The following is a 335,182-nucleotide window of genomic DNA, read 5'->3' as shown; positions in this document are numbered from 1 at the left end:
AGATGGGTAGAAGAGACAGGGCGGACCGGGCCTGCTGCCCGCCGCCCTGCGCCGGCGCCGCCGGGCTGGCCGACGGGCGGAACGCCAGCATGCGCAGCAGCGTCATGGTGAAGCCGGCGTATTCGTCCGGCGCCAGCGCCAGCTCGCTGCGGCCGAGATTGGCGATCTGGTAGAACAGCTGCGCTTCCTGCGCGTCGAAGGCGGCGGCCAGGCGGCGCACCTCGGCGGCTTCCGGCCACTCTTCCTGCACCGAGGCGGGCACCGCCTGGGCCAGCGCGATCTTGTGCAGCAGCGAGGCCAGATCCTGCAGCGCGCCCGCGAACGACAGGCTGCGGTCGGCCATGCCGTCGGCCACCGCCAGCATGGCGGCGCCGTCCTCGGCGGCCAGCGCGTCGAGCAGCTGGATCAGGTAGCTCTGGTCGATGGCGCCGAGCATGCCGCGCACGGCGGCCTCGGACACCTGACCGGCGCTGTAGGCGATGGCCTGGTCGGTCAGCGACAGCGCGTCGCGCATCGAGCCGTGCGCGGCCTGCGCCAGCAGGCGCAGCGCGTTGGCGTCGCGCGCGATGCCTTCCTCGCCCAGGATGTGGTCGAGGTGGCTGACGATGTGGCCCGGCGGCATCTGCTTGAGGTTGAACTGCAGGCAGCGCGACAGCACCGTGACCGGGATCTTCTGCGGGTCGGTGGTGGCGAGGATGAACTTGACGTGCGCGGGCGGCTCTTCCAGCGTCTTCAGCATGGCGTTGAAGGCGTGGTTGGTCAGCATGTGCACTTCGTCGATCATGTAGACCTTGAAGCGCCCCGCGGTCGGCGCGTAGACCGCCTTGTCCAGCAGCGACGCCATCTCGTCGACGCCGCGGTTGGAGGCCGCGTCCATCTCGATGTAGTCGACGAAGCGCCCGCTGTCGATCTCGGTGCAGGCCTTGCACACCCCGCACGGCTGCGCGGTGATGTCGCCGCGGCCGTCAGGGCCGACGCAGTTGAGCGCCTTGGCCAGGATGCGCGACAGCGTGGTCTTGCCGACCCCGCGCGTGCCGGTGAACAGGTAGGCGTGGTGCAGGCGCTGTTGCTCCAGCGCGTGCGTGAGCGCGCGGACCACGTGCTCCTGGCCGACCAGCGTGGTGAAATCCCGGGGGCGCCATTTGCGCGCTAGCACTTGATAACTCATGGCGGCGATTGTAGCAAAAGGCGGCCGCCCGTCAGGGACGATCGGCGGCGGCGCGCGCGCATCCGCGGCGGATCGGGCGCCGCCGGCCGCGCCCGGGGCGATCCGGCTAGCCGCACTCCCCCACGTAGCCGCAGTTGGCGCACTTGGCGCAGCCGTCGACCTTGTGCAGCGCATGGGCGCCGCATTCGGGGCAGGTCTTGCCCGAGCCCAGGCCCAGCCCGAGGCCGGCTGACGGCCGGGCGCCCGCGCCGGCGGGCTGGCCGGCGGCCGCGTCCTGCGCGCCGGGGCCGGCGCCCCCGCCCGCTTCCTGCGCGGCCAGGCGCGCGGCAAGCGCCGCCACCGGCACCTGCACGCCGTCGGCATCGAGGAAGCCGCGCTTGATCAGGATGCGCTGCAGCGCGTAGCCGATCGCCGCCACCTCGGAGTCATGAAAGCGCGGCGCCTCGCTGCCGTCCTGGCGCTGCAGCGTGCCGTAGCGCACCGTGCCCTTGTCCCACACCACGTTGCGCATGTCGGCCAGCGCCTTGGCGATCGAGCCGCCCGAGCGCGCCACCATCGACAGCAGGCGCATGGTGGAAGTGATCCACTGCTGGCCGTCGTTGCGCTGGCCGGCCGGCATGAAGAATTCCACCGGCCGCTCCACCGCCACCGGCTTGCCGTCCAGCACGCCGGCCACGCGCATGAAGTTGACGGTGAGGTAGACCGTCTTGTGGCCCTCGTAGGTCATGTACTCGACCTTGGACGTCACCCCTTCGAGGTCGCCCACGGGGCGGCTCTCGAACGGCTTGCGCAGCGGGTCGTCGGCTGGCGCCCCGGCGGCGGGCGCGGCCGGCGCGGCGGGCGTCACCGACAGCACCGCGCCGAGCACGCTGTTGGGGCGGTAGGTGGCCAGCCCCTTGAGCCCGGCGCGCCAGGCATCGAGGTAGAGGTTGCGGAAGGCCTCGTAGGGATAGTCCTCCGGCACGTTGACGGTCTTGCTGATGCTGGTGTCGATGTAGGGCTGCACCGCCTCGAGCATCTTCATGTGGTCGAGCGCGGACATCTGCAGCGCGGTGACGAAGCTGTCCGGCAGCCGCGCCATGTCGCCGCCGAGATGGCGGTACAGCCGCCAGGCGTGGTCGGCCACCTCGAACACCTGGTAGGTGTCGTCCGGCATGCGCTTGCGGCGGTTGTAGGTCCACGAGAAGGCCGGCTCGATGCCGTTCGAGGCATTGTCGGCGAAGGCCAGCGTGATGGTGCCGGTGGGCGCGACCGAAAGCAGGTGCGAGTTGCGGATGCCGTCGCGCGCGATCGTCTCGCGCAGCGCCGGCGGCAGCCGCCGGGCGAAGCCGCTGGCCAGGTATTCGTCGGCCTTGAACAGCGGGAAGGCGCCCTTCTCGCGCGCCAGCGCGGCGGAGGCCTGGTAGGCCGTGTCGCGCAGCACCTCGGCGACGCGCGCGGCCAGCGCGCGGCCGGCCTCGGCGTCGTAGCGGATGCCCAGCATCACCAGCGCGCTGCCCAGCCCGAGGAAGCCCAGGCCGACGCGGCGCTTGGCCTGGGCCTCGGCCTGCTGCTCGGGCAGCGGCCAGAAGGTGACGTCGAGCACGTTGTCGAGCATGCGCACGGCCAGCCGCACGACCTCGGCGAAGGCGTCGAAGTCGAAGCGGCTGTCCGCGGCGAACGGCTGGCGCACGAAGCGGGTCAGGTCGATGGAGCCGAGGCAGCAGCAGCCGTAGGCGGGCAGCGGCTGCTCCGCGCACGGGTTGGTGGCCTCGATGCGCTCGCAGTAATAGAGGTTGTTGTCGTCGTTGATGTGCGAGAGGAACAGGATGCCGGGCTCGGCGTGGTCGTAGGTGGCCTGCATCACCTGGTCCCACAGCTGCCGGGCCGGCACGCGGCGGTAGACCCACTGGCCGTCGCCGCGCCGGTACGCGCCGGCGGCGATGGCCTCGGCGGCGGGCTCGGCCTCGTGGATCAGCTCGACCTCGCCGTCGGCCTCGACCGCGCGCATGAAATCGTCGCTCACGCCGATAGAAATGTTGAAATTGGTCAGGTCGCCGCGGTCCTTGGCGTGGATGAAGGTCTCGATGTCCGGGTGGTCGCAGCGCAGCACGCCCATCTGCGCGCCGCGGCGCGAGCCGGCCGACTCCACCGTGGCGCACGATGCGTCGAACACCTTCATGAACGAGACCGGCCCCGAGGCGCGCGAATGCGTGCCGCGCACCAGCGCGCCGGCCGGCCGTATCGCGGAGAAATCGTAGCCCACCCCGCCGCCGCGCCGCATGGTCTCGGCGGCCTGCGCCACCGCGGTGTAGATGCTGGGCTTGCCGCCGCGCGCGTCGGACACCGAATCGCCGACCGGCTGCACGAAGCAGTTGATCAGCGTGGCCTCGATGCGCGTGCCTGCCGCCGAGGCGATGCGCCCCGCCGGCACGAAGCCCTGCTCCTGCGCCCACAGGAAGCGCCCGGCCCACTGCTCGCGCTCGGTCGGGGCCTCGGCCTCGGCCAGCGCGCGCGCCACGCGCAGGCGCACGTCGGCAACGCTGGCCTCCTCGCCCTTGGCGTATTTCTCCAGCAGGACTTCGGTGGAGATGTCTTGCGGCGGCAAGGTGGCGTGGAGCATCTGGTCTTTGGCGTTCATCGCTGGTCTCGCTGGTTGTGGTGGCGGCCCTGCGCGCCGCGCCGGCACGGTTCCACTGTAGTGCCGGCCCGGGCCGGCCATGCGGCTTGCCGGGTCAATTTCACGGGAAATAGGCGGGCCCGTCCGCACTGGGTTACAATGCGCACCGGACGGGCCTCCTCGCATGGCGGCGCGGTCAACCTGGTCAGGTCGGGAACGAAGCAGCCACAGCCGTTTTCCGCCAGTGCCGAGGGTCAGGCTCGTCCCCCTATTCCGCTATTCCCCTGTCTTCTGCCTTCTTGCCGGATCTTCCGCCGGACCCGCTCGCGAACCCTGTCGCCAGGCCCTTCCCCGCGGGATCCGCACCGCAGGACTTCCCGGCAAAGCCATTCGTCCCCCGGTCATTCGCTCCCCGGCAGTTCCCCGGCAGCAATCCGTCCCTTCCCGGCCGCGTCCGCGCGTTGCGCCCTGCGCACTGGTGCGGCTATTGTGCCGCGCATGGCAAGCCGCGCGTCATGACGCAGGACAAGTCTAGAACAATGCCCCCTGGCGCGGAACCTGCAATGCATCCGCCGCGATCCACTCCCCGTCGGCCGTGGCCACGCCGGCCTCGACGCGCCGCCCCGGGAACATCGGCCTGACCGCCGCCACGTAGCGCGCGAGCTGCTGCGCATAGGCCGCGTGCTCCTGCGGCAGCAGGCGCAGCTTGTAGTCGACGATGACCACGCGCTCGTCGAACTCCACCAGCCGGTCGATGCGCAGCAGGCGGCCGCGCGCGTCATATAGCTCGACCTCGTTGCGCGCGCTGCGCGCGTCCTGCGGGAACAGCAGCGGGCGCAGCGCGGGCGCTTCCAGCATGCGCCGCGCCGCGCCGATGGCGGCCTCGGCCTGGGCCCGCCACTGCGCGCGCGCCTGCGCATCGCCGCCGCCGGCCAGCGGGAACCAGCGCATCACCACGTCCGGCCCGGGCAACGCTTCGAACGCCTCGGGATAGCGCGTGATGCGCTCGACCAGCGCGTGGATCAGTTCGCCGTGGCGCGCCGCCTCGGCGTCGAAGACGATGGCGTGGCTGTCCTCTTCGACGTCATCCCGCGCCGCGTCCTCGTCTTCCCATTCGTAGACCGGCACCAGCGTGTCCGCCGCCTCGCGGTAGCGCTCGCGGAAATCGGCATAGCGCACGCGCGCGTCGTGGCCGGGCCGCTGCCAGGCGTCGTCGCCGGCCGTCGCCGGCGGGAACGCCTCCACCGGCGCGCCCGTGCCGGCCGACTGCAGGCGCACGTACCAGCTCCCGGCGATCTCGCGGTTGCCTTCGCCCTCGGCGCCGCGCGCGGCGCGCCCTTTGACGCCGCTGACCAGCAGGCCCTGGCACGCGCGCGTCATGGCCACGTAGAGCAGGTTCCAGTTCTCGCGCTCGGCCAGCGCGGCCTCGGCCTCGAACAGCGGCGCGCGCGCCAGCCCGCGCGTGCTGCGCTTGCCGTAGGCGGAAAAATGCACCGGCACCGGCGACGACGGCGGCCAGTCGATCAGGATGCCGCCGTTGTCGGCGGCGGGCTCGCTGTGGTTGGCGTCGAGCAGCACCACGAACGGCGCCTCCAGGCCCTTGGCGGCGTGCACGGTGAGGATGTGCACGGCATCGAGCGCGCTGTCCGCCGCATCGGCCGCATCGGCATCGCCTTCTTCGACGCGGTCCGCCATGCCGCCTTCGTCGGGGCTTTCGCCCTCTTCGCCGCGGCGGATCTCCTGCAATTCGTCGATGAACTTGGGCAGGCTCGGATAGCGCCCGCCGTCGAGGTCGAGCGAGAGCTTGAGGAAAGCGTCGAGATTGGCCAGCACCTGGTCGCGGATGTCGGCGGGCGCGGCCTCGGCATAGCGCCGGCGCACCTCGCCGCCGTGATAGATGTGGTCGATCAGGTCGTGCACGGGCCGGTGCGGCGCGACTTCCAGCCAGTGCCGCAGGCGCGCCACGCCGTCGCGCAGCGCCGCGCTGGCGAACTCGGGCAGGCCCTGTCCGCGCAGGCAGGCCCACCAGCCCGGGCGCGGCTCCTGCGCCTGTACCTGCTGCGCGATGGCGATCAGGTCTTCGTCGGTGGCGCCGACCAGCGGGCTCTTGAGCACGTGGGCGAGGTCGAGGTCGGACTCCGGCGTCATCAGGAAGGCCAGCAGCGCCGACAGGTCGAGCGCCTCGAGCGTGGCCAGCAGGCCGCCGCGGCGCGGGCTCAGGCACGGAATGCCGGCTTCGCGGAAGGCGCGCTCGTATTCCGCCAGATAGGTCTTGCGGCGCACCAGCAGGTGGAAATCGCTCCAGCGCGCCGGGCGCGTGCCGCCGCCTTCGGCCACCGGCACGGTGGCGCGGACGTGGCGCAGCCACGCCGCCACGCGCCGGCCCTCTTCGAGGCGCAGCGAGTCGCCTTCGTGCCGGCGCGGCTGGGTCAGCGTGTCGCGGTGGATGGCGGCGGTTTCCTGCGCGCCGTCTTCGGCCGCCTCCGCACCCCCGGCATCTTCCCCGGCATCTTCCGCCGCCTCCGCTTCGGGCTCGACCAGCGGCAGCAGCCATACCGGGCCGCCCGGCTCTTCGAGCGCGGTGGTCTGCGTCTCGAACAGCGGATAGCGGCCGTCGGCGCGCGCGGCATCGAACACCGCGTTGACCCACTCGAGCACCTCGGGCCGGTTGCGGCGGGTGCGGTTGGTGCGCAGCACGGTGGCGCCGAACGCGGCCTGCAGCATCTCGCTGGCGGTCTGGAACAGGCGCGCGTCGGCGCGGCGGAAACGGTAGATGGACTGCTTGGGGTCGCCCACGAGGAATACCGTGGGCCGCTCGCCGAGGCCCGCGTAGCCGGCCAGCCAGCCTTGCAGGATGCGCCACTGCAGCGGGTTGGTGTCCTGGAATTCGTCGAGCAGCAGGTGGCGATAGCGCGCGTCGAGCCGCACCTGCAGGTAGGTGGCGGTTTCCTCGTCGCGCATGAGCCGCGCGGCCAGCCATTCGAGGTCGGCGAAGTCCATCGCGCGCTGCTCGGACTTGTGATGCTGGTAGCGCGTCAGCAGCGCGTCGCCGAGGCGGTAGAGCGCGAGGTTGACGGCCAGCACGGCGGCCTCGCGGCGGCGCTGCGCCACCTGCTCGAGCGCGGCGCAGCGCTCGCCGTGCGCGGCCACGAACGCCTCGACCGCGGCCTCGCCGCCGAGCGCCTTGGTCAGCGCGGCGGTCGCGCGCAGCGAGCGCGGCTTGCCGGCGGCGGTGAAGAACGCATCGCGCAGGACCGCGAAGGCGCGCTCGGCCGGCGCGCCGTCCGCCGCCCCGCCCTCGCGCCACGCGCGGATCGCCATGACCGCGTCCGCCAGCCGCGCGGCATGGGCCTGCTCGGTCTTGCCGCCGCGGCCCAGTTGCGAGGCCATGTCCTGGCAGGCGTCGAGCCAGGCGTCGTCGGCCAGCACTTCGGGCAGCACGTCGACGCGCGCGTCGTCGCCGAGATCGGCGGCCAGCGCCTCGGCGGGATCGGCGCTTTCCTTGAAGGCGAACCACTCGCTGCGCGCATGGAACATCGCGTCCAGCAGCGCGCGCGCCTGGAACTCGCCGATGGCGTCCACCAGTTGCTCGAAGGCGGCGCGCAGCTCGGCATACGGCGGCGTGGCCAGCGCCTGCCAGAACGGCGCCCAGGCCTCGCGCTTCATGCGCAATGCGTCCTCGCGCAGCGTGGCGCCGGGCACGATGCCCGAGGCCAGCGGCGCGCCGCGCAGCAGCGTGCCGAACCAGCCGTGGAAGGTGTCGATGGCCATGCGCCCCGGCGCGGCCAGCACCTGCGCGTGCAGGCCGCGCGCGCGCGGCAGCGCGGCGCGCGCGGCGTCGGCGGACAGGCCGCGCTGGACCAGCGCGGCGATCACCGCGTCGTCGTCGTCGCGCGCCAGCTGGGCCAGCACTTCGAGCAGGCGCTCGCGCATTTCCTCGGCGGCCTTGCGCGTGAAGGTGATGGCGAGGATCTCGTGCGGCGCGGCGCCGGCCAGCAGCAGGCGCAGCAGGCGCGCCACCAGCAGCCAGGTCTTGCCGCTGCCGGCGCAGGCCTCCACCACCACCGAGGCGGCAGGGTCGCAGGCCGCGCGCGTGAACTCGGCTTCGGCGACCGGCGCGCCGTCGCGCAGATAGGCGTGCGCGCTCATGCGCGGCCTCCCACCTGCGGCGGCAGCGCCGTGCTTTCCCAGAAGCCCTTGCGGCACAGGCCGCGCGCGGTGCAGTAGGTGCACGCGCCGGCATCGCCGAAGGCCGGCAGCGGCGCGTCCCGGCGCAGGCGCATCACGTCCTCGCGCAGCTGGCGCTCCAGCCAGGCCACGGCGGCGTCGAAATCGGGCAGGCCGACTTCGCGCTGGGCCGCGGGCGGGCCGTCCTTCGCGCCTTCCAGCGCCACCCAGCTGCCGACGCGCACGTCGGCGCGCAGCAGGCCGTAGAACGGCAGCTGGCAGTCCTCTTCCACGTCGTCGACCTTGCGCTTGAGGCGCAGCACGCTCTGCGTCTTGTAGTCCAGCACGGCGCGGCTGCCGTCGCGCGCGCGGTCGAGCCGGTCGATGCGGCCGTTGACGCGCAGCGGCTGGCCGTCGGGCATGGGCAGGTCGACGGTGGCGTCGATCTCGCCGCCGTCCCAGAACCAGCCCTGCGCCTCGCGCTCGGCCTGCCACGCCACGTAGGACGGCAGCACTTCGCACCAGCGGCGGTAGTAGCCGATGGCGTTGCCGTCCTCGCGCATCAGCGCGCCGAATTCGTGGTCGGAAATCTCGCGCAGCCGCGCCAGGCGCGCGTCGTCGTGGCGCAGGCCGTCCTCGCCGGCCTCGCGGTGATAGCGCAGCAGGATGCGGTGCAGCAGCTCGCCGATGTCGCGCTTCTCCAGATCGTCGCTGACCACTTCCAGCCCGGCCAGGCCGAGCATGCGCCCGGCGAAGAACTGGTAGGGACAGCGGCGCAGCATGTTGTACGCCTGCGCGCTCCAGCGCGCGGGCACCAGCTCCGCGGCGGCCGGCGCCGGCATGCCGCCCGCTTCGGCGAAGGTCTCGTGCAGCGCCGGCAAGGCGCTCGCCTCGATCGGCGCGCCGGCGCGCGAGCACAGCGCGCCGAGCCGCTCGATCCAGCCCGACACGTGCTTGGGCTCGCCGCGCGCGCCCAGGCGCTGCCAGGTCAGCACCACGTCGTCGTTGTTGAGCAGCACTTCGGCCAGGTCGCGCGCCTGCTGGGCGAAGCGGATCTCGCGGTCTTCCAGCGCCAGCTCGCGGCGCATCTGGTTGGAGAAGAACATCAGCTCGGCCGCGCTCGACGGCAGTTGCGCGTCGTCGCAGCCGACCACCACCACGCCGTCGAAGCGGCGCATGCGCGCGCCGTTGAGCGGCAGGATGGTGATGCGCGCGGCGCCGCTGGCCGAGGGCTCCTTGTAGGCCACCGATTCGAGCAGCGCCGAGAGCATCGAGCGGAATTCAGCCAGGTCGAGCGTGGCGGCCGCGCCGGTTTCGTCGTGCGGCAGGTCGGCCAGGCGCGCCAGCGCGTCGAGCAGCTGGCGGCCGGCATCGTCGGCGGCCAGCGCCGCGCGCATGGCGAGCGCGTCGAGCGTGGCGTCGAGCCGTTCGAGCCAGGTGGACACCGGCTGCTGCGTCCGGCCGCGCGGCCACGCGCCGGCCTCGGCGGCGAGCCGCTGCACCAGTTCGCAGGCGGCCTGGCGCGCGGCGTGGCGGGCATCCCCCCCGCCGGCGGCATCGTCCGCGTTGTCGACGTTGCCGGCCGTGGTCTCGCGCCGTGCGTCGGGCGCGAAACGCTGCTGCAGGCGGCGCCAGCCACCGCTGATGCCGTCGCGGCGGATCCGCTGCTCGAGCGCGGCGATGGCGGCGCCGCGCGCGGGGAAGTCCGGCAGGCAGAACGGGCTCTTGAGCAGGTCGAGCAGCGCCGCGGTGTCGCCGTCCTGGTTGAGCAGGTCGAACCAGCGCATCAGCGCGGCGGCGGCGCGCGTGGTGGAGAGCTTCCAGCCGGTCTCGTCGCGCACCGGCGCGCCGGCGCGCGCGAGCAAGGCGCGCGCGCGGCGCGCCACCACGCGGTCGTGCGCGACCAGCGCCACGTGGCGCCGGCCCTGGTTGAGCCACGCCACCAGCTGGCTGGCCGCGGCCGCGGCCTCGTCCTCGAAGCGCGCGCTGCCGACCACGCGCACGCGCGGGCGCGCTTCGGGCAATGCGCGTGGCGGCGCGCGGCGCGCGGCGGGCTCGCCGGCGCCGGGCAGGCGCGCCTCGGGCCACAGCGCGAGCAGCGTGTCGTACCAGTCGCCGGGTTCCGGGCCCTCCTGCGCCGTGCCCGCTTCGGCATCGTCCGCCTGCGCGCTCCAGTCGTAGCCGATGCGCATCACCGGCACCAGTTCCGCGGCCTGGCGCAGGAACGCTGCGTCGATGGGCGTGGGCGGCGTGGGGCCGAGCCAGATGACCGGGCCGTCGACGTGCGTGGCCAGCCGGTGCAGCATGCGCCGGCGCGCCGGCAAAGGGTCGTCCGGGCCGGACAGCGCCTGCCAGAACGCCATCACGATGCGCGCCTCCTCGCCGAGGAAGCGCGACGACAGATGGGCGTAGGTCCGCTCCAGCGCGCCTTGCAGCAGCGCCGCGCGGTCATCGCCGTCGATCTCGTCGTCGCGGATGGCGTCGTCGTCGAGCCAGCGCGCGCTCAGTTCGTCGCTGACCGTGAGCAGCGTCTGCGCCAGGCCCCAGGCGGCGGCCTCGGTCTGCGCGCCGAACGCGCGCCGCAGCCAGTCCTGCGCGCGGATGGCCTGCTGCACGGCGAGCAGCCGCGCCGCGTGGCTGCGCACCGGCTGCGCCTCGGGCGGCAGGTCCAGCAGCCAGTGGCCGAGCGTGAGCACGCGCGGCAGCAGGCGCGGCGCGCCGGCCGCGCGCGCGGCCGCGTCGAGCGCCTGGCGCACGCCGGGAATCTGCGCCGCGGTGGGCACCACCACGTGCGCGGCGGCCTGCTGCCCGCCGCAGCGGTCGAGGAAGTACCAGGCCGCGGCGGCGGCCTGCGGCAGGAAGTCCGGGCCGGGCCGGAATTGCAGCGCGGTCATGAAGCTGGCGTGGCGGGAGGAGCGAAACGCCGGGCGCACGGCGACCGGTCCGCGGCGCGCGCCGCGGGCACGGACGATGCCGTCACTGGCGCCTGCGCCCGCAAGCCGGGAATGCCGGAAATACCCGCAGCCTTCAGTGGCCGCCGCCCTCGACGCGGGCGCGGATCTCGCGCGCGGTCTCGAGCAGGCCCTGGTAGCCGGAGCGCGCGTGCTCGGGCAGGTCGGGGTCGCCGATCAGCGCGCCGAGCGTCTCGATCACGCTGAACAGCAGGCCCCTGGCCGCCCCGCCGGCAATGCTGTTCTGCTCGACCGCGGTGTTGATGTGGTCCAGCGCGTCGCTCAGGTGCTCGACGGTGGGCGATTGCTGCGGATCGGTCTTGGGAGAATGGTCGGACGTCATGGTTGGTGGCCTTGTCTGGAGCGCGTGATTCTATCTATTCTACGCGCCGCATTCCCCGGGACCTTGTTCCGGGACAGCGAAAAGCCGGATCGCAGGCACTTTCGCGGTGTGCTCGGTAATTCATACGCGAATCATGCGCGAGCCATATGCGAAGGCCGCGCGCGATTGAGAAAAGCTCTCGCGCCCATTAATACAATCACTCCACGGCACCGGCATTCCCGGGCAGAATGTCCCCCAAGTGCCACCGTGCCGGCAAGGCTTCGCGCCATGTACGGCAACGCACCGCCAGCCTGCCGGGGCCGCTATTGAATTCCAGGCAACTGGTAACATATCAGCAACATCCGCGTTGGCCGGCCATCCCGTCGCTCGGGACTGCCGGCACCGGGTAAGGCGCCCGCCCACGGGCATGCGCAAACTCGTGTAATGTAGCGGTTCGGCAAATCCCGCCTTCAAAATCAACAGAGCGAAACCAGAGGTTTTCCGCCATGAGTGAACAAATCAAGTATGTGAGCGACGCCTCCTTCGACGCCGACGTGCTCCAGTCCGACAAGCCTGTCCTGCTCGACTTCTGGGCCGAATGGTGCGGTCCGTGCAAGATGATCGCCCCGATCCTGGACGAAGTGGCCAAGGACTACGGCGAGAAGCTGCAGATCGCCAAGATCAACGTCGACGAGAACCAGCAGGTGCCGGCCAAGTTCGGCATCCGCGGTATCCCCACGCTGATCCTGTTCAAGAATGGCGCGGTGGCCGCGCAGAAGGTCGGCGCGCTGTCCAAGTCGCAGCTGACCGCATTCCTCGACGGCAATCTGTAAGACGATTGCGCGGGGCGCGGCGCCACCAGGCGCGGCCCCGTTTGTCGCCACAATCCGACGTGCGTGCGCCAGCCCTGGCGCACCGGCCGGATTGTGCTAAGATGGCACCAACAACTTCCCCGAGCGTCCGCTCATTTCTTCCCCCCTCTTTAGGTCCAGCCCGTCCGGGCGCCTCTGTACCCCTCGTCTATGCACCTGACAGAACTCAAATCGCTTCACGTGTCTGCGCTTCTCGAAATGGCCGCGACCCTCGAGATCGACAACGCACAGCGGATGCGCAAACAGGAACTGATGTTTGCCATCCTGAAGAAGCGCGCCAAGCTGGGCGAAACCATCTTTGGCGACGGCACGCTGGAAGTCCTGCCTGACGGATTTGGCTTCCTGCGCTCGCCCGAGACGTCGTACCTGGCGAGCACGGACGATATCTACATCAGCCCTTCGCAGATCCGCCGCTTCAACCTGCATACCGGCGACACCATCGAAGGCGAGGTGCGGACCCCCAAGGACGGCGAGCGCTACTTCGCGCTGGTGAAGGTGGACAAGGTCAACGGGCAGGCGCCCGAAGCGGTGAAGAACCGCATCATGTTCGAGAACCTGACGCCGCTGCACCCGAACCGGCCGCTCACGCTCGAACGCGAGATCCGCGCCGAGGAAAACATCACCGGCCGTATCATCGACATGATCGCACCGATCGGCCGCGGCCAGCGCGCGCTGCTGGTGGCCTCGCCCAAGTCGGGCAAGACCGTGATGCTGCAGCACATCGCCCACGCGATCGCCAACAACCATCCGGAAGCCGACCTGTTCGTGCTGCTGATCGACGAGCGCCCGGAAGAAGTGACCGAGATGCTGCGCTCGGTGCGCGGCGAGGTGGTGGCGTCGACCTTCGACGAACCGGCCATCCGCCACGTGCAGGTCGCCGAAATGGTGATCGAGAAGGCCAAGCGCCTGGTCGAGCTCAAGCGCGACGTGGTAATCCTGCTGGACTCCATCACGCGCCTGGCGCGCGCCTACAACACGGTGGTGCCGGCCTCGGGCAAGGTGTTGACCGGCGGTGTGGATGCCAACGCGCTGCAGCGCCCGAAGCGCTTCTTCGGCGCCGCGCGCAACCTGGAGGAAGGCGGCTCGCTGACCATCATCGCCACCGCGCTGATCGAGACCGGCAGCCGCATGGACGACGTGATCTACGAAGAGTTCAAGGGCACCGGCAACATGGAAGTGCACCTCGAGCGCCGCCTGGCCGAGAAGCGCGTCTATCCGTCGATCAACCTGAACAAGTCGGGCACGCGCCGCGAGGAGCTGCTGATCAAGCCGGAAATCCTGCAGAAGGTGTGGGTGCTGCGCAAGTTCATCTCCGACATGGACGAAGTGCAGGCGATGGAATTCATCCTCGACAAGATGAAGGCGACCAAGAACAACGCCGAGTTTTTCGATATGATGCGCAGGGGCGGCTGAGCGCTGGCCGTGCCGCGCGCGGTGGCTCGCCACGGCGCGCGCGTATCGCGCAGGAGGGCGTGCCACGGCACGCCCTCCTTGCTTTGCGGCGCGCTACGAGCGCGACCTACGAGCGCAACCTGTCGGCGAAGCACGCAGTCCGAAGAACCAGGCAGGAGAACCATGTTCGGCAAACTCAGCCACTTCCTGCGGGGCCGCTCGCGCGAGCGCAAGCTCGAGCACTACGCCATCCCCGACGCATTGTGGGCGCACACCGTGGCGACGCTGCCGTTCGTGCAGCGCTACGGCGCCGCCGACCTCGCCACGCTGCGCGAGCTCGCCACGCTGTTCATCGCCGAGAAGGAATTCTCCACCGCGCACGCGCTGCCGCTGGCCGACGAGATGGTGGCCAGCGTGGCGACGCAGGCCTGCGTGCCCATCCTCAAGCTCGGCATCGAGTGGTATCGCGGCTGGCGCGGCATCGTGCTGTATCCGGGAGAGTTCATCATCCGGCGCACCGTCGAGGACGACATCGGCCTGGTGCACGGCGTGGTCGAGGAAGCCAGCGGCGAGGCCTGGGAGCACGGCCCGGTGATCCTGTCCTGGCCCGACGTGCAGGCCCCCGGCGCGGGTGCGGGCGCGCATCACGCGCATCACGCGCACCCCGACGACAGCTACAACGTGGTCATCCACGAGTTCGCCCACAAGCTCGACATGTTAGACGGCGAGCCGGACGGCGTGCCGCCGTTCTCGCGCGTGCTGCACCCGGGCGTGGACCGCGAGCAGTGGGCCGAGACGCTGCTGGGCGAATACGACCGCTTCGCCGATGCCTGCGACCGCCAGTCCGACCATGCCTGGGACCATCCCGAGCGGCTGCCGCCGGCGCTGCGCGTGATCGACCCCTACGGCTGCGAGGCGCCGAGCGAGTTCTTCGCGGTGGCATCGGAGACCTTCTTTGTCGAACCGGCCGGGCTGCGCAGGCACTGGCCGGCGCTGTATGGCGCATTGGCCACGTTCTACCGCCAGGACCCGGCCGCGATGTGACGCATCTGGCCTATTTCCGGGCGCCCGGCCGATACCGGCGGCACGCTCGCAAATCTTGCCCATGTTTTTGTTTTTCTGCGATAATCCCGGTTTGTCCGTTATCGGCAAGTGGTTCGTTCGCCGCAACACTGCCAACCGGTTCGACCGGAACCCCGGAAACCCCGGCAGCGGCAGCGCGGCATGCAGCGGACTGGCTACCCAACCTGAAAGGAAGCACCATGAAAGAAGGCATTCACCCGAATTACCGCGAAGTCGTGTTCCACGACGTGTCGAACGACTTCAAGTTCGTGACCCGCTCGACGATCCAGACCCGCGACACGATCGAATACAACGGCAAGGAATACCCGCTGGCGAAGATCGAAGTCTCGTCGGAATCGCACCCGTTCTACACCGGCACCCAGAAGATCATGGACACGGCCGGCCGCGTCGAGAAGTTCCGCCAGAAGTTCGGCAGCAAGCTGGGCAAGGCCGCGGCGAAGTAATTCGCTGCGCGAGCCTGCTCGCAGCCCGGCCTCGGACGATGCTCCGGCGCCGCGCACCCAAGCAAAGAGGCAGCATCGGCTGCCTCTTTGCTTTTGCGGCCCGCGCCGCCCGGCCCTGCTTCCGCTGTCTTTGCGGCAGTCGTTCCGGCGGCTGTTCCGGCAGTCGTTTCAGTAGTCCCTTTTGCAGTCTTCGCGCCCCGCGCGCCGGCGACAGACGCAGCCAACCGCAGGCGCCCGCCCGGCCGCCACCCAGCCCTACCCATCGATGAGCGCAGCCAAGACCTCCCGAGTCCACCTCACCGCAGCCGCCACCGGCACGCTCCCGCGCGCGCTGCTGCTGGCCATCTGCATCATCTATGGCCTGGCCGGCCTGTTCGGCCGCGACCCGTGGAAGAACGAGGACGCGGCCGGCTTCGGCGTGATGTGGCAGCTGGCCACCGGCGGCGCCCAGGACTGGCTGATGCCGAACATCGTGGGCCGCCCGTACAGCGACGACGGTCCGCTGGTGTTCTGGGTCGGCGCCGCCATGATCCGCCTGTTCGGCGGCTGGCTGGGCGCGCCCGACGCCTCGCGCCTGGCCACGGCGCTGTTCTACTTCGGCACCTGCGCGCTGATCTGGTATGCCACCTACCTGCTCGGCCGCCGCGCCGAGGTGCAGCCGTTCGCCTACGTCTTCGGCGGCCAGCCCAACGCGCGCGACTACGGCCGCACGCTGGCCGACGGCGCGCTGCTGATCTTCCTGGCCTGCGTGGGCCTGGCCATGCGCGGGCACGAGACCACGCCGCAGGTCGGCCAGGTCTGCTTCGTCGCCATGAGCCTGTACGGCATGGTGCGCAGCCTGGACAAGCCGCTGCAGGGCGGGCTCTGGCTCGGCGCCGGGCTCGGCGCGCTGACGCTGTCGAGCGGGCCGATGCTGCCGGTGGTGCTGCTGCTGGCCGTGATCGCCTGCGGGCTGGCCTGCAGGCCGCTGCCGCTGCCGCGCCTGCTGCTGGCCAGCGTGCCGCTGGCGCTGGCCCTGGTGGCCGCGTGGATGGCGGTGGCCTACCTGGGCGCGGCCGACCACAACGACGCCGTGACCTTCATCCGCGAGTGGTCGCGCGACGACCGCCGCACCTACGGCGCGCCCAACGCGCTGGCGCTCAACTTCATCGCGCGCAACCTGCTGCTGTTTACCTGGCCGGTGTGGCCGATCGCGTGCTGGGCGTGGCTGAGCTGGTCGGGCATGCGCCGCGCGCCGCATGTGGCGCTGCCGCTGTCGCTGCTGGTGCCGCTGGTGCTGCTGCTGTTCCTGCTGCGCCAGCCCGGCGACGTGCAGTTCATCCTGCTGCTGCCGCCGATGGCGGTGCTGGCCGCCTTCGGGCTGCCCACGCTGACGCGCGCGGCCATCAATGCGATCGACTGGTTCGCGCTGCTGTTCTTCACGATCTTCGGCGGCTTCGTCTGGTTCATGTGGATCGCCCGCACGACCGGCCAGCCGCCGCGCATCGCCGCCAACATCTACCGGCTGCTGCCGGGCTTCCAGCAGGACTTCACCGTCAGCGCGGTGGTCTACGCGCTGATCGTCACCGCGGCCTGGGTGCTGATCGTGCGCTGGCGGCTGTCGCGCGCGCCCAAGCAGATCTGGCGCCCGGTGGTGATCTCGGCCGCCGGCACCACGCTGATGTGGGTGCTGGCGATGACGCTGTGGATGCCGTCGATCAACTACGGCAAGACCTACCGCGACGTGGCGCAGGCCGCGTCGATGGCGCTGCCGGCGACCTACAACTGCGTGCAGCCGATCCGCATGGGCGACGCGCAACTGGCCTCGTTCGCCTACTTCGGGCACATCCGCTTCGGCGGCCCGAGCGACGGCTGCGACATCCTGCTGCGTCACGATTCGGTGGACTACGGCGAGCCGACCAGCATCTCGCATTTCGAATGGCGGCTGGTCTGGGAAGGCCGCCGGCCGTCGGACCGCGACGAGCGCTTCCGCATGTACCGCCTCGTCGATATGTCGAAGGCGCCGCCGCCCAAGCCGGTCCTGCCGCAGCGCCGCCTGCCGCGCCGCTAGGACGCACCAACGGGGCGTGCCGTCACAACCGACGCGGACAATGCGGACAACACGCACTCAACAGCCACAGCTATCCGGCAGCGCTGCGGCGCGCCGGCCCATCGGATGAAACTGCTGCAGGATATCCGCCGCATCGGCGAACTGGCCGCGCCAGTCCTGGTCGGCCAGCTCGCGGTGATCGCCTTCGGCGTGATCGACACCATCATGTCCGGGCGCGCCTCGGCCACCGACCTCGCCGCCGTGGGGCTCGGCGGCTCGATCTACGTCACCGTCTACATCAGCCTGATGGGCGTGCTGCAGGCGCTCGCCCCGATCGCCGGGCAGTTGCACGGCGCGGGCCGCGCGGCGGAGATCGGCAGCGAAGTCAGGCAGGCGGCGTGGCTGGGCGTGGCGCTGGCGGTGCCGGGCATGCTGCTGCTGGCCTTTCCCGGGCCGTTGCTGCAGTTCGCGCAGGCGCCGCCCGAACTGGTCGAGAAGGCCACCACCTACCTGCACATCCAGGCCTTCGGCCTGCCCGCCGCGCTCGGCTTTCGCATCTACTCGGCGCTGAACAACGCGCTGTCGCGGCCGGTGATGGTGACGGTGCTGCAGATCGTCGGGCTGGCGGTGAAGATCCCACTCAATGCCTGGTTCATCGACGGCGGCCTCGGCCTGGCGGCGATGGGCGGCCCCGGCTGCGCGCTGGCCTCGACGCTGATCAGCTGGATGTGGTGCGTCTCCGGCGTGCTGATCCTGCGGCGCAACGCGGCCTACCGGCCGCTGCAGATCTTCTCGAGCTGGGCCTGGCCGCAGGCGCGGCCGATCCGCGCGCTGCTGCGCCTGGGCGTGCCGATGGGCCTGACCTACCTGATCGAGATCACCTCGTTTACGCTGATGTCGATCTTCATCACGCGCATGGGCACGGTGGTGCTGGCCGGCCACCAGATCATCGCCAACCTCGGCGCGGTGGCCTACATGCTGCCGCTGTCGCTGGCGATCGCCACCTCCACGCTGGTGGCCCAGTCGATCGGCGCGCGCGACCTGCCCGCGGCGCGCCGCATCGCGCGGCGCGGCATCTGCCTGGCGGCGCTGCTCGCCGTCATGGTCGGCAGCCTGCTGTGGATCCTGCGCGAGCCGCTGCTGCACGCCTACGCCAAGGACCCGGCGGTGGTACGGGCCGCCCTGCCCCTGATGCTGTTCATCGCTTTCTACCAGGCCTTCGACGCGGTCCAGGTGATGACCGCCTTCATCCTGCGCGCCTACAAGATCGCGCTGGTGCCGACGCTGATCTACGCGCTGTCGCTGTGGGGCGTGGGGCTGGGCGGCGGCTACGTGCTGGGCTTCGGCCTGATCGGCTCGCTGCCGGCCTTCACGCGCGGCGCGGCGGGCTTCTGGCTGGCCAACAGCGTGAGCCTGGCGCTGGCCGCGACGCTGCTGGTGCGCTATTTCGTCACGGTGAGCCGGCGCCCGCAGGACTGAAGCCGGTGCCGGGATAATCGCTCGCCGGCGCGCCGATAATGCGCCGCGGCGGTATCCGGCCAGCAAGGCGGGCGATTATCGGGGCACGGCCGGAGCGAATACCGTGAACGCATGCCGCGGCAGGAAATGCAGCAGGAAAAACCGAAGACGGGAAAATGCGGGCGGAAAAAGAAAAACCCGCATGGCATAACCATGCGGGTCTTGATTTGGCGGAGTGGACGGGGCTCGAACCCGCGACCCCCGGCGTGACAGGCCGGTATTCTAACCAACTGAACTACCACTCCAATACTTCTACTTGCTGCCGGCAGCGATGCCGCCGACGACAAACCGGACGTTTGGTTACGTCCGTTATCTGGCGTCCCCTAGGGGATTCGAACCCCTGTACTCACCGTGAAAGGGTGATGTCCTAGGCCTCTAGACGAAGGGGACAGAAACTTGCCTTCCGACTTGTTCCGTCTGGCGCGGCGAATATCCGGATAATCCGGTCTTCACCACACCGGGAAGTTTCGCCATGACCGCAATCGAAACTTCCGGCATTTTGGTGGAGCTAAGCGGGATCGAACCGCTGACCTCTTGCATGCCATGCAAGCGCTCTCCCAGCTGAGCTATAGCCCCAAGGCACTACGTTACTGCTGATTTACTGCTCCAGCTTGCTGCTGCTGTCGTTTCGCGTTTGTTTCTTTGTTTCAGCGAAGACAAGATTATATAAACAACCTTGCTTTTTGACAACCCCTTTTTTTAACTTTTTTCAGCGATCCGCATTACTGCGGGAATTACTACTGTTCGCTGCCGTCCGTTAAGCCCGCTTGGTTTTTGTCCGCGCTGCAGGGAGAACGAAATTATGCTCAAGTCGCGACAGGAGCGCAAGCCCCTTCCGCGACTTTCCGCAAAAAATTTCAGGCGAGGCCTGCTTGCAGCCGGCGCAGCACCGTTTCGCGGCCGAACAGCTCCAGCACCGCGTCGATGGCGGGCGTCTGCAACTGCCCCGCCACCAGCAGGCGCACCGGCATGGCCAGCTTGGGCATCTTCAGGCCGAACTCGGCCAGCACGGCCTTGAAGGCCGCGCCGATGTCCTCGCGCTTCCACTCGGCCAGCGCGCCCAGGCGCGCCGCCAGGGCCTGCAGGGCGGGCAGCACGTCGGCGTTGAGGTGCTCGGCCTTGAGCGCGGCGTCCGGCTGCGTCTCGCCGCGGTAGAACAGCAGCGCGGCCTGGGCCACGTCCTTGAGCGTGTTGGCGCGGTCCTTGACCAGGCCGATCACCGCTTCGAGGCTGGCGCCACCTTCCACCTTGCCGCCCAGCGCCTCGATGAACGGCCGGGTCAGCGTGGCCAGGCGCGCGTTGTCGCCCACCTTGATGTAGTGGTTGTTGAGCCAGGCCAGCTTTTCCGGGTTGTACTGCGCCGGCGACTTGCCCAGGTGCTCGAGGTCGAACCACTCGATGAACTGCTCGCGCGAGAAGATCTCGGCGTCGCCGTGCGCCCAGCCCAGCCGGGCCAGGTAGTTGAGCACGGCCTCGGGCAGGTAGCCTTCGTCGCGATAGCCGGTCACGGGCATGGCGCCGTGGCGCTTGCTCATCTTCTCGCCCTGCTCGTTGAGCACGGTCGGCAGGTGGGCGTAGACCGGCGGCGTGCCGCCCAGCGCGCGGATGATGTTGATCTGGCGCGGCGTGTTGTTGACGTGGTCGTCGCCGCGGATCACGTGGGTGATCTTCATGTCGAGGTCGTCGACCACCACGCAGAAGTTGTAGGTGGGCGTGCCGTCGGGGCGGGCGATCACGAGGTCGTCCAGCTCGTCGTTGGCGATCTCGATGCGGCCCTTGACCGCGTCGTCCCACACCACGCTGCCGCCGATCGGGTTCTTGAAGCGGATCACCGGCTGCACGCCGGCCGGCGGCGCGGGCAGCACCTTGCCCGGCTCGGGGCGCCAGAAGCCGTTGTAGCGCGGCTTCTCGCCGCGCGCGCGCTGGGCCTCGCGCAGCGCGTCGAGTTCCTCGGTGCTCATGTAGCACGGGTAGGCCAGCTCGCTGTCCAGCATCTGCCTGACCACCTCGCGGTAGCGGTCCATGCGCTGCATCTGGTAGTAAGGGCCTTCGTCGATGTCCAGATCGAGCCAGGCCATGCCTTCCAGGATCACGTCCACCGCTTCCTGGGACGAGCGCTCGACGTCGGTGTCCTCGATGCGCAGGATGAAATCGCCCTTCATGCGGCGCGCGAACGCCCAGGGGTAGAGCGCGGAGCGGATGTTGCCGAGGTGGATGAAGCCGGTGGGGCTCGGCGCGAAGCGGGTGCGGACGCGTTGTGTCATGTCGGAGCGAAACAAAAAAGCCCGCGCGCGGATGCGCGCAGGCCGGGGTGTAGGATCGCCGCATTATAGCAAGCGGGGGCGCGCCGCCCGGCCCCGCCGCGCGCCGGGTGCCGCCGCGCGTGGAATCATTTATGCTTTGCCCGGTCTGAAATGCTGCCGCGCCAACGCGGCGCCGGCGCCGGCGGCACATTCGCCGCGGCACCGCACCGGCTGTGACGGCCGCGGCATTTCCCCTTCCCTCACGGATCCATGCAACGACGCCATTTCCTCGGCGCGGGCGCGGCAGCGCTACTCGCCGCCTGCTCTTTCGGCCCCAAGCCCGGGACCCTCACCGCCCAGCCGGAAACGCCGGCAGCCGCGCCGCCGGCGCCACCGCGCCCGCTCAAGATCGGCCTGGCCCTCGGCGGGGGCGCCGCGCGCGGCTTCGCCCATATCGGGGTCATCAAGGCGCTGGAGGCGCAGGGCATCCATCCGGACCTGGTCGCCGGCACCAGCGCCGGCGCGGTGGTCGCCGCGCTCTATGCCTCGGGCATGAGCGGCTTCCAGCTCAACAAGCTGGCGCTGACCATGGACGAAGCCGCCATCGCCGACTGGGCCCTGCCCTTCGGCACCCGCTTCGGCGGCTGGCTCAAGGGCGAGGCGCTGCAGAACTACGTGAACAAGCTGGTCGGCAACCGCCCCATCGAGGCCATGAAGCTGCCGCTGGGCATCGTCGCCACCGACCTCAAGACCGGCCACGGCATCCTGTTCCGGCGCGGCAACACGGGGCAGGCGGTGCGCGCCTCCAGCAGCGTGCCCGGCGTGTTCCAGCCGGTCTCGATCCAGGGCCACGATTACGTCGACGGCGGGCTGGTGGAGCCGGTGCCGGTGGATTCCGCGCGCGTCATGGGCGCGGACTTCGTGATCGCCGTGAACATCTCCGCCGACCCGTCCAGCCAGAAGAACGGCGGCCAGAGCGGCGTGCTGCTGCAGACCACCGCCATCATGGGGCAGTCGCTCAACAAGATGGCGCTGGCGCGCGCCGACGTGGTGATCCGCCCCGATCTGCCCGACATGGGCGGCAGCGACTTCACCGCGCGCAACCGCGCCATCCTGGCCGGCGAGCAGGCCACCGCGGCCGTGCTCGCCAGCCTGCGCGACAAGCTCGCGCAGGCGCGGCTCAAGCCCGCCGGCGCGGTGGCCGCGCAATAGCGGAAACCGACGCCGCTCGTCCGCGCGGCAAACCCGCCGCGCCATCGACGAGACCAACGGCCCGGACTTCACGGACGGCGAGGACGACCAACGAAAAAGGACTGCCGAGGCAGTCCTTTTTTCATCCGGTCCGGGCCGAGATCAGCCGCCGTAGAGCGTCCGGTTGCCGGCGTTCGGATCGAAGCGCTTGAGCGTCTCGACCATGTTGCCGAGGTTGTCCGCGCCGACGCCGCCCTGCAGGTTGTCGTCGATGCGGCGCGCGCCGTTGTAGCGCGTGACCCAATACGAGGCGCGCATGTCGTCCACGCGGATCTTGCTGCCGGTGGACGGCGCGTGCACGAACTTGTTGTCGCCGATGTAGATGCCGACGTGCGAGAACGTGTGGCGCATGGTGTTGAAGAACACCAGGTCGCCGGGGCGCAGGTCGCTGGCCGCCACCGTGGTGCCGACCTGGCTCATTTCCACCGAGCGGCGCGGCAGCATGAAGCCGAACGTGTCGTTGAACACGTAGCGCACGAAGCCGCTGCAGTCGAGGCCCGATTCCGGGCTGTTGCCGCCGAAGCGGTAGCGCACGCCGATCAGCCCGAGGGCATTCATGACGAGGTCGCCGGCCTTGCTGGCGACGTGGCTGGTGGAGCTCATCATCGAGGACAGCAAGCCGCGCTTGCCTTCCGGATGCGGGTCCGAGCTGAGCTCGCTACGCGCATCGATGCGGGCGTCGGGGTCCTTGAACACCGTGTCAGCCAGCACTCCATTCGACAGAGCAGCACCGCAGGCAATGGCAATTCCAACGGCGGCGCGCGCCAGGGAATGAAGTACCGTTCGCTGCATTGGTTCTCCTGTTCAATCGGTCTTGGCCTGGCCCGGGACGACACGCCGGACCGGCTCGAATTCAACTGGGGTGATTTCCCCCGTGGGCGGCATGCAATAAGCAGACCAGCCGCTTATGTGATGCAAAACACTCGCGCCGCTCATAAGCGGCGCGCGAACCACCCCTGAAAATACTTCTCGCCGGATGGTATAAGGTTGTCACGCGCATGTCAAAGTGCGTTACAAAATCCCCCTAAAAGGCTTTGGAATCAAGCCCATACATCGGAAGTCGCATCTGCTTTCTTGTTTATCGTATGTCAGTCCCGAGTCAACCCGGTGACATCCCGGTTTCGGCTGCACCAATTTGCGGCCCGACCGGCTCGGGCGCACCAATCTCGGCCGCCAGCATCAGCTTGCGCGTATAAGCGTGCTGCGGCGCGCCCAGCACCGCCTCGGTATCGCCCGCCTCGACCACCTCGCCGGACTTCATCACGATGACGCGATGGGCCATCGCGCGGATCACGGCCAGGTCGTGGCTGATGAACAGGTAGCTGAGGTTGTACTTGCGCTGCAACTGCGTCAGCAGCGCCAGCACCTGCTGCTGGATCGACACGTCGAGCGCCGAGGTCGGCTCGTCCAGCACCAGCACCTGCGGCTTGAGGATCAGCACGCGCGCGATCGCCACGCGCTGGCGCTGGCCGCCCGAGAACTCGTGCGGGTAGCGTCCCAGCGCGGTGCGGTCCATGCCGACCTCGCGCAGCGCCTCGGTGACGCGCTGGCGCATGGCGTCGCGCGACAGGCCGGGCTGGTGCAGGGCCAGCCCCTCCCCCACGATCTGCTCGATGGTCATGCGCGGCGACAGCGAGCCGAACGGGTCCTGGAACACCACCTGCAGGCGCGAGCGCAGCGTGCTGCGCTCGCGCCGCGAGACCTCGTCCAGGCCACGGCCCAGGAAGCGGATGTCGCCGCCGCTGCGCCGGGTCAGGTTCAGCACGGCGTGGGCCAGCGTGGTCTTGCCCGAGCCCGACTCGCCGACGATGCCGACCGTCTCGCCCTCGCGCAGCGTGAAATCCACGTCCTTGACCGCCGCGAACTGCTCGCGGCCGAACCAGCCGGCCATGCCGCGCTTCTTGCGCGCGTAGTTCACGCACAGCTGCCGGGCCTCCAGCAGCACCGGCGCCAGCGGCACCAGCGGCAGCACCTCGCGGCGCGGCCGGCTGTCGATCAGCTTGCGGGTATAGGGATGGCTTGGCGCGGCGAACACCTCGGCGGTCTTGCCGACCTCCACCAGCACGCCTTTCTCCATCACGCCCACGCGCTGGGCGAAGGCCCGCACCAGGTTGAGGTCGTGCGTGATCAGCATGACCGCCATGCCGAACTCGGCCTGGAGGTCGCGCAGCAGGTCGAGGATCTGCACGCGGATGGTGACGTCGAGCGCCGTGGTGGGCTCGTCGGCCAGCAGCAGCTTGGGCCGGCAGGCCAGCGCCATCGCGATCATGGCGCGCTGGCGCTGGCCGCCCGAGAGCTGGTGCGGGAAGCTGTCGAAGCGGTTCGCCGCATCGCTGATGCCGGTGCGCTCGAGCAGCGCCACGGCGCGCTCGCGCGCGGCGCGGCGGTCCAGGCCCTCGTGCAGCGACAGCGTCTCCACGATCTGGTTGCCGATCGTGTAGAGCGGGTTGAGCGCCGTCATCGGCTCCTGGAAGATCATCGCGATGTCGGCGCCGCGGATGCCCCGCATCTCGCGCTCAGACACCTGCATCAGATCGCGCCCCTCGAAGCGCACCGCGCCCTGGTAGCGCGCGTCCTCCACCAGCCGCAGCATGGCCAGCGCGGTCACGGTCTTGCCCGAGCCCGATTCGCCCACCAGCGCGAAACGCTCGCCGGCGCACAGGTCGAAGCTGACGTCGCGCACCGCGCGGGTGGCATCCTCGCCCTGGCCGAACGTCACCGACAGGCGCTCGATGCACATCAGCGGGCCGCCGCCACTGCCTGGCTCGCGGGGCTTGCCCCCCTTCGCGCGGCCGCCCGCGCCGGCCTGCGGCAGCGCGCTCATGGCGTCACCTCGGCGGCGGGCGAGCCTTCGGGTGCCTTCGGCTCCGCGCGGCCGCGCAGCTGCGCCAGGCCCAGGCGGGTGTCGAAGGCGTCGCGCAGCGCGTCGCCCATGAAGGTCAGCAGCAGCAGGGTCAGCACCAGCACGGCGAAGGTCGACAGGGAGATCCACCAGGCATCGAGATTGGCCTTGCCCTGCGCCAGCAGCTCGCCCAGGCTGGGCGTGGTGGGCGGCACGCCCAGGCCGAGGAAGTCGAGGCTGGTCAGCGCCAGGATGGCCGCGCTCATGCGGAACGGCAGGAAGGTGATGACCGGCGTCAGGCTGTTGGGCAGGATGTGGCGCCACATGATCTGCACGTTCGACAGGCCGAGCGCGCGCGCCGCCTTGACGTAGTCGAGCGAGCGGTTGCGGTAGAACTCGGCGCGCACGTAGTCCGACAGGCCCATCCAGCCGAACAGCGACAGCAGGATGATCAGCAGCGCCAGGCTGGGCGTGAAGATGGAGGCGAAGATGATGAGCAGGTAGAGCTCCGGCATCGAACTCCAGATCTCGATGGCGCGCTGGGAGATCAGGTCGAAGCGCCCGCCGAAGAAGCCCATCAGCGCGCCGGTCAGCGTGCCGATCAACACGCCGATCAGCGTCAGCGCCAGGCTGAACAGCACCGAGACGCGGAAGCCGTAGAGCAGCCGCGCCAGCACGTCGCGCCCGCGGTCGTCGGTGCCCAGCAGGTTCTCCGCCGAAGGCGGCGCCGGGTTGGGCTCCTTCGAGAAGTAGTTGAGCGTGTCGTACGAATACCGGTTGGGCGGGAACACGGCGAAGTTGCCGTTGCTGGTGATGCGGTCGCGGATGAACGGGTCGAGATAGTCGGTGCGCGTGGGGAAGTCGCCGTCGAAGGTGGTCTCGGGATAGACCTTGACGATCGGGAAATACCACTCGCCCTTGTACTTCACCACCAGCGGCCGGTCGCTCGACAGCGCTTCCGCGAACAGGCTGAGCACGAAGATGCCGATGAACAGGATCAGGCTCCAGTAGCCCAGCCGGTTGCAGCGAAAGCGCTGCCACGCGCGCTGGCGCGGCGATGGCGAATGCGGCAGGCCGCTGGATGGCGCGCGCGTGCGGAATTTCATCGGTGCACCGCCTCGAAGTGGATGCGCGGGTCGACCATCACGTAGCAGACATCGGAGATCAGCCGCGTCACCAGGCCGATCAGGGTGAACAGGTAGAGCGTGCCCAGCACGACCGGATAGTCGCGCCGCAGCACCGCCTCGTAGGACAGCAGGCCCAGGCCGTCGAGCGAGAACAGCGTCTCGATCAGCAGCGAGCCCGTGAAGAAGGCGCCGATAAAGGCCGCCGGGAAGCCGGTCACCAGCGGGATCAGCGCGTTGCGGAAGATGTGCTTCCACAGCACGCGGCGCTCGGCCAGGCCCTTGGCGCGCGCGGTCAGCACGTACTGCTTGCGGATTTCCTCGAGGAAGGCGTTCTTGGTCAGCATGGTGATGACCGCGAAGCTGCCCACCACCGAGGCGGTAATCGGCAGCACGAGGTGCCACAGGTAGTCCATCACCTTGCCCATCATCGAAAGCTGGTCCCAGTCGTCGGAGGTCAGCCCGCGCAGCGGGAACCACTGCACGAAGGTGCCGCCGCCGAACAGCACCAGCAGCAGCACGCCCAGCACGAAGCCCGGAATGGCATAACCGACCAGCACCACCATGCTGGTCACGACGTCGAAGCGGCTACCCGCGCGGATCGCCTTGGAGATGCCGAGCGGCACCGATATGAGATAGGTCAGGAAGAAGGTCCACAGGCCCAGGCTGATCGACACCGGCATCTTGGACTTCACCAGCTCCCACACGCTGCGGTGCTGGAAGTAGCTCTGCCCCAGGTCGAAGCGCGCGAAGCGCTTGAGCATGATGAAATAGCGCTCCAGCGGCGGCTTGTCGAAGCCGTACAGCGCCTGGATCTCCTTGATCTTGTCCGGGTCCACGCCGCGGCGGCCGCGGTATTCCGCGCCGCCGCCGCTGGCCTCGCCGCCGGCGCCCCGCCCCTTCATCTCCATCATCATCTGCTCGACGGGGCCGCCGGGCACGAACTGGATCACCACGAACGTCAGGGTGATGACGCCGATCAGGGTCGGGATCATCAGCAGCACGCGCTTGAACAGGTAAGCGAGCATCTCGGTTCCTTCAGTTGCCGTCCGCGCTCAGCGGGCGGGCGGCCTGGCGTCGGCGCGCCACCAGTTGCTCAGGATCCATCCCTCGGCCGTGTAGTAGTACGGCAGGCGCTGCGGATAGACCAGTTCCTTGCGGTACGCCACGCGGTGCGACGCGCTGTACCAGTTCGGCACGATGTAGTAGCCGTGCATCAGCACGCGGTCCAGCGCGCGCCCGGCGCTGACCAGGTCCTCGCGTGTGTGGGCGTGCAGCACATTGTCCACCAGGCGGTCGACCGCCGGCGACTTGAGGCCGAACAGGTTGTCGGAGCCCGGCGTGCCGGCGGCCTCGCTGTTGAAGCGGTCGCGCAGCTCGTTGCCCGGGCTCTGCGAGTCCGGGAAGCGGATCGACACCATATCGAAATCGAAATCCTCGAGGCGCTTCTGGTACAGCGCGAAATCCGTGGTGCGCTGGTTCACCTCGATGCCCAGCTTTTCCAGGTTGCGCACGTAGGTGGTGATGACGCGGCTCATGGCGCCGCCGTCGTCCAGGAACTCGAACACGAAGGGCTCGCCCTTGGCGTTGCGCAGCGCGCCGTCCTCGTAGGTCCAGCCCGCCTGCGCCAGCAGCCGGCGCGCGGCGCGCAGGTTGTCGCGCAGCGAACGCGGCGCATCGGTGTTGGGCTGCGTGACGATGGGGCCGAACACTTCGGGCGCCAGTTGCGCGCGCAGCGGCTCGAGCAGCGCCAGCTCGCCGGGGCCGGGGCGCCCGTCGAAGGTGGCGCTGGCGGCCAGCTCGCTGTTGGAGAACCAGCTGTCGAGCCGCCGGTAGGCGCCGTAGAACAACTGGCGGTTGAGCCATTCGAAGTCCAGCGCCAGGATCAGGGCCTGCCGCACGCGCACGTCCTGGAACATCGGCTTGCGCATGTTCATCACGAAACCCTGCATGCCGGCGCCGTTGCGGTGCGGGAAATCGGTCTTGAGCAGCTCGCCGCTGGAGAAACGCTTGCCCTCGTAGCTCTTGGCCCAGCTCTTGGCCTTGTATTCCACGATGGCGTCGAACTCGCCGGCCTTGAAGGCCTCGAGCTTGGCGGTCTCGTCCTTGTAGAGGCGGTAGACCACGCGGTCGAAGTTGAAGGTGCCGCGCCGCACGGCCTGGTCGTTGCCCCAGTAGCCCGGGTCGCGCTTGAAGGTGATGCCGCGCCCGGCGTCATAGCGCTCGATCAGGTACGGGCCGCTGGCCACCGGCGCCTCGAAGGTCAGTTTCTCGAACGGCGTGGTGGCGGTCCATTTCTTCGAGAACACCGGCAGCGAGCCGACGATCAGCGGCAGCTCGATGTTGCGCTGGCGGAAATCGAAGCGCACCGTGCGCGGGTCCACCACGGTGACCGACTTCACGTCCATGCACATGCTGCGGTAGCCCGGGCTGGAAGCCTTGCTCATCAGCATGTCGTAGGAATACTTGACGTCGCTGGCCCGCACCGGATCGCCGTTGCTGAAACGCGCCTGCGGGCGCAGGCGGAAAGTCACCGAGAGCTCGTCCGGCGCCACCGCGACATCCTCGGCCAGCAGGCCGTAGGCGCTGGCGGTCTCGTCGGCGCTGGCGATCAGCAGCGACTCGAACATCAGCGTGTTCACGCCCGGGGCCGAGGTGCCCTTGAGCGTAAACGGGTTGAACTTGTCGAAACTGGTGCGGCGGTCGGGATTGGCCAGCGTCAGCGTGCCGCCGCGCGGGGCGTCGGGATTGACGTAGTCGAAATGGGTGAAACCGGCGGGGTACTTGAGTTCGCCATACTGCGCAAAACCGTGGGCCGCGCCGGCGGACAGGGGGAAACCCGCGGCAGCCAGGGCAAGAAGTCCACAACCCAGCACCGCAAACGTGCGCATGCGCTGCCATGCCGCCTGAAGCGGTCTACGTGCGCGAATATACATCCGGTTGGAAACCTCCGCCTGAATCGGACAAGCCGCGGCCGTCGGCGGCGCGGTCAAGTTATGAGACAATTTTACATTGGATCGGATGACACCCAGCCATCCGGACATTCCAGTACGCGGCGCAGCAGACACGCCGGCCTTCGGGCTGCCGCAGCGCGGCCTTCGCGCGGGGCGCGCCGCAACCCCGGACGGCATTGCACGAATCGTGCCCGTCCGCCCCGAACATCATTGGAGAACCTATGGGATTTCTGGCAGGTAAGCGAATCCTGATCACCGGCTTGCTGTCCAACCGCTCGATTGCCTACGGCATCGCATCGGCCTGCAAACGCGAAGGCGCGGAACTCGCCTTCACCTACGTCGGCGAACGTTTCAAGGACCGCATCAACGACTTCGCCAAGGAATTCGACAGCAGCATCGTGCTCGAATGCGACGTCGCCAGCGACGAGCAGATCGCCGCCACCTTCGCCGAACTGGGCAAGCACTGGGACAAGCTCGACGGCCTGGTCCACTCGATCGGCTTCGCGCCGCGCGAGGCGATCGCCGGCGACTTCCTCGAAGGCCTCTCGCGCGAAGCGTTCCGCGTGGCCCACGACATTTCCGCCTACAGCTTCCCCGCGCTGGCCAAGGCCGCGCTGCCGATGCTGTCGGACACGGCCTCGCTGCTGACGCTGACCTACCTCGGCGCGGAACGCACGGTGCCCAACTACAACACGATGGGCCTGGCCAAGGCTTCGCTGGAAGCCAGCGTGCGCTACCTGGCCGCGTCGGTCGGCCCGCGCGGCATCCGCGCCAACGGCATCTCGGCCGGCCCGATCAAGACGCTGGCGGCTTCCGGCATCAAGGGCTTCGGCAAGCTGCTGGGCCACTTCGAGGAAGCCGCGCCGCTGCGCCGCAACGTGACCATCGAGGAAGTCGGCAACGTGGCCGCCTTCCTGCTGTCCGACCTCGCCAGCGGCGTGACCGGCGAGATCACCTACGTGGACGCCGGCTTCAACACGGTCGGCGCGAGCCTGCCCGCGGAAGCGTAAGCGGCGCGGCGGCAATGCCGCCGCCACCGCAAGAAAGGGCGCGCGGCTCCGGCCGGCGCCCTTTTTGCGTTCGTGCTGCCAGCGGCCTTAGTCGCCGGCCGCAGCGCCCATGCCGCCCGCCTCGCCAAGATTGCCCGAACGCAGGTAGGCCACGACCGGCGCCCAGAACGCCTCCTGCCACTGCGGCTCGATGGCGGCGTCGTGCGGCAGCGCCGCCAGCGCGACCAGGCGCCGGGGCCCGGCGGCGGCGCGCGCCAGGCGCTCGGCATGGGAAAACGGAATCACGTCGTCGGCGCGGCTGTGGACCACCAGCACGGGCAGCCGCGAACGGCGCAGGCGCTCCTCGTTGTCCCACGGCTCGGGCAGCAGGCGCGCCATCCAGGCCGGCACGCGCCCCGTGACCACCGCCGCCGCGCGCGCCGAGGTAAAGCCGGCCGCGATCACCATGCCGGCCGGCGCCGGCCGCAGCGCCTGCGCCACGTCGAGCAGCGCGCCCGAGCCGAGCGAGAATCCCATCACATAGCGCCGCGCCGCACGCGGCGTGGCCGCCAGGAACTGGTCGTACGCCGCCATGCCGTCCTCGCGCAGGCGGCGCACGCCGGGCTTGCCGCCGCTCGCCCCGTAGCCGCTGTAGTCGAACACGCACGAGGTGATGCCGTTGCGATACAGCAGCGCCTGCGCATGGGCCCAGTCGGAGAGGTTTTCCTCGTCGCCGTGATAGATCAGCAGCGCCGGCGCGTCGGCGCGCGGCGCCTGCACGCACGACGCGCGCAGCAGGCGCGCGCCGCTGGCGAACGCGAACTGGCGGGACGGCGCGCCGAGCCGGTCGGGCGTGAGCGCGCCGGCGGCGCTGGCCGGCTTGGGCTCGAACGCGCCGCTCTCCACCGCCAGGAACAGCGCGTGGCGCGCCGCCGCCGCGGCCAGCAGCACGCAGGCACCGCCGGCCAGCCAGTAATGCACCTTGCTGGTGCCGCCGCGGGAATTCAGCATGGGCTTGCCTGGGAAGGTCATCGTGGCATCTTAGTCCACGCCGGCGCGCGGCGCCGGCCAGGACCCGGACGGATGCCGGATGCGCGCGCGATGCCTTCCCGCCGAGGAAACGGCTGGCGCTCGACCATGTTCACCGCATGCGTCATTGATGCCGTGAAGCCGGACGTGGCGGAGCACCTGGAAGTGGAAGACCTAGGGAGAGCGGAGAGAGGCAGTGGCCCGCCCTACACGACTCGAACGTGTGACCGCTCGCTTAGAAGGCGAGTGCTCTATCCAACTGAGCTAAGGGCGGATGGCGCGGCCGCGGCAAGCAAGCGCCGGGCCGGCGTGGAGGCCAGCATTCTACCTCAGCGCACGCCCGGCGTGAGCACCGCCATGCGCCCCGGCGCGCGTCAGGAAGCCTGGGAGACGCGGATGCGGGCCGCCGAGCCCAGGCCGGCGGCACGCTCGGTGGGCTGGGTGGAAACGCAGTTGCGCCCCATCGTCTTGGCGTCGTAGAGCGCATTGTCGGCGCGGCGCATGAGGCCGTCCGCGCCTTCGCCCGGCAGCCGCTCCGCCATGCCGATGCTGACCGTGTACGAGATCGCATCCGGCTCCGACGGGCACGGCGTGGCGCGCACCAGCGTGCTCAGGCGCAGGCTCAGCGCGCGCCCCTGCTCGAGCGCGGTGCCGGGCATGGCGATGCCGAATTCCTCGCCGCCCAGGCGCCCGGCGAAATCGCCGCTGCGCACGGTCTTGCGCAGCAGGCCGCCGAAGTGGCGCAGCACGCTGTCGCCGGCGAGATGCCCGTAGAGATCGTTGATGGCCTTGAAGTGATCGAGGTCGATGAAGGCGACCGTGAGCGGCTGGTACAGCCGCTCCGCTTCCTGGCAGGCTTCCTCCAGCGTCGCCCAGTAGGGGCCGCGCGACAGCACGTCGGTCAGGTCGTCATAGCTGGCGCGGCGCTCGAGCCGGCGGCGCAGGCGGTCGTGCGCCATCAGCGCGAAGCTGACCGACAGGCTGACGATGCCGAAGGCGTGCAGGATGGTGAAGGTTTCCTGCGGCACCTGCCTGGGCAGCGCCAGCAGCCCGGCCGGCACCAGCGTCAGCTCGGCGGCCTGGTAGAAACCCATGCCCGCGCATGCCAGCGCGATCAGGCCGAGCGACAGCGCGGCCAGGCGGCCGGTGCCGCGGCGCGCGGGCACCTGCGGCGCCACCACGCGCAGCAAGGCCAGCGGCAGATAGAGATTGGCCAGCGCGGACAGCAGCGCGGGGCCGGCCGGCGGCGCGCCGGACAGCTCGAAATAGACCGTGCCGCCCAGCACCACGAGATTCAGCATGCACAGCGAGGCCGCGGCCCCGCTGCGGTCGTAGAAGCGGCGCGTGCCGTACACCATCAGCGAGAGCGCCGCCGTCATCAGCACGTCGGCCAGGCCGAGCACCGGCCAGCCCGGCAGGTAGCCCTGCGCGGCCAGCAGCGCGGCGGCGGCCGTCACCAGCAACTCACCGGCCACCCACGCGCTCAGCCCGGCGCGGCCCATGCCCGGCGTGCGCCGCAATACGGCGAAGACGACCGCCATCTGCAGCCCGAATACGGCTGCGACCAGCACACTGACCTGCGACTGAAACATGATTTCCCCGTCCAACTTGGCAGGCGGCGCTACGTCGCGCCGCCATGCGCCTCCCGGGACCCGCAGCCCGGAAGGTTTGCGCCATTCTTTTTGCACATCGGCCGCCTTCCTTGCGCCCCGGCGGTCTGGGGCAGGCCCCGCTATCGTGGCGGGGCGCTCTTGTGGTCGTTGCTGCGGCCCTGTTTTCATGGCCGCGGGCCGCCGGCGGCCCGCCCGCCCTGCGCCTGACCGGGCGCGGGAGCGTGGCTGCCGGGGTGTGCGGATTATGTCAGCGCTCGCGCTCAAGTCAAGCGGACCCGATCCCTTCCGATGGCGGCGGCAGCCGCGCCGGCGGTGCCGGGCAGCCTGCCCGGCAAGCCAAACAAAGTTTGACCCCCGCCCCCGCGCCGGGCTACAATTCGCCGCTTCGGGGCGTAGCGCAGCCTGGTAGCGCATCTGATTTGGGATCAGAGGGTCGCATGTTCGAATCATGTCGCCCCGACCAGTATTTGGCAATGAGATCAAAGGCTTAGACCATCGGGTCTAAGCCTTTTTTTCGTGCGTTTTTTCGTGCGCCGCGCGCCGCGAGCAGGCACTGGAAGATGAGGCACGCGCCACTTTCGTGCAGCCGCCGCGGCCTTCGCCGCACCGCAACAATGCACCGCCGCGGCAACCGCGCGGGATGCCTTGCCCCGCACAAGGATCGCCGCCGGCTCCGGACACGGCCAGGCGCCGCCCGCGTCACTCCGCGGCCTGCCTTCCGTCCTCCTGCATGCTTTCCGCCCCGCCCGCATCGGCCACGCAAGTGCAGGCGCACCGGGCATGCTGGCGCGCCTGCCGGGCCCGCTCATGGTACAATCGCGCGTTAGCCCGGGGTGAATGCAGCATGCCCTGTAACCGGGCGCCCCTGCCGGATGCCGCTTTGCAGCACGCTTTGCGGCGCAGTGCCGGCGAGCCACCGGAAGCATCCTGCCCTCGCATCGCTCCGCGCCCACCACGGTAGCACGGCCGCCTTGGCACGCGGCCGCAACCGGCAAGGCAATCGGCCGGGCTCTGACGCGCCCCCTGGCGATTCCCTAACGTGGACCTCATTGCACGCGCAGTTGCCGTGCCGGTCCGGGTCAGCTTGCCTCTTCGCAACCTTCGGCGCACCCAAGCAAGCCGGCGCTTGTCACTGCCGGCACCCGGACCTTGCGGAAACGCCGGCGGCAAGCCGGCACCCGCCTCACCGGATTTACCGACATTCATGCAGCCCCGGCTGCAGTAAAGGAAAGAGATTGGCTAAGGAAGAACTGATTGAATTTGGCGGTGTTGTCTCGGAAGCCCTGCCCGACAACCGTTACCGCGTCACGCTGGAAAACGGCGTGGAGATCTGGGCCTATGCGTCGGGCAAGATGCAGAAGCACCGCATCCGCATCCTGGCCGGCGACCGCGTGACGCTGGAAATGTCGCCCTACGACCTGACCAAGGGCCGCATCAACTTCCGCCACAAGGCCTGATGCTCTGCGGCGCCCGCCGCCACGGCGGACGCCGCGCCTGACCGCTTCCCGAGGGCGCCGCCCGGCGCGGCCCTGCCCCGGAGCGGTGTCGTGCCGCCGCGGTCCGGATGTGCGTTCCCGCACAGACCGGCTTCGGCGGCAGCATCATATCCGCGCATCCGACATCCGCGCGTCCCCCTCCCCCGCATTCCCGCACGACTGCTCCGCCCGCCGCGCTGCCGCGCCTCCGCGCATGTCCCGCCGGTCACATGGCCGTCATGCCGGCATGCAACGCTCGGGCGCATCCAGCGGGTGTTTGCCCGCCTTGCGCGCCGCGGCGCGCGTCGCCATACTCCTCGTGCCGTCCGCTCCGTTGCCGACCTCGCCCCGCCACCCCATCCCGCGATTTTCCCCGCTGCCATGAACCTGATCCTGTGGCGCCACGCCGAAGCCGAGGAACTGCCCGCCGCGCTCGGCCTGACCCGCAATGCCGACCTGCAGCGCCCGCTGACGCGGCGCGGCCACAAGCAGGCCGATGCGTCCGCCGCATGGCTGCGCGCGCATCTGCCGCCCGGCGCGCGCGTGGTGTGCAGCCCCGCGCTGCGCACGCGCGAAACCGCCGCGGCGCTGCGCGAGAACGCCGAAGTACTGCCCGACCTCGCGCCCGGCGCGGACGTCAGCGCGGTGCTGGCCGCCATCGACTGGCCGCAGGGCGCCGAGCACACCGTGGTGGTCGGCCACCAGCCCTGGCTCGGGCGCCTCGCCAGCCTGCTGCTGGCGGGCTCCGAGATCAACTGGAGCGTGCGCAAGAGCGGCATCTGGTGGCTGTCCGGCCGCACCCGCGAAAGCGAATCGCAGGTCGTGCTGCGCGCCGTGATCAACCCCGAATTCCTCTAGCGCCAACGCCGCGCGCCGGGGCCCCCGGCGGCGCCGCCAGTGCCATCCAGGCAACACTGCCGTTGCAGAGGTGGCGCGCGCCGTTGTACAGTCACCGAACCGTCATGACCGCTTCACGGCACTGTCACCTGCCGTATCTACATTCGGTTGCAACAGTTTCGTCACCTAAAGGACATACTGATGCGAGATCTCCCGACGCCCACCCAGCCGTTGTTTGATTCCCTGCCCAATGGCCAAGCCGGCCATTCGGCGCGGAGGCGTCTTCATCGCCCGCCACCTGCGCAAGCACATGCCCAAGCGCATGAACAGCCTGCTTTCAGCGTGGCGTGGGCGCGCCACCAGGATGAAGTAGTCGAGGCCCAGCGCCTGCGCTACAAGGTCTTCGCCGAGGAAATGGGCGCGCGGCTGAACCCGTCCGCGCACGAACTCGACGTGGACATGTTCGATGCCTATTGCGACCACCTGATCGTGCGCGACCTCGCCACGCTCAAGGTCGTCGGCACCTACCGCGTGATGGCGCCGCACCAGGCCAAGCGCATCGGCTGCCTGTACGCCGAGTCGGAATTCGACCTCGTGCGCCTGGCCCACCTGAAGCCCAAGATGGTCGAACTGGGCCGCTCGTGCGTGCACCGCGACTACCGCTCGGGCAGCGTCATCATGGCGCTGTGGGGCGGACTGGGCGAGTACCTGCAGCGCTGGGGCATCGAGTCGATGCTGGGCTGCGCCAGCGTGCCGATGAGCGACGGCGGCCACTATGCGGCCAGCCTGTACCGCGTGTTCGCCGAACGCGCGCTGGCACCGATCGAATACCACGCCTTCCCGCGCCTGCCGCTGCCGATCGACGAGCTGAACCAGACGCTCGACGTGGAGCCGCCCGCGCTCATCAAGGGCTACCTGCGCCTCGGCGCCCGCATCTGCGGCATGCCGGCCTGGGACCCCGACTTCAACGTGGCGGACTTCCTCACGCTGCTGCGCGTCAACGACATGAACCCGCGCTACGCGCGCCACTTCCTCGGCCTGAGCCGCGGCGTCTGAGCACCGCGCGCGGCGCAGCGCGGACGGCCGCCGTTCGCGCGGGCCGGGCCAGCGGTGGCCGCGGGCGGGGCGCTCCTGCCCTCCCGCCTTCGCCATACGCCGTTCAGGCGTACACCACCTTGTAGCGCTTGCCGATGCGCTCCCACTCGTCGGCCTCCTGCGCCAGGCTGTATTCGACCAGCGGATTGGCTTCGATCCAGGCCTTGGGCAGGCGCACCTCGAAACCGTCGTCGAGCGCGTCCGAGCGCTGGCCCACGGTGATGTCCGGCAGCGGCTCGTCGGCGCGGCGCCGGCACAGCACGAAGGCCAGCCGCAGGCTGAACAGCATGCGCCAGTCCACGAACTTGCCGCTGCCCGACAGCTTGCCCAGCTTGCCGGCATGGCCGAGCAGCAGCGTGGCCAGCCGCGCCTGGTCGGTCTTCGAGAAGCCCGGCATGTCGGCATGGGTGGCGATGTAGGCCGAGTGCTTGTGATAGCCGCTGTGCGAGATGCTCATGCCGATCTCGTGCAGGCCGGCGGCCCAGCCCAATAGCGCGAGGTTGTCGTCGCGCCGCTCGTGGCGCGGCTCCGGGAACTGCGCCAGCAGCCCCAGCGCGGCCTGCTGCACGCGCAGCGCCTGCGCGCGGTCGACGCCGTAGCGCCGCATGAACTGGTCCACCGTGATGGTGCGCATGTCCTCGTGGTGCGTGCGCCCCAGCAGGTCGTACAGCACGCCCAGGCGCAGCGCGCCGTCGGTGACGTCCATGCGCTCGATGTCCAGCTCGGCGAACACGCCGAGCATGATCGACAGGCCGCCCGGCAGCACCGGGATGCGGTCCGCCTTGAGCCCCACCAGCTTGACGCGGTTGGCGTTCTCCGCCTTGACCAGCGCGCGCTTCAGGCGCTCCAGGCCCTCGCGCGTGATGCCGTGCTCGGCCGGGTTGTCGTTCATGCCGTTGAGCTCGATCAGCTCGGCCAGCGCGCGCGCGGTGCCCGACGAGCCCACCGCCTGCTGCCAGCCGGCGGCGCGGTACTGGCGCACCAGCACCTGGATCTCGCGGCGCGCGGCCAGCTCGGCCTGCTTCATCGCGTATTCGTCGACGTTGCCGCTCGGGAAGAACTGCCGGCTGTGCGAGACGCAGCCGATGTAGAGGCTCTCCATCAGCTTGGACGAGTAGCCGTTGCCGATGATGAACTCGGTCGAGCCGCCGCCGATGTCCACCACCAGCCGGTTGCCGGTGCAGGCCGGCGCGTCGTGCGAGGCGCCCAGGTAGATCAGCCGCGCTTCCTCGCGCCCGGCGATCACCTCGATCGGGAAGCCGAGCGCGTTCTCCGCCTCGATCAGGAACTCCGAGGCGTTCTTGGCCACGCGCAGGGTGTTGGTGGCCACCGCGCGCACGTGGTCGGCGGAGAAGTCGCGCAGGCGGTCGCCGAAGCGCCGCAGGGCATCGATGCCGCGCCGGCGGGCCGGCTGGTCGAGGTACTTGTCGGGCGTCAGACCCGCCGCCAGGCGCACCGGCTCGCGCAGGGCGTCGACCTGGAAGATCTGGCTCGCCGTGCCGGACGCGGTCTGGCTTTCGTCGACCCGGCCGATCATCAGGCGGAAGCTGTTGGAGCCCATGTCGACGGCGGCCAGCAAGCGTGGGTTTTGGTTCATCGCGGTAGGGAAATCTGGATAGCGGCCGCACGACGCGGCACAGTTAGCAGTGTCACGGGACGCCATGCGCCCGGGAACAGAAAATATGTCTTTATCGTGTCGACATCATGACAAAATCACTTTGTCATCAATCTGACACGATTCTATGAAAAAGTCGCCGCATCACCATAAGAAGGTCATGCCAATGTCGACTAGCCCCCCCGGCGCGCTGCTCAATCGCGAGCTGGGCCTCCTGGAATTCAATTCGCGCGTGATGGCGCAGGCCGCTGACCCCAAGGTACCGCTGCTGGAGCGGCTCAAGTTCATCTGCATCGTTTCAAGCAATCTGGACGAGTTCTTCGAGATCCGCATGGCCGGGCTCAAGGAACAGATGCGCGACAATCCGTCCGGCATCACGCCCGACGGCCTCTCGCTGCAGCAGGCCTACCAGCTCGTCACCGAGCGCATGCAGAAACTCGTGGCCTCGCAGTATGACATGCTGCAGAACGTGATTTTCCCCCTCCTGGAGAAGGAGGGCGTGTTCTTCCACCTGACCTCGACCTGGAACGACGCGCAGCGCGAATGGGCACGCAGCTTCTTCCTGCGCGAGCTGGGCCCGGTGCTCACGCCGATCGCGCTCGATCCGGCCCATCCGTTCCCGCGCGTGCTCAACAAGAGCCTGAACTTCGTGGTCGAGCTCTCGGGCAAGGACGCCTTCGGCCGCGAGGCCGACCTCGCCATCGTGCAGGCCCCGCGCGCGCTGCCGCGCATGGTGCGCATGCCCGAGGAGCTGTCCGGCTTCCCCTACGGCTTCGTGCTGCTGTCGTCGTTCATGCAGGGCTTCGTGCACGAGCTGTTCCCCGCCATCCAGGTCAACGGCTGCTACCAGTTCCGCGTGACCCGCAACTCCGACCTGTTCGTCTCCGAGGACGACATCACCGACCTGCGCGAAGCGCTGCAGGGCGAGCTGCCGGCGCGCCATTTCGGCGACACCGTGCGCCTGGAGATCTCCTCCGACACGCCGCCGGCGATCGCGCGCCGCCTGCTGCTCGAATCGGGGCTCGGCGAGCAGGACGTCTACCGCGTGAGCGGCCCGGTCAACCTGGTGCGGCTCATGCAGATCCCCGACCTGGTGGACCGCCCTGCCCTCAAGTTCCCGCCGCACGTGCCCGCGCCGGTCAAGGTGTTCACGCCGGGCGTGCCGATGTTCGACGCGATCCGCCAGCAGGACGTGCTGCTGCACCATCCCTACGAGAGCTTCAGCTCGGTGCTGGACCTGCTGCAGCAGGCCGCGGTCGATCCCGCCGTGGTGGCCATCAAGCAGACCGTCTACCGCACCGGCAACGAGTCGCCGGTGATGGAGGCGCTGATGACCGCGGCGCGCAACGGCAAGGAAGTCACGGTGGTGGTGGAGCTGCTGGCGCGCTTCGACGAAGAGACCAACATCAACTGGGCCGAGCGGCTCGAATCGGCCGGCGCCCACGTGGTCTACGGCGTGGTGGGCCACAAGTGCCACGCCAAGATGCTGCTGATCGTGCGGCGCGAGCTGACCGGCGCCAAGAGCAAGCAGTTCAAGCTGCGCCGCTACGCCCACCTCGGCACCGGCAACTACCATCCGCGCACCGCCCGGCTGTACACCGACTTCGGCCTGCTGACCGCCAACGAGGAAATCTGCGAGGACGTGCAGCACGTGTTCCAGCTGCTCACCGGCACCGCCGGCACGATCCGCCTGAACCACCTGTGGCAGTCGCCGTTCACGATGCACAGCAACCTGGTGGAGCACATCCGCGCCGAGGCCCGCAACGCCCGCGCCGGCAAGCGCGCGCGCATCATCGCCAAGATGAACGCGCTGCTCGAGCCGTCCATCATCGACGAGCTCTACAAGGCCTCGCGCGCGGGCGTGAAGATCGACCTGATCGTGCGCGGCGTATGCGCGCTGCGGCCCGGCGTGCCGGGCATGTCGGAGAACATCTCGGTGCGCTCCATCGTCGGGCGCTTCCTCGAGCATCACCGCGTCTACTACTTCCTGGCCGACGGCGCCGAAGTGACCTACCTGTCCAGCGCGGACTGGATGGACCGCAACCTGTTCCGCCGCGTGGAAGTGGCGTTCCCGGTGCTGGACAAGGCCCTCAAGGCGCGCGTGATCAAGGAAAGCCTGCGCGTGCACCTGGAAGACAACGCCTCGGCCTGGGTCATGCAGTCCGACGGCACCTACCTGCGCAAGCACACCAAGTCCAGGCAGCCGCACGTCAGCCAGAACGATCTGCTGGCGATGTTCGCCGCGGCCTGACGCCGGCGGCGAAATACCGCACGCAAGTCCCCCGCGGCACGCCCGGCGTGCCGCGGCGGCCGCGCGCCGGAGGCCGGCATGTCCGGTCCCGGCGCGCGGCCTTGCCGTTCAGGCGGCCTTCTGCGGCGGCTGGCGCGAATGATCGGGCTGCGGGTGCGCGGCGGGAACCGGCGCGTGGCCGCTGCGGTCGGGCGGGAACACCACGCGGAACACGCTGCCGCGCCCCACTTCGCTGGTGATGCGCAGGTCGGCATGGTGGCGCGACAGCACGTGCTTGACGATCGCCAGCCCGAGGCCCGTGCCGCCGGTGTCGCGCGAGCGGCTGCGGTCGACGCGGTAGAACCGCTCGGTCAGGCGCGGGATGTGGTCGGCGGCGATGCCCAGGCCGGTATCGCTGACCGCGAAGATGGCGTGCTCGTTCTCGTAGCTCAACCTGATGCCGATGCGCCCGCCGTCCGGCGTGTAGCGCACCGCGTTCGAGACCAGGTTGCCGAACGCGGAGAACAGCTCGGTCTCGGCGCCGCGGATCTGCACCTCGGGGTCGATGTCCGCGCTGAGCTGGTGGCGCCCCTGCGACAGCGCCTCGGCATCGTGCACGAGGTGGGCCGCCATGCTGGCCATGTCGACGCGGTCGTAGCTCGGCGGCAGCGCGTCGCTCTCGAGCTTGGCCAGCACCAGCAAGTCCTCGACCAGATGCTGCATGCGCATCGACTGCACCAGCATCATGTCCAGGTAGCGGTTGCGGTCCTGCTCCGACACCGGCAGGTCGCGCACGGTTTCCAGGAAGCCGGTCAGCACCGTCAGCGGCGTCTTCAGTTCATGCGAGACGTTGGCGACGAAGTCGCGCCGCATGGCCTCGGTGTTCTCCAGCTTGGTGATGTCGTTGGTCAGCACCAGCTTGCGGTTCTCGCCGTAGGGCAGGATCTGCACGGCGATCACGCTGCGCTTGTGCTCGCCGAGGTCGCGCATCAGCAGCGGATCGTCGAAGCGCTGCAGCGTCAGGTACTGCACGAACTCGGGGCGGCGGATCAGGTGGGTGATGCGCTGGCGCACATCGCGCCGCGCGTTGAGGCCGAAATGCTGCTCGGCCACGTCGTTGCACCACTCGATCTGGTCGGCGTCGTCGAGCATCAGCACGCCGTTGGGCGAAGCCTGGATGGCCTGGATGAAGCGCGTGTGCTGCTGCTCCACCTGCAGCACCTGCATGCGCCAGCGCTTGACCAGGCGGTGCAGGCGGTAATACACCTCGCCCCACAGCCCGAGCGCGCTCGGGATCTCGCCGTAGGCCGGCGCGTCCAGCACCCGCCACAGGCGGTTGATCTGGTACAGGTAGTACAGCAGCTGGCCGAGCAGCGCGGCGCACAGGAACGACAGCGCCGACACCGGGCCGGACAGGAAATACAGCCCGGCGGATGCCAGGCCGAGGACGATCAGGATGGCCGCCGAGCGGGCCCAGATGACGTTCATGAAGAAGGGGGAAGGTCAGGCAGGCCGCAGGCCCGCGCGCGATGCGGTGGAGTGTGCCACGAAATCGGCAACAGGCGCATGACAGGCGGGTGAAGCGGGGGTGACAGGGCCGGCTGGACGCGCGGCGCGCGCGGATCCGCCGGAGAGCCGGCTGGCGGCGCGCCGGCCGCGGCACCGGCGGCCAGGGCGACTGCGGCGGCCCCGCCGCCACGCCGGCGCCGGCATGGCCGGCCCGGGTTCAGTGGCTCGGGCCGCGCGCCAGGCGATAGCCGCTGCCGCGTACCGTCTCGATCATATTGCTGTAGCCGCCGGGCGTCAGGGCCGCGCGCAGGCGCTTGATGTGCACGTCCACGGTCCGTTCCTCGACGAACACGTGATCGCCCCACACCTGGTCCAGCAGTTGCGAGCGGCTGTGCACGCGCTCGGGATGCGTCATCAGGAAGTGCAGCAGGCGGAACTCGGTGGGGCCGAGGTCGAGCTTGAGCAGGCCCGACTCGTCGTGGCCGGTGACGCGGTGCGTGGCCGGGTCCAGGCGCAGGCCGTTGATGGCGACCACGTCGTCGGTGAGCTGCGGCGCGCGGCGGCGCAACACCGCCTTGATGCGCGCCAGCAGTTCCTTGGGCGAGAACGGCTTGGTGACATAGTCGTCGGCGCCGGCCTCGAGCCCCATCACCTTGTCCTGCTCCTCGCTGCGCGCGGTGAGCATGATGATCGGGATCTGCTTGGTGCGGTCGTTGTTGCGCAGTTCCTTCGCGAAGGTTGCCCCCGACTTGCCCGGAAGCATCCAGTCGAGCAGGACCAGGTCGGGCAGCACGTCGCTCATCAGCGACAGTGCCTGCTCCGCGTTGTAGGCCCGGATCGGATAGTGTCCAGCGTGTTGCAGGTTGACCGCGATCAGTTCCGCGATCGCCGGTTCGTCTTCGACGACAAGAATGCTGCTTGGCATGTATTTTCTCTCCGCTATGGCGCCCGTCAACTCAGCGCTTCGCGCTCCATGTCCTCACGCGAGGCGTGGCGCACGTCGGTGCCCTTGACGATGTAGATGATGAACTCGGCGATATTCTTGGCATGGTCGCCGATGCGCTCGATCGCCTTGGCGATGAAGAGGAAATCCAGCGCGACCGAGATGGTGCGCGGGTCTTCCATCATGTAGGTGATGAGCTTGCGCACGAAGGCCCGGAATTCGTCGTCGATGGCCTTGTCGTCCTTGACGATGCGGGCGGCGGCCACGGTGTCCAGGCGCGCGAAGGCGTCCAGCGCCTGGCGCAGCAGCGCGATGGCCAGGTCGCCCGAGAGCTTCACCTCGGAATAGTTGATCTGGTGCGCGCCGGCGTCTTCCATGATGTGCTTGGTGCGCTTGGCGATCTTCTCGGCCTCGTCGCCCGCGCGCTCGAGGTTGGTGATGGTCTTGGAAATCGCCATCACCAGGCGCAGGTCGCGCGCGGTGGGCTGGCGGCGCGCGATGATGTTGCCGCAGTCGGCGTCGATCTCGAGCTCCAGCGCGTTGAGGCGCTGCTCGCGCTCCACCACCTGGTCGGCGAGCGCGCCGTCGAATTCGGAAAGCGCCCGCATGGCGGTCTCGATCTGCGATTCGACCAGCCCGCCCATCTGCAGCAGCTTCGTGCTGATGGCGTTGAGGTCGGCGTCGAATTGGGTCGACAGATGCTTGTCAGACATGTTGTTCTCCTGGCCTCTGGTCCTGCAAGTGTTCCGCAAATTCCACTGATGCCGTTGTTCGTATGCTGTGCATTATGCGCGCAGCGCTCAATCAGCCGAAGCGGCCGGTGATGTAGTCTTCCGTTTCCTTGCGGTGCGGCTTGATGAAGATCTTCTCGGTCTCGCCGAACTCGATCAGCTCGCCCAGGTACATGTACGCGGTGTAGTCCGAGCAGCGCGCCGCCTGCTGCATGTTGTGCGTGACGATGACCACGGTGTAGTCGTCCTTCAGCTCGGCGATCAGCTCTTCGATGCGGCCGGTCGAGATCGGGTCCAGCGCCGAGCACGGCTCGTCGAGCAGCAGCACCTCGGGGCGGATGGCGATGCCGCGCGCGATGCACAGGCGCTGCTGCTGGCCGCCCGACAGGCCGTAGCCCGACTGGTTGAGCTTGTCCTTGACTTCGTTCCACAGCGCGGCCTTGGACAGCGCCCACTCCACGCGGTCGTCCATCTCCGAGCGCGACAGCTTCTCGAACAGGCGCACGCCGAAGGCGATGTTGTCGTAGATCGACATCGGGAACGGCGTGGGCTTCTGGAACACCATGCCGACCTTGGCGCGCAGCAGGGCGATGTCCTGCTTGGCGGTCAGCAGGTTGTCGCCGTCCATGTTGATCTCGCCCTCGGCACGCTGCTCCGGATAGAGCGCGTACATCTTGTTGAAGGTGCGCAGCAGCGTCGACTTGCCGCAGCCGGACGGGCCGATGAAGGCCGTCACCTTGCGTTCGGGGATCGACATGTTGACGTTCTTCAGCGCATGGAACTGGCCGTAGTAGAAGTTCAGGTTGCGCACGTCGATCTTGGCGCGGGTCGTATCGGGAATGTCGATGACGGTCGAGGTCATGCTCGTCTCTCGCAGGAAATTTTCGGTTTGCCGGTTCGGGCGTCTATGCAACAAGGGCGATATGGGCCGCCGGTCACTTCTTGAACAGCATGCGCGCGACGATGTTGAGCGCCAGCACGCCGATGGTGATCAGGAACACGCCGGCCCACGCCAGTTGCTGCCACTCCACGAACGGGCTCATGGCAAAGCGGAAGATCGTCACCGGCAGGTTGGCCACCGGCTTGTTCAGGTCGCTGGTCCAGAACTGGTTGGACAGGGCCGTGAACAGCAGCGGCGCGGTCTCGCCGGCGATGCGCGCCACCGCCAGCAGCACGCCGGTGACGATGCCCGCGTAGGACGACTTCACCGTGATCGACAGCACCATCTTCCACTTGGGCGTGCCCAGGGCGAAGGCGGCCTCGCGCAGCGCGTTGGGCACCAGGTTCAGCATGTTCTCGGTGGTGCGCACCACGATCGGCACCTGCAACAGCGCCAGCGCGCACACCCCCGCCCAGCCGGAGAAATGGCCCATGCGGGTCACCACCAGCGCGTAGACGAACAGGCCGATCACGATCGACGGCGCCGACAGCAGGATGTCGTTGATGAAGCGGATGAAACTGGCCAGCGGCGACTTCTTGCCGTACTCGGCCAGGTAGATGCCGGCCAGGATGCCCAGCGGCGTGCCGATCAGCGTGGCCACCCCGACCATCACGAAGCTGCCGTAGATGGCGTTGGCCAGGCCGCCGCCGGCGGTGTTCGGCGCCGGCGTCATCTGCGTGAACAGGTCGAGCGACATGCCGCCCACGCCCAGCGTGATGGTGGTCCAGAGGATCCACGCCAGCCAGAACAGGCCGAAGCCCATCGCGCCCAGCGACGCGGCCAGCGCATAGACGTTGGTGCGGCGGCGGCGCGCCTGCAGGCGCGTGCGCACGGCATCCGCGTCCTGGCTCACGGCCGGCATCGACGAAGAAGTGGACATCGAGGCTTGGCTCATTTTGCGCCCTCGCTCTTGGCCAGGCGCAGCAGCAGGATCTTGGACAGCGCGAGGACCACGAAAGTGATGAAGAACAGGATCAGGCCGAGCTCCATCAGCGCGGCCGTGTGCAGGCCGGCGCCGGCTTCGGCGAATTCATTGGCGAGTGCCGAGGTGATGCTGTTGCCCGGCGAGAACAGCGACGGGCTGTCCAGCAGGTTGGTGTTGCCGATCACGAACGTGACCGCCATGGTCTCGCCCAGCGCGCGGCCCAGGCCCAGCATCACGCCGCCGATCACGCCGGCGCGGGTGTAGGGCAGCACGACGCGCCACATCACTTCCCACGTGGTGCAGCCCACGCCGTAGGCCGATTCCTTGAGCAGCACCGGCGTCACTTCGAACACGTCGCGCATCACCGAGGCGATGTACGGAATGATCATGATGGCCAGGATCACGCCCGCGCACAGCAGGCCGATGCCCAGCGGCGCGCCCTGGAACAGCTTGCCGATCAGCGGCAGCTGCCCCACGGTGGCGGCCAGCGGCTTCTGGAAGTATTCGCCGAAGATCGGCGCGAACACCAGCAGGCCCCACATGCCGTAGACGATCGAGGGCACCGCGGCCAGCAGCTCGATGGCGGTGCCGAGCGGGCGGCGCAGCCAGGCCGGCGACAGCTCGGTGAGGAACAGCGCGATGCCGAAGCTGATGGGCACCGCAATGATCAGGGCGATCAGCGACGTGACGAGGGTGCCGTAGATCGGCACCAGCGCGCCGTAGACGTCCGCGGGTGGATCCCACTCGGCGGTCCACAGGAAGCGCAGGCCGAAGGTCTGGATCGACGGCCAGGCGCTGATCGCGAGCGATACGATGATGCCGCCGAGCAGCAGCAGGGTCACGATGGCGGCGCCGCGCGTCAGGCCACCGAACAGGATGTCACCGGTGCGGCTGGGGGGCCGCACTGCGGATAGATCGGATGTAGTCGCCATGATGTGATATTGGGGTTCGTTTAGGTGGCGTACCGCCCGCTGCCAGCGCGGCCGCGGACTGCGGGGCCCGCGCTGCATGCTCGCGCGGACGCGGCGGATGCCTTGGATACTCAGGTATTCGGTACTTCGGTACAGCGGCGCGGCAGCGTCTGCCGCGGTTTTGCCTGTCCGGCGCCAGGCCGGCGCCGGACAGGCAAAACCGCCAGGCCGGGCGCCAGGGCCCGGCGATGGCGGTCAGCCCATCATCAGTACAGCGACTTGCCCGAACCGTCCTTCACCGAGGTCTTCCAGGTGTTGCGGATCTGGTTGACGACGCCTTCCGGCAGCGGCACGTAGTCCAGGTCGGTGGCCATCGCGGCACCGCTCTTGTAGGCCCAGTCGAAGAACTTCAGCACTTCGGTGCCTTGCGCCGGCTTTTCCTGGCTCTTGTGCAGCAGGATGAAGGTGGCGCCGGCGATCGGCCATGCGGCCTTGCCCGGCTGGTTGGTCAGGATCTGGTAGTACGTCTTGCTCCAGTCCGCGCCGGCGGCGGCGGCCTTGAAGCCGTCGTCGCTGGGCTGCACGACCGCACCCGAAGAATTCTTCATGTTCAGGTAGGTCATCTTGTTCTGCTTGGCGTAGGCGTACTCGACGTAGCCGATCGCGCCGTTCAGGCGCTGCACGAACGCGGCCACGCCTTCGTTGCCCTTGCCGCCCGTGCCGCCGCCCGGCCAGTTGACGGTGGTGCCTTCACCGACCGAGCTCTTCCAGTCCGAGCTGACCTTGGTCAGGTAGTTGGTGAAGATGAAGGTCGTGCCCGAACCGTCGGCGCGGCGCACCGGCAGGATGTCCTGGCTCGGCAGCTTGGCGTGCGGGTTCAGCGCCTTGATGGCGGGATCGTCCCACTTCTTGATCTTGCCGAGGTAGATGTTGGCCAGCACTTCGCCAGTGATGGTCAGCTCGCCCGGCTTGACGCCCTGCAGGTTGATCACCGGCACCACGCCGCCGATCACCGTCGGGAACTGCACGAGGCCTTGCTTGGCCAGTTCGTCGTCCGTGAGGGGTGCGTCCGAAGCACCGAAATCGACGGTCTTCGCGCCGATCTGCTTGATGCCGCCGGCCGAACCGATGGATTGATAGTTGACCTTGTTACCCGTTGCCTTTTGGTATGCGTCGGCCCACTTGGAATACACGGGCGCCGGGAAAGATGCGCCAGCACCGGTAATTTCCGCCGCGAACGCAGTGCCCGCCACCACCAACGACACGATGCCTGCTACGGCAGTCTTGACCAGCTTCATATGTCCTCCAGAGACATGGTTGGGGAATGACAATTTTTTGACACGTCGAACTTTATGCCCCGTATATGACAATTACATGACATCACGAGATCTTCTTGTAAGTCGACGGCAAGTCTCTTTGACGGTCGCCAGGAGGATGACATGCGCATGACAAAACGCGCCGTTTAATACACTATTTCGCCCAAAATCGCCCCGATAGACACATTTTGCTAGCATTTGGCGCGCGCACACCGGATGGCCGTTAATTGCAGTACGGGCGCAAAAAAAGCCGGGTGAAAACCCGGCTCCATGCCACCGGCGACGCCGGTCCGCCGCATCCGCCACGCTCGCGGCGCAAGCGGCCTACCCTCTCCCGCCTGCGGGCGCGGAAGGCAAGCCCCCGCATCCCGCGCGCGGCGGAGTGGCGTGTCAGGCGCGCAGCGAATCGGCCAGCGTCTGCGCCGCCCGCTCGGCGGTCTCGACCTGCTCGGCCTCGACCATCACCCGCACCACCGGCTCGGTCCCCGAGGCGCGGATCAGCACCCGGCCCTTGCCTTCGAGCTGCGGCTCGATGACCGCGCGCGCGGCGCTCAGGCCGGCGTGCGACTGCCAGTCGAAGCCCTTTTCCACGCGCACGTTGATGAGCGTCTGCGGGAACAGCGACACGCCTTCGAGCAGTTGCGCCAGGGTCTTGCCGCTGCGCCGCAGCGCGGCCAGCACCTGCAGCGCGGAGACGATGCCGTCGCCGGTGGTGTGCCGGTCCAGGCAGAGCAGGTGGCCCGAGCCTTCGCCGCCCAGCACCCACTTGCGCTTGTTCAGTTCCTCCAGCACGTAGCGGTCGCCCACCTTGGCCCGCACGAACTCGACGCCCTGGCGCTTGAAGGCCAGCTCGACCGCCATGTTGGTCATCAGCGTGCCGACCGCGCCGGCCACGCTCTGTCCGGACTGCAGGCGGTCCTGCACGATCAGGTAGAGCAGTTCGTCGCCATTGAACAGGCGGCCGTCGCGGTCCACCACCTGGAGGCGGTCGGCGTCGCCGTCGAAGGCCAGGCCGAGGTCCGCGCCGTGGGCCTTGACCGCCTCGATCAGCTTCTCCGGCGCGGTGGCGCCGTAGCCGGCGTTGATGTTGCGCCCGTCGGGCTGGTTGCCGATCGACACCACGTCGGCGCCCAGCTCGTGGAACACGTGCGGCGCGATGTGATAGGCGGCGCCGTGGGCGCAGTCCACCACCAGCTTGAGCTTGTGCAGATCCTGCTCGTAGGGGAACGTGCTCTTGCAGAACTCGATGTAGCGCCCGGCCGCATCGTCGATGCGGCGCGCGCGGCCGAGGTCGTCGGAGCGCACGCACACCATCGGCTCTTCCAGGGCCTGCTCGATGGCCAGCTCCACCTCGTCGGGCAGCTTGTCGCCGTCGGCGGAGAAGAACTTGATGCCGTTGTCGTAGTACGGGTTGTGGCTGGCCGAGATCACCACCCCGGCCGACAGCCGCAGCGCGCGCGTGAGGTAGGCCACGCCGGGCGTGGGCAGCGGCCCGGTCAGCAGCACGTTGACGCCGGCCGAGGTGAAGCCGGCTTCCAGCGCGGCTTCCAGCATGTAGCCGGAGATGCGGGTGTCCTTGCCGATCAGCACGGTCGGGCGCCCCTGCGCCTGCTGGCGCGCGCCGTGGGCCAGCACCATGCCGGCCGCGTAGCCGAGGCGCATCACGAAATCGGGCGTGATGGGCGCCTCGCCCACCCTGCCGCGCACCCCGTCGGTGCCGAAGTACTTGCGTGTCATACGTGTTTTCTCCCGTCGTTCTGTCTTGTGGGGATGCTAGCCCGCGTCCCCTGTGATCGATTCCTGCCGGATGGCCCACCACGTCTTGATGGCGTCCACGGTCTGCTCCACGTCGTGCACCCGCACGATGTACGCGCCGCGTTCCGCCGCGCAGACCGCCGCGGCCAGGCTGGCGGCCACGCGCTGCTGTGGCGGCCGGCCGCCGAGGATGGCGCCCAGCGTCGACTTGCGCGACAAGCCTACCAGCAGCGGCAGCCCCGCTACCGCGAGTTGCGGCAGGCGGGCCAGCAACTGCAGATTATGATCCGGCGTCTTGCCAAAGCCAAAGCCCGGATCGAGGGTGATGCGGGCCTCGTCGACGCCGGCGGCGCGCAGCGCGTCCACCCGTTCGCCGAGGAAGCCGGCCACCTCGCGCACCACGTCGCCGTAGCGCGGGTCTTCCTGCATGGTCTGCGGGTCGCGCTGCATGTGCATGACGCACAGGCCGGCCTGCCCCGCCGCCGCCTCGCTCACGGCCGCGACCGCGCCGGGCATGCGAAAGCCCCAGATGTCGTTGATCAGGTCGGCGCCGGCGGCCAGCGCGGCCCGCATGACCTCGGGCTTGTAGGTGTCGATCGACAGGGGCCGGCCGCAGTCGCGCAGCGCCTCCACCACCGGCAGCACGCGCGCCAGTTCCTGCTCCAGCGGCAGCGCCGCCGAGCCCGGCCGGCTGGACTCGCCGCCGATGTCGATGATGTCGACGCCCTCGGCGATCATGCGCTCGGCATGGCGCAGCGCGGCATCGCGCCCGGCATGCTGGCCACCGTCGGAGAACGAGTCGGGCGTGACGTTGAGGATGCCCATCACCAGCGGGCGGCGGTTGCGTGCGAAGCGGAAGCGGCCGCACTGGAAATGCGAGTCAGCGGAGATCGGGGACAACATGGGAAAACCGGGAAAGTGCAGGAAACCGGGACGGGCCGCGAGGCAGGCTGCGGAATAGGCCACAGAATAGGCCGTGGAATAGACCGCGGAGCAGGCCGCGCCCGGGCGGCGGCAATGAAAAAGCCGGCGCACGGGGCGCCGGCTTCAGGCTCGGTGGACGGGCAGGCAAACGACTGCGGCCGCTGCCGCCGAGCCGGCCGTTCAGGCCGCGGCGGGCGCGGTGGCGGGCGCCACCGGCGAGCCGCCCGACGGGGTGTTGCCACCACCGTTCTGGCCGGACGCGCCGCGCGGCGGCCGCGGCGGCTTGCCCGCCATGATGTCGTTGACCTGGTCGGCGTCGATGGTTTCCCATTCCATGAGCGCGGTCGTCATGGCCTCGACCTTGTCGCGGTTTTCCTCGAGCAGGCGCTTGGCCAGGCCATATTGCTCGTCGACAATGCGGCGGATTTCCGCGTCGACCTTCTGCTGCGTGGCTTCCGACACGGTCTTCGAGGACATCTTGCCGAACATGCCGTCCTGCTCGGTATCGACGTAGACCATCGTGCCGAGCGTGTCGCTCATGCCGAAGCGGGTCACCATGTCGCGCGCGGTCTTGGTGGCGCGCTCGAAGTCGTTGGAAGCACCGGTGCTCATGGCGTTGAGGAAAACCTCTTCCGCCGCGCGGCCGCCGAACAGGATGGCAATCTCGTCGAGCATGTTGTCCTTGTACTTCGAGTACTTGTCATGCTCCGGCAGCTGCCAGGTCACGCCCAGCGCCCAGCCGCGCGGCATGATCGTGACCTTGTGCACCGGGTCGGCCTTGGGCAGCAGCTTGGCCACGACCGCATGGCCGGACTCGTGGTACGCGGTGGCGCGGCGTTCTTCCTCGCGCATGACCGTGGACTTGCGCTCCGGACCCATGTAGATCTTGTCCTTGGCGTCCTCGAAGTCCTGCATGTCGACCACGCGCTTGCTGCGGCGGGCGGCGAACAGCGCTGCTTCATTGACCAGGTTGGCCAGGTCGGCGCCCGAGAAGCCGGGCGTGCCGCGCGCGATCACCGAAGCGTCGACGTCGTTGCCGATCGGCACCTTGCGCATGTGGACCTTGAGGATCTGCTCGCGGCCGCGGATGTCCGGCAGGCCCACGTAGACCTGGCGGTCGAAGCGGCCCGGACGCAGCAGCGCCTTGTCCAGCACGTCGGAGCGGTTGGTCGCGGCGATCACGATCACGCCCGAGTTGGCCTCGAAGCCGTCCATCTCGACCAGCATCTGGTTCAGGGTCTGCTCGCGCTCGTCGTTGCCCCCGCCCATGCCGGCGCCGCGATGGCGGCCGACCGCGTCGATTTCGTCGATGAACACGATGCAGGGCGCCTGCTTCTTGGCGTTCTCGAACATGTCGCGCACGCGGGCCGCGCCCACGCCGACGAACATTTCAACGAAGTCCGAGCCGGAGATGCTGAAGAACGGCACCTTGGCCTCGCCGGCGATGGCGCGCGCCAGCAGCGTCTTGCCGGTGCCCGGGGGGCCGACCAGCAGCACGCCGCGCGGGATGCGCCCGCCCAGCTTCTGGAATTTCTGCGGATCCTTGAGGAAGTCGACCAGCTCGACCACTTCTTCCTTGGATTCGTCGCACCCGGCGACGTCCTGGAACGTGACCGCGTTCTGGTTCTCGTCGATCAGGCGCGCGCGCGACTTGCCGAACGAGAAGGCGCCGCCTTTGCCGCCGCCCTGCATCTGCCGCATCATGTAGAACCAGAACACGATGATCAGCAGGGTCGGCCCGAGGTAGTACAGGGCCTGGACCAGCACGTTGGGTTCGTCGTCGGCCTTGCCGGTCACCTGGACGCCGTACTTCATCAGGTCGCCGACCATCCAGATGTCGCCCGGCGAGATGATGGTGTACTTCTGCCCTTCCTTGGGCGTCACCACCAGATTGCGGCCTTGCACGTCAACCCGGCCCACCTTGCCGTTCTTGGCGTCATCCATGAACTGCGAATAGGTGACGCCCTCCTGCGTGCGGGGCTTGTCGAACTGCTTGAAGACGGTAAACAACACCAGCGCGATCACGAGCCAGATTGCCGCCTTTTGAAACAGGTTGTTATTCAAGGCCAAACTCCTTTACGAACGCCTTGCCAACGGGATAGCTGCATTGTAATGCAGTGCCCGGTGCCGGGGGGAAAAGCAAATTCATCGATGCGATAGGCCCGTCCCGCCGGCCCATCTCACCCCACCGACTTGAGGTAACGCCCAAGAATGAAGGTCTCGGAAGACTTGTCGCGCGACGCCTTGGGCTTGCGTTTGGCGACCACCTTGAACTGGCGCTTGAACTTCTCCACGATCTGGCTATAACCGCTGCCATGGAAGCACTTTACCAGCAATGAGCCCTCCGGCTTCAAATGGGCCTGCGCAAATTCCAGCGCCAGGTCGCACAGGTAATCGATGCGCGCCGCGTCCGCGAAGGCCACCCCGGACAGATTGGGGGCCATATCCGACAAAACAAGGTCGATCTTCGCGCCGCCGGAGGCGGCCAGCACGATTTCCTCGAGCTGGCGGAAAACCGGCTCCTCGCGGAAGTCGCCCTGGATGAAAGTGACGTCGGCGACGGCTTCCATCGGCAGGATGTCGATCGCCACCACCGCGCCGTCGATGCCGCCGTCCTTGGCGCGCGGCGACGCCGCCAGCTTGTTGCGCGCGTACTGGCTCCAGCTGCCCGGCGCGGCGCCGAGGTCGACGATGACCTGGCCGGGACGGATCAGCTTGTCCTGCTCGTCGATCTCCTTGAGCTTGTACGCGGCGCGGGCACGGTAGCCCTCGCGCTGCGCCAGCTTCACATACGGATCGTTGATATGGTCGTGCAGCCACGACTGATTGAATTTGTTCTTGGCCATTTGCCTGTGAAACCTGCCTGATACCTGCCTGAAACTCGCCTGATGCCTGCGCGGGGCACCCGCCCCGGAAACCATTTGCCGCGCCGCCCCGGTCCGGGAGCGGCCGCGCGTTTTTCATTCGTTTTGCTGTTTTTGCAGCCCGACGGTGCCAGTTTGACGGATAATACGCGCCGATTCGTTTTTCGGCACTTCGGTGCCTGGTTTGCGCACCGAGCTGCGCGCCCGTTTGCACTAACCCGCGCCCATTTGCGCCCTCGCCTGCGCTTTATCTATGCCCGCTCTTCAACTTATTCCAGCCCAGCGCTCCGAACTCCGCTCCCGCGCCCACGGCCTCAACCCGGTCGTGATGATCGGCGCCGACGGCCTGACGCGCCCGGTGCTGGCGGAAATCGACCGCAGCCTGGCCTCGCACGACCTGATCAAGATCCGTGTGTTCGGCGACGACCGCGAGAACCGCATCGCCATCTACGAAGCCATCTGCGAGGATCTCGACGCGGCCCCGATCCAGCACATCGGCAAGCTGCTGGTGGTATGGCGCCCGGGTCCGGCCGTCCTCAAGGAAAACCGTCCCCAGGAACTGGGCCGGCTGGCGCCGCGTGGCGGCGCCGCCCCGCGCACCGTGACGGTGCGCAAGCCCAGCGCGGCGCCCAACCGCCGCCCGAAGCGCTCGCAGGTGACGGTGCTCGGCAACGAGCGCGTGACCGCCGGCGGCAACGTCAAGCGCGCGCGTCCGCGTCCGTCCAGCCAGAAGAAGAAGGCGCTCGACTGAGGCGCTGCCCGGCGCGGCCAGGGCCGCGCTTCGGGCCATGTGCCTTATTCGGGCTTAGAAGTTGTTTCAACATGAAGCGAAGCGGTCCTGGCCAAGCGCGGCCGCAGACAGTACAGCTGGTACTTGCCGTGCCGCGCAACGACGCCAGGATCTTCTTGAAACGACTTCTTATTCGCCCGCCGAACGTGGCGCCGCTGCGCGCCACACCATGACCAGGGCCAGCAGGCTCTGCACCAGGTAGATCACGCTCGACACGCCGTGCAGCATGCCGAACTGGCCCTTGTAGGGCGACTCCGACACGCCCACGCCGAGCGCGGACGCCTTGTCCTTGAGGTCTTCCATGAACGGCTGGATGCCGAAATAGCCGGCCAGCACGCACACCAGCATGGCCAGCACCAGCCAGCGCAGGCCGCGGTAGCGGCCCGCGCCGCGGCGGATCATCAGGTTGCACAGCGCCAGCTGCAGCACGCCCACCACGATGCCGAGAATGGCTTCGGTGCGGAACAGCTGGCCGGCGATCAGGCCGGCGGTTTCCCGGCTGGGCAGCACGGCGAACAGCGTCGGGGCCACCATGTAGCCCACCGTCCACAGGCTGCCGGCCCAGACCACGGTCAGCAGGAGAAAGATCCGATGCGGCGGGGGCGGCAGGCTGGAATAGGAAGAGGAGAACACGAAGCCTCGTTGATCGTTCAGATGTAGCGAACCGTGATGACTTCGTATTCGCGCTCGCCGCCGGGGGCCAGCACGGTTGCCACGTCGCCCTCGAACTTGCCGATCAGCGCGCGCGCGATGGGCGAACTGACCGAGATCTTGCCGCTGTCGAGGTCGGCCTCGTCGTCGCCGACGATCTGGTAGCACACCGGCTTGCCGGATTCCAGGTCTTCCAGGTCCACGGTGGCGCCGAACACGATGCGGCCGTCGGTGTCGAGCTGGCTCGGGTCGATGACCTGCGCGGCCGACAGCTTGGATTCCACTTCCAGGATGCGGCCTTCGATGAAGGCCTGCTTTTCCTTGGCGGCGTCGTACTCGGCGTTTTCCGAGAGATCACCCTGCGCGCGCGCTTCGGAAATGGCATTGATCACGGCGGGACGCTCGACCGCCTTCAGGCGCTGCAGCTCTTCTTTCAGCAACTCTGCGCCGCGCTTGGTAATCGGAATCGTGCTCATGTCTTTCGTTCTGCAAAAAAATGAGCCGCAGCGGAGCGGGAACCATGCACCGGCAACGTGCCCGGGCACTTCCGCTCAACCGCGGCTTTTCAGGTTGTTCTCAGATTGGGTCGTCGGCCCTGACCGACCAGATTGCCGTAGTTTAGGCCAAGACTGCCGCCCGCAGCAACTGCGGGCGGCCCGGGGGCCCGGCAAGGCCGGGCCCCGCGGCGCTCAGGCCAGCGAGGCGTGCAGGCCCTGCAGGTCGTAGACCTCCAGGCTCTGCAGGTGCTTGAGGCCTTCCACCGCGGCGCGCGCGCCGGCGATGGTGGTGTAGTACGGCACCCGGTTGGCCAGCGCCGAGATGCGGATCGAGCGCGAGTCGGCGATGGCGGTGCGGGTCTCGTCCACGGTGGTGAACACCAGTGCCAGCTCGCCGTTCTTGATCATGTCGACGATGTGCGGGCGGCCGTCCTTGACCTTGTTGACCACGCGCACCGGAATGCCGGCGGCCTCGATCGCCGAGGCGGTGCCGCGCGTGGCCACCAGCGGGTAGCCCATCTCGTGCAGCATGCGGGCCACGCTGACGGCGTGCGGCTTGTCGCTGTCCTTCACGGTCAGCAGCACCGTGCCCTTCTCCGGCAAGCGCGAGCCGGCGGCGAGCTGGCTCTTGAAGAGCGCCTCGCCGAAGGTCTTGCCCACGCCCATCACCTCGCCGGTGGAGCGCATCTCGGGTCCGAGCACCGGGTCCACGCCCGGGAACTTGTTGAACGGGAACACCGCTTCCTTGACGCTGAAGTACGGCGGCACCACTTCGTCGTGGATGCCCTGCGAGTCCAGCGACTGGCCGGCCATGCAGCGCGCGGCGATCTTGGCCAGCGACAGGCCGGTGGCCTTGGACACGTAAGGCACCGTGCGCGAGGCGCGCGGGTTCACTTCCAGCACGTAGACCACGTCCTGGCCGTCGGTGTGCTGGATGGCGAACTGCACGTTCATCAGGCCGATCACGTTCAGGGCGCGGGCCATCGCCGCGGTCTGGCGCTTGAGCTCGTCCACGGTGGCCTGGGCCAGCGAGTACGGCGGCAGCGAGCAGGCGGAGTCGCCCGAGTGCACGCCGGCCTGCTCGATGTGCTCCATCACGCCGCCGATGAACACGCGCTGGCCGTCGCACAGGGCGTCGACGTCGCACTCGATGGCGTCGTTGAGGAAGCGGTCCAGCAGCACCGGGGAGTCGTGCGACACCTTCACGGCCTCGCGCATGTAGCGCTCGAGGTCGCGCGGCTCATGCACGATTTCCATCGCGCGGCCGCCCAGCACGTAGGACGGGCGCACCACCAGCGGGTAGCCGATTTCCTCGGCCAGGCGCAGCGCCTCGTCCTCGGCGCGCGCGGTGCGGTTGGGCGGCTGGCGCAGGCCGAGTTCCTGCAGCAGCTTCTGGAAGCGCTCGCGGTCCTCGGCGGCGTCGATCATGTCGGGGCTGGTGCCGATGATGGGCACGCCGTTGGCTTCCAGGTCCAGCGCCAGCTTCAGCGGGGTCTGGCCGCCGTACTGCACGATCACGCCGACCGGCTTTTCCTTGTCGACGATCTCCAGCACGTCTTCGAGCGTCAGCGGCTCGAAGTACAGGCGGTCCGAGGTGTCGTAGTCGGTCGACACGGTTTCCGGGTTGCAGTTGACCATGATGGTCTCGTACCCGTCCTCGCGCAGCGCCAGCGCGGCGTGCACGCAGCAGTAGTCGAACTCGATGCCCTGGCCGATCCGGTTCGGGCCGCCGCCCAGCACCATGATCTTCTTGTTGGCGGTCGGCTGCGCCTCGCACTCGCCATGCTCGGCTTCGTACGTGCCGTACATGTAGGCGGTGTTGGTGGCGAACTCGGCCGCGCAGGTGTCCACGCGCTTGTAGACCGGGCGCACGCCGGCGGCGTGGCGCGCGGCGCGCACCTCGGCCGGCTTGGCGCCGAGCAGCTTGGCCAGGCGGCGGTCGGAGAAGCCCTTCTGCTTCAGGTGGCGCAGCTCGGCCGCCGACAGGCTGTCGAGCTTGCGCGCCTTGACCAGGGTCTCGGTCTTGACGATGTCCTCGATCTGGGCCAGGAACCACGGGTCGATGTCGGTCTCGGCGTGCACTTCCTCGAGCGACATGCCGATGCGGAAGGCATCGCCCACGTACCAGATGCGGTCCGGGCCGGCTTCGCCGATTTCCTCGACGATCTCGTCGCGGTCGGTGGACTTGTCGTCCAGGCCGTCCACGCCGACTTCCAGGCCGCGCAGCGCCTTCTGGAACGATTCCTGGAAGGTGCGGCCCATCGCCATCACCTCGCCCACCGACTTCATCTGGGTGGTCAGGTGGCTGTCGGCCTGCGGGAATTTCTCGAAGGCGAAGCGCGGCACCTTGGTGACCACGTAGTCGATCGACGGTTCGAACGAGGCCGGGGTCTGGCCGCCGGTGATCTCGTTCTTGAGCTCGTCGAGCGTGTAGCCGACCGCCAGCTTGGCCGCGACCTTGGCGATCGGGAAGCCGGTGGCCTTGGAGGCCAGCGCCGACGAGCGCGACACGCGCGGGTTCATCTCGATCACGATCATGCGGCCGTCGGCCGGGTTGATCGAGAACTGCACGTTGGAGCCGCCGGTGTCCACGCCGATCTCGCGCAGCACCGCCAGCGAGGCATTGCGCAGGATCTGGTATTCCTTGTCGGTCAGGGTCTGCGCCGGGGCCACGGTGATCGAGTCGCCGGTATGGATGCCCATCGGGTCCAGGTTCTCGATCGAGCAGATGATGATGCAGTTGTCCGCCTTGTCGCGGACCACTTCCATCTCATATTCCTTCCAGCCCAGCAGCGATTCCTCGATCAGCAGCTCGCGCGTGGGCGACAGGTCCAGGCCGCGCTTGCAGATTTCCTCGAATTCCTCGCGGTTGTAGGCGATGCCGCCGCCCGAGCCGCCCAGCGTGAAGGACGGGCGGATCACGATCGGGTAGCCGCCGGTGCTGGTTTCCCTGGCGATCTGCGACTGCACGGCCAGCGCTTCTTCCATCGAGTGGGCGATGCCGGACTTGGCCGAGCCCAGGCCGATCTTGGTCATCGCTTCCTTGAACTTCTGGCGGTCCTCGGCCTTGTCGATGGCCTCGGGCGACGCGCCGATCAGCTCCACCTTGTACTTGTCCAGCACGCCGTGGCGGTGCAGGTCCAGCGCGCAGTTCAGCGCGGTTTGGCCGCCCATCGTCGGCAGGATGGCGTCGGGGCGCTCCTTCTCGATGATGCGTTCGACCACTTCCCAGGTGATCGGCTCGATGTAGGTCACGTCGGCCGTGTTGGGGTCGGTCATGATCGTGGCCGGATTGGAGTTGACCAGGATGACCTTGAAGCCTTCCTCGCGCAGCGCCTTGCAGGCCTGGGCGCCGGAATAGTCGAACTCGCACGCCTGCCCGATGATGATGGGGCCGGCGCCGATGATCAGGATGCTCTTAATGTCTGTGCGCTTTGGCATTGCACGCTCTCTTTGTTGGCCGGCCGCGCGCTCGCGCGGGCCGCGCCGGATATCAGGATTCGATTCAGTTCAGGGTGGCCGTGGCCAGCTTCGCGCCGAAGCCGATGAACATGGCGCCCACCCCGCTGGCCATGCCCGCCGACAGGCGCCGGCGGCGGCGGAACATCTCCGCCAGCCTGGCGCCGGCGAAGATGATCGAGGTGAGGTAGGCGAAGCTGAACACCTGGCACACCAGCCCCAGCACCGCGAACGACAGCGCCGGATGGCCGAACTGCGGATCGACGAACTGGATGAAGAAGGAGATGAAGAACAGGATCGCCTTGGGATTGAGCAGGCTCACCACCAGCGCCTTGCGGAACGGGTTGGCGCGGTCCGCCGGCGCGGCCGCGGGCGCCTCGCGCCCGGCCTCGGCGCCGCGCTGCGACCAGCTGCGCAGCGCGCCGCGCAGCATCTGCAGGCCGATCCAGCCCAGGTAGGCCGCGCCGATGTACTTCACCACGTAGAACAGCGCCGGGCTGGCCTGTAGCAGCGAGGCCACGCCCGCCGCCGACAGCACCATCAGGACCGCGTCGCCCAGGAACACCCCGCAGGCGCCCTTGTAGCCCGCGCGCACGCCGCGCTGGGCGGCGACCGACAGCACGTACATCGAGTTCGGCCCCGGCAGCAGCACGATGAAGATCGTGCCGAGCACATAGGTCCAGAAATCGGTGATGCCGAGCGTGGCGTGCATGAAGGCGTTCATGGGGGGTTCCTGCTGGTTCCTGGGTCTTGCTGTCTTCGTTTCTTCTTCGGTTCTGCTTCGTTGCCGGTCCGTTGCGCCGCGCTTACTTGCGCGCGTCCGCCATCATCTTGGTGAAGCGGTCGAACAGGTAAGCCACGTCGTGCGGGCCGGGCGAGGCTTCCGGGTGGCCCTGGAAGCAGAACGCCGGCTTGTCGGTCAGCGCGAAGCCCTGCAGCGAGCCGTCGAACAGCGACACGTGCGTGGTGCGCACGTTGGCCGGCAGCGTGGCGGCATCCACGGCGAAGCCGTGGTTCTGCGAGGTGATCACCACGCGGCCGTCGTCCAGGTCCTTGACCGGGTGGTTGGCGCCGTGGTGGCCGAACTTCATCTTGAGCGTCTTCGCGCCCACGGCCAGGGCCATGATCTGGTGGCCCAGGCAGATGCCGAACGTGGGAATGCCGCGCGCGATGAACTCGCGCGTGGCGGCGATGGCGTAGTCGCACGGCTCCGGGTCGCCCGGGCCGTTGGACAGGAAGATGCCGTCCGGGTTGAGCGCCAGCGCGTCGGCCGCGCTGGCCTGGGCCGGCAGCACCGTCACCTTGCAGCCGCGCTGGGCCAGCATGCGCAGGATGTTGAACTTGACGCCGTAGTCATAGGCGACCACGTGGAACTGCGGCTGCTCCTGCTTGCCGTAGCCGGCGCCGAGCTTCCACTCGGACTGGGTCCATTCGTACGGCTCCCTGGCCGACACCACCTTGGCCAGGTCCATGCCGGCCAGGCCGGGGAACGAGCGGGCCAGGTCGATGGCCTTCTGCACATTGTCCTCGCCGGCCAGGATGCAGCCGTTCTGGGCACCCTTCTCGCGCAGGATGCGGGTCAGCTTGCGGGTATCGATGCCGGCGATCGCCACCACCTTTTCCTGCTTGAGGTAGTGCGCGAGCGTGTGCTCCTTGCGGAAGCTGGAGGCCAGAATCGGCAGATCCTTGATGATCAGGCCGGCGGCATGGACTTTCGTTGCCTCGACATCCTCACCGTTGACGCCGTAATTGCCGATATGCGGATACGTCAGCGTGACGATCTGCCGCGAATAGCTCGGGTCGGTAAGGATTTCCTGGTATCCGGTGATGGCGGTGTTGAACACCACTTCGCCAATCGTATGACCGGAAGCGCCGATGGAATAGCCACGAAAGACCGTGCCGTCTGCAAGCGCGAGAATGGCGGACGGAAAAGACGGTAACACGGGTAGGCTCCTGCTGGATTCACCCCGTGACCGACCTGCTCAACGCCTCTTGCCCCGTTGTCCGGCTTGGCAGCAGGCATGGCGCCGGAGGCGCCGCCTGTTGCCCGGACCGTTCGCCAGGCGCTCGAAACGCCACACGAAAACATGGGGCGGAGCCAGGGCGAAATGGGGGCGGCGGAAGGTGGAATTCGGTAGGCGCTAGGGTGAGGGGTTCTGAAAGCGAAACTTTCGGATTATACCCTGCCGCGCCCATTTTCTCAAGTTATCAAGGACTTGCGGACCGCACGGCGGCGTGCGGGCCACCCGGCCTGCGGCCGCACGCCGCGGCGTGCGGCGCGGGGTTCATGCCGGCGGCACCACTGCCGTCACCTCGATCTCCACCTTGGCGCGCGCTTCCACGAGGTCGGACACCTCCACCGCCGTCATGGCCGGGAAATGGCGGCCGATGGTGGCGCGGTAATGCTCGCCGATGGCGCGGTAGGCGCCCACGTAGGCCGCCTTGTCCTTCACATACCAGGTCATGCGCACGATGTGCTCCGGGCGCGCCCCGCCCTCGGCCAGCACCGCCACCACGTTGCGCAGCGCCTGCCCGGCCTGTTCCGCGAAATCGTCGGTCTCGAACTCGCACCTGCCGTTCCAGCCGATCTGGCCGCCGACGAACAGCAGCCGGCTGCCCACGCGCATCTCCGTCATCACGCCGTTGGCATAGCCGCGCGGCAGCGCCCAGTCTGGTGGTTGCAGAATCTTCATGATCGGTTTCCCCGTCGTTCTTGTGATGTTGAATTCCATGTTTTCCGATGCGGCCCCGTACAGCCCGATGCGTCCCGATGCAGCCCGGGCTGGCGCGGCGCTCAGCCGCCGTCCTCGCCGCGCGGGCCGTCGGCAGGCATACCGCCGGCCTCGCCCGGCGGCGCCAGGAAGCGCGCCATCGCCGCGTGCACCGCGGGCGGCAGCGCGCGCGGCGCCAGCCTGCCGGCATCGACGCACACCAGCCGCTGCGCGATCTCCAGCCGCGCGTCGCCGGCCGGCCCGCGAAAGCGCACCAGCAGCGAAAAACTGCTGCGCCCGAGATGCGTCACGCGCAGCTCGCGCGTGAGCACCTCGCCGAGCCGGCTCGGCGCCATGAAGCGGCACGACAGCGCCGCGGTCGGCACGCCGGCCCCGCCGGCGCCGTGCATCTCGCCGAAGGGCCAGCCCAGCGCCTCGCGGAACCAGTCCTCGACGAGGTCGTTGAGCATCTCGAAGTAGCGCGGGAAGAACACGATGCCGGCGGCATCGCAATCCTTGAAGCGCACGCGCCGCGTGCCGGCGAAGACCTCGCTCACGGCTGCCCCGCCCCGCCGTCCGCCGCCGCCTGCTGCTCGGCCATCTGCCGCAGGCGGAAGCGCTGCAGCTTGCCGGTCTCGGTGCGCGGCAGCGCGTCGACGAAGATCACGCGGCGCGGATACTTGTACGGCGCGATCTCCGCCTTGACGTAGGCCTGCAGCGCCGCGCGCGTGTCCTCGCCCGCCGGCACGCCGGGGCGCAGCACCACGTAGGCCGCCACCACCTGCCCGCGCTCGGCGTCGGCCATGCCGACCACGCCGCATTCGGCCACCGCCGCGTGGCGCATCAGCACGCTCTCCACCTCGGGGCCGGCGATGTTGTAGCCCGCCGAGACGATCATGTCGTCCGAGCGCGCCTGGTAGAAGTAATAGCCGTCGGCATCCGCCATGAAGGTGTCGCCGGGCAGGTTCCAGCCGTCCTTCACGTAGGCCGCCTGGCGCGGGTCGTCCAGGTAGCGGCAGCCGGTGGGCCCGCGCACCGCGAGTCTGCCGACCGTGCCCGGCGGCACCGGCTGCATGGCCTCGTCGACGATGCGCGCCACGTAGCCCGGCACCACCTTGCCGATCGCGCCGGGCCGCACGTCCGCGCCGGCGCTGGAGATGAAGATGTGCATCATCTCGGTGCCGCCGATGCCGTCGGTCATCTCGATGCCGGTGGCGGCCTTCCAGCTCTGGCGCGTGGCGTCGGGCAGCGCCTCGCCGGCCGACACGCTCTTCTTCAGGCTGGCGATGTCGTAGCCCGGCGCCAGCGCCGCCATCTGGCGGTAGAAGGTCGGCGCGGTGAAGACGATGGTGGCGCGCCACGACTGGATCAGCGCCAGCAGACTCTCCGGCGTGAGCCGCTCGGCCAGCACGGTGGAGGCGCCCGCGCGCAGCGGGAAGCACAGCATGCCGCCCAGGCCGAAGGTGAAGGCCAGCGGCGGCGTGCCGCAGAAGATGTCGTCCGGGCCCGGCTTGAGCACGTGGCGCGGGAACAGGTCGCACATGGCGATCACGTCGCGGTGGAAATGCACGGTGCCCTTGGGCTGGCCCGTGGTGCCGCTGGTGAAGGCGATCAGGCAGATGTCGTCGGCGGCGGTGTCGCAGGCCGCGTAGGCGTCCGGCTTGCCGGCGATGGCCGCCTCCAGCGCGTCGGCGCCGCTGCCGTTGAAGTAGCGCACCTGCGCGAGGCCCGGGCAGTGCTGCGCGCCGCCGGGCGCGAGGTTGGCGTCGAGCTCGTCGCGCAGGCGCGCGTCGCACAGCGCCGCGCCGACCTGGGCGCGGTCGATGACCTGCTTGAGTTCCTTGGCGCGCAGCAGCGGCATGGTCGGCACCGCGATCAGGCCGGCCTTGACCACCGCCAGCCAGCTCGCCGCCATCATCAGGTTGTTGGGCCCGCGCAGCAGCACGCGGTTGCCGGGCACCAGCTTCATGTCGCTGGTCAGCACGTGGGCGATGCGGTTGGACAGCGCGGCCAGCTCCGCGTAGGTGACCGCGTGCCGCGCGCCGTCCTGCTCGTAGCGGATCGCCACGCGCGCGCCACGCCCCTCGCGCACGTGGCGCTCGACCAGCTCCAGCGCGCAGTTCAAGCGCGGCGGATATTGCGTGTCTTCGTTGAACAGCAGCTCGGGCCACTGCTCCGGGGGCGGCAGCCGGTCGCGCGCAAAGGTATCGAGGTGGGCTGTGCTAGCCATGATTGTCTCCGCTTCCTTCATTCTGATGATGCTGGTAAGGGTCTTGCCGCGCTGTCCGCCGCGCTAGCCGCGCTGCTGCGCCAGCGTCTCGCGCGCGATGATGAGCTTCTGCACCTCGGTGGCGCCTTCGTAGATGCGCAGCGAGCGGATCTCGCGGTACAGGCTTTCCACGCGCGTGCCGACCTTGACGCCGAGCCCGCCGAACATCTGCACGGCGCGGTCGATCACCTGCTGCGCGTTCTCGGTGGCCACCATCTTGGCCATCGCCGCCTCGCGCGTGGTGCGCACGCCGGCCACGTCGCGCAGCCACGCCGCGCGGTAGGTCAGCAGCGCCGCCGAGTCGATCGCGGTGGCCATGTCGCCGAGCGCGGCCTGCGTCAGTTGCAGGTCGGCCAGCACGCCGCCGAACATCGGCCGCGTGCTGGCGCGCGCGAGCGCCTCGTCCAGCGCGGCGCGGCCGAAGCCGAGCGCCGCGGCGGCCACCGAGGCGCGGAAGATGTCCAGCGTCATCATCGCCACCTTGAAGCCCTGCCCCACCTCGCCCAGGCGCGCGCCGGCCGGCACGCGGCAGCGGTCGAAGCGCAGCGTGGCCAGCGGGTGCGGCGCCATCACGTCGATGCGCTCGGCAATCGTCAGCCCGGGCGTGTCGGCGTCGACCACGAAGGCCGAGATGCCGCGTGCGCCGGGCGCCTCGCCGGTGCGCGCGAACACGCAGTAGAAATCGGCGATGCCGCCGTTGGAGATCCAGGTCTTGGCGCCGTCGAGCACGTAGTCGTCGCCGTCGCGCGCGGCGCGGCACTGCATGGCCGCCACGTCGGAGCCGGCATCGGGCTCGGACAGCGCGAACGCGGCGATGGCCTCGCCGCGCGCCACGCGCGGCAGGTAGCGCTCGCGCACGGCCTCGCTGCCGGCCAGCGAGATCGCGCCGCTGCCCAGCCCCTGCATGGCGAAGGCGAAGTCGGCCAGGCCGTCGTGGCGGGCCAGCGTCTCGCGCAGCAGGCACAGCGAGCGCGAATCCAGCTTGTCGAGCGCGCCGCCGTAGGCGGCCGGCACGCAATAGCGCAGCCAGCCGGCCGCGCCGAGCTGGCGCACCAGCGCGCGGCAGGCGGCGTCGGTGTCGCGGTGGTCGACCGCGAGCGAGGCCGCGGCCCAGGCGTCGAGGCGCTGCTCCAGCGCGCGGTGCGCGTCGTCGAAGAACGGCAGCGAGAGATAACTCTTGTCGGACATGGCGTGGGATTTCCTCTGGTTCGGCGTTGCGCGCAAGATTCAGTCGCCTTCGAACACCGGGCGCGCCTTGGCCACGAAGGCGTCGTAGGCGCGGCGGAAGTCGCGCGTCTGCATGCAGATGGCCTGCGCCTCGGCCTCGGCCTCGATGGCTTCGTCCAGGCCCATGTTCCATTCCTGGTGCAGCAGCTTCTTGGTCACGCCGTGCGCGAACGTGGGACCGGCGGCGATCTGCGCGGCCAGCGCCTGCGCGTCGGCCAGCAGCGTGCCGGGCGCGTGCAGCGCGTTGAAGAAGCCCCATTGCAGGCCCTCTTCCGCGCTCATCGCGCGGCCGGTGTAGAGCAGCTCGCCGGCGCGGCCCTGGCCGATCACGCGCGGCAGCAGCGAGCACGCGCCCATGTCGGCGCCGGCCAGGCCCACGCGCACGAACAGGAAGGCGGTCCTGGCCTGCGCCGTGCCCAGCCGCATGTCGGAGGCCAGCGCCATCATCGCGCCGGCGCCGGCGCAGATGCCGTCGACGGCGCTGATGACCGGCTGCGGGCACGCGCGCATGGCCTTGATCAGGTCGCCGGTCATGCGCGTGAAGTCGAGCAGTTCGGGCATGGTCATGCGCGTGAGCGGGCCGATGATCTCGTGCACGTCGCCGCCCGAGCAGAAATTGCCGCCGGCGCCGGTGACGACCACGGCCTTGATGTCGCTGGCATGGCACAGGCCGCGGAACAGGTCGCGCAGCTCGGCGTAGGAATCGAAGGTCAGCGGGTTCTTGCGCTCGGGGCGGTTCAGCGTCACGGTGCCGACCTTGCCGTCGGCCGAGACCGACCACAGGAAGTGCCTGGGCTGGTAGCCGGCGAAGCTGCGCTTGTGGTGGCGCATGTCCAGTGCGATTTCGCTCATCTCGTCTCTCTCGCTTGCGGGTGTTCGTTGGATTGCGTGGGTCGTGTCCCGGCGCGCGCGGCTAGCCGGCCATGACTTCGCCGCCGGCCACCGGCACCGCCTGCCCGGTGATGGCGCCGGCAGTCGGCTGGCACAGCCACGCCACCGCGTCGGCCACTTCCTCGGGCTGGACCAGCCGGCCCTGCGGGTTGCCCTTCGCCAGCTCGGCGCGCGCCTCGGCTTCGCCGCGGCCGGTCTTGCGCACGATGTTGGCCACCGCGTCGCGCACGATGTCGGTCTCGGTGTAGCCGGGGCAGACCGCGTTGACGGTCACGCCGCCGCGCGCGGTCTCCAGCGCCAGCGCGCGCGTGAGCCCGATCACGCCGTGCTTGGCCGCGCAGTAGGCGCTGACGTAGCCGTAGCCGGCCAGCCCGGCGGTGCTGGCCACGTTGACGATGCGGCCCCAGCCGTTTTCCAGCATGCCGGGCAGCGCCGCCTGCGTGCACAGGAAGGTGCCGGTCAGGTTGACTTCGAGCATGCCCTGCCACAACGCCAGATCGGTCTTCAGGAACGGCGCGCTGCGCGCCTGCCCGGCGTTGTTGACGAGGATGTCGATGCGCCCCGCGCGCGCGGCCGCCGCGGCGAAGGCCGCCGCCACGCTGTCGGCGCTGGCGACGTCCGCGCTCACCGTGCCGAGCGTGGCCGGCGGCACCACCGCGTCGGCCAGCGCGTCGGCGGTGGCGGCCAGCGTGGCGGCGTCGCGCCCGAGCAGCGTGACGCTGGCGCCGTGCGCGAGCAGCCGCCGCGCGATCGCCGCGCCGATGCCGCGGCCGCCGCCGGTGACCAGCGCGTGCCGGCCCTGCAATGCAAGTTGTGCCGCCATGTTCAACGTTCCTCCGCTTGCCGCGCATGCCGCGCCGCCGCTTGTATCGCCCGCGCCGCCTGCGCCGCCTGCTGTTGCGCCATCTGCGCGGCGCGCTCCAGATTGGTTTCGAACTGGCGCTTGCCGGCCTGGTATTGCTTCGGCCACGCCAGCTCGCGGTGGCCGATGCGCGCCGCCTCGTGGAGGGTCCAGGCCGGGTCCGCCAGGTGCGGGCGCGCGATCGCGCACAGGTCGGCGCGCCCGGCGGCGATGATGCTGTCGACGTGGTCGGCCTCGAAGATCGCGCCCACGGCAATGGTGGCGATGCCGGCCTCGTTGCGGATGCGGTCGGCGAACGGCGTCTGGTACATGCGGCCGTACACCGGCGCCTGGTCCGGGCTGACCTGGCCGGACGAGCAGTCGATCATGTCGGCGCCGGCAGCCTTGAACGCGCGCGCGATCCCGACCGCGTCGTCGGGCGTGATGCCGCCCTCGACCCAGTCGTGCGCCGAGATGCGCACCGACATCGGCTTGTCCTGCGGCCACGCGGCGCGCACCGCGGCGAACACCTCGAGCGGATAGCGCAGCCGCGCGGCCAGCGTGCCGCCGTATTCGTCGGCGCGCCGGTTGGTCAGCGGCGAGATGAAGCTCGACAGCAGGTAGCCGTGCGCGCAGTGCAGCTCCAGCCAGTCGAAGCCGGCTTCGGCGGCGCGCCGCGCGGCGGCGGTGAAATCGTCGCGCACGCGGTCCATGTCGGCGCGCGTCATCTCGCGCGGCACCTGCGAGACGCCGGGCAGGTAGGGCAGCGGCGAAGCCGACAGCAGCGGCCAGTTGCCGCCGGCAAGCGGATAGTCCATCTGCTCCCAGCCGAGCTGGGTCGAGCCCTTGCGCCCGGCGTGGCCGAGCTGCATGGCGATGCGCGCGTCGCTGCTGGCGTGCACCAGGTCCACGACGCGGCGCCAGGCGTCGCGCTGGGTGTCGTTCCACAAGCCCGGGCAGCCCGGCGTGATGCGCGCGTCCGGGGAAGTGCAGGTCATCTCCGCCACCACCATCGCCGCGCCGCCGAGCGCGCGCGCGCCGAGATGCGCCAGGTGGAAATCGCCCGGCACGCCGTCCACGCACGAGTACATCGCCATCGGCGACACCACCACGCGGTTCTTCAGCGTCACGCCGCGCACGCGGAACGGCGTGAACATCGGCGGCACGGGATGCGCGGCGGGCACTGCAGGCGCGGCGCCGCCGGCATGCGCCGCGGCCTGCCCGGCCAGCCAGCGCTCGAAGCCTGCCACGTAGGCCGCGTCGCGCACGCGCAGGTTCTCGTGCGAGATGCGCTGTGAGCGCGTCAGCAGCGAGTAGGCGAACTGCTCCGGGGCCATGCCGGCGTAGCGCTCGACGTTCTCGAACCACTCGGTGGAATTGCGCGCGGCGTTCTGGATCTTGAGCACCTCCACGCTGCGGCTGGCCTGGTAGCGCTCCAGCGCCCGCGGCAGCGCGGCGGCGCCGACATCGCCCGCATCGCCAGCGGCGCGGATGTTGTCGGCCAGCTCGATGGCGTCTTCCAGCGCCAGCTTGGTGCCCGAGCCGATCGAGAAATGCGCGGTGTGCGCGGCATCGCCCATCAGCACCACCGGCACGCGGCGGCCGTCGGCCAGCGTGTTCCAGTGCACCCAGGTCTGGCAGATCACGCGCGGGAAGCGGATCCAGCTGGCCGAGCCGCGCAGGTGGGTGGCGTTGCTGATCAGGCGGTGGCCGTCGAGATGGCGCGCGAACAGGCGCTCACAGAAGGCCACGCCTTCTTCCTGGCTCATCTGCTCGATGCCCGCGGCGCGCCACACCGGCTCCGGCGCCTCCACGATGAAGGTGGAGGTGCTGTCGTCGAAGCGGTAGGCGTGGGCCTGGAACCAGCCGTGCCCGGTCTTCTCGAAGGCGAAGGTGAAGGCGTCGAACAGCTTGTGCGTGCCGAGCCAGACGAAGCGGCAGCGGCGCGTGTCGATGTCGGGCCGGAAGGTGTCGGCATAGCGCGTGCGCACGCGGCTGTTGATGCCGTCCGAGGCGATCACGAGGTCGGCCCGGTACTGCTGCGCGAGCGCCTGGTCGTCGGCCGCGTCGGTCTCGAACACGAGATGCACGCCGAGCGCCTCGCAGCGCGCCTGCAGGATGTTGAGCAGGCGCTTGCGGCCGATGCCGATGAAGCCGTGCCCGCCGGAGCGGATGGTGCGCCCGCCGATGTGGACGTCGATGTCGTCCCAGTGATTGAACGCCGCGTCGATCTCGCGCGCGCTGACCGGATCGGCCTGCCGCAGGTTGTCCAGCGTGGCGTCGGAGAACACCACGCCCCAGCCGAAGGTATCGTAGGGGCGGTTGCGCTCGACCACCCAGACTTCGCTGGCTGGGTCCCGCAGCTTGGTCAGCAGGCCGAAATACAGCCCCGCCGGGCCGCCGCCGATACACAGCACTCGCATCTTCCGTCTCCTGCGTGCCGGCCCGGGAATGCCGCCGGCCGGCGAACTCGGCACATGCGATGCGCGACCGCGCATCTAGATCATGCCTAAATATTTTATGCCTAAAATATTAGCCCGCATGCCGGCGCCTGGCAAGCACAATCTCTGCGGCGGCGCAGCGGCGCCGCCGTCATCTCCGGCCGGGGCGCGGCATTCGCCGCCCCGCCCCGGCCAGCCCTTCCGTCCGCCTCAGCCCTGCATCGCCGCCTGCAACTGCGCCAGCGCGCTCGGGTCCTCGATGGTGGTGAGGTCGCCCGCGTCGCGCCCCTCGGCCACGGCCTGCATGGCGCGCCGCAGCAGCTTGCCGGAGCGGGTCTTGGGCAGCGCGCCCACGAAGAACACCCGCGCCGGGCGCGCCACCGCGCCAAGCTGCTGGTCCACGGTCTTCATCAGGTCGCCCTCGAAGGCCAGGCGGTCGGCCTGGGTGGCCGTGCGGCTGGCGTCGCGCGCGATCACGAAGGCCATCGCCACCTGGCCCTTGAGCGCGTCGTGCACGCCCACCACCGCCACCTCGGCCACCGCCGCGTGCGAGGAAATGCTCTCCTCGATCTCGCGCGTGCCGAGCCGGTGGCCGGCCACGTTGATGACGTCGTCGGTGCGCCCGAGGATGAAGATGTAGCCGTCCTCGTCCTGCACGCCCCAGTCGAACGTGGAATAGCAGCGGCGCCCCGGCACGCCGGTCCAGTAGGTCTTGACGAAGCGCTCGTCGTCGCCCCACACGGTGGTCATGCAGCCCGGCGGCAGCGGGCCGTCGATGGCCACCACGCCCTTCTGCCCGGGCGGGCATTCGGCGCCGGTGTTCTCGTCGACGATCTTCAGGCCGTAGCCGTACACCGGCACGCCCGGCGAGCCCAGCTTGGGCGGCAGCGGCTCGACGCCGCGCTGGATGGCGATGATCGGCCAGCCGGTCTCGGTCTGCCAGTAGTTGTCCACCACCGGCTTGCCGATGCCCTGCTGGATCCAGCTCGCGGTGGGCTCGTCGAGCGGCTCGCCGGCCAGGAACAGCAGCCGCAGGCTGGACAGGTCGTAGCGCGTGAGCCAGGCCGGGTCCTGCTTCTTGAGCACGCGGATGGCGGTGGGCGCGCTGAACATCAGGTTCACGCGGTACTGCTCCACCAGTTGCCACAGGATGCCGCCGTCCGGGCGCACCGGCGTGCCCTCGTACATCAGCGTGGTCATGCCGGCCAGCAGCGGGCCGTAGATGATGTAGCTGTGCCCGACCACCCAGCCGATGTCCGAGCTGGAAAACATGGTGTCGCCGGCTTTGCCGCAGAAGATGTATTCCATCGACGCGGCCAGCGCCACGGCGTAGCCGCCGGTATCGCGCTGCACGCCCTTGGGCTTGCCGGTGGTGCCGGAGGTATAGAGCACATAGGACGGCTCGTTCGATTCCAGCCACGTGCACGGCACCCGCGCCGCGCCCACGCGTTCGCGCCAGGCGGCGTAGTCCTCGTCGCGGCCCGCGGCCAGCGTCATCGGCGCCAGCTGGCGGTCCACCAGCAGCACGCGCTCGGGCTTGTGCGCGGCCAGCTCCAGCGCCGCGTCCAGCAGCGGCTTGTAGGGCACCACCTTGCCCGCGCGCGAGCCGGCATCGGCGCTGATGACCACGCGCGGCCGCGCGTCGTCGATGCGCGCGGCCAGGCTGACCGAGGCGAAGCCGCCGAACACCACCGAATGGATCGCGCCGATGCGCACGCAGGCCAGCATGGCGAACGCGGCCTCGGGAATCATCGGCATGTAGATCAGCACGCGGTCGCCCTTGACCACGCCCATCTGCTGCAGGATCGCCGCCATGCGGTTGACCTCGTCGTGCAGCTCCGCGTAGCTGTAGCTGCGGTGCTCGCCGGTCTCGGTGGACACGTAGATCAGCGCCGGCTGGGCCGCGCGCTCCGCCAGGTGGCGGTCCACGGCGTTGTGGCAGAGATTGGTGCGCCCGCCCACGAACCAGCGGGTGAATGGCGCGCGGCTGTCGTCCAGCACGGTGTCGAACGGGGTCTCCCATTCGATGCGGCGGGCCTGTTCGGCCCAGAAACCGGCGGGATCGCTCAGCGACCGGGCGTGAAAGGCACGGGTTGCCGTCATGGCTTGTCTCCTCCGCTTTGTCGCGGGTTGTGTGATGTCTTGCCGGCGGGCTCGATCGACGAATTCGCGATGCAAAGCACTAGTTTGCCACCACCGGCGGCGCTTGCAGTCTGGCCATGCCGCCTTACGCAAGACTTACCGGCCGCCGCGCGGCAAACAAAAAGGGCGTGCCTGCGCGGCACGCCCTTGATATAGCGCAAACCCGGTGCGGGCCAGGCCCGCGCCCTCAGCGCGTGTGCGCCTTGCCCGAGGCCTTGGCCGGGCCCGCCGTCCGGGCGGCGGGCTTGGCGGCGGCGCCCTTGGTCGTCGCCACCGCTGCCACCGCCGGCGCGGCCTTGGCGGACGATGCCCGCGCCGGCGCCTTGGCCGCCACGGCCGCGCCCTTGCGCGGCACCGCCTGCACCTCCACGCGCTGGCGCGCGCCGCGGCCGCCCTTGCCGGACGCCGACGCGCGCACCGGCTCGACCGCGCGCACCGGCACCAGCGCCGACGCGGTCGACGGCAGCGCCGGCGCGCTGGCGAAGCGGCTCGCCGCCGGCACCATCACCACCAGGCTCTGCCCCGCCACCAGCTTGGTGCCGGACAGCTTGTTCCAGGACTGCACCTGGCCCGCCGACACGCCATAGCGGCGCGCCACCGTGGCCACCGTGTCGCGCCGCCCGGCGCGCACCACGATGCGGCGCGCGTCCGGCACGTCCGGCTCCACCGCCATCATGGCGCTCTCGGCCAGCGTGGCGCTGATGTCCTGGTTGTGCTCGCCCGAGCGCGGCACCACCACCGTGGAGCCGGCCTTGAGCCGCATGCCCTTGGGAATGCGGTTGATGTCGCGGATGGTGTCGGCGTCGATGTTCAGCCGCGCCGCCAGCGACTCGATGCGCTCGCGGTTGTCCACCGTCACCGCGGTCCAGCTCGACAGCCCGCCCCGGTAGGTGTTGAGGTTGTACTGGAAGCGCTCGGCGTTGTCGAAGGGCAGCAGGATCTGCGGGTTGGCCGCGCCCAGGATCACCGGCCGGTTGAACGACGGGTTGAGCGCCTTGAACTCGTCGAGCGGCAGGTTGGCCAGCTTGGCCGCCAGCGTGACGTCGATGTCGCGCGAGGTCGTCACCGTGACGAAGTACGGGTGGTCCGGGATGTCCGGCAGCTTGACCCCGTACGACTGCGGGTTGGCGATGATGTTCTTGACCGCCTGCAGCTTGGGCACGTAGTAGCGCGTCTCGTTGGGCATGCTCAGGCTGGCGTAGTCGGTCGGCAGCCCGCGCGCCTGGTTGCGCGCGATGGCGCGCGAGACCGCGCCCTCGCCCCAGTTGTAGGCGGCCAGCGCCAGTTGCCAGTCGCCGAACATGTCGTACAGCCGGGCAAGGTAGTCGAGCGCGGCGTCGGTGGAGGCCAGCACGTCGCGCCGCTCGTCGCGGAACATGTTCTGCTTGAGGTTGTAGGTCTTGCCGGTGCTCGGGATGAACTGCCACATGCCGGCGGCCTTGGCGGTGGACTCGGCCTGCGGGTTGAACGCGCTCTCCACGAACGGCAGCAGCGCCAGCTCGGTGGGCATCTTGCGCCGCTCCAGCTCCTCGACGATGTGATACAGGTAGCGGCTCGAGCGCCCCACCATCCGCTCCATGTAGTCCGGCCGCTGCGCGTACCACTGCGTGCGGTCGTCGACCAGCGTGCCTTCCAGGTCGGGCATGGCGAAGCCGCGGCGGATGCGGCCCCAGATGTCGTTCGACGGGCCGCGCAGCCAGTCGAGGCTGTCGCTGTCGACGTTGATGACGGAAGCGCTGTTGATCGAGTTGAGCGGATCGGGCTTCGAGACAGCCGGTCTGGTTGCGGAGGCGGTCGCGGTGCCGCCGTCGGCGGCTTCAGGCGGCGTTGGCGTGCTGGCGCACGCTGCTAGCAGCGTGGCACACGCAAATACCGCCAGTAATCGACCAATTTTCATTAAGTTCTCAAATCGTGACGCTAAAAATTTGCCTGATGCTAAAAAAATCCGGCTTTCGCGTCAATGAAATTCTCCCCGCCGCCGCGGCCGGCAGGCCGGCGCGGCGGGCAATGGATGCGGCAGGCGCAGGCCAGGCAAAGGCTGGCGGGCGCCGCGCGCAATCAGCGGAAATTGTCCTTCCAGCCGCGCAGCGCGCCGAAGGCCGCCGCGTCGTCGCCGGCGGGACCGCCCGCGTGGGCGGCCACCGCCCGGCGCACGCCGGGCTCGCGCGAGCGCAGGAACGGATTGACCTCGCGCTCCTGCGCCACCGTGGTCGGCACGGTCGGCGTGCCGGCCGCGCGCAGCGCCTCCACGCGCGCCTCCCACGCCGCCAGCGCGGCATTGTCCGGCTCCACCGCGCGGGCAAAGCGGACGTTGCTGCGAGTGTACTCGTGCGCGCAGTAGACGCGCGTGTCTCCCGGCAGCGCGGCCAGCTTGTCGAGCGAGGCCAGCATCTGCGCCGGCGTGCCCTCGAACAGGCGCCCGCAGCCGCTGGCGAACAGCGTGTCGCCGCAGAACACCGCGCGGCCCGCGCCCGGCAGGTCGGCCACGTAGGCGACGTGGCCGGCGGTGTGGCCCGGCACGTCCAGCACGCGCAACCGCATGGCGGGATGGGCCACGTCCACCGTGTCGCCCTCGCGCACGGCCACGGTACGCCCGCCGATGCGCTCGCCGGCCGGCCCGATCACCGGCAGCGGCGCGCCGTCCGGCGCCGCCGGGTGTGCCGCCAGCAGCTCCGCCACGCCGCCCTGGTGATCGCCGTGGTGGTGGGTGATTACAATAGCGCCCAGGGCCAGCCCGTGGCGCGCCAGGTAAGCCTCCACCGGCGCAGCCTCGCCCGGGTCCACCACGGCGGCGCAGTGACCGTCGTGGATCGCCCAGATATAGTTATCCTGGAATGCGGGAATCGGCTCCACCTTCAACATGCGTGCTCCTATGTCCAAGCGTCCGATTATAAGTTGGGAAGACTGGCTTGCCTCGCCACCCGGGCAGTACATGCTGCAATGGGAGCAGACCCAGTACGACCGGACCGTCACGGACATCTTCGGCTACCACGCCGTGCAGCTCGGCCTGCCCCACATCGACACCCTGCGCGAGAACCGCATGCCGTTCTCCGCACTCGCGCTCGCGCCCGGCAGCGGCCCCCACGGCCCGCGCGCCCAGGCCGACGCGCGCCAGTTGCTGTGCCGCTTCGACGAACTGCCGTTCGAGACGCAAAGCATCGATCTCGTCACCCTGCCGCACGTGCTGGAATTCTCCGAAGACCCGCACGAAGTGCTGCGCGAGGTCTCCCGCGTGCTCATGCCCGAAGGCCGCGTGGTCGTCACCTGCTTCAACCCGATGAGCCTGTGGGGCGCGCGCCAGGGCCTCAAGCGGCTCGGCGCCGACCCGTTCCTGCCGCACGACAGCCAGTCGATCGGCTTCGTGCGCATCAAGGACTGGCTCAAGCTGCTCGGATTCGATATCATCCGCGGCCGCTTCGGCTGCTATTGTCCGCCCTATCGCACCGAGCGCTGGCTGCAGCGCGCCGCCTTCATGGAAAAGGCCGGCGACCGCTGGTGGCCGATCTTCGGCTCCGTCTACATGATCTCGGCGGTCAAGCGCGTGCGCAACATCCGCCTGGTCGGCCCCGCGTGGAAGACCAAGCCCGCGCTGTCGCCGGTCGCCGCGCCGGTGGCCACGCCCACCGGCACCCACGGCAAGTCGCCCGGCGACGAGCACTGAACGCCACCGACTCTTTACCGAACAACCCGGCGGGCGCCGCCACAGGCCGCCCGCCCCAGCAGCGAACTCCATGTCAAGCAACGAAATCGAAGACGTCATCATCTACTCGGACGGCGCCTGCAAGGGCAATCCCGGCCGCGGCGGCTGGGGCGCCGTGCTGGTCGCCGGCAGCAACGAAAAGGAACTGTTCGGCGGCGAGCACAACACCACCAACAACCGCATGGAGATGACCGCCGTCATCGAAGCGCTGCGCGCGCTCAAGCGGCCCTGCCGCGTGGCGGTCTACACCGACTCGCAATACGTGCAGAAAGGCATCGGCGAATGGCTGCCCGGCTGGAAGGCGCGCGGCTGGAAGACCGCCGACAAGAAGCCGGTCAAGAACGCCGACCTCTGGCAGGAAATGGACAAGCTCGCCCAGGGCCACGACATCTCCTGGCACTGGGTGCGCGGCCACAACGGCCACCCCGGCAACGAACGCGCCGACGCCCTCGCCAACCGCGGCGTGGCCTCACTCAAGCAACAGTAACCCACGCGGCGGCGGCCGGCCGCCGCGCCCCACCGGTTAGAATGCCCGCCATGCGACAGATCGTACTCGACACCGAAACCACCGGCCTCAACGCCGCCGGCGGCGACCGCCTGATTGAAATCGGCTGCGTGGAGCTGCTCAACCGCCGCCTCACGGGCCGCCACCTGCACTTCTACGTCCACCCCGAGCGCAACATCGACGAAGGCGCGATCGCCGTGCACGGCATCACGCTCGAATTCCTGGCCGACAAGCCCAAGTTCGCCGAGGTCGCCCTCGAGATCCGCGACTTCATCCAGGACGCCGAGCTGATCATCCACAACGCGCCGTTCGACCTTGGCTTCCTCGACATGGAATTCAAGCTGGTCGGCCTGCCGCCGTTCCGCGAACACGCCGGCAGCGTGATCGACACCCTGCGCGAAGCCCGCCAGATGTTCCCCGGCAAGCGCAACTCGCTCGACGCGCTGTGCGACCGCCTCGGCGTCAGCAACGCGCACCGCACGCTGCACGGCGCACTGCTCGACGCGGAACTGCTGGCCGAGGTCTACCTCGCCATGACGCGCGGCCAGAACTCGCTGGTGATCGACATGCTCGAAGGCGGCGGCGAGGAAAGCGGCGCGGTGGCCGCCGCCGACCTCTCCCGCCTGGCCCTGCCCGTGCTGATGGCCAGCGACGAGGAAATCGAAGCCCACCTCGGCGTGCTCAAGCAGCTCGACAAGGCCAGCGGCGGCAAGGTGGTCTGGAAGGAACCGCCGCCCGAAACCGATGCCGCCCAGGCCGCGTAGACCGGCATGGGGCGCTCCACGCAAGGGCAGCGGCAGCCCCGTGGATGTGCCGCACCACTTTTTTGAAGAAATTTCCAAGAAAGGGCTTTACAAGATACAGAGGTGCCGGCATAATTTCGTTTCTCTGCAGCACGGCAGCAACAACGCAGCAGCAGGGGTGGTTAGCTCAGCGGTAGAGCACTGCCTTCACACGGCAGGGGTCACAGGTTCAATCCCTGTACCACCCACCAGAATTCGGTGAAGAACGAAGGACTTGAGGCGACAGCCCAAGTCCTTTTTTCTTTGGTGCGTCTCCGGTGCGCCGCGCGCATGCGCAAGTCAATGGCCCGTGGCATTGCCGCGCCGCCGCCCGCCTGTCTTTCCAGAAATCCCCCACCCCCGGTTCAGATTTTTCCGCCTGAATCCGCCCGCCACCTGCCGTAAATCTGGAACCGTCGCGCCGAAGGCGCATGCATGACGACGATCCGGAATGAAAAAAACATCTCGATGGATGCTCGCGGCCAGATGGCTGCTGACGCTGCTCCTCGGCTTTGTCAGCCTCCTGATGATCGCCGAGCTTTGGGGCAGCGCTTTTCCGCCGGACCAGGCCGGCGGCGTGCTCGGCCCGGTGAGCGCGCTCCACGCCCACCGCTCGCGCGAGCATTATTTCGCCGCCTGCGCGATCATCCTGGCCGCGGCCCTGTCGGCGTTGTGGGCGCTGTGGGCCACGCGGCGCGACCTGTGGCTGCGCTGCCTGGCCGGCGCGCCCGTCCTGACGATCTGGATACTGTCGTTCCTCAACAGCCTGGACTGAACGCGCATGCCGGCCAGCAACACCACCTCGTCAACGCTGCCCGAAGCTCGCATCGATGAACAAGTCCTTGTACTCGCGCGGCTGCGAGCGCCAGTACTGCTTGGGCGCGTGCACCTGCGCGCCGAGCTTGGCGGCGGCATGCCACGGCCAGCGCGGGTCGTAGAGCATGGCGCGCGCCAGCGACACGGCGTCGGCCTCGCCGTTGGCGATGATGGCTTCGGCCTGCTCGGGTTCGGTGATCAGGCCCACGGCGATGGTGGGCAGACCCACTTCGGCCTTGACCCGCTGGGCGTAGGGCACCTGGTAGCCCGGCCCGAGCTTGATGGCCTGCGCCGGCGAGACGCCGCCGGTGGTGACGTGGATGGCCGCGCAGCCGCGCGCCTTGAGTACCTTGGACAGCGCCACCGTGCCTTCGATGTCCCAGCCGCCCGGCACCCAGTCGGTGGCGGAGATGCGCGCCCACACGGGCTTGTCGGCCGGGAACGCGGCGCGCACCGCGTCGAACACTTCGACCGGGAAGCGCATGCGGTTTTCGAGGCTGCCGCCGTATTCGTCGTCGCGCTTGTTGGCCAGCGGCGAGAGGAACTGGTGCAGCAGGTAGCCGTGCGCGGCGTGGATCTCGATGCCGTCGAGGCCCAGGCGCGCGGCGCGCTTCGCCGCGGCGACGAAGTCGTCGCGGACCTTGTCCATGCCGGCGCGGTCGAGCGCGTGCGGCGGGTCTTCGCCTTCGGCGTGCGGCACGGCGGAGGGCGCCACCGTCTTCCAGCCGCGCGGCTGGTCGGGGCGGATCTGCAGGCCGCCGTCCCACGGCGCGTGGCTGGAGGCCTTGCGCCCGGCGTGGGCGAGCTGGATGGCGATGGCGATCGGCGCGTGCGCGCGGGCGGCGGCGAGCACCTTGCCCAGCGCGGCTTCGTTGGCGTCCGAGTAGAGGCCGAGGTCCTGCGGCGTGATGCGCCCTTCCGGCGAGACCGCGGAGGCTTCGATGATCAGCAGCCCCGCGCCGGAGATGGCGAGCTGGCCGAGGTGAATCATGTGCCAGTCGCCGGCGGAGCCGTCCTCGGCCGAGTACTGGCACATGGGCGCGATGGTGATGCGGTTTTCAAGCCGCAGGTTGCCGATGGAGAGCGGCTGGAAGAGTTGACTCATGGGATGGGGTCCTTGTGGTCTGGGGCATGCACGGTGCTCGCGTGCGGGAATGCCGACCATTCTAGGACGCCTGCGCGTTTCGCGCCGGACGCGGCAACGGGTCTTGCCGCAACGGGTCCTGCCGCTATTGCGGGCGCTGCCCGCCATCCGCGGCCGGCAGCGGCGGCAGCCCCAGCAGGCCGAGCGTCGGGCTGACCGCGCCTTCGAGCAGCACGCGCCGCGGCTCGATCCGCGCCAGCACGCGCAGGCCCAGCAGCACGGCCAGCAGGTGCGTGGCGGCGGCTTCGGGCGGCAGCGCCGGCGGGATCTCGCCGCTGCCCTGCCCCGCCGCCATGCAGCGCCGGAAGAACGCGCGCATCTGGTCCAGCTCGGCGACGATGGCGGCCTGCAGGTCCTCGTCGTCGGGCGTCGATTCCACCGCGGCGTTGACCAGCATGCAGCCGCGATGCTGCTGGTCCGAGAGCGAGCGCTCGATCACCTCGGACATGAAGGCCGTGATGGCCGCGCCCGGCGGCAGCACGGATTCGACGCGGCGCATGCGCTCGTGCAGCGTGCGGGTGAGGTAGTGGTCCAGCGCGCGCCGGTAGAGGCCGCGCTTGTCGCCGAAGGCGTTGTAGAGGCTGGGTTGCGTCAGGCCCGTGAGCCGGACCAGGTCGCGCATGGAGGTGGCTTCGAAGCCCCGGGCCCAGAAAGCGTCTCCCGCGGCTTCCAGCACCTGCCGTTCATCGAATTCGCGGGGTCGCGCCATGAGGGTTCCTTGCCGTTTGCGTCGTCTGCTGCATTCGCCCCAAGAAATGGTCGTTTCCCGGCAGCCGGTACGGATCGATTATATATCGGACGATACACAACGCAAGCGCGGGGCCGGCGCGGCCCGGGCAAGCGCTCAGGCCGTGTGCGCGGCGCCTACCTGACGGCTGCGCTCGCCCGCGGTGACATGATCGATGGCGTCGAGCACTTCCGCGACTTCCGGCACCACGCCTTTCGCGCCCACGGAGACGGACTGGCCCGGCGTATTGATGCCGAAATGCTGGCTGTCCGTCACCGTGAACAACATCACCGAAGGCTTGCCGAGCGCGTCGGCGAGATGGACGAAGCCGGTATCGGTGCCGACCACCAGCGCGGCGGCATCGACGCGCTGCGCGCATTCGGTGATGGTCATGCGCGGCAGCACTTCCGCGCCCGGGATCTCGGCGGCCAGCGCCTCGGATTCCGCGCGCTCGGCCGGCGAGCCCCACGGCAACTGGATCCTGTAGCCGCGCGCCGTCAGCTCCCTGCCGACCGCGATCCAGCGCTGCGCCGGCCATTTCTTGGCTTCGACCGAGGTGGCATGGAACAGCATCGCGCGCGGCTGGCCGTCGGCGTTGAGCGGCGTGGCCGGCGCCGGCACGCGCAGGGCGTAGTGCTCGGCCGGCTCGATCGGGTAGCCGAGCGCGTTGGCCACCACCATGCGCATCTTGTAGCGGGCCGTGGCGTCGCCGTGCGGCCCGAAGATCTGGGTGTAGGCGAACACGGCGCGCGCCTCGCCGAGATACTCGGCGGCGTAGCCGAGCCGGCGGCCCGAGCGCGCCAGCCACGCCACGATGGCGCTCTTGTAGACGCCGTGCACGTCCACCACCACGTCGTACTTTTCCCGGCGCAGTTGCCACAGCGCGCCGATGATGGCGCGCAGGTCGGCCCAGCTGCGCGACTTCTTGAAACCCCGCAGCGGCGGCGCGATCACGCGGTCCACGCCCACCGCCCAGCGCGGGATGTCCGCGCAGGAGGCGTCCGCCACCCAGTCGATCTTGGCCTCGGGATAGGCGCGGCGCAGGTCGGACACCAACGGCAACGTGTGGACCATGTCACCCAGCGAGGTGATCTTGATGACGAGAATGCGTTTCATGGGGCGGTCGGAATGGCTGAGGAATGGGGCCGGAGGGGGGCCGGCGAGGCCGTAGTATGCACCAGCCCGCCCCGCCGGCGCACCTCCGCCGCCCGCGCGCTTCAGTCCCAGGCCGCCGGGCCGGCCACCACGGTGGCGAAGCGGTCGTGCAGCGCGGCCAGCGCCGCGCGGTGGACCTCGGCCGCCGCCAGCGGCGCGCCGCCGAGCGGATCGGGCAGGTCGCGCGTGGCGCAGGCCGCGGCGACCACGGTGCTGCGATAGCCGTGGTCGAGCGCCGAGCGCACCGTGGCGCTGATGCACATATGGGTCTGGAAGCCGCCCACGATCAGCTCCTTGCGGCCAAGCTGCGCGAGCAGCGCGGCCAGCGTGGTGCCGGCGAAGCTGTTGGGCAGCCCCTTGGCCACGGTGTGCTCGCCGTCGCGCGCCTCGAGGCCTTCGATCAGCGCGGCATAAGGGCCTTCCGGGTCGAACGCGCCGCCGCTGCCGGCGCGGCCGTGATGCACCACGTGCACCACCGGGCTGCCGTGGCGGCGCGCGAGCGCCAGCAGTTCGGCGCAGGCCGCGACGGCGGCGGGCATGCCGGCCAGCGGCAGCTTGCCGTCCACGTATTCGCGCTGGTGGTCGACCAGCACCAGCGTGGCTGCCTGCCAGGCCGAAGGGGCGCGGCTGGCGCCGGCGAGGTCGAGCAGGGTGAAGGGTGCGGGCATGGTGGCTCCTTTTGATGTGGCCGCGCCGGCAGTCCGGTCGCGACGGGGTCCGGGCGGCTTGCCGGTGCCGCCGGGATGGTCGGTGTGCAGGCGATGATAGGGCGCGCTATGCTGTCCGGCAATTCTCAATCCGCTCACATCCGCCGTGCAAAAACGTTCACTGCATTGGGACGACCTGCTGACCTTGTCCACGCTGATCCGCACCGGCAACTACTCGGCCTGCGCGCGCGAGCTGGGCGTGACGCACGCCACCGCGATCCGCCGCGTGCGGCGGCTGGAAAGCGCTCTCGGCAAGCCGGTGGCCACGCGCACCGACGGCGCCTTCGCGCTTTCGGCCGCCGGCCGCGCGGCGCTGGCGGCGGCGCAGCAGATGGAGCATTCGGCCGAGCGCCTGCTGCGCGCGGTGGAGGACGCCGGCGCCGGCGTCTCGGGGGTGGTCGGCATTGCCTGCACGGCGGCGCTCGGCAGCCATTTCCTCACGCCGCGGCTGGCGGCGCTGTACCGCGCGCATCCGCAGCTCGAAGTCAGGCTGGAGACCGACAACCGCGTGGCCAGCCTGGCGCGGCGGCGCGCGCACATCGCGGTGCGGCTGGCGCGCCCGCAGGAGAGCGACGTGATCGCGCAGCGCGCGGGCAGCATGGGCTACGGCCTCTATGCGCCGACGCGGCCGCCGGGCAGCGGACCGTGGCCGGAGGAAGCCCTGGCGGCGGCGCCGCTGTGCGGCCTGCTCGACGAAGGGCTGGCGCTGCCGGAATCGGAATGGACGCGCCGCGCCGGCGCGCGCGCCGGCTTCCAGTCCAACAACATGCTGGCCGTGCACGAGGCGGTCTGCGGCGGGCTCGGCATCGGGCTGCTGCCGCACCATCTGGCGCGCGACGACGCGCGGCTGGAACTGGTGCGCGACGTGCCCGAAGTGGTCAGGGAAATCTGGCTGGCCTATCCGCGCGAGTTCCGCGGCGCGTCGCGCTTCCGGCCGGTGATCGACTGGCTGGCGCGCGCGCTCGCGGAATGTCCGTGAGCGCCACGCCGGCACGCCACGCCCGACGCCCGCCGGGTGGCGGGCGCCGGTACTGCGCAAGGCCGGGCTTCAGGCCGGCACGGGTTCGGCCACGGGGCCCGACACCGCCACCGTCAGCAGGTCGGCCGCGGCCTTGATCCGCTGCGGCGCGCCGAACAGCCGCGCCACCACCAGCCCGTTCTGCAAGGCGCCGAGCACGGCCTGCGCCATCGTCTGCGGCGCCAGCGCCGCGGGCTTGTGCTGCGCGGCCTGCACGCTTTCCAGCAGGCGCGTGAGCCACGTCTCGTTCACGCGGTAGAACTCCTTGAGCACGCGGTGCACCGGCTCGGGCAGCAGCAGCGCCTCGGTCGACAGCATGCCGACCAGGCAGATGCGGTCCCCGCCCGCCGAATCGAGCCACGGCTGGAGGAATTCGCGGGCCTGGTCCTCGGGCGGCAGGCCGGTGTCGATATGGCGCACGTGGTCGCAGATGCGGGCGCTGTACTCCGTCACCGCCGCCTGCACGAGGTCTTCCTTGGTCGGGAAGTAGTAATGGATGCTGGACGTCTTGACGCCCACGCGCTCGGCCAGGTCGCGATAGCTGAAACCATTGAAACCCCGCTGCCGGACCAGCACCAGGGTGTGCTCGAGCAGTTGTTCGCGTACGGATAGGGTTTTCATCTGGCATTTGTCCGCTGTTGGGCGGACCCTCTCGACTGTCAAAGCCAATCACGCAGCGAAAGACCGCGGATGGCGGCCCCTCGCTGCGCCCTTCCCCGCCCCGGGTCGCGGGAGCGGGGAACCGTCATGCCGCTCAGGCGTTGGCGCCTTCGGTGAAGACGTCGAACTTGCCGGTGCGGGCGCCGTCGGTGAAGGCGTCGCGGTTGCCGCTGCGAGCGCCGTCGGTGAAAGCGTCGCGGTTGCCGCTACGCGCCGGGGTTGCCGACACGCCGCTGCGGTCCAGGCCGGCGACCAGCGCGCCATCGGTGAACGGGTCAGCCTTGCCGGTGCGCGCGCCATCGGTGTACGCATCACGGTTGCCGATGCGGGCGCCGTCGGTAAAGGCATCGCGGTTGCCGCTGCGGGCCGGCGTCGCCGACACACCGCTGCGGTCGAGGCCGGCTACCAGCGCACCGTCCGTGAACGGGTCAGCCTTGCCGGTGCGGGCGCCATCGGTGTAGCCATCGCGGTTGCTGATGCGCGCCGGCGTCGCCGATACGCCGCTGCGGTCCAGGCCGGCGACCAGCGCGCCGTCGGTGAACGGGTCGGCCTTGCCGGTGCGGGCGCCATCGGTGTACGCATCACGGTTGCCGGTGCGGGCGCCGTCGGTATAGCCATCGCGGTTGCTGATGCGCGCGCCGTCGGTGTAGGCGTCGCGGGCATCGGTGCGGAACACGTAGCCGTACTTGTCGCCGGCGAAGCTGCTGTCCTTGGGGCCCGAGGCTTGTGCCTGGCCGGCCACGAAGGCGGCGGCGAGGGTGGCGGCGGTGATGACGGTCTTGGCGATGAGCTTGGCGTTCATGATCTTCTCCATTTCACATTGAGGATCCGCGCTGGGGCGGAATCGAATCGGTAAGGTGCGCTGGAGTCCGGCGTTTTTCTTGCTGTTATCTACTAGTAGATAGATGACTTGGGCAAAAAAAACGGGGAGTCCCCGGGTACTGCGCTGGATCCTCTTTCCTGCTTCAGCGTTCTGGCTGGGGCGGAGCAGCGGCTTCCATGACCCGAATATTATCTACTGGTAGATAGATAGTCAAGGAATTTTCCGAAAAATCATTGAGGAGGTCTGGATGTCGGTATTACTGCACTCGATGGGGGTGCCGGCTGTGCTGGCGCCGGGATCGCAGGAAACAACCGAGAAACGGTTGCGTTCTGGCTGCCGATGAAGCCGGCTTGCCGCCTGTGGTCTCCTCTCTCCCACAAGTGGGAGAGAGGAGCAAACCCCCGGGCAACGCGGGAATGGGCTGCGCGGCGGGACGTGCCCGGCAATCGGGTGCGAGACACGCCCTGCACGCGCTCAGCGCACCCTGCCCTCCTTCCAGGCCTGCAGCAGCTTGTCGTAGGCGATGGTCTCGCCCTTCGGCTTTTCGTTGGCCAGCTTCTTCCACGGCGCGTGGTCGTCCGACAGCCACTTGGCCGGGTCGCTCTTGGCGTTCAGCTTGGGCGCGCAGTTGCTCATGCCGGCGCGCTGCAGCCGCGCCATGACCTGGTCCATTTCCTCGGCGAGGTTGTCCATCGCGGACTGCGGTGTCTTCTCGCCGGTCACGGCGGTGGCCACGTTCTTCCACCAGAGCTGGGCCAGCTTCGGGTAATCCGGCACGTTGGTGCCGGTCGGCGTCCAGGCCACGCGGGCCGGGCTGCGGTAGAACTCGATCAGGCCGCCGTACTGCGCCGCGTTCTTGGTCAGGTATTCGTGGTGGATGTCGCTGTCGCGGATGAAGGTCAGGCCGGTGAGCGACTTCTTCAGCGAGACCGTCTTCGAGGTCACGAACTGCGCGTACAGCCACGCCGCCGCGAGCCGGTTGGGATCGGTGTTCTTGAAGAAGGTCCACGAGCCCACGTCCTGGTAGCCGTTCTGCATGCCCTGCTTCCAGTACGGGCCGTAGGGCGACGGCGCCATGCGCCACTTGGGCGTGCCGTCGGCGTTGACCACCGGCAGGCCCTTCTTGGTCATGTCGGCGGTGAAGGCCGTGTACCAGAAGATCTGCTGCGCCACCTGCCCCTGCGCCGGCACCGGCCCGGCCTCGGAGAAGGTCATGCCCATCGCCTGCGGCGGCGCGTACTTCTTCATCCAGTCGATGTACTTGGTGAGCGCGTAGACCGCGGCCGGGCTGTTGGTGGCGCCGCCGCGCGACACCGAGGCGCCTTCGGGCGTGCACTTGTCCGTGCCCACGCGGATGCCCCATTCGTCCACCGGCATGCCGTTGGGCAGGCCCTTGTCGGCGGCGCCGGCCATCGACAGCCACGCATCGGTGAAGCGCCAGCCCAGCGACGGGTCCTTCTTGCCGTAGTCCATGTGGCCATAGACCTTCTTGCCGTCGAGCTCCTTGACGTCGTTGGAGAAGAAGCTGGCGATGTCCTCGTAGGCCGACCAGTTGGTCGGCACGCCGAGGTCGTAGCCGTACTTGGCCTTGAACTTGTCCTGCAGGTCCTTGCGCGCGAACCAGTCGGCGCGGAACCAGTACAGGTTGGCGAACTGCTGGTCGGGCAGCTGGTAGAGCTTGCCGTCGGGCGCGGTGGTGAACTTGGTGCCGATGAAGTCCTTCACGTCCAGGCCGGGATTGGTCCATTCCTTGCCGGCGCCGGCCATGTAGTCGGTCAGCGGCAGGATGGCGCCGTAGCGGTAATGCGTGCCGATCAGGTCGGAGTCGGAGATCCAGCCGTCGTAGATGGACTTGCCGGACTGCATCGAGGTCTGCAGCTTCTCCACCACGTCGCCTTCCTGGATGATGTCGTGGTTGACCTTGATGCCGGTGATCTCCTCGAAGGCCTTGGCCAGCGTCTTGGATTCGTACTCGTGGGTGGTGATGGTCTCCGAGACCACGTTGACCTGCGTGATGCCCTTGGCCTTGAGCTTGGCCGCGGCGTCGATGAACCACTTCATTTCGGCGAGCTGCTTGTCCTTGGACAGCGACGACGGCTGGAACTCGCCGTCGACCCACTTCTTCGCCTCGGCCTCGCCTGCCCATGCGGCGTGACCGCAGGCCAGCGCAGCCGCGCAGGCCAGGGCCGTCATGCCCAGTTTCACGTGCACCTTCATGAACGTCTCCTCGAGAATCCCCCTCCCTGCTCTTTGTCTGGGCTGCGGCCCGGGAAGGTACAGGCCGCCATGCCCATCGACGAGATTGCCGTCGCTTTATGCTTTCTCAGCCCTTGCGCATCACCAGGGCCAGCACCAGCATCGACGCCACGAAGCTGATCCAGATCGAGGGTTCCTCGGCCAGCGAGAACCACGCCATCATCTTCTCGCCCAGCCCCACCCACGCCAGGTTGATCCACGCGGCGCACATCAGGCCGATGAACAGGCGGTCGCCGCGCGTGGTGGCGATCGGCAGGAAACCCTTGCGCTCGAGCGTGGGCGCGCGCGTCTCCCACACGGTCATGCCGATCAGCATCAGCACCACGCAGACGAAGAACACGGCCACCGGGGTGGTCCACACCATCCAGCTCAGCATTGCCTCTCCTTGGAGGTCGTTTCAAAATGAAGCGAAGCGGTCCTGGCCAGGCGCGCGGCCGCGGGCAGTACAACCGGTACGACAAGGCCGAGCAACGACGCCAGGATCTTCTTGAAACGACGTCTTAAACGCGCCCCATCGCGAAGCCCTTCGCGATGTAGTGCCGCACGAACCAGATCACGATGCCGCCCGGCACGATGGTCAGCACGCCCGCCGCGGCCAGCACGCCCCAGTCCATGCCCGAGGCCGACACCGTGCGCGTCATGGTGGCGACGATGGGCTTGGCGTTGACCGAGGTCAGCGTGCGCGCCAGCAGCAGTTCCACCCAGCTGAACATGAAGCAGAAGAACGCCGCCACGCCGACGCCCGCCTTGATCAGCGGCAGGAAGATGGTCAGGAAGAAGCGCGGGAACGAGTAGCCGTCCACGTACGCGGTCTCGTCGATCTCGCGCGGCACGCCGGACATGAAGCCTTCCAGGATCCACACCGCCAGCGGCACGTTGAACACCAGGTGCGCGAGCGCCACGCCCAGGTGCGTGTCCATCAGGCCGATGGTGGTGTAGAGCTGGAAGAACGGCAGCAGGAACACCGCCGGCGGCGTCATGCGGTTGGTCAGCAGCCAGAAGAACACGTGCTTGTCGCCGATGAAGCGGTAGCGCGAGAACGCATACGCCGCGGGCAGCGCCACCGTGATCGAGATCACGGTGTTCATGGCCACGTAGATCATCGAGTTGACATAGCCGGAGTACCACGACGCATCGGTGAAGATGGTCTTGTAGTGGTCCAGCGTGAAGTCGTTCGGCCACAGCGACAGCGTGGAGACGATCTCCTCATTGGACTTGAACGACATGTTCAGCATCCAGTAGATCGGCAGCACGGCGAACACCAGGTAGGCCACGAGGAAGATGGCGCGGCCATAGGCCGCGCGCCGCTGAGCGTCACGCATGGGGCATGTCCTCGCTGCCGGCGCTACCGGCGGTACCCGCGCGCTGCATCCAGTTGTAGAGGACGAAGCACATGAGCAGGATGATGAGGAAATAGACGATCGAGAACGCCGCCGCCGGGCCCAGGTCGAACTGGCCCACGGCCTTCTGCGTCAGGTACTGCGACAGGAAGGTGGTGGCGTTGCCGGGCCCGCCGCCGGTCAGCACGAACGGCTCGGTGTAGATCATGAAGCTGTCCATGAAGCGCAGCAGCACCGCGATCATCAGCACGCCGCGCAGCTTGGGCAGCTGGATGTAGCGGAACACCGCGAGGCGCGAGGCGCCGTCGATCTGCGCGGCCTGGTAGTAGGCGTCGGGAATCGCGCGCAGGCCGGCATAGCACAGCAGCGCCACCAGCGGCGTCCAGTGCCACACGTCCATCACCAGCACCGTGACCCAGGCGTCGACCGCGCTGCCGGTGTAGTTGTAGTCGAAGCCCAGTCCGGCGAGCGCGGCGCCGAGCAGGCCGATGTCGGTGCGCCCGAAGATCTGCCAGATGGTGCCCACCACGTTCCACGGGATCAGCAGCGACAGCGCGATCACCACCAGCACCGCCGAGGCCTTCCACCCCTTCGCCGGCATCGACAGCGCCAGCAGGATGCCCAGCGGGATCTCCACCGCCAGCACCGCGAGCGAAAAGCCGAGCTGGCGCAGCAGCGCGTCGTGCAGCTCGCCGTCGCGCAGCACGGTGCGGAACCACTCGGTGCCGACGAACACGCGCCGCTCGGGCGAGATGATGTCCTGCACCGAGTAGTTGACGATGGTCATCAGCGGCAGGATGGCGGAGAACGCCACGCACAGCACCACCGGGATCACCAGCAGCCAGGCCTTCTGGTTGACGGGCTTCAGCGTGCTCATGCCACCAGCTCCTCGTTGACGTAATAACAGGTATGGCGGTTGAACACCGACAGCCACACGGTCTGGCCCGGCGCCAGCCCGGCGGCCTCGTTGCCGAGCCGCGCGCGCACCAGCGCGGGCGCGCCGCCGGCGTCCTGCACGGTGGCCGTGACCAGCCAGTAGGTGCCGATGTCCTGCGCGCGCTCCACGCGCGCCGGCAGCGCCTGCGGGTCGCTGCCGGCGGCCAGCCGCAGGTATTCCGGGCGCACCCCCACCTTGAAGCCGCCGCCGGCCCCCAGCGCGACGGCCGCCGGCGCGGCCAGCTCGGGCATGTAGCGCCGCCCGGCGATCTCGATGGCGCCGTCGCGCCACTGCGCGTCCAGGAAATTCATGCCGGGCGAGCCGATGAAGTTGCCGACGAAGGTATGCGCGGGCCGCTCGAACAGCGCGTCCGCCGAGCCCACCTGCACCGCCTTGCCGCGCGACATCACCAGCACCTGCTCGGCGAAGGTGAGCGCCTCGGTCTGGTCGTGCGTGACGTAGATCAGCGTGAGGCGGAACTCGTGGTGGATCTCCTTGAGCTTGCGCCGCAGCTGCCATTTGAGGTGCGGGTCGATCACCGTGAGCGGCTCGTCGAACAGGATCGCCGAGACGTCCTGCCGCACCAGCCCGCGGCCCAGCGAGATCTTCTGCTTGGCGTCGGCGGCCAGCCCGCTGGCGCGCCGGTCCAGCGACGCGGACAGGTCCAGCATCTCGGCCACGCGGCCCACGCGCTGCCTGACCTGGGCCGGCGCCACGCCGCGGTTGCGCAGCGGGAAGGCGAGGTTCTCGCCCACCGTCATGGTGTCGTAGATCACCGGGAACTGGAACACCTGGGCGATGTTGCGCGCCTGCGGCGTGGCCGCGGTCACGTCGCGCCCGTCGAACGCGATGGTGCCGTGCGACGGCCGCAGCAGGCCGGAGATGCAGTTGAGCAGCGTGGTCTTGCCGCAGCCGGACGGCCCCAGCAGCGCATAGGCGCCGCCGTCCTCGAAGGTGAACTTCAGCGGCAGCAGCGCGTAGTCTTCGTCGGACTGCGGGTCCGGGCGGTAGGAATGGGACAGGTCGAGGTCGATGCGCGCCATGTCAGGCTCCCCGCCCCGCGGCCAGCGGAGCCGCCGCGCGCTGCGGCCGCGCCGGCGCATGGATGCGCTTGCCGGCCGCGTCGAACAGATACAGCTGCGCCGGGTCGAGCTGCAGCGTGAGCGGCGCGCCAAGCTGCAGGTCGACCACGCCCGGGAACTGCGCCACCAGGTTGCCGACCGGCGAGTCCATGTGCACGAAGGTGTCCGAGCCCGACAGCTCGGCCAGCGCCACCGTGCCCGCCACCGGCACCATGCCGGACGCGGCGTCCAGCCGCAGCGCGCCGGCGCGCACGCCCACCGTCACCGGGCCGGCGTGGGCCGCGGCCGCCGGCAGCGGCACGGCGATGCCGCCCGGCAGGGTCACGATCCCGCCGCGCAGGTCGCCGGCCATCAGATTCATCGGCGGATCGCTGAACGCGCGCGCCACGCGCAGTGAGTCGGGATAGTGGAAGACGTCCGGCGTGGGGCCGTATTGCAGCAGCTCGCCCGCGTCCAGCACGGCGGTGTGGCCGCCCAGCAGCAGCGCCTCGCCGGGCTCGGTGGTGGCGTAGATCACGGTGGCGTCGCCATGCGCGAACAGTTGCGTGAGCTCCTCGCGCAATTCCTCGCGCAGCTTGTAGTCCAGGTTCACCAGCGGCTCGTCGAGCAGCATCAGCGGCGCGCCCTTGGCCAGCGCGCGCGCCAGCGCCACGCGCTGCTGCTGCCCGCCCGACAGCTCGGCCGGCAGGCGATAGAGCAGGTGGTCGATGTGCAGCCGCGCCGCCAGCGCCCGCACCTGGGCGCCGATGTCCTTCGCGCGGCGCAGCCTGAGCGGCGAGGCGATATTGTCGAAGACGCTCAGCGAGGGATAGTTGATGAACTGCTGGTAGACCATCGACACGTTGCGCTCGCGCACCGGCACGCCGGTCACGTCCGCGCCGTCCACCTCCACGCGCCCGGCGCTGGGCCGGTCCAGCCCCGCCATGACCCGCATCAGCGAGGTCTTGCCGGCCTGCGTGGCGCCCAGCAGGATGGTCACGGCGCCCGGCACGGGCGCCAGCGACATGGGATACAGATACGCCTGCGAACCTGCGTGCTGGGCGATGCCTTCCAATCTGAGCTGCATCGGGTCTCCGGATTCGTATGCTCACCGCATCACATGAACAGCGATGATGCGGACGCACAAACTTTTGCTTTCCGCTCGTTTTAGTGCAAAAACGAACATAAAACAATCATGCACCGCATCATTTGTTTTCGTTTGTGTTTGAACTAGAATGCCGGCATGACCTTGAATCCACGCCAGACCGCCCTGCTCGAAGAGGTACGCAGCCAGGGCTTCGCCTCCATCGACGAACTCGCCCGCAAGTTCGGCGTGACCCTGCAGACGGTCCGCCGCGACGTCAACCTGCTGGCCGGCAACGGCATGCTGGCGCGCTTTCACGGCGGCGTGCGGGTGGAGGGGTCGACCGTGGAGAACATCGCCTACCGGCAGCGGCAAGTGCTCAATGCCGAGGGCAAGGCGCGCATCGCGCGCGCGGTGGCCGGCGCGGTGCCGGAGGGCTGCTCGCTGATCCTGAACATCGGCACCACGGTGGAGGAGATCGCGCGCGAGCTGATCCACCACCGCGGCCTGCGCGTGATCACCAACAACCTGAACGTGGCCAGCATCCTGGCCGACAACCCCGACTGCGAGGTCATCGTGGCCGGCGGCGTGCTGCGCTCGCGCGACCGCGGCATCGTGGGCGAGGCCACGGTGGAGTTCATCCGCCAGTTCAAGGTGGACATCGGCCTGATCGGCATCTCGGGCATCGAGGCCGACGGCACGCTGCGCGACTACGATTTCCGCGAAGTGAAGGTGGCACGGACCATCATCGAGCATTCGCGCGAGATCTGGCTGGCGGCCGACGCCAGCAAGTTCAACCGCCAGGCGATGGTGGAGCTGGCGCACCTGTCGGAGATCGACCGGCTGTTTACCGACGAGCCGCTCAAGCCGCCGTTCGGGCAGATGCTGGAAGACAGCGGAGTGAGCTGTGTGGTCGCCCGGGACTGAACGCGGCGGCCTGCGGCGCGCGCGCCATGCGCGCGGGCCGGGCGCGGGACGCGCCGGCCATGCGCGAGCGGGCTTACTTGAAGACGATGGTCTTGTGGCCGTTGATGAGGATGCGGTGCTCGGCGTGCCATTTGACCGCGCGCGCCAGCGCCACGCATTCCACGTCGCGGCCCACCGCGGTGAGCTGCTCGGGAGCCATGCTGTGGTCCACGCGCTCGATCTCCTGCTCGATGATCGGGCCTTCGTCGAGGTCCGCCGTGACGTAGTGCGCGGTGGCGCCGATCAGCTTCACGCCGCGGTCGTGCGCCTGGTAGTACGGCTTGGCGCCCTTGAAGCTGGGCAGGAACGAATGGTGGATGTTGATGGCGCGCCCGGCCAGCTTGCGGCACAGGTCGTCGCTGAGCACCTGCATGTAGCGCGCCAGCACCACCAGGTCGATGTTCTGCTCGCGCACCACCTCGAACACCTTGGCTTCCTGCGCGGCCTTCTGCTCGGCGGAGCTGTTCATCAGCGGCAGGTGGAAGAACGGGATGTCGTAGGACGCGGCGAGCTGGTAGAAGTCGCGGTGGTTCGACACGATGGCGGCGATCTCCACCGGCAGGCCGCTGGCCTTGGCGCGGAACAGCAGGTCGTTGAGGCAATGGCCGATCTTCGACACCATGATCATCACGCGCGGCTTGACGCTGGCGTCGAACAATTCCCACTGCATGCCGAACTGGTCGCCAATCGGGGCGAACGCGGCCTTGAGCGCGGCCAGGTCGGGACCGCCCGCGCTCGGCGTGAAATGCACGCGCATGAAGAAGCGGCCGGTGAATTCATCGCCGAACTGGTCGGAGTCGACGATGTTGCAGCCGTGCTGGAACAGCAGGCCCGAGACGGCATGGACGATGCCCGGCTGGTCCGGGCAGGAAATGGTGAGAATGAATCCGGTATTGCTCATCGTGTGTGGTTCTGTCGAGTGCGCGCCGATCATGCGCTGCGGGTGCCGGCCTCGCCCGCGGCGGGGCTCCAGCCGCGCCGCGCGAGCGTATCCAGCGTCACCAGCGTCGCGTCGACGGTCATGGCGCCATCCGCCATGATAGCAAGCAATGCCTCGGGCTCGATACGGCGGTGCTCGGCCACCTCGCCGTCGCGGTTGTGCGGCGTGAAGTCCGCCGGCAGCGGCAGGTCGTACACGTACACCGCCTCCCACTGCACGCCTTCGGGGATTTCGCGCAGCACCTCGATCACGCCGTGCGCCTCGGCGCGGCGCGCCAGCGCGGGCGGGATGCCGGACTCCTCGTCGCACTCGCGCACCAGCGTGGCGAGCGGATCGCTGCCGGCGGGCATGCCGCCGGCCACCAGGTTGTCCCACATGCCGGGGTCGACCGCCTTGGCGGCGCTGCGCCGCGAGATCCACAACGCGCGCTCGCCGGCGATCACGCCGTTCATGTGCGAGGCGAAGGTCAGCAGGCCGAGGAAACGCGCCGCGGCGCGCTCGATCACCGCGAACGCGGGCGCCTCCAGCGCCGGCGTGACCGCGAACAGCTCGTCGCGCCAGCCGCGCACGTGGCCGGCCTCCGCCAGCCAGCGCGCCAGCGTGGCCAGCGCCTCGCTGCGCGCGGTGGGCTCCGCGCGGCCCGGGAGCAGCGCCACCGTGCCGGCCACCTCATTGGCCAGCACCGCGGGCACCGCATCCTGCGCGCGCAGGATGCGCGCATGCGCGCGCGGCAGCCAGCCGACCTGCCGGCCGTCCACGGTCAGCTTGAGGTGGGCCCCGGCGTCGAAGCGGCTGCGCGCCGCCAGCGACGCGGCGATGCGGGAGAGAAACGAAGTATCGGACATGAATATTGCGGGCCGCCACGATGGCGCGCCCGTCGCATGGCATCCAGGAAATCCAGGAAAAAAGGCATGACGCAAACCCAGCCCACGGGCCAGCCCCGCGGCCAGTCGCCCGGCCAGCCCCGCTACGTGCTCGCGCTGGACCAGGGCACCAGCAGCTCGCGCGCCATCCTGTTCGATCACGCCGGCAACGTGGTGCGGGTCGCCCAGCGCGAATTCCGGCAATATTACCCGCACCCCGGCCACGTCGAGCACGATCCCTACGAGATCTGGCAGTCGCAGCTGGCGGTGGCGCACGAAGTGCTCGGCGACGCCGGCGTGGCCGCCAGCCAGGTGCAGGCCATCGGCATCACCAACCAGCGCGAGACCACCGTGCTGTGGGACCGCAAGACCGGCGAGCCGGTCGGGCGCGCGCTGGTCTGGCAGGACCGCCGCACCGCGCCGCTGTGCGAGGCGCTGCAGGCCGAGGGCCACGGCGAGCTGTTCCGCGCGCGCACCGGGCTCATCATCGACGCCTATTTCTCCGGCACCAAGCTGCGCTGGATGCTGGACAACATCGAAGGCGCGCGCGAACGCGCCGCGCGCGGCGAGCTCGCCTTCGGCACCGTGGACAGCTGGCTGATCTGGCAGCTCACCGACGGCAGGCGCCACGTCACCGACGTCTCCAACGCCTCGCGCACGCTGCTGTTCAACATCCACACGTTCGTCTGGGACGATGCCCTGCTCGGCGTGCTTGACATCCCGCGCAGCCTGCTGCCCGAGGTGGCGCCGTCCAGCGGCGAGGTGGCGCGCACGGCGGCGCGCTGGTTCGGCGCGGAGATCCCGATCGCCGGCATCGCCGGCGACCAGCAGGCCGCCACCTACGGCCAGGCCTGCCTGTCGCCGGGCATGGCCAAGAACACCTACGGCACCGGCTGCTTCCTGCTGATGAACACCGGCGCGCAGCCGGTCGCCTCGCACAACCGGCTGCTCACCACCATCGGCTGGCAGCTCGGCGGCGCCGCGCCCTCCGCCGCGCGCACGCAATACTGCCTCGAAGGCGGCGTGTTCATGGGCGGCGCCACCATCCAGTGGCTGCGCGACGGCCTGCAGATCATCAACAGCGCGCCCGAGGCGGAGCCGCTCGCGCGCCAGTGCGAGGATACCGATGGCGTGGTGCTGGTGCCGGCCTTCGCCGGCCTCGGCGCGCCGCACTGGGACCCGTTCGCGCGCGGCACGCTGGTGGGCATCACGCGCGGCACCGGCCGCCCGCACATCGCGCGCGCGGCGCTGGAGTCGATCGCGCTGCAGAGCGTGGACGTGCTGGACGCCATGCAGAAGGACGCCGGCATCGCGCTGGCCGAACTGCGCGTGGACGGCGGCGCCTCGCGCAGCGACCTGCTGATGCAGATGCAGGCCGACCTGCTCGGCACGGTGGTGGTGCGCCCGCGCGTGACCGAGACCACGGCGCTGGGCGCCGCCTACCTGGCCGGGCTGGCCACCGGCTACTGGAGCGGCGAGGAGGAAATCGCCAGCCAGTGGCAGGTGGAGCACCGCTTCGAACCCAACCTGTCCGCCGACGCGCGCGCCTACCGCCTGTGGCGCTGGCACCGCGCGGTGGAGCGCGCGCGCGACTGGGCGCGCGAGGACGGCGCGCCGCCGCACGCCGCCGGCTGACCGGCCCGCCCGGACACCCCAGAGCCACATCGCCACATCGCCACACCGGGCCGAACCGCCCCAGGCAACCGCCCCAGGCAACCGCATCAGACAAGGAATCATGCAGACACTGTCCTCCCCCGCCCTGCCGCCCGACCGCGCCGCGCTGCTCGCCACGCTCGAGCGCGAACCCAGGTGGGACGTGATCGTCATCGGCGGCGGCGCCACTGGCCTGGGCACCGCGGTGGATGCCGCCTCGCGCGGCTACCGCACGCTGCTGGTGGAAGCCGCCGACTTCGCCAAGGGCACCTCGAGCAAGGCCACCAAGCTGGTCCACGGCGGCGTGCGCTACCTGGCGCAGGGCAACATCAGCCTGGTGCGCGAGGCGCTGCACGAGCGCGGGCTGCTGGCGCGCAACGCGCCGCACCTGGTGTGGCCGCTGGGCTTCGTGGTGCCGGCCTACCAGTTGTTCGACCAGCCCTTCTACGGCATCGGCCTCAAGGTCTACGACCTGCTGGCCGGCGGCCTCAACCTGTCCGGCAGCCGCTGGCTCAACCACCGCGAGACGCTGGCCGCCGCGCCCACGCTGGCCGAGCACGTGGGCGGGCGCCCGCTGCGTGGCGGCAACCTGTACTTCGACGGCCAGTTCGACGATGCCCGCCTGGCCATCGCGCTGATGCGCACGCTGTTCGACGTGGGCGGCACCGCCGTCAACTACATGCGCGTGACCGGCCTGTCGCAGAAGAACGGCGTGATCGCCGGCGTCACCGTGCAGGACGTGCTCGGCGGCGCCAGCTTCGCGCTCGAGGCCGGCTGCGTGATCAATGCCACCGGCGTGTGGGTGGACGCCATCCGCCAGATGGAGGACGGCCAGGCGCGCGGCATGGTGGCGCCGAGCCAGGGCGTGCACCTGACGCTGCCGCGCAGCTTCCTGCAGGGCGAGCGCGCCATCCTGATCCCCAAGACCGACGACGGCCGCGTGCTGTTCGTGGTGCCGTGGAACGGCCACACCATCGTCGGCACCACCGACACGCCGCGCAAGGACCTGCCGCTGGAGCCGCGCGCGGGCGCCGACGACGTCGACTTCATCCTGGAAACCGCGGCGCGCTACCTGTCGCGCACGCCCACGCGCGCCGACGTGACCAGCGTGTGGGCCGGCCTGCGCCCGCTGGTCAAGGCCACCGGCGAGGCCTCCACCGCCTCGCTCTCGCGCGAGCACACCATCCTGGTGTCCCGGGGCGGCCTGATCACCGTCACCGGCGGCAAGTGGACCACCTACCGGCGCATGGCGCAGGACGTGATCGGCACCGCCATCGAGCGCAAGATGCTGCCGGCCGCGCCGTGCGTGACCGCCGACCTGCCGCTGCACGGCGCGCGGGGCCTGCCCGCCGACCTGCCCGCGGCCGGCACCGGCTCGCCCGACCGCTACTACGGCAACGAGCTCGCCATGCTGCGCGCGCTGCCCGGCACGGACGAGATCCTCGTGCCCGGCTCCGGCCTGAGCGCCGCCCACGTGCGCTTCGCCGCGCGCTTCGAGCTGGCGCGGCGCGTGGAAGACGTGCTGGCGCGGCGCAACCGCGCGCTGTTCCTCGAAGCCGGCGCCGCCAGCGCCGCCGCGCCGCGCGTGGCGCAGATCCTGGCCGAGGAGCACGGCCACGACGCCGCCTGGCAGGCCGCGGAGGTGGAGAGCTTCCGTTCGCTGGCCAGCGGTTATATGCTGTCGTGATGCCCGCACGCCAGCCAGGAGCCGCCATGCCGCCGCGCTATCCAAAGCATTGCCTTGCCGCCGCCCTGGCCTGCACGCTCGGCCTGGCGGCGCTTCCGGCGCAGGCCCGGCCCGGCATCGACGGCGTGCGCTTCGATGCCCCGCGCACGGTGCGCTACCGCTGCGACGAGGGCAGGCAGCTCACTGCCCGCTATTTCAACGGCACGGACAACCAGATCGCCATCCTGCGCCTCGACGGCAAGCCGCCGCTGCTGTTCGTCAGCGTGCTGACCGGCTCCGGCGCGCGCTACGCGCACGGCATCCACCAATGGATCACCAAGGGCGACGAAGGCCGGCTCCAGGACCTGACCCGGGGCGACGACGCGCCGCCCGCCTACGCCAACTGCAAGGCGGTGAAATAAGCCTCCCGCCGCACGACATTGGTCGCCGGGGCTCCCGCTGAGCGATAATGCGGCTTATCGAATCAGGGAGAACACCATGGACGAGATTGACGATCTGTCCGATCTGCCGATGCCCCGCTTCATCTGGGGTTTCGCCATCTTCACGCCCAAGGGCGGCGAGGTGATGCATGACGAGTTTGAATATCTGACCCATACCCGCAGCCCGCGCTTCACCTGCCGGGTGGTGGAACTGGAAGACATGCCGGCCGACAGCGAGGAAAACGGCATCGACGGGCGCATCGTGCATTACGACGAGCCCGGCCGCCTGTTCTACATCACCGACGCCGGCCTGGCGCTGGTGAACTTCGAGCTGTTCGACAGCCTGCCGGACAAGAACAAGCTCAAGAAGGTCTGCGACGAAGCCATCACGAACTGGCTGCTGCGCCGCGATTTCCTCGAATCCGAGGAAGACGAAGAGGACTGAAGGACCGGGCCTCGCCGCCGGCGAGCGCCTGCCTCGACCGGCAATGACGGCTTTCCGGCCGCCGTTGCCGGCGCCACGCCCGCCGCCATCCCCCTCCGGCCGCCTTCCGCCGCCCCGGATTTCCCCGCCTCCCGGCAAGTCAGCCCCCTCCTACATGGCAAGGGGAAACCGCCGGACACCGCCCGCGAGACCCGCCCCCTACAGTGGAGTCGTGGAAACAGCGAAAAAGGAAGGAAATCATGCCCTACGTTCTCGCCTGGCTGCTCGGTGTCCCGGCCTTCGTGCTGCTGCTGATCTGGCTGTTCGTGCACTGATCGCGCGCCGGCGCGCGCGGCCTGCCGCGACATGAAGCGGCCAGACCCTGAAAACGAAAGCGCAGTCCGCGGGCTGCGCTTTTTGCCAGTGGGCTTGCCGTTTTGGCGATCGAGCCTCGGTGGTGGTCGTCCCTTTCCCGAATCTCCGATCCTCCGCAACGGACACCCCCGGCAGGCGCGGGAGCAACGCCGCCGCATCGACCGTTGTGCCTTCGGCCTGCGCGTTCAGCACGCCCGGCGCGACGGACGCAGAGCGCAGCGGCCATCGCCCAGCAAGATGAAGGCGACCAGGGCGGTCGCCCAGAACGCGGGATATTCCCAGCCGCCGCCCTTGTTGTTGAACTCCCAGCCGAGCTTGCCATGCACCACGGCAATGGTGCCCAGCAGTTCGAACACCAGTGGTACGGCCACCCAGCGCGCATAGACGCCGAAGATCAGCGCCAGGCCGCCCAGCAGCTCCAGCGCGATCGCCAGATAGGCCATCAGCGGCGGCAATCCCAGCGAGCCGAAATAGCCGACGAAACCGGGCACCGTGAAGACGAATAGCTTCACGCTGACGTGGGCCAGGAAAGACGCGCCGAGCAGGAGGCGGAGCAATAGCGTCCCGTATGGGGCTGTTTTGTTGTCCAACATGATGAATGGCACCTTGATGAAGAAGATGCCGTCATAGTGAACCGTCCCAATATGTTCGAAAATAGCTATATTTGAACATCGACCACACAAAAATGAACAGCCACCCGGCAAGTCCTGCCCAGCGCGGCGACTCCCCATGAAAGACCTCGACTGGAATGATCTGCGCCACCTGCTGGCCATGGCGCGCGGCGGATCGGCGGCGGGCGCGGCGCGCGCGCTGGGGGTATCGCACGCCACCGTGCTACGGCGCCTGCACGTGCTCGAACAGGAGGTCGGCACGGCGCTCTTCGACCGCCTGCAAACCGGCTACGTCCCCACGGACGCGGGCCAGCGTTTCATCGACATCGGCGAGGCATTCGAACGCGCCCTCACCGGGGCCCGGCGCGAGGTGGAAGGACAGGCCGCGGGCCTGACCGGCCCGGTACGCTTCACCACAACGGATTCCCTCGCCGACGGCATCCTGCCGGACATCCTGCGTGCCTTCCACGAACGGTTCCCGGCAATCACGGTGGAAATGCGCATCACGAATGCCCGGCTGGATCTGGACCGGCGCGAGGCCGACGTGGCCTTGCGCCCCACGCACGAGCCGCCGCCCGCCTGGGTCGGCAAGCCTTTGGCGCGCATGGACTGGGGCTTGTATGCCGCGCCGGCCTCTATCCGGGCACGTGGCCATGAACCCGCCGGCCAGGCGTGGCTGCTGCCCGACGGCCATCTCGCGCAAGGGCCGATCGGCACATGGCTGCGCGAGCGTATCGGCAATGCCGCCGTCGCCGCCACTGCCGATTCATTCGTGGCGCTGCGCCGGCTTGCCGAAAACGGAACCGGAGCGACCGCACTGCCCTGCTTCATGGCGCACGGCACGGGCCTGGAATTGCTGGAATTTCCGCCCCGGCGGCTTTCGCCCAGTCTGTGGCTGCTGACGCACCCGCATCTGCGGCACTCGGGCCGGACCCGAGCATTCATGGATCACGTGGCGCAGCAGATCCGGGGCTGGCGCGAGCGCCTGGAGCCAAATAATGGGTAGGAGCATGCCAACGGGCACCCGCGCGCGCTGCGCTTTCGTCGATGGGATGCCGACGGGCTCGCCCGCGCCAGCGTCTCCGCCGGCGCGTTATCCTGGCGAAGCGTATTTCAGCCCTGCGCGGCGGCGGAGACGGTCTCCCATTTCGTCCAGCCATCCAGCCGCGCCGCATAGCATTGGCGTACCAGCGGCGTCAGACCGCCCATGATGAAATGCAGCGGCGGATCCTCCGCGTCGACGACCTTGAACAGTGCTTCAACCGTCGCCGACGGATCGCCGAACATGGCCGGGGTAAGGGTTGCCGCGAGCTGCGCCCGCATGGCGTCATATTCCGGCATGGGCCTGGCCTGCTTCATCGAAGACTGGCTCATGAACTCGGTGTTGAACGGGCCGGGCTCGATCATCGTGACCTTGATGCCGAATTCCGCGACTTCCTGGGCCAGCGTTTGGCCCAGGCCCTCGACGGCGAATTTCGTCGCCTGGTAGATGCCGCCCAGCGGGAATGTGATCAGCCCGCCGACACTGGTGACGAGCAGGATGTGTCCGTGCTTTTGAGCACGAAGCAGCGGCAAGGCCGCCTGAATGACGGCCAGCGTGCCAAGGACATTGGTTTCGAAGTTCGCCCTCGCTTCATCGAGAGCGGTCTCTTCAACCGCGCCCATCAACCCATTGCCCGCATTGCTGATCACGAGGTCGATCTTTCCGAAGTGTTGATGCGCCTTGTTGACGGCGGCGACGACTTCCTGCTGACGCGTGACATCCATCGTCAAGGTCAACAAGGCGTCGCCAAACCTTTCCTTGAGGTCCGCGAGCGCGTTGGCGTCGCGCGCGGTTGCCGCCACCCGGTCTCCGCGCCGCAGCGCGCCCTCCGTCCAGATACGGCCAAAACCGCGGGAAGCTCCTGAGATGAACCAGACTTTCGACGCTGACATGGGTAACTCCTTGGTTGGGTCAGGGTTGACCGCGCCATCGAACATGATGACATTTTCGGTCCAAGTGTCAGTTTACTATCTTGACATTACTTGTCAATATGTCAGAATCCAGCCATTGATCCTGAATCCTCCTCCATGAAAAGAACCGCCCCGACAGACCCCGCGCGTACCCGGCAGGTCATTCAGGCCGCGATCGACGTGTTCCTTCGCTATGGCTACGCGCGCACGACGATGGCCGACATAGCCAAGTCGGCCGGACTCTCGCGCCCCAATCTCTACCTGTCCTTTCCCGACAAGGAGAGCGTCTTCCGGGCCGTCATCGAAACGATGGTCACAGCCAAGTTCGAGGACATCAAGACCGGACTGGGGAAACGCTCGGGTCTTGAGGCAAAGCTGCGCTTTGCGTGCGAGAACTGGGGTGCGGAGGGCTTCGAGATGGTCCTGGCCAATCCCGACGCCAAGGACATGTTCGACATCGGCTTCCCCCCGGTGCTTGAGAGCTATTTCGCCTTCGAGGAACTCCTGGCCGACATGCTGGGGACGTCCGTCGAACTCTCCGGATTGAAGGTAAAGGCGCCCGAACTGGCCCGCGTCATCGTCTTCGGCATGAAAGGATTCAAGGATGTCGCCAAGGACGGCAAGGAAATGCGCAGGATGATTGCCGCACTCATCGAAACGGTCACGGCCGCGTTGAAGTCAAGCGATGCCCAGGGAGGAAAGAGATGATCGACGTTGTCGATGGCTACTACAGCTCCGAGCGCATGGGCGCGGCGATCTGCTTCGGTTTGTCACTGGTTGCGGTGGGATCCGGCGCATACCTGGCGAGAACATCGGTCGGCATGCTCTACGGCATGGGATGGTCGCTTCTGATCGCGGGAGGACTCGTTCTGCTGGCAAGCGGAGCGTACTTTGCGGGCCTGGGCAGCAATCACGCCAGGTTCTCCGCCCTGCTGGGCACCGATCCTTCACAGTTTCTTGTGCAGGAAAGCGCCCACCTGACGGGCGCCATCGAGAGTCTGCGCAGGGTAATCTACGGTGAAATGCTCATCGCACTCACTGGCATCATCCTCGCATTGGCCGGGCATATCCGTGAGACGCCCATCCTGACCGGCGTCGGCCTTGGCATGGCGCTCGTCCTTGTCCTGCTTACGGGATACGACTCGTTGAACCGCAGCCGCGCGAGCGGCTATCACCAGGAGATCCAGGCGGTTTCGCGGTAACGCCCGGAAGCCGGGCAATCCGGTTGCGGCGGCAATGTCCCTCGCGGCCCGCGTCGGCTCGCGCAGCGTCGCCGGCAAGTCGCGCGCAAGGACGACGCTGCCCGCGCTGCCCGGCCAGGGATTGCTGCCGTCAGGCCGATGGCCCCGCACCCGGAGTTGTGCCGCATCGACCAATGAAAAACGCCCGCTGGATTCCAGCGGGCGTTTTTCATTGCGGGCGGGCCGGTGGCCAGCGCGTTCGATCCATCACACGTGCCGGCCGCGTGGCCGCGCGGCGCAGCAGTTCAGGCCTCGGCCGAAGCGCTCGGCGCGGGCAGGCCGCGCTCCAGCGCTTCCTTCAGCAGTCCGCTCATGCCGTCCGGATGCGCCACCGCCAGCGCCTGCAGGCGCTTGACCAGTTCGCCGTCGAGCTTGCAGGCGAACGGCACCAGGCCGAGTTCCTGGTCGAGGCGGCGCTGCTCGCGGCGGTCGACCTTCGGCTGGGCGCCTTCGCGCGCGGCCCGGACGGCGGCACTGTGCTTCAGGCTGTTGGCAAGCTTCAGCCCTTTGTTCTTTTCGAGGTCGGTCTTTTTCACGGCAGGTTCGCTAGAGTCGGTCTGGGGCGGTATTGTACGCACCTCGGCGTCGGCAGGACCGGACGGCAGCCGCGGGAAACGCCACGGGCAGCGCTATGCCTCGCCGCGCACCTCGATCAGCTCCGCCGCCACGCGCTCGATCTCGGCGTACACGGGCAGCGCGGCATCGGGTCCGGTGCAGCCCACCCCGCTCGCGCCCGCGGCATCGGCGCCGGGCGGCAGGAACACGAAGGCCATGCCGGGCCGCCAGCGCGGATCGCTCTTCAGGCTCTCGTTGAGGATTGCCAGGTACTGGCTGCGTGTGAACACGTGCTTTGCCATCTTCGCCTCCGATGCGTTGTCCGGATCGTAGCATGGCCGGCAGGCCACTCAGGCGGGCTCGATGGACCAGCCCGGCCCCTTGCCGTTCTTGTCGCTCTCGTGGCGCCAGCGGCAGCCGCAGTCCGCGCAGGTGTAGGTGGCGAAGGTGATCGCGGGCTCTCCGCGCGGCTTGATGCGCTGCGTGTCCGTCAGCAGCAGTCGCGGGTGTCCGGTGCCGCCGGTCGAACCGGGCCGGATCTGCGCGCACGCATCGCAAAGCGTCATCGTTGCTCCCGCGCCCGGTGCGCGTGGCCAGGGCGGCCGGCGCGACCGGTGCGGGCACGATTGCCCGTACCGCGGACGGCCGCTATCGGTCTTCCGCCATCGCCTTGAGCTGGGCGTCGCCAGCCACGCGCGCGGCGTCCGAAGTGGTGAAAGTATCGTCGGAGACGATATTGCGCTTGACCAGACGCGCATCGAAGTCGACCAGCGTGATCACCCATACATAGCGGCCGGCCTGCGGCGCGGTCTGGACGATGGCCTGCAGATGCGGCGTGGAATCCTTGGACATGATGCTCCTCCGGAGAACGCATCCGGCAACTGTAGCACGAGCGCCCGCCGGTGGCCGCGCGCGCGGCGTGCTCAATGCTCGAAATCGAGACCGCCCAGCAGCACGGTCTCCTCGGCCTGGGAGCGCGTGCCGAGATCGATCTGCCGCGGCGCCTGCCACGCATGCAGCTTGCCGGGCAGCGCGGCCAGGTACAGCGCGAACTTCTCCTCGCCGCCGGTGGCGAACAGCGCCTCCACCTCGAGGCTGTCCCACGACAGGTAGATGTTGAGCGGATGGGCGAAGCGCCGCACCCCTTCGAACGGCTCGCCGTAGACGTGCAGCCGCGCGGGGCTCTGGCCGCCGTCGAGCTCGGCGTGGATGCGGTGCCTGAACAGGCCGGCGATCGTCTCGGCGATGCGGGGGGCGAACTCGGCATCGAAGCGTGCCGCGGCATTCTCATGACTCACGTGTTTGTCTCTTCCCGGTTTTCAGCGGGATCGTAGCACGTGGGCGCGCCCGCCCAAACTCCGGTTGACCCGCGCCACCGCCGTCCTATACTGAAGGTCTGCCGACTGAGACACGCCGTAGCAAAGCGAAGGTAGGTCGGAGAATGGCCACGCTCGCCAGCAAGGCAGCAAGGCCAAGCAGGCCGATCAGGCCTGCACGTCCGGACCGGATCCTGGTGCGTTTGCCGACCCGGTTCGGATCCCTTTTCCCGCCTGGCGCATCGACCCGCATGGCGCGTCGACATATCGGCCGGGCCAAGAAAGGAGCACCTTCGCGAAGGTGCTTTTTTCATGCCGGCCGCGCGACGCGGTCACGACAGGTCCCGCGACGTGATCATGCGCTCGCCGGGCAGCGCAGCGGCGACCGCAGCCACGAGCGCCCTGGCGATATTGGCCGCGGGATTGATGCGCAGGCCCCGCGGCAGCACCGGGCGAAGCAGTGCCGCGAGCGGGAATATCATGCGCTCGGCGAGGCGAAACTCGTCGCGCTCGCCGCCGATCATGCCCGGGCGCACGATCGTGAGCGATTCGAAGCCGATCGCCCGGATGTCTCTCTCGACCTCGCCCTTGGTCCGGCAATAGAACAGCGGTATCGACAGCGACGCGCCCGGGGAGGAAACCAGCGCGAAGGCGCTGGCCCCCTGCTGGCGGGCCAGTTTCGCGAAGGCCACCGGCAGCACGTAGTCGACATGCCGGAATGCCGCCTTCGAGCCGGCCTTGCCGATCGTCGTGCCCATCGCGCAGATCACCGCGTCCACCGGCCGCCGCGCCATTTCCGGCAACAGCGCCTGCAGATCGGACGAGACCGGATTGTCCAGCTTGGGATGGGCTGGCAAGGCACGGCGCGTCGGCGCGATGACCGTTTCGATGCTGCCGTGCTCCAGCGCCTGCCGCAGCGCGTTCCGGCCGACCAGCCCGGTCGCCCCCAGGATCAGTACCCTCATCGCGCGCCGCGCCCGGCAGCCGCGGCCCGCCCGCCTGTTGCCGTCACGCCCGGGCCGCGCTCCGGCGAAACGGCAAGACCGCCGCGGGCGAGCGGCGCCATACCTGCATTCCTGGCTGTGGCCACGGCATGTGCCTCATGAGTGGTTGGATGAAGGCGGACATGATGCCCTGCGCCGGGAAAAAGATCATTCATCGCATCCTTTCAACTCCGTTCCATCTGCATCAACTATCGGCGCCTCTGCACGAAGCAGGCCGTACGGCATCGATGCAGCGCGCCGGCGTCATGCCGCCCCGCGCAGCCCGATCTCGCGCACGCGGCCCTGCGGCGACACCAGCCGCGCGAGTTCGCGGATGCCGGGCTCGATCCGCTCGAGCGGAATCGACGAGAAGCCGAGCCGCAGGCTGTTGCATGGCGGCGCGTCGGCGAGATAGAACGGCTCGCCCGATTCGATCAGGATGCCGTGCGCCATCGCGGTGCGCCTGAGCTGGCCGGTGTCGACGTGCCCGGGCAGCATGCCCCACAGCGCGGAGCCGCCGGGCGGCGCGGCGAAGCGCATGTCGCCCAGGTGCTGCCGGACCGCGTCGCACAGCGTGGCCGCGCGCGTGGCCAGGGCCTCGCGCATGCGGTGCATCAGCCGGTCGTAGTGGCCGTGCTCGATGAACAGCGCCGCCGCGAGCTGGTTGTTGGCCGGCGGATGCCGGATCATCAGCCGCCGCAGCCGGCGCAGCTGCACGATCACGGCGGCGGGCGCGACCACGTAGCCGATGCGCAGCCCCGGCGAGAGCGTCTTGGACAGGCTGCCGACGTAGATCACGCGCTCGTCGCGGTCGATGGCCTTGATCGCCGGCAGCGGCTGCCCCGCGTACTGGGTCTCGGCATCGTAGTCGTCCTCGATCAGCACGCCGTCGCAGCGGCGCGTCCAGTCGAGCAGCGCGAGCCGGCGCTCGGTGGTCAGCGTCACGCCGGTGGGGCACTGGTGGCTCGGCGTGCAGTACAGGTAGCGGCAGTCGCGCAGCGCCGCCTCGTCGGGCACCACGCCGTCGGCGTCCACCGGCAGCCCGGCAAGGACCGCGCCGCGCCGCAGGAAGATGTTGCGCGCGTCCATGTAGCCGGGGTCTTCCACGGCCACGCGCGTGCCCGGCCGGATCAGCAGCTCGGCCAGCAGGAACAGGGCCTGCTGCGCGCCCACGGTCATCAGGATCTCGTCGCGCTTGGCGGCGATGCCGCGCCGCGGCAGCACGCGGCGGATCAACTGGTCGACCAGGGAGTTGTCGTCGTTGTCAATGGCGTCGGGCGCCCAGCCGCGGATCGCGCCGACGTCGAGCGCGTGGCGGCTGCACTCGCGCCAGTCGGCGATCGGGAACAGCGTGGGATCGAACTGGCCGTACAGGAACGGGTAGCGGTAGCGCTGCCAGTCGTGCGGCTTCTCCAGCCACTTGGCGTCGGCGGCCACGCCGTGCATGCGCGCCTGCCACTGCACTGCGCTGGTGCCGCCCGGCGCCGCGGCGGGCGCGCCGTCCCCGTCGCGGGGCAGCGCCTCCATCGCCGGCGAGGCGTAGCGATGGGTCACGTAGTAGCCGCTGCGCGGCCGGTTCTCGAGGTAGCCGTCCTCGGCCAGCCGCTCGTAGACCAGCACCACGGTATTGCGGGAAATGCCCAGCATGTCGGCCAGCTCGCGGCTGGACGGCAGCCGCGTGCCCGGCGTCACGCGGCCGTCGAGCACCGCGTTGACGAGGTGCGTGCGCAGCTGGCTCTGCAAGGTCGGCCCCTCGCGCTCGGGCGCGGGGAACAACTGGTGCCACATCAACTGGTGAACGACAGCACTGCGCATCACAACCCCGACTGGTACGATCGAAAGCCACCACTGGCATTAACCATGCCAGCCGGACGCGCGGCAACATGGCGCCACATCGTTACCGAGTGAGCCCATGCCGCCGATTTCCCCGCATCACCCCGCCTTCGCGGGCACGCCATCCCGTCCGGCACGCGCGGAGGTGCCGCGATGATCGTGCTGATCACCGGCGCCTCCGCCGGATTCGGCGAGGCCATCGCCGAGCGCCTGTGCCGCGACGGACACACCGTGGTGGCCACCGCGCGCCGCGCCGACAAGCTCGCGGCGCTGGCCGCGCGCTGCGGCCCGAAGCTGCATCCGCTCGCGCTCGACGTGCGCTACAAGGCGGAGGTCTTCGCCGCCGTGGCCTACGTCACCGAGACCGTCGGCCCCATCGACGCCCTGGTCAACAACGCCGGCCTGGCGCTGGGCGCGGGCCCGGCGCACGAGGCCAGCCTCGAGGACTGGGAGACCATGATCGACACCAACATCAAGGGGCTGCTGTACCTCACGCACGCGGTGCTGCCCGGCATGGTGGCGCGCGATCTCGGCACCATCGTCAACCTCGGCTCCATCGCCGGCACCTACCCCTACCCCGGCGGCAACGTGTACGGCGGCACCAAGGCATTCGTGCACCAGTACAGCCTGAACCTGCGCGCCGACCTGGTCGGGCGCAACGTGCGCGTGACCTCGATCGAGCCCGGCCTGAGCGGCGGCACCGAGTTCTCGCTCACGCGCTTCCACGGCGACGCGCAGCGCGCGGCCGGCGTCTACGCCGGCACCCAGGCCCTGACGGCCGAGGACATCGCCGGCGCGGTCAGCTGGGTGCTGGCGCAGCCCGCGCACGTCAACGTCAACACGATGGAGCTGATGCCGACCTGCCAGGCGTTCGCCAACTTCGCCATCGCGCGCGCGCCCGACGCGCAACGCTGACATGGACGCCTCCGCCTTTGCCGTGCTGGCGGCGGTCACCGCCGTCGCCGGCATCGCCAAGGGGCTGACGGGCTTCGGCGCGGCGCTGATCATGACGCCGCTGTTCGCGCTGGTGGTCGCGCCCGCGCAGGCCGCGATGCTGACGGTGCTGCTGCACGGCCTGACCGCCTGGCAGGGCATCCGCGCGTGCCGGCGCCGCGTGGCCTGGCGCAAGGTGGCGGTGCTTGCCGCCATCGCGCTGTGCGCGCATCAACTGGCGCTGCTCGGCCTCGGCCGCGTGGAGCCGCACCTGCTGCGCCGTGGCATCGGCACGCTGGTGCTGGTCATGGGCGTGATGGCGCTGCTCGGGCTGCGCATCCGCCACGGCGGCGGCGCCGTCGCCACCGGGCTGGCGGGCGTGGCCAGCGGCGTGTTCACCGCGCTGGGCGGGCTGGGCGGCCCGCCCGTGGTCTATTACTTCAGCGGCCAGGGCGCCATCGACGCCTCGGTACGCGCGAACCTGCTCGCCTACTTCATGCTGCTGTTCGCCGGCGCCTCGCTCGGCCTGCTCGCGCAGGGGCGGCTGGACCTGCCCACGGTGCGCGCCGGCGCGCTGCTGGTGCCGTTCTTCTGCGCCGGCGCGGTCGCCGGCGAAGCACTGTTTGCGCGCCTGCCGTCCGCGGTGTTCGCCCGCGTGGTGCAGCTTGCACTGATAACGATCGGCGCGTTTTCGGTGCTTGGCTGAGCGCGCATCCGGTGCACGCGGCGCGCGCCGGTGCTGGAGCCATCGATCCTCCGCGTTGGCTCTACGTGGGAGGCAATCGCCTCTCTTATCGTGAACCCTGCCACCTATCCAACGGAGAAAAAGCGACATGACCGGATTTGCCCCCTTCCTACCCAGGTTGCGCCACGCGCTGATGGCTTGCGCGCTATCCGCCGTGGCCGTGTGCCAGGCCGTCGCCGCGGACACGCCCAAGCCCGGCGGCACGCTGGTGATCGGCACCACGCAGTCGCCGCGCCACCTGAACGGCGCCGTGCAGTCCGGCATCGCCACCGCGGTGCCCTCGACGCAGCTGTTCGCCAGCCCGCTGCGCTTCGACGACAAATGGAATCCGCAACCGTACCTGGCCGAGTCCTGGAAGCTCGCCGAGGACGGCAAGTCGCTCACGCTCAACCTGCGCCACAACGCCGTGTTCCACGACGGCAAGCCCATCACCTCGGAGGACGTGGCGTTCTCCATCATGACGATCAAGGCCAAGCATCCGTTCCAGAGCATGCTGGCGCCCGTGGAGAAGGTCGACACGCCCGACGCCTACACTGCCGTCATCCGCATGAGCCAGCCGCACCCGGCGATCCTGCTGGCGATGTCGCCGGCGCTGTGCCCGATCCTGCCGAAGCACATCTACGGCGACGGCCGCGAGATCACCACGCACCCGGCCAACTCCGCCGGCGTGGTGGGCTCGGGCCCGTTCCGCTTCGCCGAGTTCGTGCCGGGCCAGCGCATCGTGCTCACGCGCTTCGACAAGTTCTTCCTGCCCGGCAAGCCGTACCTGGACAAGATCGTCATCACGGTCAACCCGGACGCGCAGAGCCTGGCGCTCGGCATGGAGCGCGGCGACATCCAGCTGCTGCCCTACGAGTCCGTCTCGACCGACCTCAAGCGCCTGCAGAACAACCCCAGCCTGACGCTCACGCGCAAGGGCTACGAAGGCGTGGGCGCGCTGAACTGGCTGGCCTTCAACCTCGATCGCAAGCCGCTGTCCGACGTGCGCGTGCGCCACGCCATCGCCAGCGCGATCGACCGCAACTTCATCGTCAAGGCGCTGCACAGCGGCTTCTCCCAGGTCGCCGACGGCCCCATCGTGAGCAGCAGCCCGTTCGCCACCACCGACCTGCACCGCTATCCGTACGACCTCAAGCAGGCCGAGCAATGGCTCGACGAAGCCGGCTACAAGCGCAACGCCGGCGGCGAGCGCATGACGCTGACCATCGACTACCTGCCCGGCACCGACGAGCAGCAGAAGAACGTGGCCGAGTACATCCGCACGCAGATGAAGAAGATCGGCGTCACGGTGCAGGTGCGCGCCTCGGCCGATTTCGCTTCCTGGGCCAAGCGCATCTCGGCGCATGATTTCGACATGACGATGGACAACGTCTTCAACTGGGGCGACCCGGTGATCGGCGTGGCGCGCACCTACATGTCGACCAACATCAAGCCGGTGGTCTGGACCAACACGCAGTCGTACCGCAACCCGAAGGTGGACGAGCTGCTCAACACCGCGGCCGGCACGCTCGACGCCACCAAGCGGCGCGCCTACTACGCGACGTTCCAGAAGATCGTCACCGACGATCTGCCGATCTTCTACATCAACACCACGCCGTACCACACCGTGGCCAGCAAGAAGCTGGGCAACCTGCCCACCACCATCTGGGGCCCGGCGTCGCCGCTCGACGAGGTCTACTTCAAGTAGGGACGACCGATGGACAATCTGCTCGCGCTGCTGAGAAAGGCTTGCCACGCGGCGCTGCTGACGCTGGCGGTGGTGGTGCTCAACTTCCTGCTGATCCGGCTGGCGCCCGGCGACCCGGTGGAAACCATCGCCGGGTCGATGGGCGGCATCACCGACGAGCTGCGCGCGCAACTGCGCAGCCAGTACGGGCTGGACCAGCCGCTGCCGGTGCAGCTGGCGACCTACGTCAAGCACGTGCTCCACGGCGATCTCGGCTATTCGTATTTCTTCAACCTGCCGGTCAGCGGGCTGATCGCCGAGCGCGTGCCGGCCACGCTGCTGCTGGTGCTCGCGTCGGTGGCGGTGGCCTTCGTGCTGGGCACCGCGCTCGGCGTGCTGGCGTCGCGCAAGCCGCATGGCCCGCTCTCGCAGGCCATCACCGTGCTGTCGATGACGGGCCACGCCGCGCCGGTGTTCTGGAGCGGCATGATGCTGGTGATTCTGTTCGCCTCGGTCTGGCCGATCCTGCCGGTCTCCGACATGCACTCGATGACGTCCGACGGCCAGGGCCTCGCGGCGGTGCTCGACGTGGCCTGGCACATGGTGCTGCCGACCTTCACGCTGAGCCTGGTCTACCTGGCGCAGTACAGCCGCCTGTCGCGCGCCAGCATGCTCGAGGTGCTGGGCTCGGACTACATCCGCACCGCGCGCGCCAAGGGCCTGTCCGAGCACCACGTGCTGTACCGCCACGCGCTGCGCAACGCGCTGCTGCCGGTCGTGACCGTGCTCGGCCTGCAGTTCGGCAACGTGGTGGCCGGCGCCATCCTGGTCGAGACCGTCTTCAACTGGCCCGGCCTGGGTCGGCTGGCGTTCGACTCGATCCTGCGGCGCGACTATCCCACCGTGCTCGGCGTGCTGCTGTTCTCCGCCATCGTCGTGGTGCTGATGAACCAGCTCACCGATGCCCTCTACCGCCTCATCGATCCGAGGATCCGCGCATGAGCAGCCCCGTTTCCACGGCGCCGGCGGCAGCCCCGGTTGCCGCGCCCGCCGCCGTCCCCCATCCCGCGCGCGACGCCTGGCGCATGTTCCTGCGCAGCCGCGCCGCGCTGGCCGGCACGCTGCTGCTGGCCTGCATCGTCGCGGTCGCGCTGTTCGGCCCGATGGTCTACGACGCCGACCCGTTCGCCATCGTGGCCGCGCCGCAGACCGCGCCCGGCGACCCCGACGCCTGGCTCGGCACCGACCAGCTCGGGCGCGACGTGCTGGCCGGACTGGTCTACGGCGGCCGCGCCAGCCTGGCCGTGGGCGTGGTGGCCGCGGTGCTGTCCGCGCTGATCGGCCTGACGGCCGGCGCGCTGGCCGGCTACTACGGCGGCGGCGTCGACGAGGCGCTGACGCGCGTGATGGAGTTCTTCCAGGTCCTGCCGGCGCTGCTGTTCGCGATGGTGCTGGTGACGCTGTTCTCGCCTTCGCTCACGACCATCTCGCTGGCCATCGGCATCACCAGCTGGACCGCCACCGCGCGGCTCACGCGCGCCGAGTTCATGCGCCTGCGCGACCTCGACTTCGTGCGCGCCGAGCGCGCCATCGGCGCCGGCAATGCCCGCATCATCTGGCGCGTGATCCTGCCCAACGCGCTGCCGCCGCTGGTGGTGTCGGGCACGATGGCGATCGGCTCGGCGATCCTGTTCGAGGCCGGCCTGTCCTTCCTCGGCCTGGGCGACCCCAACCGCATGAGCTGGGGCCTGATGATCGGCTCGGCGCGCCCCTACCTGCTGACCTGCTGGTGGGCCGTGGTGTTCCCGGGCCTGGCCATCTTCGCCAGCGTGCTGTCGATCAGCCTGATCGGCGACGGCCTGAACGATGCCCTCAACCCCAAGCTGAGAGAACGCTGATGTCGACCTCTTCCCCTCCCCTGCTGGACGTGGCGGGCCTGCGGCTGGAGTTCCGCACCTCGCGCGGCGCGGCCAGCGTGCTCAACGGCGTGAGCTTCCAGGTCCACGCCGGCGAGACGCTGTGCATCGTCGGCGAATCGGGCTGCGGCAAGAGCATGACCTCGCTCGCCATCATGCGCCTGTTCCCCGCGCCGCCGGGCCGCATCACCGCCGGCAGCGTGCGCCTCGACGGCGAGGACCTGCTGCAGCTGTCCGAGCCCGCCATGCGCCGCATCCGCGGCAACCGCATCGCCATGATCTTCCAGGAGCCGATGACCTCGCTCAACCCGGTCATGACGGTCGGGCGCCAGCTCGGCGAATCGCTGCGGCTGCACCTGGCGATGTCCAGGGCCGAGGCCCGCGCGCGCAGCATCGAGCTGCTGCGCGCGGTGGGCATCCCCGCGCCCGAGGCGCGCATCGACGAATACCCGCACCAGATGTCCGGCGGCATGAAGCAGCGCGTGATGATCGCCGTGGCGCTGGCGTGCCGGCCCGCCGTGCTGATCGCCGACGAGCCGACCACCGCGCTGGACGTCACCGTGCAGGCGCAGATCTTCGACCTGCTGCGCGAGCTGCAGGCGCGCGAGGGCACCGCCCTGGTGCTGATCACGCACGACATGGGCGCGGTGTCCGAGATGGCCGACCGCGTGATCGTCATGTACGGCGGCCGCGTGGTCGAGGAAGGCCGCACGCGCGACGTGCTCGAGCGCCCCGCGCATCCCTATACGCGGGGCCTGATCGCCTGCCTGCCCGAGCTCGAGGGCGAGGCGCGGCGCACGCGCCCGCCGCTGCCGGAGATTCCCGGCATGGTGCCGTCGATCTGGGAGCTGGGCACCGGCTGCGCGTTCCGCGCGCGCTGCCCGCACGCGGCCGAGCCGTGTGCGCGCGCGGCGCCGGACCTGCTGCCGGTGGCCGACCATCATCGCGCCGCGTGCTGGGCGCTGGAAGCCGGCACCGTGCCGGCGGCCATGCCGGCGCCGGTCCAGGGAGTCGCCGCATGAAACTGCTCGAAGTGGATGACCTCAAGGTGCATTTCAGGCGGCGCGGCGGCTGGTTCGGCGCGCCGCAGGTGGTGCGCGCCGTCGACGGCGTCTCGTTCTCGATCGAGCGCGGGCGCACGCTGGCGCTGGTCGGCGAATCCGGCTCCGGCAAGTCGACCACGGCGCTTGCCGTGATGCGGCTGGCGCCGGCCACCGGCGGCACCGTGCGGCTGGGCGGGCGCGACCTCACGCTGATGTCGGGCGACACGCTGCGCCAGGCGCGCAGGCGCGTGCAGATGGTGTTCCAGGACCCGTATTCGTCGCTCAATCCGCGCCAGCGCGCCGGCGACATCGTGCGCGCGCCGCTGGACCTGATGCAGCTCGGCGCGCCCGCCGCGCGCGCGGCGCGCGTGGCCGAGCTGTTCGACGCCGTGGGCCTGCGGCCCGAGCAGATGCAGTTGTTCCCGCACCAGTTCTCCGGCGGCCAGCGCCAGCGCATCAACATCGCGCGCGCGCTGGCCAGCGAGCCCGACCTGATCGTCTGCGACGAGCCGGTGTCCGCGCTGGACATCGCCATCCGCGCGCAGATGCTGAACCTGCTGCGGCGCCTGCAGCGCGACACCGGTGTCGCGTTCCTGTTCATCTCGCACGACATGTCGGTGGTGGAGTACATCTGCGACGACATCGCCGTGATGTACCTCGGCCAGATCGTCGAGCGCGCGCCGCGCGAAGCGTTCTTCGACCGCCCGCTGCATCCGTACAGCGTGGCGCTCAACTCGGCGGTGCCCACCGTGCGCGGCGGCCGCGCGCGCGCGGCCAGGCGCATCCGCCTGGAGGGCGATCCACCCAGCCCGCTCCATCCGCCGCCCGGCTGCCGCTTCGCCGGCCGCTGCCCCGTCGCGCAACCGGTCTGCCACAGCGAATGCCCGCCGCTGCGGCCGGTGGCGGACGGGCATTTCGTGCGCTGCCATCTCGTCACCGTGACGGACGGCACGCCGGTGCCGCCGCTGGCCATGCCCGCATGACCGCATGACCGCATGACCGCACGATCCGCCGGCGCCGCCGGCCTCCTTTCGTTCCCCTCGCGATTCCACCACCGCCAACCATGACCACCACCGTTTTCGCCGCCAGGAAGATCCTCACCATGAACCCGGCCCAGCCCGAGGCCACCCACGTCGCGGTGCGCGACGGCCGCATCCTCGCGGTCGGCAGCGCCGCCGACGCGCAGGCCTGGGGCCCGTGCGCGCGCGACGACCGCTTCGCCGGCAAGGTGCTGATGCCGGGCCTGGTGGAAGGCCACTCGCACGCGATGGAAGGCGGCCTCTGGCAGTTTCCCTACGTCGGCTTCTACCCGCGCCGCGGCCCGGACGGCACGCTGTGGCAGGGCCTGACCGGCTTCGATGCCGTGGTCGCGCGGCTCGCCGCCGCCGCGCGGGAGCTGGACGCCCGGGGCGTGCCGGACGACGCGCCGCTGCTGGCGTGGGGCTTCGACCCGATCTTCTTCGGCGAGGCGCGCATGAGCGTGCGCCATCTCGACCGCGTCTCGGCCACGCGCCCGATCGTCATCATGCATGCGAGCATGCACCTGATGAACGTCAACAGCGCGACGCTGGCGCGCGCCGGCATCGACCGCGACACCGACATCGAGGGCATCGCGCGGTTTCCCGGCGGCGAGCCGACCGGCGAGCTGCAGGAGTTCGCCGCGATGTTCCCGGTGACGCGCCTGATCGGCAACCTGTTCCGCCGCGTCGGCATGTCCGAGACCGGGCTGCGCATGTTCGCCCAGGTCGCCGTGCAGGCCGGCGTGACCACCGCCACCGATCTGGTCAACGACCTTTCCGACGACAGCGTGGGCAGCATGGCGCGCGTGTGCGCGCAGGAGGATTTCCCGCTGCGCCTGGTCCCCGCGTTCCGGCCGCCCGACGCGATGCGCGGCGACGAAGGCCCGGCGCGCCTGCGCGCGGCCATGCGCGCCAACCACGAGCGGCTGCACGCCGGCATGGTCAAGCTGGTGGTGGACGGCTCGATCCAGGGCTTCACCGCGCGCGTGCGCTGGCCCGGCTATTTCAACGGCGCGCCCAACGGCATCTGGGTGCTGCCGCCGGAGGCGGTCCACGAAGCCGTGCAGACCTTCCACGCGGCGGGCTTCCAGCTCCATATCCACACCAACGGCGACGAGGCCACCGAGTTGGCGCTGGATGCCGTGGAGCAGGCGCTGACGCGCCATCCGCGCGCCGACCACCGCCACACGCTCCAGCATTGCCAGATGGCCGACGAGGCGCAGTTCGCGCGCATGGCGCGGCTGGGCATGTGCGTCAACCTGTTCGCCAACCACATCTACTACTGGGGCGACGCGCACCTGGCGCTCACGATGGGCCCGGACCGCGCGCGCCGCATGGACGCCTGCGGCACCGCGCTGCGGCTCGGCGTGCCGTTCGCGATCCACTCCGACGCGCCGATCACGCCGCTGGCGCCGCTGTTCACCGCGTGGTGCGCGGTCAACCGCACCACCGCCGCCGGCGTGGTGCTGGGCGAAGCGGAGCGCATCACGGTGGCGCAGGCGCTGTCGGCCATCACGCTCGGCGCCGCCTTCACGCTGCGGCTGGACCACGAGATCGGCTCCATCGCGGTGCGCAAGCGCGCGGACTTCTGCGTGCTGGACGACGATCCGCTCGCCGTGGCGCCGGCCGCGCTGAAGGACATCGGCGTGTGGGGCACGGTGGTCGGCGGCCGCGTGTTCGAGGCGCCGCGGCAATGAGCGCGGCGCCGCTCCCGCTCGCGCGGGCACGCATCCCGCTGACCGTCGTCGGCGGCTTTCTCGGCGCCGGCAAGACCACGCTGCTCAACCGCATCCTGGGCCAGGCCGAGGGCCTGCGCATCGCGGTCCTGGTCAACGACTTCGGCGCCGTCAACATCGACGCCGCGCTGGTGCGCCGGCGCGGCGCCGACACCATCAGCCTGGCCAACGGCTGCGTGTGCTGCCAGATCGGCGACGACCTGACCGACGCGCTGATCCGCGTGATGACGCAGCCGCAGCCGCCCGAATGGATCGTGATCGAGGCCAGCGGCGTGTCGGACCCGTGGCGCATCGCGCAGGTCGGACTGGCCGACCCGATGCTCTCGCTCGACGGCGTGGTGGTGCTGGCCGACGCCGGCGCCGTCCGCGCGCAGGCGGCCGATGCGCGCCTGGGCGAGACCATCGCGCGCCAGCTCCGGGCCGCGGACCTGATCGTGCTCAGCAAGGCCGAGACCCTGCCGGAGCACGAGCGCGAGGACCTGCGGCAATGGCTGCGGCAGTTGGCCGGCCACGTGCCGATTCTCGACGCATGCCACGGCGACCTGCCGCTGGCCGCGCTGACCGGCGTGGCCTGGCGCGGCGGCCATGCCGGTGGCCTGCTGCACCGCCACCACGCGGGCTGCGGCTGCGGCGAGCCCGTCAGCCACGGCGAGCTGTTCGACACCTGGCTGCTCGACAGCGCCGGCGCGGTATTGCGCGCGGCCGACCTGCACGCGCGGCTCAACGCCATGCCGCCCGGCGTGTTGCGCGTCAAGGGCGTGGTGCGCACGGACCGCTACGGCATCACGGAGCTGCAGTTCGCGGGGCGCCGCGGCACGCTGCGCAGACTGCCGGCGGACGCCGTGGCCGATGTGGCCGATATGCCGGCGCACGGCATGGTGGTCGCCATCGGCCTGCGCGGCGACCTGCCGAAGGCCGCGCTCGCGCGCCTGTTCGCGCAGTGCGGCGCCGGCGCGGCTGGCCTGAGCAAAGACCCCGCGCTGGCTCTAACCGGCGGCGCGGCCGAGGTTTAGCGTAGCGGCATGTTCACTCACCGAGCCGCAACCATGTCCCATCCCGCCGTTACCGTCGCCACGCTGCAAGCGTTCAGCGATGCATGGAACCGCCACGACATCGACGCACTGATGTCCTTCATGACCGACGACTGCATCTTCGACACCGTCGCCGGCGACGCCGCCTGCGGCACGCGCCACGTCGGCCGGGCAGCGGTGCGCGAGGCGTTCGCGTCGGCGTGGCGCGCCTTCCCCGACGCGCAATGGCGCAACGGCCGCCACCTGGTGAGCGGCGAGCGCGGCGTGTCCGAATGGACCTTCACCGGCACCGACGGCGAAGGCCGGCGCATGGAGGCCGACGGCGTGGACCTGTTCACGTTCCGCGACGGCAAGATCCACGTCAAGTGCGCCTACCGCAAGCAGCGCGCGCTGCTGCCGGCCCTGCCGCAACCCCTTTGAGCAAGCACGCACCATGTCCGCGAACCCGATCTACCTCCCCGAATCCGCGCCCGCCACCGTGCACGGCCCCTACGATCCGCAATACGACCCGCTGGTGTCGCGCGGCCCCGGCCGCGGCCGCGCCTACGCCCCGACCTACTGGGTGGACAGCGCGGGCGAGGCGCCGCCCGACGACGGCCCCGTCGCCGCCGACACCGATGCCGACGTGGTCGTGATCGGCTCCGGCTTCACCGGCCTGGCGACGGCGCTGTTCCTGGCCCAGGAGCACGGCATCAAGGCCACCGTGCTGGAGGCCAACCAGGTGGCGTGGGGCTGCACCAGCCGCAATGGCGGGCAGGGCCAGAACGCCAGCGGGCGGCTCTACCGCTCGCAGTGGATCGAGCGCTGGGGCGTCGACACGGCCAAGGCGCTCGACGCGGAGATCCGCGGCGGCTTCGAGACCTTCAGGGAACTGGTGGCGCAGATCGACTGCGATGCGCAGGACGGCGGCCACCTGTACACGGCGCACCGCCCGCGCAAGATGGCCTTCCTCGCCAACGAGGCGCGCGTGATGCGCGAGGTGTTCGGCTACGACACCAGGATGCTGACCCAGGCCGAGCTGCGCGAGCGCTTCTGCGACGACCGCGATGCCTGCGGCGCCATGCTCGAGCCCGACGGCATCGGCGTGCATCCGCTCAAGCTGGCCTACGGCTACCTGCGCCGCGCCCGCGCGCTCGGCGCGAAGGTCCATCCGTCCAGCCCCGTGACCGGCTGGGAAACCCGCAACGGCGTCCATCACCTGCGCACGCCGGGCGGCACGGTGCGCGCGCGCGCCGTGGCGATCGCCACCGGCGCCTACACCGCGCCGGGACTCTCGCCGCTGCTGCGCGGGCGCTATTTCCCGGTGCTGTCGAACTCCATCGTCACGCGGCCGCTGACCGACGCGGAGATCGCCGCGACCAACTTCCGCTCGACCACGTTCCTGACCGACACGCGCACGCTGCGCTTCTACTACCGGCTGCTGCCCGACCGCCGCGTGCAGATCGGCAGCCGCAGCGCGATCGCGGGCGCCGACGCGGAACATCCGCGGCACTACCAGTTGCTGGTCGACGGCCTGGCGCGCAAGTTCCCGGCGCTGCGCGGCATCCGCATCGACTACTCGTGGTGGGGCTGGGTCGACGTCAGCCACGACATGATGCCGCGCATCGTGCAGCCGGACCCGCTGCAATCGGTCTTCTACGCGCTGGGCTACGGCGGCAACGGCGTCGCGTTCTCCGCGCATGCAGGGCGGCGCATGGCCGAGCGCGTGGCCGGCAAGGGCGGCGCGGAATGCAGGCTGCCGATCTACGACTCGCCGCTGCCGGGCCACTGGGCCACGCCGTTCCGCCGCCTTGGCCAGGCCATGCTGTATCGCTGGTATCACCTGCGCGACGAGCGCGCCTGAATCGTGCCCCGGCACAATGGCAAAGGGCCGCGTTGCGCGGCCCTTTGTCTTTGCCTGCGCGCGCGGCCGCGCGGCCGCGCGGCCGTTAAGCCAGCGCCAGCCGCCCGCCGCGCGCCGGCAGGCGGAAGGAGGCCACCGACGTCTTGAGCGTGGCCGCCTGATCCTCCAGCGCCTGCGCGGCGGAGGCCGCTTCCTCGACCAGCGCGGCGTTCTGCTGCGTGACCTGGTCCATCTGGTTCACCGCCTGGCCGACCTGGTCGATGCCCGCGCTCTGCTCATGCGAGGCGGCGGCGATCTCGCCCATCGTGTCCGTGACCCGGCGCACCGCCTGCACCACCTCGCCCATCGTCGCGCCGGCATGCTCGGCATGGCGCGCGCCCGCTTCGACGCGCTGCACCGTGTCGGCGATCAGCTGCACGATCTCCTTGGCGGCGGTCGCGGTGCGCTGGGCCAGGCTGCGGACCTCGCCGGCGACGACCGCGAAGCCGCGGCCCTGCTCGCCCGCGCGCGCGGCCTCGACCGCCGCGTTCAGCGCCAGGATGTTGGTCTGGAAGGCGATGCCTTCGATGGTGCTGGTGATCTCGCCGATCTTCTTGGAGGCGACGTCGATCTCGCCCATCGTGTCGACCACGCGCTTGACGGCCTCGCCGCCGCGCGCGGCGGTGTCCGACGCCTGCACGGCGAGCGAATTGGCCTGCACCGCGTTGTCCGCGTTCTGCTTGACGATGGAGGTCAGCTCTTCCATGCTGGCGGCGGTCTGCTCCAGCGCGCTGGCCTGCTCCTCGGTACGCTGCGACAGGTCGACGTTGCCGGCCGCGATCTGGTGCGTAGCGGTGGCGATCGCCTCGCTGCCGCTGCGCACGGCGTGGATGGTGTTGATCAGGCCCTGCTGCATCTCCTGCAGCCCGCGCGTGAGCGCGCCCATTTCGTTCTCGCTCGTCACCTCGATGGCATCGGTCAGGTTGCCGCGCGAGATCTCGGCGAAGTTGCCGAGCATGCGGTTGAGCGGCACCGAGATGGCGCGATGCAGCCCGATGGCGCAGCCCAGCGCGGCAAGGATGCCCACGCCGATGGCCACCGAGACCAGCCAGAGGAATTCCTGCGAGCGCACCGACGCCGCCTCGTGCAGCGCCGCGGCCTGCTGGCTCTGGCTGTGCTCGAGCTCTTCCATCGCCGCCAGCAGCGCGGCGCTGCGCGGCGGCAGCGTATCCATGACGATCTTGTCGGCGGCCGCGGTGTCGTGGGCGCGCAATGCCGCCACCAGGGGCTCGATGCCCTCCTTGAAGTACGCCGTGCGCATGCCGTCGATCTTGACCGCCAGCTGCTGCTCCTCGGGCGTCTTGGGCAGTGCCTGGTAGGCCTTCCAGGCATCGTCGGAGCGGGTCTTGTAGCCCAGCGACTTGTCTACCGTGGCGGCCACGTCGGGGGCGTCGGGATGGAACATGACGCGGTCCAGCCCGACCCGGATCACGGTCAGGTGCTGCTGCGCCTTGGCGACGAAGCCCATCGAGGCAAGCTGGTTCGAGTAGATCTCCTGGAGGTCGGCGCTGGCGGTGCGCATGCCAAGCACGCCGATGACGCCGATGACGGTAAGCAGGATGGCCAGCACGGACAAGGCCAGGTTCAGGCGGAAGCGGATGGAGAGTTTGTTCAGCATGGGAGGAAGGTTGACCAGCAGTGACACGACAATGACACTGGTTACGGCAGGATGCCGGGGGACTTTAGCTTCCGCCGCGTTATCGCCATTGCAGTGCACCGCCACGTGCCTCCGCCTGCCCGCCGCACCGCCGGAAACGAAAAAACGCGGACACGGCGCGCGATGCCGCCGCGCGCCGTGCCCGCGTTTTGGCGCCGGCGCGGCGCCGGCCTCACGCCACCAGTGCCGCGGCGCGCTCCGGCAGGCGCGCATCCGCGTCCATGCCGGCGACAGGCTCGCCGGCGCCGGTGAGCACGCCGAACAGGTCCTTCGGATCGTCCTGCGCCGGCACCAGCGCCAGCGGCACGCCGAGGCCGAGCGCCTCGGCGCTGTCGCGCAGGTAGCGCAGCGCGGAGAAGTCCTCCAGCGCGAAGCCCACCGAGTCGAACACCGTGATCTGCGCCTCGCCGGCGCGGCCCGGCACGCGGCCGGCCAGCACGTTCCACAGCTCGGTCACGGGGAAGTCCGCCGGCATCTGCTGGGTGTCGCCCTCGATGCGGCTTTGCGGCTCGTATTCGACGAACACGCTGGCGCGCAGCAGCACCTCGGGATGCAGTTCGGTCTTGCCCGGGCAGTCGCCGCCCACGGCGTTGAGGTACATGCCCGGCGCCAGCATGTCGGGCGTGATGATGGTGGCGTAGGCCTTGTCGGCGGTGACGGTGGTGACGATGTCGGCACCGCGCACCGCGTCAGCGGTGCTGGCGCAGACCTGCACGTCCAGCCCGCGCACCGGCCGCAGGTTGCGCACCAGCTTGCTGGTGGCGGCGGGGTCGGTGTCGTAGACGCGCAGCTCGCGGATGCCCAGCAGGTGGTGGAAGGCCAGCGCCTGGAATTCGCTCTGCGCGCCGTTGCCGATCAACGCCATGACGCCGGCATCCTTGCGCGCCAGGCGCCGCGCGGCGACCACCGAGGTGGCGGCCGTGCGCAGCGCGGTGGTCAGCGTCAGCTCGCTCAGCAGCAGCGGCTCGCCGGTGGCGACCGCGGCCAGCGTGCCGAACGCCATCACCGTGGGCAGGCCGTCGGCGGTGTTGGCCGGATGGCCGTTGACGTACTTGAAGCTGTACAGATCCGCGTCGGCGATCGGCATCAGCTCGATCACGCCGCGCGGCGAATGGCTGGCCACGCGGGCGCTCTTGTCGAAGTCGTTCCAGCGCAGGAAATCTTCCTCGATGTAGCGGGCCATCTGCTCGAGCACCTGCGGCAGGCCGCGGATTGCCACGATGCGGGAAACGTCGGTGGGGGAAAGAAAACGCGTCATGTCTGTGCTCCGTTGGATGAATGGGACAGCAGACATTGTTGCCGCGCCGCCTGTCAGCCAGAAGCCCATTTTCCGCGAGAAAAACGCGGCTTTCTGCCGCTTTGCCAGCCCGCGCTGACACTCCACGCAATCTCCCCCGGCCGGTCCGCGCAGCCGGTCCGCTCAGCAGGTCTTGTAGGTCTGCAGGTGGATGCTGGTCTCGGTGTCGCGGATGCCGCCGATCAGCCGCACGCGCTCGAGCACGCCGGCCAGGTCCGTCAGCGTGGAGGCGCGCAACTCGGCCAGCAGGTCCCAGCGGCCGTTGGTGTCGTGCAGCGACGCCACGCCGGGCTCGCCCAGCAGGATGGCGATGACCTCGCGCGTGCGGTTGCCCTCCACCGCGATCGACATCCACGCGGCGATGTCGTGCGGGTCCACGTCCGGGCGCAGCTGCACGGTGTAGCCGGCGATGATCCCGTCTTTCTCCAGCCGCGCGATGCGGTTGCTGACCGTGCCGCGCGACACGCCCAGGCGGTGCGCCAGCACGGCCACGCTGGCGCGCGCGTCGGCGCGCAGCATGGCCAGCAGGCGCTGGTCGGTCTCGTCGATGGCCATGCCTCAGTTCCCTCGCGCCGCGTCCAGCAGCGGGCTGCGCCGGCGCGCCAGGCCGCTGGCCAGGTCGTAGGCGTGGCCCAGCTCCAGCACGGCGCGGTCGGCCTGCGCGGGGCCGATGATCTGCAGGCCCATCGGCAGCCCGTCGGCGCTGAAGCCGGCCGGCACGTTGAGCGCCGGCAGCCCGGCCATCGTGGCGGGCACCACCACTTCCATCCAGCGGTGGTAGGTGTCCATCTCGCGCCCGCCCACGCTGCGCGGCCAGTCGAGCCCGGCGGCGAACGGGAACGTCTGCGCGGTGGGCAGCACCAGGTAGTCGAAGCGCGCGAACAGCCGCAGCACCGCCTGGTACCACGACGAGCGCTCCACCGAGGCGCGCTGCACGTCGCGCGCCGACAGCTTCAGGCCCTGCTCGATCTCCCATATCGCCTCGGGCTTGAGCAGCGCGCGCTCGGCCGGGTTCTCGTAGTGGCCGGCGTAGTTGCTGGCCACCGAGGCGCTGCGCAGCGTGTTCCACGCGCGCCACAGCGTCTCGGGCGGAAAGTCGAGCGCGGCGGCCTCGACCGTGCAGCCGAGCTCGCGGAAATGCCCGAGCGCCGCCTCGCACAGCGGCAGCACGCCGGGCTCCATCGCCAGGTAGCCGCCCAGGTCGCCCAGCCAGCCGACGCGCGCGCCCTTGAAGCCGCGCTCCAGCGGGCTGGCGAAGACGCCGGCCGGCTCGCGGCTGGAGAGCGGCACGCGCGCGTCCCAGCCGGCCTGCACCGAGAGCAGCATGGCGATGTCGGCCACGCTGCGCGCCATCGGCCCCCAGGTGCTGAACTGGGCGAAGAACACGTCGTCGGCGGGCCAGTTGGGCACGCGCCCGAACGAGGGGCGGAAGCCGAAGATGTTGTTGTAGCCCGCCGGGTTGCGCAGCGAGCCCATCATGTCGCTGCCGTCGGCCACCGGCAGCATGCGCAGCGCCACCGCCACCGCCGCGCCGCCGCTGCTGCCGCCGGCGCTGCGCGCCGGATCGAAGGCGTTGCGCGTCACGCCGAACACCTGGTTGTAGGTGTGCGAGCCGAGGCCGAATTCCGGCGAGTTGCTGCGCCCCACGAAGATGGCGCCGGCGCGCCGCATGCGCTCCACCGACAGCCCGTCCACGGTGGTGACGCGCTCGCGGTGGATGGGCGAGCCGCGCGTCGTCACCATGCCGGCGACCGGCGTGAGGTCCTTGGGCGCCTGCGGAAAGCCGTGCATCCAGCCGTGGCCCTCGCCGCGCGCAAGCGCGGCATCGGCCTCGCGCGCCTGCTGCAGCACCAGCTCCGGCGGCTGCAGCGACACCAGGGCGTTGGCCCCGGGGTTGAAGCGCTCGATCTGCGCCAGGAAGGCCTGCATGACTTCCAGGCAGGATACTTCGCGCCGGTGGATGGCCCGCGACAGGGCGATGCCCTCGAGTTCGACGATGGCGGATGCGGCGGTGGATGACAGACTCATGATGGTGTCCCGTGGCTAAGGTGCGGGGGAAAGCGCGGCGCGGCCGGCGGCCGCTGGTTTATTCGAGGCGGATGTTGGCGGCCTTGATGATGCGCGCATTATCGGCCGATTCCGCGGCGATGCCTTGCGCGAACGCGGCCGGCGTGCCGCCGGTCGGCACGTTGCCCATTTCGAGCAGCAGCTTGCGCACGTCCGGCTGCGCGAGGATCTTGTTGATCTCGGCGTTGAGCCGCTCGATCACCGGCGCCGGCGTGCGGGCCGGCGCGAAGGCGCCCAGCGTGGACGACCGGTTGGCCTGCGGGAAGCCGAGTTCGGCGAGCGTCGGCACGTCGGGCAGCGACGCCATGCGCGCCGCGGCGCCGATGGCCAGCGGCCGCAGCTTGCCGCTGCGGATCTGCTGCAGCAGCGTCTGGCTGGCATTGATCGACACCATTTCGAGCTGGCCGCCCATCGCGTCGTTGAACTGCTGGCCCGAGCCGCGATAGGGAATGTGCGTGATGTCCACGTGGGCCGCGAGCTTGATCTGCTCGAGCATGATCTGGCCCAGCGAGCCCTGGCCCGAGGTGGACCAGCGGATCGCGCCGGGGCGCGAGCGGGCATCGGCCAGCACCGCGCGGAAATCGCGCGCCGGCATGATCGGCGTGGCCATCATCACCACCGGCGAATACGCGATGCTGACCACCGGCGCGATGTCGCGGGCGGGGTCGAACGGCATCTTGTTCAGGTGCGGCGTCAGGGTCAGCGTGCTGACCGTGGAGATGCCGAAGGTGTAGCCGTCCGGCGCGGCCTTGGCCACCGCGTCCATGCCGATCAGGCCCGCCGCGCCGGCGCGGTTGTCGACCACGATGGAGGTGCCGAGCTGCGCGCCGAGGCGGTCGCTCACCAGGCGCGCGACGGCATCCGTCACGCCGCCCGCCGGATAGGCGACGATCAGGCGGATCGGCTTGGAGGACGGCCAGGCCGGTTGCGCCGCCGCGGTGAGCGGCAGGCATGCGCAAAGGCACAGCGAGGCAAGGCCGGCGAGGGCCGCGAGCGTGGCGCGGCGGGAATCAGAAGGCATGATGGATCGGACGGTAAGTGATGGTGAGGAAGAAGGACGAAGGGATCAGGCGCTCAGCAGGTAGCCGGAGCGGGCCGGCGCGTTGCCGGCCACGCGGGCCAGCGGATCGCCGTGCCGCGCGAAGCGGATGTCGCGGCCCATGAAGAACACGCCCGCCGTGCTCGCGGCGACCGGCGTGCGGCTGCCGCTGACCGGGTCGACGATGTCGAACAGGACCTGGCCCGCCTGCACCGCCGCGCCCGGCTCGGCGCGGAACACCACGATGCCGCTGACCGGCGCGGCGACGTATTCGCTGCCGGCCAGCGGCGTGGCCGGATGCGGCAGCGGCGGCAGCGGCGGCGCCGTGCCCGCGATCGCGCCGGCATGCGTCAGGTAGTTCAGGATCGCGGCGGCGTCCTGCTCCGCCAGTTGCCACGACACGTCGCGCTGGCCGCGGTGCTCCACCGTGGTGGCCAGGCTGCCGTGCGGGATCGGGAAGCGCGCGCCGAAGCGCTGCTGCAGCTGGTACCAGGTATAGCTGAAGGCTTCGTCGAAGGACTGGCCGCCGGCGTCCAGCGCCAGCAGGCTGGCTTTCGCGCCGAGGTAGCGGGCGAGCGGCTCCACTTCCGCCCAGATCGCCTCGCCGGTGTAGATGTGCATCGGCGACTCGCGCGAGCAGTGCAGGTCCAGCACCACGTCGGCATCGTGCGCCAGCAGCATCAGGGTCTGCTGCAGCGAGGCCATCGGATTGGCCGGCACGCTGGCGCGCAGGGCGTCGGCCATCGCGCGGCGGATCACCTGCACGTTGTGCGCGCCGTCGCTGCCCAGGCTGCCCTCCACCGCCGCCGCGATCGGCTCGTACAGCATCGGGAAGCCGCGGTTGAAGTTCTGCCCGCTGCCCAGGTCGAAGCGGCCGACCGGGCTGCCGAGCACGGTCTGCGCCAGGCCGGCGGGATTGGCCACCGGCACCAGCGTCACGGCCGCGCGCAGCGCGCCCGCCGCCTCCAGTTCCCGCAGCCGGTCCATCAGCACCACGGCCACGAGCATGCCGGGGATCTCGTCGGCGTGCAGCGCGGCCTGGATGTAGATTTTCTTCGGCGCGTCGGCGGGGCCGAAGCGGTGGCTGGTCAGATGGCAGGACATGCCGGGCGTGGCCGGCAGCAGCGGATGGGTGGTGGTTTGCATGGCGACAGTAAAACGGACGACGAAGGGCGGACAGCGCGCGCTGTCCGCCGGGGATGGAAGCGGTGAACCGGAGCAGGCAGGGCCGGCGCGGCGGCCGCGGCGTTGGCCGGAGTCAATCCGGCTGGACTGCGCGGACCGGACTACGCGGACTCGACTACTCAGGCCCGGTTATTCGGGCTCGGTTATTCGGGCTCGGTTACTCGGGCTCGATGCCGGCGCGCTTGACCAGCGCCTGCACGCGCGGAATCTCCTTCCTGAGGCGGGCATCGAAGTCGGCCACGCTGCCGGTGAGCGCCTCGGTGCCGATGTCGGCCAGCTTCTTCCTGACCTCGGGCTCGCTCATCACCTTGTTGATGGCGGCATTGAACTTCGCCACGATGTAGGCCGGCGTGTGCGGCGGCGCCACGATGCCGTTCCACGAGGTCGACTCGAAGCCCGGATAACCCTGCTCCGCCACGGTGGGCACGTCGGGCAGCGCCGGCAGGCGCTTCGCGCTCGTCACCGCCAGCGCGCGCAGCTTGCCCTGCCGGATCAGCGACAGCGTGGGGCCGACCGCGTCGAAGTACGTCATCAGCTCGCCGCCGAGCAGCGCCGGCACGGCCTGGTTGGCGCCCTTGTAGGGCACGTGCAGCATGTCGATGTGGGCTGCGCCCTTGAGCATCTCGCCCGACAGGTGCGCCAGCGAGCCGATGCCGTAGGAGCCGAAGGTGACTTCGCCCGGATGCGCCTTGGCGTAGCTGACCATCTGCGGCAGCGTCCTGAACGGCGCGCTCATGCTCGCCACCAGCACGTTGGGCGTGGCCGACAGCAGGCCGATGCGGGTGAAGGCATCCGGATCGTAGGCCAGCTTCTTCTGCGTGAAGCGGTTGGTGATCAGCGGCGCGAAGCCGCTCATCATCACCGAGTAGCCGTCGGGCGCCGACTGCAGCACGTTGATGCTGGCAATGGCGGCGGAGGCGCCCGGCTTGTTGTCGATGATGATCGACTGGCCGAGCTCCCGCTGGAACGCCGGCGCCAGCATGCGCGCGATGCCGTCGGCCGCGCCGCCCGGCGGGAACGGCACCACCAGGCGGATCGGCTGGGTGGGCCACGCCTTTTCCTTTTCCCCCTGCGCCATCACGGCCGTGGAGGAGAACAACAGACAAGCGCATAGCGCGGAAAGCAACGATTTCATGAGCGAACGTGCGAGTTGAGAAAAAAGGCGGCGTGGCTGCTTTCCGGTGGGCAGTCGGGCGCGCTCAGAGCCCGATGGCGCAGCCGTCCTTGCGGTGGTCCGACGCGCCGGTGAGCACGCCCTGCTCCCAGTCGATGCGGATCACCTGCGCCCCGCCGATCGGGCGGGTGCGCGGCGCGATCTCGAAGCCGCGGCGGCGCAGCTCGGCGACCACCTCGGCCGGCACGGTGCGCTCGATCTCGACCGCGTTGCTGCCCGGCGTGGGAAAGACCCGCGGCAGCGACACCGCGTCCTGCAGGTCCATGCCGTAGTCCAGCACCTTGGAGACCAGATGCGCGTGGCCCATCGCCTGGTAGTGTCCGCCCATCACGCCGAAGCTGAGCGCGGCGCGGCCGTCCTTGGTCGCCATGCCGGGGATGATGGTGTGCATGGGCCGCTTGCGCGGCGCGATGGCGTTGGGATGGCCGTCCAGCAGCGAGAAGCTCTGGGCGCGGTTGTGCAGCAGGATGCCGGTGGTCGGCGTCATGATGCCGCTGCCGAAGCCGTAGAAAATCGAATTGATGAAGCTGGCGCAGTTGCGGTCCTTGTCGACCACGCTGATGTAGACCGTGTCCAGGTGCTCGGGCATGCCGATCACCGGCGGCACGTCGCTGGCGCGCGCCAGGTCGATCTTCGCGCGCAGCGCGTCGGCGAACGCCGGCGACAGCAGCCGCTCCACGTCGACCGCGGTGAAGTCGGGGTCGCACAGCACCTCGTCGCGCGCCGCGTAGGCCAGGCGCGTGGCCTCGATCTCGCGGTGCAGGCGGTCGGCCGAGAGCGGGTCGCCGTCGGCGGGGAAGCCGGCCAGGATGTTCAGGATCAGCAGCGCGATCACGCCCTGTCCGTTGGGCGGGCATTCGTGGATGTCGTAGCCGCGGAACTGCGTCTTGATCGGCGTGACGTAGCTGCCGCGGTATTCGGCGAAGTCCGCCTCGGTATGGAAGCCGCCCAGCGATTGCAGGTACCGCACCATCTCCTCGGCGACCGGGCCGGCGTAGAAGCCGTCGCGGCCCTTCTGCCCGATCAGCCGCAGCGTGGCGGCCAGTTCCGGCTGGCGGTGCACGCTGCCCGGCAGCGGCGCGCTGCCGCCCGGCAGCATCACGCGCGCGGCGTGCTCGTTGCGCTTGAGCAGCGGCTCGGCCAGGGTCCAGTCGCGCGACACGCGCGGGGTGATCGCGTAGCCCTCTTCCGCGTGGCGGATGGCCGGGCGCAGCACCTCGGCCAGCGGCAGGCTGCCGTGGTCGCGGATCAAGCGGTCCCAGGCGTCGATGGCGCCCGGCACGGTGATGCCGTGCGGGGTGGGACGCAGCAGCGAGGTCACGCCGCGCTCGCGCAGCGCCGCGGGGCTGATGCCCGAGGGCGCCCAGCCGCTGCCGTTGTAGGCCACCACGTCCGCGCCGCCGTTCCTGGCGTAGAGCGCGAAGCAGTCGCCGCCGATGCCGGTGGAGCCCGGCTCGACCACGCATTGCACCGCGCAGGCGGCCACCGCCGCGTCCATGGCGTTGCCGCCGGCGTCCAGCACCTGCGCCGCCGCCAGCGTGGCGGCCGGATGCGAGGTCGCCACCATGCCGTTGCGGGCCATGACGGACGAGCGCCCGGGGCTTTCGAAGTCGCGCATTCTCATTTGGATATTTGGGTAGAACGTCTTGGGAAAGGAGTTTTTCGAGGGGGCCGGTCACGCACGCAGCACTGAATCAAATATCCAATGTGCAGGCACCGCCGGCCTTCTTGGCCAGATACCTGGGTAGATATTGTGGATCTATGCGGTTCTGTCTTGCTGTTTTCACAAATTGGATCCAATATACAATGACGTTGTGCAAAAAACAAGCCGCAGCCGCGCCACAAAATCAGAGACAATGCCGAGCACGTCATGACTAGCCACTTTTCCCGTATGTCCGCGCCTTCTTCCTCCCCTTCCTCATCCACGGCCGACGGCCCTGGCGGCGCCCGCCTGGTGCGCGCCACCGCGGTGGAAATGGTGGCGGCCGACCTGCGCCAGCGCATCCTCTCGGGCAAGCTCGCGCCGGGCTCGGCGCTGCGCCAGGAAGCGCTCGCGGAAGAACTGGGCGTGAGCCGCATCCCGCTGCGCGAGGCGATCCGCCTGCTCAGCTCCGAAGGCCTGGTGAATCTGCAGCCGCACCGCGGCGCCTACGTGGCGCAGTTGTCGGTGGACGAAGTGCAGGAGTTCTTCGAACTGCGCGTGCAGCTCGAGCCGTGGCTGCTGCGCCTGGCCGTGCCGCAGCTGCAGGCCGCGGACCTCGCGCGCGCCGAGGCGCTGGTGAATGAAATGGACAGCGCTCCCGCCGACGCCTGGAGCCGCCTCAACTGGCAGCTGCACGAAACGCTGTACCGGCCGGCCAACCGGCCGTTCGCGCTGAACATCGTGCGCACGCTGCACGAGAAGTCCGAGCGCTACCTCAACTTCCGCGTGGTCAGCGTGCCGCAGCGCCTGCAGGCGCGCCAGGAACACATGGAGCTGATCCGCCTGAGCCGCGCCGGCCAGACCGAGGCGGCGGCCACGGCAATGAAGCGGCACATCGGCAGCAGCGTCATGGAAGTGATCACGGTGGCGCGCGACCAGATCGACGACGCGGGCGGCGGCTGACGCGCCGCGCTCCCTCCGGCCCCCTCACCCCGCCGGCCCCGGTGGCGGGGTACGACAACCGCGGCGGCTTTAGCCAAACGGACTTCCCGCGCGCGGCCGAAGGCCTGCCGCTCGCCGCGTTCGACGCCGGCTCGCTGTTCGGCGGCGCGGAGCATGGCTACACCGACTATCCCGCCGCCGAGGAAGCCGCCGCGCAGGCGTGAGGGCCGGGCGCGCGCGGTTGCGGGCGACATCGGAATCGGAAGGCCTTCCGCCCACCCGCGCGCATGGGTGAGCGGAAGGGCCATAGCCATGCCCCGGAGAAACTACACCGTGTGCGCCGCCCCCAGAATGACGGTGTTCTGCGACGACAGCACGCCGCCGTTTCCGTGCGCGAGCGCGATCTCCGCGCCGGCCGCCTGGCGCGCGCCGCATTCGCCGCGCAGTTGCCGCACCGCCTCGATCAGCAGGAACATGCCGTACATGCCCGGATGGCAGTAGGACAGCCCGCCGCCGTTGGTATTGACCGGGAACGTGCCGCCCGGGGCAATGCGGCCGCCGCTGACGAACGCGCCGCCTTCGCCCTTGGCGCAGAAGCCGAGGTCTTCCATGAACAGGATCGTGTTGATCGTGAAGGCGTCGTACACCAGCGCCACGTCGACGTCCGCCGGGCGCAGGCCCGCCATCGCGTAGGCGATCTCGCCCGCGCGCCGCGCGCCGCTGTGCGTCAGGTCGGGCATGCTGGAGATGCTGTGATGCGTGGTGACGGTGCCGGCGCCCAGCACATACACGGGCGGGCGGCGCATGCCGCGCGCGCGCTCGGCCGACGTCACCACGATGGCGCCGCCGCCATCGGTGACGAGGCAGCAATCGCGAATGGTCAGCGGGTAGCTCACCATGCGCGCGCCCAGCACCTCCTCCACCGTGAGCGGCTTCTTTTCCCAGGCCACCGGGTTCAGCAGCGCCCATTGCCGCGCGGCGACCGCCACCTCCGCCAGTTGCTCGCGCGTGGTGCCGAACTCGTGCATGTGGCGCGCCGCCGCCAGCGCATAGGCCGTCGGCGGCATGAACGGCTTGAACGGCGATTCGTACGGATTGGGCTCGGCCGCGCTGGTGTTCTTGCGGCCGAGCGAGCGCTGCGTGCTGCCGTAGGCGATGACGGCAACCTTGCAGGCGCCGGCGGCGATCGCCAGTTGCGCGTGCGCCAGGTGCAGCATGAACGACGAGCCGCCGGTCGACGTGGAGTCCACGTAGGCTTCGGGCAACCCCAGGTACTCCGCCAGCGCCAGGCCGGACAGCCGGCTCTGCGACGTCGCGCAGAAAAGCCCGTCGACGTCGGACAGGGCCAGCCCGCAGTCGTCCAGCGCGCGCCGCACGGCCTGCGCCATCAGGTCGATCGGGGTGTATCCCGGGCCGACTTCGCCCAGGTCGGATTCGGCGGCGCCCACGATGGCCGCGCTGCCGCGCTTGATGAGGGAGGATGTCATGCCACGGTCACCGGATGGAAAACAGGATAGGGATCGTCGCCATTCGCGTGGACCTGGAACGATACGCGCATGCCGATCGCCACCGCGCCGGCGGGCATCTGCTCGACGCGGCTCATCAGCCGGAAGCCTTCGTCGCAGTCGATCAGCGCCACGTTGTACGGCGCGCCGTCGCGCGGGTAGACCACGGTCGTGCTGTAGACCGTGCCCAGGCCCTTGCTCACGCGCCATTGCAGGTCGGTGCTGCCGGTGTACGGGCACAGCACGCGGGGATAGAACACCGCGCGGTCCGCGGCCGGGCTGAACTGGTAGGCAAGCCGGCCCTCGCGCAGGTGGCCGAGGTAGACCTCGTATGGGGATTGGGCGGCAGGGGCCATCATGCCCCCCGGGCGTAGATGACCGACACGGTTTCCGCGACCAGCGCGGGGCGCTCCACGCCCTCGATCTCCATCCGGTTGCCGAACGTCAGCCGCGCGCCGCCGTCGATGGCCTCGTACTTCTCGAGCGTGCGGTGCAGCCGGATGCGCGCGCCGCACTGCACCGGCGCGGTGAAGCGGACCTTGTTCGAACCGTAGTTGATGCCGCGCGAGCGCTGGCGGATGCGCAGGATGTTGCCGCCCATGTACGTGACCAGCGACAGCGTCAGCATGCCATGCGCGATGGTCTTGCCGCCGGGCAGTTCCCGGCGCGCCCGCTCCACGTCCACGTGGATCCAGTTCTCGTCTCCCGACACGCGGGCGAACGCATCGATGCGCTCCTGGTCCACCGTCAGCCAGTCGCTGCTGCCCAGCGGCTTGCCCACATACTGCGCCATGTCCTCGGGTGTTTCTACTTCCAGCATTGCAGTCTCCTTGAAAGATCGGTCGGTGAGTGGGTCTCGCCGTTGCTCCGTTGCGCCGTTACTCCACTACGCCGCTACGCCGCGCGCAGCGGGACGCCGGCCAGCCCGGCCAGCCGGTCGGCGATCAGCGCCTCGGCCTGCCGGATGATGCGGCCCACCAGCTCCGCGCAGGTGGGGATGTCCTCGATCAGCGCCTGCACCAGGCCCACGGTCCAGATGCCCTCCTCCACGTCGCCGTTCTCGTAGACGCCGCGGCCGCGCACGCCGGCCACCTTGGGGGCGATCTCCTGGATGGTGGCGCCGGCGCGCTCCATCGCGATGACGCTCTCGGACAGCGCGGTGCGCGCCACCCGGCTGCTGTTCTTCAGGCTGCGCAGGATCAGGCAGGTGTCGCGCTCGCTGTTGGCCACGATGGCCTGCTTGATGCGGTCGTGGATCGGCGCCTCGCGGGTGCACATGAAGCGCGTGCCCATGTTGATGCCCTCGGCGCCCAGCGCCAGCGCCGCCACCAGCCCGCGCGCATCGCCGAATCCGCCGGAGGCGATGACCGGGATGTCGAGCTGCGCCACCGCGGCCGGGATCAGGATCAGGCCCGGGATGTCTTCCTCGCCGACGTGCCCGGCGCACTCGAAGCCGTCGATGCTGACGGCATCCACCCCCATCTGCTGCGCCTTGAGCGCATGCCGCGCGGTGGTGCACTTGTGGATCACCTTGATGCCCGCCCGCTTGAACGCGGGCAGGTGCTGCGAGGGATTGTTGCCGGCGGTCTCGACGATCGTCACGCCGGCATCGATGATGGCGTCGCGATAGGCGTCGTAGGGCACCGGCTTGAGCGTCGGCAGGAAGGTCAGGTTCACGCCGAAGGGCTTGTCCGTCATGGTCCGCGTGCGCGCGATCTCGGCCGACAGCGCCTCGGGCGAGGGCTGCGTCAGCGCCGTCAGGATGCCCAGCGCGCCGGCGTTGGAGACCGCCGCCACCAGCTCCGCCCGGCCGACCCACTGCATGCCGCCCTGCACGATCGGGTGCTCGATGCCGAGCAGTTTCGTAATCGCTGTTTTCATGGTGACTCGATCAACGTTCAGTGTGGCCGGCGTCCGGCGCGTAGGGTCCGCAGTCCGGCGCCAGGGTCAGCGGGGCCGCGGTCGATTGCTGCAAGGTGGCGAAGTCGAGGCCGCGCGCCATGCGCCGCACCACCAGGCCGCGCGGCGTGACGTCGATCACGGCCAGGTCGGTGTAGATCCGGTCCACGCAGCGCGCGGCGGTCAGGGGATAGGTGCAGGCGTCCAGGATGCGCGGCTTGCCGTCCTTCGTGCAGTGCTCCATCAGCACCCACACCTGGGCGGCGCCGCAGGCGAGGTCCATCGCGCCGCCCACGCCCGGAATCTGTCCGGGCAGGCCCGTGGACCAGTTGGCGAGATCGCCGTTGGCCGCGACCTGGAACGCGCCCAGGCAGGCGATGTCGATATGTCCGCCGCGCACCATCAGGAAGGAGTCGCTGTGGCTGAACACCGACGCGCCCGGCAGCAGCGTGATGAATTCCTTGCCGGCATTGAGCACGTCCTCGTCTTCCTCGCCGGGCGCGGCCTTCGGTCCCAGCCCCAGCAGGCCCTGCTCGCTGTGGAACAGCAGTTCGCGGCCGGCGGGCACGTAGTCGGCCATCAGCGTCGGCAGGCCGATGCCGAGGTTCACGCAACTGCCGTCGGGGATATCGCCGGCGGCCACGCGCGCCATGTCCTCGCGGCTCAGCCCTTTGCTCAGTCCTTTGCTCATTTCGCCTCCACGAGCCGGTCGATGAAGATGCCGGGCGTCACCACGTGCTCCGGGTCCAGCTCGCCCAGTTCGACGAACTCGCTCACCTGCGCCACGGCAAGCCTGGCGGCCCCCGCCATGACCGGGTTGTTGATGCGGGCGCCGCGGTGATAGACCAGGTTGCCCCAGCGGTCGCCGCGCTGCGCCTTGATCAGCGCCACGTCGCCGGTGATCGGCTCCTCCAGCACGTACAGCTCGCCGCGGATCTCGCGCGTCTCCTTGCCCCGGGCCAGTTCGGTGCCGGCGGCCGTGCGCGTGAAGAAGCCGCCGATGCCGGCCGCGCCGGCGCGGATGCGCTCGGCCAGCGTGCCCTGCGGCACCAGTTCCAGCTCGATGCGGCCGGCGTGGTAGAGCTCGTCGAAGATGGTCTTTCCGGTCAGCCCGCGCGGGAACGAGCACACGATCTTGCGGATGCGGCCAGCCCGCATCAGGTCCCCCACGATGTCGGTGCCGATGGTCGCGTTGTTGGCCACGATGGTCAGGTCGCGCACCCCCAGCTCCAGCACGCCCTCCATCAGCCGGGTGGGCCGGCCCGACGTGCCGAAGCCGCCGACCAGCAGCACCGCGCCGTCGCGGATCCCCGCGATGGCGTCGGCTACGTTCTTGCAGCGCTTATCGATCATTGCTCAGTCCAGGTCGTTGCCTTTCATGTCGGCATTGCGGCGCGCGCGCGCGGCCAGGTCGCTCAGGACCGGCCCGATCTTGCCGGCATCGTCCACCGGCTCGGCCGACGGCCCGCGGTGCCAGCCTTCCAGCGCGGCCAGATGGCCGCCGCCGACCTCGAACACGCGCCCCGTCACCGCGCCGCTGTCGGCGCCGGCCAGCCACACCACCACGGGCGCGATCCAGCGCGGATGGCGCGCGGCGATCTCCTCGGGCGTGCGCTCGCGCAGGCCTTCGGTCATGCGGGTCTGGGCATGCGGGCAGATGGCATTGACGGTGACGCCATAGCGCTTGAGCTCGCGCGCGCCGATGACGGTCAGCGCCGCGACGCCGGCCTTGGCCGCGCCGTAGTTGGTCTGCCCGATGTTGCCGAACAGGCCCGACGACGACGTCGTGTTGATGATGCGGCCGTTGACCGGCTCGCCCGTGGCCTTCTGCGTGGCGCGCCAGTAGACCGCGGCATGGTGCGACGGCGCGAAGGTGCCTTTCAGGTGGACGTTCACCACGGCATCCCATTCGCCCTCTTCCATGTTGACCATGGTGCGGTCGCGCAGGATGCCGGCGTTGTTGACGAGCGCATCGAGCCGGCCGAAATGCTCGACCGCATGCGCGATCAGGCGCCGCGCGCCTTCCCAGTCGGCGATGTTGTCGCCGTTGGCCACGGCCTGGCCGCCGGCATGGACGATCTCGTCGACCACCGCCTGCGCCGCGGACATGTCCTGGCCGATGCCCTCGCGGGAACTGCCGAGGTCGTTGACGACCACCCTGGCGCCATGCGCGGCCAGATGCAACGCGTATTCGCGTCCGATTCCACGGGCGGCGCCCGTCACGATCACGACGCGGTCCTGACAAACCTTGCTCATCGATGTCATCCTGAAAAAGATGGGGAAAAATGGAAGAAACTGCCCTGCCCTGCCCGGCTCACGCGGGTGTCGCGCCGCCGCCCTCCGCGCCCTCCACGCCCGTCGCCGCCCGGCGTCGGGCCGCGCGCGCGCGCACCGCGTCGCGGTGCTCGGGCGTCTCGGTGCAGCGCACGTGGCGCCATGCCTCGGCATCCAGCACTTCGCCGAGCGTGGCGCCCAGCGCGTCATTGAGGTTGCGCTTCATGTAGCCGACCGCCGTGCGCGAATGGCTTGCGCAATGCCTGGCGATGGCCATGACCACGGCTTCGAGCTGCTCCGCGGCGACTTTCTGGTTGAGCAGGCCCAGTACGGCGGCCTGGCCGGCGTCGAGCAGCGGCGAGCAGAGATAGAGTTCGCGGGCGCGCGCCGCGCCCACGATGCGCGGCAGGAAATAGTGGCCGCCAAAATCGCCGGGCACGCCGACGTCGATGAAGCCGGTCTTGAGCCGCGCGGTGTCGTCGCCGATGCGCATGTCGCAGGCCAGCGCGATCGACAGCCCCGCGCCGACGGCCGCGCCGCGGATCATGGCCAGCGTCAGCTTGGGCATCTCGTGCAGCAGTTCGCAGATCTCGGCGCGCCGGCGCAGCCGGTTCGCGCGGGCCTCGAACGACAGGGTCTCGGCCGCCGATGCGTCGGCCATGCGCGCCACGTCGCCGCCGGCGCAGAACGCGCCGCCGGCGCCCGTGAGCACCACGGCGCCGATCGCATCGTCCGCCGCCGCCAGGGACAACTGCTCGCGCAGGTTTTCGTACAACTGTGGGCTCAGCGCATTGCGCCGTTCGGGGCGGTTGAGCGTCAGGGTCAGTACGCCGTCCTGACGCACCGCAAGCAGGTGTGTGTCTTCCATTGCCGTGTGCCGCGCCTTGCTGCAGCGCAGCGTGTCTCCAGTCTTGTCTTGTCCGGCCAGGCGTCTCGTCGACCGCCTCGCCTCCGGGCGGTCATCCGCGATGCGCCGCTGCCGGAGCGAAGAATGACAGCAAGCGCGAGCGGGCCGCCATATGAAGTCCAAAATATGGACTTCATGAGTCCAGGCCATATACAGCCTGGCCAAGACGATGGACGATACGGTCCACATAATGAGAACCGCTCGGAATGAAAATGCCATGAGCCCGTCCAAGCCCAATGTCCTGGCCAGCGCCGCCGCCGGCACGCAGACCCTGCATCGCGCGGTGGCGCTGCTGCGGCTGATCACGGCCAACAACCGCGGCGGCATCCGCCTGGTGGACCTGTACCGGCGCGTCGGCATCGAGCGGCCCACCGCGCACCGGATCCTGCAGGGCATGATCGCCGAGCAGCTGATCCGGCAGGACGAGACCACCAAGCGCTACTACCTCGGCCCGCTGCTCTACGAGATGGGCCTCGCGGCCGCGCCCAAGCTCTCGCTGCGGGACATCTGCAAGCCCTACCTGCAATCCATCGCGGACCAGACCGGGGATACCGTCTTCATGACCGTGCGCTCCGGCTTCGACAACGTCTGCGTGGCGCGCGCCGATGGCAACTTCCCGATCAAGCTGTTCATCCTCGACGTGGGACGGCACCGGCCCCTGAACATCGGCGCGACCGGGCTGGCGCTGCTCAGCGCGCTGCCCGACGAGGAGGTCGACCGCATCTGCAAGGTGAACGTGGCGCGCACCCAGCGCAAGAATCCGCGCTACTCGCTGGCGGCATTGCAGGCGAGCATCGCGGAGACGCGCCGGCGCGGCTATGCCACGAACAAGGTGTTCGACTCGCCCGCGGTGATGTCCGTCGGCATGGTCATCCGCTATCCCGACGGCACGCCCGCGGCGGCGATCAGCGTGTCGACGCTGGCCACCCGGCTGGGCAAGGAGCGGACCGAAACCGTGGTGAACTGCCTCGGCGACGCCATCCGTTCGATCGAGGACGAACTGGCGAATCTCACCAAGCTCTATTGACCTCTGTTGACGCGACGCAGCGACGCCGCTCCGCGGGCAACGCGATAGTTCAAGTAGTGGACCTGAAACTGCCCGCGTCATGTGCAAAAGACAGTCGCAGGTACTTAGACTGTTTGCCGTACCTGCGATGCCTCGACACGGCAGTGGTGACGAGGCACCGCACGGGAATACACCTAACTAATCGTGCCAACGAAGGCACAGGAGGAAGACATGTTCTGCTTTCATCGTCTGGGGCTGCGCGCCGCCGCGGCATTGATCGTCGGCCTGGGTATCGCGACGTCGGCGCAGGCCGAGTTCCCCGACCGCCCGATCCAGTTCGTCTCGCCCTACGCGGCCGGCGGCGCCAACGACTTTCTGACGCGCCTGATGGCCCAGCACATGGGCGACGAACTGAAGACCACCATCGTCGTCGACAACCGCGCCGGCGCCAACGGCGTGGTCGGCGCCAGCTTCGTTGCCAAGGCCCAGCCCGACGGCTATACGGTCCTCATGGGCAATAGCGCGACGCACGGCACCAACCCCACGTTGTATCCCGACGTGACCTATGACCCGGTGAAGGACTTCGCCCCCATCGGCATGGTGGGCTCGGTGCCCATCGTGCTGGCGGTCAACGCCAAGCTCAACGTCAGGACCGTGGCCGAACTGATCGCCTACGGCAAGGCCAATCCGTCCAAACTGTCGTACGGCAGCAGCGGCATCGGCGGCACCGGCCACCTCGCCGGCGAGGCATTCAACGCGGCGGCGGGACTCGACATGGTCCACGTGCCCTACAAGGGCGACGCCCCCGCCGCGGCCGACGCGATGGGCGGCCAGGTCTCGATGGCCTTCGTCGGCGTAGCCTCGGCGGCGTCGATGCTGCAGTCGGGCAAGATCCGCATCCTCGCGGTGGCCAGCCCGAAGCGCAGCAGCTCGCTGCCCGACGTCCCCACGCTGGAAGAGGCCGGCTTCAAGGGCCTGTACTTCGCGCAGTGGTATGCGCTGTTCACGCGCGCGGGAACGCCCGCGGCCACCATCGAAAAACTCAACGGCGCACTCAAGCTGGCGCTGGCGCGCAGCGACGTCAAGAAGGCGATGGCATCGCAAGGCGCCGACGCGGCCTACACCACGCCGGCGGCGCTCAACACGTTCTATCGGTCCGAAGTGAAGCGCTTCGGGGAGATCATCCACCGGCTGAACATCAAGGCGACGAACTGAGGACGCCGCCCCCCGCCGCATAACCGCCGCATAACCGCCGCATGACTGCCACGTGACCGCCACAGACGCGGGCACGCGGCATTTCCCCGCGACCCGCACGCGCGCACCCGGCCAGGCCGGCCGATCCGCGCGGCCCGCCCGGAGCCGTCGCCATCCGGGTGCCGACGCACCGCTTCGATACGCAAGCCTGTCCGCCTGAAGATACGGCCAGACAGCGGGATGCAGGCCCCGTGAGCGCCTGAACGCCGTCATCGCCGATGACGGCGAACCCGGCGCCTTCCTCTTCCGCACGACCTCCCCGCGACCCTGTCCGCCCGCCGACAGCGCACCGGAAACGCGCCGGAAGCGGCCAAAACTATCCACGCTTTCGCCGCCGATATCATTTTGCCGTCACATTCGGCGGGTAAATTTTCATTCGAACACAAATCTTGAGCGAATGAACAATGAGCCTGAGCCGCCGACAACGGGACATCCTCGACTGGCTGCACGAAGTCGACCAACTGAGCACCGAACAACTGGCCAGCCGCTTCAACGTGAGCAGCCAGACGATCCGGCGCGACATCAACGATCTCGATGAGCAAGGCCTGGTCAGGCGCGTGCACGGCGGGCTGAGCCTGCCGACGAACCAGCACAACCAGAGTTTCCTGCAGAGAAGCAATGTCCAGATCGAGCGCAAGCGCCGCATCGCGCAGGCGGCCGTCGGCCTCATGCAGGACGACGCGACGATCTTTCTTGGCTATGGCACCACGGTGGCGGAATTCGCGCGCGCCCTGCCGCCGGACCGGCCGCTGCGCGTGGTGACGAACAACATCGATGCCGTGCGGGCCCTGGCCGACAAACCCGAGATAGAGACCTGGGTGGCCGGCGGCAAGCTGCGGCCGGCCGACCGCGACGTGATGGGGAGCACCACGCTCGACTTCCTGCGCAAGTTCCGCGCGCACTTCGCGATCTGCGGCGTGGGCGCCGTGAGCGCCGACGGCACGCTCTACGAATTCCAGCCGGACGAAGCCGAGCTGTCGCAGGTCCTCCTCACGCACAGCCACCGCAGGCTGCTGCTTGCCGACAGCAGCAAGTTCCTGCGCGAGGCGCCCTGCCGGGTGGCGCGGCTCGAGCAGGTCGACCACTTCTTCACCGATGCCGACGCCTCCGCCGAACTGCAGGCGCTCTGCGAGCGCGCGGGCGTGGAGACGCACCTTTGCTGAACGCCCTCGCGGCGTCGAAAACACCCCATGAAGCGTACCGGAACACCTTTTCCCTCGCAGCCGAGCCTGCTCCAGGTACGCCCGCGGTCATCGCGATACCCGCGCATTGCGCACCGCTCGATTGACCACGAAGCCCATCACAACGATTCGTGCTCGGACTGCAACTGACCAATCTCATGACTAGACCGATCCCTACACATCAAGCAACAGGCCGATCCATGCTGGGCATTGGTGCGCTATGCATCGTGCTGTTGCTGGGCGGCTGCGGTGGCGATGACAACGCGACGACGCCGACCACCCCGGCCAACCCCGGCAATACCGGCGGCGGCGCCTCCACGCCGGCGGCCTGCACCACGGTGCACTGCGCGCCGGCGCCCTGACCGGGGCGCGCCCGAGCCTGTCCGAGCCACCCACAATCCCTGATCCGGTATGACCTTCAATCCTTCCAAACGCAAGTTCCTGCGCTCGTCCCTTGGCACCGCCGCCGCGGTCGCGACGCTCTCCACCTTCCCCCCGAGCATCCGGCGCGCGCTGGCCATCGAGGCCAACAACGCCACCGGCTCCATCCAGGACGTCAAGTACGTGGTGATGGTGATGCTGGAGAACCGCTCGTTCGACAGCTATTTCGGCACGCACAAGGGCGTGCGCGGCTACGGGGACCGCTTCCCGGTTCCGTCCGCGAACACCGCCAACATCTTCTACCAGAACTACGGCGCCGCCACCCTCATCCCGTATCACCTCGACGGGACCGCAGGCAACGCGCAGCGCGCCGGCGGCACGCCGCACACGTGGAACGACGCGCAGGCCGCCTGGGACCACGGCCGCATGGCGGCCTGGCCGAACGCGAAGACGCCGCTGTCGATGGGCTACTACGACACCGCGGAAGTGCCGTTCCAGCGCGCGCTCGCCGACGCCTTCACGGTGTGCGACGCCTATCACTGCGGCATGCACACCGGCACCATCGCCAACCGCCTGTTCTACTGGACCGGCACCAACGGCCCGAACGGACTGGACCCGAACACCAACGCGCCGGTCGCGGTCGCGGGGCTGAACAACGAATTCAACGGCGGCAACGACATCGGCGCCTCCACCACCGGCTGGACGTGGACCACGTACGCCGACCGCCTGGAGCGCGCGGGCGTCAGCTGGAAGGTCTACCAAAGCCTGATCGACAACTTCGGCTGCAATGAAATGATGGGCTTTCGCCACTGGCGCAAGGCCATCGAGCAGATGCCCTCGACGCGCCGGCCGCTGTACGTGGCGACGGAAAGCCTGGCGCAGTCGCCGACGGCGGCCGGCCCGGTCTACAACCCGGAGATCGACGACGCGCTGAGCCCGCTGGCCAAAGGCTTTGGCAACACCATGCCGGAAGGCCTGCTCGAGACGTTCCGCAACGATGTGCAGAACGGCACGCTGCCGTCGGTCTCCTGGATCATCCCGCCCTCGCAATACAGCGAGCATCCCGGCCCCTCCAGCCCGGCGCAGGGCGGCTGGTACGTGCAGCAGGTGCTGGACGCCCTGACCGCGAACCCCGAGATCTGGAGCCAGACCGTGCTGCTGGTCAACTATGACGAGAACGACGGCTTCTTCGACCACCTGCCGCCGCCGAGCGCGCCGTCGCGCAATACGGACGGCACGCTGGCGGGCGGCAGCACGCTTTCGGACAGCGACATGGCGCCGGAGTATCACACCTACACACCGGCCACGAGCAACCAGCCCGCGATAGACGGCCGCCCCTACGGCCCGGGCCCGCGCGTGCCGATGTTCGTGATTTCTCCGTGGAGCCGCGGCGGCTTCGTCAACTCGCAGGTCTACGATCACACGTCGACGCTGATGTTCCTCGAAAAGCGTTTCGGCGTGGTCGAGCCCCAGATCAGCAATTACCGCCGCACCGTCTGCGGCGACCTGACCTCGTGCTTCGACTTCGTGAACCCGAACGCCGCCGTGGTACCGACCCTGTCCGGCCGCATGACCAAGGTCAGCGCCGACGCGCTGGCGATCGCGCAGAGCGCCAAGACCGCCATTCCCGTGCCCGGCGCCACGCCCGCCTCCGCCCTGCCCGCCCAGGCGGCCGGCACGCGGCCGTCGCGCGCGCTGCCCTACGAACTGCATACCACCATGCACCCGAACGCGCAGCCGGGCGCCGTCACGCTGGAATTCGTCAACGCCAGCACCAACGGCGTGGGCGCGCTCTTCCACGTCTACGACCAATTGCACCTGGACCTCATCCCGCGCCGCTACCTGGTCGAGGCCAACAAGTCGCTGACCGGCAGCTGGCTGCCCACCGCCGCCGACAACGGCAAGTATCGCCTCTGGGTGCTTGGCCCCAACGGCTACCACCGCGAATTCGCCGGCGACCTGGATGAAACCACCGGCACGGCAAGCCCGGAAATCCAGGTCTGCTACCAGCCGTGCGACGCCGCCTCGGTGAGCGTCAAGCTGTACAACAAGGGCAGCCAGCCCTGCACCTTCACCGTCACCGCGAACGCCTATCACACCGACGGCCCGTGGACGGCCACGGTGGCGCCGAACTCGGTGGGCGAACTGAGCTGGCCGGTCGCCGACAGCGGCAACTGGTACGACTTCAGCGTCGGCGCCAGCACATCGCCGTCGTTCAAGCGCCGTTTCGCCGGCCGGATCGAAACCGGCAAGGACACCGTCTCGGACCCGGCGATGGGCGCGGGCGCATAGCAACGATGCCAGGCCGGCGCGCCGGCCTGGCGGGACACGGCAGACCCCAGGGTCTCGACATCCATCCCCAATCCAGCCATTCCACAACATGAACATCCAATACGATCCTCTGCGGGCGGGCGGCAGTCCGCGGCCGCCGGCCGCGGCGCGCGACAGTGCCGCCGCCATCGCGCGCCAGCGCGCGCAACACCGGCGCTGGCCGCTGGCCAGACTTGCCGGCACGCTGGCCCTGGCCGGGCTCATGGGCAGCGCCTTGAGCGGCTGCGGCAGCAGCGACGACGCTAACGCCAGCGCCGGCGCACCCGTCGTGCCGCCCCCCGGCGCCGGCACGCCCACGCCGTCCGCCACCCTGGCCAAGCGCACGCTGCTCGTCGATCTCGACGGCGTCACGTACGACGCCGTGCGCCAGGGCATCGCGTCGGGCCAGCTGCCGAATCTCGCCAAGCTCCAGCCGCAGCTCGCCTACAGCGGCGGCGTGCTCAACGGCGTCAGCCAGCAGCCCAACCTGGACGCGCCCGGATGGGCGACGCTGCTGACGGGAACGTGGGCCAGCCGGCATCGCATCTTCGCGATCGCGCCCGGCCAGAAACCCGCCGTGCAGACCCTGTTCGGCAGGGTCAAGGCAGCCAGCACGGACCTGACCGGGGCGACTGTCGCCTCGGCGCCGCTGGCGACCCTGCTGGCATCCGACCACACCGCGGGCGCGCTGGACACGCTGACCGACTGCTCCCAGGACGCCACCCCCGACGACTGCGTCACGCGCAACGCCGTCCAGATGATCGGCAACGGCGGCTACGCGACCATCGTCGCCCAGTACCATTCCGCCGAGGACGTGGCGCTGGGCAATGGCCTGGCCTCGTCCCAGTACGCGCAGAAGCTCGCGCAGCTGGACGCGGCGGTCGGCACGCTGCTGTCGGAAACCGCCAGGAATCCCGACAGCAAATGGCTGATCGTGGTGGCCTCGAGCCACGGCCTGAACGCCAATGGCCGCGCCGACGGGCTGCCCCAGGTGCCGCAGTCGGCCGCGTTCATCGCCGTCAACCAGGACGAGAACAATGGTCAGCGGGGCGTCACCCCGGCGCTGCCGGCGACCGTCGCGGGGCTGTACCAATATGCCAGCATCGCGGACGTGGCCCCGACCATGCTGGCCTATCTGGACAAGACGCCGGCCGGCCAGGACTACGCGATGGACGGCGGCCAGCTGATCGGCGCGCAGCCTCCCGCGCTGACCGTCCAGATTGCCGAGGACACCACCACGCGCGCGCGCGCCGTGCTCAACTGGACCGCGCCCGCCGGCGCGGCCATCACCGTGATGCGCGACGGCACGGCGATCGCCACGCTGCCCGCGGGCACGACGACCTACACCGACCCGCTCGCCGACCGGAACGAACTGAAGACCGGCAAGTACCAGTTCAGCTACACCGTGGTCGCGGGCACGGCGGCCCGCGCCGTGCTCACGCCGCAGATCTCGTACATCAAGGCGCAACCCCCGGTGCCGCTGGCCACCACCCTCGCCAACGGGCTGACGGTCTACTACCCCTTCGGCGAAGACCCGCAGCTCACCGCGCCCGTCGATGCGCTCGGCCACAGCACGATGGGACCGTGGGCGGCCGATGCCAACGGCGGCGCCACCACCGCCGACCCGCTCGGCGGACATGGCCTGTTCATCGACACCGCCATCGCGAACGCCGCCGGCTACGACGGCTACCGGCTCACGCCGCAGTCCGCCGCGCAGGACGTGGTGAACAGCGCGATCGCCAGCAGCGGCGCCTTCACCATCGGCTTCTGGTACAAGGCCCCCGCGTGCAGCACCAACACCGTCGGCGAGCCCATCCTCAGCAACAAGACCGGCTACGCCACCAGCGGCGGCACCGCGGGCATCATCATCAGCATGTTCGGATGCGGCGCGGAGTTCAACGTCGCGGACGGCTCCCACCGCACCGACACCAACAGCCCGTACATCCCGTTCAGCGAAAACCAGTGGGTGTACTTCGCGCTGGTGGTCGACGTCGGCGGGAAGACCATGTCGGGCTACGTGTTCGATCCCATCCTGGGCACCCAGTCGCAGACCCATGCGTTCGCCGCCGGCATGAACGTCGCGGGCCTGGCTGGCGTGAACCAGGCAAGCGAAGTCGGCTTCGGCCTGGGAGAGGATGGAACCGGCAAGTTCTACATGGTCAAGAACGGGCAGACCGCCGGATCCTACGATCCCAGCCGCGCCACGTCCGACAAGCCCATGCAGATGGCCTTCTCCGATCTGGCGATGTGGAATCGCGCCTTGACGGCGGACGAGATGAACTCGATGTTCCTGTCGCAGAAACCGCTGTCCGGCCTGCTGCCGAAGTAAGCGGGATCCGGCGCGCTTGAGCGGGTCGGTATTTCCGGGCCCTCTTGGCTGGGCCCGGATCCGGCAGGCGCAACGGAAGGATGGAAGATGAAAGCCTCGCGGAATTTGTTTCCGCGGGGCTTTTCTTTTTTGCGCACGCGGATTCCGCGGGACCGGATCGAGCGCATGCGCTGCGTCGCCGGCATGGTACTGCTGCCCCGGAACGATCCATGCCGCACACGCCGGAGCGTTTCAGACCGCCGCGCCGAAAGCGGCGCCGATCCCGGCAGTCACGGCCATTGCGAGCGCGCCCCAGAACATCACGCGGATCGTCGGCTTCAGGATGCCGGAGCCGCCGGCCTTGGCGCTGGCCACGCCAAGCAGCCCCAGGAACGCCAGGGACCCAGCGGATACCACCGGCAACAACCAGTTCGATGGCGAAGCCACGACGAGTGCGAGCGGAGCGGCCGCCCCGACCGAGAAGCTCGCCGCCGACGCCAGCGCGGCTTGCACGGGGCGCGCCGTGGTGATCTCCGAAATGCCGAGCTCATCCTTGGCATGGGCACCCAGGGCATCCTTGGCCATCAACTGCTGGGCCACCTGGCGCGCAAGTCCGGCCTCGACGCCGCGGGAGACATAGATATGCGCCAGTTCCTTTTCCTCGAACTCCACATCCTTCGCGAGTTCGTATTTTTCCCGCGCGAGATCGGCTTCCTCCGTATCGGACTGCGAACTGACCGAGACATATTCTCCCGCCGCCATCGACATGGCGCCGGCGACCAGACCAGCCACGCCCGTCAGCAGGACATTGCCTTGCGAACCCGCTGCCGAGGCCACGCCCAGGATCAGGCTCGCCGTCGAGATGATCCCGTCATTGGCGCCGAGCACGGCGGCTCGCAGCCAACCAACGCGCGCGATCAGGTGTCTTTCCGTATGTGTGCGACGCATCCAACTCCCCCGATTCCGGTATTTGATTCAGCACCCGCTCTCTCGCGCAGAGCATGGCGGGATCCCGTCCGTCCGACACGGGCGATCCATTTTCTCTTGAAGATGACGCCGCGCGGGCCGGCCTTTTGGCCCTTTGGCTTTTTCCGCGCCGGCATCCCGAATATTGGCATCAAGCGTTGCTACCATGACAGCACCCGTGCCATTGGACAACCTCGACCTGACGCCAGCCTGAAAAGGGCCGCCGGTTGTTCAGCCGCCCGTCAGGCTGGCGTGGCATGCTCGGGCGTCGGCTTCCTGGAGGAGATTCATGCGGACATTGCTGATCGAAGACGACCCGGTGCTGGGCGCGGCCGTGCGGGACCACATCGCACTGAACGGCCACAGCGTCGACTGGCTGCGGACCATTGACGAGGCGCGGTCGGCCCTGGCTACCGTCGCCTATGAGCTGGTTCTCCTCGATCTCGGCCTGCCCGACGGCTGCGGCCTGGCGCTGCTGCGCGAACTGCGCGCGGCGCGCAACCCGGTTCCCGTCATCATCGCCACGGCGCAGGATCAGATCGCCGTGCGGATCGAAGGGCTGAACGCCGGCGCGGACGACTATCTGGTCAAACCGTTCGATCTGAGTGAAATGAACGCGCGCATATCCGCCGTGGCGCGCCGCTACACGGGCGACCCCAACCCGGTGCGGGACATCGGCCCGGTCTCCATCGACCTGGCCCGCAAGCGGGCAATGGTGAACGGCAAGGACGCGGGGCTCACCGCGCGGGAGTGGGCGGTCCTGGAGCGGCTCGTCCGCCATCGCGGCGCGATCGTCACCAAGGGCGAGATCGAGGATTCGCTATACGAATTCGGCGCGGAAATCGAAAGCAATGCGGTCGAGGTCTATGTCAGCCGCCTGCGCAGGAAGCTCGGCAAGGACTTCGTGAACACCGTCCGGGGACTGGGCTACCAGGTGGAAAGCTGAACATGGCGCGCCCTTCGATTGCCTGGCGGCTCGCCGCGGGTGTCTCGGCAAGCATGGCCCTGCTCTGGATCGGCGCTGCGAGCATCGCCGGCATGGTCATGTCCGCGCAGATCAACGAAGCGTTCGATCAGTCGCTGCGGCAGGGCGCCTTGCGCCTGCTGCCGCTCGCCGTGCATGAAATCCAGGAGGGGGACGAGCATGGCCAGGATCGCGTGCGGGGCGCCGATCCCGACCAGGGGACGGCCTACTTCACCTACTATCTGATCGACCCGCGCGGCCGTGTGGTGCTGCGCACGGACGACGCACCGGAAAGCCTGCCGCCGGCGCCCGTTGCGGCGGGATTTTCGGAACTCGGCGGCAAGCGCCTTTTCTCGAAGCGGGACCCCCGCTCCGGATTCTCGATCGTCCTGGTCGAGCACACGGGGTATCGCCGTGCGGCCCTCAGAGCGGCGCTCGACGCGGTACTGTGGCCGCTCCTCGGCCTGATACCGCTGGCCGCCGCCGGCATCTGGATCGCGATCCAGCGCGCGATGCGCCCCGTCGGGCGCCTGGCGCGCGACATCTCCGAACGGAGCAGCCACAATCTGTCTCCCCTGGCGACAGAAGGACAACCAGCCGAACTCGCGCCCATCGCCGACGCGGTGGCCAGCCTGCTCAAGCGCCTGAGCGCGGCGCTGGACGCGGAACGCGCCTTCGCGGCCAGCAGCGCGCATGAGCTGCGAACCCCGATCGCCGGCGCCCTGGCGCAAACGCAGCTGCTGGCCGTCGAGCTTGGTGATCAGCCAGCGGGCCAGCGCCTGAAGGAAGTCGAGCTTTCCCTGCGGCATTTGTCGCGCCTGTCCGAAAAGCTGCTGCAGCTCGCCCGGCTCGACGCGGGCTTCGCCCAGGCGCAAACGGCGTCCGACCTCCTTCCCGCGCTGCGCCTGGTGGTGCGGGACTTCCAGCCGACCTCCGGCACGCCAGCCCGGGTGACGCTGCAGGTCTGCGATGGACTGGTCCTGACGCGCCGGATCAATCTCGACGCCTTTGCCATCGCCGTGCGCAACCTGATCCAGAATGCCCTGCTCCACGGCGCGGCGGACGGCCCGGTCGACGTGATCGCCGGACCGGGCCAGCAGGTTCGCGTGGTCAATCGGGGGCCGGTGGTCCCGACCGAAATGCTGCCGCGGATCACCGAGCCCTTCAGGCGCGGCGTCACGTCGGCCGCGGGAACCGGCCTGGGCCTGTCCATCGTTCGCGCCATCATGGACCAGACCGGCGGAAGCCTGACGCTTCGCTCGCCCGCGAGCGGAAGAAGCGATGGCTTCGAGGCCATCATCGCATGGCCGGACGAACCACCTTCGATGCCATGATTTCCGCAGCCGCCAGCCACGGCCGGCGGCAGGCATCGACAGCGCAACGCGGCCGGGTCAGGGTGTCATGCGCCGCAGCGTGTCGTCCTTCAGCACGAAATGGTGATACAGCGCCATGAGTCCGTGCAGGCCCGCGATGACCAGAAACACGGAACCGCCCGTGCTGTGGAGTTCAGCAACGAAGCCCGGTGGCGGCTGGACCGGATCCGTCAGCGCCGGCAAGGCCACCCCGAACACCGTAACCGGGATACCCAGCGCCGAGGCGGCGTACCAGCCCGTCAACGGCATGGCGATCAGGAACAGATAAAGCACCCCATGACCAACCTTGGCGGCAAGCTGCAGCAACGGCGAGCTGCCCGCGTCGAGCGGAGGCGCGCCACCAGCCAGCCGCGCGCCGATACGCGGCACTACCAGCAGCAGCACGGCCAGTCCGAACATGAAATGCCACGTCGGCGGATTGCGCACGACCGCCGGCCCACCCTCGCTGAGCAACCATGCGATCCCCACGCAGAGCGCGGTAAGCCAGTGCAGAACGATCATGAATCTTGAGTAGTGCTGGACCTTGTGTTCCATCGGATGTCTTTCCATGACGATAACCATGTCGCCTAGTAGACCCGGCCAAGCTGACGCCAGCCTGAAAATCAAACAGGTTTCCTGGTGTCTCTCGGTGATCAATTTCTTGCGTCGACAGAGTGAGAGCTATTTTTATATTTCACTGCAATAAAACACACGAAAAATAGCGTTAAATCTTATTGATTTTCTCTTATGTGAATGGGCGATTTATCGTAAATCTCGACCGGAGGTTATCGATTAATATCCATCACGATATTTTTTTGCCCTGCCCACTATGCTATGAACAGGTGACACTCCCGCGATGAGAACCTCATAGACGCAGCGACCAAGGAGCGGAAGGAAATCGTACTCTGAGCATCGGACCCGCAGGAGGAGCAGCGGCGAACTGCGCAATGATCGAGGCAGGCTCGTCGAGCATGGGATCGTCTGGCTGAGTTATGGACTCAAGGATATCGTTGATTAGATCCTTGGCCCACGCACCAGCTTTAATTTGGCGCAACAGGAATTCGGATTTCTGAGCGTGGCAGCGATATGCCATTTGGCAATACGAAAGCAAGAGAAACGTAAATTTCACGCTAAAGAATATCGATTGGCGTGCCCTCCACGTATTGATATATTGCGCCGAGCCAGTTCGAGCACCGAACTGCGGCGCTCGTTTTCCCCGCGTCACGCCATGCTGGCGTGATCAATGTCGGCATGAGACGGTGAACCAGGGTGTACCCGGCGCCGCCGCCGCTTGCCATGAGGCAGGACAACGCTGCTCTTCCAGCATTTTTTTGCGCGCAGCCAAAACTGCTTGGCGACGTGGCGCGCTCATGACGAGCCAAAAAACAAAAGCCCTGTAAGTCATTGACTTACAGGGCTTTTTTCATTCTTGGCGGAGAGAGGGGGATTCGAACCCCCGATAGGCTATTAACCTATACACGCTTTCCAGGCGTGCGACTTAAACCACTCATCCATCTCTCCGGGAAGTCGGCGATTATAACAGACTTGTCCGGCAATTCCAGTGTTTCGTGAAGCGGTCCGTCAGCCACGTCGCAGGTAGGTCACGAGGCGGTCGATCACGGGCGCGTTGCGCGGGGTCAGCAGGCTGACGAGGATGGCGACGGCGAAGCCGGCGGGGACGCCGAAGGCGCCTGACGCGATGGGGTCGACGCCGAACCAGCGGTTGCCGAAGATGCCGGTCATGCGAGTGAAGAACGGGTAGTTGACGAAGATGTAGTAGACCGCCACGCCGAGGCCGGCGGTCATGCCGGCGACCGCGCCGGCGGCGGTGGTGCGGCGCCAGAAGATGGCGAGCACGAGTACCGGGAAGAAGCTGGAGGCGGCCAGCGAGAAGGCGGCGCCGACCAGGAAGAGGATGTTGCCGGGCCGCAGCGAGGTGACGTACGAGGCGAACAGCGCGACGCCGAGCAGGACGATCTTGGCGGTGGTGACGCGCCGCTGGTGGCTCGCGGTGCGGTCGATCATGTGATAGAAGACGTCGTGCGAGAGCGCGTTGGCGATGGTGAGCAGCAGGCCGTCGGCAGTGGAGAGCGCCGCGGCGAGCGCGCCGGCGGCGACGAGGCCGGAGATGACGTAGGGCAGGCCGGCGATCTCGGGCGCGGCGAGCACGATCATGTCGGGCTGGATCAGGATCTCGGCCCACTGCACGATGCCGTCGCCGTTGACGTCGCGGATGCCGAACACGGGCGGGTCGACCTTGCGCCATTGCACTACCCACTGCGGCAGTTCGGCGTAGGGAGTGCCGACCAGGTGCTGGAAGAATTCGTATTTCACCAGCGCGGCGAGCGTGGGCGCGGAGACGTAGAGCAGCGCGATGCAGAACACGGCCCAGGCCACGGAGCTGCGCGTTTCCTTGACCGACGGCGTGGTGTAGAGGCGCGTGAGGATGTGCGGCAGGCTGGCGGTGCCGAGCATCAGGCAGAATACGAGCAGCACGAAGTTGAGGCGCTTGGTCTTGCGCTCCTGCTCGGAGGCGGAGGGATAGGGTTCGGTGGAGGGCGTGGACGGCTGGCTGCGCGCGAGCGCTTCTTCGCGCTGCTGGCTCCATTGCAGCTGCGCCGCGGCGACGTCGCGCGGGAATTCGATGCGCTCGCGCTCGACGGTCTTGATCTCGCGCAGCGGCGCGTTGCGCAGGCGCAGTTCCTGCAGCCGCGCGGACAGCGCGTCGCGTTCCTCGGCGAACGACTGCGGCAGCCGGGCGATGCGTTCCTGCATGCGGATGGCCTGCTGGCGGTAGAACTCGCGCACGACCTGCTCGGCCGGGTCGCGCTCTATCTCGCGCTCGCGCGTGTCGAGCTGCGAGAGCAGCTTGCCATAGCTGAGCTGGGGCAGCGCGTCGTGATGATGTTTCCACGCGATCATCGACACCGTGACCAGGAAGGCGACGATCAGCATGATGTATTGCGCGACCTGGGTCCACGTGACCGCGCGCATGCCGCCGAGGAACGAGCAGACCAGGATGCCGGCCAGGCCGAAGAACACGCCGACGGCGAACTCCACGCCGATGAAGCGCGTGACGATCAGCCCTACGCCCTGGATCTGCGCCACCAGGTAGACGAAGGAGCAGAGCGAGGCGGCCAGCACGGCGATCGCGCGCACCGGCAGGTTGCCGCCGGGCTTGCCGTTGCCGTAGCGCGCGGCGAGGAAGTCGGGGATGGTGTAGCCGCCGTACTTGCGCAGGTAGGGCGCGAGCAGGAAGGCGACCAGGCAGTAGCCGCCGGTCCAGCCCATCACGTAGGCGAGCCCTTCGTAGCCCGAGGCGAACAGGATGCCGGCCAGGCCGATGAAGGACGCGGCGCTCATCCAGTCGGCGGCGATGGCCATGCCGTTGAACATGGCGGGCACGCGGCGCCCCGCCACGTAGTATTCATTGAGGTCGGAGGTGCGGCAGATCAGCCCGATGCACGCATAGATGGCGATGGTGACGAACAGGAAGACGTAGCCGAGCCAGAGCGCGTCGCCGCTGGAATGCTCCAGCAGGCCCATCATGCCGATGAACGTGAAGAGGCCGACGGTGAACAAGCCGTAGTAGAGCAGCAGCCGGCGGCGGAAGCGCGACTGTTCGTCGGGCATGGGATGCGTGGTTGGACTGGCGCCGCGGATGCGGAAACGGCCGGCCGGCACGCGCGTGGCGTACCGGCCGGCCGGTGCGTGCCCTGCTTACTGGACCTGCTTGAGCTGGTCCAGGATGGCGGGGTTTTCCAGGGTCGAGGTGTCCTGGGTGATTTCCTCGTTCTTGGCCAGCGAGCGCAACAGGCGCCGCATGATCTTGCCGGAGCGGGTCTTGGGCAGGTTGTCGCCGAAGCGGATGTCCTTGGGCTTGGCGATCGGGCCGATCTCCTTGCCGACCCAGTTGCGCAGCTCGGTGGCGATCTGCTTGGCTTCTTCCTCGGTCGGGCGCGAGCGCTTGAGCACCACGAAGGCGCAGATGGCCTCGCCGGTCATGTCGTCGGGGCGGCCCACCACGGCGGCCTCGGCCACGATCGGGTTGGACACCAGCGCCGACTCGATCTCCATCGTGCCCATGCGGTGGCCCGAGACGTTGAGCACGTCGTCGATGCGGCCCATGATGGTGAAGTAGCCGGTTTCCTTGTCGCGGATCGAGCCGTCGCCGGCAAGGTAGAGCTTGCCGCCGAGTTCCTCGGGGAAGTAGCTCTTCTTGAAACGGTCCGGATCGCCCCAGATGGTGCGGATCATCGACGGCCACGGGCGCTTGACGACGAGGATGCCGCCGCTGCCGTTGGGCACGTCCTGGCCGGTCTCGTCGACGATGGCGGCGATGATGCCGGGCAGCGGCAAGGTGCACGAGCCCGGCACCAGCGGCGTGGCGCCCGGCAGCGGCGTGATCATGTGGCCGCCGGTCTCGGTCTGCCAGAAGGTGTCCACGATCGGGCAGCGCTCGTTGCCGATATTGTGGTGGTACCACATCCAGGCTTCCGGGTTGATCGGCTCGCCCACGGTGCCGAGCAGGCGCAGGCTGGACAGGTCGTACTGCTTCGGATGGACCTTCTCGTCGGCGTCGGCGGCCTTGATCAGCGAGCGGATCGCGGTCGGCGCGGTGTAGAAGATGCTGACCTTGTGGCGCGCGATCATGTCCCAGAAGCGGCCGGCGTTGGGATACGTGGGCACGCCTTCGAACACCACCTGGGTGGCGCCGGCGGCGAGCGGGCCGTAGGCGATGTAGGTGTGGCCCGTGACCCAGCCGATGTCGGCGGTGCACCAGAACAGGTCGTCGGGCTTGATGTCGAAAGTCCATTTCATCGTCATCAGCGCCCACAGCAGGTAGCCGCCAGTGCTGTGCTGCACGCCCTTGGGCTTGCCGGTGGAGCCGGAGGTGTAGAGCACGAACAGCGGGTGCTCGGCGCTGACCGGCTCGGCTTCGCAGGTCTCGGGCTGGCCCTTGGCGACGTCGTCCATCGCGCGGTCGCGGCCTTCGGTCCAGTTGACCTTGCCGCCGGTGCGGCGATACACGATGACGCTTTTCACGGCTTCGCAGCCGCCCAGCGCGAGCGCTTCGTCGGCGATGGCCTTGAGCGGCAGCGCCTTGCCACCGCGCATCTGCTCGTCGGCGGTGATCAGCGCGACCGCGCCGACGTCCACCAGACGCTCCTGCAGCGACTTGGCGGAGAAGCCGCCGAACACCACCGAGTGGGTGGCGCCGATGCGCGCGCAGGCCTGCATGGCCACCACGCCTTCGACCGACATCGGCATGTAGATGACGACGCGGTCGCCCTTCCTGATGCCGAGCGCCTTGAGGCCGTTGGCGAACTGGCAGACCTTGGTGTGAAGCTGGCGGTAGGTGACTTTGCTGACGGCGCCGTCGTCGGCCTCGAACACGATCGCCACCTTGTCGGCGTTGCCGTTGGCGAGGTTGCGGTCGAGGCAGTTGTAGGAGGCGTTGAGCTCGCCGTCCTCGAACCATTTGTAGAACGGCGCGTTGCTTTCGTCGAGCACCTTGGTGAAAGGCTTGCTCCAGTGCAGCTGTTCGCGCGCATGCCGCGCCCAGAAGCCCTCGTAGTCACGCTCCGCTTCATCGCACAGCGCCCGGTAGGCCTCCATGCTTGGCACCGCGGCCTGCTTTGCGAACGACTCCGGGGGATTGAAAACGCGATGCTCCTGCATCACCGATTCGATGGCGGACATTTGTTTGTCTCCTGATATGGTGTGGCTGCGTGGCTGCAAACTTACGCCCGACGGCTTACTTAAACCTGACGTGCCGCCGGGGGTTTTCAGGCCCCCGCCGGGCCGGGTCCGGCTGCTGCAATGCAGCATGCCGCTTGCGTGCGGCGCAGCATCGGCGAGCGTTGCGCCGGCAACGCGGGTGGCGCGATCGCGGCGCCCGCATGCCGATGTGCAGCCTTCTCCATTAGGCTAGCACAGCTATAATGCCGCGAGCCCTATTCCGAACACGGCGCTGCGACATTCGCGGAGTTTGCGCGCGCCGCACGCCGCCCGCCGAGCCGACTTGGCCGTCCACGACTTGCCCGTCCACTCCCTCCTCCTGATCGCCGCGATGGCCCTGGTCGGCAGCAATGTCGGACTGGGCAAAGCCATCGTGGCCTACGTGCCGATCCTGCTGTTCGCGCTGCTGCGCTTTGCCATCGCCATCGTGTGCCTGGCGCCGTGGTACCGGCCCGCGCGCATGCGCGCGGTGTCGCGCGGCGAGTGGCTCAACCTGTTCCTGCAGGCGTTCTTCGGCACCTTCCTGTTCACGCTGCTGATGCTGGGCGGCGTGCGCCTGACCAGCGCGATGGCCGCGGGCGTGATCACCAGCACCATCCCGGCCACGGTGGCGCTGCTGTCGTGGCTGGTCCTGCGCGAGCGGCTGTCGCGCCGCACCGTGCTGTCGGTGCTGCTGGCGGTGGCGGGCATCGCGGTGCTGAACGTGGCGCGCGGCACCGGGCACGGCGCCGGCGGCGGGACCGACGGCGGGACCGACGGCGGGCAGGCGCTGCTCGGCAACCTGATGATCATGGGCGCGGTGATCTGCGAATCGATCTACGTGATCCTGTCGCGGCGGCTGGCGCAGACGCTGGCGGCGATCGAAATCTGCGCCTACACGCACCTGATCGGCGGCCTGCTGATGCTGCCGCTGGGGCTGGTGCCGCTGCTCACGTTCGACATGGCCTCGGTCCCGCCCGGCATCTGGCTGATGCTGCTGTGGTACGCGCTGTCGGCCAGCATCTTCTCGTTCTGGCTGTGGATGAAGGGCGTGCGCCACGTGCCCGCGCAACTGGCCGGCGTGTTCACCGCGGTGCTGCCGGTCGCGGCGGCCACCTACGGCATCGTCTTCCTCGGCGAGAAGCCGGGCTGGGCGCATGGCGTGGCGCTGGCCTGCGTGCTGGCCGGCATCGTGCTGGCGAGCTGGCCCGGCCCGCTCGCCCGGCGCACGTGGCGCGACGGCGCCGGCGCGGCGGCCGGCGCCGGGCAAGATCGCGGCGGCTGAACAGGTTGAAGGCCGGCCAGGGTGCAAAACGCGCGATTCGCGAAATATGCGCAATGTACAATTGCAACCCTTCCCTTACATTCCGCTTTCAACCCCAATGGCATCGAATCCCATGTCGAACCAGCCCCGGCGGCTCGGCCCGCTGGCCAGCGTGATCTTTTCCTCGCGCTGGCTGCAGCTGCCGCTTTACCTCGGCCTGATCGTCGCGCAGGCGGTCTACGTCTATCACTTCGGCGTGGAAGTCTGGCACCTGGTGGCGCACGCCACCGAATACGACGAGACCAAGTTCATGCTGGTGGTGCTGGGCCTGATCGACGTGGTGATGATCTCCAACCTGCTGATCATGGTGATCGTGGGCGGCTACGAGACCTTCGTCTCGCGCCTGGGGCTGGACAACCATCCGGACGAACCGGAATGGCTCGACCACGTCAACGCCGGCGTGCTCAAGGTCAAGCTGTCGATGGCGCTGATCAGCATCTCGTCGATCCACCTGCTCAAGACCTTCATCGACGCCGACCAGCGCGCGCCGAACACCATCATGTGGCAGGTCATCATCCACCTCGCCTTCCTGCTCTCGGCGGTGGCGATGGCCTACGTCGACAAGCTGGTGTCGCACCCCGCGCCCGGCAAGGCGCACTGAAGGCGCTCCCGGCGAGGCCACCAGACCGCGGCCCCGGCTGCGGTTTTTTTCGGCCTGCCGCCGGAACGCCCGGCGGGCCGCGCGATGCGGCCCCGGCATCACCCGCGGCGTTGCCGGCATGCGCATGCGCATGCCGCGACGCCGCCGCGCGGGTGTATCATTCCGAGTTGAATTTCCCCTCGCCTGTCCCCCACAAAAATGACCGTCATCAAACAAGAAGACCTCATCCAGAGTGTCGCCGACTCCCTGCAGTACATCAGCTATTACCACCCGATGGACTACATCACCAGCCTGGGCCGCGCCTATGAGCTGGAGCAGAGTCCGGCCGCCAAGGACGCGATCGCGCAGATCCTGACCAACAGCCGCATGTGCGCGGAGGGCAAGCGCCCGATCTGCCAGGACACCGGCATCGTCACGATCTTCGTCAAGGTGGGCATGGACGTGCGCTGGGACGGCGCCACCATGGGGCTGTCGGACATGATCAACGAAGGCGTGCGCCGCGGCTACACCCATCCGGACAACGTGCTGCGCGCCTCCATCGTCAACCCGCCCGAAGGCGGCCGCAAGAACACCCGCGACAACACCCCGGCCGTGATCCACTATGAAGTGGTGCCCGGCAACACGGTGGACATCCAGGTCGCGGCCAAGGGCGGCGGCTCGGAGAACAAGTCGAAGTTCGTCATGCTCAACCCGTCCGACTCCATCGTCGACTGGGTGCTCAAGACCGTGCCGACGATGGGCGCCGGCTGGTGCCCGCCCGGCATGCTGGGCATCGGCATCGGCGGCACCGCCGAGAAGGCGATGGTCATGGCCAAGGAATCTCTGATGGACCCGATCGACATCCAGGACGTGATCGCGCGCGGCCCGCGCGACTGGATCGAGGAACTGCGCGTGGAGCTGTACGAGAAGGTCAACGCGCTGGGCATCGGCGCGCAGGGCCTGGGCGGCCTGGCCACCGTGCTCGACGTCAAGATCATGGGCTACCCGACCCACGCGGCCTCCAAGCCGGTGGCGATGATCCCGAACTGCGCGGCCACGCGCCACGCGCACTTCACGCTGGACGGCAGCGGCCCGGCCAGGCTGGAAGCGCCGGACCTGTCGCAATGGCCGAAGGTCGAGTGGGCGCCCAACACCGAAACCTCCAAGCGCGTCGACCTGAACACGCTCACGCCCGAGGAAGTGGCGTCGTGGAAGCCGGGCCAGACCCTGCTGCTCAACGGCAAGATGCTGACCGGCCGCGACGCCGCGCACAAGCGCATCGCCGACATGCTGGCCAAGGGCGAGAAACTGCCGGTGGACTTCAAGAACCGCGTGATCTACTACGTCGGCCCGGTCGACCCGGTGCGCGACGAAGCGGTCGGCCCGGCCGGCCCGACCACCGCCACGCGCATGGACAAGTTCACCGAGATGATGCTGGCCGAGACCGGCCTGATCTCGATGATCGGCAAGGCCGAGCGCGGCCCGGTGGCGATCGAGGCGATCAAGAAGCACAAGTCGGCCTACCTGATGGCGGTCGGCGGCGCGGCTTACCTGGTGGCCAAGGCGATCAAGGAAGCCAAGGTGGTCGGCTTCGCGGACCTGGGCATGGAAGCCATCTACGAGTTCGACGTCAAGGACATGCCGGTGACGGTGGCCGTGGACAGCGAAGGCACCTCGGTGCACAAGACCGGCCCCGCCGAATGGCAGGCCAAGATCGGCAAGATCCCGGTCGCCGCGGCATAATCCGGGCCGCTTCCGCGACAGCCATGCCGCTGTAGAGAGCCGGGTCGCCGACCCGGCTTTTTGCATGCGGGCCCCGAATTTTTTCCCATACGCCACACGCCATCCGTGAACAACGCACCCATCGGCATCTTCGACTCCGGCCTCGGCGGCCTGTCCGTGCTGCGCGAGGTCCGCGCGCTGCTGCCGCATGAGTCGCTGCTGTACCTCGCCGACTCGAAGTACAACCCGTATGGCGAGAAGCCCGAGCGCTTCGTCGAGGCGCGCACGCTGCAGGCCTGCGAATGGCTGGTGGCGCAAGGCTGCAAGGCGCTGGTGATCGCCTGCAACACGGCCACCATGCACGCGGTGCACACGCTGCGCGAGCGGCTGGCGCTGCCGATCATCGGCGTCGAGCCCGGCCTCAAGCCGGCGGCCGCGGCGAGCCGCAGCAAGGTGGTCGGCGTGCTGGCCACCGGCAACACGCTCAGGAGCGCGAAGTTCGCGCGGCTGCTGGCCTCGCTCGATGGCGAGAGCCGCTTTCTCTGCCAGGCCGGCAGCGGCCTGGTCGCGCTGATCGAGGAAGGCGACGTGGCCGGCCCCGCCGTGCGCGAGAAGCTCGACGCCTATCTCACGCCGATGCTCGCGGCCGGCGCCGACACGCTGGTGCTGGGCTGCACCCACTACCCGTTCCTGGCGGAGGCGATCCACGGCATGGTGGGAGACCGGCTGGCGCTGGTCGACACCGGCAGCGCCATCGCGCGCCAGCTGCAGCGCAAGCTTGGCGAGCACGGCCTGGCCGCCGATGCCGGCGCGGTGCCGCGCGACCGCTATGCCTCCACCAAGGACGCCGCGCACCTGCGCGCGATGGCCGCCGCGCTGCTGCACGTGGAGGCCGACGCGCAAACCGTGTCGATCGAGCCGGCTCCCGCGCTGGCCTGACCCCGGCGCGCGCCCACGCTACTGCAGGAAGCCCAGCGGCCTGCGCTGCCGCACGTCGGGCTTGACCGCATGCTCCTGGCGCAGTTGCGCGAGGAATTCGTCGGGCGTCAGCGACTCTCCCAGCAGCACGCACTGGCGCTTGACCGTGGCGAAGTCGCCCGGCGTCAGGCAGTCCAGGTGCGCCAGTTCCTCGCGCATGGCGCTGTCGAGGCGCGCGGCGTCGCCGTCGAGCGCTTCTTCCACGAACATCGCGGCGCGCTGCTCCGGCTTGAGCGGCAGGAAGCGGATCTTGAACGAGAAACGCCGCAGCGCGGCTTCGTCGATGCGCTCGAACAGGTTGGTGGTGCACACGAAGATGCCGTTGAAGCGCTCCATGCCCTGCAGCATCTCGTTGACCTCGGACACCTCGTAGTTGCGCACGGCGTTCTGGCGGCTCTGCATGAAGCTGTCGGCCTCGTCGAGCAGCAGCACCGCGCCCTCCTCCTCGGCGCGCGCGAACATCGCCGCGATCTGCTGCTCGGTCTCGCCCACGTACTTGCTCATCAGGTCGGACGCGCGGCGGATCATCAGCGGCTGCTCCAGCGCCGCGGCGATGTGCTCGGCCAGCGCGGTCTTGCCGGTGCCGGGCGGCCCGTAGAAGCACAGCGTGCCGCGCTCGCGCGCCTTGAGCGCCTGCACGATCTTGCCCACGTCGTAGCGCGTCTCCAGGTTGAGGTAGTCGAGCCGGTAATGCGTCACCAGCGGCCGCCCTTCCACCTCCGGGCGCAGGCCCATCGCGCGGTCGGCATGGTCGAGCTGGCGCAGGATCAGCGCCTCCACCGGCTCGGCCACGCCCGTGCGCGCCAGCTGCACGAAGCGCGCGGCCGACTGCACCTGCGCCGGCGTGAGCGTCTTGCGCGCGGCCAGCGTGGCGATGAAGGCATCGCTCACGTCGAGCGCGCCGAGATGCTTGCGGATGATGTTCTCGCGCACCTGCGGCGGCGGAATCTTCAGCTCCAGGTGGAACTGGAAGCGGCGCAGGTAGGCCGGATCGATCTGCCGGATCGAATTGGAAATCCAGATCACCGGCACCGGGTTCTGCTCCAGCGTCTGGTTGACCCAGGCCTTGCCGTTGACCGAGCCGCGCGGGTCTTCCTGGCCGAACAGGCTGGTCAGCTCGCGCGTGCTGCCGGGGAACACGTCTTCCACCTCGTCGAACAGCAGCGCCGTGTGCGGGCGGCCGCGCAGGAATGCCTGCGACACCTGCAGCGAGCGATAGCGGTCCTTGCCCGAGAGGCTGTTGCCGTCGCGGTCGAGACAGTCCACCTCGTACAGCTCGCAGCCGGCCTCGCGCGCCAGCAGCCTGGCGAACTCGGTCTTGCCGGTGCCGGGCGGGCCGTAGATCAGCACGTTGACCCCGCAGGCGTGCTGGCTGGTGGCGTTGGCCAGCAGCGCCGAGAGATAGCGCGCATCGGTCTCCACGTGCGGATAGTCGCCGGTGCCCAGCGTGGGCGCCGCGGCGGGGCGCGTGAACACCGCCATCATCTCCGCCTCGTCGGCGTAGTTGCCCAGCAGCACGTGCAGCAGGCGGTCGGACAGGCGCATCAGGTCGCCGAGGTCGGTCACGCTGTTCTCGGGCAGCGGCTGCTCGATCAGGTTGAGCGTCTCCAGGCGCGAGCCGGGCCGCAGCGAGGCGGCCACCGCCGCTGGGCTGGCGCCGGTCAGCCCGGCCAGGATCTGGAAGGCCTCCTGGCTGTGCGCCACCTTGCAGTCCACCATCACGGCGCGCAGGTCGCGCTTGTACTTGGCCAGCGCGGCGTACAGCAGCAGCTTGCGCTCGTGCTCGGGCAGGTCCAGCACGTGGCTGAGCATGTCGATATTGCGCACCAGCAGCACGCGCTCGCCGTCCAGCCGCGCGGCCAGCGCCGCGGCCGAGACGTCGAACACGGCGAACATGTCCTTGGCGTGGTGCTTGACGTATTCGTCGAGGTAATAGAACAGCGCGCTTTCGTCGAAGGCGCTGTTCCACTGGCCGTGCCGCTCGAGGAATTCCTCCGGGGTCAGGCGCGCGGCGCCCTTCCAGGCCGGCATGTCGGCGCAGCGCGCGGCCAGGAAGCGCTGCACGCGCAGCACCACGCCGTAGGGCCACACCATGTCCTGGGCGCTGACGGTCAGGATGTCGTTGATGTTGCTGCGCAGGTTGAAGCGCGGCCCCAGCGCGCACACCACGCGCAGGGCGAACTGGGCGCACATCCAGTCGAGCGCGGAGGTGCCCGGCGAGACAGCGGCGGCACGCAGCAGCGTGGAGCGGTCATCATCGGCGCAACGGGTGAAGTCCATAGCCTGATCCTCTCGCACGGGGGCGCCGGCGCCGTGGGCGGCGCGGCGAATTGCTCGTCTTTTTCCTATGCTAGCGCGCTTTGTGGCAGATCGGGCATTGCCGGCAACCCTGTGCCGTGCGCCGGAGCGCATTCGGGCGCGGCGTCCGGTCGCGGGGCGGGAGCGCGGCGCGAAATCGCGGCGAAATCGGCGTATAAAGACGACTTGTGCAGCGCCGCGATGCGACCCGGAACCGGCTGCCGCGCCGATTGCCGCGCCGGCGCGCAACAAGCCGGCGGGAATGCCCGGCTGCATTGCACAAAATGCTAACAAATAAGAATCATTATCGTTTATACTTGCAAGCTGACACGCTGCCCCCTAGAGCGGCGCTCCCACCGGCATACCTGTTGAAGGAGCGTTTATCATGGAATTGCTGCTTAGCTTGCTGGTCGGTTGTGGCATCTCGCTGATCCTGTTCTATCGCAAATAGGCCCTATCGCTAATAAAGCCGGCGCCGCGCCAGACCGCCGACATCCGTTGTTTTCACATGTTCGATCAACGTTTTTTCAAGATCACGCTAGCCGTCCTGCTGTTCCACGTCGGCCTGCTTTACCTGATCCAGAGCGGGCTGGGGCGCAAAATCACGGAAGCCGTGATCGCGCCCGAGATCATCGCCCGCATCATTCCGCTCGAGCCGCCGCAGAAGCCTGCCGTCGAGACCCCCAAACCCAAGCCCGAAACGCCGCCCAAGCAGGTCAAGGTCACTACGCCGAAACCGACGCCGCCGCAGCCCCGGCCCACGCCGCTGCCGGTGCCGTCGCTGCCGCCCACGCCCAACGCCATCGAGGCGCCGCCGGCACCGCCCGCGCCTCCGGCTCCGCCCGCCCCGGCACCCGAGCCGCCCGCGCCGGCATCGGCCGCGCCGCGCGCCGTCGGCATCGGCGAGATCCAGTGCACGCCGCCGCAGCCGGCCTATCCGTCGCAATCGCGCCGCATGGGTGAGACCGGCAAGGCCGTGGTCCGGCTGACCACCGACGAAAGCGGCAAGGTGGTGAAGACCGCCATCGTCTCGTCGAGCGGCTCGTCGCGCCTGGACCAGGCCGCCGTGGACGCGGTCCAGCGCATGCGCTGCAAGCCATACATGGACAACGGTCGCGCCGTGGCGGTCACCGCCCAGCAGCCGATCGGCTTCGAACTCAACTGATTTCAATACCGACCTCACCAGGAACCATCATGCAGGACCTCGGACTCTCGCACCTCTGGACGCAAGGCGATTTCGTCATGCGCGCCACCGCCATCATTCTGCTCATCATGTCGCTGGCTTCGTGGATCGTCATCCTCACCAAGGCGTGGGACCTGATCCGCCTGAAGAAGATGGCGCACGGCGCGGAGAAGCGCTTCTGGCATTCCGACGATTTCGACCACGCCCTCGAGACGCTCGGCGGCAACGACGCCAACCCGTTCCGCTCGCTCGCCGTGACCGGCAAGGAAGCCGCCCAGCACCACCGCGCCAGCCAGCCCCAGCTGCATGACGTGATGGACATCTCCGACTGGCTGACCCGCTCGCTCAAGAGCGCCATCGACGACGCCGTGGCGCGCATGCAGTCCGGCCTCGCCGTGCTGGCCTCGGTCGGCTCGACCGCGCCGTTCGTCGGCCTGTTCGGCACCGTGTGGGGCATCTATCACGCACTGATCAACATCGGCGCCTCGGGCGTGCCGACCATCGACAAGGTGGCCGGCCCGGTCGGCGAATCGCTGATCATGACCGCCTTCGGCCTGGCCGTGGCGATTCCGGCGGTGCTCGGCTACAACGCGCTGAGCCGCGGCAACAAGGGCGTGATCTCCAAGCTCAACCGCTTCGCCCACGACCTGCACGCCTACTTCGTGACCGGCGCCCGCGTGCGTCCGAGCAACGCCCGTGGCGCTACCGACGACAGCGGTATGCGCCTCGCCGTCAAGAACCCGTAAGGCCCGCAGCAAGGCAAGAAGGAAGTCATCATGGCATTCGGTACCCTCGACTCAGACGATGACGAGGTAATGAGCGAGATCAACATGACGCCGCTGGTCGACGTCATGCTGGTGCTGCTGATCATCTTCATCATCACCATTCCCGTGATCAATCACGCGGTCAAGATCGACCTGCCGCGCGCGACCAACACGCCCAACGATCCGAAGCCGCAGAGCATCAACGTGTCGATCGATGCCAGCGGCAAGGTCTTCTGGAACCAGACCGAGGTCGACGAGCAGACGCTCGGCGCCAACATCGCCGAAGCCGCGCAGCAGCAGCCCCAGCCGGAACTGCACCTGCGCGCCGACCGCGACGTGCGCTACGAGCGCGTGGCCGAAGTCATGGCCGCCGCGCAGCACGGCGGGCTCGGCAAGATCGGCTTCATCACCGAGCCGAAGCACTGAGCGGCCGGACCGATCGGCAAGCAAAAGGGCACTCCCGAGGGGTGCCCTTTTTGCTTGGCGCGCCGCCCTCGCCGCATCCGGCGCCGGCGCGGCGTTTCCATGCGGTTCCATCGAAAAACACTATTGTAATGATAACTGTTCTCATTTAAGATAAGGACAACTTGAACCCCGCTGGTGATGGCGCGCAGCGCGCGCCGCCGCCAGCCAACGCACCGGAGCCCTCCGATGAGCACCCTGACCCTGCCGATGTCGCAACCCGCCGTGACTCGCCGCCGCCTCTCGCTGCGCCGGATCGAAGTCAATCCGAGCTCGCGCACGCCGTCGCGGCGCGAGACCGCGGCCAGCACGGCGATCGAATCGATGAAGTCCGCCGTGGCCGCCCTGCCCGCCCGCCTCGAGGCCCTCGTGCGCGACAGCCTGCCGGTGGCGCAGGCCAGCGAAGCGGTGCCGCTGGAAACGCTGATGCGCGGCAACAACGTGCTGCCGATCCTGCATAACGGCGAGGTCTACACGCTGCGCATCACGCGCTACGGCAAGCTGATCCTGACGAAGTAAGCCGCGCGCCGTCCGCGCTTGCGCATGGGCGCGAGCACCCGCCTGCGCAAGCATGGCAGGTCGCGCCACTACGCGGCTTGCGAACGGGAACGGACGGGAACGGGCGAGATGCCTGCCGGGACCGGCAGGCCACGTGCCGGGCCATCGACAGGCCACGGCACGGGTGGGAGCGGCGAGGAACGGGACATGGCGGCAACGCGCCGCGGCCCTCACCCTGATGCCGGCAGCGAGGATGCCCGCTGCCGGTGAACGCTTCTACTGCGCGCCTCTACTGCGCGCCTCTACTGCGCGCTTCTACTACGCGCTTCTGCTGCGCGCGTCTACGGCTCGGAAGCCTGGGCTCAGACGCCCAGGGCCGCGATGCCGGCCCGCGCGATCTGCGCATCTTCGGTCGACTTCACGCCGGACACGCCGACAGCGCCCACCACCTGGTCGTTGACGACGATGGGCACGCCGCCCTCCAGCATGCCTTGCAGCACCGGCGCGGTCATGAACGACTGGCGGCCGTTGTTGATCATGTCTTCGTAGATCTTCGACTCGCGGCGGCCCAGCGACGCCGTGCGCGCCTTTTCGGTGGCGATGTAGCTCGAGATCGGCGCGGCGCCGTCCAGGCGCTGCAGGGCCAGCAGGTGGCCGCCATCGTCCACGATGGCGATCGACACGGCCCACTGGTGATTCTTGGCTTCGACCTCTGCTGCGGCCAGTACCTTCTTCACATCGTCTGCCGTCAGCACGGTTTTTTGCTGCATACCACTCTCCTCGAAGTTCATTTCGGTGAATCAGTTCAACGAGCCGGAAGTATAGCGCCCCGGCCGCCAGCATTGCCACGGGCCGCCCCGCGCGCGCGAAAAAGCAAAAAACCCGCCGGAGCGGGTTTCTTGCTTGCTGCTTGCGTTGCTGCGTTGGCGCGCTTGAACCTGCGGAAGACTCAGGCCCCGTCGGTGAACGAGTCGCGGCGGTCGCTAACCTTGGCGCCGTCCGTGTAGGGGTCAACCTTGCCGAACTTGGCGCCGTCGGTGTACGGGTCCACCTTGCCGAACTTGGCGCCGTCCGTGTACGGATCGACCTTGCCAAGCTTGGCGCCATCGGTGTACGGATCGGCCTTGCCGGTGCCAGCGGCGAATGCGGAAGCGGAAAGGGCGGAGAGGGCGGTCAAGGCGGCGATCGTCACCAGGCTGTTCTTGATCTTCATGGTCTGATCCTTTGGGTAGGTACTGTGCTGGAGGGGCACCGGATGACAGGACTTTGCGAAATCATTTCATCGCGGTGCAACACAAGTAGTGTAGGTGGAAACCCTAATAACGATCTAACCTGCCGTTTGACTTGTCTGTTCAAATATTTTGACCCCGATCATCTCGCGGGAACCACTTGCCGCTTTGCCGCGTCATTCGGCCATCCGCCGGCCGCGGCCCCAAATGTCAAAGGGCCCCGAGGGGCCCTTTTGTGACGCTGCGCGAAGCAGATCGTTCATGCTTATCGCCAGTGGCGATGCTCATGCCCCCAGCGTCCCGGCGGGCCGTAGTAGCCGCGGCCGTAGTAGCGCGGGCCATAGTAGCCCGGACCGTAATAGACCGGCGCCGGGCGTACCACCACCGGCGGCGGGCCATAGTAGACCGGAGCGGGCGCCATCACCACCGGCGGCGCGACATAGGCGGGCGCCGGATAGTATGCCGGGCCGCCAACCACCACGCCGGGGACGCCGATCGACAGGCCGACATTGACATGCGCCATTGCCGCGCCCGACGAAAGCACCCCAAGCACTGCAAGTCCTGCGAGCAACCAGCGTTTCATGATCTTTGCCCCTGCAAGTCGTTATTCGATAAGTCATATTGTAGAGACTGCCGCCAATCCAGGTGAAACCGGGGGTTCTACATTGTTACCGGGCGTAACAACCGGCACATCCGGGCGGCATCTGCGCGCCTCCCGCCGCATCGCGGCTGTCCCGCGCCAAGCTTGCATCACCGCGCCCAACCGACCACAATACCGGGCTTGCCGTGCGGCCGTGGAGAAATTGGTAGACTCAGCAGACTTAAAATCTGCCGCCTTTACGGGCTTACGGGTTCGACCCCCGTCGGCCGCACCAGCAGCACAGCGCCGGCTCAGGCGACTGCCGCGCAAAGCGCCGCGCCACCGGCCATCAGGAACAGGAACAGCAAGCCCGCCAGCACCAGCGGCTTGCGCCCGGCATGCAGCAGCGTGCCGATGCGCGTGTGCAGGCCGATCGCCAGCATCGCGCAGGCCAGCAGCCAGTTGTCCAGCGACAGCAAGCCGGGCTTCCACGCCGGCGGCACCAGCCCGGCGGAATGCGCCGCCATCACCGCCACGAATCCCACCGCAAACCACGGCACGGCCTTCAGGATCGCGCGCCACGGGCGCGCGCCGCCCGCGCGCTCGCCTTCGCCCTCGGCATGCAGCTTCGGCCACAGCGCCAGCACCAGCAGCAGCGGACCCAGCGCCAGCACCCGCACCATCTTCGCCACCACGGCGGCGTCGGCGGTGGCATCGCTGACCATCTTGCCGGAGGCGATGACCTGGGCCACCTCGTGCAGCGTGGCGCCCGTGTAGATGCCGAAGGTGCGCTCGCTGACGGCCCAGTGCAGATGCCGCGTGGCGACCTCGAACAGGTAGGGATAGAGCAGCATGCCGGCCGTGCCGAACAGCACCACGGTGGCGACGGCCACCGCGGTCTGGCGGTCGTCGGTGCGTACCACCGACGCCACCGCGATGGCCGCGGCGGCGCCGCAGACCGCGCTGCCCGCGCTCACCAGGATCGCCTCGCGGCGGCTCAGGCCCAGCAGCGCGGTGCCGGCCCAGACCCCCACCAGCAGCGTCGCCACCAGCATGGCCAGCGGCACCAGCACCCCGGCCACGCCGAGATCGGCGATGGCGCCGAAGGTCAGGCGCAGGCCGTACAGCGCGACGCCGAGCCGCAGCAGGTGATGCCGGGCCACCTGCATGCCCGGCGCCAGTGGCACCAGCCAGCGCTGCGGCAAGGTGTTGCCGGCCACCATGCCGGCGAACATCGCCAGCGTCAGCGCGCTCATGCCGAGGTGGGACACCGCGGGATGCGCCGAAAAGACCATCGCCAGCCAGGCGATGAAGCCGAGCGGCACCAGCGTCAGCAGGCGCGCGGCCCAGGAAGGCGGCATGGCGCCGAGGTTGGCGGTTGCGGTCGAGGGCGTGGGCGACATGGCGGGCGGGGCTCTCCGCCCCTGCCGCCGGGTGGCGGCGGGGCGCTGGTGGATGATGTCCACAGAGTACGTAGCCGCCACAAACCTGTAAAACGGGTAATATCGTTATACCTTACCTGAATTCCAGATATGAACCAGCGCCCGCTCCGGCTGACCCTGCGCCAGCTCTCCGTGTTCGTCGCCGTCGCCCAGCATGGCAGCACCGTGGCCGCCGCCGAGGCGCTGGCCATGTCCCAGTCGGCCGTCAGCGCGGCGCTGGCGGACCTCGAAGCCGCGCTGGGCGGCGCCCTGTTCGACCGCGTCGCGCGCCGGCTCAGCATCAACGAGTCGGGCCGGCTGTTCTTCCCGCGCGCGCTCTCGCTGCTGGACCAGGCCCACGAGCTGGAGCACTTCACGGTCCAACCCGGCATACAGTTGCGCATCGCCGCCAGCAACACCATCGGCAGCTACATCCTGCCCGGCCTGCTGGCGGGCTTCCGCCACGCGCAGAGCGGGCCGTGCGCGCTGGACATGCGCATCGGCAACACGCGCGACGTGCTGCAGGCCCTGCTGCATTTCGAGGCGGACATCGGCCTAATCGAAGGTACCTGCCACGAGCGCGACCTGCGCAGCGCGCACTGGCGCGACGACGAAATGGCGGTGGTGGTCAGCCCGGCGCATCCGCTGGCCGGCAAGCCGGGCGACCTGGCCGCCCTGCGCGACGCGGACTGGGTGGTGCGCGAGCCCGGCTCGGGCACGCGCGAGATCATCGAGCAGCGGCTCGCGCCGCTGCTGGGCGAGCTGCGCTTCGCGCTGGAGCTGGGCAATACCGAGGCGATCAAGCGGGCCGTGATGAGCGGCTACGGCGTCAGCTGCCTGTCGCTGCAGGTGGTGGAAGACGAGCTGAAGCACGGCACCCTGGTGGCGCTGCGCGACGGGCTGCCCGAGGTGGTCAGGCCGCTGCAACTGGTGGTGCACCAGGACAAGTACCCCACGCAGGGCCTGCTGGCCTTCACCGAATACCTGCGCCGCGCGGCCGCCCCGGGGCAAGCCGCCGCGGGCTAGCAGGCCAGCCCGACGATCGGCCCTGCTATCGGCCCGACTGTCAGCTGGACGATCGGCCCAGCGATCGCCCGGCCATCAGGCCGGCTGCGGATCGCCCTCGTCCTGCTGCCGCGCGGTATAGCGGTCGAGCAGGTGGAACAGCAGCGGATTGAGCACGATCGACAGCAGCGCGCCGGCCAGGATCAGCGCCTGGCCGCGTTCCGGCAGGATCTTCAGGTAGACGCCGAGGCCGGCGAGGATGAACGAGAACTCGCCGATCTGCGCCAGGCTGACCGCGATGGTCATGCCGGTGCGCGTGGAATACCCGAACACGCGCACGATGCACAGCGCCGCCACGGACTTGCCCACCACGATGATGAACAGCGTGGCCAGCACGCCCCACGGGTCGTTGATCAGGACCACGGGATCGAACAGCATGCCGACCGAGACGAAGAACAGCACCGCGAACGCATCGCGCAGCGGCAGCGACTCCTCGGCCGCGCGGTGGCTGAACTCCGATTCGGCCAGCACCATGCCGGCGAAGAACGCGCCGAGCGCGAACGACACGCCGAACAGCGAGTAGGCGCCGAACGCCACGCCCAGCGCCGTGGCCAGCACCGCGAGCCGGAACAGTTCGCGGCTGCCGGTCCAGACGATGCGCTCCAGCATCCACGGAATGAAGCGGCGGCCCACCACCAGCATCACCGCGACGAACGCCGCGACCTTGCCCAGCGTGGAGAACACGGTAAACAGGATCTCGCCGGAGCTCGGCGCGGCCACCGCCTCGGCACCCTCCCCCACCGGCATCAGCAGCCCGGCGACCGCGGGCAGCAGCACCAGCGTCAGCACCATCGCCAGGTCCTCCACGATCAGCCAGCCCACCGCGATGCGCCCCTGCGGCGACGCCACCAGGTCGCGCTCCTGCAACGCCTTGAGCAGCACCACCGTGCTGGCCACCGACAGCGCCAGCCCGAACACCAGCCCTGGCCCCCACTGCCAGCCGAAGCCCCACGCCGCGCCCATGCCGAGCGCCGTGGCGATGGCGATCTGCACCACCGCGCCCGGGATGGCGATCCTCTTCACCGCCATCAGCTCCTTCAGCGAGAAATGCAGGCCGACCCCGAACATCAGCAGGATCACGCCCAGCTCCGCCAGCTCCGGCGCCAGCGCCTGGTCCGCGGTGTAGCCGGGCGTATGCGGCCCGACCACGATCCCGGCGCACAGATAGCCGATCAACGGAGGCAGCTTGAGCCGGTTGGCCAGGGCGCCAAGGATGAATGCCAGGACAAGACCGCCGACGATGGTGCTGATGAGCGGGGTAGCGTGATGCATGCGTGGGGGGTTCCTCGTGGGTTGCCATGACGGCATTGGCCGGACGGCCCGCCCACCCCCTAAGCGGCCGGCACGCCGGGGACGCGAAACCTCACGCACGCCACGGCGGCGTCGGCGCCGGGAGGCCAGGGAGATGCCACGCTGATCGAGGGAGAACGGGAACGGAAGTCTTGCAGCAGTCCCGGGGCGGCAACGCGGCGCCGGCCGGCGAGCACGACAATGCGGCAATGATGCGGCAATGGCGCGCGGCCCGGACCGGACTGCGCCGGGCACCCCGTGAAGACTACGCATGCAATGTAACACGATCATCCGCGCGGCAAAGCGCGGAATCGACGCGCATTGTGGCCCCATAGGCTCCACGACAAGGCCCGCGACGCGATCGGCAGCAAGGCCGCGGAGGCGCCGGCATCGACGCCGGCAGTGCCGGATCGGGTGTCGCGCAGCCTGCGCGACTGCGCTTCCAGAAAGACGAAAACACACGCCCAACGCGTGCGCGAGCGGGCAACACAGGGAAGGGATGAACGGGAAAGAGGAAGAAGCGAGCCGGAGGATCGCGAGGCGGCGGCACCCGGAAAGCAAAAAGCGCCACCGGTGAGGGTAGCGCTCTTGTGCTGGACTACTGGACTACTGGACTACTGGATGCTGGAGGCGGGGGTCGGAATCGAACCGGCGTACACGGCTTTGCAGGCCGCTGCATGACCACTCTGCCACCCCGCCGGGTGACTTTGCTGCTGGATTGTAGCCGCTATCGACCGACCCTGCCGGGGCCGCGCCACGCGCCACCATCACAAACAAAAAGGGAAGCGGCGCTTCCCTTTGGGACCTGGAGCGGGAAACGAGTCTCGAACTCGCGACCTCAACCTTGGCAAGGTTGCGCTCTACCAACTGAGCTACTCCCGCATTGGATACTGCTGATTACTGCCGTACTGCCGAAGCCTGCCGACCATCGCGCGGCATACACCCACGCTGGCGAACATCGCAAAAACTGGAGCGGGAGACGAGTCTCGAACTCGCGACCTCAACCTTGGCAAGGTTGCGCTCTACCAACTGAGCTACTCCCGCATGTTCCTGCCGACTTCTTGGCTAAAACGCAACTTCTGTGCCGATACTGCTGCCATCTCGATGCGTTCTTGCCGTATTTCGCTTCGTTCGGTTTGTTTCGTCAGAAGCGAGAACAGGATTATTGCAAACCGGAACATCCTCGTCAAGCATATTTTCACCGAAACATCATTTTTGTACGGTGGCCTGTCCGCCCATGCCGCTGCGCTCGCGGATCTGCGGCCACGCGAGCTTCATGTAATAGAACATCGACCACAGCGTCATGAACGCCGCCACGTAGATCATCCACGTACCGAGCACGGAAGCGTCGACGATGCCGAGCAGGCTGTCGTTGAACAGCAGCAGCGGGATGGCGATCATCTGGAAAGTGGTCTTGAGCTTGCCGAGGAAATTGACGGCCACGCTCTTGGACGCGCCGATCTGCGCCATCCACTCGCGCAGCGCCGAGATGGTGATCTCGCGGCCGATGATGACCAGCGCGATCAGGTCGGCGACCCGGCCCAGCGCCAGCAGCGAAAGCAGCGCCGCCGCCACCATCAGCTTGTCGGCCACGGGGTCGAGGAAGGCGCCGAAGGACGAAGTCTGGTTCCAGCGCCTGGCCAGGAAGCCGTCCAGCCAGTCGGTGACCGCCGCCACGATAAAGAAACCGGCGGCCGTCATGTTCTTGGCGTGCATCGGCAGCCATGCCTCGGGCAGGTAGTACACCCCCACCACGAGAGGAATCATGGCAACGCGGAGCCAGGTCAGCAGGATCGGTATATTCAGCGGCATTGGGGGGCCCGGGACGAGACAATGGCGGTAAGCAATTCCGCGATTGTCGCTTATTTCAACGCCGTCCGAGCATTTCGCGCCGCGCGCGCCCGAATCAATGCAACTGGCGGTAGATTTCCTCGGCCAGCGCATGCGAGATGCCGTCCACGCTGGCGAGTTCGTCGATGCTGGCCGCCATCACGCCGCGCAGCCCGCCGAAGCGGGTCAGCAGCTTCTGGCGCCGGCGCGCGCCGACGCCCTCGATCTCTTCGAGCCGCGAGGTGGTGCGCACCTTGGCGCGGCGCGCGCGCATGCCGGTGATGGCGAAGCGGTGCGCCTCGTCGCGGATCTGCGCGACCAGCATCAGGGCCGCGCTGCCCTGCCCCAGTTCCAGCGACGGGCGTCCGTCGGCGAACACCAGCGTCTCCAGCCCGACCTTGCGGCCTTCGCCCTTGGCCACGCCGACCAGCAGGCCGATGTCGAGGCCAAGCTCCTCGAAGACCTGGCGCGCGACCTCCACCTGGCCCTTGCCGCCGTCGATCAGCACGATGTTGGGCACCAGCGCCAGCGCGGCGGAGGCCTCGCTCTGGCCACTCTCCCCGGCCTCGCCGCCGCCGGCCTCCTGCGCCTGCTCCAGCATCTCCACCAGCTTCTGGTAGCGCCGCGTCAGCACCTGGCGCATGGCGGCGTAGTCGTCGCCGGGCGTGATGTCCTGGATGTTGTAGCGCCGGTATTCGGCGTTCTGCATCTCGTGGCGATGGAACACCACGCACGATGCCTGCGTCGCCTCGCCGGCGGTGTGGCTGATGTCGAAGCACTCCACGCGCAGCAGCGCGAGGTCTTCCAGGTCGAGCCCGATGGTCTCGGCCAGCGCGCGCGTGCGGGCCTGCTGGCTGCCCTGCTCGGCGAGCCGGCGCGACAGCGCGAGCGCGGCGCCCTGCTGCGCCATCGCGAGCCAGGCGCGGCGCTGCCCCTGCGGCTGGCGCACCAGCGTGACCTTGCGCCCGGCCTGCATCGACAGCGCCTGCAGCAGCGTCTTGTCCGTGGGCAGGTGGCTCACCACCAGCACCGGTGGCACCGCCTGGTCGAGGTAGTGCTGCGCCATGAAGGCGGCCAGCACCTCGGTGGCGATGCGCTCGGCCGCGATGCCGGCGCTGGACTCGCCGCCGGCGTCGGCGCCCGCATCCTCCTCGCCGACGATCATCGCGCCCTCTTCCACGTGGGCGGGAAAATAAGCCTTGTCGCCGAGATGCCGGCCGCCGCGCACCATCGCCAGGTTGACGCAGGCGCGGCCGCCTTCCACCGCCACCGCCAGCACGTCGATGTCGCTGGCCTGTCCGCCGACTTCCTCCACGGCCTGCCGGCTGAGCACGGTGGACAGCGCGCCGATCTGGTCGCGCACCGCCGCGGCCTGCTCGAACTCCAGCCGCCCGGCATGCTCCTCCATCTTGGCCTGCAGGCCGTCGAGCACTTCGCTCTGGCGGCCTTGCAGGAAGCGCGCGGCATTGCCCACGTCGCGCGCGTAGTCCTCCTCGCTGATGGCCTTGACGCACGGCGCGGTGCAGCGGTGGATCTGGTGCAGCAGGCACGGCCGCGTGCGGTTGGCGAAAACGGTGTCCTCGCAGGTGCGCAGCTGGAACACGCGCTGCAGAATCTGCATGCTCTCGCGCACCGCGTGCGCGCTCGGGAACGGCCCGAAGTACTGGTGCTTGCGGTCGGTCGAGCCGCGGTAGTAAGCCATGCGCGGGAAGCGGTGGCTGGTCAGCTTGAGGAACGGATAGGACTTGTCGTCGCGGAACAGGATGTTGTAGCGCGGCGCCAGGGCCTTGATCAGGTTGTTTTCCAGCAGCAGCGCCTCGGCCTCGGTGCGCACCACGGTGGTCTCGATGCGCACGATCTTGGCCACCATCATGGCGATGCGCGGCGACGGCAGGTTCTTGTTGAAGTAGCTCGAGACGCGCTTCTTCAGGTCGCGCGCCTTGCCCACGTAGAGCACGTTGCCCTGCGCGTCGAAGTAGCGGTAGACCCCCGGCAGGCCGGGCAACTGGGCGATCACCGCCTTGGGGTCGAACGGCGGCGCGGCCTCGGGGCCGGGCTCGGCGGGCGTGCCTGGGTTGTGGATTTCGGGTTCCGGCTGGGACATCGGGGAGGAATCGCGGGAGGGCATCGACCGTGTGGGCGCGGCCAGTCCGCGCCCGGCCGGCGGACGGCGGCGGCGCGACAGGCTCTAAAATCGCAAGTTTAGAGCAAATCGTTGCCGACTCCCGCCACCATGCCCGTCCGTCCCGATCCCACCGGCCAAGCCAGCCAGGCCGGCCGCACCGTCCGCTCGTGGGACATCTTCTGCACCGTCATCGACAATTTCGGCGACATCGGCGTCTGCTGGCGGCTGGCGCGGCAGCTCGCGCAGGAGCACGGCCACGCCGTGCGGCTGTGGGTGGACGACCTGCACAGCTTCGCGCGGCTGGCGCCGGGGCTCGACGTCGACGCCGCGCGGCAGGTGCTGGCGGGCGTGGAGGTGCGCACCTGGCGGCGCCCCGGCCAGGAAGGCGATCAAAGAAGCGGCCACGAGAGCGGACAAGACAGCGAACAGGACGGCGCCGCGCGCTTCGCCGGCGTGGTGCCGCACGACGTGGTGATCGAGTCGTTCGCCTGCGAGCTGCCGGCGCCCTTCCTCGCCGCGATGGCGGCGCGCGCGCCGCGGCCGGTCTGGATCAACCTCGAATACCTAAGCGCCGAGCCGTGGGTGCGGGAGCACCACCGCATGAGCTCGCCCCATCCGCGCCTGCCGCTGGTGAAGTACTTCTTCTTCCCGGGCTTCGAGTCCGGCACGGGCGGGCTGCTGCGCGAGTCCATGCTGGGTCTGCAGCGCGAGCACCTGCGCGAAAGCCCCGCGGCGCAGGCCGCGCTGTGGCACCGGCTGGGCGTGCGGCCCAGCGAGGGCGCGCTGAAGGCCAGCCTGTTCGCCTACCCCAACCCCGCCCTGCCCGCGCTGCTGGCGCAGTGGCGCGACGGCGCGGAGCCGGTGCAGTGCCTGGTCCCGGCCGGCCTCGCCGCGCAGCAGGCAAGTGCGTGGTTCGGCGCGCCGGATGCCGCGCCGGGCCGGGTCATGGCAGCCGGCAGCCTGACCATGCACGTGGTGCCGTTCGTGCGCCAGGAGCACTACGACGAACTCCTGTGGCTGTGCGACATCAACTTCGTGCGCGGCGAGGACTCGTTCGTGCGCGCGCAGTGGGCCGGGCGCCCGCTGGTCTGGCACATCTATCCGCAGGAAGAGGCCGCGCACCTGGTCAAGCTCGACGCCTTTCTCGACCTCTTCGTGAAGCGGCTGGAGCACACCGGCCAGGCGCCGGCGGCCGCCGCGCTGGTCGCGTTCTGGCATGCGTGGAACGAGCCCGGCAAGCCGCTCGACTGGGCGGCCCTGCGGGCACATCTGCCGGCGCTGCGCGACGCCACCGAGCGGTGGCAGCGCAGCCTGCAGCACCTCGGCGATCTGGCGGCAAATCTCGTGGCCTTCTGCGAAAATCAGGTAAAATAGTCGGTTGATTTGATGGCGACCGGGCCGGAAAACGGCGGTACCGCGACAGGATCCCGCGCGGCATGCCCCAAGGCATGCGCGCCACGGCATCCTGCGGTACCCGGGCGTAACTGGATGGACCGCGTATGGATGGCCGGTGCCATGCGCCGGCAACGCGCCTTCGCCATACTTCGCCACACCGAATTCCGAGACATTCTTTTTCAGGAAAACAGTTCAGATGAAAACCGCACAAGAACTCCGCGTCGGCAACGTGTTCATGATCGGCACCGACCCGATGGTCGTGCAGAAGGCCGAGTACAACAAGTCGGGCCGCAACTCCGCCGTGGTCAAGATGAAGTACAAGAACCTGCTGACCGAAGCCCCGGGCGAATCGGTCTTCAAGGCCGACGACAAGTTCGAAGTCGTGATGCTGGATCGCAAGGAGTGCACCTACTCGTACTTCGCCGACCCGATGTACGTGTTCATGGACGCCGACTACAACCAGTACGAAGTCGAGCAGGACAGCATGGGCGACTCGCTGAACTACCTCGAAGACGGCATGAACGTCGAAGTGGTGTTCTACAACGACAAGGCCATCTCGGTGGAAATGCCCACCACGCTGGTGCGCGAGATCATCTACACCGAACCGGCCGTCAAGGGCGACACCTCGTCGGGCAAGGTGCTCAAGGGCGCCAAGATCAACACCGGCTTCGAGCTGCAAGTGCCGCTGTTCTGCAATATCGGCGACAAGATCGAAATCGACACCCGTACCGGCGAATACCGCAGCCGCGCGAACTGAGCGCAGTTGGCCGCTGCCGCCCGCCACGGGTGGCGGCGCGACGGAAAAAAGGGCAGCCTCGGCTGCCCTTTTCCTTTGCCTGCCGCCCGGCGGGCGCATCGTCACGCGATCAGGCCGTGCCCTTTCAGCTCGCGCAGCGCGCCGGCGTAGTCGGGGTCCTGCATCAGCTTGTTCCAGGGCAGCGGCTTGCGGCGGCCGAACAGCTTGCGGATGCGGCGCTGCGAGGCCTTTTCGGCGACGCCGGCATCGAGCTCGCTGAGCAACTGGTCGGCGCGCTCCGGGCTGTTGCAGATCAGCACCATGTCGCAGCCCGCGCCGAGCGCCGCGCGCGCGGCCTCGGTGACGGTGCCGGCCACGCTGGCGCCTTCCATGCTCAGGTCGTCGCTGAAGATCACGCCCTCGAAGCCGAGCTGGGTGCGCAGGATGTCCTGCAGCCAGAAGCGCGAGAAGCCGGCCGGGCTCGGGTCCACCTTCGGGTAGATCACGTGCGCCGGCATCACCGACGACAGCGCCATGCCCATCCATTCGTAGGGCCGCGCGTCCTGTGCCAGGATCTCGTCGAGGCCGCGCTCGTCCACCGGCACCGCCACGTGCGAGTCGGCGGCGACGAAGCCGTGGCCGGGAAAATGCTTGCCGCAGTTCGCCATGCCGGCCAGCAGCAGCCCGTGGGTCAGGTGGTTGGCCAGCATGGTCACGACGCGCGGGTCGGCATGGAAGGCGCGGTCGCCGATCACCGCGCTGCGGCCGTAGTCGAGGTCCAGCACCGGCGTGAAGCTCAGGTCGATGTCGCAGGCACGCAGCTCGGCCGCGAGCACGTAGCCGCACTGCATGGCCGCCTTGGTCGCGGCCAGCACGTCGCGGTCCCACAGCTCGCCCAGGCGCGCCATCGCCGGCAGGTGGGTGAAGCCGTCGGTCCTGGCGCGCTGCACGCGGCCGCCTTCATGGTCGATGCAGATCAGCACGTCCTCGCGCACCGCGCGGATGTCCTGCGTGAGCGTCTGCAGCTGCACGCGCGACTCGAAGTTGCGCGCGAACAGGATCACGCCGCCGGTCAGCGGATGGGAAATGCGCCGGACGTCCTCCGCGTCGAGCTGCTTGCCTTTGACGTCGAGCACCACGGGACCCGGGCGCTTGCCGGAAATCTTGTTGATCATTTGGGTTCTTCACTAGGCTGGGAAGCGAGCGGCGCGCCGCCGCCGCGGGGAGCGGCGGCGCCAAGCTCGGCGATCGCGAAGGCGACCGCGTAATCGTGTTCGTCGCTGACCGTGACCCGCACCGTGACGCCGCGCTCGCGCAGCCACGCATCGAGCTCGCCGTGGCAGAGCGCATAGGGCTCGCCCGAAGGCAGGTTCAGCAGTTCCATCGCGCGCCACGTCATCGGCCAGCGCATGCCCAGCCCGATGGCCTTGGAGAAGGCTTCCTTGGCGGCGAAGCGCGTGGACAGGAAGGCCAGCCCGCGCTTCTCGGAGCGCGCGCGGCGCGCGTGGTACTTCAGCAGTTCCTGCGGCCCGAGCACCTTCTCGGCGAAGCGCCCGCGCGTGCGCTCCATCACGCCCTGCACGCGCTCGATCTGGATGATGTCAGTGCCGATGCCGTAGATCACGCTGCGGCGTCCGGGCGCGGATAGGTGGTGCCGAGGCGCGCGGCCACCATGATGGCCTTCATCTCGCGCACCGCGTTCTGCCAGCCGGCGAAGACCGCGTGCGCGACGATGGCGTGGCCGATGTTGAGTTCCTTGATGCCGGGCAGCGCGGCGATGGGCTGCACGTTGGTGTAGTGCAGGCCGTGCCCGGCGTTGACCACCAGCCCGAGCCGCACGCCGGCGTCGACGCCGTCGGCGACGCGCCGGAATTCCGTGGCCTGCTCGGCCGGCGTGTGCGCGTCGGCATAGCGGCCCGTGTGCAGCTCGACCACGGGCGCGCCGCAGGCGGCGGCGGCCTCGATCTGCTCGGCCTGCGCATCGATGAACAGCGACACGCGGATGCCGGCATCGGCCAGTTGGCGGCAGGCGGCCTTGACCTGCTCGAAGCGCCCGGCCACGTCCAGCCCGCCTTCGGTGGTGACTTCCTCGCGGCGCTCGGGCACCAGGCAGACGTCCTGCGGGCGGATCGCGCAGGCGATGTCGAGCATCTCCTGGGTGAGCGCGCATTCCAGGTTCATGCGCGTGGCCAGCAGCGGGCGCAGCGCGTGCACGTCGGCGTCGCGGATGTGGCGGCGGTCTTCGCGCAGGTGCAGCGTGATCAGGTCGGCGCCGGCCTGCTCGGCCTGCAGCGCGGCCTGGATGGGATCGGGGTAGACCGTGCCGCGCGCGTTGCGCAGCGTGGCCACGTGGTCGATGTTGACGCCAAGGTCGATGACGCCGGGATGCGCGTGGAAAATCATGCGGGCAGGCTCAGAGATAGTGCAGGTCGATCAGGATCTGGCGCGTCTTCAGCGGCGCGCCTTGCAGATAATAATGCAGCAGGAAGCGCATCAGCGCACGGCTTTGCGTCACGGTCTGGGGCCGGCGGTAGTCGTCCTGCGACATGTCGAGCAGGGTCTGCCCGGACACCACCGGCCACGAGGACGGATCGCTCGGCTGCGCGCGGCGCACGCCGCGCTCCGGCTGGTACACGTAGTCGTGTTCCGGCTCCACCGCCTCGCCCGAGTTCGCGCATTCGTCGAAGGCCACGGCGAAGCCGGTTTCCTGCAGCAGCACGCGCTCGAAGCTGCGCAGCACCAGGCCGGCCTGCTCGCCGTGCGCGAGCCGCGCCAGCGTTTCCATGTACTGGCGGAACAGCGCCACGTGGGCGTCCTCGCGCGGGCAGAAGCGCAGCAGCAGCTCGTTGAGGTAGAAACCCGACAGCAGCGCGTCGCTGGCCAGCGGCAGCAGGCCGCCGACCCACTCCGCGCGCGTGAGCGTCTTGACCTCGCCGCGCCCGCTCCACGACAGCGAGACCGGCTGGAAATGCTGCAGCACCGGACGCAGCGCGGAATGCGGCCGCTTGGCGCCCTTGGCGACCATCGCCACGCGGCCGTGGTCGCGCGTGAACACGTCGAGGATCAGGCTGGTCTCGCGGTAGGGCCAGGCATGCAGCACGAAGCCGGGCTGGTTGGCCACGCGCAGCTCGGTGCGCGCCGGCGCGATGCGCAGCGCGCGGTCCATCATGGCGCGCTGCTCGGCCACCTCCATGCCGGGCACGGCGTGGCTGTCCAGCAGTTCGGCGGCTTCTTCCGCCACCGGGTCGATGCGGCGGGCCTTCAGTGCCGGCCCGCCCGCTCTGTCATTCATAGCCGTAGGCGCGCAATCCGGCTTCGTTGTCGGCCCAGCCGCTCTTGACCTTGATGAACATCTCCAGGTAGACCTTGCCGTCGAACAGCTTTTCCATGTCGATGCGGGCTTCGGTGGAGATGGTCTTGAGCTTGGCGCCCTTGTTGCCGATGATCATGGCCTTGTGGCCTTCGCGCTCGACCAGGATGGTGGCGAAGATGCGCCGCAGCCGGCCTTCGGTCTCGAACTTCTCGATGATGACCGTGCTGGTGTAGGGCAGCTCGTCGCCGGTCCAGCGGAACACCTTCTCGCGGATGATCTCCGAGGCGAGGAAGCGCTCGCTGCGGTCGGTCATGGAATCGGCGTCGTACATCGGCTCGCCTTCCGGCAGGTAGGGCCGGATGATGCCGAGCAGGCGCGCGATGTGGTCATGGGTCTTGGCCGACATCGGCACCACTTCCGCGAACTGGAACTGGTGGCCCATCTTTTCCAGGAACGGCATCATCACCTCGGCGCGGTCCGCGCCGAGGCGGTCGAGCTTGTTGGTGACCAGCAGCACCGGCACCTTCTTCGGCAGCAGCGCCAGCACCTTCTCGTCGTCGGGGCCGTACTGGCCGGCCTCGACCACGAACAGCACCAGGTCCACGCTCGACAGCGTGGACGTGACGGCGCGGTTGAGCGAACGGTTCAGCGCGCTGGCGTGGCGCGTCTGGAAGCCCGGGGTGTCGACGAACACGTACTGCGCGTCGTCGGTGGTCTGGATGCCGACGATGCGGTGGCGCGTGGTCTGCGCCTTGCGCGAGGTGATGCTGATCTTCTGGCCGACCAACGCATTCATCAGCGTGGACTTGCCGACGTTGGGACGCCCGACGATGGCCACGGTGCCGCAGCGGAACGCCGCGAAAGGGGTACCCGCGGCATCTTGCCGCGGATCGAGTGATTCGGTCATTCCTTCAACCTGAGAGACAACTGGGGATCGGGCGGCACCGGCTGCTTGCGGGTCTTGCCGGTACGCTCGGCCCGGCTGCGCTTGAGCAACTGGGGCACGAGCTTCTGCACCTCGTCGAGAGCCAGCTTGGCGGCGGCCTGCTCGGCGGCGCGGCGCGACGCGCCGGTGCCGAACACCCGCACTTCCAGTTTAGGCACGGTGCACTCGACTTCAAACTGCTGGTTGTGCGCCGCGCCGTGGGTGGCGATCACGTTGTATTGCGGCAGCGCTATCTTGTGGCCTTGCAGGTACTCCTGCAGCAGCGTCTTGGCATCCTTGCCCAGCGTGCGCGGATCGACCTGCTCGAGGATGGGGATGTACAGCTTGCGGATCAGGGTGCGCGCGCCCTCGAAGCCGGCGTCGAGGAACACCGCGCCGACGATGGCCTCGAGCGCGTCGGCCAGGATCGAGGGGCGGCGAAAGCCGCCGCTCTTGAGCTCGCCCTCGCCCAGGCGCAGGGCCTCGGACAACTGCAGCATCTGCGCGATCTCGTACAGCGCCTGCTGCTTGACGAGGTTGGCGCGCACGCGGGACAGGTCGCCTTCGTCGAGCTTGCTGAACATGCCGTACAGCATGTCGGCCACGGCGCAGTTGAGCACCGAATCGCCGAGGAATTCCAGGCGTTCGTTATGCAAGGCACTGTGGCTGCGGTGCGTCAGCGCCTGCTGCAGCAGTTCTGGCTTGCTGAAGCGGTAGCCGAGGCGTTGCTGCAAGGCGTCGAGGTTCATGTCAGTACTGCGTTCCCGAGTAGGTAATCAAAAGGCTCAGCGGGCCGTATAGCGGCACCTCGTTGCGGTAGGAGAATCCCACCGAGCGGATGGTGCCGTTGTCATCCTCGTGGATATCCAGATCGTCGCTGCGCACGGCCGTGATGCGGTCGATCTGCGCCTGCTTGTTGAAATAGTCGGCCACTTCGCGCCGGTTGCTCGCCTGCTGCTTGGCGTAGCTGACCGCGCGCTTGACCGAAAAATATTCCAGCAGGCTCGGTATCGCCCGGATCGCGGGAATGACCACGCCCACCACCACCAGGATGACCACCAGCAGGCTGCCCAGCGAAAATCCGCGCTGCCCGCTGTGCCTCGCCAGGCGCTGCCGCCGTCCCCCGACGGCACCGCCAATTCGTTCCGATTGACCCATAATGCGCTTTCCCTCGCTTGACCGGAGTGGTTATTCGCGCCGCGGGGATGCTACTTGAACGATCCCACGCGTCCGATATTGCCGAGGTTCATCCAGATCAGGAACGCCTTGCCGACGATGTTCTGATCGGGGACGAAACCCCAGTAACGTGAATCCAGGCTGTTGTCGCGGTTGTCGCCCATCACGAAATAGTGACCTGGCGGCACCTTGCAGATCAGCCCTTGCTGATTGTAAGTGCAGTTCTCGTGGAACGGAAAATCCGGGTCGGCGCCGGCGATGAAGGCCGGCCGGTCGGCGTCGTTGAGGATGCCGTGGACCGGGCCGGCCGGCAGCGTCTCGTCGAAATGCTTGGAGTACGACAGGCGCTCTTCGTCGAGGTAGTCGGGCAGCGGCGCGTATTGCGCCGGCTTGCCGTTGATGGTCAGGCGCTTGTCCTGGTAGCTCACCACGTCGCCCGGCACGCCGATCACGCGCTTGATGTAGTCGAGCGACTGGTCCTTCGGGTAGCGGAACACCATCACGTCGCCGCGCTGCGGCTCGCCCACCGGGATGATCTTCTGGTTCACCACCGGCAGGCGGATGCCGTAGTCGAACTTGTTGACCAGGATGAAATCGCCGATCAGCAGCGTCGGGATCATCGAGCCGGACGGGATCTTGAACGGCTCGACCACGAACGAGCGCAGCACGAACACCGCCAGGATCACCGGGAAGAAGCTCGCCGAGTATTCCAGCCACCAGGGCTGGCGCAGCTTTTCCTCGGCCAGGCGGCTGCGCGAGGTGTCGATCTCGCCGGTGCCGTAGCGGCCCTGGAGGTCGGCCCTGCGCGCATCGAACTCGGCGAGTGCGGCCTGCGCGGACAAGCGCCGCTGCTTTTCGAACACCAGCTTGTCGGCCACCCAGGCAATGCCCGTGATGACCACCAGCACAAAAAGGATCAGTGCAAAATTCATGACGGCTAGATCGTGGTGATGTTTTGTTAGAGTCCGCTTCGCCCGCGGCCAGGCGCAAGCCCGGCCCGGTTGCCTTGTTGCCTTGCTACCCTGCCCGCCTTACTTGTCGCTCACCTGCAGGATCGCCAGGAAGGCTTCCTGCGGAATTTCCACCGTGCCCACCTGCTTCATGCGCTTCTTGCCCGCCTTCTGCTTCTCGAGCAGCTTCTTCTTGCGCGAGATGTCGCCGCCGTAGCACTTGGCCAGCACGTTCTTGCGCAGCGCCTTGACGTTCTCGCGCGCGATGATGTTCGCGCCGATGGTGGCCTGGATGGCCACGTCGTACATCTGGCGCGGGATGATCTCGCGCATCTTGGACACCACCTCGCGGCCGCGGTACTGCGAGTTGCTCCGGTGCACGATCACCGACAGCGCGTCGACCTTGTCGCCGTTGATCAGGATGTCGACCTTGACCACGTCGGCGGCGCGGTACTCCTTGAACTCGTAGTCCATCGAGGCGTAGCCGCGCGACACCGACTTGAGCCGGTCGAAGAAGTCCATGACGATTTCCGCCATCGGGATCTCGTACGTGAGCTGCACCTGCTTGCCGTGGTAGCTCATGTTGATCTGCGTGCCGCGCTTCTGCGTGCACAGCGTGATCACCGAGCCGACGTAGTCCTGCGGCATGTACAGGTTGACCGTGACGATCGGCTCGAGGATGTCCTCGATGCGGCTCGGGTCCGGCATCTTGGCCGGGTTCTCCACGGTCAGCATGGTGCCGTCGCGCATCTTGACCTGGTACACCACCGTCGGCGCGGTGGTGATCAGGTCCATGTCGAATTCGCGCTCCAGGCGCTCCTGCACGATCTCCATGTGCAGCAGGCCGAGGAAGCCGCAGCGGAAGCCGAAGCCAAGCGCCTGCGACACTTCGGGCTCGTACTGCAGCGAGGCGTCGTTGAGCTTGAGCTTCTCGAGCGATTCGCGCAGCGCTTCGTACTGGTTGGCCTCGACCGGGTACAGGCCGGCGAACACCTGCGGCTTGACTTCCTTGAAGCCCGGCAGCGGCGCGGCGGCCTTGCGCGCCATGTTGGTGATGGTGTCGCCCACCTTGGCGGCCTTCAGTTCCTTGATGCCGGCGATGACGAAGCCCACCTGCCCGGCCGTCAGCGCCTCGCGCTGCAGCGACTTGGGCGAGAACACGCCGACCTGCTCGACCAGGTGCTGCGAGCCGGTGGCCATCAGCAGCACCTTGTCCTTGGGGCGCAGCGTGCCGTTGACCACGCGCACCAGCATCACCACGCCGACGTAGTTGTCGAACCACGAGTCGATGATCAGCGCCTGCAGCGGCGCGGCCGCGTCGCCCTTGGGCGCGGGCACGCGCGCGATCATGGCCTCGATCACGTCCTGCACGCCGACGCCGGTCTTGGCCGAGCACGGCGTGGCGTCCTGCGCGTCGATGCCGATCACTTCCTCGATCTCGCGGATGGCGTTTTCCGGGTCGGCCTGCGGCAGGTCGATCTTGTTGAGCACCGGCACCACTTCCACGCCGAGCTCGATCGCGGTGTAGCAGTTGGCGACGGTCTGCGCTTCCACGCCCTGCGAGGCGTCCACCACCAGCAGCGCGCCTTCGCAGGCGGACAGCGAGCGGCTCACTTCGTAGCTGAAGTCGACGTGCCCCGGGGTGTCGATCAGGTTCAGGTTGTAGATCTGGCCGTCGCGCGCCTTGTAGTTCAGCGCCGCGGTCTGGGCCTTGATGGTGATGCCGCGCTCCTTCTCGATGTCCATCGAGTCGAGCACCTGCGCCTCCATCTCGCGATCGGACAAGCCTCCGCACAGTTGGATGATGCGGTCGGCCAGGGTCGATTTGCCGTGGTCGATGTGGGCGATGATCGAGAAGTTGCGGATATGGTCCATCGGATGTTCAGGGGTGCGCCTTTTCTCGCCTGGAGGTGCCCGCCAGGGCACGCCGGACGGCGCAGCGGCTATGAACGGCCTGGAACCGGCACCCTGCCGGGCACGCGCCGTTCCGGGCCGCAAGGTTGGTGGCGCGGATTTTGCGCCAAAGCGCGATTTTACCGTACTTTCAAGGACTTCCGTATGGCGAGATGGCTTGCGCCGCCAGCCACGCCCGCACCCGCGGGACGTCGAGGAAATAGTGGCACAGCTCGCCGCCGGCACCCGCGGGCGTGCCGGTCATCAGCACCGGCACCAGCTCGCCGAAGCGGGCCTCGGTGGCGGCGTCGGCATCGACGTCCACCTCGTGCAGGACAAAGGAAAAATCGCGCCGGAGCGGCTCCAGCGCGATCTTCATGTCCTCGCACAGATGGCAGTAGGTCCTGCCATACAGCGTGAGCGCGGTCATGGGGACGGGCTAGCGCGAGGAAACCGTGCCCGGCCGCAGCGTCAGCACCTGGGTGGCGTCGCCGCGCCTGACGAACACCGCGGCGATCTTGCCCTTGTCCAGGCCCTTGACCAGTTCGTTGAACTGGCGCGGGCTGGTCACGTCGCTGTCGCCCAGGCGCAGGATGATGTCGCCCGGGCGGATGCCGGCGCGCTGGGCCGGGCCGTCGGCCTGCTCGACTTCCACCCCGGACTTGATCTTCAGCTCCTTGAGCTTGGCGTCCGGGATCTCGTTGACGATCAGCCCCAGCGCGTTGGGCTTGGCCGCCTGCGCGGCGCCGTCGTCGCGCGGCGCATTGCCGTTGCGCGCCTTGACCTTGGTGTCGGCATCCAGCTCGGCCACGGTGATGTTGACGTCGCGCGTCGCGCCCTTGCGCCACAACTGCAGCGGCACGCGCGTGCCCGGCTTGATGTCGCCGACCATGCGCGGCAGGTCCGAAGCCTTCTCGATGTCGCGGCCGTTGAACTTCAGGATGATGTCGCCGGCCTCGATGCCGGCCTTCTCGGCGGGCCCGCCCGGCTCCACGCTGCCCACCAGCGCGCCGCGCGCGCGACCCAGGCCGAGCGAGTCGGCGACTTCCTTGGTCACGTCGCCGATGGCCACGGCGATGCGTCCGCGCGTGACCTTGCCGTTCGCCTTGAGCTGCTCGGTCACGCGCATCGCCTCGTCGATGGGAATCGCGAAGGAAATGCCCATGTAGCCGCCGCTGCGGCTGTAGATCTGCGAATTGATGCCGATCACTTCGCCGCGCAGGTTGATCAGCGGGCCGCCCGAGTTGCCGGGGTTGACCGCCACGTCGGTCTGGATGAACGGCAGGTAGTCGCCGGTGTCGCGTCCCTTGGCGGAGACGATGCCGGCGGTCACGCTGTTGTCGAGGCCGAACGGCGAGCCGATCGCCAGCACCCATTCGCCCGCGCGCACCTTGTCGGAGTCGCCGAGCGTGAGCTTGGGCAGGCCGGTGGCGTCGACCTTGAGCAGCGCCACGTCGGTGCGCTTGTCCGAGCCGATCAGCCTGGCCTTGAATTCGCGCTTGTCGGGCAGCGTGACGTAGATGGTATCCGCGTCGGCCACCACATGCGCGTTGGTCATCACATAGCCGTCCTGGCTGATGACGAAACCGGACCCGACCCCGCGGCTCTGCTCCTCGCCCTGCGGCGGCTGGCCGCGGCGCGGCGCGCCCGGCGGCGTGGGCGTGCCCGGCGCGCCGGGCATCGGCACGCCGAAGAAGCGGCGGAAGAACTCGGCCATTTCATCGTCGTCGGGGCTGCCGTTGCCGCGCGCGCGCACCCGCTCGGTGGTGCGGATATTGACGACGGCCGGCCCGGTCTTGTCGACCAGATCGGTGAAATCGGGCAGCCCGTAGGACTGCGCGGCAGCCTGCGCATGGCTCACTTCTGCGACCAGCGGCGCAAACGCGAGAATGGCAGCCATGAGCACGGTCCGAGCCAAGGCTGGAGATCTTGGTGACATCATCGACTCCCGGAAATCGGCAAAAAGGAAGGAAACAGGGCTTCGGAGGGGCCGTGGCGCGGCGCGCCCGCGGCGGGGAGCCGCGGCGCCACCGGCGGCCCGGAGCGCGGGCCGGCTCAGTGCGCCTTCGGCGGTGGCTTGTATTCTACCGCCGAGGCGAACTGGCGGACGGTGGCGGGCGGCACTTCGCCCACCACGGTGATCCAGAAATCGGCGACGCGCCGCACCACCACCTGGGTGGCGCCCAGCGAGGCGACGCCTTCGCGGCGCACGCGCTGCTCGGAAACCGGCTCGATGAACACCGACAGCCCGGTCAGCCCGTCGCTGTAGACGATCTGGAGCACCTCGAAGACCTGCCCGCGCGGGTTGGCCTGCGGCGAACGCAGTTCGCCGAGCGGGCGGCGGACCTCGCGGATCTTCATGAAGCCCTTGACCGGAATCCCGATGCTCCAGCCCTCGTCGGCGATGTTGGCCGGCTGGTTGGTGACTTCGTAGTGATTCCAGGAACTGGCGTTCTTGATGGCGGTGAGAATGCGCTGCTTTTCCGAGGGCACGCCGATCTCGACCTGCGAGAACGCGACCTGCTCGAGCACCTTGCCGCCCTCGCCCACGGTCTGGGCGCGCATCAGCAGCCCGGAGTTCTTCTCGGCCCACAGCCGCACGGCATAACGCGCGGCATCGTGCGGATCGAGCGAGAACACTTCGCATTCGACCCCGGCGACGCGCTCGCCGGGCAGCTTGCGCATCTCGTAGATGTCGAGGACATCGCTTTTGTTGGTCGCCAGCAGGGCCGGGAAGCGGTCCTTCGCTTCCTGCTTTTCCACCACCACCAGCTTGGCCTCGGGGATCAGGCTGTGCACGACGTCATTCTGGCGCAGCACCTCGCGCGGCTTGCCGTCCAGCGTTTCCAGCCGTTCGTATTCGTTGTTGACCAGGTCGCTGTAGTGCTGGATGCGCGAGGCATGCATCACGCTGCCGCGCTGATAGATCAGCGTGCCGACATAATTCTCGCGCTGGGCCGCGCGGTGGATCTTGTTGAGCCAGGCCGTCGCATCCCGCCGGGCCAGGGTATTGTCCGCCGGCTGCGCGCCTGCCGCAGCCGCAGTCAGACACAAGGCCAGAAAAAAGGACCTGCGAAGGGCCCTTATTCTGCGTGCGCCCGCTACGTTGGCGGGCGACCATCCTTTATGCATGTCCGGCATTATTCCTGCGAATTGTCCTGAGAAAAGTTTGCACTGTTGACAACGGTGCGCATGGTCGGGACGACCGCGTCGGTGGCCACCGACACCCGGTGGGCACGCAGGTATTCGTCAAGGCGCGGATCGCGGATCATCTGCGCGCTGTCGGCGGAAACGGTCACGATGCCACCGGCCTTGGGCACGGCGGGCTGCTCGGCACGCGCCACCACGGCATCGGGCGCGCCCACGTCGCCGGTGCCGCGCATCTGCGGCACCACGACCCAGCTCACGGCCGCCACGGCGGCGGCGATGGCCGTGCCCGGCATCACCCGGCGCACCCACGAAGGCTTGAACAGCATGCGATGCGCCGCCGCCTGCTGGGCCACGGCGGGCACCAGCACGTGCGGTTCGCTGTCGAGACGCGCGGAAAAACGGGAGAGGAAATCGTCGGTCGAGCCGGCATGCGTCAGTTCTTCCGAACGCAGGGCATCGCCGATCAGCTGGAACGTGGTCCAGCTTGCCATGCCGTCCTCGCCCTTGGCGAGATCCAGTACGGCGTTGACTTCGTGCGGCGCCAGCTCGCCATCCATCAGCGCGGAGATCTGCTCCGCTGCTTCCACTACATGAACCGACTGCTTATGAGCCTGACCCATTTCCCACCCCTAGAAAAACCATTGAACACCGACAATCCCGTCTGACTGCTTTTGTCGTTTATCGATGCAGGAATAGGCTGCAACGCTGGCCGCACGACATTTTCTTACCACTTACCGCCGTCTTGCTACTTACCGTTTACCACTGACTTACCGCCGATTTACCGCTTACCACCGCTTGCCCTCTGCCGTTCCCAGCAGCGGACGCAATTTCTCGGCGATCGCCTCGCGCGCCCGGAAGATGCGTGACCGGACCGTTCCGATCGGACACCCCATCGCCTCGGAAATCTCCTCATAGCTGAGGCCCTCGATTTCGCGAAGCGTGATTGCCGTGCGCAGTTCTTCCGGCAGGGCTTCCATCGCCCGGTTGACCGTTTCGGCGACCTGTCGGGTATGGAGCATCGACTCCGGCGTATTGATATCTCTTAGTTGCTCGCCATCCGCAAAAGTTTCAGCCTCTTCGGCATCGATGTCGCTGGTGGCTTCCGGCCTGCGCCCCTGGGTTGCCAGGTAGTTCTTTGCCGTGTTCACCGCAATCCGGTACAACCAGGTGTAGAACGCCGACTCGCCGCGGAATTGCGGCAAGGCACGATACGCCTTGATAAAGGCGTCCTGTGCCACATCCTCCACTTCCGCCGAATCCCGCACCAAGCGCGAAATGAGCCTGATGATCTTGCGGTGGTATTTGGCCACCAGCAGTTCAAAGGCCCGCTTATCGCCCTTCTGGACGCGTTCAACGAGGAGCTGATCGGCTTCGCGTTCGCTCACGAATGGTTCACCTGCAGTGTATCTCTTGGTATCGTCTTCACGACAAACGTTGTATTTTACCTACGTAGCCGGCGCACGGTCAGTGCGTTGCAACGCATTTTGTGACGAATGGTTGCAGCGCGGCGCCGCTCATGCTGCCTCGCGCGCCGGCGCCTGTTCGCGCCGCGCCGCGCCGAGTGCGCGCCTCAGTGCCCGCAGGGAATCGGAAGCCGCGGCTCCCGGGCCGATGATCAATGTCCGCGGCGGCGTGCCGCTGGCCGGCTCCAGCGCCAGCACGAGCGCCAGGCCGCCCAGGTCCCAGCTGCCGGCGACCCGCGCCACCGCATCGGCGCCGGTATGCAGGCGGACCAGGATGGCGGGCCGTCCCGCGGCACCGCCGTGCCCCGGCGCCAGTCCGGCATAGGTGCAGCCGGCGGCCCGCCAGAGCGCGGGCCAGTGGCTCAGGAGCCTGCCACCGGCTGCCGCCGCGGCCAGCGCCGGCAGCCACTGCGCCAGGCCCCAGCCTTCGGGAGAACGCGCCAGGCTCCACGCGGCCTCGCGCGCGAGCAGCGCAAGCGCCGCCAGTTCGCCGGCCAGGAACAGCGCCAAGACCCACCGCAGGCGATGGGTCCCGAGCGAAGTCCGGAGGAGCGTCACCCGGCGGCTGCCGGGTTCAGACGCGGCGGAAGACAAGCGTGCCGTTGGTGCCGCCGAAACCGAAGTTGTTCTTCACCGCGACGTCGATCTTCAGGTCGCGTGCCGTGTTGGCCACGTAGTCCAGGTCGCATTCGGGATCCTGGCTGAAGATGTTGATGGTCGGCGGCGAGACCTGGTGGTGCAGCGCCAGCACGGTGAAGACGGATTCGAGGCCGCCGGCGCCGCCCAGCAGGTGGCCGGTCATCGACTTGGTCGAATTCACGGCCATCTTGTAGGCGTGGTCGCCGAAAGCCAGCTTGATGGCTTCGCTTTCGTTCTTGTCGCCCAGCGGGGTCGACGTGCCGTGCGCGTTCAGGTAGCCCACCTCGTCCGCGTTGATGCGGGCGTCCTTGAGCGCGTTGACCATGCAGCGGCGCGGGCCGTCCATGTTGGGCGCGGTCATGTGGTAGGCGTCCCCGCTCATGCCGAAGCCGATCAGTTCCGCGTAGATCCTGGCGCCGCGCGCCTTGGCCGACTCGTACTCCTCGATCATCATCACGCCGGCGCCTTCGCCCAGCACGAAACCGTCGCGGTCCTTGTCCCACGGACGGGAGGCGGCGGCGGGATCGTCGTTGCGGGTCGACAGCGCGCGCGCGGCGGCGAAACCGCCGATGCCCAGCGGCGACACGGTCGATTCGGCGCCGCCCGCGAGCATGGCATCGGCATCGCCGGCCTGGATCAGGCGGGCCGCCAGGCCGATGCTGTGCAGGCCGGTGGTGCAGGCCGTCACCACGGCCAGGTTCGGGCCCTTGAGTCCGTGATAGATGGACAGGTGGCCCGAGATCATGTTGATGATCGAACCCGGCACGAAGAACGGCGAGATCCGGCGCGGACCGCGGTTGGTCAGCTCGGCGTGGGTATCTTCGATCATCGGCAGGCCGCCGATGCCCGAGCCGACCAGCACGCCGACGCGGTCGGCATTGGCTTCGGACACCACGTAGCCGCTGTCCTTCAGCGCCTGCGTCCCCGCTGCGATGCCATAGTGGATGAACGTATCCATATGGCGGGCTTCCTTGGCGGGGATGTAGTCCTCAGCCTTGAAACCCTTCACTTCGCCGGCGAAGTGCACGGCTAGCGCGGAATGATCGAATTTGGTGATGGTGGCGATGCCAGACTGACCGGCAACCAGATTGGCCCAGCCCTCGGCAACCGTGTTTCCGACCGGAGACACAAGGCCAAGCCCAGTGACGACGACGCGACGACGGCTCACTATGATTTCCTACGGGTACGTGAAGCAGAACCGGAACGACGACCGGCGCCGGCCATGACAGCCTTGCGCCAGGCCACGCCGGTCACGGCGCGGCATATCCGATTGTGCTTCTTCGAACAGACGAAAGCCACAGAAAACAGCGCGGACGACCCTGCGGCCGGTCCGCCTGTTTTCTGTGGCTCGGAATCCAGATACGACAGGCTCAGGCCTTGACGTGTGCGGTGGCGTAATCGATGGCCTGTTGCACGGTCGTGATCTTTTCGGCTTCCTCATCGGGAATTTCCATGCCGAATTCATCTTCCAACGCCATCACGAGCTCAACCGTGTCCAGCGAATCCGCACCGAGATCGTTCACGAACGAGGATTCGTTCTTGATGTCAGCCTCGGCCACGCCGAGTTGCTCTGCCACGATTTTCTTGACGCGTTGTTCGATATTGTCCATGTAACCCTCCAGGGAAGTTCGACAAAAAGTGGGCGCATTTTAGCAGGTTTGGACCATAAAAATCCCACCCGCCTTCCATTGCAAGAACCGCGCCCGTTCAGTTCAAAAAACAACCACTTCACACGGCATCTGCCGGCTTCTCCCTCGAAACCGTCCGCCGTGAAACGTGATCAATTCATGTACATGCCACCATTCACATGGAGCGTCGTACCGGTAATGTAGGCTGCCTGGGGGCCGGCCAGGAAAGCCACCGCATGCGCGATGTCTTCCGGCTGGCCGAGGCGGCCCAGCGGGATCTGGGTCTTCAGTGCCGCGTGCTGCTCATCCGACAGGACCTTGGTCATGTCGGTGTCGATGAAGCCCGGCGCCACGCAGTTCACGGTCACGTTGCGGCTGCCGATCTCGCGCGCCAGCGCGCGGCTCATGCCTTCCACGCCGGCCTTGGCGGCGGCGTAGTTCATCTGGCCCGGGTTGCCGGTCGAGCCGACCACCGAGGTGATGTTGATGATACGGCCGCCGCGCGCCTTCATCATCGGGCGCAGCACCGCGCGCGACAGGCGGAACACCGCGGTCAGGTTGGTCTCGATCACCGCGCTCCAGTCCTCGTCCTTCATGCGCATGGCGAGCTGGTCCTGCGTGATGCCCGCGTTGTTGACGAGGATGCCGAGGCCGCCGTGCGCCTTGACCAGTCCGTCGATCAGCGCCTCGGATGCCGCGGCGTCGTTGACGTTGAGCACCGCGCCGCGGCCCGTGCCGCCGGCCGCGGCCAGGTATTCGCCGATGGCGGCCGCACCCGCCTCGCTGGTGGCGGTGCCGATCACGGTGGCGCCCTGGGCAGCCAGCTCGAGCGCGATGGCGCGGCCGATGCCGCGCGAGGCGCCCGTTACCAGCGCGACCTGGTTTTCCAGAGTTTTCGTCATAGCGTTGGTCCTTTCTTGCCTTACTTGAGCAGCGCCAGCGTGTCCTGCAGCGAGGCCGGATCGAAGATCGCGCCGCCGGTCAGGTTGCCGTCGATGCGCTTGGTCATGCCCGCCAGCACCTTGCCGGGGCCGCACTCGATCACGTGGGTGACGCCCTCGGCGGCCATCTTCTGCACGCACTCGACCCAGCGCACCGGCGCCGCGGCCTGGCGCACCAGCGCGTCCTTGATCGCCTGCGGGTCGCTGACGATGGCCACGTCCACGTTGTTGACCAGGGGAATGGCGGGCGCGCCGAAGGCCATGCCGGCCATGCGCTCGCGCAGGCGGTCCGACGCCGGCTTGAGCAGCGACGAGTGAAACGGCGCCGACACCGGCAGCGGCAGCGCGCGCTTGGCGCCGCGCGCCTTGGCCAGTTCGCAGGCCTTCTCCACGGCCGCCTTGTTGCCGGCGATCACCACCTGCGACGGCGCGTTGAAATTCACCGCTTCCACCACGCCGACGCCCGCGGCCGAAGCCTCGGCGCAGGCGGCGCGCACGTCGTCGTCGGACAGGCCGAGGATGGCGGCCATGCCGCCCTCGCCCACCGGCACGGCTTCCTGCATCGCCTGCGCGCGGAAGCGCACCAGCGGCACCGCCTCGGCGAACGGGATCACGCCGGCGGCCACCAGCGCGGAATACTCGCCGAGGCTGTGGCCGGCCACCAGCGCGGGCGCCGCGCCGCCCGCGTCGATCCACGCGCGGTAGATCGCCACGGCCGCGGTCAGCATGACCGGCTGGGTATTGGTGGTGAGGTTCAGTTCCTCGGCCGGGCCTTCGGCGATCAGGCGACCCAGGTCCTGCCCGAGCGCGGCCGAGGCTTCTTCCAGCGTGGCGCGCACGACGGCGTTGTCGGCGAACGCATTGAGCATGCCGACCGCCTGCGAGCCCTGGCCGGGGAATACAAAGGAAAATTTCATCGCAATCGAATCTTAAAGAGGAACACCGCGAAAAACGCAGCGGCGTGGCGGCGCCGCGGCGCCGCCGGATGTCACATGCGCGCCAGCACCGCGCCCCAGGTGAAGCCGCCGCCCACGCCTTCCATCAGCACGTGATGGCCCGGGCGGATGCGGCCGTCGCGCACCGCCACGTCCAGCGCCAGCGGGATCGAGGCGGCCGAGGTGTTGCCGTGCTCGTGCACGGTCGCCACCATGCGCTCGGGCGGCAGGCCGAGCTTCCTGCCGGTGCTCTGCATGATGCGGATGTTGGCCTGGTGCGGCACCAGCCAGTCGATCTTCTCGGCCGGGAACTGCGCGCCGGCGAGCGCCTCGCGGGCAACCTTGTCGAGCACCGTGACCGCGAGCTTGAACACCGCCTGGCCGTCCATGTGCAGGAACGCATTGCCGGTGATGCTGCCGCCCGACACGTTGCCCGGCACGCACAGGATGTCGACGTGGCTGCCGTCGGCATGCATCGCCGCGGACAGGATGCCGGGTTCCTCGGACGCCGACAGGACCACCGCGCCGGCGCCGTCGCCGAACAGCACGCAGGTGGTGCGGTCATTGAAGTCGAGAATGCGCGAGAACACTTCCGCGCCGATCACCAGCGCGTTGCGGTGCGAGCCGCTGCGGATGAATTTCTCGGCCGTGGACAGCGCGTAGACGAACCCCGAGCACACGGCCTGCATGTCGAACGCGGCGCAGCCGTTGGTGATGCCGAGCTTCTGCTGCACCAGGCAGGCGGCGCTCGGGAACACGAAATCCGGCGTGGACGTCGCCACGATGATCAGGTCGATGCTCTGGCGGTCGATGCCGGCGGCTTCCAGCGCGCGCTCGGCGGCCTTGACGGCCAGGTCGCTGCTGGTGACGTCCGGCTCGGCCCAGTGGCGCGCCGAGATGCCGCTGCGCGAGAAGATCCATTCGTCGCTGGTCTCGATGCCCTTCTCAGCCAGTTGCGCCGCGAGTTCTTGATTGGTGACACGCCGCGGAGGCAGATAGCTCCCGGTCCCGATGATTTTTGCGTAGCTTGTCATGTAGTGTCGGATCGATCGTGTGGCCACGGGTCGTCGCCCGCGGCATCTGCATCAGAACCTCAGGCGGCGTACGGGCTTGGACTAGGATCCTGGGCACCTGACTGCGGGCCGGAAGCCGGAGTGCTGTTACCTGACTTGTTGGCGAAAGCCTGAATGGTGCGAGCGATCACACCATTACTGGCCGCATCATACCCGCGTTTGATGGCCCACTCAAAAGCGTGCGCGTCGGCCGAGCCGTGGCTCTTGATCACCAGCCCGCGCAGGCCCAGCAGCGATGCGCCGTTGTAGCGCGCGGGGTCGAGCCGCCGGGACAGGCGCTTGAGCACCGGCATGGCCAGGCCCGCCAGCAGCCGGGTGAACCACGAGCGCGTGAATTCTTCCTTGATCATGTTGCCGATCATCTTGGCCAGGCCTTCGCTGCTCTTGAGCGCGACGTTGCCGACGAAACCGTCGCACACCACGATGTCGGTGGTGCCCTTGAAGATGTCGTTACCTTCCACGTTGCCGTAGAAATTGAGCTCCGAAGCGCGCAGCAGCTCGCCGGCGCGCTTGACCACGTCGTTGCCCTTGATCACTTCCTCGCCGATGTTGAGCAGGCCGACGCTGGGGCGTTCCTTGTGGTCCACCACCGCGACCATCGCCTCGGCCATGCGCGCGAACTGCAGCAGGTGCTCGGGCCCGCAGTCGGCGTTGGCGCCGAGGTCGAGCACCGTGGTACCCCAGCCCTGCTCGTTGGGAATGGAAGTGGCGATCGCCGGGCGCTCGATGCCTTCGAGCGTCTTGAGCACGTAGCGCGACACCGCCATCAGCGCGCCGGTGTTGCCCGCCGAGATGCAGGCGTCGGCCAGACCCTCCTTGACCTGGGTCACGGCCACGCGCATCGAGGAATCCTTCTTCCTGCGCAGCGCCACCTCGACCGGGTCGTCCATCGTAATGACTTCGGTCGCGGCCACGACGCGCACGCGCGGGTGATCGAGCGCTTGCAGCTTGGCGAGCTGCGCCTCGATGCTGTCGCGCAGGCCCACCAGCACCACCTCGGCGTCGCTGTGGCTGGAGAGAAAACTGATCGCTGCCGGGATCGTCACGTCAACGCCGTGATCGCCACCCATGCAGTCGATAGCTAGTTTGATCGTCATTGTTTCCTGGTGCACAAGCGCCTATCGGCATGACTTGAAGGCCGGAAGCCTGCACTGCGGTGCGCTGCGAGCGCGCAACAAAAAAGCGGCAACGATTTTGCCGCTTTTTTGTTTTCGACCTACCAACGTGCGCGTACGAGACGCAAAGTCACGCCGAACGATCTGTCAGTCGTTCTTGGTCTTGATGACCTTGCGGCCACGATAGTAGCCGTTCGGGCTCACGTGGTGACGCAGGTGGGTTTCGCCCGTGGTCGGTTCCACCGCCAGCGGCGCGGCCGACAGATGATCGTGCGAACGGTGCATGCCGCGCTTGGACGGCGACTTCTTGTTCTGTTGAACTGCCATGATGACTCCTTCGAGAATTTTTCAATGGTAACACACGCATCCCGCACGAGGCGTAGCCGGGCCCGGCCGGATGCTGATCCTGGTGCCTTGCGGACGCTGCCTGAATACCGGCGGACCGGCGTCAGTGCTTCGTCTTCAGGCCGGCCAGCGCCGCAAAGGGCGAAGGCCGTTTTTCTTCTTCCGGCGGTTCCTCGGGTTCGGGTTCCGCCAGACCGTCCGCCCCGGTGACGAGGCTTTCGTGCACCTCGGGGCAGACGTCGTGCTTGGGTGCCACCGGCAGGGCCAGCAGCACTTCATCTTCAATCAGCGTCAGCAGGTCGAAGCGCCGGGCGCCGACGATCACGTCGACTTCGTCGTCGTCCATCGATGCCGCATCGGCCTCTTCCTCGCTGGCCACCACTTCGAAACACATGTCGGTGGCGATGTCCTGCGCAAACACCCGCAGGCAGCGCTGGCAATCGAGCCACACGCGGCCGTTCACGGTCAGGTCGACGAACAGGCGCTGCGTGGCCGGCGCGCCGGGTTCGCCCTCTTCTTCCTCGACAAAGCCGGAAAGCGCATAGGCGAACACTTCATCCGCCGCCGATGCTGGCGCTTGCGCCGCGGTCTCGGCTATGATGCGCGGCAAATCGCGTGCCGCGACTTCGCCGGCGGCCTCGCCGCCAGCGCGGCAGAACGCAAAGAGATCGAGCGCGCGCGGGTCAATCGGCTGGGTCGGCTGGGTCATGTCTTGTCGTGCCGTTCGTCGTGCCTCGCCGGCGCCGCCGGCCGCTTCCGGCGCACTGGGGCGCATTGGCGGCGCGGAACATGGCCCCGGAGCCGCAAACCGCAGGCGGTATACACGGATACGCACAGCGATGCGCCGGACTTGCTCGGCTAAACACACGATTATACGTCGATTTTTCGTCCGCGGTCAAAAATTTGGAAGACGACAATACGCCGCTTTCCCTTTCCACTCAATTACTTATGTCGCAACCTTCCCGCCCCGCCCTGATCCTCGGCTCCAGCTCGCCCTACCGCCGCGCGCTGCTGGAGCGCCTGCGCATTCCCTTCGCGGTGGCGGTGCCGGACATCGACGAAACCCCGCTCGCCGGCGAAAGCCCCGAGGCCACCGCGCTGCGGCTGTCGCGCGCCAAGGCGCAGGAGATCGCCGGGCGCCATCCGGGCGCGCTGGTGATCGGCTCCGACCAGGTCGCCACGCTCGACGGCGCGCAGATCGGCAAGCCCGGCTCGCACGAGAAGGCGCTGGCGCAACTGCGGCTGATGCGCGGGCGCACCGTCACCTTCCATTCCGCGCTGTGCCTGCTCGACGGCCGCACCGGCGAAGCGCAGCTGGCCGACGTGCAGACGCGCGCCACCTTCCGCGAGCTGCCCGACGACGAACTGGAAGCCTACCTGCGCCTCGAGCGCCCGTATGACGTGGCCGGCAGCGCCAAGTCGGAGGGGCTCGGCATCGCGCTGCTGTCGCACATGGAATCCGACGACCCCACCGCGCTGGTGGGCCTGCCGCTGATCGCGCTGACCACCATGCTGCGCCACGCCGGCTACCCGCTCTTCCAGCACTGAGCGCGCCAACCAAGACAACGACGGAAACCAAGCATGAGCGGCATCCTCTACCTGATCCCCAACACGCTGGGCAAGCGCGACGAGAGCGACCCGCTGCCGGACGTGATCCCGGCCGGCGTGCAGCAGATCGCGGCCCGGCTCGACTACCTCGTGGCGGAAAACGCCAAGACCGCGCGGGCCTTCCTGAAAAAGCTCGGCGAGACCTGCCCGCTGGCCAGGCCGGTCCAGCAGATCGAGATCCGCGAGCTCAACGTCAACACGCGCGACGACGCGCTCGCCGCCCTGCTCGCCCCGATCCGCGCGGGCCGCGACGGCGGCCTGCTGTCCGAGGCCGGCGTGCCGGCGGTGGCCGACCCCGGCGCCAACCTGGTGCGCCTGGCGCATGCCAGGGGCGTGCGCGTGCGCCCGCTGGTGGGGCCCAGCTCGATCCTGCTGGCGGTGATGGGCTCGGGCCTGAACGGCCAGAGCTTTGCCTTCAACGGCTACCTGCCGGTCGACGCGGGCGAGCGCGCCCAGCGCCTGCGCGAGCTGGAACAGCTCTCGCGCAAGGCGCACCAGACCCAGGTCTGGATCGAGACGCCCTACCGCAACGGCCAGTTGCTCGAAGCGCTGCGCCAGCACTGCGCGGGCACCACCATGCTGTCGATCGCGGTGGACCTGACGCTGCCGGGCGAGACCATCGTCACGCTGCCGATCGCCGAGTGGCGCCCCGAACGGCTGGCGCTGCACAAGCGCCCGGCCATCTTCTCGCTGCTGGCGGGCTGACCGGCATCCGGGCAGCCCGCAAACGAAAAAACGGGGCGTCACCGCCCCGTTTCCGTTCCTTGCGCCCTCGCCCGCTCAGTGAATCGCCTGCAGGCGCGTGCCGAACAGCATGGTCTTCATCGCCGCGGTGCCCATCGCCGCGCCGAAGCGCTTGGCCACGCGCTCGGCGATGTTTTCCTTGACCGTGTAGTCGACGATGTCCTCGGCCTTGAACAGGTCGCGCGCCACGTAGTCCGCGTTGCCCAGGCCGTCGGCCAGGCCCAGCTCGATGCTGCGCTCGCCGGACCAGAACAGGCCGGAGAACAGGTCCGGGTCGTCCTTGAGGCGGTCGCCGCGGCCTTCCTTGACCACGTCGATGAACTGCTGGTGGATCTGCTTGAGCATGGTCTCGGCGTACTGCTTCTGCCGCGGCACCTGCGGCGAGAACGGGTCGAGCATGCCCTTGTTGGCGCCGGAGGTGTAGAGCCGGCGCTCCACGCCGAGCTTGTCCATCAGACCGGTGAAGCCGAAGCCGTCCATCAGCACGCCGATGGAGCCGACGATGCTCGCCTTGTCCACATAGATCTTGTCCGCCGCCGCGGCCACGTAATAGCCGCCCGAGGCGCAGATCTCCTCCACCACCACGTAGAACGGCTTGTTCGGGTAGAGCGTGCGCAGGCGGTGGATCTCGTCGTTGATCATGCCTGCCTGCACTGGCGAGCCACCCGGCGAGTTGATCTTGAGGATGATGCCGGCGGCATTGGTGTCGGCGAACGCCGCCTGCAGCGCGGCGTTGATCGATTCGGCGCTGGCCGGCGTGCCGGCGGCGATCTCGCCGTCCAGCGACACCATCGCCGTGTGGCGGCCGGACGTGGCGGTAATGCTGCCGTCGCCCTTGAAGTCGAAGATGGCGAAGAAGACCAGCGCGAACAGCGCCACGCCCACGAAGCGGAAGAAGATGCGCCAGCGGCGCGCGGCGCGCTGCTCGCGCAGGGTGGCCATCAGCACCTTCTCCAGCACGTCGCGCTCCCAGCCGGCGCCGGTCGGCACCGGGCCGCTGCCGCCGCCCGCCAGGCGCGCGCGGCGCTCGCCGGCTTCGCGCCGGGCCGCGTCGTCGCCGGCGCGCAGGTCCTGCTCCAGCGGGAAATCGGCGTGCGCGGCGGTTTCCAGCCGTTCGCCGGCGGACCCGGCCGGCTCCTGCGGCTTGCCGGTTTCGTCCTGCGGCGGTTTTTGCTGTTCAGTCATGCAGTTGGCTCTTGGTTCGCTCTTGGTTGTCGGTGAGGGTCGGGCTAGGCAGACGGCGTGGCAGGTGCCTCGGCGGGTGCCTCGTAGGGGCTTTCCGGCACCCAGTAGACGCTGCCGTCATGCTCTTCCACGCGCAGCCGGGACAGCGACGCGCCGCGGCAAGGACCGCCCACGCACAGCCCGCTGTCCGGTGCATAAATCGCGCCATGTGTGGCGCACATCAAGTATAGGCCCGAGGACTCGAAAAACTGGCCTTCCTGCCAGTCGAGCTCCATCGGCACGTGCGCGCACTGGTTCAGGTAGCCGTGCACGGCGCCGTCGAAGCGCACCGCGAAGGCGCCCACCTGGCGCCCGCCGATCCCGACCACGAAGCGCACGCCGGCGCCGCCGTCGGCCAGGTCCTGCGCCGCGCACAGCCGGCGCGCGCCCGCCGCTATCGCCAATGGTGTTTCAGGCATGCGTCAGCAACCAGTCCTTGAGGTCGGCGATCGAGGCCGCGCAGTGCACCGGCGCCATCGCGCGCAGCGCATCCGCCGGATGCGCGCCGTAGCCCACGCCGATGCCGGCGGCCCCGGCATTGGCCGCCATCTGCAGATCGTGCGTGGTGTCGCCGATCATCACGGTGCGCTCCATCTCCTGCCCGAGCTCGCGCGTGAGTTCCTGCAGCATGGCCGGATGCGGCTTGGAGAAGGTTTCGTCGGCGCAGCGGGTGCCGTCGAACAGCGGCCCGAGGCCGGTGGCCTGCAGCGCGCGCTGCAGGCCTACCCGCGTCTTGCCGGTGGCCACGCCGAGGAAGTAGTGCTGCGCATGCAATGCCTCGAGCATCTCGCGCACGCCGTCGAACAGCACCAGCTCCGCGTCGCGGGTCAGGAAGTGGAAGCGGTAGCGCTCGGCCAGCTTGGGATAGTCGGCCGGGTCCAGCGTCGGCACGGCGTAGGACAGCGCATCCTTGAGCCCCAGCCCGATCACGTGGCTGGCGGCGCTGTCGTCGGGCACCGGCAGGCCAAGGTCGCGGCTGGCCAGTTGTATGCATTTGGCGATGGTCGGGGTGGAATCCATCAGGGTGCCATCCCAGTCGAACACGATCAGGTCGAAACGTTGCCTGGCCATTGATTTCCTTGTCGGCGCCTCAGTCGTGGGCGCGCTGGTTGCGGGCTTGCTGCAGGAAGGCTTCGCATTCCGGCGGCATGGGGGCGGTGACGGTGACGCTCTCGCCACTTGCCGGGTGCGTGAAGGTCAGGCTGTGCGCGTGCAGGAACATGCGCTTGAGGCCCGGATTGGCGCCGCTGCGGGCCAGCGCCTTGTTCAGGCCGTAGTCGCCGTACTTCTCGTCGCCGAGGATGGGAAAGCCCGAATGCGCCAGGTGGACCCGGATCTGGTGGGTGCGGCCGGTCTTCAGCTCCGCCTCCAGCAGCGTGAAGCCCGGCAGCACTTCCAGGCGGTTGAAGATGGTGTGCGACGGCAGGCCGTCGTCCTGGACCCGCACGCGGCGCTCGCCGTCGGCCGTGGTGTATTTATATAGCGGCAGCTTCACGTGCTGCCGGGCGTTGTCGAAATGGCCGGCCACGCAGGCGAAATAGCGCTTGTCGAGCGCGTTGCCGCGGATCTGCTCGTGCAGGCCGACCAGCGCGCTGCGCTTCTTGGCCAGCATCAGCAGGCCGGAGGTTTCGCGGTCGAGCCGGTGCACCAGTTCGAGAAAGCGCGCCTGCGGGCGCGCGCGGCGCAGTTGCTCGATGACCCCGAACGCCACCCCCGAGCCGCCATGCACGGCCACGCCGGCCGGCTTGTCGATCACCAGCAGGTGCTCGTCCTCGAATACCACCGGAAAGCTGGCCGCGGGCACGAAACGGGCATGATCGGATGCCTTTTCCGCCACGCGCATCGGAGGAATGCGCACGATGTCGCCCATGCAGAGGCGATAGGTGGCATCCACCCGGCCCTTGTTGACGCGCACTTCCCCGGACCGCAGGATGCGGTAGACATGGCTCTTGGGCACGCCCTTGGACAGCTTCAGCAGGAAGTTGTCGATGCGCTGGCCCTCGGCCTCTTCGCCAATTGTTATATACGCCACCTGGGGTGCGGCCGCGGCGGCCCGCACCTCTTTTTCAATTTGATGGCGTAACTCATTCATTTTCAATATAATTTCCTCGCTGTCCCGGCCAAAGACCGGCAGCGCAAGTCAGGTGTAGGCGATTCGTCGTATTTTACACTTTGGGTTGCCGCCAGCCCTGCCAGCCTCCCGCTTCTTTGCGTACCCCGCGAGCCCGCGGCTGGTGAATGGCGGCAAAAACGCAGCACGCACGGTATCGCCCGCGCAGGAAGTTGCCCGAAGGCGACTTCGGCGCTGACGGCGGTCACGTGGGAAGAGTGTTCAGGTAGAACAGAATTTGATCGCGGATGCCCTGTTGGCATCCGCTCTGGTGAGAGAAGTCCCGCCCGCACCGGGAAACGGTGCCGCCGGCATGCTTCAGACGCCGCCTGACTGGTTTATTACCGGCGCCCGGTCGCAGAACTCCAAGAAGTAGTAGGTGCGCCCGCCAGGAGATGTCAGGTAGCGAAGCAGCATTGCCGTGTCGACAAACTTGCTCTTTGACGCGTCCTAGGCCTTCCGCGGCCGGCCGCGGTGCGACCGGCGCCCTTTGCGCCCGCGCCGCCGCCCATGCCAGCCGGAAACCCGCCGGAAACGCTGCGCAGAGCAGCACGCCGGCGTTCTCTCCGACCATGCGGACGGCGCTTCGACGTCGTTACCTCTCTTTCACCCGCGCCCAGCCGGGCCGCGCCTGTCGGCGCGCCGGCGCTTTCGGCAATTCTCGCGCCCTCGCTCGCTCCCTCGCGTGCTCCACGGAACGCTGCGGGCACCGCATGCCGGTGCAATCCGCGGCATTGGAGTGAGGTAATGCGATGAAACGCATGTTGTTCAACGCGACGCAGCAGGAAGAATTGCGCGTCGCCATCGTCGATGGTCAGAAACTGATCGACATCGACATCGAGGCTGCCGGGCGCGAACAGCGCAAGGGCAATATCTACAAGGGCGTCATCACCCGCATCGAGCCGTCGCTGGAGGCCTGCTTCGTCAACTACGGCGAAGAGCGCCACGGCTTCCTGCCGTTCAAGGAAGTCGCGCGCGCCTTCTTCAAGGAAGGCGTGGACGTGCGCAACGCGCGCATCCAGGACGCGCTGCACGAAGGCCAGGAACTGATCGTCCAGGTCGAGAAGGAAGAGCGCGGCAACAAGGGCGCGGCCCTGACCACGTTCATCTCGCTGGCCGGCCGCTACCTAGTGCTGATGCCCAACAACCCGCGCGGCGGCGGCGTGTCGCGCCGCATCGAGGGCGAGGACCGCCAGGAACTGCGCGAGACGATGGGCCAGCTGACCGTCCCCGACGGCATGAGCATCATCGCCCGCACCGCCGGCATCGGCCGCTCGGCCGAGGAACTGCAGTGGGACCTGAACTACCTGCTGCAGCTGTGGAAGGCCATCGACGGCGCCGCCGGCGACAACAAGGCCCCGCTGCTGATCTATCTCGAATCCAGCCTGGTGATCCGCGCCATCCGCGATTATTTCCAGCCGGACATCGGCGAGATCCTGATCGACACCGACGAAATCTACGAGCAGGCCCGCGCCTTCATGAGCGTGGTCATGCCCGACAACATGAACCGCGTGAAGAAGTACCGGGACGACGTGCCCCTCTTCTCGCGCTTCCAGATCGAGCACCAGATCGAATCGGCCTACTCGCGCATGGTCATGCTGCCCTCGGGCGGCGCCATCGTGATCGACCACACCGAGGCGCTGGTCTCGGTGGACGTCAACTCGGCGCGCGCCACCAAGGGCGCCGACATCGAGGAAACGGCGCTACGCACCAACCTCGAAGCCGCCGACGAGATCGCCCGCCAGCTGCGCCTGCGCGACCTGGGCGGCCTGATCGTGATCGACTTCATCGACATGGAAGCCAGCAAGGCCCAGAAGGACGTGGAAACGCGCCTCAAGGACGCCCTGCGCCATGACCGCGCCCGCGTGCAGATGGGCAAGATCAGCCGCTTCGGCCTGATGGAGCTGTCGCGCCAGCGCCTGCGCCCGTCGCTGTCGGAAGGCTCGCACATCACCTGCCCGCGCTGCAACGGCACCGGCCACATCCGCGACACCGAATCCTCCGCGCTGCAGGTGCTGCGCATCATCCAGGAAGAAGGGATGAAGGAGAACACGGCCGCCATCCACTGCCAGGTGCCGGTGGAAGTGGCCGCGTTCCTGCTCAACGAGAAGCGCCAGGACATCAACCTGATCGAGATGCGCTTCAAGGTCAACGTGCTGCTGATCCCGAACAAGCACCTCGAGACCCCGCACTACAAGCTCGAGCGCCTGCGCCACGACGACCCGCGCCTGGAAGACAGCACCGCCAGCTACAAGATGGCCGAGGCCGCCGCCAAGGAACTGGAAGCCGACACCAGCTACAGCAGCCGCAAGAAGGAAGACGCCAAGCCGCGCCAGGAAGCCGCCGTCAAGGGCATCACGCCCGAGCAGCCGGCGCCGGTGTCGGTGCCGCGCCCCGAGCGTCCCGCGCGCGTCGAGCCGCCGGTGGCCCGCCCGGTGGTGCCGGCCACCCAGCCGGTGGCCAGCGGCGGCTTCATGGGCTGGCTCAAGGGCCTGTTCGGCGCCAAGCCGGCGGCCCCCGCGGCGGAACCCGCCAAGCCGGCCGAGTCGGAACAGCGCAACGGCGACAGCCGCCGCGAACGCGGCCAGCGTGGCGAACGCGGTGAAAGCCGCGGCGAGCGCGGCCAGCGTGCCGAACGCGGTGAACGCGGTGAACGCGGCGGCGAGCGTGGCGACCGCCAGGGCCGCGGCCAGCGCGGCGAGCGCGCGCCGCAGGAACGTGGCGAGCGCGGTGAGCGCGTCGAAGCGCGCGGCGAGCGTGCCGAACGTGGCGAACGCACGGAACGCGGCGAGCGCGGCGAACGCAACGGCCGCGCCCCGCGCCAGGCCGCGCTGGAAGCCCAGCCGGCACGCCCGCAGCCCGAAGGCGCCGCAGCCGAGCGCACCGAAGGCCGTGGCGAAGGCCGCCGCGACCGCAACCAGGAGCGCCGCGAGCGCCAGCGCGAACGCCAGCGCGAGCGCGGCGAGGCACCGCGTGAGGACGAAAACGGCGAAGGCCTGGCAGCCGAAGCCGCCAGCGCCGCCGTGGCTACCGTGACCGCGCCGGCGATCCAGCGCGACGAGGCCGACAACGCACGCGCCGACCTGCAGGAAGCGCCGGAAGGCGCCGCCAACGGCGAAGGCAGCGAAGGCGAGGAACGCCGCCGCCGCAACCGCCGTGGCCGCAACCGCTATCGCCGCGAACGCGACGACAGCGTGCAGGCCGGGGAAAACGCCGAGGGCGCCGAGGGCGCCGAAGGTGCCGAGGGCGAGGAAGCAGCCGAGCCGCGCGAAGCGGTAGCCGTGGCAGCCGTAGCCCCGGCCGCCGCGGTCCAGACCGTCGAGGTCGTCGAGACCGTCGAAGCGGTGGTGGCCGAATCCGTGGCCGCCGTGGCCGCCGAGCCGGTGCCGAGCGCCCCGGCCTATCAGCCCGCCGAGGTCGCCGAAGTTGCGGCGGCGCCGACGGTGCTGCCGGCCGAAGTGCTGGCCACCCCGGTGGCCGAGCCCGTCGAAGCCGCGGCGCCCGCGCCGGTGGCTGAAACCGCCGCGGAGGAAACCGTGGCCGCCAGCCCGGCCGCCTACGCGCCGCAGCCGGCCGCGCCGGCTCCCGTGGCGCAAGCCGTTGTCCAGGCGCCCGCCCCGGTGGAAGTGCCGGTAGCAGCACCCGTGGCAGCGCCTGCCCCGGTGGCCGCCGCCGTTGCTCCGGCAGCGGCCCCGGCAAGCCTGGAAAACCTGCAGCCGATGCTCGCCTCCGCCGGCCTGGAGTGGGTGAACACCGACAGCAGCAAGCTGCGCGCGGCGCAGGAAGCCGCCGCCAGCCTCCCGCCGGCACCGCGCGTGGTACGCGAGCGCAAGCCGCTGCCGCCGCTGCCGGAAGGCCCGATGGTGCTGGTCGAGACGGCGCCCGCCGCCAAGGAAACGACGCCGCAGGAATAAGCGGCTTCGCCAGGCAACAAGGAAAGGGACGGCGATGCCGTCCCTTTTTTCATATCCGCACGCCGCGTTGGCGCCCGTCCGGCCCGGCGGCAACGGCGCGGGCGCAGGCTCGGCTAGAATGACAGCATGATGGCGCCCCCGATGGCGCCCCACGATATAGCGCCCCAATACGGCGCCCGAGGACAGCACCCGCAACCAGCCCCGCCTGTCCGCCTTCGCCCCCACCCCAGGCCATGACCGAAACCGTCATCCCCATCTTCGACCTGCGCGACCATCGCTACCGCTCGATGATGCCCGTCATCCCGGACGTGCTCGCCGCGCCCTCGGGACTGGTTGCCGACACCCGCGGCAGGCCGCTGCACGACCTGCGCATCTCCGTCACCGACCGCTGCAACTTCCGCTGCGTCTACTGCATGCCCAAGGAAGTCTTCGACAAGGACTACACCTTCCTGCCCCACTCCGCGCTGCTCAGCTTCGAGGAAATCGAGCGCGCCGCCCGCCTCTTCGTCGCGCACGGCATCGAGAAGATCCGCCTCACCGGCGGCGAGCCGCTGCTGCGCAAGAACATCGAGAAACTCGTCGAGATGCTCGCCCGCATCGAGACCCCCGCCGGCAAGCCGCTCGACCTCACCCTCACCACCAACGCCTCCCTGCTCGCGCGCAAGGCCCGCGCCCTGCGCGACGCCGGCCTGACCCGCGTGAGCGTGAGCCTGGACGCCATCGACGACGCCACCTTCCGCCGCATGAACGACGTCGACTTCGCCGTGGCCGACGTGCTCGACGGCATCGAGACCGCCCAGGCCGCCGGCCTGGCGCCGATCAAGGTCAACATGGTGGTCAAGCGCGGCACCAACGATGCCGAGATCGTGCCGATGGCGGCGCATTTCCGCGGCAGCGGCATCATCGTGCGCTTCATCGAGTTCATGGACGTGGGCGCCAGCAACCACTGGCGCATGGACGAGGTGCTGCCCTCGGCCGAGGTGGTGCGCCGCATCCACGAAGCCTTCCCGCTCGACGCCGTGGCCGCCAACTACAGCGGCGAGACCGCCGAGCGCTGGCGCTACCGCGACGGCGCCGGCGAGATCGGCGTGATCTCCAGCGTGACGCGCGCGTTCTGCGGCGACTGCAGCCGCATCCGGCTGTCGACCGAAGGCAAGCTCTACCTGTGCCTGTTCGCCACCGAGGGCCACGACCTGCGCGCGCTGCTGCGCGGCCCGCACAGCGACCTGGAGATCGCCAACGCCATCGCGCGGGTCTGGCAGGCCCGCACCGACCATTACTCCGAGCAGCGCGGCGACCCCGCCGTGCGGCACGCGCGCGCCGACAGCAAGATCGAGATGTCCTATATCGGCGGATGAGGACGCAACTGCGAGGCGCAACGCGGGACGCAACCGCGGGATGCGACCGCGCCGCACGCCACCAACCGGCTTCCATTCAATGATTCCACGCGACGACATCACCGGCCTGATCCTCGCCGGCGGCAGGGGCAGCCGCATGGGCGGGACCGACAAGGGCCTGCAGCCGTTCCGCGGCACGCCCATGACCGCGCATACGCTGGCGCGCCTGGCGCCCCAGGTCGGCGGCGTGCTGATCAGCGCCAACCGCAACCTGGCGGCCTATGCGTCCTTCGGAGTGCCGGTGGTGACGGACGCCGCGCCGGATTCGGCACCGGAATTCGCCGGACCGCTAGCCGGAATGCTCGCCGGCCTGCGACAATGCCGCACGGGCTGGCTGCTGACCTCGCCCTGCGATTCGCCGTGCCTGCCGGCCGACCTGGCCGCGCGCCTGGCCGCGGCGATCGAAGCGCAGGGCGCCGACATGGCCATTCCCGTCACCGTCGACGCGGCGGGCCGCCGGCAAACCCAGCAGGTGTTCTGCCTGATGCCGGCGACGGCGCGCGACAGCCTGGCGGCATACCTCGCCGGGGGCGGCCGCAGGATCGAGACCTGGGCCGCCTCGCACCGCCTTGCCGAAGTGCTGTTCGAAGACGCCGGCGCCTTCGCCAATATCAATACCCTGGACGAGCTGCGCGCGCTGGAAGCGCGCTGACGATCCGGGTTGCTGCCTCTCCGGGACCGAGCCATGCCATCTCTGCAAACCGTCATTTCTTGCCTGTCCGACTACGATCCCGACGCCCTGCCGGTGGCGCAGGCCAGCCGCATCATCGGCGAGGTGATCGAGCCCGTGCGCGGCACCGAGCAGGTCGCCCTGCGCGCGGCGCTCGGCCGCGTGCTGGCCGCGGACGTGGTCTCCACGCTGGACGTGCCCGCCCACGACAACGCGGCGATGGACGGCTACGCCTTCGCCGGCAGCGCGCTGGCGGCCGGCGGCGAGGTCGCCCTGGCGGTCGCCGGCAGCGCCTTCGCGGGCGGCGCGGGCTGCCCGCCGGTCGCGCCGGGCAAGGCGGCGCGCATCATGACCGGCGCCATCATGCCGCCCGGCTGCGACACCGTGATCCCGCAGGAATTCGTGCAGGCGCGGGACGGCCTGATCCGCTTCGACGCGGCCGCGGTGGGCGCCGGCGACAACCGCCGCCTGCGCGGCGAGGATCTCGCCGTGGGCCAGCCCGCGCTGGCCGCCGGACGCATCCTGCGCCCGGCCGACCTGGGCCTGCTGGCCTCGCTCGGCGTGGCCGAGGTCAAGGTGCGCCGGCGCCTGCGCGTGGCCTTCTTCTCCACCGGCGACGAGCTGCGCTCGATCGGCGAGCCGCTCGGGCCGGGCTGCGTCTACGACTCCAACCGCTACACCCTGCACGGCATGCTGCGGCGCCTGGACGTGGACCTGCTCGACATGGGCGTGGTGCGCGACGACCCCGACGCGCTCGAAGCCGCGCTGCGCAGCGCCTGCGAGAATGCCGACGCCGTCATCACCTCGGGCGGCGTGTCGGTGGGCGACGCCGACTATACGAAGCAGATCATGGCGCGGCTGGGCGACGTCACGTTCTGGAAGATCGCCATGCGCCCGGGGCGGCCGATGGCGTTCGGCCGCATCGCCTCCCACGGCCGCGAGGCGCTGCTGTTCGGGCTGCCCGGCAACCCGGTGGCGGTGATGGTGACCTTCTATCATTTCGTGCGCGCGGCGCTGCACCGGCAGATGGGCGCCCAGGTGCCGCCGCTGCCGCTGATGCGCGTGCGCAGCACGCAGCCCATCCGCAAGAAACCCGGGCGCACCGAGTACCAGCGCGGCATCCTGACGCAGGCCGCGGACGGCGGCTGGCAGGTGGGCATCACCGGCCAGCAGGGCTCCGGCGTGCTGCGCTCGATGAGCGAGGCCAACTGCTTCATCGTGCTCGGCCACGACCAGGGCATGGTGGGCGCGGGCGACGAAGTCGAGGTGATGCTGTTCGACGGGCTGATGTAGGCTGGCCCGGTGTCGTTTTTGTGCCGCAGTTTTACGATTGTTTAGCCATCAGACCGGGGGATTTCCGCACCCCGCGGGTGGCGGACTATGCGCCGCAGCACCCATTCGATACACTTGCGCAACATTACTCTGCTTATGCCCCAAGCTGTCATGAATCAGGAGATCGCGTACCTCCACCCGGTCAAAACCGCCCGCGCGCTGGTGCTGGTGTACCTGTGCTTCTCGGTACCTATCGTCTTGCTGGGCCTGTTCGTGGCCTTCATCCGCTACGGCGACCTGCCGGGCATCACGGTGTTCACGGCGCTGATCCTCAACGCGCTGGTCGGCTTCGGCCTGCTGTGGCTGGCCTGCAAGGCCTACAACTGGGTCGCGGCGCGCTTCGGCGGCATCGAGGTCACGGTCCGCGACCTGCCTTGATCCGGTCGACCCGCTCCGCCCGGCCGCAAGCCTGAAAAAAGCGCATCGTTCCGATGCGCTTTTTGCTGCCTGCCGCTGTCGCGGGCGTCACGCGGGCGCCGGCACTCAGCCGGCCTCCCCTTCCTCGCCGTCCGGCTCCGGCGCCGCTTCCAGGCCCAGCAGTTCCTGCGCGGCCTCGCCGGGCAGCGCCTCCACCGTGCGCAGCTTGCGCTCCATCTGGCGCGTGCGCACTTCGGCCTGCTCGATGTTGCGCGCGGCCCGCTCGAGCGTGTCGCGCGTCCGGGACAGCACCACGCCGAACTTGCCGAACTCAGTCTTGACCGCGCCGAGCACGCTCCACACCTCGCTCGAACGCCGCTCCAGCGCCAGCGTGCGGAATCCCATCTGCAGGCTGTTGAGCAGGGCCATCAGCGTGGTCGGCCCGGCCACCGTGATGCGGTGGTCGCGCTGCAGCAGGTCGACCAGGCCGGGGCGGCGCAGCACTTCGGCATACAGCCCCTCGGTCGGCAGGAACAGGATGGCGAAGTCGGTGGTGGCCGGCGGCGAGACGTATTTCTCCGAGATGGTCTGCGCCTCGCGCCGGATCGCCACTTCCAGCTCGCGCCCGGCCGCGGCCACGCCGTCCGCGTCGCCGCGCTCCTGCGCGTCGAGCAGGCGCTCGTACTGCTCCTTGGGAAACTTGGCGTCGATCGGCAGCCAGACCACGCCGCCGTCGGGGTCCTTGCCCGGCAGGCGGATGGCGAACTCCACGCGCGCGCCGGTATTGCGCACGGTCTCCACGTTCTTGGCGTACTGCTCGCTGGTCAGCACCTGCTCGAGCAGCATCTCCAGCTGCACCTCGCCCCAGGTGCCGCGCGACTTCACGTTGGTCAGCACGCGCTTGAGGTCGCCCACGCCCTGCGCCAGCGCCTGCATCTCGCCCAGCCCGCGATGCACCTGCTCGAGCCGCTCGGACACCAGCTTGAACGACTCGCCCAGGCGCTGCTCAAGCGTGGCGTGCAGCTTCTCGTCCACGGTGCGGCGCATCTCCTCGAGCTTGCCGGCGTTGTTGGCCTCGATCTCCTTGAGCTTCTTCTCGAGCGTGGCGCGCACCTCGCCCAGGCGCCGCTCGTTGCCCTCCGACATCTGCCCCAGCTGCTGCTGCAGCACGTCGCCGAAGCGGCGCAGCGCCGCGCCCTGCTCCTCGCGCGCCTGCTGGCCCTGCGCCAGCAGGTTCTGCCGAACCTGGTCGAGCTGCGCGGCGTTGGATTCGGTCAGCTTGGCGAGCTGCTGCGCGAACATGTCGATCTGGTTGTTCTGCAGCGTGGCGATGCTGGTGAGCTGCGACGACAGCGCCTGCTGGAAGCGCATCATCTGCTGGCCGGCTTCGCCGCGGCCGGTGCGGGCGCTCTCGGCGATCTCGGTGCGCAGCTCGCGCTCGAGCCGGTCGAGCCGCTCGGTGCCGCGCGCGCCTTCGGCGCGCAGCTCGGCGAGCAGCCGCACCAGTTCCGGGCTGGCGCCGTCGCCGCGCCCGCGCAGCACCAATACCAGCAGCAGCAATACCGCGGCCGCCGCGAGCGCCAGCGTCAGGAGGGAAATCAGGTTCATGTGGGTCGGGAAGGATCGGGAACGCCGTGGCGGCATGGCGCGCCACGGCGGCGCACAGGCTTCAGCGGCGGCGCGCCATCACGTCGGGATTGATCACCGAGGACGGGTGCCCCGCCTGCGGCCCGGCGTCGAGCGCGGCGATCAGGTTGTCGGCGGCAAGGTCGGCCATCGCGCGGCGGGTCTTCTCCGAGGCGCTGGCGATATGCGGGGTCAGCACCACGTTGGGCACCGCCAGCAGGCCGGGATGCACCTGCGGCTCGCCCTCGAACACGTCGAGCCCGGCGGCGAACAGGCGGCGCTCGCGCAGCGCCTCGGCCAGCGCGGCATCGTCGACGATGCCGCCGCGCGCGAGGTTGACCAGCGTGGCCGACGGCTTCATCTGCGCCAGCTCGGCCGCGCCGATGCTGTGGTGGCTCTGCGCGCTGTACGGCAGCACCAGGATCAGGTGGTCGGACTGCGCCAGCAGCCCGGCCTTGCTGACGTAGCGCGCGTTGAGCGCGCGCTCGGTGTCCTCGGGCAGGCGGCTGCGGTTGTGGTAGATCACCGGCATGCCGAAGCCCGCCGCGCGCCGCGCCAGCGCCTGGCCGATGCGGCCCATGCCGAGGATGCCGAGCGTGCTGCCATGCAGGTCCATGCCGAGGAACATGTCGAAGCTCCAGCGCTCCCACTTGCCGGCGCGCAGCCAGTGCTCGGACTCGGTCACGCGGCGCGCGGTGGCCATCAGCAGGGCCCAGCCGAAATCGGCGGTGGTTTCCGTCAGCACGTCGGGCGTGTTGGTCGCCACGATGCCGGCGGCGGTCAGCGCCGCCACGTCGAGGTTGTTGTAGCCCACGGCCATGTTGCAGACCGCGCGCAGCGCCGGCAGCGCCGCCACCAGCGCACCGTCGATGCGGTCCGCGGCATTGGCCAGCACGCCGGCCTTGCCGGCCAGGCGCGCCTTCAGCGCGGCGGCGTCGAGCGCCTCGTCCTGCTGGTTGCTGTCGACGTCGAAATACTGCGCGAGCCGGTCGATCACTTCGGGAAAGACGGCGCGGGTCACGAGAATGGATGGCTTGCTCATGCTTGGACGTGGAAAAAGATAAAGGTCATCATCAGGAACAACGGCACCAGCACGCACCCCGACCACAGCATGTAGCCGAAGAAGCTGGGCATGCGCACGCCGCGGCTTTCCGCGATGGCCTTGACCATCAGGTTGGGCGCGTTGCCGATGTAGGTATTGGCGCCCATGAACACGGCGCCCGCCGAGATCGCCGCCAGCGTGGAGGCGTTCCGCGTCATCAGCGTGGCGGCATCGCCGCCGGCGGTATTGAAGAACACCAGGTAGGTCGGCGCGTTGTCGAGGAACGACGACAGGATGCCGGTGGCCCAGAAATACATGCCGTCGACGGGCTGGCCGCCGGCGTCGCTGACCAGGCCGATCACGCCGGCGAACGCGCCGTCCGCGCCGGCCTTGAGCATGGCGATCACCGGGATGATGGTCAGGAAGATGCCGGCGAACAGCTTGCCCACCTCGAGGATCGGCTCCCAGGTGAACTCGTTGCCGGCGCGCGCCGCGGCCGGCGTGATCCACAGCGACAGCAGCGCCACCGCCACCAGCAGCACGTCGCGCACGGCCATCTGCAGGCCGACCGGCGCGCCCATCACGTCGAACGCGATGCCGGGCTGCCACAGCCCGCTCATCAGCACCAGCCCGACCACCGCCAGCAGCAGCACGAAATTGCGCTTGCCCTCGATGCGGATGCCCGCCGAGTCCGGCGTGGGATCGGCTGCGGCCGGCAATTCTTCTTCCCTGTTGAGGTAGTAGTGCCGGTCGACGAAGTAGAAGATCACCAGCAGCGCGCCGCAGATGAACAGGGTCTCGGGCAGGATGTTGCGCAGCGTCCAGAAGAAATCCACGCCCTTGAGGAAACCCAGGAACAGCGGCGGGTCGCCGAGCGGCGTGAGCGCGCCGCCCGCGTTGGCCACCAGGAAGATGAAGAACACCACCACGTGCGCGACGTGGCGCCGGTTGTCGTTGGCGCGCAGCAGCGGGCGGATCAGCAGCATGGCCGCGCCGGTGGTGCCCATCAGGCTGGCCAGCGCCGTGCCGAGCGCGAGCAGGCCGGTGTTCAGGCGCGGCGTGCCGTGCAGGTTGCCGCGCACGCAGATGCCGCCGGCCACGATGTAGAGCGAGGCGATCAGCGCGATGAACGGCACGTATTCGGAAAGCAGCGCATGCACGGCGCTGGCGGCCGCCGCATGCGCGCCGAAGGCCAGCGCGAACGGCACCAGGAACAGCAGCGCCCAGGCCGCCACGACCTTGCCGTAGTGGTGATGCCAGAAGCGCGGCGCGAGCAGCGGCAACAGCGCGATCGACAGCAGCGTGCCGGCGAACGGCAGGGCCCATGCCGGCGACAGCGCCGCACCATCGAGCTCCGCCGCGCCGGCCAGGCCGGGCGTCAGCGCGAGCAGTGGTGAAAGCAAGGCGGGGGCACGGCGCATCGGGCGGGATCTCCTGGTTCTGGATTGCGGCACCCGCGCCGGGCGAAGGCGGCGGGCGGAGACAGTGCGCCGGCTGGCAAGGCGCCGGCACGGCGGGCCGCCGGCGCGCGGCGAAGGCCTCAAGTGTAAAGCAATCGCCGCGGCTTTCCGCCGGCTTTCCGCCGAACTTTCCTGCGGCTTTCCCGCGCGGGCGCCGGGCGCGCGGCGCTCAGTCCTGCTCGACCAGGATCACGTGCACGCGGTAGGGCCCGTGCGCGCCGAGCACGATGGTCTGCTCGATGTCGCCGGTGCGCGACGGGCCGCTGATGACGTTGGTGGCGCGCGGCAATTCGCCGCGCTCGCCGCGCGCCAGCGCGAAGGCGTCCTCGAGGCCGTCGACGATGCGCGAGACCGGCACCACCGCGATATGCGTCTCCGGCAGCAGCGCGGCCGAGGCAAAGGTCCGCGGCCCGGACAGCAGCATCAGCGAGCCGGTCTCGGCGATGGCGCAGAAGCAGCCGGTGATGCCGACCAGGTCGCCGTGGTCGTGGTCGGCCTGCGCGTCGCGCTCGGGCAGGCGGCACTCCACCGCCAGGCCGTGCGCCTGCCAGTCGAGCGCGCCGAAGCTGTCCCAGGCGATGGCGCGGCGCGCCAGGCCCAGGCTGTCGAGGTAGCGCGCGGCCTCGGCCGGCACGTCAGCCAGCGTCGCCACGCGCGCCACCGTGGAGGCCAGCTTGAGCGCCTGCGCCTCGAACGCGGCGATGCGGTCCGCCGGCGCCGGCGGGCGCGGGCCGGCTGGATGGCGCGCGAGATAGTCGGCCACCGCCGCGCGCTCGCCGTTGCTGACTCCGGCGGCGCGGCCCTGGGCGGCGCGGATGCGGGCGAAGATGCGGTCGCGTGCGGAAGAGGTGTCCATGCGTTGCTGTCCGGTGGTGGATGCGGAATGTCTGGAGGCCGGGGTTCCCGGGTTCCCGGGTTCAGGCCGGCGCCTTGATGCCGAATACCTGCCGCAGGTAGGTCAGGTAGGCGGGATCGTCGCACATGGTCTTCTCGGGCGTGTCCGACAGCTTGGCCACCGGCTGCCCGTTGCAGCGGGTCATCTTGATGACGATCTGCAGCGGCGTGTAGCCGAGGTCGTTGGTGAGGTTGGTGCCCACGCCGAAGGCCAGCCGGCAGCGCCCGCCGAAGCGCTCGTACAGCTCGATCACGCGCGGGATGTCGAGGCTGTCGCTGAAGATCAGCGTCTTGCCCAGCGGGTCGACGCGGCCCGCCGCGTAGTGGGCCAGCATGCGCTCGCCCCACGCGAAAGGGTCGCCGGAATCGTGGCGCACGCCGTCGAACAGCTTGCAGAAATAGAGGTCGAAGTCGCGCAGGAAAGCGTCGAAGCCGTAGGTATCGGACAAGGCGATGCCGAGGTCGCCGCGGTACTCCTTGGCCCACACCTCGAGCGCGAACACCTGCGAATCGCGCAGCCGCGGGCCGAGCGCCTGGCAGGCCTGCAGGTATTCATGCGCCATCGTGCCCAGCGGGATCAGGTTGTGCATGCGCGCGAAATGCACGTTGCTGGTGCCGGCCAGCTGGGGCCCGAGCACGCGGCGCATGGTCTGCAGCACCTCTTCCTGCCAGTCGCGCGAGAAGCGGCGCCGCGAGCCGTAGTCGGCGATCACGCAGTCGGCGTGGCCGGGCATCTTCAGCAGGGCCAGCTTCTCTTCGAGCCGGCGGCGGCCTTCGCGCCAGTCCGGCTGCGGCTGCGTGTTGCGGAAGTACACCTCGTTGACGATGGCCAGCAGCGGCACCTCGAACAGGATGGTGTGCAGCCACGGGCCGCGGATGGTGATCTCGATCTCGCCCGCGCCCGACGCGGCGGGCGCCACCGTGACGTATTTCTGGTTGAGGTGGAACAGCCCGAGGAAATCGACGAAATCGCTCTTGATGAAGCGCAGGCCGCGCAGGTAGTCGAGCTCGTCCTCGGTGAAACGCACCTGGCACAACTGGGCGATCTCGTCGCGGATCTCGTCCACGTAGGGCGTCAGGTCCATACCCGCGTTGCGGCACTTGAAGCGGTACTCGACCTGCGCCGCCGGGAAATGGTGCAGCACCACCTGCATCATGGTGAATTTGTACAGGTCGGTGTCGAGCAGGGATGAGATGATCATGTCAGGCCGGACGGCAAAGCCAAGTCAGTGCGACATGCTAACCGAAAGCGCGCACGCAGGGCTGGCGGCGGGCGCGCTCACCCGCCATCGAGGAAGCGGTCCGGCTGGCGGCCGCGCGCGCTGCCGCGCAGGCACCACAGCGTCTCGCCGTTGTAGCCGGGGCATCCGATCAGCGTGGCCTGCGCGCGCGGCACGGCGCTCGGCAGCGGTTCGGCGAACACGGCCGAGCGCACCGTGATGCGCTCGTGGTAGACCGGCGTGGCCGCGCGGCGGAACACCAGCACCTGGACCGGCGCGCCGCGCGCCGGCTGCAGGCCCGCATCGCACGGCATGAAGCCGGCCTGGCCGCAATTGGCCACGGCCTCGCCGGCGGGCTCGACCACCACGCCGAAGTCGTCCCATTCGAAGCGGGTCAGCGCGGCCAGCGACACCGGCCGGTCGGTCTCCATGCGCCACGCCATCAGCCGCGCCACCACGCTCTCGGACGGGCCGCCGGCCTGCGCCAGCGTCTGCGCGTGCGTCACCGGCGCGGCCAGGACCGGCAGCAGCGCCAGCCCGGCGAGCCGCGCCGCCGCGCGCGTGCGCCGGGCGCTGCCGGCGGGCTGCTGGCGGACGGGAACTGGCATGGCGTTCTCCTCGTTTTGGCGCGCCGGCGGCGCGGGCAGGCCCTGGGGAGCATACAACGGCGCCGGGCCGGGAGCCAGCAAAGCGCGCCGGCGCGGGCGCGCCGGTACTGCGCTGGATCAAACGTACATAAAGAAATAAGAAAACTATCTGATCCGGCTATATAGGAGGATTACCCTAGGTTTGCGCCTCGGCTACAATATCGGTCTTTGAAAGGCCACGGCCTGCGCTCGCGCCGCGCACGGTGAACCCATGGTGGACGGATGGTGAACCCGCGGGGCATCCCATCCGGCCCCGCCCGGCGGCGTGATTCGCAGTGCACAGCAAGCCTGATCCCCCCATCGAAGCCGACCCCGTTTTTCTGGAACCGAAATGACTCACGTTGTCACCGAATCCTGCATCCGCTGCAAATACACCGACTGCGTCGACGTGTGTCCGGTCGATTGCTTCCGCGAAGGTCCGAACTTTCTCACCATCGACCCGGACGAGTGTATCGATTGCGCGGTGTGCGTGGCGGAATGCCCGGTGAACGCGATCTACGCGGAAGAAGACGTGCCCGGCGACCAGCAGCAGTACATCGACCTCAACGCCGAGCTCGCGCGCAACTGGCCGTCCATCACCAAGACCAAGTCGCCGCTGCCCGACGCCGACCAGTGGAAGGACGTCGGCGACAAGCTGCAGTACCTCGAGCGCTGAACGCCTGGATCCGCCGGATCAAGAGAGCAGAACAGGCCAGGAAGCCGTCCCCACATACGCGTTTTCCCGTCATGCCGGGCACATCGGTGCCCACAACGTATCAGGACGAATATGGACTTGAGCATTCCTAACCCCGTCGCCGACGCCAGCCTCAGCGTGGCCACCGGCAACGCCGGCGGCCAGCCGCTGGAAATCGACGCGCTGATCGTCGGCGCCGGACCGGTCGGACTCTTCCAGGTCTTCGAACTGGGCCTGCTCGAAATCAAGGCGCACGTGATCGACTCGCTGAAGGTGGTGGGCGGCCAGTGCGTGGAGCTGTATCCGGACAAGCCGATCTACGACATCCCGGCGGTGCCCATCTGCACCGGCCAGGAGCTCACCGACAACCTGCTCAAGCAGATCGAGCCGTTCGAGCCGACCTTCCACCTGGGCCAGGAAGTCTCGGTGGTGGAGCGCCGCGACGACGGCCGCTTCTTCGTCGAGACCTCGCTCGGCACGCGCTTCATCACCAAGACCATCTTCATCGCCGCCGGCGTGGGCTCGTTCCAGCCGCGCACGGTCAAGGTCGAGGGCATCGACAGGTTCGAGGGCAAGCAGCTGTTCTACCGCGTCAAGGATCCGAGCCGCTTCCACGGCCGCAACCTGGTCATCGTCGGCGGCGGCGACTCCGCGCTCGACTGGACGCTGGACCTGATCGGCAAGGCCGAGTCGGTGGTGATGATCCACCGCCGCGACGGCTTCCGCGCGGCGCCCGCCTCGGTGGCCAAGATGAAGGAACTGTGCGAGCAGCTGGAAATGCAGTTCGTGGTCGGCCAGATCAGCGGCTACGAGGAAAAGGACGGCCTGCTCACCGAGATCAAGGTGACCGGCGCCGACGGCGTGACGCGCCGCCTGCCGCTGGACGACCTGCTGGTGTTCTTCGGCCTGTCGCCCAAGCTCGGCCCGATCGCCGAGTGGGGCCTGGCGCTCGAGCGCAAGCAGATCAAGGTGGACACCGAGAAGTTCGAGACCAACATCCCGGGCATCTTCGCGGTGGGCGACATCAACACCTACCCCGGCAAGAAGAAGCTGATCCTCTCGGGCTTCCACGAAGCCGCGCTGGCCGCCTTCGGCGCCGCGCCCTACATCTTCCCCGAGAAGAAAATCCACATGCAGTACACCACCACCTCGCCGAAGCTGCACAAGATCCTGGGCGTCGATTCGCCCGTGTTCGACTGAACGGCGATGGCCACCGTCCGGTGAAGCGGATGGGAACAAAAAAACCGCCCTTCCGGGCGGTTTTTTATGGCAAAAATCAAAAACATTGCCTATAATGTGGCCCTCGCCATCGAACACCGACGGCACACGGCCAGCAACACCGGCCCGCGCATCGGGATCGTTCAGGCGGAACCAGAAGTTTCGCGGCACCGGCGGTAAGAACTACCGCGCAGGTGTTGACGAATAAACGAGAAACTGGTTATAATCCTTTTCTCTGCTGTTCCCTGATAGCTCAGTTGGTAGAGCGACGGACTGTTAATCCGCAGGTCGCTGGTTCGAGCCCAGCTCGGGGAGCCAAAAGTATCGTAGAAAAGCCCGCAAGCAATTGCGGGCTTTTTTGCTTTCGGGTTCGCCCTGGCACCGGGCGCACGGCAAGCACCGCCGCCCCGCGTGCCATCCCTCCCCCGCGTTACCTCCTGCCTGCCGCGTTCCCTTGCGCGCACGCCATCTCTTGCCGGCACGCCTGCCAGCCTGTTCGTCGACTCACCCCCCTCTCCCGCCGTCACCCTGCGCGTTCGCGCATCCAGCTTTCCTCGCTTCCTGCGCGCCAGCGCGGCGCCACGCCCGCCATCTCCGCCAGCGGCGGCGCAGGCTTGACATCAATATGTTCAGCATACACAATATGTTCGAACATAAACAAGCCGGCGCGCAGAACGCCGCCGCACACCGAGGCTGAGAATGGAAGACAAGGTTGTCGTATTGACGGGCGCGAGCGGCGGCATTGGCCGCGGCATCGCGCTGGCGCTGGCGCAGGCCGGCGCGAAGGTGGTCGTGAACGATGTCGGCGTGTCCCTGTCCGGACAGGGCGGCGACAGCAGCGCGGCCGGGCGCCTGGCCGAGGAGATCGCGCAGGCCGGCGGCACGGCCACGCCCAACGCCGACAGCGTGACGACCTGGCAAGGCGCGGCCAACGTGATCGCGTGCGCGCTCGACACCTATGGCCGCATCGATGCCGTCATCAACAACGCGGGCAATCTGCGCGACCGCTTCTTCCACAACATGAGCGAGGAAGAATGGCGCGCCGTGATCGACGTGCACCTGCATGGCAGCTTCTTCGTCAGCCGCGCCGCGGCGCCACACTTCAGGGCGCAGAACGGCGGCGCCTACGTCCACATGACGTCGACCTCGGGGCTGATCGGCAACTTCGGCCAGGCCAACTATGCCGCCGCCAAGCTGGGCATCGTGGCGCTGTCGAAGTCGATCGCGCTGGACATGCAGAAGTACGGCGTGCGCTCGAACTGCATCGCGCCGTTCGCCTGGAGCCGCATGACGGACTCCATCCCGGCCAACACGCCGGAAGAAGCCGCGCGCGTCGACAAGCTCAAGCGCATGGAAGCCGGCAAGATCGCGCCGATGGCCGTGTACCTCGCCAGCGACGCGGCCAGCGCCGTGACCGGGCAGATCTTCGGCGTGCGCGCCAACGAGATCCTGCTGTTCAGCCAGCCGCGCCCGATCCGCTCGGTGCACCGCAGCGACGGCTGGACGCCGCAGACCATCGCCGAGGTCGCCATCCCTGCCATGCGCACCAGCTTCTACGACCTCGAGCGCTCGCCCGACGTCGTGTGCTGGGACCCCATCTGAATTCCCGCTTCGCACACAGGACGATCATGTCAAAACCAGTGACGAAGGACGGCGCGCCGCCCGCGGCCGGACCCGAGCAGACCTATTTCCGCTACCTCGACGGCGGCGAGTGGCGCGTGCCGAAATGCCGCGGCTGCGGCGCCGTGGTGTTCTACCCGCGCGTGCACTGCCTGAACTGCGGCGCCGGCGAATTCGAATGGATCGCGCCGTCCGGCGACGGCACGGTCCATTCGACCACCGTCATGCGCCGCCCGGCCGAAGCCGGCGGCGACCGCAACCTGTGCCTGGTCGATCTCGACGAAGGATTCCGCATGATGAGCCAGATCGAATCGCCGGACCCGGCCGCCGCCCGGATCGGCGACCGCGTGCGCGCGCGCGTGCGCCCCGAAGGCGAGACGCATCTCGTGGTCTTCACGCTGGCGGAGGGCACGGCATGAGCGCGTCGGCATTGCGCGGCGCCACGGCCATCGTCGGCGTCGGACAGGCGGGCCTGGGCAGCGCCCGCGGCTATACGGAAATGGAGATCCTGGCGCAGGCCGCCGCGCGCGCGGTGGCCGATGCCGGGATGACGATGGCGGACATCGACGGCCTGTGCACGTGCAGCGCGTCGGCCACCATGTGGGCCATGCCGGTGGCCGAATACCTCGGCATCCGCCCGGCCTTCGTCGACAGCACCATGCTCGGCGGCTCGAGCTTCGTCGCCCACCTGCTGCCGGCCATGCACGCGCTGGCCGCCGGCGAATGCAACGCCGTGCTGGTCTGCTACGGCAGCACGCAGCGCAGCGGCGCGGTGGACCGCGCGGCGGTCGGCAAGATGCGGCAGGTGCTGGACCCGCAGCCTTATGAAACGCCGTACCAGCCGATGCAGCCGATCAGCGCCTACGCGCTGGCCGCGGCGCGCCACATGGCCGAGTTCGGCACCACGCGCGAACAACTGGCGGAAGTGGCGGTCGCCGCGCGCGCATGGGCGCGGCTGAATCCCGAGGCCTATTCGCGCGACCCGCTCTCGGTCGAGGACGTGCTGGCCTCGCGCATGATCTGCGACCCGCTGACCGTGCGCGACTGCTGCCTGCTGACCGACGGCGCCGGCGCCTTCGTGCTGGTGCGCAGCGACCGCGCCCGCGACACGCCGAAGCCGCCGGCCTACGTGCTCGGCAATGCCTCGGCGCTGTGGCACCGCCAGATCTCCTCGATGCACGACCTGACCGTGACGGCCGCGACCGAATCGGGCCGGCGCGCCTACCGCATGGCGGGCGTGACCAAGGACGACGTCGACCTGCTGTGCCTGTACGACGCCTTCACCATCAACACCATCCTGTTCCTCGAGGACCTCGGCTTCTGCCCCAAGGGCGAAGGCGGGAATTTCGTCAGCGGCGGCGCGATCGCGCCGGGCGGAACGCTGCCGGTCAACACCAACGGCGGCGGCCTGTCGTTCGGGCATCCGGGCATGTACGGCGTGTTCCTCGTCATCGAGGCCGTGCGCCAGCTGCGCGGCGAGGCCGGCGAGCGGCAGCAGAAGGCCGAGATCGCGCTGGTGCACGGCAACGGCGCCACGCTGTCGAGCCAGTCGACCGCGATCCTCGGCACCGCGGCCGCGCTGTGAGGCGGCCCAGGGAAAACATCGACGCAAGAACCGACGGGCGCCGGCGCCCGTCGCCAAGGAAGAGACATCCATGATCAACAAGATTTCGCCCAGCCTGCTCGACGCCGTGTCGGGCATCGGCGACGGCGCCTCGGTGATGGTGACCGGGTTCGGCGATTCGGGCCTGCCGCGCGAGCTGCTGCACGCGCTGATCGAGCACGGCGCCACCGACCTGACCATCATCAGCAACAACGCCGGCACCGGCACCACCGGCCTGGCCGCGCTGCTGGCCGCCGGGCGCGTGCGCAAGATGATCTGCACCTATCCCAAGTCGTCGGGCGCCGACATCTTCCGGGACCTGTACAAGAACAAGAAGATCGCGCTCGAGCTGGTGCCGCAGGGCACGCTGATCGAGCGCATGCGCGCGGCCGGCGCCGGGCTCGGCCCGTTCTACACGCCGACCGGCTACGGCACGCCGCTGGCCGAGGGCAAGCCGCAATGCGTCTACAACGGGCGCGGCTACGTGCTCGAGGAACCGCTGCATGCCGACTTCGCGCTGGTCAAGGCGTATCACGGCGACCGCTGGGGCAACCTCACCTACCGCCTGGCCGCGCGCGGCTTCGGCCCGGTGATGTGCACCGCCGCCAGAACCGCCATCGCCCAGGTCGACGACATCCTCCCGCTCGGCTTCATGCCGCCCGAGACGGTGGTCACGCCGGGCATCTTCGTCAGCAAGGTCGTGCGCAAGGACGGCAAGCAATGAGCGACACCATGAGCGACAGCAAGAAACTCAGCCGCGACCGCGTCGCGCAACTGGTCGCCGCCGACATCCGGCCCGGCAGCTACGTCAACATCGGCCTGGGCATGCCCACGCTGGTGGCGCGCCACCTCGACCCGAAGAAGGAAATCGTGCTCCACAGCGAGAACGGCATCCTCGGCATCGAGGACGTCACCCCCGGCGACCCCGGCGACGAAGACCTCATCAATGCCAGCAAGGCGCACGTGCAGCTGATTCCGGGCGCGTCCATCTGCGACCAGTCGCTGTCGTTTTCCATGATGCGCGGCGGGCACCTCGACGCCACCATCCTCGGCGCCTTCCAGGTGTCGAGCGAGGGCGACATCGCCAGCTGGGCCACCGACGACACGGACGCGGTGCCCGGCATCGGCGGCGCGATGGACCTGGTGGCCGGCGCGCGCAAGGTCATCGTGGTGATGGAGCACACCACGCGCGACGGCAGGCCCCGCCTGCTGCGCCACTGCACCTTCCCGCTCACCGGCAAGGGCGCGGTCGACACCGTGTACACCGACATGGCGATCATCGACGTCGACCCGCAGCGCGGCTTCGTGGTGCGGGCTCTGGCCGCGGGCGTGTCCAGGGACGAGCTCCAGGCCGCCACCGAAGCGCCGCTCACATTCCCGGACGACCTGACCCTGATCTGAACACCGATACCTACGGAGAGAGACAAATGCATACCAAGATCACCCGCCTGCTCGGCGCCGCACTGCTGTTCGCCGCCACCGCCGCCGGCGCGGCGGCCTTTCCCGACCGCCCCGTCGAGCTGATCATTCCCTACCCGCCCGGCGGCACCGCCGACGTGGTGGCGCGGCCGCTGTCGGCCGGCCTGCAGAAATACCTGGGCGTGCCGGTGGTGGTGCAGTACAAGGCCGGCGCCAGCGGCGCGATCGCCACGCAGTACGTGGCGCGCGCCACGCCGGACGGCTACACGCTGGTGATGGTGCTGGCCGCGCACGCGATCAACCCGAGCCTCTATCCCAACCTGCCATACGACTCGGTGAAGGACTTCAAGCCGGTGTCGATGGTGGCCAAGCTGCCGCTGGTGCTCTACACCAACCCGAAGTTCGGGCCCAAGACCATCCCCGAGTTCATCCAATACGCCAAGGAGCATCCGGGCGCGGTCTCGGTCGGGTCGGCGGGCAACGGCAACACCAGCCACCTGGCGCTGGAGCTGTTCTCGAACATGGCCGGCGTGAAGCTGCTGCACGTGCCGTACAAGGGCGGCGGCCCCTCCATCGCCGCGGCGATGGGCGGCGAGGTCAACGCCGTGTTCGCCGGCCCTGACAGCCTGAACCAGGCGCAGGCCGGCAGGCTGCGCGCGCTGGCCGTCACCAGCGCCACGCGCCTGCCGCTGACGCCCGGCACGCCGACCGTGCAGGAAGGCGGCCTCAAGGGCTACGAGGTGCAGGGATGGTATGGCCTGCTCGCGCCGGCCGGCACGCCCGACAGCGTGGTGGCGGTGCTGAACAAGGCGGTGGCCGACACGCTGGCCGACGCGCAGTTCCGCAAGACCGTGGGCGACCTCGGCTACATCCCCGCGCCGTCCACGCCGCCGGCGTTCATGGACTACATCAAGCAGGAAATGGCGCGCTGGTCCAAGGTGGTCAAGGACGCCAACATCAAGCTCGAGTGAGGACATGGCATGGGGTGGCGGATGCGGTGGCGGATGCAGGAGCGGAGCCCGGAACAGGTGAACGGCGGCATCGCGCCGGACGGCTTCGCGGCGGGCGCCGGGTGCGGCGATATAATCCGCTCGTCATTTACCTGGTCCGGACCAAGCCGTGAGCGTTACGAAGCCGCGTTACGTCGAGCTGACGGAGATGTTGTTGAACGACATCGCCTCAGGCGCCTATCCCGTGGGAAGCTGTCTGCCCGGCGAGCTCGAGCTCGCACAGAAGTACGGCGTCGGCCGGGGCACGGTGCGCGCGGCGCTCGACCAGGTCCAGGCGCTCGGGCTCATCTCGCGCCGCAAGCGCGCCGGCACGCGCGTCGAGGCCTCGGCGCCGCCGGCCACCGGCTACGCGCCGACCATCTCCACCGTCGACGAGCTGCTGCAGTACAGCGCCAACACCCAGCGCGTGATCCACAGCATCAAGAACATCGTGGTGGACGTGGAAATGGCCGCGCGCCTGGGCTGCGCGCCCGGCACGCACTGGATGGAGGTGCAGGCGGCGCGCGTCGACCCGCTCACGCACGCCTGTCCGGTGGCGTGGTTCCACGTGTACGTGCGCGCGGCCGACGGCGGCAAGATCCGCCGCCAGCTGCGCCATACGCAGGAGCTGATCTGCGACCTCATCAGCGACGTGACCGGCAGCGTGGTGATGGAGATCCGGCAGACGGCCAGGGCCGTGGGCGTGCCGGAGGCGCTGGCGGCCAAGCTCGGCACGGAGCCCGGCGCCCATGCGCTGGAGTTCGTGCGCCAGTACTACGACCAGTCGCACACGCTGATGGAAGTCTCCATCAGCATCCAGCCGGCGGACCGCTTCAGCTACACCACGGTGCTGCAGCGGCGCATGCCGCCGGCCGCCGCCGCCGCGACCTGACCCGCGCCGGCCCGGGCCTGCGCGCGCTAGGCCAGTCCGCGCGCCATCCTGGCGGGATCGACCAGGCGGTCGTACTCCTCCCCGCTCAGCAGCCCCAGCTCGAGCGCCGCCGCGCGCGGCGTGATGCCGCGCTCGAGCGCGGTGCGCGTGATGCGCGCGGCGCGGTCGTAGCCGATCACCGGGTTGAGCGCGGTCACGGCGAGCAGCGCGCCGTCCACGTTGGCGGCCAGCCGCTCGCGGTTCACGTCCAGCCCCGCCACCAGCTTGCGCGCCAGCACCTGCATGCTGTCGGACAGCACGCGGATCGACTGCAGCACGTTGTGGATCAGCACCGGCTTGGCGACGTTGAGCTCGAAGTTGCCGGACGCGCCCGCCAGGGTGACGGTGACGTGGTTGCCCATGACCTGCATGGCGGCCTGAACGGCCACTTCCGCGATGGTCGGGTTGCGCTTGCCGGGCATGATCGACGAGGTCAGGCCGTCGTCCGGGATAACCAGCTCGCCCAGGCCGCAGCGCGGCCCCGACCCCAGCCAGCGCAGGTCGTTGGCGATCTTGGCCAGCGAGGTGGCGATGACGTTGAGCACGCCCGAGAGCTCGACCAGCGTGTCGTGCGCGGCCATGCCCTCGACCTTGCAGGGGCTGGGGCTGAACGCCAGGCCCGCGAGCTGGCCAGCTTCTTCGCAGAAGGCCTGGTCGAAGCCGCGCGGCGCGTTGAGGCCGGTGCCGGCCGCGGTGCCGCCCTGCGGCAGCACCAGCAGGCGCGGGAACACGCTGTCGATCCGCGCGAGGCCGCCGGCGGCCTGCGTGGCGAAGCTCTCGAAGGCCTGCGCCATCGTCATCGGCACGGCGTCCATCAGGTGCGTGCGCGCCACCTTGAGCACGCCCGCGAAGGCGCGCGCGCGCTCCTGCAGCGTATCGCGCAGCAGCGCCAGCGCCGGCTGCAGGCGCTCGCGCACTTCCAGCGCCGCGGCCATCTGCATCACGGTCGGGAAGCTGTCGTTGGAGGACTGCGAGGCGTTCACGTGGTCGTTCGGATGCACCGGCGACTTGGTGCCGAGCGGCTGGCCGAGCAGCTCGTTGGCGCGGTTGGCGATGACCTCGTTGGCGTTCATGTTGGTCTGGGTGCCCGAGCCGGTCTGCCAGATGGTCAGCGGGAAATGCGCGTCGAAGCGGCCGGCGCGCAGTTCCGCCGCGGCGGCCTCGATGCTTTGCGCCAGCGCGGGATCGAGCGCGGCGCAGCGCACGTTGGCGCGCGCCGCCGCCATCTTGTGCAGGCCGAAGGTGCGGACCAGGCAGGCCGGGAAGCGCTCGTCGCCGACCTCGAAGACGCCGAGCGCGCGCTGCGTCTGCGCGCCCCAGTAGCGGTCGGCGGGAATCTCGACCGGGCCGAAGGCGTCATGCTCGACGCGGGTAGCCGTCATGGTGTTCACTTGGTTTCAATCCGGTGGAAGCGGCCCGGCGGCGCCGGCCGCTCCCCGCTCGGGAAGACGGCGGACACCGCCGGGCCGCGTGGTGGACCTGCGCGCAGGTCAGAGCGTGGGCGCCTTGGGCAGCGCGCCATGCGGATCGACCTCGACCGCCGCGGCGTCGGCGGCGAAGCCGGGATAGCGCTCGGGATAGAAGTACGGCTCGGCCACCTTGGCGTCGAACGTGCCCGACCACTTCGCCACCACCACCGTCGCCACGCCGTTGCCGATGGTGTTGCAGGTGGAGATGGCCATCGACAGGAAGCGGTAGACGCCGAAGATCACGGCCAGCCCTTCCACCGGCAGCAGCCCGGTGGAGGTCACGGTCGCGGCGAACACCACGAACGAGCCGCCCGACACCGTCGCCGCGCCCTTCGAGGTCAGCAGCATCAGCAGCAGGATGCCGATCTGGTGGTCCAGCGTGAGCGGCACGCCGTAGGCATGCGAGATGAACATCACGCCCATCGCCATGAAGATGGAGGTGCCGTCGAGGTTGAACGCATAGCCCGTGGGCAGCACCAGCCCGACCGTCTGCTTGGCGCAGCCCAGGCGCTGCAGCTTGATCAGCAGGCGCGGCAGCGCGCTCTCGGACGACGCCGTGCCGAGCACGATCAGGATCTCGTCCTTGATGTAGCGCAGGAAGCGCCACAGGCTGAAGCCCGCCAGCCGGGCCGCCAGCCCCATCACCACGGCGATGAACAGCACCACCACCGCGTAGAAGCTCAGCACCAGCTGCGCCAGCGCGACCAGCACGGCGGCGCCGTTGCTGCCCACCGAGTAGGCCACCGCGCCGAACGTGCCGATCGGCGCGAGCTTCATCACCAGGTTGATGAAGGAGAACAGCACCTCGGAGATGGTCTCGAGGCCGTCGTTGACCTTGGCGCGGCGCGACTCCGGGATCGCCAGGATGCCGATGCCGACCATCACCGCGAGCACCACCACCTGCAGCAGCTCGCCCTTGGCGAAGGCGCCGACGAAGTTGTCCGGCACGATGTGGAGCAGGAACTCCAGCAAGCCCTGCGGCGCGGTCGCCTTGGCCACGGCCACCGGCGCCGCGCCGGCGGCGGCGGTCATGCCCTTGCCGGTCTGCAGCAGGTTGCCGGCGAACAGGCCGAAGATGAGCGCGATGGTGGAGATCACCTCGAAATAGACGATCGAGCGCCAGCCCACGCGCCCGGCGCTGCGCACGTCTCCGGCCGAGGCGATGCCGTGCACGATGGTGAGGAACACCAGCGGCGCCACGCCGGCCTTGATCAGCGACAGGAACATGTCGCCCAGCAGCTTGAGCTGCGGCGCGAGCTTCGGAAAGGCAAAGCCGACCGCGATGCCGAGTATCAGCGCCAGCAGCACCTGCATGCCGAGCTTGCGGTACCAGGGCAGCGGCTTCGGGGGCGCCGTCGTGGCGGCGCCGGTGGATTCGTTGTGCATGATGTCTTCCTCCACCGCTATCTCAGACCCCGGCCTGCGCCGACAGCGCCACGGCGCGGTCCACCATCTGCGGCGCGAGGCCCAGGTAGTTGGCGGGGTCGGTCATGCGCTCGATGGCGGCGCGGTCGAAATGCGCCGTGACCGCGGGCAACGCGGCCAGCGCCTCGGCCAGCGTGCCGCCGTGCTCGTTGACGGTGCGGCAGGCGTCGTAGACCACGTCGTGCGCCTGCTGGCGGCCGATGTACGGCGCCATGCCCATCATCACCGCCTCGGCCACGATCAGGCCGCGCGAGATGCCCAGGTTGTGCTTCATGCGCGCCTCGTCGACGATCAGGCCGCCGAGCGCGAACTTGGCCTGGTGCAGCGCGCCCGAGGTGAGGATGAAGCTCTCGGGAATGGCGATCCACTCGGCGTGCCACGGGCCGGTGGCGCGCTCGAAGTCCTGCACCATCGCATCCACCATCAGGCCGGCATGCTGGCGCACCGCCTTGGAGGCGGCGAGCATCAGCTCGCTGGAGATCGGGTTGCGCTTCTGCGGCATGGTGCTGCTGGCGCCGCGGCCCTTGACGAACGGCTCGTAGACCTCGGCGAACTCGGTCGAGGCCATGATCATGATGTCGAGCGCGATCTTGCCCAGCGAGCCGGTGACCAAGGCCAGCAGGTTGACCGCTTCGGCGAAGCCGTCGCGCGCCACGTGCCAGGTGGTGGCGGGCACGCCGAGGCCGAGTTCCTCGGCCAGCGCCTTCTGCACTTCGAAACCCTTGTCGCCGAGCGAGGCGAGCGTGCCGGCGGCGCCGGCGAACTCGACCACGGCCACGCGCGGGCGCAGCTCGGCGATGCGCTGCTGGTGGCGGTCGAACATCGCCAGCCAGATCGCCACCTTGTAGCCGAACGTCACCGGCAGCGCCTGCTGGAGGTGGGTGCGGCCGGCCATCGGCGTGTCGCGGTGCTTCTGCGCCAGCGCGGCGAGCACGCCGCGCAGTTCGCGCACGTCCGCGTCGATGCTGTCGAGCGCGTCGCGCACCTGCAGCGCGACCGCGGTGTCCATGATGTCCTGGGTGGTGGCGCCCCAGTGCACGTAGCGCCCGGCCTCGCCGCACATGGCCACCATCTGGTGCACCAGCGGCAGGATCGGGTAGCCGACGATGTCGGTTTCCTCGCGCATGTGGTCGAAGTCGATGCGCTCGATCCGCGACTCGCGCGCGATCACCTCGGCCGCATCGGCGGGAATCACGCCCGCGCGCGCCTCGGCCCGCGCCAGCGCCACCTCGACGTCGATGTAGCGCTGGATCAGCGCGCCGTCGGAAAATACCTGCCGCATCTTCTGCGTGCCGAACGCGTCGCGGAACAGGATGGAATCAACGACGGTGCTTGCCGCCGGAAGGGAGGAAGTTAGCATGGGGCCCGATGAGCGAGTGGAAATGACGGAAGCGCGGAAGAAACGCGAAAGAGCAGCGGAAGAACCGCAACACAATCGGACATATATGTCCGGACATATGCATAGTGTAATATGTCCGGACATTCCCCTCAACCAAGCGTTAACCCTTAGTCAGAATCCAGTGCCTTTGCATGACCAAGCCTAATTACGCGGAAATCGCGCGCCAGCTGATCGAAGGCATCACCAGCGGCCGCTTCGCCGTCGGCTCGCTGCTGCCGACCGAGTTCGAGCTGTGCGAGCAATACCGGACCAGCCGCCACACGATCCGCGCCGCCTTGCAGGAGGTGCAGCAGCTCGGCCTCGTGTCCCGGCGCAAGAACGTCGGCACGCGCGTCGAGGCGGCCAGGCCGAAGACCGTCTTCCGGCCGTCGCTGGCCTCGGTCGACGACCTCGTGCAGTTCGGCGAGGAACACCTGCGCGTGGTGCAGTCGACCGGCGAGGTGACAGTGACCGGCGCGCTGGCGAAGGAACTGGGCTGCGCGAGCGGCAGCCGCTGGCTGCGCGTGTCCAGCCTGCGCATGACCGGCGACGCCGCCGGCGCGCCGATCGGCTGGACCGACGTCTACGTGGACCCGGCCTACGGGGAGATCGGCGAACTGGTGCGCGCGTCCCCCGACACGCTGATCAGCGCCCTGATCGAGACCCGCTACGGCCGCCAGATCGCCGAGATCCACCAGGACGTGCGCGCCTGCACCGTGACCGACGCGGCCCTGGCGCGCGCGCTGCGGCTCGACGTCGGCGCCGCCGCCCTGAAGATCGTGCGCCGCTATCTCGACAAGGCCGGCGAGGCGTTCGAGGTGTCGGTCTCGGTCCATCCGGCGGAGCGCTTCTCGGTGTCGATGCGGCTGCAGCGCTCGGGCGCCTGAAGCGGCGGAAGCAACGGAAGCGGCGGGCGCCGGAAAAGCAAAAGGCCGGCATGACGGCCGCCGGCCTTTTGTTTTCTCTTGCAGCTTGCGCGCGGCGCTATGCCGAAGCGCTGCGCGACGGCTGCCCGTACAGCCCGCACTCCAGGTCGCTTTCCAGTTCTTCTATCCACGCCAGCCCCGGGGCCGCCTCGTAGGCGCTCTGCGCGCTGGTCGACAGCCGCCGCACGCCGAGCCGGCGCGGCTGGCCCGCGTCGGCCTGTTCCTGCGTGATCTCGAAATCGCCGGGCGCGAAGCCCAGCCGCTCGCACAGGACCTGGACCTCGTGCTGCTCATCGGCAGGCAAATGGGGATATAGCTGCTCGGCCATCGCACTCTCCTTTCGAGTCGAAGCGGCGCCGCGCGGCACGTGCCGGCCGCGCGGCGCCTTCGCCCTGCCGCTCAGGGCACGCTAGCGCGTCTGCCGGCTGTTGATGACGGCCTCCGCCACGCTCGCCGGCGCTTCCGTGTAATGCTTGAATTCCATCGTGTAGGTGGCGCGCCCCTGGGTCAGCGAGCGCAGCGAGGTCGAGTAGCCGAACATGGTGGCCAGCGGCACCTCGGCGCGCACCAGCTTGCCGCCGCCGCCGGCGATGTCCTCCATGCCGTGCACGATGCCGCGCCGCGAGGACAGGTCGCCCATCACGTTGCCGGTGAACTCCTCGGGCGTCTCCACTTCCACCGCCATCATCGGCTCGAGCAGGATCGGCCTGGCGCGGCGCATGCCTTCCTTGAACGCCATCGAGCCGGCCATGCGGAAGGCGTTTTCGTTCGAGTCGACGTCGTGGTACGAGCCGAACACCAGCGTGGCCTTGACGTCCACCACCGGATAGCCGGCCAGCACGCCGGTCTCCAGCGTCTCGCGGATGCCCTTGTCCACCGCCGGGATGAATTCGCGCGGCACCACGCCGCCCTTGATCGCGTCGACGAACTCGTAGCCCTTGCCGGCCGGCTGCGGCTCGAGGTCGATCACCACGTGGCCGTACTGGCCGCGCCCGCCGGACTGCTTGACGAACTTGCCTTCGACGTCCTTGGCGGCCTGCTTGATGGTCTCGCGGTAGGCCACCTGCGGCTTGCCGACCGAGGCCTCCACGTTGAACTCGCGCTTCATGCGGTCGACCAGGATTTCCAGGTGCAGCTCGCCCATGCCGGAGATGATGGTCTGGCCCGATTCCTCGTCGGTATGCACGCGGAACGACGGGTCTTCCTGCGCCAGCCGGTTCAGCGCCAGGCCCATCTTTTCCTGGTCGGCCTTGGTCTTGGGCTCGACCGCCTGCGAGATCACCGGCTCGGGGAAGCTCATGCGCTCGAGGATGATGACGTTGGCCGGGTCGCACAGCGTGTCGCCGGTGGTCGCTTCCTTGAGGCCGACCGCGGCGGCGATGTCGCCGGCGCGCACTTCCTTGATCTCGCTGCGCACGTTGGCGTGCATCTGCAGGATGCGGCCGAGGCGCTCCTTCTTGTCCTTGACCGGGTTGTAGACCGTGTCGCCGGAGTTCACCACGCCGGAATAGACGCGGAAGAAGATCAACTGGCCGACGAAGGGATCGGTCATGATCTTGAAGGCCAGCGCGGAGAACGGCTCGTCGTCGCTCGGGTGGCGCTCGGCTTCCTTGTCGTCCGGGGTGTGGCCGAGGATGGCGGGCACGTCGATCGGCGACGGCAGGTAGTCGATGACGGCGTCGAGCAGCGTCTGCACGCCCTTGTTCTTGAAGGCGCTGCCGCACAGCATCGGCACGATCTCGTTGGCGATGGTGCGCCGGCGCAGCGCCGCCTTGATCTCTTCCTCGCTCAGGGCCTCGCCGCCGAGGTATTTGTGCAGCAGCTCGTCGCTGGCTTCCGCCGCCGCCTCGACCATCTTCTCGCGCCACTCGGTGGCCAGGCCCAGCAGCTCGGCGGGCACCTCGCGGTACTCGAAATGCAGGCCCTGGCTGGTGTCGTCCCACACCGTGGCCTTCATCTTGACGAGGTCGATCACGCCCTGGAAGCCGTCCTCGGCGCCGATCGGGATCTGCACCGGCACCGGGGTGCCCTTGAGGCGCTCGGCGATCTGCGCGCGCACGCGGAAGAAGTCCGCGCCCACGCGGTCCATCTTGTTGACGAAGGCGATGCGCGGCACCTTGTACTTGTTGGCCTGGCGCCAGACCGTCTCGGACTGCGGCTGCACGCCGCCGACCGCGTCGTAGACCATGCAGGCGCCGTCGAGCACGCGCATCGAGCGCTCCACCTCGATGGTGAAGTCCACGTGGCCCGGGGTGTCGATGATGTTGATGCGGTGCTCGGGATAGTTGCCGGCCATGCCCTTCCAGAAGGCGGTGGTGGCGGCCGAGGTGATGGTGATGCCGCGTTCCTGCTCCTGCTCCATCCAGTCCATCGTGGCGGCGCCGTCGTGCACTTCACCGATCTTGTGATTGACCCCGGTGTAGAACAGGATGCGCTCGGTGGTGGTGGTCTTGCCGGCGTCGATGTGCGCGCTGATACCGATGTTCCGGTAGCGCTCGATGGGGGTTTTGCGGCTCACGGTGATCTCCTGGTAGGCATCGCTCAAAAGAGTATCACTTCTGCGTGCGGCACATCGAAAGCCTTGTGGGGCAAGGGCTGGCGGGGTGCCGGGGGCTGCCGGGCGGGGCCGTGCGGACCACCTCCGCCATCAGGCCGGGCGGACGGCGGTGGCGAACGTGCGCCCGCGCGCTAGACGGCGCGGGAAAGGTGCAAGAAAGGCGCAAGAAAGGCGGCAGGCGGAGGTAAAAAACAGAAAAGCCCGCCTGATAAGAGGCGGGCTTTTTAGTAGAATAGCGGTCTTGGTTGCGGAGGCAGGACTTGAACCTGCGACCTTCGGGTTATGAGCCCGACGAGCTGCCAACTGCTCCACCCCGCGCCAGAGGGGCGTACTATACGCCACTGGTGTGAATATGTGAAGCGTTTTCAGCGACTTTCCTTGACAGCGTTTACGTAAACATGTAAAAGCAAGTGGGCGCATTCTGTGCGCTCAAAAGAGGAATCTTCATGGAAACTGGTACCGTCAAGTTCTTCAACGCCCAGAAGGGTTTTGGCTTCATTACCCCCGACGCCGGTGGCAAGGACTTGTTCGTCCACATCTCTCAGGTTCGCGGGGGTGCTCCGCTGCAAGATAACCAGCGAGTGCAATACCAGTCGCAACAGGGCAAGAAAGGCCCTGAAGCGGCCAATGTTTCCCCCGTTTGAACCCGCCGCTTCGCGCGGCAATGCTAAAGGACAGAATTGACTAAGATCGTCTTGAAACCCGGTGAGCCCGTTGAAGTTGCAATGCGGCGTTTCCGTAGGGCCATCCTCCAGACCGGCCTGATCGTTGAACTCAAGAGCCGTACCGCTTACGAGAAGCCCACGACCGAGCGCAAGCGCAAGAAGAAGGCAGCGGAATCGCGCCTTCGCAAGCGTCTGCGCATGCAAATGCTGCCGAAGAAGCTGTACTGATTCCGGCAGTGCAGGCGGCGAGCGCGCTCCGGCGCGAATTGCCGCGGGCCGCGCAGGCCTCAAGGCCCGCATAGACATATCCGGGCCGCATGAATCCGCCAGGCATCACCTGGCGGATTTTGCATTTGCGCGGCACCGACGGTAGTCCCGCCCTCCGGGGCCGGACTACCGCTCACCACCCATTCCTTCCCTGCTCCGCCCAGCCCGCAAGAATCGATGCGCGGCCGGCGTCTTGCATGCGCTCGCCCGTTCGTCCGGCGCGCGCCGCCCCTTTCCCCATATTCCAGGTAGCGCTCGTCCACCGTCCGCGCGGCTTGCCAGCCAGTGTTGGAAGGACACGGAAAGCGCCCTGTACAGGTTCAGGCGGCCGGCATCGGGAAAACGAGGCAGGTGGTGGTGGCGAATGCGTACAGCTTGCCCTGCGCGTCGACGATGCGGCCCTCGGCGATGCCGATCTGCGTGGTCAGGCTGATCACCTTGCCCTCGGCGCGGATGGGGCCGGTGCGCGTGGTCAGCGGGCGCACGTAGTTCACCTTGAGCTCGAGCGTGGTGTAGCCCTTGCCCGCCGGCAGCATGGTGTGCACGGCGCAGCCCACGCAGGAGTCGAGCAGCGTGGCGGCGTAGCCGCCGTGCACGGTGCCGATCGGGTTGTAGTGCTGCGGCCCGGGCGTGCCCTGGAACACGAAGCGGCCGGAGGCGAACTCCACCGGCACGAAGTCCATCAGTTGCCCGATGGGCGCGCCGGGCAGCTTGCCGGCCATCATGTCCTCGAAAAACTGCAGGCCCGCGCGCTCGGCCAGCTGCGCCGTGGTCGCCACGCCGGGCTCGCGCAAGCTGGCGCGCGCGCGCCGTTCGTCTTCCTGCCACCGGGCCAGTACATCCTCTGCGCTCATCGATCGGTCTCCTTGTCGTTCTCGCGTTGGTACGCGGGTTGTTCTTCTGCCCGGCGCCCGCCGTGGCGCGCCTGGCGCGAACCAGCAAGATAACCGGTTCCGGCGTTCCTTGCTGCGCCGCGCCACGAGACATCCGCCGCCTTGCCGGCATAATGGCGGGATTGCGCCCGTGGCGCGCCCCGATCCGGCTCCTGCCTTGACTGCTATCCTGGAACTCCGCAACGTCAGCAAGCAATACGGCGACACCGTGGTGGTGAACGACCTGAGCCTGAGCGTGCAGCGCGGCCAGTGCTTCGGCCTGCTGGGGCCGAACGGCGCCGGCAAGACCACCACGCTGCGCCTGCTGCTGGGCCTGACCACGCCCGCCTCGGGCTCGCTCACGCTGTGCGGCGAGCCGATCCCGCAGCGCGCGCCGCAGGCCCGCATGCGCGTGGGCGTGGTGCCGCAGTTCGACAACCTCGACCCCGATTTCACCGTGGTCGAGAACCTGCGCATCTTCGGCCGCTACTTTGGCCTGGCGCGCGCCGAGATCGAGCGGCGCGTGCCGGCGCTGCTGGAATTCGCCCGTCTCGAGAGCCGCGCCGGCGCGCAGGTGCGCGACCTGTCGGGCGGCATGCGGCGGCGCCTGACGGTGGCGCGCGCGCTCATCAACGATCCCGACCTGCTGGTCATGGACGAGCCCACCACCGGCCTCGACCCGCAGGCGCGCCACCTGATCTGGGAGCGGCTGAAGTCGCTGCTGGCCGGCGGCAAGACCATCCTGCTGACCACCCACTTCATGGAGGAGGCCGAGCGCCTGTGCAACTACCTGTGCGTGATCGACGGCGGCAGCAAGATCGCCGAAGGCAAGCCGCATGAGCTGATCGACAGCCAGATCGGCTGCGACGTGGTGGAAGTCTATGGCGACAACCTGGAACCGCTGCGCGGCGAGCTGCAGCCGCTGGCCGCGCGCACCGAGGTCAGCGGCGAGACGCTGTTCTGCTACGTGAAGGAGCCGGCGCCGCTGCTGGCCGCGCTGCACGGCCGCGCCGGCGTGCGCTACCTGCACCGGCCCGCCAACCTCGAAGACGTCTTCCTCAAGCTGACCGGGCGCGAGATGCGCGACTGAGGCTCGCCGCGCCGGCGCACCGCCGGCAGCGGACCACAACGGACCGAACCATTGAACATGAGCGAACAAGATCCCCGCCCCGCCGGCACGCCGGCCGCCACCGCGCCACCGCGCGCGGCGGCGCCGGCGCGGCATTACCCGCAGCCGCTGCTGCCCCTGAACGCGCGCAACTGGACCCTGGTCTGGTACCGCAACTTCATGGTGTGGAAGAAACTGGCGATCCCGTCGATGATCGGCAACCTGGCCGATCCGATGATCTACCTGTTCGGCCTGGGCCTGGGCCTCGGCCTGCTGGTCGGCCAGGTCCACGGCGTGCCCTACATCGCCTTCCTCGCGGCCGGCACCACGGCCTCGAGCGTGATGATGTCGGCCAGCTTCGAGTCGATGTACTCGGCCTTCTCGCGCATGCACGTGCAGCGCACCTGGGAGGCCATCATGCACGCGCCGCTGACGCTGGGCGACGTGGTGCTGGGCGAGATCATGTGGGCCGCCAGCAAGGCGGTGCTGTCGGGCCTGGCCATCATGCTGGTGGCGGGCGCGCTCGGTTACGCGCACATGCCGGGCGCGCTGCTGGCGCTGCCGGTGATCGTGCTGGCGGGCATCGCCTTCGCCAGCCTGGCGATGATCGTCACGGCGCTGGCGCCGAGCTACGACTTCTTCATGTTCTACCAGACCCTGGTGATGACGCCGATGCTGCTGCTGTCCGGCGTGTTCTTCCCGCTCGAGCAACTGCCCGCGGGCGCGCAGGCCGCCACGCAGGTCCTGCCGCTGGCGCACGCGGTGGCGCTGATCCGCCCCATCATGCTGGGACGCCCGATCGACGACCTGGCGCTGCACGCGCTGGTGCTGGGCGCCTACGCGGCGGCGGCGCTGGTGCTGGCGCTGGTGCTGCTGCGCCGCAGGCTGCTGCGATGAGCGGCCGCGCGAAGAAGGATGGCGCCGGGCCGGGCCGCTGGACCCGCCGCGCCGCGCTGCCGGCCGCGCTTGCCGCCGTCGCCCTGCTGGGCGCGTGCAGCGTGGTCGGTGCCACGGTGGCGGTGGGCAGCGCCGCGGTGTCCACCGCGGCCACGGTCGGCTCGGCCGCCGTCAGCGTGACCTCGACCGCGGTCGAGGCGACCTACGACGTGACCAAGGCCGGCGTGAAGGCCGTGGCCGGCAGCGACTGAGCTGCCGGCGCCGCAGTCTGCCCCGCCGTCAGCCCTGCAGGCCGCGCAGCAGGTCGGCCTTCAGGTCGGCCACCGATTCCAGCCCCACCGCCATGCGGATCAAGCCCTCGCCGATGCCGGCCGCGGCCTTGGCTTCGGCGCTGACGCGCGCATGCGTGGTGGTGTACGGATGCGTGAGCGTGGTGCGCGTGTCGCCGAGGTTGCCGGTGATCGAGCACACGCGGGTGCTGTCGATCACGCGCCAGGCGTTGGCGCGCTGCTGCTCGGGCGTGTCGCCCTTGAGCTCGAACGAGACGATGGCGCCGCCGCCGCTCTGCTGGCGGGCGGCCACGTCGAATTGCGGGTGCGACTTCAGCGCCGGGTGATAGACGCGCGCGACCGCCGGGTGCGACTCCAGGAACTCCGCCAGCGCCAGCGCGCTCTGGCTGTGGCGCTCCATGCGGATCGCCAGCGTTTCCATGCCCTTGAGCAGCACCCACGCGTTGAAGGCCGACAGCGTCGGGCCCGCGGTGCGCACGAACGGGAAGACCTTGCCCATGATGAAGTCGTGCGTGCCCAGCACCGCGCCGCCGAGCACGCGGCCCTGCCCGTCGATGTGCTTGGTGGCCGAATGGACCACGATGTCGGCGCCGAACCTCATCGGCTGCTGCAGCGCCGGCGAACAGAAGCAGTTGTCCACCACCAGCAGCGCGCCGGCATTGTGGGCGATGTCCGCCACCGCGGCGATGTCGGCCACCTCGGTGAGCGGGTTGGACGGCGTCTCGAGGAAGAACAGCCTGGTGTTGGGCTTGACCGCGGCGCGCCACGCGGCGAGGTCGGTGCCGTCGACGAAGGTGGTCTCGACGCCGAACTTGGCGAAGATGCTCGAGAACAGCGTCATGGTCGAGCCGAAGATGGCGCGCGAGCTGACCAGGTGGTCGCCGGCCTGCATCGACGACATCACGATCGACATGATCGCGCTCATGCCCGATGCCGTGGCCATGCAGGCCTCGGCGCCTTCCAGCGCGGCCAGGCGCGCCTGGAACATCGCCACGGTGGGATTGGTGAAGCGCGAATAGGTAAAGCCGGTTTCCGAATTGGCGAAGCGCTCGGCGGCCTCGGCGGCGCTGTTGAAGCAGAAGCTGGAGGTCAGGTACATCGCCTCCGAGTGCTCCATGAACTCGCTGCGCATGGTGCCGGCGCGCACGCCGAGCGTATCGATGCCAAGGGAGTCGAGAGGAAGCGGTTCATTCATGATGGGGAGGCGGTGATACCCGCGCGGTTATCGGTGATGAGCGTTGAATGTCGTGCGCGCGCCGGCCGGGCCGGGACGCACGGCAACAAAAAAGCCCGTGCGATCCGCTGGCCTGGCTGGCCGAATCGACGGGCTGCTTGTGTCTGGGGGAGGGAAAGGTTCCGAAGCGCGCCGAGGCGCCCCGAAGCTCCGCGCTGCGGCGGGACTGCCGGTTCGCCTTCGTGCCGTTGCCGCGCACGACCGGGAACCGGCCTTCCGCTTTAGCTGTTTCGGGCATTTCCCTGTATCGGGTCATTTCCTGTCCGGGGGCATCACGCCACATCGCGCCCCGGCAGGACCCGCGTCCGCAAGCTGACAATCAAATCGACGCCCGGCCATGTTACGGCCGGGCCCCGTCTGCGTCAACTGCGCGGCGCGGGCCCGCGCGCGGGCCGCCGGGCTTTACTCGTTGCCGCCCGAGCGCTGCAGGTGCAGCTGCGAGCGTTCCGTGTCGCCGCTGGTGCCGTCGCGGTCGGCCTGGCTGCGCGCCGTTTCCAGGCGCTCCAGGTAGGCCTCGTCGATGTCGCCGGTGATGTAGCGGCCGTCGAAGCACGATGCGTCGAAGTCCTTGAGCGCGGGGTTGATGTCGCGCACGGCCTGCTTCATCGCATCCACGTCCTGGTACACCAGCTTGTCGGCGCCGATGATGCGGGCGATTTCCTCGTGCGTGCGGCCGTGGGCGACCAGCTCGCTGCGCGTGGGCATGTCGATGCCGTAGACGTTGGGGAACTTCACCGGCGGCGCGGCCGAGGCGAAGATCACCTTGTTGGCGCCGGCGTCGCGCGCCATCTGCACGATCTCGAACGAGGTGGTGCCGCGCACGATCGAGTCGTCCACGATCAGCACGTTCTTGCCCTTGAACTCCACGCCCATCGCGTTGAGCTTCTGGCGCACCGACTTCTTGCGCACGGCCTGGCCCGGCATGATGAAGGTGCGGCCCACGTAGCGGTTCTTGAAGAACCCCTCGCGGTAGCCCACGCCCAGCCGGTTGGCCACCTGCATGGCGGCCGGGCGGCTGGAGTCGGGGATCGGCATCACCACGTCGATGTCGCCGCCGGAGATTTCGCTGCGGATCTTCTCGGCGAGATAGTCGCCCATGCGCAGGCGCGCGTCGTACACCGGCACGCCGTCGATGCACGAATCCGGGCGCGCCAGGTAGACGTACTCGAAGATGCACGGCGTGAGCACCGGGTTGTCGGCGCACTGCTGGGTGTAGAGCTTGCCGTCGAGGTCGATGAAGATGGCCTCGCCGGGCGCCACGTCGCGCTCAAGCTTGTAGCCGATGCCTTCGAGCGCCACCGATTCCGAGGCGACCATCCATTCCTTGCCGGTCGGCGTTTCCACGCTGCCCAGGCACAGCGGACGGATGCCGAACGGGTCGCGCACCGCCAGCATGCCGTAGCCGGCGATCTGCGCGGCAATGGCATACGAGCCGCGCACGCGGCGGTGCATGCCGGCCACGGCCCTGAAGATGGTGGCCGGGTCCAGCGCGAGGCCGCTGCTGGCGCGCTGCAGCTCGTCGGCCAGCACGTTGAGCAGCACCTCGGTGTCGGAATGCGTGTTGATGTGGCGGCGGTCGCGGTTGAACAGCTCCTCATGCAACTGTTTCCAGTTGGTCAGGTTGCCGTTGTGGGCCAGGATCACGCCATAGGGCGCGTTGACGTAGAACGGCTGGGCTTCTTCCTCGCTGGAAGCCGAGCCGGCAGTGGGGTAACGCACCTGGCCGATGCCGGCGGCGCCGGGCAGGCCGCGCATGTTGCGCGTGCGAAACACGTCTCGCACCAGGCCGTTGGCCTTGTGCATGTGGAAGGTGCTGCCGTTCGCGGTAGCGATGCCGGCTGCATCCTGTCCGCGATGTTGCAACAGCAGCAGGCTGTCGTAAATCAATTGGTTGACGGGCGTGGAGGAAACCACACCGACGATACCGCACATGCCAAGCTCCCAGGAAAGGCGTTTGAATCGGGGGCACGGCCCTGCCCTGTAGGACTGGGCCCGCGTATTACCGGCCGGGGGATCTGCCCGGCCTCATGTCTTGACGTACCTGGCGACTTCCGGCGGCAGCCACGGCCGCAGCGACTCCATCGCCTGCATCACGTAGGGCCGGGACAGCGCATCGCGCCAGAATGCCTCTTCAGGCAGTTTGGTGAGCCCGGCCAGCGTCACCACGAACATCACCACCAGCGCGCCGCGCAGCAGGCCGAACACCAGCCCCAGGCCGCGGTCGGCGGGCTTGAGCCCGGTGCTTTCGAGCAGTTGCCCCAGCACCGTGCCGGCCAGCGCGGCGGCGATCACGGTGCCGATGAACAGCACGCCGAAACCGAGCGCGCTGCGGGCCAGCTCGCCGCCGGGCACCGACTCCGGTATCCAGCGCGCCGCCGTGCCCGCGAAGTGGTACGCCACCCAGAACGCCACCACCCAGCCGATCAGCGAGAGCACCTCGCGCACCAGGCCGCGCAGCACGCCGATCAGGCCGGAGGCAACCAGGATGAAGGCGACGCTGTAATCGAAGAAAGTGGGCTGCATGCGGATACGGTGTGACTGGTGTGACTGCGCGCCGTCGCGGCGCGGCCCCGGTTCCCGGGACCGCCGCCGTTACTGTTCGACCACCTTGGCGCTCAGGCCGGCGTCGCGCACGCGCTTCTCGGCAGCGTCGGCCGTGTCGCGGTCGGGGAACGGGCCGGCCCGCAGCAGCACGCGCTCGCCGTCGGCCAGCACTTTTTTCTCGATATAGGCCGGCACCTTGCTGGCCTTGAGCTTGGCCAGCCAGCCCTTGGCCTTGTCTTCCGAGGAGAAGGCGCCGATCAGCACCAGGAACTTGCCGCTGCCGGGCTTGGCCTCGGCGCGCGCGGCGGGCTTGTCCGCAGGCTTGTCGGAAGCCTTGTCTGACGCTTTATCGGATGCCTTGCCGGACGCCTTGTCCGCGGCCTTGTCGCCTGCCTTGCCGGCGGCGGCCGGCGCATCGGCGGCCGGCCTCGCGGTGCCGGCATCGGCCACCAGTTCCTCGCCCGCGTCCAGCCCCTGCGTGTCGGCCTTGGACTGCGGCGCCGGCGGCAGCGGATCCGCCTTGCGCGCATCGGCCTTGGCCTTGCCGACTCCGCCGGCACCGCCGTCGACCCGCACCGCGATATTCTCGACCAGCGGCCGCGGCTGGGTCTCGAACACGATCGGCAGCACGATGATGGCGGCCACCATCAGCACCACGGCGCCGATCAGGCGGCGGCGCGCCCGCTGCTTCTGCGGGAATTCGGGGTCGAGCGTGTCGTCCGCGTACTCTTCGGCCAGGCGCCGCGACGAGGCGATGCCCGCGCCCGGGTCCGAACGCGAGCGGCGCCCGCGCTCCGGTGCCGGGGCGTTGCCCTTGCGGGAAGAAAACAGCGAAAGCAGGCCCATAGATTGGTTCGGTGCTCCGGCCGGAACCCCCGGCCGTTGAAAATGTCGCTCAGTCCGCGCGGCAGCGCCCCCCGGGGGCGGCTTCGGCGCCGGGCCGGGAAACCCGCCCGGCGCCCGCGCGGCTCAATTTGCCTGGGTGGCGCGATACGCCATCACGCCCGCCACGGTGAAGAACGATCCGAAGACCAGAATTCTATCATTCTCGGTCGCTCTGCCGAGGGCGTCCCGGTAAGCCGCCTCCGGACTGGGAAAGCAGGCCGCGGTGGCATCCGGCCCGGGCCGGAAACCGCCCTCTTCGAGCTTTTCCAGCAGGTCCGCCGCGCCGGCCGCGCGCGGCGTGGGCAGGTCGCACAGGCACCAGTGGTCCACCTTGTCGGACAGGTGGCGCAGCACGCCGGCGATGTCCTTGTCCTCCATCGCGCCGAACACCGCGTAGGTGTAGCGGAAGAAGCCCATGTTCTCGAGGTTCTGGCCCAGCGTGGCCGCCGCGTGCGGGTTGTGCGCCACATCGAGGATCACCGCGGGGCGCCCCGGCATGACCTGGAAGCGGCCCGGCAGCTCGACGAAAGCCAGCCCGTTGCGCACTTCCTGCGCGCTCACCGGCAGGCGCGGGCGCATGGCCTGCAGCGCCGCCAGCGCGGCCGAGGCGTTGAGCAGCTGGTTGGCGCCGCGCAGCGCCGGATAACCCAGCCCGCTGAGCCTGCGCTCGCGCCCGCTCCAGTCCCATTGCTGGCGCTCCTGGCCCCTGGCGGCCTGGTGCTGGAAATCCCGCCCCACCAGCCACAGGTCGGCGCCGATGGCCTGCGCGTGGTCGATGACCGACTGCGGCGGCAGCGGGTCGCCCACGATGGCGGGCACGCCGGGGCGGAAGATGCCGGCCTTCTCGTAGCCGATCTTCTCGCGCGTGTCGCCCAGGTAGTGGGTGTGGTCGATGTCCACGCTGGTCACGATGGCGCAGTCGGCATCGATCACGTTGACCGCGTCCAGCCGGCCGCCCAGGCCCACTTCCAGGATCATGGCGTCGAGCCCGGCGGCGGCGAAGGCGTGGATGATGGCCAGCGTGGTGAATTCGAAATAGGTCAGGCTGACCGGGTCGGCAAAGCTGGTGCGCGCGCGCTCCACCGCCTCGAAATGCGGCAGCAGCTGCGCGTCGGTGGCGAACTCGCCGTTGATGCGCGCGCGCTCGTTGAACGAGATCAGGTGCGGCGAGGTGTGGCAGCCCACCTTGTAGCCGGCCTGCAGCAGGATGCGCTCCAGCATGGCGCAGGTGGAACCCTTGCCGTTGGTGCCGCCCACGGTGAACACCACCGCATCGATGCGCAGCCCCAGGGCTTCCTTGACGCGGGTGATGCGCGCCAGGCCCATGTCGATGCCGACCGGATGGGCGGATTCGAGATGGGCGAGCCATTCGGGGAGCGAGGGAAAGATCGGCATGATGGGTAAGGTCTGGTTCGGGATTCCGCCCGGCGCGCCGGCGTGCGCGCGGAATCGGGCGGTCTGCATGTAGCTTAGCGGCTGGCCCGCGCTCTTGCGCACGGGCGCAAGACAGGCGCAACAGAGACGCATGAATGAGTGGGCGATGGAGCGCGCATGTGGGGACGTATGTGGGGACGTTTCGGCCAACTCAAAGGGCCGGCCGCGCGCGGGCGCGGCAACGGCCCGCGCAAACCCGCAGGCCGGCGGACCCGGCGCCCACAAAACGAAAAAGCGCGAACCGGCGTCCGCGCTTTCCCTCATCCACGCCGGCAGGCGGCCTCAGGCCACCGCGTCGGCCGGCTGCTTCTGCAGCAGCGCCAGCAGTTGCGCCAGTTCGTCGCGCATCTTGCGGCGGTCGATGATCATGTCGATGGCGCCCTTCTGCAGCAGGAATTCGGCGCGCTGGAAGCCTTCGGGCAGCTTCTCGCGCACGGTCTGCTCGATCACGCGCGGGCCGGCGAAGCCGATCAGCGCCTTGGGCTCGGCAATCACCACGTCGCCGAGGAAGGCGAAGCTGGCGGACACGCCGCCCATCGTCGGGTCGGTCAGCACGCTGATGAACGGCAGCCTGGCGGCCGACAGCTGGTTCAGCATCGAGGTGGTCTTGGCCATCTGCAGCAGCGACAGCAGGCTTTCCTGCATGCGCGCGCCGCCGGTGGCGGTAATGCAGATGAACGGCACCTTCTGCTCCAGCGCCGACTGCGCGCCGCGCACGAAGCGCTCGCCCACCACGGAGCCCATCGAGCCGCCCATGAACTCGAACTCGAAGCAGCTCACCACCACCGGGATGGTGTGGATGGCGCCGCCGATCACGACCATCGCATCGGTCTCGCCGGTGTCTTCCATCGCGGCCTTGATGCGGTCCGGGTACTTCTTGGTGTCCTTGAACTTGAGCGCGTCGACCGGCACGATCTCCTGGCCGATCTCGTAGCGGCCCTCGGCGTCCAGCAGCCCGTCCAGGCGCTCGCGCGCGCGGATGCGCATATGGTGGTCGCACTTCGGGCAGACGTGCAGATTGGCCTCGACGTCGGTGCGGTACAGGACCGACTCGCACGACGGGCACTTGACCCACAGCCCTTCCGGAATGCCCTTGCGGGTGGAGGGGTCGGTCTGTTGAATCTTGGGAGGGAGGAGTTTATCCAACCAGCTCATGAAAGGCTCCTTTCGGCACATGCGCGGAACATGTCAGGCCGCGAATTTACCACGCCTGCCGTTCGCAGTCCCCGTTCCGCCGGGTTCATGCGCCCGTTGCGGCACATGGCCGCCAAATTCGGTGTTGCGGCGCGGCACCGCGCGCGCGCCGGAGCGCCCCGCGGTGCCGCCCGGATCACGTTCAGGCGTCGAGCGCCTGGCGGATGTCCGCGATGAAGCCGCGCAGCGATTCTACCGCCTGGGCGCGCGGCGTATCTTCGAGCAACTGCACCAGGCGGCTGCCGATCACCACGGCGTCGGCCACGCCGCCGATCGCGCGCGCGGTCTGCGCGTCGCGGATGCCGAAGCCCACGCCCACCGGCAGGTTGGCATGGCGCTTGATCAGCGGGATGCGCGCGGCCACGCTGTCGAGGTCGAGCGTGGCCGAGCCCGTCACGCCCTTGAGCGAGACGTAGTAGAGATAGCCGCTGGCCACCTTGGCCACCGCCGCGATGCGGTCGTCGGTGGAGGTCGGCGCCAGCAGGAAGATCGGGTCGATGCCGCTGGCGCGCATCAGCGCGGCGAAGGACTCGCACTCCTCGGGCGGATAGTCCACCACCAGCACGCCGTCCACGCCGGCCGCGCGCGCGGCGCGGGCGAAGGTCTCCTCGCCCATGCGCTCGATCGGGTTGGCGTAGCCCATCAGCACCACCGGGGTGGCGTCGTCGGTCTGGCGGAACTCGGCCACCCAGGCCAGCACCTGGGTCAGCGACACGCCCTGCGCCAGCGCGCGCTCGGAGGCGCGCTGGATCACCGGGCCGTCGGCCATCGGGTCGGAGAACGGCACGCCGAGCTCGATCACGTCGGCGCCGCCCGCCACCAGCGCGTGCATCAGCGCCACGGTCAGGCCGGGCTCGGGATCGCCGGCGGTGATGAACGGAATCAGGCCCTTCTTGTTGTGCGCGGCCAGCGCCGCGAAAGTCGATTGGATCCGGGACATGGTCATTGGGCAAAGTTGGGCGACTGCGTGGACGAGGACGGCAGCAGCGGCTCGTCGTTCGCAGCGGCGATGATCAGGCAGGCCGGCTCGGCCTGCGGCGCGGTGATGGCCTGGGCGACGCGCTCGCGCGCCACGCCGGCGTACTCGGGGTTCATCTCGAAGCCGACGAAGCGCCGCCCGTGCCGCGCGCACGCCACCGCGGTGGTGCCGCTGCCGGTGAAGGGATCGAGCACCAGCCCGCCGGGCGGGCAGCTCGCCAGCACCATGCGCTGCACGATGTCGAGCGGCTTCTGGGTCGGGTGGGCGGCGCGCTCCGGGTCCTGGCGGTGGATGCGCGGCACGCTCCACAGGTCCTTGGGGTTGTAGCCCACTTCCAGCCACTTCTTGCCCTCGAAGCGCGGACGGCTGCGCGCTTTCTTGGTCTCGGCGTCGTAGGGCACGCGCACCGGGTCGAGGTCGAAGTAGTAGTCGCGCGCCCGCGCGAAGAAGCCGATGTTGTCGTGCACCGAGGAAAACTTGCGCGTGGTGCCGCCCATGCTTGGCACGCGCCGGTCCCAGATGATCTCGTTGATCATGGTCAGGCGCTGCTTGAGCATGACGAACAGCTCGGGCGAGTACTGCCAGGTGCAGAACAGGTAGAGCGAGCCGCGCGGCGCCAGCTTGGGCACCACGGCGTCGATCCACGCGGCCGACCATTCCAGGTAGGCCGGCCCCGAGAGGCGGTCGGAATCGTTGCCGTAGTCCTTGCCCAGGCCATAGGGCGGGTCGGCCACGATCAGGTCGATCGAGTCGTCGGGAATGCGCTTGATGCCTGCCAGCACGTCTTCCTGGTACAGCAGCAATTGCGGCGCCGCGCTCGCTGCGGGCGCGGCGCCACCCTCGGTGGCGTCCGGCGTGAAGAGATCGCGCATCAGAGCTTCAGCCCCGCGCGTTCGGCCACGGTGTGCATGTCCTTGTCGCCGCGCCCGGACAGGTTCACCAGCAGCAGCTGGTCCCGGGGCAGCGTCGGCGCCAGCTTGCAGGCGTAGGCGATGGCGTGGCTCGACTCCAGCGCGGGGATGATGCCCTCGATGCGGCAGCAGTCGTGGAAGGCCTTGAGCGCTTCCTCGTCGGTGATGGGCACGTATTCGGCGCGGCCGATGTCCTTGAGCCAGGCGTGCTCGGGGCCCACGCCCGGGTAGTCCAGGCCGGCCGAGACCGAGTGGGTTTCGATGATCTGGCCGTTCTCGTCCTGCAGCAGGTAGGTGCGGTTGCCGTGCAGCACGCCCGGCGAGCCGCCGATCAGCGAGCAGGCGTGGCGGCCGCTCTCGAGGCCGTCGCCGGCGGCCTCCACGCCGATCAGGCGCACGTCCTTGTGCTCGATGTACGGGTAGAAGATGCCCATCGCATTGGAGCCGCCGCCCACGCAGGCGATCACCGCGTCGGGCTGGCGCCCGGCCAGCTCGGGCATCTGCACCTTGGCTTCCTCGCCGATCACGCACTGGAAGTCGCGCACCATCATCGGGTAGGGATGCGGGCCGGCCACGGTGCCGATGATGTAGAAGGTGTTCTCGACGTTGGTGACCCAGTCGCGCATGGCTTCGTTGAGCGCGTCCTTGAGGGTCTTGGAGCCGCTTTCCACCGGCACCACGGTGGCGCCCAGCAGCTTCATGCGGTAGACGTTGGCGGCCTGGCGGCGGATGTCCTCCGCGCCCATGTAGACCACGCACTCCATGCCGAAGCGCGCGGCGATGGTGGCGGTGGCCACGCCGTGCTGGCCAGCGCCGGTCTCGGCGATCACGCGCGGCTTGCCCATGCGCTTGGCCAGCAGCGCCTGGCCGATCACGTTGTTGATCTTGTGCGCGCCGGTGTGGTTGAGGTCCTCGCGCTTGAAGTAGATCTGCGCGCCGCCGAGCGTCTCGCTCCAGCGCTGCGCGTGGTAGACCGGCGAGGGCCGGCCGACGAAGTGCTTCAGCTCGCGGCGGTATTCCGCGTCGAACTCGGGATCCTTCTGGAAGTGGGCGTAGGCTTCGCGCAGCTCGTCGAGCGCGTGCACCAGCGTCTCGGACACGAAGGAACCACCATAGGGGCCGAAATGGCCACGGGAATCGGGCAGGTCGTACATGAGTCAGCTCTTTGATCAGGACCCCCGGCCAAACTGGCGGCGGGTCCGATGAAATGGGGTCGTGCGCCTGGCGGGCGCAGGGCAGGCGGAAAGCCGGCGAGCGGGAAACCCTGACTCACCCGGCATCCGCGCTGCGCACGGCGCGCACGAACGCGGCAATCCTGGCGTGGTCTTTCACGCCCTTGGCAGCCTCCACGCCGCTGCTTACATCGACAGCGTAGGGCCGCACGCGCTCAATCGCGCCAGCGACGTTTTGCGCGTTCAACCCACCACTCAAAACGATCCGAGGAGCGGCGCTTGCGGTCGGGTTGTGGACAGGCGGAAGCCATGCGGGGGGTATCAGGGTCCAGTCGAAGACGTGGCCGCCACCGCCGTAGCCTTCGACGAAGGCATCGAGCAGCAAGGCAGCGGCATCGTGGTGCAGATTGGCGAATTCTACCAAATCGAGGCCGGCCCGCACGCGTGCCGCGCGCAGAAAAGGCAGCCGGCAGCGCTGTGCCGCCAGGGTACAGGCCTCGGGAGTCTCGTCGCCATGAAACTGGAGTAGCGTAAGCGGCACCCGCTCGGCCACGTGGGCGATTTCCTCGGCGTCGGCGTTGACGAACAGCCCGACCACCGAGACGAACGGCCCGGCGGCCTCGGCCAGCGCGGCCGCGCGCGCCACGTCGACATAGCGCGGGCTGCCCGGGTAGAACACCATGCCGATGGCATCGGCGCCGGCGTCCACCGCGGCGCGCACGTCTTCCTCGCGCGTCAGGCCGCAGATCTTGACGCGGGTGCGGTGCGGCTGGGCCGGCTCAGGCAACGGGTTCATCGGCAAACACTCCGTGGAACAGGCTGCCCGACGCATCGGCGGCGGGCAGGCGGTAGGGCTCAGGATACTGCACCGCGGCCAGGTAGAGGCCGTCGGGCATGAAGGTGGGCGCCGCCCTGGCGCGGTTGCGTCCGGCCAGCACCTCGGCCAGCCACGCGGGCGGATAGCGCCCGCGCCCGACCGCCACCAGGCAGCCCATCAGGTTGCGCACCATGTGGTGCAGGAAGGCGCTGGCGCGAAAGCGCACGAAGACCCAGTTGCCGTCGGCCTTGAGGGTGACGTCGTACATGGTCTTCACCGGCGACTTGGCCTGGCATTCCGCGGCGCGGAAGGCCGAGAAATCGTGCTCGCCGAGCAGGCAGGCGGCGGCCGCGCGCATCGCCTCCAGGTCCAGCCCCTGCCCCGGCGGCAGCATCAGGTAGCCGGCCCGGCCGTGCACCAGCGGCACGCGGTGCGGCCCCACGTAGAGCGCGTAGTAATACATGCGCTCGAAGGCCAGGAAACGCGCGTGAAAACCCTCGTCGACCGGCTGCGCCCAGTGCAGGGCGATGGACGGCGGCAGGAACGCATTGATGCCGCGCACCCACGAGAACGGCTCGCGCGCCAGCTCCGTATCGATATGGATGACCTGCCCCAGCGCGTGCACGCCGGCATCGGTGCGGCCGGCCACGGTGGTGAGCAGGCGGGTGCCGGCGAACTGCTCGATCGCGTCCTCGAGCCGGTCCTGCACGGTGTTGCGGTGCGGTTGCGACTGCCAGCCGGAGAAGCTGGCGCCGTCGTACTGGAGGCCGAGGGCGATGCGGGTCATGTAGCGGAAACCGGGCGGAGCGGTGGGTGCGGACGGGTGCGGATGCGAGGCGCCCGGACCGGGCCGGCCGCCCAAAAACAAATGCGCCGGAAGCCAGGCTCCGGCGCATTCGCATCGGGCCGGCGCATCCCGCGCTCAGCCCGCCATGATACAGCCTGGCCCGCCGGGCTTGCTCAGGCCACCTCGCGCAGCAGGGAACGGGCCTCGGTCTGCAGGGGCTCCGGCGACTGGTCGACCACTTCCTGCAGCAGCTCGCGCGCGCCCTCCTTGTCGCCGATCTCGATGTAGGCGCGCGCCAGATCGAACTTGATCTGCATGTCGCGGCCGCCATCGGCGGGATCGGCGGACAGCGTGCTCGGCGAGATGCCGCGCGCGGTGTCCAGCCCGCTCTCCGCGCTCACGCGCGACAGATCGATCGGCTCGGACAGCTTGCCGTCGCGCAGCATGGTGGGCGCGGGCAGCGACACCGAGGGCACGGACGGCGGCGCGTCGTGCGCGGCCGACAGATGGTCCGCATTGGCGCTGGCCGGCGCCGCCGGGTTCAGGTCGAGCGAGATGCCCGACATGTCGAAGTCCAGCGGGCGGCTGCGCGTGGGCACGTCGAGCGGCGGCGCGTCGTGGCTGGCGGGCTGGGCATGCGCGGGCAGGTCCAGGCCGTCGTCCAGGCGCGCGGCCAGCGCCGAGGGCTCCTCGGCGGCGCCGAACACCAGCGCCGCCGATTCGGGCGCGGTGATCGGCGTGCCCGCCGCGGGCGCGGGGAAGCCGTCGAGCGGCAGCGCCAGGTCGCCGAGGTCGCCCAGCGCCGTCTCGCGCGGCGGCGCGGCCAGATCGTGCGAGGGATCGTGGGTGCGCCACTGGTCCGCCGGCAGCGTCGTCGTGTCGTTCTGCGCGACATCCGGCGCCACGGTGAGGTACAAGGCGTTGTCCGGCTCCAGGCGGCGCCCCATCTCGGCCGCCTGTGCCCACTCCGCCCCCTGCCCGCCCGTCTGGGCGAACATTTCTTCTGCAATCACGCGAAAACCTTCCACATCCTGACGATTGTTGTAAATCTCCATGAGCTTGAGGCGGATCGCCTGGCGCTCAGGGTCCTGCTGCAGGGCTTCGCGCAGGATCTCCTCGGCCTGCACATCGCGCCCGTAGGCGATATAGACGTCGGCCTCGGCGATCGGATCGACTTCGTTGGCTTCCGCGGCGTTGTTGCCGATGCGGAAATCCGCGCCGAACACGCTGTGCTGCGAGGTGTCGACGCTCTGCCCGCCCGCCGTGCCGAACAGCGAGTGGGCGCCGGCCATGACGGTGCTTTCCTGCGACAGGATGCTGTCCTGGAAGGCGGCGCTCTCGCTGGCCTTCTGCTGCTGGCGGCGGCGGTAGATGGCATAGCCGCCCAGCAGCGCGATCAGCAGGCCGCCGCCCGGCAGCAGCATCGGGTTGGCCAGCAGGTCCTCGAGGAAGGACGGCTGCGCCACGGGCTGGGGCTGCACCACCGGCGGCGGGCGCTTGGCCGCCGGCGCCGAGGCGGCGGCCGGCTTGGCCGCGGCAGCCGCGGTGGCCTGCGCGCCGGCGCCGCTCGCGGCGGCGGCCGGGGCCGGCGCGGCGGGCGCCGAAGCCGCCGTGGCTACCGCCGGGGCGGCGGTGGCCGCAGCCGTGGCGGCGGCCGCGCTGGCATTGACCGCCGGAGCGGCCGGCGCGGGCGCGGCATCCGCCTTGGCCGCATCTGCCTTGGCAGTATCCGCCTTGGCCGCGTCCGCCGGCACCACGGCCGGCGCGGGCGCCGGCGCTTCCTTGGCCGTACCCTTGGCAGCCTGGGCCTGGCCCAGCTTGGCGATCTCGGCGTTCTTCAGCTCGACCAGCCGCTGCATGTCGGTGACGTTCTTCTCGAGTTGCGCGAGGCGTGCCTCGGCTTCCTTGAGCTGGCGCTCCTTGGCGATATTGGCTTCCGCCGTCGCGGCGGCCGCCTGGGCGCCGCGCTCGGGCTTGCTGAGCTTGAGCTCGTCGCGCGGGCCGGCGGCCGGCGCGGCCTGCTCCTGCACGCGCGCGGTGACGTTGCCCGACTGCGAGCGCCCGCTCTCGGCTTCCACCGAGCGCGCGGCGGCCGCGGTGGCGAGCCGGCCGCGATAGGCCTCGAACCCCTGCGTGCGCGCCACCACTTCGCGGCGCGCCGCGCGCGGCGCGACCGCCTGCGCTTCCTGCTGGCTCGGCACCTTCAGCACCACGCCCGCCTTGAGGCGGTTCATGTTGCCGCCGACGAAGGCATTGGGATTGTTGCGGTAGAGCGCGACCAGCATCTGGTCGAGCGAGACCGAATCCTGGCCCTGCAGCGCCTCGCCGGCGATCGAGGAAAGATTGTCGCCACGCTGCACGGTGTACGAACCGGCGGCAGCCGCGGCGCCCTCGGCCACCTGCGGCGCCGCGCGGCGCGGCGGCGGTGCCGGCGTCCTGGCCGGCGCGCGCGCGGCCGGCGCGGCCGGTGTGGCGGGCGCGGCGGCGGGCGCAGCCGCCACCGGAGCGGGAGCGGGCGCCGCGCTGGGCGCCGGCGCGGTGGCGCCCGACTCGTCGGGCGTGCCGGCCTGCACCACCGTGGTGGGCGAGAAGGTCTGGTTGCTCGGCTTGGCCCCGGCCGGATCGAGCAGGAACGTATACGCGCGCGACACCCGGCCGCTCGGCCATGTCATGTCGACGAGGATGTCGACGAAGGGCTCGCTGATCGGCTGGTTGGAACGCACCCGCGCCACGTAGCTGCCGTTGGGACGGCGCTCGACCTGCAGGCGCAGACTGCTGACCGCCGGCAGGTACGTCAGGCCGGCCTTGGCATAGGCATCAGGCGAAGCGAGCTTGACCGCAAGGCCGTCCGCTTCCTCCGCGCTGACACCGCTGATATCGATTTCCGCCTGTAGCGGCTGACCCAGATTCGACTGTACCCGTAATTGCCCGAACCCCGCGGCATACGCGGCCGGCTGCGCGAGCAGCAAGCCGAGTGCCGTGAAGGCCAGCGTTGACCAGCGCTGGCGGGCGATAGGCGCATCTTTCCGGCGATGTTGGCTCACACTCACCTTGTGCTCCGTTGTGTTCTAGTAGTGAAATTAACTTAACATCAATGGTTTAGCGCAGCAAGTTAGCGTCCCGACTGAGCCCCGCGCCAACACTTGCAGGCGTGCTTGCAGGCGTGCGGACAACCGCCTCCGCAGCCTGGCATATGCCGGCTGTATTGTGACCCAACGCTGGAAGAAATAGGCAGCCGCCCGCGACAACGCCGCGCACAGGCGCGGCGTTGTCATCAAAGCGGCAGTTTTTTGTTGCCTGGCAGCAACGAAACCGCGCAGTGGCGCGGCTGCCGCGAAAAACCCCGTTCCGGGGACGCGGCCGCCGGCCCGCCCGGGCGGGCGCCGTCGATCAGGCCTCGATCAGGCCTCGATCAGGATGCGCAGCATGCGGCGCAGCGGCTCGGCCGCGCCCCACAGCAGCTGGTCGCCCACGGTGAAGGCTGACAGGTACTCGCCGCCCATCTGCATCTTGCGCAGCCGGCCGACGGGAATCGTCAGCGTGCCGGTAACGGCCGCCGGCGTGAGGTCGGTCATGCTGGCCTCGCGCGTGTTCGGCACCACCTTGGCCCACTGGTTGTTGGCCGCCAGCATGCCTTCGATCTCGTCGAGCGGCACGTCGCGGCGCAGCTTGATGGTCAGCGCCTGCGAATGGCAGCGCATCGCGCCGATGCGCACGCACAGGCCGTCCACGGCGATCGGCGCGGCGCCGGTGGCGCCCACGAAGCCTTCGCCGCGGCCCAGGATCTTGTTGGTCTCGGCGCCGCCCTTCCACTCTTCGCGCGACACGCCGTTGCCGAGGTCCTTGTCGATCCACGGAATCAGGTTGCCGGCCAGCGGCACGCCGAACTGCTTCGTTTCGCCGGCCGACAGGCCATGCTGGGTCGCCAGGATGGTGCGGTCGATCTCGAGGATCGCCGAGGCCGGGTCATCCAGCAGCGGCTTGACCGAGGCGTTGAGCGTGCCGAACTGGGTCAGCAGCTCGCGCATGTGCTGCGCGCCGCCGCCCGACGCGGCCTGGTACGTCATGGAGGTCATCCAGTCGATCAGGTCGTGCTGGAACAGGCCGCCCAGGCCCATCATCATGCAGCTCACCGTGCAGTTGCCGCCGATGAAATTCTTCACGCCCTTGGACAGCGCATCCTTGATCACGCCAAGGTTGACCGGGTCGAGCACGATGATGGCATCGTCCTTCATGCGCAGCGAGGACGCCGCGTCGATCCAGTAGCCCTTCCAGCCCGCCGCGCGCAGCTTGGGGAAGACCTCGGTGGTGTAGTCGCCGCCCTGCGCCGTGAGCACGACGTCGCACTTCTTCAGCGCTTCGATGTCGTTGGCATCTTTCAGCGTGGTTTCGTTCTTCGCCAGGGCCGGCGCCTTGCCGCCCGCGTTGGACGTGCTGAAGAAAACGGGCTCGATATGGTCGAAATCGCGCTCTTCCTGCATGCGTTGCATCAGGACGCTGCCGACCATTCCTCGCCAACCGACGAGACCTACAATCATGACTTACCTCGGATGTGATTTGAACTTCTTCCCCGCGCTTTCCTCGCCCGGCGTGACTGCGCGGGGAAGACGAGCAGGCACGACGAACGATCTAGCCGATCGCTTTGGTGGTAATGGTTTTAATCGTCGTTGCGGTAAGCGGGTGGCCGTGCGAACCCAGGCCGGCCGGGCTGCTGGTGGCAGTCAGGAGGAGGCTGGCAGTCGAGGGGGACTGGAAGATTCGGACCATCCGCAAAGTCTACACGATTTTGTGGCAGCGCCGCACGCGCGAAATCGGGGACAAATTAAAGAAAAGCGGGGGAAAACGCAGGAAAAGGCGCCCCGCGGGGCGCCTTTCCGACTTGCCGGCGTGCGGCGCCGCCGCCGCGCCGTTGGCGCTTACAGCGCCGCCAGCACCGCCTCGCCCATCTCGCGCGTGCCGACCTGCTTGCAGCCCGGCGTCAGGATGTCGCCGGTGCGGTAGCCCTGCGCCAGCACCTTCTTGACCGCGTTCTCGATGCGGTCGGCCTGCTCGGCGCGGCCCAGCGAGTAGCGCAGCATCATCGCCGCCGACAGGATGGTGGCCAGCGGATTGGCCACGCCCTTGCCGGCGATGTCCGGCGCCGAGCCGTGCGACGGCTCGTACAGGCCCTTGTTGCTGGCATCCAGCGAAGCCGACGGCAGCATGCCGATCGAGCCGGTCAGCATGGCGGCCTCGTCCGACAGGATGTCGCCGAACATGTTGCCGGTGACGATCACGTCGAAGCTCTTGGGCGCCTTGACCAGTTGCATGGCCGCGTTGTCGACGTACATGTGCGACAGCTCGACTTCCGGGTATTCCTTGTGCACGTCGGTGACGATGTCCTTCCAGAACTGGAAGGTCTCGAGCACGTTGGCCTTGTCCACGCTGCACAGCTTCTTGCCGCGCTTGGCCGCGGCCTGGAACGCCACGTGCGCGATGCGACGGATTTCCGGCTCGCTGTAGCGCATGGTGTCGAAGCCTTCGCGCGCACCCTGGAACGGGCCGTCCGGCGCCTCGCGCATGCCGCGCGGCTGGCCGAAGTAGATGTCGCCGTTGAGCTCGCGCACGATCAGGATGTCGAGGCCGGCCACCAGCTCGGGCTTCAGGCTCGAGGCGCCGGTCAGCTCGGGATAGCAGATCGCCGGGCGGAAGTTGGCGAACAGCTGCAGGTGCTTGCGCAGGCCCAGGATGGCCTGCTCGGGGCGCAGCGCGCGCTCCAGCTTGTCGTACTTCCAGTCGCCCACGGCGCCGAACAGGATGGCGTCGGCTTCCTTGGCCAGCTTGAGCGTGGCGTCGGGCAGCGGATGGCCGCTGGCCTCGTAGCCGGCGCCGCCCACGGGCGCGCTTTCCAGCTCGAACTTCTCGCCGAGCGCGTTCAGGACCTTGACGGCTTCCGCCACGATCTCGGGACCGATGCCGTCACCCGGCAGGACTGCGATTTTCATGCTGTGTCTTCCTTGTTGTGTCTGCGCCGGCTCAGCCGACCACGCGGTTGTTCAGCCACGGCATCCGGGTCACGCGCTCGGCCTCGTATGCCTTGATCTTGTCGGCATGGCGCAGGGTCAGGCCGATGTCGTCGAAACCGTTGAGCATGCAGTACTTGCGGAACGGCGCGATGTCGAACGCATAGGCGTCGCCGCCCGGCGTGAGCACCACCTGCTTGTCCAGGTCGATGGTCAGCTTGTAGCCGTTGAACGCATTGGTCTCGTTGAACAGGTGGTCGACCTGCAATTCGGTCAGCGCCACCGGCAGCAGGCCGTTCTTGTAGCAGTTGTTGAAGAAGATGTCGGCGAAGCTCGGCGCGATCACGGCGCGGAAGCCGTATTGCGTGAGCGCCCACGGCGCGTGCTCGCGCGAGCTGCCGCAGCCGAAGTTGCGGCGCGCCAGCAGGATCGAGCCGCCCTGGTAGCGCGGCTGGTTCAGCACGAAGTCCGGGTTGAGCGGACGGAGGCTGTTGTCCTGGCCGGGCTGGCCCACGTCCTTGTAGCGCCATTCGTCGAACAGGTTGGGGCCGAAGCCGGTGCGCTTGATCGACTTGAGGAATTGCTTGGGGATGATGGCGTCGGTGTCGACGTTCTCGCGGTCCAGGGGCACCGTGAGCCCGCTGTGTACAGTGAACTTGTCCATGATCTGGTTCCTTACTTGCTGGCCGCGCTTTCGAGCGCGTGGCCCGCTGCCTTGGTGTCCTTGCCGATGCCGGCCACGGTGTTGCAGCCGGCAAGTTGCAGCATGCACAGGCATGCGAGGGCGGTCAGGGCGTATTTCATGATGAAACGGCGTGTGTCGGTGTGTGGGATAACGAAGCGCGGTCCACCTCAGCCGAGCCGGCGGATGTCGACGAAATGGCCCTCGATGGCGGCCGCGGCGGCCATCGCCGGGCTCACCAGGTGGGTGCGCCCGCCCGCGCCCTGGCGGCCTTCGAAGTTGCGGTTCGAGGTGGACGCGCAGCGCTCGCCCGGATCGAGGCGGTCGGCATTCATGGCCAGGCACATCGAGCAGCCCGGCTCGCGCCACTCGAAGCCGGCTGCCTTGAAGACCTTGTCCAGCCCTTCGCGCTCGGCCTGCGCCTTGACCAGCCCGGAGCCCGGCACCACCATCGCCAGCTTCACGTTGCCGGCCACGCGGCGGCCCAGCTTCTGCACCACCCACGCGGCGGCGCGCATGTCCTCGATGCGGCTGTTGGTGCAGGAGCCGATGAAGACCTTGTCGATCTTGATGCTGCTCACCGGCACGTTGGGCTGCAGGCCCATGTATTCCAGCGCGCGCTCCATCGCGTTGCGCTTGTTCGGGTCCTTTTCCTTCTCGGGATCCGGCACGCGGTCTTCGATGCTGACCACCATCTCGGGCGAGGTGCCCCAGGTCACTTGCGGGCGCACGTCTTCCGCGCGCAGCTCCACCACCTGGTCGAACTGCGCGCCGGCGTCGGAATGCAGCGTGCGCCAGTAGGCCACGGCATGGTCCCACTCCACGCCCTGCGGCGAGAACGGGCGGCCCTTGACGTACTCGAGCGTGATGTCGTCCACCGCCACCAGCCCGGCGCGCGCGCCGGCCTCGATGGCCATGTTGCACACCGTCATGCGCCCTTCCATGCTCAGCTCGCGGATGGCCGAGCCGGCGAACTCGATGGTGTAGCCGGTGCCGCCGGCGGTGCCGATCTTGCCGATGATCGCCAGCACGATGTCCTTGGCGGTGCAGCCGCGCGGCAGCTTGCCTTCCACGCGCACCAGCATGTTCTTCGCCTTCTTGCCCAGCAGCGTCTGCGTGGCCAGCACGTGCTCCACCTCGGAGGTGCCGATGCCGTGCGCCAGCGCGCCGAACGCGCCGTGCGTGCTGGTGTGCGAGTCGCCGCACACCACCGTCATGCCCGGCAGCGTGGCGCCCTGCTCCGGCCCGATCACGTGCACGATGCCCTGGCGCAGGTCGTTCATCTTGAACTGGGTGATGCCATAGGCGTCGCAATTGGTGTCCAGCGTGTCCACCTGCAGCTTCGAGACCGGATCGGCGATGCCCTGGCTGCGGTCGGTGGTCGGCACGTTGTGGTCCGACACCGCCAGGTTGGCGCTGATGCGCCAGACCGGACGCTGCGCGAGCTTCAGGCCTTCGAACGCCTGCGGGCTGGTGACTTCGTGCAGCAGGTGGCGGTCGATGTACAGCATCGTCGTGCCGTCGTCCTCGACGTGCACGGTGTGGTCATCCCAGAGTTTGTCGTAAAGCGTCTTGGCCATGATGCGATGGGCGGGCCGGGACCGTTCGGTACAGCACGGTTGGCGGCGTCGCGCGGTAGTTTGCGGGGAGGTTTTGTCGCGCCGGATGCGTGCAGGAAATGCGGCTTGCAGCAATGCTTGACATCACAATCGATTATGCCACAGCGATAGCGCACGGCCGGCCTCCGCCCGCGCGGATCGGGCCTGCCGATGTAATGTGATTGGCGAAAGGGGGATTTCGCCGATGGCGAAAAGGGGCTGGCGCCCTCCCCCGCCGCGGGGAAGAGCGCCAGAGGTCAGCCGCCCAGGTAGGCGCTCCTGATGCGGTCGTTGGCCAGCAGGTTGGCGCCCGTGTCCGCCAGCACCACGCGGCCCGTCTCCAGCACGTAGCCGCGGTCGGCCACGCCCAGCGCCTTGTTGGCGTTCTGCTCGACCAGGAACACCGTCACGCCCTCGTCGCGGATGGCGCGGATGATGTCGAAGATCTGCGCGATCACCAGCGGCGCCAGGCCCAGCGTGGGCTCGTCGAGCAGCAGCAGGCGCGGGCGGCTCATCAGCGCGCGGCCGATGGCCAGCATCTGCTGCTCGCCGCCGGACATGGTGCCGGCGCGCTGGCCCGAGCGCTGCTTCAGGCGCGGGAACAGCGTGTAGACGTGCTCGATGCCGGCCTCGACCTCGTCGCGCTTGCCGAAGAAGCCGCCCATCTTGAGGTTTTCCAGCACGGTCAGGCTGGGAAACACGCGCCGCCCTTCCGGCGAGATCGCCATGCCCAGGCGCATGATCTCGTGCGTGGGCAGGCGCGTGATGTCCTGCCCCTCGAACAGCACGCGCCCGCTGGAGGCGCGCGGCGAGCCGCACACGGTCATCATCAGCGTGGTCTTGCCGGCGCCGTTGCTGCCGATCAGCGTGACGATCTCGCCCTTGTTCACCTCGATCGACACGCCCGACAACGCCTCGATGGCGCCATAGTGGGTATGGACCTGTTCCAGCTTCAGCATTTAGTCCTCTCCCAGGTAGGCCTTGATCACGCGCGGGTCGTTGCGCACTTCGGCGGGCTTGCCGACCACGATCGGGCGGCCGTGCTCCATCACCAGGATGCGGTCGGACACGCCCATCACCAGGCTCATGTCGTGCTCGATCAGCAGCACCGAGATGTTGAACTCGCGGCGCAGCCGGTCGATCAGCTGCGACAGCTCGACCTTCTCCTGTGGGTTGAGGCCGGCGGCGGGCTCGTCGAGCATCAGCAGGCGCGGGTTGGTAATCATGCAGCGCGCGATCTCCAGCCGGCGCTGGTGGCCGTACGACAGCGTGCCCGCCTCGCGGTTGGCCACGTCGCGCAGGCCCATGCGCTCGAGCCAGACCGCGGCGCGCTCCAGCGCCGCGCGCTCGGCGCGGCGGTAGGCCGGCGTGGCGAACAGGCCGTGCAGCAGGCCGGCGCGCACCTGCAGATGCTGCGCCACCAGCAGGTTCTCGACCACGGTGAGCTGCCTGAACAGGCGGATGTTCTGGAACGTGCGCACCAGGCCGCGGCGCGCCACCTGGTGGCTCGGCAGGCGGGCTATCGAATGCCCGTCCAGCGTGACCTCGCCCGCGGTGGGCCGGTAGAAGCCGCCCACGCAGTTGAACACCGTGGTCTTGCCGGCGCCGTTGGGGCCGATGATGGCGAAGACCTCGTCGCGGCGCACGTCGAAATCGATGCCGTCCACGGCCAGCAGGCCGCCGAAGCGCATCTGCAGGCCGGAGACCTTCAGCAGTTCCGCCGGTTGTACTTGGTGTGCCTGGCTCATTGCGGCAACTCCACGTGGGGGCGGCTCGCGGGCAGCAGGCCCTGCGGACGCCACATCATCATCAGCACCATCACCAGGCCGAAGATCAGCATGCGGTACTCGGCGAAGCCGCGCGCCACCTCGGGCAGCACGGTCAGCAGGATCGCGGCGAGGATCACGCCCAGTTGCGAGCCCATGCCGCCCAGCACCACCACCGCCAGGATCAGCGCGGACTCGATGAAGGTGAACGATTCGGGATTGACCAGGCCCTGGCGCGCGGCGAAGAAGGCGCCGCCGAGGCCGGCGAAGGCCGCGCCCAGCGTGAACGCCGACAGCTTGATGCGGGTCGGGTTCAGGCCCAGCGAGCGGCACGCGATCTCGTCCTCGCGCAGCGCTTCCCACGCGCGCCCCATCGGCATGCGGATCAGCCGGCTGGTGACGAACAGCGTGAAGGCCACCAGCAGCAGCGCCAGCAGGTAGAGGAAGATCACCATGTGCTCGCCGCTGTAGTCCCAGCCGAGCAGCTCGTGGAAGGTCTTGACGCCCTCCACGCTGGCGCTGCGCGCCATCTCGATGCCGAACACGGTCGGCTTGGGAATGCCCGAGACGCCGTCCGGGCCGCCGGTGAGGCTGGTCAGGTTGTTGAGCAGCAGGCGGATGATCTCGCCGAAGCCCAGCGTGACGATGGCCAGGTAGTCGCCGCGCAGGCGCAGCACCGGGAAGCCCAGCAGGAAGCCGAAGGTGGCCGACATGCAGGCGGCGATCGGCAGGCATTCCCAGAAGGTCAGGCCGAAATACTGGTTGAGCAGCGCGTAGGTGTAGCCGCCCACCGCGTAGAAGCCCACGTAGCCCAGGTCGAGCAGGCCGGCGTAGCCGACCACGATGTTCAGGCCCAGCCCCAGGATCACGTAGATCAGCGCCAGCGTGGCCACGTCCACCGCACCGCGCGAGCCGAAGAACGGCCACACCAGCCCGGCGGCCAGCAGCAGCCAGATCACCTTGCGCTGGCGGTCCGCGCCCAGCGCCGGCATCGCCGGCAGCCTGATGCCGGCGCTCGCGCGCAGGAACAGCGGCTTGCACAACTGGAACAGGAAGACCGCGCCGACCGCCAGCCAGACCGGCTGCCAGTGCGGCTCGAGCACCACCTTGTAGCCGTCGAGCTTGAGCTGCAGGCCCAGCACCGGCACGGTAAGGATGGCGGTCATGAGCGCCGCGGTAATCGCGTTCTTGAGGGATTGCCCCATCGATGCGTCGTTTCTCATCGCGCGCTCCTCAGACTTTTTCCACGTCCGGCTTGCCGAGCAGGCCGGTCGGGCGGAACAGCAGGATCAGCACCAGCAGGCCGAAGGCCACCACGTCCTTGTATTCGGCCGGCATGTAGCCGGAGGCGAAGGTCTCGGCCAGGCCCAGCAGCACGCCGCCCAGCATGGCGCCGGGAATGCTGCCGATGCCGCCCAGCACCGCCGCGGTGAAGGCCTTGATGCCGGCCACGAAGCCGATGAACGGATTGAGCTTGCCGATGGTCAGGCCGATCAGCACGCCGCCCACGGCGGCCAGCATGGCGCCCAGCACGAACGTGAACGAGATCACGCGGTTGGTGTCGATGCCGAGCAGGTTGGCCATGCGCATGTCCTCGGCGCAGGCGCGGCAGGCGCGGCCCATGCGCGAGTGGCCGATGAACAGCGTCAGCGCCACCATCAGCACCAGCGTCACGCCGACGATCAGCAGGCGCGAGTACGGCACGGTCACGGTGAAGTCGCCGCCCATCTGGAATTCGATGGCGCCGGAGATCAGCACGGGCACGGAGACGTCGCGCGCGCCCTGCCCGATCTGCACGTAGTTCTGCAGGAAGATGGACATGCCGATGGCGGAAATCAGCGGCACCAGCCGCGGCCCGCCGCGCAGCGGCCGGTAGGCCACGCGCTCGACGGCGAAGCCGTACATGCCGGTGACCAGCACCGACACCAGCAAGGCGGCGCCCAGCACCAGCGGCAGCGGATACCCGGCCTGCACGCCGATCGCGGTGAGCGTCACCAGGCCCACGTAGGCGCCGATCATGTAGATCTCGCCGTGGGCGAAGTTGATCATGCCGATGATGCCGTAGACCATCGTGTAGCCGATGGCGATCAGCGCATAGATCGCACCCAGCGTCAGGCCGTTGACCAGCTGCTGGGTGAACTGTGGAAGGAACTCGTTCATGCGGGAAGCCCCATTACTTTGAAACCGGCGCCTTGAAAGCGGCGAGCCCCGGGACCGGCGAGGCCGGCCAGGACGGATGCCGCGCGCGCCGCGCTCATGCCGCGGCGCGCGGGCCGGCCGGGCCGCGGCCCGATACCAAAACGCCCCGCCGGTATGCCGGGCGGGGCGTGCGAAGCCGATGTGCGGCTTAGTTGGCTGCGGTCTTGGTGGCGTCCTTGTGCCAGGTGAAGACGACGAACTTGAACGACTTGAGGTCGCCCTGGGCGTCGTACTCGACCTTGCCGATCGGGGTCTGGAAGGCGTTCTTGTGCATGTACGCGGCAACCTTGGCCGGGTCCGTGCTCTTGGCGCCGGCGATGGCGTCGCCGATGATCTGCACCGCGGCGTACGACGGCATCTGGAACGGGCCGTTGGCGTCGCGCTTCTTGTCGGCGAAGGCCTTGACCAGCGCGGCGTTGGCCGGGTCGGCCGAGAAGTCGGCCGGCAGCGTCACCAGCATGCCTTCGGAGGCCGGGCCGGCGATGGCCGTCACGTCCTTGTTGCCCACGCCTTCGGGGCCCATGAAGGTGGCCTTGACGCCCTGCTCGCGCGCCTGGCGCAGCAGCAGGCCCATCTCGGGGTGGTAGCCGCCGAAGTAGACGAAGTCCACGCCCTGCGACTTGAGCTTGGTGATCACCGCGGAGTAGTCGGAGTCGCCGGCGTTGATGCCTTCGAACACGGCCACCGGGATCTTGGCGGCTTCCAGGTCCTTCTTCACCGACGAGGCGATGCCCTGGCCGTACGACTGCTTGTCGTGCAGCACGGCGACCTTCTTGGGCTTGACCTTGGCGATGATGTACTGGGCGGCGGCCGGGCCTTGCTGGTCGTCGCGGCCGATGGTGCGGAAGATGAACTTGCGCTTCTTGTTCTCGGTGAGCTGCGGCGCGGTGGCCGACGGCGTCACCATCACGACGCCTTCGTTCTCGTAGATGTCGGAGGCCGGGATCGTGGAACCCGAGCACACGTGGCCGATCACGTACCTGATTTTCTGGCTGACGATCTTGTTGGCGACGGCGACGGCCTGCTTCGGTTCACAGGCGTCGTCCATCAGCACCACTTCGAACTTGTTGCCGCCGGCGCCGCCGGCCGCGTTGATCTGCTCGATGGCGGTCAGCGCGCCGGCCTTGACCATGTCGCCATACTGCGCAACCGAGCCGCTCATGGGGCCGGCGATGGCGATCTTGACGGTTTCCGCGTGGGCGGCGGCGCCGAAGGCCGCCAGTGCGGCGGCCAGGGAGATGGACGTAAGACGGGACAGCGTCATCAGGAGCTCCTCGATTATGTAGTGGTCACGGGCTGGTGGCGGCATGACCTGCGCAATCGAACAACACCCGCGAACTACCGCCGAGAAAAACGCCCGAGCGCGGAAGACGGGCCGACGAAGACAATGAACAGCGTATGCGGGGCCCGGCATGTGTCAGCCCCGCGCCGTGACGAAGGACCTTGGTTCGGAAAGACAACGTGGATGCGTTCTCTATTGCGCAGGTGATTCGCCTGCCCCGCTCGCCGCGGCGCAATCCGGAAGGGTGGCCCGGCTGCTGTCGGCAAAGCAGCCCGCATTATAGGGGCAAATTTCCCGTCCGGCATCAAATCCGCACAATTAATGAGGACCTTAGCGGCTCAACCACGGCACAAATGGCCAGAAATTGCCGGTTTCACCACCTGGGCGGCAACGATTCTCCCGCAATGCACAAAGCGGTGCCGGCCTTGAATGACAAACGCCCCGGCAAGCCGGGGCGTCTGGTATTGCTGCACTGCTTGTGGCGCTGCCGCGGGCGGCCGCGCGGGCCGCCCGCCGCGGAAAATCAGCGCTTGCCGATTTCCGGCACGTCGCGGCTGGCCGCGCCGTTGAACAGCTGGCGCGGACGGCCGATCTTGTATTCCGGATCGGTGATCATCTCTTCCCACTGCGAGATCCAGCCCGGGGTGCGGGCCAGCGCGAAGATGCAGGTAAACAGCGAGGTCGGGATGCCCAGCGCGCGCTGCACGATGCCCGAGTAGAAGTCGACGTTCGGGTACAGCTTGCGGCTGACGAAGTATTCGTCTTCCAGCGCGATCTTTTCCAGCTCCATCGCCAGCTTGAACAGCGGGTCGTTGTGCAGGCCCAGCTCGTTGAGCACTTCGTAGCAGGTTTCGCGCATCAGCTTGGCGCGCGGATCGTAGTTCTTGTACACGCGGTGGCCGAAGCCCATCAGGCGCACGCCCGAGTTCTTGTCCTTGACCTGCTTGATGAACTCGGTGATGTTGTCGACGCTGCCGATTTCCTCGAGCATCTTCAGCGCGGCTTCGTTGGCGCCGCCGTGGGCCGGACCCCACAGGCAGGCCACGCCGGCGGCGATGGCGGCGAACGGGTTGGTGCCCGACGAGCCGGCCAGGCGCACGGTCGAGGTCGAGGCGTTCTGCTCGTGGTCGGCGTGCAGGATGAAGATGCGGTCGAGCGCGCGCTCGAGCACCGGATTCACGGTGTACGGCGCGCACGGCGTGCTGAACATCATGCGCATGAAGTTGCCCGAGTAGGACAGGTCATTCTGCGGGTAGACGTACGGCTGGCCGATGTTGTACTTGTAGGCCATCGCGACCAGGGTCGGCATCTTGGCGATCAGGCGGATCGCGGAGATTTCGCGCTGGTGCGGATCGTCGATGTCCATCGCGTCGTGGTAGAACGCGCTCATGGCGCCCACCAGGCCCGTCAGCACGGCCATCGGGTGGGCATCGCGGCGGAAGCCGCGCAGGAAGAACTGCATCTGCTCGTGAACCATCGTGTGGTTCATCACGGCGTCGACGAACTCTTCCTTCTGCTTGGCGTTGGGCAGCTCGCCCTTGAGCAGCAGGTAGCAGGTTTCCAGGTGATCGCACTTGGTGGCCAGCTGCTCGATCGGGTAGCCGCGGTACAGCAGCTCGCCCTTGTCGCCGTCGATATAGGTGATCTTCGAGTTGCACGAAGCCGTCGACATGAAACCGGGGTCGTAAGTGAACTTACCGGTTTGACCGTACAGCTTGCGAATATCGATTACGTCCGGACCTACGGTACCGGTGTAAATCGGCAGCTCAACGCTGGGGGAACCATCGGAAAACGATAGCGTGGCTTTCACATCGGACGGTGTCATGTCGGTTCCTTCAAATGCTTGACTAATGATGTTGACGATACTCAGACCGAACGCAGCAGAGAGATCACATGCCGCATCGGGGGCGTGTCGAGCTCACCGTCCAGCTCCTTGCGGGCAAGCAGCAGGTCCATCAACTCGTTGTCGCCCAGCTCGAACAGCTGGGAGAGCGAAGCCACGTCCTCATCGGACAGGTTTTGCTCGTAACGGTTGAAAAAACGTTCGACGATGATGTCGTTCTCCAGGAGGCCGCGCCGCGCGCGCCAGCGCAATCGCGCACGCCGGTGCGGATCGGCCTGGTGGGAGAAACTGGGGGAAGTACTTTCGCTCATAGGTCCCTACCTACTTCCGGCGCATCGCCCGGGCTGCATGGTGCAGGCCCGGGCTGACGCGCCGCTTACAACCACCGCGCGGTCAGACCGAGCGGCGAACCATCAGCTCCTTGATCTTGCCGATGGCCTTGGTCGGGTTCAGCCCCTTCGGGCAGACGTCGACGCAGTTCATGATGCTGTGGCAGCGGAACAGGCGGTACGGGTCGTTCAGGTCGTCCAGGCGCTGGCCGGTGGCCTGGTCGCGGCTGTCCGCGATGAAGCGGTAGGCCTGCAGCAGGCCGGCCGGGCCGACGAACTTGTCCGGGTTCCACCAGAACGACGGGCACGACGTCGAGCAGCTCGCGCACAGGATGCATTCGTACAGGCCGTCGAGCTCGTCGCGCTCCTCGGGCGACTGCAGGCGCTCTTTCTCGGGCGGCGGCTCGTCGTTGATGAGGTACGGCTTGATCGAATCATACTGCTTGAAGAACTGCGTCATGTCGACGATCAGGTCGCGCACGACCGGCAGGCCGGGCAGCGGGCGCAGCACGATGCGGTCCGGCAGCTCGCGCATGTTGGTCAGACAGGCCAGGCCGTTCTTGCCATTGATGTTCATGGCGTCCGAACCGCACACGCCTTCGCGGCACGAGCGGCGGAACGAGATCGACTCGTCCAGCTTCTTCAGCTTGACCAGCGCGTCCAGCAGCATGCGCTCGTGACCGTCCAGCTCGACCTCGTAGGTCTGCATGCGGGGTGCCGCATCCTTGTCCGGATCGTAGCGGTAGACTTCGAAAATACGCTTCATTTCTGTGGGTCCTGTTTAGCTCTTCGACGCGGTGCTCAGAAGGTCCGGGCCTTGGGCGGAACGCTTTCCACCGTCAGCGGCTCCATCTTCACCGGCTTGTAGTCGAGGCGATTGCCTTCGCTGTAGAACAGCGTGTGCTTGAGCCAGTTCTGATCGTCGCGATTGGGGAAGTCGCTGTGGGCGTGCGCGCCGCGCGATTCCTTGCGGGCTGCCGCCGAGATCATGGTCGCCTTGGCCACTTCCACCAGGTTGGACACTTCCAGGGCTTCCACCAGCGCGGTGTTGAAGACCTTGGACTTGTCCTTGAGGTGGATGTTGGCAGCGCGCTCGGTCACTTCCAGGATGCGCTCGACGCCTTCGTCCATCAGCTTCTGCGTGCGGAACACGCCGGCATGCGACTGCATGTTCTTGCGGATGTCGTTGGCCACGTCCTGGGTGTACTCGCCCGACGACGACGACTGCAGCTTGGCCAGGCGCGACAGCGCGCGGTCGGCGGCGTCGGCCGGCAGCGGCTTGTGCTCCTTCTGCTTGATCGCGGTCGCGGCGATGTGGTTGCCGGCCGAGCGGCCGAACACCACCAGGTCCAGCAGCGAGTTGGTGCCCAGGCGGTTGGCGCCGTGCACCGACACGCACGAGCATTCGCCGATCGCGTAGAAGCCGTTGATGACCTCGTTGGGGTTGCCGTTCTTCGGCGCCACCACCTGGCCGTGGAGGTTCGTCGGGATGCCGCCCATCTGGTAATGGATGGTCGGGACCACGGGAATCGGTTCCTTGATCGCGTCGACGTTGGCGAACTTCAGGCCGATTTCACGGATCGACGGCAGGCGCTTCATGATGGTGTCCGCACCGACGTGGGTGAGGTCCAGCAGCACGTAGTCGCCGTTCGGGCCGCAGCCGCGGCCTTCCTTGATTTCCTGGTCCATCGAGCGCGAGACGAAGTCGCGCGGCGCCAGGTCCTTCAGCGTCGGCGCGTAGCGCTCCATGAAGCGCTCGCCGTCCTTGTTGCGCAGGATGCCGCCTTCGCCGCGCACGCCTTCGGTGATCAGCACGCCCGCGCCGGCCACGCCGGTCGGGTGGAACTGCCAGAACTCCATGTCTTCCAGCGGCACGCCCGCGCGCGCCGCCATGCCCAGGCCGTCGCCGGTGTTGATGAAGGCATTGGTGGAAGCGGCGTAGATGCGGCCCGCGCCGCCGGTGGCGAACAGCGTGGTCTTGGCTTCGAGGATGTAGACTTCGCCGGTTTCCATTTCCAGCGCGGTCACGCCCAGCACGTCGCCGTCCTCGTCGCGGATCAGGTCCAGCGCCATCCATTCGACGAAGAAGTGGGTCTTGGCGCGCACGTTGCGCTGGTACAGCGTGTGCAGCAGCGCGTGGCCGGTGCGGTCGGCCGCGGCGCAGGCGCGCTGGACCGGCTTCTCGCCGTAGTTCGAGGTGTGGCCGCCGAACGGGCGCTGGTAGATGGTGCCGTCGGCGTTGCGGTCGAACGGCATGCCGAAGTGTTCGAGCTCGTAGACCACCTTGGGCGCTTCACGGCACATGAATTCGATCGCGTCCTGGTCGCCCAGCCAATCGGAACCCTTGATGGTGTCGTAGAAGTGATAGTGCCAGTTGTCCTCGCTCATGTTGCCGAGCGAGGCGCCGATGCCGCCCTGCGCCGCGACGGTGTGCGAGCGCGTGGGGAACACCTTGGACAGCACGGCCACGTTCAGGCCGGCTTCCGCGAGCTGGAGGGATGCGCGCATCCCGGCGCCGCCCGCCCCGACGATGACCACGTCGAAACGTCGACGCGGCAATCCAGTCTTGACTGCGACCATTTATTACACCCTCCAGAGAATCTGAGCAGCGTAGCTCGCACAACCGACGAGCCACAGAATCGTAAGAACTTGCAGCACGAGGCGCACGGCCATCGGCTTCACATAGTCCATCCAGATGTCGCGCACGCCGATCCAGGCATGGAACAGCAGCGACAGGATGGTGAGGAACGTGATGACCTTCATCCACTGATTGGAGAAGAGACCCGCCCACGCTTCGTAGGAAGCGCCGTTCGAGAGCAGGAAGGAAATCGCCAGCACGACGGTGAAGACCACCATGATGACCGCGGTGACGCGCTGCAGGAGCCAGTCTTTCAGACCGTAGTGCGCACCGACGACAAGACGCTTGGGACCGATATTATTATTTGCCACCTTGACTCTCCTCAAAACAGGCCGAACAGCTTCAGGCCGAAAATCGCGGTGAGCAACAGGCTGACGACCAGCACGGCGACGGCGGACTTGGCCGAGGCGGGCTTGGTCACGCCGACGTGCACGTCGAGCAGCAGGAAACGGATGCCGGCGCAGAAATGGTGCAGGTAGCCCCAGATCAGGACCAGCAGAACCAGCTTGACGAAGCCGCCGGACAGAAGCGCCGAGAACTTTGCGAAGCTCAGTTCCGAGGTGACGCTTTGCTCGAACAGATAGAGCACGAAAGGAAGGAGGAGGAACATCAGGGCACCGCTCGCGCGATGCAGGATGGACACCTTGCCGGCCCAGGGCAACCTGTAACGCGCTAGCTGCGTGACATGGATGTTCCGGAACTCCGGCCTGGCTTGTTTGACGGCTTCAGCCATGCGAGACCCCATTTTGCGGTAAACAAAAAACGAAACTACTCAATGCCCTGCATGCAAATGAATGCAGTTGGAGCAAATCCACATAATTTTAGCGCCTTTGTTGCGCGGCGCACCAATAATTTTCAGCTATCGCGCACCAACATGGCGTGCCCGACAATCGCACGCGGCTACGCCACGGCGTAATATTTCCCTGCTTCGGCGCAACGGCGGGCAGCCATCATCGCGACGACAGCAATAATCATCCGGGATAACCACTCGGCAGCTAGCTCAAATCGTTCTGATAATAGTGCCGGGTAGTGACATACAAACCGCGCCGGACTTCGACGGGGCGATCGCCGTAGGTGAAGGAGACACGCTCGACGGACAGCAGCGGCGTGCCGGCCTCCACGGACAGCAGGGCGGCGGTGGCGGCATCGGCGGCCACCGCGCGGATCTTTTCCGAGGCCCGGATCATGCGGGTGCCGAACTCGGCCTCGAACAATGCGTACATCGGGCCCTTCCACTCGGTCAGCTTCTCCGCGGTCAGGCCTTTGAAATTGGTGCCCAGCAGCCAGATCTCGTCCAGCACGGTGGGCTCGCCGGAGAAGAACAGCACGCGGCGGATCTGCACCACGCTGTCGCCGGTGCGGATGTCGAGCAGGCGGGCGATCTCGGCCGGGGCGCGCAGGCGCTTGCACTCCAGCACCTGGCTCGCGCCATAGTGCGGCTCGCCCTCATCGGGCACGAGACGCAGGAAACGGAACTTGACGCCATCCTCGTGATGGGTCGTGACGAAGGTGCCCTTGCCCTGGCGGCGCGCCACCAGGTTCTCGGCGGCGAGCTCGTCGATGGCCTTGCGCACGGTGCCCTGGCTGACCTTGTAGCGGGCCGCCAGGTCCATCTCGCTGGGGATCATCTCGCCCGGCTTCCATTCGCCGGACTGCAGGCTCTGGGTGATGAGCGCCTTGATCTGCTGGTAAAGGGGGCTGAACGTGGGCGAAACCGCCGCGACGGGCGATTGCGCTCCGGCGCCGGACGTAGCGGCGCCGTTATCCTGCGCTGCAGCAACGGCAGTACCAACGAGGGGCGTGGGCAGGGATGACATAGCCGAATTTCACCACAAAACGGCGGAGGGCGTCCAGCGCGGCATCAAATGTCTTATGTCTTATATAAGACATATGAATTGACATTGCAGATATGGGCGCCTACACTCCCGCTGGTTTCGACGCCGGCACCGCTCTGGATACGGCACCCCTCTTCGCAGTAGACTTACGCCTTGTCGCACCCCATGACCCGTTGTGGCTCACTCCAGTCGGCATCGCTCCCAGCGCGCCGGCGGACTGCCGCCTGCCGCCGTGGCGACGAACCCGCACCCGGTGACGTCCGGACCACCGTCCGGCGCGACACTGTCCAGTTTCCCCCTCTTTTCGTTTGGAGATGTACTCATGGCTAAAGCCCCAATGCGCGTCGCAGTGACCGGCGCCGCTGGCCAGATCGGCTATTCCCTGCTGTTCCGTATCGCCAACGGCGACATGCTGGGCAAAGACCAGCCGGTCATCCTCCAACTGCTCGACCTCCCGCAAGCCCAGGCCGCCGTCAAGGGCGTCGTGATGGAACTGGAAGACTGCGCGTTCCCGCTGCTGGCAGGCGTGGTGATCACCGATGATCCCAAGGTCGCCTTCAAGGACGCCAACGTGGCCCTGCTGGTCGGCGCCCGCCCGCGCAGCAAGGGCATGGAGCGCAAGGACCTGCTCGAAGCCAACGCCCAGATCTTCACGGTGCAGGGCAAGGCGCTGAACGAAGTCGCCAGCCGCGACATCAAGGTGCTGGTGGTCGGCAACCCGGCCAACACCAACGCCTACATCGCCATGAAGTCGGCGCCGAACCTGCCGCGCGAAAGCTTCACCGCCATGCTGCGCCTCGATCACAACCGCGCGCTGTCGCAGATCGCCGCCAAGATCGGCAAGCCGGTCTCGTCGATCGAGAAGCTGTTCGTGTGGGGCAACCACAGCCCGACCATGTACGCCGACTACCGCTACGCCACCGTCGACGGCCAGAGCGTCAAGGACCTGATCAACGACCACGCCTGGAACAACGACGTGTTCCTGCCGACCGTCGGCAAGCGCGGCGCCGCCATCATCGAGGCGCGCGGCCTGTCGTCGGCCGCCTCGGCCGCCAACGCCGCCATCGACCACGTGCGCGACTGGGTGCTGGGCACCAACGGCAAGATCGTCACGATGGGCATCCCGTCGAACGGCGAATACGGCATCCCGGCCGACACCATGTTCGGCTACCCGGTGACCACCGCCAACGGCAAGTACGAGATCGTCAAGGGTCTGGAGATCGACGCCTACAGCCAGGAAAAGATCAACATCACCCTGAAGGAACTGGAAGAAGAAAAGGCCGGCGTGCAGCACCTGCTCGGCTGATCCGCTTCAGATCCAGTCCCAGGCAGCGCCGATGACCAGGCCGGAGCCCCGCAACGATTCACGGATCGGCGCGGGCTCCGGCTTTTTTCATGCCCGCGCCGCCCGGCCCTCCCACCTCGAAAAGAATCCATAACGTGCACCCCTCCGAGGTCTTGTTCCAGGGCGAAGCCATTGCGGCCCAACTGCCGGTGTGCGACCACTACGCCGGCAATGAGAAGCTGATGCTGAAATCGCTGGCCCTGCAGCAAGAGCTTGGGCCGGTCTTCGACATCACCCTCGACTGCGAGGACGGCGCCGCCGTCGGCCTCGAGCGCGAGCACGCCGAACTGTGCGCGCGCCTCGTCAACGGCCCGCAGAACCGCTTCAACCGCGTCGGCGTGCGCATCCACGACCCGGCCCACCCGGCCTGGCGCGCCGACGTCGACATCCTGGTCGGCAGCGCCGGCGCGCGCCTGGCCTACGTGGTCGTGCCCAAGGTGGCCGACGTGGTCGAGGTCGCGCGCGTGACCGACCACGTCAACCAGGTGGCGCGCGCCGCCGGCATTGCCCGCCACATCCCGATTCATGTGCTGATCGAGACACACGCGGCGCTCGAGCAGGTCTTCGACATCGCCCGCCTGGTGCAGGTCGAATGCCTGAGCTTCGGCCTGATGGATTTCGTCTCGGCCCACCACGGCGCGATCCCGGGCGAGGCCATGCGCTCGCCGCAGCAGTTCGAGCACCCGCTGATCCGGCGCGCCATGCTGGAGATCTCCGCCGCCTGCCACCGCTACGGCAAGGTGCCCTCGCACAACGTCAGCACCGACATCGCCCAGCCCGAGCGCGCCGGCGAGGACGCCCTGCGCGCGCGCGCCGAATTCGGCTACCTGCGCAAGTGGAGCATCCACCCGAGCCAGATCGGGCCGATCGTGGCGGCCTTCCGCCCGAGCGGCGCGGAGATCGGCACGGCCAGCGAGATCCTGCTGGCCGCCTACGAAAACAACTGGGCGCCGATCCGGCACCAGGGCCAGCTCCACGACCGCGCCAGCTACCGCTATTACTGGTCGCTGCTGCAGCGCGCCCACGCCACCGGCGCGCGTCTGCCGGGCACGGTGCTGGACTGCTTCTTTCCATGACCGCGGCGGCCCGCCCGCCAGACCGCCGACCGCCCCGCCAACAGAGAGGAGACGCGATGCCAGAGCAGCAGCCCGCCCCGCGGCCAACCCCGAAGCCCAAGAAATCCGTCGCCCTGTCGGGCGTGGCCGCCGGCAACGCCGCGCTGTGCACGGCAAGGCGCGTGCGGCGGCGGAATTGTGTAACCAATGGAAGGTGTGCTTCGCCCGGACTTTCAAATCGTAGAGAATAGCGGCGGATATGTGGCTGCCGGCCCCTGGCCCCCCGTCACCCGCCTTTGACCCAACCATGAAGGAACCCACAGAATGAAGCATCTCGTCCTCGCCGCCTGCATCGGCGCCTTTTCGCTGACCTCCGCCGGCGTTGCGATGGCCCAGGAACCGGCCAAGAAGGCCGCTCCCGCCAAGAAGGCGCCCGCCCACAAGGCCGCCCCCAAGAAGAAGGCAACCGTCGCTGCCAAGGAAGTCCCGGCCGTGCCGGCCGGCGAGAAATGGCAGTGCGAACTGGGCCACTCCCTCTACATCAGCGGCAACATGCTGCGCGACGAAGTCATCGCCGTGAACTGGGAGGGCAAGGAATACCGCCTGCCGCGCCAGTCCACCGTGACCGGCGCCGACCGCTATTTCGACGCCCGCTCCGGCATGGACCTGGTGGTGATCCCGAGCAAGGCCATGCTGTTCAACAAGAACGCCGGCCAGCGCCTGGCCGACGAATGCCAGACCGCCGACATGCTGGCCGGCGGCTCCGCCCCGACCCAGGCCGGCGCACTGCGCGCGCCGGTGGCCACGCCGCTGCTGGTGGCGCCGCCGTCCGCGCCGGCCACCGCCGAGGCCGGCCAGCCCGCCACCGCGCAGAAGTGACGCCGCGCGACGCCGCCGCGCGGGCGTCGCACCGGCATCGCGGAGCATCAGTCATCGGCAGTATCGGAAAGGCATAAAAAGGCACCAGGCAGCACAAATTCCCGAGGGGACCCATGTCTGCACCTATTGCGAACGTCCGGCCGGAGCCCGATCAGGTACTGGCCGACATCGTCGACTACGTGACCGGCTACCAGATCAAGAGCGCGCTGGCCTTCGACACGGCCCGCAACTGCCTGATCGACACCCTCGGCTGCGGCCTGGAAGCCTTGTCCTACCCCGCCTGCACCAAGCTGCTGGGTCCCATCGTGCCGGGCACGGTGGTGCCCAACGGCGCCCGGGTGCCGGGCACCCAGTTCCAGCTCGACCCGGTACAGGCCGCCTTCAGCATCGGCGCCATGATCCGCTGGCTCGACTTCAACGACACCTGGCTGGCCGCCGAATGGGGCCACCCGTCGGACAACCTCGGCGGCATCCTCGCCACGGCCGACTGGCTGTCGCGCAACCACGTGGCCGCCGGCCGCAAGCCGCTGGCCATGAAGCAGGTGCTCGCGGCCATGATCAAGGCCCACGAGATCCAGGGCTGCATCGCGCTGGAAAACTCGTTCAACAAGGTCGGCCTGGACCACGTGGTGCTGGTCAAGGTGGCCTCCACCGCCGTGGTCGCGCACATGCTGGGCCTGGCGCGCGAGGAGATCATCAACGCGGTCTCGCTGGCGTGGGTCGACGGCCAGTCGCTGCGCACCTACCGCCACGCCCCCAACACCGGCAGCCGCAAGAGCTGGGCCGCCGGCGACGCCACCAGCCGCGCCGTGCGCCTGGCCCTGATGGCCCGCACCGGCGAGATGGGCTACCCCTCGGTGCTCACCGCCCGGGGCTGGGGCTTCTACGACGTGCTGTTCAAGGGCCAGCCGTTGCGCTTCCAGCGCCCCTACGGCACCTACGTGATGGAGAACGTGCTGTTCAAGATCGCCTACCCGGCGGAATTCCACGCGCAGACCGCGGTGGAGGCGGCCATGACCCTGCACGGCCGGCTCGCCGCCGCCGGCAGGACGGCCGCCGACATCCGGCGCATCACCATCCGCACCCACGAAGCCTGCATCCGCATCATCGACAAGACCGGCCCGCTGGCCAACCCGGCCGACCGCGACCACTGCATCCAGTACATGGTCGCCGTGCCGCTGCTGTTCGGCCGCCTGACCGCCGCCGACTACGAGGACCGCATCGCCGCCGACCCGCGCATCGACGCGCTGCGCGCCAGGATCGCCTGCGTGGAAGACCCCGCCTTCACCGCCGACTACCACGACCCCGACAAGCGCGCGATCGCCAACGGGCTGACCGTGGAGCTGAACGACGGCACGGTGCTGCCCGAGGTGCTGGCGACCTACCCGCTCGGCCACCGGCGCCGCCGCGCAGAGGGCATCCCGCTGCTGGTGGAGAAGTTCAGGACCAACCTCGCGCGCCGCTTCCCGGAGCGCCAGCAGCAGGCCATCCTGGCGGTGTCGCTGGACCAGGCGCGCCTGGAGGCGATGCCGGTCCACGAGTACGTGGATCTGTACGTCATCTGAGCACCGCGGGCGCGCGCCGGGCGCCGGCTTGCCCTACAATCGACGCGGTGCAAACGTTGGCCTGGCCTCGTCTGCGCAAGACAGCATGCGGTGGCCGGCAATAGAATCGGCAGCACGGCCGGCGGCACGATCGGGGAAACAGGGAAGCAGAGAAGCAAGAAAAAAAGCAGCAGGCATCAGCATGGCGCCCCCGCCGGCGGCCGCAGCACGAATGACGGATTTACGAATCAAGCCAGTCCGCACCATCTTTCGAATGGAGTAAGGCAATGCCCCACAATCTCAATAAGACTCTGAAAGAATTCAAGATCAGCCCGGGCCTCAAGGGCCAGTACTATTCCCTGCCGCAACTGGGCAAGGCGCTCGGCGTGGCCATCGAACGCCTGCCGGTATCGATCCGCGTGGTGCTCGAATCGGTGCTGCGCAACTGCGACGGCAAGAAAGTCACCGAGGAACACGTCAGGCAGCTCGCCAGCTGGAAGCCGGTGGCCGAGCGCGTGGACGAGATCCCGTTCGTGGTGGCGCGCGTGGTGCTGCAGGACTTCACCGGCGTGCCGCTGCTGGCCGACCTGGCCGCCATGCGCAACGTGGCCGAGAAGATGGGCAAGAACCCCAAGAAGATCGAGCCGCTGGTGCCGGTGGACCTGGTGGTCGACCACTCGGTGCAGATCGACCACTTCCGCGAGAAGAAGGCGCTCGACCTCAACATGCAGCTGGAATTCCAGCGCAACAACGAGCGCTACCAGTTCATGAAGTGGGGCATGCAGGCGTTCGACACCTTCGGCGTGGTGCAGCCGGGCTTCGGCATCGTGCACCAGGTCAACCTCGAATACCTGGCGCGCGGCGTGCACAAGAAGGACGGCGTGTACTACCCGGACACCCTGGTCGGCACCGACAGCCACACCACCATGATCAACGGCATCGGCGTGGTCGGCTGGGGCGTGGGCGGCATCGAGGCGGAAGCCGGCATGCTGGGCCAGCCGGTCTATTTCCTGACGCCGGACGTGGTCGGCGTGGAGCTCAAGGGCCGCCTGCGCGAAGGCGTCACGGCCACCGACCTGGTGCTCACCATCACCGAGATGCTGCGCCGCGAAAAGGTGGTCGGCAAGTTCGTCGAGTTCTTCGGCGAGGGCACCGCCAGCCTGGCGCTGCCGGACCGCGCCACCATCGGCAACATGGCGCCCGAGTACGGCGCCACGATGGGTTTCTTCCCGGTCGACGAGAAGACCATCGACTACTTCAAGGGCACCGGCCGCACGGCCGAGGAGATCGCCGCGTTCGAGGGCTATTTCCGCGCCCAGGAGATGTTCGGCGTGCCCAAGGCCGGCGACATCGACTACACCAAGGTGCTCACGCTCGACCTCGGCAGCGTGACCCCCTCGCTGGCCGGCCCGAAGCGCCCGCAGGACCGCATCGAGATCGGCAGCGTCAAGGCCACCTTCGCCTCGCTGTTCGCCAAGCCGGTGGCCGAGAACGGCTTCAACAAGGACATCGCCGAGCTGGACAAGACCTACACCACGAGCAACGGCGTCGACGTGAAGAACGGCGACGTGCTGATCGCCGCCATCACCTCCTGCACCAACACCTCCAACCCGAGCGTGCTGCTGGCCGCGGGCCTGCTGGCCAAGAAGGCGGTGGAGGCCGGCCTCAAGGTGGCGCCGCACATCAAGACCTCGCTCGCCCCCGGCAGCCGCGTGGTGACGGAATACCTGCAGGCCACCGGCCTGCTGCCGTACCTGGAAAAGCTGGGCTTCGGCGTGACCGCCTACGGCTGCACCACCTGCATCGGCAACGCCGGCGACCTCACGCCGGAACTGAACGAGGCCATCACCAAGAACGACCTCGTGGCCGCCGCGGTGCTGTCCGGCAACCGCAACTTCGAGGCGCGCATCCACCCGAACATCCGCGCCAACTTCCTGGCCTCGCCGCCGCTGGTGGTGGCCTACGCCATCGCCGGCAACGTCACGCGCGACCTGATGACCGAGCCGGTCGGCACCGGCAAGGGCGGCCGCGAGATCTACCTGGGCGACATCTGGCCGAGCTCGGAGGAAATCCACGCCCTGCTCAAGTTCGCCATGAACGCCGACGTGTTCCGCACCAACTACGAGCAGGTCAAGAAGCCGAGCAAGCTGTGGGCCAAGGTCAAGGGCACCAAGGGCCAGGTCTACGACTGGCCCGCGTCCACCTACATCGCCGAGCCGCCCTTCTTCCAGGACTTCGGCATGGAGCCGGCCGCGACCCAGGCGAGCGTGCGCGGCGCGCGCGCGCTCGGCGTATTCGGCGACTCCGTGACCACCGACCACATCTCGCCGGCCGGCTCGATCAAGGAATCCTCGCCCGCGGGCAAGTACCTGCAGGCCAACGGCGTGCTCAAGGCGGACTTCAACAGCTACGGCTCGCGCCGCGGCAACCATGAAGTCATGATGCGCGGCACCTTCGCCAACGTGCGCATCAAGAACCTGATGCTGCCGGTCAAGCCCGACGGCTCGCGCGTGGAAGGCGGCGTCACGCTGCACCAGCCTTCCGGCGAGGAAATGTCGATCTACGACGCCGCCATGCAGTACATCGCCGAAGGCACGCCCACCGTGGTGTTCGGCGGCGAGGAATACGGCACCGGCTCGTCGCGCGACTGGGCGGCCAAGGGCACGCAGCTGCTCGGCGTCAAGGCCGTGATCACGCGCAGCTTCGAGCGCATCCACCGCTCCAACCTGGTCGGCATGGGCGTGCTGCCGCTGCAGTTCAAGGGCAACGACAGCGTGCAGACGCTCGGCATCATCGGCAACGAGACCTTCGACATCGAAGGCATCGAGGGCGAACTGAAGCCGCAGCAGGACGTCACGCTGGTGATCAAGCGCGTCAACGGCGACGTGCAGCGCGTGCCGGTGCTGCTGCGCATCGACACCCCGATCGAGGTCGACTACTACAACCACGGCGGCATCCTGCCGTTCGTGCTGCGCCAGCTGCTGGCCGCCTGAGCGGACGGCCCCCTCGCGGGGCTTGCCGGCAGGGTCCGAAGCCGCTGGCCGCGCCTCCTCCGGGAGGTACGCGGCCAGCGGCTTTTTCGTTCCCGAAAGCGCCGCAGGCGCCGCCTGGCGGGTGGCGGCCCGGCCGCCGGCCTGTGTAAGTTCCACGCAAGCCTGCGCTGCGACACTGCCATCAACAACAAGAAAGCACCGCGCGCGCGGCGGCTTCCGACACGCATCCCATCCCGGAGACAAACATGGCAAAGATCTTCATCGCATTCGTCGTCATCGCCGGCGCGGCGCTCTACCTGCTCACCAAGGGCGGCGGCGACATTTCCATCGGCGGCGAGCAGCACAGCGTGGAAAGCCACGCGCCCGAAACCCCGCAGCCGCCCGCGCAGAAATAGGCGGCATCGGGACCGGCATCCCGGCGCATATCGGGCCGGATGCCCGGCCGGCGCGCGGGCGGCACTGCCCCGCCCGCGCCCGGCGGCGCCCATGCGGCGGCGCACGCCATGTTTTGTCAACGTAGCGAGTAGAATACCGTTTTACCGAAAAACGGATGATCTCGACTTATGGCAGGTTTTCGCCCCAAGGCTTCCCAACGTCTTTCGCCTGACGCCGAGCGTCTGGTGGCCGATGCGCTCGCGCTCGATGCCTCGGGCAGCCGCATGGAGGACGGGTACTGGGAGCGGCGGCTCTCGCAACGCCTGGGCCGGCTGCTGAAGAACGGCAGCCAGTCCGCGCTCGACGCGGCGCTCGAACACCTGTTCAAGCACAACGCCGACGCCTCCGACGTGCTGGCCGAGCAAGCCGAGACCCTGGCCGAATCCGCCACCGTCGACATCGACGGTGTCAGCTACGACGCCCTGCTGATCGCCGCGCCCATCCTCGCCCACACGCGCTACGCCATTCCCTCGGGCGCGCTCAAGCCCGAGCTGGCGCAGACGCTGTCGGTGCACCTGCAGGCGCACGTGCTGGCCGCGGGCACGCGCATGGCGCTCTCGCCCTACCTGTACAGCATCGACCAGCTCCCGCGCACGCACAGCGACACCTTCGCGCTGACCTACAAGCTGGTGTCGGCGGCGATGTCCGGCGCCACGCCCAAGGTCGACCTGCGCGACCTGCCGGAAACCGCGCCGATCCTGGCCGACCCGCGCTACCTGCTGGCGGTGGTGGTGGCGCCGCACGAGCAGGCCCTGTTCCGCTGGCAGGAAGACGCCAAGGACCACCACGCCGAGCGCTCGATGTGCCTCGAGCAATGGCGCACCCAGGTGCAGCCGTCGATCGCGCTGCTGCTGCCGGGCTGTGAGTTCGAGCTGCTGCTGCCGGACGCCTTCTTCCTGTCCTGCCGCGAATCGGACAAGAGCATCCGCCCGCTCACCGTGCGCGCGGCGGTCAACTACCTGTGTGGCACGCTCGACGTGCCCGCCGGCCAGATGGCCGCGGTGGTGGCCGCCTTCGGCGAGGAAGAGGTCGAGGAATACCGCGTCGGCTTCACCATGCGCGGCGAGAAGGACGTGATCTACGGCATCGTCTGGCCGGTCTACGGCCGCGAGTCCGGCGAGATCGACGCCACCGACAAGGACAACCCGCTCGAGCAGATCTGCGAGGAGCTGCGCAATGCCGGCGTGGAAGACATCTTCCGCCACGCCGCGCTGTTCGACCCCGAGTATTGCGAAGACTGCGGCACGCCGCTCTACGCCGACCGCTCGGGCGAGATCGTGCACGCCGAACTGCCCGAGGACGCGCCGACGCAGCAGCCGCTGTTCCACTGAGCGCGCCCCTTCCCCGCTCGTTCGCCGACGGCCCGCCTTGCGCGGGCCGTTTTCGTTGACGGGGGCCGGTCAGGCCGGCGGCGGGCTCACGCAGCGCCACAGCGCGTGGCCCGAGGCCGCGTACTTGCGCTCGAACGGCGTGATGGCCTCGGCCGGCCGCCACGGCTCGACCGCCGCCGGCCGCCCCACCAGCGCCAGCGCCTGGGCGAACTCGTCGATGTAGACCTGCCAGTTGCTGCGGCACTCCAGGTAGCCGCCGCAGGCGGCCAGCGCCGGGAACACCGCGTGGCCCTGCCAGCGCCGCCCGAGGTGGCCGATCTTGGGCCACGGATTGGGATAGAGCACGTAATGGCGCGCCACCGGCACATGTTCGGCCTGCAGCAGGCGCCAGACGTCGACGAGGTCGGCCCGCGCCCAGGTGAAGTTGGCGGGCAGCGGCCCGTCCCACCAGTCCTTGCCGCCGGCCAGCCGCTTCTCGGACTGGTCCACGCCGATCACGAAGTGGTCCGGAAACGCCGTGGCCAGCCGCAGCGTGCTCTCGCCCACGCCGCAGCCGGCGTCGAGGATCAGCGGCGCGGCCCCGGCGCGCTGCCATTGCTGCAGCGCAAGATCGAGCGCGCGCCGGCTCGGCTCGCCGATCGGCTTGCGGAACGGCTCGGCGAGGTGGCGGGCCACGCGCGCGGCGAGATGGTCGTGGACATCGGCCTGGGCCGAGGTGATGGTGCGGGAATTGGCGAACATGGGCGCGATTCTACCGGCTGGCCGCCGCGCCGGTGGACAGGCGCGGCGCCGGCGGCGAGCATGAGGACATGCCGCGGCTATCGCACGCCGATGTCGTTTTGGCGGCACAATGCGGGCAGCCGGGTCGGCCGCACGCCCGCTGGCCGCTCGCCGCCTCGCCGCGGGCGGCGCCGCGTGCCGGCCACCCCCTTCTGAGAACCCGCCGCCGCCCGCCCGTGCCCACGCGCGGAGCGCGCGGCCCGTGCTAGGAGCGCATCCCATGACCGCCAACCACCGCCTCCCCCAACCCGCCCGCCGCCCGGCGGCCCCGACGCCGCGCCGCGCGCTGCTGCAAGCCGCCACGGCGCTGGTGCTCGGCGCCGCCGCGCTGCTGATGCTGCCCGCCGGCGCGGCCCGGGCCGAGGACCTGCGCATCGGCCTGTCCGCCGACGTGACCTCGATGGACCCGCAGTGGAACAACTCGGGCCCCAACAACGCCATCGCGCTGCATATCTTCGAGTCGCTGGTGTTCATGGACAAGAACGCCCGCTACATTCCCGGGCTGGCGCTGTCGTGGAAGCCGGTCAACGCCATCACCTGGGAGATCAAGCTGCGCCCCAACGTGAAATGGCACGACGGCGCGCCGTTTACCAGCGAGGACGTCAAGGCCTCGCTCGAGCGCCCCGAGAAACTGGTCAACAGCCCCGGCTCGTTTACCAGCTACACCAAGCCGATCGCGCGCATCGACACGCCCGACCCGCTCACCGTGCGCCTGACCATGAGCGTGCCCAACTACGCCAACCTCGCCAACGACCTCAACAGCGTGCCGATCATGCCGAAGAAGGTGGCGGCCACGCTGAGCCAGGCCGACTTCGACTCCGGCAAGGCCATGATCGGCACCGGGCCGTTCAAGTTCGTGCGCTTCGCGCGCGGCCAGGAAATCGTGATGGCGAAGAACCCCGACTACTGGGGGCCCAAGCCCGAATGGGACCGCGCCATCTTCCGCATCCTCACCGACAACGGCGCGCGCAGCGCGGCGCTGCTGGCCGGCGACGTGGACGTGATCGAAAGCGTGCCCTCGGCCGACGTCGCCAGGCTCAGGCAGAACCCCAAGTTCCGCATCGAGCAGCAGGTCTCGTGGCGCACCATCTTCTGGCAGATGGACCAGTCGCGCGACAACCCGCCGTTCGTCACCGACAAGGCCGGCAAGCCGCTTGGCAAGAACCCGTTCAAGGACGCGCGCGTGCGCGCCGCGATCAGCCACGCCCTGAACCGCGACGCCATCGTCAGCCGCATCATGGAAGGGCTGGCGGTGCCGGCCTCGTCGATCGTCTCGCCGCAGATCTTCGGCCATCCGGGCACCAAGCCCGACGCCTACGATCCCGAAGGCGCCAAAAAGCTGCTGGCCGCGGCCGGCTACCCGGACGGCTTCGGCCTCACGCTGCACGCCACCAACAACCGCTACCTGAACGACGCCGCCGTGGCGCAGGCCACCGCCAGCATGCTCACGCGCATCGGCATCCAGACCAAGGTGGAAACGCTGCCCGTGGCGGCCTACTTCACGCGCGCGCGCCAGGGCGACTTCGCCTTCGAGATGCTGGGCTGGGGCTCGGCCGCGGCCGACGTGGCGCTGCGCTCGATCACCGGCACGCCCAACGCCAAGACCGGCTACGGCACCTGGAACTGGGGCAAGTACGGCAACGCGCAGCTCGACCAGCTGATCGAGAAATCGCTCACCACCGTGAGCAGCGACAAGGCGCGCGAGGAAAACGCCCGCGCCGCGGCCCGGTTCGCGCTGGCCGACCATGCCATCATCCCGTCGCACAGCCAGCTGGCGATGTGGGCGATGCGCAAGGACCTGAAGTACGAGGCGCGCACCGACGAGTGGTCGCTGGCGCAGTTCTTCCACAAGCAGTAGGCCGCAGGCGGGCGGTGCCCGCCGGGGCGGCCGGGGTTCAGATCTTCAGCCGCTCTTCCTGGCGGGCGTTGGCCGCCCGCAATCCCTTCACCCACGCGCGCGCCGGCAGGCCGGTCGCTTCCTCGACCACCTTCGCGCGCAGCGCCAGCACTTCCCACGACACGTCGATCGCGGGGCCGTTGAAGGCCAGCGCGATCACGTTGCCGTCGTGCACTTCCGGGAACACCAGCACGCGGTCGTCGAAGGCCTCGCAGATGCGCACGATGTTCTTGGGGAAGCTGTCGTGGTCGCCGAACAGGTTGATGGTCATCACGCCGGGCGCCTTGAGCACGCGGCGGCACGCCTTGTAGAACGCCGTGGTGTCGAGCACCGGGCCGCGCGCGGTGGCGTCGTAGAGATCGACCTGCAGCACGTCGAGCGCCGCGGTGTGCGCGCTGTCCATCACGTAGTCCCAGGCATCCTGCTCGCGCACGGTCAGGCGCGCGTCGTCCTCGCGCAGGCCGAACATGCTGCGCCCGGCCACGATCACGGCCGGGTTCAGCTCCACCGCGGTGACGCGCGCGCGGCTGAACTGGCGGTGGCAGAACTTGGTCAGCGCCGCCGCGCCCAGGCCCAGCTGCGCGACGTGGAAGTCCGGCGCCGACGGCGACAGGAACAGCAGCCACGCCATCATCTGCTGGGCGTATTCCAGCTCGATGGCGTCGGGCTTGCGCAGGCGCATCGCGCCCTGCACCCACTCGGTGCCGAAGTGCAGATAGCGCACGCCGTCCATCTCGGAGAACGTCACCGGCGCGAAGCGCGGGGTCATGCGCTTTTCCTCGCGCGCCTTGCGCTCGCTGCGTTCATTGCGTTCATTACGTTCGGCGCGCTCGCCGCGCGCGGGGCGGCGCGAGGCCACGGCTTCGATGGATTTGCGTTTCAGGAGGGTCATGTCGGTCCAGGGAAATGCGGAATGCGGAATGCGAACAGGCGCGCCGCCCGGGCGGGACGCGGCACCGGACGATCAGGAATCGGAAACGGCGCGGAAACGGCTGCCAAGCGGCCGCCAAACGGCAGCCGTCAGGACTTGCCGAGCGCGCCCTGCGCGCGTTGCAGCCATTCGCGGTTGTGCTCGCGCGCGTGGCGCGGCCAGTGCTTGCCGTCGTGCACGATGTCGGCGTACAGCGCCCGGGCGCGCTCGCGGTCGGCCGCGTCCGGGCGCGCGCCCAGCCAGTCGGCGAACAGGCAGCGCGCGGCGGCGTCGCTGGCGCAGGCCAGCGCCTGCTCGAACGCGGCGCGCGTGCCGGGCGCGTCGGCCGCGGCCAGCGCGCGCGCATACAGCAAGGCCGGATCGGCCTGCTGGCGCGCCTGCGGCTGGGCCTCGAACAGGCGCTCCAGCGTGCCGGCGGCGGCGGCATGGCCGCCGGTGGCGAACTGCGCGCGGGCCAGGCCCAGCAGCAGCGCGGGGTCGCTGGCGAAGGGGCCGCTGGCGGCGGCCTCGTAGTGCTGCAGCGCCTCCTTGGGCTCGTCCGCGTCCAGCAATGCCGCGCCCAGGCGCATGCGGTGATCCACCGTCGGCGCGCGGTCGAACGCGGCGCGCGCCTCGCGCACGGCGCGGTTGGGGTCCACCAGTTGCCCGATGGCGCGCGTGGCGGCGCGCGCGCCGCGCGTCTGGCGCAGCGCCGGCAGGTAGATGGCGAAGAAATACACCACGCTGCCCAGCCCGGGGAACAGGAACAAGATCAGCAGCCAGTACATGTTCTGCTGGGTGCGCACCGCGTGGACGGCAAAATACAGCGCCACGATGACGTGGAAACCAATTCCGAGATAGGGCATCGTCCTTCAATCCTGTATGGCACGCGCCGGCGGGCAGGCCGCCGGCGCTCACAGGCAGGATTGTGACAGATGCGCGCGGCGCGGCCGGAAGACGGCCCGGCAAAGGCCGTGAGCGTGCGCCGCCGCCGTCAGCGGAACACGCTCACGGCCTCGACCAGGCGCGTCGCCTGCTGCTTCAGGCTCTCGGCCGCCGCCGCGCTCTGCTCGACCAGGGCCGCGTTCTGGTGGGTGATGTGGTCGAGGTCGCTGACCGCGCTGCCGACCTGGGAGATGCCGCTGATCTGCTCGGCGGTGGCCGCGCTGATCTCGGCGATCAGGTCCGATACCCGCTTCACCTGGGCCACGATGTCCTCCATCGTGCGTCCGGCATCGTCCACCAGCCTGGCGCCGGACTCGACGTTGTGGACGCTGACGTCGATCAGCCCCTTGATCTCCTTGGCGGCGTTGGCGCTGCGCTGCGCCAGGCCGCGCACCTCGCCCGCCACCACGGCGAAGCCGCGGCCCTGCTCGCCCGCGCGCGCCGCCTCCACCGCCGCGTTGAGCGCCAGGATGTTGGTCTGGAAGGCGATGCCGTCGATCACGCCGATGATGTCGGCGATCATCTTCGAGCTCCGCGTGATCTCGCTCATGGTCGCGATCACTTCGGAGACCGCGCGCCCGCCCTTCGACGCCGCGTCGCTGGCCGAGCCCGACAACGCGTTGGCCTGGGAAGCGGTCCCGGCATTGCTCTTCACCGTCGCCGTCATCTCGGTCATCGACGACGCCGTTTCCTGCACGCTCGACGCCGCCTGCTCGGTGCGGGCGCTGAGATCGATGTTGCCGCGCGCGATCTCGTTGCTGGCGGTCTGCACGTTGATCACCTGCTCGCTGACGTCGTCGACCAGCCAGCGGAACATCAGGCCAAGCTGGCTGATCGTGCGCAAGGTCATGCCGATCTCATCGACGCGATTCATGTGGACCGCCTTCTGGCTCTCGCCCGAGGCAACCCGCAAGGCCTGCTCCCGGACCGCTTCGAGCGGTCTCGATATCTGCGCTTCGAGGCACCACGAAGCCAGCAGCAGCGCCAGCGCGGCCATCCCGGCAAACCCGCCCAGCATGGCGCCGGCCAGCCCCGCGCCCCAGGCGCAGGCGGCCATGACCGGCAGCAGCGCGAACAGCGCCAGGCGGATGCGCCAGCGCACCGGCATGACCTGCGCGAGCGAGGTCCAGCCCATCAGGCCGGTGCGCACGACCAGCCCCTTGTGGATCTTGCGGTTGCCGGCCTTGCCTTCGCGCAGATCGCGATAAAGCGCCTCGGTGGCCGCGATCTCCTCGCGCGAGGCCTTGGTGCGCACCGACATGTAGCCGACCTGCCGCCCGTTGCGCACCACCGGCGTGGCGTTGGCCCGCACCCAGTAGTGGTCGCCGTTCTTGCGCCGGTTCTTCACCAGGGCGGTCCAGGGCTCGCCGCCCTTGAGCGTGGCCCACATGTCGGCAAAGGCGGCTTCCGGCATGTCGGGGTGGCGCACCAGGTTGTGGGGCTGGCCCTGGATCTCCTCCCGCGAGAAGCCGCTGACCTCGACGAACGCGGCGTTGGCATAGGTCACGCGGCTCTGCGTGTCCGTGGTGGACATGAGCGTGGCGTTGTCGGGAAACTCGAACTCCTGCTGCGTCACCGGCTGGTTGTTGCGCATGACACTCCTCCTCTTGTGGGATCGATGGGGGCATGGCTTGTCATCGCAGGATGGCCTGGCCTGACGGCATCCGGCGTGACGCATCGCGGGTGATCGTTCCTGCCCGCAGGCCCCACGGGTCCGCGACCTGCCATCCTGCCTTCCGCCATTCCCTGTCTTATCGGGACCGGCCACCCAACTTGTAGCCCTGCTTTCCGGGGGGGAGGTTTCATTGACAGCGGATGCCCGATGCGCTGCGCCGGGCCGCTCCGGGCGGCGGCGCGGCATGCTACTTGCTACTGTCATGTTTCGCAGTCACCTTGGCGAAACCGGGGACTGCCCTTCCGGCCAGGCCCTCTCCATCACAAAGGAAGCGCAGAAATGAGCCACATCCACTTCATCGGCGGTGAAAAGGGCGGCGTCGGCAAGTCGCTCGTCGCGCGCCTGCTGGCGCAGCATCTCATCGACCGGGGCATGCCGTTCCTGGGTTTCGACACCGACAAGTCGCACGGCGCGCTGCTGCGCTTCTATGCCGATTTCGCCGCGCCCGCCGTACTCGACGGGCACGACAGCCTGGACCCCATCATCGAGTACGCGATCGAGGCGCCGCAGCGGCGCATCCTGGTCGACCTCGCGGCGCAGACGCAGCAGTCGCTGGCCAACTGGATCGACGACGCGGACGTGCTCGGCCTGGCCGGGGAACATGGCCTCGCGCTTACCTGGTGGCATGTGATGGATGCCGGGCGCGATTCGGTCGACCTGCTGCGGCAGTGGCTCGACCAGTTCGGCGGGCGCATCAAGCTGGTGCTCGTCCTCAACGAAATCCGCGGCGACCGCTTCGAGATCCTGGCGGCGTCGGGCGAACGCGAGCGGGCCGAGGCGCTCGGCGCCAGCGTGATGACCCTGCGCCACCTGCCCGACGCCACGATGCAGAAGATCGACCGGCACAGCGCCAGCTTCTGGGCCGCGGTCAACCACCCGGACCGCTCCGCCACCGGGCTCGGCCTGCTCGAGCGGCAGCGCGTCAAGGTGTGGCTGCAGCGCGCCTACGCGGAGATGGAGCGGCTGCCCTTGTAGACATCGGGCACGCCGCCGGCCGGCATGCCGCGCGGCGGCGCCGGCCGCCCTACTTGCCCGCCGGCGGGACCATCTTCGCGAAGTCGGCGTCCAGCCGCGCCAGCGCGCCGTCGATCTTGCCGCGCCGCGCCTGGATCCACGCATCCTGCTGCGCCAGCCGCTGCCGGGCGGCGGCCAGCATGCGCTTCATCTCCGCCGGCTGCGGGCCGCCGCTGGTGGCGCGCGCGTTGGTGATGGCCAGCGGGTTGAGCGCGGCGCGGAATTCCGCCTCGCTCATCGGCAGCTCGCCGGCGTCGTATTCCTTGCCGGCCTCGCGGTAGATGTCGCGGGCCTTCGCGTACGGGAAGTCGCTCGGCCGGATGTCGCTGGCGCGCGCGTACTCGACGATTTCCGAGGCGAAGTGGTGGCCCACGCGGAACGGCACCTTGTACTTGCGCATCAGCACGTCCGCCAGTTCCTGCGAGGCGGTCCAGTCGCTGTTGAGCTCGTCGAGCGCGCGCTCGGGGCTGATCACCAGCGCGCCCAGGATGCGGTCCCAGTCCTTGAGCACCTTGACCGCGCTGCCGACCATCTCGCTGTTGGGCCTGACCTCCTTGGCGTCCGGCATGCCCGGCGGGATGTTGTGCGCCTCGATCACCGGCCCCAGCGCCAGCGTGATCGCCATCGAGGCATCGTGGCGCGCGCCGTTGAGCAGGCCCGGGTTGCGCTTCTGCGGCATCGCGCTCGACACGTAGGTATTGCCGCCGCCCTCGGCCAGCAGGATCCACGGCCGCGACTGCGCGTACTGCGTCATCACGTCCTCGATGAAATTGCCGGCCTGCAGCGCGATGGTGGTGACGATGGCGCCCACCTCGACCGGATACTCCGCCGACGAGATCTGCGCCGCGTCGTAGGCGTTTTCGACGATGGCGTCGAAGCCGAGGTAGCCCGCCATGCGCTGGCGGTCCAGCGGCCAGCTCGTGCCGTTGAGCACCGTGGTGCCCATCGGCGAGCGGTCCACGCGCGCGTAGGTCTCGCGGATGCGCTGCGCGTCGCGGTCCAGCGCGGCGGCGAATCCCAGCAGGTAGTGGCCGTAGCTGTTGGCCTGCGCGGCCACGCCGTTGGTGTAGTTCGGCACGATGGTGGCGCTGTGCTTGTCCGCCAGCGCCACCAGGGTGGTGGCCGTGCGGTTCAGCTGGTCGGCCAGGGTCAGCAGGTTGTCGCGCATGATGGCGGCGCGGTAGGTGGCGTGCATGTCCTGGCTCGAGCGGCCCGCGTGCAGCAGCGTCACCTCCACGCCCGCGGCCTGGATCAGCAGCGGCTCGAACGTGATCACGCTCGACGGCCGCTTGCCGCCGGGCTGGCTGCCGTCCTGGAGCACGCGGGCGATGCCCGCCGCGACGCGCGGCGCCACGGCCTGGTCGAGCAGGCCCTGTTCCGTGTTGATGACCGCCGACGCCTTGTTGATCTCGCCGAGCCAGAAGAACTCGTCGCGCCTGGCCGCCTGCTGCGCGCCGGCGCAGGTGGCATACAGCGCCGCCAGCAGGGCGACGGCGCGCAGGCGCAGGGCCCCGGGCTTGCCGGCTTTCGCGGAAAACAGATGGATTGGGCGCGCGGAAACGCGCATGTTGCGGTGCATCATGTTGCGGATCTTCCTGATCGGGTTGGTCGTCGCTCTGGCTGCCCGGTCTTGATCCGCGCTCGCGGTCCCGCAGTGCCAGTTGGCCGTGATTCTACGCGCCCGGCTTTGCGCGCTCCTGGCCCGGCGACGACGCGCGCGCCCCGCGCCCCGATGGCTCGCATGCGGCCGGCCAGATGCGACAAGGCGCACCGGAACCTGCGTTCCGGTGCGCCTCGAACAGACCGCTCGGGCGCGGCCGCCAATCGGTTCGCTCAGGTGCGCGCGACCAGCGCCACGCCGGCTTCGCCGGCGACCTTGTCGAGTCCGGCGAAGGTATCGTGCGGCAGCAGGATGCCGTCCACGACCTGCTGCTCGTGGGCGCGCGCTTCCTTCTCGCCCGGATAGAACACTTCGTCGACGCCCTCGGCCAGCGGCACCGCCTTGAGCGTCTCGATGTAGCGCTCCATGCGCGCGTTGAATTCCTCCATCGGCTGGAACGCGGCGACGTTGAGCGCGATCATCAGGTGGCCGGCGCGGCTGCGGTTGACCGGATCGTAAGGCCCGTGCACTTCGTCCATGAAACCGCTGCCCGACAGGACGCCGGACAGCACGTCGACGATCGTGCCGATGGCATAACCCTTGTGGCCGGCCATCGGCAGGATGAAGCCCTTGAGCGCCTCTTCCGGATCGGTGGTCGGACGGCCCTTCGCGTCGATGGCCCAGCCGAGCGGGATTTCCTCATGCCGCGTCTGCGCCAGGAAGATCTTGCCGCGCGCCACGCCCGAGTTGGCCACGTCCATGATGAGCGGCGCGTGGCGGCCGGCCGGCACGGCCACCGACCACGGGTTGGTGCCGATCATCTTCTTCAGGCCGCCCCACGGCGCCATGTTCGGCCCGCCGTTGGTGGTGACGATCATGATGCAGCCCTGCTCGGCGGCCATGCGCGTGAAGTACATGCAGGTGCCGAAGTGGTTCGAGTTGCGCACCGACACCGCGCCGATGCCGTGCGTCTTGGCGCGCTTGATCACGTCGAGCGCCGCGTGCCGCGCGACCACCGGGCCGATGCTGTCGCCGCCGTCCATCACGGCGATCGCGCCGGCGTCGACCGGGAAGCTCAGGCTGGTGTGCGAGCGCATCGCGCCGGAGCGCAGGCGCGCGTAGTACCAGCCGAGGCGCAGCACGCCGTGCGACTGGTGCCCCCACAGGTCGGCCTGCACCATTGCGTCGGCGGCAACGTAGGCGTCATCGGCGGTCGCGCCGGTGGTCTGGTAGACGGCGGAGACGAAATCGCGCAGCGCGTCGGGATGCACGCGCTGGAACCCAGCGTTGTCGGTCATGCTCACTTGGAAAACTCCTTTGGTCAAACTCCGGCGCCCCAGACGGGCGCCAGATGTGTCGTGCGGCGCCGTCACGCGAGGGCGCCGCGAAAGTGTCTGCCGGCAGCGGCTTATGCGGTGCGGCCGGCGTCGAATCCGTGCGCGCCGGGGCTCTTGAGCCGGCGCGCGCCGTCCAGGTGGTTGCGCATCAGCCCGGCCGCGCTGAGCAGGTCGGAACGCACGATGGCGTCGAGGATCGCCAGATGCTCCTCGGCCTGGCCCTTGCGCGGCTTGCGGTTGCTGGTCTGGCTGTATTCCGCGAGGCGGCGCAGCTGGTTGATGCGGCGCACCGAGTCATAGATGAAGCGGTTGCCCGACCACTTCGCCACCGCCTCGTGGAAATGGCTGTTGGCGTCGAACAGTTCGGCGGCGGTCATCCACTGCCAGCCGCCGTCGACGATGCGCTGCTGCTCGCGGCGGATTTCCTCCATCTGCTCCGGCTCGTAGCGAAACGCCTGGCTGAGCAGGCCGGTGACTTCGATCGACTGGCGAAAGGCGAAGCTCTCCTCGTAGGCTTCCGGCGAATCGATCATGCCGAGAAAGCGCCAGCCGTGCGCCACGCCCTGCTCGATCCAGCCCTCGCGCGCGATGCGCGAGAGCGCCTTGCGCAGCGTGGTGCGCGCCACGTCGTAGCGGCGCATCAGCTCGGCCTCCCCGACCTCGTCGGGCAGCGCGCCGGCGAGGCGGTCGCCGGCGATCTTCAGGTAGAGCGGCTCGTCGGGCGACGAGGAAAGCTGCTCGGCGATGGCCGTCAGCGAGGCAGGATCGCAGGCCAGAAAGAAACCGCGGTTGGGATCGTGCTTGACCACGCCGAGTTCGGCCAGCCAGTTCAGCGCGACGTTGATCGGCGAGCGCGAAGTGCCGATCTCGCGCGCGAGCTGGGTCTCGGCCAGGTGATGGCCGACCGGCCGCATGTCGCGGCGCACCAGCGCGACGATGTCGCGCGCGATGCGCACTTGCAGTGACGTGGGTGAGATACCGCTCATCGATTCGCGGCCCCGCGCGCGGCGTGCGCGATGCGGAGCTTCATGGATTGAATTATATGATCATAAAAGACTAAACCAGCGCAAGCAAGTCAGGCCTGGGCCAGTTTCGCCGCGGCGCGGGCCACGATCGGCCGGTGCGTCATGGTCAGCGTGAGCACGATGCCGGTGAGCAGCAGCACGCCGGCGATCACGAAGGCATAGTCGTAGCTGCCCGTCATCGAGATCACGTAGCCCGTGACGATCGGCGCGAGCAGCCCGAACACGTTGCCGCCGACGATCACGAAGCCCATCGCCTTGGCGATGTCGCGCTGGTTCGGCAGCATGTCGGAGAGCAGCGAGAAGTTGGTCGCGTTGGTCGCCGCGATGCCGCTCAGCGACAGCGTCAGCACCGCCACCAGCGCCGCGAAGCTGGTCGCCAGCGGCACCAGCAGGATCGCCGCGCCGCACAGCATCGAGACCGCGATGGCATGGCGGCGGCGGCCCGAGGCCACGCCCGCGCCCCTGACGTAGCGGTCGCTCAGGAAGCCCGCCAGGATCGCCAGCACCACCGCGCCGCCATAAGGCGCGCCGCTCAGCCAGCCGCTGCTGGTGATCGAGACGTGGCGCGTGCTCTGCAGGTAGGACGGCAGCCAGGTCAGAAACAGATACTGCGCGTAGATGTTGCAGCCCTCGGTCAGCGCGATGCCCCACAGCGTGCGCGAATGCAGCAGGCGCAGCAGGCCGTCCGGCTGGCCTTCGTCGAGCGCCTGCCCGCCGTTGTTGCGCTCGCGCAGGATCATCTCGCGCTCGCCCTGCGACAGCCACCTGGTGCGCTCGGGCGTATTGAAGAAGACCATCCACAGCGCCAGCCAGACGAAGCCGATCGAGCCCGAGATCACGAACGCCCAGCGCCAGCCGAAGGCCGAGATCAGCACGCCGATCAGCGCGAGGCAGAACGCCGGGCCGGCGAACGAGCCGGCGTTGAACACGGCGTTGGCCGCGCCGCGCTCGCGCGCCGGAATCCACTGGCGCACCGTCTTCGCGCACACCGGGTTGCTGCTCGACTCGCCCGCGCCCATCACCAGCCGCGAGGCCAGCAGCAGGCCGTAGGTGCTCGCCGCGCCGGTGAGGATGGTGGCCAGCGACCAGATGCCAATGCCGGCCGCCGCCACGCGCCGCGTGCCGAAGCGGTCGACGAACTGGCCCATCGGGATCAGGAACAGCGTGTAGGTCCAGATGAAGGACGAGAACAGGTAGCCGAGGCTTACCGGGGAAAGATGGAACTCGGCGGCGATGGGCTTCGCCGCGACCGACAGTACCACGCGATCCATGTAATTGATCGTCGTGAGCAGAAAAAGGAAGAGCAATACCCAGCCACGCCTGAAAGCCACCGTTATCTCCTGTTCGAATATGCATGCCGGACCATCTGCGGACGGTCTCGATCGCGTCGTATCCCGCTGCCGGGATGAAAGTCGGTACAATGCGTTTTCTGACCATAAAAGTCAATGGAAAATTTGCGAGGCGCGGCGGGGAGGCATCGACGGATACCATCGATGCACACCCATCCGGCGGCTGGCCGAAAACACTGGAGATGGCTTTGAACGAAATGACGAAAGACATGAGCGGCATGGCGGCGGCGCGCGGCTGGCTGGCCTACGTCGGCTGCCGCACCACGGTGGCCCGCAACGCGCAGGGCAAGGGCCTGAGCGTCTACGCGGTGGATGCCGCCTCGGGCGCGTGGCAACTGAAGCAGGTGGTCGAAGGTCTGATCAACCCGTCATTCCTGACCCTGAACCGCGCGCAGGACCGGCTTTACGCCGTGCACGGCGACTTTGCCGAAGTCAGCAGTTTCGCGGTCGATGCCGCCGACGGCACGCCGCGCTTCCTGAACCGGCAGCCATGTGGCGGCATCAATCCGGTGCACCTGGAGTTGTCGCTCGACGAGCGCGAACTGGTGATCGCGAACTACGCGACCGGCACGCTGGCCGTGCTGGGGGTGGGCGACGACGGCGCTCTAGGGCCGGTGCGGCAGCTCGTCGGCATGCCGGGCATGCCAGGGCCGCACCGCATCGAGCAAGGCACCGCCCATCCGCACCACGCGCCGCGCTTCGCCAACGGCGGCGGCGCCACCGCCTGGCACATCGTGCCCGACAAAGGCCTCGACGCCGTGTTCGCGGTGCGCTTCGGCGCCAGCCCGGCGGATGCCAGCATCCAGCGCTTCCAGAGCCGCGAATCGGCGGGCCCGCGCCACGTCGCCTTCCATCCCGACGCGGCGCTGCTCTACGTCGCCAACGAACTCGACTCCACCGTCACCACGCTGTCGTTCGATGCCGGGACGGGCAGCCTCGCCTGCGTCGGCCACGTGTCGACGCTGCCGCCCGATTACAGCGGCCCGAACCGCGTGGCGGGCATCGTCATGCACCCGTCGGGCCGCATGCTCTACGTCTCGAATCGCGGCCACGATTCCGTGGCCTGCGTGCCGGTCGACGGGCACGGCAACGCCAGCGCCCCGGTCGCGTTCGCGCCGGCGCTCGGCGCGTTCCCGCGCTTCATCACGCTCACGCCCGACGGCCGCCGCCTGCTGGTCGCCAACGAACGCAGCCACGCCATCGTGAGCCGGGCGCTGGACGCCGCCACGCTGCTGCCGCGGGCGGAAGCGACCGTGATCGACACGGGCAGCCCGGTGTGCGTGGTGTTCGGCGACGCGCGTTAAGAAAGGCCGGTCAGGCCGGCCCGGCCGGCCTGTCATACCACTCTCTAGATCGGATACGTTCACCTGTTTTCCGAGCGCCCCGAAGACCGGAGCGCAGGCAATTCCCAAAGACAGAGGGATTGCTGCGTGTAACCCACGGCTTTGCTGGAGGAAGCTCGTGAATTGTCGACCCTGGCGAAGCATCCAGATCACCGGAGGCCGAGCGCCGTCATGGTTCGTCGGCCTTGTATGCGGTGTGCATGAAAGCACACCGCCCGCCCGATATTCCGAACTACGGACGCGCCGTTACTTGCCGCGCCCAGGCGCCAAATTCGCCGACAACTTCCTTGGCTTCGGGGAGGAACGGAAACAGGGTGAAAACGTGCACCGAGTCTTCCACCAACCGCAGCGTGATGTCGACATCCTCCTGAGCTGCCTTCTCGGCAAAGCGAGTCGTATCGCTCAGCAATACTTCTTCCTTCGCCGCAGCCAAGAATAGTGGCGGCAGGCCCGATGGGCTGCCGAACAGCGGTGACACCATCGGGTCGGTCGGCTCATGAGACTGAAAGTAGGAAGCGCCGAGCAAGGCGAGGCTATCCCGGTGCGCGGCGGGGTCGGAGCCCGAATACGCCGGCACGGAGGGGCCGCTGAGCGTCAAATCCGTGAACGCACACACGGCAAAGACGCCGGCCGGCGCAGGAAGGCCGGCGCCGCGGATGGCCATCGCCAATGCCAGCGCGAGTCCGCCACCGGCCGACTCGCCGCTCAGCACGATTCTTTTCGCGGAAACGCCCGACGCAAGCAGCCCCCGATAGGCCTGCACGGCGTCGTCGATCGCCGCGGGATAGGGATGCTCGGGTGCCAGACGATAGTCGACAGAGTACGTTTGCCCCCGGACCGCATCGGCCAACCGGCTGGCGTACTCCAGCGAACCCCGTGCCGATCCAAGTACATAGGCTCCGCCATGAAAGTGCAGCACTACCGGGCAGTCGACATTCGCTCCTTCCGCCGTCACGTTCAGTGCCCGCACACCGTCAAGGTCAACTTCCCTGGCTGCCACTTCGCGCGGGACGGGGAAGTTCTTCCCGAGCATTCGGTCATAGGCTTCGCGCATGCCATCGTGGCCGCGGGCTACGTCTTCCTGGGCAAATGCGCTCTTCCAGATATCGAACGCACGCTGACTCTCGGGACGCTTCATGCGTTTCCCTTCCCTGGCGTTGGCCAGCCCGATGACCTCTCCCACCGGTTTGCCGGTCGCCTCTCTTTCATCATGCGCCCAGACAAAAGCCCACGACGCTTGCGCAAGCGGATCGATTCGAGCCATTCCCTTCCAGCGACCGTTTCGCTCCTTGATCCGCACAGGATCGGACTCGTGAACCATCTTCACGATTGCACGCGCTCCGGCCTGCACGCGAGTTGTCCGAGGCCGGCGGCGTCCCTCATATTCAACGAGCTTCTGGGGCAGCGTCAGGCCGTCCGATTTTGCCAGCGTCGCAGCCAGCGTCCAGGCATCCTCGATGGACTGACACGCCCCCTGGGCCAAGAACGGGACCATCGCGTGCGCGGCGTCACCGAGAAGCGTTATCCGTCCGGATGTCCAGCTTTCAATCGGGTCGCGATAGTACATTCCGGTGATAAAGCTGGAATCCACTTGCTTGAGTAGCGCCTGCACAGTGGGTTCGGCGCCCTCAAAAGACCGGCGGAGTTCTTCCACGTCACCACTGGTAGACCAGCTTTCCCGATGGACCTCGTGTGCGGGCACCGAGGCCAGCACGCTGTAAAGATCCTTTCGAACCCAGTATGAGATTACTGTGCGACCCGGGCCGAACCAGTTGTTGCCGCGCACGGGGAGCGAGAGTCCTTCGAGCCGGGCGGCAGGAATCAATGCACGCCACATCAAGATGTTGGCAAACTGCGTCTGCTCCGGCCCACGCAATGCCGCTCTGACCACAGAGTGAATTCCGTCGGCGCCGACAACGACATCGCCCTCGTGGCGGACGCCATTTATGTCTTCGACCCAAGCAAGATCCCCGGCCTGGCCAATCCGGGCGATCTTGACTCCCAGGCGGACGGTATCCTGTGGAAGGCTACGCGCCAGAAGTTCGATCAGGTCAGCTCTATGAACGTTATACATTGGTGCGCCGTAACGCCGCACCGCCTCGGCGCCCAGCGGCGCGTAGTACAGCCGCCTTCCGGTCATCAGATCCCGGTAGTCGAATGCGTCAGGCTGAGTGGCAACCTCCGCAAGATGACGCTCCACACCGAGTTCGCGGAGTAATAGAGCGCCGTTGCTGGCAATCTGAATACCCGCGCCTACCTCCGTGAGCCGGTCGGCCTGCTCAAGGACAATTGCCTCGACCCCATGATGCCGTAGGGCCAATGCCGCACAAAGCCCACCGATACCTGCGCCTACAATCACCACCCGCATGAGTTGTCTCCGTTGTGTTTAGTTAAGCAATTTGTTTTAATTAATATAGTTCGCTTAGATGGAGAAAGCATTGGTGAAAACCCTCAGATCGGACGGAAACGAAACCAGGGACAAGATCAAGCACGCCGCGCAGCGGCTCTTCGCGCAGCGAGGCGTGGAGGGCGTTACGGTGCAGGACATCGTCTCAGCCGCCGGCCAGCGCAATGGGGCCGCCATTCACTATCACTTCGGCACGAAGAGAGATCTGTTGAAAGAGCTCGTACTCGATGGCGCCAAGCTCATAGATGAGCGTCGGCAAGCCATGCTCGACGAAATGGAAGAGGCAGATACGATCACGGTCCGATCAATGATCGAAGCGTTGGCCATCCCGCTGCTGGAACTGGGGAAGCAGACCGGCCAGTACACCTACATCCGCATGATTGCGAATGTGCAGCTCACCGATCGGGAGTTGCTGCGCGACGTCGTCGGCGACCAGTGGAATATCGGCTACCGTCGATGCCTGGAGCACTTGGCGGCACTTCTGCCACATCTACCCGAATCGGTGCTGCATCAGCGACTGTCGCTGCTGGGCATCTACGGAAGTGCAATCTGGGCCACCTGGGAAGCCGCCACAGATACGAAGGCGACAAACCGATTCTGGGAGCCCGCACATAGCTTGTCGAACGTCATCGACACCCTCGAAGCCGTTGCCAAAGTGGAACCCTCGGCGACAACCCTGGGACTGGTTTCCCGGAGCGCATCGGAGTAACGCGCATGGAGCCTGACATGACGCAGGCGGCCACGGAGTGCTCACACTTGGCTTCAACCGACGCACTGGCACGAAAAAAGGCATCAAACGATGCTATTATTGGTGCTCCAACTTGTGGAGCCGTCCATGCGTACTACCATCGCTCTCGATGACGAATTGATCGCCAAGGCTCAGGCCTATACGGGTTTGGAGGAAAAGTCGGCGCTGGTGCGTGAAGCTCTCAAAGCATTGATCCAACGTGAGGCCGGGAGGCGGCTCGCGAACCTTGGTGGTAGTCAACCCGGCATACAGGGGGCGCCGCGTCGCCGGCAGGACGTCGAATGATCCTTGTCGACACGTCAGTCTGGATAGACCACATTAGCGCGTCCGACCCTTTGCTGGTTAGTTTGCTTGCCGAGGAGCGTGTCCTGGTTCATTCATTCGTGATTGGAGAGATATCGCTGGGCAGTCTACGCAACCGAGACGTTGTGCTCGGTGCTTTACTCGATCTGCCTCGGGCACCGACTGCAACGCCGGAAGAGACGTTCTATTTGATCGAACGAGAAGGGTTATTCAATCGTGGGATCGGATATGTCGATATATCACTGCTGGCATCCGCACGTCTGCATCCCGGCGTCACCATCTGGACTCGCGACAAGCGATTAAAGAAAGTTGCCGACGAACTCGACTTGGGCGCGATGCTTGAGCATTAGCCGAGGGTCGGCTGCGGAGTTTCGGCATTCGACCAAGGCCGGTGTTCTTCAGACCGACCTCGCGCTTCCGTGGTCAGCCAGCTATTGGCGGCCGACAGCCCGCTCCAGAAGCGAATGCGGCAAGAGTCAGTCACTATTGGCGTCGGCCCAGTCCCCTAGCCACCTTCGCAACGCCTGCCAGGCACGCAATTTTTCCGCGTAGGGCAGGGTATGAGCCGGGCTACTGGAAGGCAACCTGACCAGGTGATGACCGCCGGCGGCCCGCCCAAGGGCCTTCAATCCAATACGTTCAGCGGTACCGCCATTGAACACAATCACTGTCAGATTCGGTAGCGATTCGATCAAACCCGCAAGATCATTGCCGGCATGATCACGGATGTTGCTGTCCAGGCTCCCATCGCGCTTCGCTTCCGCCACCACATCCCATAAGCCAATGTTGTGGGCCAGCAGCGTTTGCAGTCGTTCGGCGTATCCCATCGCGACGAGATCCTCGCCCGTAATATCGCCGACCAGCCGCCAGAACTGGTTGGGGTTTTGGTCAATTTGACACCTTGGCCGCTTGCACAGCACACGCAACTTTGTGCGCTCGCAGACCAGTAGTCGATCACACCCGTCAGCATTGCGTCGGCAGCAGATGCCCCATGTCGCAGCCAATGCCAATCCGCCGCAAAAAATCCCTCAACACCCAAACGCCGAAAGTAGATAAGGCCTAATTCCCCGGACTATCGAGAATACGTTATGTGAGGGCTGTTTCCGAGCGAATACTAAGTCGTAGCTTCTACGGGCTGCAAACAGGAATCTATAAACCCAAACTCACCGCAGTTTCGAGCGTTCGTTCGAGAAGACGGTTACTAAGCCATAGTGAGAGCTTGCCATCGACCACGGACAGCGCGGCGTCACCCGCACCGCGCTGCGGCGCAATGAATCGCTTCACAATCGCCGAATCCGGTGAATCCCGAACAACCACACGAACTCTAGTCACTTCAAATGTCGAGGGAAATTTTCTTACGAGCAGATCCGAAGTCATCCGTCCCGACAGTCGCTCCTGGGGCACAACGCCAAACTGTGTGTCGCGCAGAAAGAACATCGATGGAATTAGCACCGCCCAAGTCTCATCGAACGTCACGGTATACCCATCCTGAATTTCTGCGTTCGGCGGTATCGAGACGGGGGACAGCCCTAGGTTGGTGACGTCTGTGAAGATTCGTTGAGAGGTCGAGGTGCTATGTTCGTCAATCTGTTCCTGCTCAATGAAATACGCTCTGGCGACGACTAGACTCCCCTCAACGACACTTACGTGTAAATCTATGCGGGGTCGCATTGGCCGGATGCCATCGACTTCCACTTTGTACCAATCGTAATATCCTCCGCAGTATTGAGTGAGCGGAGTTCCCGTTTTGACACCATTTGCAATATCACTCTCTCTGCAAAGCATCTCCGTGGATATGTGCTCAGCCAGATCTTCTGTGGCTGATATCGGATAGGAAGCCGGCCATCCTCCACTTCGCGTGAGTAGATCATCCAGTCTTGTCACAATTTCAACGATCATCTTCGCTCCGGACCCAACTGCATAGCAGGTTCCGAACTGTTCGGTCTCAAAGCGCACATGTTCATTGTGAACGAATGCCTCTCGATGTCCCGACTCATCTATCAAAATCCCCAAGAGACAGAACCGCGCTGCATCCGCCGGGATCTGATGCAGGATACGTTCCAGAACATCTCGGTTAATTCGAGCGAGAGGGTCATAGCTGCTGATCTGATTCCATACATCAGATAGCCGATCCCAGAATCGAAAGGCTGACGAGCAAAATCCGGAAAATGCTATAAGGCCAGAGTTTTTTGGAAGAACGAAAGTTTTTCTCGCAAGACAAGAGATGTGCCACGGACCATCTTCTCCGATCCATTCCGTTGAAACAGATCCGAGCGCAGGCAACCAGATTCGCCTTACTTCTCGTGGATCACGGCCCTCGGCTGAGAGCAGGGTATCCGCGATCAGATAGGGTTCATCACCTGCATTGAGTAGTGCGATTGCCGTCATTCTTTTCCGCAAGGATACCTGCACATTCGATGGAGCGCTGCAACAAGGTGCAGCCCCCTCGCTTCTAGTTTTGATCGAATGCCCAAAACACTGACGGAAAGTCGAGATAGCGACATACAACGAACTACTGGTTCAGTAGACAGCATCAACAATCGCCCATGACGGATCAATCATTAGATATCCAGCCTTCAAACTCGTTAAGTGGTGAGCAACAGCGTAACGGACCCGCGCGCTTCGTCAACCCGATAGCGGACCGATGGTCCGGCGGGTATAGTGCAGCCGCAAATCCGAGACACCATTCCTGGCAGAGTCGGCCTTCCCTGCGCGGCCGACATACACCGCAGCCACAGCCGCCGCGACCGCAAACGCATATTTCCCCCACATGCATGCGAGTGTGTCAGCCTCATGTGGGCAAGGCACCGGAATGCTAAACACTGCACATAAAAGAAACGCCGCCATCACGCAATGTGACAAGGCAAGATTAAGCCTCGACACCGAATACAGCTGCTCCTTCGCTGGCGAATGCTTCGAGAAAACGGTTTTGTATAAGGGGCCGATGACAGCATCCTCAAGGACGTCAACCTGATACTCCCAGTTCCGCTGCCAGAATTTTCCAGCCTTGTTGACGAGCGACCATGCATACGCAACCACCGCTGCGAAGAGGCAGATGGCAAAGATGACCAGGGATTTCAAGTTACACCCCAAATCCTTTGCCGACAGCGCCCCGATTAACAAAGCGCCGACTGCAGCCACAATTAACCAGAAGCTGTTTGACCGTTTCCAGTACAGTTCTATTTCGAACTTTCGGATATCAAGCGCTACCTCGTAGGCCTTGATCAGTCGAGCATCCGCACCACACTTATCACACTTCTCTGGCGTGCTTAGTGCATCTGGACTCAGCGTAGTACTGCGGAAGCAGGAAAGATATTCCTCGTGCGATTTCTCCACCGTCCCTCACTCGTTGTTTGTTAGCGTCGTCTCAACTGACAGCCTGCTCTATGTGCCTGCAGGACGCGTCCGCTTGAATCGCCAAATAATGCTAGCCTGAACCTACGGTAACGGCTGATTCATTGTCGCCTTGAGTTGTCTTCTTCTTTTGAAGTTCAATGCCGACTGATCGATGCACCTCTGCCCGGCAAGCACAATGCCGTAGTTCTCTGTGACGGTATCGACAAACTCGCGTTGGGTTGCTACGGCTATGCGGCGACCTCCTTTTGTGTCGCCAGGGATGAGTAAGAAGCCGACACGCCCAGCGTAGAAATATATCGCCATAGCCCGCGGATCGGTATTCGCAGCCAGCAATGCGAACCCCGTGAAACCCTCTTCAGGAGACTGCCCCGCATAAATCTCTTGCAGATACTCCAATGCGCCGGAGATGCGGGCATTGACCACCCTGGTGATCGCATCTGAAACCGCACCCACTGAGTGATAAGCCCGCGATTGAACAAGCGCTGTGAGGGCGGCACTTATACGTGCAAATTCGGCTTCGCCGTTAGGCGGCTCGAAGGGTAGCGGTTCCATTGTCCCGTCCGCTCGTTGCAGCCATTTCGCGACCGGGCAGTTGTAGGCTGCCATTCTTCCCCACAATCCCTGATGAGCGCCCACATCGCCAATATAAGCCTGACACACCGATTGCAGTCCGGCCGCTGCGGTGATCTTCTCGAGCAGGGGCTTTCCCTCTTGGAGGCGGAGGACCAACAAATCGCAGTCAATCGTCGGTCGCTCCCCTCGCTTATCGATGTACCGCTGCAGTAATCGTTCGGAAACCGTGCCAAGCGCGCCGCCTTCAATCTCCTCATTTACAGCCGCGATAATTGCGACAGCTGGATTAGGATCGCCAGCAAAGGCAATTGCTGTCTGTCCATTGAGGATGTGAATCTTGAGGACATGATGTTGCCCATTGATATCACCCGCTTCACCCCTTAGGTATATACCCTCATGGACTGGACTCAATAAGGTATCTGCAACAAGAAAGCCGATGTCACTCGTAACCCTCCCAACGACCAATGTCATAGTATTTTCCTCGTTGTCGCCGGCGTTTTAGGCAAGAGGTGTGTGAGTCAGTAGGAATGATACGACGGTCTGCACACCTACATTGCCGCAATTTCAATCGGGCGTCGAACGTCTACTTCTTTCCGGGCCGCGACAGATTACCAGCAGTCGCATGACTATATGGCTAACAATGCGTTCATCAACGAATCAATGGGATTGGCTAGACTCGAATACTCAAGGTGGGTGCCTCTCTGAAATTCCTGATTTAGTATTGGCCTATCTTTCCTGTAGAACAAGGCATCTCGGGAATAGACTTGCACTGCACGGTTGCATCGCTCGACCTCATCTCCTGTTAAAACGAGCGTCACAAGGCGCGGCTCAACACTAAACATTGTCGGTTGACTAACGACGACACTCACTGTCGGGGTAATCGGGGCAAGTATTTTGGGTGCGCGCGGAGGGTTTACAACTGCCTTCACATTATGAAAGAAGCCATCCCCATAAATGAACTCTCTCCCCATAGAAAATAGCACCGCAAACTTGCCACGACATCCAATACTGTCGGCAATCATTCTCTGCGATTGCCGCATATTTAGACCGATGAGCGCGTTGCGCTCTGGACTGGAAATTGGACCTCTGAAATGCTCCGCCAACGATACTGATGCCTCTCGGTTCATCGGCCCTCGTACAGCCAATGAAACGACACATTCCGTTAGCAATCGAAGTTGGCTATCCGACGCCTCCTGCGGGATAAATCTGGATCTTAGGTCATCGCCAGCGATTTCTCTTCGTTCAAGGCCCTCAAGCCATTCGATCACGGAGGGGAAATTGTTATCCGCGATATCAAACTCATCCTCAAAGCTTTGATCAAATAGCGTCGATTGGCCAGACGCTCGACCAAGTCTGATGTGGTGCCCATTCCCAATCACGCCAAGCTTATCCGATGGGATTCGCTTCTCCGAACCGTCCGGTCTAATCCAGCCAGTGGTCCCATCCGATGCAGCCCAATGGCGAGAGACACAACGTGGCCACCAATGGTGGCGCTCAGATTTGAGGCTACTCATTCATGTCTCGCGAAAAATTAGTCAATCCCAGAAGCTTATATCCGAGCTCCAAATGGCTCACCGTCAGGAGACTTTCCGTAGGCAGTTTCTAAATTCATCCACCGTGGCCGATGCTCATTGCCTGACTGTGGACATTCCCCCGGATTGTTCAGGTCCTCGCCAGGGATACCCTCGAACCTCGGCCAGCAGTTCACTACATATCCATGAGCCTAGATGCCCTGGCGCCGCATCTTCTGGACCGTTCCGGCAGTAACCGGGGAGCTTGGGGGCCGGTGCCAACTCGAACCGTATAGTAGCTCGCACAGAATCGAATGTGTTGTCACTAGGAGTATTAGCGAGACGTGGTCAACCATTCCCGCAGCTCCCGCCAAGCATGCAATTTTTCTGAGTACGATAGGGTATGGGCAGGACTACTGGAAGGAAGCCTGAGGACACGATGGTTGCCGCCATGCTGGCCGAGCGTCTTCAAACCAATACGCTCGGCAGTACTACCGTTGAACGCAATCACACTAAGCTTCGGCAGCGATCCGATCAAACTCACTAAGTCATTCCCCGCGTGACCGCGTATGTTGCTGTCCAGACTACCCTCGCGCTTGGCTTCCGCCACCACATCCCATAAACCGATGTTGTGATCCAGCAGCGTTTGCAGGCGGACCGGATATTCCATGCCGACCAGATCCTTGGCGACGATATCGCCGACCAGCCGCCAGAACTGATTCTGCCGATGCGCATAATACTGCCCCTGCGCCAGCGACGCCTCGCCCGGCAGGCTGCCCAGGATCAGCACGCGCGTGCCGGCGTCGACCACGGGCGGGAAGCAGCGCTTGAGCGCCGTTGTCTGTTGCGGGAGTGCTGTCATCGCGGATGCAGACGCCGCCCTCCCCCGCGCGGCAAGGGAGGGCGGCCGGGGCTGGCTGTCAGGCCAGCAGCTTGTTGATGCGGCGCACGTAGGCCGACGGGTCTTCCAGCGTGCCGCCTTCGGCCAGCAGGGCCTGGTCGAACAGCACGTGGACGCGGTCGCCGAAGGCTTCGTCGGCGGGGCCGGCCTCGGCCAGCGCGCGCAGCTTGCGCACCAGCGCGTGGTCCGGGTTCAGCTCCAGGATGGGCTGGGCGTCGGGCGCCTTCTGGCCGGCCTGCTTGAGCAGGCGCTGCAGGTAGCCGCTCATGTCGCCTTCGTCGGAGACCAGGCACGAGGCCGATTCGGTCAGGCGCAGCGTCACGCGCACGTCCTTGGCCTTGCCGTCGAGCACGGTCTTGGCGCGTTCGAGCACTTCCTTCCAGTCGCCTTCGGCCTTCTCCTGCTCGGCCTTTTCGTCGGCGTCGGCCAGCGCGCCGAGCTCGAGGTCGCCGCGCGCGACCGACACCAGTTCCTTGCCGTCGAACTCGCGCAGGAAGGACAGCATCCATTCGTCCACGCGGTCGGTCAGCAGCAGCACTTCGATGCCCTTCTTGCGGAACACTTCGAGGTGCGGGCTGGACTTGGCCGCGGCCCAGCTATCGGCCGTGACGTAGTAGATCTTGTCCTGGCCTTCCTTCATGCGGCCCACGTAGGCGGCCAGCGCGACGCTCTGCTCGGCGCTGTCCTGGTGCGTGGAGGCGAAGCGCAGCAATTTGGCGATGCGCTCGAGGTTGCCGGCGTCCTCGCCCAGGCCTTCCTTGAGCACCTGGCCGAACTGCTCCCAGAAGGTGGCGTACTTGGCGCGTTCGGCTTCGTCGTCGCTGTCGGCCAGCGTCTCCAGCATCGACAGCACGCGCTTGGTGCAGCCTTCGCGGATGGCCTTGACGTCGCGGCTTTCCTGCAGCAGTTCGCGCGACACGTTGAGCGGCAGGTCGGCCGAATCCACCACGCCCTTGACGAAGCGCAGGTAGGACGGCAGCAGCTGCTCGGCCTCGTCCATGATGAACACGCGCTTGACGTAGAGCTTGAGGCCGCCCTTGTGGTTGCGGTCGAACATGTCGAACGGCGCGCGCGCCGGCACGTACAGCAGCTGGGTGTATTCGCTGCGGCCTTCGACGCGGTTGTGGGTCCACGCCAGCGGGGCCTGGTTGTCGTGCGAGATGTGCTGGTAGAACGCGGTGTACTGCTCGTCGGTGATGTCCGACTTGGAACGCGTCCACAGCGCGCTGGCCTGGTTGACGCTCTCCCACTCGCCGGTTTCCTTGTACGCGCTGGTGTCGGCGTCCCACACTTCCTTGGGCATGCGGATCGGCAGCGAGATGTGGTCCGAGTATTTCTGGATGATGCCCTTGAGCTTCCACGCGGAGAGGAAATCGTCCTCGCCTTCGCGCAGGTGCAGCGTGATGGTGGAGCCGCGCTCGGCGCGGTCGATGGCGTCCACGCTGAACTCGCCGTCGCCGGCGCTTTCCCAGCGCACCGCCTCGCTCGCGGGCAGGCCGGCGCGGCGCGTTTCCACCGTGACCTTGTCGGCGACGATGAAGGCCGAGTAGAAGCCCACGCCGAACTGGCCGATCAGCGCGGCGTCCTTCTGCTGGTCGCCGGAGAGCTGCTGGAAGAATTCCTTGGTGCCCGAGCGGGCGATGGTGCCGAGGTTGCGGATGGCCTCGTCGCGGCTCATGCCGATGCCGTTGTCGGTGATCTTCAGCGTGCGGGCCTTGGCGTCCGCCTCGATGCGGATGGCGAGGTCGGCGTCGTTCTCGAGCAGGGCCGGGTTGGCGATCGCCTCGAAGCGCAGCTTGTCGGTGGCGTCCGAAGCATTGGAGATCAGCTCGCGCAGGAAGATTTCCTTGTTGCTGTACAGCGAGTGGATCATCAGGTGCAGCAATTGCTTCACTTCCGCCTGGAAGCTCATCGTCTCGTGCGGTGCGGTCATGGTTCTCCTCTTGGCTAACTTGGCTGACTTGGCTGGAACGGGAATCCGGTTCCCTGGCCGCGGCGCGCTGGCGCCGGGGCGGTGTCCCGGAACATAGGGGCGCGGGGCCCGGATTTCAAGTGCGGCTAGCGGCGCTCGAGCTGGCGCGCCAGGAAGGCCAGCATGCCCGCGTCCTGGCTGCTGGCGACGTTGAAGCGCATCCAGCCCGAGGGCATCTGCGACGGCGAGAACAGGCTGCCGGGCGCGAACAGGTAGCCTTCCTCGTGCCCGGCGGTGGCGATGGCGTTGGTGTCGCGCCCGGTGTCGGCCCACAGGTACATGCCGGCATGCTGGCCCGGGAACAGCGCCAGGCCCATGCGTTCCAGCGTGCGGCGGGTGTCGTCGCGGGCGCGGTCCAGGCGCGCGCGCACGCGCTCCACGTGCTTGCGGTAGTGGCCTTCGGTAAGCACCTTGTAGAGCACACGCTCGTTGATTTCCGGCGAGGCCAGGCCGGCCAGCAGCTTGCTGTCGGTCAGGCTGGCGGCGGTCTCCGGGTGCGCGGCGATGAAGCCCACACGCAGGTTGGCGGCCAGCGTCTTGGAGAAGCTGCCGAGGTAGATCACGCGGCGCAGCTGGTCCAGGCTGGCCAGCCGCGTGGCCGCATGGCCGGGCGGGCACAGGTCGCAGTAGATGTCGTCCTCGACGATCAGCAGGTCGTACTGCTCGGCCAGCCGCAGCAGTTGAAAGGCCTTGGCCGCCGACAGCGAGGTGCCGGTCGGGTTGTGCAGCACCGAGTTGATCACCATCAGGCGCGGCCGGCGCGCCTGCAGGATGCGCTCCAGCGCCTCCAGGTCCGGGCCTTCGGCGGTGTAGGGCATGCCGATCAGCTGCGCGCCCTGCGCGGCGAAACGGCCGAACATCACGAACCAGGCCGGGTCGCCCACCAGCACCGCGTCGCCGGCGCGCAGGTAGAGCCGGGCGATCAGGTCGAGCGCCTGGGTGATGCCCGAGGTCAGCACGATCTGCTCGGGCGCGGCGCCGATCTCCAGCTCGGCCAGGCGGTTGCGCAATTGCTGGCGCAGCGGCAGGAAGCCCTGCGGCGTGCCGCTGACCAGGAAATGGCTGCCCGGCTGGCGGCCCAGCCCGCGCAGCGCGCTGGCGATCAGCTCGCCGTCGAGCCAGTCGTTGGGCAGGAAACCCTGGCCGGGCGACTTGTGCGGCTCGCTCGAGTGATACATGCTGCGCAGCAGCCAGGTCACGTCGATATTGCGCGAGCCGGTGGCCACCGGCGCCACCGCCGGCGCCTGCGGGGTGCGCTCGCGCACGTAGAAGCCGGAGCCGCGGCGCGACTCCAGGTAGCCCAGCGCCACCAGCCGCTCGTAGGCTTCCACCACGGTGAAGCGGGAAATGCCCTTGTCCTGCGCCAGCTGGCGGATCGAGGGCATGCGCATGCCGGCGCGGAAGATGCGCTCGTCGATGCGCAGCCGCGCCCACTCGGTCAACTGCTCCACCAGCGTCATCTGCGCCGACGGCACCGGGCTGGGCATGCGCTCGGTCGGCGGCGGCACCAGGCGCAGCGGGCGCGGCGCCTCGGCCGTCACGCCCCCGGCGGCGGCGCCTGCCTTATCCTTGAGGCCCGGCGCGGCCAGGTCGTCGCTGTTCATGTCGTGCTCCCGCCACTGTACTGTGAATGATCTGCATAACTGTATAGGTACTGTACCGACAACCTTCACTACCATCAACACACAATGACGCTAGCTCTCGACCATCTCGTGATCGCCGCCGCCACGCTCGAGGCGGGCGCGCAGCATGTCGCCGAGGCGCTGGGCGTGCCGGCGCAGCCGGGTGGCGCCCATCCCGGCATGGGCACGCACAACCGCCTGCTCGGCCTGTTCGGCGGGATCTACCTGGAAGTCATCGCCATCGACCCCGCGGCGCCGGCGCCGGCGCGCCCGCGCTGGTTCGGCCTGGACGGCGAGGCGGTCCAGGCACGCCTGCGCGAGGGCCCGTTCCTGCTGAACTGGGCGGCGCGCGTGGCGCGCCCGGCTGACCTGTCGCTGTGGCAGTCGCAGTACCCGGCGCGCATCGCCCCGGTGATCCCGATGACGCGCGGCGACCTGCGCTGGCGCATCACGGTGCCCGAGGACGGCAGCCTGCCCGGCTGGCCCGCCGACGAGGACGGCCCGGCCGTGGCCGGCGACGGCGTGCTGCCCACGCTGATCCAGTGGGACGTGCCGCTCCATCCGTCCGCGCGGCTGCCCGGCCAGGGCCTGGCCCTGCGCGCGCTGCGCGGGCGCCATCCGCAGGCGGCGCGGCTCGGGCGCGCGCTGCAATGGCTGGGCGGCGGCGCGCTGATCGCGCTGGAGCCCGGCGACAAAGCCGAGCTGAGCGCCGAGATCGAGACGCCGGACGGCGTGCGCACGCTGCGCTGAGCACCGGCGGCAACACCGGCAGTACCGGCAGTACCGCATTCACCACAAGAACAACGACCGCAGGAGATTTGAGCCATGCCCCCCACCACCCGCAAACGCTTCGACGACGACGCCTATCTCGGCAGCTGCACCGCCACCGTGGTGGCCGTGCACGCCGAGGGCATCGAGCTCGACCAGACCGTGTGCTATGCCCGCAGCGGCGGCCAGGCGGGGGACACCGGCACGCTCCGGCTGGCCAACGGCGCCACCGTCGCGCTGCTGGAGACCATCTACTCGCCGGACCGCAGCCGCATCCTGCACGTGCCGGCGCCGGGCTCGGCGCTGCCCGAGCCTGGCGACATCGTCGCCGTCGCCATCGACTGGGAGCGCCGCCACCGCCTGATGCGCCTGCATACCTGCCTGCACCTGCTGGGCTCGCTGATCCCGGTGCCCGTGACCGGCTGCGGCATCTCGCCGGACTCGGCGCGCATCGACTTCGACCTGCCCGAATCGACGCTCGACAAGGGCGATCTGACCGAGCGGCTCAACGCGCTGATCGGCGCCGACAGCCGCGTGCGCATCGACCTCATCACGCCCGCGGAGCTGGCCGCCCAGCCGGAACTGGTGCGCACCGTGGGCGCGGCGCCGCCGGCTGGCAGCGGCGCCATCCGCATCATCGAGATTCCCGGCGTGGACCGCCAGCCGTGCGGCGGCACGCACGTGGCCGCCACCGGCGAGATCGGCGCGGTGGTCGTGACCAAGATCGAAAAGAAGAGCCGCACCAACCGCCGCGTGGTGGTGCAGTTCGCGGCATGACGGGCGCGCTCGCGGGCCCGGACCTGCTGGCCGGGCTGTCGATGGCGCAGTTCGCCGCGCTGCTCACGCTGCTGGCGGTGGGCGCCTTCACGCCCGGCCCCAACACCACCATCGCCGCCGTCACCGGCGCCAACTTCGGCCTGCGCGCCACGCTGCCGCACTGCGTGGGCGTGGCCTTCGGCTTTGCCAGCATCGTGGCGCTGTGCGCCGCCGGCGTGGGCGCGCTGGTGCTGGCCAGCCCGGCGCTGGGGCTGCTGGTGCGCGCGGCGGGCGTGCTGTACCTGCTGTGGCTGGCGCTGCGGCTGGCGCGCAGCGCCGCGCTGGCCGACAAGCAGGTGCTGCGCCCGCTGTCGGTGTGGCAGTCGGTGATCCTGCAATACGCCAACATCAAGGCGTGGATGCTGGCGCTGGCCACGGCCGCCTCCTACATGGCCGGCGCGCAGTCGCCGCTGCGCCGGGTGCTGCTGATGTGCGCGGTGTTCGCCGTGTTCGGCTTCGTCAGCAACGGCGTGTACGGCGCGCTCGGCGCCGGCCTGCGGCACTGGCTGCAGGTTGGCGACCGCATCCGCTGGTTCAACCGCGCGATGGGGCTGGCGCTGGCGCTGACCGCGCTGTGGATCGCGCGGTCCGGCGGCCCCATGTCTCACTGAGGTATCGCGATGACGACCCGATCCGCCTCCCTGCCCCGCCCCGGCGCGGCCCCGCACGCCGGCCACGGCGGCGGCATGCTGCTGGGCTTCGTCGGCGTGGCCGTGTTCAGCCAGACGCTGCCGTTTACCCGCATGGCGGTGGCGGAGCTCGATGCCACCCTGGTCGCGCTGGGCCGCGCCGTGGTGGCCGGCGTGCTGGCGCTGTTGCTGCTGTGGCAGCGCGGCGCCTTCGCCGCCGCGCGCCGCCCGCGCGGCAGCCAGTGGTGGCGGCTGGCCGTGACCGCGCTCGGCGTGGTGGTGGGCTTTCCGCTGTTTTCCTCGCTGGCCATGCGCGAGGTGCCGGCCGGGCACGGCGCCATCATCACCGGCCTGCTGCCGCTGGCTACCGCCGTGTTCGCCGCGTGGTTCGGGCGCGAGCGCCCGTCGGCGGGCTTCTGGCTGTCGGCCGCGGCGGGCAGCGCGCTGGTGGTGGCCTTCGCGCTGTGGCAGGGCGCCGGCGGGCTCCAGCACGCCGACTGGCTGCTGTTCGCCGCGATGGTGCTCGGCGCGCTGGGCTATGCCGAAGGCGGCAAGCTGTCGCGCGAACTGGGCGGGCAGGAAACCATCAGCTGGGCGCTGGCGGTGTCGATGCCGGCGCTGCTGCCGCTGGTGGCCTGGCTGGCGCTCGCGCATGCCGGGCAGATCGCCGCCGCCTCGCCGCGCGCGTGGCTCGGCGTGGGCTATGTGTCGGTGTTCTCGATGTTCGTCGGCTTCCTGTTCTGGTACGCCGGGCTCGCAAAAGGCGGCGTGGCGCGCGTGGGCCAGATACAATTGCTGCAGCCGTTCCTCACGCTGGCGGGCGGCGCCCTGATGCTGGCCGAGCCGCTCGACGCCGCCACCCTCGCCTTCGCGGTGGCGGTGATCGGCGTGGTTGCCGCGGGCCGCCGTACCGCCGTGCGCAGCGCCCCCGCTGGTCCCGTGCCCGCGCCCGCCGCCGAAGAACTCCACCCCATCCCTCCGGGACGACCCCACTGACAGGAGACCTTATGTCCGTCTACGACACCCTTGCCCGCCTCGGCATCGAACTGCCCGGCGCCGGCGCCCCCGCCGCCGCCTACGTGATGGCCGCCCAGACCGGCAACACCGTATTCCTTTCCGGCCACATCGCTCGCAAGGACGGCAAGCCGTGGGCCGGCAAGCTCGGCAAGGACCTCACCACCGAAGACGGCAAGGCCGCCGCGCGCGCCATCGCCATCGACCTGCTGGCCACGCTGCATGCGCACCTCGGCGACCTGAACCGCGTCACCCGCGTCGTCAAGCTGATGAGCCTGGTCAACTCCACGCTGGAATTCACCGAGCAGCACCTGGTGACCAACGGCGCCTCGGAGTTCCTCGTCGAAGTGTTCGGCGACGCCGGCAAGCATGCCCGCAGCGCCTTCGGCGTGGCGCAGATCCCGCTCGGCGCCTGCGTCGAGATCGAACTGATCGTCGAGGTCAAGTAAGCCCCGGCCACCGGGCCGGCGCGCGGCATCCCGCGCGGCCGGCCCGCCACGACAGACAAACGAACCCCGCCTTTCCCATGCGCATCGACAACCTGCCGTTCGGCACCACCGACTGGTCCGCCGTCGCCCCGACCCGCCACCCGGGCGAGACCGGCGAAGCCCTCTGGCGCACCCGCCAGTTCGGCGATATCCGAGTGCGCATGGTGGAGTATTCTGCCGGTTATCTCGCCGACCACTGGTGCACCAAGGGTCACATCCTGTTCGTGCTGGACGGCGAGCTGCATACCGAGCTGGAAGACGGCCGGCAGTTCGTGCTCCGCGCGGGCACGAGCTACCAGGTCGCCGACCAGGCCGAGCCGCACCGTTCGTCCACGCCGACCGGCGCGCGGCTTTTTATCGTTGACTGAGTCGGGCGCGCCCGACTCCCATACCCATACCAAGAGACCATCATGAACTGGGCCATCTCCCGCCGGGCACAAGCTCTGACCAGCTCGGCCATCCGCGAAATCCTGAAAGTCACCGAGCGTCCGGAAGTCATTTCCTTCGCCGGCGGCCTGCCCTCCCCGGCCACGTTCCCGGTAGCGGCGATGGAGCAGGCGGTAGCCCGGATCTTCGCCGACAACCCGCAGGCCGCGCTGCAGTACGCCGCCACCGAGGGCTATATGCCGCTGCGCGAGTTCGTCGCCAGGCGCCACAACGTGGGCGTGGAGCGCGTGCTGATCACCACCGGCTCGCAGCAGGCGCTGGACCTGATCGCCAAGGTGATGATCGACCCGGGCAGCCCGGTGCTGGTGGAGACGCCCAGCTACCTCGGCGCGCTGCAGGCGTTCTCGCTGTTCGAGCCGGAGTTCGTCTCGGTGCCGGGCGACGACAAGAGCCTGCTGCCCGAGGCGCTCACGCCCGAGCTGACCGCCGGCGCGCGCTTCCTGTACGCGCTGCCCAACTTCCAGAACCCGACCGGCCGCCGCATGCCGCTGGAGCGCCGCCAGGCGCTGGTGGCGCGCGCGCGCGAGCTGGGCCTGCTGCTGGTCGAGGACGATCCCTACGGCGAACTGAGCTACCGCGGCGACCAGCTGCCGAGCCTGCTGTCGATGAACCCGGACGGCGTGATCTACATGGGCTCGTTCTCCAAGATCCTGGCCCCCGGCCTGCGCCTGGGCTACGTGATCGCCCCGCCCGACCTGCACTTCAAGCTGTGCCAGGCCAAGCAGGCCTCGGACCTGCACACGCCGAGCTTCACGCAGCGCCTGGCGTTCGAGGTGGTGCGCGACGGCCTGCTGGATTCGCACATCCCCACCATCCGCACGCTCTACGCCGCGCAATGCCAGGCCATGCTGGACTCGCTCGCGCGCCACATGCCCGAGGGCGTGAGCTGGAACGCGCCGGAAGGCGGCATGTTCATCTGGATGGAGCTGCCCGAAGGGCTGGACAGCATGGAGATCCTGCAGGAAGCGGTCAAGCGCAACGTGGCCTACGTGCCGGGCGCGCCGTTCTACGCCAGCAACCCGCGCCGCAACGCGCTGCGCCTGGCCTTCGTGACGGTGGCGCCGGAGCGCATCGAGCAGGGCGTGGCCATCCTCGGCACGCTGTTCCGCGAGGCCATCGCCAAGCAGGCGCCGCGGGCCAGGGCAGCCTGAACGCCGCACGCCGCGCGGCTCGGCCTCCTGGCTGATACCTGCGCGGCGGGCTTCATGGCAAGATAGCGGCCATCGCCCGTTCGCACGGGCCTGGCACAGCCAAGGGAGACGTGTTCGTGCTGCGTATCTGGGGTCGACTCTCATCGATCAACGTGCAGAAAGTGGTCTGGTGCGCGCGCGAGCTGCACCTGGACCACGAGCGCATCGACATCGGCATCCGCGAGGGCGACCTCGACACCGAGGCCTACGTGCGCCTCAACCCCAACCGCCAGATCCCGGTGATCGAGGATTTCCGCGGCACCGACGTGGGCGGCGAGCCCTTCGTGCTGTGGGAGTCCAACGCCATCGTGCGCTACCTGTGCGCGCATGACGGCGAAGACACCCTGTGGCCCGGCAACGTCAAGGCGCGCGCGCTGGCCGACCGCTGGATGGACTGGCAGACCAATACCTTCAGCCCTGCGATGGTGGATGCCTTCCGCCAGCTCGTGCGGGTGCCGGAAGGCGAGCGCGACCAGGCCCTGATCGCGCATTCGCTGGCGCGCACCGAGCCGCTCGCGGCCCGGCTCGACGAAGCGCTGGCCGACCGCGAATTCATCTGCGGCGACCGCTTCACGATGGCCGACATCCCGCTGGCCTGCTCGGCCCACCGCTGGCTGGGCATGCCGGCGCAGCGCCAGCCGCGCCCCCATCTGGAGCGCTGGGTGGCCGCCATGCGCGCGCGTCCGGCCGCGTCCGGCATCCTCGTGCTGCCGCTGGCCTGAGCGGCCAGCCGCCATCTTCCCGGTCTTCTACCTGGCGCGGTGTCCGCCCGACACCGCCGCCAGCACGCCCAGCCCGATCAGCGCCCCGCCCGTGACGTAGCGGCCCGCCGCGCTGGCGCCGCGGGCGCGCCCCAGCAGCGGCAGCAGCGCCGCCGCGGCCAGCACGTAGCAGCAATCGGTAAAGGACGCGACCAGCACGAACGTGGCGCCCAGCACCATGCTCTGCGGCAGCGCGGGCGCGGCCGCGTCCATGAACTGCGGCAGGAAGGCGGCGAAGAACAGCGTGGTCTTCGGGTTCAGCATGGCCACCACCATGCCGTCGCGGAACACCTTGCCGAGGCTGGCCGCCGGCACCGCCCCGCCGGCGTCCGCCGCCGGGCGCGCGCGCAGGGCCCGCACGCCGAGGTAGACCAGGTAGGCCGCGCCGGCGTACTTGACCACCGCGAACGCCAGCGCCGACACCGCGAACAGCGCCGCCAGCCCCAGCGCCGCCGCCAGCGCGTTGACCAGGTTGCCCAGCGCCACGGCGGCCACCGAGGCCAGCCCGCTGCGGCGGCCCTGCGACAGCGTGCGCGTGACGATGTAGATCACGGCGGGCCCGGGCGTGACCGCCAGCACCAGGCTGGCCAGCACGAAGGCGGCGAACAGGGCGCCGCCCGGGATGGCGTGGGAGATGGCAAGCGGCATGGCGAACGGCATGGCGAGGCTCCTTCGGGATCGCGCGGCGCCGCCGGCGGCGGACACTGGCGGATACTGGCGGACATCAGCGCATTCTGCCACCGCCGGCCCGCGCCGGCATGCATTTGCGGATCGGCACGTTTGGAGTAACCTCCCGGGGGTGCGCGGCGTGCCCCAGCCTGCCCCCAGGCAAACCCTGATCCGTGAATCCGGTTCATGGGGGTGATGATCCGATTTAGGGCGGCGCGGCGGGAACCCCTCCTTAGAATCCGAAGTTTGTCCCATAGGCGGCCCGCGTGGTCCGGGGCAGGAAACCGGGAAAAGCGGCCAACGCGGCCAGCGCGACCAGCGTCACGAGCACCGCAAGAGCCGCTGAACGGACGAAGAAGCAGCCGAGAAAAGAAAACAGCCGATAAACCGCTGAGACATGGCAGGCCGGAGCCGAAGCAAAGAAAACCTGCCGCCCAACCCGAGGAGGATGCAGACATGTGGAGTCAAATCTATGACCCGCTAGGCAGCATGGCGTTGTCCACGCTTGCCGCAGGGGTACCCGTGGCCGTGCTGCTGGCAGCACTGGCGTTCTTTCACCTGCAGGCCCACCTGGCCGCCGGCCTGGCGCTGGTGGTGGGCGTGGTCATCGCCTCCGCCGTGTTCGGCATGCCGGCCGCGATGGCCGGCAAGGCGGCCGGCCTGGGCATCGTCTCGGGCCTGTTCCCGATCGGCTGGATCGTCCTCAACATCATCTTCCTGCACCGCCTGACCACGCTCAACGGCTCGTTCCGGGTGCTGCAGAACTCGATCTCCGGCATCACCGAGGACCGCCGCCTGCAACTGCTGCTGGTGGCGTTCAGCTTCGGCGCGTTCTTCGAGGGCGCGGCCGGCTTCGGCACGCCGGTGGCGGTGACCGGCGCCATCCTGATCGGCCTCGGCTTCTCGCCGCTGGCCGCCTCGGGCCTGGCGCTGATCGCCAATACCGCGCCGGTGGCCTACGGCGCGCTGGGCGCGCCGCTGATCGGCCTGGCCTCGGTCACGGGCCTCGACCTGCTGCAGCTCTCGGCGATGGTCGGCCGCCAGTTGCCGTTCTTCTCGGTGCTGGTGCCGTTCTGGCTGATCTGGGCCTTCGCCGGCTTCCGCGGCATGCTGGCGATCTGGCCCGCCATCCTGGTGGCCGGCGTGTCGTTCGCGGTGCCGCAGTTCCTGGTGTCGAACTTCCACGGCCCGTGGCTGGTGGACGTGATCGCCGCACTGGTGTCGATGGGCTCGCTGACGCTGTTCCTGAAAGTCTGGAAGCCGAAGGAGACCTGGACCTCCACGCGCATCCTGGGCCGCCACGACGACTCCAAGGTCGACGACCCCGAAGCGGTGGCCGCCGAAGCGCGCGCCAACGCCGCCTCCGCCGGCATCTCGGTGGTCAAGGCATGGGTGCCGTGGGTGATCCTGACGGTGTTCGTGTTCGTCTGGGGCATCCCGGAATTCAAGAAGCTGATGGACGGCATCTGGCAGTGGCGCTTCCCCATCCCCGGCCTCGACAAGGCCGTGCTCAAGGTGCCGCCGGTGGTGCCCAAGCCCACCGCCGAAGGCGCGGTGTTCGCCTTCAACGTGCTGTCGATGGCCGGCACCGGCATCCTGGCCTCGGCGCTGCTGGGCGGCCTGCTGATGGGCTACTCGGTGCCGCGCCTGATCAAGGAATACTGGGAAACCATCAAGCTGGTGAAGTACTCGCTGCTGACCATCTGCGCGATGTTCGGCATCGGCTACCTGACCCGCTACTCGGGCCTGGACGCCACGATGGGCCTGGCCTTCGCCCACACCGGCGTGCTCTACCCGCTGTTCGGCACCATGCTGGGCTGGCTGGGCGTGGCGCTGACCGGCTCCGACACCGCCTCCAACGTGCTGTTCGGCGGCCTGCAGAAGACCACGGCGGAACAGTTGGGCCTGTCGCCGATCCTGATGGCCTCGGCCAACAGCTCGGGCGGCGTGATGGGCAAGATGATCGACGCGCAGTCCATCGTGGTGGCGTCCACCGCCACCAAGTGGTACGGCCATGAGGGCGAGATCCTGCGCTACGTGTTCTTCCACTCGATCTCGCTGGCGATCCTGGTCGGCCTGTTCATCACGCTGCAGGCGTATGTGCATCCGTTCACGCAGATGGTGATCCGCTGACGGACCGGCCGCCGATGGCGGCCTTCCCTCTCCCGCGCGCGGGAGAGGGAAGCAAGAAAATCCAAACGATCAGGCCAGCAGCCGGTACGCCAGCCGCGCCGCCGCCCGCGCGCCGCAGCCATCGCGGTCGTACAGCGGATTGAATTCGGCGAGGTCGGCCACGCGCAGCTTGCCGCTGGCGCGCACCAGTTCCACCACCGCCTCCACCACCGGCAGCGGCACGCCATAGGCCGCGGGCGCCGACACCGCCGGCATCACCGCCGCGGGCAGCACGTCGAGGTCGATCGTCAGATAGACGTGATCCACCGCGTCGATGCGCGCGCGCAGTGCTTCCAGCCGCGCGTCGAGGTGCCGCTCCTGCATCAGCACGTCTTCCACGTAATGCACGCCGAGCGCGTCGGCATGCGCGAACAGCGCCGCGGTATTGCCGAGCCGGCTCACGCCCAGGCAACTGTATTCGAAGCGCTGGCCGCGCGCGCGGCAGGCTTCGGCGATCTGGTCGAACGGCGTGCCGGAGCTGCCGGGGCGGGCCGTGCGCAGGTCGAAATGCGCATCGAGGTTGAGCACCAGCACGCGGCCGTTGTCGCCGCGCGCGTCGAGATGCGCGCGCAGGCCCTGCCACGTGCCCCAGGCGATCTCGTGGCCGCCGCCGAGCACCAGCGTGAAGGCGCCGCGCGCCAGTTCCGCGGCCACGGCGCGGGCCAGCGCCTGCTGCGCGGCTTCGAGGTCGCCGTCGGCGCAGATGACGTCGCCGCCATCGTGGAAGGCTTCGAGGCCGTGCGCCGGCGCGCCGGCCAGCGCGCGGCGGATCTCGTGCGGGCCGCCCGCGGCGCCGGCGCGGCCCTGGTTGCGCAGCACGCCGGCGTCGCAGCAGAAGCCCAGCAGCACCGGCGCGCCCGGCACGCGCGCGGCACCCGTGCGCACCACGTCGAACAGCCGCCGCGTGTCGCCACGCTCGTTGCCGTCGGTGCGCCCGCGCCAGACGGCGTGCGCGCAATGGTGCGCGGAATGCGGCGAGGCCATCCCGCTCATGACAGGCGGCGCCCCAGCGTTTCCGGCACCATCGCCAGCCCGGCCAGCGAGACCAGCCCGCAGCCGATCACGTAGAAGGCCGGCGCGTTCGGGTTGGCGGTGAGGTGGATCAGCTCGGTCGAGAAGAACTGCGCGAAGCCGCCGAAGATGGCGATCGCGACGCAATACGCGATCGACAGCCCGGTGGCGCGCAGGCGCTGCGGCAGCACTTCGCTGACCAGCACCATCGAGGCCGGCGAGGTCAGCGACATCGGCACCGACAGGCAGCCCACCACCACCAGCAGGCGCGCCAGGCCCGGCTCGGCGTTGATCAGCACGAAGGCGGGATAGATCATCGCCAGCAGCGCCACGCGCGACCACAGCACCACCGGGCGGCGGCCGAAGCGGTCGGCCAGGCGGCCCGCGAACGGCGACAGCACCACCTGCACACCGGCCGCCACGCAGGCCGCCCAGATGCCCAGCGACAGCGGCATGTGCAATTGCGACACCGCGTAGTTGCTGAGGTAGTAGACCACGATGTAGGTCGACGAGGCCACGCCGATCATCAGCAGCACGCTGGCCGCCAGCGCGCGGCCGTGCTCGCGCAGCAGCTGCATGGACGAGGCGTGCTCCGACGCATGGGCCGCGGGCGCGGTCTCCTCCAGGCGGCGGCGGATCACCAGCCCCACCGGGATCACCAGGATGCCGATGGCGAAGGCCACGCGCCAGCCCCACGCCTCCAGCTCCGCGGGCGCGAGCACGTTGCTGAGCAGCAGCCCGACCAGCGCGCCGAGCAGCGCCGCCAGCCCCTGGCTGAACGGCTGCCAGCTCGTGTAGAAGCCGCGCGAGCGGTCGTCGGCGTACTCCAGCAGCAGCGCGGTGGACGCGCCCATCTCGCCGCCGATGGCGAAGCCCTGCACCAGCCGCGCGAGCAGGATCAGCACCGGCGCGGCGATGCCGATCTGGGCGTAGGTCGGCGTGACCACGAAGATCACCGCGCTCAGGCCCATCAGCCACAGCGTCAGCGCCACCGCCGGCTTGCGGCCCGCGCGGTCGGCGTACATGCCGATCAGCAGGCCGCCGAGCGGGCGCATCAGGAAACCCACGCCGAAGGTGGCGAAGGACAGCAGCAACTGGCCGGTGGCGTCGGCCACCGGGAAATACAGGCGGCCGATCAGCGTGGCGAAGAAGCTGTAGACCACGAAGTCGTAGAACTCCAGGCCGTTGCCGATGGTGATGGCGGCGATGGCCTTGAAGCGGGACAGCGGCGCGGGCGCGGCGCCTTGCAGGGCCGCGGCGCCGGGGGCGGTGTTGTCGATGAGCATGATGTCTGCCTGGAACGATGTAATCATGGCGCCCGCGCGGCGAGGCGCCGGGGGGCGTCGGGGAGATGGCGCGAGGTCAGTCCGGCGCCAGCGCGGGCTCGCCGTGCGGATCGCGGCGCGGCCGCACCCACAGCCACCACGCCGCCACCAGCAGCGCGAGCCAGACCGCGCCCACCGCGAGCGCGGCGCGGGTCTGCGGAAACCAGCCGAGCACGCCGAAGACGAACAGCATGAAGCCGATCGCCGCGAGCGGCGCCAGCGGCCAGAACGGCACCGGGAACTTGAGCGCGGCGGCCTCGGCGCGGCTCATGCGCCGGCGCATGACGAACTGCGACAGCAGGATCATCAGCCACACCCAGACCGTGGCGAAGGTGGCGATGGAGGCGATCAGCACGAACACGTCCTCGGGCATCACGTAGTTCAGCACCACGCCGGCCAGCAGCGCCAGCGCCATCACCACCACCGTCATCCACGGCACGCCGTTGCGCGAGACGCCGGCGAACGCGCGCGGCGCGTGGCGCAGCACGGCCATGCCGTACAGCATGCGGCCGGCGCCGAAGATGTCGCTGTTGATGGCCGACACCGCCGCCGAGATCACCACCACGTTGAGCACCGCCGCGGCCGAGCCGATGCCCAGGCGGCTGAAGATCTGCACGAAGGGGCTGCCCTCGCTGCCGACGCGGTGCCACGGGTAGAGCGACATCAGCACGCCCAGCGTGAGCACGTAGAACAGCAGGATGCGCAGCGGCACCGCGTTGATCGCGCGCGGAATCACGCGCTCGGGGTCGCGCGCCTCGCCGGCGGTGATGCCGATGATCTCGATGCCGCCGAAGGCGAACATCACCACCGCGAACGAGGCGATCACGCCGGCCACGCCGTTGGGCATGAAGCCGCCGTGCGCCCACAGGTTGTGGATGCCGGTGGCGCCGCCGCCACCGGCCATGCCAAGGCCGAACAGCATGATGGCCACGCCGCCGCCGATCATGGCGACGATGGCGCCGACCTTGAGCAGCGACAGCCAGAACTCCAGCTCGCCGAAGACCTTGACGCTGAGCAGGTTGAGGCCGCCGATCAGGAACACGATGCCGAGCACCCAGATCCAGCGCGGCACGTCCGGGAACCAGAACCCCATGTAGATGCCGAACGCGGTCACGTCGGCCAGGCAGACGATGACCATCTCGAAGGTGTAGGTCCAGCCGAGCAGGAAGCCCGCCAGCGGCCCCAGCGCCGTGTTGGCGTACTGGCCGAACGAGCCGGACACCGGGTTGCGCACCGCCATCTCGCCGAGCGCGCGCATCACCATGTAGACCGCGGCGCCGCCGATCAGGTAGGCCAGCAGCACGGCCGGGCCGGCCGCCTGGATGGCCGAGGCCGAGCCGTAGAAAAGTCCGGTGCCGATCGCCGAACCGAGCGCCATGAAGCGGATGTGGCGCGCGCCCAGGCTGCGCTGCAGGCCTTGCGGCTGCTGTTGCATCTGCATCTGTTCTGTCTCCGGGTCATTGTTCTGTCGCGCCCGTTTGCGGGCAGCGCACGCGGGCATCCGCGCGCGCCGCCCCGGGCGTCATGGCATGGCGCGCCCTGACGCGCGCGGCGTCACAGGCTGGGCAGCAGCCCCGCCGGCAGCAGCGCGTTCAACCCGCCCGCGGCCAGCAGGCGGCTGGCCGCCTCGATGTCGGGCGCGAAGAAGCGGTCCTTCTCGTAGTACGGCACCTCGGCGCGCAGCAGCGCGCGCGCCTGCTCCAGCGGCGGCGAGCTCTTGAGCCCTTCGCGGAAGTCCAGGCCCTGGCACGCGCCCAGCCATTCCACCGCGAGGATGCCGCGCACGTTCTCGGCCATCGCCCACAGCCGCTTGCCGGCGTTGGGCGCCATCGACACGTGGTCTTCCTGGTTGGCCGAGGTCGGCAGGCTGTCGACGCTGTGCGGATGCGCGAGCGCCTTGTTGTCGCTGGCCAGCGCGGCGGCGGTGACCTGCGCGATCATGAAGCCGGAGTTGACGCCGCCGTTGGCCACTAGGAACGGCGGCAGCTGCGACATGTGGCGGTCCATCATCAGCGAGATGCGGCGCTCGGACAGCGAGCCGGTCTCGGCGATGGCCAGGGCGATGTTGTCGGCGGCCATCGCCACCGGCTCGGCGTGGAAGTTGCCGCCCGAGATGACGTCGCCTTCGGCGGCGAACACCAGCGGGTTGTCGGACACCGCGTTGGCTTCCGCCGCCAGCACCTCGGCGGCCTGGCGCAACTGCGTCAGGCAGGCGCCCATCACCTGCGGCTGGCAGCGCAGCGAGTACGGGTCCTGCACCTTGTCGCAGTCCGCGTGCGAGCGCGCCAGCGCGCTGCTCTCGCCGAGCAGCGCGCGGTAGGCCGCGGCCGCGTCGATCTGGCCGCGCTGGCCGCGCACGGCATGCACGCGCGCGTCGAACGGCGCGCGCGAGCCGAGCATGGCCTCCACGCTCAGGCCGCCGCACACCAGCGCGGCGCCGAACAGGTCCTCGGCCTCGAACAGGCCGCGCAGCGCGTAGGCGGTCGAGACCTGCGTGCCGTTGAGCAGCGCCAGCCCTTCCTTGGCCGCCAGCGTCAGCGGACGCAGGCCGGCCGCTTCCAGCGCCTGGCGCGCCGGCAGCCACTGGCCGCGGTGGCGCGCCTGGCTCTCGCCCAGCAGCACCAGCGACATGTGCGCGAGCGGCGCGAGGTCGCCCGAGGCGCCGACCGAGCCCTTGAGCGGGATGTGCGGATAGACCTCGGCGTTGACCAGCGCGACCAGCGCCTCGATCACCTCGCGGCGGATGCCGGAGAAGCCGCGCGCCAGGCTGTTGACCTTGAGCAGCATGATCAGGCGCACCATCGCGTCGTCGAGCGGCTCGCCCACGCCGGCGGCGTGCGACAGCACCAGCGAGCGCTGCAGGTTCTCCAGGTCTGCGCTGGCGATGCGGGTCTGCGCCAGCAGGCCGAAGCCGGTGTTGATGCCGTAGGCGGTGCGGCCCTGCGCGACGATGGACTCGACGCAGGCCACGCTGGCGTCGATGGCGGCGCCCGCGCTGTCGTCGAGGCGCAGGCGCAGCGGCTGCCGGTAGGCGGCGCGCAACTGGGCCAGGCTCAACTGGCCGGGCTTGAGGGTCAGGTCGGTTGCGCTCATGCTCAGGCCTCCTTGCCGCCGGTGATCATCGGCAGATTCAGGCCCTGCTCGCGCGCGCACGCGATGGCGATCTCGTAGCCCGCGTCGGCATGGCGCATCACGCCGGTGGCCGGGTCGTTGTGCAGCACGCGCGCGATGCGCGCGGCGGCCTCGTCGGTGCCGTCGCACACGATCACCACGCCTGCATGTTGCGAGAAGCCCATGCCCACGCCGCCGCCGTGGTGCAGCGACACCCAGGTGGCACCGCTGGCGGTATTGAGCAGCGCGTTGAGCAGCGGCCAGTCGGACACCGCGTCGGAGCCGTCGCGCATGCTTTCGGTCTCGCGATTGGGGCTGGCCACCGAGCCGGAGTCGAGGTGGTCGCGGCCGATCACCACCGGCGCCGACAGCTCGCCGCTGCGCACCATCTCGTTGAAGGCCAGGCCGAGCCGGGCGCGCTGGCCGAGGCCGACCCAGCAGATGCGCGCCGGCAGGCCCTGGAAGCTGATGCGCTCGCGCGCCATGTCGAGCCAGCGGTGCAGGTGCGCGTCGTCGGGGATCAGCGCCTTGACCTTGGCGTCGGTCTTGTAGATGTCCTGCGGGTCGCCCGACAGCGCGGCCCAGCGGAACGGGCCCACGCCGCGGCAGAACAGCGGGCGGATGTAGGCCGGCACGAAGCCGGGGAAGTCGAAGGCGTTGGCCACGCCCTCCTCCTTGGCCATCTGGCGGATGTTGTTGCCGTAGTCGAAGGTGGGCACGCCCATCTTCTGGAAGTCCAGCATGGCCCGCACGTGGCGCGCCATCGACTGCTTGGCGGCCTTGACGGTGCCGGCCGGGTCGGTGCGCGCGCGGTCGCGGTACTGGCCCCAGGTCCAGCCGGCCGGCAGGTAGCCGTTGAGCGGGTCGTGGGCGCTGGTCTGGTCGGTGACCATGTCCGGGCGCACGCCGCGGCGCGCCAGCTCGGGCAGCACCTCGGCGGCGTTGGCGCACAGCGCGATGGAGATGGCCTTGCCCTCGGCCGTGTAGCGGGCGATGCGCGCCAGCGCGTCGTCGAGGTCGGCGGCCTGCTCGTCCACGTAGCGCGTGCGCAGGCGGAAGTCGATGCTGGCCTGCTGGCATTCGATGTTGAGCGAGCACGCGCCGGCCAGCGTGGCGGCCAGCGGCTGCGCGCCGCCCATGCCGCCCAGGCCCGCGGTCAGCACCCAGCGGCCCTTGAGGCTGCCGCCGTAGTGCTGGCGCCCGGCCTCGACGAAGGTCTCGTAGGTGCCCTGCACGATGCCCTGGCTGCCGATGTAGATCCACGAGCCGGCGGTCATCTGGCCGTACATGGCGAGGCCCTTGGCATCGAGCTCGTTGAAGTGCTCCCAGGTGGCCCAGTGCGGCACCAGGTTGGAGTTGGCGATCAGCACGCGCGGGGCGTTGGCGTGGGTCCTGAACACGCCGACCGGCTTGCCCGACTGCACCAGCAGGGTCTCGTCGTCGCCCAGCGTCTTGAGCGTGGCGACGATCTGGTCGTAGCAGTCCCAGTTGCGCGCGGCGCGGCCGATGCCGCCGTACACCACCAGCTCCTTCGGGTTCTCCGCCACTTCCGGGTCGAGGTTGTTCATCAACATGCGCAGCGGCGCCTCGGTCTGCCAGCTCCTGGCATTCAGTTGGCTGCCGCGCGGGGCGCGGATCTCTATATCGCGGAAACGGAGGCTGTCGCTCACGGGGGAACTCCTTGGGATTGACGCTGGAATGCGGCCGGCACGCTCACCGTGCGGCCATGTCGTGGGTGTATAGTGTTGTATATACAAGCATAGATGTATTGGTGATTTCCCGGATATGGCGGGCTGACGGCGGGCAAGCAGGCCGGATATGTGCGGGGAGCGGCACGGAAAGCGGCGCGGGCGGCGCCCGGGAGACCGCGAGCCATGCCGGGCGGCGCGGTCCGCATGTGCCCGGAAGGCGTCATGCCGGGCGCCGGCGGCGGCCCGGCGGCGGCGTCCGATCTGGGTATCATGGCAGTCCGTGCCGCCCGGCCGCGGTCGCGCCACCGCGGCCGGACGCCCTCCCCCAGACCCCAGGAGATCCATGCTGCTGCGCTTGATGGAACGAATGATCGACCCGTTTCGCGGCCTGCCCGACACCGAGCCGCCGGGCCGGATCTGGCGCTTCTACGCCTATTACCTGCGCGAGGTGTGGCCGGTCTTCGCCCTGCTGCTGGCGGTGGGGCTGGGCGGCGCGCTGATCGAGGTGGCGCTGTTCGGCTTCCTCGGCCGGCTGGTGGACCTGGCGCAGGCGACGCCCGGGCCGGCGTTCTTCCGCCTCCATGCCGGCGAGCTGGCCTGGATGGCGGTGGTGGCGCTGCTGCTGCGCCCGCTCTTCAATGGCCTGCACGACATCCTCGTGCACCAGGTCATCAACCCCAGCCTGGGCAACCTGGTGCGCTGGCAGAACCACCGCTACGTGCTCAAGCAGAGCATGTGGTTCTTCCAGAACGACTTCGCCGGGCGCATCGCCCAGCGCATCATGCAGACCGGCTTCTCGCTGCGCGACTCGGCGGTGCAGGCGGTGGACGCGATCTGGCACGTGCTGATCTACGCCGCCAGCTCGCTCTACCTGTTCGCCGAGGCCGACTGGCGCCTGATGCTGCCGCTGCTGCTGTGGATCGTCGGCTACGTGGCCGCGATGCGCTACTTCACGCCGCGCGTGAAGGCGCGCTCGGTGGCCGCCACCGGCGCGCGCTCGCGCCTGATGGGGCGCATCGTCGACGGCTACACCAACATCGCCACGCTCAAGCTGTTCGCCCACACGCGCCTGGAGGAGGACTACGCGCGCGAGGCGATGGCCGACCTGACCGACAAGGCGCGCAGCTCGGGCCGCATGGTCAGCGCGATGGACTTCACCGTGACCGCGCTCAACGGCGCGCTGATCGCCGCCACCACCGGGCTGGCGCTGTGGCTATGGAGCGAGGGCCACGTCAGCGTGGGCGCGATCGCGCTGTCGGCCGGGCTGGTGATCCGCATCGTCAACATGTCGGGCTGGATCATGTGGGTGGTCAACGGCATCTTCGAGAACGTCGGCCAGGTGCAGGACGGCATGCAGACCATCGCGGTGCCGCGCAAGGTGGCCGACCGCGCGGGCGCGCCGCCGCTGCGCGTGACGCGCGGCGAGGTGCGCTTCGAGGGCGTGGGCTTCCACTACGGCAAAGGCTCGGGCGTGATCGAGGGGCTCGACCTGACCGTGCGGCCGGGCGAGAAGATCGGCCTGGTGGGGCCGTCCGGCGCCGGCAAGTCGACGCTGGTCAACCTGCTGCTGCGGCTCTACGACGTCGAGCGCGGCCGCATCCTGATCGACGGCCAGGACATCGCCGGCGTCACCCAGGAAAGCCTGCGCGCGCAGATCGGCATGGTCACGCAGGACACCTCGCTGCTGCACCGCTCGATCCGCGACAACCTGCTCTACGGCCGCCCCGGCGCCAGCGAGGCCGAGCTGATGGCCGCCGCCGCCGACGCCCACGCGGCCGATTTCATCCCGCTGCTGCGCGACGCCGGCGGCGCCACCGGGCTCGACGCGCAGGTCGGCGAGCGCGGCGTCAAGCTCTCGGGCGGGCAGCGCCAGCGCATCGCGGTGGCGCGCGTGCTGCTCAAGAACGCGCCCATCCTGATCCTCGACGAAGCCACCTCGGCGCTCGACTCGGAGGTGGAGGCGGCCATCCAGGAGAACCTGGAGACGCTGATGCGCGGCAAGACCGTGATCGCCATCGCGCACCGGCTCTCCACCATCGCGCGCATGGACCGGCTGGTGGTGCTGGACGACGGCCGCATCGCCGAAAGCGGCACGCATGCCGAGCTGCTGGCGCGCGGCGGCCTGTACGCGCGGCTGTGGGCGCACCAGACCGGCGGCTTCGTCGGCGTGGCGTAGCGCGCCCGGCGCCGGACACCGGACACCGCGCCGAACCAGCCCGCTAGACCAGCCCGAGCAGCCCCGCGCCCGCGCCCAGCGCCACCAGCATCAGCGGGTGCACGCGCGTCTTGAGCATCAGGAAGATGGTCAGCAGCGTCACCGCCACCGCGCTCCAGCGGTGGTCCACGCTGGCCGCCAGCACCCAGCCCGACGAGCACAGCAGGCCGATGGTCAGCGTGGCCAGGCCGCGCCGGATCAGGCCCGGCCAGCGCGCCTGCGGCGCGCGCCCGGCGAAATACTCGAAGCCCAGCGCGATCAGGCTGGACGGCCCGCAGATGGCGATCATGCCGGCGATGGCGCCGGCCGGCCCGCCGATCTGCCAGCCGAACAGCGCCACGAACAGCACGTTGGGCCCGGGCGAGGCCTGGGAAATCGCATACATGGCGGAGAACTGCGCGTCGCTCATCCAGCCGTGCGCCTCCACCAGGAAGCGGTGCATGTCGGGGATGGTGGTGGCGGCGCCGCCGATCGACAGGAAGGACAGCAGCAGGAAGTGGGTGAAGAAGCTGCCGAGCACGGTGGGATGGTGGTTCATGCGCGCGGCTCCCCGGCGGCGCCGTCGGTTCCGGGCGGCTGCGCCGGCGCGGGCGGCGCCTGCGGCGCGGCGGCCTCGGCCGCCAGCCGCAGCGCCTGCCCCTCGGCGCGCCATTCGAGCAGCAGGCCGAGCGGCACCAGCACCGCCATCACCGGCACCAGCGGCCAGCGCAGCAGGCCGATGGCGGCGAACGCCGCGACGCCGACCAGCAGGCCGCGCACGGTCGGCGACTGGCTCTGCGCCAGCCTGAAGCCGGTGGACAGCATCAGCCCGGCGGAGACCGCCGTCATGCCGGCCAGCATGCGCTGCACCGCGGCCACGTCGCGGTAGTGCTCGTACAGCAGCATGGCCGACAGCACCACCACCATCGGCACCATCACCAGCCCGGCGAACGCGGCCAGCGCGCCGCGCAGGCCGGCGAAACGCAGGCCCATCATCAGCGCCACGTTGATCACGTTGGGGCCGGGCAGCACCTGCCCCATGCTGAGCAGCTCGACGAACTCGCGGTCGTCGAGCCAGCGGTTGCGCTCCACCACCGCGCGCCGCACGAACGGCAGCACGCCGCCGAAGCCGGACAGGCCCATGCGGGCGAACTCGATGAACAGGTGGCGGGGCGTGGGGAGCGGCGCGAGGGCGGCGCTCGGGGGCGGGGGAACTGGCATGTCTCGGACCAGGCAGCAAAGCGGAGAATCGGAGGGTTCTCCCCGCGCCCAGGCAACGGGCGCGGGGCCGGGGGAGAAGGCCGGGCGCTGGCGGACCGCTCGGACGCGGACTTCGTGGCGCCGCCGGCCCTCTCCCCCTGCCCCTCTCCCGCGAGCGGGAGAGGGGAACTGCAGGAACTGCGGGAACTGCGGGAACTACATGCAACGGGCCGGCGCGCTCAGCCGCCGGCGGGCGGCTCGACCTTCACCGGGTCGATGCGCGGGTCCTTGAGCCTGGCCTCGAGCACGCGGCCCTTGCGGGCGCGCTTGCCGATGTACTGCATCAGGTTCTGCCCGGCCAGCTTCTGCGAGGCCGGCTTGCCGCCGCGCCCGGCGCCGGACAGCACCAGCCCCGGCGCGCCCACGGCGATGGCCTGCTGCAGCGTTTCCTTGGGCTCGAGCTCCATCAGGATCACGCCGCGGCCGCCGGCCGAGAGCGACTTGATCTCGTCGAGCGCCACCAGCAGCAAGCGGCCGTTGGCGGACAGGCAGGCCACGTGCGTGGCTTCCTCGCCGAGCGGCGCCGGCTCCAGCGGCGCGTCGCCCTCGTCCAGCGTGAGGTAGGCGCGGCCGCCCTTCTGGCGGCTGACCATGTCGCCGACCCTGGTCTGGAAGCCGTTGCCGCCGCGCGTGGCGAGCAGCATGCGCTGGTCGAGCCCGCCGGCGAAGCTGTGGGCGATCTGCGTGCCCGCCTGCAGCTCGATCAGCGTGGTCACGGGCACGCCGTCGCCGCGCCCGCCGGGCAGGCCGGCCACCGGCACGGTGTAGACGCGGCCGTTGGTGCCGAACACCAGCATCACGTCGACGGTGCGGCACTCGAAGGTGCCGTACAGCGCGTCGCCGGCCTTGAAGGTGAACTGCTGCGCGTCGTGGCCGTGGCCCTGGCGCGTGCGCACCCAGCCCTTCTGCGACATCACCACGGTGACGGGCTCGTCCACCACGCGCACCTCGGCGGCGGCGCGGCGCTCTTCCTGGATCAGCGTGCGGCGCGGGTCCTTGTCCTCGGGGCTGAACTGTTTGGCGTCGGTCTCGATCTCCTTGATGATGCGCCGGCGCATCATGGTCTCGGACTTGAGCAGCACGTCGAGGTCGGCCTGTTCCTCGCGCAGCTCCTGCAGCTCCTTCTCGATGCGCAGCGCTTCGAGCCGGGCCAGCTGGCGCAGGCGGATTTCCAGGATGTCCTCGGCCTGGCGGTCGGACAGGCCGAAGGCCTGCATCAGCGCCGGCTTGGGCTCGTCGCTCTCGCGGATGATGCGGATCACCTCGTCGATGTTGAGCAGCACCAGCATGCGGCCTTCGAGGATGTGGATGCGGTCCTCGACCTTGCCCAGGCGGTGGCGCGTGCGGCGCGTGACGGTGTCGAAGCGGAACGCGATCCACTCGCGCAGGATCTCCGGCAAGCCCTTCTGGCGCGGCCGGCCGTCGGTGCCGATCATCACCAGGTTGATCGACGCGCCCGACTCCAGGCTGGTGTGCGCGAGCAGCGTCTGGATGAATTCCTGCTGCTCGATGTTCTTGCTCTTGGGCTCGAACACCAGGCGCACCGGCGCGTCCTTGCCGGACTCGTCGCGCACCGCGTCGAGCACGGCCAGCATGCCCTGCTTGAGCTGCAGCTGCTCGGGCGTGAGCGACTTCTTGCCGGCGCGCACCTTGGGGTTGGTGATCTCCTCGATTTCCTCGAGCACCTTCTGCGCCGAGGTGCTCGGCGGCAGTTCGGTCACCACCAGTTGCCACTGGCCGCGCGCCATGTCCTCGATGATCCAGCGCGCGCGCACCTTGAGGCTGCCGCGCCCGCTTTCGTAGATCTGCGCGATGTCCGCCGCCGGCGAGATGATCTGGCCGCCGCCCGGATAGTCGGGCCCGGGCATCAGCGCCAGCAGCTCGGCCAGCGTGATGTTGGGGTTGCGGATCATCGCCACGGTGGCCGCGGCGACCTCGCGCAGGTTGTGCGGCGGCACCTCGGTGGCCATGCCCACGGCAATGCCCGAGGCGCCGTTGAGCAGCACCAGCGGCAGCCGCGCGGGCATCAGCCTGGGCTCCTCCATCGAGCCGTCGTAGTTGGGGATGAAATCCACCGTGCCCTGGTCGATCTCGTCGAGCAGCAGGCGCGCGATCGGCGTGAGGCGCGCCTCGGTGTAGCGCATGGCCGCGGCGCCGTCGCCGTCGCGCGAGCCGAAGTTGCCCTGGCCGTCGATCAGCGGGTAGCGCAGCGAGAAGTCCTGCGCCAGGCGCACCAGCGCGTCGTAGGCGGACTGGTCGCCGTGCGGATGGTACTTGCCGAGCACGTCGCCCACCACGCGCGCGGACTTGACCGGCTTGGCGTCGGCGCGCAGGCCCATCTCGTGCATGGCGAACAGGATGCGGCGCTGCACCGGCTTCTGGCCGTCGGCCACTTCCGGCAGCGCGCGCCCCTTGACCACGCTGATGGCGTAGTCGAGGTAGGCGCGCTCGGCGTAGTGCGCCAGCGTCAGCGAGTCGGCGCCGCCATCGGGCGCACCTGGGTCAAACAGAGAGTCTTGTTGTTCCATGGATTGGCAAGAAGACGGCGCGCCTGTCTGCTGCGTGGCGTGCCGGTTGCATGTTGTGCGCGATCGTTCGGGTTGTGCGTGCGGCGGTCAGGGCATGTTGCGGCGCCCGCCTATCACCATCTTCACGCGGCTCACGCCGCCGCCGGCCACGGCGGGCGGCATGCCGCCCGGCCGGTAGAAACGGTAGAACTGCAGCACCGTGCTGACATATTGCCGGGTCTCCGGAAACGGCGGGATCGCGTTGTTGTAGCGCTGCACCGCGCCCTCGCCCGCGTTGTACGCGGCCAGCACCAGTTCCAGGTTGCCGGGGAACAGCTCCATCAGCCAGCGCAGGTAGCGCACGCCGGCCGAGATGTTGATGCGCGGGTCGGCCAGCTTCTGCTCCACCGTGCGGCGCGCGTCGGCGGCCACGCCGAAGCGCGCGCCGGTGTCGGGGATCACCTGCATCAGCCCGATCGCGCCCTTGGGCGAGACCGCGCCGGGATTGAAGCCCGACTCCACCGCCATCACCGCCTTGACCAGCGCCGGGTCCACGTTCTGCGCCTGCGCCACCTGCCGGATGATGGGCTCGACCGTGGCGATGTTCGGGTGGTTGACGACGTAGCGGTAGAGCTTGTGCGTCTCCAGGTCGAGCGCGCCGGCCGCGCCGGCAATGTCGGCCGCGCCCGCGCGGCCCAGCGACGGGCTGCGCAGCTCGCCGCCGTTCTTCATGAACAGCGTGTAGCGCTCGTCGAGCTTCTCGTCGGAGAAATGCGCCACGCCGTCGTCGTCGATGTAGCCGTACAGCGCCGCGTTGGCCGCCGGGGCGCACGCCAGGCCGGCCAGCAGCAGGCCGGCGGCGAGCCATCGCCGCCATGCGCTGTGGTCAGGTCTGCTTGTCTTCGCCATCGGCTTTCCTCGCGTCTTGCTGGTCTCGAACGGGCCGCGTCAGATGTCGGCCACCACCTCGTTGCCGCGCTCCTCGAGCCAGGTGCGCCGCTGCGCCGCCTCGCCCTTGCCCATCAGCATGTTCATCACGCCCACGGTCTGCGGCAGGTCGAAGTTGCCCAGCGCCACCGGCAGCAGGCGGCGCGTGTCCGGGTTCATGGTGGTTTCCCACAGCTGCTCGGCGTTCATCTCGCCCAGGCCCTTGAAGCGGGAGATCTGCCAGGTGTTTTCCTTGACGCCGTCCTTGAGCAGCTTGTCCTGGATCGCCAGCAGCTCGCCGTCGTCGAGCGCGTAGAGCTTCTGCGCCGGCTTCTTGCCGCGCGCCGGCGCGTCCACGCGGTACAGCGGCGGACGCGCCACGCACACGTTGCCGTTGTCGATCAGCCTGGGGAAGTGGCGGAAGAACAGCGTCAGCAGCAGCACCTGGATGTGCGCGCCGTCCACGTCCGCGTCGGACAGGATGCAGATCTTGCCATAGCGCAGGTTGGACAGGTCGGGCTCGTCGCCGGGGCCGTGCGGGTCCACGCCGATCGCCACCGCGATGTCGTGCACCTCGTTGTTGGCGAACAGGCGGTCGCGCTCGGTCTCCCAGGTGTTGAGCACCTTGCCGCGCAGCGGCAGGATGGCCTGGAATTCCTTGTCGCGCCCCATCTTGGCCGAACCGCCGGCGGAATCGCCCTCGACCAGGAACAGCTCGTTGCGGGTGACGTCGGTGGATTCGCAGTCGGTCAGCTTGCCGGGCAGCACGGCCACGCCCGAGCCCTTCTTCTTCTCCACCTTCTGCGCGGCGCGCGTGCGCGCCTGCGCCTGGCGGATCACCAGTTCGGCCAGCTTCTTGCCGTACTCGACATGGTGGTTGAGCCACAGCTCCAGCGCGGGGCGGCTGAAGGTGGACACCAGGCGCACCGCGTCGCGGCTGTTCAGGCGCTCCTTGATCTGGCCCTGGAACTGCGGGTCCAGCACCTTGGCCGACAGCACGAACGAGGCGCGCGCGAACACGTCCTCGCTCATCAGCTTGACGCCCTTGGGCTGCAGCGCGTGCATCTCGATGAAGCTCTTGACGGCCTGGAACAGGCCTTCGCGCAGGCCGGACTCGTGCGTGCCGCCGGCCGGCGTGGGAATCAGGTTGACGTAGGACTCGCGCACCGGCGCGCCGTCCTCGGTCCAGGCCACCACCCACGAGGCGCCCTCGCCTTCGGCGAAGCCCTCTTCGGCCGGGTTGGCGTCGGGGTCGGCGAAATGCTCGCCCTCGAACATCGGCACCACCAGCTCGGCGCCGCTGCCCTGCGCCAGCGCTTCCACCAGGTAGCCCTTGAGGCCCTGGTCGTACTGCCAGGTCTGGCGCTCGCCGTTCTTCTCGTTGAGCAGCGTGACCTTCACGCCCGGCAGCAGCACGGCCTTACTGCGCAGCAGGCGCTGCAGCTCGGCCAGCGGAATGGTGGCGGAGTCGAAATACTTGGCGTCCGGCCACACCTGCACGCGCGTGCCGTTCTTCTTCTCGCCGCGCTCGAGCTTGCGCGTGGCCAGCGGCACGGTGACGTCGCCGCCGGAGAAGGTCAGCGTGGCATGGCTGCCGTCGCGCCAGACCGCCACGTCCAGGCGCGTGGACAGCGCGTTGGTGACCGACACGCCCACGCCGTGCAGGCCGCCCGAGAACGCATAGGCGCCGCCCTTGCCCTTGTCGAACTTGCCGCCCGCGTGCAGCCGCGTGAAGACGATCTCCACCACCGGCACCTTCTCTTCCGGATGGATGCCCACCGGGATGCCGCGGCCGTCGTCCTCCACGCTGACGCTGCCGTCGCGGTGCAGCGTCACCATGATTTCGGAGCCATGCCCGCCGAGGGCTTCGTCCGAGGCGTTGTCGATCACCTCCTGCACGATGTGCAGGGGGTTGTCGGTACGGGTGTACATGCCGGGCCGTTGCTTGACCGGCTCCAGGCCCTTGAGGACCCGGATGGAAGATTCGCTGTACTGACTGGTTTTGCTCGCCATGGAGTCGCTTGCTTAGTGGGATTCTCGGCCAGGCCCGGCGCGGCGGCGGTTGCCGCGCGCCAGCCAGGGTGGCCGGGCAGCCTGCATTGTAATGGAAGCGCGCGGCGCTCTCGCCGCCATTCGCATTGCCTGCGCGCCACCCGCCATCGTGACAGATAGAGCACATTAACGGCCGGCGCGGGCCCCGGCGCGAGGCGCGGATGCGGGTTAAACTTGCCCGCACCGCTTCGGTGCAGCCAGCGGCCCGGGACGAGGCCAGGCGCGCCGGCGGGACCAGACCAGAACAACACACCGCGCCAGGAGACGCACGCCAAGATGCAGCACACCACGCAGGACGCCGCGCGGCGGCAACCCCTTTCCCTCACTACCGTGCTGATCTGCGGCGGCCTGCTGGTCACGCTGTCGATGGGCATCCGGCACGGCTTCGGGCTGTTCAACCTGCCGATCACCCAGGCCCACGGCTGGGGCCGCGAGACCTTCGCCTTCGCGCTGGCGCTGCAGAACCTGATGTGGGGCCTGAGCCAGCCGTTCACCGGCGCGCTGGCCGACAAGTTCGGCGCGCTGCGCATCATGCTGGCCGGCGTGGCGCTCTACGTGGCCGGCCTGCTGGTGATGGCGCTGGCCGGCTCGGGCACCGCGTTCGCGTCGGGCGCCGGCGTGCTGATCGGCCTCGCCCAGTCGGGCACCACCTACAGCGTGGTGTACGGCGTGATCGGGCGCGTGGCCAGCGCCGAGAAGCGCGTCTGGGCGATGGGCATCGCCGCCGCCGCGGGCTCGTTCGGGCAGTTCCTGATGATCCCGGTCGAGCAGACGCTGATCTCCGCCGCCGGCTGGCAGAACGCGCTGTTCGTGCTGGCGGTGCTGGCCTGCCTGATGCTGCCGCTGGCCTTCAGCCTGCGCGAGCCGCGCGCCGCGGCGCATGCCGGCGGCTTCCAGCAGACCATCGGCCAGGCCGTGCGCGAGGCCTTCGGCAACCGCAACTTCCAGCTGCTGACGCTGGGCTACTTCGTGTGCGGCTTCCAGGTGGTGTTCATCGGCGTGCACCTGGCGCCCTACCTCAAGGACCGCGGCCTGGCCGACCCGAAGATCGCCACCGTGGCGCTGGCGCTGATCGGCCTGTTCAACGTGTTCGGCACCTACAGCGCGGGCGCGCTGGGCCAGCGCATGCCCAAGCGCTACCTGCTGTCGGCCATCTACATCGCGCGCTCGGTGGTGATCGCCGCCTACCTGCTGCTGCCGCTCACCACCGCCAGCACCTGGGTGTTCGCCGCGCTGATGGGCTTCCTGTGGCTGTCCACGGTGCCGCTGACCAACGGCATCATCGCCCAGGTGTTCGGCGTGCAGTATCTGTCGATGCTGTCCGGCGTGGTGTTCTTCTCGCACCAGATCGGCAGCTTCCTGGGCGCGTGGCTGGGCGGCTTCCTCTACGACCGCACCGGCAGCTACGACACGGTGTGGCTGATCGCCATCGGGCTGGGCGTGATGGCCGCGCTGGTCAACCTGCCGATCCGCGAGCACGCCATCGCGCGCCCGCGGGCGGCGGCGGCGTGATGGCACGCGCGGCCGTCCTGCGCGCAACCGGCTTCGCGGCGGCCGCCGCGGTGCTGGCGCTGGCCTTCCTGGCCTACCTGCGGCCGGGCTTCATGGTGGACCTGACCAATATGGTGCTGGCGTGGTGCGGCTGAGGGCCGCGCGCGGCGCCTACTGCGCCTCGCCCTTGGTCTTGGCTTCCAGCACTTCCCAGCGCTCCAGCGCCGTGAGCAGCTCCATCTCGATCTCGTCGTGGCGGGTGCCGAGCAGCGCCGCCTTCGCCGGATCGCTGGCGTAGAGCGAGCCGTCCGCGAGCTGCCCGGCCACGGTCTTCTGCTCGGCCTCGAGCGCGGCGATGCGCTCGGGCAGGCCGTCCAGCTCGCGCTGCTCCTTGTACGACAGCTTGACGCGCGCCGGGGCGCGCGCCTCGCGCGGCCTGGCCGCCTCGGCGGGCTTGCGCTCGCCGGACTGCGCTTCCTGCATGGCGGCGCTGCGCTTCGACTGCACCTGCCAGTCGGAATAGCCGCCCACGTACTCGCGCCAGCGGCCGTCGCCCTCGGCGGCGATGGTGGACGTCACCACGTTGTCGAGGAAGGCGCGGTCGTGCGACACCAGGAACACGGTGCCGCTGTAGTCCTGCAGCAGTTCCTCGAGCAGCTCCAGCGTGTCGATGTCGAGGTCGTTGGTGGGCTCGTCGAGCACCAGCACATTGGCCGGGCGCGCGAACAGGCGCGCCAGCAGCAGGCGGTTGCGCTCGCCGCCGGACAGCGACTTGACCGGCGAGCGCGCGCGCTCGGGCGCGAACAGGAAGTCGCCCAGGTAGCTCATCACGTGCTTGCGCTGGCCGTTGATCTCGACCCAGTCGCTGCCCGGGCTGATGGTGTCGGCCAGCGAGCGCTCCAGGTCGAGCTGGGCGCGCATCTGGTCGAAATAGGCCACCTGCATGTTGCTGCCGTTCTTGACGGTGCCGCTGTCCGGCGCCAGCTCGCCCAGGATCAGGCGCAGCAGCGTGGTCTTGCCGGCGCCGTTGGGGCCGATCAGGCCGACCTTGTCGCCGCGCATGATGGTGCCGGTGAAATCGCGCACCACCACCTTGTCGCCGAAGGCCTTGCTGACGTCGGTCAGTTCCGCCACGATCTTGCCGGAGCGCTCGCCCTGCGACACCTCCAGCTTGACGTTGCCCTGCACGTCGCGCCGCGAGGCGCGCTCGCTGCGCATCGTCACCAGGCGCTGGATGCGCGCCACGCTGCGCGTGCGGCGCGCCTCCACGCCCTTGCGGATCCACACTTCCTCCTGCGCCAGCAGCTTGTCGAACTTGGCCTGCTCGACCTGCTCGGCGGCCAGCTGCTCGGCCTTGCGCGTCTGGTAGGCGGCGAAGTTGCCGGGGAAGGACACCAGCCGGCCGCGGTCGAGCTCGACGATGCGGGTGGCCACGCGGTCGAGGAAGGCGCGGTCGTGGGTGATCAGCAGCACGCTGCCGCGGAACGCCAGCAGCAGGTCTTCGAGCCAGCGGATGGCTTCCACGTCGAGGTGGTTGGTGGGCTCGTCGAGCAGCAGGATGTCGGGCTCGGCCACCAGCGCCTGCGCCAGCGCCACGCGCTTCTGCATGCCGCCCGAGAGCGAATCGACGCGCACGTCGGCCTGCAGGCCGAGCTGCGCCAGCGTGGTTTCCACGCGCGTGCGCACCTGCCAGGCGCCGGCGGCGTCGACCTCCGACTGCAGGCGGTGCAGCTCGGCCAGCGCGGCTTCGTCGTGGTGGTCGTCGAGCGCGGCCAGCGCCGCCTCGTAGGCGGCCAGCAGGTCGTGGACCTGGCCCAGGCCTTGCGAAACCGCGTCGAAGACGGGCTGGCCCGGCGCGAACTGCGGCTCCTGCGGCACATAGGCCGAGGTCACGCCGCTCTGGCGCGCGATCAGGCCGTCGTCCGGCGCCGACAGGCCGGCCACGATCTTGAGCAGCGAGGACTTGCCCGAGCCGTTGCGGCCGATCAGGCCGACGCGCTCGCCGGCTTCGAGCGAGAAGTCGGCATGGTCGAGCAAGGCCACATGCCCGAAGGCGAGCTGGGCGTCGGAAATCGAAAACAGGGCCATGAGCAGCAATACGAAAAGAAAGACAGAGGGGGAGGCAGGCGTGCCGGCGCGGGCGCGCCGGGGTGACTGGCGGCGCTGCCGGGCGCGCGGGCGCGGGCGCCGGCCTGCCGGGTAGCCGGCATTGTAGACCAGCGCGGCGGCGCGCCCGGTGGCATGCGCCGGCGGGCGGCCCCGGGGATGCCCGCCGGCGCGCGCGCAAAAAACAAACGCGCGCGCAAAAAAGAAGGGCCCGCGCTGGCGCGGGCCCAAGAGTCTCTCCTCGGTGCCCTGCTCGCAAGGCACGAATGCAGGATAGCAAGGCCCCTCCCGGCACTCCAGTCGGACAAATCCGTAAGGGAAAGCCCCGCCAAGGGAAAGCCCGGGGCATGTGCGGCGTCCGCGCGCGGGGTCCGCGGGCAAGGTTCGCCGCGGGTGCGCCGCGGCGCCGGCAGCCGCTTCCGGACCCCGTTTTGGTGCGCTGTTGCTCGCCGCGCAACACTCCGCGCGGCGCGTATTGTCGATCCGCATGCGGCCATGAAACAATGGCCGCCGGTCACGCAAGCCGCGGCACGACGGCAGCAACAGACGGCAGCAACACAGAGAAGAACCGGCATAGAACCGGTGCGGGCGACCCAACGCCAACCAGTGCTTCTTCCAGCGAAAGCTGGTTCCAGTAGCTTTTTTGCACGGGGAATACCATGATCCATCCGCGTTCGCAGCAACCGCGCGACGCCCGGCCGGCGCGCGCGCCGGCCCGGGGCCGCATGCTGCCTCTCCTGCCCGTTCTTTTCCTGACGCTGTGCCTGGCCGGAGGCGCGCGCCCCGCGGCGGCCCAGTCCTCCGCCTCGCCGGTGCTGCAGCGCATCCAGCAGACCGGCGTGCTGCGCCTGGCGCACCGCGAGAGCTCGGTGCCGTTCTCGTTCGTGGCCGACGGCAAGCCCTACGGCTACGCCATCGACCTCTGCCTGCGCGTGGCCGACTCGCTGCGCACCGCGCTGAAGATGCCGGGCCTGAAGGTGGAATACGTGCCGGTCACGCCGGCCAACCGCATCGCCGCCATCGTCGACGGCAAGGCCGACCTCGAATGCGGCTCGACCACCAACACGCGCGAGCGGCGCGAGCAGGTGGCCTTCACCATCCCGCACTACATCGCCGGCATCCGCATGCTGGTCAGGACCGACTCCGGCATCCGCAAGCTCGCCGACCTGCGCGGCAAGACCCTGGTCTCCACCACCGGCACCACCTCGCTGGTGGTGATCCGTCAGATCAACGGCTCGGGCGCGATGCAGCTGAAGGTGGTGGAAGCCAAGGACCACGCCGAGGCCTTCGGCATGGTCGAGCAGGGCAAGGCCGACGCCTTCGTCATGGACGACGTGCTGCTCTACGGCCTGCGCGCCAACGCCAGGAACCCGGCCAGCTATACCGTCACCAACGAACTGCTGACGATCGAGCCCTACGCCATCATGCTGTCGCGCCACGACGCCGAGTTCAAGCGCCTGGTGGACAAGGCGATGGTCGACTCGATCTATTCGCAGGACACGCAGAAGCTCTACAAGAAATGGTTCCAGTCGCCGATCCCGCCGCAGGGGGTCAACCTGGACATACCGATGAGCTACCTGCTGCGCGACTCGTTCAAGTTCCCGAGCGACAAGGTGGCCGACTAGACGGCCTGCCGCGCCGCGTCGTGTAGCGTCACGTAGCGCCGGCGCCGCGCCGCGGACCCAAAAGGCGGGACTCGTGCGAAGATGGCGGCCCGGACGCTGGTTTCCCCGGCTGCTTCCGGCTGCTTCCGGCTGCTTCCGGCTGTTTCCAGGCCTTCCCGGTCCGCTTTCCTGTTGCTGCCGCGCCACGCGGAGGTTCACCGACCTCGGCGCGCGCCGGCGGCATTGCTGCCCATGCCAACTATCGCCCCGCTGAAGTTCTCCGATCTGTCCATCTCCGCCCTGGTCGCCGGCCTGATCGCCATGCTGACCGGCTACACCAGCTCGCTGGTGCTGATGATCCAGGCCGGCCAGGCCGCGCACCTGTCGGACGCGCAGGTCGCCTCGTGGATCTGGGCGCTGTCGGTCGGCATGGGCGTGACCACCATCGGGCTGTCGCTGCTCACGCGCGTGCCCGTCGTCATCGCGTGGTCAACGCCCGGCGCCGCGCTGCTGATCGCCAGCCTGCCCGGCGTGCCCTACCCCGAGGCCATCGGCGCCTTCCTGATGGCGGCGCTGCTGATGACCGCGGCGGGCCTGACCGGCTGGTTCGACAAGCTCATGCGCGCGCTGCCGGCCAGCATCGCCTCCGCGCTGCTGGCCGGCATCCTGTTCCGCATCAGCGTCGACGTCTTCGTGCAGGCCCAGCAGCAGACCGTGCTGCTGCTGGTGATGTTCGCGCTCTACCTGCTCGGCAAGCGCTGGTGGCCGCGCTACGCGGTGCCGGGCGTGCTGGCCGGCGGCGTGGCGCTGGCCGGCGCGCTGGGCCAGCTGCATTTCGAGTCCTTCCACTTCGCGCTGGCCACGCCGGTATGGACCACGCCCGCGTTCTCGCTGCCGGCCTTCGTCAGCATCGCGGTGCCGCTGTTCATCGTCGCGCTGGCCTCGCAGAACGTGCCGGGGCTGGCGGTGCTGCGCGCGGACGGCTATCACGTGGCGGCCTCGCCGCTGATCACCGTGACCGGCATCGCCTCCGCGCTGCTGGCGCCGTTCGGCTCGCACGGCATCAACCTCGCCGCGATCACCGCGGCGATCTGCACCGGCGCGCAGGCCGACCCCGACCGCAACCGCCGCTACACGGCGGCCGTGGTCTGCGGCATCGGCTACCTGGTGGCGGGGCTGCTGGCCGCCAGCATCGCGGCGCTGTTCGCCGCCTTTCCCAAGGCGCTGGTGGTGGCGGTGGCCGCCTTCGCCCTGCTCGGCTCCATCGCCAGCGGGCTGACCACGGCCATGCAGACCCCGGCCGAACGCGACGCCGCCCTGCTGACCTTCATGATCACCGCCTCCGGCATGACCCTGGCCGGGGTGGGCTCGGCCTTCTGGGGCGTGGTGGGCGGCATGCTGGCGCTGGTGGTGCTGCGCCCGCGCGCGGCGCCCGCGGGCGGCTGAGTCGTTACAACAGCAGGAAACCGATGTCGGCGGCGCCGATGCCCGACAGCGGCGCGCCCTTGCGGCGCTGGAAGAGAATGTGCTGCAGCACGCGGTCGCGGTGCTCGGCGAAGACGGTGGGATCGAAACGCAGCGCGGTCAGCGCGTAGTGCTCGGCCAGCAGCTTGTAGACCCGGTGGCGCACCATCAGCATCTCGCTCTCGGCGCGCAGCCGGCTGACCTCGCCGGCGTTGTCCTCCTCCAGCTGCCGCATGCCCACCACCACGCGCGCATGCATGCCGCGGTAGCGGTCCAGCTCGGCATGCGCCTTGCGCAGCTCCTCGCGCAGCGCGCGGACCTCCTGCTGCAGGCGCAGGTTGTGCTGCACGCCGCGCTGGATGCGGGACGCTTCCTCCAGCGCGACATCCGCCGCCGCGATCGTGTTCTGCCAGACCGCCGGCCCCGCCGCCACGCCATCCCCTTGCGGCCAGACGGTCTGCAACTCCTCGTCGCCTTTCATGGCGCTCCCCCTAGAGACTTCCCAACAACTCGCCCGCCGCCGGCTTTGTCATGCTGCCGGCTGGTTCGGGCACTACCGCGACCTGCAAGCCCTCTGAGGGGGTTTATCAGCGATTGAAGGCCGCAAGCCATCGTCAAACAACCACCCAAAAGAGGGGTATCAAAAACCCGGCACGCGTACCTGCCCTCGCCCTGCCGCCGGCCGGCGCGCACCGCGCGTGTGGGAAAATACGCACCCGGCGTGCAGCCAATGCAGGAAACCCGACCGATGAACAGCTACGCCCTCCTGGCCCTCGCCATCGTGGCCGAAGTCATTGCCACCAGCAGCCTC

At 68.7% G+C, this 335,182-nt stretch carries 299 protein-coding genes, 13 tRNA genes and 1 other RNA gene (1 of these 313 cut by a window edge); 114 read left to right on the top strand and 199 right to left on the bottom strand.

Annotation, left to right across the window (positions count from 1 at the left end; translation table 11 throughout):
- A partial coding sequence (gene dnaX, locus AC3WXD_RS09750) for a DNA polymerase III subunit gamma/tau (protein WP_492323585.1) occupies window positions 1–1,168 on the bottom strand: 1,168 nt, incomplete at its 3' end.
- Window positions 1,169–1,274: 106 nt separating this feature from the next.
- Window positions 1,275–3,788: an adenosylcobalamin-dependent ribonucleoside-diphosphate reductase gene (locus AC3WXD_RS09745; protein WP_454731768.1), complete on the bottom strand. Its 2,514-nt coding sequence runs from the start codon at window positions 3,786–3,788 to the stop codon at window positions 1,275–1,277.
- A gap of 148 nt (window positions 3,789–3,936) precedes the next feature.
- Here AC3WXD_RS09745 and ffs point away from each other — a divergent pair.
- An RNA gene (gene ffs, locus AC3WXD_RS09740) (signal recognition particle sRNA small type) lies at window positions 3,937–4,035 on the top strand.
- 263 nt (window positions 4,036–4,298) lie between these two features.
- Here the strand turns inward: ffs and AC3WXD_RS09735 are convergent.
- The 3 genes from AC3WXD_RS09735 to AC3WXD_RS09725 all read right to left on the bottom strand — a co-directional run bounded on the left by AC3WXD_RS09735 (window position 4,299) and on the right by AC3WXD_RS09725 (window position 11,228).
- The gene (locus tag AC3WXD_RS09735) at window positions 4,299–7,916 is read right to left on the bottom strand and encodes a UvrD-helicase domain-containing protein (protein WP_492323584.1); all 3,618 of its coding nucleotides are present in this window, start codon (window positions 7,914–7,916) and stop codon (window positions 4,299–4,301) included.
- Window positions 7,913–10,828: a PD-(D/E)XK nuclease family protein gene (locus tag AC3WXD_RS09730; RefSeq protein WP_492323583.1), complete on the bottom strand. Its 2,916-nt coding sequence runs from the start codon at window positions 10,826–10,828 to the stop codon at window positions 7,913–7,915. Before AC3WXD_RS09730 ends, AC3WXD_RS09735 begins: the two co-directional genes overlap by 4 nt.
- Before the next feature lie 133 nt (window positions 10,829–10,961).
- Window positions 10,962–11,228: a hypothetical protein gene (locus AC3WXD_RS09725; RefSeq protein WP_059413338.1), complete on the bottom strand. Its 267-nt coding sequence runs from the start codon at window positions 11,226–11,228 to the stop codon at window positions 10,962–10,964.
- A 485-nt stretch (window positions 11,229–11,713) separates the two neighbouring features.
- On the opposite strand from AC3WXD_RS09725, the gene trxA reads away from it, so the two are divergent.
- From trxA to AC3WXD_RS09695, 6 genes are all read left to right on the top strand, one after another.
- Complete coding sequence (gene trxA, locus AC3WXD_RS09720; RefSeq protein WP_020202914.1) at window positions 11,714–12,040, top strand: thioredoxin TrxA; 327 nt, start codon at window positions 11,714–11,716, stop codon at window positions 12,038–12,040.
- 189 nt (window positions 12,041–12,229) lie between these two features.
- On the top strand, window positions 12,230–13,492 hold the full coding sequence (gene rho / locus AC3WXD_RS09715) for a transcription termination factor Rho (RefSeq protein WP_029043590.1): 1,263 nt from the start codon (window positions 12,230–12,232) through the stop codon (window positions 13,490–13,492).
- 162 nt (window positions 13,493–13,654) lie between these two features.
- Window positions 13,655–14,515: a M90 family metallopeptidase gene (locus AC3WXD_RS09710; RefSeq protein WP_020202913.1), complete on the top strand. Its 861-nt coding sequence runs from the start codon at window positions 13,655–13,657 to the stop codon at window positions 14,513–14,515.
- 218 nt (window positions 14,516–14,733) lie between these two features.
- Window positions 14,734–14,997 (top strand): type B 50S ribosomal protein L31, encoded by a 264-nt coding sequence (locus AC3WXD_RS09705; protein WP_020202912.1) that lies wholly within the window; start codon window positions 14,734–14,736, stop codon window positions 14,995–14,997.
- Between the two features lie 265 nt (window positions 14,998–15,262).
- Window positions 15,263–17,047, top strand: coding sequence for an ArnT family glycosyltransferase (locus AC3WXD_RS09700; protein WP_059413337.1), 1,785 nt, complete (start codon window positions 15,263–15,265; stop codon window positions 17,045–17,047).
- A 105-nt stretch (window positions 17,048–17,152) separates the two neighbouring features.
- The gene (locus tag AC3WXD_RS09695) at window positions 17,153–18,505 is read left to right on the top strand and encodes an MATE family efflux transporter (RefSeq protein WP_020202910.1); all 1,353 of its coding nucleotides are present in this window, start codon (window positions 17,153–17,155) and stop codon (window positions 18,503–18,505) included.
- A 207-nt stretch (window positions 18,506–18,712) separates the two neighbouring features.
- Here AC3WXD_RS09695 and AC3WXD_RS09690 read toward each other — a convergent pair.
- From AC3WXD_RS09690 to gltX, 4 genes are all read right to left on the bottom strand, one after another.
- Window positions 18,713–18,789: transfer RNA gene (locus tag AC3WXD_RS09690), tRNA-Asp, on the bottom strand.
- Between the two features lie 69 nt (window positions 18,790–18,858).
- Window positions 18,859–18,934, bottom strand: a tRNA-Glu gene (locus tag AC3WXD_RS09685).
- Window positions 18,935–19,044: 110 nt separating this feature from the next.
- Window positions 19,045–19,120: transfer RNA gene (locus AC3WXD_RS09680), tRNA-Ala, on the bottom strand.
- Between the two features lie 281 nt (window positions 19,121–19,401).
- Window positions 19,402–20,808 carry a glutamate--tRNA ligase gene (gltX, locus tag AC3WXD_RS09675; RefSeq protein ID WP_059413335.1) on the bottom strand — a complete coding sequence of 469 codons (1,407 nt, stop codon included), beginning with the start codon at window positions 20,806–20,808 and terminating at the stop codon, window positions 19,402–19,404.
- A gap of 249 nt (window positions 20,809–21,057) precedes the next feature.
- Between gltX and AC3WXD_RS09670 the strand changes: the two genes are divergently transcribed.
- A complete protein-coding gene (locus tag AC3WXD_RS09670; protein WP_020202907.1) occupies window positions 21,058–21,999 on the top strand; it encodes a patatin-like phospholipase family protein in 942 nt (313 codons plus the stop codon).
- A gap of 141 nt (window positions 22,000–22,140) precedes the next feature.
- On the opposite strand, the gene AC3WXD_RS09665 is transcribed toward AC3WXD_RS09670, so the two are convergent.
- The 5 genes from AC3WXD_RS09665 to AC3WXD_RS09645 all read right to left on the bottom strand — a co-directional run bounded on the left by AC3WXD_RS09665 (window position 22,141) and on the right by AC3WXD_RS09645 (window position 28,940).
- Complete coding sequence (locus tag AC3WXD_RS09665; protein ID WP_029043588.1) at window positions 22,141–22,830, bottom strand: C40 family peptidase; 690 nt, start codon at window positions 22,828–22,830, stop codon at window positions 22,141–22,143.
- A gap of 307 nt (window positions 22,831–23,137) precedes the next feature.
- The gene (locus AC3WXD_RS09660) at window positions 23,138–24,778 is read right to left on the bottom strand and encodes an ABC transporter ATP-binding protein (protein WP_155888053.1); all 1,641 of its coding nucleotides are present in this window, start codon (window positions 24,776–24,778) and stop codon (window positions 23,138–23,140) included.
- An 80-nt stretch (window positions 24,779–24,858) separates the two neighbouring features.
- Window positions 24,859–25,986 (bottom strand): ABC transporter permease, encoded by a 1,128-nt coding sequence (locus tag AC3WXD_RS09655; protein ID WP_020202904.1) that lies wholly within the window; start codon window positions 25,984–25,986, stop codon window positions 24,859–24,861.
- Window positions 25,983–27,032 carry a microcin C ABC transporter permease YejB gene (locus AC3WXD_RS09650; protein WP_059413333.1) on the bottom strand — a complete coding sequence of 350 codons (1,050 nt, stop codon included), beginning with the start codon at window positions 27,030–27,032 and terminating at the stop codon, window positions 25,983–25,985. Before AC3WXD_RS09650 ends, AC3WXD_RS09655 begins: the two co-directional genes overlap by 4 nt.
- Window positions 27,033–27,059: 27 nt before the next feature.
- Window positions 27,060–28,940 (bottom strand): extracellular solute-binding protein, encoded by a 1,881-nt coding sequence (locus AC3WXD_RS09645; protein ID WP_029043587.1) that lies wholly within the window; start codon window positions 28,938–28,940, stop codon window positions 27,060–27,062.
- Between the two features lie 239 nt (window positions 28,941–29,179).
- Between AC3WXD_RS09645 and fabI the strand changes: the two genes are divergently transcribed.
- The gene (gene fabI / locus AC3WXD_RS09640; RefSeq protein ID WP_020423770.1) at window positions 29,180–29,968 is read left to right on the top strand and encodes an enoyl-ACP reductase FabI; all 789 of its coding nucleotides are present in this window, start codon (window positions 29,180–29,182) and stop codon (window positions 29,966–29,968) included.
- 87 nt (window positions 29,969–30,055) lie between these two features.
- Here fabI and AC3WXD_RS09635 read toward each other — a convergent pair whose 3' ends face one another.
- The 3 genes from AC3WXD_RS09635 to AC3WXD_RS09625 form a co-directional block, all read right to left on the bottom strand.
- Entirely contained in the window at window positions 30,056–30,958 is a 903-nt protein-coding gene (locus AC3WXD_RS09635) for an alpha/beta hydrolase (protein ID WP_492323582.1), read from the bottom strand.
- A gap of 215 nt (window positions 30,959–31,173) precedes the next feature.
- Window positions 31,174–31,250, bottom strand: a tRNA-Arg gene (locus AC3WXD_RS09630).
- Window positions 31,251–31,350: 100 nt separating this feature from the next.
- On the bottom strand, window positions 31,351–32,568 hold the full coding sequence (locus AC3WXD_RS09625) for a GGDEF domain-containing protein (RefSeq protein ID WP_492323581.1): 1,218 nt from the start codon (window positions 32,566–32,568) through the stop codon (window positions 31,351–31,353).
- A gap of 407 nt (window positions 32,569–32,975) precedes the next feature.
- Between AC3WXD_RS09625 and AC3WXD_RS09620 the strand changes: the two genes are divergently transcribed.
- From AC3WXD_RS09620 to AC3WXD_RS09605, 4 genes are all read left to right on the top strand, one after another.
- Window positions 32,976–33,052, top strand: a tRNA-Pro gene (locus AC3WXD_RS09620).
- Window positions 33,053–33,824: 772 nt separating this feature from the next.
- Window positions 33,825–34,046, top strand: coding sequence for a translation initiation factor IF-1 (gene infA / locus AC3WXD_RS09615; protein WP_017230249.1), 222 nt, complete (start codon window positions 33,825–33,827; stop codon window positions 34,044–34,046).
- Window positions 34,047–34,445: 399 nt separating this feature from the next.
- A complete protein-coding gene (locus AC3WXD_RS09610; RefSeq protein ID WP_020202898.1) occupies window positions 34,446–34,922 on the top strand; it encodes a SixA phosphatase family protein in 477 nt (158 codons plus the stop codon).
- A 180-nt stretch (window positions 34,923–35,102) separates the two neighbouring features.
- Window positions 35,103–35,957, top strand: coding sequence for a GNAT family N-acetyltransferase (locus AC3WXD_RS09605; RefSeq protein WP_081651386.1), 855 nt, complete (start codon window positions 35,103–35,105; stop codon window positions 35,955–35,957).
- A 103-nt stretch (window positions 35,958–36,060) separates the two neighbouring features.
- On the opposite strand, the gene ppx is transcribed toward AC3WXD_RS09605, so the two are convergent.
- Window positions 36,061–37,593 (bottom strand): exopolyphosphatase, encoded by a 1,533-nt coding sequence (gene ppx, locus AC3WXD_RS09600; RefSeq protein ID WP_029043585.1) that lies wholly within the window; start codon window positions 37,591–37,593, stop codon window positions 36,061–36,063.
- 145 nt (window positions 37,594–37,738) lie between these two features.
- Between ppx and ppk1 the strand changes: the two genes are divergently transcribed.
- On the top strand, window positions 37,739–39,862 hold the full coding sequence (ppk1, locus tag AC3WXD_RS09595; protein ID WP_081651385.1) for a polyphosphate kinase 1: 2,124 nt from the start codon (window positions 37,739–37,741) through the stop codon (window positions 39,860–39,862).
- A gap of 108 nt (window positions 39,863–39,970) precedes the next feature.
- Here the strand turns inward: ppk1 and phoR are convergent, their stop codons facing one another.
- The 11 genes from phoR to AC3WXD_RS09540 all read right to left on the bottom strand — a co-directional run bounded on the left by phoR (window position 39,971) and on the right by AC3WXD_RS09540 (window position 52,641).
- On the bottom strand, window positions 39,971–41,329 hold the full coding sequence (gene phoR, locus AC3WXD_RS09590; protein WP_020202894.1) for a phosphate regulon sensor histidine kinase PhoR: 1,359 nt from the start codon (window positions 41,327–41,329) through the stop codon (window positions 39,971–39,973).
- A gap of 238 nt (window positions 41,330–41,567) precedes the next feature.
- A complete protein-coding gene (gene phoB / locus AC3WXD_RS09585) occupies window positions 41,568–42,275 on the bottom strand; it encodes a phosphate regulon transcriptional regulator PhoB (protein ID WP_020202893.1) in 708 nt (235 codons plus the stop codon).
- A gap of 26 nt (window positions 42,276–42,301) precedes the next feature.
- Complete coding sequence (phoU, locus tag AC3WXD_RS09580) at window positions 42,302–43,006, bottom strand: phosphate signaling complex protein PhoU (protein ID WP_020202892.1); 705 nt, start codon at window positions 43,004–43,006, stop codon at window positions 42,302–42,304.
- 91 nt (window positions 43,007–43,097) lie between these two features.
- Window positions 43,098–43,886 (bottom strand): phosphate ABC transporter ATP-binding protein PstB, encoded by a 789-nt coding sequence (gene pstB / locus AC3WXD_RS09575; protein WP_020202891.1) that lies wholly within the window; start codon window positions 43,884–43,886, stop codon window positions 43,098–43,100.
- Window positions 43,887–43,959: 73 nt separating this feature from the next.
- Window positions 43,960–44,859: a phosphate ABC transporter permease PstA gene (pstA, locus tag AC3WXD_RS09570; RefSeq protein WP_029043584.1), complete on the bottom strand. Its 900-nt coding sequence runs from the start codon at window positions 44,857–44,859 to the stop codon at window positions 43,960–43,962.
- Window positions 44,856–45,821 carry a phosphate ABC transporter permease PstC gene (gene pstC, locus AC3WXD_RS09565; RefSeq protein ID WP_029043583.1) on the bottom strand — a complete coding sequence of 322 codons (966 nt, stop codon included), beginning with the start codon at window positions 45,819–45,821 and terminating at the stop codon, window positions 44,856–44,858. The genes pstA and pstC overlap by 4 nt, the downstream gene beginning before the upstream one ends.
- A 245-nt stretch (window positions 45,822–46,066) precedes the next feature.
- Window positions 46,067–47,098 carry a phosphate ABC transporter substrate-binding protein PstS gene (gene pstS, locus AC3WXD_RS09560; RefSeq protein WP_059413327.1) on the bottom strand — a complete coding sequence of 344 codons (1,032 nt, stop codon included), beginning with the start codon at window positions 47,096–47,098 and terminating at the stop codon, window positions 46,067–46,069.
- 408 nt (window positions 47,099–47,506) lie between these two features.
- Window positions 47,507–48,853 carry a phosphoglucosamine mutase gene (gene glmM / locus AC3WXD_RS09555; RefSeq protein WP_020202887.1) on the bottom strand — a complete coding sequence of 449 codons (1,347 nt, stop codon included), beginning with the start codon at window positions 48,851–48,853 and terminating at the stop codon, window positions 47,507–47,509.
- A 36-nt stretch (window positions 48,854–48,889) separates the two neighbouring features.
- The gene (gene folP, locus AC3WXD_RS09550; protein ID WP_059413326.1) at window positions 48,890–49,774 is read right to left on the bottom strand and encodes a dihydropteroate synthase; all 885 of its coding nucleotides are present in this window, start codon (window positions 49,772–49,774) and stop codon (window positions 48,890–48,892) included.
- Between the two features lie 201 nt (window positions 49,775–49,975).
- Entirely contained in the window at window positions 49,976–51,859 is a 1,884-nt protein-coding gene (ftsH, locus tag AC3WXD_RS09545) for an ATP-dependent zinc metalloprotease FtsH (protein ID WP_020202885.1), read from the bottom strand.
- Window positions 51,860–51,975: 116 nt separating this feature from the next.
- Window positions 51,976–52,641, bottom strand: coding sequence for an RlmE family RNA methyltransferase (locus AC3WXD_RS09540; RefSeq protein ID WP_020202884.1), 666 nt, complete (start codon window positions 52,639–52,641; stop codon window positions 51,976–51,978).
- 271 nt (window positions 52,642–52,912) lie between these two features.
- Here AC3WXD_RS09540 and AC3WXD_RS09535 point away from each other — a divergent pair, with 271 nt between their 5' ends.
- Window positions 52,913–53,410, top strand: a complete 498-nt coding sequence (locus tag AC3WXD_RS09535) for a YhbY family RNA-binding protein (RefSeq protein WP_029043582.1) — start codon at window positions 52,913–52,915, stop codon at window positions 53,408–53,410.
- Window positions 53,411–53,578: 168 nt separating this feature from the next.
- Here the strand turns inward: AC3WXD_RS09535 and AC3WXD_RS09530 are convergent, their stop codons facing one another.
- The 15 genes from AC3WXD_RS09530 to gloB all read right to left on the bottom strand — a co-directional run bounded on the left by AC3WXD_RS09530 (window position 53,579) and on the right by gloB (window position 73,440).
- Window positions 53,579–54,082, bottom strand: a complete 504-nt coding sequence (locus tag AC3WXD_RS09530) for a DUF4149 domain-containing protein (RefSeq protein WP_492323580.1) — start codon at window positions 54,080–54,082, stop codon at window positions 53,579–53,581.
- 17 nt (window positions 54,083–54,099) lie between these two features.
- Window positions 54,100–54,576: a transcription elongation factor GreA gene (greA, locus tag AC3WXD_RS09525; RefSeq protein ID WP_020202881.1), complete on the bottom strand. Its 477-nt coding sequence runs from the start codon at window positions 54,574–54,576 to the stop codon at window positions 54,100–54,102.
- Window positions 54,577–54,789: 213 nt separating this feature from the next.
- Window positions 54,790–58,038 (bottom strand): carbamoyl-phosphate synthase large subunit, encoded by a 3,249-nt coding sequence (carB, locus tag AC3WXD_RS09520; RefSeq protein WP_492323579.1) that lies wholly within the window; start codon window positions 58,036–58,038, stop codon window positions 54,790–54,792.
- A gap of 64 nt (window positions 58,039–58,102) precedes the next feature.
- Window positions 58,103–58,780, bottom strand: coding sequence for a leucine efflux protein LeuE (leuE, locus tag AC3WXD_RS09515; protein ID WP_020202879.1), 678 nt, complete (start codon window positions 58,778–58,780; stop codon window positions 58,103–58,105).
- Window positions 58,781–58,862: 82 nt separating this feature from the next.
- Window positions 58,863–59,999 carry a glutamine-hydrolyzing carbamoyl-phosphate synthase small subunit gene (gene carA, locus AC3WXD_RS09510; protein ID WP_029043581.1) on the bottom strand — a complete coding sequence of 379 codons (1,137 nt, stop codon included), beginning with the start codon at window positions 59,997–59,999 and terminating at the stop codon, window positions 58,863–58,865.
- A gap of 342 nt (window positions 60,000–60,341) precedes the next feature.
- Window positions 60,342–60,749, bottom strand: coding sequence for a RidA family protein (locus AC3WXD_RS09505; RefSeq protein WP_492323578.1), 408 nt, complete (start codon window positions 60,747–60,749; stop codon window positions 60,342–60,344).
- 101 nt (window positions 60,750–60,850) lie between these two features.
- On the bottom strand, window positions 60,851–61,324 hold the full coding sequence (locus AC3WXD_RS09500; RefSeq protein WP_454731776.1) for an acyl-CoA thioesterase: 474 nt from the start codon (window positions 61,322–61,324) through the stop codon (window positions 60,851–60,853).
- A complete protein-coding gene (locus tag AC3WXD_RS09495; protein ID WP_492323577.1) occupies window positions 61,321–62,997 on the bottom strand; it encodes an AMP-binding protein in 1,677 nt (558 codons plus the stop codon). The genes AC3WXD_RS09500 and AC3WXD_RS09495 overlap by 4 nt, the downstream gene beginning before the upstream one ends.
- Before the next feature lie 63 nt (window positions 62,998–63,060).
- A complete protein-coding gene (locus AC3WXD_RS09490) occupies window positions 63,061–64,224 on the bottom strand; it encodes an acyl-CoA dehydrogenase family protein (protein ID WP_492323576.1) in 1,164 nt (387 codons plus the stop codon).
- 39 nt (window positions 64,225–64,263) lie between these two features.
- Complete coding sequence (locus tag AC3WXD_RS09485; protein ID WP_020202873.1) at window positions 64,264–65,115, bottom strand: enoyl-CoA hydratase family protein; 852 nt, start codon at window positions 65,113–65,115, stop codon at window positions 64,264–64,266.
- Window positions 65,116–65,176: 61 nt separating this feature from the next.
- Window positions 65,177–65,977: an SDR family NAD(P)-dependent oxidoreductase gene (locus AC3WXD_RS09480; RefSeq protein WP_043366525.1), complete on the bottom strand. Its 801-nt coding sequence runs from the start codon at window positions 65,975–65,977 to the stop codon at window positions 65,177–65,179.
- Window positions 65,978–65,979: 2 nt separating this feature from the next.
- Entirely contained in the window at window positions 65,980–68,418 is a 2,439-nt protein-coding gene (locus AC3WXD_RS09475) for a bifunctional salicylyl-CoA 5-hydroxylase/oxidoreductase (RefSeq protein WP_492323575.1), read from the bottom strand.
- Between the two features lie 228 nt (window positions 68,419–68,646).
- Window positions 68,647–70,575 carry a propionate--CoA ligase gene (locus tag AC3WXD_RS09470; protein ID WP_269432173.1) on the bottom strand — a complete coding sequence of 643 codons (1,929 nt, stop codon included), beginning with the start codon at window positions 70,573–70,575 and terminating at the stop codon, window positions 68,647–68,649.
- Window positions 70,576–70,765: 190 nt separating this feature from the next.
- Complete coding sequence (locus AC3WXD_RS09465; RefSeq protein WP_492323574.1) at window positions 70,766–72,475, bottom strand: transglycosylase SLT domain-containing protein; 1,710 nt, start codon at window positions 72,473–72,475, stop codon at window positions 70,766–70,768.
- Window positions 72,476–72,636: 161 nt separating this feature from the next.
- Window positions 72,637–73,440 carry a hydroxyacylglutathione hydrolase gene (gene gloB / locus AC3WXD_RS09460; RefSeq protein WP_492323573.1) on the bottom strand — a complete coding sequence of 268 codons (804 nt, stop codon included), beginning with the start codon at window positions 73,438–73,440 and terminating at the stop codon, window positions 72,637–72,639.
- A gap of 10 nt (window positions 73,441–73,450) precedes the next feature.
- On the opposite strand from gloB, the gene AC3WXD_RS09455 reads away from it, so the two are divergent.
- From AC3WXD_RS09455 to AC3WXD_RS09435, 5 genes are all read left to right on the top strand, one after another.
- Window positions 73,451–74,239, top strand: a complete 789-nt coding sequence (locus AC3WXD_RS09455; RefSeq protein WP_029044380.1) for a class I SAM-dependent methyltransferase — start codon at window positions 73,451–73,453, stop codon at window positions 74,237–74,239.
- 85 nt (window positions 74,240–74,324) lie between these two features.
- Window positions 74,325–74,765 (top strand): ribonuclease HI, encoded by a 441-nt coding sequence (rnhA, locus tag AC3WXD_RS09450; RefSeq protein ID WP_029044381.1) that lies wholly within the window; start codon window positions 74,325–74,327, stop codon window positions 74,763–74,765.
- A 50-nt stretch (window positions 74,766–74,815) separates the two neighbouring features.
- Window positions 74,816–75,547: a DNA polymerase III subunit epsilon gene (gene dnaQ / locus AC3WXD_RS09445; RefSeq protein WP_492323572.1), complete on the top strand. Its 732-nt coding sequence runs from the start codon at window positions 74,816–74,818 to the stop codon at window positions 75,545–75,547.
- Window positions 75,548–75,702: 155 nt separating this feature from the next.
- Window positions 75,703–75,777: transfer RNA gene (locus AC3WXD_RS09440), tRNA-Val, on the top strand.
- A 239-nt stretch (window positions 75,778–76,016) separates the two neighbouring features.
- Window positions 76,017–76,340: a hypothetical protein gene (locus tag AC3WXD_RS09435; protein ID WP_155888383.1), complete on the top strand. Its 324-nt coding sequence runs from the start codon at window positions 76,017–76,019 to the stop codon at window positions 76,338–76,340.
- Between the two features lie 30 nt (window positions 76,341–76,370).
- On the opposite strand, the gene AC3WXD_RS09430 is transcribed toward AC3WXD_RS09435, so the two are convergent.
- The 4 genes from AC3WXD_RS09430 to AC3WXD_RS09415 all read right to left on the bottom strand — a co-directional run bounded on the left by AC3WXD_RS09430 (window position 76,371) and on the right by AC3WXD_RS09415 (window position 80,075).
- Window positions 76,371–77,486, bottom strand: coding sequence for an NADH:flavin oxidoreductase/NADH oxidase (locus tag AC3WXD_RS09430; RefSeq protein WP_020206649.1), 1,116 nt, complete (start codon window positions 77,484–77,486; stop codon window positions 76,371–76,373).
- 124 nt (window positions 77,487–77,610) lie between these two features.
- Window positions 77,611–78,234, bottom strand: a complete 624-nt coding sequence (locus AC3WXD_RS09425) for a TetR/AcrR family transcriptional regulator (RefSeq protein ID WP_492323571.1) — start codon at window positions 78,232–78,234, stop codon at window positions 77,611–77,613.
- 135 nt (window positions 78,235–78,369) lie between these two features.
- Complete coding sequence (gene waaC, locus AC3WXD_RS09420; RefSeq protein ID WP_492323570.1) at window positions 78,370–79,368, bottom strand: lipopolysaccharide heptosyltransferase I; 999 nt, start codon at window positions 79,366–79,368, stop codon at window positions 78,370–78,372.
- A 101-nt stretch (window positions 79,369–79,469) separates the two neighbouring features.
- Window positions 79,470–80,075 (bottom strand): cysteine hydrolase family protein, encoded by a 606-nt coding sequence (locus tag AC3WXD_RS09415; RefSeq protein ID WP_492323569.1) that lies wholly within the window; start codon window positions 80,073–80,075, stop codon window positions 79,470–79,472.
- Between the two features lie 145 nt (window positions 80,076–80,220).
- On the opposite strand from AC3WXD_RS09415, the gene AC3WXD_RS09410 reads away from it, so the two are divergent.
- Window positions 80,221–81,093, top strand: coding sequence for a LysR family transcriptional regulator (locus AC3WXD_RS09410; RefSeq protein ID WP_492323568.1), 873 nt, complete (start codon window positions 80,221–80,223; stop codon window positions 81,091–81,093).
- Window positions 81,094–81,162: 69 nt separating this feature from the next.
- Here the strand turns inward: AC3WXD_RS09410 and AC3WXD_RS09405 are convergent, their stop codons facing one another.
- The 8 genes from AC3WXD_RS09405 to AC3WXD_RS09370 all read right to left on the bottom strand — a co-directional run bounded on the left by AC3WXD_RS09405 (window position 81,163) and on the right by AC3WXD_RS09370 (window position 89,296).
- Entirely contained in the window at window positions 81,163–81,753 is a 591-nt protein-coding gene (locus AC3WXD_RS09405; protein ID WP_020206654.1) for a TetR/AcrR family transcriptional regulator, read from the bottom strand.
- Between the two features lie 133 nt (window positions 81,754–81,886).
- Window positions 81,887–82,594, bottom strand: a complete 708-nt coding sequence (locus AC3WXD_RS09400) for a copper resistance protein CopQ (RefSeq protein ID WP_492323567.1) — start codon at window positions 82,592–82,594, stop codon at window positions 81,887–81,889.
- A 495-nt stretch (window positions 82,595–83,089) separates the two neighbouring features.
- Window positions 83,090–84,820 carry an ABC transporter substrate-binding protein gene (locus AC3WXD_RS09395; RefSeq protein WP_492323593.1) on the bottom strand — a complete coding sequence of 577 codons (1,731 nt, stop codon included), beginning with the start codon at window positions 84,818–84,820 and terminating at the stop codon, window positions 83,090–83,092.
- Window positions 84,821–84,938: 118 nt separating this feature from the next.
- Entirely contained in the window at window positions 84,939–85,247 is a 309-nt protein-coding gene (locus tag AC3WXD_RS09390) for a DUF2160 domain-containing protein (protein WP_020202337.1), read from the bottom strand.
- A gap of 124 nt (window positions 85,248–85,371) precedes the next feature.
- Window positions 85,372–86,193 carry a carbohydrate ABC transporter permease gene (locus AC3WXD_RS09385; RefSeq protein WP_020202336.1) on the bottom strand — a complete coding sequence of 274 codons (822 nt, stop codon included), beginning with the start codon at window positions 86,191–86,193 and terminating at the stop codon, window positions 85,372–85,374.
- Window positions 86,186–87,079 (bottom strand): carbohydrate ABC transporter permease, encoded by an 894-nt coding sequence (locus AC3WXD_RS09380; protein WP_029043452.1) that lies wholly within the window; start codon window positions 87,077–87,079, stop codon window positions 86,186–86,188. The genes AC3WXD_RS09385 and AC3WXD_RS09380 overlap by 8 nt, the downstream gene beginning before the upstream one ends.
- A 5-nt stretch (window positions 87,080–87,084) precedes the next feature.
- Entirely contained in the window at window positions 87,085–88,191 is a 1,107-nt protein-coding gene (locus AC3WXD_RS09375) for an ABC transporter ATP-binding protein (protein WP_492323566.1), read from the bottom strand.
- 1 nt (window position 88,192) lies between these two features.
- Window positions 88,193–89,296, bottom strand: coding sequence for an ABC transporter ATP-binding protein (locus AC3WXD_RS09370; protein ID WP_492323565.1), 1,104 nt, complete (start codon window positions 89,294–89,296; stop codon window positions 88,193–88,195).
- A 156-nt stretch (window positions 89,297–89,452) separates the two neighbouring features.
- Here AC3WXD_RS09370 and AC3WXD_RS09365 point away from each other — a divergent pair, with 156 nt between their 5' ends.
- Complete coding sequence (locus AC3WXD_RS09365) at window positions 89,453–90,220, top strand: DeoR/GlpR family DNA-binding transcription regulator (protein WP_020202332.1); 768 nt, start codon at window positions 89,453–89,455, stop codon at window positions 90,218–90,220.
- Window positions 90,221–90,293: 73 nt separating this feature from the next.
- On the opposite strand, the gene purU is transcribed toward AC3WXD_RS09365, so the two are convergent.
- Window positions 90,294–91,160 (bottom strand): formyltetrahydrofolate deformylase, encoded by an 867-nt coding sequence (purU, locus tag AC3WXD_RS09360; protein ID WP_020202331.1) that lies wholly within the window; start codon window positions 91,158–91,160, stop codon window positions 90,294–90,296.
- Window positions 91,161–91,189: 29 nt separating this feature from the next.
- Window positions 91,190–92,044 carry an NUDIX hydrolase gene (locus AC3WXD_RS09355; RefSeq protein WP_492323564.1) on the bottom strand — a complete coding sequence of 285 codons (855 nt, stop codon included), beginning with the start codon at window positions 92,042–92,044 and terminating at the stop codon, window positions 91,190–91,192.
- A 66-nt stretch (window positions 92,045–92,110) separates the two neighbouring features.
- Between AC3WXD_RS09355 and glpK the strand changes: the two genes are divergently transcribed.
- The 4 genes from glpK to AC3WXD_RS09335 all read left to right on the top strand — a co-directional run bounded on the left by glpK (window position 92,111) and on the right by AC3WXD_RS09335 (window position 96,266).
- The gene (glpK, locus tag AC3WXD_RS09350; protein WP_492323563.1) at window positions 92,111–93,697 is read left to right on the top strand and encodes a glycerol kinase GlpK; all 1,587 of its coding nucleotides are present in this window, start codon (window positions 92,111–92,113) and stop codon (window positions 93,695–93,697) included.
- A 100-nt stretch (window positions 93,698–93,797) separates the two neighbouring features.
- A complete protein-coding gene (locus AC3WXD_RS09345; RefSeq protein ID WP_492323562.1) occupies window positions 93,798–95,402 on the top strand; it encodes a glycerol-3-phosphate dehydrogenase/oxidase in 1,605 nt (534 codons plus the stop codon).
- A gap of 26 nt (window positions 95,403–95,428) precedes the next feature.
- On the top strand, window positions 95,429–95,803 hold the full coding sequence (locus AC3WXD_RS09340) for an MliC family protein (protein WP_492323561.1): 375 nt from the start codon (window positions 95,429–95,431) through the stop codon (window positions 95,801–95,803).
- Between the two features lie 76 nt (window positions 95,804–95,879).
- Window positions 95,880–96,266, top strand: a complete 387-nt coding sequence (locus AC3WXD_RS09335) for a hypothetical protein (protein ID WP_020202326.1) — start codon at window positions 95,880–95,882, stop codon at window positions 96,264–96,266.
- A 539-nt stretch (window positions 96,267–96,805) separates the two neighbouring features.
- On the opposite strand, the gene AC3WXD_RS09330 is transcribed toward AC3WXD_RS09335, so the two are convergent.
- Window positions 96,806–97,213 (bottom strand): DoxX family protein, encoded by a 408-nt coding sequence (locus AC3WXD_RS09330; RefSeq protein ID WP_492323560.1) that lies wholly within the window; start codon window positions 97,211–97,213, stop codon window positions 96,806–96,808.
- Between the two features lie 136 nt (window positions 97,214–97,349).
- Here AC3WXD_RS09330 and AC3WXD_RS09325 point away from each other — a divergent pair, with 136 nt between their 5' ends.
- The gene (locus AC3WXD_RS09325; protein ID WP_492323559.1) at window positions 97,350–98,237 is read left to right on the top strand and encodes a LysR family transcriptional regulator; all 888 of its coding nucleotides are present in this window, start codon (window positions 97,350–97,352) and stop codon (window positions 98,235–98,237) included.
- 107 nt (window positions 98,238–98,344) lie between these two features.
- On the opposite strand, the gene AC3WXD_RS09320 is transcribed toward AC3WXD_RS09325, so the two are convergent.
- The gene (locus AC3WXD_RS09320) at window positions 98,345–99,166 is read right to left on the bottom strand and encodes an SDR family NAD(P)-dependent oxidoreductase (RefSeq protein ID WP_059413310.1); all 822 of its coding nucleotides are present in this window, start codon (window positions 99,164–99,166) and stop codon (window positions 98,345–98,347) included.
- A gap of 135 nt (window positions 99,167–99,301) precedes the next feature.
- On the opposite strand from AC3WXD_RS09320, the gene AC3WXD_RS09315 reads away from it, so the two are divergent.
- Both AC3WXD_RS09315 and AC3WXD_RS09310 read left to right on the top strand, forming a co-directional pair.
- A complete protein-coding gene (locus AC3WXD_RS09315; protein WP_492323558.1) occupies window positions 99,302–99,892 on the top strand; it encodes a TetR/AcrR family transcriptional regulator in 591 nt (196 codons plus the stop codon).
- Entirely contained in the window at window positions 99,889–100,386 is a 498-nt protein-coding gene (locus tag AC3WXD_RS09310; protein WP_454731796.1) for a hypothetical protein, read from the top strand. The genes AC3WXD_RS09315 and AC3WXD_RS09310 overlap by 4 nt, the downstream gene beginning before the upstream one ends.
- A gap of 284 nt (window positions 100,387–100,670) precedes the next feature.
- Here the strand turns inward: AC3WXD_RS09310 and AC3WXD_RS09305 are convergent, their stop codons facing one another.
- The 7 genes from AC3WXD_RS09305 to pdxR all read right to left on the bottom strand — a co-directional run bounded on the left by AC3WXD_RS09305 (window position 100,671) and on the right by pdxR (window position 105,094).
- The gene (locus AC3WXD_RS09305) at window positions 100,671–100,961 is read right to left on the bottom strand and encodes a hypothetical protein (protein ID WP_059413307.1); all 291 of its coding nucleotides are present in this window, start codon (window positions 100,959–100,961) and stop codon (window positions 100,671–100,673) included.
- A gap of 93 nt (window positions 100,962–101,054) precedes the next feature.
- Window positions 101,055–101,282, bottom strand: a complete 228-nt coding sequence (locus tag AC3WXD_RS09300; protein ID WP_029043449.1) for a hypothetical protein — start codon at window positions 101,280–101,282, stop codon at window positions 101,055–101,057.
- Window positions 101,283–101,330: 48 nt separating this feature from the next.
- Window positions 101,331–101,546 (bottom strand): hypothetical protein, encoded by a 216-nt coding sequence (locus AC3WXD_RS09295; RefSeq protein ID WP_020202317.1) that lies wholly within the window; start codon window positions 101,544–101,546, stop codon window positions 101,331–101,333.
- Between the two features lie 82 nt (window positions 101,547–101,628).
- A complete protein-coding gene (locus tag AC3WXD_RS09290) occupies window positions 101,629–101,832 on the bottom strand; it encodes a hypothetical protein (RefSeq protein WP_020202316.1) in 204 nt (67 codons plus the stop codon).
- Between the two features lie 71 nt (window positions 101,833–101,903).
- Window positions 101,904–102,278, bottom strand: coding sequence for a DUF5594 family protein (locus tag AC3WXD_RS09285; protein ID WP_020202315.1), 375 nt, complete (start codon window positions 102,276–102,278; stop codon window positions 101,904–101,906).
- Window positions 102,279–102,628: 350 nt separating this feature from the next.
- Window positions 102,629–103,261, bottom strand: coding sequence for an NAD(P)H-binding protein (locus tag AC3WXD_RS09280; RefSeq protein WP_492323557.1), 633 nt, complete (start codon window positions 103,259–103,261; stop codon window positions 102,629–102,631).
- A gap of 282 nt (window positions 103,262–103,543) precedes the next feature.
- Entirely contained in the window at window positions 103,544–105,094 is a 1,551-nt protein-coding gene (gene pdxR / locus AC3WXD_RS09275; RefSeq protein ID WP_029043448.1) for a MocR-like pyridoxine biosynthesis transcription factor PdxR, read from the bottom strand.
- Between the two features lie 171 nt (window positions 105,095–105,265).
- Here pdxR and AC3WXD_RS09270 point away from each other — a divergent pair, with 171 nt between their 5' ends.
- The 11 genes from AC3WXD_RS09270 to AC3WXD_RS09220 all read left to right on the top strand — a co-directional run bounded on the left by AC3WXD_RS09270 (window position 105,266) and on the right by AC3WXD_RS09220 (window position 117,044).
- Window positions 105,266–106,027: an SDR family NAD(P)-dependent oxidoreductase gene (locus AC3WXD_RS09270; protein WP_492323556.1), complete on the top strand. Its 762-nt coding sequence runs from the start codon at window positions 105,266–105,268 to the stop codon at window positions 106,025–106,027.
- A gap of 1 nt (window position 106,028) precedes the next feature.
- The gene (locus AC3WXD_RS09265) at window positions 106,029–106,751 is read left to right on the top strand and encodes a sulfite exporter TauE/SafE family protein (RefSeq protein ID WP_059413304.1); all 723 of its coding nucleotides are present in this window, start codon (window positions 106,029–106,031) and stop codon (window positions 106,749–106,751) included.
- 127 nt (window positions 106,752–106,878) lie between these two features.
- Window positions 106,879–108,477 (top strand): ABC transporter substrate-binding protein, encoded by a 1,599-nt coding sequence (locus AC3WXD_RS09260; RefSeq protein WP_370552851.1) that lies wholly within the window; start codon window positions 106,879–106,881, stop codon window positions 108,475–108,477.
- 9 nt (window positions 108,478–108,486) lie between these two features.
- Complete coding sequence (locus AC3WXD_RS09255) at window positions 108,487–109,458, top strand: ABC transporter permease (RefSeq protein ID WP_020202308.1); 972 nt, start codon at window positions 108,487–108,489, stop codon at window positions 109,456–109,458.
- Window positions 109,455–110,354 (top strand): ABC transporter permease, encoded by a 900-nt coding sequence (locus tag AC3WXD_RS09250; protein WP_020202307.1) that lies wholly within the window; start codon window positions 109,455–109,457, stop codon window positions 110,352–110,354. Before AC3WXD_RS09255 ends, AC3WXD_RS09250 begins: the two co-directional genes overlap by 4 nt.
- Window positions 110,354–111,394: an ABC transporter ATP-binding protein gene (locus AC3WXD_RS09245; protein ID WP_454731802.1), complete on the top strand. Its 1,041-nt coding sequence runs from the start codon at window positions 110,354–110,356 to the stop codon at window positions 111,392–111,394. The genes AC3WXD_RS09250 and AC3WXD_RS09245 overlap by 1 nt, the downstream gene beginning before the upstream one ends.
- Window positions 111,391–112,398: an ABC transporter ATP-binding protein gene (locus AC3WXD_RS09240; protein ID WP_020202305.1), complete on the top strand. Its 1,008-nt coding sequence runs from the start codon at window positions 111,391–111,393 to the stop codon at window positions 112,396–112,398. Before AC3WXD_RS09245 ends, AC3WXD_RS09240 begins: the two co-directional genes overlap by 4 nt.
- Window positions 112,399–112,478: 80 nt before the next feature.
- Window positions 112,479–114,131 (top strand): amidohydrolase, encoded by a 1,653-nt coding sequence (locus AC3WXD_RS09235; protein WP_492323555.1) that lies wholly within the window; start codon window positions 112,479–112,481, stop codon window positions 114,129–114,131.
- On the top strand, window positions 114,128–115,183 hold the full coding sequence (locus AC3WXD_RS09230; protein WP_492323554.1) for a CobW family GTP-binding protein: 1,056 nt from the start codon (window positions 114,128–114,130) through the stop codon (window positions 115,181–115,183). The genes AC3WXD_RS09235 and AC3WXD_RS09230 overlap by 4 nt, the downstream gene beginning before the upstream one ends.
- A 33-nt stretch (window positions 115,184–115,216) precedes the next feature.
- Window positions 115,217–115,621, top strand: a complete 405-nt coding sequence (locus AC3WXD_RS09225) for a nuclear transport factor 2 family protein (RefSeq protein WP_020202302.1) — start codon at window positions 115,217–115,219, stop codon at window positions 115,619–115,621.
- A gap of 13 nt (window positions 115,622–115,634) precedes the next feature.
- Window positions 115,635–117,044 (top strand): NAD(P)/FAD-dependent oxidoreductase, encoded by a 1,410-nt coding sequence (locus AC3WXD_RS09220; RefSeq protein ID WP_492323553.1) that lies wholly within the window; start codon window positions 115,635–115,637, stop codon window positions 117,042–117,044.
- Window positions 117,045–117,129: 85 nt separating this feature from the next.
- On the opposite strand, the gene AC3WXD_RS09215 is transcribed toward AC3WXD_RS09220, so the two are convergent.
- From AC3WXD_RS09215 to ggt, 8 genes are all read right to left on the bottom strand, one after another.
- Window positions 117,130–118,701: a methyl-accepting chemotaxis protein gene (locus AC3WXD_RS09215; protein WP_020202300.1), complete on the bottom strand. Its 1,572-nt coding sequence runs from the start codon at window positions 118,699–118,701 to the stop codon at window positions 117,130–117,132.
- A gap of 211 nt (window positions 118,702–118,912) precedes the next feature.
- Window positions 118,913–119,998, bottom strand: a complete 1,086-nt coding sequence (gene ocd, locus AC3WXD_RS09210) for an ornithine cyclodeaminase (RefSeq protein ID WP_492323552.1) — start codon at window positions 119,996–119,998, stop codon at window positions 118,913–118,915.
- Between the two features lie 162 nt (window positions 119,999–120,160).
- Entirely contained in the window at window positions 120,161–120,592 is a 432-nt protein-coding gene (locus AC3WXD_RS09205) for an Lrp/AsnC family transcriptional regulator (RefSeq protein ID WP_020202298.1), read from the bottom strand.
- 3 nt (window positions 120,593–120,595) lie between these two features.
- Window positions 120,596–122,065 carry an amidase gene (locus tag AC3WXD_RS09200; protein WP_492323551.1) on the bottom strand — a complete coding sequence of 490 codons (1,470 nt, stop codon included), beginning with the start codon at window positions 122,063–122,065 and terminating at the stop codon, window positions 120,596–120,598.
- A gap of 58 nt (window positions 122,066–122,123) precedes the next feature.
- A complete protein-coding gene (locus AC3WXD_RS09195) occupies window positions 122,124–123,125 on the bottom strand; it encodes a Bug family tripartite tricarboxylate transporter substrate binding protein (protein WP_197090409.1) in 1,002 nt (333 codons plus the stop codon).
- 45 nt (window positions 123,126–123,170) lie between these two features.
- The gene (locus AC3WXD_RS09190; RefSeq protein WP_492323550.1) at window positions 123,171–124,289 is read right to left on the bottom strand and encodes a succinylglutamate desuccinylase/aspartoacylase family protein; all 1,119 of its coding nucleotides are present in this window, start codon (window positions 124,287–124,289) and stop codon (window positions 123,171–123,173) included.
- A gap of 196 nt (window positions 124,290–124,485) precedes the next feature.
- A complete protein-coding gene (locus tag AC3WXD_RS09185; RefSeq protein WP_020202293.1) occupies window positions 124,486–125,427 on the bottom strand; it encodes a Bug family tripartite tricarboxylate transporter substrate binding protein in 942 nt (313 codons plus the stop codon).
- Window positions 125,428–125,527: 100 nt separating this feature from the next.
- Window positions 125,528–127,120 (bottom strand): gamma-glutamyltransferase, encoded by a 1,593-nt coding sequence (ggt, locus tag AC3WXD_RS09180; RefSeq protein WP_020202292.1) that lies wholly within the window; start codon window positions 127,118–127,120, stop codon window positions 125,528–125,530.
- A gap of 336 nt (window positions 127,121–127,456) precedes the next feature.
- Here ggt and AC3WXD_RS09175 point away from each other — a divergent pair, with 336 nt between their 5' ends.
- Together AC3WXD_RS09175 and AC3WXD_RS09170 are read left to right on the top strand one after the other, a co-directional pair.
- A complete protein-coding gene (locus AC3WXD_RS09175; RefSeq protein ID WP_492323592.1) occupies window positions 127,457–128,107 on the top strand; it encodes a GntR family transcriptional regulator in 651 nt (216 codons plus the stop codon).
- Window positions 128,108–128,148: 41 nt separating this feature from the next.
- Window positions 128,149–128,310: a hypothetical protein gene (locus tag AC3WXD_RS09170; protein WP_492323549.1), complete on the top strand. Its 162-nt coding sequence runs from the start codon at window positions 128,149–128,151 to the stop codon at window positions 128,308–128,310.
- A 102-nt stretch (window positions 128,311–128,412) separates the two neighbouring features.
- Here the strand turns inward: AC3WXD_RS09170 and AC3WXD_RS09165 are convergent, their stop codons facing one another.
- From AC3WXD_RS09165 to AC3WXD_RS09130, 8 genes are all read right to left on the bottom strand, one after another.
- A complete protein-coding gene (locus AC3WXD_RS09165) occupies window positions 128,413–129,573 on the bottom strand; it encodes a thiolase family protein (protein WP_492323548.1) in 1,161 nt (386 codons plus the stop codon).
- Window positions 129,570–129,950 (bottom strand): Zn-ribbon domain-containing OB-fold protein, encoded by a 381-nt coding sequence (locus tag AC3WXD_RS09160; protein ID WP_020202288.1) that lies wholly within the window; start codon window positions 129,948–129,950, stop codon window positions 129,570–129,572. Before AC3WXD_RS09160 ends, AC3WXD_RS09165 begins: the two co-directional genes overlap by 4 nt.
- Window positions 129,947–130,411, bottom strand: a complete 465-nt coding sequence (locus AC3WXD_RS09155) for a MaoC family dehydratase (protein WP_492323547.1) — start codon at window positions 130,409–130,411, stop codon at window positions 129,947–129,949. Before AC3WXD_RS09155 ends, AC3WXD_RS09160 begins: the two co-directional genes overlap by 4 nt.
- Window positions 130,412–130,485: 74 nt before the next feature.
- Window positions 130,486–131,472, bottom strand: coding sequence for an NAD(P)H-dependent flavin oxidoreductase (locus AC3WXD_RS09150; protein WP_020202286.1), 987 nt, complete (start codon window positions 131,470–131,472; stop codon window positions 130,486–130,488).
- Between the two features lie 10 nt (window positions 131,473–131,482).
- Window positions 131,483–132,181: a 3-oxoacid CoA-transferase subunit B gene (locus AC3WXD_RS09145; RefSeq protein WP_020202285.1), complete on the bottom strand. Its 699-nt coding sequence runs from the start codon at window positions 132,179–132,181 to the stop codon at window positions 131,483–131,485.
- Complete coding sequence (locus AC3WXD_RS09140; protein ID WP_020202284.1) at window positions 132,178–132,843, bottom strand: 3-oxoacid CoA-transferase subunit A; 666 nt, start codon at window positions 132,841–132,843, stop codon at window positions 132,178–132,180. Before AC3WXD_RS09140 ends, AC3WXD_RS09145 begins: the two co-directional genes overlap by 4 nt.
- Window positions 132,844–132,846: 3 nt before the next feature.
- A complete protein-coding gene (locus AC3WXD_RS09135; RefSeq protein ID WP_020202283.1) occupies window positions 132,847–133,746 on the bottom strand; it encodes an SDR family oxidoreductase in 900 nt (299 codons plus the stop codon).
- A gap of 58 nt (window positions 133,747–133,804) precedes the next feature.
- Window positions 133,805–134,632, bottom strand: a complete 828-nt coding sequence (locus AC3WXD_RS09130) for an enoyl-CoA hydratase-related protein (protein WP_492323546.1) — start codon at window positions 134,630–134,632, stop codon at window positions 133,805–133,807.
- A 256-nt stretch (window positions 134,633–134,888) separates the two neighbouring features.
- On the opposite strand from AC3WXD_RS09130, the gene AC3WXD_RS09125 reads away from it, so the two are divergent.
- The 6 genes from AC3WXD_RS09125 (at window position 134,889) to AC3WXD_RS09100 (ending at window position 143,132) form a co-directional block, all read left to right on the top strand.
- Window positions 134,889–135,698, top strand: a complete 810-nt coding sequence (locus AC3WXD_RS09125) for an IclR family transcriptional regulator (protein ID WP_020202281.1) — start codon at window positions 134,889–134,891, stop codon at window positions 135,696–135,698.
- Window positions 135,699–135,908: 210 nt separating this feature from the next.
- Window positions 135,909–136,892, top strand: a complete 984-nt coding sequence (locus AC3WXD_RS09120; RefSeq protein ID WP_020202280.1) for a Bug family tripartite tricarboxylate transporter substrate binding protein — start codon at window positions 135,909–135,911, stop codon at window positions 136,890–136,892.
- 443 nt (window positions 136,893–137,335) lie between these two features.
- Window positions 137,336–138,094, top strand: coding sequence for a DeoR/GlpR family DNA-binding transcription regulator (locus AC3WXD_RS09115; protein ID WP_020202279.1), 759 nt, complete (start codon window positions 137,336–137,338; stop codon window positions 138,092–138,094).
- Between the two features lie 218 nt (window positions 138,095–138,312).
- Window positions 138,313–138,474, top strand: a complete 162-nt coding sequence (locus AC3WXD_RS09110; protein ID WP_020202278.1) for a hypothetical protein — start codon at window positions 138,313–138,315, stop codon at window positions 138,472–138,474.
- Between the two features lie 49 nt (window positions 138,475–138,523).
- Window positions 138,524–140,785 (top strand): phosphocholine-specific phospholipase C, encoded by a 2,262-nt coding sequence (locus AC3WXD_RS09105; RefSeq protein ID WP_492323545.1) that lies wholly within the window; start codon window positions 138,524–138,526, stop codon window positions 140,783–140,785.
- An 88-nt stretch (window positions 140,786–140,873) separates the two neighbouring features.
- Entirely contained in the window at window positions 140,874–143,132 is a 2,259-nt protein-coding gene (locus AC3WXD_RS09100; protein WP_492323544.1) for a hypothetical protein, read from the top strand.
- Window positions 143,133–143,363: 231 nt separating this feature from the next.
- Here AC3WXD_RS09100 and AC3WXD_RS09095 read toward each other — a convergent pair whose 3' ends face one another.
- Complete coding sequence (locus tag AC3WXD_RS09095) at window positions 143,364–144,059, bottom strand: VIT1/CCC1 transporter family protein (protein ID WP_454731827.1); 696 nt, start codon at window positions 144,057–144,059, stop codon at window positions 143,364–143,366.
- 307 nt (window positions 144,060–144,366) lie between these two features.
- Between AC3WXD_RS09095 and AC3WXD_RS09090 the strand changes: the two genes are divergently transcribed.
- Window positions 144,367–145,023: a response regulator transcription factor gene (locus tag AC3WXD_RS09090; RefSeq protein WP_492323543.1), complete on the top strand. Its 657-nt coding sequence runs from the start codon at window positions 144,367–144,369 to the stop codon at window positions 145,021–145,023.
- Window positions 145,024–145,025: 2 nt separating this feature from the next.
- Window positions 145,026–146,375: a sensor histidine kinase gene (locus AC3WXD_RS09085; protein WP_059413285.1), complete on the top strand. Its 1,350-nt coding sequence runs from the start codon at window positions 145,026–145,028 to the stop codon at window positions 146,373–146,375.
- Between the two features lie 57 nt (window positions 146,376–146,432).
- Here AC3WXD_RS09085 and AC3WXD_RS09080 read toward each other — a convergent pair whose 3' ends face one another.
- From AC3WXD_RS09080 to acs, 4 genes are all read right to left on the bottom strand, one after another.
- The gene (locus tag AC3WXD_RS09080; RefSeq protein ID WP_492323542.1) at window positions 146,433–146,948 is read right to left on the bottom strand and encodes a cytochrome b; all 516 of its coding nucleotides are present in this window, start codon (window positions 146,946–146,948) and stop codon (window positions 146,433–146,435) included.
- Between the two features lie 875 nt (window positions 146,949–147,823).
- Window positions 147,824–147,914, bottom strand: a tRNA-Ser gene (locus tag AC3WXD_RS09075).
- 60 nt (window positions 147,915–147,974) lie between these two features.
- Window positions 147,975–150,026 (bottom strand): VC_2705 family sodium/solute symporter, encoded by a 2,052-nt coding sequence (locus AC3WXD_RS09070; protein ID WP_020423735.1) that lies wholly within the window; start codon window positions 150,024–150,026, stop codon window positions 147,975–147,977.
- A gap of 87 nt (window positions 150,027–150,113) precedes the next feature.
- Window positions 150,114–152,096, bottom strand: a complete 1,983-nt coding sequence (gene acs, locus AC3WXD_RS09065) for an acetate--CoA ligase (RefSeq protein ID WP_020202270.1) — start codon at window positions 152,094–152,096, stop codon at window positions 150,114–150,116.
- Between the two features lie 322 nt (window positions 152,097–152,418).
- On the opposite strand from acs, the gene AC3WXD_RS09060 reads away from it, so the two are divergent.
- The 4 genes from AC3WXD_RS09060 to murI all read left to right on the top strand — a co-directional run bounded on the left by AC3WXD_RS09060 (window position 152,419) and on the right by murI (window position 156,679).
- Window positions 152,419–153,399: a DMT family transporter gene (locus AC3WXD_RS09060; RefSeq protein ID WP_492323541.1), complete on the top strand. Its 981-nt coding sequence runs from the start codon at window positions 152,419–152,421 to the stop codon at window positions 153,397–153,399.
- Window positions 153,400–153,511: 112 nt separating this feature from the next.
- Window positions 153,512–154,039, top strand: a complete 528-nt coding sequence (locus tag AC3WXD_RS09055) for a TIGR00645 family protein (RefSeq protein WP_020202268.1) — start codon at window positions 153,512–153,514, stop codon at window positions 154,037–154,039.
- 198 nt (window positions 154,040–154,237) lie between these two features.
- Window positions 154,238–155,761, top strand: a complete 1,524-nt coding sequence (locus AC3WXD_RS09050; RefSeq protein ID WP_020202267.1) for a fumarate hydratase — start codon at window positions 154,238–154,240, stop codon at window positions 155,759–155,761.
- A gap of 105 nt (window positions 155,762–155,866) precedes the next feature.
- On the top strand, window positions 155,867–156,679 hold the full coding sequence (gene murI, locus AC3WXD_RS09045) for a glutamate racemase (RefSeq protein WP_020202266.1): 813 nt from the start codon (window positions 155,867–155,869) through the stop codon (window positions 156,677–156,679).
- An 18-nt stretch (window positions 156,680–156,697) separates the two neighbouring features.
- Here murI and AC3WXD_RS09040 read toward each other — a convergent pair whose 3' ends face one another.
- The gene (locus AC3WXD_RS09040) at window positions 156,698–158,200 is read right to left on the bottom strand and encodes an AAA family ATPase (RefSeq protein ID WP_492323591.1); all 1,503 of its coding nucleotides are present in this window, start codon (window positions 158,198–158,200) and stop codon (window positions 156,698–156,700) included.
- A 1,324-nt stretch (window positions 158,201–159,524) separates the two neighbouring features.
- On the opposite strand from AC3WXD_RS09040, the gene AC3WXD_RS09035 reads away from it, so the two are divergent.
- The 4 genes from AC3WXD_RS09035 to AC3WXD_RS09020 all read left to right on the top strand — a co-directional run bounded on the left by AC3WXD_RS09035 (window position 159,525) and on the right by AC3WXD_RS09020 (window position 161,944).
- Window positions 159,525–160,181: an energy transducer TonB gene (locus tag AC3WXD_RS09035; protein WP_020202264.1), complete on the top strand. Its 657-nt coding sequence runs from the start codon at window positions 159,525–159,527 to the stop codon at window positions 160,179–160,181.
- Window positions 160,182–160,210: 29 nt separating this feature from the next.
- Window positions 160,211–160,945, top strand: coding sequence for a MotA/TolQ/ExbB proton channel family protein (locus AC3WXD_RS09030; protein ID WP_020202263.1), 735 nt, complete (start codon window positions 160,211–160,213; stop codon window positions 160,943–160,945).
- 30 nt (window positions 160,946–160,975) lie between these two features.
- A complete protein-coding gene (locus tag AC3WXD_RS09025; protein WP_492323540.1) occupies window positions 160,976–161,389 on the top strand; it encodes an ExbD/TolR family protein in 414 nt (137 codons plus the stop codon).
- A gap of 225 nt (window positions 161,390–161,614) precedes the next feature.
- Complete coding sequence (locus AC3WXD_RS09020) at window positions 161,615–161,944, top strand: hemin uptake protein HemP (protein ID WP_020202261.1); 330 nt, start codon at window positions 161,615–161,617, stop codon at window positions 161,942–161,944.
- A 341-nt stretch (window positions 161,945–162,285) separates the two neighbouring features.
- Here the strand turns inward: AC3WXD_RS09020 and AC3WXD_RS09015 are convergent, their stop codons facing one another.
- From AC3WXD_RS09015 to AC3WXD_RS09005, 3 genes are all read right to left on the bottom strand, one after another.
- On the bottom strand, window positions 162,286–162,693 hold the full coding sequence (locus AC3WXD_RS09015) for a heme-binding protein (protein WP_020202260.1): 408 nt from the start codon (window positions 162,691–162,693) through the stop codon (window positions 162,286–162,288).
- A 179-nt stretch (window positions 162,694–162,872) separates the two neighbouring features.
- Window positions 162,873–163,136 (bottom strand): hypothetical protein, encoded by a 264-nt coding sequence (locus AC3WXD_RS09010; protein ID WP_020202259.1) that lies wholly within the window; start codon window positions 163,134–163,136, stop codon window positions 162,873–162,875.
- A 281-nt stretch (window positions 163,137–163,417) separates the two neighbouring features.
- Window positions 163,418–163,735: a hypothetical protein gene (locus AC3WXD_RS09005; RefSeq protein ID WP_029043434.1), complete on the bottom strand. Its 318-nt coding sequence runs from the start codon at window positions 163,733–163,735 to the stop codon at window positions 163,418–163,420.
- A gap of 205 nt (window positions 163,736–163,940) precedes the next feature.
- On the opposite strand from AC3WXD_RS09005, the gene AC3WXD_RS09000 reads away from it, so the two are divergent.
- Window positions 163,941–164,027: transfer RNA gene (locus tag AC3WXD_RS09000), tRNA-Leu, on the top strand.
- A gap of 16 nt (window positions 164,028–164,043) precedes the next feature.
- Here the strand turns inward: AC3WXD_RS09000 and AC3WXD_RS08995 are convergent.
- On the bottom strand, window positions 164,044–165,135 hold the full coding sequence (locus AC3WXD_RS08995; RefSeq protein ID WP_059415463.1) for a YeiH family protein: 1,092 nt from the start codon (window positions 165,133–165,135) through the stop codon (window positions 164,044–164,046).
- 129 nt (window positions 165,136–165,264) lie between these two features.
- Here AC3WXD_RS08995 and AC3WXD_RS08990 point away from each other — a divergent pair, with 129 nt between their 5' ends.
- Window positions 165,265–166,179: a LysR family transcriptional regulator gene (locus AC3WXD_RS08990; protein ID WP_059415466.1), complete on the top strand. Its 915-nt coding sequence runs from the start codon at window positions 165,265–165,267 to the stop codon at window positions 166,177–166,179.
- 75 nt (window positions 166,180–166,254) lie between these two features.
- Here AC3WXD_RS08990 and AC3WXD_RS08985 read toward each other — a convergent pair whose 3' ends face one another.
- The 6 genes from AC3WXD_RS08985 to uvrC all read right to left on the bottom strand — a co-directional run bounded on the left by AC3WXD_RS08985 (window position 166,255) and on the right by uvrC (window position 171,442).
- Entirely contained in the window at window positions 166,255–167,490 is a 1,236-nt protein-coding gene (locus AC3WXD_RS08985) for a cation:proton antiporter domain-containing protein (RefSeq protein WP_020202254.1), read from the bottom strand.
- A gap of 643 nt (window positions 167,491–168,133) precedes the next feature.
- Window positions 168,134–168,207, bottom strand: a tRNA-Cys gene (locus tag AC3WXD_RS08980).
- Window positions 168,208–168,314: 107 nt separating this feature from the next.
- Window positions 168,315–168,390: transfer RNA gene (locus AC3WXD_RS08975), tRNA-Gly, on the bottom strand.
- Window positions 168,391–168,476: 86 nt separating this feature from the next.
- Window positions 168,477–168,552, bottom strand: a tRNA-Gly gene (locus tag AC3WXD_RS08970).
- A 165-nt stretch (window positions 168,553–168,717) separates the two neighbouring features.
- Window positions 168,718–169,320 (bottom strand): CDP-diacylglycerol--glycerol-3-phosphate 3-phosphatidyltransferase, encoded by a 603-nt coding sequence (gene pgsA, locus AC3WXD_RS08965; protein ID WP_020205126.1) that lies wholly within the window; start codon window positions 169,318–169,320, stop codon window positions 168,718–168,720.
- A gap of 94 nt (window positions 169,321–169,414) precedes the next feature.
- Entirely contained in the window at window positions 169,415–171,442 is a 2,028-nt protein-coding gene (uvrC, locus tag AC3WXD_RS08960) for an excinuclease ABC subunit UvrC (protein WP_020205125.1), read from the bottom strand.
- A 129-nt stretch (window positions 171,443–171,571) separates the two neighbouring features.
- Here uvrC and earP point away from each other — a divergent pair, with 129 nt between their 5' ends.
- Entirely contained in the window at window positions 171,572–172,837 is a 1,266-nt protein-coding gene (gene earP, locus AC3WXD_RS08955) for an elongation factor P maturation arginine rhamnosyltransferase EarP (protein WP_454731880.1), read from the top strand.
- Window positions 172,838–173,054: 217 nt separating this feature from the next.
- Window positions 173,055–173,615, top strand: coding sequence for an elongation factor P (gene efp, locus AC3WXD_RS08950; protein WP_020205123.1), 561 nt, complete (start codon window positions 173,055–173,057; stop codon window positions 173,613–173,615).
- Window positions 173,616–173,716: 101 nt separating this feature from the next.
- On the opposite strand, the gene nagZ is transcribed toward efp, so the two are convergent.
- The 16 genes from nagZ to fabF form a co-directional block, all read right to left on the bottom strand.
- Entirely contained in the window at window positions 173,717–174,769 is a 1,053-nt protein-coding gene (gene nagZ / locus AC3WXD_RS08945; RefSeq protein ID WP_492323539.1) for a beta-N-acetylhexosaminidase, read from the bottom strand.
- Complete coding sequence (acpS, locus tag AC3WXD_RS08940) at window positions 174,766–175,218, bottom strand: holo-ACP synthase (protein WP_492323538.1); 453 nt, start codon at window positions 175,216–175,218, stop codon at window positions 174,766–174,768. Before acpS ends, nagZ begins: the two co-directional genes overlap by 4 nt.
- Window positions 175,215–175,997, bottom strand: coding sequence for a pyridoxine 5'-phosphate synthase (pdxJ, locus tag AC3WXD_RS08935; RefSeq protein WP_454731882.1), 783 nt, complete (start codon window positions 175,995–175,997; stop codon window positions 175,215–175,217). Before pdxJ ends, acpS begins: the two co-directional genes overlap by 4 nt.
- A gap of 10 nt (window positions 175,998–176,007) precedes the next feature.
- Window positions 176,008–176,886: a DNA repair protein RecO gene (recO, locus tag AC3WXD_RS08930; RefSeq protein WP_454731883.1), complete on the bottom strand. Its 879-nt coding sequence runs from the start codon at window positions 176,884–176,886 to the stop codon at window positions 176,008–176,010.
- A complete protein-coding gene (era, locus tag AC3WXD_RS08925; protein ID WP_020205118.1) occupies window positions 176,879–177,814 on the bottom strand; it encodes a GTPase Era in 936 nt (311 codons plus the stop codon). The genes recO and era overlap by 8 nt, the downstream gene beginning before the upstream one ends.
- A complete protein-coding gene (gene rnc / locus AC3WXD_RS08920) occupies window positions 177,811–178,581 on the bottom strand; it encodes a ribonuclease III (protein WP_020205117.1) in 771 nt (256 codons plus the stop codon). Before rnc ends, era begins: the two co-directional genes overlap by 4 nt.
- Window position 178,582: 1 nt before the next feature.
- Window positions 178,583–178,990, bottom strand: coding sequence for a DUF4845 domain-containing protein (locus AC3WXD_RS08915; RefSeq protein WP_029044054.1), 408 nt, complete (start codon window positions 178,988–178,990; stop codon window positions 178,583–178,585).
- Window positions 178,991–179,040: 50 nt separating this feature from the next.
- On the bottom strand, window positions 179,041–179,940 hold the full coding sequence (lepB, locus tag AC3WXD_RS08910; protein WP_059415482.1) for a signal peptidase I: 900 nt from the start codon (window positions 179,938–179,940) through the stop codon (window positions 179,041–179,043).
- Window positions 179,941–180,039: 99 nt separating this feature from the next.
- Complete coding sequence (gene lepA, locus AC3WXD_RS08905; RefSeq protein ID WP_020205114.1) at window positions 180,040–181,833, bottom strand: translation elongation factor 4; 1,794 nt, start codon at window positions 181,831–181,833, stop codon at window positions 180,040–180,042.
- Between the two features lie 169 nt (window positions 181,834–182,002).
- Window positions 182,003–182,281, bottom strand: coding sequence for a glutaredoxin family protein (locus AC3WXD_RS08900; RefSeq protein WP_059415483.1), 279 nt, complete (start codon window positions 182,279–182,281; stop codon window positions 182,003–182,005).
- 9 nt (window positions 182,282–182,290) lie between these two features.
- The gene (locus tag AC3WXD_RS08895) at window positions 182,291–183,751 is read right to left on the bottom strand and encodes a DegQ family serine endoprotease (protein ID WP_370552885.1); all 1,461 of its coding nucleotides are present in this window, start codon (window positions 183,749–183,751) and stop codon (window positions 182,291–182,293) included.
- Window positions 183,752–183,906: 155 nt separating this feature from the next.
- Window positions 183,907–184,983, bottom strand: a complete 1,077-nt coding sequence (locus AC3WXD_RS08890; protein ID WP_029044052.1) for a MucB/RseB C-terminal domain-containing protein — start codon at window positions 184,981–184,983, stop codon at window positions 183,907–183,909.
- 8 nt (window positions 184,984–184,991) lie between these two features.
- A complete protein-coding gene (locus AC3WXD_RS08885; RefSeq protein ID WP_043367076.1) occupies window positions 184,992–185,621 on the bottom strand; it encodes a sigma-E factor negative regulatory protein in 630 nt (209 codons plus the stop codon).
- A gap of 165 nt (window positions 185,622–185,786) precedes the next feature.
- The gene (gene rpoE / locus AC3WXD_RS08880; protein ID WP_020205109.1) at window positions 185,787–186,386 is read right to left on the bottom strand and encodes an RNA polymerase sigma factor RpoE; all 600 of its coding nucleotides are present in this window, start codon (window positions 186,384–186,386) and stop codon (window positions 185,787–185,789) included.
- A gap of 129 nt (window positions 186,387–186,515) precedes the next feature.
- A complete protein-coding gene (locus AC3WXD_RS08875; RefSeq protein ID WP_492323537.1) occupies window positions 186,516–186,974 on the bottom strand; it encodes a hypothetical protein in 459 nt (152 codons plus the stop codon).
- 64 nt (window positions 186,975–187,038) lie between these two features.
- Window positions 187,039–188,232: a beta-ketoacyl-ACP synthase II gene (gene fabF, locus AC3WXD_RS08870; protein ID WP_231401673.1), complete on the bottom strand. Its 1,194-nt coding sequence runs from the start codon at window positions 188,230–188,232 to the stop codon at window positions 187,039–187,041.
- Here fabF and AC3WXD_RS08865 point away from each other — a divergent pair.
- Window positions 188,143–188,484, top strand: coding sequence for a hypothetical protein (locus AC3WXD_RS08865; RefSeq protein ID WP_492323595.1), 342 nt, complete (start codon window positions 188,143–188,145; stop codon window positions 188,482–188,484). The genes fabF and AC3WXD_RS08865 overlap by 90 nt on opposite strands.
- On the opposite strand, the gene acpP is transcribed toward AC3WXD_RS08865, so the two are convergent.
- The 7 genes from acpP to AC3WXD_RS08830 form a co-directional block, all read right to left on the bottom strand.
- Window positions 188,474–188,713, bottom strand: a complete 240-nt coding sequence (gene acpP / locus AC3WXD_RS08860) for an acyl carrier protein (RefSeq protein ID WP_008644813.1) — start codon at window positions 188,711–188,713, stop codon at window positions 188,474–188,476. The two genes, AC3WXD_RS08865 and acpP, sit on opposite strands and share 11 nt — an antisense overlap.
- Before the next feature lie 170 nt (window positions 188,714–188,883).
- Window positions 188,884–189,633, bottom strand: a complete 750-nt coding sequence (gene fabG / locus AC3WXD_RS08855) for a 3-oxoacyl-ACP reductase FabG (RefSeq protein WP_020205106.1) — start codon at window positions 189,631–189,633, stop codon at window positions 188,884–188,886.
- A gap of 20 nt (window positions 189,634–189,653) precedes the next feature.
- On the bottom strand, window positions 189,654–190,589 hold the full coding sequence (gene fabD / locus AC3WXD_RS08850; protein WP_020423891.1) for an ACP S-malonyltransferase: 936 nt from the start codon (window positions 190,587–190,589) through the stop codon (window positions 189,654–189,656).
- Between the two features lie 71 nt (window positions 190,590–190,660).
- On the bottom strand, window positions 190,661–191,641 hold the full coding sequence (locus AC3WXD_RS08845; RefSeq protein ID WP_020205104.1) for a beta-ketoacyl-ACP synthase III: 981 nt from the start codon (window positions 191,639–191,641) through the stop codon (window positions 190,661–190,663).
- A gap of 59 nt (window positions 191,642–191,700) precedes the next feature.
- Window positions 191,701–192,777, bottom strand: coding sequence for a phosphate acyltransferase PlsX (gene plsX / locus AC3WXD_RS08840; RefSeq protein WP_029044050.1), 1,077 nt, complete (start codon window positions 192,775–192,777; stop codon window positions 191,701–191,703).
- A 165-nt stretch (window positions 192,778–192,942) separates the two neighbouring features.
- The gene (gene rpmF, locus AC3WXD_RS08835) at window positions 192,943–193,122 is read right to left on the bottom strand and encodes a 50S ribosomal protein L32 (protein WP_010814675.1); all 180 of its coding nucleotides are present in this window, start codon (window positions 193,120–193,122) and stop codon (window positions 192,943–192,945) included.
- Window positions 193,123–193,243: 121 nt separating this feature from the next.
- Window positions 193,244–193,849 carry a YceD family protein gene (locus tag AC3WXD_RS08830; protein ID WP_492323536.1) on the bottom strand — a complete coding sequence of 202 codons (606 nt, stop codon included), beginning with the start codon at window positions 193,847–193,849 and terminating at the stop codon, window positions 193,244–193,246.
- A 239-nt stretch (window positions 193,850–194,088) separates the two neighbouring features.
- Here AC3WXD_RS08830 and AC3WXD_RS08825 point away from each other — a divergent pair, with 239 nt between their 5' ends.
- Both AC3WXD_RS08825 and AC3WXD_RS08820 read left to right on the top strand, forming a co-directional pair.
- On the top strand, window positions 194,089–194,688 hold the full coding sequence (locus AC3WXD_RS08825; protein ID WP_020205101.1) for a Maf-like protein: 600 nt from the start codon (window positions 194,089–194,091) through the stop codon (window positions 194,686–194,688).
- Between the two features lie 33 nt (window positions 194,689–194,721).
- On the top strand, window positions 194,722–195,453 hold the full coding sequence (locus tag AC3WXD_RS08820) for an SAM-dependent methyltransferase (protein ID WP_020205100.1): 732 nt from the start codon (window positions 194,722–194,724) through the stop codon (window positions 195,451–195,453).
- Window positions 195,454–195,528: 75 nt separating this feature from the next.
- On the opposite strand, the gene AC3WXD_RS08815 is transcribed toward AC3WXD_RS08820, so the two are convergent.
- Genes AC3WXD_RS08815 through AC3WXD_RS08800 form a run of 4 tightly spaced genes read right to left on the bottom strand, consistent with a single transcriptional unit; the run spans window position 195,529 to window position 198,808 of the window.
- Window positions 195,529–196,677, bottom strand: coding sequence for a S49 family peptidase (locus AC3WXD_RS08815; RefSeq protein WP_059415492.1), 1,149 nt, complete (start codon window positions 196,675–196,677; stop codon window positions 195,529–195,531).
- 44 nt (window positions 196,678–196,721) lie between these two features.
- A complete protein-coding gene (locus AC3WXD_RS08810) occupies window positions 196,722–197,135 on the bottom strand; it encodes a Rieske (2Fe-2S) protein (protein WP_029044049.1) in 414 nt (137 codons plus the stop codon).
- On the bottom strand, window positions 197,128–197,787 hold the full coding sequence (locus AC3WXD_RS08805) for an HAD-IA family hydrolase (RefSeq protein ID WP_020205097.1): 660 nt from the start codon (window positions 197,785–197,787) through the stop codon (window positions 197,128–197,130). The genes AC3WXD_RS08810 and AC3WXD_RS08805 overlap by 8 nt, the downstream gene beginning before the upstream one ends.
- Window positions 197,788–197,806: 19 nt before the next feature.
- The gene (locus AC3WXD_RS08800; protein WP_029044048.1) at window positions 197,807–198,808 is read right to left on the bottom strand and encodes an RluA family pseudouridine synthase; all 1,002 of its coding nucleotides are present in this window, start codon (window positions 198,806–198,808) and stop codon (window positions 197,807–197,809) included.
- A gap of 770 nt (window positions 198,809–199,578) precedes the next feature.
- Between AC3WXD_RS08800 and AC3WXD_RS08795 the strand changes: the two genes are divergently transcribed.
- From AC3WXD_RS08795 to AC3WXD_RS08775, 5 genes are all read left to right on the top strand, one after another.
- Window positions 199,579–202,740 (top strand): Rne/Rng family ribonuclease, encoded by a 3,162-nt coding sequence (locus AC3WXD_RS08795; RefSeq protein WP_492323535.1) that lies wholly within the window; start codon window positions 199,579–199,581, stop codon window positions 202,738–202,740.
- A gap of 233 nt (window positions 202,741–202,973) precedes the next feature.
- Window positions 202,974–204,098, top strand: a complete 1,125-nt coding sequence (gene moaA / locus AC3WXD_RS08790) for a GTP 3',8-cyclase MoaA (RefSeq protein ID WP_492323534.1) — start codon at window positions 202,974–202,976, stop codon at window positions 204,096–204,098.
- Between the two features lie 79 nt (window positions 204,099–204,177).
- Window positions 204,178–204,789 carry a molybdenum cofactor guanylyltransferase MobA gene (mobA, locus tag AC3WXD_RS08785; RefSeq protein WP_454731890.1) on the top strand — a complete coding sequence of 204 codons (612 nt, stop codon included), beginning with the start codon at window positions 204,178–204,180 and terminating at the stop codon, window positions 204,787–204,789.
- Between the two features lie 33 nt (window positions 204,790–204,822).
- Window positions 204,823–206,100 carry a molybdopterin molybdotransferase MoeA gene (gene moeA / locus AC3WXD_RS08780; RefSeq protein ID WP_059411369.1) on the top strand — a complete coding sequence of 426 codons (1,278 nt, stop codon included), beginning with the start codon at window positions 204,823–204,825 and terminating at the stop codon, window positions 206,098–206,100.
- A 150-nt stretch (window positions 206,101–206,250) separates the two neighbouring features.
- Window positions 206,251–206,517 carry a hypothetical protein gene (locus AC3WXD_RS08775; RefSeq protein ID WP_020206062.1) on the top strand — a complete coding sequence of 89 codons (267 nt, stop codon included), beginning with the start codon at window positions 206,251–206,253 and terminating at the stop codon, window positions 206,515–206,517.
- A gap of 105 nt (window positions 206,518–206,622) precedes the next feature.
- Here the strand turns inward: AC3WXD_RS08775 and AC3WXD_RS08770 are convergent, their stop codons facing one another.
- From AC3WXD_RS08770 to AC3WXD_RS08745, 6 genes are all read right to left on the bottom strand, one after another.
- A complete protein-coding gene (locus AC3WXD_RS08770; RefSeq protein WP_492323533.1) occupies window positions 206,623–208,104 on the bottom strand; it encodes a DNA recombination protein RmuC in 1,482 nt (493 codons plus the stop codon).
- A 61-nt stretch (window positions 208,105–208,165) separates the two neighbouring features.
- Window positions 208,166–209,164: a 2-hydroxyacid dehydrogenase gene (locus tag AC3WXD_RS08765; protein WP_020206060.1), complete on the bottom strand. Its 999-nt coding sequence runs from the start codon at window positions 209,162–209,164 to the stop codon at window positions 208,166–208,168.
- Window positions 209,161–210,585 carry a sodium:proton antiporter gene (locus AC3WXD_RS08760; RefSeq protein ID WP_492323532.1) on the bottom strand — a complete coding sequence of 475 codons (1,425 nt, stop codon included), beginning with the start codon at window positions 210,583–210,585 and terminating at the stop codon, window positions 209,161–209,163. The genes AC3WXD_RS08765 and AC3WXD_RS08760 overlap by 4 nt, the downstream gene beginning before the upstream one ends.
- A 208-nt stretch (window positions 210,586–210,793) precedes the next feature.
- Window positions 210,794–211,480, bottom strand: coding sequence for a LutC/YkgG family protein (locus AC3WXD_RS08755; RefSeq protein ID WP_492323531.1), 687 nt, complete (start codon window positions 211,478–211,480; stop codon window positions 210,794–210,796).
- Between the two features lie 61 nt (window positions 211,481–211,541).
- Window positions 211,542–212,720, bottom strand: coding sequence for a nicotinate phosphoribosyltransferase (gene pncB, locus AC3WXD_RS08750; RefSeq protein ID WP_020206057.1), 1,179 nt, complete (start codon window positions 212,718–212,720; stop codon window positions 211,542–211,544).
- Between the two features lie 77 nt (window positions 212,721–212,797).
- A complete protein-coding gene (locus AC3WXD_RS08745) occupies window positions 212,798–213,346 on the bottom strand; it encodes a hypothetical protein (RefSeq protein WP_492323530.1) in 549 nt (182 codons plus the stop codon).
- Window positions 213,347–213,716: 370 nt separating this feature from the next.
- Here AC3WXD_RS08745 and fdxA point away from each other — a divergent pair, with 370 nt between their 5' ends.
- The 3 genes from fdxA (at window position 213,717) to AC3WXD_RS08730 (ending at window position 215,594) form a co-directional block, all read left to right on the top strand.
- Entirely contained in the window at window positions 213,717–214,040 is a 324-nt protein-coding gene (fdxA, locus tag AC3WXD_RS08740) for a ferredoxin FdxA (protein WP_020206055.1), read from the top strand.
- Between the two features lie 111 nt (window positions 214,041–214,151).
- On the top strand, window positions 214,152–215,258 hold the full coding sequence (locus AC3WXD_RS08735) for an NAD(P)/FAD-dependent oxidoreductase (RefSeq protein WP_020206054.1): 1,107 nt from the start codon (window positions 214,152–214,154) through the stop codon (window positions 215,256–215,258).
- A gap of 260 nt (window positions 215,259–215,518) precedes the next feature.
- Window positions 215,519–215,594 (top strand) — tRNA-Asn (locus AC3WXD_RS08730).
- A 205-nt stretch (window positions 215,595–215,799) separates the two neighbouring features.
- Here the strand turns inward: AC3WXD_RS08730 and AC3WXD_RS08725 are convergent.
- Complete coding sequence (locus AC3WXD_RS08725; protein WP_492323529.1) at window positions 215,800–215,931, bottom strand: hypothetical protein; 132 nt, start codon at window positions 215,929–215,931, stop codon at window positions 215,800–215,802.
- A gap of 44 nt (window positions 215,932–215,975) precedes the next feature.
- On the opposite strand from AC3WXD_RS08725, the gene AC3WXD_RS08720 reads away from it, so the two are divergent.
- From AC3WXD_RS08720 to AC3WXD_RS08690, 7 genes are all read left to right on the top strand, one after another.
- Window positions 215,976–216,878 carry an SDR family oxidoreductase gene (locus AC3WXD_RS08720; protein ID WP_492323528.1) on the top strand — a complete coding sequence of 301 codons (903 nt, stop codon included), beginning with the start codon at window positions 215,976–215,978 and terminating at the stop codon, window positions 216,876–216,878.
- Window positions 216,879–216,904: 26 nt separating this feature from the next.
- Window positions 216,905–217,315 (top strand): Zn-ribbon domain-containing OB-fold protein, encoded by a 411-nt coding sequence (locus AC3WXD_RS08715; RefSeq protein ID WP_492323527.1) that lies wholly within the window; start codon window positions 216,905–216,907, stop codon window positions 217,313–217,315.
- Complete coding sequence (locus AC3WXD_RS08710) at window positions 217,312–218,481, top strand: acetyl-CoA acetyltransferase (protein ID WP_454731897.1); 1,170 nt, start codon at window positions 217,312–217,314, stop codon at window positions 218,479–218,481. The genes AC3WXD_RS08715 and AC3WXD_RS08710 overlap by 4 nt, the downstream gene beginning before the upstream one ends.
- Before the next feature lie 70 nt (window positions 218,482–218,551).
- Window positions 218,552–219,223, top strand: a complete 672-nt coding sequence (locus AC3WXD_RS08705; protein ID WP_059411361.1) for a 3-oxoacid CoA-transferase subunit A — start codon at window positions 218,552–218,554, stop codon at window positions 219,221–219,223.
- Window positions 219,220–219,900, top strand: a complete 681-nt coding sequence (locus tag AC3WXD_RS08700) for a 3-oxoacid CoA-transferase subunit B (protein WP_492323526.1) — start codon at window positions 219,220–219,222, stop codon at window positions 219,898–219,900. Before AC3WXD_RS08705 ends, AC3WXD_RS08700 begins: the two co-directional genes overlap by 4 nt.
- 26 nt (window positions 219,901–219,926) lie before the next feature.
- A complete protein-coding gene (locus AC3WXD_RS08695; RefSeq protein WP_059411360.1) occupies window positions 219,927–220,889 on the top strand; it encodes a Bug family tripartite tricarboxylate transporter substrate binding protein in 963 nt (320 codons plus the stop codon).
- Between the two features lie 148 nt (window positions 220,890–221,037).
- On the top strand, window positions 221,038–221,799 hold the full coding sequence (locus tag AC3WXD_RS08690; protein ID WP_231401709.1) for a GntR family transcriptional regulator: 762 nt from the start codon (window positions 221,038–221,040) through the stop codon (window positions 221,797–221,799).
- Window positions 221,800–221,825: 26 nt separating this feature from the next.
- Here the strand turns inward: AC3WXD_RS08690 and AC3WXD_RS08685 are convergent, their stop codons facing one another.
- From AC3WXD_RS08685 to pcaB, 3 genes are all read right to left on the bottom strand, one after another.
- Window positions 221,826–223,220 (bottom strand): class II fumarate hydratase, encoded by a 1,395-nt coding sequence (locus tag AC3WXD_RS08685; RefSeq protein WP_059411391.1) that lies wholly within the window; start codon window positions 223,218–223,220, stop codon window positions 221,826–221,828.
- Window positions 223,221–223,328: 108 nt separating this feature from the next.
- Window positions 223,329–224,693: a cation:dicarboxylate symporter family transporter gene (locus tag AC3WXD_RS08680; protein WP_492323525.1), complete on the bottom strand. Its 1,365-nt coding sequence runs from the start codon at window positions 224,691–224,693 to the stop codon at window positions 223,329–223,331.
- A 22-nt stretch (window positions 224,694–224,715) separates the two neighbouring features.
- The gene (gene pcaB / locus AC3WXD_RS08675) at window positions 224,716–226,092 is read right to left on the bottom strand and encodes a 3-carboxy-cis,cis-muconate cycloisomerase (RefSeq protein ID WP_059411359.1); all 1,377 of its coding nucleotides are present in this window, start codon (window positions 226,090–226,092) and stop codon (window positions 224,716–224,718) included.
- A gap of 170 nt (window positions 226,093–226,262) precedes the next feature.
- On the opposite strand from pcaB, the gene AC3WXD_RS08670 reads away from it, so the two are divergent.
- Window positions 226,263–226,997: a GntR family transcriptional regulator gene (locus AC3WXD_RS08670; protein WP_020206045.1), complete on the top strand. Its 735-nt coding sequence runs from the start codon at window positions 226,263–226,265 to the stop codon at window positions 226,995–226,997.
- 97 nt (window positions 226,998–227,094) lie between these two features.
- Here the strand turns inward: AC3WXD_RS08670 and AC3WXD_RS08665 are convergent, their stop codons facing one another.
- From AC3WXD_RS08665 to AC3WXD_RS08655, 3 genes are all read right to left on the bottom strand, one after another.
- Window positions 227,095–227,364, bottom strand: coding sequence for a hypothetical protein (locus tag AC3WXD_RS08665; protein ID WP_020206044.1), 270 nt, complete (start codon window positions 227,362–227,364; stop codon window positions 227,095–227,097).
- 81 nt (window positions 227,365–227,445) lie between these two features.
- Window positions 227,446–229,554, bottom strand: coding sequence for an elongation factor G (gene fusA, locus AC3WXD_RS08660; RefSeq protein ID WP_059411390.1), 2,109 nt, complete (start codon window positions 229,552–229,554; stop codon window positions 227,446–227,448).
- 281 nt (window positions 229,555–229,835) lie between these two features.
- Window positions 229,836–229,911, bottom strand: a tRNA-Met gene (locus AC3WXD_RS08655).
- A 128-nt stretch (window positions 229,912–230,039) separates the two neighbouring features.
- Between AC3WXD_RS08655 and AC3WXD_RS08650 the strand changes: the two genes are divergently transcribed.
- Window positions 230,040–230,237: a cold-shock protein gene (locus AC3WXD_RS08650; protein ID WP_006158572.1), complete on the top strand. Its 198-nt coding sequence runs from the start codon at window positions 230,040–230,042 to the stop codon at window positions 230,235–230,237.
- 36 nt (window positions 230,238–230,273) lie between these two features.
- Entirely contained in the window at window positions 230,274–230,486 is a 213-nt protein-coding gene (gene rpsU, locus AC3WXD_RS08645) for a 30S ribosomal protein S21 (RefSeq protein ID WP_029044331.1), read from the top strand.
- Window positions 230,487–230,845: 359 nt separating this feature from the next.
- Here rpsU and AC3WXD_RS08640 read toward each other — a convergent pair whose 3' ends face one another.
- Window positions 230,846–231,379, bottom strand: a complete 534-nt coding sequence (locus AC3WXD_RS08640; RefSeq protein WP_020206438.1) for a PaaI family thioesterase — start codon at window positions 231,377–231,379, stop codon at window positions 230,846–230,848.
- Between the two features lie 169 nt (window positions 231,380–231,548).
- Here AC3WXD_RS08640 and nodI point away from each other — a divergent pair, with 169 nt between their 5' ends.
- The 3 genes from nodI to AC3WXD_RS08625 are packed head-to-tail and all read left to right on the top strand — an operon-like array spanning window position 231,549 to window position 233,653.
- Window positions 231,549–232,487, top strand: coding sequence for a nodulation factor ABC transporter ATP-binding protein NodI (nodI, locus tag AC3WXD_RS08635; protein ID WP_029044330.1), 939 nt, complete (start codon window positions 231,549–231,551; stop codon window positions 232,485–232,487).
- Window positions 232,488–232,544: 57 nt separating this feature from the next.
- A complete protein-coding gene (locus AC3WXD_RS08630; protein ID WP_020206436.1) occupies window positions 232,545–233,402 on the top strand; it encodes an ABC transporter permease in 858 nt (285 codons plus the stop codon).
- Window positions 233,399–233,653 carry a hypothetical protein gene (locus AC3WXD_RS08625; protein WP_020206435.1) on the top strand — a complete coding sequence of 85 codons (255 nt, stop codon included), beginning with the start codon at window positions 233,399–233,401 and terminating at the stop codon, window positions 233,651–233,653. The genes AC3WXD_RS08630 and AC3WXD_RS08625 overlap by 4 nt, the downstream gene beginning before the upstream one ends.
- A gap of 28 nt (window positions 233,654–233,681) precedes the next feature.
- Here the strand turns inward: AC3WXD_RS08625 and AC3WXD_RS08620 are convergent, their stop codons facing one another.
- The 29 genes from AC3WXD_RS08620 to AC3WXD_RS08480 form a co-directional block, all read right to left on the bottom strand.
- Window positions 233,682–234,887, bottom strand: a complete 1,206-nt coding sequence (locus AC3WXD_RS08620) for an O-succinylhomoserine sulfhydrylase (RefSeq protein WP_492323524.1) — start codon at window positions 234,885–234,887, stop codon at window positions 233,682–233,684.
- Between the two features lie 441 nt (window positions 234,888–235,328).
- Complete coding sequence (gene purF, locus AC3WXD_RS08615; protein WP_492323523.1) at window positions 235,329–236,858, bottom strand: amidophosphoribosyltransferase; 1,530 nt, start codon at window positions 236,856–236,858, stop codon at window positions 235,329–235,331.
- 93 nt (window positions 236,859–236,951) lie between these two features.
- The gene (locus AC3WXD_RS08610; protein ID WP_020206432.1) at window positions 236,952–237,449 is read right to left on the bottom strand and encodes a CvpA family protein; all 498 of its coding nucleotides are present in this window, start codon (window positions 237,447–237,449) and stop codon (window positions 236,952–236,954) included.
- 69 nt (window positions 237,450–237,518) lie between these two features.
- Complete coding sequence (locus tag AC3WXD_RS08605) at window positions 237,519–238,316, bottom strand: SPOR domain-containing protein (protein ID WP_492323522.1); 798 nt, start codon at window positions 238,314–238,316, stop codon at window positions 237,519–237,521.
- Between the two features lie 123 nt (window positions 238,317–238,439).
- Window positions 238,440–239,750, bottom strand: a complete 1,311-nt coding sequence (gene folC / locus AC3WXD_RS08600; protein WP_492323590.1) for a bifunctional tetrahydrofolate synthase/dihydrofolate synthase — start codon at window positions 239,748–239,750, stop codon at window positions 238,440–238,442.
- Between the two features lie 321 nt (window positions 239,751–240,071).
- A complete protein-coding gene (gene accD, locus AC3WXD_RS08595) occupies window positions 240,072–240,944 on the bottom strand; it encodes an acetyl-CoA carboxylase, carboxyltransferase subunit beta (RefSeq protein WP_020206429.1) in 873 nt (290 codons plus the stop codon).
- A gap of 181 nt (window positions 240,945–241,125) precedes the next feature.
- Window positions 241,126–241,923, bottom strand: a complete 798-nt coding sequence (gene trpA, locus AC3WXD_RS08590) for a tryptophan synthase subunit alpha (RefSeq protein ID WP_059411389.1) — start codon at window positions 241,921–241,923, stop codon at window positions 241,126–241,128.
- Between the two features lie 2 nt (window positions 241,924–241,925).
- Window positions 241,926–242,834, bottom strand: a complete 909-nt coding sequence (locus AC3WXD_RS08585; RefSeq protein WP_020206427.1) for a DNA-methyltransferase — start codon at window positions 242,832–242,834, stop codon at window positions 241,926–241,928.
- Entirely contained in the window at window positions 242,834–244,027 is a 1,194-nt protein-coding gene (gene trpB / locus AC3WXD_RS08580) for a tryptophan synthase subunit beta (protein ID WP_020206426.1), read from the bottom strand. Before trpB ends, AC3WXD_RS08585 begins: the two co-directional genes overlap by 1 nt.
- A gap of 115 nt (window positions 244,028–244,142) precedes the next feature.
- The gene (locus AC3WXD_RS08575) at window positions 244,143–244,841 is read right to left on the bottom strand and encodes a phosphoribosylanthranilate isomerase (RefSeq protein ID WP_492323521.1); all 699 of its coding nucleotides are present in this window, start codon (window positions 244,839–244,841) and stop codon (window positions 244,143–244,145) included.
- Entirely contained in the window at window positions 244,825–245,649 is an 825-nt protein-coding gene (gene truA, locus AC3WXD_RS08570) for a tRNA pseudouridine(38-40) synthase TruA (protein ID WP_059411352.1), read from the bottom strand. Before truA ends, AC3WXD_RS08575 begins: the two co-directional genes overlap by 17 nt.
- Before the next feature lie 173 nt (window positions 245,650–245,822).
- On the bottom strand, window positions 245,823–248,699 hold the full coding sequence (locus tag AC3WXD_RS08565) for a motility hub landmark protein FimV (RefSeq protein WP_492323520.1): 2,877 nt from the start codon (window positions 248,697–248,699) through the stop codon (window positions 245,823–245,825).
- 351 nt (window positions 248,700–249,050) lie between these two features.
- Window positions 249,051–250,187, bottom strand: a complete 1,137-nt coding sequence (gene asd, locus AC3WXD_RS08560; RefSeq protein ID WP_029043129.1) for an aspartate-semialdehyde dehydrogenase — start codon at window positions 250,185–250,187, stop codon at window positions 249,051–249,053.
- Between the two features lie 378 nt (window positions 250,188–250,565).
- Window positions 250,566–251,633, bottom strand: a complete 1,068-nt coding sequence (gene leuB / locus AC3WXD_RS08555) for a 3-isopropylmalate dehydrogenase (protein WP_059411350.1) — start codon at window positions 251,631–251,633, stop codon at window positions 250,566–250,568.
- A gap of 31 nt (window positions 251,634–251,664) precedes the next feature.
- On the bottom strand, window positions 251,665–252,315 hold the full coding sequence (gene leuD / locus AC3WXD_RS08550) for a 3-isopropylmalate dehydratase small subunit (RefSeq protein ID WP_020200764.1): 651 nt from the start codon (window positions 252,313–252,315) through the stop codon (window positions 251,665–251,667).
- A gap of 11 nt (window positions 252,316–252,326) precedes the next feature.
- Window positions 252,327–252,455: an entericidin A/B family lipoprotein gene (locus tag AC3WXD_RS08545; RefSeq protein ID WP_196812830.1), complete on the bottom strand. Its 129-nt coding sequence runs from the start codon at window positions 252,453–252,455 to the stop codon at window positions 252,327–252,329.
- A gap of 48 nt (window positions 252,456–252,503) precedes the next feature.
- Window positions 252,504–253,913: a 3-isopropylmalate dehydratase large subunit gene (gene leuC, locus AC3WXD_RS08540; RefSeq protein WP_020200766.1), complete on the bottom strand. Its 1,410-nt coding sequence runs from the start codon at window positions 253,911–253,913 to the stop codon at window positions 252,504–252,506.
- 275 nt (window positions 253,914–254,188) lie between these two features.
- Window positions 254,189–254,890, bottom strand: a complete 702-nt coding sequence (locus tag AC3WXD_RS08535; protein WP_492323519.1) for an ABC transporter ATP-binding protein — start codon at window positions 254,888–254,890, stop codon at window positions 254,189–254,191.
- The gene (gene livG / locus AC3WXD_RS08530) at window positions 254,891–255,679 is read right to left on the bottom strand and encodes a high-affinity branched-chain amino acid ABC transporter ATP-binding protein LivG (RefSeq protein WP_492323518.1); all 789 of its coding nucleotides are present in this window, start codon (window positions 255,677–255,679) and stop codon (window positions 254,891–254,893) included.
- Window positions 255,676–256,920, bottom strand: a complete 1,245-nt coding sequence (locus AC3WXD_RS08525; protein WP_454731912.1) for a high-affinity branched-chain amino acid ABC transporter permease LivM — start codon at window positions 256,918–256,920, stop codon at window positions 255,676–255,678. Before AC3WXD_RS08525 ends, livG begins: the two co-directional genes overlap by 4 nt.
- A gap of 10 nt (window positions 256,921–256,930) precedes the next feature.
- Entirely contained in the window at window positions 256,931–257,857 is a 927-nt protein-coding gene (livH, locus tag AC3WXD_RS08520; protein WP_020200770.1) for a high-affinity branched-chain amino acid ABC transporter permease LivH, read from the bottom strand.
- Window positions 257,858–258,044: 187 nt separating this feature from the next.
- Window positions 258,045–259,160, bottom strand: coding sequence for a branched-chain amino acid ABC transporter substrate-binding protein (locus AC3WXD_RS08515; protein ID WP_020200771.1), 1,116 nt, complete (start codon window positions 259,158–259,160; stop codon window positions 258,045–258,047).
- A 541-nt stretch (window positions 259,161–259,701) separates the two neighbouring features.
- Window positions 259,702–261,003 (bottom strand): citrate synthase, encoded by a 1,302-nt coding sequence (gene gltA / locus AC3WXD_RS08510; RefSeq protein ID WP_029043132.1) that lies wholly within the window; start codon window positions 261,001–261,003, stop codon window positions 259,702–259,704.
- A gap of 41 nt (window positions 261,004–261,044) precedes the next feature.
- Window positions 261,045–261,332 (bottom strand): FAD assembly factor SdhE, encoded by a 288-nt coding sequence (locus AC3WXD_RS08505; RefSeq protein ID WP_059411347.1) that lies wholly within the window; start codon window positions 261,330–261,332, stop codon window positions 261,045–261,047.
- Window positions 261,333–261,414: 82 nt separating this feature from the next.
- The gene (locus AC3WXD_RS08500) at window positions 261,415–262,116 is read right to left on the bottom strand and encodes a succinate dehydrogenase iron-sulfur subunit (protein WP_020200774.1); all 702 of its coding nucleotides are present in this window, start codon (window positions 262,114–262,116) and stop codon (window positions 261,415–261,417) included.
- Window positions 262,117–262,151: 35 nt separating this feature from the next.
- Window positions 262,152–263,930: a succinate dehydrogenase flavoprotein subunit gene (gene sdhA / locus AC3WXD_RS08495; RefSeq protein ID WP_029043134.1), complete on the bottom strand. Its 1,779-nt coding sequence runs from the start codon at window positions 263,928–263,930 to the stop codon at window positions 262,152–262,154.
- Between the two features lie 3 nt (window positions 263,931–263,933).
- Window positions 263,934–264,299, bottom strand: coding sequence for a succinate dehydrogenase, hydrophobic membrane anchor protein (gene sdhD / locus AC3WXD_RS08490; RefSeq protein ID WP_020200776.1), 366 nt, complete (start codon window positions 264,297–264,299; stop codon window positions 263,934–263,936).
- Window positions 264,300–264,310: 11 nt separating this feature from the next.
- Window positions 264,311–264,721: a succinate dehydrogenase, cytochrome b556 subunit gene (gene sdhC, locus AC3WXD_RS08485; protein ID WP_029043135.1), complete on the bottom strand. Its 411-nt coding sequence runs from the start codon at window positions 264,719–264,721 to the stop codon at window positions 264,311–264,313.
- Window positions 264,722–264,983: 262 nt separating this feature from the next.
- A complete protein-coding gene (locus AC3WXD_RS08480) occupies window positions 264,984–265,805 on the bottom strand; it encodes a GntR family transcriptional regulator (RefSeq protein ID WP_029043136.1) in 822 nt (273 codons plus the stop codon).
- A gap of 340 nt (window positions 265,806–266,145) precedes the next feature.
- On the opposite strand from AC3WXD_RS08480, the gene AC3WXD_RS08475 reads away from it, so the two are divergent.
- The 7 genes from AC3WXD_RS08475 to AC3WXD_RS08445 all read left to right on the top strand — a co-directional run bounded on the left by AC3WXD_RS08475 (window position 266,146) and on the right by AC3WXD_RS08445 (window position 275,405).
- The gene (locus AC3WXD_RS08475; RefSeq protein WP_059411346.1) at window positions 266,146–267,129 is read left to right on the top strand and encodes a malate dehydrogenase; all 984 of its coding nucleotides are present in this window, start codon (window positions 266,146–266,148) and stop codon (window positions 267,127–267,129) included.
- Window positions 267,130–267,263: 134 nt separating this feature from the next.
- The gene (locus tag AC3WXD_RS08470) at window positions 267,264–268,244 is read left to right on the top strand and encodes an HpcH/HpaI aldolase/citrate lyase family protein (RefSeq protein ID WP_059411345.1); all 981 of its coding nucleotides are present in this window, start codon (window positions 267,264–267,266) and stop codon (window positions 268,242–268,244) included.
- Window positions 268,245–268,547: 303 nt separating this feature from the next.
- Window positions 268,548–269,102, top strand: coding sequence for a hypothetical protein (locus AC3WXD_RS08465; protein WP_020200781.1), 555 nt, complete (start codon window positions 268,548–268,550; stop codon window positions 269,100–269,102).
- Window positions 269,103–269,215: 113 nt separating this feature from the next.
- The gene (locus AC3WXD_RS08460; protein WP_492323517.1) at window positions 269,216–270,667 is read left to right on the top strand and encodes a bifunctional 2-methylcitrate dehydratase/aconitate hydratase; all 1,452 of its coding nucleotides are present in this window, start codon (window positions 269,216–269,218) and stop codon (window positions 270,665–270,667) included.
- 266 nt (window positions 270,668–270,933) lie between these two features.
- Window positions 270,934–273,639, top strand: coding sequence for an aconitate hydratase AcnA (gene acnA / locus AC3WXD_RS08455; protein WP_020200783.1), 2,706 nt, complete (start codon window positions 270,934–270,936; stop codon window positions 273,637–273,639).
- 245 nt (window positions 273,640–273,884) lie between these two features.
- Window positions 273,885–274,034 (top strand): hypothetical protein, encoded by a 150-nt coding sequence (locus AC3WXD_RS08450; protein ID WP_020200784.1) that lies wholly within the window; start codon window positions 273,885–273,887, stop codon window positions 274,032–274,034.
- Between the two features lie 168 nt (window positions 274,035–274,202).
- Window positions 274,203–275,405 (top strand): DUF2863 family protein, encoded by a 1,203-nt coding sequence (locus AC3WXD_RS08445; RefSeq protein ID WP_029043139.1) that lies wholly within the window; start codon window positions 274,203–274,205, stop codon window positions 275,403–275,405.
- Between the two features lie 69 nt (window positions 275,406–275,474).
- On the opposite strand, the gene trmB is transcribed toward AC3WXD_RS08445, so the two are convergent.
- Entirely contained in the window at window positions 275,475–276,146 is a 672-nt protein-coding gene (gene trmB / locus AC3WXD_RS08440; RefSeq protein WP_020200786.1) for a tRNA (guanine(46)-N(7))-methyltransferase TrmB, read from the bottom strand.
- Between the two features lie 259 nt (window positions 276,147–276,405).
- On the opposite strand from trmB, the gene AC3WXD_RS08435 reads away from it, so the two are divergent.
- Window positions 276,406–278,043: an ABC transporter substrate-binding protein gene (locus AC3WXD_RS08435; protein WP_059411342.1), complete on the top strand. Its 1,638-nt coding sequence runs from the start codon at window positions 276,406–276,408 to the stop codon at window positions 278,041–278,043.
- A 37-nt stretch (window positions 278,044–278,080) separates the two neighbouring features.
- Here the strand turns inward: AC3WXD_RS08435 and AC3WXD_RS08430 are convergent, their stop codons facing one another.
- From AC3WXD_RS08430 to AC3WXD_RS08420, 3 genes are all read right to left on the bottom strand, one after another.
- Window positions 278,081–278,974, bottom strand: a complete 894-nt coding sequence (locus AC3WXD_RS08430) for a class I SAM-dependent methyltransferase (RefSeq protein ID WP_020200788.1) — start codon at window positions 278,972–278,974, stop codon at window positions 278,081–278,083.
- Between the two features lie 128 nt (window positions 278,975–279,102).
- Window positions 279,103–279,858, bottom strand: a complete 756-nt coding sequence (locus AC3WXD_RS08425; protein WP_059411340.1) for a tetratricopeptide repeat protein — start codon at window positions 279,856–279,858, stop codon at window positions 279,103–279,105.
- 128 nt (window positions 279,859–279,986) lie between these two features.
- Entirely contained in the window at window positions 279,987–281,531 is a 1,545-nt protein-coding gene (locus AC3WXD_RS08420) for a methyl-accepting chemotaxis protein (protein WP_020200790.1), read from the bottom strand.
- Between the two features lie 360 nt (window positions 281,532–281,891).
- Here AC3WXD_RS08420 and AC3WXD_RS08415 point away from each other — a divergent pair, with 360 nt between their 5' ends.
- Window positions 281,892–282,587 (top strand): P-loop NTPase family protein, encoded by a 696-nt coding sequence (locus AC3WXD_RS08415; protein ID WP_492323516.1) that lies wholly within the window; start codon window positions 281,892–281,894, stop codon window positions 282,585–282,587.
- 49 nt (window positions 282,588–282,636) lie between these two features.
- On the opposite strand, the gene AC3WXD_RS08410 is transcribed toward AC3WXD_RS08415, so the two are convergent.
- The 4 genes from AC3WXD_RS08410 to AC3WXD_RS08395 form a co-directional block, all read right to left on the bottom strand.
- On the bottom strand, window positions 282,637–284,208 hold the full coding sequence (locus tag AC3WXD_RS08410; RefSeq protein ID WP_492323515.1) for a lyase family protein: 1,572 nt from the start codon (window positions 284,206–284,208) through the stop codon (window positions 282,637–282,639).
- Between the two features lie 251 nt (window positions 284,209–284,459).
- Window positions 284,460–285,524 (bottom strand): Ldh family oxidoreductase, encoded by a 1,065-nt coding sequence (locus tag AC3WXD_RS08405; protein WP_020200793.1) that lies wholly within the window; start codon window positions 285,522–285,524, stop codon window positions 284,460–284,462.
- A 110-nt stretch (window positions 285,525–285,634) separates the two neighbouring features.
- Window positions 285,635–286,549 (bottom strand): GntR family transcriptional regulator, encoded by a 915-nt coding sequence (locus AC3WXD_RS08400; protein WP_043365157.1) that lies wholly within the window; start codon window positions 286,547–286,549, stop codon window positions 285,635–285,637.
- 89 nt (window positions 286,550–286,638) lie between these two features.
- A complete protein-coding gene (locus tag AC3WXD_RS08395) occupies window positions 286,639–287,919 on the bottom strand; it encodes an MFS transporter (protein WP_043365159.1) in 1,281 nt (426 codons plus the stop codon).
- 200 nt (window positions 287,920–288,119) lie between these two features.
- On the opposite strand from AC3WXD_RS08395, the gene AC3WXD_RS08390 reads away from it, so the two are divergent.
- Window positions 288,120–289,241 carry a lactonase family protein gene (locus tag AC3WXD_RS08390; RefSeq protein WP_492323514.1) on the top strand — a complete coding sequence of 374 codons (1,122 nt, stop codon included), beginning with the start codon at window positions 288,120–288,122 and terminating at the stop codon, window positions 289,239–289,241.
- A gap of 271 nt (window positions 289,242–289,512) precedes the next feature.
- On the opposite strand, the gene AC3WXD_RS08385 is transcribed toward AC3WXD_RS08390, so the two are convergent.
- On the bottom strand, window positions 289,513–291,648 hold the full coding sequence (locus AC3WXD_RS08385; RefSeq protein ID WP_492323513.1) for an alpha/beta hydrolase fold domain-containing protein: 2,136 nt from the start codon (window positions 291,646–291,648) through the stop codon (window positions 289,513–289,515).
- A gap of 73 nt (window positions 291,649–291,721) precedes the next feature.
- Between AC3WXD_RS08385 and AC3WXD_RS08380 the strand changes: the two genes are divergently transcribed.
- The 3 genes from AC3WXD_RS08380 (at window position 291,722) to AC3WXD_RS08370 (ending at window position 293,088) form a co-directional block, all read left to right on the top strand.
- Entirely contained in the window at window positions 291,722–292,396 is a 675-nt protein-coding gene (locus AC3WXD_RS08380; RefSeq protein ID WP_231401525.1) for a TetR/AcrR family transcriptional regulator, read from the top strand.
- Window positions 292,397–292,522: 126 nt separating this feature from the next.
- Window positions 292,523–292,720, top strand: coding sequence for a type II toxin-antitoxin system VapB family antitoxin (locus AC3WXD_RS08375; RefSeq protein WP_081651297.1), 198 nt, complete (start codon window positions 292,523–292,525; stop codon window positions 292,718–292,720).
- On the top strand, window positions 292,717–293,088 hold the full coding sequence (locus AC3WXD_RS08370) for a type II toxin-antitoxin system VapC family toxin (RefSeq protein WP_082079465.1): 372 nt from the start codon (window positions 292,717–292,719) through the stop codon (window positions 293,086–293,088). The genes AC3WXD_RS08375 and AC3WXD_RS08370 overlap by 4 nt, the downstream gene beginning before the upstream one ends.
- Before the next feature lie 126 nt (window positions 293,089–293,214).
- On the opposite strand, the gene AC3WXD_RS08365 is transcribed toward AC3WXD_RS08370, so the two are convergent.
- From AC3WXD_RS08365 to AC3WXD_RS08330, 8 genes are all read right to left on the bottom strand, one after another.
- A complete protein-coding gene (locus tag AC3WXD_RS08365) occupies window positions 293,215–293,742 on the bottom strand; it encodes a DNA-deoxyinosine glycosylase (RefSeq protein ID WP_492323512.1) in 528 nt (175 codons plus the stop codon).
- A 145-nt stretch (window positions 293,743–293,887) separates the two neighbouring features.
- Window positions 293,888–295,126, bottom strand: coding sequence for a hypothetical protein (locus tag AC3WXD_RS08360; RefSeq protein WP_492323511.1), 1,239 nt, complete (start codon window positions 295,124–295,126; stop codon window positions 293,888–293,890).
- Between the two features lie 237 nt (window positions 295,127–295,363).
- A complete protein-coding gene (locus AC3WXD_RS08355) occupies window positions 295,364–296,074 on the bottom strand; it encodes a RipA family octameric membrane protein (RefSeq protein WP_492323510.1) in 711 nt (236 codons plus the stop codon).
- A gap of 102 nt (window positions 296,075–296,176) precedes the next feature.
- Window positions 296,177–297,139 (bottom strand): hypothetical protein, encoded by a 963-nt coding sequence (locus tag AC3WXD_RS08350; RefSeq protein ID WP_492323509.1) that lies wholly within the window; start codon window positions 297,137–297,139, stop codon window positions 296,177–296,179.
- 155 nt (window positions 297,140–297,294) lie between these two features.
- Complete coding sequence (locus tag AC3WXD_RS08345; protein ID WP_492323508.1) at window positions 297,295–298,182, bottom strand: hypothetical protein; 888 nt, start codon at window positions 298,180–298,182, stop codon at window positions 297,295–297,297.
- A 331-nt stretch (window positions 298,183–298,513) separates the two neighbouring features.
- A complete protein-coding gene (locus AC3WXD_RS08340; RefSeq protein ID WP_492323507.1) occupies window positions 298,514–299,041 on the bottom strand; it encodes a DNA-deoxyinosine glycosylase in 528 nt (175 codons plus the stop codon).
- Between the two features lie 58 nt (window positions 299,042–299,099).
- A complete protein-coding gene (htpG, locus tag AC3WXD_RS08335) occupies window positions 299,100–301,013 on the bottom strand; it encodes a molecular chaperone HtpG (protein ID WP_492323506.1) in 1,914 nt (637 codons plus the stop codon).
- A 125-nt stretch (window positions 301,014–301,138) separates the two neighbouring features.
- A complete protein-coding gene (locus AC3WXD_RS08330; RefSeq protein ID WP_369796859.1) occupies window positions 301,139–302,539 on the bottom strand; it encodes an aminotransferase-like domain-containing protein in 1,401 nt (466 codons plus the stop codon).
- 201 nt (window positions 302,540–302,740) lie between these two features.
- Here AC3WXD_RS08330 and AC3WXD_RS08325 point away from each other — a divergent pair, with 201 nt between their 5' ends.
- The 8 genes from AC3WXD_RS08325 to AC3WXD_RS08290 all read left to right on the top strand — a co-directional run bounded on the left by AC3WXD_RS08325 (window position 302,741) and on the right by AC3WXD_RS08290 (window position 308,748).
- The gene (locus AC3WXD_RS08325) at window positions 302,741–303,424 is read left to right on the top strand and encodes a VOC family protein (RefSeq protein ID WP_492323505.1); all 684 of its coding nucleotides are present in this window, start codon (window positions 302,741–302,743) and stop codon (window positions 303,422–303,424) included.
- Between the two features lie 75 nt (window positions 303,425–303,499).
- A complete protein-coding gene (locus AC3WXD_RS08320; RefSeq protein WP_020200803.1) occupies window positions 303,500–304,219 on the top strand; it encodes an alanyl-tRNA editing protein in 720 nt (239 codons plus the stop codon).
- Window positions 304,216–304,869, top strand: a complete 654-nt coding sequence (locus AC3WXD_RS08315) for a LysE family translocator (protein WP_020200804.1) — start codon at window positions 304,216–304,218, stop codon at window positions 304,867–304,869. Before AC3WXD_RS08320 ends, AC3WXD_RS08315 begins: the two co-directional genes overlap by 4 nt.
- 9 nt (window positions 304,870–304,878) lie before the next feature.
- Window positions 304,879–305,883, top strand: coding sequence for a DMT family transporter (locus tag AC3WXD_RS08310; RefSeq protein ID WP_059411330.1), 1,005 nt, complete (start codon window positions 304,879–304,881; stop codon window positions 305,881–305,883).
- A gap of 11 nt (window positions 305,884–305,894) precedes the next feature.
- Window positions 305,895–306,350: a RidA family protein gene (locus tag AC3WXD_RS08305; RefSeq protein WP_020200806.1), complete on the top strand. Its 456-nt coding sequence runs from the start codon at window positions 305,895–305,897 to the stop codon at window positions 306,348–306,350.
- 77 nt (window positions 306,351–306,427) lie between these two features.
- A complete protein-coding gene (locus AC3WXD_RS08300) occupies window positions 306,428–306,757 on the top strand; it encodes a DHCW motif cupin fold protein (protein WP_020200807.1) in 330 nt (109 codons plus the stop codon).
- 42 nt (window positions 306,758–306,799) lie between these two features.
- Entirely contained in the window at window positions 306,800–307,987 is a 1,188-nt protein-coding gene (locus tag AC3WXD_RS08295; RefSeq protein ID WP_492323504.1) for an aminotransferase-like domain-containing protein, read from the top strand.
- Window positions 307,988–308,103: 116 nt separating this feature from the next.
- Window positions 308,104–308,748: a glutathione S-transferase family protein gene (locus tag AC3WXD_RS08290; protein ID WP_029043146.1), complete on the top strand. Its 645-nt coding sequence runs from the start codon at window positions 308,104–308,106 to the stop codon at window positions 308,746–308,748.
- A 27-nt stretch (window positions 308,749–308,775) separates the two neighbouring features.
- On the opposite strand, the gene AC3WXD_RS08285 is transcribed toward AC3WXD_RS08290, so the two are convergent.
- The gene (locus tag AC3WXD_RS08285) at window positions 308,776–309,447 is read right to left on the bottom strand and encodes a LysE family translocator (RefSeq protein WP_020200810.1); all 672 of its coding nucleotides are present in this window, start codon (window positions 309,445–309,447) and stop codon (window positions 308,776–308,778) included.
- A 465-nt stretch (window positions 309,448–309,912) separates the two neighbouring features.
- Here AC3WXD_RS08285 and AC3WXD_RS08280 point away from each other — a divergent pair, with 465 nt between their 5' ends.
- On the top strand, window positions 309,913–311,589 hold the full coding sequence (locus AC3WXD_RS08280; protein ID WP_029043147.1) for an L-lactate permease: 1,677 nt from the start codon (window positions 309,913–309,915) through the stop codon (window positions 311,587–311,589).
- Window positions 311,590–311,658: 69 nt separating this feature from the next.
- Here the strand turns inward: AC3WXD_RS08280 and hutG are convergent, their stop codons facing one another.
- From hutG to hutU, 5 genes are all read right to left on the bottom strand, one after another.
- Entirely contained in the window at window positions 311,659–312,621 is a 963-nt protein-coding gene (hutG, locus tag AC3WXD_RS08275; protein ID WP_492323503.1) for a formimidoylglutamase, read from the bottom strand.
- Window positions 312,618–313,925, bottom strand: coding sequence for an MFS transporter (locus AC3WXD_RS08270; RefSeq protein ID WP_020200813.1), 1,308 nt, complete (start codon window positions 313,923–313,925; stop codon window positions 312,618–312,620). Before AC3WXD_RS08270 ends, hutG begins: the two co-directional genes overlap by 4 nt.
- A 76-nt stretch (window positions 313,926–314,001) precedes the next feature.
- Window positions 314,002–315,399 carry an amino acid permease gene (locus AC3WXD_RS08265; protein WP_492323589.1) on the bottom strand — a complete coding sequence of 466 codons (1,398 nt, stop codon included), beginning with the start codon at window positions 315,397–315,399 and terminating at the stop codon, window positions 314,002–314,004.
- Between the two features lie 119 nt (window positions 315,400–315,518).
- Window positions 315,519–317,057 (bottom strand): histidine ammonia-lyase, encoded by a 1,539-nt coding sequence (gene hutH / locus AC3WXD_RS08260; protein WP_492323502.1) that lies wholly within the window; start codon window positions 317,055–317,057, stop codon window positions 315,519–315,521.
- 2 nt (window positions 317,058–317,059) lie between these two features.
- The gene (gene hutU, locus AC3WXD_RS08255) at window positions 317,060–318,745 is read right to left on the bottom strand and encodes a urocanate hydratase (protein ID WP_492323501.1); all 1,686 of its coding nucleotides are present in this window, start codon (window positions 318,743–318,745) and stop codon (window positions 317,060–317,062) included.
- 364 nt (window positions 318,746–319,109) lie between these two features.
- On the opposite strand from hutU, the gene AC3WXD_RS08250 reads away from it, so the two are divergent.
- A complete protein-coding gene (locus AC3WXD_RS08250; protein WP_020200817.1) occupies window positions 319,110–320,942 on the top strand; it encodes an ABC transporter ATP-binding protein in 1,833 nt (610 codons plus the stop codon).
- 43 nt (window positions 320,943–320,985) lie between these two features.
- On the opposite strand, the gene AC3WXD_RS08245 is transcribed toward AC3WXD_RS08250, so the two are convergent.
- The 5 genes from AC3WXD_RS08245 to AC3WXD_RS08225 form a co-directional block, all read right to left on the bottom strand.
- Window positions 320,986–321,519 carry a chromate transporter gene (locus AC3WXD_RS08245; RefSeq protein ID WP_020200818.1) on the bottom strand — a complete coding sequence of 178 codons (534 nt, stop codon included), beginning with the start codon at window positions 321,517–321,519 and terminating at the stop codon, window positions 320,986–320,988.
- Complete coding sequence (locus AC3WXD_RS08240) at window positions 321,516–322,181, bottom strand: chromate transporter (protein ID WP_454731930.1); 666 nt, start codon at window positions 322,179–322,181, stop codon at window positions 321,516–321,518. Before AC3WXD_RS08240 ends, AC3WXD_RS08245 begins: the two co-directional genes overlap by 4 nt.
- Window positions 322,182–322,399: 218 nt before the next feature.
- Window positions 322,400–324,748, bottom strand: coding sequence for a DNA topoisomerase IV subunit A (parC, locus tag AC3WXD_RS08235; RefSeq protein WP_492323500.1), 2,349 nt, complete (start codon window positions 324,746–324,748; stop codon window positions 322,400–322,402).
- Between the two features lie 87 nt (window positions 324,749–324,835).
- Window positions 324,836–325,636: a lytic transglycosylase domain-containing protein gene (locus AC3WXD_RS08230; protein WP_020200821.1), complete on the bottom strand. Its 801-nt coding sequence runs from the start codon at window positions 325,634–325,636 to the stop codon at window positions 324,836–324,838.
- Between the two features lie 39 nt (window positions 325,637–325,675).
- A complete protein-coding gene (locus AC3WXD_RS08225; protein ID WP_020200822.1) occupies window positions 325,676–327,667 on the bottom strand; it encodes a DNA topoisomerase IV subunit B in 1,992 nt (663 codons plus the stop codon).
- Between the two features lie 315 nt (window positions 327,668–327,982).
- Here AC3WXD_RS08225 and AC3WXD_RS08220 point away from each other — a divergent pair, with 315 nt between their 5' ends.
- Window positions 327,983–329,218: an MFS transporter gene (locus tag AC3WXD_RS08220; RefSeq protein ID WP_020200823.1), complete on the top strand. Its 1,236-nt coding sequence runs from the start codon at window positions 327,983–327,985 to the stop codon at window positions 329,216–329,218.
- Window positions 329,218–329,352 (top strand): hypothetical protein, encoded by a 135-nt coding sequence (locus tag AC3WXD_RS08215; protein WP_020200824.1) that lies wholly within the window; start codon window positions 329,218–329,220, stop codon window positions 329,350–329,352. Before AC3WXD_RS08220 ends, AC3WXD_RS08215 begins: the two co-directional genes overlap by 1 nt.
- 16 nt (window positions 329,353–329,368) lie before the next feature.
- Here the strand turns inward: AC3WXD_RS08215 and AC3WXD_RS08210 are convergent, their stop codons facing one another.
- The gene (locus AC3WXD_RS08210; RefSeq protein ID WP_029043151.1) at window positions 329,369–331,285 is read right to left on the bottom strand and encodes an ATP-binding cassette domain-containing protein; all 1,917 of its coding nucleotides are present in this window, start codon (window positions 331,283–331,285) and stop codon (window positions 329,369–329,371) included.
- 743 nt (window positions 331,286–332,028) lie between these two features.
- Here AC3WXD_RS08210 and AC3WXD_RS08205 point away from each other — a divergent pair.
- Together AC3WXD_RS08205 and AC3WXD_RS08200 are read left to right on the top strand one after the other, a co-directional pair.
- The gene (locus AC3WXD_RS08205; protein WP_059411382.1) at window positions 332,029–332,928 is read left to right on the top strand and encodes an amino acid ABC transporter substrate-binding protein; all 900 of its coding nucleotides are present in this window, start codon (window positions 332,029–332,031) and stop codon (window positions 332,926–332,928) included.
- A gap of 231 nt (window positions 332,929–333,159) precedes the next feature.
- Window positions 333,160–334,353, top strand: a complete 1,194-nt coding sequence (locus tag AC3WXD_RS08200) for a benzoate/H(+) symporter BenE family transporter (protein WP_020423636.1) — start codon at window positions 333,160–333,162, stop codon at window positions 334,351–334,353.
- 4 nt (window positions 334,354–334,357) lie between these two features.
- On the opposite strand, the gene AC3WXD_RS08195 is transcribed toward AC3WXD_RS08200, so the two are convergent.
- Entirely contained in the window at window positions 334,358–334,852 is a 495-nt protein-coding gene (locus AC3WXD_RS08195) for a hypothetical protein (protein ID WP_454731932.1), read from the bottom strand.
- 267 nt (window positions 334,853–335,119) lie between these two features.
- Here AC3WXD_RS08195 and AC3WXD_RS08190 point away from each other — a divergent pair, with 267 nt between their 5' ends.
- Window positions 335,120–335,182 carry the start of a DMT family transporter gene (locus tag AC3WXD_RS08190; RefSeq protein ID WP_454731933.1) on the top strand. 270 nt of this gene lie beyond the right edge of the window, so the window shows 63 of its 333 coding nt (coding positions 1–63); its start codon is at window positions 335,120–335,122; its stop codon lies beyond the right edge, outside the window.

This window comes from Cupriavidus sp. FW216-B1 (assembly GCF_058789195.1).
This window is presented reverse-complemented; position numbering and strand designations above follow the sequence as displayed.

Bases quoted from the DNA above. Each gene is read 5' to 3' on its own strand.
- AC3WXD_RS09745 (WP_454731768.1), bottom strand. From the start codon at position 3,788: ATGAACGCCAAAGACCAGATGCTCCACGCCACCTTGCCGCCGCAAGAC.
- AC3WXD_RS09735 (WP_492323584.1), bottom strand. From the start codon at position 7,916: ATGAGCGCGCACGCCTATCTGCGCGACGGCGCGCCGGTCGCCGAAGCC.
- AC3WXD_RS09730 (WP_492323583.1), bottom strand. From the start codon at position 10,828: ATGACCGCGCTGCAATTCCGGCCCGGCCCGGACTTCCTGCCGCAGGCC.
- AC3WXD_RS09725 (WP_059413338.1), bottom strand. From the start codon at position 11,228: ATGACGTCCGACCATTCTCCCAAGACCGATCCGCAGCAATCGCCCACC.
- trxA (WP_020202914.1), top strand. From the start codon at position 11,714: ATGAGTGAACAAATCAAGTATGTGAGCGACGCCTCCTTCGACGCCGAC.
- rho (WP_029043590.1), top strand. From the start codon at position 12,230: ATGCACCTGACAGAACTCAAATCGCTTCACGTGTCTGCGCTTCTCGAA.
- AC3WXD_RS09710 (WP_020202913.1), top strand. From the start codon at position 13,655: ATGTTCGGCAAACTCAGCCACTTCCTGCGGGGCCGCTCGCGCGAGCGC.
- AC3WXD_RS09705 (WP_020202912.1), top strand. From the start codon at position 14,734: ATGAAAGAAGGCATTCACCCGAATTACCGCGAAGTCGTGTTCCACGAC.
- AC3WXD_RS09700 (WP_059413337.1), top strand. From the start codon at position 15,263: ATGAGCGCAGCCAAGACCTCCCGAGTCCACCTCACCGCAGCCGCCACC.
- AC3WXD_RS09695 (WP_020202910.1), top strand. From the start codon at position 17,153: ATGAAACTGCTGCAGGATATCCGCCGCATCGGCGAACTGGCCGCGCCA.
- gltX (WP_059413335.1), bottom strand. From the start codon at position 20,808: ATGACACAACGCGTCCGCACCCGCTTCGCGCCGAGCCCCACCGGCTTC.
- AC3WXD_RS09670 (WP_020202907.1), top strand. From the start codon at position 21,058: ATGCAACGACGCCATTTCCTCGGCGCGGGCGCGGCAGCGCTACTCGCC.
- AC3WXD_RS09665 (WP_029043588.1), bottom strand. From the start codon at position 22,830: ATGCAGCGAACGGTACTTCATTCCCTGGCGCGCGCCGCCGTTGGAATT.
- AC3WXD_RS09660 (WP_155888053.1), bottom strand. From the start codon at position 24,778: ATGTGCATCGAGCGCCTGTCGGTGACGTTCGGCCAGGGCGAGGATGCC.
- AC3WXD_RS09655 (WP_020202904.1), bottom strand. From the start codon at position 25,986: ATGAAATTCCGCACGCGCGCGCCATCCAGCGGCCTGCCGCATTCGCCA.
- AC3WXD_RS09650 (WP_059413333.1), bottom strand. From the start codon at position 27,032: ATGCTCGCTTACCTGTTCAAGCGCGTGCTGCTGATGATCCCGACCCTG.
- AC3WXD_RS09645 (WP_029043587.1), bottom strand. From the start codon at position 28,940: ATGTATATTCGCGCACGTAGACCGCTTCAGGCGGCATGGCAGCGCATG.
- fabI (WP_020423770.1), top strand. From the start codon at position 29,180: ATGGGATTTCTGGCAGGTAAGCGAATCCTGATCACCGGCTTGCTGTCC.
- AC3WXD_RS09635 (WP_492323582.1), bottom strand. From the start codon at position 30,958: ATGCTGAATTCCCGCGGCGGCACCAGCAAGGTGCATTACTGGCTGGCC.
- AC3WXD_RS09625 (WP_492323581.1), bottom strand. From the start codon at position 32,568: ATGTTTCAGTCGCAGGTCAGTGTGCTGGTCGCAGCCGTATTCGGGCTG.
- AC3WXD_RS09610 (WP_020202898.1), top strand. From the start codon at position 34,446: ATGAACCTGATCCTGTGGCGCCACGCCGAAGCCGAGGAACTGCCCGCC.
- AC3WXD_RS09605 (WP_081651386.1), top strand. From the start codon at position 35,103: ATGCGAGATCTCCCGACGCCCACCCAGCCGTTGTTTGATTCCCTGCCC.
- ppx (WP_029043585.1), bottom strand. From the start codon at position 37,593: ATGAACCAAAACCCACGCTTGCTGGCCGCCGTCGACATGGGCTCCAAC.
- ppk1 (WP_081651385.1), top strand. From the start codon at position 37,739: ATGAAAAAGTCGCCGCATCACCATAAGAAGGTCATGCCAATGTCGACT.
- phoR (WP_020202894.1), bottom strand. From the start codon at position 41,329: ATGAACGTCATCTGGGCCCGCTCGGCGGCCATCCTGATCGTCCTCGGC.
- phoB (WP_020202893.1), bottom strand. From the start codon at position 42,275: ATGCCAAGCAGCATTCTTGTCGTCGAAGACGAACCGGCGATCGCGGAA.
- phoU (WP_020202892.1), bottom strand. From the start codon at position 43,006: ATGTCTGACAAGCATCTGTCGACCCAATTCGACGCCGACCTCAACGCC.
- pstB (WP_020202891.1), bottom strand. From the start codon at position 43,886: ATGACCTCGACCGTCATCGACATTCCCGATACGACCCGCGCCAAGATC.
- pstA (WP_029043584.1), bottom strand. From the start codon at position 44,859: ATGAGCCAAGCCTCGATGTCCACTTCTTCGTCGATGCCGGCCGTGAGC.
- pstC (WP_029043583.1), bottom strand. From the start codon at position 45,821: ATGGCGACTACATCCGATCTATCCGCAGTGCGGCCCCCCAGCCGCACC.
- pstS (WP_059413327.1), bottom strand. From the start codon at position 47,098: ATGAAGCTGGTCAAGACTGCCGTAGCAGGCATCGTGTCGTTGGTGGTG.
- glmM (WP_020202887.1), bottom strand. From the start codon at position 48,853: ATGACACGCAAGTACTTCGGCACCGACGGGGTGCGCGGCAGGGTGGGC.
- folP (WP_059413326.1), bottom strand. From the start codon at position 49,774: ATGTTGTCCCCGATCTCCGCTGACTCGCATTTCCAGTGCGGCCGCTTC.
- AC3WXD_RS09540 (WP_020202884.1), bottom strand. From the start codon at position 52,641: ATGGCCAAGAACAAATTCAATCAGTCGTGGCTGCACGACCATATCAAC.
- AC3WXD_RS09535 (WP_029043582.1), top strand. From the start codon at position 52,913: ATGCCCGCTCTTCAACTTATTCCAGCCCAGCGCTCCGAACTCCGCTCC.
- greA (WP_020202881.1), bottom strand. From the start codon at position 54,576: ATGAGCACGATTCCGATTACCAAGCGCGGCGCAGAGTTGCTGAAAGAA.
- carB (WP_492323579.1), bottom strand. From the start codon at position 58,038: ATGCCAAAGCGCACAGACATTAAGAGCATCCTGATCATCGGCGCCGGC.
- leuE (WP_020202879.1), bottom strand. From the start codon at position 58,780: ATGAACGCCTTCATGCACGCCACGCTCGGCATCACCGATTTCTGGACC.
- AC3WXD_RS09505 (WP_492323578.1), bottom strand. From the start codon at position 60,749: ATGAAGATTCTGCAACCACCAGACTGGGCGCTGCCGCGCGGCTATGCC.
- AC3WXD_RS09495 (WP_492323577.1), bottom strand. From the start codon at position 62,997: ATGGCTAGCACAGCCCACCTCGATACCTTTGCGCGCGACCGGCTGCCG.
- AC3WXD_RS09490 (WP_492323576.1), bottom strand. From the start codon at position 64,224: ATGTCCGACAAGAGTTATCTCTCGCTGCCGTTCTTCGACGACGCGCAC.
- AC3WXD_RS09485 (WP_020202873.1), bottom strand. From the start codon at position 65,115: ATGAGCGAAATCGCACTGGACATGCGCCACCACAAGCGCAGCTTCGCC.
- AC3WXD_RS09480 (WP_043366525.1), bottom strand. From the start codon at position 65,977: ATGGCGGCACAACTTGCATTGCAGGGCCGGCACGCGCTGGTCACCGGC.
- AC3WXD_RS09475 (WP_492323575.1), bottom strand. From the start codon at position 68,418: ATGCGAGTGCTGTGTATCGGCGGCGGCCCGGCGGGGCTGTATTTCGGC.
- AC3WXD_RS09465 (WP_492323574.1), bottom strand. From the start codon at position 72,475: ATGAAAATTGGTCGATTACTGGCGGTATTTGCGTGTGCCACGCTGCTA.
- gloB (WP_492323573.1), bottom strand. From the start codon at position 73,440: ATGTTGAAGGTGGAGCCGATTCCCGCATTCCAGGATAACTATATCTGG.
- AC3WXD_RS09455 (WP_029044380.1), top strand. From the start codon at position 73,451: ATGTCCAAGCGTCCGATTATAAGTTGGGAAGACTGGCTTGCCTCGCCA.
- dnaQ (WP_492323572.1), top strand. From the start codon at position 74,816: ATGCGACAGATCGTACTCGACACCGAAACCACCGGCCTCAACGCCGCC.
- AC3WXD_RS09435 (WP_155888383.1), top strand. From the start codon at position 76,017: ATGAAAAAAACATCTCGATGGATGCTCGCGGCCAGATGGCTGCTGACG.
- AC3WXD_RS09430 (WP_020206649.1), bottom strand. From the start codon at position 77,486: ATGAGTCAACTCTTCCAGCCGCTCTCCATCGGCAACCTGCGGCTTGAA.
- AC3WXD_RS09425 (WP_492323571.1), bottom strand. From the start codon at position 78,234: ATGGCGCGACCCCGCGAATTCGATGAACGGCAGGTGCTGGAAGCCGCG.
- waaC (WP_492323570.1), bottom strand. From the start codon at position 79,368: ATGAAACGCATTCTCGTCATCAAGATCACCTCGCTGGGTGACATGGTC.
- AC3WXD_RS09415 (WP_492323569.1), bottom strand. From the start codon at position 80,075: ATGCCCGCACCCTTCACCCTGCTCGACCTCGCCGGCGCCAGCCGCGCC.
- AC3WXD_RS09405 (WP_020206654.1), bottom strand. From the start codon at position 81,753: ATGAAAACCCTATCCGTACGCGAACAACTGCTCGAGCACACCCTGGTG.
- AC3WXD_RS09400 (WP_492323567.1), bottom strand. From the start codon at position 82,594: ATGAACGCCAAGCTCATCGCCAAGACCGTCATCACCGCCGCCACCCTC.
- AC3WXD_RS09390 (WP_020202337.1), bottom strand. From the start codon at position 85,247: ATGCTGAGCTGGATGGTGTGGACCACCCCGGTGGCCGTGTTCTTCGTC.
- AC3WXD_RS09385 (WP_020202336.1), bottom strand. From the start codon at position 86,193: ATGCGTGACGCTCAGCGGCGCGCGGCCTATGGCCGCGCCATCTTCCTC.
- AC3WXD_RS09375 (WP_492323566.1), bottom strand. From the start codon at position 88,191: ATGGCGCGCATCGACCTCGACCTGTCCCATTCCTACCGCCCGGACCCG.
- AC3WXD_RS09370 (WP_492323565.1), bottom strand. From the start codon at position 89,296: ATGCAGCTCAGATTGGAAGGCATCGCCCAGCACGCAGGTTCGCAGGCG.
- AC3WXD_RS09365 (WP_020202332.1), top strand. From the start codon at position 89,453: ATGACCTTGAATCCACGCCAGACCGCCCTGCTCGAAGAGGTACGCAGC.
- purU (WP_020202331.1), bottom strand. From the start codon at position 91,160: ATGAGCAATACCGGATTCATTCTCACCATTTCCTGCCCGGACCAGCCG.
- AC3WXD_RS09355 (WP_492323564.1), bottom strand. From the start codon at position 92,044: ATGTCCGATACTTCGTTTCTCTCCCGCATCGCCGCGTCGCTGGCGGCG.
- glpK (WP_492323563.1), top strand. From the start codon at position 92,111: ATGACGCAAACCCAGCCCACGGGCCAGCCCCGCGGCCAGTCGCCCGGC.
- AC3WXD_RS09345 (WP_492323562.1), top strand. From the start codon at position 93,798: ATGCAGACACTGTCCTCCCCCGCCCTGCCGCCCGACCGCGCCGCGCTG.
- AC3WXD_RS09340 (WP_492323561.1), top strand. From the start codon at position 95,429: ATGCCGCCGCGCTATCCAAAGCATTGCCTTGCCGCCGCCCTGGCCTGC.
- AC3WXD_RS09335 (WP_020202326.1), top strand. From the start codon at position 95,880: ATGGACGAGATTGACGATCTGTCCGATCTGCCGATGCCCCGCTTCATC.
- AC3WXD_RS09330 (WP_492323560.1), bottom strand. From the start codon at position 97,213: ATGTTGGACAACAAAACAGCCCCATACGGGACGCTATTGCTCCGCCTC.
- AC3WXD_RS09325 (WP_492323559.1), top strand. From the start codon at position 97,350: ATGAAAGACCTCGACTGGAATGATCTGCGCCACCTGCTGGCCATGGCG.
- AC3WXD_RS09320 (WP_059413310.1), bottom strand. From the start codon at position 99,166: ATGTCAGCGTCGAAAGTCTGGTTCATCTCAGGAGCTTCCCGCGGTTTT.
- AC3WXD_RS09315 (WP_492323558.1), top strand. From the start codon at position 99,302: ATGAAAAGAACCGCCCCGACAGACCCCGCGCGTACCCGGCAGGTCATT.
- AC3WXD_RS09310 (WP_454731796.1), top strand. From the start codon at position 99,889: ATGATCGACGTTGTCGATGGCTACTACAGCTCCGAGCGCATGGGCGCG.
- AC3WXD_RS09300 (WP_029043449.1), bottom strand. From the start codon at position 101,282: ATGGCAAAGCACGTGTTCACACGCAGCCAGTACCTGGCAATCCTCAAC.
- AC3WXD_RS09295 (WP_020202317.1), bottom strand. From the start codon at position 101,546: ATGACGCTTTGCGATGCGTGCGCGCAGATCCGGCCCGGTTCGACCGGC.
- AC3WXD_RS09290 (WP_020202316.1), bottom strand. From the start codon at position 101,832: ATGTCCAAGGATTCCACGCCGCATCTGCAGGCCATCGTCCAGACCGCG.
- AC3WXD_RS09280 (WP_492323557.1), bottom strand. From the start codon at position 103,261: ATGAGGGTACTGATCCTGGGGGCGACCGGGCTGGTCGGCCGGAACGCG.
- pdxR (WP_029043448.1), bottom strand. From the start codon at position 105,094: ATGCGCAGTGCTGTCGTTCACCAGTTGATGTGGCACCAGTTGTTCCCC.
- AC3WXD_RS09270 (WP_492323556.1), top strand. From the start codon at position 105,266: ATGATCGTGCTGATCACCGGCGCCTCCGCCGGATTCGGCGAGGCCATC.
- AC3WXD_RS09265 (WP_059413304.1), top strand. From the start codon at position 106,029: ATGGACGCCTCCGCCTTTGCCGTGCTGGCGGCGGTCACCGCCGTCGCC.
- AC3WXD_RS09260 (WP_370552851.1), top strand. From the start codon at position 106,879: ATGACCGGATTTGCCCCCTTCCTACCCAGGTTGCGCCACGCGCTGATG.
- AC3WXD_RS09255 (WP_020202308.1), top strand. From the start codon at position 108,487: ATGGACAATCTGCTCGCGCTGCTGAGAAAGGCTTGCCACGCGGCGCTG.
- AC3WXD_RS09250 (WP_020202307.1), top strand. From the start codon at position 109,455: ATGAGCAGCCCCGTTTCCACGGCGCCGGCGGCAGCCCCGGTTGCCGCG.
- AC3WXD_RS09245 (WP_454731802.1), top strand. From the start codon at position 110,354: ATGTCGACCTCTTCCCCTCCCCTGCTGGACGTGGCGGGCCTGCGGCTG.
- AC3WXD_RS09240 (WP_020202305.1), top strand. From the start codon at position 111,391: ATGAAACTGCTCGAAGTGGATGACCTCAAGGTGCATTTCAGGCGGCGC.
- AC3WXD_RS09235 (WP_492323555.1), top strand. From the start codon at position 112,479: ATGACCACCACCGTTTTCGCCGCCAGGAAGATCCTCACCATGAACCCG.
- AC3WXD_RS09230 (WP_492323554.1), top strand. From the start codon at position 114,128: ATGAGCGCGGCGCCGCTCCCGCTCGCGCGGGCACGCATCCCGCTGACC.
- AC3WXD_RS09225 (WP_020202302.1), top strand. From the start codon at position 115,217: ATGTCCCATCCCGCCGTTACCGTCGCCACGCTGCAAGCGTTCAGCGAT.
- AC3WXD_RS09220 (WP_492323553.1), top strand. From the start codon at position 115,635: ATGTCCGCGAACCCGATCTACCTCCCCGAATCCGCGCCCGCCACCGTG.
- AC3WXD_RS09215 (WP_020202300.1), bottom strand. From the start codon at position 118,701: ATGCTGAACAAACTCTCCATCCGCTTCCGCCTGAACCTGGCCTTGTCC.
- ocd (WP_492323552.1), bottom strand. From the start codon at position 119,998: ATGACGCGTTTTCTTTCCCCCACCGACGTTTCCCGCATCGTGGCAATC.
- AC3WXD_RS09205 (WP_020202298.1), bottom strand. From the start codon at position 120,592: ATGGCCATCGACGAGACCGACCAGCGCCTGCTGGCCATGCTGCGCGCC.
- AC3WXD_RS09200 (WP_492323551.1), bottom strand. From the start codon at position 122,065: ATGAGTCTGTCATCCACCGCCGCATCCGCCATCGTCGAACTCGAGGGC.
- AC3WXD_RS09195 (WP_197090409.1), bottom strand. From the start codon at position 123,125: ATGCCTTCTGATTCCCGCCGCGCCACGCTCGCGGCCCTCGCCGGCCTT.
- AC3WXD_RS09190 (WP_492323550.1), bottom strand. From the start codon at position 124,289: ATGCAAACCACCACCCATCCGCTGCTGCCGGCCACGCCCGGCATGTCC.
- ggt (WP_020202292.1), bottom strand. From the start codon at position 127,120: ATGCGCGACTTCGAAAGCCCCGGGCGCTCGTCCGTCATGGCCCGCAAC.
- AC3WXD_RS09165 (WP_492323548.1), bottom strand. From the start codon at position 129,573: ATGACATCCTCCCTCATCAAGCGCGGCAGCGCGGCCATCGTGGGCGCC.
- AC3WXD_RS09160 (WP_020202288.1), bottom strand. From the start codon at position 129,950: ATGATGGCCCCTGCCGCCCAATCCCCATACGAGGTCTACCTCGGCCAC.
- AC3WXD_RS09155 (WP_492323547.1), bottom strand. From the start codon at position 130,411: ATGCTGGAAGTAGAAACACCCGAGGACATGGCGCAGTATGTGGGCAAG.
- AC3WXD_RS09150 (WP_020202286.1), bottom strand. From the start codon at position 131,472: ATGAAAACAGCGATTACGAAACTGCTCGGCATCGAGCACCCGATCGTG.
- AC3WXD_RS09145 (WP_020202285.1), bottom strand. From the start codon at position 132,181: ATGAGCAAAGGACTGAGCAAAGGGCTGAGCCGCGAGGACATGGCGCGC.
- AC3WXD_RS09140 (WP_020202284.1), bottom strand. From the start codon at position 132,843: ATGATCGATAAGCGCTGCAAGAACGTAGCCGACGCCATCGCGGGGATC.
- AC3WXD_RS09135 (WP_020202283.1), bottom strand. From the start codon at position 133,746: ATGAGCAAGGTTTGTCAGGACCGCGTCGTGATCGTGACGGGCGCCGCC.
- AC3WXD_RS09130 (WP_492323546.1), bottom strand. From the start codon at position 134,632: ATGGAAGACACACACCTGCTTGCGGTGCGTCAGGACGGCGTACTGACC.
- AC3WXD_RS09125 (WP_020202281.1), top strand. From the start codon at position 134,889: ATGAGCCCGTCCAAGCCCAATGTCCTGGCCAGCGCCGCCGCCGGCACG.
- AC3WXD_RS09120 (WP_020202280.1), top strand. From the start codon at position 135,909: ATGTTCTGCTTTCATCGTCTGGGGCTGCGCGCCGCCGCGGCATTGATC.
- AC3WXD_RS09115 (WP_020202279.1), top strand. From the start codon at position 137,336: ATGAGCCTGAGCCGCCGACAACGGGACATCCTCGACTGGCTGCACGAA.
- AC3WXD_RS09110 (WP_020202278.1), top strand. From the start codon at position 138,313: ATGCTGGGCATTGGTGCGCTATGCATCGTGCTGTTGCTGGGCGGCTGC.
- AC3WXD_RS09105 (WP_492323545.1), top strand. From the start codon at position 138,524: ATGACCTTCAATCCTTCCAAACGCAAGTTCCTGCGCTCGTCCCTTGGC.
- AC3WXD_RS09100 (WP_492323544.1), top strand. From the start codon at position 140,874: ATGAACATCCAATACGATCCTCTGCGGGCGGGCGGCAGTCCGCGGCCG.
- AC3WXD_RS09095 (WP_454731827.1), bottom strand. From the start codon at position 144,059: ATGCGTCGCACACATACGGAAAGACACCTGATCGCGCGCGTTGGTTGG.
- AC3WXD_RS09090 (WP_492323543.1), top strand. From the start codon at position 144,367: ATGCGGACATTGCTGATCGAAGACGACCCGGTGCTGGGCGCGGCCGTG.
- AC3WXD_RS09085 (WP_059413285.1), top strand. From the start codon at position 145,026: ATGGCGCGCCCTTCGATTGCCTGGCGGCTCGCCGCGGGTGTCTCGGCA.
- AC3WXD_RS09080 (WP_492323542.1), bottom strand. From the start codon at position 146,948: ATGGAACACAAGGTCCAGCACTACTCAAGATTCATGATCGTTCTGCAC.
- AC3WXD_RS09070 (WP_020423735.1), bottom strand. From the start codon at position 150,026: ATGCCCGACGAACAGTCGCGCTTCCGCCGCCGGCTGCTGCTCTACTAC.
- acs (WP_020202270.1), bottom strand. From the start codon at position 152,096: ATGTCCGCCATCGAATCGGTGATGCAGGAGCATCGCGTTTTCAATCCC.
- AC3WXD_RS09055 (WP_020202268.1), top strand. From the start codon at position 153,512: ATGTCGAACCAGCCCCGGCGGCTCGGCCCGCTGGCCAGCGTGATCTTT.
- AC3WXD_RS09050 (WP_020202267.1), top strand. From the start codon at position 154,238: ATGACCGTCATCAAACAAGAAGACCTCATCCAGAGTGTCGCCGACTCC.
- AC3WXD_RS09040 (WP_492323591.1), bottom strand. From the start codon at position 158,200: ATGGCGGTGTTCACGCGCCCCGCCGCGGCGCCCACGCTGGGCACCGGC.
- AC3WXD_RS09035 (WP_020202264.1), top strand. From the start codon at position 159,525: ATGTTCGATCAACGTTTTTTCAAGATCACGCTAGCCGTCCTGCTGTTC.
- AC3WXD_RS09030 (WP_020202263.1), top strand. From the start codon at position 160,211: ATGCAGGACCTCGGACTCTCGCACCTCTGGACGCAAGGCGATTTCGTC.
- AC3WXD_RS09025 (WP_492323540.1), top strand. From the start codon at position 160,976: ATGGCATTCGGTACCCTCGACTCAGACGATGACGAGGTAATGAGCGAG.
- AC3WXD_RS09020 (WP_020202261.1), top strand. From the start codon at position 161,615: ATGAGCACCCTGACCCTGCCGATGTCGCAACCCGCCGTGACTCGCCGC.
- AC3WXD_RS09015 (WP_020202260.1), bottom strand. From the start codon at position 162,693: ATGCAGCAAAAAACCGTGCTGACGGCAGACGATGTGAAGAAGGTACTG.
- AC3WXD_RS09010 (WP_020202259.1), bottom strand. From the start codon at position 163,136: ATGAAGATCAAGAACAGCCTGGTGACGATCGCCGCCTTGACCGCCCTC.
- AC3WXD_RS09005 (WP_029043434.1), bottom strand. From the start codon at position 163,735: ATGAAACGCTGGTTGCTCGCAGGACTTGCAGTGCTTGGGGTGCTTTCG.
- AC3WXD_RS08995 (WP_059415463.1), bottom strand. From the start codon at position 165,135: ATGTCGCCCACGCCCTCGACCGCAACCGCCAACCTCGGCGCCATGCCG.
- AC3WXD_RS08990 (WP_059415466.1), top strand. From the start codon at position 165,265: ATGAACCAGCGCCCGCTCCGGCTGACCCTGCGCCAGCTCTCCGTGTTC.
- AC3WXD_RS08985 (WP_020202254.1), bottom strand. From the start codon at position 167,490: ATGCATCACGCTACCCCGCTCATCAGCACCATCGTCGGCGGTCTTGTC.
- pgsA (WP_020205126.1), bottom strand. From the start codon at position 169,320: ATGCCGCTGAATATACCGATCCTGCTGACCTGGCTCCGCGTTGCCATG.
- uvrC (WP_020205125.1), bottom strand. From the start codon at position 171,442: ATGTCCCAGCCGGAACCCGAAATCCACAACCCAGGCACGCCCGCCGAG.
- earP (WP_454731880.1), top strand. From the start codon at position 171,572: ATGCCCGTCCGTCCCGATCCCACCGGCCAAGCCAGCCAGGCCGGCCGC.
- efp (WP_020205123.1), top strand. From the start codon at position 173,055: ATGAAAACCGCACAAGAACTCCGCGTCGGCAACGTGTTCATGATCGGC.
- nagZ (WP_492323539.1), bottom strand. From the start codon at position 174,769: ATGATCAACAAGATTTCCGGCAAGCGCCCGGGTCCCGTGGTGCTCGAC.
- pdxJ (WP_454731882.1), bottom strand. From the start codon at position 175,997: ATGATTTTCCACGCGCATCCCGGCGTCATCGACCTTGGCGTCAACATC.
- recO (WP_454731883.1), bottom strand. From the start codon at position 176,886: ATGAATGACAGAGCGGGCGGGCCGGCACTGAAGGCCCGCCGCATCGAC.
- era (WP_020205118.1), bottom strand. From the start codon at position 177,814: ATGACCGAATCACTCGATCCGCGGCAAGATGCCGCGGGTACCCCTTTC.
- rnc (WP_020205117.1), bottom strand. From the start codon at position 178,581: ATGAACCTCGACGCCTTGCAGCAACGCCTCGGCTACCGCTTCAGCAAG.
- AC3WXD_RS08915 (WP_029044054.1), bottom strand. From the start codon at position 178,990: ATGGGTCAATCGGAACGAATTGGCGGTGCCGTCGGGGGACGGCGGCAG.
- lepB (WP_059415482.1), bottom strand. From the start codon at position 179,940: ATGAATTTTGCACTGATCCTTTTTGTGCTGGTGGTCATCACGGGCATT.
- lepA (WP_020205114.1), bottom strand. From the start codon at position 181,833: ATGGACCATATCCGCAACTTCTCGATCATCGCCCACATCGACCACGGC.
- AC3WXD_RS08900 (WP_059415483.1), bottom strand. From the start codon at position 182,281: ATGACCGCGCTCACGCTGTATGGCAGGACCTACTGCCATCTGTGCGAG.
- AC3WXD_RS08895 (WP_370552885.1), bottom strand. From the start codon at position 183,751: ATGGCTGCCATTCTCGCGTTTGCGCCGCTGGTCGCAGAAGTGAGCCAT.
- AC3WXD_RS08890 (WP_029044052.1), bottom strand. From the start codon at position 184,983: ATGCATAAAGGATGGTCGCCCGCCAACGTAGCGGGCGCACGCAGAATA.
- AC3WXD_RS08885 (WP_043367076.1), bottom strand. From the start codon at position 185,621: ATGGGTCAGGCTCATAAGCAGTCGGTTCATGTAGTGGAAGCAGCGGAG.
- AC3WXD_RS08865 (WP_492323595.1), top strand. From the start codon at position 188,143: ATGATCGAATTTGGTGATGGTGGCGATGCCAGACTGACCGGCAACCAG.
- acpP (WP_008644813.1), bottom strand. From the start codon at position 188,713: ATGGACAATATCGAACAACGCGTCAAGAAAATCGTGGCAGAGCAACTC.
- fabG (WP_020205106.1), bottom strand. From the start codon at position 189,633: ATGACGAAAACTCTGGAAAACCAGGTCGCGCTGGTAACGGGCGCCTCG.
- fabD (WP_020423891.1), bottom strand. From the start codon at position 190,589: ATGAAATTTTCCTTTGTATTCCCCGGCCAGGGCTCGCAGGCGGTCGGC.
- AC3WXD_RS08845 (WP_020205104.1), bottom strand. From the start codon at position 191,641: ATGACAAGCTACGCAAAAATCATCGGGACCGGGAGCTATCTGCCTCCG.
- plsX (WP_029044050.1), bottom strand. From the start codon at position 192,777: ATGACGATCAAACTAGCTATCGACTGCATGGGTGGCGATCACGGCGTT.
- rpmF (WP_010814675.1), bottom strand. From the start codon at position 193,122: ATGGCAGTTCAACAGAACAAGAAGTCGCCGTCCAAGCGCGGCATGCAC.
- AC3WXD_RS08830 (WP_492323536.1), bottom strand. From the start codon at position 193,849: ATGACCCAGCCGACCCAGCCGATTGACCCGCGCGCGCTCGATCTCTTT.
- AC3WXD_RS08825 (WP_020205101.1), top strand. From the start codon at position 194,089: ATGTCGCAACCTTCCCGCCCCGCCCTGATCCTCGGCTCCAGCTCGCCC.
- AC3WXD_RS08820 (WP_020205100.1), top strand. From the start codon at position 194,722: ATGAGCGGCATCCTCTACCTGATCCCCAACACGCTGGGCAAGCGCGAC.
- AC3WXD_RS08815 (WP_059415492.1), bottom strand. From the start codon at position 196,677: ATGACTGAACAGCAAAAACCGCCGCAGGACGAAACCGGCAAGCCGCAG.
- AC3WXD_RS08810 (WP_029044049.1), bottom strand. From the start codon at position 197,135: ATGCCTGAAACACCATTGGCGATAGCGGCGGGCGCGCGCCGGCTGTGC.
- AC3WXD_RS08805 (WP_020205097.1), bottom strand. From the start codon at position 197,787: ATGGCCAGGCAACGTTTCGACCTGATCGTGTTCGACTGGGATGGCACC.
- AC3WXD_RS08800 (WP_029044048.1), bottom strand. From the start codon at position 198,808: ATGAATGAGTTACGCCATCAAATTGAAAAAGAGGTGCGGGCCGCCGCG.
- AC3WXD_RS08795 (WP_492323535.1), top strand. From the start codon at position 199,579: ATGAAACGCATGTTGTTCAACGCGACGCAGCAGGAAGAATTGCGCGTC.
- moaA (WP_492323534.1), top strand. From the start codon at position 202,974: ATGACCGAAACCGTCATCCCCATCTTCGACCTGCGCGACCATCGCTAC.
- mobA (WP_454731890.1), top strand. From the start codon at position 204,178: ATGATTCCACGCGACGACATCACCGGCCTGATCCTCGCCGGCGGCAGG.
- moeA (WP_059411369.1), top strand. From the start codon at position 204,823: ATGCCATCTCTGCAAACCGTCATTTCTTGCCTGTCCGACTACGATCCC.
- AC3WXD_RS08775 (WP_020206062.1), top strand. From the start codon at position 206,251: ATGAATCAGGAGATCGCGTACCTCCACCCGGTCAAAACCGCCCGCGCG.
- AC3WXD_RS08770 (WP_492323533.1), bottom strand. From the start codon at position 208,104: ATGAACCTGATTTCCCTCCTGACGCTGGCGCTCGCGGCGGCCGCGGTA.
- AC3WXD_RS08765 (WP_020206060.1), bottom strand. From the start codon at position 209,164: ATGAGCAAGCCATCCATTCTCGTGACCCGCGCCGTCTTTCCCGAAGTG.
- AC3WXD_RS08760 (WP_492323532.1), bottom strand. From the start codon at position 210,585: ATGCGCCGTGCCCCCGCCTTGCTTTCACCACTGCTCGCGCTGACGCCC.
- AC3WXD_RS08755 (WP_492323531.1), bottom strand. From the start codon at position 211,480: ATGGACACCTCTTCCGCACGCGACCGCATCTTCGCCCGCATCCGCGCC.
- pncB (WP_020206057.1), bottom strand. From the start codon at position 212,720: ATGATCATCTCATCCCTGCTCGACACCGACCTGTACAAATTCACCATG.
- AC3WXD_RS08745 (WP_492323530.1), bottom strand. From the start codon at position 213,346: ATGCCAGTTCCCGTCCGCCAGCAGCCCGCCGGCAGCGCCCGGCGCACG.
- fdxA (WP_020206055.1), top strand. From the start codon at position 213,717: ATGACTCACGTTGTCACCGAATCCTGCATCCGCTGCAAATACACCGAC.
- AC3WXD_RS08735 (WP_020206054.1), top strand. From the start codon at position 214,152: ATGGACTTGAGCATTCCTAACCCCGTCGCCGACGCCAGCCTCAGCGTG.
- AC3WXD_RS08725 (WP_492323529.1), bottom strand. From the start codon at position 215,931: ATGTTCGAACATATTGTGTATGCTGAACATATTGATGTCAAGCCTGCG.
- AC3WXD_RS08720 (WP_492323528.1), top strand. From the start codon at position 215,976: ATGGAAGACAAGGTTGTCGTATTGACGGGCGCGAGCGGCGGCATTGGC.
- AC3WXD_RS08715 (WP_492323527.1), top strand. From the start codon at position 216,905: ATGTCAAAACCAGTGACGAAGGACGGCGCGCCGCCCGCGGCCGGACCC.
- AC3WXD_RS08710 (WP_454731897.1), top strand. From the start codon at position 217,312: ATGAGCGCGTCGGCATTGCGCGGCGCCACGGCCATCGTCGGCGTCGGA.
- AC3WXD_RS08705 (WP_059411361.1), top strand. From the start codon at position 218,552: ATGATCAACAAGATTTCGCCCAGCCTGCTCGACGCCGTGTCGGGCATC.
- AC3WXD_RS08700 (WP_492323526.1), top strand. From the start codon at position 219,220: ATGAGCGACACCATGAGCGACAGCAAGAAACTCAGCCGCGACCGCGTC.
- AC3WXD_RS08695 (WP_059411360.1), top strand. From the start codon at position 219,927: ATGCATACCAAGATCACCCGCCTGCTCGGCGCCGCACTGCTGTTCGCC.
- AC3WXD_RS08685 (WP_059411391.1), bottom strand. From the start codon at position 223,220: ATGACGGCTACCCGCGTCGAGCATGACGCCTTCGGCCCGGTCGAGATT.
- AC3WXD_RS08680 (WP_492323525.1), bottom strand. From the start codon at position 224,693: ATGCACAACGAATCCACCGGCGCCGCCACGACGGCGCCCCCGAAGCCG.
- pcaB (WP_059411359.1), bottom strand. From the start codon at position 226,092: ATGCTAACTTCCTCCCTTCCGGCGGCAAGCACCGTCGTTGATTCCATC.
- AC3WXD_RS08670 (WP_020206045.1), top strand. From the start codon at position 226,263: ATGACCAAGCCTAATTACGCGGAAATCGCGCGCCAGCTGATCGAAGGC.
- AC3WXD_RS08665 (WP_020206044.1), bottom strand. From the start codon at position 227,364: ATGGCCGAGCAGCTATATCCCCATTTGCCTGCCGATGAGCAGCACGAG.
- AC3WXD_RS08650 (WP_006158572.1), top strand. From the start codon at position 230,040: ATGGAAACTGGTACCGTCAAGTTCTTCAACGCCCAGAAGGGTTTTGGC.
- AC3WXD_RS08640 (WP_020206438.1), bottom strand. From the start codon at position 231,379: ATGAGCGCAGAGGATGTACTGGCCCGGTGGCAGGAAGACGAACGGCGC.
- AC3WXD_RS08630 (WP_020206436.1), top strand. From the start codon at position 232,545: ATGAGCGAACAAGATCCCCGCCCCGCCGGCACGCCGGCCGCCACCGCG.
- AC3WXD_RS08625 (WP_020206435.1), top strand. From the start codon at position 233,399: ATGAGCGGCCGCGCGAAGAAGGATGGCGCCGGGCCGGGCCGCTGGACC.
- AC3WXD_RS08620 (WP_492323524.1), bottom strand. From the start codon at position 234,887: ATGAATGAACCGCTTCCTCTCGACTCCCTTGGCATCGATACGCTCGGC.
- purF (WP_492323523.1), bottom strand. From the start codon at position 236,858: ATGTGCGGTATCGTCGGTGTGGTTTCCTCCACGCCCGTCAACCAATTG.
- AC3WXD_RS08610 (WP_020206432.1), bottom strand. From the start codon at position 237,449: ATGCAGCCCACTTTCTTCGATTACAGCGTCGCCTTCATCCTGGTTGCC.
- AC3WXD_RS08605 (WP_492323522.1), bottom strand. From the start codon at position 238,316: ATGGGCCTGCTTTCGCTGTTTTCTTCCCGCAAGGGCAACGCCCCGGCA.
- folC (WP_492323590.1), bottom strand. From the start codon at position 239,750: ATGCCGATCTTTCCCTCGCTCCCCGAATGGCTCGCCCATCTCGAATCC.
- accD (WP_020206429.1), bottom strand. From the start codon at position 240,944: ATGAGCTGGTTGGATAAACTCCTCCCTCCCAAGATTCAACAGACCGAC.
- trpA (WP_059411389.1), bottom strand. From the start codon at position 241,923: ATGTCCCGGATCCAATCGACTTTCGCGGCGCTGGCCGCGCACAACAAG.
- AC3WXD_RS08585 (WP_020206427.1), bottom strand. From the start codon at position 242,834: ATGCGCGATCTCTTCACGCCGGACGCCACCGAGGGTGGCGCCGCGCCC.
- trpB (WP_020206426.1), bottom strand. From the start codon at position 244,027: ATGTACGACCTGCCCGATTCCCGTGGCCATTTCGGCCCCTATGGTGGT.
- AC3WXD_RS08575 (WP_492323521.1), bottom strand. From the start codon at position 244,841: ATGAACCCGTTGCCTGAGCCGGCCCAGCCGCACCGCACCCGCGTCAAG.
- truA (WP_059411352.1), bottom strand. From the start codon at position 245,649: ATGACCCGCATCGCCCTCGGCCTCCAGTACGACGGCGCCAGCTTCTCC.
- asd (WP_029043129.1), bottom strand. From the start codon at position 250,187: ATGATTGTAGGTCTCGTCGGTTGGCGAGGAATGGTCGGCAGCGTCCTG.
- leuB (WP_059411350.1), bottom strand. From the start codon at position 251,633: ATGAAAATCGCAGTCCTGCCGGGTGACGGCATCGGTCCCGAGATCGTG.
- leuD (WP_020200764.1), bottom strand. From the start codon at position 252,315: ATGGACAAGTTCACTGTACACAGCGGGCTCACGGTGCCCCTGGACCGC.
- AC3WXD_RS08545 (WP_196812830.1), bottom strand. From the start codon at position 252,455: ATGAAATACGCCCTGACCGCCCTCGCATGCCTGTGCATGCTGCAACTT.
- leuC (WP_020200766.1), bottom strand. From the start codon at position 253,913: ATGGCCAAGACGCTTTACGACAAACTCTGGGATGACCACACCGTGCAC.
- AC3WXD_RS08535 (WP_492323519.1), bottom strand. From the start codon at position 254,890: ATGCTGAAGCTGGAACAGGTCCATACCCACTATGGCGCCATCGAGGCG.
- livG (WP_492323518.1), bottom strand. From the start codon at position 255,679: ATGAGCCAGGCACACCAAGTACAACCGGCGGAACTGCTGAAGGTCTCC.
- AC3WXD_RS08525 (WP_454731912.1), bottom strand. From the start codon at position 256,920: ATGAGAAACGACGCATCGATGGGGCAATCCCTCAAGAACGCGATTACC.
- livH (WP_020200770.1), bottom strand. From the start codon at position 257,857: ATGAACGAGTTCCTTCCACAGTTCACCCAGCAGCTGGTCAACGGCCTG.
- AC3WXD_RS08515 (WP_020200771.1), bottom strand. From the start codon at position 259,160: ATGACGCTGTCCCGTCTTACGTCCATCTCCCTGGCCGCCGCACTGGCG.
- gltA (WP_029043132.1), bottom strand. From the start codon at position 261,003: ATGACACCGTCCGATGTGAAAGCCACGCTATCGTTTTCCGATGGTTCC.
- AC3WXD_RS08505 (WP_059411347.1), bottom strand. From the start codon at position 261,332: ATGAGCGAAAGTACTTCCCCCAGTTTCTCCCACCAGGCCGATCCGCAC.
- AC3WXD_RS08500 (WP_020200774.1), bottom strand. From the start codon at position 262,116: ATGAAGCGTATTTTCGAAGTCTACCGCTACGATCCGGACAAGGATGCG.
- sdhA (WP_029043134.1), bottom strand. From the start codon at position 263,930: ATGGTCGCAGTCAAGACTGGATTGCCGCGTCGACGTTTCGACGTGGTC.
- sdhC (WP_029043135.1), bottom strand. From the start codon at position 264,721: ATGGCTGAAGCCGTCAAACAAGCCAGGCCGGAGTTCCGGAACATCCAT.
- AC3WXD_RS08480 (WP_029043136.1), bottom strand. From the start codon at position 265,805: ATGTCATCCCTGCCCACGCCCCTCGTTGGTACTGCCGTTGCTGCAGCG.
- AC3WXD_RS08475 (WP_059411346.1), top strand. From the start codon at position 266,146: ATGGCTAAAGCCCCAATGCGCGTCGCAGTGACCGGCGCCGCTGGCCAG.
- AC3WXD_RS08465 (WP_020200781.1), top strand. From the start codon at position 268,548: ATGAAGCATCTCGTCCTCGCCGCCTGCATCGGCGCCTTTTCGCTGACC.
- AC3WXD_RS08460 (WP_492323517.1), top strand. From the start codon at position 269,216: ATGTCTGCACCTATTGCGAACGTCCGGCCGGAGCCCGATCAGGTACTG.
- acnA (WP_020200783.1), top strand. From the start codon at position 270,934: ATGCCCCACAATCTCAATAAGACTCTGAAAGAATTCAAGATCAGCCCG.
- AC3WXD_RS08450 (WP_020200784.1), top strand. From the start codon at position 273,885: ATGGCAAAGATCTTCATCGCATTCGTCGTCATCGCCGGCGCGGCGCTC.
- AC3WXD_RS08445 (WP_029043139.1), top strand. From the start codon at position 274,203: ATGGCAGGTTTTCGCCCCAAGGCTTCCCAACGTCTTTCGCCTGACGCC.
- trmB (WP_020200786.1), bottom strand. From the start codon at position 276,146: ATGTTCGCCAATTCCCGCACCATCACCTCGGCCCAGGCCGATGTCCAC.
- AC3WXD_RS08435 (WP_059411342.1), top strand. From the start codon at position 276,406: ATGACCGCCAACCACCGCCTCCCCCAACCCGCCCGCCGCCCGGCGGCC.
- AC3WXD_RS08430 (WP_020200788.1), bottom strand. From the start codon at position 278,974: ATGACCCTCCTGAAACGCAAATCCATCGAAGCCGTGGCCTCGCGCCGC.
- AC3WXD_RS08425 (WP_059411340.1), bottom strand. From the start codon at position 279,858: ATGCCCTATCTCGGAATTGGTTTCCACGTCATCGTGGCGCTGTATTTT.
- AC3WXD_RS08420 (WP_020200790.1), bottom strand. From the start codon at position 281,531: ATGCGCAACAACCAGCCGGTGACGCAGCAGGAGTTCGAGTTTCCCGAC.
- AC3WXD_RS08415 (WP_492323516.1), top strand. From the start codon at position 281,892: ATGAGCCACATCCACTTCATCGGCGGTGAAAAGGGCGGCGTCGGCAAG.
- AC3WXD_RS08410 (WP_492323515.1), bottom strand. From the start codon at position 284,208: ATGATGCACCGCAACATGCGCGTTTCCGCGCGCCCAATCCATCTGTTT.
- AC3WXD_RS08405 (WP_020200793.1), bottom strand. From the start codon at position 285,524: ATGACCGACAACGCTGGGTTCCAGCGCGTGCATCCCGACGCGCTGCGC.
- AC3WXD_RS08400 (WP_043365157.1), bottom strand. From the start codon at position 286,549: ATGAGCGGTATCTCACCCACGTCACTGCAAGTGCGCATCGCGCGCGAC.
- AC3WXD_RS08390 (WP_492323514.1), top strand. From the start codon at position 288,120: ATGGCTTTGAACGAAATGACGAAAGACATGAGCGGCATGGCGGCGGCG.
- AC3WXD_RS08385 (WP_492323513.1), bottom strand. From the start codon at position 291,648: ATGCGGGTGGTGATTGTAGGCGCAGGTATCGGTGGGCTTTGTGCGGCA.
- AC3WXD_RS08375 (WP_081651297.1), top strand. From the start codon at position 292,523: ATGCGTACTACCATCGCTCTCGATGACGAATTGATCGCCAAGGCTCAG.
- AC3WXD_RS08370 (WP_082079465.1), top strand. From the start codon at position 292,717: ATGATCCTTGTCGACACGTCAGTCTGGATAGACCACATTAGCGCGTCC.
- AC3WXD_RS08360 (WP_492323511.1), bottom strand. From the start codon at position 295,126: ATGACGGCAATCGCACTACTCAATGCAGGTGATGAACCCTATCTGATC.
- AC3WXD_RS08350 (WP_492323509.1), bottom strand. From the start codon at position 297,139: ATGACATTGGTCGTTGGGAGGGTTACGAGTGACATCGGCTTTCTTGTT.
- AC3WXD_RS08345 (WP_492323508.1), bottom strand. From the start codon at position 298,182: ATGAGTAGCCTCAAATCTGAGCGCCACCATTGGTGGCCACGTTGTGTC.
- AC3WXD_RS08340 (WP_492323507.1), bottom strand. From the start codon at position 299,041: ATGACAGCACTCCCGCAACAGACAACGGCGCTCAAGCGCTGCTTCCCG.
- htpG (WP_492323506.1), bottom strand. From the start codon at position 301,013: ATGACCGCACCGCACGAGACGATGAGCTTCCAGGCGGAAGTGAAGCAA.
- AC3WXD_RS08330 (WP_369796859.1), bottom strand. From the start codon at position 302,539: ATGCCCAGCCCGGTGCCGTCGGCGCAGATGACGCTGGTGGAGCAGTTG.
- AC3WXD_RS08325 (WP_492323505.1), top strand. From the start codon at position 302,741: ATGACGCTAGCTCTCGACCATCTCGTGATCGCCGCCGCCACGCTCGAG.
- AC3WXD_RS08320 (WP_020200803.1), top strand. From the start codon at position 303,500: ATGCCCCCCACCACCCGCAAACGCTTCGACGACGACGCCTATCTCGGC.
- AC3WXD_RS08315 (WP_020200804.1), top strand. From the start codon at position 304,216: ATGACGGGCGCGCTCGCGGGCCCGGACCTGCTGGCCGGGCTGTCGATG.
- AC3WXD_RS08310 (WP_059411330.1), top strand. From the start codon at position 304,879: ATGACGACCCGATCCGCCTCCCTGCCCCGCCCCGGCGCGGCCCCGCAC.
- AC3WXD_RS08305 (WP_020200806.1), top strand. From the start codon at position 305,895: ATGTCCGTCTACGACACCCTTGCCCGCCTCGGCATCGAACTGCCCGGC.
- AC3WXD_RS08300 (WP_020200807.1), top strand. From the start codon at position 306,428: ATGCGCATCGACAACCTGCCGTTCGGCACCACCGACTGGTCCGCCGTC.
- AC3WXD_RS08295 (WP_492323504.1), top strand. From the start codon at position 306,800: ATGAACTGGGCCATCTCCCGCCGGGCACAAGCTCTGACCAGCTCGGCC.
- AC3WXD_RS08285 (WP_020200810.1), bottom strand. From the start codon at position 309,447: ATGCCGTTCGCCATGCCGCTTGCCATCTCCCACGCCATCCCGGGCGGC.
- AC3WXD_RS08280 (WP_029043147.1), top strand. From the start codon at position 309,913: ATGTGGAGTCAAATCTATGACCCGCTAGGCAGCATGGCGTTGTCCACG.
- hutG (WP_492323503.1), bottom strand. From the start codon at position 312,621: ATGAGCGGGATGGCCTCGCCGCATTCCGCGCACCATTGCGCGCACGCC.
- AC3WXD_RS08270 (WP_020200813.1), bottom strand. From the start codon at position 313,925: ATGCTCATCGACAACACCGCCCCCGGCGCCGCGGCCCTGCAAGGCGCC.
- AC3WXD_RS08265 (WP_492323589.1), bottom strand. From the start codon at position 315,399: ATGCAACAGCAGCCGCAAGGCCTGCAGCGCAGCCTGGGCGCGCGCCAC.
- hutH (WP_492323502.1), bottom strand. From the start codon at position 317,057: ATGAGCGCAACCGACCTGACCCTCAAGCCCGGCCAGTTGAGCCTGGCC.
- AC3WXD_RS08250 (WP_020200817.1), top strand. From the start codon at position 319,110: ATGCTGCTGCGCTTGATGGAACGAATGATCGACCCGTTTCGCGGCCTG.
- AC3WXD_RS08245 (WP_020200818.1), bottom strand. From the start codon at position 321,519: ATGAACCACCATCCCACCGTGCTCGGCAGCTTCTTCACCCACTTCCTG.
- AC3WXD_RS08240 (WP_454731930.1), bottom strand. From the start codon at position 322,181: ATGCCAGTTCCCCCGCCCCCGAGCGCCGCCCTCGCGCCGCTCCCCACG.
- parC (WP_492323500.1), bottom strand. From the start codon at position 324,748: ATGGAACAACAAGACTCTCTGTTTGACCCAGGTGCGCCCGATGGCGGC.
- AC3WXD_RS08230 (WP_020200821.1), bottom strand. From the start codon at position 325,636: ATGGCGAAGACAAGCAGACCTGACCACAGCGCATGGCGGCGATGGCTC.
- AC3WXD_RS08225 (WP_020200822.1), bottom strand. From the start codon at position 327,667: ATGGCGAGCAAAACCAGTCAGTACAGCGAATCTTCCATCCGGGTCCTC.
- AC3WXD_RS08220 (WP_020200823.1), top strand. From the start codon at position 327,983: ATGCAGCACACCACGCAGGACGCCGCGCGGCGGCAACCCCTTTCCCTC.
- AC3WXD_RS08215 (WP_020200824.1), top strand. From the start codon at position 329,218: ATGGCACGCGCGGCCGTCCTGCGCGCAACCGGCTTCGCGGCGGCCGCC.
- AC3WXD_RS08210 (WP_029043151.1), bottom strand. From the start codon at position 331,285: ATGGCCCTGTTTTCGATTTCCGACGCCCAGCTCGCCTTCGGGCATGTG.
- AC3WXD_RS08205 (WP_059411382.1), top strand. From the start codon at position 332,029: ATGCTGCCTCTCCTGCCCGTTCTTTTCCTGACGCTGTGCCTGGCCGGA.
- AC3WXD_RS08200 (WP_020423636.1), top strand. From the start codon at position 333,160: ATGCCAACTATCGCCCCGCTGAAGTTCTCCGATCTGTCCATCTCCGCC.
- AC3WXD_RS08195 (WP_454731932.1), bottom strand. From the start codon at position 334,852: ATGAAAGGCGACGAGGAGTTGCAGACCGTCTGGCCGCAAGGGGATGGC.